This is a genomic window from Alicyclobacillus sp. ALC3, assembly GCF_028751195.1.
Taxonomy (GTDB): Bacteria; Bacillota; Bacilli; order Alicyclobacillales; family Alicyclobacillaceae; genus Alicyclobacillus_L.
Map to the genome: position 1 here is coordinate 3,052,336 of NZ_CP066784.1, position 461,373 is coordinate 3,513,708.

General features: G+C 55.8%; 418 protein-coding genes, 1 tRNA gene, 4 pseudogenes, 2 riboswitches and 1 other annotated feature (1 of these 426 only partly in view). Of the genes and pseudogenes, 271 read left to right on the forward strand and 152 right to left on the reverse strand.

Annotated features, from left to right (window positions below; all coding sequences use genetic code 11):
* The 9 genes and pseudogenes from JC200_RS14045 to JC200_RS14085 all read left to right on the forward strand — a co-directional run.
* Positions 1-1,274 carry the 3' portion of an RHS repeat-associated core domain-containing protein gene (locus JC200_RS14045; RefSeq protein WP_443111822.1) on the forward strand. 979 nt of this gene lie to the left of the window's left edge, so 1,274 of the gene's 2,253 nt are visible here — the last part of the coding sequence; its start codon lies off the left edge, out of view; its stop codon occupies positions 1,272-1,274.
* A gap of 22 nt (positions 1,275-1,296) precedes the next feature.
* Entirely contained in the window at positions 1,297-1,725 is a 429-nt protein-coding gene (locus JC200_RS14050; protein ID WP_274432311.1) for an immunity 26/phosphotriesterase HocA family protein, read from the forward strand.
* 143 nt (positions 1,726-1,868) lie between these two features.
* Positions 1,869-2,060 (forward strand): annotated as a pseudogene (locus JC200_RS14055) (recombinase family protein); the annotation flags it as partial.
* A gap of 223 nt (positions 2,061-2,283) precedes the next feature.
* Complete coding sequence (locus tag JC200_RS14060; protein ID WP_274432312.1) at positions 2,284-3,510, forward strand: HEAT repeat domain-containing protein; 1,227 nt, start codon at positions 2,284-2,286, stop codon at positions 3,508-3,510.
* 400 nt (positions 3,511-3,910) lie between these two features.
* Positions 3,911-4,306 carry a DsrE/DsrF/DrsH-like family protein gene (locus tag JC200_RS14065; RefSeq protein ID WP_274432313.1) on the forward strand — a complete coding sequence of 132 codons (396 nt, stop codon included), beginning with the start codon at positions 3,911-3,913 and terminating at the stop codon, positions 4,304-4,306.
* A 23-nt stretch (positions 4,307-4,329) separates the two neighbouring features.
* Entirely contained in the window at positions 4,330-4,938 is a 609-nt protein-coding gene (locus JC200_RS14070) for a sulfurtransferase TusA family protein (protein ID WP_274432314.1), read from the forward strand.
* Positions 4,939-5,103: 165 nt separating this feature from the next.
* Positions 5,104-5,892: a sulfite exporter TauE/SafE family protein gene (locus JC200_RS14075; protein WP_274432315.1), complete on the forward strand. Its 789-nt coding sequence runs from the start codon at positions 5,104-5,106 to the stop codon at positions 5,890-5,892.
* 119 nt (positions 5,893-6,011) lie between these two features.
* On the forward strand, positions 6,012-7,127 hold the full coding sequence (locus JC200_RS14080; protein WP_274432316.1) for a pyridoxal-phosphate-dependent aminotransferase family protein: 1,116 nt from the start codon (positions 6,012-6,014) through the stop codon (positions 7,125-7,127).
* Between the two features lie 57 nt (positions 7,128-7,184).
* A complete protein-coding gene (locus JC200_RS14085) occupies positions 7,185-8,432 on the forward strand; it encodes an MFS transporter (protein ID WP_274432317.1) in 1,248 nt (415 codons plus the stop codon).
* 57 nt (positions 8,433-8,489) lie between these two features.
* Here the strand turns inward: JC200_RS14085 and JC200_RS14090 are convergent, their stop codons facing one another.
* Together JC200_RS14090 and lgt are read right to left on the reverse strand one after the other, a co-directional pair.
* Entirely contained in the window at positions 8,490-9,773 is a 1,284-nt protein-coding gene (locus JC200_RS14090) for a glycosyl hydrolase family 18 protein (RefSeq protein ID WP_274432318.1), read from the reverse strand.
* Between the two features lie 154 nt (positions 9,774-9,927).
* On the reverse strand, positions 9,928-10,755 hold the full coding sequence (gene lgt / locus JC200_RS14095) for a prolipoprotein diacylglyceryl transferase (RefSeq protein ID WP_274436556.1): 828 nt from the start codon (positions 10,753-10,755) through the stop codon (positions 9,928-9,930).
* A gap of 498 nt (positions 10,756-11,253) precedes the next feature.
* Between lgt and JC200_RS14100 the strand changes: the two genes are divergently transcribed.
* The 7 genes from JC200_RS14100 to JC200_RS14130 all read left to right on the forward strand — a co-directional run bounded on the left by JC200_RS14100 (position 11,254) and on the right by JC200_RS14130 (position 18,917).
* Entirely contained in the window at positions 11,254-12,555 is a 1,302-nt protein-coding gene (locus JC200_RS14100) for an O-antigen ligase family protein (protein ID WP_274432319.1), read from the forward strand.
* Between the two features lie 82 nt (positions 12,556-12,637).
* On the forward strand, positions 12,638-13,891 hold the full coding sequence (locus tag JC200_RS14105; RefSeq protein ID WP_274432320.1) for a glycosyltransferase family 2 protein: 1,254 nt from the start codon (positions 12,638-12,640) through the stop codon (positions 13,889-13,891).
* A 348-nt stretch (positions 13,892-14,239) separates the two neighbouring features.
* Positions 14,240-14,863, forward strand: a complete 624-nt coding sequence (locus JC200_RS14110) for a hypothetical protein (protein WP_274432321.1) — start codon at positions 14,240-14,242, stop codon at positions 14,861-14,863.
* A gap of 183 nt (positions 14,864-15,046) precedes the next feature.
* Entirely contained in the window at positions 15,047-15,844 is a 798-nt protein-coding gene (locus JC200_RS14115; protein WP_274432322.1) for a sulfite exporter TauE/SafE family protein, read from the forward strand.
* A 34-nt stretch (positions 15,845-15,878) separates the two neighbouring features.
* Positions 15,879-17,078 (forward strand): NAD(P)/FAD-dependent oxidoreductase, encoded by a 1,200-nt coding sequence (locus tag JC200_RS14120; protein WP_274432323.1) that lies wholly within the window; start codon positions 15,879-15,881, stop codon positions 17,076-17,078.
* A gap of 55 nt (positions 17,079-17,133) precedes the next feature.
* The gene (locus JC200_RS14125; RefSeq protein ID WP_274432324.1) at positions 17,134-17,721 is read left to right on the forward strand and encodes a helical membrane plugin domain-containing protein; all 588 of its coding nucleotides are present in this window, start codon (positions 17,134-17,136) and stop codon (positions 17,719-17,721) included.
* Between the two features lie 65 nt (positions 17,722-17,786).
* Entirely contained in the window at positions 17,787-18,917 is a 1,131-nt protein-coding gene (locus JC200_RS14130) for an MBL fold metallo-hydrolase (RefSeq protein WP_274432325.1), read from the forward strand.
* Positions 18,918-19,002: 85 nt separating this feature from the next.
* Here the strand turns inward: JC200_RS14130 and JC200_RS14135 are convergent, their stop codons facing one another.
* Together JC200_RS14135 and JC200_RS14140 are read right to left on the reverse strand one after the other, a co-directional pair.
* Positions 19,003-19,653, reverse strand: coding sequence for a response regulator transcription factor (locus tag JC200_RS14135; protein WP_274432326.1), 651 nt, complete (start codon positions 19,651-19,653; stop codon positions 19,003-19,005).
* Between the two features lie 46 nt (positions 19,654-19,699).
* The gene (locus JC200_RS14140) at positions 19,700-20,980 is read right to left on the reverse strand and encodes a PAS domain-containing sensor histidine kinase (RefSeq protein WP_274432327.1); all 1,281 of its coding nucleotides are present in this window, start codon (positions 20,978-20,980) and stop codon (positions 19,700-19,702) included.
* 207 nt (positions 20,981-21,187) lie between these two features.
* Here JC200_RS14140 and JC200_RS14145 point away from each other — a divergent pair, with 207 nt between their 5' ends.
* From JC200_RS14145 to JC200_RS14205, 13 genes are all read left to right on the forward strand, one after another.
* Positions 21,188-22,549: a cytochrome ubiquinol oxidase subunit I gene (locus tag JC200_RS14145; protein WP_274432329.1), complete on the forward strand. Its 1,362-nt coding sequence runs from the start codon at positions 21,188-21,190 to the stop codon at positions 22,547-22,549.
* Positions 22,546-23,604, forward strand: coding sequence for a cytochrome d ubiquinol oxidase subunit II (locus JC200_RS14150; protein WP_274432330.1), 1,059 nt, complete (start codon positions 22,546-22,548; stop codon positions 23,602-23,604). Before JC200_RS14145 ends, JC200_RS14150 begins: the two co-directional genes overlap by 4 nt.
* 106 nt (positions 23,605-23,710) lie before the next feature.
* The gene (locus JC200_RS14155) at positions 23,711-23,956 is read left to right on the forward strand and encodes an AbrB/MazE/SpoVT family DNA-binding domain-containing protein (protein WP_274432331.1); all 246 of its coding nucleotides are present in this window, start codon (positions 23,711-23,713) and stop codon (positions 23,954-23,956) included.
* 145 nt (positions 23,957-24,101) lie between these two features.
* Entirely contained in the window at positions 24,102-24,362 is a 261-nt protein-coding gene (locus tag JC200_RS14160) for a hypothetical protein (protein WP_274432332.1), read from the forward strand.
* Positions 24,363-24,506: 144 nt separating this feature from the next.
* The gene (locus JC200_RS14165; protein WP_274432333.1) at positions 24,507-24,974 is read left to right on the forward strand and encodes a hypothetical protein; all 468 of its coding nucleotides are present in this window, start codon (positions 24,507-24,509) and stop codon (positions 24,972-24,974) included.
* A complete protein-coding gene (locus JC200_RS14170) occupies positions 24,946-25,344 on the forward strand; it encodes a hypothetical protein (RefSeq protein WP_274432334.1) in 399 nt (132 codons plus the stop codon). Before JC200_RS14165 ends, JC200_RS14170 begins: the two co-directional genes overlap by 29 nt.
* Positions 25,341-25,559: a hypothetical protein gene (locus tag JC200_RS14175; protein WP_274432335.1), complete on the forward strand. Its 219-nt coding sequence runs from the start codon at positions 25,341-25,343 to the stop codon at positions 25,557-25,559. The genes JC200_RS14170 and JC200_RS14175 overlap by 4 nt, the downstream gene beginning before the upstream one ends.
* Before the next feature lie 68 nt (positions 25,560-25,627).
* Positions 25,628-26,125: an Hsp20/alpha crystallin family protein gene (locus JC200_RS14180; protein ID WP_274432336.1), complete on the forward strand. Its 498-nt coding sequence runs from the start codon at positions 25,628-25,630 to the stop codon at positions 26,123-26,125.
* Between the two features lie 232 nt (positions 26,126-26,357).
* Positions 26,358-27,386 (forward strand): LacI family DNA-binding transcriptional regulator, encoded by a 1,029-nt coding sequence (locus JC200_RS14185; RefSeq protein WP_274432337.1) that lies wholly within the window; start codon positions 26,358-26,360, stop codon positions 27,384-27,386.
* Between the two features lie 25 nt (positions 27,387-27,411).
* Positions 27,412-28,755 carry an ABC transporter substrate-binding protein gene (locus JC200_RS14190; RefSeq protein ID WP_274432338.1) on the forward strand — a complete coding sequence of 448 codons (1,344 nt, stop codon included), beginning with the start codon at positions 27,412-27,414 and terminating at the stop codon, positions 28,753-28,755.
* A gap of 90 nt (positions 28,756-28,845) precedes the next feature.
* Positions 28,846-29,784 (forward strand): carbohydrate ABC transporter permease, encoded by a 939-nt coding sequence (locus JC200_RS14195; protein WP_274432339.1) that lies wholly within the window; start codon positions 28,846-28,848, stop codon positions 29,782-29,784.
* On the forward strand, positions 29,781-30,611 hold the full coding sequence (locus JC200_RS14200; protein WP_274432340.1) for a carbohydrate ABC transporter permease: 831 nt from the start codon (positions 29,781-29,783) through the stop codon (positions 30,609-30,611). The genes JC200_RS14195 and JC200_RS14200 overlap by 4 nt, the downstream gene beginning before the upstream one ends.
* 67 nt (positions 30,612-30,678) lie before the next feature.
* The gene (locus JC200_RS14205) at positions 30,679-32,367 is read left to right on the forward strand and encodes a glycoside hydrolase family 13 protein (RefSeq protein ID WP_274432341.1); all 1,689 of its coding nucleotides are present in this window, start codon (positions 30,679-30,681) and stop codon (positions 32,365-32,367) included.
* Between the two features lie 18 nt (positions 32,368-32,385).
* On the opposite strand, the gene JC200_RS14210 is transcribed toward JC200_RS14205, so the two are convergent.
* On the reverse strand, positions 32,386-32,511 hold the full coding sequence (locus JC200_RS14210; RefSeq protein ID WP_274432342.1) for a hypothetical protein: 126 nt from the start codon (positions 32,509-32,511) through the stop codon (positions 32,386-32,388).
* Between the two features lie 239 nt (positions 32,512-32,750).
* Here JC200_RS14210 and JC200_RS14215 point away from each other — a divergent pair, with 239 nt between their 5' ends.
* On the forward strand, positions 32,751-33,677 hold the full coding sequence (locus tag JC200_RS14215; RefSeq protein WP_274436557.1) for a C39 family peptidase: 927 nt from the start codon (positions 32,751-32,753) through the stop codon (positions 33,675-33,677).
* Between the two features lie 20 nt (positions 33,678-33,697).
* Here JC200_RS14215 and JC200_RS14220 read toward each other — a convergent pair whose 3' ends face one another.
* The 6 genes from JC200_RS14220 to JC200_RS14245 form a co-directional block, all read right to left on the reverse strand.
* Positions 33,698-34,636, reverse strand: coding sequence for a sulfotransferase family protein (locus JC200_RS14220; RefSeq protein WP_274432343.1), 939 nt, complete (start codon positions 34,634-34,636; stop codon positions 33,698-33,700).
* Between the two features lie 197 nt (positions 34,637-34,833).
* The gene (locus JC200_RS14225; RefSeq protein WP_274432344.1) at positions 34,834-35,091 is read right to left on the reverse strand and encodes a hypothetical protein; all 258 of its coding nucleotides are present in this window, start codon (positions 35,089-35,091) and stop codon (positions 34,834-34,836) included.
* Positions 35,088-36,053, reverse strand: a complete 966-nt coding sequence (locus JC200_RS14230) for a hypothetical protein (protein ID WP_274432345.1) — start codon at positions 36,051-36,053, stop codon at positions 35,088-35,090. Before JC200_RS14230 ends, JC200_RS14225 begins: the two co-directional genes overlap by 4 nt.
* The gene (locus JC200_RS14235; protein WP_274432346.1) at positions 36,031-36,663 is read right to left on the reverse strand and encodes a cytochrome b N-terminal domain-containing protein; all 633 of its coding nucleotides are present in this window, start codon (positions 36,661-36,663) and stop codon (positions 36,031-36,033) included. Before JC200_RS14235 ends, JC200_RS14230 begins: the two co-directional genes overlap by 23 nt.
* Positions 36,660-36,824: a hypothetical protein gene (locus tag JC200_RS14240; protein ID WP_274432347.1), complete on the reverse strand. Its 165-nt coding sequence runs from the start codon at positions 36,822-36,824 to the stop codon at positions 36,660-36,662. Before JC200_RS14240 ends, JC200_RS14235 begins: the two co-directional genes overlap by 4 nt.
* Before the next feature lie 182 nt (positions 36,825-37,006).
* Complete coding sequence (locus JC200_RS14245) at positions 37,007-37,981, reverse strand: aromatic ring-hydroxylating oxygenase subunit alpha (protein WP_274436558.1); 975 nt, start codon at positions 37,979-37,981, stop codon at positions 37,007-37,009.
* Positions 37,982-38,140: 159 nt separating this feature from the next.
* Between JC200_RS14245 and JC200_RS14250 the strand changes: the two genes are divergently transcribed.
* Both JC200_RS14250 and JC200_RS14255 read left to right on the forward strand, forming a co-directional pair.
* Positions 38,141-39,574 carry an MFS transporter gene (locus JC200_RS14250; protein WP_274432348.1) on the forward strand — a complete coding sequence of 478 codons (1,434 nt, stop codon included), beginning with the start codon at positions 38,141-38,143 and terminating at the stop codon, positions 39,572-39,574.
* Positions 39,575-39,701: 127 nt separating this feature from the next.
* Complete coding sequence (locus JC200_RS14255; RefSeq protein WP_274432349.1) at positions 39,702-40,202, forward strand: hypothetical protein; 501 nt, start codon at positions 39,702-39,704, stop codon at positions 40,200-40,202.
* A gap of 50 nt (positions 40,203-40,252) precedes the next feature.
* Here the strand turns inward: JC200_RS14255 and JC200_RS14260 are convergent, their stop codons facing one another.
* Positions 40,253-40,423 (reverse strand): hypothetical protein, encoded by a 171-nt coding sequence (locus JC200_RS14260; protein WP_274432350.1) that lies wholly within the window; start codon positions 40,421-40,423, stop codon positions 40,253-40,255.
* A 362-nt stretch (positions 40,424-40,785) separates the two neighbouring features.
* Here JC200_RS14260 and JC200_RS14265 point away from each other — a divergent pair, with 362 nt between their 5' ends.
* Positions 40,786-44,430, forward strand: coding sequence for an efflux RND transporter permease subunit (locus tag JC200_RS14265; RefSeq protein ID WP_274432351.1), 3,645 nt, complete (start codon positions 40,786-40,788; stop codon positions 44,428-44,430).
* A 75-nt stretch (positions 44,431-44,505) separates the two neighbouring features.
* Here the strand turns inward: JC200_RS14265 and JC200_RS14270 are convergent, their stop codons facing one another.
* Positions 44,506-45,666, reverse strand: coding sequence for an FAD:protein FMN transferase (locus JC200_RS14270; RefSeq protein WP_274432352.1), 1,161 nt, complete (start codon positions 45,664-45,666; stop codon positions 44,506-44,508).
* Positions 45,667-47,155: 1,489 nt separating this feature from the next.
* Between JC200_RS14270 and JC200_RS14275 the strand changes: the two genes are divergently transcribed.
* The 7 genes from JC200_RS14275 (at position 47,156) to JC200_RS14305 (ending at position 55,204) form a co-directional block, all read left to right on the forward strand.
* Positions 47,156-49,651, forward strand: coding sequence for a penicillin acylase family protein (locus JC200_RS14275; RefSeq protein WP_274432353.1), 2,496 nt, complete (start codon positions 47,156-47,158; stop codon positions 49,649-49,651).
* A gap of 103 nt (positions 49,652-49,754) precedes the next feature.
* Positions 49,755-50,129: a hypothetical protein gene (locus JC200_RS14280; RefSeq protein WP_274432354.1), complete on the forward strand. Its 375-nt coding sequence runs from the start codon at positions 49,755-49,757 to the stop codon at positions 50,127-50,129.
* Positions 50,130-50,270: 141 nt separating this feature from the next.
* Positions 50,271-50,807: a hypothetical protein gene (locus tag JC200_RS14285; protein ID WP_274432355.1), complete on the forward strand. Its 537-nt coding sequence runs from the start codon at positions 50,271-50,273 to the stop codon at positions 50,805-50,807.
* 316 nt (positions 50,808-51,123) lie between these two features.
* Entirely contained in the window at positions 51,124-52,227 is a 1,104-nt protein-coding gene (locus JC200_RS14290; protein WP_274432356.1) for a L,D-transpeptidase family protein, read from the forward strand.
* A gap of 183 nt (positions 52,228-52,410) precedes the next feature.
* Entirely contained in the window at positions 52,411-52,899 is a 489-nt protein-coding gene (locus JC200_RS14295) for a glutathione peroxidase (RefSeq protein WP_274432357.1), read from the forward strand.
* A 47-nt stretch (positions 52,900-52,946) separates the two neighbouring features.
* Positions 52,947-54,212 carry a tyrosine--tRNA ligase gene (gene tyrS / locus JC200_RS14300; RefSeq protein ID WP_274432358.1) on the forward strand — a complete coding sequence of 422 codons (1,266 nt, stop codon included), beginning with the start codon at positions 52,947-52,949 and terminating at the stop codon, positions 54,210-54,212.
* A gap of 56 nt (positions 54,213-54,268) precedes the next feature.
* On the forward strand, positions 54,269-55,204 hold the full coding sequence (locus JC200_RS14305; protein ID WP_274432359.1) for a manganese-dependent inorganic pyrophosphatase: 936 nt from the start codon (positions 54,269-54,271) through the stop codon (positions 55,202-55,204).
* Between the two features lie 92 nt (positions 55,205-55,296).
* On the opposite strand, the gene msrB is transcribed toward JC200_RS14305, so the two are convergent.
* Both msrB and JC200_RS14315 read right to left on the reverse strand, forming a co-directional pair.
* Positions 55,297-55,740, reverse strand: coding sequence for a peptide-methionine (R)-S-oxide reductase MsrB (msrB, locus tag JC200_RS14310; RefSeq protein ID WP_274432360.1), 444 nt, complete (start codon positions 55,738-55,740; stop codon positions 55,297-55,299).
* A 25-nt stretch (positions 55,741-55,765) separates the two neighbouring features.
* A complete protein-coding gene (locus tag JC200_RS14315; protein WP_274436559.1) occupies positions 55,766-56,815 on the reverse strand; it encodes an LLM class flavin-dependent oxidoreductase in 1,050 nt (349 codons plus the stop codon).
* A 113-nt stretch (positions 56,816-56,928) separates the two neighbouring features.
* Here JC200_RS14315 and JC200_RS14320 point away from each other — a divergent pair, with 113 nt between their 5' ends.
* Positions 56,929-57,510, forward strand: a complete 582-nt coding sequence (locus JC200_RS14320; protein WP_274432361.1) for a small multi-drug export protein — start codon at positions 56,929-56,931, stop codon at positions 57,508-57,510.
* Positions 57,511-57,537: 27 nt separating this feature from the next.
* Here the strand turns inward: JC200_RS14320 and JC200_RS14325 are convergent, their stop codons facing one another.
* Positions 57,538-58,047 (reverse strand): YaiI/YqxD family protein, encoded by a 510-nt coding sequence (locus JC200_RS14325; RefSeq protein WP_274432362.1) that lies wholly within the window; start codon positions 58,045-58,047, stop codon positions 57,538-57,540.
* A gap of 112 nt (positions 58,048-58,159) precedes the next feature.
* Here JC200_RS14325 and JC200_RS14330 point away from each other — a divergent pair, with 112 nt between their 5' ends.
* Together JC200_RS14330 and JC200_RS14335 are read left to right on the forward strand one after the other, a co-directional pair.
* Positions 58,160-59,404 (forward strand): aminopeptidase, encoded by a 1,245-nt coding sequence (locus JC200_RS14330; protein WP_274432363.1) that lies wholly within the window; start codon positions 58,160-58,162, stop codon positions 59,402-59,404.
* A 183-nt stretch (positions 59,405-59,587) separates the two neighbouring features.
* Positions 59,588-61,045: an MFS transporter gene (locus JC200_RS14335; RefSeq protein WP_274432364.1), complete on the forward strand. Its 1,458-nt coding sequence runs from the start codon at positions 59,588-59,590 to the stop codon at positions 61,043-61,045.
* A 306-nt stretch (positions 61,046-61,351) separates the two neighbouring features.
* Here JC200_RS14335 and JC200_RS14340 read toward each other — a convergent pair whose 3' ends face one another.
* The 5 genes and pseudogenes from JC200_RS14340 to JC200_RS14360 all read right to left on the reverse strand — a co-directional run.
* Complete coding sequence (locus tag JC200_RS14340) at positions 61,352-61,543, reverse strand: hypothetical protein (protein ID WP_274432365.1); 192 nt, start codon at positions 61,541-61,543, stop codon at positions 61,352-61,354.
* A 1,141-nt stretch (positions 61,544-62,684) separates the two neighbouring features.
* Entirely contained in the window at positions 62,685-63,062 is a 378-nt protein-coding gene (gene qoxD, locus JC200_RS14345; RefSeq protein ID WP_274432366.1) for a cytochrome aa3 quinol oxidase subunit IV, read from the reverse strand.
* Positions 63,063-63,686 carry a cytochrome aa3 quinol oxidase subunit III gene (gene qoxC / locus JC200_RS14350; protein ID WP_274432367.1) on the reverse strand — a complete coding sequence of 208 codons (624 nt, stop codon included), beginning with the start codon at positions 63,684-63,686 and terminating at the stop codon, positions 63,063-63,065. It abuts the gene before it with no gap.
* Between the two features lie 2 nt (positions 63,687-63,688).
* Complete coding sequence (locus JC200_RS14355; protein WP_274432368.1) at positions 63,689-65,653, reverse strand: cbb3-type cytochrome c oxidase subunit I; 1,965 nt, start codon at positions 65,651-65,653, stop codon at positions 63,689-63,691.
* Between the two features lie 80 nt (positions 65,654-65,733).
* Positions 65,734-66,609: pseudogene (locus tag JC200_RS14360) on the reverse strand (cytochrome c oxidase subunit II); the annotation flags it as partial.
* A gap of 304 nt (positions 66,610-66,913) precedes the next feature.
* Between JC200_RS14360 and JC200_RS14365 the strand changes: the two are divergent.
* The 3 genes from JC200_RS14365 to JC200_RS14375 all read left to right on the forward strand — a co-directional run bounded on the left by JC200_RS14365 (position 66,914) and on the right by JC200_RS14375 (position 70,280).
* Complete coding sequence (locus JC200_RS14365; protein WP_274432370.1) at positions 66,914-67,936, forward strand: COX15/CtaA family protein; 1,023 nt, start codon at positions 66,914-66,916, stop codon at positions 67,934-67,936.
* A 199-nt stretch (positions 67,937-68,135) separates the two neighbouring features.
* Positions 68,136-69,485: a homoserine dehydrogenase gene (locus JC200_RS14370; protein ID WP_274432371.1), complete on the forward strand. Its 1,350-nt coding sequence runs from the start codon at positions 68,136-68,138 to the stop codon at positions 69,483-69,485.
* Positions 69,486-69,530: 45 nt separating this feature from the next.
* Positions 69,531-70,280 carry a cytochrome c biogenesis CcdA family protein gene (locus tag JC200_RS14375; RefSeq protein WP_274432372.1) on the forward strand — a complete coding sequence of 250 codons (750 nt, stop codon included), beginning with the start codon at positions 69,531-69,533 and terminating at the stop codon, positions 70,278-70,280.
* Here the strand turns inward: JC200_RS14375 and JC200_RS14380 are convergent.
* Positions 70,261-70,863: a GNAT family N-acetyltransferase gene (locus JC200_RS14380; protein ID WP_274432373.1), complete on the reverse strand. Its 603-nt coding sequence runs from the start codon at positions 70,861-70,863 to the stop codon at positions 70,261-70,263. The genes JC200_RS14375 and JC200_RS14380 overlap by 20 nt on opposite strands.
* 182 nt (positions 70,864-71,045) lie before the next feature.
* On the opposite strand from JC200_RS14380, the gene JC200_RS14385 reads away from it, so the two are divergent.
* The 10 genes from JC200_RS14385 to JC200_RS14430 all read left to right on the forward strand — a co-directional run bounded on the left by JC200_RS14385 (position 71,046) and on the right by JC200_RS14430 (position 80,978).
* Positions 71,046-71,234, forward strand: a complete 189-nt coding sequence (locus tag JC200_RS14385; RefSeq protein WP_274432374.1) for a hypothetical protein — start codon at positions 71,046-71,048, stop codon at positions 71,232-71,234.
* Between the two features lie 230 nt (positions 71,235-71,464).
* On the forward strand, positions 71,465-72,763 hold the full coding sequence (locus JC200_RS14390; protein WP_274432375.1) for a phenylacetate--CoA ligase family protein: 1,299 nt from the start codon (positions 71,465-71,467) through the stop codon (positions 72,761-72,763).
* 18 nt (positions 72,764-72,781) lie between these two features.
* Positions 72,782-73,093, forward strand: coding sequence for an EthD family reductase (locus JC200_RS14395; protein WP_274432376.1), 312 nt, complete (start codon positions 72,782-72,784; stop codon positions 73,091-73,093).
* Between the two features lie 2 nt (positions 73,094-73,095).
* Positions 73,096-73,878: an enoyl-CoA hydratase-related protein gene (locus JC200_RS14400; protein ID WP_274432377.1), complete on the forward strand. Its 783-nt coding sequence runs from the start codon at positions 73,096-73,098 to the stop codon at positions 73,876-73,878.
* Positions 73,879-73,901: 23 nt separating this feature from the next.
* A complete protein-coding gene (locus JC200_RS14405; RefSeq protein WP_274432378.1) occupies positions 73,902-75,641 on the forward strand; it encodes a 3-hydroxyacyl-CoA dehydrogenase NAD-binding domain-containing protein in 1,740 nt (579 codons plus the stop codon).
* A gap of 1 nt (position 75,642) precedes the next feature.
* Positions 75,643-76,851, forward strand: coding sequence for a thiolase family protein (locus JC200_RS14410; RefSeq protein WP_274432379.1), 1,209 nt, complete (start codon positions 75,643-75,645; stop codon positions 76,849-76,851).
* A 198-nt stretch (positions 76,852-77,049) separates the two neighbouring features.
* The gene (pdhA, locus tag JC200_RS14415) at positions 77,050-78,162 is read left to right on the forward strand and encodes a pyruvate dehydrogenase (acetyl-transferring) E1 component subunit alpha (RefSeq protein WP_274432380.1); all 1,113 of its coding nucleotides are present in this window, start codon (positions 77,050-77,052) and stop codon (positions 78,160-78,162) included.
* Positions 78,159-79,139 (forward strand): alpha-ketoacid dehydrogenase subunit beta, encoded by a 981-nt coding sequence (locus JC200_RS14420; RefSeq protein ID WP_274432381.1) that lies wholly within the window; start codon positions 78,159-78,161, stop codon positions 79,137-79,139. Before pdhA ends, JC200_RS14420 begins: the two co-directional genes overlap by 4 nt.
* Before the next feature lie 24 nt (positions 79,140-79,163).
* Complete coding sequence (locus tag JC200_RS14425) at positions 79,164-80,588, forward strand: dihydrolipoamide acetyltransferase family protein (RefSeq protein WP_274432382.1); 1,425 nt, start codon at positions 79,164-79,166, stop codon at positions 80,586-80,588.
* A 96-nt stretch (positions 80,589-80,684) separates the two neighbouring features.
* On the forward strand, positions 80,685-80,978 hold the full coding sequence (locus JC200_RS14430) for a YerC/YecD family TrpR-related protein (protein ID WP_274432383.1): 294 nt from the start codon (positions 80,685-80,687) through the stop codon (positions 80,976-80,978).
* On the opposite strand, the gene JC200_RS14435 is transcribed toward JC200_RS14430, so the two are convergent.
* On the reverse strand, positions 80,942-82,147 hold the full coding sequence (locus tag JC200_RS14435; RefSeq protein WP_274432384.1) for a cation:proton antiporter: 1,206 nt from the start codon (positions 82,145-82,147) through the stop codon (positions 80,942-80,944). The genes JC200_RS14430 and JC200_RS14435 overlap by 37 nt on opposite strands.
* Before the next feature lie 83 nt (positions 82,148-82,230).
* Between JC200_RS14435 and JC200_RS14440 the strand changes: the two genes are divergently transcribed.
* Entirely contained in the window at positions 82,231-82,947 is a 717-nt protein-coding gene (locus JC200_RS14440) for a class I SAM-dependent methyltransferase (RefSeq protein WP_274432385.1), read from the forward strand.
* A 153-nt stretch (positions 82,948-83,100) separates the two neighbouring features.
* Complete coding sequence (gene codY / locus JC200_RS14445) at positions 83,101-83,883, forward strand: GTP-sensing pleiotropic transcriptional regulator CodY (RefSeq protein ID WP_274432386.1); 783 nt, start codon at positions 83,101-83,103, stop codon at positions 83,881-83,883.
* 110 nt (positions 83,884-83,993) lie between these two features.
* On the opposite strand, the gene JC200_RS14450 is transcribed toward codY, so the two are convergent.
* Complete coding sequence (locus JC200_RS14450) at positions 83,994-85,385, reverse strand: dipeptidase (RefSeq protein ID WP_274432387.1); 1,392 nt, start codon at positions 85,383-85,385, stop codon at positions 83,994-83,996.
* 297 nt (positions 85,386-85,682) lie between these two features.
* Between JC200_RS14450 and JC200_RS14455 the strand changes: the two genes are divergently transcribed.
* Both JC200_RS14455 and JC200_RS14460 read left to right on the forward strand, forming a co-directional pair.
* A complete protein-coding gene (locus JC200_RS14455) occupies positions 85,683-86,981 on the forward strand; it encodes an Nramp family divalent metal transporter (protein WP_274432388.1) in 1,299 nt (432 codons plus the stop codon).
* 106 nt (positions 86,982-87,087) lie between these two features.
* Positions 87,088-87,960: a serine O-acetyltransferase gene (locus JC200_RS14460; protein ID WP_274432389.1), complete on the forward strand. Its 873-nt coding sequence runs from the start codon at positions 87,088-87,090 to the stop codon at positions 87,958-87,960.
* A 163-nt stretch (positions 87,961-88,123) separates the two neighbouring features.
* Here JC200_RS14460 and JC200_RS14465 read toward each other — a convergent pair whose 3' ends face one another.
* A complete protein-coding gene (locus JC200_RS14465; RefSeq protein ID WP_274432390.1) occupies positions 88,124-89,908 on the reverse strand; it encodes a cation:proton antiporter in 1,785 nt (594 codons plus the stop codon).
* A 160-nt stretch (positions 89,909-90,068) separates the two neighbouring features.
* Positions 90,069-90,245, forward strand: a riboswitch (FMN riboswitch).
* A 99-nt stretch (positions 90,246-90,344) separates the two neighbouring features.
* Between JC200_RS14465 and ribD the strand changes: the two genes are divergently transcribed.
* Genes ribD through ribH form a run of 4 tightly spaced genes read left to right on the forward strand, consistent with a single transcriptional unit; the run spans position 90,345 to position 93,901 of the window.
* Complete coding sequence (ribD, locus tag JC200_RS14470; protein WP_274432391.1) at positions 90,345-91,514, forward strand: bifunctional diaminohydroxyphosphoribosylaminopyrimidine deaminase/5-amino-6-(5-phosphoribosylamino)uracil reductase RibD; 1,170 nt, start codon at positions 90,345-90,347, stop codon at positions 91,512-91,514.
* A complete protein-coding gene (locus tag JC200_RS14475; protein ID WP_274432392.1) occupies positions 91,495-92,175 on the forward strand; it encodes a riboflavin synthase in 681 nt (226 codons plus the stop codon). The genes ribD and JC200_RS14475 overlap by 20 nt, the downstream gene beginning before the upstream one ends.
* Positions 92,176-92,200: 25 nt before the next feature.
* On the forward strand, positions 92,201-93,415 hold the full coding sequence (locus tag JC200_RS14480) for a bifunctional 3,4-dihydroxy-2-butanone-4-phosphate synthase/GTP cyclohydrolase II (RefSeq protein WP_274432393.1): 1,215 nt from the start codon (positions 92,201-92,203) through the stop codon (positions 93,413-93,415).
* A 15-nt stretch (positions 93,416-93,430) separates the two neighbouring features.
* A complete protein-coding gene (ribH, locus tag JC200_RS14485; protein WP_274432394.1) occupies positions 93,431-93,901 on the forward strand; it encodes a 6,7-dimethyl-8-ribityllumazine synthase in 471 nt (156 codons plus the stop codon).
* A gap of 27 nt (positions 93,902-93,928) precedes the next feature.
* Here the strand turns inward: ribH and JC200_RS14490 are convergent, their stop codons facing one another.
* Both JC200_RS14490 and ileS read right to left on the reverse strand, forming a co-directional pair.
* The gene (locus JC200_RS14490) at positions 93,929-94,945 is read right to left on the reverse strand and encodes an aldo/keto reductase (RefSeq protein WP_274432395.1); all 1,017 of its coding nucleotides are present in this window, start codon (positions 94,943-94,945) and stop codon (positions 93,929-93,931) included.
* 171 nt (positions 94,946-95,116) lie between these two features.
* A complete protein-coding gene (gene ileS / locus JC200_RS14495) occupies positions 95,117-98,413 on the reverse strand; it encodes an isoleucine--tRNA ligase (RefSeq protein WP_274432396.1) in 3,297 nt (1,098 codons plus the stop codon).
* Positions 98,414-99,015: 602 nt separating this feature from the next.
* Here ileS and JC200_RS14500 point away from each other — a divergent pair.
* Positions 99,016-101,595 carry a transglycosylase domain-containing protein gene (locus JC200_RS14500; protein ID WP_274432397.1) on the forward strand — a complete coding sequence of 860 codons (2,580 nt, stop codon included), beginning with the start codon at positions 99,016-99,018 and terminating at the stop codon, positions 101,593-101,595.
* A 35-nt stretch (positions 101,596-101,630) separates the two neighbouring features.
* Positions 101,631-102,317 (forward strand): 7-cyano-7-deazaguanine synthase QueC, encoded by a 687-nt coding sequence (queC, locus tag JC200_RS14505; RefSeq protein WP_274432398.1) that lies wholly within the window; start codon positions 101,631-101,633, stop codon positions 102,315-102,317.
* An 87-nt stretch (positions 102,318-102,404) separates the two neighbouring features.
* Here the strand turns inward: queC and JC200_RS14510 are convergent, their stop codons facing one another.
* Entirely contained in the window at positions 102,405-102,800 is a 396-nt protein-coding gene (locus JC200_RS14510; RefSeq protein WP_443111823.1) for a globin domain-containing protein, read from the reverse strand.
* A gap of 154 nt (positions 102,801-102,954) precedes the next feature.
* On the opposite strand from JC200_RS14510, the gene JC200_RS14515 reads away from it, so the two are divergent.
* Positions 102,955-103,638, forward strand: a complete 684-nt coding sequence (locus JC200_RS14515) for a metal-dependent hydrolase (RefSeq protein WP_274432399.1) — start codon at positions 102,955-102,957, stop codon at positions 103,636-103,638.
* 1,702 nt (positions 103,639-105,340) lie between these two features.
* Here the strand turns inward: JC200_RS14515 and JC200_RS14520 are convergent.
* Complete coding sequence (locus JC200_RS14520) at positions 105,341-105,592, reverse strand: DUF3243 domain-containing protein (RefSeq protein ID WP_274432400.1); 252 nt, start codon at positions 105,590-105,592, stop codon at positions 105,341-105,343.
* Between the two features lie 136 nt (positions 105,593-105,728).
* Between JC200_RS14520 and JC200_RS14525 the strand changes: the two genes are divergently transcribed.
* Complete coding sequence (locus JC200_RS14525) at positions 105,729-106,019, forward strand: hypothetical protein (RefSeq protein ID WP_274432401.1); 291 nt, start codon at positions 105,729-105,731, stop codon at positions 106,017-106,019.
* A gap of 75 nt (positions 106,020-106,094) precedes the next feature.
* Here JC200_RS14525 and dinB read toward each other — a convergent pair whose 3' ends face one another.
* Positions 106,095-107,729, reverse strand: coding sequence for a DNA polymerase IV (gene dinB / locus JC200_RS14530; protein WP_274432402.1), 1,635 nt, complete (start codon positions 107,727-107,729; stop codon positions 106,095-106,097).
* A 146-nt stretch (positions 107,730-107,875) separates the two neighbouring features.
* Between dinB and argR the strand changes: the two genes are divergently transcribed.
* The gene (gene argR / locus JC200_RS14535) at positions 107,876-108,313 is read left to right on the forward strand and encodes an arginine repressor (RefSeq protein ID WP_274432403.1); all 438 of its coding nucleotides are present in this window, start codon (positions 107,876-107,878) and stop codon (positions 108,311-108,313) included.
* 14 nt (positions 108,314-108,327) lie between these two features.
* Here the strand turns inward: argR and JC200_RS14540 are convergent, their stop codons facing one another.
* Both JC200_RS14540 and JC200_RS14545 read right to left on the reverse strand, forming a co-directional pair.
* Positions 108,328-108,648: an AzlD domain-containing protein gene (locus JC200_RS14540; protein WP_274432404.1), complete on the reverse strand. Its 321-nt coding sequence runs from the start codon at positions 108,646-108,648 to the stop codon at positions 108,328-108,330.
* Positions 108,648-109,391, reverse strand: coding sequence for an AzlC family ABC transporter permease (locus JC200_RS14545; RefSeq protein ID WP_274432405.1), 744 nt, complete (start codon positions 109,389-109,391; stop codon positions 108,648-108,650). Before JC200_RS14545 ends, JC200_RS14540 begins: the two co-directional genes overlap by 1 nt.
* Before the next feature lie 106 nt (positions 109,392-109,497).
* Between JC200_RS14545 and JC200_RS14550 the strand changes: the two genes are divergently transcribed.
* Both JC200_RS14550 and JC200_RS14555 read left to right on the forward strand, forming a co-directional pair.
* A complete protein-coding gene (locus JC200_RS14550) occupies positions 109,498-110,073 on the forward strand; it encodes a helix-turn-helix domain-containing protein (RefSeq protein ID WP_274432406.1) in 576 nt (191 codons plus the stop codon).
* A 31-nt stretch (positions 110,074-110,104) separates the two neighbouring features.
* A complete protein-coding gene (locus tag JC200_RS14555) occupies positions 110,105-111,280 on the forward strand; it encodes a M20 metallopeptidase family protein (protein ID WP_274432407.1) in 1,176 nt (391 codons plus the stop codon).
* 10 nt (positions 111,281-111,290) lie between these two features.
* Here JC200_RS14555 and JC200_RS14560 read toward each other — a convergent pair whose 3' ends face one another.
* Complete coding sequence (locus JC200_RS14560) at positions 111,291-111,845, reverse strand: thiol-disulfide oxidoreductase DCC family protein (protein ID WP_274432408.1); 555 nt, start codon at positions 111,843-111,845, stop codon at positions 111,291-111,293.
* Between the two features lie 149 nt (positions 111,846-111,994).
* Between JC200_RS14560 and cysK the strand changes: the two genes are divergently transcribed.
* Complete coding sequence (cysK, locus tag JC200_RS14565) at positions 111,995-112,918, forward strand: cysteine synthase A (protein ID WP_274432409.1); 924 nt, start codon at positions 111,995-111,997, stop codon at positions 112,916-112,918.
* A 161-nt stretch (positions 112,919-113,079) separates the two neighbouring features.
* On the opposite strand, the gene JC200_RS14570 is transcribed toward cysK, so the two are convergent.
* The 3 genes from JC200_RS14570 to JC200_RS14580 all read right to left on the reverse strand — a co-directional run bounded on the left by JC200_RS14570 (position 113,080) and on the right by JC200_RS14580 (position 114,541).
* Positions 113,080-113,295 carry a hypothetical protein gene (locus JC200_RS14570; protein ID WP_274432410.1) on the reverse strand — a complete coding sequence of 72 codons (216 nt, stop codon included), beginning with the start codon at positions 113,293-113,295 and terminating at the stop codon, positions 113,080-113,082.
* Positions 113,292-113,513, reverse strand: a complete 222-nt coding sequence (locus tag JC200_RS14575; RefSeq protein WP_274432411.1) for a hypothetical protein — start codon at positions 113,511-113,513, stop codon at positions 113,292-113,294. Before JC200_RS14575 ends, JC200_RS14570 begins: the two co-directional genes overlap by 4 nt.
* Before the next feature lie 134 nt (positions 113,514-113,647).
* Positions 113,648-114,541: a YitT family protein gene (locus JC200_RS14580; RefSeq protein WP_274432412.1), complete on the reverse strand. Its 894-nt coding sequence runs from the start codon at positions 114,539-114,541 to the stop codon at positions 113,648-113,650.
* A gap of 1,273 nt (positions 114,542-115,814) precedes the next feature.
* Here JC200_RS14580 and JC200_RS14585 point away from each other — a divergent pair.
* From JC200_RS14585 to pyk, 9 genes are all read left to right on the forward strand, one after another.
* Complete coding sequence (locus JC200_RS14585; protein WP_274432413.1) at positions 115,815-117,122, forward strand: DRTGG domain-containing protein; 1,308 nt, start codon at positions 115,815-115,817, stop codon at positions 117,120-117,122.
* A gap of 5 nt (positions 117,123-117,127) precedes the next feature.
* Complete coding sequence (gene dnaE / locus JC200_RS14590; protein WP_274432414.1) at positions 117,128-120,130, forward strand: DNA polymerase III subunit alpha; 3,003 nt, start codon at positions 117,128-117,130, stop codon at positions 120,128-120,130.
* A 1-nt stretch (position 120,131) separates the two neighbouring features.
* Positions 120,132-120,641, forward strand: a complete 510-nt coding sequence (locus tag JC200_RS14595; RefSeq protein ID WP_274432415.1) for a phosphatidylglycerophosphatase A family protein — start codon at positions 120,132-120,134, stop codon at positions 120,639-120,641.
* Positions 120,642-120,845: 204 nt separating this feature from the next.
* On the forward strand, positions 120,846-122,075 hold the full coding sequence (locus JC200_RS14600) for an NADP-dependent malic enzyme (RefSeq protein WP_274432416.1): 1,230 nt from the start codon (positions 120,846-120,848) through the stop codon (positions 122,073-122,075).
* Positions 122,076-122,097: 22 nt separating this feature from the next.
* A complete protein-coding gene (locus JC200_RS14605) occupies positions 122,098-122,295 on the forward strand; it encodes a putative signal transducing protein (RefSeq protein ID WP_274432417.1) in 198 nt (65 codons plus the stop codon).
* 45 nt (positions 122,296-122,340) lie between these two features.
* A complete protein-coding gene (gene accD / locus JC200_RS14610) occupies positions 122,341-123,219 on the forward strand; it encodes an acetyl-CoA carboxylase, carboxyltransferase subunit beta (protein ID WP_274432418.1) in 879 nt (292 codons plus the stop codon).
* Positions 123,209-124,165 (forward strand): acetyl-CoA carboxylase carboxyltransferase subunit alpha, encoded by a 957-nt coding sequence (locus JC200_RS14615; RefSeq protein WP_274432419.1) that lies wholly within the window; start codon positions 123,209-123,211, stop codon positions 124,163-124,165. Before accD ends, JC200_RS14615 begins: the two co-directional genes overlap by 11 nt.
* Before the next feature lie 157 nt (positions 124,166-124,322).
* On the forward strand, positions 124,323-125,282 hold the full coding sequence (gene pfkA, locus JC200_RS14620) for a 6-phosphofructokinase (protein WP_274432420.1): 960 nt from the start codon (positions 124,323-124,325) through the stop codon (positions 125,280-125,282).
* Between the two features lie 91 nt (positions 125,283-125,373).
* A complete protein-coding gene (gene pyk, locus JC200_RS14625; RefSeq protein WP_274432421.1) occupies positions 125,374-127,128 on the forward strand; it encodes a pyruvate kinase in 1,755 nt (584 codons plus the stop codon).
* 881 nt (positions 127,129-128,009) lie between these two features.
* Here pyk and JC200_RS14630 read toward each other — a convergent pair.
* Together JC200_RS14630 and JC200_RS14635 are read right to left on the reverse strand one after the other, a co-directional pair.
* Positions 128,010-128,342 (reverse strand): hypothetical protein, encoded by a 333-nt coding sequence (locus tag JC200_RS14630; RefSeq protein ID WP_274432422.1) that lies wholly within the window; start codon positions 128,340-128,342, stop codon positions 128,010-128,012.
* Complete coding sequence (locus JC200_RS14635) at positions 128,339-128,890, reverse strand: YfmQ family protein (RefSeq protein WP_274432423.1); 552 nt, start codon at positions 128,888-128,890, stop codon at positions 128,339-128,341. The genes JC200_RS14630 and JC200_RS14635 overlap by 4 nt, the downstream gene beginning before the upstream one ends.
* Positions 128,891-129,153: 263 nt before the next feature.
* On the opposite strand from JC200_RS14635, the gene JC200_RS14640 reads away from it, so the two are divergent.
* The 18 genes and pseudogenes from JC200_RS14640 to JC200_RS14720 all read left to right on the forward strand — a co-directional run bounded on the left by JC200_RS14640 (position 129,154) and on the right by JC200_RS14720 (position 148,455).
* The gene (locus JC200_RS14640) at positions 129,154-130,044 is read left to right on the forward strand and encodes an AAA family ATPase (RefSeq protein ID WP_274432424.1); all 891 of its coding nucleotides are present in this window, start codon (positions 129,154-129,156) and stop codon (positions 130,042-130,044) included.
* Between the two features lie 20 nt (positions 130,045-130,064).
* Positions 130,065-131,870: a S9 family peptidase gene (locus JC200_RS14645; RefSeq protein WP_338000174.1), complete on the forward strand. Its 1,806-nt coding sequence runs from the start codon at positions 130,065-130,067 to the stop codon at positions 131,868-131,870.
* Between the two features lie 236 nt (positions 131,871-132,106).
* Positions 132,107-132,412, forward strand: a complete 306-nt coding sequence (locus JC200_RS14650; RefSeq protein ID WP_274432425.1) for a hypothetical protein — start codon at positions 132,107-132,109, stop codon at positions 132,410-132,412.
* Between the two features lie 294 nt (positions 132,413-132,706).
* On the forward strand, positions 132,707-133,687 hold the full coding sequence (trpS, locus tag JC200_RS14655) for a tryptophan--tRNA ligase (protein WP_274432426.1): 981 nt from the start codon (positions 132,707-132,709) through the stop codon (positions 133,685-133,687).
* Between the two features lie 227 nt (positions 133,688-133,914).
* A complete protein-coding gene (icd, locus tag JC200_RS14660; protein WP_274432427.1) occupies positions 133,915-135,210 on the forward strand; it encodes an NADP-dependent isocitrate dehydrogenase in 1,296 nt (431 codons plus the stop codon).
* A 141-nt stretch (positions 135,211-135,351) separates the two neighbouring features.
* Positions 135,352-136,293: a malate dehydrogenase gene (mdh, locus tag JC200_RS14665; RefSeq protein WP_274432428.1), complete on the forward strand. Its 942-nt coding sequence runs from the start codon at positions 135,352-135,354 to the stop codon at positions 136,291-136,293.
* Between the two features lie 25 nt (positions 136,294-136,318).
* Complete coding sequence (gene polA / locus JC200_RS14670) at positions 136,319-138,970, forward strand: DNA polymerase I (RefSeq protein WP_274432429.1); 2,652 nt, start codon at positions 136,319-136,321, stop codon at positions 138,968-138,970.
* Positions 138,971-138,982: 12 nt separating this feature from the next.
* Positions 138,983-139,918: a DNA-formamidopyrimidine glycosylase gene (gene mutM / locus JC200_RS14675; RefSeq protein ID WP_274432430.1), complete on the forward strand. Its 936-nt coding sequence runs from the start codon at positions 138,983-138,985 to the stop codon at positions 139,916-139,918.
* A complete protein-coding gene (gene coaE, locus JC200_RS14680; RefSeq protein WP_274432431.1) occupies positions 139,915-140,550 on the forward strand; it encodes a dephospho-CoA kinase in 636 nt (211 codons plus the stop codon). The genes mutM and coaE overlap by 4 nt, the downstream gene beginning before the upstream one ends.
* Positions 140,487-141,143, forward strand: a complete 657-nt coding sequence (locus tag JC200_RS14685; protein WP_274432432.1) for a lytic transglycosylase domain-containing protein — start codon at positions 140,487-140,489, stop codon at positions 141,141-141,143. The genes coaE and JC200_RS14685 overlap by 64 nt, the downstream gene beginning before the upstream one ends.
* Before the next feature lie 310 nt (positions 141,144-141,453).
* Positions 141,454-141,538 (forward strand) — tRNA-Leu (locus JC200_RS14690).
* 522 nt (positions 141,539-142,060) lie between these two features.
* Positions 142,061-142,330 (forward strand): tyrosine-type recombinase/integrase, encoded by a 270-nt coding sequence (locus tag JC200_RS24475; protein ID WP_443111913.1) that lies wholly within the window; start codon positions 142,061-142,063, stop codon positions 142,328-142,330.
* Positions 142,331-142,915: 585 nt separating this feature from the next.
* Entirely contained in the window at positions 142,916-143,185 is a 270-nt protein-coding gene (locus JC200_RS14695) for a hypothetical protein (protein ID WP_274432433.1), read from the forward strand.
* A gap of 1,117 nt (positions 143,186-144,302) precedes the next feature.
* Positions 144,303-144,821 carry a GNAT family N-acetyltransferase gene (locus JC200_RS14700; protein ID WP_274432434.1) on the forward strand — a complete coding sequence of 173 codons (519 nt, stop codon included), beginning with the start codon at positions 144,303-144,305 and terminating at the stop codon, positions 144,819-144,821.
* 206 nt (positions 144,822-145,027) lie between these two features.
* Positions 145,028-146,026: an alpha/beta hydrolase family protein gene (locus tag JC200_RS14705; RefSeq protein ID WP_274432435.1), complete on the forward strand. Its 999-nt coding sequence runs from the start codon at positions 145,028-145,030 to the stop codon at positions 146,024-146,026.
* A gap of 599 nt (positions 146,027-146,625) precedes the next feature.
* Positions 146,626-147,096, forward strand: a pseudogene (locus JC200_RS14710) (DinB family protein).
* A gap of 185 nt (positions 147,097-147,281) precedes the next feature.
* Entirely contained in the window at positions 147,282-147,665 is a 384-nt protein-coding gene (locus tag JC200_RS14715) for a VOC family protein (protein ID WP_274432436.1), read from the forward strand.
* Positions 147,666-148,230: 565 nt separating this feature from the next.
* Positions 148,231-148,455, forward strand: coding sequence for a hypothetical protein (locus JC200_RS14720; RefSeq protein ID WP_274432437.1), 225 nt, complete (start codon positions 148,231-148,233; stop codon positions 148,453-148,455).
* Between the two features lie 114 nt (positions 148,456-148,569).
* On the opposite strand, the gene JC200_RS14725 is transcribed toward JC200_RS14720, so the two are convergent.
* A complete protein-coding gene (locus JC200_RS14725; protein ID WP_274432438.1) occupies positions 148,570-148,824 on the reverse strand; it encodes a hypothetical protein in 255 nt (84 codons plus the stop codon).
* A 595-nt stretch (positions 148,825-149,419) separates the two neighbouring features.
* On the opposite strand from JC200_RS14725, the gene istA reads away from it, so the two are divergent.
* The 10 genes from istA (at position 149,420) to JC200_RS14770 (ending at position 157,354) form a co-directional block, all read left to right on the forward strand.
* Positions 149,420-150,880 (forward strand): IS21 family transposase, encoded by a 1,461-nt coding sequence (gene istA, locus JC200_RS14730; RefSeq protein ID WP_274436562.1) that lies wholly within the window; start codon positions 149,420-149,422, stop codon positions 150,878-150,880.
* Positions 150,880-151,656 (forward strand): IS21-like element helper ATPase IstB, encoded by a 777-nt coding sequence (istB, locus tag JC200_RS14735; protein ID WP_274432439.1) that lies wholly within the window; start codon positions 150,880-150,882, stop codon positions 151,654-151,656. Before istA ends, istB begins: the two co-directional genes overlap by 1 nt.
* The gene (locus tag JC200_RS14740; RefSeq protein ID WP_274432440.1) at positions 151,653-152,015 is read left to right on the forward strand and encodes a hypothetical protein; all 363 of its coding nucleotides are present in this window, start codon (positions 151,653-151,655) and stop codon (positions 152,013-152,015) included. The genes istB and JC200_RS14740 overlap by 4 nt, the downstream gene beginning before the upstream one ends.
* 357 nt (positions 152,016-152,372) lie before the next feature.
* The gene (locus JC200_RS14745; RefSeq protein ID WP_274432441.1) at positions 152,373-152,813 is read left to right on the forward strand and encodes a hypothetical protein; all 441 of its coding nucleotides are present in this window, start codon (positions 152,373-152,375) and stop codon (positions 152,811-152,813) included.
* Between the two features lie 31 nt (positions 152,814-152,844).
* Positions 152,845-153,111, forward strand: a complete 267-nt coding sequence (locus tag JC200_RS24480; protein WP_443111824.1) for a WD40/YVTN/BNR-like repeat-containing protein — start codon at positions 152,845-152,847, stop codon at positions 153,109-153,111.
* Between the two features lie 185 nt (positions 153,112-153,296).
* Positions 153,297-153,767 carry an NUDIX hydrolase gene (locus tag JC200_RS14750; RefSeq protein ID WP_274432442.1) on the forward strand — a complete coding sequence of 157 codons (471 nt, stop codon included), beginning with the start codon at positions 153,297-153,299 and terminating at the stop codon, positions 153,765-153,767.
* 227 nt (positions 153,768-153,994) lie between these two features.
* On the forward strand, positions 153,995-154,711 hold the full coding sequence (locus tag JC200_RS14755) for a response regulator transcription factor (RefSeq protein WP_274432443.1): 717 nt from the start codon (positions 153,995-153,997) through the stop codon (positions 154,709-154,711).
* A 4-nt stretch (positions 154,712-154,715) separates the two neighbouring features.
* Positions 154,716-155,657, forward strand: a complete 942-nt coding sequence (locus JC200_RS14760; RefSeq protein WP_274432444.1) for a sensor histidine kinase — start codon at positions 154,716-154,718, stop codon at positions 155,655-155,657.
* 82 nt (positions 155,658-155,739) lie between these two features.
* Positions 155,740-156,663: an ATP-binding cassette domain-containing protein gene (locus JC200_RS14765; protein WP_274436563.1), complete on the forward strand. Its 924-nt coding sequence runs from the start codon at positions 155,740-155,742 to the stop codon at positions 156,661-156,663.
* Entirely contained in the window at positions 156,656-157,354 is a 699-nt protein-coding gene (locus JC200_RS14770) for an ABC transporter permease (RefSeq protein ID WP_274432445.1), read from the forward strand. The genes JC200_RS14765 and JC200_RS14770 overlap by 8 nt, the downstream gene beginning before the upstream one ends.
* Before the next feature lie 543 nt (positions 157,355-157,897).
* Here JC200_RS14770 and JC200_RS14775 read toward each other — a convergent pair.
* Genes JC200_RS14775 through JC200_RS14785 form a run of 3 tightly spaced genes read right to left on the reverse strand, consistent with a single transcriptional unit; the run spans position 157,898 to position 158,542 of the window.
* Positions 157,898-158,056: a hypothetical protein gene (locus JC200_RS14775; protein WP_274432446.1), complete on the reverse strand. Its 159-nt coding sequence runs from the start codon at positions 158,054-158,056 to the stop codon at positions 157,898-157,900.
* On the reverse strand, positions 158,057-158,221 hold the full coding sequence (locus JC200_RS14780; protein WP_274436564.1) for a type II toxin-antitoxin system HicB family antitoxin: 165 nt from the start codon (positions 158,219-158,221) through the stop codon (positions 158,057-158,059).
* A gap of 48 nt (positions 158,222-158,269) precedes the next feature.
* Positions 158,270-158,542, reverse strand: coding sequence for a type II toxin-antitoxin system HicA family toxin (locus tag JC200_RS14785; RefSeq protein ID WP_338000217.1), 273 nt, complete (start codon positions 158,540-158,542; stop codon positions 158,270-158,272).
* Between the two features lie 378 nt (positions 158,543-158,920).
* Between JC200_RS14785 and JC200_RS14790 the strand changes: the two genes are divergently transcribed.
* Positions 158,921-159,448, forward strand: a complete 528-nt coding sequence (locus tag JC200_RS14790) for a hypothetical protein (RefSeq protein ID WP_274432447.1) — start codon at positions 158,921-158,923, stop codon at positions 159,446-159,448.
* Between the two features lie 36 nt (positions 159,449-159,484).
* Positions 159,485-159,757, forward strand: coding sequence for a hypothetical protein (locus JC200_RS14795; protein ID WP_274432448.1), 273 nt, complete (start codon positions 159,485-159,487; stop codon positions 159,755-159,757).
* A 127-nt stretch (positions 159,758-159,884) separates the two neighbouring features.
* Here the strand turns inward: JC200_RS14795 and JC200_RS14800 are convergent, their stop codons facing one another.
* From JC200_RS14800 to JC200_RS14810, 3 genes are all read right to left on the reverse strand, one after another.
* Positions 159,885-160,682: an SDR family NAD(P)-dependent oxidoreductase gene (locus JC200_RS14800; RefSeq protein WP_274432449.1), complete on the reverse strand. Its 798-nt coding sequence runs from the start codon at positions 160,680-160,682 to the stop codon at positions 159,885-159,887.
* A 7-nt stretch (positions 160,683-160,689) separates the two neighbouring features.
* Positions 160,690-161,256 carry a TetR/AcrR family transcriptional regulator gene (locus JC200_RS14805; RefSeq protein ID WP_274432450.1) on the reverse strand — a complete coding sequence of 189 codons (567 nt, stop codon included), beginning with the start codon at positions 161,254-161,256 and terminating at the stop codon, positions 160,690-160,692.
* Positions 161,257-161,433: 177 nt separating this feature from the next.
* On the reverse strand, positions 161,434-162,006 hold the full coding sequence (locus JC200_RS14810) for a hypothetical protein (protein WP_274432451.1): 573 nt from the start codon (positions 162,004-162,006) through the stop codon (positions 161,434-161,436).
* A 496-nt stretch (positions 162,007-162,502) separates the two neighbouring features.
* Between JC200_RS14810 and JC200_RS14815 the strand changes: the two genes are divergently transcribed.
* From JC200_RS14815 to cydC, 10 genes are all read left to right on the forward strand, one after another.
* The gene (locus tag JC200_RS14815) at positions 162,503-163,306 is read left to right on the forward strand and encodes a PP2C family serine/threonine-protein phosphatase (RefSeq protein ID WP_274432452.1); all 804 of its coding nucleotides are present in this window, start codon (positions 162,503-162,505) and stop codon (positions 163,304-163,306) included.
* A 458-nt stretch (positions 163,307-163,764) separates the two neighbouring features.
* On the forward strand, positions 163,765-165,150 hold the full coding sequence (locus JC200_RS14820; RefSeq protein ID WP_274432453.1) for an MFS transporter: 1,386 nt from the start codon (positions 163,765-163,767) through the stop codon (positions 165,148-165,150).
* A gap of 16 nt (positions 165,151-165,166) precedes the next feature.
* Positions 165,167-165,400, forward strand: coding sequence for a chorismate mutase (locus JC200_RS24485; protein ID WP_443111825.1), 234 nt, complete (start codon positions 165,167-165,169; stop codon positions 165,398-165,400).
* Positions 165,401-165,949: 549 nt separating this feature from the next.
* Positions 165,950-169,069: an ATP-binding protein gene (locus tag JC200_RS14825; RefSeq protein WP_274432454.1), complete on the forward strand. Its 3,120-nt coding sequence runs from the start codon at positions 165,950-165,952 to the stop codon at positions 169,067-169,069.
* Entirely contained in the window at positions 169,062-170,159 is a 1,098-nt protein-coding gene (locus JC200_RS14830; protein WP_274432455.1) for a response regulator, read from the forward strand. The genes JC200_RS14825 and JC200_RS14830 overlap by 8 nt, the downstream gene beginning before the upstream one ends.
* Before the next feature lie 413 nt (positions 170,160-170,572).
* Positions 170,573-180,427, forward strand: a complete 9,855-nt coding sequence (locus JC200_RS14835) for an InlB B-repeat-containing protein (RefSeq protein ID WP_274432456.1) — start codon at positions 170,573-170,575, stop codon at positions 180,425-180,427.
* 412 nt (positions 180,428-180,839) lie between these two features.
* The gene (locus tag JC200_RS14840) at positions 180,840-181,469 is read left to right on the forward strand and encodes a LysE family translocator (protein WP_274432457.1); all 630 of its coding nucleotides are present in this window, start codon (positions 180,840-180,842) and stop codon (positions 181,467-181,469) included.
* Positions 181,470-181,724: 255 nt separating this feature from the next.
* Positions 181,725-182,432, forward strand: coding sequence for a biosynthetic peptidoglycan transglycosylase (locus JC200_RS14845; protein WP_274432458.1), 708 nt, complete (start codon positions 181,725-181,727; stop codon positions 182,430-182,432).
* A gap of 165 nt (positions 182,433-182,597) precedes the next feature.
* The gene (cydD, locus tag JC200_RS14850) at positions 182,598-184,367 is read left to right on the forward strand and encodes a thiol reductant ABC exporter subunit CydD (RefSeq protein WP_274432459.1); all 1,770 of its coding nucleotides are present in this window, start codon (positions 182,598-182,600) and stop codon (positions 184,365-184,367) included.
* 4 nt (positions 184,368-184,371) lie between these two features.
* Positions 184,372-186,108, forward strand: coding sequence for a thiol reductant ABC exporter subunit CydC (gene cydC / locus JC200_RS14855; protein ID WP_274432460.1), 1,737 nt, complete (start codon positions 184,372-184,374; stop codon positions 186,106-186,108).
* A gap of 1 nt (position 186,109) precedes the next feature.
* On the opposite strand, the gene cydB is transcribed toward cydC, so the two are convergent.
* Together cydB and JC200_RS14865 are read right to left on the reverse strand one after the other, a co-directional pair.
* Positions 186,110-187,123, reverse strand: coding sequence for a cytochrome d ubiquinol oxidase subunit II (gene cydB / locus JC200_RS14860; protein WP_274432461.1), 1,014 nt, complete (start codon positions 187,121-187,123; stop codon positions 186,110-186,112).
* Between the two features lie 40 nt (positions 187,124-187,163).
* Complete coding sequence (locus JC200_RS14865; RefSeq protein ID WP_274432462.1) at positions 187,164-188,561, reverse strand: cytochrome ubiquinol oxidase subunit I; 1,398 nt, start codon at positions 188,559-188,561, stop codon at positions 187,164-187,166.
* Positions 188,562-188,765: 204 nt separating this feature from the next.
* On the opposite strand from JC200_RS14865, the gene JC200_RS14870 reads away from it, so the two are divergent.
* A complete protein-coding gene (locus tag JC200_RS14870) occupies positions 188,766-189,695 on the forward strand; it encodes a mechanosensitive ion channel family protein (protein WP_274432463.1) in 930 nt (309 codons plus the stop codon).
* 138 nt (positions 189,696-189,833) lie between these two features.
* Here the strand turns inward: JC200_RS14870 and JC200_RS14875 are convergent, their stop codons facing one another.
* Complete coding sequence (locus JC200_RS14875) at positions 189,834-190,757, reverse strand: alpha/beta hydrolase (protein WP_274432464.1); 924 nt, start codon at positions 190,755-190,757, stop codon at positions 189,834-189,836.
* Positions 190,758-190,978: 221 nt separating this feature from the next.
* On the opposite strand from JC200_RS14875, the gene lepB reads away from it, so the two are divergent.
* On the forward strand, positions 190,979-191,554 hold the full coding sequence (gene lepB, locus JC200_RS14880; protein WP_274432465.1) for a signal peptidase I: 576 nt from the start codon (positions 190,979-190,981) through the stop codon (positions 191,552-191,554).
* Between the two features lie 60 nt (positions 191,555-191,614).
* The gene (locus tag JC200_RS14885; RefSeq protein ID WP_274432466.1) at positions 191,615-192,598 is read left to right on the forward strand and encodes a Gfo/Idh/MocA family protein; all 984 of its coding nucleotides are present in this window, start codon (positions 191,615-191,617) and stop codon (positions 192,596-192,598) included.
* A gap of 41 nt (positions 192,599-192,639) precedes the next feature.
* Here JC200_RS14885 and JC200_RS14890 read toward each other — a convergent pair whose 3' ends face one another.
* On the reverse strand, positions 192,640-193,743 hold the full coding sequence (locus JC200_RS14890) for a 5-methyltetrahydropteroyltriglutamate--homocysteine S-methyltransferase (protein ID WP_274432467.1): 1,104 nt from the start codon (positions 193,741-193,743) through the stop codon (positions 192,640-192,642).
* Between the two features lie 263 nt (positions 193,744-194,006).
* Here JC200_RS14890 and JC200_RS14895 point away from each other — a divergent pair, with 263 nt between their 5' ends.
* The 16 genes from JC200_RS14895 (at position 194,007) to JC200_RS14970 (ending at position 211,639) form a co-directional block, all read left to right on the forward strand.
* The gene (locus tag JC200_RS14895) at positions 194,007-195,170 is read left to right on the forward strand and encodes a glycerate kinase (protein WP_274432468.1); all 1,164 of its coding nucleotides are present in this window, start codon (positions 194,007-194,009) and stop codon (positions 195,168-195,170) included.
* Positions 195,171-195,268: 98 nt separating this feature from the next.
* The gene (locus JC200_RS14900; RefSeq protein WP_274432469.1) at positions 195,269-195,550 is read left to right on the forward strand and encodes a YggT family protein; all 282 of its coding nucleotides are present in this window, start codon (positions 195,269-195,271) and stop codon (positions 195,548-195,550) included.
* Positions 195,551-195,651: 101 nt separating this feature from the next.
* Positions 195,652-196,590: an NADP-dependent oxidoreductase gene (locus JC200_RS14905; RefSeq protein WP_274432470.1), complete on the forward strand. Its 939-nt coding sequence runs from the start codon at positions 195,652-195,654 to the stop codon at positions 196,588-196,590.
* Positions 196,591-196,647: 57 nt separating this feature from the next.
* Positions 196,648-197,406: a (Fe-S)-binding protein gene (locus JC200_RS14910; protein ID WP_274432471.1), complete on the forward strand. Its 759-nt coding sequence runs from the start codon at positions 196,648-196,650 to the stop codon at positions 197,404-197,406.
* The gene (locus tag JC200_RS14915; RefSeq protein ID WP_274432472.1) at positions 197,403-198,848 is read left to right on the forward strand and encodes a LutB/LldF family L-lactate oxidation iron-sulfur protein; all 1,446 of its coding nucleotides are present in this window, start codon (positions 197,403-197,405) and stop codon (positions 198,846-198,848) included. The genes JC200_RS14910 and JC200_RS14915 overlap by 4 nt, the downstream gene beginning before the upstream one ends.
* Positions 198,845-199,519: a LutC/YkgG family protein gene (locus tag JC200_RS14920; protein ID WP_274432473.1), complete on the forward strand. Its 675-nt coding sequence runs from the start codon at positions 198,845-198,847 to the stop codon at positions 199,517-199,519. The genes JC200_RS14915 and JC200_RS14920 overlap by 4 nt, the downstream gene beginning before the upstream one ends.
* Positions 199,520-199,688: 169 nt before the next feature.
* Entirely contained in the window at positions 199,689-200,912 is a 1,224-nt protein-coding gene (locus JC200_RS14925; protein ID WP_274432474.1) for an ROK family transcriptional regulator, read from the forward strand.
* A gap of 95 nt (positions 200,913-201,007) precedes the next feature.
* Positions 201,008-201,976, forward strand: coding sequence for a galactose-1-phosphate uridylyltransferase (gene galT / locus JC200_RS14930; protein ID WP_274432475.1), 969 nt, complete (start codon positions 201,008-201,010; stop codon positions 201,974-201,976).
* 1 nt (position 201,977) lies between these two features.
* Positions 201,978-203,168, forward strand: a complete 1,191-nt coding sequence (locus JC200_RS14935; protein WP_274432476.1) for a galactokinase — start codon at positions 201,978-201,980, stop codon at positions 203,166-203,168.
* Positions 203,165-204,157, forward strand: a complete 993-nt coding sequence (locus JC200_RS14940; RefSeq protein ID WP_274432477.1) for an aldose 1-epimerase — start codon at positions 203,165-203,167, stop codon at positions 204,155-204,157. Before JC200_RS14935 ends, JC200_RS14940 begins: the two co-directional genes overlap by 4 nt.
* Before the next feature lie 143 nt (positions 204,158-204,300).
* Positions 204,301-205,602 (forward strand): ABC transporter substrate-binding protein, encoded by a 1,302-nt coding sequence (locus JC200_RS14945; RefSeq protein WP_274432478.1) that lies wholly within the window; start codon positions 204,301-204,303, stop codon positions 205,600-205,602.
* 106 nt (positions 205,603-205,708) lie between these two features.
* Entirely contained in the window at positions 205,709-206,692 is a 984-nt protein-coding gene (locus tag JC200_RS14950) for a carbohydrate ABC transporter permease (RefSeq protein WP_274432479.1), read from the forward strand.
* Positions 206,689-207,513 (forward strand): carbohydrate ABC transporter permease, encoded by an 825-nt coding sequence (locus tag JC200_RS14955; RefSeq protein ID WP_274432480.1) that lies wholly within the window; start codon positions 206,689-206,691, stop codon positions 207,511-207,513. The genes JC200_RS14950 and JC200_RS14955 overlap by 4 nt, the downstream gene beginning before the upstream one ends.
* A gap of 97 nt (positions 207,514-207,610) precedes the next feature.
* The gene (gene galE / locus JC200_RS14960) at positions 207,611-208,609 is read left to right on the forward strand and encodes a UDP-glucose 4-epimerase GalE (RefSeq protein WP_274432481.1); all 999 of its coding nucleotides are present in this window, start codon (positions 207,611-207,613) and stop codon (positions 208,607-208,609) included.
* A 289-nt stretch (positions 208,610-208,898) separates the two neighbouring features.
* Entirely contained in the window at positions 208,899-210,161 is a 1,263-nt protein-coding gene (locus tag JC200_RS14965; RefSeq protein WP_274432482.1) for an MFS transporter, read from the forward strand.
* A gap of 38 nt (positions 210,162-210,199) precedes the next feature.
* Positions 210,200-211,639 carry an amidase family protein gene (locus JC200_RS14970; RefSeq protein WP_274432483.1) on the forward strand — a complete coding sequence of 480 codons (1,440 nt, stop codon included), beginning with the start codon at positions 210,200-210,202 and terminating at the stop codon, positions 211,637-211,639.
* Between the two features lie 37 nt (positions 211,640-211,676).
* Here the strand turns inward: JC200_RS14970 and JC200_RS14975 are convergent, their stop codons facing one another.
* Positions 211,677-213,677 (reverse strand): helix-turn-helix domain-containing protein, encoded by a 2,001-nt coding sequence (locus tag JC200_RS14975; protein ID WP_274432484.1) that lies wholly within the window; start codon positions 213,675-213,677, stop codon positions 211,677-211,679.
* A 193-nt stretch (positions 213,678-213,870) separates the two neighbouring features.
* On the opposite strand from JC200_RS14975, the gene JC200_RS14980 reads away from it, so the two are divergent.
* From JC200_RS14980 to JC200_RS15035, 12 genes are all read left to right on the forward strand, one after another.
* The gene (locus JC200_RS14980; RefSeq protein WP_274432485.1) at positions 213,871-214,743 is read left to right on the forward strand and encodes a 3-hydroxyacyl-CoA dehydrogenase family protein; all 873 of its coding nucleotides are present in this window, start codon (positions 213,871-213,873) and stop codon (positions 214,741-214,743) included.
* An 8-nt stretch (positions 214,744-214,751) separates the two neighbouring features.
* Positions 214,752-215,531, forward strand: a complete 780-nt coding sequence (locus JC200_RS14985) for an enoyl-CoA hydratase/isomerase family protein (protein WP_274432486.1) — start codon at positions 214,752-214,754, stop codon at positions 215,529-215,531.
* A gap of 63 nt (positions 215,532-215,594) precedes the next feature.
* On the forward strand, positions 215,595-216,776 hold the full coding sequence (locus tag JC200_RS14990; RefSeq protein WP_274432487.1) for an acetyl-CoA C-acyltransferase: 1,182 nt from the start codon (positions 215,595-215,597) through the stop codon (positions 216,774-216,776).
* The gene (locus tag JC200_RS14995) at positions 216,751-218,385 is read left to right on the forward strand and encodes a class I adenylate-forming enzyme family protein (RefSeq protein WP_274432488.1); all 1,635 of its coding nucleotides are present in this window, start codon (positions 216,751-216,753) and stop codon (positions 218,383-218,385) included. Before JC200_RS14990 ends, JC200_RS14995 begins: the two co-directional genes overlap by 26 nt.
* Positions 218,386-218,436: 51 nt before the next feature.
* Complete coding sequence (locus JC200_RS15000; RefSeq protein ID WP_274432489.1) at positions 218,437-219,663, forward strand: FAD-dependent monooxygenase; 1,227 nt, start codon at positions 218,437-218,439, stop codon at positions 219,661-219,663.
* Between the two features lie 181 nt (positions 219,664-219,844).
* Complete coding sequence (locus JC200_RS15005; protein WP_274432490.1) at positions 219,845-221,122, forward strand: MFS transporter; 1,278 nt, start codon at positions 219,845-219,847, stop codon at positions 221,120-221,122.
* 127 nt (positions 221,123-221,249) lie between these two features.
* Positions 221,250-222,032: an IclR family transcriptional regulator gene (locus JC200_RS15010; protein ID WP_274432491.1), complete on the forward strand. Its 783-nt coding sequence runs from the start codon at positions 221,250-221,252 to the stop codon at positions 222,030-222,032.
* Between the two features lie 219 nt (positions 222,033-222,251).
* Complete coding sequence (locus tag JC200_RS15015; protein ID WP_274432492.1) at positions 222,252-223,079, forward strand: fumarylacetoacetate hydrolase family protein; 828 nt, start codon at positions 222,252-222,254, stop codon at positions 223,077-223,079.
* 67 nt (positions 223,080-223,146) lie between these two features.
* Positions 223,147-224,724 (forward strand): AMP-binding protein, encoded by a 1,578-nt coding sequence (locus JC200_RS15020; protein WP_274432493.1) that lies wholly within the window; start codon positions 223,147-223,149, stop codon positions 224,722-224,724.
* A gap of 59 nt (positions 224,725-224,783) precedes the next feature.
* Entirely contained in the window at positions 224,784-225,899 is a 1,116-nt protein-coding gene (locus tag JC200_RS15025; RefSeq protein ID WP_274432494.1) for a cupin domain-containing protein, read from the forward strand.
* 155 nt (positions 225,900-226,054) lie between these two features.
* On the forward strand, positions 226,055-226,720 hold the full coding sequence (locus JC200_RS15030) for a GntR family transcriptional regulator (protein WP_274432495.1): 666 nt from the start codon (positions 226,055-226,057) through the stop codon (positions 226,718-226,720).
* A 338-nt stretch (positions 226,721-227,058) separates the two neighbouring features.
* A complete protein-coding gene (locus JC200_RS15035) occupies positions 227,059-228,510 on the forward strand; it encodes a cation:proton antiporter (protein WP_274432497.1) in 1,452 nt (483 codons plus the stop codon).
* A 121-nt stretch (positions 228,511-228,631) separates the two neighbouring features.
* Here the strand turns inward: JC200_RS15035 and JC200_RS15040 are convergent, their stop codons facing one another.
* From JC200_RS15040 to JC200_RS15050, 3 genes are all read right to left on the reverse strand, one after another.
* On the reverse strand, positions 228,632-229,873 hold the full coding sequence (locus tag JC200_RS15040; RefSeq protein WP_274432498.1) for a SpoVR family protein: 1,242 nt from the start codon (positions 229,871-229,873) through the stop codon (positions 228,632-228,634).
* A complete protein-coding gene (locus JC200_RS15045; RefSeq protein ID WP_274432500.1) occupies positions 229,870-231,003 on the reverse strand; it encodes a YeaH/YhbH family protein in 1,134 nt (377 codons plus the stop codon). The genes JC200_RS15040 and JC200_RS15045 overlap by 4 nt, the downstream gene beginning before the upstream one ends.
* A 68-nt stretch (positions 231,004-231,071) precedes the next feature.
* Positions 231,072-232,958 (reverse strand): PrkA family serine protein kinase, encoded by a 1,887-nt coding sequence (locus JC200_RS15050; RefSeq protein ID WP_274432501.1) that lies wholly within the window; start codon positions 232,956-232,958, stop codon positions 231,072-231,074.
* A 255-nt stretch (positions 232,959-233,213) separates the two neighbouring features.
* Between JC200_RS15050 and JC200_RS15055 the strand changes: the two genes are divergently transcribed.
* Entirely contained in the window at positions 233,214-234,671 is a 1,458-nt protein-coding gene (locus tag JC200_RS15055; RefSeq protein WP_274432502.1) for an aldehyde dehydrogenase family protein, read from the forward strand.
* 24 nt (positions 234,672-234,695) lie between these two features.
* Here the strand turns inward: JC200_RS15055 and JC200_RS15060 are convergent, their stop codons facing one another.
* Positions 234,696-234,881, reverse strand: coding sequence for a hypothetical protein (locus JC200_RS15060; protein WP_274432503.1), 186 nt, complete (start codon positions 234,879-234,881; stop codon positions 234,696-234,698).
* Between the two features lie 93 nt (positions 234,882-234,974).
* Between JC200_RS15060 and JC200_RS15065 the strand changes: the two genes are divergently transcribed.
* Positions 234,975-235,439: a staygreen family protein gene (locus JC200_RS15065; RefSeq protein ID WP_274432504.1), complete on the forward strand. Its 465-nt coding sequence runs from the start codon at positions 234,975-234,977 to the stop codon at positions 235,437-235,439.
* Here JC200_RS15065 and JC200_RS15070 read toward each other — a convergent pair.
* Genes JC200_RS15070 through JC200_RS15080 form a run of 3 tightly spaced genes read right to left on the reverse strand, consistent with a single transcriptional unit; the run spans position 235,436 to position 239,448 of the window.
* The gene (locus JC200_RS15070) at positions 235,436-237,655 is read right to left on the reverse strand and encodes an MMPL family transporter (protein ID WP_274432505.1); all 2,220 of its coding nucleotides are present in this window, start codon (positions 237,653-237,655) and stop codon (positions 235,436-235,438) included. The genes JC200_RS15065 and JC200_RS15070 overlap by 4 nt on opposite strands.
* 18 nt (positions 237,656-237,673) lie before the next feature.
* Positions 237,674-238,471 (reverse strand): ABC transporter permease, encoded by a 798-nt coding sequence (locus tag JC200_RS15075; RefSeq protein ID WP_274432506.1) that lies wholly within the window; start codon positions 238,469-238,471, stop codon positions 237,674-237,676.
* Positions 238,468-239,448, reverse strand: a complete 981-nt coding sequence (locus JC200_RS15080) for an ATP-binding cassette domain-containing protein (RefSeq protein WP_274432507.1) — start codon at positions 239,446-239,448, stop codon at positions 238,468-238,470. Before JC200_RS15080 ends, JC200_RS15075 begins: the two co-directional genes overlap by 4 nt.
* A 158-nt stretch (positions 239,449-239,606) precedes the next feature.
* On the opposite strand from JC200_RS15080, the gene JC200_RS15085 reads away from it, so the two are divergent.
* Positions 239,607-240,236: a TetR/AcrR family transcriptional regulator gene (locus JC200_RS15085; protein ID WP_274432508.1), complete on the forward strand. Its 630-nt coding sequence runs from the start codon at positions 239,607-239,609 to the stop codon at positions 240,234-240,236.
* 71 nt (positions 240,237-240,307) lie between these two features.
* Here JC200_RS15085 and JC200_RS15090 read toward each other — a convergent pair whose 3' ends face one another.
* A complete protein-coding gene (locus JC200_RS15090; protein WP_274432509.1) occupies positions 240,308-241,009 on the reverse strand; it encodes a VIT1/CCC1 transporter family protein in 702 nt (233 codons plus the stop codon).
* Positions 241,010-241,261: 252 nt separating this feature from the next.
* On the opposite strand from JC200_RS15090, the gene JC200_RS15095 reads away from it, so the two are divergent.
* Positions 241,262-241,579, forward strand: coding sequence for a YnfA family protein (locus JC200_RS15095; protein WP_274436565.1), 318 nt, complete (start codon positions 241,262-241,264; stop codon positions 241,577-241,579).
* A gap of 5 nt (positions 241,580-241,584) precedes the next feature.
* Here JC200_RS15095 and JC200_RS15100 read toward each other — a convergent pair whose 3' ends face one another.
* A complete protein-coding gene (locus JC200_RS15100; RefSeq protein ID WP_274432510.1) occupies positions 241,585-242,187 on the reverse strand; it encodes a DedA family protein in 603 nt (200 codons plus the stop codon).
* A 246-nt stretch (positions 242,188-242,433) separates the two neighbouring features.
* Here JC200_RS15100 and JC200_RS15105 point away from each other — a divergent pair, with 246 nt between their 5' ends.
* From JC200_RS15105 to JC200_RS15120, 4 genes are all read left to right on the forward strand, one after another.
* Positions 242,434-243,066, forward strand: a complete 633-nt coding sequence (locus JC200_RS15105) for an undecaprenyl-diphosphatase (protein ID WP_274432511.1) — start codon at positions 242,434-242,436, stop codon at positions 243,064-243,066.
* 186 nt (positions 243,067-243,252) lie between these two features.
* Complete coding sequence (locus tag JC200_RS15110) at positions 243,253-243,573, forward strand: hypothetical protein (protein WP_274432512.1); 321 nt, start codon at positions 243,253-243,255, stop codon at positions 243,571-243,573.
* Positions 243,574-243,669: 96 nt separating this feature from the next.
* Positions 243,670-244,299: an alpha/beta family hydrolase gene (locus JC200_RS15115; RefSeq protein ID WP_274432513.1), complete on the forward strand. Its 630-nt coding sequence runs from the start codon at positions 243,670-243,672 to the stop codon at positions 244,297-244,299.
* A gap of 125 nt (positions 244,300-244,424) precedes the next feature.
* Positions 244,425-244,907 (forward strand): hypothetical protein, encoded by a 483-nt coding sequence (locus JC200_RS15120; RefSeq protein ID WP_274432514.1) that lies wholly within the window; start codon positions 244,425-244,427, stop codon positions 244,905-244,907.
* A 30-nt stretch (positions 244,908-244,937) separates the two neighbouring features.
* Here JC200_RS15120 and JC200_RS15125 read toward each other — a convergent pair whose 3' ends face one another.
* A complete protein-coding gene (locus JC200_RS15125) occupies positions 244,938-245,612 on the reverse strand; it encodes a polysaccharide deacetylase family protein (RefSeq protein ID WP_274432515.1) in 675 nt (224 codons plus the stop codon).
* A 65-nt stretch (positions 245,613-245,677) separates the two neighbouring features.
* Here JC200_RS15125 and JC200_RS15130 point away from each other — a divergent pair, with 65 nt between their 5' ends.
* On the forward strand, positions 245,678-245,836 hold the full coding sequence (locus JC200_RS15130; protein ID WP_274432516.1) for a hypothetical protein: 159 nt from the start codon (positions 245,678-245,680) through the stop codon (positions 245,834-245,836).
* A gap of 4 nt (positions 245,837-245,840) precedes the next feature.
* Here JC200_RS15130 and JC200_RS15135 read toward each other — a convergent pair whose 3' ends face one another.
* A complete protein-coding gene (locus JC200_RS15135; protein ID WP_274432517.1) occupies positions 245,841-247,037 on the reverse strand; it encodes an MFS transporter in 1,197 nt (398 codons plus the stop codon).
* A 348-nt stretch (positions 247,038-247,385) separates the two neighbouring features.
* Between JC200_RS15135 and JC200_RS15140 the strand changes: the two genes are divergently transcribed.
* Together JC200_RS15140 and JC200_RS15145 are read left to right on the forward strand one after the other, a co-directional pair.
* Positions 247,386-248,660 (forward strand): MFS transporter, encoded by a 1,275-nt coding sequence (locus tag JC200_RS15140; RefSeq protein ID WP_274432518.1) that lies wholly within the window; start codon positions 247,386-247,388, stop codon positions 248,658-248,660.
* Positions 248,661-248,664: 4 nt separating this feature from the next.
* Positions 248,665-249,918: an aminopeptidase gene (locus JC200_RS15145; RefSeq protein ID WP_274432519.1), complete on the forward strand. Its 1,254-nt coding sequence runs from the start codon at positions 248,665-248,667 to the stop codon at positions 249,916-249,918.
* A gap of 54 nt (positions 249,919-249,972) precedes the next feature.
* Here the strand turns inward: JC200_RS15145 and JC200_RS15150 are convergent, their stop codons facing one another.
* Positions 249,973-250,338: a YqzG/YhdC family protein gene (locus JC200_RS15150; RefSeq protein WP_274432520.1), complete on the reverse strand. Its 366-nt coding sequence runs from the start codon at positions 250,336-250,338 to the stop codon at positions 249,973-249,975.
* 213 nt (positions 250,339-250,551) lie between these two features.
* Between JC200_RS15150 and ade the strand changes: the two genes are divergently transcribed.
* A complete protein-coding gene (ade, locus tag JC200_RS15155) occupies positions 250,552-252,339 on the forward strand; it encodes an adenine deaminase (RefSeq protein WP_274432521.1) in 1,788 nt (595 codons plus the stop codon).
* A gap of 43 nt (positions 252,340-252,382) precedes the next feature.
* On the opposite strand, the gene JC200_RS15160 is transcribed toward ade, so the two are convergent.
* The 3 genes from JC200_RS15160 to JC200_RS15170 all read right to left on the reverse strand — a co-directional run bounded on the left by JC200_RS15160 (position 252,383) and on the right by JC200_RS15170 (position 253,947).
* Positions 252,383-253,066, reverse strand: coding sequence for a hypothetical protein (locus JC200_RS15160; RefSeq protein ID WP_274432522.1), 684 nt, complete (start codon positions 253,064-253,066; stop codon positions 252,383-252,385).
* Positions 253,067-253,337: 271 nt separating this feature from the next.
* Entirely contained in the window at positions 253,338-253,469 is a 132-nt protein-coding gene (locus tag JC200_RS15165) for a hypothetical protein (RefSeq protein WP_274432523.1), read from the reverse strand.
* A 97-nt stretch (positions 253,470-253,566) separates the two neighbouring features.
* A complete protein-coding gene (locus tag JC200_RS15170) occupies positions 253,567-253,947 on the reverse strand; it encodes a hypothetical protein (protein ID WP_274432524.1) in 381 nt (126 codons plus the stop codon).
* 118 nt (positions 253,948-254,065) lie between these two features.
* On the opposite strand from JC200_RS15170, the gene ilvA reads away from it, so the two are divergent.
* The 4 genes from ilvA to JC200_RS15190 all read left to right on the forward strand — a co-directional run bounded on the left by ilvA (position 254,066) and on the right by JC200_RS15190 (position 257,653).
* Positions 254,066-255,367: a threonine ammonia-lyase IlvA gene (ilvA, locus tag JC200_RS15175; RefSeq protein ID WP_274432525.1), complete on the forward strand. Its 1,302-nt coding sequence runs from the start codon at positions 254,066-254,068 to the stop codon at positions 255,365-255,367.
* A 30-nt stretch (positions 255,368-255,397) separates the two neighbouring features.
* Positions 255,398-255,892 (forward strand): Lrp/AsnC family transcriptional regulator, encoded by a 495-nt coding sequence (locus JC200_RS15180; RefSeq protein WP_443111826.1) that lies wholly within the window; start codon positions 255,398-255,400, stop codon positions 255,890-255,892.
* A complete protein-coding gene (locus tag JC200_RS15185; RefSeq protein WP_274432526.1) occupies positions 255,889-257,061 on the forward strand; it encodes an aminotransferase class I/II-fold pyridoxal phosphate-dependent enzyme in 1,173 nt (390 codons plus the stop codon). Before JC200_RS15180 ends, JC200_RS15185 begins: the two co-directional genes overlap by 4 nt.
* Positions 257,062-257,179: 118 nt before the next feature.
* The gene (locus JC200_RS15190) at positions 257,180-257,653 is read left to right on the forward strand and encodes a flavin reductase family protein (protein ID WP_274432527.1); all 474 of its coding nucleotides are present in this window, start codon (positions 257,180-257,182) and stop codon (positions 257,651-257,653) included.
* Between the two features lie 75 nt (positions 257,654-257,728).
* Here the strand turns inward: JC200_RS15190 and JC200_RS15195 are convergent, their stop codons facing one another.
* Both JC200_RS15195 and JC200_RS15200 read right to left on the reverse strand, forming a co-directional pair.
* On the reverse strand, positions 257,729-258,346 hold the full coding sequence (locus JC200_RS15195) for a TMEM175 family protein (protein WP_274432528.1): 618 nt from the start codon (positions 258,344-258,346) through the stop codon (positions 257,729-257,731).
* 195 nt (positions 258,347-258,541) lie between these two features.
* Complete coding sequence (locus JC200_RS15200) at positions 258,542-259,162, reverse strand: hypothetical protein (protein ID WP_274432529.1); 621 nt, start codon at positions 259,160-259,162, stop codon at positions 258,542-258,544.
* A gap of 372 nt (positions 259,163-259,534) precedes the next feature.
* Positions 259,535-259,780: a binding site (T-box leader), on the forward strand.
* A 133-nt stretch (positions 259,781-259,913) separates the two neighbouring features.
* Between JC200_RS15200 and aroF the strand changes: the two genes are divergently transcribed.
* The 3 genes from aroF to JC200_RS15215 all read left to right on the forward strand — a co-directional run bounded on the left by aroF (position 259,914) and on the right by JC200_RS15215 (position 262,479).
* Positions 259,914-260,771 (forward strand): 3-deoxy-7-phosphoheptulonate synthase, encoded by an 858-nt coding sequence (aroF, locus tag JC200_RS15205; RefSeq protein WP_274432530.1) that lies wholly within the window; start codon positions 259,914-259,916, stop codon positions 260,769-260,771.
* Positions 260,772-260,992: 221 nt separating this feature from the next.
* Positions 260,993-261,733, forward strand: a complete 741-nt coding sequence (locus JC200_RS15210) for an SDR family oxidoreductase (protein ID WP_274432531.1) — start codon at positions 260,993-260,995, stop codon at positions 261,731-261,733.
* Between the two features lie 26 nt (positions 261,734-261,759).
* Positions 261,760-262,479 carry a 3-ketoacyl-ACP reductase gene (locus tag JC200_RS15215; protein WP_274432532.1) on the forward strand — a complete coding sequence of 240 codons (720 nt, stop codon included), beginning with the start codon at positions 261,760-261,762 and terminating at the stop codon, positions 262,477-262,479.
* Between the two features lie 72 nt (positions 262,480-262,551).
* On the opposite strand, the gene JC200_RS15220 is transcribed toward JC200_RS15215, so the two are convergent.
* From JC200_RS15220 to JC200_RS15230, 3 genes are all read right to left on the reverse strand, one after another.
* Positions 262,552-263,244: an alpha/beta fold hydrolase gene (locus JC200_RS15220; protein WP_443111914.1), complete on the reverse strand. Its 693-nt coding sequence runs from the start codon at positions 263,242-263,244 to the stop codon at positions 262,552-262,554.
* Positions 263,245-263,249: 5 nt separating this feature from the next.
* Positions 263,250-263,687, reverse strand: coding sequence for an acyl-CoA thioesterase (locus JC200_RS15225; protein WP_274432534.1), 438 nt, complete (start codon positions 263,685-263,687; stop codon positions 263,250-263,252).
* A 146-nt stretch (positions 263,688-263,833) separates the two neighbouring features.
* Positions 263,834-267,262, reverse strand: coding sequence for a pyruvate carboxylase (locus JC200_RS15230; protein WP_274432535.1), 3,429 nt, complete (start codon positions 267,260-267,262; stop codon positions 263,834-263,836).
* A gap of 1,055 nt (positions 267,263-268,317) precedes the next feature.
* Here JC200_RS15230 and JC200_RS15235 point away from each other — a divergent pair.
* Positions 268,318-268,824: a GNAT family N-acetyltransferase gene (locus JC200_RS15235; protein WP_274432536.1), complete on the forward strand. Its 507-nt coding sequence runs from the start codon at positions 268,318-268,320 to the stop codon at positions 268,822-268,824.
* Here the strand turns inward: JC200_RS15235 and JC200_RS15240 are convergent.
* The 11 genes from JC200_RS15240 to JC200_RS15290 form a co-directional block, all read right to left on the reverse strand.
* Entirely contained in the window at positions 268,778-270,409 is a 1,632-nt protein-coding gene (locus JC200_RS15240; RefSeq protein ID WP_274432537.1) for a class I adenylate-forming enzyme family protein, read from the reverse strand. The two genes, JC200_RS15235 and JC200_RS15240, sit on opposite strands and share 47 nt — an antisense overlap.
* On the reverse strand, positions 270,409-271,650 hold the full coding sequence (locus tag JC200_RS15245) for a thiolase family protein (RefSeq protein ID WP_338000175.1): 1,242 nt from the start codon (positions 271,648-271,650) through the stop codon (positions 270,409-270,411). Before JC200_RS15245 ends, JC200_RS15240 begins: the two co-directional genes overlap by 1 nt.
* The gene (locus tag JC200_RS15250) at positions 271,647-272,609 is read right to left on the reverse strand and encodes an NAD(P)H-dependent flavin oxidoreductase (RefSeq protein ID WP_274432538.1); all 963 of its coding nucleotides are present in this window, start codon (positions 272,607-272,609) and stop codon (positions 271,647-271,649) included. Before JC200_RS15250 ends, JC200_RS15245 begins: the two co-directional genes overlap by 4 nt.
* Positions 272,610-272,649: 40 nt before the next feature.
* Entirely contained in the window at positions 272,650-273,255 is a 606-nt protein-coding gene (locus tag JC200_RS15255) for a biotin transporter BioY (protein ID WP_274432539.1), read from the reverse strand.
* Positions 273,256-273,440: 185 nt separating this feature from the next.
* The gene (locus JC200_RS15260; protein ID WP_274432540.1) at positions 273,441-274,064 is read right to left on the reverse strand and encodes a transglycosylase SLT domain-containing protein; all 624 of its coding nucleotides are present in this window, start codon (positions 274,062-274,064) and stop codon (positions 273,441-273,443) included.
* Between the two features lie 129 nt (positions 274,065-274,193).
* Positions 274,194-274,646 (reverse strand): cupredoxin domain-containing protein, encoded by a 453-nt coding sequence (locus JC200_RS15265; protein ID WP_274432541.1) that lies wholly within the window; start codon positions 274,644-274,646, stop codon positions 274,194-274,196.
* Positions 274,647-274,944: 298 nt separating this feature from the next.
* The gene (locus JC200_RS15270; RefSeq protein WP_274432542.1) at positions 274,945-275,328 is read right to left on the reverse strand and encodes a 5-carboxymethyl-2-hydroxymuconate Delta-isomerase; all 384 of its coding nucleotides are present in this window, start codon (positions 275,326-275,328) and stop codon (positions 274,945-274,947) included.
* Positions 275,329-275,354: 26 nt separating this feature from the next.
* Complete coding sequence (locus tag JC200_RS15275) at positions 275,355-276,104, reverse strand: fumarylacetoacetate hydrolase family protein (RefSeq protein WP_274432543.1); 750 nt, start codon at positions 276,102-276,104, stop codon at positions 275,355-275,357.
* Positions 276,101-276,904 (reverse strand): fumarylacetoacetate hydrolase family protein, encoded by an 804-nt coding sequence (locus JC200_RS15280; RefSeq protein ID WP_274432544.1) that lies wholly within the window; start codon positions 276,902-276,904, stop codon positions 276,101-276,103. The genes JC200_RS15275 and JC200_RS15280 overlap by 4 nt, the downstream gene beginning before the upstream one ends.
* 118 nt (positions 276,905-277,022) lie before the next feature.
* A complete protein-coding gene (locus JC200_RS15285) occupies positions 277,023-277,805 on the reverse strand; it encodes an IclR family transcriptional regulator (RefSeq protein ID WP_274432545.1) in 783 nt (260 codons plus the stop codon).
* Positions 277,748-278,491, reverse strand: a complete 744-nt coding sequence (locus JC200_RS15290; protein ID WP_274432546.1) for a hypothetical protein — start codon at positions 278,489-278,491, stop codon at positions 277,748-277,750. Before JC200_RS15290 ends, JC200_RS15285 begins: the two co-directional genes overlap by 58 nt.
* A gap of 348 nt (positions 278,492-278,839) precedes the next feature.
* Between JC200_RS15290 and JC200_RS15295 the strand changes: the two genes are divergently transcribed.
* The 9 genes from JC200_RS15295 (at position 278,840) to JC200_RS15335 (ending at position 289,572) form a co-directional block, all read left to right on the forward strand.
* Positions 278,840-279,337: a flavin reductase family protein gene (locus JC200_RS15295; RefSeq protein ID WP_274432547.1), complete on the forward strand. Its 498-nt coding sequence runs from the start codon at positions 278,840-278,842 to the stop codon at positions 279,335-279,337.
* Positions 279,338-279,688: 351 nt separating this feature from the next.
* Positions 279,689-281,185, forward strand: a complete 1,497-nt coding sequence (hpaE, locus tag JC200_RS15300; RefSeq protein WP_274432548.1) for a 5-carboxymethyl-2-hydroxymuconate semialdehyde dehydrogenase — start codon at positions 279,689-279,691, stop codon at positions 281,183-281,185.
* A gap of 105 nt (positions 281,186-281,290) precedes the next feature.
* Entirely contained in the window at positions 281,291-282,772 is a 1,482-nt protein-coding gene (gene hpaB / locus JC200_RS15305; protein ID WP_274432549.1) for a 4-hydroxyphenylacetate 3-monooxygenase, oxygenase component, read from the forward strand.
* A gap of 13 nt (positions 282,773-282,785) precedes the next feature.
* Positions 282,786-283,781 (forward strand): 3,4-dihydroxyphenylacetate 2,3-dioxygenase, encoded by a 996-nt coding sequence (gene hpaD, locus JC200_RS15310; RefSeq protein WP_274432550.1) that lies wholly within the window; start codon positions 282,786-282,788, stop codon positions 283,779-283,781.
* 92 nt (positions 283,782-283,873) lie between these two features.
* A complete protein-coding gene (gene hpaI, locus JC200_RS15315) occupies positions 283,874-284,773 on the forward strand; it encodes a 2,4-dihydroxyhept-2-ene-1,7-dioic acid aldolase (protein WP_274432551.1) in 900 nt (299 codons plus the stop codon).
* Between the two features lie 215 nt (positions 284,774-284,988).
* The gene (locus JC200_RS15320; RefSeq protein WP_274432552.1) at positions 284,989-285,555 is read left to right on the forward strand and encodes a CcdC protein domain-containing protein; all 567 of its coding nucleotides are present in this window, start codon (positions 284,989-284,991) and stop codon (positions 285,553-285,555) included.
* A gap of 258 nt (positions 285,556-285,813) precedes the next feature.
* A complete protein-coding gene (locus JC200_RS15325; protein WP_274432553.1) occupies positions 285,814-286,587 on the forward strand; it encodes an SDR family oxidoreductase in 774 nt (257 codons plus the stop codon).
* Positions 286,588-286,693: 106 nt separating this feature from the next.
* Positions 286,694-287,863: an acyl-CoA dehydrogenase family protein gene (locus JC200_RS15330; protein ID WP_274432554.1), complete on the forward strand. Its 1,170-nt coding sequence runs from the start codon at positions 286,694-286,696 to the stop codon at positions 287,861-287,863.
* A 38-nt stretch (positions 287,864-287,901) separates the two neighbouring features.
* A complete protein-coding gene (locus tag JC200_RS15335) occupies positions 287,902-289,572 on the forward strand; it encodes a long-chain fatty acid--CoA ligase (RefSeq protein ID WP_274432555.1) in 1,671 nt (556 codons plus the stop codon).
* Positions 289,573-289,679: 107 nt separating this feature from the next.
* On the opposite strand, the gene JC200_RS15340 is transcribed toward JC200_RS15335, so the two are convergent.
* Positions 289,680-290,453 (reverse strand): YheC/YheD family protein, encoded by a 774-nt coding sequence (locus JC200_RS15340; protein ID WP_274432556.1) that lies wholly within the window; start codon positions 290,451-290,453, stop codon positions 289,680-289,682.
* Between the two features lie 24 nt (positions 290,454-290,477).
* Positions 290,478-290,843 (reverse strand): retropepsin-like aspartic protease, encoded by a 366-nt coding sequence (locus tag JC200_RS15345; protein ID WP_274436568.1) that lies wholly within the window; start codon positions 290,841-290,843, stop codon positions 290,478-290,480.
* 155 nt (positions 290,844-290,998) lie between these two features.
* On the opposite strand from JC200_RS15345, the gene JC200_RS15350 reads away from it, so the two are divergent.
* Positions 290,999-293,035, forward strand: coding sequence for a molybdopterin oxidoreductase family protein (locus JC200_RS15350; RefSeq protein WP_443111827.1), 2,037 nt, complete (start codon positions 290,999-291,001; stop codon positions 293,033-293,035).
* A gap of 28 nt (positions 293,036-293,063) precedes the next feature.
* On the opposite strand, the gene JC200_RS15355 is transcribed toward JC200_RS15350, so the two are convergent.
* The 4 genes from JC200_RS15355 to JC200_RS24490 form a co-directional block, all read right to left on the reverse strand.
* Complete coding sequence (locus tag JC200_RS15355) at positions 293,064-293,609, reverse strand: C40 family peptidase (protein ID WP_274432557.1); 546 nt, start codon at positions 293,607-293,609, stop codon at positions 293,064-293,066.
* A gap of 134 nt (positions 293,610-293,743) precedes the next feature.
* On the reverse strand, positions 293,744-294,247 hold the full coding sequence (locus tag JC200_RS15360; protein WP_274432558.1) for a hypothetical protein: 504 nt from the start codon (positions 294,245-294,247) through the stop codon (positions 293,744-293,746).
* A gap of 1 nt (position 294,248) precedes the next feature.
* Complete coding sequence (locus tag JC200_RS15365; RefSeq protein ID WP_274432559.1) at positions 294,249-294,635, reverse strand: hypothetical protein; 387 nt, start codon at positions 294,633-294,635, stop codon at positions 294,249-294,251.
* Between the two features lie 458 nt (positions 294,636-295,093).
* Positions 295,094-295,171: a hypothetical protein gene (locus JC200_RS24490; RefSeq protein ID WP_443111915.1), complete on the reverse strand. Its 78-nt coding sequence runs from the start codon at positions 295,169-295,171 to the stop codon at positions 295,094-295,096.
* 44 nt (positions 295,172-295,215) lie between these two features.
* On the opposite strand from JC200_RS24490, the pseudogene JC200_RS15370 reads away from it, so the two are divergent.
* From JC200_RS15370 to JC200_RS15430, 13 genes and pseudogenes are all read left to right on the forward strand, one after another.
* A pseudogene (locus JC200_RS15370) lies at positions 295,216-295,422 on the forward strand (4-hydroxy-2-oxovalerate aldolase); the annotation flags it as partial.
* A complete protein-coding gene (locus JC200_RS15375) occupies positions 295,422-296,195 on the forward strand; it encodes a 2-keto-4-pentenoate hydratase (protein WP_274432560.1) in 774 nt (257 codons plus the stop codon). The pseudogene JC200_RS15370 and the gene JC200_RS15375, both read left to right, overlap by 1 nt.
* A 30-nt stretch (positions 296,196-296,225) precedes the next feature.
* The gene (locus JC200_RS24260) at positions 296,226-296,555 is read left to right on the forward strand and encodes a 2-hydroxymuconate tautomerase (protein ID WP_338000176.1); all 330 of its coding nucleotides are present in this window, start codon (positions 296,226-296,228) and stop codon (positions 296,553-296,555) included.
* An 83-nt stretch (positions 296,556-296,638) separates the two neighbouring features.
* Positions 296,639-297,595, forward strand: a complete 957-nt coding sequence (locus JC200_RS15385) for an amidohydrolase family protein (protein WP_274432561.1) — start codon at positions 296,639-296,641, stop codon at positions 297,593-297,595.
* Positions 297,589-298,371 (forward strand): IclR family transcriptional regulator, encoded by a 783-nt coding sequence (locus tag JC200_RS15390; protein ID WP_274432562.1) that lies wholly within the window; start codon positions 297,589-297,591, stop codon positions 298,369-298,371. Before JC200_RS15385 ends, JC200_RS15390 begins: the two co-directional genes overlap by 7 nt.
* 14 nt (positions 298,372-298,385) lie before the next feature.
* A complete protein-coding gene (locus JC200_RS15395; protein ID WP_274432563.1) occupies positions 298,386-299,210 on the forward strand; it encodes an IclR family transcriptional regulator in 825 nt (274 codons plus the stop codon).
* Between the two features lie 886 nt (positions 299,211-300,096).
* Positions 300,097-301,395, forward strand: coding sequence for a phenylacetate--CoA ligase family protein (locus JC200_RS15400; protein WP_274432565.1), 1,299 nt, complete (start codon positions 300,097-300,099; stop codon positions 301,393-301,395).
* 93 nt (positions 301,396-301,488) lie between these two features.
* Entirely contained in the window at positions 301,489-302,577 is a 1,089-nt protein-coding gene (locus JC200_RS15405) for a cupin domain-containing protein (protein WP_274432566.1), read from the forward strand.
* Positions 302,578-302,628: 51 nt separating this feature from the next.
* Positions 302,629-303,555, forward strand: coding sequence for a fumarylacetoacetate hydrolase family protein (locus JC200_RS15410; protein ID WP_274432567.1), 927 nt, complete (start codon positions 302,629-302,631; stop codon positions 303,553-303,555).
* A 13-nt stretch (positions 303,556-303,568) separates the two neighbouring features.
* Positions 303,569-304,057, forward strand: a complete 489-nt coding sequence (locus JC200_RS15415; protein ID WP_274432568.1) for a DinB family protein — start codon at positions 303,569-303,571, stop codon at positions 304,055-304,057.
* Positions 304,058-304,290: 233 nt separating this feature from the next.
* The gene (locus tag JC200_RS15420; RefSeq protein ID WP_274432569.1) at positions 304,291-305,025 is read left to right on the forward strand and encodes a GntR family transcriptional regulator; all 735 of its coding nucleotides are present in this window, start codon (positions 304,291-304,293) and stop codon (positions 305,023-305,025) included.
* 86 nt (positions 305,026-305,111) lie between these two features.
* Positions 305,112-306,551 (forward strand): MFS transporter, encoded by a 1,440-nt coding sequence (locus JC200_RS15425; protein ID WP_274432570.1) that lies wholly within the window; start codon positions 305,112-305,114, stop codon positions 306,549-306,551.
* A 2-nt stretch (positions 306,552-306,553) separates the two neighbouring features.
* Positions 306,554-306,793 carry a hypothetical protein gene (locus JC200_RS15430; protein WP_274432571.1) on the forward strand — a complete coding sequence of 80 codons (240 nt, stop codon included), beginning with the start codon at positions 306,554-306,556 and terminating at the stop codon, positions 306,791-306,793.
* Positions 306,794-307,709: 916 nt separating this feature from the next.
* Here JC200_RS15430 and purU read toward each other — a convergent pair.
* Complete coding sequence (purU, locus tag JC200_RS15435) at positions 307,710-308,654, reverse strand: formyltetrahydrofolate deformylase (RefSeq protein WP_274432572.1); 945 nt, start codon at positions 308,652-308,654, stop codon at positions 307,710-307,712.
* 146 nt (positions 308,655-308,800) lie between these two features.
* On the opposite strand from purU, the gene JC200_RS15440 reads away from it, so the two are divergent.
* From JC200_RS15440 to JC200_RS15450, 3 genes are read left to right on the forward strand one after another with little or no spacing between them, the layout of a single operon-like run.
* On the forward strand, positions 308,801-309,706 hold the full coding sequence (locus tag JC200_RS15440) for a fumarylacetoacetate hydrolase family protein (protein WP_274432573.1): 906 nt from the start codon (positions 308,801-308,803) through the stop codon (positions 309,704-309,706).
* On the forward strand, positions 309,703-310,611 hold the full coding sequence (locus JC200_RS15445) for a dihydrodipicolinate synthase family protein (RefSeq protein WP_274432574.1): 909 nt from the start codon (positions 309,703-309,705) through the stop codon (positions 310,609-310,611). The genes JC200_RS15440 and JC200_RS15445 overlap by 4 nt, the downstream gene beginning before the upstream one ends.
* A 22-nt stretch (positions 310,612-310,633) precedes the next feature.
* Positions 310,634-311,215 carry a thymidine kinase gene (locus tag JC200_RS15450; protein ID WP_274432575.1) on the forward strand — a complete coding sequence of 194 codons (582 nt, stop codon included), beginning with the start codon at positions 310,634-310,636 and terminating at the stop codon, positions 311,213-311,215.
* Between the two features lie 14 nt (positions 311,216-311,229).
* Here JC200_RS15450 and JC200_RS15455 read toward each other — a convergent pair whose 3' ends face one another.
* On the reverse strand, positions 311,230-312,099 hold the full coding sequence (locus tag JC200_RS15455) for a proline iminopeptidase-family hydrolase (RefSeq protein ID WP_274432576.1): 870 nt from the start codon (positions 312,097-312,099) through the stop codon (positions 311,230-311,232).
* A gap of 418 nt (positions 312,100-312,517) precedes the next feature.
* Between JC200_RS15455 and JC200_RS15460 the strand changes: the two genes are divergently transcribed.
* From JC200_RS15460 to JC200_RS15470, 3 genes are all read left to right on the forward strand, one after another.
* On the forward strand, positions 312,518-312,856 hold the full coding sequence (locus JC200_RS15460) for a DUF4870 domain-containing protein (protein WP_274432577.1): 339 nt from the start codon (positions 312,518-312,520) through the stop codon (positions 312,854-312,856).
* Positions 312,857-312,971: 115 nt separating this feature from the next.
* Positions 312,972-313,160, forward strand: a complete 189-nt coding sequence (locus tag JC200_RS15465; RefSeq protein WP_274432578.1) for a hypothetical protein — start codon at positions 312,972-312,974, stop codon at positions 313,158-313,160.
* 424 nt (positions 313,161-313,584) lie between these two features.
* Entirely contained in the window at positions 313,585-314,859 is a 1,275-nt protein-coding gene (locus JC200_RS15470) for a glycosyltransferase family 2 protein (protein ID WP_274432579.1), read from the forward strand.
* Positions 314,860-315,349: 490 nt separating this feature from the next.
* On the opposite strand, the gene JC200_RS15475 is transcribed toward JC200_RS15470, so the two are convergent.
* The 7 genes from JC200_RS15475 to JC200_RS15500 all read right to left on the reverse strand — a co-directional run bounded on the left by JC200_RS15475 (position 315,350) and on the right by JC200_RS15500 (position 321,190).
* Positions 315,350-315,946 (reverse strand): beta-class carbonic anhydrase, encoded by a 597-nt coding sequence (locus tag JC200_RS15475; protein ID WP_274432580.1) that lies wholly within the window; start codon positions 315,944-315,946, stop codon positions 315,350-315,352.
* Between the two features lie 159 nt (positions 315,947-316,105).
* Positions 316,106-316,708: a response regulator transcription factor gene (locus JC200_RS15480; RefSeq protein WP_274432581.1), complete on the reverse strand. Its 603-nt coding sequence runs from the start codon at positions 316,706-316,708 to the stop codon at positions 316,106-316,108.
* Positions 316,705-317,964 carry a sensor histidine kinase gene (locus JC200_RS15485; protein WP_274432582.1) on the reverse strand — a complete coding sequence of 420 codons (1,260 nt, stop codon included), beginning with the start codon at positions 317,962-317,964 and terminating at the stop codon, positions 316,705-316,707. Before JC200_RS15485 ends, JC200_RS15480 begins: the two co-directional genes overlap by 4 nt.
* 114 nt (positions 317,965-318,078) lie before the next feature.
* Complete coding sequence (locus tag JC200_RS15490; RefSeq protein WP_274432583.1) at positions 318,079-318,822, reverse strand: ABC transporter permease; 744 nt, start codon at positions 318,820-318,822, stop codon at positions 318,079-318,081.
* Positions 318,819-319,742 (reverse strand): ABC transporter ATP-binding protein, encoded by a 924-nt coding sequence (locus JC200_RS15495; RefSeq protein ID WP_274432584.1) that lies wholly within the window; start codon positions 319,740-319,742, stop codon positions 318,819-318,821. The genes JC200_RS15490 and JC200_RS15495 overlap by 4 nt, the downstream gene beginning before the upstream one ends.
* 229 nt (positions 319,743-319,971) lie before the next feature.
* A complete protein-coding gene (locus JC200_RS24495) occupies positions 319,972-320,160 on the reverse strand; it encodes a GNAT family N-acetyltransferase (RefSeq protein WP_443111828.1) in 189 nt (62 codons plus the stop codon).
* A gap of 46 nt (positions 320,161-320,206) precedes the next feature.
* Complete coding sequence (locus JC200_RS15500; protein WP_274436570.1) at positions 320,207-321,190, reverse strand: aldo/keto reductase; 984 nt, start codon at positions 321,188-321,190, stop codon at positions 320,207-320,209.
* A gap of 207 nt (positions 321,191-321,397) precedes the next feature.
* Between JC200_RS15500 and JC200_RS15505 the strand changes: the two genes are divergently transcribed.
* From JC200_RS15505 to JC200_RS15565, 13 genes are all read left to right on the forward strand, one after another.
* Complete coding sequence (locus JC200_RS15505; protein ID WP_274432585.1) at positions 321,398-322,519, forward strand: substrate-binding domain-containing protein; 1,122 nt, start codon at positions 321,398-321,400, stop codon at positions 322,517-322,519.
* 14 nt (positions 322,520-322,533) lie between these two features.
* The gene (locus JC200_RS15510; RefSeq protein ID WP_274432586.1) at positions 322,534-323,565 is read left to right on the forward strand and encodes an extracellular solute-binding protein; all 1,032 of its coding nucleotides are present in this window, start codon (positions 322,534-322,536) and stop codon (positions 323,563-323,565) included.
* Positions 323,562-324,350 (forward strand): ABC transporter permease, encoded by a 789-nt coding sequence (locus tag JC200_RS15515; RefSeq protein ID WP_274432587.1) that lies wholly within the window; start codon positions 323,562-323,564, stop codon positions 324,348-324,350. Before JC200_RS15510 ends, JC200_RS15515 begins: the two co-directional genes overlap by 4 nt.
* A complete protein-coding gene (locus JC200_RS15520) occupies positions 324,331-325,302 on the forward strand; it encodes an ATP-binding cassette domain-containing protein (RefSeq protein WP_274432588.1) in 972 nt (323 codons plus the stop codon). The genes JC200_RS15515 and JC200_RS15520 overlap by 20 nt, the downstream gene beginning before the upstream one ends.
* Before the next feature lie 154 nt (positions 325,303-325,456).
* Positions 325,457-325,750 (forward strand): hypothetical protein, encoded by a 294-nt coding sequence (locus JC200_RS15525; protein ID WP_274432589.1) that lies wholly within the window; start codon positions 325,457-325,459, stop codon positions 325,748-325,750.
* 335 nt (positions 325,751-326,085) lie between these two features.
* A complete protein-coding gene (locus JC200_RS15530) occupies positions 326,086-327,498 on the forward strand; it encodes an amino acid permease (RefSeq protein ID WP_274432590.1) in 1,413 nt (470 codons plus the stop codon).
* Positions 327,499-327,658: 160 nt separating this feature from the next.
* Positions 327,659-328,543, forward strand: a complete 885-nt coding sequence (locus tag JC200_RS15535; RefSeq protein ID WP_274432591.1) for an NAD(P)-dependent oxidoreductase — start codon at positions 327,659-327,661, stop codon at positions 328,541-328,543.
* Positions 328,530-329,972: a cobyrinic acid a,c-diamide synthase CobB gene (locus tag JC200_RS15540; protein WP_274432592.1), complete on the forward strand. Its 1,443-nt coding sequence runs from the start codon at positions 328,530-328,532 to the stop codon at positions 329,970-329,972. Before JC200_RS15535 ends, JC200_RS15540 begins: the two co-directional genes overlap by 14 nt.
* Before the next feature lie 128 nt (positions 329,973-330,100).
* Entirely contained in the window at positions 330,101-330,427 is a 327-nt protein-coding gene (locus JC200_RS15545; RefSeq protein ID WP_274432593.1) for a thioredoxin family protein, read from the forward strand.
* Positions 330,428-330,486: 59 nt separating this feature from the next.
* A complete protein-coding gene (locus JC200_RS15550; RefSeq protein WP_274432594.1) occupies positions 330,487-331,095 on the forward strand; it encodes a thioredoxin domain-containing protein in 609 nt (202 codons plus the stop codon).
* Positions 331,096-331,261: 166 nt separating this feature from the next.
* Positions 331,262-333,637: a GNAT family N-acetyltransferase gene (locus JC200_RS15555; RefSeq protein WP_274432595.1), complete on the forward strand. Its 2,376-nt coding sequence runs from the start codon at positions 331,262-331,264 to the stop codon at positions 333,635-333,637.
* Positions 333,638-333,670: 33 nt separating this feature from the next.
* On the forward strand, positions 333,671-334,417 hold the full coding sequence (locus JC200_RS15560; RefSeq protein WP_274432596.1) for an NAD-dependent protein deacylase: 747 nt from the start codon (positions 333,671-333,673) through the stop codon (positions 334,415-334,417).
* A gap of 60 nt (positions 334,418-334,477) precedes the next feature.
* Positions 334,478-335,455, forward strand: coding sequence for a diacylglycerol/lipid kinase family protein (locus JC200_RS15565; protein ID WP_274432597.1), 978 nt, complete (start codon positions 334,478-334,480; stop codon positions 335,453-335,455).
* Here JC200_RS15565 and JC200_RS15570 read toward each other — a convergent pair.
* Positions 335,452-336,465 (reverse strand): GGDEF domain-containing protein, encoded by a 1,014-nt coding sequence (locus JC200_RS15570; RefSeq protein WP_274432598.1) that lies wholly within the window; start codon positions 336,463-336,465, stop codon positions 335,452-335,454. The genes JC200_RS15565 and JC200_RS15570 overlap by 4 nt on opposite strands.
* A 158-nt stretch (positions 336,466-336,623) precedes the next feature.
* Between JC200_RS15570 and JC200_RS15575 the strand changes: the two genes are divergently transcribed.
* The 9 genes from JC200_RS15575 (at position 336,624) to JC200_RS15615 (ending at position 344,498) form a co-directional block, all read left to right on the forward strand.
* Entirely contained in the window at positions 336,624-337,046 is a 423-nt protein-coding gene (locus tag JC200_RS15575; RefSeq protein WP_274432599.1) for an SRPBCC family protein, read from the forward strand.
* Positions 337,047-337,217: 171 nt separating this feature from the next.
* Positions 337,218-338,225: an acrylyl-CoA reductase family protein gene (locus JC200_RS15580; protein WP_274432600.1), complete on the forward strand. Its 1,008-nt coding sequence runs from the start codon at positions 337,218-337,220 to the stop codon at positions 338,223-338,225.
* 52 nt (positions 338,226-338,277) lie between these two features.
* The gene (locus tag JC200_RS15585; protein ID WP_274432601.1) at positions 338,278-338,721 is read left to right on the forward strand and encodes an SRPBCC family protein; all 444 of its coding nucleotides are present in this window, start codon (positions 338,278-338,280) and stop codon (positions 338,719-338,721) included.
* A 34-nt stretch (positions 338,722-338,755) separates the two neighbouring features.
* On the forward strand, positions 338,756-339,637 hold the full coding sequence (locus tag JC200_RS15590; protein ID WP_274432602.1) for an AAA family ATPase: 882 nt from the start codon (positions 338,756-338,758) through the stop codon (positions 339,635-339,637).
* Between the two features lie 165 nt (positions 339,638-339,802).
* The gene (locus tag JC200_RS15595) at positions 339,803-340,525 is read left to right on the forward strand and encodes a VWA domain-containing protein (RefSeq protein ID WP_274432603.1); all 723 of its coding nucleotides are present in this window, start codon (positions 339,803-339,805) and stop codon (positions 340,523-340,525) included.
* Between the two features lie 173 nt (positions 340,526-340,698).
* Positions 340,699-341,514 (forward strand): FAD binding domain-containing protein, encoded by an 816-nt coding sequence (locus JC200_RS15600; RefSeq protein ID WP_274432604.1) that lies wholly within the window; start codon positions 340,699-340,701, stop codon positions 341,512-341,514.
* The gene (locus JC200_RS15605) at positions 341,514-342,002 is read left to right on the forward strand and encodes a (2Fe-2S)-binding protein (RefSeq protein ID WP_274432605.1); all 489 of its coding nucleotides are present in this window, start codon (positions 341,514-341,516) and stop codon (positions 342,000-342,002) included. Before JC200_RS15600 ends, JC200_RS15605 begins: the two co-directional genes overlap by 1 nt.
* The gene (locus tag JC200_RS15610; RefSeq protein ID WP_274432606.1) at positions 341,999-344,332 is read left to right on the forward strand and encodes a xanthine dehydrogenase family protein molybdopterin-binding subunit; all 2,334 of its coding nucleotides are present in this window, start codon (positions 341,999-342,001) and stop codon (positions 344,330-344,332) included. Before JC200_RS15605 ends, JC200_RS15610 begins: the two co-directional genes overlap by 4 nt.
* On the forward strand, positions 344,316-344,498 hold the full coding sequence (locus JC200_RS15615; RefSeq protein WP_274432608.1) for a hypothetical protein: 183 nt from the start codon (positions 344,316-344,318) through the stop codon (positions 344,496-344,498). Before JC200_RS15610 ends, JC200_RS15615 begins: the two co-directional genes overlap by 17 nt.
* Before the next feature lie 766 nt (positions 344,499-345,264).
* On the opposite strand, the gene JC200_RS15620 is transcribed toward JC200_RS15615, so the two are convergent.
* Positions 345,265-346,614: an ammonium transporter gene (locus JC200_RS15620; protein ID WP_274432609.1), complete on the reverse strand. Its 1,350-nt coding sequence runs from the start codon at positions 346,612-346,614 to the stop codon at positions 345,265-345,267.
* Positions 346,615-346,922: 308 nt separating this feature from the next.
* Between JC200_RS15620 and JC200_RS15625 the strand changes: the two genes are divergently transcribed.
* Both JC200_RS15625 and JC200_RS15630 read left to right on the forward strand, forming a co-directional pair.
* Positions 346,923-347,708 (forward strand): MBL fold metallo-hydrolase, encoded by a 786-nt coding sequence (locus tag JC200_RS15625; RefSeq protein ID WP_274432610.1) that lies wholly within the window; start codon positions 346,923-346,925, stop codon positions 347,706-347,708.
* A gap of 47 nt (positions 347,709-347,755) precedes the next feature.
* Positions 347,756-349,204 (forward strand): SulP family inorganic anion transporter, encoded by a 1,449-nt coding sequence (locus JC200_RS15630; RefSeq protein WP_274432611.1) that lies wholly within the window; start codon positions 347,756-347,758, stop codon positions 349,202-349,204.
* Positions 349,205-349,295: 91 nt separating this feature from the next.
* Here JC200_RS15630 and JC200_RS15635 read toward each other — a convergent pair whose 3' ends face one another.
* The 4 genes from JC200_RS15635 to JC200_RS15650 all read right to left on the reverse strand — a co-directional run bounded on the left by JC200_RS15635 (position 349,296) and on the right by JC200_RS15650 (position 356,028).
* Positions 349,296-351,440 carry an ATP-dependent Clp protease ATP-binding subunit gene (locus JC200_RS15635; RefSeq protein WP_274432612.1) on the reverse strand — a complete coding sequence of 715 codons (2,145 nt, stop codon included), beginning with the start codon at positions 351,438-351,440 and terminating at the stop codon, positions 349,296-349,298.
* A 238-nt stretch (positions 351,441-351,678) separates the two neighbouring features.
* Positions 351,679-353,100: an NAD-dependent malic enzyme gene (locus tag JC200_RS15640; protein WP_443111829.1), complete on the reverse strand. Its 1,422-nt coding sequence runs from the start codon at positions 353,098-353,100 to the stop codon at positions 351,679-351,681.
* An 11-nt stretch (positions 353,101-353,111) separates the two neighbouring features.
* Positions 353,112-354,317 (reverse strand): hypothetical protein, encoded by a 1,206-nt coding sequence (locus JC200_RS15645; RefSeq protein WP_274432613.1) that lies wholly within the window; start codon positions 354,315-354,317, stop codon positions 353,112-353,114.
* A 31-nt stretch (positions 354,318-354,348) separates the two neighbouring features.
* Positions 354,349-356,028: a gamma-glutamyltransferase family protein gene (locus tag JC200_RS15650; RefSeq protein WP_274432614.1), complete on the reverse strand. Its 1,680-nt coding sequence runs from the start codon at positions 356,026-356,028 to the stop codon at positions 354,349-354,351.
* A 179-nt stretch (positions 356,029-356,207) separates the two neighbouring features.
* Between JC200_RS15650 and JC200_RS15655 the strand changes: the two genes are divergently transcribed.
* The 4 genes from JC200_RS15655 (at position 356,208) to JC200_RS15670 (ending at position 361,118) form a co-directional block, all read left to right on the forward strand.
* Positions 356,208-357,380: a thiolase family protein gene (locus JC200_RS15655; protein ID WP_274432615.1), complete on the forward strand. Its 1,173-nt coding sequence runs from the start codon at positions 356,208-356,210 to the stop codon at positions 357,378-357,380.
* 213 nt (positions 357,381-357,593) lie between these two features.
* Positions 357,594-358,355 (forward strand): 3-hydroxyacyl-CoA dehydrogenase, encoded by a 762-nt coding sequence (locus tag JC200_RS15660; protein WP_274432616.1) that lies wholly within the window; start codon positions 357,594-357,596, stop codon positions 358,353-358,355.
* Positions 358,356-358,516: 161 nt separating this feature from the next.
* Positions 358,517-359,047: a CcdC family protein gene (locus tag JC200_RS15665; RefSeq protein ID WP_443111916.1), complete on the forward strand. Its 531-nt coding sequence runs from the start codon at positions 358,517-358,519 to the stop codon at positions 359,045-359,047.
* Between the two features lie 925 nt (positions 359,048-359,972).
* Entirely contained in the window at positions 359,973-361,118 is a 1,146-nt protein-coding gene (locus JC200_RS15670) for an acyl-CoA dehydrogenase family protein (protein WP_274432618.1), read from the forward strand.
* A 111-nt stretch (positions 361,119-361,229) separates the two neighbouring features.
* On the opposite strand, the gene JC200_RS15675 is transcribed toward JC200_RS15670, so the two are convergent.
* On the reverse strand, positions 361,230-362,585 hold the full coding sequence (locus JC200_RS15675; RefSeq protein ID WP_274432619.1) for a polysaccharide deacetylase family protein: 1,356 nt from the start codon (positions 362,583-362,585) through the stop codon (positions 361,230-361,232).
* Positions 362,586-362,848: 263 nt separating this feature from the next.
* On the opposite strand from JC200_RS15675, the gene JC200_RS15680 reads away from it, so the two are divergent.
* Entirely contained in the window at positions 362,849-363,340 is a 492-nt protein-coding gene (locus JC200_RS15680; protein WP_274432620.1) for a PaaI family thioesterase, read from the forward strand.
* A 25-nt stretch (positions 363,341-363,365) separates the two neighbouring features.
* On the opposite strand, the gene JC200_RS15685 is transcribed toward JC200_RS15680, so the two are convergent.
* The 4 genes from JC200_RS15685 to JC200_RS15700 form a co-directional block, all read right to left on the reverse strand.
* Entirely contained in the window at positions 363,366-364,286 is a 921-nt protein-coding gene (locus JC200_RS15685; protein WP_274432621.1) for an ABC transporter permease, read from the reverse strand.
* Positions 364,283-365,398 carry an ABC transporter permease gene (locus tag JC200_RS15690; RefSeq protein ID WP_274432622.1) on the reverse strand — a complete coding sequence of 372 codons (1,116 nt, stop codon included), beginning with the start codon at positions 365,396-365,398 and terminating at the stop codon, positions 364,283-364,285. The genes JC200_RS15685 and JC200_RS15690 overlap by 4 nt, the downstream gene beginning before the upstream one ends.
* Positions 365,395-366,975 (reverse strand): ABC transporter ATP-binding protein, encoded by a 1,581-nt coding sequence (locus JC200_RS15695; RefSeq protein WP_274432623.1) that lies wholly within the window; start codon positions 366,973-366,975, stop codon positions 365,395-365,397. Before JC200_RS15695 ends, JC200_RS15690 begins: the two co-directional genes overlap by 4 nt.
* 119 nt (positions 366,976-367,094) lie before the next feature.
* Positions 367,095-368,165 (reverse strand): BMP family lipoprotein, encoded by a 1,071-nt coding sequence (locus tag JC200_RS15700; RefSeq protein ID WP_274432624.1) that lies wholly within the window; start codon positions 368,163-368,165, stop codon positions 367,095-367,097.
* Between the two features lie 274 nt (positions 368,166-368,439).
* On the opposite strand from JC200_RS15700, the gene JC200_RS15705 reads away from it, so the two are divergent.
* From JC200_RS15705 to JC200_RS15715, 3 genes are all read left to right on the forward strand, one after another.
* A complete protein-coding gene (locus JC200_RS15705; protein WP_274432625.1) occupies positions 368,440-369,339 on the forward strand; it encodes a carbohydrate kinase family protein in 900 nt (299 codons plus the stop codon).
* Positions 369,339-370,265, forward strand: a complete 927-nt coding sequence (locus tag JC200_RS15710; RefSeq protein WP_274432626.1) for a pseudouridine-5'-phosphate glycosidase — start codon at positions 369,339-369,341, stop codon at positions 370,263-370,265. Before JC200_RS15705 ends, JC200_RS15710 begins: the two co-directional genes overlap by 1 nt.
* A 179-nt stretch (positions 370,266-370,444) precedes the next feature.
* Positions 370,445-371,341: a R2-like ligand-binding oxidase gene (locus JC200_RS15715; RefSeq protein WP_274432627.1), complete on the forward strand. Its 897-nt coding sequence runs from the start codon at positions 370,445-370,447 to the stop codon at positions 371,339-371,341.
* Positions 371,342-371,445: 104 nt separating this feature from the next.
* Here JC200_RS15715 and JC200_RS15720 read toward each other — a convergent pair whose 3' ends face one another.
* The 5 genes from JC200_RS15720 to JC200_RS15740 form a co-directional block, all read right to left on the reverse strand.
* Positions 371,446-373,017, reverse strand: a complete 1,572-nt coding sequence (locus JC200_RS15720) for an ATP-binding protein (protein WP_274432628.1) — start codon at positions 373,015-373,017, stop codon at positions 371,446-371,448.
* Complete coding sequence (locus tag JC200_RS15725; protein ID WP_274432629.1) at positions 372,956-373,381, reverse strand: ATP-binding protein; 426 nt, start codon at positions 373,379-373,381, stop codon at positions 372,956-372,958. The genes JC200_RS15720 and JC200_RS15725 overlap by 62 nt, the downstream gene beginning before the upstream one ends.
* A gap of 97 nt (positions 373,382-373,478) precedes the next feature.
* Complete coding sequence (locus tag JC200_RS15730) at positions 373,479-374,834, reverse strand: C1 family peptidase (protein ID WP_274432630.1); 1,356 nt, start codon at positions 374,832-374,834, stop codon at positions 373,479-373,481.
* Between the two features lie 53 nt (positions 374,835-374,887).
* On the reverse strand, positions 374,888-375,118 hold the full coding sequence (locus tag JC200_RS15735; RefSeq protein ID WP_274432631.1) for an IclR family transcriptional regulator domain-containing protein: 231 nt from the start codon (positions 375,116-375,118) through the stop codon (positions 374,888-374,890).
* Between the two features lie 56 nt (positions 375,119-375,174).
* Entirely contained in the window at positions 375,175-375,906 is a 732-nt protein-coding gene (locus JC200_RS15740) for a spore coat protein (protein ID WP_274432632.1), read from the reverse strand.
* Positions 375,907-376,062: 156 nt separating this feature from the next.
* Between JC200_RS15740 and JC200_RS15745 the strand changes: the two genes are divergently transcribed.
* The 5 genes from JC200_RS15745 (at position 376,063) to JC200_RS15765 (ending at position 380,751) form a co-directional block, all read left to right on the forward strand.
* Positions 376,063-376,446, forward strand: coding sequence for a retropepsin-like aspartic protease (locus JC200_RS15745; protein ID WP_274432633.1), 384 nt, complete (start codon positions 376,063-376,065; stop codon positions 376,444-376,446).
* A 105-nt stretch (positions 376,447-376,551) separates the two neighbouring features.
* A riboswitch (cobalamin riboswitch) is annotated at positions 376,552-376,734 on the forward strand.
* Positions 376,735-376,899: 165 nt separating this feature from the next.
* A complete protein-coding gene (locus tag JC200_RS15750; protein ID WP_274432634.1) occupies positions 376,900-377,877 on the forward strand; it encodes an ABC transporter substrate-binding protein in 978 nt (325 codons plus the stop codon).
* A gap of 159 nt (positions 377,878-378,036) precedes the next feature.
* Positions 378,037-378,900: a hypothetical protein gene (locus JC200_RS15755; RefSeq protein WP_274432635.1), complete on the forward strand. Its 864-nt coding sequence runs from the start codon at positions 378,037-378,039 to the stop codon at positions 378,898-378,900.
* Positions 378,897-379,538, forward strand: coding sequence for a SpoIID/LytB domain-containing protein (locus JC200_RS15760; protein ID WP_274432636.1), 642 nt, complete (start codon positions 378,897-378,899; stop codon positions 379,536-379,538). The genes JC200_RS15755 and JC200_RS15760 overlap by 4 nt, the downstream gene beginning before the upstream one ends.
* A 178-nt stretch (positions 379,539-379,716) precedes the next feature.
* Complete coding sequence (locus JC200_RS15765; protein ID WP_274432637.1) at positions 379,717-380,751, forward strand: GGDEF domain-containing protein; 1,035 nt, start codon at positions 379,717-379,719, stop codon at positions 380,749-380,751.
* A gap of 2 nt (positions 380,752-380,753) precedes the next feature.
* Here the strand turns inward: JC200_RS15765 and JC200_RS15770 are convergent, their stop codons facing one another.
* Positions 380,754-381,917 (reverse strand): ThiF family adenylyltransferase, encoded by a 1,164-nt coding sequence (locus JC200_RS15770; RefSeq protein WP_274432638.1) that lies wholly within the window; start codon positions 381,915-381,917, stop codon positions 380,754-380,756.
* Between the two features lie 189 nt (positions 381,918-382,106).
* On the opposite strand from JC200_RS15770, the gene JC200_RS15775 reads away from it, so the two are divergent.
* Together JC200_RS15775 and JC200_RS15780 are read left to right on the forward strand one after the other, a co-directional pair.
* Positions 382,107-382,661: a DJ-1/PfpI family protein gene (locus tag JC200_RS15775; protein ID WP_274432639.1), complete on the forward strand. Its 555-nt coding sequence runs from the start codon at positions 382,107-382,109 to the stop codon at positions 382,659-382,661.
* Positions 382,662-382,990: 329 nt separating this feature from the next.
* The gene (locus JC200_RS15780; RefSeq protein ID WP_274432640.1) at positions 382,991-383,662 is read left to right on the forward strand and encodes a PDDEXK family nuclease; all 672 of its coding nucleotides are present in this window, start codon (positions 382,991-382,993) and stop codon (positions 383,660-383,662) included.
* Between the two features lie 676 nt (positions 383,663-384,338).
* Here the strand turns inward: JC200_RS15780 and JC200_RS15785 are convergent.
* Positions 384,339-384,797 (reverse strand): hypothetical protein, encoded by a 459-nt coding sequence (locus JC200_RS15785; RefSeq protein WP_274432641.1) that lies wholly within the window; start codon positions 384,795-384,797, stop codon positions 384,339-384,341.
* A gap of 243 nt (positions 384,798-385,040) precedes the next feature.
* On the opposite strand from JC200_RS15785, the gene JC200_RS15790 reads away from it, so the two are divergent.
* The gene (locus tag JC200_RS15790) at positions 385,041-387,158 is read left to right on the forward strand and encodes a WD40/YVTN/BNR-like repeat-containing protein (RefSeq protein WP_274432642.1); all 2,118 of its coding nucleotides are present in this window, start codon (positions 385,041-385,043) and stop codon (positions 387,156-387,158) included.
* A 114-nt stretch (positions 387,159-387,272) separates the two neighbouring features.
* Here the strand turns inward: JC200_RS15790 and JC200_RS15795 are convergent, their stop codons facing one another.
* A complete protein-coding gene (locus JC200_RS15795; protein WP_274432643.1) occupies positions 387,273-388,313 on the reverse strand; it encodes an NERD domain-containing protein in 1,041 nt (346 codons plus the stop codon).
* Positions 388,314-388,414: 101 nt separating this feature from the next.
* Between JC200_RS15795 and JC200_RS15800 the strand changes: the two genes are divergently transcribed.
* Positions 388,415-389,203: an ABC transporter ATP-binding protein gene (locus JC200_RS15800; protein WP_274432644.1), complete on the forward strand. Its 789-nt coding sequence runs from the start codon at positions 388,415-388,417 to the stop codon at positions 389,201-389,203.
* A complete protein-coding gene (locus JC200_RS15805) occupies positions 389,203-390,453 on the forward strand; it encodes a hypothetical protein (RefSeq protein ID WP_274432645.1) in 1,251 nt (416 codons plus the stop codon). The genes JC200_RS15800 and JC200_RS15805 overlap by 1 nt, the downstream gene beginning before the upstream one ends.
* Here JC200_RS15805 and JC200_RS15810 read toward each other — a convergent pair.
* A complete protein-coding gene (locus tag JC200_RS15810; protein WP_274432646.1) occupies positions 390,444-390,725 on the reverse strand; it encodes an SHOCT domain-containing protein in 282 nt (93 codons plus the stop codon). The two genes, JC200_RS15805 and JC200_RS15810, sit on opposite strands and share 10 nt — an antisense overlap.
* A gap of 189 nt (positions 390,726-390,914) precedes the next feature.
* Here JC200_RS15810 and JC200_RS15815 point away from each other — a divergent pair, with 189 nt between their 5' ends.
* A complete protein-coding gene (locus JC200_RS15815; protein ID WP_274432647.1) occupies positions 390,915-391,475 on the forward strand; it encodes a hypothetical protein in 561 nt (186 codons plus the stop codon).
* 115 nt (positions 391,476-391,590) lie between these two features.
* Here JC200_RS15815 and JC200_RS15820 read toward each other — a convergent pair whose 3' ends face one another.
* Positions 391,591-392,142 carry a spore coat protein gene (locus JC200_RS15820; RefSeq protein WP_274432648.1) on the reverse strand — a complete coding sequence of 184 codons (552 nt, stop codon included), beginning with the start codon at positions 392,140-392,142 and terminating at the stop codon, positions 391,591-391,593.
* A gap of 263 nt (positions 392,143-392,405) precedes the next feature.
* Positions 392,406-393,299 carry an aldo/keto reductase gene (locus tag JC200_RS15825; protein WP_274432649.1) on the reverse strand — a complete coding sequence of 298 codons (894 nt, stop codon included), beginning with the start codon at positions 393,297-393,299 and terminating at the stop codon, positions 392,406-392,408.
* A 216-nt stretch (positions 393,300-393,515) separates the two neighbouring features.
* Between JC200_RS15825 and JC200_RS15830 the strand changes: the two genes are divergently transcribed.
* The 4 genes from JC200_RS15830 to JC200_RS15845 all read left to right on the forward strand — a co-directional run bounded on the left by JC200_RS15830 (position 393,516) and on the right by JC200_RS15845 (position 398,421).
* A complete protein-coding gene (locus JC200_RS15830) occupies positions 393,516-394,265 on the forward strand; it encodes an ABC transporter ATP-binding protein (protein ID WP_274432650.1) in 750 nt (249 codons plus the stop codon).
* Complete coding sequence (locus JC200_RS15835) at positions 394,262-395,458, forward strand: ABC transporter permease (RefSeq protein WP_274432651.1); 1,197 nt, start codon at positions 394,262-394,264, stop codon at positions 395,456-395,458. Before JC200_RS15830 ends, JC200_RS15835 begins: the two co-directional genes overlap by 4 nt.
* 4 nt (positions 395,459-395,462) lie before the next feature.
* Positions 395,463-396,131 (forward strand): TetR/AcrR family transcriptional regulator, encoded by a 669-nt coding sequence (locus tag JC200_RS15840; protein ID WP_274432652.1) that lies wholly within the window; start codon positions 395,463-395,465, stop codon positions 396,129-396,131.
* Positions 396,132-396,684: 553 nt separating this feature from the next.
* On the forward strand, positions 396,685-398,421 hold the full coding sequence (locus tag JC200_RS15845; protein WP_274432653.1) for a CocE/NonD family hydrolase: 1,737 nt from the start codon (positions 396,685-396,687) through the stop codon (positions 398,419-398,421).
* A gap of 392 nt (positions 398,422-398,813) precedes the next feature.
* Here JC200_RS15845 and JC200_RS15850 read toward each other — a convergent pair whose 3' ends face one another.
* The 13 genes from JC200_RS15850 to JC200_RS15910 form a co-directional block, all read right to left on the reverse strand.
* Positions 398,814-399,959: a sulfite exporter TauE/SafE family protein gene (locus tag JC200_RS15850; RefSeq protein ID WP_274432654.1), complete on the reverse strand. Its 1,146-nt coding sequence runs from the start codon at positions 399,957-399,959 to the stop codon at positions 398,814-398,816.
* Positions 399,934-400,347 (reverse strand): RNA polymerase sigma factor, encoded by a 414-nt coding sequence (locus JC200_RS15855; protein ID WP_274432655.1) that lies wholly within the window; start codon positions 400,345-400,347, stop codon positions 399,934-399,936. The genes JC200_RS15850 and JC200_RS15855 overlap by 26 nt, the downstream gene beginning before the upstream one ends.
* A gap of 284 nt (positions 400,348-400,631) precedes the next feature.
* Complete coding sequence (locus JC200_RS15860; protein WP_274432656.1) at positions 400,632-401,792, reverse strand: hypothetical protein; 1,161 nt, start codon at positions 401,790-401,792, stop codon at positions 400,632-400,634.
* Positions 401,776-402,279 (reverse strand): RNA polymerase sigma factor, encoded by a 504-nt coding sequence (locus JC200_RS15865; RefSeq protein WP_274436572.1) that lies wholly within the window; start codon positions 402,277-402,279, stop codon positions 401,776-401,778. Before JC200_RS15865 ends, JC200_RS15860 begins: the two co-directional genes overlap by 17 nt.
* A gap of 128 nt (positions 402,280-402,407) precedes the next feature.
* The gene (locus JC200_RS15870) at positions 402,408-402,986 is read right to left on the reverse strand and encodes a hypothetical protein (RefSeq protein ID WP_274432657.1); all 579 of its coding nucleotides are present in this window, start codon (positions 402,984-402,986) and stop codon (positions 402,408-402,410) included.
* A gap of 781 nt (positions 402,987-403,767) precedes the next feature.
* Positions 403,768-404,784, reverse strand: a complete 1,017-nt coding sequence (locus JC200_RS15875) for a hypothetical protein (protein ID WP_274432658.1) — start codon at positions 404,782-404,784, stop codon at positions 403,768-403,770.
* A complete protein-coding gene (locus JC200_RS15880) occupies positions 404,768-405,280 on the reverse strand; it encodes an RNA polymerase sigma factor (RefSeq protein WP_274432659.1) in 513 nt (170 codons plus the stop codon). The genes JC200_RS15875 and JC200_RS15880 overlap by 17 nt, the downstream gene beginning before the upstream one ends.
* Positions 405,281-405,376: 96 nt before the next feature.
* Positions 405,377-406,570 carry an MFS transporter gene (locus JC200_RS15885; RefSeq protein WP_274432660.1) on the reverse strand — a complete coding sequence of 398 codons (1,194 nt, stop codon included), beginning with the start codon at positions 406,568-406,570 and terminating at the stop codon, positions 405,377-405,379.
* A gap of 17 nt (positions 406,571-406,587) precedes the next feature.
* Positions 406,588-407,409, reverse strand: a complete 822-nt coding sequence (locus tag JC200_RS15890) for a class I SAM-dependent methyltransferase (RefSeq protein ID WP_274432661.1) — start codon at positions 407,407-407,409, stop codon at positions 406,588-406,590.
* Between the two features lie 468 nt (positions 407,410-407,877).
* Positions 407,878-408,507, reverse strand: a complete 630-nt coding sequence (locus JC200_RS15895; protein WP_274432662.1) for an MBL fold metallo-hydrolase — start codon at positions 408,505-408,507, stop codon at positions 407,878-407,880.
* An 87-nt stretch (positions 408,508-408,594) separates the two neighbouring features.
* Complete coding sequence (gene thiM / locus JC200_RS15900; protein WP_274432663.1) at positions 408,595-409,431, reverse strand: hydroxyethylthiazole kinase; 837 nt, start codon at positions 409,429-409,431, stop codon at positions 408,595-408,597.
* A gap of 40 nt (positions 409,432-409,471) precedes the next feature.
* Positions 409,472-410,197 (reverse strand): thiaminase II, encoded by a 726-nt coding sequence (gene tenA, locus JC200_RS15905; RefSeq protein WP_274432664.1) that lies wholly within the window; start codon positions 410,195-410,197, stop codon positions 409,472-409,474.
* 818 nt (positions 410,198-411,015) lie between these two features.
* The gene (locus tag JC200_RS15910; protein ID WP_274432665.1) at positions 411,016-412,479 is read right to left on the reverse strand and encodes a DHA2 family efflux MFS transporter permease subunit; all 1,464 of its coding nucleotides are present in this window, start codon (positions 412,477-412,479) and stop codon (positions 411,016-411,018) included.
* A gap of 524 nt (positions 412,480-413,003) precedes the next feature.
* Here JC200_RS15910 and JC200_RS15915 point away from each other — a divergent pair.
* From JC200_RS15915 to JC200_RS15925, 3 genes are all read left to right on the forward strand, one after another.
* Positions 413,004-413,588, forward strand: a complete 585-nt coding sequence (locus JC200_RS15915) for a TetR/AcrR family transcriptional regulator (RefSeq protein WP_274432666.1) — start codon at positions 413,004-413,006, stop codon at positions 413,586-413,588.
* A gap of 423 nt (positions 413,589-414,011) precedes the next feature.
* Positions 414,012-414,494, forward strand: coding sequence for a MarR family winged helix-turn-helix transcriptional regulator (locus JC200_RS15920; RefSeq protein ID WP_274432667.1), 483 nt, complete (start codon positions 414,012-414,014; stop codon positions 414,492-414,494).
* Position 414,495: 1 nt separating this feature from the next.
* Entirely contained in the window at positions 414,496-416,109 is a 1,614-nt protein-coding gene (locus JC200_RS15925; protein ID WP_274432668.1) for an MDR family MFS transporter, read from the forward strand.
* 71 nt (positions 416,110-416,180) lie between these two features.
* Here the strand turns inward: JC200_RS15925 and JC200_RS15930 are convergent, their stop codons facing one another.
* Together JC200_RS15930 and JC200_RS15935 are read right to left on the reverse strand one after the other, a co-directional pair.
* Entirely contained in the window at positions 416,181-417,062 is an 882-nt protein-coding gene (locus JC200_RS15930; RefSeq protein ID WP_274432669.1) for an MYG1 family protein, read from the reverse strand.
* Between the two features lie 72 nt (positions 417,063-417,134).
* Entirely contained in the window at positions 417,135-417,758 is a 624-nt protein-coding gene (locus JC200_RS15935) for an FMN-binding negative transcriptional regulator (RefSeq protein ID WP_274432670.1), read from the reverse strand.
* A gap of 534 nt (positions 417,759-418,292) precedes the next feature.
* On the opposite strand from JC200_RS15935, the gene JC200_RS15940 reads away from it, so the two are divergent.
* The gene (locus JC200_RS15940; protein ID WP_274432671.1) at positions 418,293-419,195 is read left to right on the forward strand and encodes a hypothetical protein; all 903 of its coding nucleotides are present in this window, start codon (positions 418,293-418,295) and stop codon (positions 419,193-419,195) included.
* A gap of 594 nt (positions 419,196-419,789) precedes the next feature.
* Here the strand turns inward: JC200_RS15940 and JC200_RS15945 are convergent.
* From JC200_RS15945 to JC200_RS15970, 6 genes are all read right to left on the reverse strand, one after another.
* A complete protein-coding gene (locus tag JC200_RS15945; protein WP_274432672.1) occupies positions 419,790-420,383 on the reverse strand; it encodes a YdeI/OmpD-associated family protein in 594 nt (197 codons plus the stop codon).
* 286 nt (positions 420,384-420,669) lie between these two features.
* Positions 420,670-421,419: a hypothetical protein gene (locus tag JC200_RS15950; RefSeq protein ID WP_274432673.1), complete on the reverse strand. Its 750-nt coding sequence runs from the start codon at positions 421,417-421,419 to the stop codon at positions 420,670-420,672.
* A gap of 115 nt (positions 421,420-421,534) precedes the next feature.
* A complete protein-coding gene (locus JC200_RS15955) occupies positions 421,535-422,407 on the reverse strand; it encodes a DMT family transporter (RefSeq protein WP_274432674.1) in 873 nt (290 codons plus the stop codon).
* Between the two features lie 280 nt (positions 422,408-422,687).
* Positions 422,688-422,954, reverse strand: a complete 267-nt coding sequence (locus tag JC200_RS15960) for a hypothetical protein (protein ID WP_274432675.1) — start codon at positions 422,952-422,954, stop codon at positions 422,688-422,690.
* Positions 422,955-423,200: 246 nt separating this feature from the next.
* Positions 423,201-426,482 (reverse strand): MMPL family transporter, encoded by a 3,282-nt coding sequence (locus JC200_RS15965; RefSeq protein ID WP_274432676.1) that lies wholly within the window; start codon positions 426,480-426,482, stop codon positions 423,201-423,203.
* A gap of 32 nt (positions 426,483-426,514) precedes the next feature.
* Complete coding sequence (locus JC200_RS15970) at positions 426,515-427,321, reverse strand: TetR/AcrR family transcriptional regulator (protein ID WP_274432677.1); 807 nt, start codon at positions 427,319-427,321, stop codon at positions 426,515-426,517.
* A gap of 150 nt (positions 427,322-427,471) precedes the next feature.
* Between JC200_RS15970 and rraA the strand changes: the two genes are divergently transcribed.
* The 8 genes from rraA (at position 427,472) to JC200_RS16010 (ending at position 434,385) form a co-directional block, all read left to right on the forward strand.
* Positions 427,472-427,951, forward strand: a complete 480-nt coding sequence (gene rraA / locus JC200_RS15975; RefSeq protein ID WP_274432678.1) for a ribonuclease E activity regulator RraA — start codon at positions 427,472-427,474, stop codon at positions 427,949-427,951.
* Positions 427,948-428,610, forward strand: coding sequence for an NUDIX hydrolase (locus tag JC200_RS15980; protein WP_274432679.1), 663 nt, complete (start codon positions 427,948-427,950; stop codon positions 428,608-428,610). Before rraA ends, JC200_RS15980 begins: the two co-directional genes overlap by 4 nt.
* Positions 428,611-428,668: 58 nt before the next feature.
* Positions 428,669-428,830, forward strand: a complete 162-nt coding sequence (locus JC200_RS15985) for a hypothetical protein (protein WP_274432680.1) — start codon at positions 428,669-428,671, stop codon at positions 428,828-428,830.
* Positions 428,827-429,135 carry a DUF3892 domain-containing protein gene (locus JC200_RS15990; protein ID WP_274432681.1) on the forward strand — a complete coding sequence of 103 codons (309 nt, stop codon included), beginning with the start codon at positions 428,827-428,829 and terminating at the stop codon, positions 429,133-429,135. Before JC200_RS15985 ends, JC200_RS15990 begins: the two co-directional genes overlap by 4 nt.
* A gap of 171 nt (positions 429,136-429,306) precedes the next feature.
* On the forward strand, positions 429,307-429,942 hold the full coding sequence (gene cysC, locus JC200_RS15995; RefSeq protein WP_274432682.1) for an adenylyl-sulfate kinase: 636 nt from the start codon (positions 429,307-429,309) through the stop codon (positions 429,940-429,942).
* 238 nt (positions 429,943-430,180) lie between these two features.
* Positions 430,181-431,620 (forward strand): SGNH/GDSL hydrolase family protein, encoded by a 1,440-nt coding sequence (locus JC200_RS16000; protein WP_274432683.1) that lies wholly within the window; start codon positions 430,181-430,183, stop codon positions 431,618-431,620.
* 42 nt (positions 431,621-431,662) lie between these two features.
* Positions 431,663-432,805: a class D sortase gene (locus tag JC200_RS16005; RefSeq protein WP_274432684.1), complete on the forward strand. Its 1,143-nt coding sequence runs from the start codon at positions 431,663-431,665 to the stop codon at positions 432,803-432,805.
* Between the two features lie 92 nt (positions 432,806-432,897).
* Complete coding sequence (locus JC200_RS16010; protein WP_274432685.1) at positions 432,898-434,385, forward strand: amidase family protein; 1,488 nt, start codon at positions 432,898-432,900, stop codon at positions 434,383-434,385.
* Between the two features lie 273 nt (positions 434,386-434,658).
* Here the strand turns inward: JC200_RS16010 and JC200_RS16015 are convergent, their stop codons facing one another.
* From JC200_RS16015 to JC200_RS16035, 5 genes are all read right to left on the reverse strand, one after another.
* Positions 434,659-435,909, reverse strand: a complete 1,251-nt coding sequence (locus JC200_RS16015) for an acyl-CoA dehydrogenase family protein (protein ID WP_274432686.1) — start codon at positions 435,907-435,909, stop codon at positions 434,659-434,661.
* Complete coding sequence (locus JC200_RS16020) at positions 435,906-437,045, reverse strand: acyl-CoA dehydrogenase family protein (RefSeq protein WP_274432687.1); 1,140 nt, start codon at positions 437,043-437,045, stop codon at positions 435,906-435,908. The genes JC200_RS16015 and JC200_RS16020 overlap by 4 nt, the downstream gene beginning before the upstream one ends.
* Positions 437,042-438,574, reverse strand: coding sequence for a class I adenylate-forming enzyme family protein (locus tag JC200_RS16025; protein ID WP_274432688.1), 1,533 nt, complete (start codon positions 438,572-438,574; stop codon positions 437,042-437,044). The genes JC200_RS16020 and JC200_RS16025 overlap by 4 nt, the downstream gene beginning before the upstream one ends.
* 107 nt (positions 438,575-438,681) lie before the next feature.
* Positions 438,682-439,017 (reverse strand): SCP2 sterol-binding domain-containing protein, encoded by a 336-nt coding sequence (locus JC200_RS16030; protein ID WP_274432689.1) that lies wholly within the window; start codon positions 439,015-439,017, stop codon positions 438,682-438,684.
* 242 nt (positions 439,018-439,259) lie between these two features.
* Complete coding sequence (locus tag JC200_RS16035) at positions 439,260-439,838, reverse strand: TetR/AcrR family transcriptional regulator (RefSeq protein WP_274432690.1); 579 nt, start codon at positions 439,836-439,838, stop codon at positions 439,260-439,262.
* Between the two features lie 192 nt (positions 439,839-440,030).
* Here JC200_RS16035 and JC200_RS16040 point away from each other — a divergent pair, with 192 nt between their 5' ends.
* The gene (locus JC200_RS16040) at positions 440,031-440,405 is read left to right on the forward strand and encodes a hypothetical protein (RefSeq protein WP_274432691.1); all 375 of its coding nucleotides are present in this window, start codon (positions 440,031-440,033) and stop codon (positions 440,403-440,405) included.
* Between the two features lie 55 nt (positions 440,406-440,460).
* On the opposite strand, the gene JC200_RS16045 is transcribed toward JC200_RS16040, so the two are convergent.
* Complete coding sequence (locus tag JC200_RS16045; RefSeq protein WP_274432692.1) at positions 440,461-441,828, reverse strand: FAD-binding oxidoreductase; 1,368 nt, start codon at positions 441,826-441,828, stop codon at positions 440,461-440,463.
* Between the two features lie 186 nt (positions 441,829-442,014).
* Between JC200_RS16045 and JC200_RS16050 the strand changes: the two genes are divergently transcribed.
* Positions 442,015-443,133 (forward strand): molybdopterin-dependent oxidoreductase, encoded by a 1,119-nt coding sequence (locus tag JC200_RS16050; protein WP_274432693.1) that lies wholly within the window; start codon positions 442,015-442,017, stop codon positions 443,131-443,133.
* A 9-nt stretch (positions 443,134-443,142) separates the two neighbouring features.
* Here JC200_RS16050 and JC200_RS16055 read toward each other — a convergent pair whose 3' ends face one another.
* Positions 443,143-443,619 carry a glutathione peroxidase gene (locus JC200_RS16055; protein ID WP_274432694.1) on the reverse strand — a complete coding sequence of 159 codons (477 nt, stop codon included), beginning with the start codon at positions 443,617-443,619 and terminating at the stop codon, positions 443,143-443,145.
* A gap of 156 nt (positions 443,620-443,775) precedes the next feature.
* Between JC200_RS16055 and JC200_RS16060 the strand changes: the two genes are divergently transcribed.
* On the forward strand, positions 443,776-444,306 hold the full coding sequence (locus tag JC200_RS16060) for a YceI family protein (protein ID WP_274436573.1): 531 nt from the start codon (positions 443,776-443,778) through the stop codon (positions 444,304-444,306).
* A gap of 120 nt (positions 444,307-444,426) precedes the next feature.
* On the opposite strand, the gene JC200_RS16065 is transcribed toward JC200_RS16060, so the two are convergent.
* Both JC200_RS16065 and JC200_RS16070 read right to left on the reverse strand, forming a co-directional pair.
* Positions 444,427-446,307 carry an APC family permease gene (locus tag JC200_RS16065; protein ID WP_274432695.1) on the reverse strand — a complete coding sequence of 627 codons (1,881 nt, stop codon included), beginning with the start codon at positions 446,305-446,307 and terminating at the stop codon, positions 444,427-444,429.
* 426 nt (positions 446,308-446,733) lie between these two features.
* On the reverse strand, positions 446,734-446,940 hold the full coding sequence (locus JC200_RS16070) for a hypothetical protein (protein WP_274432696.1): 207 nt from the start codon (positions 446,938-446,940) through the stop codon (positions 446,734-446,736).
* 261 nt (positions 446,941-447,201) lie between these two features.
* On the opposite strand from JC200_RS16070, the gene JC200_RS16075 reads away from it, so the two are divergent.
* A complete protein-coding gene (locus JC200_RS16075) occupies positions 447,202-448,410 on the forward strand; it encodes a class I SAM-dependent methyltransferase (protein ID WP_274432697.1) in 1,209 nt (402 codons plus the stop codon).
* Positions 448,411-448,432: 22 nt separating this feature from the next.
* On the forward strand, positions 448,433-449,413 hold the full coding sequence (locus tag JC200_RS16080) for an NADPH:quinone oxidoreductase family protein (RefSeq protein ID WP_274432698.1): 981 nt from the start codon (positions 448,433-448,435) through the stop codon (positions 449,411-449,413).
* 30 nt (positions 449,414-449,443) lie between these two features.
* Here the strand turns inward: JC200_RS16080 and splB are convergent, their stop codons facing one another.
* Positions 449,444-450,466 carry a spore photoproduct lyase gene (gene splB / locus JC200_RS16085; RefSeq protein ID WP_274432699.1) on the reverse strand — a complete coding sequence of 341 codons (1,023 nt, stop codon included), beginning with the start codon at positions 450,464-450,466 and terminating at the stop codon, positions 449,444-449,446.
* Between the two features lie 117 nt (positions 450,467-450,583).
* A complete protein-coding gene (locus JC200_RS16090) occupies positions 450,584-451,027 on the reverse strand; it encodes a Fur family transcriptional regulator (protein WP_274432700.1) in 444 nt (147 codons plus the stop codon).
* Positions 451,028-451,215: 188 nt separating this feature from the next.
* Between JC200_RS16090 and JC200_RS16095 the strand changes: the two genes are divergently transcribed.
* Genes JC200_RS16095 through JC200_RS16110 form a run of 4 tightly spaced genes read left to right on the forward strand, consistent with a single transcriptional unit; the run spans position 451,216 to position 454,798 of the window.
* A complete protein-coding gene (locus JC200_RS16095) occupies positions 451,216-452,226 on the forward strand; it encodes a metal ABC transporter solute-binding protein, Zn/Mn family (protein WP_274432701.1) in 1,011 nt (336 codons plus the stop codon).
* Positions 452,227-453,069 (forward strand): metal ABC transporter ATP-binding protein, encoded by an 843-nt coding sequence (locus JC200_RS16100; protein ID WP_274432702.1) that lies wholly within the window; start codon positions 452,227-452,229, stop codon positions 453,067-453,069. It abuts the gene before it with no gap.
* Positions 453,066-453,965, forward strand: a complete 900-nt coding sequence (locus JC200_RS16105) for a metal ABC transporter permease (protein ID WP_274432703.1) — start codon at positions 453,066-453,068, stop codon at positions 453,963-453,965. Before JC200_RS16100 ends, JC200_RS16105 begins: the two co-directional genes overlap by 4 nt.
* On the forward strand, positions 453,962-454,798 hold the full coding sequence (locus JC200_RS16110; RefSeq protein ID WP_274432704.1) for a metal ABC transporter permease: 837 nt from the start codon (positions 453,962-453,964) through the stop codon (positions 454,796-454,798). The genes JC200_RS16105 and JC200_RS16110 overlap by 4 nt, the downstream gene beginning before the upstream one ends.
* An 81-nt stretch (positions 454,799-454,879) precedes the next feature.
* Here the strand turns inward: JC200_RS16110 and JC200_RS16115 are convergent, their stop codons facing one another.
* On the reverse strand, positions 454,880-456,220 hold the full coding sequence (locus JC200_RS16115) for an MATE family efflux transporter (RefSeq protein WP_274432705.1): 1,341 nt from the start codon (positions 456,218-456,220) through the stop codon (positions 454,880-454,882).
* 1,547 nt (positions 456,221-457,767) lie between these two features.
* Positions 457,768-459,033 carry an adenylosuccinate synthase gene (locus JC200_RS16120; protein WP_274432706.1) on the reverse strand — a complete coding sequence of 422 codons (1,266 nt, stop codon included), beginning with the start codon at positions 459,031-459,033 and terminating at the stop codon, positions 457,768-457,770.
* 215 nt (positions 459,034-459,248) lie between these two features.
* Here JC200_RS16120 and JC200_RS16125 point away from each other — a divergent pair, with 215 nt between their 5' ends.
* Together JC200_RS16125 and JC200_RS16130 are read left to right on the forward strand one after the other, a co-directional pair.
* Positions 459,249-460,154: a LysR family transcriptional regulator gene (locus JC200_RS16125; RefSeq protein WP_274432707.1), complete on the forward strand. Its 906-nt coding sequence runs from the start codon at positions 459,249-459,251 to the stop codon at positions 460,152-460,154.
* Between the two features lie 31 nt (positions 460,155-460,185).
* Positions 460,186-461,232 carry a threonine ammonia-lyase gene (locus JC200_RS16130; RefSeq protein WP_274432708.1) on the forward strand — a complete coding sequence of 349 codons (1,047 nt, stop codon included), beginning with the start codon at positions 460,186-460,188 and terminating at the stop codon, positions 461,230-461,232.
* The last annotated feature ends 141 nt before the right edge of the window (positions 461,233-461,373 follow it).

Genomic DNA, 461,373 nt, shown 5'->3' on the forward strand with positions numbered 1-461,373 from the left:
ACCCGATGGGCAATATCTTGTCGAAGGCAGTACAGCCAAGTGGTTCGTCTACGTCGACCACAACGAACTACACGTACAACGCTGACAACCAACTAACCGCGGTGAACAGTCAAGCGTTCACGTATGATGCGAACGGGAACCTGACCAGCAGCGGGAGCGACACCTACAAGTGGAACGAGTTGGGCGAACTGACCGAGGTGGACAACAGTTCCGGAACGCCGATCGCCATATACACTTACGACGCGTTGGGTCGTAGGGTTAGCGAAACCGCTGGTGGGACAACAACGAAGTTCTTCTACCAGAGCGACAGCAACCAGGTGACTTACGAGACCGACGGTAGCGGAAACCTGCTCCAGTCTTACACTTATGGTGCAAACGGCAGTCCGCTGACACTGACTACATGGAGCGGTGGAGCTGGCACGACGTACTACTACCAGGAGAACGGTCATGGCGACGTGGTGGCACTAACTGATACCAGTGGCACCATTGTGGCACAATATACGTATGACGCTTGGGGCAACATCCTCAGTTCCACGGGTACCTTGGCAAGCACGAATCCGTACTTGTACGCAGGTTATCGGTGGGACAGCGCGGTTGGCATGTACTACCTGAACGCCAGGTACTACGCGCCGAGCCTGATGCGGTTCATTAGCCGGGATCCGTTGGGTGGACTTAGTCCGTATGTGTATGCGGATGACAACCCAGTCAAAGAAGTGGACCCTAATGGCACTTGGGCTCTGGATGCAATGTGGCTGGTTTTGGATGTCGCTTCTTTCGCAGCCAACCCGTCATGGGGCGGAGCTGCATGGATTGCCGGGGACCTTGCCTCCTTCGCGGACCCAACGGGGGTAGCATCCACCGCAATTCACGCTGCTAAGATAGCGCGGTCCGCGGACAGACTAGCAGAGACTTATCGAGCAGCGAGCAAGTTCTATGAAGCTACTAAGGGTACGGTAGATGCAGCTCAACAAGGAGAGCATACCGTTTATACTCTACGTGATCCGATAACCAACGATGTAAAATACGTGGGTAGAACGAAGAATCCGATTGCACGAGAAGCGACACACAAAGCCAATAATGAAAAAGCCGGTCTCGTGTTTACGCCAGAATACTCTGGACTGTCGTATCAGCAAGCACGGGGACTTGAACAGATCCTGTTTGAGAATAATGGGGGATTGAGTAATCTTATTAATAGGATTAATCCTATCAGTCCTAAGAATGACAATATCAGTACCTACTTAAATGCTGCAAGGGATTATTTAGGAACACACTAACTGAATTGGATGTGAGGCAACCGTGCCACGAAAACCGAAGTATACAATTGGGGATGTATTCGAATTGGATTTAACCAGTGAAATTAAGGGCTATGGTCGTATTTTGGATATCGAATCACCTTCGATATTTGTCGAATTGTATCGAGTTAAGCGGAATTTCAACTTGGATATCAACAAACTTCTGGATTGCACTGTGTTGTTAATGATCTGGTGCACAGACAATGGCTTCAAGAAGAATGATTGGAAAATAGTTGGTCATGTTCCCGTTGATGGATTCGATATGCCGGACTTTGTGACGAAAGATGCTTTAACCGGGCAATTGAAAATTGTCCGTGGGAACGAAAAAATTGATGCCACCGATGAACTATTGAAACATGCACAACCGTACGGGATTTTTGGACACGAGGCTGTAAGAATAAGATACCTGCACGAGTTGAATTTGCCTGTATAATGCCGCCATTCAATCGAACAGTAACACGAATTTCAATTGCTGTAACTGAAGAGAGCCAGCCTCGTTAAATCGGGGTTCGGCTCTCTTTCTTCGTCTTCACTCGGTCATTTAGTCGTCTTAGTATAGCCACGAGGTGAGACGAAATGACCAAAGCAGTCGGATACATACAGGTGTCAACGCAGGGGCAGGTCCGCGACGGATACAGTCTCTCGCATCAACAGGACGAAATCACCTGCTATTGCGCCGACAATGGCATGGAAATGGTGCAGATTTAGGGAGACAAAGAAATCAGCGGTGCAAAGGTTGACGAAGATGGCCTGACAGTCGAACGTGAAAGCTCGTCTGGGGCACATTAAACTTCAGACACTGGATGGCAGCGCGACCCCAGATCTTGGCCCGCCTACGGCCGAGGACGCACAACTTCACAGCCAGTTCACAAACCAGTATCTAGATTCTGGCCAACCTGCTGTTCCAGATGAAGTAGGCGCTGACCCCGCACCGGGAATTCCGGATATCGGAATACCAATATGGTGAGGGCCGACGGAGGTGACTATAGACATGCAGGACAACGAACGCGAACTGAGGGAAGACATCCGCAAGGCCGGCTTTGACATTGCGGACGATGATGAAATTCGAGATTATGTTTACTATAACCATGAAGTCTTGCCTATTGTCTTACGACATTTCGTTTCAACGCAGGACATGAGCCTGAAGCGTTGGCTTGCAGCGTGTTTAGCGATTAAGGGGTATTCAGACGCCATCGAACCGTTGCTGCAACAGTACCGGGAGTACAATGACGACACACTGAGGTTTTATGCCGGGTGGGCCATTGCGGTCATTGGAGACAAGTCCGTGCTTCCTAAACTGCGGAAGATTTCCCAGGATGAGCGGTATGGAGAGGATCGGGCTTCCGTGATTCGGGCACTAGGCAAGATGCGCGACAAACAGGCGATTCCAATCCTCCTCGACTTACTCGACGATGATAAACTCTGCACAATTGTTCTGTATGCCTTACGACCGATGGCAAAGCCTGAGTTTAAGGATAGGGTGACGCCTCTGCTGCAGCACGACGACAAGATGATTCGTGATTCGGCAAAGAGTTTTCTGGACAAGTTGCGCGCTTCTGAGACTCGTCCGCAGGCATCGAGCAAGGAGGCTGCTTCCAAACCGAGGGTTTCGGACACACAGACGCGTCCGAGAACTGATTGGCGAACCCGTACGGCGAAGTTTTTCCGTGATCTCGGCTTCTATTCGAACTGGGACATGAGCGGTTACGACCTCGGTCGCGAGATCAACAGACGTCATAAGGACGAGTGGGAAACAGCGCTCACCAAGCGGGACGAACATGCCGACCTCCTCTTTCTTGCCTGGGACACGGAGCGCGTGTGGTGGAAGGACACGGAGATGGATGTTGGAGAAGGGAACGACGTCTACATCGACTTGGTACAAGAACTGGCGCACATTTCAAGAGGTACTATCGCCCCGTTTCACATCGAGGAGGAGTGGGACGGCCCGGAGGGGCCTATCCAGGTGCGGTTCACGGTTGGCGACGAGGTGCAGGAATTTCAGCCTGCGTACGAGGGCGACTACGCGGACATGAATCTGCTCGGCACGTTGAATGAAGTGATGGCGCACACAGAGTACAGGTACTACGCGTACTATCCGTTCGACCAAACCCTGTTTGTGGTGGTCTTGACAGAACAAGAACGAGACCGCCTGGCGCAGGAAAGAGGATGGAGCCTCATTCAACCGGTGAAGACGAAGCGGCGCGACGAAGTGAATTGAATCAAACATTGCGGAAATGTTCGTCTTTAGCTGGTTGCATAGGAATAGAGAGCCGAGTCACGTGAACTAGAGATTACTCCCCCCTCCCCCGACAAGGTGCCTACCACTAACATGCCAGGGGTGGGTATCTTGTCTCGAGGTCGGCAGGTCGGCACTGTTTGTGTCGGAAATACCAGGAATAACTGTAACTCGCATTGACAGCCCCTTGGGTGTGTCCGAGTATCGACTAGGTTCCTTTGACTGATGAGGGCTGAAATCGATAAGTATTTCTTATCGAATCAATTCCGATAAAAAATTATACAAATGCTACAACGTGTAATACCGTATAGCAAGAGGCTCAAGAGCATGTTGAACTATTGACCATCACCACACAGAGAAGTACGAACGGAGGGGAGAAGACATGAGTAAACGAGTAGCGATTATCGCATCGCAGGGTGGACTTGAAACGGCGCTGAAAGCTATGAACATTGCTCTAGCCGGAACCGCAACTGACGCCGAGGTGCAAGTCTTTTTCACCTTTGACGGTCTGCGCATCATCCAGAGAGGCGCAGCGGCAGAACTGACTGTGGCTTCGGATAAGCAACACTACATCGAAGGGCTGCAGAGAGCGAATGTACCTCCGATTGGAGAAATGCTTGAGTTGGCACAGGAAAGTGGCGTGAAATTCATTGCCTGTCAGATGACAATGGATGTGCTCGGGCTGACTCAAGAGGACCTGATTGATGGAGTCGTGGTGGCGGGTGCCATGACGTACCTTGATTTTGCCTATGATGCAGATGTCACGTTGACATTTTGAACAATCACATTGGGGGGATAGACATGAGTGCAGAGGTGCAGTACGCGGTTGACAAGACAGTGGACTGTCAAGGTCTGTCTTGCCCGATGCCCATTGTGAAAACGAAGCGGGCGATTGACGAAGTCCTTCCAGGGGAGGTTCTCGAAGTCATTGCAACAGACCCTGGATCTGTCGTTGACATACAGAGTTTTGCAGACCGAACGGGACATGAGTATTTGGGCACGGTTCAGAATGGCAAGACGTATAAGCACTATATACGGCGTGCGGCAGCCAAACAAAGTCATGACGAAAGGCGGCACCCGCACACAGTTTCTCACGATGCACTCTTCGAAAAAGTCTCTGACCTACCGCTTATCGTCGATGTTCGTGAGCACGCGGAATATGCATCTGGACACATTCCAGGTGCGACATCTATCCCGTTAGGACAAATGAAAGACGCCATCCCACAACTTCGGAAACTATCCGAACGGGAGATTTTCGTAGTTTGTCACTCTGGGAACCGCAGTGACACAGCGTGCCAGATTCTGCAGGAACACGGGTTCAAGCGAGTGTTCAATGTGCTTGGAGGCATGCAGAAATGGCAAGGTCCAGTTGTCGCTCACGGCAGTGGCACTGGCAGTCGGGCTCAGTAGGTGGCTGTCTGTCTCTGAGTAAGAACTTCTTGGGGTGGGGGCTTTGATGCGTTTGGGAAACCAACCGATACACGGAGCGATCGGTGCTAGGTTTCCTAAACGACATTTTTTTGCCTCAAATATACCCCGAGTGGTATTTGACGGCTCAATGGAGGAGGTGTTGTCATGCCGCATTTGTCGGCGCTCCAAATTTTGTTGTCCATTGTCTCTGGAGGCATTGTCGGTTTTACATTGGGACTAATCGGTGGAGGCGGCTCAATCCTCGCCGTACCACTATTACTGTACTTGGTGGGTATCCATGACCCTCACGTAGTGATTGGTTCTACTGCGTTGGCGGTTTCGGTTAATGCGTTCATGAACCTCATTCCACACTGGCGAGCGGGTCACATCAGGTGGAAAGCGGCTGTGATGTTTGCAGTCCCTGGAGCTATCGGTGCGTACGTGGGCTCGATTTTTGGCAAGATGGTCAACGACAGCGAAATCCTCTTTCTGTTTGCCATTTTGATGATCATCATTGCGGTTTTGATGTTACGCCAACGACAAGGGGTAGATGAAGTCCCCGACCCGCACGTCAGGCCACTGCGTGTCGTGCCTGTGGGACTGTCTACAGGTGCGGTAGCAGGCTTCTTTGGCATCGGTGGTGGTTTTCTAATCGTTCCTGGTCTGCTCTTCTCGACGGGCATGGGTTTGATTGAGGCCATTGCCAACTCGTTGTTTTCTGTGGGGACGTTCGGTTTGACGACTGCCATATCATACGCCGCTTCTGGATTAGTCGATTGGTTTGTCGTCATCCTCTACATTGTCGGTGGCTTTGCGGGCGGGATTATCGGAGCACGCTTTGCGACAAGAATGTCGCAAAACAAACGCTATCTGCAGATTGTCTTCTCTGCGGTGATCATTTTGGTCGCGTGTTACATGCTGTACAAGAACCCCGCCGCAATACGGATTTTGTGAGGCATGTTTGTCGTAAGTCGAGGTTGTTGCAGACGCCATGAGCGTACGCGACGACCTTTTTCGTTTCATTCATGGGAGACCATTCATGGTACAATGGCACAAGTTGGTTTTCGGAGGAGATGAACGTGTTGCGCATTCAGACTCAGGACCGTGTACTGCTTGGACCTGGCCCGAGCAGTGTGTATCCAGAAGTGCTCAAAGCGATGGCAACACCGTTGGTCGGACACCTTGACCCGTACTTTCTCGAGGTCATGACAGACATGCAGAGCAAACTGCGGCGCGTGTTCCAGACAGAAAACGAGTTGACGCTTGCCATGTCCGGTACTGGCAGCGCCGGCATGGAGACGGTGTTCGTCAACTTGCTAGAACCAGGAGACAAGGTGCTCATCGGAATCTGCGGCGTTTTTGGCGAGCGGATGAAGGATGTGGCGGAGCGATGTGGCGCTGAGGTCATCACCGTCCGTGCGGACTGGGGGGAGTCGATTGCTCCCGAACAGGTGGAGGCGGTGCTGCGGTCCACCAACGGCATCACGGCAGTGGCGCTGGTTCATGCCGAAACTTCGACAGGCGTGCGCCAACCGCTCGAGGAGATCAGCAGACTGACTCACGAGTATGGTGCACTGTTCATCGTTGATGCAGTGACTTCACTCGGCGGGATTCCAGTCGAAATCGACAGACTCGACATTGACGCATGCTATAGCGGCACGCAGAAGTGTTTGGGTGCCCCTCCAGGACTTGCACCGGTAACGCTCAACAATGCGGCGCTCGAGCGCGTTCGGTCGAGAAAGACCAAAGTGCAGAGTTGGTACCTGGACCTTAACATGGTAGCGAACTACTGGGGGCAGGAGCGGTTTTATCACCACACAGCACCGATCTCTATGGTGTTTGCGCTGCATGAGGCGCTGTCGTTGTTGCTCGACGAGGGGTTGGAGAACTCCTTTGCCAGACATGCTCGGAACGGAGAACTGTTGCAACAAGGACTGGAGTCGATGGGACTCGAGTTGTTTGCCGCGCAGGGCTACCGACTTCCGGAACTCACGTCTGTGGTGTTTCCGGACAGGTACGATGAGGGGCAACTGCGCAAACGCCTGCTCGATGAATACAACATTGAAGTTGGGGCAGGGCTTGGCCCACTGAAAGGAAAAGCTTGGCGCATCGGGTTGATGGGACACTCGTCATCGTTGGCGAATGTAACTCTGCTGCTACAGGCGATGACGGAGTTGATGGGCGAGTAACAAGTTTCGGGAACTTCGCACCGTGAAGCTGTCTAGATCAGGGAGAGATTGGTTCAATTGCAAAAGCCATTCGAGCGTGAAGGTTTCCCTGCCCGCGTGGGTCCAGTTCCATTTTTGGGTTTGGCTTTGTTCTCACAAACCGGTATGTCATTTGTTCAGCAAGGCTTAGTCATTATGGGGTCGTTTTTTCTGACGGTGTACGGCCTGAACCTTGCTGAGTTAGGTTTGGTGACCACTGCGCTGTCCCTCGGTGTCGTCGTGAGCATGGTGTTTGCTGGCGCCCTAGTCGACCGTCTCGGTCCGCGGGTGGTTTTGTTTTGGGGGGCTGCCCTGATGGCTGGGCTTAGCCTCCTACTTTTAACGGCGAGGTCTTTTCCGGTTTTGCTGGTGACCTTGTTCCTGGTCGGAATTGCTCTTGCGATTGTCCCTTCAGCAGGTACGAAGGCTGTTTTTACTGCGTTTGCAAACCGCCCTCGTGGATTGGTCATGGGAATTCGACAGACAGGTGTGCCCATCGGAGCGGCGATTTCGGCTTCACTGTTACCCGGCCTCGCAGCCCATTGGGGCCTACATCCGATTTACGGGCTGTTTTCCGTCGAATTATTGATCGCGGGATGGGCGTTTTCAGCTGTGATGCAACCATGGCACGTGACCGAGCGGTCCGCAAACCGAACACGCCTGACTAGGGGGGTGTGGAAACGGTTGCTGCGGCCATTAATGGTTGCATTTCTGATGGTATCTGGTCAGTACATTTTATTGACCTACTCGATTGCCGACCTTCATCGCATTCACCATCTGTCCTTTAGCATGGCGGGGGTGATTTTGGCGGCAAGCCAAATCGGCGGGGGAATCGGTCGTGTTCTACTCGGGCAGATGAGCGATTGGGTCGGCGGTCGGCGCCCCCCGATTATCGCGTCGGCAGCACTCATGGGTGCAACTCTGGCGTTTGTAGCAGGGTTGCTGCCTGGCAACGCGCCGATTTCGGTGCTCTTGCTGGTCTGGACCCTGTTTGGGTTTAGTGCGGTCGGATGGAATGCGTTGGTCCTGACCTGGGCAGCCGAATCCGTGCCGCCCTCGCACAGCGGTTTTGCAATGGGTCTAACGGGCTCGACTGTATTTCTCGGGTCGTCCATCTTTCCACCCATCTTCGGCGTCGTTGTAGATACATCGCATCACATGGCCGCAGGTTGGTGGATGTTGTCTGGGATTTTGCTCGTTGCAGCTGCGTTAGCGTGGTATTCCTCTTTGTCCAAAAGACAGTTCCTTCAACTCGATGACGACTCAAATCGTGACGCTGACGTCTAACTCACAGGTAAGGCGAGGCGCGCTGCGGACACCCCACTGGCAAAAACGGCCTGAACATTAACCTTGCGGCAATTGTGTAATCTGGAAGTTGTCCGCGAGCAACTGATTGAACTGGGCAAAACCCTCGTGTAACTCCCACACAGCCACACCAGCTAGGCGGTGCTTTTGCACGAACTGAAGCTTCATTTGAAGACTACGGGCGTCCTCAAACCACACAACATGTGCTATGCCTTGACTGTCCCAATAGCGAAACGACGGTGTCAAGCTCTGCGGGTCAAACTCTATGGGTATCTGACTTTGCATAGCGAGTTTAACCACAGCGTCTATCGCCAACGTTGCTGTAGCCTCGCCAGCCTGATAAGGCAGTGTCCAGTCGTATCCGTACCGGACAAGTCCGAGTAAGACCTTCTTTCTTGACATCCTTGCCAAAGCATAGCGAATGTTGTCTTCGACGAGCGGTAAGGATGACACGGGGCCTGGCGGGCCGCCCGGCCAAGACCAGTTATAAGACATCAGCATGACATAGTCGGAATGCCGAGCAATAGCTGCGTAATCATAGGCGCGAATCGTGACGCTTTCATAGGGGAGACGGCCGGTGATGGGCATTACACAGACAATGAGTGGGATGCCAAGCGGCTGCAACTGTGTCTTCAATTCGCGAAGAAATTCTACAAACGTGTCTCTGTCCTCAGGGTGTATGCTTTCAAAGTCCATCACGACAGCTTTGTATTTTTTGGCCTGCACGATTCGAAGAACCTCTGACACATACTGCTGGCGGGTGCTTGTGCTTGACAGAAGCACGTGTAGAGCGCCTGGACTAAACTGGTTGTCAACCCAGTTTGAAAATGTAGCAGCGGGTAGGGCCTGCGTATTAGCCAGAGCTGTCAAGGCTGCCGTGTCCTGCGCTCCTACGATGGACCCAGTTGTTGTCATGCCAAACCCGAAGGGGGCAAGGTACGTATAGTAAGGGGCGTTGGCGTAGACATTGGCGGCATCTGTCTGCGGCTGTACCAACTCCAAAAACCCCAAGGCAACCGTGTTCGGGCGTTGAACAGTAGGTAGACTGAGGATTTGACCAGCGTTCACAGTTGCACCCCTAATCTGTGGGTTCCAGGCGAGGAGTTGCTGAACGCTTACCCTATAGCGGTTGGCAATCGTGCCAAGCGTGTCACGGGGCAGGACGACGTACGCCCTTGTTGGAATGGGGATGACCAAGGTTTGCCCGGGCACGATGTTCGTAGATGAAAGCAAGTTCGCCGCGATGACAGACTGATAGGTCAGGCCATACAGCTGTGCTATTCCCCACAACGATTGGCCTGTCTGAACGACATGAATGTACACGATGGCTCCCTCCCGAGAGCAGTATATGAAGGCCTACCGGTTTGGGCGCAGCAATATGAAATGAAAAAATCCCGGATCGATGAGATCCAGGACTTTGTCGCAGATACGACGTATGTTGGCCTTGCGCGGTTGAAACCCGTCAACCACACCCAGCCTATTCGGGGCTACCGACACTTTCAGTGGAGTGCGTGTAAAACATCCGGTCGTTGCGGTTTTTCTTAAATACCCACACCGCAAGAGCAATGCCTAGGGCGAACGTCACCACTGCCGTGTACTGCGCGGCGTCCCAACCGAGCGCAAACCGCGGTGAGTCACCGCGAAGAATCTCCAGGAAGAACCGCTCGACACTGTAGGTCAGAACATAGTAGACGGCGGCGAAGCCTTTCGGCCACCCCTTCTTTCTCTGAACCAAGACGAGCAGAACCGCGAAGAGGATGATATCCGCTTGACCTTCCCAAATCACGGACGGCCACAGTGGTTGGGCACCGTACTCCGTGTGGGCGAGCGTGCCAACTGGGAAGACCACGCCAAAGTTCTGGTGGGTCGGGCTCCCATACGCGCTTCCGTTCATGAAGTCTGCATCCCGACCAATGCTCATGCCGATGATGAGGCCCGGCACGGCTAAGTCTATGAAGTGCAGAAGGCTTTTGTTGTGTCGCCGTAGGTACAGCCAGCCGGCAATCAGTCCAAAGACAACGCCACCTTGAATCGACAGGCCACCGTGCCAAATCATGACAATTTGCCCGGGGTGTTTGGAATAGAAGGACCAATCGAAGAAAAACACTTGCCAGAAGCGCGCCCCGATAATACCGGCGACCAGGCAAATTGGCCCTAAATTCCACCAGTGCTCGACGTCACCCTTATGGCCGTAGACCTTCGTAAAATACAGCGTGATCCCAAGTCCCAAAAGGAACGCGAGAGCAAATATTGTGCTGTACGACCGGACCGGGAACGGGCCGATCCAAAACCAATACGAATGAATTGTGGTTCCCTCCTTGAGGTTGCTATAGTGTTCGTGGCATCTGACGGATTCAACCGGACGTCTCGACGTTCGGCTGAGGGCCGAATGTCCTACCTATACACGGACAGCAATTACAGCTGTTTGGTTCATGTTACCTTAAACCAAGGGCTTGTCGCCATATTGAAATGCGAGCTGCGACACACTACGGCTCGGTACAACCAGTGTAATCGGAAACAGGGCTGATGAGTCCCGACGGGACAGACCAGAGCAGAGCAGCCGAAAAGGGCACTGTTTGCCTGTTTTCCCCAGTTGCTCTGGCGGTCGTATCAGGAGGGTGCGGGAGCGCAGACTAGGCCTATAAAACAATCGGCGGACAACTTTCCTGCAAGTGCACTGGGCCACCCCCGCAGCTTCGAAATGTCTGTCGAATTTGTCTAGAGGACGTCGGTTGTTTTTGTCCCAAGTCTGGACTTCCTGTATGATGGGATGGAAACAAACTGTCTTGGGGAGTTGACCGACGTGCTTGTTCATGACCCAAGTACAGCGCGGCGGGTCAATGAAGTTCGCCCATTTGGCGACCGAGTTGTGAAAGTTTGTATGTTTTTGCTCATCGCATATCCAATTGTCAGTTACACGATTGAACGGGCATTCTCGGTGTCGCTTGGTTCACTTTGGGACCGCGTTGTACTGGCCGTGCTTGCTGTCATTGCGCTTGTTCGTTATCGAACAGGGCACCGACCGATGGGGTTCCGATGGTTTCGCTTTGCAAAGAGCTATGTTGTCTTCTGTCTTGCTCTGCTCTGCGTGGGACTCGTTTCGAACCCGTCAGTCGCTTTCGATGGTTTTAGTATTGACGTAGAGTATATTATTTATGGGTTGCTGATCCCGCTTGTTATTGACGCTGAAGATGTCCCCTTATACCTGTACGGCGTTGCTGCTGTATCGACTCTGCTCGGTTTTGATGGAGTTTTTCAGTACCTGACCAAGGTGCCGATACCGTCAAGTTGGCTGGATGTGGGGGAGACAGTCCGTACCCGGGTCTTTTCAGTCCTAGGCTCGCCGGGGGAACTTGCAGCCAACATGGAAGTGGGCCTGCCGCTTCTGGTCGCGCTGTTTTTCACGGACAAGCGGCGCGTGCGCCGATGGCTGTATGCCCTTGGCGCGCTCAGTTGCTTTGCCACCTTGCTGTTTACGTATAACCGTGGAGCGTGGCTTGGCATCGCAGTCGGGGTCTTGTTCGTCGCTGTCTTGTACGACCGCCGACTTTTGATCGCGGTTGTCGTTCTCGGGGCGGTGCTGTTCTTTTTGCCGCCAATCCATCACCGAGTACTTGACCTGTTCAGCCAGGTCTATCTGATTAAGTCAGCACAGGGTGGTCGTATCATGCGCTGGACCGAGGCGTTTGCGAACATGACAGGACAGCCGTTCTTCGGAGCGGGCCTTGGGCGCTACGGTGGGGCCATTGCAGCAGCCAGACATTTCTCGTTGTACTCGGACAGTTACTATGCGAAAATCCTTGGAGAGTCTGGACTGATTGGACTCGTCTTGTTTTTCGCGATTCAGGCTGCCATTGTTCGGGATGTCATACAACTGACCGTTCGTCGTGTTGTTGGTTCACAACGTTTTGTCGCACTCGCAGGACTTGTTGGGCTCGTAGCTGTGATTGTCCACAGCTTTGTCGAGAACTTGTACGAATACGCATCGACCGCGTCACTGTATTACTTGGTAGTGGGCCTGCTGTTGGTCTGGGGACGAGCGCAGTCTGACCGGGGAGAGAATCACCTCTCCGGAGAACTGCTAACCATGGATGCAAACACGTAGCCAACAGGTTTTTACAGACCGTCGAAACGCGCCTTAGACAATCTTCTGATTGCGGTTGTCTGGCGCAGAAAGAGGGCTGACCATGTCATTTTGGTACGGAGCCTTTAACATTGTCTATTTTGTAGTCCAGGTGCTGACGCTCGTCGTCGCACTGTATCAATTTGGAATGTCAATTTTCGGGTTTCGGCACCGCAAGCAGCCGATTGTGCATCAGCCACAGAAGCGGTTCGCGCTGATTATCCCGGCGCACAACGAAGAACGCGTGGTTGGTCCTTTGATTGACAGTCTGGTGGCACAAAACTACCCACGCGAGCTGTTCGATGTCTACCTCATTGCAGACAACTGTACCGACCATACGGCAGACGTCGGAGAGCGCCACGGCGCGACCGTTTATCAGCGGAGTGATGCACAGGAACGCGGGAAAGGGTTCGCGATTAAGTGGATGATTGAGCGGCTGAAAGAACTCCCGCGGGAGCCTGACGCCATCATCATGTTCGACGCAGACAACTTGGTTGACCCGGAATTTCTCCGCATCATGAATGAAAAACTCTGTCGCGGTCATCAAGTCATTCAAGGCTACCTCGGCGTCAAGAACCCGTTCGACACGTGGGTTAGTGTCTCGCTCGCGATTTCGTACTGGTATGACAACCGGATGTGGCAGAACGCGCGCGCGAATCTAGGCTTGCCCTGCGCACTCGGAGGCACGGGACTGTGCATTGACTTTTCACTTTTGAAAACGCTCGGTTGGAATGCGACGGGGCTGACCGAAGACCTAGAGTTTGGCGTACGCTGCGTCGAACACGGGATCACGCCACTGTGGGCGCATGAAGCCAAGGTGTACGACGAAAAGCCCATGACCATCATGGCCTCGTTTAAGCAGCGTCTGCGCTGGCAGCAGGGTCACTTCCAGTGTGCAAAAGAGCACCTGATGCCGCTCTTTAAACAGGGACTTATGGAACGCAAGTTGATGAAGTTCGACACGGCGGTGTACTTGTTCCAGCCCATGCGGTCGCTCGTCGTGTTCGTCATGTCGCTGATGATGCTCATCGTATCGTATCTGCCAGTGACAAATTCGCTCGGTGTGTCACCGTTCACACAGATTATCCCGACCAACGTGTGGGTCGCAATCTCGGCTGTCCTGTTCCTTGAGATGCCGTTTGCGCTTATGCTCGAGCGCATCAATTGGCGCGCGTACATTGGTCTCATCCTAGCGCCGATGTTTTTGTGGACGTGGGGGCCCGTCACGTGCTACGCGTATCTGACCCGAAAGAACCGAGTCTGGTACCACACCGAACACAAGCGCTCTATGCGCCTCGACCAAGTGCACGGTCGCTGACCTCGGCGGTTTGAGAACAGCCGCTAGAAATTTTGCGTACAACCAGCTGATGATGATGCTGGTTGTACGCTTTTTTTGTCGATGTGTGGACTGCTAGATGATGTCGGTCACGTCAAAGCCGAACACATTGTATCTGTGGGACCGTGTCGCGCACTACTAGTCCAGGACTAGTCGTATTTGAGGACTTCTTCCCGTACCTTCTGTGAGGCATTACACAGCTAAGTTAGCCAAAAACAATCATCCATCTTGGTCTGTGGCACGTTTCCAAGACCAGCGATAATAAGGTCGTAGCAAGGAGCACCAATTTGCAGGGCGCAAAGACATACGAAGTGCTGGGAGGTCTTCATAGTGAATGGTTACTTCAGTGCCGTCGCCGGGGAATTTCGCAAAAACGGGTGGAATGCATTTATTGTCGTAGTATTTACTATCGCTCGGCTGTTCTTTGGATGGGACTGGTTTAAAGCAGGATGGGACAAATTGACTGTGGAGCACTGGCTGTCGGATGGTAAATTTAACGCAGGCGGACTGCTGAAAGGCATGGTCGCATCGATTCAGCACTCACACGGCATGGACCCGTTGCATTTCGACAACTTGTTAGTTTGGGCCGTCAACCATATATTCGTGCCAATGGGTGGGTTTCTGGACTTCTTGGTTGTGTTTTTCGAAATCTTTATCGGTCTGTTCGTTTTCTTCGGGTTCGGGTTCATCTGGAGCATGCTTGCCGCTCTCTTCCTGAACCTGCAGTACGCAACTGCAGGTGCATCGAACAACTTTGGCTATCTCGTTACCGATATTGTCTGGGTTACTTTGCCGAAGTACGCGAGTCTGATTGGCTTCGACGGTTACATCCGGTATCGTCGCGGCAAACAGCTGCTCGACTTTGGCGGTCTCGGCTCAAGGAAGAACCTCGAAGACGGCGCTGTCGGCGCAAACTTCAAGAGCGGTGGCCGTGGTACTCCAGCGAAAATGTAACTGTGACGCAACACACGAATGCGATGATTGGATAAACTCGTTAAACCCCTCCTGACATGGGAGGGGTTTTTGTGTGCCATCTAAGCCGGTGTAGACGTTCACTTCAAACTAGGGTTTTCCCCGATACTAAGTTTCTCTGCCGGCATGCTAAATTTGTTCGCGCAGGAGGTGAGCAGGCAACTCATGACCGAATTACAAATCGCCTTATCGGTCGCTTCGGGTGCGGTCGTCGGCTTTGCTCTGGGGTTGCTCGGAGGTGGAGGTTCGATTCTGGCCGTTCCTCTCCTACTGTACGTCGTCGGCATTCATGACGCCCACGTTGTCATCGGCAGTACAGCCATGGCGGTAGCCGTCAACGCTTACTTCAATCTGTTGCCACATGCCAGAGCCGGACATGTTCGCTGGAAACCCGGAATTTGGTTTGCCGTGTTCGGCGTTGTTGGCGCAGCTATCGGCTCACGGATTGGTCAGTTGGTGCCTTCAAAAGATATTTTGTTCTTGTTCGCGTCTTTTATGCTGTTCATGGCTTATCGAATGGTCAAAGGACGCTCCTCGTCCGAGTCGAGTGAAACAAGCGGGACGAAGCAACGGTTGAGGCTTGGGCGGCTCGGCAGTAGTGGCGTTGCGGTTGGCCTTCTATCCGGGTTTTTCGGTATTGGCGGCGGATTCTTGATCGTCCCGGGGCTGGTTTTCTCCGCAGGGCTGTCGATGGTGGAAGCAGTGGGAACATCGCTGTTCTCTGTGGGAACCTTCGGACTCACCACGGCTGTCAGCTACAGCCTGTCAGGGTTGGTGGATTGGGGCATCGTCGTTCCCTTTATCTTAGGTGGAGCCGTAGGAGGACTGCTTGGAGTCAGGTCAGCCGTTCGGCTTGGGAAGCAAAAACAATCTCTGCGGTACGTCTTTTCCGGTGTCATCGTGGTCGTGGCGGTGTACATGTTGGTCATGAATCTTCATGCGCTTTACGGCCACATCGCGTGAGTTTGAAATCATTCATTCTGAGGAGTGATGGCGCATGGCCAAGCAGTTGCACTACAAGGTCGTCATCGTCGGTGGAGGCACGGGCGGAATCACCACGGCTGCCCGCCTGCTGCGGGAGCGTTCGGACCTGTACTCGGAGGTTGCGATTGTCGATCCCGCAGAAAAACACTACTACCAGCCACTGTGGACTCTGGTTGGCGGTGGAGAAGTTGCTAAAGAGAGAACTGAGCGCGCTGAGGCATCTGTAATCCCGGACGGAGCAAAGTGGATTCAGGAAGCCGTCGTGGAGTTGCACCCGGATGACAACGTTGTGATTACAGCGTCAGGGACCGAACTGACGTACGACTTCCTGGTGGTTGCCCCAGGCATCCAACTCGATTGGGAAGCTGTCAAAGGCCTGAAGGAAAACCTCGGAAAGAACGGGGTGTGCAGCAACTACGCGTACGAGTACGCCGAGAGTACATGGGACAACCTGCGCAACTTTAAGGGTGGCACAGCCATTTTCACTGCCCCCAATACACCGATTAAGTGTGGTGGGGCACCACAGAAAATCATGTACTTGGCAGAGGACTACTTCCGTAAGACAGGCGTTCGCAAGGCCTCCAAAATCGTCTTCGCTTCAGGCGGTACGAAAATTTTTGGGGTCGAGAAGTACGCCGAGACCCTGACCAAGATTGTACATGAACGCGACATCGCCACAGAGTTCTTTCACAACTTGGTTGAGATTGACGGACAAAATCGGAAAGCCGTGTTTCAACATTTGCAAACAGGTGAAAGGGTTTCCATGGACTATGAGATGATTCATGTCGTGCCGCCGATGAGCGCGCCGGAGTTTATCAAGTCCAGTCCGTTGGCGGATGAGAATGGGTGGGTAGATGTCGATAAACACACGCTCCAACACACCAAGTATGCCAATGTGTTTGGCGTTGGGGATGCGACTAACCTGCCAACTTCAAAAACAGGCGCAGCAATTCGCAAGCAAGCCCCCGTACTCGTCCAAAATCTGCTGGCGGCGATGAGGAACGCACCTGGAGAAGCTACCTACAATGGCTACACTTCATGTCCGGTCATCACCGGCTACGGGAAATTGATGCTGGCGGAGTTCGATTATGACAATAACCCAGCAGAAACCTTCCCGTTTGATCAAGGTAAAGAACGCTTCAGCATGTACCTGTTGAAAAAGGACATGCTGCCGGTGATTTATTGGAACGGTATGTTGAAGGGTGTGATGTAGAACGGGCATCGCGACACAAGACTAGGTGCCCGACAACGACGGAAGGGGGATGTCCATGAAACAGCCAGTGGTGACGGAAGCAGCGGATCTAACCCAGACAATTGCAGATACACTCAAGCAACCTGAGGTCCAGGAGTCGATGGTGACTGCACTCAACAAGTTGCCGAAACTTGTTGAGTTGATGACGCAGCTAGAAAATACATTGGACTTCGCAAGTTCGGTCGTGTCCGACGAAGCGTCGCTTGGCTACCTGTTCAAAGGGCTGAAGGACGATCTGCCGAACATCGAGGCCAACTACGAAACGCTGAATGCTGCCATGGTTCTGGTCAATAAATTGCCGAAGTTAGTGCGCTATCTCGAGGCTCTCGAGCCGTGGATTGACTTTGCGGCGGGGGTATTAGCTGATAGGGAGTCACTGCAATACCTGACGGATGGTGTCGGATCAGTCGTTCAGTCGACCGTCGGGAAAGGCAAAACCTATTTTGAAGAGGCGAAACAACGGGCGAGCCAAGACACAACTCCGGTTGGCGTCTTCACCCTGTTGAAGTTGCTGAAGGACCCAACGGTTCAAAGCACGGTAAAAGTAGTCAAGTCCTTCCTTGACGTGATGGAAGAACGCAAGCAAGTAGGGGCTACATCCTGAAGCGTTCCAGTGGCGCAAGCCCTTCCCATACAAATTTGAATTCGAAGCAGGAGGATGAAGTACACGTGAAATCGATCAACGTCGAACAACTACACAATCGCATGCAGTCCAATGAAGGTGTCTTTATTCTCGATGTCCGTGCGGGCAACGCTTATGATGACTGGCACATTCAGCACAAAAACGTCACCTCTGCCAACATTCAGAACTCCAAATTGTTGAACTCCGGTCCACAGGCATACGACGAAATTCCAAAGGACCGGGAAATCATCACCGTCTGTGCCAAGGGTTCAGCTGCAATGGAGACCGTGGGCATTCTCGAGAAAGATGGGTACAAGGCTGCTTACCTTGAAGGGGGTATGCAGGCCTGGAGCGAGTTCTACTATTCAACCCAGGTGGCTGTGACAGACGACTTTGAACTCCTGCAGGTGATTCGCCCGGCGAAGGGTTGCCTCTCTTATGTGCTCATTTCCAAAGGCGAGGCAGTTGTTGTTGACCCGGCCCGACACATCGGTGTTTATCAGAACATCGCAGAGGATAAGGGTGCGCGAATCATGCACATCCTTGATACGCACCTCCACGCTGACCATATCACTGGCGCTCACGAGTTGGCAGTTGCAACGGGGGGGAAGTATTGGATAGCAGAGAGCGAGATGCAGGGTTCACCGCTTAGCTATCATGCTCTGACCGATGGACTCCAGATTTCGTTTGGAGCGTCGACGCTCGAGGTGATGGCCGTTCCTACCCCTGGGCACACACCCGGCAGCACATCCTTCCTGGTCAACAACACTTACTTGCTGTCCGGTGATACGGTGTTTGTCAACGGACTCGGACGCCCTGACCTCGGGGGCAAGGCGAAGGAATGGGCGCACATGCTGTACGAAACCGTGATCGGAAGATTGAACGCACTTTCGGACGACATCATTGTTCTCCCGTCGCACTTCTCGGATTTCCGTGAGGTGACAGAGGCCGGTTACGTGGGAGCGCTGCTTGGTACGCTGCGCAGTGAAAATGAATGGGTTCGCGGCGGAGACGATGAAGACAGCTTTACGGAAGCCGTGGCCGGCAGGCTCGGTGCGACCCCGCCGAATTACGAAACCATTGTCGATATCAATCGCGGTGTGCGTCCGGTTTCCGCGCAGGAAGCTTCAGACCTCGAGATTGGACCGAACCGTTGCGCCGTCAAGCACCTCGGCTGATTGCGGGTGGACCAGGGTCACAAGCACAGTGCGGCAATGAACTACAGAGCAAGCCTCGGATCACGATGATTCGAGGCTTGCTCTGTCAAATGAGGTCCTGGCTCGCAGCGTACCGAATCAGATCGGCTCGCGTTTTCGCATTTACGCGGTTCATAATGTGCGCCCGGTGTGCTTCGACAGTTTTGACACTAATGTGCAGGCGGTCGGCAACCTCTTTATTCGTGTACCCATGCGCTATCAGGGTTAACACTTCTGTTTCACGGGGCGATAGGAGGGTACGAGGGCGGTTGTGTCCGGTTGAGCGCTGTAGAATTCGCGTGCGGGTGTCGAGTGGGATGCGCGCTGGCAGGTACACAGCCGTCGCTGAGGTCAAGACGGACCGAATGGCTTCTACAATTTCGTCACTCGAGTCGTGCTTGAATAGGACACCGTTTGCGCCAGCACTCAGCATCCGCTCGATATGCGGTTCGTCGTCGAACATGGTCAGCATCAGGATGCGGCTGTCGGGTACGGTCTCGCGAATGTGCCTTGTCGCAACAATGCCGTCAATGCCTTTTGGCATATGTACATCCATTAAGATCACGTCTGGTTGGAGATTCACGGCGAGTGGAATGGCCTCATCGCCTGTATCGGCTTCGCCGACAACTGTCAAGTCGCTGTTTTCCTCCAGTAAGCGGCGGATTCCTTGGCGAACAAGCGCGTGGTCATCTACGAGTAGAATGGTGGTGGGGTTCATCCGGCTTGGCCTCCTCTCTCCTTCAAAATCGCTTCGACGAAGACGTTCATTCAGGCTGCGTGGCATGGAATGCGAGCGGGATCGAAAGGTGAATCCATGTTCCTGTTTCTTTGCTACTGTCGATCGCAATAGCGCTTCCGATTGCACGTGCGCGTTCCTCCATGTTTCGCAGTCCGTAGCCGGTGGAGTGTAGGTCCGTGCGGTGAAATCCTGTCCCGTTATCGTGGACATCCAAAGTCACAGTGCCTTGCGTACGCTCGAGTTCGATCTGCACAAAGGTGGCCCGTCCATGCAGGACCGCGTTGTGTGTCGCTTCTTGAACGATGCGGTAGATGTGGACTGCGACTTCAGTGGGAAACTGAGTGTCAAATGGCATATTGGTGACGTACGCCACCGTCAACTCTGGTGTCGTCAAGGTCTCGGCAAATGTCTGCAATGCTGCCACCAGGCCAAGGCTGTATAGGACAGCAGGGTAGACTGTGCGGGACAGTGTTCGAATTTCATCTATGCTCGAGTTCATCTGCGCTTTAAGTTCATCAATCTTGTCGCGTAATTGCGGCTCTGACACCTGTTTAATGAGATAGTCGAGCCCCAAGTTCACTGCATACAGACTCTGCGATACCCCATCGTGCAGTTCCTGAGACAGGCGCTTTCGCTCCTCCTCTTGAACTTCCCAAGTGTGGTGTGTCAGCCGCCTGGTCAGCCGCAACTCCTCCTCTTGAAGTTCAAGTGTGACATCGCGAATCGTGATGACCATATCGCGCCCTTTCGACTCTCTGTGCGGCATCAGGAACGTTCGATTCATACCGACATTGACCCAGTCTCCAGACTTCGTCAGCAGCTGTGATTCGAAATAGTTTCGGTCTTGGCTCTGAGCAAGCAAACACCTTTGCTCTCCCAGTTTGAGTGGGCGTGTCTGGCAGTATTTGCAGTACGGGACGACGTCGCCGAGGTACCAACCAGTCATGCGAACTGCGGCTGGGTTGGTATACACAATAGAACGGTTTGGGTCCATCACAATGACGCCGTCACTGAGTAACGTGAACAGTTCCCGGAACCTTCCGTACTCTAGTTGTCGCACCACTCGCGATTCGTGAACAAGTACAGAAAAACCAGCCAGCACCCCGATGAACATCAAGCCAAGTGCAACGCCGATGCCGGGCTTTCTGTAGTGGAGGTCTATGACGAGCAGAACACCAGTCCCCACCAACAGAACCCAAGTGACGACGAGGTACTCGTTAATTCGCGACGATCGCTTCAGGTACTCACCCCCAGGATGACAGGCGACCAGTATTCGAATGTTCGGGGTGGGATTGACCACAGACACCCCTGTGTACAGCTTTTACATGATGACGGATTTTACCCCAATCGGGTTTTTCCCTAATCGGGATTTGCCCGATGGGAGGCGCAACTGCACAGGCGTACCATTGGACTTCGGATAGAGGGTTGCTCTCTTGTACTGAGATGTTCTAGCTAGTCGTGATAATGGTGTGTTTCGTGCAAAGCAATTTTGGCCTTATAGGAGGGGATATACATGTCACACGTGATGATGGCACGGGCATTATTTGGCATCACTCTTGGCTATCACATTGGCTACGCCACTATCTCCGTGGGTGCGCCGATGCTGATTGTCTTAGCGGAAATTCTCGCCGCGCGAACTGGACAAGCCGAATACAGACTGTTTGCAAAGCGAGTCACGATGGTGCTCGTTCTCCTGGTCGGGGTGGGGCTGGTGACCGGAACGACCGTTGCAGTTATGCTTTCTGTACTTTGGCCAGGGTTCATGAAGGTGGCTGGACAAGTCATTAACCTGCCCTTTCAAATTGAAGTCTTCGCCTTTATGTTAGAATCCCTGTTTCTGGCGATTTATGTATACGGAGGCGACCGACTATCCGTTCGCACGCGTATCCTGAGCGCGGGGTTTGTATCCCTCGGTAGCGGTTTATCAGCGCTACTCATCACGGACGTAAATGCATTCATGAACACGCCTGTGGGATTTCACTTCGTGAATGGGCAGGTCACGGACGTGCACCCCTGGCAGGCCATGCTCAACCCAGCGATGCCGACAGAGTTGGCGCACGTGTTGGTGTCCGCGTACATGACAGTAGGTTTGTTGTTCGCAAGTGTCGCCGCGAGAGGGTTGTTGAGGAGCGAGGCGACACCGTTTGAACGCGGATATCACAAGCGGGTACTGCGAATGACCATGGGTTTCGGTACAGTGATGGCCATTCTAACCGCAGTGGTCGGCGACGCGTCGGGCAAGTTTCTGGCTCACTTTCAACCTGAAAAGTTGGCGGCTGCCGAGGGCTTGTTTCGGTCGACCAACAATGCTCCGCTGGTCGTCGGTGGAATTGTGAATGGCACGACACAGCAGGTACAGGGTGGGATTCCACTGCCGGATTTGCTCAGTTTTCTCGCGACGGGAAGCTTCACCGGTCACGTCACTGGACTCGACGCATTTCCAAAGTGGACGTGGCCACCGCTGTTCGTCCACAGCCTGTTTGACATCATGGTCGGCATCGGTTCACTTGCCATCGTCGTCGGCCTGGCCTATGGATTGTTCCTGTGGCGAACCAAGTCGACGCCGCGCTGGTTGTTGTGGGCAATCGTTGCCATTGGAGCGCTGTCGATGCTTGGAATTGAAGACGGTTGGACGTTTGCAGAAATTGCGCGTCAACCGTGGATTATCAGCGGCTACTTGTTGGTGGCGAACGCGGTGACGTCTTCACCTGGGATTGGCTGGATGTTTGCTGGGTTTTTGACTCTGTACTCTGTGCTTTTAATCGGGACAATTTGGGCGCTCCGCGTATACTTTCGCACACACCCCTTGCCATCAGACGGCAGCACTTCTGATGGCTCGCGTCCGGCGGCGAAGCACGGCGGTGTATCCGCATGAGCATGACGAATGTCGGGGCCGCGCTAGTCTGGCTGTTCATTCTCGTGTACGGTGTCCTTGGCGCCATCGACTTTGGTTCAAGTTTCTGGCGGTGGCACTTCAATCGTAAAGGCAACTGGAGCGCAGAATTGGTCGCCCGCAACTACGTGAGTCCGACTTGGGAACTCATTAACGCCTTTCTGGTGTTGATCCCGGTCACTCTACTCGGTTTGTTTCCTGGCGCAGTGTTTGCGTACGGCACGATTTTGGCGGTGCCTGCCACGCTGCTCTTAACGTTGCTGGCACTGCGGGGTGCATACTGGCAGTTCGGATACGCTTCGTCGAAACGACGGAATCAGACGATTCTCGTCGTAGGGTTGACCGGGTTGATTTTACCTGGTGTGTTCTCAAGCTTGTTGCCGCTTTCGCAAGGGGGATTTGTTGATGTGGTTCGGGGAACCTTTCGTCCCGAACTTGTGCACTTCTTCTTGAGTCCCGTGGTCTACCTCTACATGGTCTTTGGGAGTGTCTTGGCACTATTCGTCTCCTCCGTGTTTCTCAGTCGCTACGCCTACTCTTCAAACGAGTTTCGGGCTTTTGCGACGTATCGTCGGCAGGCATTGTGGTCAGGTCCGGTGAGTCTGGCAGTGGGTGTTAGCGCAATTGTCGTCAGAACTCCCGGGAGCCTTGATCTGATAGGGCGGCTGATGGTCGTGTGGCCGTTGTTGGTTGCGTCGATGGTTGCATTTGCGGTTGCTTATGGCGCACTGGTTTTGGCTGGACGCACACAGCAGACGACAAAGCACATGGCTCTGCTGAACGTGGCACTTGTTTTCACACTGGCACAGCTCATCACGGCGCATTTCGCCTATGGATTGGCCCATCGCGGATATTGGCTGTACCCTTATATTGACTTCCGGAACAGCGCTTCCAATCCTGTGATGTTCCACCAGACACTTGTGGTTCTACTGGTTGGAACGGTGTTGCTTACACCAGGGTTTCTCTGGTTTCGAAGACTGTTTATCACCAATGTCGACTACGCTGCGCGCAAGTCGACAGGCGGTCACCGTCACTGAGCCGGGAAAAACTTGCTGATATCGCGATTCTTAAAGATTTTTCAATACTTTAACGGTAGACTGAGGACGAAGCAGTACCCATGCACTACCCAGGAGAGGATGTAGTATGGAGTCTACAGGGATTGTACGCAATCTCGACCAACTTGGCCGTATCGTACTACCCGCTGAGACGAGGCGTCTGTTAGACATCGAAATCAAGGACAGCATAGAGATCTTCATCGACGGGGAAAGCCTGATGTTTCGCAAGTATGCCCCCGGCTGCGTGTTTTGTGGGGAGAGTTCAGACGACTTAATGTACTTCCGCGGTAAAATGGTGTGCCAGAGTTGTCGACAAGACCTCAAGTCTGTGTAGTGTAGCAGATTGAGCACGTCACAGACATCCGCAATCCGGATTGTCGAAACAGGCCGTTCAACACGAACGGCCTGTTTCGATTTTGGCTTGTACGAGTCTTCTTGGGCCGCTTGCAGCATAGAGTGAACACCGGGGAGGGGAAGGCGTGCAGGCGAGTCACTTCATCGCGCTTTATATTCAAACTATCAGCGGCAGCGCTGGCGTTTATATTGGCGCCCAAAACATCGCGACCGGCGTGAGCGGTCACTCCAAGAAGAACAGTGCCGTTGGTTCCCTCGGCACTCATTCCCGCTTCTGCCGGAACCTGAGTCTAGTCTACGACCCAGACACCGTCGATGCACCGATCGACGACCGCGATACACTCATCTTCGTACCTTATCCGCCCTCCGTACACCGAATGCCCTGAACTCCTGTTCCAGTCACTGCCCAACCACCGTGCAAACCGCGGGAATCTGCCGCCAGTCCTAACGCATCTCGCCTTGTCATAGAAATAGATCTGAGAACGCCGAACACGTGGATGTCGGTGACGGAATGGGGTTGGAATGCAGCCATGTTGAGGACTACTCGTTTGTTGCGCAGTCAGCAGCAGTTGATTGAACAGCTTCAGCAGACGAACGAGTTGCTTTCGCAGCTGCCGGACCAGATTGCCCGGGGTGGGGGGAGCGTCGTGATCGAAAACCTCCACGTCGATAGTGCGCACCTCGACAAATTGCTGTTTCAGCTCGACAGAGTGGACGTACAGGAACTCAGCGGCACACTCAACCTCGGCAACAACTTTCGTTTGGACGAAGCGAAGACACAAGTCAGCAAAAATACGAAAAACATCTTGACGCATCTGCTTGACCAAAAGAGTCTCGTGAAGCCTGAGCCACCGCCGCAACCCACCACAAGTGATGGGAGTGACGGGGCACGCACAAGTCCGAACCGATTTGTTCAGACGAACAAAGGGTACGCGGTGGAGATTGGTATTGATGGGGAGGCGGCAGGAGTTGCAAAAGCGAGCAATGACGACAGATGAGGGACTGCTGTCACCTGTGTTCGTGATTGGCACAATTTCCGTTGGCCAGATGGAAGGGGCTTCGTGCCTGAACGTCGGCAATAACTTTCCGACCAACTTTCAAAGCTATAAAAAGCACAACCAAGGTTTTGGTTCTGTGAACGGTGACCATAACGTGGTTCCGAATTTGCGCGCGCTCCTCAATGACCCGGATGTACTCGACACCGTTTCTTTCAGCCCGCAGCCAGATGTACCTGAGTGGGTGCAGCGGTTAATCGACGATACTCGCCCGTCAGACGCTTTAGCACAGAGTTTCCTGGACGCTGACGCTGGGACCAATCACGAGTCGTGGCCACCTCAAAACGGCGAACAGAGGAAGTGGGATCGATGATTCGCGTGCGCTATGGCAAGATTCAAGTGGGAACGATGACCGATGAAGCAGGACTTCATGTTGGCAACAATTTCATCGGGGGCCGCACGCGCCACGACAAGTCTTCTGAAGCAGTTGGCAGTTTGAGTGGGAAGAACAACGAGGTGTCTGAAAGCCGACTGGTCGTCATGGATGACGATGTGGTCGACGGTGGGCGAATTCAGAGCACAAAGTAAGTCAATTCCGACGTTCTGACCGAACCAGACGATGCCTGCCAACGTGTGGCTCAAAGGGAGTGGAACAGATGCAAAACGGTGGTCCGGGGGGCCAGAACCCCTTTGATATGCTGCGCAACCTGGGAGACCTGAAAGACATTCGTAAGTTGCTCGGACCAGACTTTTTCAAGAACTTGCCGATGTACGGTGGGGAAGGTGGCTCAGAAACGTTTCGGGAGGCTGACACAAATTCGTTTCCTGTTGCTGACTTGTACGATGCAGGCAGCGAGTATGTGCTTTGGCTGAATTTGCCTGGATTAGGCCGAACCGATATCTCTTTGCAGGCAACTCCCTTCCATGTGGTGATTCGTGGACAGGTTCCCTCGCTCGTGCCTCAACGCGACGACCGGCTGCTACTTGACGAGCGGTTTTATGGGCCCTTTGAACGTGACGTGGAACTGCCGTCGCGGATTCAGCCGGATGCAGTGCGTGCCAGCTTTACCAACGGCGTTCTGCGCGTCGTGCTGCCGAAATACAGCCCAAATGAGACAGAGTTCAATCCGTCCGTACCGATCGACCTTGAATAAGGGGTGGAGGTTGTGGACAAGCCCAAGGTCTAAGAATTCAAATGCAATCTAATGTAAGCGCTTGACTCTAGCGATGCATTTGGAGTATGGTACATATAAAGTTTTTATGAAACCGTGTTATGAATATGTTTCATAGGAGGTGCTTGTCATGTGCGTGCCCGACCGTATTGGCTGACGCACGAACATGTCGTTGTCAGGTACCTAGACCCACAGAACAGGAAGAGTGACAGCAGTGAAGGTGACTATACGAGACGTAGCAAGGCGGGCCGGGGTGTCTCCAGCGACAGTCTCGCGGGTGTTGAACAAGCCGGAGTTAGTCGAACCAGAGACAAAGGAACGTGTGCGCGGCGCGATTGAGGAGCTTGACTTTCAGCCGAGCGCAATCGCACGCGGGTTAAGCGTACAGCGGACGGACACAATTGGTTTGGTGGTTCCGGGCATCACGGACCTGTTTTTTGGCGAACTCTACCGGGGTATCGACCGGGCCAGTCACGAATCCGGCATGAAGGTCCTGTTATTTGACGCTCAGCATGCGAGACATCGAGCTTTTGAAGGATTTACGTTTCTTCGGCAACACAGGGTTGGAGGCATTATCTTTACGAGCAAAGTCGTCAGTGAGGACTATGACCCGGTGCTTGAGCGTATCGGCATTCCAGTCGTACTTGCGCTGACCGAGGCAACAGGGCGGACTGCGCTGCCTGCATTCAAGGTCGACGACGTGAAAGCAGTGTTCGACGCCGTGGCGTATCTGGTTTCGCGCGGGCATACGCGAGTTGGCATGATTACGGGCGATATGAGCGACGACTTAACTGGGGATTTGCGGCTTCAGGGCTACCGCGCAGGCCTTGAGCACTACGGTATCCCATACCAGTCAAACTGGGTTGAAACCGGTGACTACCGTTTTACTACAGGGTACCAAGCCATGCGCCGGTTGTTGGAGCACCAAGACCAAAACCAGTTGACTGCCGTGTGCGCTGCGAGTGACGAAATGGCTATCGGCGCCATCCGTTGTTTGCACGACCACGGACTCAAAGTGCCGGATGACTTTTCTGTCATGGGGTTTGACGACTTGGGTGTGGCGCATATGACAGTTCCGGCTTTGACCACAATTGCACAGCCATTCGCGGAGATTGGCGAGCGAGCCGTGCAACAACTGGTGCAGATGATTGCGGATGACACGATTCATGCGAGTGGAACGTACTACCTTCCTCACCGTATTGTCGAGCGAGAGTCTGTACGCGCACTGTCTGACTTGAGGTAGTGAATTACACAAAGGGGGCTAAAAAATGAAATTGGCAACGACGAAAACAGTGGCTATTGCGGGGAGCGTCTTGATGGCAGGCGGGCTGCTTGCCGGATGTGGAACGACATCAAACACCACCACTGGTGGCAGCAATTCGACCGGTGCAACCGGCAGTAGCTCTCCCGTTAATTTCTCCAAGGCGAGCGGCACGATTATCTGGGCCGCGCCCCCGATTACACACACAGGTCTGCGAGCTGACATGATTGCCGAATTCGAAAAGAAGTATCCAAACATCAAGGTCACTCTACAGAACCAGGCCAGCAACACGGGTACTAACAAGGCGAGCCTGACAACCACCATTGGCGGTGGTTCAGCCACGCCTGACGTGTACATGGGCGATGTCATCTGGCCAGCGCAGTTCGCGAATTCGCAGCTCGCCATGTCTCTCAGCAGCAAGCTTCCAAGTTCATTCTGGAATCGTTTCTCAAAGGGCCTTGTTCAAGGTGCGACGTACAAAGGCAATGTCTACGCAGCTCCGTTCTTTGCGGATTCCGGCTTCCTGTGGTATCGCAAGGACTTGCTCCAAAAGGCTCATTTACCCGTTCCGACGAGTTGGGCTCAGGTCGCGTCCGAGGCCGCAACTCTGCAAAAGGATGGCTACGTAAAGTACGGCTATGTTTGGCAGGGCGCTTCATACGAAGGTCTGACCTGCGACTTTATGGAGTACCTGACTGACGCTGGCGGACAAGTGTTAAACAGCAAAGGACAGGCGAACATTAACACCCCCCAAGCTTTGAAGGCACTAACCTTCATGCGCGGGCTGATTACGAGCGGTGTGACGCCATCGGCGGTGACCACTTTCCAAGAACCTGACTCGGAAAACGTCTTCCTGCAAGGTCAGGCTGCGTTCCAACGCAACTGGTCGTATGTGTGGGTGGATTCGCAGAACTCGCAAAACTCCAAGGTCGTCGGCAAAGTGGGAGTGACGGTGTTGCCGACATTTGGCGGCGGTGCGGGGTATAGCACGATTGGCGGATGGAACCTGTACGTCAATCCACACACCAAAAACTTGCCGGCTGACCTCGCGTTTATCAACTGGATGACAGGGACGCAGGCACAGACCATCCTTGCAACCAAGTACTCAGAGATTCCAACGAACGCTTCGGTAGCAAACAATCCGAAGGTGAAAGCGGTCAGCCCAGTCTTCAACATTGTCAGTAAGACTCACTACGTGGCGAGGCCGTCTTACACGCCAAACTACGCTGCCGTGTCACAGGCTATTTACACGAATGTAAACGCCGCGCTTGCAGGTAGTGTTACACCTGCTCAGGCACTGAAACAGGCACAGGCTCAGATCAAGCAGGCGCTGTCTAACGGTGGTCTCTAAGTCGCTGCCGAGTTGCAGTGCGCACATTGGCAGACATTTGGGGCGGAGGCGCCAGTCGGCTCCTCCGCCCTCGTTTGGAGGTGATCACTTGTGAGCGCAGAGCCGCTGCCGTCCACACCTACCGTCCATCGCGTCTCTCTCAAAAACGCAGACAGACGTACCGGGTACATCATGATACTTCCAGCTGGTGTCGTGATTGCGGCCGTGACGCTGTTTCCGATTGTGTATTCGGTCATTATGAGCCTGAACAACATCAACCTCACAGAAAACGGCTACCAGATGTCGTTTGTTGGTCTGCACAACTACAGCGTCCTGATCCATGCCGGACTGTTTTGGCAGAGTGTCTGGTTCACCGTCTACTACGCGCTTGTCACAGTGGTGGTTGAGCTCATTCTGGGGATGTTGATCGCACTCGCAATCAACAACGTACAACGGCTCAAGAACGTCTCCATTGTCGTCATGCTCATACCTTGGTCGCTCATCACCGTCATCTCGGCGCAGATGTGGAGGTACATCTACAGCGGCGTCTACGGCGTGCTGAATTACGTGCTGCAGTCGCTGCACATCATTGGGCAACCTGTCACATGGCTTGGGACACCCGTCAGTTCCGTAATCGCCATGATGATTGCTGACATTTGGAAGACCACGCCATTCGTCGTGATTATCCTGCTCAGCGGCCTGCAGATGATTCCGCAGGAGTACTATGAAGCCTCCTACATCGACGGTGCCAACCGCTGGCAGTCGTTCTGGAGCATCACCTTTCCGTCTTTGCGCGGTAGTATTGCCTTGGCGGCGCTGTTTCGGATTCTGCAGGCGTTCGGCGTTTTTGACTTGCCGTTTGTGCTCACGGGCGGGGGACCGGACAACGCCACAGAGTCGCTTGCCATGCTAGGTGAACAATCGTTGTTCTCGAACCTGCACTTTGGCATTGGGTCGGCGATTGCCGTGAGTACAGTCATCCTAGTGCTCGGGGTTTCCCTAATCTTTTTGTCAGCATTTCGAAGCATGGTGGAGGGCGATGCACAGTGATCCAGACCCGGCGCCAAAAGGTCATCGGTTACGTTGTGTTGATTTTGTTCCTCGTCGCCATCCTGTTGCCGTTCTACTGGATGTTCATTACATCGTTCAAGCCTAACACCGACATCAGCGCATACCCACCGTCGCTGTTTCCGGGGACTTGGACATTGGTGCACTATCGGAACGCGTTCGGCCAGTTTCAGTTTGGCGTTTACATGCGCAACAGTGTGTTTGTGGCGCTGTCCTCGACCGTTTTTGTGCTTGCGTTCGCGAGCATGGCCGGCTTCGCGATTGCCCGTCTGCCCGTCAAGGCGAAGACACCGATGATGGTCGGACTGTTGATGATTTCCGTCTTTCCGCCAATCGCGATTATTACGCCACTGTACATGCTTTTGCGCACCGTGGGTTGGCTCAACTCGTACCAGGCGTTGATTATTCCCTACACTGCATTCAACTTGCCGTTTGCGACCTGGATTCTGCGCAACTACTTCCTGCAGATTCCAGGAGCGCTGTTTGAATCCGCGAAAATTGATGGAGCCTCTGTGTTTCAGACCTTCTACCGGATTTTTCTGCCGCTCACGTCCCCGGGACTGTTCACGGCTGCCGTGTTTACGTTTGTGGCTTCGTGGACTGAGTTTTTCATGGCACTTGTGTTCAACACCTCGAATTCGATGCGCACGATTCCGGTCGGGATCGCACTGTTTAGCGGGCAGTTCAGTGTTCCGTACGGAGATTTGTTTGCGGGCTCGGTTGCGTCAATCGTACCCATTCTGATTCTGGTTGTGATTTTCCGCAAATGGATTGTCTCTGGGTTGACAGCAGGTGCTGTGAAAGGTTGAATTTGTAAAGGGTCGCCATCTATCATCGAGAACAAAGATTGTGACAACTTGAGGAGGTTTCTGCACGTTGCAGCGCAAATGGTGGAAAGAAGCAGTCGTGTACCAAGTCTACCCACGAAGTTTTATGGACAGCAATGGCGATGGCATTGGAGATCTCAACGGGGTGACGTCGCGACTCGACTACCTGGCAGAACTCGGCGTAGACGTACTGTGGCTCAGCCCAATCTACCGCTCGCCAAATGACGACTTTGGCTACGACGTCAGTGACTACCAGGCCATCATGGATGAATTTGGTACGCTGCAAGACTTCGACTTGCTGCTTCAAGAAGTTCATGCACGTGGGATGAAGCTGGTCTTGGACCTGGTCGTAAACCACACGTCTGACGAACACCCATGGTTTGTCGAATCTCGCAAGAGCAAGGACAGTCCTTACCGCGATTACTATATCTGGCGGCCCGGTCGCGATGGGCGCGAGCCGAACAACTGGCGGTCAGTGTTTACGCGTTCTGCTTGGGAACTCGACGCTGACACTGGTGAGTACTTTTTGCACCTGTTCAGTAAGCGGCAGCCGGACCTCAACTGGCATAACCAAGAAGTTCGCGAACGCATCTACGAGATGATGACTTGGTGGCTCGACAAGGGAATCGACGGTTTCCGGATGGACGTCATCAATGCCATAGCGAAGGCGGACGGTTTGCCGGATGCCCCACAGGCTGACGCTGACGGATACGGCTGGGGCGGTGTGCACTTCCTGAACTTGCCGAAAACGCACGACTATCTGCAGGAGATGAATAAACGCGTGCTGTCGAAGTACGACATCATGACTGTAGGTGAGACAGGCGGTGTCACGACGGCAGATGCGCGCCTGTTCGCAGGGGCGGACCGTCACGAACTGAATATGGTGTTTCAGTTTGAACACGTCGACCTGCTCGACTCCGGGCCAGGTGGCAAATGGGACGTCAAACCTTGGTCGCTTGAAGACATGAAGACGATTATGAGCCGTTGGCAAAACGACCTCTACGATGTGGCGTGGAACAGTTTGTTTTTGAACAACCACGACCAACCGCGTGCATTGTCCCGTTTCGGCGACGACGGCCCGTACCGTGTCCCAGCAGCGAAGATGCTCGCTACGTTTTTACACTTGCTGCAGGGCACACCGTTTATCTACCAAGGGGAAGAGATTGGCATGACGAACGTTCGCTTTGCGCACATTGACGACTATCGGGATGTCGAGATTCTCAATTTGTGGCAGGAACGGGTCATTGAAGGTGGGGAAGACCAAGAGCTCTGGATGCAGCGTATCTATGCAAAGGGGCGAGACAACGCCCGGACACCGATGCAGTGGAGCAACAGTGATAACGCGGGTTTTACGACTGGGACGCCGTGGATTGCGGTCAACCCCAATTACAAGGAGATTAACGTCGAAGCGGAACGCAGTGAACTGGATTCTATCTACCACTACTACCGCAAGCTGATTCGCCTGCGCAAAGAACACCCAGTTGTGGTGTATGGAAAATACGACCTGGTGCTCTCCCTGCACAAGCAAATTTACGCCTACACGCGCACGCTAGACGATGTGTGCTGGCTAGTTGTAAACAACTTCTTTGCTCAGCCAGCAGAGTTCATGTTGCCAGAAGTCTTGCACGACCGCGTTGACGGTGCACAACTCATGCTGGCCAACTACTCCGTAGACGGCGCAGAGAGTGTGCGACAATTTACTCTACGCCCGTACGAGTGTCGAGTGTATAGCCTCTAGTCGCATTCACCCACCTGGTCAATGCGACTGGGTGGGTGACTCCATCGCAATTCTCCGTTCCAGGCGCTTCGTGAGAACCTTGAACCACACGTTCATTCCGGTGAGTGCTGCAACTGTCACAGCGATCACAAAATAGGTGTCCATCAAGAATCCCTCCAATGATGAGTTCCGGTCGGCAGCCCCGCCTTCGCTGCCGACATTGGTGACCGCGCATGTCACCCTCCATGAACAAGCATAGAAGTCCAAGGTTGAAATCTGCTCAAAAACATGTTGAGATTGTGTGAAGGAGTCATCGACAAATTTTGCGCATACCTGTTAACATAGGTCAGACAACTGTTGCTCTCTGGACAGCTTGAGATTTTGGGGGCGAGAACGTGGACGATATGGACCGCTTGCGGGCGATGAATCAAGCGCGCAAAAATGCCAGGCGACGGGCCGTGCGCCGCAGACAAGCTGCGGTTGTAGCGACAATCGCCGTGATTGGGGTCGGCGCGTGGGGGACGTCCGGGTGGTGGCTCCATTTAGGCGGTTCACCAAGCACTGCTTCTGCGACTACGCAGCAACCTACAGTAAGTAAAGCGAGTGCGCTCAAGGCAAAACGCATCACCGGAACTTCGAGTCGGTCGACTGCGAAACAGGTGGACAGCACAAGTGTCAGCCAGAACCAAACTGGAAGTGGCAGCGCGAATACGCCACTCCCCACTTCCGCTATGCTGAACGTTCCACCCCAAGACCAGTGGCCGCAACTGCCAAATGGCTGTGAAGTCACTAGTTTGTCGATGCTGTTCACCGCTATCGGTCACCCTGTGAGCAAAATGACGCTCGCGCAAGAGATGCCGTACGACCGCACTCCGCGCGTCAAGAACGCAGCAGGGCAGATTGTGTCGTGGGGGAATCCGAACGTCGGATTCGTCGGTTCTCCCTACGTATGGTCGGATGGATTCGGCATCTACCACGGTCCAATCATCAAGTTGATCGACAAAATTGTGCCGGGCGAAGGCGTCGATTTGACAAATCAGCCCTTCACCGATGTGCTCTCGTATGTCGCTCGAGGCATCCCGGTTGAAGCTTGGGTGACCGCAGAACTGAGACCGACCAAAAGGTTCTGGGAGACGTGGCAGACACCCGAAGGGCCGATTACGGTCACGCAGCAGGAGCATGCGGTGCTCATCGTCGGCTACGACGCTACGCACGTCTACATCAACAACCCGATTAACGGTAAGAAGGACGAAGCGGTGAATATGCAGGACTTCCTGGGCGCTTGGCGGCAACTTGGAGACCAAGCGGTTACGATTGTCGCGAACAAGTAGCCTTCGCGGCGGCTAGCGGCTCAGTTTGAGCCTGTCATGTCCGGTCGACCGTCCGACGTATTTGCCCGCGGGCGCCAAATACTGAGGTCACGCTGCAGGAGTTCAGCGAGAGCGGCGATGTCGCTCGCAAAATAGGCCTCGAGTTCAGCGCGTGTAGCCGACTCCATACTGACCTTCTTCAAAACCATCGATTTGGCGCGCAGTCCCAAGCGTTCCCGGATAGCAGCAGGAACCAGAGGCTTCACAAGCTCCTTGAGGCCGTTTGGCTTCGAGATAAAGTTGTACACCAGCCTGGAAGTGGGCTGCCCGGACTCGTTGTGCGTGAGTGAAGTATCAATCGGCACATCGGGATCGACGCCTAAAAAGGCCAACACCTCGCGTACATGAGCGCATGGCTCTCTCACAAATTCCTCAAACAGCAGAACCTTGACCTGATCGCGTCCGAACACGTCAAAGTAGCGCTTCACCTGCTCTGTGTAGAGTCCGAGTTCGCGGTACAGCCACATCGGTTCGTAGTCGTTCGCGTGTCGAGCCTGCTCCTGCGCGAGGCTGTCCTCAAACGACATCGACTCCCGTTCATCGCGGATCAAGTGTGTGTACGCAGAATACGCGCGATCGACCGGGTTGCGCAGCAGAATGATGACCTTCGCAGCTGGAATCGTTTTGTGGATGCGTGCCGCGGTCCCAGGGTAATAGAGGTAGAACACGGACGATTCACCGACTGCTGTCTGTTCTTGTACGTCGTCAAACAACTGTTCGTAGAGCGCACGGTCACGGACCGTATATTGGTTCATCCCCTCATCACCAGGTCCTTGGAACGTTGGCGGAAAATCAGGGATTGAGAAGTAGTGGGCTTCCTTCTTCGGTGGGATATAGATATCCGGGTGCTGACTGAGGTAGCGGTCGAGCGAACTCGTGCCACTCTTGGCGGCACCGACGATGAGAAAGTTAGGGAGCATCGTTGTTCCTCCGTATCTGGCGAATTCGCACCGCCCGTCGGGGGCGGGTGACACCCTCTAGCTTACCACGGTGAGACAAAATCGTCAGATTTGCAGTGGCGCCAATTGAACTGGCACGTATCGGTCCAGGTTCGCTGAAACAGCGAACGCGACCTGAGGCGCGTTGCCCCACGTCGCGTTTCGTCTCACGCACACGCCTAAGCGCCCTTGGGCAGCTTTCCTTTGCGTGCCCGATGGGTCCACATCGATGCAGCGAGCGGCATACCGACTACGTAGACCGCTGCAGCCAAAAGTACCGCCCCGACGATACCGCCTCGCCAAGCGCCGTTGACGAGCGCTTTGTACACGAGGTTTGTTGCGTAGATGCCGACGCAGGTGAACAGCAGGACCACCCACCGTTGCGGAAGCAACGCGCGGCGGGGGCCAGCTTTCTGTGTACGAGTGGAACGGTTCATGCGTGTCCACGCCCCTTCTTTGTCGTCGTGCGGTACCAGCGGCGCCAGATCAGTTTGTAAATCCCGAATACCTTCGGCAGTGACCGGAGTCCTGGAATGAATGGAGTCAAGACGAGTAAGATGGTGACGAGGCCAGTAGTGAGCACAACCTCCAAGTCAGCGGAGCTGGAGTTGACGAACGGCGGGATCTGATACAGCAGGGTGTAGAACCACAGCCACACTGCGCCCGGGTAGTTGCCGGTCTCTTTGATAATTCCCCACTGGTTGCCTGACATGTCGAGTTGATTCGCGTACTGGGCGTCAGGTACGTCCTGCAGCAAGAGCAGCGATTCCGTGCGGTTCGTCGAGGGCATTGGACCAGACCCGCCGTCGATTGCGGACTCCAGCAGACCACTTCTGGCCAACCCGAGGTATGCGTTGAGCATCGTCGGAAGCGGGCCATAACTGTCAGGACTGGCTGCTGGCACGACTAGGACTCCGTGCTGCAGAGTCGCGTGATTCAGCGCGGATTCAATGTGGTTCACCCACGCCGACCGCTGTTTCACGGTCGCCTTGCTCCAGGTTTGCAGTGGTGACTGCAGAGAAGTGTCGACTTTGGCGACCTTGTTTAACGGGTCGAGTACGTTGACCTTCGCTGAATTGATCGGAATCTGCACACCAGCCATCTGCGCTGGCGAAAAGCCGGCGATGGATTGCGCGGTACCCGAGTTGTTGTAGGGGGGGCCGTAGGTGCTGATGGCATCTTGCCCGGACAGGTCGTCAAGGGCGTTTTGCAGCAGCAGTTTTGGGTCTTGACGTGCGACTTGTTGAGCGGTTAGCGCTGGGACGTCCGCAGTCGAGAATACCGCGGCTAAGACCAACACCAAAGCGCCCATGATGCCCAGCGCAACCAACATCTCGCGGATTAGGTCATACGGTTTCTGTGGGAAGTCGGCGTTGTTATTCCGCCACTTTCTCGCCATCGTCGACTTCCTCCTTTCCATTCGGCAGGGGTTCTACAACCCCGTGCATGCGGACCAACATCAGGTGAATGGCTAACAACACAATAATGACCATCGGGAGCACAAAGATATGCAACCCGTACATTTGGCCGAAGTTCAGGATGTTGAAGAATCCGCCCACGCCTGTCGAGTTGATCGCGTCTTTTCCCTGCACGCCAATCCACTGCGAGTCAAAGTTGTTTTGCGACAAATAGCCGGTGAGTCCCGCCACAATCGAGACGAGGAACAGCAGCCAACCACCAATCCACGTCCAGTGCCGACCACCGCGCCAAGCTGCCATCATGAACTGTGCCCACAGGTGCAAGACCATGAAGAAGAAGAAGGCCTGAACGCTCCAAAAGTGCATGCTGTTGAAGAAGTGACCGATGGGAGAGATGTGCCACCACTGAGGCCCGAAGATTGCGAGCACCGTCCCGGTTATGATGAGCCAGACGAGTGCCGCTACAGTCAGAATGCCAAACAGGTAGACGTATGAATCCACGTAGGCCGGCATGCTGTCAGGCAACAGGTTTTCCATCGGAAGTGTGTTCTGAACCCACAGCCGCAGTGACCGCGTCATGTTCTTTTTCACTCGTCGTCACCTCCTTTGTGGTCCGGAAACGGAATTACGATCGCGAGCACGAAAACAACCACCATCAGACCGACGACAATGAGGTCGGCAGCAGATAGGTTCAACCAAGAAAACTGCCACGCCCATCCGGCGTGAATGGGGGGAGATAAATGTCCGTTCATGCAAATCCCTCACTTTCTGCGTACGTACTTGTCACTGTCCCAAGCGGGTGGGGCGATGGCCAACTCACGGCAATGGTAAATGTCCCCTCTATACGATCTAATCATCCCTACTAGGCCATAAGCGTAACAACGCCGAATCGGACCATTTTGAGGGGGTCTAAATGGACTATTGAACAGATGTCTCAGACAACTCCAAATGTCACGCCGAGTTCTCGCAGGTACTGCCGGTAGGCGATGCTGACGCGGTCGCACTGAAGTGACAGTTCGAGTTGCAGGTCGAGTAAGAGGTCTTCGGGCTTTTGACTTTCGATAATCGGCAGGTCCTGATCGAAAATTCGGTCCTGAAAGGCAATCAGTTCTGTGTCCTCAAGGCCTGTGTCATAGTCAAACGACATGAGCCCGTAGACGGTTGACTCGCTCGTGTTTTCTGGGCGAACCGTCAAGACGATGCTCATCTGGCGTCCAGTGCTGATATCTCGTTTAAGAAACTTGACAGTCAGCGGACGGATCATGTCGTAGGTGTAACTCACCATACCTGGGCGACCAGCCCCATCTGCGTTTGGCTGAAAGACGTGTATCTCGTCTGAACTGTAGCCAGTCGCGGTTCGATGGACCTGGTATTGTGGAATGTACGGTTGTTCTGACGAACCGAGGAACCCGTCATGAAGGATGGCGAGGTGCCCGACATCCAAAAAGTTCTCGATGATGCGCGGCGGTTTCGCCTTCGCCTTGCGTGGCCCCCAGATGACGTGGTGGCCGTTGGTGTCTGATGTCCCTTCGAGTGGGAACATCGGTGTCTGGGGTGCGTCGAGGTTCACCCAGACGAAGCCGTGAGCCTCGGTACAGCCGAAACTGGTCAACCGAGCCTTTTTGGTGATTGGCGTCCCCGGTTGGAGTTGGGGGATGTCGATGCAAGTTCCATCCGCAGCGTACACCCAGCCGTGATACGGACACACCAGTGCTCCGTCGCGTACGCAGCCGAGCGAGAGCGCTGCGCCGCGATGTACGCACAAGTCTCGACAAGCCAGTGCTGTACCTTCACTTCGCCACAAAACGACCGGTTCACCGAACAAGTTGATGTGTTTTGGAGTCTCGTTCACTTGCGCGGACGGCAAGGCAACGACCCACTCGCGCCGCAGTACAGCGTCGTCAATCACGTTCAATTTAACTGTCTCCCCACTTCACTGGATGGCGTGTGAATACTTGTGCTTTTTAGTCTAGGCTAAACGTTTGTATGTCGACAAGGGGTTCACTACAATGAGGCGGGGAGAACTGTGTAGATAGAGAGATTTCAGACAACGACCGAGGTGCTTTAGATGAGTGTGGCTCAGGCGACTGACCAAGAAACGCGCAAGTGGTGGGTGTTGGCAAACGTCGCAGTGGGGACATTCATGGCGACGCTCGACGGCAGTATTGCCAATGTGGGCCTGCCCACCATTTCCAATACACTACAAGTCCCACTACATCTTGTGCAGTGGGTCGTGACTGCTTATTTATTGACGATTTGCGCCATGCTGCCGCTCGTGGGAAACTTGGCTGACTTGTGGGGGCGTGGGCGGCTCTACAATGCGGGTTTTCTCGTATTTGCTGCGGGGTCAACCTTGTGTGCGCTGTCGCCAACCATCAGTCTGCTGATTGCGTCCCGCATTGCGCAGGCCCTCGGCGCCGCGCTGTTGATGGCGAACAGTCAGGCGATTACTGCCACCATATTCCCTCAGCACCAACGCGGTCGAGCGTTGGGTATTATCGGGGCCACCGTATCGCTCGGGGCACTCACTGGTCCGACAATTGGCGGACTCTTGATTGGCTACTTCAACTGGTCCGCCATCTTTTGGGTCAACGTGCCGATTGGCGTTTTGGGGTTTGTGCTCGGGTTGTTTCTGTTGCCGAAAAAACACACCCGGCAGTCAGCGAGCGGTTTCGACTACATGGGTACCGTTCTGTTCATTGTTGGGATTGTCGGTCTCCTTTACACGGTTTCGAACGGTGAAACGTGGACATGGACATCGTCACGAACGGTCGTTGGTCTAACCGGGTCAATCCTCGTGCTCGCTGCGTTTGGCGTGCGCGAACGCTATGCCAAGAAGCCCATGATCGATTTTTCCCTGTACCGCAACCGCGCCTTTTCGGCAGCGAGTTTCGCCGCAATGCTCTCTTTCGTGTCTTTGTTCTGCACGAACACGATGATGCCGTTTTACTTAGAGGACGTGTTGCACGCTTCACCGCAAGTCACGGGTCTCGCGATGATGACGTACCCGCTGGCCATGGCGGGTGTGGCTCCATTGTCGGGCTACATATCTGACCGAATTGGACCCAAGCTGTTGACGACTGGCGGGCTGTGTGTGAATGCGCTGGGGTTTGTTCTTCTCAACCTCCTGTCCACCGGCGTACAGCCTTGGGTAGTAGGTCTGCACCTGGTGTTGTTTGGAATTGGGCAGGGGATGTTCCAGTCGCCGAACAACGCAAACATCATGAACACCGCGCCACGCAGTAAAGTTGGATTGGTTGGCGGTTTGAATGCGTTGGTTCGAAACATTGGTATGGTCATCGGCATTTCCTTGTCAGTGTCTGTATTCACTGTTCGCTTACACCAGTTGACGGGGGCAGTGTTCCACGGAGTGCCAGCCCATCTCGCGCCAGGGCTGTTTATGGCAGCTCTCCACACGGTCTTTTGGGCGGCTGCCGCAGTCTGCGTCGCTGGCGCTGTTTCGTCGGTTCTGCGGGTCGCACCTCGCCGCCAAGTTGCTTGAAGGCGAGGGACTAGCAGGTTCGCGCAAAAAACCGCGGCCGTGTATTACCACGAGAGGAAATATTGCTATAATTGACGCCTGACACAGCGCCATCGGCAACGATCGGAAGATGGAGGTGAGAGGCCAAGTGCATCGACAATTTAAGCCTTTCTATCAGTTTATCGAACAGGCCATACGTGTGTTGGAAATCGTCCTCGCACTGCTCTTAATTGTCGGCGTAGTGGGAGCGGGCGCGATGATGGTCGCGAGCTTGTACGGCATGCTGTCTGTGACGAGCAGCCACAACTTTCAGCAGTTTCTCGATCAAGGTCTGCTGTATTTGATCGGCCTGGAAGTCGCGATGATGTTGATTAAGCGAGACCCTCACCTAGTGGTCGACATCCTCATCTTCGCGATTGCGAGAAAGATGATTATGACGATGACTCGCGGTACAGACTTCTTTTTCGGAGCTCTCGCCATTCTTATTCTGTATTTCGCAAAGTGGTACGGACTGGGCAACGGTCGACTGCCGAGCAGATTTCTGGCGGCCGCTTGGGGGTCTCGTCGCGCGGGGACGCGTAGCCGTGAACGGGCCGCTTCAGACACCACCGTTCCTGCGGACAGTACTATTCCGCCTGAGCACGGTTGAACAGAGGCCAATCGCCGGGGTTCGGCGATTGGCCTCTGTGTATATTCGAATCAACCGTTGACAATGTCATCGAGGCTGGCGTGGACGAGTTGGACAATACGCGTTTCGTAGCCGCGTTCTTGCAGAGTTAGTGCGTACGTCTCTGCCTGTATCTTCGTCTTGCTGGGACTCGGTGACCAACCAGCACCCTTCGAATACCAAACCACATATAATCGTTCCATTGTTCATCCACCTCTGTAAGTTCTGAATCATCGACACAAATGCAGTATATTGCTCCCTTGCAAAGCCTGATACAGCTATGTGAACCATCTTATCTAGTTCTAATTGACTAGACGCATGAAGCACTCTATCCCAAAGGCTGTGTTGTTGCAAGAGGACGACGAACAAAAGCGGCCTCATCGGCGTCTTACATGAGAGGCTAAGTTTTTGTTCCCACGATGCAACCTCGCAACGAAGCGAGCGGGGTTGACAGGCCCCGTTGACAAATCGATGTTGTATTTTAGCAAGTAAAACATTAAACTTGGAAACAAATCAGCAGAAATCAGAGTCAGGGTTGAAAGGGTGTTGGAGGCGCGTGCGTTTCTTGACCAGGTTTTCATTGCGCAATCCAGTGGCGGTCGTCATTTTAGCATTGCTCGTAGCCATTCTCGGAGTGGTCTCGGCGTTTGGGCTACAAGAAGACCTGATGCCAAACCTGTCGATCCCGGTTTTGTCGATCAGCACGTCGTACCCCGGTGCTTCGCCGAGCCAAGTGGCGACCGATATCACGGCACCGCTCGAAAAGGCGCTGAACGGTGCCACAGACGTGCAAAGCATCACTTCGACCTCGCTCGCGAACGTCTCCCAGATCCAGTTGCAGTTGAGTATGAGCGCCAACCTCAACACGGTGCAACAGAACGTGCAGCAGATTGTTAGCCAGGTCCAGTTGCCGTCCACTGCTGGAACGCCATCAATCCAGTCCTTCTCCTTTAGCAATACGCCGGTGCTCGCGTTAACTGTAGCGTCCGGCAAGCTCTCGCAGAGTGCGCTCAAGGGCGTGGTCAACAACCAGATCGTTCCGGCACTGCAGGGAGCGCCAGGCGTCGCTACGGTCAGCGCAAGTGGGGCAGAGGCGGACAACGTCGTGATCCACTTCGATCCGACCCAGTTGAGCCACTACAACCTCAGCCTCGCGCAGGTGCTACAGTCGCTGCAAGCAGATACGGGGTCGACGCCGCTTGGGTCCACGACGACGAATGGCAAGGTTCAACCTGTTCAGTTGAAAGCGACGCTGACTTCGCTCGCTGCCATCCGCAAGCTTCCAGTCGCACTGCCAAGTAATCCGTCTGCCGCTCTGCAACAGTCGCTTGGACAGAGTCTCAGCCAAATGGGTCAAGCGATTGGAAAGGTCGCGTCAGGTGTCGGCCAGGTCGGGCAGGGGCTTGGCGTCGTGCAGGTGGAAAATCAGGTGCTCGCACAGATGCAGCAGGTGCAAGGCCAACTCTTCGGGGCTCAACTCGCGCTAGCGAAGGAACTAGCCTTGCCGCAGACACAGCAGAACCCGAAGACGATTGCACAGCTTCAGGCGGAGATCCCGGCGCTTCAACAAGCGCAAACGAAACTTTCTCAGACGCTGACGTCGCTCGAACACAAATTGCAGCAGGTCACGGGCTCGGGCGGGGTGTCCGCGGGGACGACCGGGGCTGGCGCCGCGACTCGGACAGGCAGTTCTGCAGCGGGCGGGGGTTCGACCGCATCCACTGCGACTCTGTCCACCATTCCGCTGTCAGACCTCGCGTCGGTGGCCCTGCAACCGCCTAGTGGTCACAGCATCAACCGCACGAACGGAGTACCGAGTATCCTCGTGTCTGTGACAAAGTCTGAGAGCGCCAACACTGTGACGGTGGTCAAAGCCCTCGACAAACAGCTCGCAGCCCTCGAGCCACAGTTGCCTGCGAGTGTGCACGTCGTACCGCTGTTTGACGCCTCTCAGATGATCACCTCGTCTGTCAACGACGTCTTGCGCGAAGCGCTGCTTGGCGCCCTGTTCGCAGTCGTTGTGATTATGTTGTTCCTGCGCAATGCGCGCACGACACTGGTGGCGATTGTATCTATCCCGCTCTCCATTCTGACGACGATGATTCTGCTTTCTCGCCTCGGTATCACGCTCAATATTATGACGCTCGGCGGCCTAGCGGTTGCGACTGGGCGCGTCGTCGACGACAGCATCGTCGTGATCGAAAACATCTTCCGCACGTGGCGCCAGGGCTACGGCTTTGGCAAGCGGCTCATTGAGTTTGCCGTCGCGGAAGTCGGCAACGCGATTCTCTCGTCGACACTTGCGACGATTGCGGTGTTCTTGCCGCTGACCCTGGTCGGCGGGATTGTCGGCAAGATCTTCTACCCGTTTGCCCTCACAGTCGTCTGTTCGTTGGTCAGTTCACTGTTCGTCGCGCTCACGGTGGTACCGATTTTGGCCTGGCTGTTCGTCGTGCGTCGGCCAAGCAAAGGTGTCGCTACGGATGCAGCGATTGCCGCTGGTGCTGCTGTCGCGGCGGGGGACGTTGGCGAGCTGGCCGGCGCTAGCGCGTCGAGTGGGACAGGCAATGCAAGTGCTCCCGGAAGCAGTGACGGCTGGCTGCGGTCGGATGTGGAACAGGTAGCGCGCGAAGCCACGATGCACCCCGAGCAATTGCGCCGCTGGCAGAAGCAGTATCGTGGCGCGCTGAACTGGGCCCTAAGCCACAAGCTCATTGTGTCGCTCGGTACAGCAGTCGCGATGGTCGCTTCTATTCTCATCCTGCCGCTTGTCGGCAGCACCTTTATTCAAAACTCACTGCAGCAGACCGCCAGCATTTCTATTAAAATGCCAGTCGGGACGCCGATCTCAGTGACGAACAACAAGGCCAAGCAAGTGGAAGACGCACTGCGCCAGGACAAGACGGACATCCAGCGGGTCAACACGACTGTCGGCGGTGGCGGTCAGTACGGCGGTGGTTCCGGACTCTACAACACGAACACCGCTTCGCTCACGGTCGCCCTAACGCAATCAGCCGACGTCAACGCGTTTCTCGCCAAGGCACGCAATCAGGTGGCGCCACTCGCAACAAACGGCGCGACGATTCAGGTGAAAGGCCAGTCGACAGGTGGTGGCACGACGGCGTTTGACATCGTCGTCAAAGGCGGGAACCCAGCAGCGATCGCTAATGCCACGACCAAGATTACGAATCGCCTGCAGCACTTCCCCGGGCTTGCGAACGTCGCTAGCAACCTCGCGACCACTCAAGCTCAGATTAGCGTTACACCTAACCTTGCCGAGGCCGCCAAGTATGGTTTGACAGCGCAACAGGTTGCCGGAGACGTTCGGAACTACCTGTCGCAACAAAACATCGGGTCCGTCACAATTAGCGGGCAGCAGTATTCGCTCGAAGTGACGATGAAGCAACCAAGCTTGTCCACACTGAGCGATATCCGCAACCTGCCGGTGACGGCGCCAACCGGGCAAACGTTGACCCTCGGCGACATCGCCACTGTTTCACAGGTGCAGACGCCGACGTCGGTTCTGCACGAAAACGGGCAGACCTACTCCGAAATTACGGCAGATTACACGACGCAGAATACGAATCAGGTGTTGAAGAGCGCTTTGACAGCCATTCACAAGCTCAACCTCCCGAAAAACGTCACGGCCGCGCAGTCCTCCGGCGCACTGCAACAGAGTCAGAGCTTTACGCAGCTGATTGAGGCGATTCTGGTGGCAGTCGGGATTGTTTACATGGTGATGCTGATCTTGTTCGGTGACTGGTCAGCACCACTCGCCATTTTGTTCTCGATGCCGGTGGCGCTGATTGGGGCGTTCTTCGGCTCACTCATCGCCGGCGTGCCGCTTAGCGTGTCGTCGCTCATCGGGATCCTCATGTTGATGGGCATCGTGGTCACCAACGCAATCGTGCTCATCCAGCGCGTCGAACAGCAGCGCGGTCGCGGCATGACCGTGCGCGAGGCGCTGCTCGAGGCAGGGACGACGCGTCTGCGGCCAATTTTGATGACCGCTGTCGCAACCATCTGCGCGCTGTTGCCGCTTGCGCTTGGTGCAGGGCAGAGCGTGCTTATCTCGAAAGGACTGGCGATCGTCGTGATTGGCGGACTCTTCTCCTCGACGATTTTGACCCTGGTCATTGTGCCGCTCGCGTACGAGTTGTTGCACTTCCGGATTCACCGCAGAGAGCGAAGGATGACCGAAGCTTTGTGAGTGTCATGCGCACAGCGGTAAGGCGCGGCGCGCACGTTCACTGCCACGCGTGCAGCGGCAAGACGCCGCGGACGTTCACTGCCACGCGTGCAGCACATCTCCGCTTGTTGTCACGGCGACCCAGCCGCGGTGGGGCACACTCTTCAGCCAGTGCAGCCCCTCCTCGCGGCCGAGTAACAGCACGACTTTCGCGGCCACCTCTGCGGCGGTCAAGTGTTCGTGAATGACTGTTGCCGAGACGAGGTCCGACTCTGCAGGCTGACCTGTTCGTGGGTCGAGGATGTGGTGGCGTACTGTTTCGCCCTGGGTCCAGCGCCTGTGATAGGTGCCGCTTGTCGCTACAGCTGACGATTCGACGGACAGCGTGAGAAGTGTGGCCGGGGAGTCTGAAGTCGGTGATGAGTCGGCCAATCCGGTCGGGTTCGCGATGCCGACAGCCCACGGTCGCTCGCCTTCCCGCCCAGCGCACACCATGTCACCTCCGCCACTGCAGACGAAGTTATGATGCCCGCGCCGATGCAGCACGTCGGCGGCTCGCTCGACAATCCAACCTTTCGCGATGCCGCCAAGGTCTAGCTTGTAGCCGGGTTCAAGGCGAAACCGCCCGCCCGTGCCGACTGTGTACGGGACGTAACCGCGGCCGAGGCGAGTAGCGAGATCGGCCATGGGGTGGGCTGCGGCGCGCCCTTGTGTCGGCTCGGCCTGGGCCCGGGCCACGCCCACGACTGATGGCGATGGCGATGGCGATGGCGATGGCGATGGCGATGGCGATGGCGATGGCGATGGCGATGGCGACGCTTCGGCGGATGCTTCGGCGGATGCTTCGGCGGATGCTTCGGCGGATGCTTCGGCGGATGCTTCGGCGCGGGGGGCGAGGTTGGGTTTGTACGAGTGAGCGAGGCCGCAATCGTACGAGCGGTCGTAGCCGTAGTGCTCCATCCAGGCGCCAAGACTTGGGGAAAACAAGCCGTTCGTTTCGCGGCAGGCGTGCTCGGCGAGCAGCAGCACCTGAGCCGTTTCGTTGGCGACTGGGACAAACTCGCCCGGGTTGTCATTCAGCCGGGAGATGTCACTGGCCGGAATGAAGCGGGACATGAGCAGTTCAAGGCGGTCAATTTCCGCCTTCGCCGCGAGCATGTCGAGCCGCGTTTTGTCGGCTGGCAGGTTGCTGTCTGCAATGATGATCTCTACGTCTGTTCCCATTGCGCGGAATTTTGACCTTTCTAAGTGCGCCACGGTTCTACCACCTTGTCCGTGGAGCCGGTCTGGAGAGGCCCACGCTCCACTCGGAATGATGACTAGTATTCGGAATGTGGATTGAATTTTACTGGAATCGGCAGTCGGAAATATCGCATCTGGTGCGACAACTGCGGCGTGGGACCGTGCGGGAGGGGAGCGGGTGGAGAACGGGGGGCCGCATCGCAATTTGCACCAATATGGCGCGGTGTCCTCACACGTTAGTGTCAAAATGACACCTAGAGCGTGGCGCCCTCACAGGTAAGTGTCAATTTGACACCTACGGCGCGGCGTCCTCACACGTTAGTGTCAAAATGACACCTAGAGCGTGGCGTCCTCACAGGTAAGTGTCAAATTGACACCTAGAGCGTGACGTCCTCACAGGTAAGTGTCAAATTGACACCTAGAGCGCGGCGTCCTCGCAGGTAAGTGTCAAATTGACACCTAGAGCGCGGCGTCCTCACACGTTAGTGTCAAAATGACACCTAGAGCGTGGCGTCCTCACAGGTAAGTGTCAAAATGACACCTAGAGGGCGGCGTCCTCACGGGTAAGTGTCAAATTGACACCTAGAGCGCGGCGTCCTCACAGGTAAGCGTCAAAATGACACCTACAGCGCGGCGTCCTCACAGGTAAGTGTCAAATTGACACCTAGAGCGCAATGTCCTCACGGGTAAGTGTCAAATTGACACCTAGAGCGCGGCGTCCTCACAGGTAAGTGTCAAATTGACACCTAGAGCGTGGCGTCCTCGCAGGTAAGTGTCAAATTGACACCTAGAGCGCGGCGTCCTCGCAGGTAAGTGTCAAATTGACACCTAGAGCGTGACGTCCTCACAGGTAAGTGTCAAATTGACACCTAGAGCGCGGCGTCCTCGCAGGTAAGTGTCAAATTGACACCTAGAGCGCAATGTCCTCACGGGTAAGTGTCAAATTGACACCTAGAGCGCGGCGTCCTCGCAGGTAAGTGTCAAATTGACACCTAGAGCGCGGCGTCCTCACGGGTAAGTGTCAAAATGACACCTACAGCGCGGCGTCCTCACAGGTAAGTGTCAAATTGACACCTAGAGCGCGGCGTCCTCGCAGGTAAGTGTCAATTTGACACCTAGAGCGTGGCGTCCTCACGGGTAAGTGTCAAATTGACACCTAGAGCGCAATGTCCTCACGGGTAAGTGTCAAATTGACACCTAGAGCGCGGCGTCCTCGCAGGTAAGTGTCAAATTGACACCTAGAGCGGAATGTCCTCACAGGAAAGTGTCAAATTGACACCTAGAGCGCGGCGTCCTCACAGGTAAGCGTCACGCACGTACAGCACGACATACTCGCAGGTAAGTGTCAAATTGACATTACAGCATGCGTGACGCAGTTGACCTGACTTCATTAGCGTCCACGCAGCAGGCGAATAGCCGTGATGAAAGCGGTATACTCATGTTGAACTTTTACGTGACTCCATAGGATGAGGGCGCAAATTACAGGGGGAACGGAGGCAACCAGATGACAGAAAGAAAGCGCTTTACTCGAAAGTACGTGCAGATTGCTGCGGCGGCTGTTCTGACAGCAGGACTCCTGTACGGCGGTGCGCGCGGCGTTGGACCGCTGCCGCCGCTTGGACCCGGCTTCAACCCAGGCACAGGTGTCTGGCACATGGCCGTGGACTCGAAAACGCCAACGACGCAGACGCTTCACATTGCGGGCCTAATCAAGCCAGTCACCATCGTGTTTGAGGCAAACGGCATTGCGCACATCAAAGCTCAGGATAACCATGACATGTTCCTCGCCATGGGGTACTTGCAGGCGCGAAACCGCTTGGACCAGATGGATCTCGAACGCCGTCAGGGGGAAGGTCTACTGTCGCAGGTTGTCGGGCCGAAGGCGCTCCCGTCCGACCAGTTTGAATTGCAGCTAGGCCTTCTGCGCACTGCGCAGACGGAGTGGCGGCAGATGGGACCGAATGACCCAGCGCGAAAAGCGCTGACCGCGTTTTCGGCTGGGGTGAACGACGGCATCGCCTATGACGAAAAGACCGGCAGCTTGCCGGCGCTGTTTAAGTTGCTCGGCTACAAACCGGCGCCGTGGACGCCAGTCGATAGTCTGGTGATTCAGGGAGACATGACGCAGACGCTCGACTTCAGCACCGAACCACTCGACTACGCTCTGCTTGTCAAGTCGCTTGGCTACAAACAGACGATGAATTTCTTCCCGGTGCTGCCCAAGGACGTTCAGCACCCATACGACGTCGGGCCTTATCAAAACGCTGGCATTGCGCCGATTACCGGCGCACAGACGGTGTCGAATGCGGAACTCACGTCGCTCATGAACCTCCAGCAGCGCATCCGGAGTTTGCCAGCGTCGGCCATTCATACGGGATCAAACAGTAATAACTGGGCTGTCGACGGCACCAAGACTGCGAGCGGAAAACCGCTGATGGCGGGCGATCCGCACCTTAACCAGACCCTACCGTCCATTTGGTACGAGGTGTCGGCGCAAGACCCCAACTACCACTTTAGCGGCGTCTCCATTCCCGGTGTGCCGATTATCCTGATTGGCCACAACCAGCACATCAGTTGGAGTGAGACCAATGTGCAGAACCAAGCGACGCTTTTCTACCAGGAGAAGACGAGCAAGGCGCACCCTGGCGAGTACTTCTGGAAGGGCGCCTGGCGAAAGATGCAGGCGGTCCACTACACCATCCCGGTCAAAGGCGCCGCACCATCGTCGCTGACCGTGCAACTGACGGTGCATGGGCCCATCATGACTCAAACGGGGCAGACAATGTCGGTCGATTGGATGGGCGCCCTCCCGAGTCGAGACATGGACGCGCTCCTCGGTGTGCTCAAAGCGTCGAACTTCACGCAGTTCAAGGCGGCGTTAAAAATTTGGCACGCACCGTCGCAGAACTTTGTCTACGCCGACAACCAGGGGAACATCGGAATGATCTCGGCCGGCTACTACCCGATTGTGGCGAAAGGTGACCCGTGGCTGCCGCTGCCTGGCACCGGCCAGTCGGACGTCATCGGCACGATTCCGTACAAGGACATCCCGCAAGCTTATGACCCGAAGAGCCACATCGTGTTCTCGGCCAACCAGCGCGAAGTGGGGCCGAGCTACCCGTACTACATCGGCACGTCGATGGACTTCTTTGACAACGGTTACCGCGCGGACGAAATTTATCAGACGCTCAGCCGCGGCAAAAACCTCACGGTGAAGGACATGGAGGACTTGCAGAACAACACAACTGACTACCTAGCGACGCAAATTGTTCCGAAGTTGCTGCAGGCGCTGAACGGTGCACAGTTGACACCGCAGGAGCAAGCCGCGAAGAACGCGCTCGCGAGTTGGAACGACAACATGGGCGTGAACTCGACAGCGTCCTCAGTGTGGTGGATGTTTTGGAGCCAGTACCTGCACGACACATTCCAGCCGTGGTGGACGGCCGCCAAAGTCCCAGTACAGCAAGACCCGAATCTTGCAGTCGGACCAGGGCAGTCGTCGCTCGATGAAGATTTGCAAGCGTGGACTCTGCACGACCCGACCAATTCGGTCTTTACGCCGCCTGGGTCAGCGACACGAACGGCGTCTACGGTGATGCAGCAAGCCTTTGGTGAGGCTGTGACACAGTTGACAAAAAAGCTTGGCGGCAACGTCGCTGCCTGGCAGTGGGGTAAGCTGCACGCCCGGGAGTTCCAGGCGGTTTCGCAGATCTCATCGCTCGGCTACGGTCCGCGCCCAAGCGGCGGCGACGAGTGGACGGTGGATGCGGCGGACTCGAACAGGGGGTTCCTGTCGACTGCCGGGCCGAGTTGGCGCTTTGTCATGAACTGGGGCACCGGCAAAGGTGTCGGCGTCTACCCGGGTGGGCAGAGCGAAAACCCGCTGTCTCCGTGGTACGAAAACTTTGTCTCGACCTGGTGGAACGGACAGTACTTGCCAATGTTGACCACGAGTGAGGCAAAGCAGGCGCCGGGGCACACAGTCTGGACGCTGCAGTAGGGAGCACGCGGCAGGTGCCCCATACCAGTTGAATCAGGTTGTGACCGCGGGCGTGGGAGTCTTGCGTGTACGTTGTGCATTGCACACAGAGGAGGAGTTCGGCGTGCGGACATCAAGTAGAATGCTGGAATTTGCCGCGGTGACTGTCGTCGGCGTGGCGCTCATTTGGATCACGAACGCCATCGGCTGGTGGTGGGCGACAGCGGTGATTGGGCTGTTGATCGGCGCGGCGTTTGCACCGGGCGCGCGCAAACCGCTTGCCGCCTTGTTGGCTGGAGCCTTGGGCTGGTTGCTCCCACTTGTCTGGCAGGCGCAGTCGGCGCCCATCGGTCGCGCGTCGTCCACGATTGCGGGCATGATGGGGTTTGGGACGAGCGCTGGTTGGATTGTCTGGGTGCTCACGGGGGTGTTCGGTACACTCCTATGTGTGTGCCCAGCCTGGTTCGGGTCGGCGGTGCGCAGCAGCTTTGGTGATTGACTAGAGGGAACGGTCAAGGCAATTATCACGACTAGTTTGAATTGGTCTAAATGGACCACTAGGAACAGTCGATTGCGCTCTACAGACCTTCACTCTCACGTGTGAAAATGTGGGTGTGATTAGGGATAGGAGATGACCGACTTGCAAAGACGGTACTTTTTTCCGGTTGTATTATTCATATTAGCCTACGAATGGCTCGTATCTGGCCTCGATAAAGTGATCAGTGGGACTTTTGTCTCTGACTTTCACCATCAACTACAGGCCACTTTAACTGGTCCGGTGCACTACGAATTTTACCAGTCTCTGCTGCAACTCGTCGTGCTTCCGCACAGTGTGCCGTTCGCATGGTTGGTGGAGTGCGGGGAACTCGTCATCGGCGCGGCGTTTGTGGTGCTCGGGGTGATGGTTGTCAAACGCCAGAGCGACCGACGCATTCGTACACTTGGCATCTTTACAGGACTCCTGTCTGCCTTCATGACACTGAACTTCTTCTTCTATCAAGGCGGCTCGTTCTTCCTGTCAACGTCGAACCCATTCGACGAGGGAATCCCAGTCACGCTCATTATGGTCTTCATCCAACTGGCGGTAGCAGGGCGGTTTTGGACGCCACGTCGGCGTGCCCGTGAAGGTGTTGAAATGCGAGTGTACACAGGAGGGAGGGGCCGCCATATGGCGTAAACCCAGACAACTCGAATACTTTTTAACACGGCGTTTCGAGCGCATCCGCGTCCGAAGCGTCGTTTTTTGCGCTTTATGCAGTAAATTTGTCTAGCGGTGAAACAGGACAAGCCATTACACCGTCTATTCCATAGGTTTGAAAAATCTCCCTAAACGGTGGTACTCGTACACGCATCAACACAAGGCGCTGTCATATATTTCACGAGGATAAAGAGACGACGCCACGTCGAACGCTGTCGACCACTGATGCTTTGGAACGAGCTGTCACACAGAGAGTCAGTCGTCACACAGAGACTCATATGGGAGTGAGGAGAACATGAAACGAGTGGCGGGAAGATGGACGAAGTGGGGGGCAATTGGAGCAACCCTCTTGATGGGTACCGCGCTGACAGGGTGTGGTGCGGCCTTGGGTTTAGGTAGTGCGGGCGCGCCGGCGAAAGTAACGCCCGTAGCAAAAGTTACGAAGGCCACAACGACAGGAGCTAAAGTAGGTCCAAGCAAATCGGGCCAGAGCGCGACTAACAAAAGTACGAGTTCCTCAACTAGCAGCAACGCGTCTTCATCGAACACGGGTGGCCAGGCGACCGGCAACAACCAGGCGACCGGAGACGGTCAAGCGACCGGCAGCAGCCAGACAACCGGCAACAACTCGACAACCGGAAACGGTCAAGCAACCGGCAACAACTCGACAACCACGACGGTCTCATATCCGACACTGAGCGTGGGCTCCACAGGGTCGGCCGTACTGGCTTTGAACGAGCGCCTGGCAGAGCTGCACTACTTGCCTGTTGTGATCGCGAACGGAGCACAGCCTTCCATCACTGTCAGCGATATCAGCACACCGCCGACGGCTTCATTCACTTGGCAGTACCAAAACACGCCTAGTTCGCTCGCAGCTGAGTTCGCGCCAAACACATACACAGCGCTGACCGAAGGGGCTGTGATTGCTTTTGAACACCAAAATGGTTTGACAGTGGACGGTATTGCCGGTCCACAGGTCTGGTCCACTCTCCTTGGCAGTTCGGCCAAAACAGATGCGTACCCCGTCAGTTACATTCTTGTTCAGAAGTCTCACCCTGAAACACTGCAGTTGTGGGACGCGGGGCACTGGGTTCTGACATCCGATGCGAACACTGGCGTGCAAGGCGCGACCACCGTTGACGGTACTTTCCCCGTCTACTTGCGTTACCGCTCGCAGACCATGACGGGGACAAATCCAAACGGTACACACTACAGTGATCCAGGTGTCCCATATGTGAACTACTTCAACGGTGGCGACGCGGTGCACGGATTTGTCCGCGCCTCCTACGGCTTCCCTCAGAGTGACGGGTGTGTCGAGCTTCCCCCTGCCACGGCTGCAAAGGTGTGGACGATGGTGCACTACGGTACGTTGGTCACAGTGGAGGGGAAGTACAGCTAAGCCTTCCTCTGTAGGCGAACCTCTCTTGCAGGCGAACGCGTCAATCCGAAGTTCCGCGTCTTTTCCGCGTCTTATGGTATCCTAATGAAACCAAGCGCATTGGCGCATGGCGGGGGCATCGCGCCCTCCGCCGTTGTGTCGTGTCCTGCGCCATGGAAATCTCCGGAGGGTAGGTGCAATCGAATGCAACTGTACGACTATACGGTAGAGAGAATCGATGGGACACATCAGTCGATGTCGACCTATGCAGGCAAAGTGTTGCTGGTGGTGAACACGGCGAGCCGGTGTGGGTACACCCCGCAGTATCAAGGGCTGCAGGAGTTGTATGACGCCTATCAACCAGACGGACTCCTGGTGCTGGGCTTTCCGTGCAATCAGTTTGGGGCGCAGGAACCGGGATCAAACGAGGACATTCAATCGTTTTGTGAACTGAATTATCATGTCACGTTCCCGATGTTCGCCAAGGTCGACGTCAACGGGACAGAGGCCCATCCTGTGTATGAATACTTGAAGGCCCATGTTGACGGCGAGACAGGGAACGGTGCGGACATCCAGTGGAACTTCACAAAGTTCCTCATCAGCCGTGACGGTAGCGTGATTAAGCGCTATGAACCGGCTGTAACGCCAAGTGATTTGCGAGCGGACATCGAGCAAATGCTGGGAGCCTCTTAAGGCGAACGCCAAGCTCGTGTCTGGAACGATAGGAAGGAGCCACACCAGTGAACATCCTTGAGGACCTCGAATACCGCGGTCTACTCTACCAAGTGACCGATCGGGCTGCGCTCGACGAACTGACCGCGCGCGAGTCGATGCGGCTCTATGTCGGTTTTGACCCGACAGCAGACAGCTTGCACATCGGGAGTCTGCTGCCAATTCTGACGTTGCGGCGCTTCCAACTCGCCGGTCACAAGCCGATTGCGCTAGTCGGCGGGGCGACGGGGCTGATTGGCGACCCGAGCGGAAAAAAACAGGAGCGGACGTTGAACGATCTCGATACAGTGAGCAACTGGACGCTGAAAATTCGGGATCAACTGTCACGCTTTATTGATTTTAATGCGCCGGATAACGCCGGTATGGTCGCCAACAACTACGACTGGACAGGCCCGATGTCGGTGATCGAGTTTTTGCGCGACGTTGGCAAACACTTCGGGCTAAACACGATGCTCAACCGGGAGACGGTGTCGGCACGCCTCGAAAGCGGCATCTCGTTCACAGAGTTCAGTTACATGCTGCTCCAGTCCAATGACTTCCTCGAATTGTTCAAACGCCACGACTGCGTCCTGCAAATTGGCGGCTCCGACCAGTGGGGCAACATCGTCGGCGGCATTGACCTGATTCGCAGGATGACCGGGAAACAGGCGTACGGCCTGACGATGCCGCTTGTGACAAAGTCCGACGGCACGAAGTTCGGCAAGACAGAGTCCGGAACAGTGTGGCTCGATGAGACCAAAACGTCTGTGTATCAGTTCTACCAGTTCTGGTTGAACACGCAGGATAACGACGTCGTGCCTTTCCTTAAATACTTCACCTTTTTCTCGAAGGACGAGATTGAGGAACTTGCGGCAGAGCTGGAACGTGATCCCGGCGCTAGACTGGCACAACGCGCCCTCGCCGATCACGTGACGACACTCGTGCACGGAGCAGAGGCGACAGAACGCGCGAAGTACCTGTCAGGTGTCCTGTTCAGTGGAGATGTGAAAGACCTGTCGGTGGCCGAGATTGAAGAGGTGTTTGAAGGGGTTCCGTCAGCTGAAGTGGACGCTCATCACCCAGACGACATCGTCTCGCTCCTCATCGCGAGCGGTGCTTGCCCGTCTAAACGCCAGGCGCGCGAAGACGTGGCGAACGGAGCTGTCAGTGTGAACGGGGAGCGCGTTACAGATGTGGATCTGAGATTTGCGGTGGATATGCGCATCGGCGGGCAGTACCTGGTGATTCGCCGCGGCAAAAGGAAGTACTTCCTCGTCCGTTTCCGCGCGCATTAATGGCTGATTTGCTATACTCAGGAGCGGATGAACGTAAGACTGAAGGAGGTACTGGCGTGGCGAACACTTTGATTCTGGGGCACAAAAACCCGGACACGGACTCTATCTGTTCGGCGATTGCGTATGCTCATTTGAAACAAGCTCTTGGCGCTTCTGTAGAAGCAGTCCGGCTCGGAGACATCAACGCTGAGACCCAATATGCACTGGAGACGTTCGGCGTCACGCCGCCGCGGCTCGTTGAGACAATCAGCAACGAGGTCAAAGAGGCGATTTTGGTCGACCACAACGAACGCCAGCAGAGTGCGTCCGACATCGAACAAGTGCAGGTGGTAGAAGTCATCGACCACCACCGCATCGCAAACTTCGAGACGAGCAGCCCACTCTACTACCGCGCCGAACCGGTCGGTTGCACGGCGACCATCTTGAACAAGATGTTCAAGGAGAACGGCGTACCTATCCCGCAGGAGATCGCAGGTCTGATGGTGTCCGCGATTGTCTCTGACACGCTGTTGTTGAAGTCCCCAACCTGTACTGCGCAAGACGAGGCAGCGGTCAATGAACTGGCTGGCATCGCAGGCGTCGACCTACAGGACTACGGGCTGAAGATGCTGAAGGCGGGCGCGGACCTATCTGACACGCCGATGCCGAATTTGATTCGCCACGACGCGAAAGAGTTTGCAATGGGTGATTACAAGGTCGAGATCGCACAGGTCAACGCGGTTGACGTCAATGACGTGCTCTCCCGCAAGGCGGAGCTCGCGACCGTCTTGCAGCAGGCTGTAGAGCACAAGCAACTCGACTTGTTCCTGTTTGTCGTCACGGACATTCTTAACAGCGACTCTGTCGGCGTGGCGTACGGCCGTATGACGGAAGCCGTGGAGCAGGCGTTTGGTGTGAAACTCTCTGATCACGAGGCCGTGCTGAAAGGTGTGGTCTCGCGCAAAAAGCAGATCGTCCCAGTGCTGACGGACACCTTAGCCGCCTGGAAGTAGTTCGCTCTGGATGTGATGTGATCAAATACGGCCCCGGGTTCGGCTTCTACCTGAACTCCGGGGCCGTTTTGTGTGCCAGCGAGGGCCGTCTGTTATTTGTCCGCCGCAAACAGCCGCAGGTACTCGCCGTACCCCGCTTGCTCCAATTCTTCCTTCGGGATAAAGCGCAGCGACGCGGAGTTGATGCAGTAGCGCAAGCCGCCAAGTTCCTGAGGGCCGTCGTCAAAGACGTGGCCAAGGTGTGAGTCTGCAGTTTTGCTGCGCACTTCTGTGCGTATCATGCCGTGAGTCAAATCGCGCCGTTCGTCAATCAGTTCGTCCTGCAAAGGTTTGGCGAAACTTGGCCAACCGCAGGCGGAATCAAACTTGTCGCGCGACGAGAACAGTGGCTCCCCCGAGACAATGTCGACGTACAGGCCATCCCGGAAGTTGTCCCAGTATTCGTTTCGAAACGGGGGTTCCGTTGCGCTGTGCTGCGTCACTTCATACTGTAATGGAGTGAGTTTTGATTTTAGAGATTGCTTGTCTTCGCTCATTTTGCGGCCTCCTCTTCCCTAGTACTTACTCGACGGACTGTTCCTGCTGTAACGGATTGGGCGCCGGCACCGTCTGATTAAGGTTGAATGATTTTGCCACCAGTTCGTGTGAGTGCATGCGGTCTTCGAAGCGCGCCGTCGACGTGACGGTCATGACTTCTTCGACGTTGTAGGCGGCAGCGAGGGCCTCCAATTGTTGTCGCACAGATGTGGGGTCGCCGACGACCATGCGTTTGCGGTTTTCGCGGACAAGCAGTAGTTCGTAGCGGCCGTACGGGTAGGCTAGCGCCTCTTCGATGGTCGGTGTGCCGGCGCCGACCTGGCCGTTGGCGAGCATGACAAGCGCGAGGTCAAGGCTCTTTGCGATGAGGTCGGCCTCGTTGTCTGTGTCTGCACAGACAACGAACACCGCTACGCCGGCTTGTGGCTGCGCTCTCAAAACAGACGGTTCGAAACGCGCGTAGTAGTCGTTGACAGCTTCTACACCGCCTTCGCCGTTGATGAAGTGCGCGTACATAAAGGCAGTTCCCTGCACTGCAGCGAGGTGCGCGCTCCAGTCGCTCGAGCCAAGCAGCCACAAAGGTGGCGCTGTCTGCACAACGGGCGTCGCCGTCAATCCTGCGAACCGGTGCTGTGCTGGCAGTGTATCGGTTAGATACGCGGTCAAGTCGGCGACCTGCAAGGCGTAATCCGCAGGCTGGCGTCCCTCTTGCAGCGCCATGCGCGCACGCGGCATGCCACCTGGTGCGCGACCGAGTCCGAGGTCAATACGCTGTGGGTACAAGGCTTCGAGGACACGAAAATTTTCTGCGACCTTGTAGGCACTGTAATGCGGCAACATCACGCCACCGGAGCCGACGCGGATGCGTTTGGTGTTGGCGGCTAAGTGAGCGATTAAAACTTCTGGGCTCGACCCTGCCAGTCGCGGCGTATCGTGGTGCTCTGAGACCCAAAATCGGTGGTAACCGAGGTCATCTGCAAGTTTTGCGACTGCGGTGGTCCGAGCAAAGGCTGTGCTGGCGTCGCTGCCAGTCGCAATCGGTGACTGGTCCAGGATGCTCACGCGCAAATGAATCCCTCCTCTGGCCGTGTTAAAACGATGGCTCTTTTTGCATCTTAGCACTGTAGACAAATGGAAGGAATTTTGCTTGAGTAGAAGCAGTGACAAAGACGGGGGGCAGTGAGCCTATGGAAGACGCGGACAACATACATGCAGGTGCTCACCGTGAGCGGGGGTCAGGGCCCGGGAATTTTCGTCAAGTGCTCGGTCTCTCTGTTGTGCTCGGTCTCGTCTTCTTCGTCGCCGCGTGGTGGATTGGGATTGCAGACGGTGCACCGATGCGGGCGTTGTCGCTCATTGGTGTCTCGATTGTGCTTGAGGCACAACCCGCGGCTGTCGCGAGTCTTGCGCTGGGCTTCCACCCAATTCCGGGCGCCGTCATCAGCATCTTGGCGAATCTAATCTTGATTCCCTTGATGGTGTTCGGGTACGCCCAAATCATTGCGCGCTGGCATTGGCTGCAAAAACGGCTCGAGAAGGCGAACAAGTGGGCAGCGAAGTATGGGCGCTACGGAGTCTGGGTGCTCTTACCGCTGACACCGCTGATTGGCGCCTACATGTGTATTGCGTTCGCTCACATCCTGCGCTGGCCGACTGGCAGAAGTTTGGTCAGCACGACGCTCGGTGTCATCTGGTCAACGCTTTTGATCACGCTTGGCGGCCACTGGGTGCTCCACGCCTTTACGTGGTGGACTCACTGGAAACTCTAGGTTCCCTGAGTCAGCCCCCGTCCCGGGTCAAGTCCGGGTCAACTCTTGCAGAAGCACTGTGAACGCCCTCGCAAACCGTTCTTTATCTTCCTCACTGCGTTTTTTTGGCCCCTTGCTTCTCCCAGTCGCACGGCGCTCGCGGGCATGCAGGTCACGTTCCCACAGCAGACGGTCAATGTTTCCTTCATCGTAAACCAGTCCGGTCGGTGAGAGTGCGCGCGCACCCTTCCCGAGTACGAGTGCGGCGAGGCCGTAGTCTTGGGTCACGACAATCTGGGGTAGTCCAGAGCGAACTCGGCGGACGATTTCCATGTCGACGGCTTGCGGGTGCGGGTCCACCGTGATGTGGTTGGGGCGGTCGAACTGGTGATTGACAGAACTTATCGTGATCACGCTGGCGCCAAACGCACGGGCCTCGCGATCTACCGTCTGCAGAGCGTCACGGGGTGTTGCATCGGCATCCACATAGACCGTCACTGTGCGGTTAGGTTGTGGCCCTTGGCCGAGTGCGCCGCTTTGTTCTTCACCGTGAGACACGAAGCCACCTCCTGGTTGCTGGTTCGCACTTGCGAATTCACTTTGATATGATGACTACAGGATAACCTACGAATGTCGAAGTCTCATCCCAGCTAAAAGGAGCGTCTTGCATTTGGAACGAGAACAGCTGAGAAAATACGCGGAACTTGGAGTTAAAGTCGGGATCAACCTGCAGCCAGGGCAGCCGCTCGTGATTGGCTACGGTGATCGACAGGTATTTCCGGAACATGTAGCGTTTGCCCAAGTGTTGACGGAGGTGGCCTACGAAGCAGGCGCTTCTTTTGTACAAATAGACTGGGGCGATGAGCACTGGAAGCGGCAAACAGTCGCGCATGGTTCGCTCGACCTCTACGAGGAACGCCTTAAGTGGCAACTTGAATGGGTAGAGCGCATGGCGAAGGAAGGTGCAGGCTTCCTCGCGATTCCTGCCGCAGACCCGACGCTCTTCGAGGGAATCGACAACGAACGAGTGACACGAGCGACACGTGCCAAGGACGCGATTTTCCGCGATTTTACGGACCGACGCACGAACGACCTGTACAGCTGGACGTTGATGTCGATGCCGACGCAGGCCTGGGCGAACAAAGTCTTCCCTGAATTGCCGGAAGGAGAACGGGTGGAGGCCTTGTGGAAAGATATTTTGTTCTGTACGCGGGCAAACAACGACAACCCCGTTGCCGCTTGGCAGGCGCATTTGAAAGACTTGCAGAACCGCGCCGATTGGCTCAACCGGTTGCAGATCGACACTCTTCACTACACTGCACCTGGCACGGATTTGTACGTGAAGATGGCGCACAACCACTACTGGAAGAGCGGTGCATCGGAAACTGCCGCGGGCGTGCCATTTGTCGCCAACATGCCGACGGAAGAGGTGTTCTCTGCTCCGGATCGTCTGGGCGTGAGCGGTACGGTGTCGAGCACGATGCCACTCAATCACAACGGCACGCTGATTGAAGGCATTCAGCTTCGCTTTGAACAAGGTCGCATTGTCGAAGCGCACGCCGCTCGCGGCGAAGAGGGCTTGCGGAGGATTGTTGAAGCGGACGAAGGCAGCCACTACCTCGGTGAAGTGGCACTGGTCCCGGTCGATTCGCCGATCAGCAAAAACGGTCGGCTGTTCTTCAACACACTGTTTGACGAGAACGCATCCTGCCACTTGGCAATCGGCAAGGCATATTCGCTGATTGAAGGTGGCCGCGACCTGCCATTTGAGGAGTGGGAAGCGCACGGGCTGAACCGCAGCATGATGCATGTCGACTTTATGATCGGCTCTGCCGAACTCGACATCGATGCGACGACTCTGTCCGGCGCTACGGTGCCGATTATGCGCAAAGGCCGTTGGACTGCAGAGGTGTAATCGATCGGGAAGCGGAACCGCCAGCGGCTTGATGCGTTGGCGGTTTTTACTTGTCGAAATTCGCGGATTCACACACGACTTTTACAAAACCTTAATGAATCTTTTACATCTAGACAGTATCTTTACAAAGGAACCTCGGGGACAGCTTTGGGAGTTTCGCTAGGGCTGTAGGCGTGAGCCCGTGTGCCAACTCAATTTCCTGCCATGGGAGGTGGAGATTCACGGCGGACGAACGTGGTCGTCGTGAGTCGACCGATGTCAGACGACGTCAAAAGGTTGGATGAAGCACCGCTCAACCTGTTCCACTTGCGTACGGTTGTTTTGTCCGGTGTTGGCTTTTTTACTGATGCGTACGACCTATTCATTATTGGCGCGGCCCTCGTGCTGCTCAAGGATCAGTGGCATCTCCACAAAGAGATGGTTGGTCTGGTTGGCAGTACCACGTTACTCGCCAATTTTGTTGGCGCATTTTTGTTTGGGCGCCTCGCCGACCTGCTCGGTCGCAAGAAATTCTATGTCACGGTACCCGTGATTATGGCCGTTGCCTCCTTGCTCACCGCCTTCTCACCGAACATCTGGTGGCTCCTCGTCTTTCGCTTTCTGCTTGGCGTCGGCATCGGTGGCGACTATCCGCTCAGTGCCGTGATGACTAGCGAATATGCAAACGTACGCGATCGCGGAAAGTTGGTCGGGCTGGTATTCTCCATGCAGGCGGTCGGTCTGATTGCGGGCCCTATCGTCGCGATCACGCTGCTTGCCAGTGGCTTGCCACACGGCATGGTCTGGCGTCTGATGCTCGGACTCGGTGCGTTGCCGTCATGTGCCGTCATCTACCTGCGTAGCAAAATTCCGGAGTCTCCTCGTTACAAGGCCCAAGTACTCGGCTACAGTGAGTCGCAAGCGGCCCTTTCCGATTCTGACGCTACGTTGGCTAATCGCCCGGTCGTTGCGACTGGTAAGGTCTCGCTTTTCCAATTCCTGACGAACCGAAAGATGCTCCTTACACTCCTTGGGACTGCCGGGACATGGTTCATGTTCGACTACGCCTACTACGGGAACTCCATCTCGACACCACAAATTTTAAAGCTGGTTGCACCGGGGGCGAATTTGCTTCAGACGGAAGCCTGGACGCTCATCGTATTTGCCGTCTTTGCTGTGCCTGGATACTTCCTCGCCGTAGGGTTTGTCGACAAAATCGGCCACAGGCGGCTACAACTCATCGGCTTCGCTGTGATGGGACTTGCATTTCTTGCAATGGGTATCTTCCCGGGCGTGACAACCGCAATCGTCCCCTTCTTGCTACTCTACGGAATCAGCTACTTCTTTTCCGAGTTTGGTCCCAATACCACTACCTTTATCTTGGCAGCAGAACTGTACCCGACTAGCGTGCGCACGACTGGCCACGGCTTGTCTGCGGGCACAGCCAAGATTGGTGCGTTCATTGGTGTGTTTCTGTTCCCGTCGTTATCGACTGCGCTTGGACTGCGCGGCACTCTGATTATCACAGGTGTGTTTTCGGCGATTGGATTTGTTTTGACCTTTCTCCTACCTGAAGCGGCAAATCGCTCGCTTGATGAGGTGGCAGGACAGGAAAAAGTACATGGACACTCATACGTCAAACAAGTTCCGAATCGCGCGTAGTGCAGCACAGGCGAGCAACACAGGCGAGCAACGGTCGACGGACTGGCCTGGGTCGCCTGCAGATCGACCGGGAGGGCGTCAAGTCAGGGCAGCCACTCGCGTCCGGAGCCGATGCGGCGCCGTAAAACTCAGGCTAGTAAATCGCAGCAGTAGGTCAAGGTAACGGGGAATTGCTGCACTGCAAGCTACGAAAATAAAAATACGAGAAATACGAGTGGCGCGTCTGTCCAACACAGAATGGATGGACGCGCTTTTGTTCTGTCGACATAGTTGGCTATGCGCGTGCGGGTTGCTAGGGCACTTGGCTTAGATGAATGCGATGAACAATGCGACGAGTGTCAGAAACGAGAACGTAAAAATGACCTCTGGCGTCGCCCGTCGGGTTCGTTCGGGGATGGCGACTGCATGCAAAGCGGGTTCGTACAGTGCCGCGCCCTCTGGTTGTTCATCAACTGCGTCCAATAGGTCTTCTTCATATCCCAGACGGCGTACACTCATTCTCTTCCCTCCAATGTGGTTGTCACAATTCAGACATCAAGACTGAACATTCTGTTGCGAATTATTATGCACCAATCATTCTATAATGTCACGAATTAGACAAAAATATTTTACGGTGATTTGAGAGGGAGTACCATGGCGGACTTGAAGGGGCTGATGTGAGCGGGGCAGAGGCGAGTTGAGCGGAGGGAGACGAGGTGTCCGATTGACCTTTGACAGGGGGAGTCGGAATCGGCATGAGGCTGCCGGGCAGAATGGCGCAATTGCGGAGTTAGCGCCAAATTGGCGCAATCGATGGTGGGGAGGCGCCGGGATCGAGAGACAATAGCGGCCAGAATGGCGCAATTGGGGAGTTAGCGCCAAATTGGCGCGATTGGGGGGGGGATAACGCCAGAATGGCGCAATTCAGAGGCGTTTTCTTAGGTTAGCGCCAAATTGGCGCAATCGATGGTGGGATAACGCCAAAATGGCGCAATTCAAAGGCATTTTCATAGGTTAGCGCCAAAATGGCGCGATCGATGGTGGGATAACGCCAGAATGGCGCAATTCAGAGGCGTTTTCATAGGTTAGCGCCAAAATGGCGCAATCGATGGTGGGATAACGCCAGAATGGCGCAATTCAGAAGCATTTCATAGGTTAGCGCCAAAATGGCGCAATCGATGGTGGGGATAACGCCAAATTGGCGCAATGGTCAGCATAGCGCCATTTTGGCCGTGTCGCGGTCCCGTTCGACACGTCTGTAGCCACGCCCCCCCGGTCAGCCCCCCGGTCAGCCTCCCCGGTCAGCCTCCCCGGTCAGCCTCCCCGGTCAGCCTCCCCGGTCAGCCCCCCGGTCAGCCCCCCGGTCAGCCCCCCGGTCAGCCTCCCCGGTCAGCCTCCCCGGTCAGCCTCCCCGGTCAGCCTCCCCGGTCAGCCTCGCCGGTCAGCCCCCCCGGTCAGCCTCGCCGGTCAGCCCCCCGGTCAGCCCCCCGGTCAGCCCCCCGGTCAAATAGCCTAAAAGCAAGGGGCCGGCAGCGCACCCCCACACGTCAGGGTGAACCACCGGCCCATCAGAAGCCCAGCGTCGGCCCGTTACCCGGGCCTAGCCTTCATCGCCGCTCACATGTCCAACCGCTCGAACCGCTCCAGGCGCTCCAGACGATTACGACACGGAGGACTTAAACGTCATCACCCACATGGAGCCGATGACGACAACAAGCGCGAACATAATACCCGTGTAGATGAAGACCTTCTGAACGGCGTCCCCGTGAATCTTCTCGGTTAAGTGCATGAATAGGAACAACTGCACTGCCATTTGAATCACGGCGAGACCGAGAATCGTGCCGATGGTTTGAGCCGTCGAGAAGTGCAGGACCAGCGATACCCAGAACGCGATCGCTGTCAGAACTAACGACAGCAGGTAGCCGATAATGTGCTTCCACGGGAAGCCTTCGTGATGTCCGCCCTGCGGCTGCCCGCCCTCGTGATGCCCGCCTTGCTGTGCACTGTGCGCACTCGCTGGCATATTAGACTGAGCCACTTAAATCACCTTCCCTGACAGGTACACGATGGTGAAGATGAAAATCCAGACGACGTCGAGGAAGTGCCAGTACAGACCGACGATAAACACTTTGCGCGATGTCATGGAGTCGATGCCGCGCCGAGCGACCTGGATGATCACGGATGTCATCCAGAAGAGGCCCATCGTGACGTGGGCGCCGTGTGTGCCGACGAGGGTGAAGAACGCCGACAGAAAGCCGGAGGTGCCCATCGTCGCCCCTCTGTTTACGTCGACGATAAACTCCGAGATCTCGAAGCCAAGGAAGCCGAGGCCAAAGGCAACTGTCACGAGTAGCCAGCCAATGACCCCTTTCTTGCTGCCGCGCCGCATCTCATACGTGGCGATACCGCAAGTGAACGACGAAGTGAGCAAGAAGAACGTCTCGAACGCAAAACCCTTGATGTCGTACAACTGCTTGGACGTAGGGCCACCAGCTGTCTGCCCATGCATGACAATGTACGTCGCGAATAGACAGGAGAATAGAACAAACTCGGCGCCAAGAAAGATCCAGAAGCCGATGACGCGCAGGCCGCCGTCCTCGGTAGAAAACTCAAGCGGTTCGTCGTGCGCCACGGGGACGCCGTGCTCTACGACTGAAGCCATTGTCACAACCTCCCGAGCGCTTTCTCGGTCTCTAGGACTTCTGTGACCGGAATGTGGTGGTAGTAGTTAAACTCGAACGAACGCCACAGCATCAGACCGAGGACGCCGAGCAAGCCAATCACGACAAACACGTACCACTCAAAGACGAACCCGAATCCGGCGATGAACATGCAGACACCGATGAGGAACGGTCGGCCGGAGTTGTTCGGCATGTGAATCGGCCGAATCTCTGGTTCTACAAACTCTTCCTTCTGCTTGCCTTTCTTGATGTACCACCACTCGTCGCGAGCGTGAATCAGTGGAGTGCGCGCGAAGTTATACTCTGGCGCCGGGGAAGGCAGAGACCACTCGAGCGTGCGGCCGTCCCATGGGTCGGACATGTTTTCGCGCGGCGCAAAGCGGATGCTGTAGAGTACTTGGTAGACAAGGTACAAGAAGCCGACGCCCATCATGAAGCCGCCAATGGTGGAGATGAAGTTCGGGATCCACCAGCCGAGACCGGACGGGTATGTGTACATGCGGCGTGTCATGCCCATCAGACCGAGCAGGAACTGTGGCAGGAAGCAGACGTTAAAGCCAATGACCCACCACCAGAACACTTTTCGTCCAATCTTTTCGTCGAGTTGGAAACCGAACATCTTCGGCCACCAGTAGTAGAGTCCGGCGAACATGCCAAAGACCGTACCGCCGACCAGCGTGTAGTGGAAGTGGGCGACGAGGAAGTAGCTGTTGTGGAACTGATAGTCCGCTGGTGCAACAGCTAACATGACGCCCGTCACACCACCGCCAAGGACAAACGACGGGATGAACGCTGACGTCCACATCATCGGCAGGGTGAAGCGGATGCGACCTTTATACATCGTCGACAGCCAGTTGAAGACCTTGACGCCGGTCGGGATGGCGATGGCCATTGTCGAGATCCCGAAGAACGAGTTCACCGCGGCTCCAGCGCCCATTGTGAAGAAGTGGTGGACCCAGACGCCAAAGCTGAGGAATGTAATCGCGACCATCGAAGCGACCATGGCTGAATAGCCAAACAGACGCTTGCTGGTAAAGGTGCTGACGACTTCGGAGAAAATACCGAACGCGGGCAGAATAACGATGTACACCTCCGGATGTCCCCAAATCCAGAACTCGTTGATGTACATCATCGGCATACCGCCGCCGGTAGACGTGAAGAAGTGAGCACCTGCTATTCGGTCGATGAGCAACTGCCCGAGTACGACAGTAAGGGCAGGGAACGCAAAGACGATGAGAGCAGAGGTGATGAGGATGGACCACACGAACATCGGCATCTTCATCAGCGTCATGCCAGGCGCACGCATCTTGAGGATGGTGACGAGGAAGTTGACGCCCGTCGCAATGGTACCGATACCGGCAATCTGCAGACCCATGATGTAGTAGTTTTCGCCGGGGCCCGGGCTAAACAGGTTTTCTACGTAGGGTGGATAGGATGTCCAGCCGCCGTCCGGCGAGCCACCGAAGACGAACGACAGGTTGAACAGCATGGCCCCCATGAAGAACAGCCAGAACGAGATCGCGTTGACATACGGGAACGCGACGTCGCGTGCGCCAATCATCAGCGGAACCGCGACGTTCATGAGGCCGATGATGAACGGCATGGCCATGAACAGAATCATGATTGTACCGTGCGTTGTGAAAATTTCATCGTAGTGCTGGGCTGTCAGGAAGTGTTCGTTTGGGAACGCCAACTGACTGCGCATCAACAGAGCGTCGGTCCCGCCGCGGAACAGCATCAAGAGCGCAGCGATGATGTACATGATACCGATTTTTTTGTGGTCTACCGTAGTCAGCCACTCTGTCCACAGCCACTTCCACTTTTTAAAGTAGGTCAGCACGGCGAGAATGCCGATGGACGTGAACCCGATGAGGACATCGGAGATCCAGATGAGCGGCCCTTCTTTCCACATCAGGAAAGTATCTGCGAAGTGCATAAACTGGCTCATCACGACTGACTCCCCCCTTTACCTGAGCCGACACTGCTTGGTACGGGCATACCTTTGGACATACCCGGCATTGCGGTCATGTTCTTGGAACCGTTGTAGCTGTTCGGATTGATGAAGCCCGAGAAGTTCATGGTTCCGACTGAACTTGGTTTCAGCAGCTTTTTGTACTCACTAGTCGTCAGATGTGGCGACTGGTTCTTGATGTTTTGCACCCACTTTTGGAAGTCTGGTCCTGTTTTCGAGACGACTTTGAAAGTCATGTGCGCGAAGCCTGTGCCAGAGTATTGTGCGCTGCGTCCGAGGTAAGTCCCTGGTTGATTGGCTTGCAGCCAAAGGCCCAGGTCTTCGCCTGGCATGTCCATCTCCATGCCTCCGAGGGACGGGACCCAGAAGGAGTTCATGGGACCGATGGCTGTCAACTGAAAGTCGATCGGCTCACCGGCTGGAATTGCGAGGTAGTTGACTGTTTCGATGCCGTATTGCGGATAGGCGAACAGCCACTTCCACTGAGCAGACGCCACGTAGATCACGACCGGCTTTTTCGTCGTGTTTGTCGACGTGTTTGTCGACGTGTTTGTCGTCGCGGCAGACGCGCTCGGTGGTTTCAGCAGCCTGAACGTGACGATCACGGTTGGAATGGCGATGGCCACCACAATGATGATCGGAATGACCGTCCAGATCGTCTCGAGCAGTGTGTTGCCGTCGGTCTCCGGCGGAACGTAGTCTGCGTTCTCGGGCGTCGCCCGGTACTTCACCATGATCCACGCGAAGATTGCAAATACGACGATTGCAACACCTGCCATGAGGATGAATGGAAAGACAATAAGATTGAGTTCTTCGTGTCCGACCGGCCCCTTCGGTTGCAAGACTGGGACATTGACACCACACCCAGTGAGCAGCACAACGAGCGCGCCTGCGGCCGCGACCGTTTTCAACCATCGGCTGGCTGAACGCATAGATTCCCCCCCTGTTCTGTTGGAAGTTGCGGAACCCTCTTGACACTTGTCTGTCGGCTACCGCAAATGTGTACCTCAACCAACCAGAATGGTATCAGTGGGATGGCCTATATTTGTAGGTTTTTATACGCTGTTCATGAATCTCTCACACAGCTGCGATAAAGTTGACAAGAATCCGCAACACTCTGTTCACAATTGCCCCTTAGACTGTCGTAGACAACGCCGTGGAAGGATTTTCGTTGGATCTATCACGCGGAATGTCGTACTCTAGAGGCGACTGTTTGTACACAAAGGAGTGGCACCAATGCCGACTTTTCCCCAGCGACCGTGGCTCTACCGGTCGACCATCATATTGGCCGTATTGACGCTGATTACATTTCTGGCGGTCAACACGATTGGCTTTGTCGATACGGAAACCGGGTCTCAGTTCGGCTGTGGGCATCAGTGGCCGCTGTGTAACGGGGCTGTAATCCCTCAGCACTGGGGGGTTAAAACGATTATTGAATTCAGTCACCGCGGTTTGGTGGCCTTGGCGACGATTTTGCTGCTGGCACTCTGTGCAATGGTGTGGGTGCAGTATCGCAAGTGGATTGAAGTCAAAGTCTTGATCGGATTTGCCATCGGGTTTGTCTTTCTGGAAGCAGCACTGGGCGCGCTAGGCGTCATCTTTGGCGACCAACCGATTGAGTTGGCGTTCCATTTCGGTGTGTCGCTCGTTGCTTTCAACGCGATTCTGCTGTTGACGCTCATTATCCGCTACATTCGCAGAAGCATTGAGCGCAACCCAGATGCTCCGTCGCTGCGTGGTGAGACGCCGCGCAAGTTGCGGGTGTGGACATGGGTGGCAGTCGTCTACACCTATGTGGCGATGTACATCGGAGCGTACGTTGCAAGCACAGGCGATGGACACTTGTTCCGTGGGTGGCCGATACCGCTGGAGAGCCCGTCTGTGGGACCTGCATTTGCCGTGGACTGGTTACACAGGTCGGTGGCTCTTGGGCTGCTCGTACTGTCGATTTATCTGGCCATTCTTGCCGGACGTATTCGTACACGCCGCCCGGACCTGTTCTTTGGTAGTTTGACGCTCGTCGTATTGGTCTGCATTCAGGCCTTGAGTGGAGCACTTCTGTTGGCAACGAACTTTACGCTGTTTTCGTTCTTGATCCACGTCACCGTCGTGACCTTCCTGTTTGCTGCCGTCTGCTATCTGGCGATGCAGGCGCTGCCGGAACCGACACGCCGCTGGAACGCCGGAGGCGGTTCGCGTTCGAACGGGACAGGTTACTCAACCCCAGGGAAGGGTCAGACGGGACACGCGGGGAACTGAACACTTGGGTTCTCCGCCCTTGTTTTTTAGGGTAATTTGTCTAAATAATCACGATTGCATCACTATTGCCAAACAGCGGCTCGCGCGATACAATGTCCAACTATCGGATTCACGTGGACTCATACCAGACGGCGATGCGCGCGCCAATCCAAAGAGCAAAGTAGAGAGAAAGAGCCGAGAGACGGGAGTGGAGTAAGGAATGGATGTCGTAATGGGACTGCTGGGTTGTGGGACCGTGGGTGCTGGGGTTGTCGAACTGACAAGGCGTCGGGCGGAGCGGATTGAAGAAATGACGGGAACTCGACCCGTAATCAAGAAGATTCTCGTGCGCGACACCACCAAACCGCGCGGCGTGCGTCTGCACGGCGAGGTGTTGACTGACCGACCTGAGGATGTACTTGATGATCCTACAGTGGGCCTGGTGATCGAGACGATTGGCGGGATTGAACCTGCCAGAAGTTTTATCTTGCGCGCCATTGCCGCAGGCAAGCATGTTGTGACAGCGAACAAGGACCTGATGGCGCTGCACGGCGAGGAGATTCTTGACGCCGCGGAATCTGCGCACGTCGAAGTGTTTTATGAGGCTGCCGTCGGCGGCGCGATTCCACTAATCCGGCCGCTCAAGGGGTGCTTGACCTCTAATGAGATCACGGACCTCAAAGGCATCATCAATGGTACCACGAACTACATTGTGTCCAAGATGACCGAGACCGGTGCGGATTTTGAAGCCGTGCTCGCCGAGGCTCAGGCCCTTGGGTATGCAGAGAGCGACCCGACGAGCGATGTCGATGGCCTTGACGCGGCTCGCAAATTGACCATCTTAGCGTCGATCGCGTTTCACACCCGCGTCAACTTGGCAGACGTGTCCGTTCGCGGCATACGCTCCATCACGGCAGCCGATGTCGCGTACGCGAAGGAACTCAACTGCGTGATCAAACTGTTGGCGGTTGGACGTGAACGCGACGGAGTCCTCCAGTTGGAAGTGCGGCCGTCTCTCGTGCCTTTGGCGCATCCACTCGCAGCGGTGTCGGACGCATTTAACGCGTTGTTTGTGCGCGGGGATGCCGCGGGTGACCTCATGTTCTTTGGCCGTGGCGCTGGCTGCATGCCGACCGCGAGTGCTGTTGTGGGCGACGTCATCGAAGTCTTGCAGAACATGCGGATGGGGATCTCCGAAACAGTTGGCGCAACCCGGTTGCCGAGAAAGGTCGTTGCCACCAACCAAGGCCCGGAAGGCCGTTACTACATCCGACTGACCGCGAAGGACCGTCCCGGCGTGTTTGCACAAGTCGCGGGGGTGTTCGGAGACGCTGGAGTGAGCATGGAGAGTGTGTTGCAGCGGCGGTTAGCCGATCAAGACGCACAGATTGTCGTCGTCACGCACAGCGTCCGGCAAGCCGAACTGACAGCTGCTGCCGACCGACTGGCTTTGCTGGAAGCTGTTGCTGCAGTGGATAACGTTTTGCCGGTTGAAGAGATGGATGCCGACGGTCCCGTGATGGACGACATCATGGATGACCTTGCGGCCCCTACGGCGAGCTTGTCGTAATCGCTCGGTTGCGTGTACCATGGTGAAGACTGGGGGGGCGCGTCTATGCCATCGGTATCGGTTTGGCTAGCCTTTGCGGCCGGCCTGCTTTCTTTCGTTTCACCTTGCACACTGCCGATGTTTCCGTCCTATCTCGGGTACATCACGGGTGTGTCGTTCCAGCAACTATCCGGCACTGGGCAGGCTGCAGTCGTTGGAGCTCCCGTAGGCCCGCCGCCAGGAGCACGCTCAAAGGCGTTCCTGCACGCGCTGTTCTTCTCGATTGGACTGAGCGTATTGTTCGTGGCGCTCGGCCTTGTGTCGACCACAATTGGCCGCTTCTTCGTGGAGTACAAATCGACTGTGCGGCTGGTCGCAGGCGTCGTCATCGTCGTGATGGGGTTGTTCATGGCAGGGGCGATTCGCAGTTCGTGGTTGCTGCGTGAACGCCGATTCCGGCTGCCGCAGGCAAAACCGCTCGGTTACTTCGGGTCGGTGCTGGTCGGCATTGGCTTCGCCGCTGGCTGGACACCTTGTGTGGGGCCGATTCTGTCCACAGTACTGATGATGACCGCTGCGAATCCTAGCGTCGGTACTTGGTACATGGTGGTCTACGCACTCGGATTTTCTGTGCCGTTTCTGGTCTTCGCTGTTACCTTGACATCCTTGCGTCCGATTTTGCGTTACACGGAACGCATTGCCAAGGCTGGCGGTTGGCTGATGGTTGTGATGGGGATATTGCTTGTCTCAGACAAGCTAACTTGGATCACGGTGTGGATCGAACGGTCGACGGGCTTCACGGGCATCGGTCTGTAAGCGGCATATGAAGTGAGCTTCGGAGATAGGCTGCTCGATCAATCGCGATGGCGATTGCGGGTTGGCCTGTTTCCCATGCCCGGCGGCGGAGGATAGCGCGAAAGTACTTTGTCGTGAGCGCATCTCGACTGTCTTCTTCGACCCACGGCAGGGGCATCCGCAAGAGCGACGCTCTGGCTCTGGTGTTGTCCGGGTGGAGCAGAAACAGGCACCACTCTGGAATCGGAAGGACATGGCCGGAAAACGCGAAGTCGAGCAGGGCCACTTTCACCTCTTGGTTGAGACCACGTCCCCGGGCTGCGGTGAGAAGCCAAGTTCCACACTCGATTGTGGAAGGTTCAGCCTGAACAGCGGGATCGACTGCTTGCAGCGTACACAGTCCGACCAACTCGCCATTCACCGCCACTGCGCGCGCGCAACCCCAGGCAAGCACTTCCGCCGCTGCTAATTCACTCTGTCTCGTCTGCCACAGAGCGCCGGTCCGGTCAAACGGCCAATCCGTGCTTTGTTGACCTGCCTCCCACAACCGGAACGCTGTTGATGGATCAAGTTTCTTGAGTGTGACGGATGCACGTTCGTTCACAGTCATCACCTTCTCACGTGTCTTGCAAGTGTGTGTCTTCATGATGACGCACTGGCGCACTCTCTGCAATCTCACTTGATACGGTCTCTCCATCCGCTTTGCTATACTAGATGAAGTGACACCTTGTCAGACGAAACTGATATGTCGGGCGCTCAGGAGTTTGCGGAAGGCGAGGAGACGACATGGAAACCAGAGAGCAAGTAGCTTTTGACGATGCGCTGCGGCAGATGCAACGGGCACTGTCACACCGGTTAAAAAGCCTCGAGGCAGAACGAAGCGAGCTAGCCGATGAGACCGAGCGGAAAGAGTTGACGCTACGTATCGAGGAAGTCGAACACATGCTTGATGTACTGAAAACCCTCCACCGATAGACTGCCTAGGACCGTCGTCTGGTCCCTGACGCGTAGGAGGTGGTCCGCGCGCGTGTGGCAGAATGAAGATTCATAGGATTTCAGCCGTCGATCATATAAGATAGAGACATCGCGATTCGGTGCGAGTCTGCCGGTTGGACGGGCTGTAACGGCCTGTTCAGCCGAGTCAAGCGGGCGGGCTGACCGCTTCACTCCGGCAGACACGAGGATGGGGTGAGGAGGAACCTGCTTTGCTTTGGAACCCAACCGTTGAAACAATGCCCAGACAAGCCATTTTGGCTTTGCAGTTGGAACGGCTGCAGCAGACACTGCAGCATGCGTACAAAAATATCCCCCTGTACCAACAACGATTTGCCTCGTACGGTGTATCACCTGAGCACCTGACCACGCTCGATGACCTGAAAAAGTTCCCGTTCACCACCAAATCAGACCTTAGAGACACATATCCGTTTGGAATGTTCGCCGTACCGCTGCAGCAGGTGGCGCGCATTCACGCGTCGTCTGGCACCAAGGGGAAGGCGACAGTCGTGGGCTACACCGCTGCAGACCTTGACAACTGGGCGGAATGTGTTGCCCGCGCGATTGCTAGTGCAGGCGGCAAACCCGGGGACATTCTGCACAACGCATACGGTTACGGACTGTTTACGGGTGGACTTGGCTTGCATGCTGGCGCCGAGCGCCTTGGCTGTACGGTCGTTCCGGCTTCTGGCGGCTTTACGAAGCGGCAGACGACTCTGTTGCAGGACTTTGGCGCTACGGGATTGTCGTGTACGCCCTCGTACGCTGTAAATCTCGCCGAGGCTCTCTTGGCTGAGGGCATCGAGCCCGGGCAATTGGCGCTTCGCTTCGGTATTTTTGGCGCTGAGCCGTGGTCCGAGGAGATGCGCAAGCGCATTGAGACATTGTTAGGCATTGACGCCGTCGATATCTATGGGCTGAGTGAAGTCATGGGGCCAGGTGTTGCGGTCGAGTGCGCACAGGAGAAGAACGGACTGCACGTTTGGGAAGACCACTTCCTGTTTGAAGTCGTCGACCCACAGACCGGCGAAGCTGTGCCCAACGGCACCGTTGGCGAACTGGTTTTCACGTCGCTTACGAAAGAAGCCTTCCCGGTGGTCCGCTATCGGACAGGCGATCTTGCTTCCCGCAGCGACGAACCGTGTGTTTGTGGTCGCACACACGCAAAGATGTCGCGCATTAAGGGCCGCGTTGACGACATGCTGATTGTTCGCGGCGTCAATGTGTTTCCACAAGAGGTCGAAGCAGAACTGCTGACTGTGCCGGAGTTAGCGCCACACTACCAGATTGTGCTTGCGAAGAACGGTCCGCTTGATACGATGGAAGTTCACGCCGAGTGGCGCTCTGAGGAAGACAGTGCGAAGTACCCGCTCGACGCGTTCCACCATACCCTGCAACACGCGCTTCACACGCGACTGCAAATTGCTGCAAAACTCATCATCCACCCCCCGTTCACGATTGCGCGTAGTGAGGGGAAGGCAGTGCGTGTAGTAGACCGGCGCGACCTGTAAGGAAGGAGTGAGAAGGTCATGGTAAAAATGGTGGCGTTATACCGCCGACCGGAGAACCCGGAGGCCTTTATGCAGCACTATCGAGAGGTTCATTTGCCACTTGCGCGGTGCATGCCAGGGCTGCGAAAAGTCGAAATCAACCACTTTTTCCAAGCTGATGGCGGTGAGAGTGACCCGTTTCTGATGGCGGAGATGTACTTTGACTCTCGGGCGGACATGCTCGCGTCCATGCGGTCGCCCGAAGGGAAGGCAAGCGGCCGGGACCTGCAGACTTTTGCGGGCGCTCTGGTGAAAGTTTACTTCGCGGACGTAGAAACGGAGGAATCCTGACGATGTACGAGATGGTCACGTACGAGGTCCGGGAAGGCGTTGCGCTCATCACGCTGAATCGTCCGCAGGTCGCCAACGCGATCAACACATCGCTCGGCCAGGAACTGTACAGCGCGATGAAGCGCGTCGAGAACGAGCCGGGCACGAGAGCTGTCGTTCTGACTGGAGCGGGACGGGCATTTTGTGCAGGACAAGACCTGTCTGAGCAGGATGCCATCGCCGATGGAGCGCACTTGGCAAACGCCGTTCGCGAGCGCTACAACCTGCTCATCGCGAAGATGCAGGCGCTTCCTGTACCGATTATTGCCGCTGTCAATGGCGCTGCTGCGGGAGCTGGCTTTGGTCTTGCGTTGGCGTGCGACCTGCGCTTTGCTGCGACAAACGCCAAGTTTACGATGGCCTTCAGTAGGATTGGACTAGCGCCTGACTCCGGGACAAGTTACTTCCTGCCGCGCCTGATTGGTGTCGGCAAGGCGCTCGAGTGGGCCTGGACGGCAGATGTAATCTCGGCCGAGAGCGCGCATGCAGCTGGCGTCGTGAACCGACTGTTTGAGCCAGAGGCGCTGCTCGAGGAGACACTGCGTTTCGCTGCCCAACTTGCGGCTGGACCAACCAAGGCACTCGCTCTCACTAAGGAGACCATCTATCAGAACTTCTCTGCAAGCCTGCCCGAAGCCCTTGAGCGGGAAGCGGTGTGCCAGGAACAGGCTGGTCAGAGCGCAGACTTTATCGAAGGCGTGACGGCCTTTGTGCAGAAGCGCGCCCCGAAGTACGAGGGCCGCTAAGCCCATCTAAGGAGGCTCGGGACATGGCAACTGTGCATACAGTCGGCGTCGTCGGGTCCGGCACGATGGGGGCGGGTATTGCACTCGTCGCACTCTCAGCTGGCGCGCGCGTGCGGTTGTGCGATGTTCAGTCGCAAGTTCTCGACAAGGCAGCGGCGGACATCTGGGCGCGTCTACAACGCCGCGTGGAGAAGGGCGAACTGACACCTGACGCTGCCATCGGGCTGTACGAGCAGCTGTCGCTTGAGACAGCCCTCGACACCCTCGCAGACGCAGACGTGGTCATTGAAGCTGCTCCCGAACGGATGGAACTGAAACAATCGCTGTTTCAACAACTTGACGCTATCTGCCGCCCTGACGCCGTGCTTGCGACGAACACCTCATCGCTCTCAGTGACGGTGCTTGGGTCAGCAACCGCCCATCCGGAGCGAGTGGTTGGGTTGCACTTTTTTAACCCGGCGCCCGTGATGAAGCTGATTGAAGTCGTGGTCGGCGAGGAGACCAGCGCACAGACCGTACAAGCGGCGGTTGACGTGGCTCACTGGTTCGGGAAGCAGGCGGCGGTCTGTCGAGATACCCCGGGTTTCATCGTGAACCGGGTTGCGCGCAATTTTTACGGCGAATCGTTGCGCGTTGTCGGCGAAGGTACAGCCTCGGTGGAGGACGTCGACCGACTACTTCACGGCAATGCGAGTTTTCCACTCGGACCGTTCAAACTGATGGATTTGATTGGCGTCGACGTCAATCTGGATGTGACGACGTCCGTGTATGAAGCGTTCTACGGGGAACCGCGCTATCGTCCGCACCTGTTGCAGGCGCGCCGTGTTGCGACAGGTCGACTCGGTCGCAAGACGGGAAAGGGTTTTTACACATACGGCGGCACGACCCAGACTGGGTCGGACGAAACCGTGTGGGAGCAGATGGCGCAGGACAAACGGACTGACATCGTCCGGCGCACAGTAGTGTTTGGCGATACGCCACTCGCAAGAGCACTGCAGACCCGTGTGAGCGAGCTTTCTGGACGTCCCCAGAGTCAGGTCGGCCTCACCTATGACCGTCCTCTCCATGACTGGGAGGCAGACGCGGCGCACATTCGGGCTGAGACTTGTCGGGAGGTTGCTGAACAGACGTCACCGGAGTTTGTGTGGCTCGATTTTGCAAGCGATTTGGCGCCGGCGCGCGCGATTGTCCAGGGCATCGAGCAAGCTCTGCCGGAGAGCACGGTCATCATTGCGTCGTTGTCAGGTCCGTCCGCCACGGAACAAGCGAGTTGGTTGACCTTTCCGGAACGTTTACGCGGGTTTGCCACCGTGATGCCGCTGCCTGAGTTTGATTCTTCAGCTTCAGGTGAACAGGGTGCGCCCGTCGCCGCGTGGTGTCGGCCCTTGCAGGCCAAGGATGGAGACGTGGACGAACAGTCTGCTCAGGCCTTGCTTGCGCTCGGGTTTAGTCCCGTGGTGGTTCGCGATGGCGCTGGCGGTGTCGTCATGCGCGTCCTGTCGATGGTGCTGAACGAAGCAATAGAGGCGCTGCGGGAAGGAATCGCCAGCGCAGCTGACCTTGACCGCGCGATGTGCCTTGGCACCAGTTACCCGCGCGGGCCGGTGGCGTGGTTGCGGGAACTTGGGGCTGGTTCGGTGTGGCAGACGCTGCAAGCGTGTTGGCGTGAACTCGGCGACGACCGCTACCGGCCTTCACCGCTGTTGCGGCAGTGGTGGCTCGCTGGCGACATCGTCCTCGAGGAAACACAGAAGGGGGAGTAATATGCAGGACGTGGTGATTGTCGATGCGGTGCGGACTCCGTTTGGGAAACACCGTGGCGCGCTGTCCGCGGTGCGTCCGGATGATTTGGCGGCGCTCGTGCTGAAGACTTTGGTCGAACGTAACCGGATTGATCCGTCTGAGATTGAAGACGTCATCCTCGGCTGTGCCAATCAAGCTGGGGAAGACAACCGCAACGTGGCGCGGATGTCAGCGCTTCTTGCAGGATTGCCGGAGACTGTCGGCGGAGTGACCGTTAACCGCTTGTGCGCATCAGGACTGGAAGCTATTAACCAGGCTGCTAGGGCTATCCGCTGCGGGGAAGGGGAGGTCTTCCTCGCCGGCGGAGTGGAGAGCATGACTCGCGCTCCGCTGGTGTTGCCAAAACCTGAGGAGTCTTACGTGCGCGGCAACCAAACCATGTACGATACCACGCTTGGCTGGCGGATGGTGAATCCCAAGTTGGCCGCACTCCACCATCCATACAGTATGGGGGAGACTGCCGAAAACGTCGCTCTGCGCTACGGTATTTCGCGCGAGGCGCAAGATCAATTTGCTCTAGAGAGCCAACAGCGTGCGGCGCGCGCGCAGGACAACGGCTGGTTGGCGGCTGAGGTCGTGCCAGTCGACGTGGCTGGCGGTCGCCGCGGCGAGACCGTCAGAGTTGACACGGATGAACACCCAAGACGCAGCGTGACGCCTGAACAGTTGGCTAAGCTAAAGCCGGCGTTTCGCGATGGCGGAACGGTGACGGCAGGAAACAGTTCCGGAATCAACGATGGTGCAGCTGCCGTGCTCATCATGTCGGAAGCGAAAGCAAAGGCGCTTGGTTTCACACCTCGATTGCGCTACGTGGCGTCGGCGTCGGCAGGTGTAGACCCCGCCTACATGGGGATTGGGCCTGTCCCCTCGACTCGGAAGGCGCTTGCCCGCGCCGGGCTGACGGTCGCAGACCTCGACGCCATCGAACTCAACGAAGCGTTTGCGGCTCAGTCCTTGGCCTGCATCGCCGAACTCGGACTTGACGCAGCGAAGGTCAACCCGAACGGCGGCGCCATCGCGCTTGGGCATCCGCTCGGGGCAAGCGGAGCCCGCTTGGTGACGACGTTGATGTCCCATTTGGGACGGAGCGGTGGCCGATTTGGACTCACGACACTGTGTGTTGGGGTGGGCCAGGGTGTGGCGACTGTGTGGGAGAATGTCCAGAGCTAAAGCTAGCAGAAGGTTCTCTGTGCTATACACACTAGGAACTGTGGCGAGATTTCTTGAAACCCCTTACACTCTTGCTGTGACAGATTGAGTCTCACGAATAGCATCGACGTGTCAGTCGGATTTATGCCGGCAATGTGGTATCTTGTTACGGTAGAATGAAAATCAGTGCGCATTGGCGTGCGAGAGGAGGAAGAGGCGATGGCGAGGCCTGTCGAGCAGGTGAAACGCGCCTCCAATCAGCTGCATGCAGCAGACAACAAGCCAGGGGACATTTCTGATGCAGCGCTAGTGGAAATGTACCGACAAATGGTATTGGTTCGCCAGTTTGACCGGCGCTGTGTCGCGCTTCAACGCGCAGGGCGCATTGGCACATACCCGCCGTGCGAAGGTCAGGAAGCTTGTCAGGTCGGCGTAGCGAACGCACTGCGACGTCAAGACTTCCTGTTTCCGACGTACCGTGATTCTGGGGCCGTGATGCTGCACGGAGTTCCGATGGAACGGTTGATGCTGTATTGGAATGGACGGCCCGAAGGTGCAGTGGTGCCGGATGACGTGAACGTGTTTCCGATGGCGGTGCCGATTGCTACCCAGTTACCGCACGCGATGGGTGCGGCGTGGGCGGCGAAGTTGCGCGGCGTCGACCAAGTCGCACTCGGGTTTTTTGGCGACGGCGCGAGTTCCGAAGGTGATTTTCACGTCGCAATGAATTTCGCCGGTGTGTTTCATGTTCCGGCCGTATTTTTCTGCCAAAACAATCAGTACGCGATTAGCGTGCCGCTCAGTCGCCAGACGGCGTCGGAGACAATCGCGCAGAAGGCAGAAGCCTACGGCTTCGAAGGAGTGCGTGTGGATGGCTGCGACGTAATCGCAGTTTACCGGGCCGTGCAGGCGGCAGTCGAAAAAGCCGCACAAGGCGGTGGCCCGACGTTGATCGAAGCGCTGACGTACCGCTACGGGGCACATACGACATCGGACGACCCGACAAAGTACCGAACTGCACAAGAAACAGATGCGTGGCGCGAGCAAGATCCGATTCCACGTCTGCAGGGGCAGTTGCGGGCTTGGGGCCTGTGGGACGACGAGCAGGAGAACGCTTGTCTGACTGAGGCGGACGCGCTTGTCTCGAGCGCAATCACTGCGATGGAGGCAGCACCACCGACGCCGCCAGAGAAGTTGTTTGAACACATCTACAAAGAGCCCACGGCGAAGCTCATACGCCAGCGCGACGAACTGCTCGTAATGCTCGAACGCCGCAAACAATCGGAGGTCGAGCAGAGTGCTGCCGCCCGCGGAGAGGGGGGCAAGCAGTGAGTCGACTGACACTGGTCCAAGCTGTTCAGGACGCCCTGCGTGAAGCAATGCGAAAAGATGAACGTACCATCTTGCTCGGCGAAGACATCGGCAAAAACGGCGGTGTGTTTCGCGCGACCGATGGGCTGTTTGAGGAGTTTGGCGAACACCGCGTAATCGACACGCCGCTTGCGGAGTCAGGAATTATCGGAGCGTCTGTGGGTCTCGCAGTGAACGGCCTTCGACCGATTCCGGAGATTCAGTTCATGGGGTTCATCTACCCCGCGTTCGAGCAGATGATTTCGCACGTCGCGCGCATTCGCATGCGATCGCAAGGCCGTTACAGTGTGCCGATGGTGGTGCGTGTCCCGTTTGGCGGGCGCATCCGGGCACCGGAGTTGCACTCGGAGAGCACAGAGACATTCTTCGCCCATACGCCGGGACTAACTGTCGTGGCGCCGTCTTCTCCATTCGACGCCAAAGGTCTGTTGCTCGCCGCGACAGAGTCCGAGGACCCGGTGGTGTTTCTTGAACCGATGCGCATCTACCGAGCGTTCCGCGAGGAAGTCCCGGAAGGCTGGTATACGGTCCCGCTTGGCAAGGCGGCGGTAGTGAAAGAAGGCGCGGATGTCACCGTCATCTCGTGGGGAACTATGTTGCGAGAGACGCTTGACGTGGTCTCGCGCGTGGAAGCGACGCAAAACGTCAGCATTGAAGTCATCGACCTGCGTACTTTGTCTCCCTGGGATGAGGACACGGTGTTCGAGTCCGTCACGAAGACCGGTCGAGCCGTGGTCGTGCACGAAGCGGTCGGACAGCTTGGACTCGGAGCTGAAATCGCAGCCCGAATCAGTGAAGAGTGTATTTTGCAACTTGAGGCGCCTGTGGCGCGCGTGACCAGCTTCGACGTGCCGGCACCATTGTTTGGCGTAGAAGACTTGCATGCACCTACGCCAGAGCGAATCACGGCTGGAATTGAGAAGGTCCTGACATTTTAAGCGATCTGAGAGGGGGAGACAGACGTGCCTGCAGAGTTTCGGCTCCCAGACGTCGGGGAAGGAATCCGTGAAGCCGAGGTCGTACGCTGGCTCGTCACCGAGGGTGAGTTTGTGCGGGAATTCGACCCGATTGTGGAAGTGCAGACAGACAAAGCGGTGGTCGAACTGCCTGCACCCGTCTCGGGTCGCGTCGCGGAAATCCTCGCTGTGCCTGGCAGTGTCGCAAATGTCGGTGATGTGCTCGTGACCATTGATACTGAGACTGGTGTAGCGCGAGGTGCACAAGCATTAATCGACAGCCAGTCCCTGACCGCGCGCACAGGTGCAGTCACAGACCACGCTGCTGAGATTCAGAGCCCCATGGCAGTGCGTGCCTTACAGGCCGCCCAAAGCGTCAAAGTTACTGGTGCTGCAAAAGGCGGCACACCGGCGATGGCACACGCGACGCAGCCGCGTCGGCAAAGCGAGGGAAGCCGTGGACGTAGTGGCACCGAGCAAAAGCGCTCGTCCGGGCTCCCACGCCCTCTGGCTACGCCCGGTGTTCGACACTTGGCGCGAGAACTTGGCGTGCTGCTTGATGAGGTAGAAGGCAGCGGCGCAAACGGCCGCATTACGCGCAAAGACGTGCAGGAGTACGCGACGCAGCGCGCAACGAACCAAGTCGGGGGCGTGACTGCTTCGGCCGTCGCGAGGGTGCTGCCGCGAGAAGAAACTGAATTGCTCACAACGGCTGGCGCACACCAGCCAGCTTCGACGCGCATCCCGTTTCGCGGGGTGCGTCGAGCAACCGCTGAGCACGTGAGTCGGTCGGCGTTTACGGCACCGCATGTCACCACATTTGACGACTGTGAAGCCACGTCTCTGGTGGCTCTGCGCAACCGCTGGAATGTAGCCCTTGAAGCCCAGGGTAAGCGGCTCAGTTACCTCCCCTTCATTGTCAAGGCTGTGGTCTCTGCACTGCGCGCGTTTCCCTACTTCAATGCCCGCTTAGACGAAGAGGCACAGGAGATTGAGTTGTTGGCGGGGTACCACATTGGACTGGCTGTGGATACGCCGGACGGGTTGTTAGTCCCTGTGATTCGGCATGCGGACAGGCTTACAGTTGCGGAGATTGGCGACGAAATTCTGCGCCTGACGCGAGGCGCCAAGGAACGCAAACTCAGTCAGCAGGAACTGCGTGGCAGCACCTTTACAATTACCAACATGGGCCCGATTGGCGGGATGTTTGCGACGCCGATTATCAATTACCCAGAAGTCGGTATTCTCGCCGTTCACCAGATTCAAAGAAAGCCAGTCGTGCGAGGGGACGACATCGTAATCCGCGACATGTTGACCTTGTCGCTGTCGTTCGACCACCGGATTATTGACGGAGCAGGTTCAGTTCGGTTCATGAACCACATCCGCAGGTTGATTGAACATCCAGAACTCTTGATGCTGGAATTGAAGTGATTTGCGGCCGCGCCGAGAGGCGCGGCTGCGCGTCTTGCGTTGCGAACCCCCGTGCGTCCCTGATACGCGACGGAGGGTCAGAAAGGGTGCCGCCACATGCAGATCGACAAACTCCGCGATGCGACCATGGACCAACTGTTTCAGGCCGTCCTGTCGCTTGAGACAGTGGAAGAGTGCTACCGTTTCTTCGACGACCTGTGCACCATCGCGGAGCTCAAGTCACTGGCGCAGCGGCTGCAGGTGGCTCGCATGCTGCAGGACGGATGTACTTATCACCACATCGAAGCAGAGACAGGTGCGAGTACGGCTACAATCAGTCGCGTCAAGCGCTGTTTGCTATACGGCTCGGACGGTTACCCGATGGTACTCGATCGCCTGCGCCAACCGTAAGTCAGAGAGACGAAAACGACGGGGGCTACCAGACAAGTGACGACTGCGGCCAGAATCATCGACTGAGCGAGCCCGGGAGTCATCGCTCCAATGTTGACACCGATGATTGCGGCTGCAGCCACCAAACTGAGCCGAGATGACATTAAGACCCCGCCAGCAATGGCAGCTTTTCTACCGAACGGACGCAACACTGGCCAAGCGGGCAGCAGTTTCACCGCGAACATGACGACGAGCAACACCGGCAGCCACAGCCAGGAGGACGGTTCTCGAAAAGCGCTGAAGTGAAAGTGCAAGCCTACGGAGATGAAGAACATCGGAATCAAAAATCCGTAGCCAAGTCCATGGCAGTAGCTGCGCAGTTTTGCTTTGTAGGCGAACGGGATAGCGGAAACGACCATTCCTGCAAGAAAACTCCCGAGAATCGGTTCGGCACCTGTGAAATCTGCGAAGGCGCACGCTGCAGCAAGCAGAGCGAGGAGGCCGCGCATCCGCGCTTGTGGGTCGCCCGCGAACTGGCGTAGCCAGGGTACACCGCGCGCCCACTGCAAGAGCAAGTAGGCGGCAGCGGTCGCCGGGATTACGGCGAGTGCGAACAGGAAGCTCAGCGCTGTGCCGGACGTCCGGACGCTGACGTAAAGCGACACGAGCAACATCGTCAAAAAATCAGCAGCCAGTGCAGCGGTGAGTAGTACCTGACCATACGCTTGGTGCAACAGACCGGTCTCCTCTAGAACTGGCAGAATGATACCGAGCGACGTCGTCGAGAAGAGCAGCGTCAGCATCCACGGCTGAGCGTCGCCGCTCAGGCGACTGATGAGCAACGCGCCGAGGAAACTGAGCAGGAAAGTGGCGACGAAAAAAGTGAGCGCAGTAGTCAATGCAGATACCTTTGGTTGCTCTCCAGAGTCGCGCGGCGTGGGCCGCAATTGCGACACTTGCACCTCGAGGCCAGATAAAAACATCAGGAACAAGAGGCCGAGGTCGCCGAGTTGGTTAATCCACAACAGTTCATCCGGAGGAATGCGGTCGGCCCCGACATGAAGCAAAACGCCAAACAACAGGTAAGCCACAGAGGCGGGAATGCGCAGTAGTGGAATCCGGCTGACCACCCAGGAGAACACAAATGACGCGAGCACAATGAGCAGGAACAGATGCATGGTCTCGTTCACAGCGCGACCTCCTGAGAGCCGATTTGGATATTGCATTGTACGCGACTTTGGACAACCATATGATTGTGTGGGGAGGAGCGGACGTGTTGACAGGTGAAGACGGAATGGTCGAGTTCTTCGACACCCTGGAGCAGACAGACTGGAACCAGTCCATGCAACGCACGCTGATTCATTGGCTGGGGATTCAAGACACCTACCACGTACTTGATGCGGGGTGTGGAGCAGGTCGATTTGCCGCGCATCTTGCACAGCGCAGCGAGTGGGTGACGGCACTCGACGTGTCTGAGAAAATGGTAGCTCGGACTAGGCGGTCTGCCACTGACTTCGGGTTGCAGAATATGAGTTTTGCAGTCGGCAACTTGTGCCAACTGCCTTTTCCAGAGGCTTCGTTTGACCTTGTCACCTGTTTGGACGTGCTGTTCATGTGCGAACAACCGCAGAAGGGGTTGCAGGAACTTACCCGGGTGCTCAAACCAAGTGGACAGTTGGTGGTGCTCAACCCATCCGCGCTGATGAATCCGTGGTCCGCTCAGAAACTCGTCGACGAACGCAAGTGGAAAGACTTTCAGCGTGACAGCTTTCTCGCCTGGTCCACCGCTGCTGCGAAACGCCGTCTGTACGACGCGCACGACTGGGCTGAGATGGCGCACGCCTGCGGGGGAGAACTGACGGATAGTTTGACACTGTTAGAGGGACTGGTTGCTGTCTACAAGTTCGTACGACAAGACAGGCCAGCAGAAGCGCCGGGCGATGTGGTGGAAGAGAATTTGTCTAACACGGAGAGTTTTGTCGAAATATAGAACGAAATTGGCGAAAATGGCTCTGGTTTTCTATGAAAGTCCACAAGATTTGTGTTAACATGTATGATTGGTGGATGTAGAAATCAGAATGTTATGTGGGGCGGTCGTTCCCGCGCTAACGCGCAACACTCGGACCAGTTAGGAGAATGTATTGTGAAACTGTTGGAGAAAGTGCAGGAGCTCGGCAAATTGCTGCGAACCGCAAACGAGCAGGTGGAGTTCCACGAAGTTGCGGAGTTTCTCAGCCGTATTATGTCCTGCAATGTATACATTGTTGGTCGCAAAGGAAAGGTGCTCGGGTATGGGGTTGCCGAACACGCCTTGACGGAAGAATGGCTCGACATCATGACGAAAGACCAACGCTTCCCTGGGGATTTCAATAAGCACTTGTTGCGTGTTGAACAGACGGTGGCAAACATCCAGGACAAAGAACCTTTTTATGTGTTCTCTCCGGAGGAAAACGAGTCCTTCCGCTCCAAACACATCTCGATTGCCCCGGTGATTGCAGGACGGGAACGGCAAGGAACGCTCGTTTTTGCACGCTCGGCAGAGCCGTTTAACGACGATGACCTCGTTCTCGCAGAGTACAGCGCCTCTATTGTGGCGCTTGAAGTCATCCACGCCCGCCAGCAGCGCAAAGAGGAAGAGAGTCGGCAACGTGCGCTTGCGCACTTGGCGGTTGAGTCCCTCAGCTTCTCGGAACTGCAGGCGGCGAACTACCTGATGGAAGCTGTGCGGGAATCTGCAGACGGCATTGTCGTCAGCAGCCAGATTGCGGACGAGCATGGCGTGACCCGCTCAGTCATCGTCAACAGCATCCGCAAGCTTGAGAGCGCTGGAACGCTGGAGAGTCGCTCACTTGGCATGAAGGGAACGCACCTGCGCGTGCTCAACCCGTATGTCGAAGAAGAGATTACCCGCCAGTTCGAACGCTAAGTCATGAGAACGACACAGCCGGAGTTCGCGCACGCGCGGACTGCCGGCTGTTTTTGTGTCGCCTTCGGTGGGACATGATATGCTGGGACCCAACGTCTTTAGTACAAATGCTACGCTCGTTCTCCGGACAGAGCTTCCGGCAAGTGCAGCCAGTAGTAGCAGAGTGTTCGCAGACCCTTGTCGAAGTTGTCGAGGGCAAAGTGCTCGTTCGGGGCGTGAAAGTTCTCTGTGTTCAGGCCAAAGCCCATCAGTACGACGGGAACGTGGAGCATGCGCTCGAACGTTTCGACAACTGGAATTGACCCACCCATTCTCGTAAACACAGCCCGTTTACCATAGGCGTGGGTGTATGCGTCTGCAGCCAGTTGAATGGCCGGATGGTCAAACGGCGTCACATACGGCTCGCCTGTGTCAGCCAGTTGGACACTCACCTTGACACCTTTTGGCGCGTTTGTTTCCAGGTGCCGCGCGAGCAGTTGTTGGATGCTTCGCCCCGTCTGATGGGGCACCAGTCGACAAGTGATTTTGGCGTGCGCTTCAGCGGGGATCACGGTCTTCGTCCCCTCCCCCTGAAAACCACCGTAAATGCCGTTGATTTCGAGCGTTGGACGCGTCCACAACCGTTCAATGGCAGGGTGTTCCGGTTCCCCGACCAGTTCTGTCACGGAAATCTCAGCCATCAGCTCCGCCTCGTCAAAATGCAACTCGCGGTAAGCCTCTGCTTCCTCTGTGGTCAAAACATCCACGTCGTCGTAAAACCCAGGTACTGTAACCCTTCCTTCCGAGTCGTGCAAAGTCGCGAGCAACTCCACCAGTGCGTGTACCGCATTGGGCGCAGCACCACCGTACAGACCGGAGTGCAGGTCGCGGTTTGCCCCATGCACGTCAACCTGCAGAGCGGCTAGACCGCGCAAGCCGTAACAGATGGACGGTTGATCGGGACCGAGCATGGTCGTGTCAGAGATGACCAATAGGTCGCCACGCAGTTGGTCGAGGTGAGCTTCGAGGCACTCTGTCAAGTGTGCGCTGCCAATTTCCTCTTCGCCTTCGAGGAACAGCTTCACGTTGACCGGAAGGCCGCCCGTAGTCGAAAGCAGAGCTTCAAACGCCTTCAGGTGCATGAAAGTCGGGCCTTTGTCGTCTGACGCGCCGCGGGCGTACAATTGCCCATCCCGAACTTGTGGGTCAAACGGCGGTGTCTGCCACAGTTCAAGCGGGTCAGCTGGCTGCACGTCGTAGTGTCCGTAGACAACAACCGTCGGAGCGCCATCTGCGTGCAGCCAGTCCCCGTATACTACAGGGTGACCTTTTGTCGGCCAGAGTTCGACGTGCTCAAACCCGACCTTTCGTGCGAGCTCTGCGAGGTGCTCTGCACACGCCGTTACATCGCCGCGGTGAGCAGAGTCCGTACTGACGCTTGGAAAGCGCAGGAACGTCTTTAGTTCCTCAAGGTGCGTGCCCCTGTGGGCTCGCAAGTAAGCGTCATATGTACCTTCAGTCATCCCAATCCCTCCAAGGTGTCGACCGAACGCGGGTCGTTGTGGACTCTCTGAATGCCCCACATAATACGGCCAAGCGCGAAAATTCGCAAGGCAGTTCCACTTCACTTTTTATTGTTGATAACCTATAATAGAGACGGAAAGTTTCCCGAGGGAAAAACATTGTCGCAGAACCAATTTTGTTAGATCCGGAGAAAATTGTGAGCACTGCTCAACTTACAGCATACAGTGTTGCAGGGTTCTTCGCGCCCCTCGGGTCGAACGGGGAGGGTGCAAGGTCAGACATAAAGGAGGGAGACTATGAGTAACCTCGCCGCCTCGGAAGCTGTAGCAGGGGCTGAGAGCAAAGCTGTCAAAGCTGGCCGCCTCGTCTTGGACGGAAAGCGGAAAGGTCTGTTCGCGGTCCTGCCGTTTCTTGGTCCTGCGTTGATCGCGTCTGTCGCCTATGTTGATCCGGGCAACTACGCAACCAATATCCAGAGTGGTTCGGAGTACGGTTATCGGTTGCTCTGGGTCGTGGTGCTCGCCAACCTGATGGCGATGATGGTTCAGACACTATCCGCAAAACTAGGCATCGCAACTGGGCGCAATCTCCCGGAACTGTGTCGTGCGTTTTATCCAAAGTGGTTGACATACACGCTGTGGGGCGTTTCCGAGGTCGCTGCGATGGCGACAGATTTAGCAGAGTTTTTGGGAGCGAGCCTCGCCATCAACCTCTTGATGCACATCCCGCTGCTCATTGCGACGCTTGTCACGGGTGTCTTGACCTACGCGATGCTCCAGTTGGAGCGGTTTGGATTCCGTCCGCTGGAGATTTTCATTGGCGCCTTGGTCGGTGTGATTGCCATCAGCTACCTGTTGGAGACTTTTATCTCTCGTCCCAATTGGGGGCTCGTGGCGAGTCACGCGGTCACCCCTTGGGTGGGTGGTTCAAACAGCATGTTCTTAGTCGTCGGTATCATCGGGGCAACGATTATGCCGCACGCAGTCTACCTCCACTCGGGCTTGACGCAAAACAGAATTCAGCCGCGCAACACAGCAGAAGCGAAGAAAGTCTACGGCTTTGAGCGACTGGATGTTCTCATTGCAATGACGCTGGCCGGACTCGTCAACATGGCGATGATGTATATGGCAGCGTCAGCCTTCCACGGCACCGGTCACACAGGCATCGCGTCGATTTCGAGTGCGTACCGCACGCTGACACCACTGCTTGGACCCGCTGCGGCGGCAGTGTTTTTAGTCTCGCTGCTTGCTTCTGGTCTATCGAGTTCTGCCGTCGGAACGATGGCTGGCCAGATGATTATGCAAGGGTTCGTTGGCTTTCGGATTCCGCTCTGGGTTCGCCGTGTCGCCACGATGCTGCCGGCCGTCGCCGTCGTCGCAATCGGACTAAATGCGACACAGATGCTGGTCCTGAGCCAGGTCGTACTGAGTATCGCGCTCCCTGCGCCGGTTATCGCGCTGGTTTATTTCACAAGTCGCAAGTCGTTGATGGGCGAGCTTGTCAACCGCTGGTGGGTGACTGTAGTGGCCACGCTCATTGCCTGCGTGATTGTTCTTCTCAACGTGTATCTAATCTACACGTCGCTCGGGGGCTAAATTAGAACGAGCGCTGAGTCGGCTAATGTCCTTTGTCAGCTACCTCGCAAGTCTGTATACTGTCAATGACCCGCATCTATCATCGATTCGAAACGGGGGTAGGGCAGTGACAGACCGCGAACAACCTCGCAAACACATTGTCGAACAACTGAACCACAACAGTTGCACCTGGTTCGAAGGAAGAATGTGCCATCCAGAGATATCGGCCATCGCGCAGATGATCTCGCTTGCCAGGCAGGTGCTTCTGCCCAATTACTACTCTTCGTCGACGAAGACGGATCCACTGTGTGAACAGATGGAGTCTCTTCATCACGTCATGGCTGGCCAGATTCACCGCGCGGTGTACCGGAAGTGTTTCAAAGACGGAGTGTCGGAGTCGCGCGATGCGGCAGAGCAGCGGGCTGACCAGGTCTTGGCTCGACTGCCGGAAGTGCAAGAGATGTTGTACGAGGATGTCATCGAGACGTACAACAGTGACCCGTCGGCGACCGGTTACGATGAGATTCTGCTGACCTATCCAGGGCTGTTCGCGTTGACCGTGTACCGCGTGGCCCACATCATGGTTGAACTCGATATTCCGCTGTTGCCGCGGATGATGACGGAGCACGCGCACCGACTCACAGGCATCGAACTGCACCCGGGTGCGACGATTGGCCGGCACATCATGATTGACCACGGAACGGGTATCGTCGTGGGGGAAACTGCAGTCGTCGGTGACCACGTGAAGATGTACCAGGGCGTGACGCTTGGAGCTTTGTACTTTCCGCGCGATGAGGATGGCTCGATGGTGCGCAAAACCAAGCGGCACCCAACTGTAGAAGACTACGTGGTACTGTACGCGCACGCTACAGTGCTCGGTGGAGAAACCGTGATTGGCCATCACAGCGTGATTGGCAGTAACGCGTGGATCACGGAGAGCCTGCCGCCGTACTCGAAGGCACTGTATCAGACGGAGACCATCGTACACACACGCGGCTGAGCCGGGACAAAAGTCCTATAGAGCGAGTGTCTGAAGCCCCATGGCAGGTCGGCTAGCCCGTGGTACCTTATGAATAACCCTTTACCCCTTTGATGCGCGCCGCTTGCTGGCTGCGCTCTTTTTTTTGCACTGTACTCTCCGAGTATCGACCACAGTCCCATGCTTACGCAATTTGTGCAAAATCAGAGATGTCATCCGGGCTACCGACGACGATTAGAGTGTCGCCAACCAATAGTTCTGTGTTACCGTGTGCAACAACCTGAACACCGTCGCGCACCACGGATAGAATCAAAAGGTTTCCGGGGAGGTTTATGTTCATCAACGTGACCCGGTGGAACGCGCGGTTGGTGAGCTCGATTTCCCGGATCTGCAGGTTTGCTGGCGCCTGGAGCAACTGTGTCGAAATTGGGTAGTGCAGCAGTTGGTCGATTAGGGTCACAGTTGCAAGCTGCGGGTTAATCGGAACAAGGTTCTCGGTGTTCTGGTACTGGTGAAAGGTGCTTAGGTCGCGTATGAGACACAGAGCGGGCCGCACACCGGCCGCTGCCGCTGAAGAGGCGATTGCGATGTTCTTCGCGTCGTCCTCTCCGTACGCTGCCATGGCGCGTACGGAACTCCAATCGACGTTTTCCTCGGGGTAGTCCATCATCCATGCGCAGCCATCCCCGTGCGCGCGGATGTGCTCGACAAGCAAATTGGCGCCAGGCATGTTGCCGACCACTGCGCACGACCGCACGTCGCTGTCGACCGACGGGCGAAACAAACGGCCAAACAAGACGGGTGAGATCACGGATGTCAGCATCGCGACCAAGATAATCGCCGTGTCGACGCCTTGACGAATGGCGCCGATTTGCAGTCCAACTGAAGCGGCAGCCACCGTGACGGACATCTGCGTGGTGAGCAGAGACGCGCCGGACAATGTCTCCCGCCATGGGTAGCGCAGACGCAGCAGGAGGGCCGGCAAGGCCTTGAACAGGTAGGTGGCGATAAACAGAATCGGCAGCAGCAACAGCGCCTTCGGGTCGCCGAAGAGCGACCGAACATTGAAGTTGACGCCGACCATGATGAAAAAGATCGGGATCAAAAATCCAAAGCCAATCGCATCCAGCTTGTTGCGAATATCGGAGCGTTCCTTGTCGTTCACGAGGCCCACCAAGACGCCTGCGAGAAAGGTGCCGAGAATCACCTGCACACCGAGGGTTTGGGAGAGGACCATAAAGACGATCATGAGTGCGAGCGACGCGCGAATCCCGAGTTGCGCGGTACCGTCGGCAAGCCCGCTCAGCAGGTTAAAACGCGCAAACCGACGTGCGACGCGGTAGAACACCAGCAGGATGACGAGCAGTATGAAAACGAGGAAGACACGTGGCGAAAACCCACCCTTAAACAGAGAGACAGCGACGGAGATGAGTGACATCGTCACGAAGTCCGCAAACACCGCGGCCGCGAGAATCAGTTGGCCGAATTCGGACGACAGCAGGTTATACTCTTTCAGAACCGGTACAACCACGGTTAGCGATGTGGTCGTGATAATGAGGGCAAACAACAGCGGGCTCTTGACCATGTGCTGGTGGTAAAGCGCGGTAGAAAGCAGGTAGGCAAGTCCGAATGTCACGGCGCATGCGAATGTGGCGAACACTGGGGCGCTTTGCAACCAGGCCTTCAGGGAGGACTGACCGGCAGTTCTGCGCAGCCGTAGAGCGCCAAAGTCGATCTCAAGACCTGAGACGAACATCAGGTAGGAGAGTCCGAAGAACTGGAGAAAGCTGAGCCACTGGCTTTGGTGGATGATGTCAAAACCGCTCTTCCCGACGACAATTCCGATGAGGATTTCACCGACCACAATGGGCACCCGCAGGCCCCGCAAGCGACTGACCAAAAGCGGTACTAAAAGCGCTAGAAGTGACACAATGAGCAGCGACGTGACGGAGAAGTTTGCGCCGTCCATGTGGCATCCTCCTACGGTCAATGATTCTCAGGATATCGAACGCCTGACCCGGCGTCAACTGAGGCGAGATGAGCCGCCCGGGCGCCCATCTTGCTTTTATCGTGTAGTTGCAATACCATCTACTGTGTAACTAGTCAATGTGAACTAACCGAATATCGGAGTGTTCCTTCAGGGCAGGGTGAGGCGAGACGTTGTCGAGCCAATTCCCGATCGGTGGTGATGCAGGAGACTGCAGAGTCCACGAGCCTGCGAGAGTCGGAATATCGGCTTTTGCACATGGGCAGGAACTGGTGAAAATCCAGTACCGACGGTATAGTCCGGATGAAAGAAGGACCTTCTAAACCGTTGCCATGGTCTGCCTTGCGGACCGTGTACATCGTCATGGAAGGTACATCAGCCCCCTGAAGCAGGGGGTTTTTTGCGTAGGAGGAGAGTCGTGACCGAGGACGAGCGCTATATGGCCACTGCGCTCTCGCTTGCAGAACTCGGGCGAGGGCAGACAGCACCGAACCCACTAGTGGGCGCCGTGATTGTCCGCAACGGTGAGATTGTCGGTCAAGGAGCGCACCTCAAAGCCGGTGGACCGCACGCTGAAGTGCATGCGTTGCGCATGGCGGGTAGCCTGGCGGAGGGCGCTACGGCGTACGTGACGCTTGAGCCTTGTTCGCATTTTGGGAGAACACCGCCTTGCGCGGATGCGCTCGTCGCCGCCAAAGTGAGCCGGGTCGTGGTCGCTGCGCTCGATCCAAACCCAGCAGTGCAGGGGGAAGGCGTCCGCCGACTGCGAGCGGCAGGCATCGAAGTCGTCTCGGGTGTGCTTCAACAAGAGGCACGAGCTCAGAATGAGGCCTACTTGACGTGGCGGGCCCTAAACCGGCCGTTTGTTGTGTGGAAGTGCGCGGCGACGCTTGACGGCTATGTCGCCACTGCAAACGGCGACAGCCGCTATGTGACGAGTCCCGAGGCGCGCGAGTCCGTTCATGAGTTGCGCCGTCAGCATCCTGCGATTGCGGTCGGTGTTGGCACTGTGCTCGCAGATAACCCGCAACTCACCGTCCGTCTGCGTGGCCGCGCCATGGCTGCTGCGCAGCCTCTGCGCGTCGTGTTTGACTCGCAGTTGCGCACGCCATGTGGTGCTGCGCTGTTTGAACAGCCAGGTCAAGTTCGGCTGTACGCAACCGCCGCCACGGCTAGCTCGGACGCCTCTGAGTTTGCAGTTCGCAAGGCGCAACTTGAGGCGCAAGGGGCTGTGGTGCGCTTGGTCGAGGCTGGAGCGGATGGGCGCGTTTCACTTACCGCGGCGCTGCAAGACCTTGCACAGGACGGTTTCACGAGTGTGCTCGTGGAGGCCGGGCCACGCGTTGCAGGCGCGCTGCTTGGGGCTAAGCTTGTAGACAAGGTCGTCTACTACATTGCGCCTAAGTTGCTTGGCAGCGGACTGCCGGCGGTCGCAGGTCGTCCGGTGGACCGAATGGCCGAGGCTCTGCAACTCAAACGCATGACCGTGAGTCAGGTTGGTCCGGATTTGCGAGTCGAAGGGTATCTCGCGCAGGCTGACGACATCGCGGAACGTGGAGGTGGTTCGGGTGTTTACAGGCCTGATTGAAGAGGTGGCTACGCTACGCCGGATTGAGACTCGGCGTGAAGGCGCTCGGCTCGAAATCACTGCTGCTCGGGTGCTTGAAGACGTCGCGCTCGGTGACAGTATCTGTGTCAACGGCGTGTGTCTGACCGTCACCGCTTTCACAAAGGAGTCGTTTCACGTCGACGCTGTCCCCGAGACGATGCGGCGCACGAACCTCGGCAAACTGCGGACAGGCGACCGCGTCAATCTCGAACGCGCACTTGCCGCCGGGGCTAGGTTCGGTGGACACATTGTGTCTGGCCACGTGGACGGCACAGGCCGGCTGCAGCAGCGCGACTCAGAGGGCAATGCCGTCGTCCTGACAATTCAGGCGCCGCGAGCACTGATGCGCTACATCGCCGAGAAAGGTTCCATCTGCGTCGATGGCGTCAGCCTGACTGTCATGGATGTAACCCTGGAAGCGTTTCGGGTTTCGGTCATCCCGCACACAGGCATCGCCACGACACTCTTGCGGTCGCCTGTCGGGGCGACGCTGAACCTCGAGTGCGACGTGATCGCGAAGTACGTCGAACGCCTGCTCGGCATCTCGACTGCAGGTGTAACTCCACTCGAGGGAGACGTCGCCGTCCCAGACGGCGGGGGGCTCAGCTTGGATTTCCTGCGCAATCACGGGTTTGTATAGAAGACAGGTAGAGGAGAGATGAACGATGTTTGATTCGATTGAAGACGCTCTATCCGACCTGCGTCAGGGCAAGGTGGTTATTGTCGTCGACGACGAAGACCGCGAGAACGAGGGTGACTTTATTGCACTCGGCTCAAAGGCAGATGCATCCGTCGTAAACTTCATGATCACGCACGGCCGTGGCCTGCTCTGCGTCCCGATTGACGAAGCGCGCGCAAAGCGACTGGAGTTCCACGAGATGGTCGGCAAGAACACCGATTCGTTTGGCACCGCGTTTACGGTGTCGGTCGACGAGGCGAAAACAAAGACTGGGATAAGCGCTTATGAGCGCGCGGAGACAATCGCGGCCATCGTCGATGAGTCCACTGGGCCGGAGGATTTCCGCCGCCCCGGCCACATTTTCCCGCTCGTCGCAAAAGACGGCGGCGTGTTGCGGCGCGCTGGTCACACGGAGGCGGCAGTCGACCTCGCGCGGTTGTGTGGGGCACCGCAGGTCGGCGTGATCTGCGAGGTCCTCAATGAGGACGGCACGATGGCGCGTCTGCCGCAACTCGAGGAACTGGCGAAGCGGCACGGCATTAAATTGATCTCAATTGAGGACCTGATCGCGTACCGCAAGCAGACCGAGCAGCTGGTCGAGCGCGTCGAGCAAAGCGCTGTTGGCGGCCCGGCGGCCAGCGCGATGCTGCCGACTCGCTACGGACTGTTTCACGTCTATGTGTACGTGAACAAGCTCGACGGTAAGGAACACGTCGCGCTTGTGAAAGGTGAGATGGACGGCAGCCCGACGCTTGTGCGCGTGCACTCGGAGTGTCTCACGGGAGACGCGTTTGGCTCTTTGCGCTGTGACTGTGGGCCGCAGCTTGAGGCGGCACTGCGGCAGATTGGCGAGGCGGACAAAGGCGTGTTGCTGTACCTGCGGCAGGAAGGGCGCGGCATTGGCCTGTTGAACAAGATTAAGGCATACGCGCTGCAGGACGAGGGTGTCGACACAGTCGAGGCGAACCACAAACTTGGCTTTGCAGATGACCTGCGCGACTACGGCATCGGCGCGCAAATTTTGTACGACCTCGGCGTTCGCAAAATGCGACTGCTGACGAACAACCCGCGCAAAGTCAAAGGCATTCACGGGCACGGCCTCGAGGTTGTGGAGCGCGTTCCGCTCGAAGTCGACCGCAACCCGTACAACGAGCAGTACCTGCAGACGAAGAAGGACAAACTTGGGCACTTGTTGCACTAATAAGGAGGACATAGGATGACTGTTCGAACACTGGAAGGACACCTGATTGGGGATGGACTGCGTGTCGGTATCGTCGTTTCGCGTTTTAATGAGTTCATTACATCGAAACTGCTCGGTGGCGCGCTCGACGCTTTGAAACGTCACGGCGTGGCGGTCGACAACGTGACGGTGGCGTGGGTTCCGGGGGCCTTCGAGATCCCGTTTGTGACCAAGCAGTTGGTGCAAAGTGGGCGCTACGACGCGGTAATTGCGCTTGGCGCTGTAATCCGCGGTTCGACCCCACACTTTGACTATGTCGCTGGCGAAGTCTCAAAGGGCATCGCCAACATCGCGCTGTCCAACGACACGCCGACGATTTTCGGGGTGCTGACAACAGACACGATTGAACAGGCGATTGAGCGCGCGGGCACGAAGGCCGGCAACAAGGGCTGGGACGCTGCGACCACCGCGATCGAGATGGCTAACTTGGTCAAGGTCATGCGCTGATAGTCGAAAATACAAAGCGGCTGCCGATTATGGCAGCCGCGCGCCCCGCGATGTGACGTAGAGGTGGTACCACTCGTCTCGAGTCAACTCGATTTGCAGAGCCTCGGCGCAAGCTTTGATGCGCTCCGGGTTGGTCGTGCCGATGACGGGCTGAATGTCTGCCGGGTGTTTCATCAGCCAGGCGAGCGCGACCGCTTCGCGCGACACACCCTTCTCTTCGGCCATGCGTGCGACGAGAGTGGCGGTCGCCTGAGTGGTCGCAGGCTCGTCAGCCGCCGCCTGCTCGGTCACCAAGCGCCCGCTCAGATAACCGCGTGCGAGCGGGGACCAGGCTTGAACTTGGATGTCATGAAGTTGCATGTACTCCATGGTTCCGTCCGGGAAGTAGTTCGCTTGCGCTGCTGCCTGATTCACGTGTACGCCGGTATCTACAAACCCGGTGTGCAGGAGGCTGAGTTCGAGCTGGTTGACGATGAACGAATGCGTCGATCCGCTGGTAAGCAGTTCGATTTGCCCCGCGTTCATGTTCGACACTCCGAAGTAGCGCACCTTGCCGGAGCGGTGCAGGGTGTCAAGGGTATTGCCAACTTCATCCGGATCCATCAACGGATCGGGCCGATGCAACAACAGCACGTCCAGGTATTCGACCCCGAGACGCTGCAGGCTGCCATCCACGCTCTGCAGGATGTGCGACTTGGAGAAGTCGTAGCGACCGGGCACGGAGTCGCTTTCTGCAAAACGAATCCCGCACTTCGACTGGATGTAGATGCTCTCTCGCAGCCCAGGCCGCGCCTTCAGAACCTCAGCGAAGACCTGTTCCGCCTTGCCGCTTCTATAGATGTCAGCGTGGTCGAAGAAGTTGATCCCGACCTCCAACGCGGCCTCAACTGCCGCCTCTGCTTGTTTGACATGCTCGGGATAGATTGGCCCTGGCGCCCACTCGCCGCCGAACCCCATGCAGCCGAGGGAAATACGGCTCGCATTCAAGCCCCGCTTGTTCAGTGGCATCGGTCTCGTGTGACCCAACCGATTCGATTCGCCCATGTGGCAACAACTCCTTCTACATTCTCGTTTGGCACGGTGATAGCGCCAAACCTTACATACTGCTGCGGAGCAGTGATGCTGAGGAAGATAGCCGTAAACGGCTATCTTCCAATCGACGACGGTAGTTCCATGCCCATCTTAGCGCTCACTCTGCCACTCAGCCACTCGGTATTACCGTCGCGGGCCACGCACCGCGAGCGTCAGCGGTTTACCATTCACATCCCACTCCTTGACCAAGTCGGCACCAGTCAGGTGCTCGCCTACCGCCGTGACGTCAGTGTCAACGCCGGTCGCGACCATAAGTTCGTCAATCAGCACCGTCGCCGCAATCGCGTCGCGGTGGCGCTGCAAAATACCGCGTACCTCTGCGTCACCTGCCGCGGCAAACGTCACGCGGTCGGTCACGTTGTAGTCGACCTCTTTGCGCATCATCTGCATCTTTGAGACGATTTCGCGCACATAGCCCTCTTCGACCAATTCTTCCGTCAAGGCCGTCTCCAGACCGACAAAGCCGCGCGCCGTTACGTCAACTAAGCCTTCGAAGCTGGGGTGCCAGCGCGTCTCGGCGTGCCCCTCGGCAGCGGAGATGACCTGACCCTCGAGCTCGACAGATCCCGTGGACTGGAACCGCGCAATTTGATCCGCAGACGCACTTTTCGCTGCTTGGTTTAGCACTGGCACCAACTTGCCGTAAGAGCGACCGACTTCCTTCAGGTTGAGGTACAACTCTGGCCGCGTCACTTCTTCGAGTGCGACGAAGCGGACTTCCTTCACGTTCAACTCGTCTTTGAGAGTCTCCACGAACTTCGACAGCACCGTCGCGGAGTCGCGTGCGACGTACAGTGCGGACAGTGGCTGGCGTGTCTTAATCTTGCTCTCGTTGCGCAGATGACGGCCCGATTCGACGACGCGCAGCACCTGGTCCATCTCGGCGATGAGCGACGCGTCCACCAACTTGGAGTCGGCCGTTGGGAAATCGCACAGGTGTACGCTGACGGGCGCATCGGGCTTTGCAGCACGCACGACGTTCTGGTAGATGTCCTCCGCGATGAACGGGGTAAACGGCGCGATGAGCTTCGACAGTGTCTCGAGGCACTCGTACAAAGTCAGGTACGCAGCGACCTTGTCTTGTTCCATGCCAGCGGCCCAGAAGCGATCGCGATTGCGCCGGATGTACCACGTTGACAACTCGTTGGCAAAGCTCTGCAGTGTCCGTGCGGCGGTCGTCGCATCGTAGTCGTCGAGCAGTTTGTCGACGCGCAGCGTCGTCTCATTCAAGCGCGCGATGACCCAGCGGTCGAGCAGCGGCCGTTCACTGACAGCCAGCGAGTGTTGCGATGGGTCAAATTCGTCGATGCCCGCGTACAGGGCATAGAATGCGTGCACATTTTGCAGCAGGTCGACGAACTTGCTTCGGCTCTCTGCGACGGCCTTGTGGTAAAAACGCTGCGAGTTCCACGGCTGTGTGTTCGATAAGAAGTAGAAGCGCAGCGCGTCGGCACCGTGCATGTCGAGCGCTTCAAACGGGTCGATCACGTTGCCTTTCGATTTCGACATCTTCTTGCCGTTCTCATCGAGCACGTGGCCGAGCACAAGTACGTTCTTGTACGGGGCGCGACCTGTGACGAGCGTCGAGATCGCGAGCAGGCTATAGAACCAACCGCGTGTCTGGTCGATCGCTTCGCAGATGTAGTCGGCCGGGTAGAGGCGCTGCCACTGTTCTTGGTTCTCGAACGGGTAGTGGAGTTGCGCAAACGGCATGCTGCCGGAGTCGAACCAAGCGTCAATGACTTCTGGCGCGCGGCGCATCTCGCCACCACACGCGCACGTCCACGTGACCTCGTCGATGTACGGTTTGTGCAGTTCCTGCGGGAGTGTTCCTGCCAACTGCTCGAGTTCCGCCTTTGACCCGACGCAGTGCTTGTGGCCGCACTTGTCGCAGATCCACACCGGCAGCGGCGTACCCCAGTAGCGACTGCGTGACAGGTTCCAGTCGACCAGGTTCTCGAGGAAGTTCCCGAAGCGGCCTTCGCGGATGTGCTCGGGCATCCAGTTAATGCCGTTCGAGTTTTCGATCATCTGCCCTTTCACGGCCGTGGTCTGGATAAACCAACTGTCGATCGCGTAGTAGAGCAGCGGCGTGTCGCACCGCCAGCAGTGTGGATACGCGTGCTCCTGTTTGTGCTTCTCAAACACAAGGTTTCGCGCCGAGAGGTTCTTGACGATGTCGACGTTCAGGCCTTCGTCACGGACGAAGCGCCCTGCAAAGTCAGTGACGTCGTCCGTGAAATGCCCCGTCAGGTCGACGAAGTTGCAGTAGACAATGCCGTTTTCACGACAGACGCGGTAGTCGTCCTCGCCAAAGGCGGGCGCCATGTGGACGACGCCCGTTCCGGACTCCGCCGTGACGTGACCAGACGGCACGACGACGAATTTTTTGCCTTCGGCCTGGACGTAGTGAAAGACTGGTTCGTAGGTTGAGCCGACGAGGTCACGGCCAAACTTTGTCGCCACGACTGCGTCGCCTTCGTGCAGGAAGTTGTCCCGCAACTCGTTCGCGACCCAGAGATTCTCACCCGACTCGGCTGCGTGAATGAGCGCGTACTCAAGGTTCGGGTTAACCGCCAAGGCCACGTTCGATGGCAGCGTCCACGGTGTCGTCGTCCAAGCGAGGATAAACGTGGCGCCCGTTTCTGCGGCTGCCCCCGAGCCCTCTATTGGCGCGCCAGCAGCGCCCGGGACAGTCGCAGCAGCGCCCGCAGGGCGCGAATGTGACTCGTCATCACCCACCAGCGCTCGGCCCCCTGTGACGCGGAACTTCGCGGTGACTGTGAGGTCTTTGACGTCCTTGTAGCCCTGTGCCACTTCGTGGCTGGACAGTGTGGTTTCGCAGTGCGGGCAGTACGGACTCACGCGGTGGCCCTGATAGAGGTAGCCTTTGTCGTAGATTGTCCGCAGCAGGTTCCACACCGACTCAATGTAGTCGTCGGACAGCGTCATGTACGGATGCTCCATGTCCACCCAGTATCCGAGCCGCTCCGACATCTCCTGCCAGAGGTTCTCGTACACAAATACACTCTCGCGGCATTCGTTGATGAACCGTTCAATGCCAAATGCCTGAATCTGTTTCTTGCCGCTGATTCCGAACTTTTTTTCGATCTCAATTTCCACCGGCAGCCCGTGCGTGTCCCAGCCTGCCTTGCGTTCCGTGTGGAAGCCTTTCATGGCTTTGTAGCGGGGGTACACGTCTTTCATGACGCGCGTGATGACGTGACCAGAGTGCGGTCGCCCGTTCGCGGTCGGTGGACCGTCGTAGAACACAAATTCAGGGCCGCCTTTGCGCTGTTCTTCACTCTGCAGGAATACGTCGTGCACTTTCCAGAGGTCGAGAACGCGCTGTTCGCGGACCTCAGCCGGTTCTTTCGCATCTACTTTGTGCGGTACGTGCACCTTGTCGTCGTAAGCCATTTCTGCTCCTCCTTAGACTTGCACTGCTTGAGCCAATATCTGCAATCAAAAAGCCGTCCCTCATGAAGGGACGGCTCGTCTGCCGCTGTACCACCCAACTTGACGCCACCACTGCTCAAACTTACACAGAGGCGCACCCAATCTGCACCCGTAACGTGGGCAAGGCGATCCGGTCTTACGCCGTTCTGGACTTGCGCACTGGAGTTGTGCTCCGTCCTTACAGCGGTTCGGCGGATGACTCCGAGGTGATGTCTGTGTCCACGGGTGCGCGGGTTCTCAGCATGCCCGCTCTCTGTGCCACCTGGTATAGAATCACAGCGCGTCCTCTTCCTGGTCTCTACTCTTTACACTTGTCCGCTATACTGGTAGGGTCGGATACTGAACTCCCCTGCCGTTAGACCCGTCTAGTATAGCAGACAGACAGGCGAGGCTCAACGCGTCGGAGTGCCTCTGGCAGCCTATCGCTTAGAGACTGTTGCGGAGAGACCCCTACATTTTTACGTACAGATTGCGTATTATCTTTCGGGGACCTGGGGTAGGGTGACATTCACAGTGGCATGTGGTCCATCGAGACTAGGCCACTAATGCGAGGTGATTTGGACGTGGCGCGAAAGTACGCGATTGGCATCGCCGTCGGCGTCGTAGCCGCGGTGGCGGTGTTTGTTGCCGTCTTCATGGCGCTGGTGCAGTTCATCCCGTTTGACGCAGGTAAACTGCAGAGCTCAACGTCGCCGACCGTGATCTACGCAGGGACTGGTCAGAAGTTGTTGACAATCCCGGCACCTGGCGGTTCAGATTTAACCTACAATCAGATTCCGAAAGACCTGCAGAATGCACTAGTAGCCACTGAGGACCATACCTACTGGCAAGGTTCGAGTATCGATGTAAGAGGCATTCTGCGCGCTGCCTTTGTCGACTTGTGGACCCACAGCCTTGCGCAAGGTGGCAGTACGATTCAGGAGCAGCTTGCGAAGATTGTCTTCTTGAACGACCAAAAGACGTTCACGCGCAAGATTCGCCAGGTCGTGCTCGGCGTGCAGATCGACCGGCACTTCACGAAACAGGAAATTCTCGCGATGTACTTCAATAAAATCTACCTCGGCGAAAACACGACTGGGGTGGAGCAAGCGGCACAGCGCTATTTCGGGATCAACTTGGCGAAGAACCCGCACTTGACACTCGACCAGGCCGCACTGCTTGCCGGTCTCCCACAGGCGCCGAGTGCGTATGACCCGCTGCAGAACCCGAAAGCTGCGACGACGCGGCGCAATATCGTTCTACAGAACATGGTCAAATACGGCTACATCACACAGGCGGCCGCGACTAAAGCGGAAAAAGCGCCGCTTGGGGTAAGCTACCATCACATCACGAACGACCCGTGGAACAAGAACCCGTTGCTGCTCAACTTTGTCTACGACTATTTGCAGAATCACCTTAGTAACAACCAGAGCGTCACACCGGCACAGTTGGCACAGGGTGGATTGAAGATTTACACCACGATTGACCCGAACGTCCAAAACGCCATCAATAAAGTGTTTTGGAGCACGAACTACAACGGGAACTTCCCGGGTCCGACAAAGGGCACTGTCGTCGAAGGCGCTGCGGTGTTCGTCAATCCGAAGACCGGCGGTATCCTCGGTGCAGCAGGGTCGCGCAAGCAAGGGTTTGTCCCGTTTGGTTACGACCGCGTGTATGCGACATCGTCGCCAGGTTCGTCGATTAAGCCGATCATCGACTATGGACCGGCGATTCAGAGTGGGAAGTGGACGCCTTCGTCCATTCTTCACAACCAACCGCAGTCGTTTAATGGGTACGCTCCGACGAACTGGAACGCAAATGCGCCAGCTCGCGTGACGCTGCAGTACGGGATTACATGGTCGCAAAACATTGCATCGACGTGGTTGCTCGACCAACTCGGCATTTCCAACGGCATCAAGTTTGCGGAGAATGACGGCATCACCTTCACATCCCAGCAAAAGCAGGAGTTGTGTGTGGCCATCGGCTGCGAGTCCGTTTCGCCGATTCAGATGGCCCAGGCTTATGAGCCGTTTGACAACAACGGGCAGCAAATGCCGACGTACCTGGTGAACAAGATCGTGAACGGTCAAGGCGCCGTGATCTACCAGCATCCGGGTTCGCAGCCGCACACGGTGATGACGCCGCAGACTGCTGAAACGATGACTCAGTTGATGCAAAATGTGGTACAGAACGGCACTGGGCAGTACGCGAAAATTCCCGGCTGGGGTGTCGCTGGCAAGACGGGGACCGTTCAGTACGACTCGCACCAGACCTTGGCGCAACTCAACTGGGTACGAACAGGCTGGTTTGACGGCTACACGCCGAACATGGTCGGTTCGATTTACATCGCCTATGACCAGACCAACGCGCAGCACCACTTGTCCTGGGTTGTTGAAGACCCTTCGGGGAACTGTGCGCAGCTCTGGCACGACATTGTCAATCTCGCCGTGCAGGGGCAGAAGCCCCAGCAGTTCCAGTACCCGCAGTTGCCGCAGACACCGCAGCCACCGCAAAGCGTAAAGGGTGTTGTCGGGCTGCAGGCAAATTGGGACGCCACGAACAACGCGGTGCTCCTCAGTTGGAAGACGACTGCGAACAATTCGCCGACGTTCGTGATCGAACGGGCGACAGCAGGGTCAACGCAGTCCGGCGGGAGCCTGTCTGGCAACTCGACGGGCGGTTCGAATCAAGGTACCACCCAACTTCAACAGATTGGTTCGGTGTCAGGCGGGACATTTGAAGACACGAACGTGGTACCTGGAACCACCTACACGTATGTGGTACAGGCGATGGACCCGAACAGTGAAACACCGATTGGGCAACCTGCGGCCATCACGTTCACAGTTCCTGGAGGGCTTGGGGCAGGCGGAGGGCCAGGTGGACCGGGAAACTCAACGGGCCCGGGCCAGGGCTCGGGCAACATCACCGGCAACAGCACGGGTCCGGGCCAGGGCTCGGGCAACACCACAGGCAACAGCCCGGGAAATAGCACGGGTCCGGGAAATAGCACGGGTAACCAAACGGGCACGTCCCCTGGGAATGGCACAGGCAACGCGACGACTACGGGTGGTAGCACAAACTCAACGAATAGCACCAATGCGACTACGACCGGTGGCAGCACAAATGGCACCGGGAATCAGACACTAGGCGGACTGTTTGGGTAGCACCAAGCAGTCCTGGGAACAACGGGGGTTACGGGATGACGAAAAAGGCAGTCGTGGTGTTAAGTGGAGGCCTAGACAGCACCACGTGTATGGGAATTGCCCATGCACGTGATTACAGCTTGTACGCCTTGACGTTTGACTACGGGCAGCGCCACCGCATTGAAGTCGAGCACGCAAAGGCGGTCGCCCGCCACTACGGAGTGGTCGACCATCGCGTTGTGGAAATGGGATTTCTGCGCGAAATTGGCGGTAGTGCCCTGACGGACGATGCGCTCGATGTACCGACCTCAGGCGTCGGCGAAGACATTCCGGTCACGTATGTGCCAGGGCGTAATCTGTTGTTTCTGTCGATCGCGAGTTCGTACGCGGAAGTTGTCGGCGCGGACGCGATTTTCATCGGCGTTAATGCCCTCGACTACAGCGGTTACCCGGACTGCCGACCTGCCTTTATTGAGAAAGTAGAAGCGGCAATCGCCGCGGGCACGAAGGCGGGCGTGGAGGGGCATCCGACGACGATTGAAGCGCCGCTGATGCACTGGACGAAGGCTGAAATTATCCGCCAAGGCATGGAACTTGGTGTTCCGTACCAACTCACGACATCGTGCTACCAAGGGGAAGATGAGGCGTGCGGTGTGTGCGACAGCTGCCGCCTGCGGCTGAAGGGATTTGCGGAAGCGGGCTACGAAGACCCGATTCCGTACGCCACGCTCCGTCACTCTTGACACGGCGCGCGTCGAGACTCTTGACCCGGCGCGTGTCGACCTGCGGCCTGTTCGCTCAAGCGTACTGTTTCGCACAGCCCACAGCAGCTACTCCGCGTTGTCGGCGGGTGTGTTGACCATGTGGCCAGCGGTGAGCGTAAGACGTTCGAACATCACGCGTCGCAGTTCACCGCCTAGGCCTACAGCGTCCATCGCCTCTGACATGCAGCGCAACCAGGCTGTCTGGTGTGTCGGCGTGATGGCAAAACGTAAATGACGAAAGCGCATCATCGGCGCTCCGAACTCTTCAGCATACTTGGCGGGCCCCCCGAAAAACTGGGTGAGGAACGCCTTTTGTTTGCGTCGGATGAGGGTGAAGTCTTCTGGGAAGAGCGGGGAGAGAACGGGATCGACTGCGACTCGCACGTAAAACTCGTCCACCAAACGGTCAATCGTCGCAGCACCGCCCGCGGCTTCGTACAGACTTGCCGGCATGAGTTCCATACGGACACTTCACCTCCTGCAGTGTAGAAAATTCCACTGTGGAGCGAGTATAGCGGTGTAGTGGAGCACGGGTCAAGGTATAATGGATGGGGGAAAAGACTGGGTAGAACTGCGCAACACACCCAGCCAATGTGGTCACGAGGGGGATGTTCGAATGAAAATATCGTATCACGGTCACGCCTGTTTCACCGTTGAAGAGGGAGGACATGCTCTCATCATCGACCCGTTTTTGTCTGGCAACGGCAAAGCTGACCTCGCTCCCGGCGATGTGAAGGTCGAAGCGATTTTGTTGTCGCACGGCCATGGTGATCACGTCGGCGACACTGAGGAGATTGCTCGCGCCAACCACGCTACAATTATCGCACCGTTTGAACTGGCCATGTACTTCGGCCGCAAAGGGTTCAACGTGCACCCGATGCACCTTGGCGGAGGCCACGCGTTCGACTTTGGCCACGTCAAACTGACACTGGCTTTCCACGGCTCTGGTATTGAACTCGACGATCACATCGAGTACGCCGGCAACCCGTGTGGATTTCTGATCACGATGGGCGGCAAGACGTTCTACCACGCGGGTGATACGGGACTGTTTGGCGACATGAAGATTATCGGCGACCGCAACCACATTGACGTTGCAGCCCTCCCGATTGGCGACAACTTCACGATGGGTCCAGACGACGCTCTGCTGGCCGCGGAGTGGATTGGCGCGAAGAAAGTCATTCCCATGCACTACAACACCTTTGACCTGATCGCGCAGGACGGGCAGGCGTTTGCGACCGCCCTCTCCGACAAAGGTCTCGAAGGCGTCGTGTTGCAGCCGGGCGGGACGCTCGAAGTCTGAGGAAGTAAGTAGGCCGGTCGGTAGGAAGGCCGGTAGGCTGGTAGGCTGGTAGGCTGGTAGGCTGGAGCCGTAGCTGGATCGCGGCTGCGGTGCGCGGACGGGGCGCGGGCCGCGCTTGGCTTGGCGGGCGGCCGGTGTGGCCGGCGGTGCCGGGCGGTGGGTGCGCTGAGGCGGGCGGTACCGGGCGGCGAGTGCGTTGAGGCCGGCGGTCCGGGCGCCGAATCTATCATGCGGTGTTAGCTTGGGCTGTCCGCGAAGGTGTGCAAATGCTGCCTTGCGGGCAGCTTCGTGCATGGAGGACTTGCATCGCGCTGGCAACATGCCCGAGGTAGGGGATGGCGCTGGTGTTACGTCACGCCCAGATTGGCGCTATGGCACGGGAAACAGCGTTCATACGACCAATTTGGCGCTAACTCACGAGATCGCGTCGACAATACCGCCAATATGGCGCAATTGTACTGGTTAGCGCCAATATGGCGCTAACTGCCCGAGGTCGCGTGGACTATACCGCCAAATTGGCGCAATTGTACTGGTTAGCGCCAATTTGGCGCTAACTGCATGAGGTCGCGCCGGCCATATAGCGCCAAATTGGCGCTCCCTCCCGATTAAGCGATATCTCACGCATGCTCACTCATTCGCAGGTAAGTCGGCGCGGCGTCCTCACAGGTAAGTGTCAAATTGACACCTATCGACCCGGTTTGGCGGTCATTAGCGACATTTTCGAAACTCAGCGCGACCTGGTGCGCTTGAACTTGGTCGCTTAGCGACGCCTGCGTCGCTAACCTTTCATCTTTCGCCGCGCCGACGCCGCGACAACGGTAAAAATGTCGCATGACGTCACGCGCTGGTCATAGCGCCAATATGGCGCTAACTGCATGAGGTCGCGTCGGGAATACCGCCAATATGGCGCAATTGTACTGGTTAGCGCCAATATGGCGCTAACTGCACGAGGTGGCGTCGGGAATAGCGCCAAATTGTCGCAATTGTACTGGTTAGCGCCAATTTGGCGCTAACTGCACGAGGTCGCGTCGGGAATACCGCCAAATTGGCGCAATTGTACTGGTTAGCGCCAATATGGCGCTAACTCACGAGGTCGCGTCGGGAATACCGCCAAATTGGCGCAATTGTACTGGTTAGCGCCAATATGGCGCTAACTGCACGAGGTGGCGTCGGCAATACCGCCAAATTGGCGCAATTGTACTGGTTAGCGCCAATCTGGCGCTAACTGCACGAGATCGCGCGGGGAATACCGCCAATATGGCGCAATTGTACTGGTTAGCGCCAATATGGCGCTAACTCACGAGGTCGCGTCGGGAATACCGCCAATCTGGCGCAATTGTACTGGTTAGCGCCAATCTGGCGCTAACTGCACGAGGTCCCGCCGGCCATACCGCCAATCTGGCGCTAAGTCGGATTTTCATCACCGATAGCGACGCTTGGCGTCGCTACCTGCTATCCTTTGCTGTTCCCAATGCCTCACGCGTGGAAGAAATGTCGCTGGACGACGTCACCTGACTGCAGCGCCAGCAATTGGCGTTCACGCTCCCATCGTGCCAACATGGTGTCGGCGCTAGCCGCTGTCTGTAGAAATTGATTGGAGTATGCCCCGTTACGGGGCATACCAATTGGAATACAAAGAGAGCCGCCCAAAGTGCAAACTAGCTGCACCTGAGGCGGCCCTCATCGCTGATCGCTGAACGCCTTAGTTCGCCTGGTCTGCCATCTTCACCATGACGCGCGCCAACGTGTGCTGCTCGTCTTCCGAGCTGGCGGACCACATGTCCCGCAACAGGCGTTCTTGCGCGTTCTTTGGGTCAACTTTGTTGGCAAGGAAGTCGCCCATCTTTTGAGCGACCTGAGCAATCTGTTCGTCAGATGCGCCCATTGACTGCGCCCGATCAACCTGGGCACCGAGGAACTCTTTCCAACGGTCGAAATTCTCCATGACGTCCATGTACACGCCTCCTTCAAAGAGTAGAGTCGGGAAACATCTTCAGCGTGCCGCAATTGCCCGCTGTCTATGCATAGGTGGCATGTCCGAGGACCTCGTCGCATAGGCATAGGACAGCGGGGAGAAGGAGGGATGGATCATGCGGAGAAAAACAATGACCGTGTCGTCACCGCGTCGCCGAGCCGTTGTTTACACGTGCGCGCTGATTGCGCTTGGCGTTTACGGCGTACCGCGTTTGCCCGAGCTCCATCACGGTTTGGGAGGAACTTTCAGCGTCCTGTGGATCTTATTCGCAGGCCTTGCAGTGGCGGCCAACCTGTATTTCCTCTTTGGTGCAGACCGGGAACGGAGCCGCGATCTGGAGATGTATAGTGTGCAAAGCGAGGATAAAGCCGATTCAGGGCGGCTCGTTCGGGGACGTTCAGTCTGAGTTTAGCCGAAGGCTAATCGTGATCAACAAAAGGAACCTCTACCTGACAAAGTGACACCTCGTTCGCTCGGCACCTCACCGTGGGTCGTCGGGCGCTTGCAAGGTGTCTTTTTGCAGAGACGTCCCTCGCACCTTGCGATCCCGTATTTGTGCGCTTGGGTGAGACTTCAGCATGCGACCGCGTACGAGTGCGTTTTCACCGAACTTATCGCGTAGTTCGTCCGTCACCTTAGTCAAACGCGCTAGGCGATCGCGATCGGAATTTTGCGTCGGTGCCGCATACACGGACGGCCCGCGGCCCGCGGCCCGGCCCGCACCTAGGCCCGCATTCCGGCCTGCACCTGGACCCTTGGCGACGCGACTATCCTGGTCAGTTTTCGACGGTCTGAGCTCTGCCTCAAACAGCGGAAGCTCGAGTTGAAGGGATGGTGCCGTATCAGCCGTTGCTCCCGACTCGGCCCACTTGATGGCGCCGCCCGGCCGCCCGCCCGGCCCGATGGTGCCGCCCGACCCGATGGCTCCGCCCGGCTCCCGAGTGCCGCCCGACCCGCGAGTGCCGCCCGGCCCGAGGGTGTCGCTTGGCCCCTGGGCGCCGCCCGGCCGCCCGCCCGACCCGATGGTGCCGCCGGCACTCGCACTGGTGGCAACCGGCCCATTTTGCCCCGCTAGGGCGCCTGTTGGCGTCAGGTTTTGCAGCGCTACGCCGAGCAAGCGCACTTTCGCGCCACGGCGTTTGTGCAGGGTCAGCAACCCGCGTGCTTCGCGGTAGATTTCTTCGGTTAAGTCGGTGGCTAGTGGCAGGGTTCGCGATCGCGTGACCGTCTCTCGGTTGCCATAGCGGATGGTCAGTTGGACCGTGCGGCCGACCATCTTGTGCCGGCGGACTCGACGGCCGACCTGATCGGCTAGGTTGAGGAGGACCGTAGCCAGTTCTTCCTCGGCATCCGTGTCTGCAGCGAGAGTGACCGAGTGCCCGACGCTTTTAATCGGCTCCGGTACTGACACGACAGGTGTATCGTCAAGGCCGTTTGCAAGCCTGCGCAGTTCAGGGCCGCGGCGGCCCAGGTAGCGCTGCAACAATTCTTCGCGGGCGCCCGCCAAGTCGCCGATTGTTGAGACGCCAAGGCGCCGCAGGCGTTCAGCCGTCTTGCCGCCGACGCCGAACATCGATTCGACGCTCAGTGGCCATAGTAGGTGTGGGACGGATTCGAGGGCAATTTCAGTTAAACCCATCGGTTTTTTCAAGTCACTCGCCATTTTCGCGAGGAACTTGTTGGGTGCAACGCCGATGGAACAGGGCAGGCCAAGTTCGCTTTGGATCCGTGTTTGAATCTGACGGGCAATCTCGACAGCCGTGCCAAACTGCCTGCTGCCGGTGACGTCAGCCCAGCACTCGTCGATACTGAACACTTCGACTTGCGGGGTGTAGTTTCGCACCACCGCGAAGACGCGGCGGGAAAAGTCGCGGTACAGGTCAAAATCTGGAGCAATCAGCGTTAAATCCGCGCAGGCGCGCAGAGCCTCAGCGACGGTCATCGTGGCGCGGACCCCGCGCCGACGGGCTTCGTAGCTTGCTGTGACAACCACGCCATGGCGCGTTTCGGGACTGCCTGCCACGGCGGTGGGAAGCCCCTGGTAGCGGTCGGGATCGGCGGCGGCATGACATGCGCAGTAAAACGCGTTCATGTCAATGTGGAGAATGCTGCGCATCAGCCTGCCTCCTTTTCGACTGCCTTGTGCGGCCTCGCGGGCGGAATTCTCTCGCATATTGTACTACAATGGGAGGCGGAAGACGGGTAGCCACCGCAAGGTCACTACTGCGTGGCACCGCGGAAGACGATGTAGGAGGAACCGATGTGAAGGACAAGCGTCAAATGCGGATCAAAGAGATCGTGAGTCAGCGTGAGGTCGAGACCCAGGAAGACTTGGTCAGGGCACTGGAGGAGTCGGGGTATCCGGTGACACAGGCCACCATCTCGCGTGACATCAAGGAACTGCAGCTGATCAAGGTGGTTGGCAGCAACGGTCGGTACAAGTATGCGATCCCGGTGGCGGCGGCTCACATGTCGATGGACGCGCTGAGTCGGCGGCTTGCGGAAGTGTTTGTCTCCCTGCGCCGCGCGAACAACTTGATTGTGTTGCGTGTGTTGCCGGGGAACGCGCACTCGATTGCGTCGATGATCGACAACATGGAACTGCCGGACCTGATCGGCACGATTGCCGGTGACGACACACTGCTGTTGATTTATTCGGATGAAGACACGGCTCTGCGAATGGAGAACATGCTTCTGTAGGGACCTCCCCTGCGTCAGTGGACGAGGTGCCAGAGGGCGATTGTGAGGACTCCGGTCAACATAGCCCACAGCGGTTTCCGGGTGACAAAGGCTGCGGCGAGCGACACCGCTGCGGCTACATAGAACGGAGTATCGATGTGCCCAGCGACAGGGGCATGCCAGACGATGGCTGGTGCGACCATTGCGGCAAATACGCCGATCGGGATGTACGGAAACGTGCGCTCCACGCGAGCTGGCAAACGCAGTTTGCGGCCGAGCAACAGAGGTGGCCAGCGTGTCAGGTAGGTTACCACTGCGGCGCACAGCACGAGAACGCTAAATGCAGATGTACTCATTACGCAAACACCGCCCCATATGCAAAGCTGACAAACGCGCCGGCAAAGAGCGCCGCGCTCGTACCCCACCAGTGGTCAACCACGACGGCAGCAACTGCGGCGAGAACAGCCGCAACGAGGTGCCGCCGGTGCTTGATTTGCGCCGCAAGCAGCCCCAGAAATGCACCGATGTAGGCAAAGTCCAGTCCGTAGCGCGATGGGTCCCCAATCGCTTGGCCCGCAATGAACCCGAACAATGAACTTACTTGCCAGGGGAAGAAGATGGCGCTGCCCGCCCCAGCGAAGTAGGCAGCCGTGACTTGGGCTTTCTGGGTGCGGACGGCCATGACACTGTAACTCTCATCTGTCAGACCATGCGATAATAGAGCGAGTAGACGCGCCCGCAGGTGCGTCAGCGACGGACCGAGTGTCACTCCGTAGAGCACTTGCCGCCCGTTCAGGAGGAACGTTCCTGTCACAATCGCGAGGGTCCCGGCGCCTTGGTGGAGCAACGCCAAAATCGTGAACTGCGATGCACCTGCGAAAACGAACAGCGACAAAGCGAGCGTTCTCGCAAGGTCGAGGTGGTTTGTGCTGTGAGCAATCGCGCCGTACGCGAAGCCGTAGGCGACCACGCTGACCGTGAGCGGAAAGGCATCTGACCAAGCCTGCAAGTAGTCCTTTTTTGCCGAACTTGTGTGTGCTACGCTAGGTAGTAAGCCGTCCTGTGCGCTGACCGTCTGCACGGGGTGTTCATCCGACATAGCAGTTCCTCACTCGTGTGTATGTCATAAAGTACAATTGTATGTTATCACATACAAACGAAGGGAGCACCAACTTACGGGCTCAATGAATAAAGATGAACTGTCTTTGCGTTTGGGCTCACGCCTACGCCAACTCCGACATGAGCGTGGGCTATCGCTCGACAAACTGGCGGAACTGACCGGAGTCAGCAAACCAATGCTCGGCCAAGTCGAGCGAGGCACGTCGAGTCCGACTGTCGCGACCCTCTGGAAAATCGCGACCGGCCTCCAAGTGCCGTTTACGGCCTTGCTCCAGGACGCATCTAGCGCACAGCAGATTCGCGCTCGTGATCAGACAGTGTTGTTTGAAGACGGGAAGCGCTTCCAGGTGTATAGCACGTACTCGGCTCCCGGCAGCCCGGTGGAACTGTTTCGCGTAGTGCTGTTACCGGGTTGCAAGCGCCAGGCTGAGGGTCACGGCCAAGGCGTGATGGAATCAATCACGGTCTACCAAGGCAACTTGATTGTCACTTTAGGAGACGAGGGTTTTGACCTCGTGCCAGGCGACGCACTCAATTTTGTTGCCGATGTCCCACACACCTACGAAAACCGTGGCGCCACGCCATGCACTGTGCACATGGCGATATTCTATCCGGGCATGAGTCTCGGTGCGGGTGGCGCAGCGCCACTACAACGACCATAACGATAAGGGTTGGAAGGGAGAACGGGTGTCTATGTCACAAGTCTCTGCTGCTACGGAATCGCTGCAAGAGCAACTCGTCCGCTTTCGCCGCAAGTTGCACGAACACCCAGAACTCAGTCTCGAGGAGTTTGAGACGACGCAGCACATCAGGGATTTTTTAGGCCATCACGGCATCGAAATCCTCGACTACCCGCTGCCGACTGGGGTGTTGGCGATTGTGCGAGGACGCAGGCCTGGGCCGTGCGTGGCTGTTCGCGCAGACATTGACGCCTTGCCGATTGTCGAAACGACAGGGCTCTCTTACGCGTCTCAGGTGAGTGGCAAAATGCACGCTTGCGGCCACGATTTTCACACAGCTGCCGGTCTCGGTGCGGCTGTGTTGGCAAAGGAGGCCGCAGACAGCGAGGAGTCGTTTGCAGGTTCAATTCTGTTTGTCTACCAGCCTGCTGAGGAAGTGGGGCAAGGTGCGAAGATTATCGTCGACACGGGTGTGTTTGAGGATTTGCACGTGGGCGCCATCATCGGTGAGCACAACAACCCGCTCCAAGCCCTAGGCACAATTGGCGTCAAGAGCGGTCCGTTGATGGGGAGCGTCGACGAGTTCCGCATCGTTGTGCACGGCGTCGGCGGTCACGCAGCGATTCCAGAACTGACGGTGGATCCAATTGTCATCGCATCTCAGATTGTCTCAGGTCTGCAACACCTCGTCAGTCGCGTGATATCTCCACATGACCAAGTGGTTGTGACCGTCGGCAAGTTTCAGGCCGGCACTGCTCGCAACATCATCCCGATGGAGGCTGTGCTCGAAGGCACCATTCGCTCGCTGCAGCCGGCGGCTCGCGCGAAAGTTGAAGAGCACTTCCGCACTTTTGTGGAGCAGACCGTTGCGGCCTACGGAGGCAAAGTGTCGTTTGAGTTTGAACGCATCCTGCCGTCTGTCCAGAACGACGAGGCGACGTCCGAGGTGGTCCGCGCCGCCGCCCTGCAAGTGGTCGGTGCAGAGCGCGTAGTTGAGGCGTCACCGACGCTCGGCGGCGAAGACTTCGCGCTGTACCAGCAACACTTGCCAGGTTGCTTCTTTTGGGTTGGCACAGGCAAGCCGTATGGGTGGCATCACCCATCGTTCGACGTCGACGAGTCGATGTTGCAGACGACGAGTCAAGTGTTTGTCACAGCCGCCCTCGCGTGGCTGCAGCAGCACGCCTAACTCTGGCTGACTACTCTAAGAATCGCCGCTTCAGGCTCTGGTCTGGCACCATGCACGTTGTGCGTCGGCCAAACCACCTGTAGCGGCGTTTTGCGATGGCGTCGTAAATCGCGTCTCTGAACGGGCGTGGCACGACCCGCAACCAGCCGACAAGCGACCACGGTCTGCGCAGGTAGCGGGCGACCCGCAGCACTGCGTCAGACTTCGTGTACACGTGCCCTTGGTCGATGCAGACCACGCTATTCCACTCCCCGTCCGCTCCATCCCCGCGCGCCACACCTGCTTGCGCCACACCGGGTACGCCTGCGCGGCAGTCGAGCAACTCAGCCGCCGCGGCCGACTGGAGCGGGGCAAAGCGCACACGGCCGCTCGGGTCGCGGCGGACCACGAACTGAACAGCAGCGTTGCAGAGGTTGCAGACGCCGTCAAACAAGAGGATCGGACCCGCAAGCGGATCCGCAAGCGGATTTTCGGATGTGCCTGCGACGGCACCTTCCTCCATCGAGCCCGCAATTGGATGTTCGAGCGAACTGTTGTAAGGCGTGTGTAGTCCCGTCTGGCTCACCTCCGCTTGGCGCGAGTGTCACGTCGAAATTGCCACGCGTCACCCATATATTGTATCTCAACTTGAAGCACAAAGGACGAATGTGCCATGCTGTACGCAGCAAGATGCTGTCACAGCGATGGGAGCACTAGTGGAAGGAGCGAATGGACTTGGCCATATACGAATCTGTCCTCGACCTAATCGGCCGCACGCCGGTGGTCAGGTTGCACCGCATCCCCGACCCGGCCGGAGCGGCGGTGTACATGAAGCTGGAGTCTTACAATCCAGGCGGGAGTGTCAAAGACCGCGCTGCGCGGTCGATGATCGAGAAAGCCGAAGCCGCCGGACTGATTGAGCCTGGAAAGAGCGTGGTGATTGAACCGACCTCGGGCAACACCGGCATTGGCCTGGCGCTCGTCTGTGCAGCAAAAGGTTACCGCTGCATCATCACCATGCCAGACAATGCGACCGTGGAACGCATCAAAATTCTCCGGGCCTACGGCGCCGAGGTACACTTGACTCCGGCTGCGCAGCGGATGCAGGGAGCGATTGACGAAGCGGTGCGGATTGCCGATGGGACGCCAAACAGTTTTGTGCCGATGCAATTCGAAAACCCGGCGAACCCCGATGCGCATCGCAGGTCAACAGCTCTGGAAATTCTCGACGACTTTGCAGGCAAACTCGAAGCGCTTGTGTTGACAGCGGGCACGGGTGGCACAGTAACAGGAACCGGCGAGGTGCTTAAAGAGCACATTCCGGGGATTCAGGTCTACGTGATTGAGCCAGCGGGATCACCAGTGTTATCTGGAGGAAAACCGGGTCCGCACAAAATCCCGGGAACAGGCCCGGGCTTTGTTCCCAAAATCCTGAACCGCAGTGTGGTGGATGAAATCTGCCTGATTGAAGACGACGATGCACAGCGGATGGCGCGCCGATTGGCCGCCGAAGAAGGGTTGTTTGTCGGGGCGTCGGGGGCAGCTTCGGCGTTTCACGCGGTTCGCATCGCGAAGAATTTACCTCCGTCAGCGCGCGTGTTGTGCATCGCCCCGGATACGGGAGAGCGTTATTTGTCATCCGACCTGTTTGCTCGCTAAACAACGTCAGGGACGGGTCAGGGACAGGTCAGGGACAGGTCAGGGACAGGTCAGGGACAGGTCAGGGACAGGTCAGGGACAGGTCAGGGACAGGTCAGGGACAGGTCAGGGACGGGTCAGGGACAGTCCGGTGGGGGCCGAGGCTGTCCCTGCGGTTTCGACTACATCGTCATTCGCCGGTATCGGCGAGCGTACATACGCAGTGTTTCGAGTCCGTAGATCAGCAGAGCCCCGCCGATGAACAAGGCAACGTGCCACAGCGCGTGCAGTACCGGTATTGGAGTCAACCAGGTGTCAAGCCCTGGGTAAAGGCCGGCGGCGATGAGAACTGCACCCAAGTAAGCAGAAATTGTCGCTCTCATGGTGCGGTGCTTCATGAACTCACCCCCCTCTCTTCTTCCACATGAGCCATGGAAGCGGGCTGGTGCACCCACCATGACGTCTGCAGTCCAACAAGTCCGCCTGCGATGATGTAGAGGCTATGAATCAGATAGTGGTGGACAGCAGTCGCATCCGCCCATCCCTGCAGGGATGGCCATGCTGCGACCAGGATGCAGACAGCCGCCAAAACCAAAGTTGACGGAATCTGTCTCATCTCTTTCTTCAACCTCCTTCTAATTGAGAGAAACCCTCCCTTCTGTTGTTGCCAATTCACTAGTCTTCTAAACGGGGCGATACCCGGGTTTGTTGCGTGCAACAGAGACTGCACGGGACAGGAGGGCTCCCAGTCTAAGTTGTCGGGTGGCGGAAGCGGCCAATCACTTCCGTAGTGTTGAGGATTGTGATGAAGACGTTCGGGTCGATATCGGTGGCGAGCACCCGCAACTCGGTGATCTCCAGCTGTGTCAGGGCGCAGATGAGCATACCGAGTTCGTTTCCAGAGTATGCGCCAGCCGCGTTGACGAGCGTAGCGCCGCGACCTAGCTGCTGACCAATCTGGTCTGCGATGTCTTGGGCACTGACACTCACGATGAGCGCCGTCTTGCGTTGTTGGTAGTTCATTAGCGCGTTCATCGCGCGCGCTGCCACAAACATTGCGACGAGCGTATACATACCGGCTTCGATACCAAACACAGTAGACGACAACACCACCACGACAATGCTCATGGCAAACGACAGGCTTCCGATGCTTTTGCCGGTGCGTCGGTTGACTACCAAGCTAATGATGTCTGTGCCGCCTGTGGAGCCACCAACTCGGAAGATGATCCCGGACGAGATCCCGAGCAGCACGCCCCCGTATAGGCTGATCAGAAGCGGGCTGCCGTGCGGTGTGAATGGCACGTGTACGAAGTCCGTAAACGCGGAAAACCCGACGATTGCCACGCCAGTGAGGAAGATGAAGCGCTTGCCGAGGTAGCGGTAGCCCAGTACAAACAGCGGGATATTCAGGATGAAATACCACGTTCCGACTGCGATATGGGTGAAGTGTTGTACCACCTGGGCAATGCCTGTGATGCCGCCGGCTAGAATGTGCGCCGGGATGAGAAAGTTGTTGATCGCCACTGCGCCGACAAGGTCTCCAACCAACAGCGCCAGAATGCGGATCACGCTTGAAGTGTACGGGTGGCGCTTCCCGTCTAGCCAACGTGACAGGCTGAATACGCCGGTGGGAATGCTTGGCATACACGTCCTCCGTCCTTGGTGTAGCTTCTGTCGCAGTCTTTCGCTTTCGCCCCTGCTTAAGGCAACGGTCCGAACTCGCCGCGGATAGAGACATTGTACTCGGCATACCCGATGGTCGCCAAATGCAGGTAGGCTGAACTCTACCTTGGCGGCCTCAAGCGCCTCAAGGCAGCCTCAAGGCAGCCTCAAGGCGGGGGGCTCCACTCTCGCCTTGAACGTGGTCGGGACGACTCGCATGTTCGGCCGGGATGTCGGTTGGGCGATTCAGAGGGAGATCCCGATTAGCGATTCCAGGGTGGGGTTGGGCGTCCGACCGGGATCTCGTAGCCATCACAGGGTCTGCGCCGATCGTGCCTACGCGCGTTTTTCGCACACGGACGGTGGGGTTGACCCATGGTACAGGGACCAGTCAGTCAGCTCGAGGTGTTTGGATGAGCGTGGTGTTAATGGTTATGTCGACCGAATCGTCCGGACGATAGTCTGTCGCTGTGGGGGATAGCGCCATATTGGCGCGATCACCGAGCGTAGCGCCAATATTGGCGCAAGTCACGAACCATAGCGCCAGTATGGCGATAATCCATACCCTTTGCGCCATTATGGCGCTAATTTTTTTGGAGGGAGTGACAATAGCGCCAATTTGGCGCTAACGCCCTCCCTTTGCGCCATTATGGCGCTAATTTTTTTGGAGGGAGTGACAATAGCGCCAGTTTGGCGCTAACGCCCGCCTTTGCGCCATTATGGCGTTAAGTTTTTTGGAGGGAGTGACAATAGCGCCAATTTGGCGCTAACGCCCTCCCTTTGCGCCATTATGGCGCTAATTTTTTTGGAGCGAGAGACAATAGCGCCAAAATGGCGCTAACGCCCTCCCTTTGCGCCATTTTGGCGCAATCAGTAGGATATCGCCAATTTGGCCGCAACGGTACCGCCATAATGGCGCTATCACACCCATAGCGCCATTATGGCCGGACGAGGCCCGTGATCCCGCTACATATACCGCCAAATTGGCCACGGAACGGACCGCCCGCCAGCAACCCACGCAACCCACGCAACCCACGCAACCCACGCAACCCACGCAACCCACGCAACCCACGCAACCCACGCGTACCGCAGGCGTACCGCAGGCGTACCGCAGGCGTACCGCAGGCGTACCGCAGGCGTACCGCCCGCGTACAGCGCCGCTCTACAACCGAGGTGTATACTGAGTGTGACGCGAGCGCAGCGGTGCCACATGCCGCTGATAGGTTTGCAAGAACGGAGTGCGGGGGTCGGACGGGTGAGCACAAAACACGAACAAATCATGGATTTTATCGAGGCGCTGTCGGTTGGGACGCGCATCTCCGTGCGCGGTCTCGCGAAAGAATTGCAGGTCAGCGAAGGGACTGCGTACCGCGCCATCAAGGACGCGGAACTCCAAGGTCTCGTCAGCTCGATGGACCGAATCGGCACCGTTCGCATTGAACGCCCGCAGAAGAAAAACATCGACCGTCTGACGTTTGCTGAGGTCGTGAACATCGTCGAAGGCACCGTGCTTGGGGGCCGGGACGGCCTGCACAAGACCCTGCACAAGTTTGTCATCGGCGCCATGCAGCTCGAGGCAATCGTACGTTACATCGAGCCTGGCAGCCTGATGATTGTCGGCAACCGCGAGCAGGTGCAAAAGCTGTCGCTTGAACACGGCGCAGCTGTCCTCATCACCGGCGACTTTCAGGCGTCGGAAGAGGTGCAACGCCTCGCGAACGAACGTCAGTTGCCAATTATCTCGTGCAGCTTCGACACTTTCACGACCGCAGCACTCATCAACCGGGCTATCTACGACCGGTTGATCAAAAAAGAGATCCTCTTTGTCGAAGACATTGTCAGCAACCAGCAGCTGGCGGTTTTGCACCGCGGGCAAAAGGTGCGCGAGTACCTGCGCATGGTCGAGGAGACCGGGCATGCGCGGATGCCTGTAGTTGACGATCACGACCGTTTGGTCGGCGTCCTCACCGCTCGCGATATTTCCGAGGCCGACCCCGATGCCAACGTGGATACGTACATGGCACGGCAGCCGACGACCGTGTCACTGAAGACCACCGTCGCGTCAGCTGCGCACCGGATGGTGTGGGAAGGCATCGAGATCCTGCCAGTCGTCAACAACCGCAAATTGGTCGGGGTGCTCAGTCGGCAGGACGTAATTAAGGCGCTGCAGTTGATGAGTAGACAGCCACAAGTGGGCGAGACAATCGCCGACAATGTGTTGCGTGGCTTTGGCGAGTCTGTCATCGACGACGAGACGCTGTCCCTGACGGGCGAGGTGACACCGCAGATGACGGGAGCCGTCGGTACGCTGGCGACCGGATCGATGATCACGCTGATGGAACACAGCGCCATCCTCTGCCTGCGGCGCAACCGCAGTGTGGACATGGTTGTGGAGAACCTGACCCTGTACTTCTTGAAGCCTGTTTCCGTCGATTCGCACGTGGACGTGCGTGCGCGAATTCTCGACTTCGGCCGCCGCTTTGCCAAAGTCGACGTAGAACTGTTCGACGGTCACGAGCGCTGTGCAAAGGCCTTGCTGACAACGCAGGTCCTAGAGAGGTGAGCGGAGTGTCGTCCTTTGTCCACTTGCATGTCCACACCGCGTATTCGCTGCGGCAAGGGGCGCTTAGAATTGACGACTGTATCGATGCCGCCGTCCGCTTCGGCATGTCAGCTGTGGCGATTACCGATACGAACGCGCTGTACGGCGCTGTCGCGTTCTACCGCAAGGCCAAGGAAGCCGGAATCAAACCCATTCTCGGGGTGCAGTTGACTGTCGGAAAGCGCCAGGACGCAGCCGTGTTGGCGGAAGGGCGCCCGGGTGCCCCGCGAGTCGACACCGCAGTACTGTTGGCCGAGTCGCTCGCTGGCTACCGCAACCTTGTCCAGCTTGTGACGACTGCGCAGACGCGTGAGCGGCGGCCGTTTGTCACCTTCGAGGAATTGGCGGCCTACAAGGACGACGTGATCGCGCTCGTTGGCGGCGGCGAGTCTGCAGCGTTGCAGTTGTTTTCCGCCGGCATCAACGCGGAGGCTGCGAGTTGGCTGCAGGCTTGGCAGCAAATTTGGCCAAGCACGCACCTGTTCGTCGATGTCCAAGACCACCATGTGACTGCACAGCGTCAAGGACTCCCGGCCCTCGTCCGCTATGCCAGGGAACACCAGTTGCCGCTTGTCGCCAGCAACGACGTTCACTACCTCACGCGCGACGACGCGCAGGTTCAGCAGGTGCTTGCGCAGATTGAGTCCGGGCCGTCTGGCGCATTGCTTCAAGGCGACCGCTATGAATTCGCATCTGTCGAAGAGATGGAGCGGCGCTTTAGCAAGCTCCCAGAGGCGCTGAAAAACACGTTGGTCGTGGCTGACCGCTGCAATGTGGAGTTGCCCTTAGGCCAACTGTTGCTGCCGAAGTACCCGACGAAGGATGGGGAGGACGCCGCGGTGGTGCTGCGGCGCGCCGCGAGAGAAGGCGTGCGGCAGCGCTACGAGCAAGTGACCGGCGAGGTGACGGAGCGCCTCGAGTACGAACTCGGTGTGATTGAGCGACTTGGCTTTGCGGACTACTTCCTCGTCGTGGCGGACTTCATCCGCTTTGCGCATAAGAACGCCATCTCAACTGGGCCGGGGCGTGGTTCGGCAGCCGGGAGCCTAGTCGCGTACGCGCTGCGGATCACGGACGTGGACCCGATCAAAAACCGCCTTCTGTTCGAACGCTTCCTCAACCCGGAACGTGTGACGTGGCCGGACATCGACACGGACTTTGAGTACGAGCGCCGCGGTGAGGTGATTCGCTACGTGGTCGAGCGCTACGGGCGCAGTCACGTGGCGCAGATTGGCACCTTCGGAACGCTGGCAGCGCGCGCTGCGATTCGCGACGCCGGGCGGGTGCTGCAGACGGATCCGAAACTCGTCGACCGGCTCGCCAAGCTGATTCCGGGACACCCTGGCGTCACGCTACAGTCCGCGCTGGCGCAAGTGAGTGAGATTGGCGACCTGTTGCGCTCCAATCAGCATGCCAAGGCAGTGTGGGACGCCGCGGTCGCGCTCGAAGGACTGCCGCGACACACATCCATCCACGCTGCTGGCGTCGTTATTTCACCAGTGCCGCTTGCTGAACTCGTACCCGTCCAACCCGGTGCAGACGGAACGCCTGTCACACAGTTCGCGATGGCGGACGTCGAGGCGCTCGGTCTGATGAAGATGGACTTCCTCGGGTTGCGGACACTCACCTTGATGGACGCATGCGTCGACAGTCTTGCGCGGCGCACCGGTAAAAAACTCGATTGGCGCAAGGTGCCTGACAACGACGCGGCGACGTTCGCGATGCTGTCGCGCGGGGAGACAGACGGCTGTTTTCAGCTGGAGTCCGCCGGTGTGCGGCGGGTGTTGCGCGACCTGCGGCCAAACAGCCTCGAAGACATGCTCGCCGTGATCTCCTTGTACCGCCCAGGACCAATGGAGAACATCCCGGCTTTCATCGCAGCCAAGCACGGACGAACGCCAATCCGCTACCCGCACCCGGACCTTGAGCCAATTTTGCGCGACACCTACGGAGTCGTCGTCTACCAAGAGCAAATCATGCAAATCGCGGCCCGCATGGCCGGTTTTTCTCTAGGCCAGGCGGACTTGCTTCGGCGCGCTGTGAGTAAAAAGAAGCGCGAGGTGCTAGACGCACAGCGCGCCCGCTTTGTCACTGGCGCCGCGGCGAAAGGGTACACGGATGAGACGGCGAATGAAGTGTATGACTTGATTGTGCGCTTTGCCGATTATGGGTTTAACCGCTGTCATGCGGCTGCATATGCTGTGTTGGCGTACCGGACAGCATATCTTAGAGCAAACCACCTTCCCGACTTCCTGGCAGCGCTGCTCACGATGACGATGGCGGCGCCAGACAAAGCCGCAACCTACGTTCGCGACGCCAAGCGCCACGGTGTCTCCGTTCTGCCACCCTGCGTGGCAGAGAGTCAAGCCGGTTACACTGCCGAGAGTGAGTCTGCGATTCGGGCGGGGCTATTGTCCGTGCGCAACGTCGGCCGTGGAGCTGTGGAGGCGATTCTGGAGGCGCGGACACAATCGCCGTTTACTTCGCTCACCGATTTTTTGTCGCGCGTCAACGCCCGGGTCTGCAACCGGAAGGCGGTTGAGAGCCTGCTTGCGGCGGGGGCCTTAGCCCGATTTTTGCCCGACGGGGCGTCAGCGGATGTGGCGTTGCAGGCGCTCAACCAGGCGTACGTGGCCGTCGATCAGCAGTCGCAACCGGGCTTGGCGCTGACCTTTGGCGATGAGCCTGACGCGTCGCTGTTTATCCGCTGTGATACAGACAACCATGTGCTCCTTGAGGTCATCCAAAGTGTACTCGCGACCTCCCCCGGTTCTATTCGCGTGACTTTGTACGACGGGCAGCGTCGCCGGGGGCGGCTGCTTGAACCCAAGTGGTCCGTGGATGTGACGCCTGAACTGGTCGCTTCGCTCGAGGAAGTGGTGGGGCTTGGCAACGCGCGACTGGGGCGGATACCGACAGCGCGCGCCCGCGCGGCTAGCCGAAGGAAGGACGCAAAAGGAGTGAAGTAGAGTGTTTCAAGTGACCGTTGACCGTCTGCTAGAACGCGGTGTCCACTTAGACGATATCGCAACCATCGTGCACGACTTGCAACTGCCCTATTACCCGGAGTTGACCCTCGACGAGTGCCACGCGAACGTGCGGCGCGTGCTCGAAAAGCGTGAAGCCCAGCACGGCGTACTGACTGCGATTGCGCTCGATGTTCTCGCGGAACAGAAGTTGTTGCCGGAGCCTCTGCAGACTATTATGGAGACGGACGAACCTCTGTACGGCGTGGACGAGATTGTGGCGCTCTCAATCACGAATGTCTATGGCACTATCGGTCTGACGAACTTTGGCTACCTTGACAAAACCAAACCTGGAGTCATTGGGAAGTTGAACAACCACAACAAGGAGATTCACGTCTTTCTCGACGATGTCGTGGCCGGCATTGCAGCCGCAGCTGCGGCGCGCATCGCGCACAGCCGCGCATCGGGTGCTGAGTCCGCGCAAGTTGTCAGTGCCGATCGAGACGACCTTTGAGGGAAGTTCAGGTGAGTTGATGCGGACAAATTCTGACACTGCACCAGCTTTGACCCGAGATCAAACAACCACTATAATGATTTTGATTGATAGACACTTCTGACGAACTTGCCAAGCGAATATACGGGTCACGCAATAGACATGCCTCCGTTTGGAGACGTGTGGATTCTCTGGGTCATGCATCCGGACGGGAGATGGGGACAAATGTCGCTGCGCGATGAAGCACTTGAGATGCACCGATCGCATCGAGGGAAATTGGCTGTGCAGCCCAAGGTTCAAGTAGCCAATGCTCACGATTTGAGTCTGGCGTATTCGCCCGGTGTCGCAGAGCCCTGCAAGGAAATTCACTTGGATAAGTCCAAGGCCTATGAATATACATCTAAAGGGAACTCTGTTGCAGTCGTCACCAACGGCACTGCAGTCCTCGGTCTTGGCAATATCGGTGCGCGTGCTGCTCTTCCTGTTATGGAGGGGAAGGCGGTTTTGTTTAAGGCGTTCGCCGGGATTGATGCCTATCCAATCTGTTTGAATTCAGAAGACCCACAGGAGATCATCCGAACGGTCAAACTGCTTGAACCGCAGTTTGGCGGGATTAACCTCGAGGACATTGCAGCACCTGCCTGCTTCGAAATTGAGGATACCCTGAAACGCGAACTCGACATTCCTGTCTTTCATGACGACCAGCACGGGACGGCCGTTGTTACGCTGGCCGGCCTGATGAACGCGCTGAAAGTGGTCGGCAAACGCATGCAAGACATCCGCGTTGTGGCAAACGGCGCCGGTGCAGCTGGCATCGCGACGATTAAGTTGTTGTTGTCCGCGGGCGTACGGGACGTTATTATGTGTGACACGAAAGGCGCAATCTACGAAGGACGCACAGATGGCATGAACGCGGTCAAGCAGATGATTGCAAAGAATACGAACCTTGACCGGCTGCATGGCACGCTGGAAGACGTAATTGCGGGTGCGGACGTCTTCGTCGGTGTGTCCGTCGCTGGCGCGTTAACGCCTGCGATGGTGCGCTCCATGACGCAAGACCCAATCATCTTTGCCATGGCCAATCCGGATCCGGAGATTCACCCTGAGGAAGCCTACGCTGTCGGCGCACGCATCGTCGGTACCGGACGCTCTGACTATCCGAATCAAGTCAACAACGTGCTCGCGTTCCCCGGCATCTTCCGCGGCGCCATCGACGTCCATGCGACAAGCATTACGGAAGACATGAAGGTTGCAGCCGCCGAAGCTATTGCCGGTCTCGTCTCGGACGAAGAGTTACAACCTGACTACATCATTCCGCGCCCATTCGACCCTCGCGTCGCTCCGACAGTTGCTGCGGCGGTCGCCGAGGCTGCGATGAACGGCGGCGTGGCACGACGTCAGGTGAGCCCTGAGGACGTGGCGAGGCACACCCGGGAACTGGCCAGCATTCGCTAAAACTCCAGTAGGAGAGAGTCCAATGTGGACCGTGATTTACATTACACAATCAGCCAAACTCGCAGACCGCATTCGGACCCGCTTGGCGGACGAGGGCTTTCTTGTCCGCGTCCGTCAGACGCAAGTCACCAAGCAGCAGTTTGAGATTCTCGTACCAGAGACTGAACTCGATGAGGTTCAGGAAGTGCTTACGGACGTTCTGAACGGTTCATACGACTAACCAGGCGTGTCCCTAGAATCGGACAACTTCCGACGAGGTGAAAAGGTGCTCAAGGAATTGTTTCACAAAAAGCGTCATTATGCGACGCTGGGGCAGCCAGCTACACGGCCTGTTCCGGCGTCTGATATCCCCAAGGGATTAGTGGACAAGTGTAAGTCATGCGGCGCCATCGTCATCGCCAAAGAACTCAAAAAGCACCTCTTCACATGCCCTCACTGTGGCTATCACTTTGCCGTAGACGCACTGAGCCGAGTTGAAATGACATTGGACGAGGGCAGCTTTGAAGAGTATGACGCAGGTGTGACGTCGGTTGACCCATTGTCTTTCCCAGGGTATCCAGACAAGGTGACAAAGGCGCAGAAAGACACAGGATTGCTCGAGGCTGTTGTCACTGGGCGCGGGACCCTGGACACAAAGCCTGTCATCATTGGCGTGATGGACGCCCGCTTTATCATGGGCAGCATGGGAGCAGCCGCCGGGGAAAAACTGACGCGCGCCATGGAACGCGCGGCCCAGACCGCGACTCCGATGGTGCTCTTCACTGCGTCTGGCGGCGCGCGTATGCAGGAAGGTGTCTTGTCGCTGATGCAGATGGCGAAGACAAGCGTCGCGCTGGAGCGCATGCATGAAGCCGGCGTGCTGTTTGTCAGTGTCATCACCAACCCGACGACAGGTGGGGTGAGCGCGAGTTTTGCGAGCCTTGGCGACATCATTTTGGCCGAGCCTGGGGCGTTGTTTGGGTTTGCAGGGCGACGGGTGATTGAGCAAACCATCCGCCAGAAGTTGCCGGACGACTTCCAGACCTCTGAGTTCGTGCTAGAGCATGGTATGGTGGACCAGGTTGTAAACCGTAAAGCGATGCGTGAACAACTGTCTCTCATCCTGCGCGTGCACGCGAGTAAGGGGTGGACGAGTGCCAACTGAACTAGAGTTCGAGAAACCGATTCGAGACCTCCGCACGAAGATCACGGAGCTCCATGACCTTATGGCGAAGAGCGGTGTGGATTTGAATGGCGAGATCGCCAAACTTGAGCACCGTATGGATGACTTGTCGAGAGAACTCTATGAGGGACTCACGCCCTGGCAACGCGTGCAACTTGCCCGCCAGTCCGGTCGCCCGACGACGCTCGACTACATTCACGGGATTTGTTCTGAGTTCATGGAACTGCATGGCGACCGCAACTTTCGCGACGACCCGGCGGTGGTCGGCGGGATTGGACTCGTGGAAGGGAACCCCATCACGATAGTCGGTCATCAAAAAGGTCGAGACACAAAGGAAAACATTCACCGCAACTTCGGCATGGCACATCCGGACGGGTACCGCAAAGCTCTGCGTCTGATGCAGCAAGCAGAGAAGTTTGGGCGCCCTGTCGTCACCTTTATCGACACGGCTGGGGCATACCCGGGAATGTCTGCGGAGGAACGTGGACAGAGCGAGGCTATCGCGCGCAACTTGCGCGTGATGGCCGGGCTCAAGGTGCCGACGTTGTGCTTTGTCACGGGCGAGGGCGGAAGTGGCGGCGCGCTCGGTCTTGGCGTCACAGACCGGATTTTTGTGCTCGAGTACGCGTGGTACTCCGTGATTGCGCCGGAATCTGCAGCAGCCATCCTCTGGAAAGACAGCGCTCAGGGGCCACGCGCTGCGGAGACGATGAAGATTAGTGCGCGTGACCTGACGGAACTCGGCATCGCGGACGACGTCATCCCGGAGCCTCTAGGCGGGGCGCAAAAAGACCCGCAACAGATGATTGCGACGGTGCGCAAAAAAGTGATCGAAACCCTAGACGAATTAACCCGACTCCCTATTGCCGAACTGCTTGCGGCGAGGTACGATAAGTACAGGGATATGGGAACATTTGTTGAGCGGTAAAGGTTAAAAAGGGTGCCTGCCCGCGGTGGGCACACCCTTTTTTGGTCAACAGGGACACAAAATGTCCCTGCGGGACGGAGATGGTTCAACGGGAACGGCGGCGTGGTAACGAAGTCCTGCGGTGTCGGTTCCGTGTGCACGGCTAGGGGGGACGAATGTGAAGAAGATAGCAGTGCTGACAAGCGGTGGAGACGCCCCGGGAATGAATGCAGCCATTCGCGCAGTCGTTCGAGCGGCTATTTACAACGGCGTCGAGGTTGTTGGCATTCCGCGTGGATTTAGCGGAGTGATGCGAGGCGACACCATTGCGATGAACCTCGGCTCGGTTGCAGATATCATTCAGCGCGGAGGCACCATTCTATACACGGCGCGCAGTGAGGAGTTTAAGACCCGAGAAGGTCAGGAACAGGGAGCACAGGCGCTTCGTCAGGCAGGTGTCGACGGCCTTGTCGTGGTCGGCGGGGATGGTTCGTTCCACGGTGCGCAGGTCCTGGACCGGCTAGGCGTTGCGACGATTGGTGTGCCCGGCACGATTGACAACGACATCCCCTGTACCGACGAGACCATCGGGTTTGACACGGCGGTGCAGACGGCTGTAGAGGCAATTGACAAAATTCGTGACACCGCGACCTCGCACGAGCGCACGTTCGTCGTGGAAGTGATGGGCCGCCACGCTGGCGACCTCGCCTTAACCGTCGGACTCGCGGGTGGTGCGGAGTCCATTTTGATTCCGGAAATTCCGTTTCAACTGGAAGATGTCATCGCCAAACTCGAACGCGGCGTGGCGCGTGGAAAGCGTCACTCCATCATCGTTGTCGCGGAAGGTGCTGGAAGCGGCATCGAGATCGGCAAATATCTGCAACACCACACCGGTTTTGACGTGCGCGTCACGGTACTTGGTCACATCCAGCGCGGTGGCCCGCCGACAGCTCGCGACCGGATGCTGGCAAGCCAACTCGGCAGCCACGCGGTGGCCCTCTTGCTGGCCGGCGAACACGGCAAGATGGTGGGCGTCGAGCACGGGCAGTTACACGCCGTCGACTTCGACACGGTCTTCGCAACGCCGCGCACGCCTGACCAAGAGTTGTTTGACCTCGCGGACAAACTCTCGATTTGAATCGGCGACACCACCGTCAGTGACCCGGGCTGTGGCGGGCTTGTGACGTCGACACTCGGAAATTATGAAGTTGAGGAAAGGAGTTGCATGAATGAGACGGACGAAAATTGTCTGCACCTTAGGGCCAGCTAGTGAATCACCAGAAATGCTTCGACAACTCGTGCAGGCTGGGTTGGACGTTGCCCGCCTAAACTTCTCCCACGGAACGTATGAGGAGCACGCGCGGCGGATTGAAACCATTCGCGCTGTTGCAAAAGAGGTCGGGAAGACAGTCGGCATCATGCTGGACATCAAGGGTCCGAAGATTCGCACCGGAAAAATTGAGGGCGGCGAAGTGACTCTGGTCGACGGCGCACGCATCACGTTGACGACCGATCCGGTTGAGTACGGCACAGCCGAACGCGTCTCCATCTCTTATGAGGGGCTTGTCGAAGACGTCTATCCCGGCGCGCCAATCCGCATCGACGACGGGCTGATTGGCCTCGAGGTCGAAGCGGTCCAAGGGCACGACATCGTTTGCCGTGTGACTAACGGCGGAGCGTTGAAGGACCGCAAGGGCATCAACGTCCCCGGCGTCACTTTGCGCATTCCTGGCGTTACAGAGAAAGACCAGGCTGACATCCGTTTCGGCATCGAACAGGGCGTCGACTTCATCGCTGCGTCGTTTGTCCGCAAGGCCGCCGACGTGCTCGAAGTCCGGCGCATTCTCGAGGAAGGCAACTACCACGCGGACATCATCGCAAAGATTGAGACCCAGGAAGGTCTCAACCGACTCGAGGAGATCCTCGAGGTGGCGGACGGCATCATGGTCGCTCGCGGTGACCTCGGCGTCGAGATCGCTACGGAAGAAGTCCCGCTCGCGCAGAAGCGGATGATCACGCTGTGCAACCGCGCCGGCAAACCTGTCATCACGGCGACGCAGATGCTCGATTCGATGCAGCGCAACCCGCGCCCGACGCGCGCGGAGGCGAGCGACGTGGCGAACGCGATCTTCGACGGTACCGACGCCATCATGCTCAGCGGTGAGACGGCCGCAGGACGCTACCCGTACGAAGCGGTAAGCACAATGGCGCAGATTGCCGAACGCGCCGAACACGCCTTGCTCACACACGAAGTGCCTGGCCGCCACGCGACCACCGTTGAGAAGACGGTGACCGACGTAATTGGCCATGCGGTGCAGACGATGGCTGTGGATCTCGGCGTACAAGCGATTATCGCAGCCACGTCGTCCGGCCACACCGCTCGCGTAATTGCCAAGCATCGCCCGGCGGCACACATCGTCGCGGTGACGCCATACCCGGAAGTGGCGCGCAGGATGAGCGTGTCATGGGGTGTGTATCCGGTCGTCGTGGCGGAAGTGAAAACGACAGATGAGGTACTCGACACGGCCGTTGCCGGAGCGCTGGAAGCTGGCTTTGCCAAGCACGGCGACATGGTCTTCATCATCGCGGGCGTCCCGGTCGGGCAGCGAGGCACCACGAACATCATCAAGGTACATACCATCGGGGACGTACTCGCCAAAGGTATGGGCATTGGCCAGCAGGCAGTCAGCGGCCGGGCTGTGGTGGCGCGAACGGCAAGGGACCTCCTCGACCGCGTGCAACAAGGCGACATTCTCGTCGCCATCGGTACCGACCAAGAAGTGGTGCCCGCAATGGAACGCGCCGCTGCAATCGTCGTCGAGGAAGGCGGCCTCACCTCCCATGCGGCAGTGGTCAGTTTGACACTCGGGAAGCCAGTCATCGTCGGCGTCGAAGCTGCGGTCAAGCGCATCGAGGACGGCAGCACCATCACCGTCGATCCGCAGCACGGTCTCATCTACCGCGGCCGCGCGCAGGTGCTGTAGCCGGCAGGCGCTTTCGGCGGCAGGGGTTCGGCGGCATGCGCGAGGCTGGGGTTCGGCGTTATGGCGTACATAGCGCCACTTTGGCGGTATCGCGAACGTGATCAGACTCGGATAGCGCCGTATTGGCGCTATCACCTCTGGCGCCGTGCTAGGACCACGCCAGAATGGCGGTAAGCCACCGATAGCGCCAAATTGGCCGTACCATGAACGTGATCCCACCCGGATAACGCCATATTGGCGTTAAAGTCACGGATAGCGCCAAATTGGCGCTATCACAAACGTGACTACACCTGAATAGCGCCAAATTGGCGTTAAAGTCACCGATAGCGCCATATTGGCGGTATCACGCACGTCATCACACCCGGATAGCGCCAAATTGGCGTTAAAGTCATCGATAGCGCCATATTGGCGCTATCACGCACGTCATCACACCCGGATAGCGCCAAATTGGCGTTAAAGTCACCGATAGCGCCATATTGGCGGTATCACGTATGGCATCACACCCGGATAGCGCCAAATTGGCGTTAAAGTCACCGATAGCGCCATATTGGCGGTATCATGAACGTGATCACACCCGGATAACGCCAAATTGGCGTTAAAGTCACCGATAGCGCCAAATTGGCGCTATCACAAACGTGATTACACTCGGATAGCGCCAAATTGGCGTTAAAGTCATCGATAGCGCCAAATTGGCGTTAAAGTCACCGATAGCGCCAAATTGGCGCTATCACAAACGTGATTACACTCGGATAGCGCCAAATTGGCGTTAAAGTCACCGATAGCGCCAAATTGGCGCTATCACAAACGTGATTACACTCGGATAACGCCAAATTGGCGTTAAAGTCACCGATAGCGCCATATTGGCGCTATCACGAACGTGATCACACCCGGATAACGCCAAATTGGCGGTAAGCCACCGATAGCGCCACATTGGCCGTATTATCAACGTGATCCAGCCGGGATAACGCCAAATTGGCGTTGTGAACCCCGTGTCGTTCCCAAGCACCATTCTGACATCGCGTGTTGAACGCCACGCCTCCTGCACCCGCCATCGTTTCACTCACCACGCTCTCGCTCACCACGCCCTCGCTCACCACGCCCTCGCTCACCACGCCCTCGCTCACCACGCCCTCGCTCACCACGCCCTCGCTCACCACGGCCCCGCTCACCACGCCCTCGCTCACCACGGCCCCGCTCACCACGCCCTCGCTCACCGTGCTGCAGCCATCGTCCGATTGGAAAGGTGTTCCAGTAAGGCGCGCGAATCTAATCGGTATGCGACGGGCTTGCCGATGCCAGTGCGCCTGACTTCCACGTAATGGCCGTTCGCGTAGAGCGCGTACACAACTGTGTTTCTACGCGCCGCCCCTTCAGTCTCAATTGTGATGGGTGGCGGGCCGTCGTGCCTCGGCAAAATATCGAAGCGGTCTAGGAATATTGCTTCGTTAAAGTCTTGAACTATACGCTCGCGTAGCGGACCCGTAACTTGAATCGGACCCGTAACTTGAATCGGACCCGTAACTTGAATCGGACCTGTAACTTGAATCGGACCTGTAACTTGAATCGGACCCGTAACTCGCGTCGTACCTGTCACAGAGTTGGTGTCCATGGAAACCGTCACCTGATCACTCTGTAAAGTGGGGTGTAGGCTAAACTTAGTGACTACGCGGTTGACTAGCCATGACGGCGGCGCCATGAAGAACGAAAGCGCCGCCAGCAAGATGAAGACAATGGTGTAAATCCACCAATGTGATAGTGCCATGTGAATGTCCCACCTTCCGTTGTTACTCCGTGTACACGCCCCATATGATGTTCGTAGTGTTGGCTTATGATCCCGTCAATACGCCGCTGATTTGCAGGATGAAAAGTGAATCGCATCCGCCCCATCCAGTTCTGCCCACCGGGCCGTGGCGAATAAGGTGCCTGACTCAGACTTCACTACACGGCCAACTCATATCCTTCATCCGCACCAGTAATCAGGCGTACAATAGAGACACCGTTGCAAGCCAACAGTGAGGTGTCGCCATGTTCCTGCGCGAAGTCCGTTTTGTCGATTGGCCAGAAGAGCCAGCCAGCTATCCGTTTAATCTGCCTGCTTTTTGCGGTGTGGACGGACTTGACTTTGACAGGGCCGTGACATACTTCGTAGGCGAAAACGGTTCAGGGAAGTCAACGTTGCTCGAGGCGATTGCCATTGCGGCCGGCTTTAACCCCGAAGGGGGAGGACGCGGCAACACGTTTGCGACGGCTCACACAGAGTCGATTCTGTATCAACACCTCAAACTGTCGTGGTTGCCAAAGGCCACGCGCGGATTCTTTCTGCGTGCGGAGAGCTTCTTCAATTTTGCGACGTACATTGAGGAGATTGAAAAGGAGCCGTACGGTTCCACCGGGTTTGCCCTCTACGGTGGCAAGTCGCTGCACGAGCGTTCGCACGGAGAGTCATTTTTCGCGCTGATCACGAACCGCTTCCAGAGCGGCCAGTCGTCGTCAGCATCGAACCGGGCCACCCGGGAGTCGTCATCAGCATCGAACCGCGCCACTCCCCAGTCTGCCTCTTCCTCAAGTCGGGTCAAGAACCAAGCGGCGTCATCGTCGCGGCAACCGAAGAACCGCCGTGTTGAAAAGGCGCTGTATCTGCTTGACGAGCCCGAGGCCGCGCTGTCTCCAACACACCAGTTGGCGCTGCTTCGCATCTTGCGCGACCTCGAAGAGTCTGGCAACGCGCAGGTCATCATTGCCACCCATTCACCGATTTTGCTCGGTTACCCACATGCTCGCATCCTCAACTTCGACACAAGTCCACTGTCAGATATTGCATACGAGGAGACGGACCACTACGCTGTAACTAAGGAGTTTTTAAACCATCGGGACCGCTTGCTTGCAGAACTGTTTTCTGATGATCCCGACGGTTGACCAAGAGAGGGGTTGCCGACTTGGCCGATTTGGCAGACATGTTCAGATTTCCGCAGCCGGATATTCAGGAGTTTTTCCGCACCTACGCGGTAACCGGGTTTACCGTCAGCACGGACGAGCAGCGCATCGCCGTCTCGACAAATCTCAGCGGTCGTTACAACGTCTGGGGGCTTGATTTGCCCAACACGTACCCATATCCTCTGACGTACGTTGACCAGACTCCGCAAGCATTGAAGTTCGACCCGCAAGGGCGCTATATCCTGGTGGGGTTCGACCACGATGGAGACGAAAATACGCAACTGTACGTAATCGCGCCAAGCGGTGGCGCGCTGACGCCAATTCGCACATTCGAAGGGCGCCGTCACTACTTCACCGCGCTCTCCAAAGATGGAAACCGTGTGTACTATACGTCAGACAAAGAGAATCACAGCTTTATGAACGGGTACGTATACGACCTCGAGACGGGAGAAGAGCGGACGCTGTACGAAGGACAAGACACGACGACCGAACTTGTGGCTGTGGCGCCTGATGAATCGAGTTTTGTGACTGCCAAGTCGTACGCCAACACATTCATCGTGCCGTTTCTGCACGTTGGGGAAGATGTGCGTCCAATCACGCCGGATCCAACGATTGTACACAGCATTCACGACCTCGCTTACCTTGACAACGGTCGCGTGGTGCTCACGACTAACTTTAGCTCCGACAGCGCCTACCTGGCGAGTTACGACATTACCACGGAGAAGTTCGAACAACTTTGGGCTCAACCCGGTGTCGACCTCTCTGGAATGGCAGTGCACGAGTCAACTGGCACGGTCTACGTTATTGCATCACAAGGCGTACAAGACCGCTTGTTTGCGTACAGCTTGAAGACAGGAGTGACAGAGGAAGTCGATGTGCCAGTCGCGGTCATCGAGGGGCTGCATGTCGGCGCGAGCGGGACCGTGTATTTACTGGGTCGCAGTGACGTCGACCCTTTCAACCTGTACCGCAAGCCACTAGGTGGGAGTTGGGAGTCACTTACGAACAACCGCGTGATGGGCACCGAGCCGTTTGACTTGAGTCACGCGGAGGTGGAGCACTATCAGTCGTTCGACGGCCTCGAAATTGAAGCCCTGTGGTTCCCTGCCAACCCGCTGACGAGGAACGGTTACACCGTGGTGTGGCCACACGGCGGTCCCCAGTCGTCGGAGCGGAAGATGTTCCGCCCGTTTTTCCAATACCTCACAAGCCGTGGCTACAATGTCTGGGCTCCGAATTTCCGCGGCAGTTCCAACTACGGCGCGAAGTTCATGCAAATGGTGAACGGCGACTGGGGCCATGGGCCACGGCGGGACATGGTCGAGAGCATGGAGTGGTTGATTCGGGAGGGCAAGGCCGACCGCGACAAGCTGTTCCTTGTCGGTGGCAGTTACGGTGGCTATATGAGCTTGCTCTTGCACGGCCGACACGCTGAGTACTTCCAGGCCGTTGTCGACATCTTTGGGCCGTCCAACCTGTTCACCTTCATCGATTCAGTGCCGGATTCCTGGAAACCTGCAATGACAATCTGGGTTGGCCATCCCGAAAAAGACAAAGACAGGCTCACAGCGGATTCACCTATCACCTACCTGGATGGGATGACGAAGCCGATGTTTGTCGTGCAGGGAGCGAATGACCCACGTGTCGTGAAAGCAGAGTCCGATCAGATTGTCGAAGCACTGCGGTCACGCGGCGTCGAAGTCGAGTACCTGGTGTTTCCCGACGAGGGTCACGGGTTTTCGAAAAAGGAGAACGAGATTGAGGCGTATCGGAGGATTGTGGAGTTCCTCGACAAACACCGCAAGTAGCATCGGCCTCCGCTTTCCGCGCATCCTGTAGTTCCTGCTAGCGTTTAGCGTTGTCCGGCCTGTCCATCCCAGGTCGGACAACTGCCGTTGCGACGACACCTGCCTGGCCATAGAGTGTGTTAGGTTCACTGTGCATGATGGTGCTGGGCGAGCCTGCCACAGGGACATCTCCTTGCCGCCGCCAGCTGCCTTGCACAGCGCAGTGGCCGTAATCGGGGTAAGGAGGTGTCGTGTCCATGTTGGCTGTGATTGGTTACCATCATCTCGGAATGCTGATCGCGATGTGGATCGTTCTCATCGCCATTGGCTGCACCATCGTTGTGCGTGTTCTGCAGGGCCTACGTCTCTCCGCCAACATCGGGGAGCTCGCTGAAGCGGTGACTCGTCCGATGCTCCTTGACGTCTTACCGCTTATCATCCTGTCGCTGTTAACGCTGATTGATCCGACCGGAATACTCATCCGTATTTGGTACTACGTTGCCGCGGTGCTGATTGTCGCCCGGCAGTTGCTGCTGCTCAGCGGTCAGATTAAATCCAAATAAGCAACACCACACCGCTCTGCACACCGCGTAAGTCTCGCCAGCGCAAAACGCAAGGGCTACATCACGAGGAATCACGGGCGTCATCCCGACACCGTGACAAGGCTTGCAGTTCACCTGTAATCCGGGTAGGATAAAGGTGCCTAACTTGGCACGGACGTTCAAAACGGAACGTGGGCCCACGTGAACAACTTCTTCGCTCAGTTCATTTGGGCGGTTGCATCGCGCGAATGACGTCACTGCTCACATCCGTCCCGCGAGGGGCGGTTTTTTATTAGCAAAAGGAGTGGAATCCAGATGAAGCGTGTGTTTTCCGGCATCCAACCGAGCGGGACCCTGACCATCGGCAACTACCTTGGCGCCATGAAGAACTTTGTGCGGTTGCAGAACGAGGCGGAATGCTACTTCTGCATCGTCGACTTGCACGCCATCACAGTGCCCCAGGACCCTGCAGTGCTGCGCACGAACACGATGAGCTTGGCAGCGATGTACGTGGCATCCGGGATCGACCCAAAGAAATCGACGTTATTTGCTCAGTCGCATGTTCGGCAGCACACGGAACTCGGTTGGTTGCTCCAGTGCATCGCGTACTACGGGGAACTAGGCCGGATGACGCAGTTTAAAGACAAGTCCGCCCAGAGAGATGTTGTGACGGCGGGGCTCTTTACATACCCAGCGCTGATGGCTGCAGACATCCTCCTCTACCAGGCGGACCTCGTGCCAGTTGGGGAAGACCAAAAGCAACACCTCGAGTTGACGCGTGACATCGCAGAGCGATTTAACAACCGGTTTGGACAGACGTTCGTGGTACCGGAACCGTATATTTCGAAAGTGGGCGGCCGTATCATGAGTCTCGAAGAGCCGACAAAGAAGATGAGCAAGAGCGATGAGAGCGCTGGCGCCTACATTTCCATGCTTGATGAGCCTGATGTTGTGCGCAAGAAAATTTCGCGTGCTGTGACCGACTCTGAGCGCGAAGTGCGATACGATGATGCAAACAAGCCTGCAATCAGCAACCTGCTCACGATTTACGCCCTCTGTGCAGACCGCACGGTGGAAGATGTCGTCGCTCAGTACGCCGGACAGGGTTACGGGCCCTTTAAGAAGGACCTCGCTGAGGTGGTCGTCGCAGCGCTTGAACCCATTCAGGCGCGCTACCGTGAGTTGATGTCGTCTGGGGAACTCGCTGCGTTGCTTCGTGACGCAGCTGAGCGTGCTGCCGAAGTCGCGGAAGTGACCGTGCAAGACGTCAAGGAGAAGCTCGGGTTCGTCGTATAAACGTGACAAAAAATCAACAACCGATTTGCAGGCGCAGAGACCCCCTTGGGAACTGTGTCTGTTTGCGTCTAGAGATAATTCTGACTTTTGTTTGACAACTTTCTTTATGGTAAGATCCTTGGTGGCAAATTGTCAGGAGCGGTGGCGCACCCCGCTGCGTCGTACAACGGGATGGGTCAGGCGCTCAGCCACACCACCCATTTGGGTACATAGAGGGAGGCTCTTTCATGGCGCAATTTCAGCACTACCATCCTCCGACCAGTGGTCACCCCATTACGCTGCAGAATGGCCAGTTGAATGTTCCAGACGAACCTATCGTTCCTTTTATCGAAGGCGATGGCACAGGTCCGGACATTTGGGCGGCATCCGTCCGGGTCTTTGACGCAGCTGTCGAAAAGGCGTACGGCGGCAAGAAGAAGATTCATTGGTATGAAGTGTACGCAGGTGAAAAGGCGTTCAACAAGTTCGAGAATTGGCTGCCGGAAGACACGTTGAAGGCACTGACCGAGTACATCGTCAGCATTAAGGGACCCCTGACGACGCCGGTTGGCGGCGGCATTCGAAGCTTGAACGTAGCACTTCGCCAAGAACTCGACTTGTACGTTTGCCAGCGCCCGGTGCGCTACTTTACAGGTGTGCCATCTCCAGTGAAACGCCCTGAACTCGTTGATATGGTTATCTTCCGTGAAAACTCAGAGGATATTTATGCTGGCATTGAATGGGCTGAAGGCACCCCGGAGGTGCACAAGCTCATCAATTTCTTGCAGACCGAACTCGGAGTGAAAAAGATCCGCTTCCCAGAGACATCCGGCATCGGGATAAAACCGGTTTCGAAGGAAGGCACCGAACGCCTCGTTCGAGCGGCGATTGAATATGCGTTGACGCATCAGCGCAAGAGCGTAACGCTTGTGCATAAAGGCAACATCATGAAATTCACAGAAGGCGCCTTCAAAAACTGGGGCTATGAACTCGCCGAGCGCGAGTACAGTGACAAAGCCTTTACGTGGTCCGAGTACGACCGCATTAAGGCTGACAAAGGCCAAGAAGCAGCAGACGCCGCACAAAAGGCGGCTGTCGACGCTGGCAAGATTATCGTCAAAGACGTCATTGCCGATGCATTCCTGCAACAAATCTTGACGCGTCCGGCAGAGTACGACGTCATCGCGACGCTCAACCTCAACGGTGACTACATCTCCGATGCCCTCGCTGCTCAGGTTGGCGGAATCGGCATCGCGCCAGGAGCGAACATTAACTACGTCACGGGTCACGCAGTCTTTGAGGCGACGCACGGGACCGCTCCGAAGTACGCTGGACTCGACAAGGTCAACCCTGGTTCAGTCATTCTCTCTGGTGTGATGATGTTCGAGTATATGGGCTGGCAGGAAGTTGCAGAAAACATTACAGCCGCTCTGGAGAAGACAATTGCTCAAAAGACGGTGACATACGACTTTGCGCGACTGATGGAAGGCGCGACTGAGGTGAAGGCCTCGCAGTTCGCGGACGCGATTATCCAGAACCTCTGACACTGAGCGAAAGAGGGGGCGGGGCGATTCATTCACCCCTCTCCTTCAGCTCGGTAGGTTCGGTTCACACGCGCCTTCGCGGGCTTGGTGGTATACACAGCACCCCCGCACCTGTGTGCGGAATGGGAGGAGAGGACGCACATGTTGAAGCGAAGGAAGGTCTCCGTCATTGGGGCAGGCTTTACCGGTGCAACGACAGCGTTTATGCTGGCACAGCGTGAGCTTGGCGACATCATCCTGCTCGACATTCCACAGTTGGAGGACCCGACACGCGGCAAAGCGCTCGACATGCTCGAAGCGATGCCAGTCGTCGGATCCGACGTACACATCATGGGTACATCCAGCTACGAAGATACAGCGAACTCTGACTTGGTCATTATCACCGCCGGTGTCGCGCGCAAGCCGGGAATGAGCCGCGATGACCTCGTGAATACGAACGCAGGTATTGTGAAGTCAGTCACGGAGCAAGTTGTAAAATTCTCCCCGAACACTATTTTGCTCATCCTCAGCAACCCAGTGGACGCCATGACCTACGTAGCGTACAAGACATCCGGTTTCCCAAAAGAGCGGGTCATCGGTCAGGCTGGTGTGCTCGATACCGCCCGCTTCCGCACGTTCATCGCAGAAGAGTTGTCTGTGTCTGTGGAAGATGTGCACGGCTTTGTGCTCGGTGTCCACGGCGACGACATGGTTCCGCTCGTCCGGTACTCGAACGTCGGCGGTGTTCCCATTGAAAAACTCCTGTCGCGCACCCGCATCGAGGAGATTGTCGAACGTACGCGCAAGGGCGGCGGAGAAATCGTCAACCTCTTAGGCAACGGCAGCGCCTATTACGCGCCAGCGGCGTCTCTGACAGAGATGGCTGAGGCAATTTTGAAAGACAAACGCCGACTGCTTCCGGCTATCGCGTACCTGCAAGGCGAGTACGGCTATCAAGACCTGTTCCTCGGCGTCCCAACCGTGCTTGGCGGACGGGGCATCGAACGAATTGTTGAAATCGACTTGTTGCCAGAGGAAAGAGAAGCGCTCGACAAGTCGGCAGAATCCGTGCGAAATGTCATCCAGGTCGTAGCGGCCCGCTGACACAAAGCGCGAAGCGAGGTATGTCATGAGTCGCACGAAGCTGGTCTTGATTGACGGAAACAGCATCACTTATCGGGCGTTCTTCGCTCTGCCCGCGCTCTCCAATGCGCGCGGGCAGGTGACGAACGCCGTTTTCGGCTTTACGCAGATGCTCCTGAAGATTCTCCAGGACGAACAACCCACGCACATCGCGGTCGCCTTTGACGCCGGGAAGAAAACTTTCCGGCATGACCACTTTGAAGCGTACAAAGGCACCCGTCAGGAGACGCCAAACGAGTTGCGCGAGCAGTTCCCACTCGTGCGCGAACTGCTCGACGCCTTCGGAATTCGGTGGATTGAAGTTCAGAACTTCGAAGCAGACGACATCATTGGCACCCTGTCGCGGTTTTCGGATGCGGCTGACATGGAGACGCTGATTGTGTCAGGTGACAAGGATTTGCTCCAGCTCGTGTCGGAGCATGTGCATGCCGTGCTGACGAAGAAGGGGATCACGGAGGTAGACCACTACGACCCCGCCGCCGTCGAGGCGCGGTTTTCGCTCACGCCTGCGCAAATCGTCGACCTCAAGGGCCTGATGGGCGACTCCTCCGACAACATCCCTGGCGTACCAGGGGTGGGCGAGAAGACCGCGATCAAACTACTTAACATGTACCCGTCTGTCGAAGAGATTCTCGAACACATCGACGAGATGCCGGGGGCGAAACTTCAGGAGCGGCTGCGTGAGAACCGCGACTTGGCATTATTGTCGAAACAACTCGCTACGATTCATCGGGACGTGCCGATTGAATGTACGGTCACGGACCTCGAATACGCAGGATACGACCCGAAAACTGTACAGCAGATGTTTCAGAAACTGGAGTTCAAGTCCCTGGTCGACAAAATTACCCGGGAAATCGACAGTTCGTCGACTGACGGTGCGGCAAAAGACGGTGAGGTCGCCTCGTCTCTGTCGAATATCCCTGTCACAGTTGTCGATACAGCGAACGATTTGGAGGCCTTGTGGAACGACCTGCCGAGCCCAATTGGTCTCATCGCGGACATGGACAGCAAAGACTATCAGACGGCCAACATCCTCGGGCTTGCGGTCGGGAGCGAAGACCGGGCTATCTATATCGATTTAACGGGTGATCTCGAACTGATCGACGTGGCGCCGTTGTGGGCGCCGGAGTATGAGAAGACGGTCTTTGACCTGAAAACGCTGATTGTCCTTCTCGACGCGCATGGGCAGGCGGTTCACGCGGACGGAGATTGGTTCGACGTGTTGCTCGCGGCGTACCTGCTCAATCCTTCGGAAGGTGAAGTTCGCCTTTCCGACATTGTCGAACGTGAACTGCACATAACCATCGGGACTGTCGATGCAAAGACCGAAGCTCGAGTCGAAACGCTCGCCCGCCAGGCAACCTTGCTACCGCAACTGCGCAAGCCGCTCAGAGACGCCTTGTCCGCCCAGGAGCTTGACGACTTGTACCGCGACGTAGAGTTGCCGCTCGCGTTTGTTCTGGCACGCATGGAGGCGATTGGTTTCTATGTCGATGCCGAACGCCTGCGCAACATCGGAGAAGAATTGACACAGCAACTGACAGGTCTGACGAAAGACATCTACGCGCTTGCCGGAGTGGACTTCAACATCAATTCGCCGAAACAACTCGGCGAAATTCTGTTCGACAAACTCGGATTGCCAACGTCGAAGAAGACCAAGACCGGCTACTCCACAAGCGCTGACGTACTCGAGCGACTGGCCCCGTACCATGAGGTCGTGGCAAAGATTTTGGAGTTTCGACAAGTGGGTAAACTACAATCGACGTACGTGGAAGGCTTGCTCAAAGTCATTCGCCCCGAGACAGGGCGTGTGCACACGCGCTTCCATCAAGCGCTGACCGCAACCGGGCGACTCTCGAGCAGTGAGCCGAACCTGCAAAACATCCCCGTACGCATGGAAGAAGGGCGCAAGTTGCGCCTGGCATTTGAACCGAGTTACGAGGACTGGGTGATTGTTTCCGCCGACTACTCTCAGATTGAACTGCGCATCCTCGCGCACCTGTCCGGTGACGAAGCACTGATTGACGCCTTCCGACAAGGCATGGACATTCACACGCGCACCGCCGCAGATGTCTTCGAGGTCAGTCCCGAGGAAGTCACATCCCTCATGCGCAGGCAGGCGAAGGCAGTCAATTTCGGCATCGTCTACGGAATTAGCGACTATGGGCTCTCGCAGAATCTGAACATCCCACGCGCCCAGGCGGCAAAGTTCATTGCCGATTACTTCGACAAGTTCCCGGGCGTGCAGCGTTACATGACCGACATTGTCGAGGGTGCGCGCAAGCAGGGCTATGTGACAACGTTGCTGAACCGCAGGCGCTACTTGCCAGATATCCACAGCAAGAACTTCAACCTGCGCAGCTTCGCCGAGCGCACGGCCATGAACACGCCGATTCAAGGCACCGCCGCCGACATCATCAAGCTCGCCATGGTGCGCATCGATAAGGCGCTTGCGACATCCGATTTGAAGGCGAGAATGCTCCTACAGGTACACGACGAACTGATTTTTGAGTGCCCAGAGCAGGAAGCAGACACGCTGATTGAAGTGGCGCGTGATAACATGGAGAACGCGTTGACGTTAAACGTGCCGCTCTCCGTCGACATCCACCACGGTAAGAGCTGGTACGAAGCCAAATAAGGGGGTCGACGAGTGCCAGAGTTGCCAGAGGTGGAAAATGTGCGCCGCAGCCTAGAAGGGACTGTCGTTGGCCGGACCATTGACCACGTTGAGGTCAGGCTTGCGCGTATCGTGCGCACACCGGATGATGTTGTTCGGTTTTCCGCAGAACTCGCCGGCCGTACCTTTGCGGGCGTTCGTCGCCGCGGCAAGTACCTCTTGTTCGATGTGCCTCCCTACGTGTTGGTTTCCCACCTGCGGATGGAAGGGCAGTACCGCTTCATAGACGGCGCAGAACCTGAACTGCCCCACACCCACGTTGTGTTTTATTTCACTGATGGCACAGAGTTGCGCTACCGCGACGTCCGTCAGTTCGGTACGATGGATTTGATCCCGTCCGTTGCCCCGTGGCCTAACGCGTGGCCGGGCGGGTTGACGTCCCTCGGGCCGGAGCCGTTTGACGAGTCGTTTACGCCTGCGGCGCTGTACCGCAACATCCACAGGCGCAGTGCCCCCATCAAGGCCGTCTTGCTCGATCAAACGACTGTTGCAGGGCTTGGCAACATCTACGTCGACGAGGCGCTGTTCGGCTCCGGCATTCACCCAGAGCGGCCTGCGCATTCACTGACTCGAGTGCAGGTAGCGCTGCTCCACGAACAGGTCGTCGACGTGCTGACACGCGCGATTGAAGCAGGCGGGTCGTCTGTCAAGACATACGTCAACGGTTACGGTCGCCACGGCGGCTTCCAGCTGGAACTCGCGGTGTACGGGCGGGACGGGGAACCCTGTCGCGTGTGCAGTACCGAGATCGAAAAGTTGCGCGTCGCCGGCCGCGGCACCCATGTTTGCCCGGTGTGTCAGAAACGACCACGGCGCAGACGCGTAAGGCACGTCAGCGGCGAGCGCGCAAAACCAGCGCAAACCAGCCGCGCAAAGACCGAGCGCCACACCGAGGAGGTGAAGCCGTGATTGTCGGACTCACAGGCGGCATCGCAACCGGGAAAAGCACAGTCACAGGCATGTTTCGCGACCTCGGGGCATATGTTGTCGATGCGGACATCTGGGCGCGTAAAGTCGTCGAGCCAGGTCAACCAGCACTTGCGGAGATTGCACAAGCATTCGGCCCGGACGTTCTTCTCCCGGATGGCACACTCAACCGACCCGCGCTTGGGCGCGTCATTTTTCACAATGCCACGTTGCGCGAGCGCTTGAATCAAATCACCCACCCTCGCGTGCGCGCAGGAATGCGGTCCGAGACCGCGCAGTTTTTCGCTGAACACCCGGACGAGCCCATCCTCTGGGACGTGCCACTTTTGTTTGAAGGCGAAACCCGCAAATCCGTCGACGCAACCATCCTCGTGTACGTGGACGAGTGCCTCCAATTGGAGAGACTAATGCAGCGCGACAACTTGGACAGGCCCGACGCCCTTGCGAGAATTCAGGCCCAGATGCCGATCGCAGAGAAACGTCGCATCGCGGACTACGTGATTGACAACTCAGCATCTCGAGAGCAGACGAAGGAGCAGGTGCGCAGCCTATGGCAAACACTCCAAACCAGGGCCAAAGCTGGTGGGACACGTTCTTCAACAAACGGACGCTGACCAGTGCCATCCTGCTGATTCTCGTGATTGGCTTGATTACATCGAACCAATTTTGGCGCTGGATGTATCCCATCGGCTATCAAAGTGATATCCAGCAGGCAGCGAAGGAAGCGAAAGTTGATCCGCTGCTCGTAGCAAGCGTGATCCGCGTCGAGAGTAAATTCGACCCCACCGACGTGTCCGACGCAGGCGCCATCGGACTCATGCAACTAATGCCAGGCACAGCACAGTGGATTGCACAGCAGATGCAGCAGGAAGGACAAGCCTACAACCCGGCACTGCTCTCCGGCAACACAGCCGACCTATCGGTGCCAGGCATCAACATCCGCGTCGGCAGCTGGTACATTCACTACCTCATCCAGCAGTTTCACGGCAACGTCGTCGCAGCCGTCGCAGGCTACAACGCAGGGCCAAGGCGTGTGCAAGTGTGGCTGAACGATAAAGTGTGGAACGGCCAACTCGGCACAATTACGAACATCCCCGTCGGCGAGACACGCCACTTCGTTGACCGTGTGTTTTACAACCACAACTTGTACGAGCGCATCTATGGCCACGACGCCGACTGGCAGAAAGTAAAAGGCGCTACCGGGTAGAGGACGGGGCGTCTCGCCGTTGACTGTGTTGTTGGGTGCGCTCTCTGGACTGCCGCCCCCTAGACGGCACCGCGAGCGAGGGAACGCGGGCTGGGTGGATATGGAGCGAGTCGCATCGGCGCATGCGAGCGGGGTGGACCTAGGCCGCTGCGTGAGCGCATGCGAGGAGGCGTGACCGGGTTTGGCGAGGTGCGGCGGGGTTGCATCGGGAACCATAAAACGGCAGGACATCAGTCTCTCAAGTCGGTTGACATGCCGAGTGCAGGCCCGTATAATGTGCTTTGTCGGCTTTACAAGTCGACCCTATCATGTCGAGGTGGCGGAATCGGCAGACGCGCACGTTTGAGGGGCGTGTGGGTAACACCGTAGGGGTTCAAGTCCCCTCCTCGACACCAAAAAGCCTGATATGACAAGGGTTTCCGGGAAAATTGTCCTGGGAACCCTTGTTCGCGTTTTGGCCCCGATCGTCACGGAGACGTGTGTGCCCACACTACCAAAGACGTGTGCGGCTAAAATCGGAGGCGCACACATCTCAAAAAAGGAGACGTGCGCGGTATGCCAAAACGGCGGAAAAACAACCTGGATGCACAAGTGGAAGGGGAGCAAAGGACCGACGATACTCTCTCCCTGGCGGAGGCCAAGACGCTGTTTCTGCGGGACATTCGGCTGCTTTCCCCAGATACCCAGCGCTGGCACCGGGAGAACCTCACGGCCCTCGAGAGGGTGCTGGCGAGCAGGACATTGAGATCTCGGATGTGCGCACCTTGTCGCCCCAATGGTGAAGGAGCGCTTCGTGGTCTAATTCACGGGAAAGGTGCAAAGCAGCGGCTGGTTCCGTTTCAGGGGAAGTTTCGACGGCCTCTTCAGCGGTATCTGGAAGTACGGGGGCAGCGGAATCCGACGGATTGTTTGTTACGGTGGATGGCACCCCCATCAGCAAGCGGTACGTCCAGGAGTTAATTCAAGATTACGGGGAGACAGCGCACATCCGAGATGTTCGGGTTTCACCCCACACATTCCGGCACACCATGGCGAAGTATTACATCCTAGCGGGTGGGGATATTTTTTCCCTTCAAAAGATCCTTGGGCACAGCACCCTTGACATGGTACGACGGTATGTAGAGTTGTTTTCTACAGACGTTCAAAGGCAGCATAGAAAGTTCAGCTTCTTGGAAAATCATATGTAGCACTAGGTGGGGTATCGACCCTCTACTCGAGGACAATGCCCTAGCTCGGTGGTGATGGTTAGGATGGACCTCCAATCTTTTCTGTGCAAGACCGATTATGTAAGATGAGGTGGGCGTCGATGCACTTCTGGATGTACGCAACTCCGTTTGGCCCAATTTTTGAGATTCTGGCACCGCTTGTCCTGTCGATACTCGCTTTCTTCGCCTAGAACAATGCTTAGCGGTGGTTTATACGTGTAGGCCGTAATGGACAACACGAATGACTTCACCTAATCCGCAAAAGCCTCAGGAGTGGCTGGTACTGGTGAACCATGCGCCATAAAAACAATGGAGATGGTCAATGGGTACATGTATCTGTGGGGGCACGAGACTGCGGAACGCCACGAAACATTCTCTCCGCTGCCGGGACTGAAGCTTCTGTAAGACCTCGTAAGCACAACGACATACGGGCAGTTGCCACAAATGGCGATTGCCCGTCTGTCGTTGTCAATGACTCGCACTGGATCTCCACTCGTGCGCGTATACTGTGGTGTCCCGTCGCTGTATAATGGTTGCATGCATGGAATTCAGGAGGTGACACTGACCATGGATATCGTTCGCACCCCACATGAACTTATGGAGCGCATTGAAAAGCTGGACAAAGATCACTCCGTATGCCAGATTGTCATTCCAGGCAAGGGTCAAGTTACGATTGTACTTCAGGCAAACGACAAGGAAACGATCGCTTCTGAAGTGCTGGCTGATCCTGAACTTGGCGAGTTGATTCAAAACAGTCGGAATGCATATCAACGCGGGGAAGTCATGACAACATCAGAATTGCTGAAATCACTATCATCTAAGGATTTTGCTCAGTGACGCCTCGACGTATTATTTGGCCAATCCCTATTCGCGCAAAGCTGCTTACTTTCAGAAGCCCGCATTTTACACGGGACGAGACACCTAACTTTATTGCACAATTCATCATAGGAACAGAAGACCTTCTCTCAAATCCAGTTGTAAGTCGGCATTACACAGAGGAGTACGGCGAGTTTAAGGGGATGTCACGCATTGTTATTCGAACGTTCAAGGTTTATTACGAGGTTATAGGTCATGATGTCGTTATCCTCGGCGTAAAGTTCCCTGGCGAAGCGTTATGAGATAGAGATAACGGGAGCCAAGTAAACCAAATCTACTTCGCCTCGTTGTAGAGGCTCGAACAGCTCGGACTGAGCAGCTGAGCCTGTCGGGAAACGGTGAGTTTCACTGTGGAAACCAACCATGGCCACTCGTTTGTCCTAGTCTGGTGTGACTCCAGATATTTTTGAACCACTCAACATTAGTGTTAAGCGAGCGACCTTTGAATAGAGTCCCGAAGCTTCTTTTTGTGATCCTTCTTGAGGGCAAGAGCGTTTTTGTGGCCTTCATCCTCGAAAATGCTGGACAGATGCTTGTCCACAGCCGTGTTGTTCCAACGGTGAAGCATTGTGACGTGGCCCCCATACTACGATGACATCTGAGCGATGGCTTTCCCTCTTTTCACAAGCTCTGGGACGACTTGTACTTAGAATGATGCCGTGTAGTCTTTCCCGTATCGACAACTTAGCTTAACAGGTTCCTTTTCGGTTGTTTAGATTATTGGGACAACTATAACAACGGTTGGTCCCGTTCCAGGGAAAGTTCCGGCGTGTGCGTCGGAAGTATCTTCAAGCAGAATTGTGAGCGGAATCAGGTGCGTTATTTGTAACGGTAGACGGAACACGAACTAGCAAGCGATATGTCCAGGAGTTAATTTGGGCGTCCGGATTATCGTGTTGAACGCTACAATATACACAGCTACAGATGTATGCACGATCTGTTGCTTTTATGTACATTATTGAATATTTATCGGTCCGCCCCTTGTGTTAGTAATTCAACTAACAGGCAGAATAGCCCCATAGCGCCTCACTCAATTTCACAGGTATGATATTAACAATTCGATGTTGGAGGTAGTCACGTGGTCGACATTGTCATTAGACCAGCACAAGCAAGTGATGCCATGGCAATACATCGTATTCAACAGCAAAAAGACGTGATGCCATACATTCTCTCCCTTCCGAGTACACGAGTTGAACAAATCCAAGAGAGGTATCGAAATCTAGGAGCAAACCATCACGAATTTGTAGCCGAAGTCAATGGACAGGTTGTCGGAAATGCGGCTGTCGTACAGATGACTGGACGAAGATCGCATGTCGGCATCTTCTACATATCAGTGGACGCTGAACATCATGGCAACGGAATTGGAACTGCTCTAATCACCAAGGTACTTGACCTTGCTGATAATTGGCTAATGTTAGAGAGAGTTGAATTGGGTGTGTTGATTACGAACCCTAGAGCTCAGGCTTTGTACGAAAGACATGGATTTGTGGTCGAAGGAAAGAGGATTGGTTCAATTCGAAGTGTAGGGCAATATGTTGATGAAATTATTATGGCTCGTTTTAGACCAGGTGGGCTTCTGAATTCCGATGCGGAGTAAGTTCATACGGGCGACTTACGAGAGGAACACCATTCCGTTCCTTGGGGCATGAGTTGAGCAGCAATGTGACAACCTCCGTCGCATGATTGTACAGTTCAAGTCGGGTAACGCTTATGGCACATAGGGGCAGCATAGTGCAATATGGAATATATGTTATTATTAGCTGTGGTCACAAGGATTGTGATCGGACATGGGGGGGATTCGTCATGTCAAAGAAACGTTGGGTTGTTTCTGCAATCATGGGCGCTGTAGCACTCACAACCGTCGGTTGTTCTACTTCACAGTCCTCTGACAATCAGACACATCCGGACTCAAATAATGCAACGCAACCCCTAGTGAAGGTCTCGAAGAAACCAGTAGACGGTGCATTGGCGTCGATTCAGGAAATCAAAACATATCGCTCCTATACTGGTACCGGTGTCAGGTTATATAAATTGTTTTACTGGAGTAATGGGCTCAAGGTTGAAGCCTTCCTCACCGAACCCGCCAAACCAGGTAAATATCCTCTACTAGTTAATCTCCATGGTGGATACGCGTTGCGAGAAATCAAGCATGATTCTTTCGGCTATACAGCCAAACAAGCTGCTTACCTTTCAAATTCCCATACGGTGATGCTGTATCCGGAGTATCAAGGATACATGGGCAGTCAAGGTCCAGTAATGGGCATAAAGACTGACATGACTGATGTCACAAATGCCATAACGGTGGCAAAATCCTTGGGTGAGATCAAAACCAACAATACGTATGTAATAGGGTACTCACTTGGTGGCGGGCTTGCTCTTATGACTGCGGCTGAAGACCATCAGGTAAGGGCTGTTATAGCTGTAAGTCCATTTGCCGGATTTACTGATTTCGTAAAATGGGCGCAGTCGAATTCCAAACCAGGTTCAGTTTTCTTCGACGAGATGGCGTCCATACAGGAATACTATGGTGAAAACATTAATTCGTTATCGTATAAGCAGCGATCACCGAATGTACAAAGTATTCAAGCACCCGTATTGCTACTACAGGGCACAGCCGATCGTCAGGTAGCTTGGCAGTCGGTTCAACTATTCGCTCAACAGATGAAGAGCACTCACAAGACAGTCAAATTAGTCCTCTATCAAGGAGGACATCACGGTCTGCATACTGGGGCATATAAGTCGGAGTCTACACAGCAAATTAACAATTGGTTTGCGAAATACGGGTTAAACGTCCAACTGTGATTGCGGAAATTGATCCTCATGAAGTGCTCACACAGAGACGCGTTCTTCGGCAAACAGGAGCTTGAACTGTATAGGCAGCGGCTTCCGACGTTGCATGACTATGCAGCTGTAGTCTGTTGATGCTTATGGAGCACAGGGGCAGGAACGTGCTTTTACGAGGGGGGATGAAAAATGGGTCATCGTGACCCAGAGTCGTGTTCAAACTGTGGTAGCACTGAATTTGTTCACGGGATATTGCAGGGACACGTTAATGAAATGCCCAGACAAACTAGGCGTCCCTACTTCGCCAAGAATTCAGGAATGACCATCGTAGCCTGCATCAAATGTGGCATGGTAGTGAGCATGTGGCTTAGAGAACCAGAAACCCTGGAATAAATGGTGCTTTTCGTTTCAACCTAACGGGGGCTTAACCTAAGGAAGTGTTGTCGTCTGTGGTTTACATAAACATTCGTCGACGACAGGTGATGCTTACTCAGCTAGGTGCAGAAGAGCTGAATAAGGGGCGTTTTGTACAAATCCATCAGATAATTGACTGGTAAGACTGTCCGGGTTGGTAAAATTCTAATTACAATTGAGGGACTAAGATGAACATGCTGGAAATGTACAACTACCATGCTTGGGCAAACAAAACGCTGCTGGAGCGATTGAAGCAACTGCCTTCTGAGGTCTTTCACCGCGAAATCAAAAGTGTTTTCCCTTCGATATCCAGCGTGATCTCCCATGTGTATACCGTTGACTAGCTGTGGTTCTACATCATTTCTGGTATGGACATGCCCGAAGCTTTAGACGTTGAAAAGGCAAGTGGAAAGGGAAAGAACATTGATGAAATCGACGCAATGTTTCAAACCTTATCTGAAGCATATAAGGAAACTTTATCTCTAAAGGCAAACCCACATGAGTTAATGTGGCTAAATATCCCATGGGAGGGCAAGCGAGAAACAAGTTTGTCTGAAATGGTAATGCATGTCGTAACGCATGGAACGTATCATCGAGGAAATGTCACAGCCATGATACATCAAATAGGTTATACCTCCGTTACAACCGACATGACCGAATATTGGTTTGTATGACCCCAATTTCGCCGCAAATGGAGGCTTATTTTGAGGCTGCGCTGGTGCCACAGATTGCATAACTGTTCGTTGGTAACTGAGCATCCCTTCTCGCACATCTGGCCAGAAGAGCTTAACAAACTCGCATGCAGGGGTCTTAGGCGTTTCCGCCGAAATAGGTGTCAGTTTACTTAAGGAGGAATTCGATGACTGCTAGGTTGACTCACGAGTGCTTGTTCACTGACAATGTTCAAAAACTGGCGAACTTCTATGCGATGGCATTGGATGTTCCTGTTCCATCAGATAACACCGTATACGTTCAGTTCAATCTTGATGGTGGTGCTTATCTGTCCATCTATCACATTGATGAACAGAACAGCCTTGCTCCTAATTCAGCGGCACTGCGACATAATCGAAGTACAATCCTTGAATTTCACGTAGATGACGTTGATAAGGAATACGAGAGATTGACTGAAGTTGGTGTTGACTGGGTAAAGCACCCGACCACGCAAGAATGGGGCAACCGATCGATTTATTTCCGTGACCCCGATGGAAACTTAGTGAATTTCTACAGCCGAATTTCTGAGTAGTACATACTTATATCGGAACTAGTGAGAGGCAGATGCGAGATGCATCGGTCCTTCTTCAACTCAAGGGGCACATCCGCAATCCTTAACCGCCCTGACCAAATGTATGCTTATGCAGAAGTGATGCTGCCGCTCGTATGGGACAAGTGGGCAGAAGAATGCAGCAAGGGGGTATGATTTCAGTGGAGTTTTCTTTGAATGTAGGCGAGTTTGAGAAGCACGAGGTTGATTTTTACTTGGATCAGTGGAGGGGGAATTTGAACATCGATGTTGATGGACGAAGAGCGGTTGATGACTTTAGGATGTTCTCACTCAAAATGACTAAGGTGTAGGAATTCCCAGTCGGAACTAATGAGCGGCATTACGTGAGAATTGAAAAGCAGAGAAAATTGCTGCTGACTGGGTTCAGACCACAGACCTATCGTGCGTACATTGACGACACTTTGGTGAAGGAATTAGTGGGCAAATAGCACGAGCGTACTGAATGAATATGCATTGCGCAAGCTTTACCACTCTTCAGGTCATGGGCAGAAGTGTACAGTAAGGGCCGATGAAATGAGGAATATGAATGTCAAAGGTAGCAAAGGGCTTTCTAGCAGCGGCACTTGTTCTAACCGTGTACCTCGTTTACGTAATTGGCTACCTCGTCACGTCGTCCCAGACTGGACTGGGCTACGTCTTCCCGTTTTTTCATTTGCAAACGTCTGGTGCAGCACAGACACTTCTTAATATATCTGGTGGACTGTGTGTTGTCGCCTGGATACTTTGGGGCATAGGGTTTGTTAGTGAGTGAGGGGATGGACTAAACAGCAATGGGGCATCTCTGTCGCACTATTATAAAGGGCAAGTCGGTGGATGCTTGCGGGACTATCGGGCAGCTGTGCGACACAAGGGTCTGTAATAAAGATTATTGCTTGGTGACCCAAACTCTATAAAAGGGACCTCTTTGCCCTTCAATGTCGCAATGTATTTCAAAGTCAAATCCAATTAGGGTTTGTCGTCTTGTCAACTCAAAGACAAGTACGTAAACGAGCTTTGGGTCTTTAGCTTTGTATCCATCGTATTCGTTTCCAATTTTGTTGTATGCATCAGAGTACACCCATTCGTCAGCTTCTCGAAGTGTCTCGAATGACGCATCATCTACAAACCATTTAAGCGCCATAGAATCGCCTCCACGTTAACGCTGTCTGCTTTTGCATGATATCACTTGGTACTGACCAGCGCCGAAGTTTTGCGCAATTCAGATCAATACTGTAAATACATGGATATTCACTGGTGCCTGGGAACTCTTATGGGACTCTCGGAGTACGCAGCAACGACTTGCCTTGTGTGCGACGAAATCAGTTGAAACGGTTTCCTGAACGGTTCGTTTGATTTGTGTACGACAAGGAGGAATCCGGGATGAAGCGATTTCAGTCATTCACTTTCGCGAGTGTGGCACTCGTGTTCCCGAGTCCGCCAGCAGGGTGCGGAATACAACACCCACCGCAAACCAAAGTACAAATACTTCAAAGACAAGTGGTGCTGAATTAGCGAGTACAGTAAGCAGTTCTCGGAAGACCGAAGACATCCGTGATTCCACTTCTTCTAGGCAGACCGGTTCATCCTCTCAGCAATCTAATTCATTGTGTTTGCTAATCTAATAGTTGACCACGTGGAGGTTCTTTGACAACCAAAAAGTTGACCACCTCGTAATCCATTTCCTGTACGCTGTAGTTGCTGAGGCTACGCGAACAGGAGGAAAGGACTTGTACGAGATGGTCGATAAAGAGTATATCAGGAAATGCCGGTTTGTTTATGGTTGGTCTATAAGGGAAATCAGTCGACAATGCAGGATTTCTCGGCAGACAGTGCGTAAATTCCTCGAAGATAGTGAAATTCCAAGCTACAGGCTTACCAAGCCGCGTCCCCGCCCTGTAATGGAAAAATGGCTTCCAGTGATTGAAGCATGGTTGAAGCAAGACGAAGCCCCGGGAGTACCACAGAAGCAAAAACACACCTCAGCGAGAATTCATGAACGCCTCAAGGAAGAGTATCCAGATGAGTTTGACGCAGCAGAGTCTACCGTTCGACACTGGGTTGCTAAACTCCGGAACAGACCCAAGGAGGCATTTATTCCACTGACTGCTGATGCTGGTGAACTCGCAGAAGCAGACTTTGGCAAAGCCGTGATAAAGATTAACGGTGTCTCGACAGATGTAAGCTTGTTTGTCATGCGCCTGCGAAACAGCGGGGTTCCATTCGTGCGGGCATTCAGAACGGAAAAGCTAGAAGCCTTCCTAGAAGGGCATCGCCTTGCGTTTGAATGGTTCGGTGGTATCCCCGCAGATGTCCGCTATGATAACCCGAAAACAGCGGTCACCAAAATTCTTGCTGGTCCAATGAGAGAGGAACACGAACTTCTCTCTAGTCTGCGTGCACACTATCTGTTCGACAGCGATTTCTGTCGCCCAGGTGAGGGTCATGAAAAGGGCGGCGTGGAGCACGATGTCGGTTACGTCAGGCGGCACACTTGTGTCCCAGTCCCTGATGTTCCTGATCTAGAGACATTTAATACGATGCTGCTGGATTGGTGTACAAAACAACGGAACAAGAATTGGTCGCTCTGGGAGCAGGAGCGCGCAGCATTACGAGCTCTACCTGTTCACCCGCACCGTTGCGCAACAACACGTCCTGTAGTTGTCAACAAACTCTGCCTTGTTAACTTCGACAACAACCGTTACTCAGTACCGAGCGCCTACGTCGGTAAGACATTGCTTCTGCGTGCTTATGCAGAGAAGATTGAGGTGTTGGACCGCGAAAGGGTTGTTGCCACACACACTCGCTGTCATTCACGTAAAGAAACCATTCTTGAGCTAGAGCATTACTTACCCGTCTTGGCTTACAAACCTCATGCCGCAACCCATGCAGCGGTTGTTCGTCAGTTGCCGGAAGTGTACCAGCGAATTCGCCGGCGCATGACCAACAGTCGACCGGATGGCTATAAAGACTTTGTCGCGATTCTACTGCTACACCGAGTTTTTTCGTCGCAGGACATATTGACTGCCATTGAAGAGATTGGCGCGGATATTGTGACAGCAGAGCAAGTCCGTGCTCGTCTCTTGCAAACAGGTACCCCCTCGTCCGCGCTGACCGTGCCTGATGAATTACAGCACTTTAGACTCATGAAACAGAACCCAGCGCGATACGACTCCTTAGCGAAGGGAGTAGTTCATTGATGAGCGAGAATATCTACACGGGCATGATTGAGATCTACTGTAAAGAACTGCGGATGCCTGGTTTACGCAGGGTCTACAGTGCACTCGCCAGAGAAGCGTTAGATAACAACCATTCACCTTTACAGTTCCTCTCAGCTTGCCTATCTGAGGAGCTCACGTCTAGACAGCAAAGTCGACTACAGACCTACACGCAACAAGCCAAGTTCCCTGCACAAAAGACGTTTCAGGACTTTGACTTCACGTCTATTCCAAGTCTGCCAAAGCCAAAGTTACTGAGCTTGGCAGAGGGCAACTTTATCCGAGACAAAGAGAATGTTGTATGCATGGGTGGAAGTGGTACGGGGAAAACACATGTCTCAATCTCCATTGGCTTAGCAGCCATCTCGGCTGGCTACCGGGTCCGGTTCATACCCGTCATGCAACTTATCCAGGAACTTCTCCAGGCAGAAGCGGAGTACAGATTACCGAGGTATCTACGTGCTTGGGACAAGTTCGACCTTGTTATCCTCGATGAATTGGGGTATGTCTCTCTAGCTCAAGGTGGACCACTGCTTTTTCAGTTCTGCGCTGACCGATACGAGAAAGGGAGCATCCTCATTACCACAAATCTGGAGTTCGCTCGTTGGACCGATGTCTTCCACGACGCCACACTCACGACAGCATTGCTGGACCGGCTGACCCACCGCTCTCACATCCTTGTGTTTGACGGAGATTCTTACAGATTTAAAGAAAGCCAGAGAAGACAGCGAAGTACTGGGATGGGGGTTGTGCAGTGAAAACTGAACAGGGACTATTACGGTTTGACCGGATAAACGAATCCACTTGGTGTTTTGACATGGGGGACCAAGTCATCCCAGTAGCGACAGGTATGGCATTAAGCATTCAATTGACTGACGGCTTTGAACCCGTAGAGGTCTTGGAGATATCCGACAACGGATTGGCTGTGATGTTGAAAAAGCGCGGTGAGAATGGAGGCTGTAAGTATCTGTTAGATCCTACCGAACGATACTTGGCGACAATGCCTACCACAACTGTTGATGAGGTAATTCTGCGGTCCGAGACGTTCCCAGACGAGCCTTCCAGCCACTCACACGTCCAAGACGAGGAAAATGACGCATCCGACTTGCCGTTCTGAACCAAAATAGTAGGTACTACGCTGGCTACCTAACTGCACGGGAGCCAGCGTAAATTATGCCCGAGGTGGTCAACTTTTCGGTTAGCAGGGTGGTCAACATTTAGATTGACAAACACAAGCATGGTTAATTCAGCAATTGGCTGGGCAACAGATATCAATCATGTCTGGTACACCACGAACGGTGGAGCAACGTGGCGTAACGTCACACCAAGTGGCATGGATGCCTCGGTGCACTGGCAGGTCGCGCTGTACAGTCTAGACGCGATACACGCATGGGTCGCTGTAACGCAGCCTACTCACAACCGGAGGACTATTTACCGAACATCTGACGGTGGGAAGTCGTAGGAAAAATCTGTCATGCAAGGTGTAGGCGGCATCAGTACAATCCATTTCACCGATCTTTCCCATGGTTGGCTCTCGTTTGAACAAGGTGATTCCATGGGTAGGGATCAGGCTTCTATTTATCAGACCGGTGATGGCGGGAGGACTTGGCAGAAGATATCGGTGACGGAGAACATAAAAGGTGGGACAATTCTATCCATAGGGATAAAAACGGGTGTGACCTTCACCAACGACAACAACGGTTGGTTGACCGGATACACCTATGCTCATGGTATCCTGTATCTGTACCGTACAACGGACGATGGGCATCTCTGGTCAAAGCAACCAATATCTTTGCCGCCTAGACTGCATCAAGCGCAACTTGCATCGTATCCACCGGTTTTCTTTAACCAAATGGACGGAGTTCTACCTGTCGAGGTATTTTTGGGGGCCCCTCATAGTTTATCGTACCAGTGACGGCGGGGCACGATGAACACCAACGAGCCCTGTGACCGCCAAGGAACAAGGGACCGAAGCAGCGCAAGGCTGGAAATTCAATTTTGTCTTAACGAACATCGGTTTTGCCAGTAACGGATACGAGTTGTTTGCTACAAAGAATGGTGGACAAACATGGGGACGTGTTGCGTCGAATACGATGCCCTGGAATGTCCAGGATTTAGATTTTACGTCGAATAACGATGGATTTGTTCTAACTGCTAAAGGCAATGTATATCACACATCAGATGGTGGCTCTACGTGGGAGCAAGTGAATTGACCAACGTTCACCTGTTATTTATAAAAAGGGCGACTACCAAGTGAGCGTGGTCCTATGCGGTTTGCATGTATATGCGATCGCTAGTCCGACTGAGTTGCTTCGCAATCGGGCAGTCATACACAATAGGGTGATTATTCCATAATGTACTATAATTAGCATAAACTCGCCATCCGAGGAGAGATCATGTGGCAGACTACATCCGGGAAATTCGATCTTTGGTTGGAAACACAAAAATTATCATGGTTGCATGTGGAGCGTTAGTCTTTGATGCCGATAACCGCCTACTGCTTCATAAACGAGGAGATAACGGGCATTGGGGTATACCTGGAGGTTACCTAGAAATTGGCGAAACCGTTGCAGATGCTGCTCGACGAGAAGTGTTTGAGGAGACAGGTCTTCGACTCGGGAAGATGGTTCTGTTCGGGATTTACTCTGGAGTAAAAAACGAATGGATTCATCCGAATGGGGATGAAGTCGCCAATGTGTTGATCGATTTCGTATGTACGGATTATGAAGGTGAATTGCTACAAGTAACGGAAGAATCCCTAGACGTTCGATTTTTCCCTCTTGATGAGTTACCAGCGAAGTTGTTCCCAGGTCAGAGACAAATATTTGCGGATCTGATTTCCGGTAAACGTGCCCCAATCATTTCGTAGACACGGACTGCATGTGTCACTGAAGGCTTGCTTGAATAGTGGCGGTTCTCCTCAGTTGCATCGTCAGAAGGATCACCATCCTCAGTTTTTTTTCGTATCAGAGGGGGAGTAGCCAATACCGATGAGATAACCTGTGTGGGCATTAAACCATCTTTCATGTACGTCTCGGGATACTCGGTGGTGCATTTAGCTAGCCGTATACTATGTGTGCAGTGGAGGAAAGTGTCATGCAGAACGAACTCCTAATTATTGAGGACGACGTACAAATCATTGAGATGCTGCAGAATTATTTGATGAAAGAAGGATACGTTATTGCCACGGCTCTAGACGGTATGGATGGAATTCACCAATTTCAGCAGGATCGGTTCGACGTCGTAATCGTTGACGTGATGATGCCGAGGTTGGACGGCATCGAAGTGATTAAACGGATCCGAGAACAGAGTGCAGTACCTATCATCATCATGTCGGCTAAAGACAGTGACATAGATAAAGTGACTGGGTTTGGATTCGGTGCCGACGATTACATCGTTAAGCCCTTCTCTCTCGTTGAAATATCTGCTCGAATTAAAGCGGCCATTCGTCGTGCAACGACGTATTCACCCGCGGCGTCCAGCACTGATACAGATGCCAGTCTTTCGTCCGACCATCTCTTGATATTTGATAGATTGAGCATTGATTTGAACAACTTTACCGCATGGAAAGACAATGTCGACCTCAGGTTGACGGCTAAGGAGTTCGAAATTCTGAGTCTTTTTGCTACGAATCCCAAGCGAGTATTCACAAAGGCACAGTTGTACGAATTTATATGGAAAGAGAGCTATTATAATGACGAAAACGTGATTAATGTACATATTCGCCGGTTACGTGAAAAAATCGAAGACCAGCCATCCAATCCCCGTTATATTAAAACACTGTGGGGAATCGGATATCGCTGGGAAGGATAAGGGCATGTTAATTGTACTCGCTCTGGTTGTTATAGCGTTCTCTGTTGTGATTGGAATCCAATACCACGCTTATCGGACAAGAAGTGCCTTGCTCGACCATATTCACAAGCGGTTGACTGACATCATTTCGAGTGACACTCAAGAGAAACTCCTCGCCTTTACATCAGATGACCAACTGATTCCCATTTTGAAAGACGTTAATCAATTGCTCGAACATCATCAGCAAGAAGCTGCCAACTTCGTGAGGATGGAACAATCGATGCGGAAGATGCTATCCAATATATCTCACGATTTAAAAACTCCTCTTACAGTGGTGCTCGGCTATCTCGAGGCCATCACTTTAGATCCGGACATGAACGAGGAAGAACGTAAACTCTTGCTGTCTAAAGTGTATGGCAAAGCGCAGGATGTACTAAATCTGGTTCGTCGGTTTTTCGACCTGGCAAGAATCGAGTCAGGGGACCAGGCAGTCCCACTTTCGCCTATTCATATGAACGAAATTTGTGAAAGAAATATCCTTAGCTTCTACGATACGCTTACCGTCAGGGGTTTCGGCGTAACCATCGAGATTCCACACCAACCAATCTATGCGTGGGGCAACGAAGAGGCGTTGGATCGAGTCTTAACAAACTTGATCGCGAATGCAGTCCAGCATGGTGCGGAGGGAATGGTAGTCGGATTGACATTGCGAAGTGATGGCGAGTTTCTGTTCGTCGACGTCTGGGACCGCGGGAAGGGGATTGATGAGTTGTATCAAGATAGGGTGTTCGAGCGAATGTATACGCTAGAGGATTCTCGCAATAAAGCGTATCAGGGAAGCGGACTTGGGCTGACCATTACGAAACGACTTGTGGAAGCGCAGGGCGGGACAATACACATCGACAGCAAGCCGTACGATAAAACAGTGTTCACAATTCGACTAAAACGTATCTCCTTTACGACTTAAGGAATTTTTAGTGATTGGATAAGAAAAAAGAGAACTTCGCGTTCTAGAATACAATTTACAAAGAGCAAAGGAGGTAAAGAACATCGTGTATGCGGTAAGAACGAAGCAATTGACCCGGACTTACAGAGGCAAGGAAGTGGTTTCCGGTGTCAACTTAAACATTAAGAAGGGAGAAATCTACGGATTGTTGGGTCCGAATGGAGCGGGTAAGACAACAGTCATGAAGATGCTCACCCACTTGGTGAAACCAACGTCGGGTGAGATTGAAGTTTTCGGTGAACGACTGACCGACCTATCATACAGGCAGATGGGCAGAATGGGCACCATCATAGAATACCCAATCTTCTACGAAAGGCTTACCGCTTTTGAAAACCTGGATTTGCATCGCGAATACATGGGTTACTACAATAAACGATCGATTCCTGAATCGTTAGAGTTAGTGAAATTAGAGGGTAGCAAAAACAAACCTGTGAAGGAATTTTCGCTCGGGATGAAGCAACGTCTTGGAATTGCACGGGCAATCTTAACGAAGCCAGAGCTACTCATTCTCGATGAACCCATGAACGGTCTTGATCCGTTAGGCATCAAAGATTTCCGAGATCTATTTAAGATGCTATGCAAAGAGTACGGCACTACGATTCTTATCTCGAGCCATATTCTTGGTGAAATTGAACTGATAGCCGACACCATTGCTGTGATGAATAACGGAGCGTTGATTCAGGAGGTCTCCATGGAGTATGTCGCAGGGCAAACGGCGGACTATATAGAAATTCAGACCGACGAAGTCAATCAAGCAGCGTACGTACTCGATAATGATTTGAATTTGTCAAATATTCGAGTCGTGGATGATGGGCGGTTACGCATCTACGATCGCAGCGTACCTCAAAGCGAGGTTATGAAGTCGTTGGTCATGCACGGGGTGCCGATTGAGTCAGCGCATAAAAAACGAGGGTCGCTGGAAGATTACTTTCTGGACATCCTAAGTGGAGGTAGCGGCGATGCCTAAGCTCGTGAGACTTGAACTGCGCAAGTTTGACATTAGACCGTACACTCGGGCGGCGGTCATAGGGACTATCCTGATTTTTATCCTAGTAAGTGGTTTGAGTATCAATGTTCAGATGAGACAATCTGTGCCCTTATTGGGTTATGATTCGGTATTTTCGGTCATAGAGACGCTCGTTCGAGCGATGTATGTCGTACTCGCAGCGGTCATCATCTCACGGCTCGTCATTGACGAGTTTCGCAACAAAACGATTACGGTGATGTTTACGTATCCCATCAATCGCCAAATGGTGATGGTCGCGAAGTTGAGTGTCGTCATAGTGTTTACTTTAATCGGGAACATTGCGAGTTGCTTATTGGTTGCTGCAGCCTTCGCGACATTGAATCACGTGGAAGGTGTGATTCCAGGCTTGCTGACGTGGTCCGTTGCAGAGAGGTTTTTCATCGTGGTTCTCACGAACGCTTTAGCAACTAGCTTCTTAAGTTTGATCCCGCTGTATTTTGGCATGCGCAAACATTCCGTCGCGACGACCATCACATCATCGGTCCTCGTTGCGGCACTCGTCTGCCAAAACATCGGCGGAGTTACCCTATACTCCATCATCGCAGTACCCATAAGTTTAGCAATTCTTGGCGCCGTGATTGGTTACCTGTCCATTCGCAACATTGAACATGTGGATGTTCTGAAGTCGTAAGGGGAGGTGACGGTTTGGATGTTAACGCAAGTGGTTAGATGGACATTGTTGCTATGCGTAGCTTCGACTCTCTTAAACATACTGTTATATTTGGGGACTGGAAACCGAGGTGACCTGACGAACCTGTTGGGTGATGCAGGTTTGGCGATACTGGCTTTATTCGGGTTTTGGTTTACGAAAAGACGAAGGTAAGAATAGGGACGACTGACAGTCCCGCAGACATTCGCGTGGGACGTTTCCGCTCCTAAGTCCCTTTATCTAAGTGTTTTTGGATCATTATCTTTGGAACTGGTCAGATTTAGAGGAAATGAAAATGCTTTAGGCGTGTGTGGGGATATGATGCGCTGTACCGGAAGTAAAGCGCAAACTGTAGCAGAGTGCGGCATGAATTTGAAATCAACTACACTTGACGCCTCGCTTTGGCGTAATACATCATTGCATCTCTGCTATTTCGGAGTGCGAGGTCAGGAATGTTCTCCCGACCGCAAACACCTACGTGCTAAAGAATTACTACCGACCCTCGGTTAACTTCTGAGATGATTTTCATACTCGGTCCCTCACGCCGAGGTACTGTTTCAACGCATCCTGGAGCAGGTGTGAGAAGTTCACATGCTGGTCAACGGCCAAGTCGTCAAGCCACTTCGGAATGGTCAACGTCGTTTTGACAGCCCTCTGCTCTATTTCGTCGCGAAAAGGTGGCATTCACACCTCAACCAGAACGATGGCTTGATTCTCAGCAACTCGCAGTTTGTGGATTGGCGTTGGCTCCGAAATCGGATCGCCATCTTGCTCCATACCGTAGAGGTGAAGTGCCATGGCTTCACGAGCGTTCTTTACTGCCTCCTCAGTTGTGCTGGCACACGGCAGACAACCGGAAAGGTCGGAAACTCGATTGAGATGCCATCATCAGCATAATCAAAGATTGCCGGGTACACATATCGGTCCTTTGCCCTTTCCGCCGGGCAGGCGAGTATTAGAGGTGAATCCGTTATCGCGGGGCTGCAGTCCAGCGTGCTTGAATATACTTCGAACCGTCCCAATTGGTACATCTTTCACAGAGTGGGTTATAGTGACTTTGCCTGGTTTCGTTGGATGCTTGTATTGGTGCTGGTCACCTGCGGCTCTGACGAAGTACCATCCGTCCGCTGTGATGATTTGTATAAGGTCTCGGGACGAATGGCTTTTGATGAAAACTAGTTACCAGTGCCGCATGACGTCAAACTGGGCCAAATATAATCCGGGATCTTCTCAATGTGTTATGCTCTACTTAGCCAACGGGCACGTGAGTTGAAAAAACTACATGCAAGGCTTCAGTCTCAATCACCAACATACAGCCATCGCGTACCAGTAAGACACCATTTTGAATGGTCATTCCGGCAAAACAACCACCATCACGGATAAAGCCACAATTGAACATGTCGTTGGCAATCTTGACTCATCCCGGTTTAGAAAGCCGTCATTCAGCACTCGCTTAACTAGAGTGTCAAGTAGCACACCAGACTGCCGTTGCTGAGGCAGGTAGTTCTAGGTGCGGACTCCCGAGCACCGTAGAGGAGGGGATTGGTTGTGCGGGTGCACAGAATGAAGATGGGTACAGTGCTCGTGGCCATCGCGTTGGTGGTGGCGAGTGCGGGGCTTCCGACTGCACTGGCACAGGGCACAGTTGGGTCTGATGTCACTCCGAAGGTGACGGGACCCGTGGTCACGATGGCGGACTCTTTCTGGCACGATGAGGTGATCGAATTTGGGGGGAGGCTGAACCAGTGGCATGTGACACTAGGCCTCGCCGACGGGAAAACCTTCTCCTTCAAGACCATACAGACAGCGAAGAATGGGATGGCACTGGGGAGGTACTTCACCGATGTTTCCAATGTGAATCTGGGTGAAGATGAAGCCGGTATTGCTGTTGGTGCAGCCGCGGGGTGCATCGTACTGGCTGTGTTCGCTGCGCCTGCGGGGGCAGTCCTCGCCGCCGGCGCAGCGTTGGTGGCACTGATGTGGGCGGCTGACCGCGCAATGGTTGCTAGCACCAGCCAGACCATTGCTATCACTGACTATTTCAACATTCCTGGAGCGCTGAAGGCAGCTCGGTGACTGGCCGTCTGACAGAAATGCGGGAGGGGAAGTCCTGTGTTTATTGAAATGGCGGTTGCCATAATGGCGGTCGGGCTAGCGGTGGCTGTCGTAATGATGATGGTGAAGTCTCCTCGACCGATCGCGTGGAAGGCTCGCTGCTGTGTACTTGTCGTGTTCCTGCTGGGAGTAGTTGTGGCGTTTGTCGGATACACAGCAGAGCTACCTGCGTTGGTCTGGACAGGGCTGGCGATGTTGGGCGCGGACACTGTAGGATTCATCGTCGCGTTGTACCCCGAGTTGAAGGCAGTTCGGCCGCAACGCAAGTGAGGGTCACGGCAAACCGTGCCTTTGGATACGTTGTTGCACTACACCGAATACCCATACCATCGCCGTGAAATTCGCTAAGTAACTAAAGTTGCTAGTCGAAGCCTTAACACTGGCAGAGCTTCACGGTCTAGTCTCTCAGCTGAACCTCATAATCTGTAATGATCTTTCCATCGTACTGTATAATTTGCCCATTTTGATTCCTGTCGCAGAGGATAATGTCGGCACTCATCTGCCCTGCCGCTTCGGGAGATTTGACAAAGCCACCGAGTCCACCGGGTTCTAGGCCGTTCAATTCGGTTGCGACAGCGCCAGGCATAATGCCGAAAATCTGGCGGTGACTACCCATTTTTTTAAACTCGTGAGCGTAAGTCAGCGTCATCACGTTAAGTGCTGCCTTGCTCGTGATGTAAGCGAGTGGGTGCCAAAAGTCGGTCGGAGAAATCGGCACGGTGATGTTGACGATTTTCGCGTTGTCTGTCAGTACTGGCAGCAGACTTTTCATGAGTTCGTGTGTGCCGAGAAAATTTGTTTCCATTGTCGTACGCAAATCTTCAGTTGCATAGTCAAATGTGTGCTTTGTGAGGTCAAGCGCCGGGCGCCCCGACTTTACACTATCAGGAATTCCAGCATTATTGACCAACATATCGAGAGAATCAATCACTGTACCCGCTGTGTGCAAGCTATCCAGATCATTCAAATCAATCTTGATGAACGTTGCTGATATGCCTTCTGCGGCAAGTTTTTCGGCTGCTGCTTGCCCTCGGTTTGCATCCCGCGCCCCGACGAGAACGTCGTAGCCACGCTTTCCAAGACTTCGAGCGATTTCAAAACCGATTCCTTTATTTGCGCCTGTGATGAGTGCTTTCATAGCAATCTCCCTCTCGTTTTTTACTTGATGCAAAGACAACACAACTTCATCAACCATACAGGTATCACGTAAGCATTCGCCAAAACGCCTCAAATCCTCTGATACAATGTGTTTCTGCGTTCGCTGGGTCGTCGATCATGAAACCGATTGTGGCTTCAGCCAATCCACTCATGAGTGCGGCGATGAATTTCAGTGGAGTATCACGCATAGGGCCGTTTGCCCTACTCTGTTCAATCAGCTGGCTGATTCCTGCGAATGCAGCATCAACTGCCTGATGGTTTTCTGGAGTGATATCGTCTGATGCGGTCAACTGTACGAGGGCCCGTTGTTTCTCGGGGAAGGAAACGGCCCAATGGCCCCAACGTGACCATACATGGAGCATTTGTTCGCGGATGCCGCTCTCGACGGCGAGTCCCCCTAAAGCAACCTCAGCTATCTCCTCCTTAAGCTCCACATAGAGTCGATTATATAATTCGGCCTTGGTTTCGAAGTAGGTGAATAAGGATCCGTTCGAGACGCCCGCTTCCTTAGCAATCATAGCTGTCGATGCGCCCAAGCCATGGGATGAGATTACGCGGGTCGCTGCTATAATAATTGCACTGCGCTTGTCGTCGCTTCGTGGTCTCGCCATATTTCGTTCGCTCCAATCTGGATTACCCACATACTATAAAAGAGTGTTTAGTTAGTCAATACTAAGCTTTGGTTCATTTGAGGACAGTTAAACATTAGTGAGAATGGGCAACAACATACTAACCCGTTCACTCGTCCTGGGTGTCGGCAAAGTGGCTGACTTGGTTAGACCGAAAACTCATAAGCCAGCCAGCCATATTGACGTGTTTACCCAATTGAATAGGTTGTCCTGCACGTTTCCGGGTACCCAGTCGTACATCGGGGCGATTTCAGAGAGCAATCCCGTATCTCCCTCAAATCTATATCGCACGGACTTGCGAGGAATAACGGCCCGAGGTTGCCAAATTACGTCCAGAACGTTGTCTAACACGTACAATCGGATGTTTTGGCCTTGTATTTGCCACTTTACCCGAGAAAACGGATTCGGACCATTCACGATTTCGTGACTCCAACCGTCTGGAACGAACGCGTTGTTGCCTGCCATCATAGGCCGATTTTTCGTGAATCCATAAACAGCGGTAAAGTGCATCCACGGACGCATAAATGTATAGGTTCCGACGCCTACGGAAATGAAGTCAGTCTTATCGATGTACTCGCGAATGACTTGATCTCGATTACGTGGCGGAATTTTTTGCACTGGCAAAGTGACAAAGCTGAAATTCTTCAGCACAGGTTCAGAAAAACCTATTGTAAGACGCGTCTCCGGCAAGATGCCAAAGTCACTAGTGTCGTACAACACAAGCACATTCATGGCGCATTCCTCCACGGGCTACAGGTATGCGAAGAACCCAAATGATGTGACATCTGGGGTTCCGACATTACTCGGCCGATTGGCACATTTCCGACGCGACCTGTCGTGCAGCGTTCTGCATCGCCTCCCCTCGTGGTGAATGTTTACATCCTGGCTATGACGTGAGATTGCACCGTTTGTACGATATGAAACGTGAAGTGCGGATTTGCGATCATGTGAGTGGTATAATTTAGAAAATTACTTAAAGTGGGATTCAGGAAATGTCCAAGAACGAGAAGTTGGTCAAGCTGTTTCGCGTGCTATTCATCGTTGTGTTTGTTATTGTCTATTTTATTTCATTCAAAAAACTGTAAGTTCGGCGTGGCCGATTGCGCATCCGGACAATGAGCCATACGTCGCACGCGCGTTGAAATGCCGAGTAACAGGGGAGGGTCAGGCGTGGGGATGTCCGTCGGGATCATAGTTTGTCACGGTAACTTTAACAAGGATATAGCTAATGAGTGGGAATAGCGTAGCCGAAATCAAGTGGGCAGGCGCAATGGAGACCTTGATCGATCAACCAACGGTGAAATTTTCTGGTCCAGTTGTACTGGGGATATACGGTGGCAATTCCAGCACAGGCGCACACAAGAATGAGGACGGTGCCTTGATATGGTCCGATACTGATGCAGACTGGGAGTTCGCAGTGATATTGGACGGTCACAACACGTCTGAAAGTGTTCAACTCGTGCTAAATCACTTCGCACTTTGCAAGAGCGATATCATGGAAATTCTAAACTCGGCGACACCAGACGTCTTTCAACACCTTCATGAGTACATCCGGGAATCCTTGTGTACCCTCGACACTTCGTCAGTTCAAGGCGAGTGTTCCTGCCTGACATTTGCGCGTCGGGGAGGGTATCTGTGGTGGTTAAATGTCGGGGACTGTGCATTGTACCTTCTGAACGAAGATTATGCACGGTTAGGTCAGTACGCAGTAAATCAGAGAAGCTTTTTCGAATGGGTTGGACAAGTCAACACATTTAATCAGCCAATTCCGTGCTACAGTGCAGGCGTAAAATCGCTGCGTCAGGGAAGAAACATCATACTCGCTTTGACAGACGGAGTACTGGAGTTTAAGGACAGTCCATTTGCGAGTCCAAAGCACGTGTACGACATGATGTTTAGTTCAGAAGACATCGGAATTCAGGTTCGCGAGTTACTGGACGTCATCCACACTTCACAAGGAAGAGATAGCGCGACAGTCATTGCCTGGAATCGGAGATGCAACGACGTTGGACAGGTGCCATCGGACGTATGAACATGTAGGACTGGAGTCATGGCTAGCTTTAGCTATGGGGACATAAGGCGTTCGCCGTCAGGCGAATCCGTCCGAAGCGATGATTTATATAAGCACTCGGGACGAATAGCGTTTCATCGTCTCCATCACCTTCTCACACCACTGTAATACGTGCATATACCCGTCAATCGTTTTCAAGATTGACTATCGCACCCTATTGTTATGCCGCGACCTGCTAGCATATCTAACGCCCTAGTTCAATCGTAAAAATTGATGAATTTCCAAGTGAATGTTTCTCTGTTGCGTGTATTTTTCTGATTAATGTGAAATGTTATATTTTTCTTGCAAACAGTGAGTCCTGTAGTGGCTTATTTCAGTGCGTACGCTAAACTCGCGGCCTAATTCAACGGTAGCGTTTGCAAACGCCTTCAGTCGCGCACTTTGAGGAACTCAACCACCAATTGAGGAGGAAAGAGATAATGTCAAATGAAACGGCTGACCCGTTGGCTAGACTGGAACGTATCCCCGTTTGGCCGTATGGAAAAGTGCTGTTGCTGCTAATTGGTGCAGGCTATTTCTTTGCGTTTTTCGACATTGTGAACATGGGATTTGCACTGCCATCCATTTCAAGTCAGTTACATACGCCGATATCGCACGTGGCCATCGCAATCAATTGGAATCTTTGGGGATACATTGTCGGAGCACTCGTCATCAGTGTGTTCAGCGACTCATTCGGGCGCAAGCGGAGTGTGATTGCCGCGATGTTCCTATTTACAATTGGGTCACTCATTACCGCATTTACGTCGAGTGTTTCCTGGATTGTGTTTGGGCGGTTTGTTGTTGGTCTTGGAGATGGTGCCATGATTGCCCAGGTGACGACCTATCTCAGCGAACTATCTCCTGCCAAGTTGCGCGGCAGATACACCGCCGTCGCGACCTCCTGTGCCTACTTCGCCTCTGCAGTCGTTCCGTTTGCTGCTCTGTGGCTTGTGCCACATTACACATGGGGATGGAGGGGGCTCTTGTTTATCGGGGCGTTTGGTGGAATTGCAGGGCTCATCGGGACCCGGTACATCGTTGAATCCCCACGCTGGCTGGTTGGCAAGGGCCGACTTAACGAGGCGGAAAAAATCGTCGCCGCAGCCGAGCAAGTTGCCCGAAGGAAAATCGGGCAAGAACTCCCCAAAGTAGTGGCGCTCCCTGAGGAACCAAGGGCTGCGGGATTCCCACTCAAACACCTCCTACATCCGCGCTATCTGGGTTATCTCATTCTCATTCTCGTCGTTTGGTGCTGGATGTACGTTGGAACATATGGCTTCCTCGGTTTGTCGACGACGCTGCTTGTGCAAAGAGGTTATAGCTTGTCAAACAGTATCGGATTTGAGAGCATCACAAGTCTGGGCTATCTTGTCGGATTGGTGGTATCACTACTGCTGGCGGACCGTGTGGAGCGTAAATTTCTTGCCGTTGGCTTTGGTCTGATTTACGGTGTGTTTACCGCCCTAATCGGATTCACTACCTCTGGCACAGAGATCATGGTACTAGGCTTCATTCAAAGCATTGCTATCCCTAGCTTCTTTATTGCCGCTTATCCACTGACGGCAGAACACTTCCCTACGAGCGGACGCAGTTCTGCTGTCGCTGCCACTGACGGTATTGGACACTTCGGCGGAGCAATCGCAGCCCCGCTCGTATTAATGGTAGACGGTCATGCTGGATTCACTGGCGCATTCGTTTTCATGGGAGCGACAATTGTCATTGGCAGCCTGCTGACGATGTTTACGAGGCGGGCAACCGGCAAGTCGCTCAACGTGGTCACGGCTAGGGAGACATTGGCACCTGCGCCCTCTGATCCTGCAGTATAGTTGCTTCTCCTGGGAGGTGATTCCATTCGTTGATCCAATCCTTAGTCGGCTACGGTCTAGGATCGACGAGACCGACGTGGAGTTAATCCGCTGCATGGCCAAGCGGCTCGAGTTGTCGAAAGAAATTGCAACTCGAAAAAAGCAAATGTCGTCTCCGGTGCTCCAGCCTGATCGGGCGACTGTGGTTCAGAATAACTATCGTCAACTAGCAGACGATTTTGGATTGAGCGCTGCAGGACTGGGGGATTGAGTTAACTCCCCAGTCCGTTTCGTGTTCAAACAGGAAGGTATTACGTTGATGACAGTAGTCGCAGCAACACCGTTGGTCTAGAAGAGCGGTTCAAGAAGCTACTGAGTACCAAAATCCAATCGGTTACTGGCTTGGGAAGCATGGTTAGGCGAGGAACAATGCTTTTACAAAGAGGCTATGACTGGACAGATGATTGACTTTCATGTTAGCGAACACAGGCATACAATATCATGGAGATCACGGAGCGCGGCGGTGGAATCTGTGAGGGAGGGCATGAAATGACAGGCAATCTGTCTCGTGTGCTATTCATCGTGCTGCTGATCGCCGTGATTTTGAGTGTCGATATACTGTTCCTAAGACATCACTTCATGGCCCGACTCTTTGTTAACATCGGTATCGTCATGGCGTTTGCTATCGTATATTACCTTTTTTTCAGGAAAGTGTAGGCGGTTGAGGTCTATGGTTGTACTCCCTCGATGGCTTTCATCGGTGGCAGAATCATCGAGGCCCATGTAGATATCCGTATGGAGTAATTGGTATTGTCTATCTATGAGACAACTCGTTGGATTGGCCAAGGACAAATTCATACTTGTCTTTACCCTGTTGGTTATCGTAATCGGTCTGTTGTTCTATGTCGACTATAGTCCGAGCAATGCTATGCCCATCGCACATCAGGGTGTACTGGATGCAGGCAAATGGAATTTCTCCAAACAAGGGGTTTTATTGCTGAATGGCCAGTGGGTGTACTATCCGTCCCAATTCGTTGACGCCCGCAAAATAACTTCAGGCCAGTCGAAGTACTCCTTTTTAGAAGTCCCCCGTGTGGGCTTGAATTGGGGCAGACCGTCGGGATCAAGTCCGTGGGGATACGGGACTTACCGAGTAACAGTTGACCTGAACTCCAGTGATTTGTCGATGGGAATGATGCTGGGAAGCATTCAGACTTCCAGCAGGGTATTCATCAACGGAAAGCTCGTCTATCAGTCTGGTGTACCGGGAGTCTCAAGAAGTGCGTACAGGCCGGGAGATAAGCCACAGGAGATATTTTTTCATCCGTCCCATGGACGCATCACTTTGGTCATCCAGGTTGCGAATTACGACTTTTATCGGACAGGCATTGTCAGCCCCATTGTTCTCGGAACGAGCCAACAGATCGAACGAATGACCTTTTTCAATGACGGGATGGACTTTGCCGCAATGTCCATCATTGGGCTGTTTGGCGTTTATTACTTCGCTTTATTATGGTCGCTCAGGCGAAATCGCTATAGAAAATACTATGACCTGCTCGTGCTGGGTGTCTTCTTTCTGGCTTTCTCTGCTGAGATCCCTTTCGAGGGCGCCAATATTGTATATAAACTTGTCCCGTCTCTCCCATACGGGCTGTATTGGAAGCTAAAAATCATTCTTCCTGCGGCTATGTCTTTGCTCATCCTTCAGTACTTCGGATGGATTCTGAAACCGTCCCGTTTTCGTCGCCTACTGATTGTTCCGAGCGGCCTTTTTCTAGGCTATGTTGTGGCCACGGCCATCCTTCCTGTGCACGTCATGGCGAGGGGTGAAGTGATTCACTTTCTGATGGGACTTGGATTGATGACACTTGTTGGCATTTTGATCACGCTGTTGATCGCGTACGGGAGAAGGCGCTATGGCCCGTTTCAACTGGGGGAGATTCGCCTCTACATTTTAGCGGTGCTAAGTTTAATAGTCATAGACTTAAATAACGTGTCCTATCTGAACACACTTGTGGACAACAATGTCATTACGGACATCACTCGAGTTCTTTTCGCTGGCATCATGTGGTCTGTTTTGGCGCTTCGCTATTACCATTCATACTCTCGCATGGAGACTGCTACGGAGAAACTGAAAGTCATGGATCGTTTGAAAGATGACTTTTTCATCCAAACGGCACACGAGTTGAAAACTCCACTTCATGGAATCGTAAATATCCTGCAGGCTGTGATGGAGAAATTTTCCACGCAAGTCAATGAATCTGCACCCGACACTCAGATGCAAAAATTGAGACTGGTCCAGACAACGGCGAGACGGATGTCGAGGACGGTCAACGACATCATGGATCTGGCGCGAATCCGAGAAGGACGTCTGGATGTTCATTTAACTGTCGTCGATTTGCGGTCGTGTCTGTCGTTAATTGAAGACTTGTTTGTCGATCAAGTTCAGGCGAAGAACTTGCAAATGATGCATCAAATCGGCGACGGAGCTGAATTCGTGAAAGCCGATGAAGGTCGGTTGATTCAAGTTTTAACGAACCTAATCCACAACAGCATTAAACATACGGCAACGGGTTCGATTCTTGTTACTTCCGAACACAAGGACAGGGCTGTTTACATTTCGGTTGAAGATACGGGAATGGGAATTTCACCCCCAAAACAGCAAGTGCTATTTAGCCCTTACGAACGAAGTGATGTCGATGCACTGACTGATGATGCAGGAATCGGATTGGGACTTCACATATCCCGGCAATTGGTGCAAGCCATGGGAGGGGAACTGTTCTTGGCGTGGAGTGAAGTAGGGAAGGGGGCGCGGTTCACCTGTCGGCTACCGGCGGTAGATGTTGATATGGCCGTCCTTGCTGAGAACCTGCTACAGCAAGGAATGCATGTAACAAACCGGCAGGCGTCGGTGACATTGCAGACAAGCGATTACGCTCAAGGCGGTGGACCGGTCATACTGGCGGTCGATGATGAGGTTGTTAATTTGGAAGTCTTATCAGGCTTGTTTGAAGGTCACGATTACAAGGTTGTGACTGCTTCGTCTGGGCGATCGGCTTTGCGTCAAATATCGAAGCACAAACCTGAGCTTGTCCTTTTGGATGTGATGTTACCGGACATCTCAGGTTACGAGGTGTGCCGCGTGATTAGGCAAACGTTTTCCATGATTGAACTGCCGGTGTTGTTCTTGACAGTTCGAAATACGGCAGAAGACATGGAACGTGCGTTCGAAGTGGGAGGGAACGATTTTATCGTAAAACCTTTTGAATCGAGGGAGATACGAGCCCGGGTAGAAACACTGCTCACTATGAAAGGGTTGGCGCGCGCGGTCGTCGAAAATGAAATCGCCTTTCTACACGCGCAGATTAAACCTCACTTTTTATATAATGCTTTAAACACCATTTCTGCGTTGTGTGACACGGACCCAGACAGCGCGCGCGACGTCACAGATGAATTAGCTCTGTATCTGAGAAGTCGCTTTGACTTCCGTAACTTGGAGAAACTGGTTCCACTGGAGCAAGAGTTGGAGTACATTTACGCCTACGTAAACGTGGAGAAGGCAAGATTTGGCGATCGATTGACAGTAGAGTACAACATTGAAGACGGACTACACTTCTTGATTCCTCCATTGATTTTGCAGCCCCTCGTGGAGAATGCAGTAAAGCATGGCCTCAAGACTCGGGTGAATGGAGGTCGCGTGACGGTCTCTGTGAAGAGAGAGGACGAGACGCTTATGATCCGTGTGTCCGATAATGGTATGGGGATGAGTGATGTGCAGGTGAACGAAGTCCTTAGCGCAGCGGCAGGGAAAGGCGTGGGTCTGAGAAATGTAGACCAACGCCTCAAAAGACTGTACGGCAAAGGCTTGTCAATCACAAGTACGCTAGGGATTGGCACGACAGTGGTTGTCACAATTCCATGGGAGCCTCAGGATGATTAGGGCCGTCCTTGTTGATGATGAACCGCTGGCTCTGGAAAGACTGTCGCGCATGTTGCAGCAAAGTGGCGTGGTGGAAGTGCTCGGTACCTTTTCCCACCCAGCTGAAGCGCTGTTAGCCTTGTCAGAGACAAGACCTGACGTCTTTTTTCTAGACATCGAGATGCCTGGTATAGATGGATTAGCCCTAGCAGACCAACTCCTCAGCGTGGAGCCCACGACTCAAATTGTGTTTGTGACAGCGTATAACGAATATGCAATTGAAGCCTTTGAACTTAACGCTCTCGACTACCTGCTTAAGCCCGTACGACGAGAGCGACTTTTGAAAACTCTGAGCCGGATTACCAAGGAAAATAGTGAGGAAGAGAAGGCAAGGCTCAAGGTAATCTGTCTAGGGGGCTTTCGTGTATTTCTGGACATGGGTGACAACAGCATTTTTAGGTGGCGTACATCCAAGGCGGAAGAACTGTTCGCCTTTCTGGTCCATCATCGTGGGCAGGCAGTGAGGCGACAGATGATATTGGATGCTGTTTGGGAGCATCTGGACGGGGACAGAGCAACAGCGCACTTCCACACGACCCTGTATTATCTCCGGAGAAGTATGGATAGTGCGGGTTTCCCAGGGTTAATACACCATGAGAGCGGACTGTACTGGGTGGATACAAGTCGGATTGACTGTGATTACTACGAATTGAGCGCACTGGCACTTAGTAAAGGGGATAGAATGAAATCATCGGCATTTGCGACGAAACTCGTAAGTCTTTATCAGGGGGGGTACCTCGAAGGGGAAGGCTGGCTTTGGGCAGAAGCAGCAAGACAAGACCTTGAGGAAAGGTATCTGTCTGCCCTGCTACAAGTACACGACGAGTACCTTGCAGAACGGGACATCACCTCAGCCATCGCGATACTCAAAGAAGCGCTGAGAATTACGCCTGTAAACGAGACGATTCATGGCAAACTAATTCATGCCTATATGCTAATCAACGACCGGGTGGCTGCCATCGAACAATATGAAGTACTCAGAAGCAAATTAAAAGCAGAGTATGGGATAGAACCGTCAGACTTGATTAGGAATATGCTCCCTCGCGAATAAATTTTATCTTTTACACGAAACGCGGTATACAGTAGTCCTCGCTTCAATTGTTGAGAACGCTTGGTTTCAAGCACTCCTCGACGGTTGGAGCGTTTTTTGTGTTGAGAACTTGTTGAGATTCAGTCTGGTATATTGCGGACGCTCCCGGTCGTTTCAACAAACGGATTCAGTCGGTAGGGTAACGCTCGGCCGTATTGTCCACGTCCTTGCTCAATGGGTAGCAGGACAAGGGCTGCGCGGCGTTGTCAGGTAGGCATGAACAGAATCGTGATCAGACAAAGCGGTACGGGTGACTCAACCACAGGCTATTGCGCATCAGTTTTCACGGGAAAGGGGTAAGGAGATTCATGAATCGGCGACATCGAGACCGGTCCACAACACCTCCAGAGACACATAGAGGCAAGAGAAGACGATTGAAAAAGTCTCTCATGGCTATGATCGTTCTGACGCCTATGTCATGGCTGACGATGGGGCCAATGTACAACACGCACGCGCTCGCAGCCACTACAGGGGCATGGGTGAATATCACCAATGGCGGAGCCTTCACCAAACCTTCAGCTATCGCAGTGGATAGTGCAGGAGACGTGTTTGCGCTCAATAGCACCAGTACGATTTTAGAGCGAAAGACTGGAAGTACAACGTGGAAGGCGATTCCGACACAACCGCCTGCATCCTATGGCGTGGCCGTGGATAGCTCGGGTGACTTGTTCGTGACGACTCCACAGAACACAGTGCTCGAACTGACGAGCGGGAGTACAACGTGGACGAACATCACCAACGGTGCGGCATTCAACGATCCGACGGGTATCACAGTGGACAAGTCGGGTGATGTGTTTGTCGCCAGCAGCAGTAACAACCAGATTTTTGAGCTCCCTAGTGGGGGCACGGCGTGGACGAATATCACGGACGGTGCAATATTTAATGCCCCAACGGGCATTGCGGTGGACAAGTCAGGCGATGTGTTTGTGACCAGTCATAACTCCAACCAAGTTTTCGAGCTTTCTAGCGGCAGCACGACGTGGACCAATGTCACAAATGGCGCGACTTTCAACGGGCCAACTGATATTGCGGTAGACAGTGCGGGGAACTTGTTTGTTACCGATTACAGTAGTGGCACGATATACGAACTGCAAAGCGGGAGCACGACGTGGACCAACATCACGAATGGGGCGCCGATTGTCTACCCATACGGCATTGCAGTGGACAGTGCGGGAGACCTCTACGTATCCAACGATACAACCACTGCGACTGGAGGTACGATTGAAGAGTACGAGATGCCCCCCAGTGCCCCGACGGGGTTGAAAAACAGCAGTGTGACCGCTACAGGCTGGACGGAATCGTGGAGTGCCGTAGTTGGAGCGACAAGCTACAACGTGTACATCAATGGCACGAAGGTGAATACCAGTCCTGTAACAGGAACGAGCTACAACGTGACGGGCGATCAACCATCCACCGTCTACAAGGTGACAGTGACCGCGGTGAACGCGGCCGGAGAAAGTGCCCAATCTGCGGGAAACAGTGTCAATACCTTGCCCCCCACAGGCACACTTCCGCCTGGACAGTGGGTGAACATCACCGATGGTGGGTCGTTTTCTTCTCCCTTTGGCATTGCCGTGGATAGTGCAGGAGACGTGTTTGTCACGAACGCGGTCCCCAACAATACCACGGTTTACGACCTGAAGAGCGGGAGCACGACCTGGAATAACATCACGTATGGGGCATCCTTCGATGGTCCACGTGGCATCGCTGTGGATAGTGCGGGAGACCTGTTTGTCACGAACATGAACGGCGACACGATTAAGGAACTGCCGAGTGGCAGTACCAGTTGGAGTCCCTATTTGGTTACTGGAGGGTCGCCTTACAACTACACTGCTCCAGAGGGGATTGCCTTAGATGGTTCAGGCAATTTATACACGTGGGCCGCGGGCAATGGTGTTGTTATCAAGAACCATATTGGCAGCGCGACGATTACGCCCCTTAGCTCTTCCTTCGGACAAAATCTGGATGGCCGCGTTGCCGTGGACAGTAAGGGTGACGTGTTTTTGACCCTTTACAACGATAATGCAGTGTATGAACTTCCGAGTGGGAGCACGACCTGGGTCAATATCACAAACGGTGCTGGATTCATTGGTCCGCTCGGAATTCGGGTGGATGCTGCCGGTAACGTGTTCGTGGTCAATAATGGAAATAACACACTTTATGAACGTCCGAATGGGAGCACGACCTGGGTCAACGTCACGGGCGGAGCAGGGCTAAGCGAACCAGCGGGCATTGCGATAGACAGTGCTGGGGACCTATTTGTCACCAACCTTACGGGATCTATTGAAGAATATGTGCTGGCTCCGAGTGCCCCGACGGGCCTCAGCCACAGTAATGTAACCACTACAGGGTGGACGGAATCGTGGAGTGCCGTGAGTGGAGCGACTGGATACAACGTGTACGTCAACGGCACGAAGATGAACAGCAGTCCGGTGACCACGACGAGCTACAACGTGACTGGAGAGACGGGTGGCACGACTTACAATGTGACGGTGACGGCAGTGGGTGCCGGAGGCGAGGGTGCTGCGTCTGCGACAGACAGTGTTTCAACTAACGACACGGTGACCTTTGACAGCAACGGGGGCAGCAGCGTGACGTCGGAATCGGTGGCGTACGATAGCTATGCGACGCAGCCGACAAACCCGACGAAGGCTGGGTATGTGTTCGCAGGGTGGTATACGGATTCGACTTTACAAAACGCCTTCTCCTTTGGTACCCCGGTTACGTGGAACATCACCCTGTATGCGAAGTGGACAGCGCAGGAGTACGCGGTGAACTTCAACAGCAATGGTGGCAGCCAGGTTCAGTACCAATTGGTGCCGTACGGGAGTGATGCGACAGCGCCGGCGAGCCCGACGAAGACTGGGTATGTGTTCGCAGGGTGGTATACGGATTCGACTTTCCAAAACGCCTTCTCGTTCACGACTCCAATTACCAGCAGTCTGACGCTGTATGCAAAGTGGACGCCGCAACAGTACACAGTGACCTTCGACAGCAATGGTGGTAGCAGTGTGTCGTCGGAATCGGTGGCGTACGATGGCACTGCGACGCAGCCGACCAGCCCGACGAAAACCGGGGCAGTATTCCAGGGATGGTATACAGACTCAACCCTGCAAAATCAGTATTCGTTTGGGACGCTGATTACGGGGAACATCACGCTGTATGCGAAGTGGACGCCGCAGGAGTACACGGTGAACTTCAATAGCAATGGCGGCAGCCAGGTTCAGTACCAATTGGTGCCGTACGGGAGTGACGCGACAGCGCCGACGAATCCGACGAGAACAGGGTCAGTGTTCGCAGGGTGGTATACGGATTCGACTTTGCAGAACGCCTTCTCATTCACGACTCCAATTACCAGCAGTCTGACGCTGTATGCAAAGTGGACGCCCGCAGAATACACCGTTACCTTCAACAGCAACGGTGGTAGCAGTGTCTCGTCGGAATCCGTGGCATACGGTGGCTATGCGACGCAGCCGACCAACCCGACGAAAACCGGGGAAACATTCGCTGGGTGGTACACGGATTCGACGTTGCAAACTGCCTTCTCCTTTGGGACGCCGATTATGGGGAACATTACGCTGTATGCGAAGTGGACGCCGCAACAGTACACGGTAAACTTCGACAGCAATGGCGGCAGCCAGGTTCAGTACGAATTGGTGCCCTATGAGACAGACGCGACGCAACCGGCGCCGCCGACGAAGACTGGGTATGTATTCGCGGGGTGGTATACGGATTCGACTTTGCAAACTGCCTTCTCGTTCACGACTCCGATCACTGGCAGCCTGACGCTATATGCAAAGTGGACGCCGCAACAGTACACGGTCAGTTTCAACAGCAACGGTGGCAGCAGCGTGTCGTCGGAATCGGTGGCGTACAATGGCTACGCGACGCAGCCGACCAATCCCACGAAAACCGGGGCAGTATTCCAGGGGTGGTATACAGACCCTACCTTTCAGAATCAGTTTTCGTTTAGTACCGCGATTACTGGGAGCATTACGCTGTACGCTAAGTGGACGCCGCAACAGTACACGGTGAACTTTAACAGTAACGGAGGCAGCCAAGTTCAATACGAATTGGTGCCCTACGCGACAGACGCGACAGCACCGCCCAATCCGACGAAGACTGGGTATGTATTCGCCGGGTGGTATACGGATTCGACATTGCAAACCGCCTTCTCGTTCACGACTCCGATTACCGGAAATGTGACGCTGTACGCTAAGTGGACGCCGCAACAGTACACGGTCAGCTTCAACAGCAACGGAGGGACCAGTGTGTCGTCTGAATCGGTGGCGTACGACAGTACTGCGACAGCACCGGCCAACCCGACGAAGACTGGGTATGAATTCCAGGGATGGTATACAGACTCAACCCTGCAGAATCAGTTTTCCTTTACCACCGCGATAACTGGGAACATCACGCTGTATGCAAAGTGGACGCCGCAACAGTACGCGGTGAACTTTGACAGCAATGGCGGCAGCCAGGTTCAGTACGAATTGGTGCCCTACGGGACAGACGCGACAGCACCGACCAACCCGACGAAGACTGGGTATGTGTTCGCCGGGTGGTATACGGACGCGACATTACAAACCGCCTTCTCGTTCACGACTCCGATTACTGGCAGCCTGACGCTGTACGCAAAGTGGACGCCGCAACAGTACACGGTGAACTTTAACAGCAACGGAGGCAGCAGTGTCTCGTCGGAATCGGTGGCGTACGACAGCACCGCGACAGCGCCGACCCCCCCGACGAAGACCGGGGAAGTATTTCAGGGGTGGTATACAGACTCAACCCTACAGAATCAGTTTTCCTTTACCACCGCGATAACTGGGAACATCACGCTGTATGCGAAGTGGACGCCGCAACAGTATACGGTCAGCTTCAACAGCAACGGAGGTAGCCAAGTTCAATACGAATTGGTGCCTTATGAGACAGACGCGACAGCGCCGGCGAATCCGACGAAGACTGGGTATGTATTCGCAGGGTGGTATACGGATTCGACTTTGCAAACTTCCTTCTCGTTCACGACTCCAATCACAGGTAATGTGACTTTGTACGCTAAGTGGACGCCCCAACAGTACACGGTCAGCTTCAACAGCAACGGGGGGAGCAATGTCTCCTCTGAATCGGTGGCGTACGATAGCGCTGCGACAGCGCCGACCACCCCGACGAAGACCGGGGAGGTGTTTCAAGGATGGTATACAGACTCAACTCTGCAGAACCAGTTTTCCTTTAGTACTGTGATCACTGGGAACATCACACTGTATGCGAAGTGGACGCCGCAAGAGTACACGGTGAACTTCGATAGTAATGGGGGTAGCCAGGTTCAATACGAATTGGTGCCCTATGAGACAGACGCGACAGCGCCGGCGAGTCCGACGAAGACTGGGTATGTATTCGCCGGGTGGTATACGGATTCGACTTTGCAAAACGCCTTCTCGTTCACGACTCCGATTACTGGCAACGTGACGCTGTATGCAAAGTGGACGCCCCAACAGTACACGGTCAGCTTCAACAGCAACGGGGGTAGCAGTGTCTCGTCGGAATCGGTGGCGTACGACAGCACTGCGACAGCACCGACCGCCCCGACGAAGACCGGGGAAGTGTTTCAAGGATGGTATACAGACTCTACCCTGCAGAATCAGTTTTCGTTTGGGACGCTGATTACTGGGAACATCACGCTGTATGCGAAGTGGATACCGCAACAGTACACGGTGAACTTCAATAGCAATGGCGGTAGCCAGGTTCAGTACGAATTGGTGCCCTATGAGACAGACGCGACAGCGCCGGCAAATCCGACGAAGACTGGGTATGTATTCGCCGGGTGGTATACGGACGCGAGTTTGCAAACTGCCTTCTCGTTCACGACTCCGATTACTGGCAACGTGACGCTGTATGCAAAGTGGACGCCGCAACAGTACACGGTCAGCTTCAACAGCAACGGGGGTAGCAGTGTGTCGTCGGAATCGGTGGCGTACGACAGCACCGCGACAGCACCGACCGCCCCGACGAAGACCGGGTATGTATTCCAGGGATGGTATACAGACTCTACCCTGCAGAATCAGTTTTCCTTTGGCACCCCCATCACTGGGAACATTACGCTGTACGCGAAGTGGACGCCGCAGGAGTACACGGTCAGCTTCAACAGCAACGGGGGCAGCGGTGTCTCCTCTGAATCGGTGGCGTACGATAGTACTGCGACTGCTCCGGCCAGTCCAACGAAAACTGGGGAAGTATTCGCCGGGTGGTATACAGACTCAAGCCTGCAGAATCAATTTTCCTTTAGTACCGCGATTACTGGGAACATCACACTATACGCAAAGTGGACGCCGCAACAGTATACGGTCAGCTTCAACAGCAACGGAGGTAGTAGTGTCTCGTCGGAATCGGTGGCGTACGACAGCACTGCGACAGCACCGACCGCCCCGACGAAGACCGGGGAAGTGTTTCAAGGATGGTATACAGACTCAACCCTGCAGAACCAGTTTTCCTTCAGTACCGTGATAACTGGGAACATTACGCTGTACGCGAAGTGGACGCCGCAACAGTACTCGGTGAACTTTAATAGTAACGGAGGCAGCCAAGTCCAATACGAATTGGTGCCCTACGGGACAGACGCGACGGCACCGGCGAATCCGACGAAAACTGGGTATGTATTCGCCGGGTGGTACACGGATTCGACTTTGCAAACCGCCTTCTCGTTCACGACTCCGATCACTGGCAGCCTGACGCTGTACGCAAAGTGGACGCCGCAACAGTACACGGTCAGCTTCAACAGCAACGGGGGTAGCGGTGTCTCGTCGGAATCGGTGGCGTACGACAGCACTGCGACAGCACCGACCGCCCCGACGAAGACCGGGTATGTATTCCAGGGGTGGTATACAGACTCAACCCTGCAGAATCAGTTTTCCTTTAGTACCGCGATTACTGGGAGCATTACACTATACGCAAAGTGGACGCCGCAACAGTATACGGTCAGCTTCAACAGCAACGGAGGTAGCCAAGTTCAATACGAATTGGTGCCCTATGAGACAGACGCGACGGCACCGGCCAATCCGACGAAGACTGGGTATGTATTCGCCGGGTGGTACACGGATTCGACTTTGCAAAACGCCTTCTCGTTCACGACTCCGATTGCTGGCAGCTTGACGCTGTACGCAAAGTGGACGCCGCAACAGTACACGGTCAGCTTCAACAGCAACGGAGGTAGCAGTGTCTCGTCGGAATCGGTGGCGTACGACAGCACCGCGACAGCACCGACCGCCCCGACGAAGACCGGGTATGTATTCCAGGGATGGTATACAGACTCTACCCTGCAGAATCAGTTTTCGTTTGGGACGCTGATTACTGGGAACATCACGCTGTATGCGAAGTGGACGCCGCAACAGTACACGGTGAACTTTAACAGCAACGGAGGCAGCCAAGTTCAATACGAATTGGTGCCCTATGAGACAGACGCGACAGCGCCGGCCAATCCGATGAAGACTGGGTATGTATTCGCCGGGTGGTATACGGACGCGAGTTTGCAAACACCGTTTTCGTTCACGACTCCGATCACTGGCAGCCTGACGCTGTACGCAAAGTGGACGCCGCAACAGTACACGGTCAGCTTCAACAGCAACGGGGGTAGCAGTGTGTCGTCGGAATCGGTGGCGTACGACAGCACTGCGACAGCACCGACCGCCCCGACGAAGACCGGGTATGTATTCCAGGGGTGGTATACAGACTCAACCCTGCAGAATCAGTTTTCCTTTACGACCGCGATTACTGGGAGCATTACACTATACGCAAAGTGGACGCCGCAACAGTATACGGTCAGCTTCAACAGCAACGGCGGCAGCCAAGTCCAATACGAATTGGTGCCATATGAGACAGACGCGACAGCGCCGGCCAATCCGACGAAAACTGGGTATGTATTCGCCGGGTGGTATACGGACGCGAGTTTGCAAACTCCGTTTTCGTTCACGACTCCGATTACTGGCAGCCTGACGCTGTATGCAAAGTGGACGCCGCAACAGTACACGGTCAGCTTCAACAGCAACGGAGGTAGCAGTGTGTCGTCGGAATCGGTGGCGTACGACAGCACCGCGACAGCGCCGACCGCCCCGACGAAGACCGGGTATGTATTCCAGGGGTGGTATACAGACTCTACCTTGCAGAACCAGTTTTCCTTCAGTACCGTGATAACTGGGAGCATTACACTATACGCAAAGTGGACGCCGCAGGAGTACTCGGTGAACTTCAATAGCAATGGCGGCAGCCAGGTTCAGTACGAATTGGTGCCCTATGAGACAGACGCGACAGCGCCGGCGAGTCCGACGAAGACTGGGTATGTATTCGCCGGGTGGTACACGGATTCGACTTTGCAAAACGCCTTCTCGTTTACGACTCCGATTACTGGCAACGTGACGCTGTATGCAAAGTGGACGCCACAACAGTACACGGTCAGCTTCAACAGCAACGGGGGTAGCAGTGTGTCGTCGGAATCGGTGGCGTACGACAGCACTGCGACAGCGCCGACCACCCCGACGAAAACTGGGTATGTATTCGCCGGGTGGTATACGGATTCGACTTTGCAAAGCGCCTTCTCGTTCACGACTCCGATTACTGGCAGCTTGACGCTGTACGCAAAGTGGACGCCGCAACAGTACACGGTGAACTTTAACAGCAACGGAGGCAGCAGTGTCTCGTCGGAATCGGTGGCGTACGACAGCATTGCGACAGCGCCGACCCCCCCGACGAGGACTGGGGAAGTATTCCAAGGGTGGTACACGGATTCGACTTTGCAAAACGCCTTCTCGTTTACGACTCCGATTACTGGCAACGTGACGCTGTATGCGAAGTGGACGCCGCAACAGTATACGGTCAGCTTCAACAGCAACGGGGGTAGCAGTGTCTCGTCGGAATCGGTGGCGTACGACAGCACCGCGACAGCACCGACCAATCCGACAAAAGCTGGGTCGGTGTTTGCCGGGTGGTATACGGATGCGAGTTTGCAAACTGCCTTCTCGTTCACGACTCCGATCACTGGAAATCTGACGCTGTATGCAAAGTGGACGCTTCAACCACCAACGAACTTGATGCATCGATTCGTCGGAATGAGCGGTTGGACGGAGACATGGTCACCGGTGGTCGGGGCATCTAAATACGTCGTGTACTTAAATGGTCGAGAAGTTGCCACGACATCCTCTGCCATCTACCAATTTACCGGCGAGGCGCCGAACACGACATACTCAGTGACCGTGGCGGCTATGAACGTGGACGGTGAAATGGGAACGATGTCGGCAATCGACTATGTTCACACGCTGGCACAACCGTATGTTGCACCGCTCGCCGTGGCTACGGCTTGGGCCTGGGGTGGTCTGTATGGAGTGCCATACAACGCGCTTCAGCTTTACGCCTATAGCGGTTCGTCTCCGTACAGGTGGTCAGTTGTAAATGGCAAACTGCCACAAGGTCTGGTGCTATCCACAGGCGGTGTCATTTCGGGGACACCAACCGGTCCAAATGGAACGAGCACGTTCACGGTACAGGTCACCGATGCGAATGGACAAACGGCCAGGCAGACCCTGTCCATCGAGATAACTGGGACGCCAGCTCTATCCGTTGCAACCCAATCCCTGCCTTCTTTACACGTCGGAGAGAATTACTCAGCGCAACTTGACGGCGTTGGAGTAGGGCCGTATACGTGGACGGTGGTTTCCGGTGAACTTCCGACTGGACTTACTTTGGATGCAGCAGGGCGTTTAAACGGGATCCCGACCGAGGCCGGGACCTATACCTTCAATGTTGAGCTCTCCAATGGGTCCCAACAGGCGGCGAGGGAGTTCACATTAGTCGTCACTGGCTTGCCCAATGACGAACGACTCGTGTTGTGGAACGGACACAAGTGGATTGTACCGGCCGTGGTGCATAATCGTACAACGTATGTACCCATTTGGTACGTCATGCAGCTCTTGAAGCCAATGGGGATCGACAGCACGTGGAACGGGACACTATGGCACATGACGACAACGGCAGCGGTTGACCTCGCGAATATCAGCCCAGGGTCCGGCACATCGGCAATTTTCATGAATGGGACACTGGTGCAAAGGCTGACTCACCTTGTCGCTGTAGACCCGTGGTCACACAAGCCGACCACCTATATGCCGATATGGGACGTCATGGAGGTGTTGAAGCGTTTGGGTCTACAAAGCACGTGGAATGGGACTACCTGGACAGTGACGAATTAGAGAAGGGTTTCTAGGATACGATTGTTTCAATCCGCCAGTCTGGTCCCGCTTTGAGCGGAACCGGTCTGGCGGTTTAAGTTAGTAAAGACTTGATGTCCGAAGTCGGCCGTAGGTTCCGCAGATTACCAAAGACTTCTACGGTACAGGCTACGTCGGAGCGATTTTGTTGAGAAATTGTTGATAGGCACTGCGGTAAATTAATGTCTCAGTATATTGCAAAAAAACGGATGAAACAGCAAACAGCGGGATGCTTGTCTCCACAGCCATGTGCCAACCACCTACGAATTCTACACCCCATGCTGGATGTTCAAGTTTCTGTCCGTACGGGGGTTGAGAGAGACACTTATGTAACCGGCGGGTGATGTGTTGTCGTATCGGGTCCAACAAAAATCGTTGAAAGGAGTAACTTGCATTGGCTTCCCATGATTTTGAGTTGTTTCTCATTGCCTCGTTCGTGTTGCTGATCATGCCTGGGCCATCAGTTCTATACATTGCGGCTCGTAGCATTGACCAAGGACACATTGCAGGGCTTGTCTCTGTGTTTGCAACCGCAGTGGGAACGGTAATTCTAGTGATGGGTTCTGCAATAGGCTTGTCAGCCATCTTTACGTCCTCAATTTTGGCGTTTAGCATAGTGAAATATCTTGGTGCGGCTTATCTAATCTATCTGGGCATCAAAGAGTTGCGCACTGAGACAGTTACTACCAGCGTGGTTTTGCAACGTAAAGGACTTCTTCGGATTTTCACACAAGGAGTATGGGTAGCAGTATTGAACCCAAAAACAGTGATATTTTTCTTCGCATTTATCCCGCAGTTCATAAAACCATCGTACGGGCTAGTCCGTACGCAAACTATTTTGTTCGGGTTGAGTCTCGTGGCGCTCGGTATTTTTACGGATAGCCTATATGCCTTGTCCGCGGGCTCTGTGGGGAACTGGCTACGGAAACGTTCTGCTTTTCAGAAAAGCCAGCGCTATATATCAACCCTAATCTATTTGGCTCTCGGGATACTCGCAGCCTTCCCGGATTCAGGGTGGCACTAAATTCAGAATTTGTCCAAGCAGGATAGGGAATCTCGAGATTTGGTTAACGAGGTTCCTTTTTTGTTTTGGTTCAAATTGAATTTGGAGTGGAAGTTTTGAGATGTATGTTGCGGTTGTTTTGGACGGTATCAGTGTTCAGTCCTACGAAATTCGGAACAAGATTGGCGTAGGAGACGAACGCAGGTCCCACTTTTTTCGTCTGTGACAATGACTGCACCGTCACATCGGCAGGTGAATGAGAGAAGAGGGCCGGGCTTGAGGCTGATCAAAGTTCTGTTACGACTGTGTATTATTGCTGCAATTCTTGCAGTGGGTCTGAAGGTCTATTTCTCACAGTTCGATAAGATTGCTCTGCGGGTCCGGGCACAGGTTACGGCGCAAGTACAATCTCATCAAAGCCAATTTCTCACCTACAGCGAAATACCTGTCATGTACAGGAAGGCCGTTGTCGCCACAGAAGACCGCTCCTTTTTCACCAACTTCGGCATCAGTTTCCGGGGCATCGCGCGAGCTATCTATGTGGATGCTAAGAATGGGCGCCTCATTGAAGGGGGTTCCACCATCACGCAGCAGTTGGTCCACAATGCTTTGTTGGCAAGTGAGCCCAAGTCTCTAGCGTGGAAGCTCCGTGAAACCATCTACGCCATCGGTTTGTACGATACGATGGGTAAAAAGGAGACGTTTGCCCTCTATGCGAACGACATTTACTTTGGGCAAAACGCCTACGGGTTGTATGCGGCGGCAGAGACATACTTCGGTAGACCGCCATCGCAGTTGAATGTTGGGGAACTCACCATGCTGGCAGGACTGCCCAATGCTCCGAGTGTCTACGATCCATTTCACGATATGAAGCTTGCACGTCAACGACAGCAACTCGTCCTCACGAACATGATTGAGGATGGAGTGATTACGCAGAGTGAGGCTAAGAGCATATCGTCAGAGCCTATTCACCTGCATGCCTAGGTTTCCTTTCGGCGGGTTGGTCGCTTCCGCGTCAAGCCAATTGTGGCGCTATTTCTGTTGGGAACATTTCGATGTCTGTATACCCGTATAACAGGTCCCCAAATGGGGTATACACATGGAGAGTGAGATTTACCCTACTGATGACTGCTGACAAAGGCGGTATCCATGCGTCAACTGAACAAAGAGTGGAACGACATTGCTCGAACCCTGAAATTCGCTTCTCCGTGGTTTGCTGTGACTACATTTAGTTTTCTTATGACTGGGTTATTTGTCATTCCGCAGACATACCTTTTCGCAAAACTTATTGTTGGACTTCCACGTCATCTTGCAAATGAATCTGAGATGTTTCGCTTATGGCGGTTCCTTGCAATCGTCATAGTGCTGCGTGGTGTATTTAAGGCGATTTCCGAGTGGAGTGGGGGACAACTTGCCGTCCATGTTAAGACGACATTGCGGCGATTGCTGTTGAGTCGTTTGGTTGAGTCCAGCCCCATGGAAGTTCAACGAGAGCAGGTAGGCGAATGGATTCAAACCGCCTATGGTGATATTGAAAACGTTGAACCGTTCTTTCGTGTCGCTCTACCGCAATTGGTTTCGGCACTGGTTTTACCGGTCTGCATCCTGGTGGTTGTGTTTTGGTTTGATTGGATTTCCGGTCTCATCCTCTTGATTACTGCGCCGCTCATCCCGTTTTTTATGATTTTGCTTGGACGCATGTCCAAATCGAAGACGGTCCATCGGTGGCAGATGATGCGCCGACTCGGTGGGCATTTTTATGACATTGTGAGTGGACTAACTACACTCAAGTGGTTTAATCGCAGCAAGTCACAAGTGAGCGTTGTCGCCAGGGTCGGAGAAGCATATCGCGTTGCCGTCATGGAATCGCTCAGGATTGCATTCCTATCTTCGTTTGTCATGGAATTGCTCGCCACACTGGGCACGGCGATGGTTGCAGTTGGAGTCGGGTTGAGACTGCTAAACGGAAACATTTCATTTGTTTACGCGCTTACAACAATCATCCTGGCAGGTGAATTTTATCTGCCGCTGCGCAGTTTAGGCAGTCAGTTTCACGTAAGTATGGAGGGACGCGTTTCGCTGCAACACATTCACTCCATCCTTGACACAACAGCCGGCTCGCGAACGGGATCTCCAATGTCCACATCTGTGAACGTACCTGTGGGACCGAGACCGCAGCCTTCTGGTGGAAATAACCCAATCATCCGCACTGAAAACCTCATGTATACCTATCCTGGGACTGCCGTCGCATGCCTGGACCGGGTGAACATTTCGGTACACAAAGGGGACCGCATCGCGATTATCGGTCCATCTGGCGCTGGCAAGAGTACGTTGTTGTCTGTACTCCTGGGTTCAATTACTCCTCAGGTCGGGACCGTATATGTCCACGGCGAGCGCTTGTGTGAAAGAAACATCGCCGCATGGCGTCGCGAAGTTGCGTATATCGGGCAAATGCCACACATCTTCAGTGGCACGGTTTTAGAAAACCTCAAAATCACTCGTCCTACTGCCGATATGGTGGATGTTCTTCGCGTGGCCGAACAAGCGGGAGTGGCCGAGTTCGCGGAACGTCTGCCACGCGGATTTGAAACGACAGTCGGTAGTGGAGGAGTGTCCTTAAGTTCCGGGCAGATTCAGCGGATTGCACTGGCAAGGGCGTTGTTAAAGGCAAGCCCGGTGTGGTTACTCGATGAACCGACTGCACATCTTGATGTAGAAAGCGAACAGTGGTTCACAAACGTGTTAAAACACCTGCCTCCGATGCAAACGGTGCTCGTGATCGCACATCGGTTGACGACTGTAGAACACATGAATCAGGCGTTCCTGATGCAAGGCGGAAGTGTAAAGGCAGTCCGCTCTCTAGACCCAAAACATGCACAAGCAAAATGGTACGAGCAACTTTTGCGTGAAGGAGGGTAAGCGGATGCATTGGGGTGTGATGGAACCGCTAGGCCACAGGCGGGGGCGAATGCTTCTGGCCGTGATGCTTGGTTTTATGAGCACTGGCGCGAGCATTGCGCTCATGGCTACGGCCGGGTATCTGATTGCGAAGGCAGCGACTCGTCCCTCCACCATCTTGTTGCTATGGGTTCCCATCGTGTCTGTGCGCTTCTTCGGCATCTCCAGGGCTGTGTTTCGGTATGCTGAACGACTCGTGTCGCACGACGTGACGTTTCGAATCTTGACTGATTTGCGTACACGCCTCTACGCGGTTCTTGAGCCACGCTTGCCCGCCATGTTTTCGCAGTGGACGATGGGGAAACTGATGGATACGATGACAAACGACATCGACGCGCTGCAGAATTTGTTTCTACGCGTCATCGCTCCGCCGTTGGTGGCGGTTATGACAGCGGTTCTGTCATTTGTAATCATCGCACCGATTGGCGGCGTACTACTGGCCGGTGCTTTGTTGATGGGATTGACACTCGTCGGCGTGATTTTACCACTGCTGTCTCATCGAATCAGCCGCCGACTGCGTCAGGAAGGCGTTGATCAACGTTCCCTCTTGTCTCAGCGGATTGCCGATATGGTAATCGGCATGCCTGACCTCGTCGTGAGTGATGACGGCGGGCACACGTTCTTGTCTGAGTTGTTGAACCGCCAAGAGAAACTCAACACCGTTCAACTGCGGCTGACACGACGAGAGGCGCTGTTTGAGTCCCTGACCATGATCACGGTCGCTGGAACGGCGTGGTTCCTGGTGCGCCTTGCAGTGACCCCTGCCCGGCATGAACTGCTCACTGGTGTTGCGCTTTGCGTGATCGTTTTGACGGCCTTGTCTAGCTTCGAATCCGTGTTAACGTTACCGAATGCATTTGGTGCATTAACGGAAAGCGTCTCGTCGATTCGCCGCGTGCGAAATATCGAAACTTGGCCCGTACCGGCGCGCGACCCTGAACAATTCGCCGCTGCCCTTCCGGTGACATGGCGTATGCAAGTACAACACGTTTCGTTCTCCTATGTGTCCGCAGAGCGCAATGTACTGACGGACATTACGTTTGATGTCGACCCTGGAAAGCAGATCGCAATTGTCGGTCAAAATGGGGCAGGGAAAAGCACGTTATTCCACTTGTTAACGCGATTGTGGGATGTGCAAGACGGAGCAATCCTGATTGACGGAATGGATATTCGGCAACTGCCTGGTGACGCGGTAAGAAACGGGATCTGCGTAGTCAGTCCATTTGCTCATGTCTTCCATGCATCCATCGCCGACAACCTGCGAATTGCGAAGCCGACCGCAAGCCTCAGGGAATTGCAGTCGGCTGCTGAGAAGGCTCAACTCGGCGAGTGGATAGAACAACTACCGGGTCGCTATGAAACCATTGTTGGAGAAACTGGGCACGTGCCATCGGGTGGACAGCGTCAGCGTATCGCTATCGCTCGAGCCATTTTAGCGGACCCGCACGTGTATCTGTTGGATGAACCTCTTGAATCGCTGGACACGCACACGGCTTCGCAAATGCGGGCTGTTTTGGAGGAACTGACCCGTTCCAAAACAGCCATTTGGATTACCCATCAGCTACGAACACTGGGGTCCATGGACGAAATTTTGGTTCTGCACGATGGGCAAATAATCGAACGCGGAAGCCACGATGAACTGCTTCGTCAATTGGGGCGGTACAAGCAGATGTGGGACATCGAACAGAACATCGTTCTCTAGGTCAATAGTCCAAATGTCCACCGGGGTGTAACCGACGGCGGAATACCCAATACGTCCACGTCTGATACACCAACACAACTGGCAAGACGGTTAATGCGACGACGGTCATGACGGTCAGTGAGTAATGCCCACTTGCCGCGTTGTAAATCGTCAGGTCCCAGGCATGATTGAGCGAACTAATCATGACACGTGGAAATAAGTCGTAGAACACAGTTGCAGTGGAGCAGGCGATTGTCAAGGCGCTGAGTAAAAACGCCCAGCCATCATGCTCGGTATAGATAAGAAACGGAACAGACAGCAGCGCCATGCCGGCAAGTACCGGCAAACTTCCTGGGTCAAGCCCGATTTTCACAAAGAGGTCTGTGTCGAAGTAGCTATAAATGACGAACAGGAACATCGCGATGGAGGTCCACACACCAATCCGCTTGGCCGCATTTCTCGCCCTCCCACGTATGTCGCCACCGAGCCGCAGTGTTAAAAACAGCGCACCATGTAACATACACATCAATGCCATGGCGATGCCGCCGAGAACCGTAAAGGGGCTCACCAGGTTCCAAAAGGTGCCGACGTAATTCATATGTGCATCGATTGGCACGCCCTTCATCAGGTTGGCGAGCGCTACGCCCCACAATACAGGGGGAAGCAGACTTCCTATGCAGGCTGCCCAATCCCAGAAGGTGCGCCAAGCAGGATGGCTAAGCTTGCTGCGAAATTCAAACGCCACTCCCCGCGCCATCAAAGCGAGCAGCAAGACGAACAACGCGACATAGAAACCACTAAAGAGTGTTGCGTACCAGTTGGGAAACGCGGCAAACATGGCAGCACCGGCTGAGATGAACCACACTTCGTTGGCATCCCAGAAGGGGCCAATACTATTGACGAGGAGCCGTCGTTCTTCGTCCGTCTTACCCAAAAAAGGTGTAAGGATGCCGACACCAAAGTCGAATCCTTCCAGTACAAAAAAACCGGTAAACAACACTGCGATGATGATGAACCATATGGCGTTGAGACTCATACGACCACCTCCGTTTCAAGTGGGTTACAAAGTCGCCTGACTAAGGTTCAAACACAGGCTGACTGAACTTCGCATCCATTTCATCCGGTCCCACTTCCGGATCAGGACCTAGGCGGATGAATTTCAAGAATAGGTACACATCCACCACCGCGAAGGCAGCGTAGACCACGCCAAAACCCACGATGGACATCCACACCAGAGGTTCCCCAACAGTCGGAGAGATGCTGTCCGTCGTCTTCAGCAATCCCATGACCGCCCACGGTTGCCTACCCATTTCCGTCATGAGCCAACCAGTCGTATTGGCGATGAAGGGCAAGCCAATTGCCCACGGCATCACGCGTAAGTAACCTCGTCGCTTTGCCAACCAGTCGTCATCACGCAGTCCGCGAAAGGCGCCGTAAAGTGCCAGGAAAATCATCAATGACCCAGCACCAACCATGATGCGAAACGTCCAAAACGTCGCCCACACCGATGGCACGTAATTCCCCGGGCCATATTGGCGGACGTACTCCGACTGCAGTTCCTCGATACCGGGGACTGCCCCGTATGTATGGTTGTACGACAGAATGCTGAGGGCATACGGGATCTCGATGTCAATTGGATTGTGGTGATGCTTAGCGTCAATCCAAGCGACCAGCGACCAAGGCGCATGATAGGGGCTCGTATGCCATAGTGCCTCAGATGCAGCCATTTTCATCGGCTGAGCGTGAATCAAGTGTTGCCCTTGGGCGTGACCGACCACAGCCACTAGGACACTAGATACCAGTCCGGTGTAAACGGCGATGCGAAATGACTGAGCAAACAGCGTGACCTCACGCCGGCGCAGGAGGTAATAGGCACTAACGCCGGCCACGAAAAATGCCCCGGTCGAGATGGCGCCAAGCCATACATGCGGGAACTCAACACGCAACTGCGGATTGGTGATAATTGCCCCAAAGTTGTTCATTTCCGCTCGACCATGAGTCACCGCAAAACCAACTGGCTCTTGCATGAAGGAATTCGCCGTAAGAATCCAAAACGCGGACAGGCTAACACCGACAGTTACCATCCAAATCGAGAACAAGTGGACCTTGGGAGGCAACTTGTCCCACCCGAACAACCATGCCCCGATGAATGCAGATTCCAAGAAGAACGCTGCCAACGCTTCGATGGCGAGTGGCGGACCAAAAACGTCACCGACGAACCTGGAGTAGTTCGACCAATTCATCCCAAACTGGAATTCCTGCATAATGCCAGTCACTACCCCGAGCGCAAAATTGATCAGAAAGAGCTTGCCCCAAAATTGCGCCATGCGGCGATACATCCGGTCGTTCTTTGCAACGTACAGAGTCTCCATAACACTGATCAGAAAAGCCAATCCGATTGTCAGTGGCACGAACAAAAAGTGATAGACCGTCGTAAAACCGAATTGCCATCGGTCAAGCCAAACGAGCATCATGTGAGGTTCACCTCAAATACCAATCTCAGGTAAATTAGGTTTACTGTATCTCGTTTGAAGAGTTTTATACCTCATCGACTTGGTCAAACAACCGAATGAGAATTCTAATGACTGTCTTGTGCGATCGGAAAAGGGGAAGTATCGTAACAGAAAGGCAGAGGATCATTGTCATGCAAATTGCTTTGTTGCTTAAAGGAGGTCACTATGAATACTTCGAAACTGGACAATGACAAGAGAATTTGGCGGAGTACTTTGGTGTGGTCTCTTGTCTTGCTTGTCCTAGGAGTTGTGCTTCTGGTTTGGATAGACAGCCATCCTGGCTTTTTGAAAAATACCCCCAAAAATTGGACGGACCTAATCAAGGCATTCATTATCCTTGTCATTGGCGGGCTGATATCAACTTTAATCGAGCGGCGGATATTCCACTTAGCTGCTGCAAAGCTAGGACCACAAAGATCGACCACTTTGAGATACCTGACGAGACTCTTATTGTTTTTGACCATCGTTCTTTCCGTCATGACAGCGTTCGGAGCTGGGATACCGAGCGTCATCTTCGGAGGTACGTTTCTAACCGTGATTCTCGGACTGGCTGGACAGACAATTCTGTCCAATATTATCGGTGGGTTTTGGCTGGTTTTCTTTCGGCCGTTTCGCATCGGTGACTCGATTGGTATCATCGCTTGGCAATTCCCTGTGCTAATGCCAAGTTTCCCGCATGAGGCAATGCGCCCGATGTATTTTGGACGTGTCCTCGATATCAACCTGATGTACACTCAGATTCAAAATCAGGACGGATATCCCCAACTTATTCCGAATGGGATTATTGCTCAATCATTCATTGAAAACAGGTCTCAGGCAGACGTACATCGAGTGCGATTGCGGTTCGACGTACCGTATGACGTGGAGGTAACTCGGTTTTTACCAGGTCTTCGGGAGCAGCTAGAGGTTGAGTATCCCGGAAGTGGAAACACGACGCCAGAGGTTGGATTAGCGGACATCTATCCGACAGCATATTCCGTAACTGTGTCCGTCTACTCTTTGGAAAAAGAGGAATTAGTGCGTGACCACGTATTATCGACCTGTATTGAACTGATACAAAAAATTCGTGTCACCACTGGAAACCAAGAGGTGTAAACACATCTGAGCAGGCACATCCGATGGACGGAAAATCAAAGAGTTGGAACACTGGAAGTCAAAAGGCAACGCGGTAGAGGAGGGCGCGTTGCCCTCCTCTACCAAAGCGTGTCGCTCGCGCGGGTCCTTTCTCTCAGTTCACTTGGCGTTCGCTGGAAGCTTGCTCTGGACAAAGTTGCCGATTTCGTCAATGGCCTGTTGACTCTCCGGAACATAGGCAGCAAAACTCTGAAACACGTGCCACATGCCCTCCCAAACTTTTACCCCTGCGGCGACACCTGCGGCATTGAGACGGTCCGAGAGGCGAATCGCGTCATCGAGTAGAACTTCGTCATGTCCGACGTGGATGAGCATCGGCGGCAGCCCGCTCAGGTCCGCGTAAATGGGCGAGATGAGTGGGCTGCGTGGGTCTGCTTCGCCGACGTAGTGGTGCGTGATACCGCGCACGGACTCGGGGGTCAACATCGGGTCAAATGGCGCCCGTGTCACCATCGACCCTCCTGTACACTCGAGGTCCGTCCACGGAGACATCGCGACGGCATTCGTCGGAAGCGCATATCCTCTGTCGCGCAGTGCCACCAGCGTGGCGACGGTCAGCCCGCCACCCGCTGAGTCACCAGCAATCACGATGTTTTCTGGGCGTATCCCGGACTCTACGAGTTCTCGATAGGCGGTTACAGAGTCTTCTACTGCAGCGGGGTATGGGTGTTCTGGGGCCAGTCGGTACTCGATGACAAGCACGCGCATGGCGCACGCGCGAGCCAAACGAGATGCAATCTCTCGATGTGACACGACACTCCCCATGTAGTACGCTCCACCGTGTAGATAGAGCAGTGCAGAATCGAGGCGGGAGTTCGGAGCGGACACCCACTCCGCGTGCATGCCAGCAAACGTCGTCGGTTCGACTGTAACATCTGTCAGCACAGCGACCTGGCTCCATGCCGCTTCCATTCCTGCTCGTTCTTGTTCGAGCGTAGGTTGGTGTGTGGCAAACACTTTCGCCATTTGTGCGCGCTGTTCCATCAGCATCTGCCGAAACTTGAGACTCTCTTCACTTGGCATCGTGATGCTCCTCTCTGGTCAACGCGGATTTTCGCCAGCTATACTCTATCTAGTACTTTCACTTTGCTCCAAGAAGCGTCCTTTGTCGAGGTCTAAAGACGGCAGTTCACAGCTCTCGTTGCGGTAGCTCAAAGGGTCAGACAGTGACTCAACGAAGTTTCAATTTAGATCACATATCATTCTGCTGAATGCGTCTTCGTCAGTGCTCAGGGGGGATTTGTTTGAAACGCGGATATAGCATCCGCTGGTTAAGGGATTGGGCCTTACCAGTTATAATTGGTGTAGCAGTGGCATTAGGAGTACGAACATGGGTTGTCAGCGCCAACGTGGTACCGTCTTCTTCTATGTACCCTACCATTCCCGCAACCCCGACTCATCACGTATATATCGTGGATGACAAATTGGCAACCGAGTTTGGGCAACCGATTCATCGTGGGGAAGTGGTGGTCTTCCATTTTCCGGATGACCCGAAGCAGTTGTACGTAAAGAGAGTCATTGGCCTTCCAGGGAACACGGTCAAGGTCACCGCAAATGCCGTGTATATAAATGGGAAGAAAATCAACGAGTCCAACCCGGACATTGCCAAGTCCAATCTCCCTAAGTTGGGTACGTATCACGTACCTTTGGGACATTATTTCATGATGGGAGACAACCGTACGGTGTCTTACGACAGTCGCTATTGGGTTCATAAATATGTGGCTCGTTCAGCTATCGTGGGTGAAGCAGCTTTTATCATGTTTCCATTTGTGAACGTAGGTCCAATTTCTCAGAGCTTGTCGGCTCCAACTGGACCTTGAACACACGAGGGTGATCGTAATGAGAGATTCGAACAGAGCTTTCACACGGAGGCGGTTGATTTGGAAACCCTTCGCTGGGGTATAATCGGCACAGCCCGAATTGCTGCTGAACAAGTTGTTCCCGCTTTAAACCGGGCTCGTAACACAAAGTTGCAAGCCGTCGCAAGCAGAAGTCTGGACCGGGCCAAGACATTTGCGCGCAATCACGGAATTCCCTCTTACTATGGAAGCTACGATGAACTGTTACAAGACCCCGAGGTTGATGCGGTCTATATCTCTCTACCCAATCACCTGCACGCACAGTGGAGCATCCGGGCCGCGCAGAGTGGCAAGCACATCTTGTGTGAAAAGCCAGCCGTCTTGCACCCTAGCGAACTGACGGCTGTTCTCAACGCTTGCCGTGAAGCTAATGTGCGTTACATGGAAGCCTTTATGTACCAGTTGCACCCACAGTGGGACCGTGTATTGGAAATCCTGCGAAGCGGACAGATTGGCTCCGTCCGGTCGATCAGGGCTGCATTCACCTTTCCGCTGTTGGGCGAGTTCGACATTCGTCTGCAACCGGTCATGGGCGGAGGCGCGTTGTACGACGTAGGGTGCTATTGCGTCCATGCCATCCGGCGCATTGTAGGAGATGAGGAGCCTTCGGTGGTCCGCGCCGAAGCCAACTTTAGCGTAGACGGTATCGTCGACCGAACGTTGTCCGCAGACCTTGGGTTTAATCACGGCGTCTCAGCAAGTTTCGTATGCTCGTTTGAACAGGAAGACCGGCAAGATGTGGTGATTGAAGGGTCGAGCGGGACACTGAAAGTGTCCCATGCGTTTCGCCCCGACCTAGGAAAGCCTACGTTGTCTATCCAAACAGCGGCAACACTGGTGGATGAGCCGGTACCCAACGCGGATGTGTACGTGTTGGAGGTCGAACATTTTTCGGACGGCGTGTTCACTGGGAATCCATTTCGCAACACAGACGAGGATGTGGCTGCAAACAGCCGCTGGATTGACCGGATTTATCGGGCGGCGGGACGACGCCAAGGGGCTTGAGGGGGAGAAGGTAGCAAACGCCCCTCCTCCCCTCGAAAGATTTATCCCCAAACAGCGGCGGCGATGTCCACGACGTGACGAAGTTTCGCCCATTGTTCTTCTTCTGTCAGAAGATTCCCGTCTTCTGTGGAGGCAAACCCGCATTGTGGGCTGAGACATAATTGATCTAACGGTACAAACCGTGTGGCTTCGTCGATTCGATGCTTAATATCATCCGCATTTTCAAGTGCGCCATGCTTAGATGTAATGAGACCGAGCACAATCTTCAAATCCGCTCGCTGGATGAAGCGTAGTGGTTCGAATCCCCCAGCTCGGTCGCTGTCGTATTCCAAAAAGAAACCATCGATGTTCAACCCTTGGAACAGCGTTTCCGCAACAGGTTCGTAACCCCCTGACGCAATCCATGTGGACCGGAAATTGCCACGGCAAATGTGCATGGTGATGCACATATCCGAAGGCTTCTCTGATACTGCCATGTTGATGGTGCGGGCATACCGAGCCTTCAGGTCTTCCACATTGAAACCGCGCTCATTCAGCTTGCTGACCTCTTCTTCCGAGCAAAAATAGGCCCAGGAAGTGTCATCCAGTTGCAAGTACCTGCACCCAACTGCGTAAAAGGACTGAATCGCCTTTGCATAGGCGCGCCCAAGGTCATCGAAGAACTCATCTTGGTCTTGATAGGCGTCACTCGATATGGTTCCTCGAAAATGAAGCATGCTCGGGCTGGGGATGGTCATTTTCGCGACGTGACTGCCGGCTGCCGCTTTCAGAAACTTAAAGTGCTCAAGCATCGGATGATCCCGAAAGTCCAGCTTATCGACAACTCGTATGCCGCGGGCATGTGTCTGTTGATGTTGAAACTGGATTCCGCCTTCCGTAGTCGCTTCCACACCCGTGAGTCCTTCCAGAAAGTCGAAGTGCCACCAGCTACGGCGAAATTCTCCGTCCGTTACTGCCAACAGCCCAAGCTCTTGTTGCTTCTTGACGATGCGCAGGATTTCTTCGTCTTCTATGGCGCGTAGCCCTTCCTTGGATAGCCGGCCGGCGGCATACTCTGCGCGTGCTTCCTTGAGCCTTGCGCTCCGCAGCAAACTGCCTACTTGGTCAGCCCTGAATGGGGGCGTGGTCTGCGGATCTAGTTTCATCGTCTCGACTCCCTTTACAAATTTCGATTGCTGGGGGCGCGTGCCCGGTACATCGGATAAGATTTGACTCAATTTTGACACTTTATCATAGCACACGCACCAGGTCATGATTCGCGAGCATTGTGCGTTTAGGAAAAATTTATGTCCTTTAGGCAGTTGCATTGCGAATCGTTACCGTATCATGGTGTGTATCGCTGAGTGGCCGATGTAACCTATCAACGATGCACTTCAATCGGCTTGAATGAGAAGCTGGAGGCGTGTCAATGAAAATCGTGATCGCGTCGGATTCGTATAAGGGGAGTCTCTCGGCCTGGCAAGTTGGAACCATTGCACAGCGGGCTATTCGCAAGGTGTTCCCGGAGGCAGAGGTTGAAATCGTCCCAATGGCTGATGGCGGGGAAGGTACCATGGAGACTATCGTTCAAGCCGCTTCTGGGAGCCTGATTGACCTTACTGCCACGGGACCACTTGGCGAGGTCACAGCCGCTCGATATGGAGTGCTTCGGACCCACACAAACACCCCAACTGCTCGTGATGAGCAAGGCGTCTCACACACGGCAATCATCGAGGTCGCGAACATTGCTGGGTTGACCATGGTCCCCGAAGTCGTGCGAAACCCAGAGCAGACCACTACGTACGGTGTCGGGGAGGTTATGCTCCATGCGCTGAACCAAGGCTGCAGGAAGTTTATCGTGGGTCTCGGTGGAAGTGCTACCAACGATGGGGGCATGGGGCTGCTACAGGCACTTGGCGCTGTGTTTCGGGATGCCAGTGGGAACCCTGTACCTCCTGTAGGCGGTGCCTTGTCAGCGGTCACGAGTGTTGAACTCGATTTCATCGATGCACGTGTGTGGGACTGCGACATTCGGGTTGCGAGCGATGTCGATAACCCGCTTTGTGGTGATTCGGGATCGTCTGTAGTATTTGGACCGCAAAAAGGAGCGACACCTGACCAGGTGAAACGACTCGAGGCAGGCCTTGTGAACTATGCGGCGCGGATTGAGGCAGTCACGGAAAAACCCCTTCAAAATACACCTGGGGCAGGTGCTGCGGGCGGCCTTGGATTTGCATTTCTGCTCCTCAACGCCGAGTTGGCGCCAGGCGCGAAATTGGTGGGAGATGCTGTCGGGCTCGAGGAAAAGGTGCGAGGGGCAGATTTTGTGCTCACAGGAGAGGGGCAAAGTGACTTCCAAACCCTGTTTGGCAAAGTGCCGTATTATGTCGCACAAGTGGCTGCAAAGCACGGCGCCAAGGCCATTTTGGTGTCGGGAGGGCTGGGCAGGGGAGTCGAGTCTCTGTATGACCACTTTGTTAGCCTTCATTCGATTGTCACGCGGCCCATGACACTGCAGGAAGCGATGGAGGACGCGGAGACGCAGTTATCTTTTACCGTAGAAAACATTGCTCGTCTGCTCAACGCCAGGTAGCGGATAGGCGATTTGCTGGAATCACCGATTGGGGCTAGACTCGGAAGTGTTCTGACAATGTTTGCTGGGTATGGGAGAGGACATGGGAGGGAATATCAATGGGCGTTAAGCTGATCTACATAATTCTGAATGACTGTTTTCAAATTTATTCCTATATGATGATCGTGTGGATTATCATGGCTTGGATTCCGAATGCAAGGTATTCAAAATTCGGTCGAGTCCTCGGTGCTCTGGTTGAACCCTACTTGTCAATTTTCAGACGGTTGATTCCAACCGCGAGCGGTATTGACTTTTCACCCATTGTGGCGTTTATTGTCTTTCGGATCATCGAGTACGTTGTCTTTTCGCAGTTGTTGCCCCTCATCTTGTTCCAGGCATAGCGGTACCCCGTCATTGTTCATCGGCGCCTAATGTCAGTCTTCTGAGCATCAGGCCCAACGTATGCGAGACAATCGACCTTGTGAATGCGGGAGGCTGACAGTTGAAAGCAGTCTATATCGAAAGTTACGGCGACACCAACCAACTGAAGTACGGAGATTTGCCGATCCCGGATATTGGCCCAAAGGACGTCCTTGTTGAGGCATACGCTGCCTCCGTCAATCCGGTTGACTGGAAAATTCGTGAAGGCTATCTGAAGGAGCGTCTGCCGTACCCATTCCCGCTGATTTTGGGATGGGATGTGGCCGGAGTCGTCGCGAAAGTCGGTGAAAAAGTCGAGCACTTTCAAGTCGGGGACGAGGTCTTTTCTCGACCGGCCACTGAGCGCAACGGAACCTACGCGGAGTACGTGCCGGTCGACGAACGGCTGTTAGCTAAAAAACCTACGAACATCACCTTCGAGGAAGCCGCTGCCGTTCCACTAGCGGGACTCACTGCCTGGGAGGCCCTTCACGAGATCGCGAACGTCTCCCCCGGACAGAAAGTCCTCATCCATGGTGGCGCGGGTGGTGTCGGCATCTACGCCATCCAACTCGCCAAGGTTTTTGGCGCATATGTCGCTACGACTGCCAGCAGTGCAAACGCGGCGTTCGTCAAATCGTACGGCGCAGATGAGGTGATTGACTATCACACAGAAGCCTTCGAGGCCCGGCTGATTGACTACGATGTTGTCTTTGACACAATCGGCGGAGACGTGCAGGCGAAAAGCTTCCAAATCTTAAAGCCGAGTGGCATGTTGGTGTCCATTGTTTCACTGCCGGACGCGAAACAAGCGGACAAATACGGAGTCCGAACTGGGTACTTCTTCCTTCAACCGGACGGTGAGAAGCTTGCCAGATTAGGTTCGTTAATCGAGCAAGGCAAACTCCGCCCGGTCGTAGGCGCTGTGTTTCCGCTGGAGCAGACGGCTGAAGCGCACCTGCTCAGCGAAACCCACCATGCGCGAGGGAAAATTGTGCTCTCCATCCGGGAGGGTAGGTAGCGACACGAACTTGGAACTTCCATCGGCTGCCACAACACAAATAAAGGAGGGTGACAGATGAAGGTATCTCTGTTCATCACCTGTATGGTGGATAACCTGTACCCCCAGGTTGGTGTGGCAATGGTGAGGATTCTGGACAAACTCGGTGTGCAGGTGGTCTTCCCAGAAGGCCAGACCTGCTGTGGTCAGCCAGCGTTCAACAGCGGCTATGCGGCGGAGGCAAGGATGTCTGCAAGGACACTGCTCGAGGCGTTCGCGGATGCGGACTACGTGGTGTCTCCATCCGGATCATGTACTGGGATGGTTCACCACTACTACGAGGACTTGTTTGCTGACGACGCGCGGTTGGCACGTGAGGCGAAAACGCTGGCTAACAAAACCTACGAGTTCTCGCAGTTTCTCGTCAACGTACTCGGTGTCACTGACGTTGGGGCGAGATTTCCACAGCGGGTGACGTATCACCCGTCCTGTCACGGCGCAAGGCTGCTCGGTGTGAAAGATGAACCGTTGACATTGCTCCGGGCCGTCAAGGACATCGACCTGGTCGATTTGCCGTACGCGACCGACTGCTGTGGCTTCGGGGGAACCTTCGCTGTGAAGATGGGCGACATCTCAACTGCAATGGTCGCGGAGAAAGTGAGTCACGTGGCAGAGACTGAGGCGTCCGTGTTGGTCGGAACCGATATGGGGTGCCTCATGAACATCGGTGGCCGCCTTTCGCGCGAGCAGAGCCCGGTTCGTGTGTTGCACGTCGCGCAGCTGCTCTATGAGGGGATGCAACTTGGCACAGGCGCAGAGGGGGTTATCACGCTATGACCGAAGGCAGTCACGTGCTTGACCGAGCACGTGTGGCGCTCGATGATGACTTTCTGCGCGCAGCTGTGCGTTTCACCGCAGACCGGCTGCGCACCAAGAAGTACGCTGCCACCGAGTCACTCGGGCGTTGGGAAGACTGGCGCAGTCGCGGACAGCAGATCCGCTCCCACACGGTAGCGCACCTCGACTACTACTTGGGGCAGTTCGCAGACAATGTGACCCAAGCGGGCGGTAACGTACAATTCGCAGCGGATGCCGGTGAAGCGAGCCAAATGGTGCTCGACATCATCCAGGCAAAGCAGGCCAAGTCCGTCGTGAAGTCCAAGTCGATGGTGTCGGAGGAAATCGGGATCAACCATGTGCTCGAAGCCGCGGCCGTCGAGGTAGTCGAGACCGACCTGGGCGAGTACATCGTGCAACTTGCCAAAGAGACCCCGTCTCACATCATCATTCCGGCCATTCACAAGAACAGGCAGCAGATTAAGGACCTCTTCACGGCGGCGGGTGGAGAGAATTTGACCACGGACACCAAGACGCTCGCAGGGTTCGCGAGACGAACAATGCGCAAGAAGTTCCTCGAGGCGGATGTGGGCATCACCGGGTGTAACTTTGCAATCGCGGAGTCGGGGTCGATTGTGCTGTTCACCAACGAAGGCAACGCCGACATGGTCACGAACCTTCCACAGACGCACATCGTGCTGATGGGCATGGAGCGGCTGCTGCCGACATTCGCTGACCTCGAAGTGATGGCAAACCTATTGCCGCGTAGTGCAACGGGGCAGAACATCACGACGTACATGTCTGTGCTAACCGGGCCCGGCCGGGCAAACGATCACGACGGTGCCCGCGAGCTGCACATCATCGTGCTCGACAATGGCCGGTCGAACCAACTCGCCGACGCGAAGATGAAAGAGGTGCTCAACTGCATCCGCTGCGGCGCATGCCTCAACGTCTGCCCGGTCTACCGACAGATTGGCGGACATGCGTACGGTTCGGTCTACCCTGGCCCCATCGGAGCTGTGCTGTCGCCGGTGCTCAACCAAGGCGAGCAGTACGCAGATTTGCCGTATGCCTCGAGCCTTTGCGGTGCCTGTTCCGAAGCTTGTCCTGTGAAGATTCCGATTCACGACATGCTGGTTTACCTTCGCCAGCGCAACGTGGAGCGCGGTTGGGTCAAGCCGGCTGAACGGACGGCGTTCAAGGGCTTCGCGTTTGTCTTCGCGAAAGCCGGCCGGTACAAACTGGCGATGAAGACGGCCCGCATGGGTCAAGGCCCACTCGTTCGGGATGGTCACATTGAGGCGAAGATTGGCCCGCTCAAGGGGTGGACAGCAGGAAGAAACGCGCCAACTCTGGCGAAGCAGTCTTTTCGCGAGATGTGGGATTCGCTGCAGCGGGAACTCAAGGCGACAGCCCGCGAGCCAGGAGGGACTGGCAAATGAACAAAGAGGCTTTTCTCAATCGCATTGCGACGCAGATTGGCCGTCCACGTCCCCTCACGCAAGCTCCACCGCGGGACGTGGTCGGAGCCCCTGACTTCTGGCACGATTTCAATCTGTCGCCCGACGAGCGCCTCGCTCGCTTTGAGGAACGGTTCACCGGGCTTGGCGGTGAGGTTCGAGTGGTTGACGATATTGCACAACTGCAAGCTGAACTCGCCCACGTCATGGCAGACAAGAAGCCAAAGCGCATTGGTATGTGGAACGACGCGGAGCTTGAGAAGTGGGTAGGAAACTCGCTGCATTCCCAGGCCGTGATGACATGGGGCGTTGACCCGCGTCAACAGTTTTCGTCGATAGATATCGGGATTACGGGGTGCAGCGGTGCTATAGCCGATACGGGGACGCTGGTGTTGACGTGCGGCGGGGGAAGGGGGCGCTCTGTGCATTTGCTGCCGTCCATTCACATCGCTGTGGTTGGCGCGAGCCAGATTGTGACGCGACTGGGCGAAGCGTTGGAACGGGTCGCCAAGCCGACTGAGATGGATTCGTACGTCCACTTCGTCACCGGGCCGAGTCGCTCATCGGACATTGAGAATGACCAGACCATCGGTATCCATGGGCCGGCAGCCGTGATGGCGATGGTGGTGCGGGAAGCTTTGTTCCTCGCTTGACTTTGTGAATCGTGTTCGGAATACTTCCACCTACCTGTGTATTGCAGGCGTATGGAATATAAGTTAAAATGATTAACAAACAGAACCGGGTGCTACGGGCCTGATGCAGCGCTTCTACCAGCCAGACTACTTACCGTGGCGCAATGGTCGTTAGGGAAGGGGAACACCGTTGAAACTGGTCACTGCGTCTGCGCCAACGATGAAACAGATGAACAGGTCGGCAATTCTGAGTCTCATTCGTGAATCTGGGGATATCTCCAGGTCCGAGATTGCCGAGCGCACTGGGTTGACCAAGCCTACAGTGACCAACTTGGTTGGAGAACTACTTGAGGAAGGACTTGTTGTCGAGTGGGGCCGTGGAGAGTCGACGGGTGGACGGAAACCGGTCTATCTGCGTTTGAATCCGGAGTCCAGATGCATTCTCGGGGTGGACGTGGGAATTCATGAACTCCGAATTGTGGCCATTGACCTCGAAGCGCGGGTTCTGGTGCGGAAATCTTATGAGTTTTCCGTTCAAAATAACAACGAACGATTCCTTGCTATGCTCGGTGACAGCATCGAGGATGTGTTGCTTCAACTTCAAGAGTCGTGCCACATCCACATGTCTCAAGTTCTCGGCATCGGTGTTGGTATGCACGGGATTGTGGACAGCGGGGTAGGAAGGGCCGTCTTTGCACCCATTTTAAAGTTGAATGGGGTTAACATCCGTGACAACTTAAGCGCGCGATTTGGTGTGGATGTATTGGTCGACAATGATGTGCGGGCCATGGCGGCGGGGGAACGTTGGTTTGGCAACGCCAAGTCGCTGGATAATTTTATATTTGTGAATGTCGGTGTCGGTGTTGGAGCGGCCATCGTCCTGCAAGGAGAGATATTGGCAGGCATATCTGGTAGTGCTGGTGAAATCGGACACGTTGTCGTTGAACCGGGCGGTGCTGTGTGCTCCTGTGGAAAGCGTGGCTGTCTTGAGACGGTGTGTTCCGGGCCAGCCTTGGCACAGCGGGCGGTCACGGCAATCGAATCTGGTACTGAGACCCTGATTTCTGATCTGGTGGATGGGGACCTTTCCTTGGTGACAGGGCTCACTGTCCACGAGGCGGCGGAGCGAGGTGACGCTCTTGCGAAAGAACTGTTCGCCACCGCTGGCAGACACTTGGGTGAAGTTCTGGCTTTCTTAATCAATGCGGTCAATCCGGAAGCTGTGATTATCGGTGGTGGGTTGAGCCGTGCTGGACGTCACTTGTTTGACCCGATATTGGACAGTATCGGTGAAAATGCACTGGATATCGCTTATGCCAAATTGAAAGTTATGCGCAGCAGCTTCTTGTCGAACCCGACATCCGTGGGTGCTGCCAGTATGGTTTTGCGAAATGTTTTTACACCTGAGCTATAGGCACGAAGTGCACCCAGATATGACCTCTGCCCATAGCGATGCCGTGATGACAGTCGCGTGGGTGGCCGAGTGGGTCAAAACCGGAGATGATGGCAATGGCGGAATTGCGCTACAACCCTCTGCTGCGCGACTGGACCATGGTGTCTGCCGATCGGCAGCGACGACCTCAGACTAAGAGTGGAGAATGTCCGTTTTGTCCGGGATCAGGAAAGGTCCCACAAGCGTACGAAGTATACGCTTATGACAATGACTTTCCTATGCTGTCGGGGAACCCGCCGGAGCCTGATGATGTGGCTTTCGGACCGTACAGTACACAACATGCCTATGGGAAATGCGAAGTGGTCCTGTACTCGTCAGATCACGATACGTCGCTCTCTAGTCTACCGACGAGTCGCATTCGGATGCTAGTCGACCTCTGGGTCGAGCGTTTTCGAGCGTTGAGTCAGGACGAACGGCACAAGTACATTCTGATTTTCGAGAACCGCGGCGCAGAAGTAGGGGCAACCATCTCTCATCCACATGGCCAAATTTACGCGTATCCGTATATTCCGTTAAAGCTCCAACAGGAACTGCACTCATGTGAGCAGTACTACACAGTCAACCAACGTTGTTTACTGTGTGACATGGGTGAAGAGGAACGGCGCTTTGGCAAGCGCATTTTGGTGGAAACGGAGTACTTTGAAAGCTACATTCCATTCTTCACTGACTACCCGTACGGCGCCTTTATCGCCTCCAAGGCACACCGCACCAATCTGCTGGACTTTGATGAAGCGGAGCGGAATGACCTTGCGCACATGCTCAAGCTTGTGACGGGAGGGATGGACCGATTGTTTGAACGCCCATTCCCGTACATGATGGTCCTACACCAGGCACCGGTGAATGGGGCTGCTGTGGATGCATTTTACCACTTTCACATTGAATTCTATCCACCGCAGTACTCCAAAGAGAAGATGAAGTACGCTGCATCGTCAGAGACGGGTGCATGGGCGCCCGGGAACCCGGTAGCAGTTGAAACCTCGGCACCGATGCTGCGGACTGCAATTGAATCACTTCGAGGTGAATAAAATGAGTATCGATACTGCTACTGGACACGTGAATTTTCAAACCTTCTCCCCTGGGGACATGAGGAACGTGCGCCGTTTTTTTGCGCCTGGGAGGGTAAACCTGATTGGTGAACACACGGACTACAACGGCGGCTCCGTGTTACCTGTTGCTTTGGAACTGGGTACGTGGTTGACCGTTCGGCCACGGACGGACGGCGTGCTGAGGTTTTTCTCGACAGGATTTGAGCAACAGGTAGAAGTCCTGGTTGACGACTTGAGCTTCAATCCGAATCACGGATTTGCCAACTATCCGAAAGGGATTCTCACAACCCTCGCAAACATGGGAGTAGGGTTGTCTGGAGGCGACTTCTTTTACCACAGCAACTTGCCGAGTGGGGCAGGGCTGTCAAGTTCTGCGGCAATTGAGGTTGTGACGGGTTACGCTGCGGTCGCACTGGCTGGTTACCCCTTGGCTTTCGATGAGTTGGCCCGGGCTGCGCAGCGGGCCGAAAACGAGTACATCGGCGTTCAATGCGGTATCATGGACCAGTTTTCTGTAACGCTTGGCAAACAAAACACTGCACTTTTGTTGGACTGTGATAGCTTGCATACGGAGTACATTCCGTTGGACCTTGGCGACTTTATGCTCGTCATCATCAATTCCAATAAGCAGCGGTCGTTGACGGAGTCTGCTTACAATGAACGTCGACAGGAGTGTGAACGGGCACTCGCGGTATTGCAGAAGCAGTGGACTGGGCTGAACTTTTTGGCTCACTTGAGCGAGGTACAGTGGGAAGCGTCCCAAGCGACACTGACGGAACCTGTGCTCAGAAGACGGGTGCGCCATATCGTGACAGAACAACGCCGCGTAGTCGACGCCGTGGCAACTTTAAAGGTGGGCAATTTGGTTGAGTTCGGTCGACTTCTCAATGCTTCTCACTCATCGCTTCGAGACGACTTTGAGGTGAGTGGCTGGGAACTTGACACACTTGTCGCTGCAGCTCAAGGCGCACCGGGATGTATCGGAGCAAGAATGACGGGGGCTGGGTTTGGCGGCTGCGCGATTGCGCTGGTTTCGCGAGAGCGTGTCAGAGACTTTCGCTTGCACGTAACCGACCAGTACGCAGCGGTCACCGGTCTGGTTCCAAGCTTTTACGAAAGTGGAGCCGGCGCTGGGGTTCGGGAAGTCACTGAAAGGATGCAGAATTTGTGATTCAGCCTTCTACGCAGGATATTACCTATCTCGGTGAGCCGGCTGTCTTATTGCGGGCTGGACCATATGAAGCGATTGTCCTCCCGGCGTTCGGGGCCAACTTAATCTCCTTTCGCGACCGCCAGAGGGACCTTCGGTTTATTCGTGAGCCAGATTCTATGCGTGTGCTTCGCGAGAAACCGGTTGCATACGGGATCCCGTTTTTGTTCCCTCCGAATCGATATGAATCAGGAGAGTTTGACGTGAACGGTGTACAGTATCGGTTTCCCATCAATGAACCGGAACACCACAATCATCTGCACGGGATGCTGTATGCCATGCCGTGGACTGTGGAGTCTACGGATAGTGGGGAGACGACTGCCCGCGTAGTTCTTCAACATGCGGTGGATGACCGACATCCAATGTTTGCACATTTCCCGCACGTGTTTGTCATTACGATCGATTACGAGTTGTCTGCAAAAGGCTTAACACAGCGTGTTCGTGTCGTGAATAAGGGTACCCAGGCGATGCCTTGCATGGTCGGATTTCATACGGCCATACAAGTACCGTTTTCGGACCAAAGTTCTGTTCAGGACTATCGGACTATGGTAACGGTTGGGGAGCGCTGGGAGTTGGACGAGCGTCACCTTCCAACTGGAAGTCTACTACCTCTGTCCGAATATGAAGCAGACCTTGCGCGTCAAGGTGCAGCGCCATTCGCTATCGAGATGGACAACCATTACACGGCCAATCCGCAATGTGGCAGGAACTTTGCCTCGATTGAGGACGCTCATCTTGGCCTCAGGCTCGTTTACGACGCAGGAACCAAATACCGCCACTGGATGCTCTGGAATGACGAGGCTGGCGGCCAGGTTTTCTGTCCGGAGCCCCAGACGAATGTCGTAAATGCGCCAAATCTAGGAATGGACGCGACCCGCACGGGGCTGCTGGTGCTGGGCGCGGGGGAGTCATGGCAGGAAGAAAGCCAATTCTATTTGGTTAATTTATGAAATGAGTTTGTAAATTAGATATAAAAAGTATTGAAAACGCTTTAGCCTTCATTTATCATCCAGTTAGAGATGGCGCATGCCATTTCCACATCCGGGCATTTGGATGGTAGTAAGATTTATGTATTCACTAAGGAGGTTCAAATGTGAAAAAGAGAGCAAAGAGTGCGACGCTAGGTGCATTGAGTGTGTTGGCTGTTGGTGCCCTGGTGTCGGGTTGCGGTTCCACGGGTTCCACGGGAAATTCTACTTCGGGTGCCTCCAGCAGCAAGGTTGACATTTTCAGTTGGTGGACAGGGGTTGCGAGCAGCAAGGCCCTGAACACGTTCTTTACGCTGTACCAGAAGCAATACCCAGGTGTGAAGGTTGTCAATGACGCTGTGTCCGGTGGGGCGGGTTCGAATGCTAAGGCTGTGTTGGCTACCCGCATGCAGGCGGGTAATCCACCGTCTACCTTCCAAGTGCACGCAGGCAATGGTTCGCTTCGGCAGTGGGTGAAAGCTGGGGATATGGCGCCGCTGAATTCGCTGTACAAGTCACAAGGTTGGTATAGCGTGTTTCCGAAATCGCTGCTCAACTTGGTCACCTTTAATGGTAATATTTACGCTGTTCCGGTTGACATGCAGCGTGCGAACGTGCTTTGGTATAACACGGGTGTCTTCAAAAAGTATAACCTGACACCGCCGACGACGTGGGCACAGTTCCTGACTGAGGCGCAGACGCTGAAGTCGCACGGTATCACACCGCTGGCGTTGGGAAACCATGGGAACTGGGAGACCACGTTACTGTGGAGTGATGTTCTGCTTGGTACGGTTGGCCAGACAGAGTACAATAACTTGATGAACGGCAAGGCATCTTGGAACAGTGCGGGCGTCAAACAGGCTTCGCAGACATATTTGAACGTCATGAAGTACACAAATTCGGACGCGTCCTCTTTGCACTGGGCAGATGCTGACCAAATGGTCGCGCAGGGTAAAGCTGCGATGAACGTCATGGGTGACTGGGCCAATGGTTACTTCGCGACGACTGCCGGACTTACGCCGGGCAAGCAGTATGGCTGGGCGCCAACGCCAGGGTCGCAAGGGGTTTTTGCTGCCGTGTCTGACGTGTTTGGCCTGCCGTCGAAGTTGAGTGGTAAGGCGAAGACGAATGCCACGAACTTCTTGAAGGTGCTCGGGTCGGCTGAAGGTCAGAAGCAGTTTAACCCGTTGAAGGGAACATTCTCGCCACGCCTGGATGCAAATCCGAAGGATTACAACTTGTACTCGCAAGACGCGATGAAGTCGTATCAAAAAGACCCGTTGGTTCTCGTACCTGGTCAAGGTGGATTGAACCCTGGCTTTACAACGGCGCTTGAAAATGCCATGAGCCAGTTCACCGCAAGTGGCAATGTGAGCCAGTTCGTCTCAGCCCTCCAAAGCGCTGCGCAAGCGAACCCGCTGCCGTAGGGAATTGAGTTTGTTGGAGTCTGAGTGAGACTTAAGGCAGAACCGATGCATGGGTTTGGAGTGTGGGAAGTCCCCACCTCTGAACCCATGTTCGTGGGAGGTCAGCATGAGTACATTAGAGCCGACGACGGCACTACCCGGCGAACATCCAGTTAAGCCTCGGCGCCGTCGCATGTCGAGAGACCGTTTGTATGCTGTGCTGACACTGATTCCGTCAATCATTTTAGTTGGCGTGTTTGTGTACGCGTTCATATTTTGGACGGGATGGGTTTCGTTTTCTAAGTGGAACAGCTTTATTCAGAATATGTCCTGGAACGGATTCCGTAACTACACGGCGATTTTTGAAACGTTCCGGTTTCAGTCCGACTTGAGGAATATGTTGTTTTTCACAGTCGGCTTCATGCTCGGTTGCCTCATTCTCGGGATGTTCTTGGCCATCTTGGTTGATCAGAAGATTAGATTTGAGGGTGTGTTCCGCAGCATCTATCTGTATCCAATGGCTATTTCCGCGGCGGCGACCGGTATTGTCTGGGACTGGCTATTGAACTCGACAACGGGCATCAACTTGATTTTGAAACACTTGGGCTTTAAGCATTTGCCGCAATGGTATCTGTCGCCGAAAATCCTACCGCAATCGTTCCACGTGGCACAGATTCAAGGTGGGTTTCCGCTCGCCCTAATCGCGGTCCTCATCGCATCCATCTGGCAGTGGACAGGGTTTACGATGGCGCTGTATTTGGCTGGCTTGCGGTCAGTGCCAGAGGAACTCAAAGAAGCCGCGCGCATTGATGGCGCTGGTTCCGTCCGGACGTTTTTTTCCGTTGTGCTTCCGCATCTTCGGCCCATCACGGTCACAGCTATCATCATGTTGATGGCATCATCCTTGAAAGTGTTTGACTTGTTGTACGCAATGACAGGACCAGGACCAAACTTCATCACAGATTTACCCGCTCTGAACATGTTTAACACGACTTTCCAAGGTGATGAGTACGCGCAGGGTGCAGCCATCGCGATGGTGTTGCTCGTTTTGGTGATGGTCTTCATTGTCCCGTACCTAGTTTCAACGCTGAAGCAGGAGGCGAAAAAATGACCACTCGCAACATCCCGCTTCGAGTACTCCTGTATTTGGTGCTCATCCTGTTTCTCGTGATATTTTTGATTCCAGTCTATCTGCTCATCTTGACCAGCCTGAAACACAATGCGAACGTGAGTCTCGCGCATATGTGGGCCTTGCCTAACCCCATCGGGTTCTCAGGACTTCGCCAGGCGTGGACTGCGATTTCTCCCGACCTTCTCAACAGTGTCTACTTGGCGGTCCCAGCGACGGCCATTGTCGCGTTTCTCGGTGCTCTCAACGGATATGCGCTTTCGAAATGGAAGTTTCGAGGTGCAAACATTGTCTACTTTATTCTGCTTCTCGGGATGTTCATTCCTTACCAAAGCACCCTCATTCCGTTAATCAAAGTACTCGACACCATTCACTTGTTTGACACCATTCCAGGACTGATTTTGACCCACGTCGTCTATGGAATTCCAATTATGACACTAATCTTTCGGAACTTCTTCGCGGATATCCCGAACGATATTCTGGAGTCTGCACAAATTGACGGTAACGGTTATTGGGGGATTTTTCAGCGAATCATGCTTCCCTTATCCATCCCGGGATTTGTGGTCGCGTGTATTTGGGAATTTACTCAAGTCTGGAATGACTTCTTGTTTGGAGTCACTGTTACGCAGCCCCCCCTGCAGCCCGTAACGGTTGCCATCGTCAACCTCTCCGGCAGTCAGCACATCCAGTGGAACGTGCTGATGGGAGCCACACTGCTTGCCTCTCTGCCCACGCTGATTGTCTACTTCGTGCTTGGCAGGTACTTCGTTCGTGGTTTGCTGGCAGGTTCAGTCAAGGGGTAATCGCACCCGGTTGATGGTGCTATTCGTTACAGTGGATGGCGAGCCGAGTGGGCGACGGCTAGGTGTAGCTAGTGTCAGATAAGTAGAGGTGATTACGGTGAGTATCCTCGTGACTGGTGGAGCGGGCTACGTCGGGAGTCACACGGTAGCTGAACTTGTCCAAAAGGGAGAGGACGTCGTCGTCATTGACAACCTGTCCACCGGACACCGCAACGCTGTTCTCAATGAGTGGGCCATCCCATTTTACCAATGTGACATCCATGACACAGCTCGTGTCATGAAGGTCATGACAGACCATCATGTGGATTCCGTCGTGCACTTTGCAGCCAGTTCTCTAGTGGCTGAAAGTGTACACGATCCGCTGAAGTATTATGCGAACAACCTGGGCGGAACGCGGGCTTTGCTTGACGCCATGGTGTCGTGCGACGTCGCGTCCATTGTGTTGTCCTCTACGGCTGCCGTTTACGGCTCACCTCGGCGAGTGCCAATCAGTGAAGATGCCAACAAGGAACCGTTGAACCCGTACGGTGAGACAAAACTGGCGATTGAGAGAATGCTCAGCTATGCGCAACAGGCGTATGGAATTTCTTCTGTCTCCTTGCGTTACTTCAACGCTGCTGGAGCGCACCCAACGTTGCCAATTGGCGAAGACCATCGACCTGAGAGTCACTTGATTCCTATCATCCTTCAGGTTGTGTTGGGTCAGAGGGACGAGATTCTCATCTATGGAGACGACTATGAGACCCGGGACGGTACTTGTATCCGCGATTACATTCATGTCTGTGATCTCGCAAGTGCCCACTACCTCGCCGTTTCGCACTTGCGGGAGGGCAATACCGGCTCCTACGCGTTCAATTTGGGTAATGGCAGTGGGTTCTCGGTACGAGAAGTTATTGACTGTGTGAGAGCAATCAGCGAACATCCGGTACCTGCGCTCGTCGCCCCGAGACGCGCGGGCGACCCTGCACAGCTCGTTGGAGATGCATCCTTGGCACAGAGCGTGTTGGGTTGGAAACCAACTCGCAAGGACCTCACACAGATTGTGGCTGATGCGTGGCGTTGGCACCGAACGCATCCGGATGGTTATCAAGGGTAACCTCAGGCGCAGGTGCGACAACCACTCACAGGTGTCGCGTTGGAGACACCACATCAGAAACCTCGCCGGATTGTCGGTGAGGTTTTATTTGATATGGTCCCAGGATTATTGACCGTCGTTCATCACTTTTGAGGAATAAGGGCGCTGTTATTCCTCTATTGAAAGAATTTTCATATAAGTCGGTCGCATCTATACTGTCCGTATCAATACAAGAAGCATTTTTTGCAGTTGTTTGCTCATCCGACAGTGATGAAACCGCTATCTTAATTGGGGGAGAGGTGTGCATTACGTGAGTGTGAGGAGAAGGTCGAGGTTTGCCACTTACGAGAACTTCATCGTTACCATGATGTTCCTGACGTATGGTTTTGTGTTCATGGACCGCCTGAGTATTACGTTTTTGTTCCCATTCATCGTGCCAGCGTTGAAACTGACAAATGCGCAGGTCGGTCTCTCCGTGTCTATCCTGTCTATTTGCTGGGCAGTTTCGAGTTACCTTTTCTCCAGTTTGTCAGACATTCTCAATGCGAAGAAAAGATTTCTGATCGTCATCATTTTGGTGTTTTCCTTGGCTTCTGTCTCCACAGGTTTGGCGACGACTTTTGGGGTGTTGATGTTGGCACGTGCCGTGATGGGGGTGGCCGAAGGTCCGGTCGTTACTCTGACGCAGACGGCCGTCGTAGCAGACTCTACGCCATCGCGGCGGGGTTTAAACGTCGGCGTCGTGCAGAGTTCCGTGTCACTGTTAGGGTCAACCTTGGGGCCACTTCTACTCATACCGATTGCTGCGGCGCTGGGCTGGCACAAGGCGTTCTATCTTTTGGCAATCCCAAGTTTCATTGTGGCACTAGTCCTCATGAAATACATGAGGGAACCGAATTTGTCGGCTGCGGCTGGCGCACCGAAGGTCGAGCATCAGCGTCCACCCCTCAAGGACTATTTACAAGTGTTTAAGCACAGGAATATTTGGCTCGGTGTACTGATGTCCATTGGTTTTATGTCCTGGATGTTTTCGACGACGACTTTTGGTCCCCTGTTTTATACCAAGGTCGACCACATGTCAGAGGGGCACTTATCGCTATTCCTCACGTTAATGGGGTTATCTCAGTTCGTCGGACAGCTGATTGCGCCTTGGGTGTCGGACAGAATTGGCCGTAAGCCGACGATGGTTCTCTCGGGGCTGATGCTTGTCTTCAGCGTGCTGGTGCTTATCTATGTCCATTCCTTCACGCCTCTGTTGCTGTGGACCATCCTCTTTGGACTTGGTTCCGGCTATCCATCGATATTCATGGCAGTGATTCCGGCCGAATCCGTCCCGAAGGCGTTCATCGCCACGGCGATGTCTTTGATTGTATTAGTTGGAGAACTCGGCGGTGGTACGGTCATTCCGACCGTCGCTGGTTACCTCTCAGACAAGTATTCCTTGTTTGCCCCTTTGTGGCTTGCCCTAGGTGGGACTGTCTTCGTCGTCCTGCTCTCCTTTGGTCTGAAGGAAACCGCACCGCGGGTTTTGAGACGACGTGATGCGAACATCGAAGAAAACGTTGCCGTCTAGCGTCAATTGGAATTAATCCAAGCAGAGGAGGCGTGTTTGTGACCGTGGATAAACTGCCAGAAACCCCGGAGCTATGGAGGTGGTCGGCGACACAACTCGCGTTGGGAATTCGCACGAGAGCCATTTCCTCCCGTGAAGCTGTGACGAGTTGCGTTGAGCGAATTGAACAAGTCAATCCTAAAATTAACGCAATCGTGGAACTGTTGGCAGAAGAAGCTTTGAGCGCAGCCGATGCAGCCGATTTCGCTATCGCGAAGGGAGAGGCAGTTGGACTTCTTCATGGAGTTCCCGTTGCGACCAAAATTAACACTGATCAACAAGGACATGCGACAACTGGCGGAGTCGTCGCTTTTCGAGACCAGATTGCTGCAATCGATAGTCCCCCGATTGCTAATTTGCGCAGTGCCGGGGCGGTGGTGGTCGGTCGGACGAATGTGCCGGCCTTTAGTCTGAGATGGTTTTCGAACAATGAATTACATGGTCGAACGCTGAATCCGTGGGACCAGGCCCGGACTCCTGGCGGGTCAAGCGGCGGCACAAGCGCAGCAGTTGCCAGTGGAATGGTGCCAATCGCGCATGGGAACGACATTGCGGGTTCAATCCGATACCCGGCGTATGCGTGTGGTGTTATGGGGATTCGGCCTACGATGGGGAGGGTGCCCAGCTGGGACGCGCCTGTAGGCGCCGACCAATCCTTGGCTGTGCAGTCGATGGTGGCACAAGGGCCGTTGGCGCGCACCGTAGATGACCTGCGCTTGGCGGTCGCTGCCATGTCGAGGTTTGACCCGCGAGATGCGATTCATGCGCAGGTGCCCTTACATGGCGATGCTCTTGGGCGGCCCATTCGAGTTGGTGTACTGCGCGATGTCGGCATTGCGAGTTTGAGTCCCTCCGGTCATGAGGCGCTAGACAAGGCTACTGAGTCGCTCCGCAATGCTGGATATATTGTCGAAGAAGTGGAACTTGCACTGTTTGCTGAAGCCTATCAGCTATGGCTGCTGCTGGTGTTGGAAGACCTACGCGAAGTGCTGCCCTTGATTGAACAGTTTGGAGACGAAGCGGTGAACATGAATTTACGTTATAACTACGAAGTTTCCAAAGAGATGTGGGGGGACTGCACGCTAGCCAAATTTAAACAGGGATATGCGCGGCGTGGCACACTCATTGCCGAACTCCAGAAGTTCTTACAAGTGTACCCATTGTTGCTGCTGCCAGTATCCACTGAGCCGCCCTTCAGACAAGATGAGGATATTGAAAGTTTGGACAGCAATCGAAGACTCGTGGCGGCTCAGTGGCCGATGATGTCCGTGCCGCTTTTAGGCTTTCCAGCGATGTCCGTGCCTATCTCGGTTGTAGAGGGCTTACCAACAGGTGTTCAGATTTTGGGGAGACGATACAGAGAAGATACCCTGTTTGATGCTGCTGAAGTCATCGCAGCGCAAGTGAGTACGTTGACACCGATTGACCCGAAATTCTAATGGAAATGAACTAGAGTCTGCGTGTCTGCGGTGACTTTTATGTTTCCGAAAACACTCGCTGCAAGTCCCGAAAGACAAATGCGAGTTGCAACTCGAGTCGTGTGTGTGCATCTTCAAGCTGGCGCGATATCAGACCTTCAATTCGACCTACTCGATACTGAAGCGAGGTACGATGAATGAAGAGGGCATTTGCGGCATCAGATAAACTGCCGTTGTGATGGAGGTAAACACGTAACGTCTTCATGAGCTCTGTCTGATGATGTCTATCGTAGTTCTCCAATGGACAAAGCAGCTGGTTGGTGAAGGACTGCGCACCGGTCATGGATGAGATGGGGCGGAGAAGGTGGTGTACTCGTACATCGTCCGCGTGCAGAAACGATTCATGGGACGCAACAACAGGATAAAGAGAGGCCGCAGTGAAGGCTTCCATGTGCCCGTCGACAATGTGCATGGGCGACTGCACTACTTGGCTCAGGCCAAACGAGAGGGACAAATCTTGAGAGTCGGACTCACTCCCGCCTCTATCTGCTGTGCTCGACGAAATAACTCCGGGAGTAGAGTGAATGCCGTGGATAAATTCAATGAAGTGCCGGATTGACTCGTCCGCGGCGAGTGCGTCCGGGAGAGTGAAAACGAAATGATTCTGGTAACGAGCGACAAGCACATTTGGGTAATCCGAGGCCAGACGGATCCGCAGTTGGCCGAGGTAGTGCTGCAGTGTCTCGTGCGAGACGGAATGGACTCCGCTGTGCAAAATGGGCATTCCGACCAAAATCAGCTGAGGAGCTGCCACATCCCATCCGAGATCCAATGCCTCTGCACTGTTCGCCGACGTCCAGTTTTGAGGGGTGTCAAGGAGTTTGCTCAGTAGTTCACTGAACCCATGCCCAAGCCGTTCGACGTGTAATCCGTGTTTGTAGAAGTGGACAGCCAGGATTGTCGTGGACTGCTGTAGAGCCATCACGTCAAGGTCATCGAGTCGAGCGCCGCGTTCCCATACAACGACGTATCCGAGCACAGCTGACCCCATCTGCACGGGTGTAATCACGAAACTCTCTCCTGCAATGGAGTCGGTTCGCACAGATAATGGAAGGTGCACACGAGATTCGCTTTGTCTCTGTGTCATCCAGTGTTGTACGGACGGCAACAGTTCATTCCAAGGAACGTCGGTTGGGTACGTCGTCAGTGGATGGAGAAAGGAGTCTAAGAGCGCTACGGGTTGGTGGACAATGAACGATAGAGACTGCAGGATGGACGGTAATTTGTCATCCGCCCACAATGTATTGGTCAGTTCATGATGGTTGGCAAGCAGCCTGCGCATGCGGTCCTGCTGATAGAGTGTGGGGAGGTCGACTTGCTCCTGTGATTCGACGTGCGCAAGGTTGATGTTCCCAGGCAGGTGTGGGAGCAAGGCCCGGGTGACATCTTGGGCGAATTCCCACAAGACCTGGCTTGCATCGTCAAACAGGTACTGGTAGTGAAAATAGCCAACGGCAATAAACCCAACCGTTTGCTTGCCGACGCGTAACGGAATGGAAAACCAGGTCGAGAATCCAGCATTCTGTAGCGTATCGAATAACGCACAGTTCTGTGCCGGCCTGTTTTCGGCCGCAGGCCACCGGAATGGTGATAGTTGGAGCCGTTGGCAACAGTCCTTTAGCTGAAGCGGTGGAAACAGAGTACTGTTGTCATCGCTCAGGCTGGCAAGGGAACCTGCAGCTAAGCCTGTTCGTTGATTTGAGTGTGCGTGCACATGAGGTGTCAGCACGTGTTTACTTTCATCGACAACGTAAACAATTGACGAATCGCAGTGAAAGACGCTCTGAATGGTAGATATGAGTTGATCGATGACACTCGCCAGCGAGTTCGAGTTGCCAATGTGTTGCACGGCCTGTCTGAGGTTTAGATGCAGTTGATCGCGCCCGCGTGGCGATGCAGGATGGAGGGATGACGTCGCTGTGTCGATGGATTCGTCATTGTTCTGCATGTCTTCTGCTCGACTCACATCGGATGTGTACGTGACAATTCCTCCTCCCAATTGCTTCTAACACTCAACGTTCATCAAATTTACGAGGATCATACCACATAAATCGCTTTCATTTACACAGCACCCATATATACTTCCTCAGTTTTGAGGAACTTGGAGAAAAAACTTAAGTAGATCTGTGCATTTATTCTGAATTCATGCAGCGATATAGTGATGTCGAACAACGTTGGCTAGGGGGGCAAAAATGGACACAGGCATGGTCATCGGCGTAATCGGGGCAGGCAGCATGGGAGCAGGCATCGCGCACTTGGCAGCTCAGCGAGGGCATCAGGTCATCCTAGTCGATGTCGTTCCAGCGGCTTTGGAGCGCGCTGTGGGTTATATGACCGGACTCATGGACAAGTCAATTGCCAAGGGAAAACTGACAGAACAGGATAAGCACGGTATTCTCTCACGCATTCGAACGTCCTCCGATGTATCAGAAATGCGCGATGCACAGTTTGTCATCGAAGCGATTGTCGAGAACCTTACCGCGAAGCAGGACATATTCCGCCAACTGGACGAGATTTGTGCACCTGAGGTTGTTCTCGCAACCAATACGTCATCCATCTCAATCACGAGCATCGCGTCCGCAACAAACCGCCCCGACCGTGTGGTAGGGATGCACTTCTTCAACCCGCCGCAGGTGATGAGACTTGTCGAAGTGGTTCGGGGCGTAGAGACGAGCGACCAGACCGTTGCAACAGGTCGCGCGCTCGGCGAACAGTTGGGAAAGGCGACGGTTGAGGTGAAGCGGGACACGCCCGGTTTCATTGTGAACCGCGTCATGATTCCTCAGTTTATTGAAGCCATCCGTTTAGTAGAAGAAGGTGTCGCAAGTAAGGAAGACGTTGATACTGCGGTGAAGCTGGGGCTTAACTACCCCATGGGTCCATTTGAACTGCAAGACTTTGCCGGAGTTGACATTGGCCTGCACGTGATGGATGTGTTTTTTGACGAGCTGAAAGATGTTCGCTACGCGGCGCCGCAGTCGCTGCGCGCACTCGTCCGCGCCGGTCGGTTGGGGAAAAAGGTCAGGCGGGGTTGGTACGACTACACCGGAGGTGAGAAGGAGTGACTGGGACCATGCAGCAGAGTGCAATCACCTACACGGTATCTGACTCATACGCTCGCATTCATATTGACAATCCTCCGGTGAATGCCCTCAGCCTGTCCGCGTTTCGAGACATTGACCACTGTTTGCAACAGGCAGAAGACGATGAGAGTGTGCGTGTTGTCTGGATCTCTGGTGGGGGCCAAAAAGCGTTTGTTGCTGGTATCGACATCAAGGAAATCCGAGCGTTTTCGGTCGATGAAATGGGGGCCTTTAATCAGGTGTCGGGCGCGGCTCTGAGCCGAATTGGAAGCATGCGCAAACCGGTCATTTGCTCCATCAACGGTCTAGCACTGGGGGCTGGGTTTGAACTCGCACTAGCTTGTGATTTTCGAATCGCGTCCGAAAACGCCTCGTTCGGCCTGCCCGAACTCAGCCTGGGTATCATTCCGGGCGGCGGAGGCACGCAGCGTCTAACGCGACTCATCGGGGAAGCCCGGACCAAGGAGGTCATTCTGCTTGGGCGCACACTGGGCGCGCAAGAAGCACAATCACTTGGCTTGGTGAGTGCCGTTGTGCCCATCGACGAACTGGAAGCGCAGGTGACAGCGACGGTAGAGACACTCGTTAAACGGCCCGCTGTGGCGATGGCTTCGGCTAAACACGCGATTCAAAGCGCGTTCGAACAGCCTCTGCCAGTCGGACTTCAAGTCGAGAACGAGGCCTTCATGCGCGCTTTCACGAGTGCCGATGGGCAGGAAGGCATACGAGCATTCGCGGAAAGAAGAAACCCGGTGTTTGTTGGCCGATAAAAAATACGCTGTATCAGCGAGGGGAAGGCATCTGTCAAAGTAAACCGCCGGGGGGCGACGGAATTGGCGACGGAATTTTACTTGGTTCACGGCGCGAGAACTGCGTTCGGTAAATTTACAGGTGCATTTCGAGACGTCAGCGCGGTCGACCTAGCGGTAGTGGCGGCTCGCGCGGCCGTTGAGCGGTCAGGTGTTCAGGTAGCAGACGTAGACAACGTCGTGATTGGGAACGTTCACCAAAGCAGCGACCCGGAAGGTATCCTGACAGCGAGACACATCGGACTTAAATCTGGCACACGGGTTGAAGCGCCGGCAATTACCATCAATCGGGTCTGTGGGTCTGGCATGCAGTCTGTCGTGACTGCGGCGCTATCGATGGCTCATGGAGAGTCGGAGGTCGCCTTGGTTGGCGGTACCGAGAATATGACACAGGTGCCGTTCGTGATTCGCGGTGCGCGTACGGGACTTGGGCTTGGCTCCGGAAAGATGGATGACGTTCTCTGGGAAGCACTGCTGGATTCCTTCTGCGGGTTCACGATGGCGGGGACGGCAGAGAATGTTGGCAAGAAATACGGACTGACCCGAGACGAGGTCGATGAGTTCGGGGCTTTGAGCCACACGCGTGCACTCGCTGCGCAGGCGTCCGGAGTCTTCCAGGAAGAAATCGTGCCCGTTGAAGTGAAGACAAAGCAAGGTCTGAGCGTTGTGGACACGGACGAAATTCCGAGGCCAACGACCAAGGAGACACTGGCTAAACTGCCTGCGCGGTTCATCGAGGACGGCCTGGTGACGGCAGGGAATGCAAGCGGCCTTTGTGACGGTGCTGCGGTTGGCGTGCTGGTGACTGGTGAGTATGCACAGCGGCACAACTTGAAGCCGCTCGGCCGGTTGGTTTCGTGGGGGATAGCAGGCGTGGAACCGAGCTTGATGGGTCTCGGGCCTGTCGCTGCCATCCGCATGGCACTAGAGCGCGCTGGCATGACGCTGGGGCAGATGGACTTAATCGAGATTAACGAGGCGTTCGCTGCACAGTTCCTTGGCTGTCAACGGGAGCTCGATTTCCCAATCGAGGCTGCGAATGTCAATGGCGGCGCAATAGCGCTCGGACATCCGCTCGGGGCAAGTGGCATGCGGCTTACTTTGACGATGCTGTTGGAACTGCATCGCAGAGGCCAGAAGTACGGTGTGGCATCTCTCTGTATCGGAGGGGGGCAGGGCATTGCTACCGTCTGGGAAGCAGTATGAAGTAGGAGGAGCACTAGCAGGCACGGACTATCTGCGTACGGTATTTCAGGTGCTACAGGCAGCCACAGAAAGCGTTCCCGACAAAACCGCACTGGTGCAGGTAGAGCGAGGTATCCGCCTGACATACCGGGAGTTGTATGTGCGGGTTGCACATTTTGCAGCTGGGTTGAACGTGCTTGGCCTCGAGCAAGGGGATAAGCTGGTTGTCTGTCTGCCCAATTGGCCCGAGTTCGTCATTGCTCTCTATGCAGCTGCGCGAGTCGGCATCGTCGTGATTCCGGTGAATCCAAGATTGCGCCAGGGTGAGATCGAGTTCATCGTCCAAAACTCCGGAGCACGGGCTGCTGTTGTAGCGGATAAAAAGTCGGAATCCACTGGCATGTACGATATCTTTTGCTCCGTTCAGACATCTACTCCGGGGCTGGAGTACCTAATCCCGGTCGATCCCAGTGGTACATCCGATCATCCACATGCCTTTGAACGTGTGCTGGCACTTGGCGCAGCAGCGGGTGAAGTACCGCCAGCCACGGTTCAGCCGAATGACCTTGCAGCGATCGTCTATACCTCCGGTACGACGGGCGTACCGAAGGGTGCCAGGCTCAGGCACCAGAACCTCCTGTTTTCCGGAGATGCGATGAACCAGGCCTTGGAAAACAGTGAAAGAGACGTCATCCTGATTGTTGTGCCGGTTTGTCACGTGTTCGGGCTAGCTGTCTGCATCATGGCGGGCGCAACCAAATCGACAGCTGTGCTGATGGAGAGGTTTTCGCCAGAAACCGTCTTCCAGACCATTGAACGAGAAAGAGTGACGGTTCACCACGGGGTTTCCACGATGTTCGTACTAGAGTTGAACCACCCGGACCGTCGCAAATACGATTTGTCTTCGCTGCGAACAGGAATCGTTGCAGCCACTCCATGTCCGTACGAAATTGTTGAGAGAATTCGGACGGAGTTAGGTTTGAGCCCAATTTTGTCGTACGGGATGACGGAGACTTCGCCTGCACTGACAGCTTCCCATTTTGAAAACGAGGCTTGGGTGTACCAAACCGTCGGTCGTGTACTCCCTGGGGTGACACTGCGTGTCGTGAATGAGGTTGGAGACCCGGTACCGTATGGCGATGTTGGCGAACTTGTCTGTCAAACGCCCGGACTGATGGAGAACTATCACGAGAACGAGACAGCTACCCGGCGGGCAATTGATGAGCGAGGGTGGTTCCACACGGGAGACCTTGCGACGTTGAATGAAGCCGGGTATGTGACTATTGTCGGTCGGATCAAAGAAATGATTAATCGCGGCGGTCTCAAAATCTACCCACGTGAAGTGGAGGAGCGATTGTACGAGCATCCGGCAATCCAAGAGGTCGCGGTAGTCGGCGTCCCTGATCCGGTGCTTGGCGAACGTTCCTGCGCATGTATTACGTTGAAGCCGGGGGAATCAATCACTCCAGAAGAGGCACGTACCTATTGCCGTGAACATCTCGCAGATTACAAGGTTCCAGACTTTGTCGAAGTCATGGAAGCTCTCCCGCTGAACAGCAGCGGAAAGATCTACAAGCTCCAACTTGGGGAAATGATGCGGGAACGGCATCCTCCTGTCTACCACGTGTAATCAGGTCACTGAGGTTCAAGATGATTTGCGCAAAGAAAGGGAGGTTGGCATGTGGGTGAGCAACAGACGACACACCGCGAGGCACTTGTGATTGGCGCTGGGCCTGTAGGGATGACTGCAGCTTTGGCACTCCGCCACGCGGGAATTGAAGTGACGATTCTCGAGGCGGAATCGCAGGACCGCATACGCCCTGGAAGTCGCGCGATTTTCTTTCACAACGCCACACTGAGACTGCTCGAGGAAATTAGCCCAGGGCTCGGTTTTGCCTTTGCTGAAAAGGGCATTATTTGGGGTACAAAGCGCACTCTGTATCGAGGGAAAGAGGTTTACGTCCGCCACTATCCTGAGCCGGCTGCAGGAGGATTGCCGCACTTTACGAGTTTGCATCAGTCTGTCATTGAAGGCATTCTCTATCAAGCCTGCGTGGCGGCAGGCGTGGAGTTTGGGTGGAGTCAGTCAGTTGACTCACTCGCGACGTCGGCCACCGATGTAAGGGTTGTCACAGAAGGCGGGGACCAGTGGTCTGCGGAGTACGTCATTGGCGCTGATGGGGGACGGTCGGTCGTTCGCCGGGAGATTGGCGCGGAACTTGTGGGACCGCGGTCGCACGACACGTTTGTCGTGGTGGATTTAGAGGAAGACATGGAGAAGCCACTGCCGATTGAGCGCGTCTTCCACTACCAGCACCCCGCGATGGATGGACGAAATGTCCTGTACGTGCCGTTTCAGGGTGGCTGGCGGGTCGACTTGCAACTGCTTGCTGACGATGATGAAGAAACCTATGGCACTGTGAACGGAGTCAAACAGTGGTTGCCAAGAGTGATCGACAAGAAGTATGCCGACCGTATCTCATGGGTGTCAGCCTATCGGTTTCACCAAGCAGTTTCCAACACATTCACCGATGAACACCGGCGTGTATTACTCGCGGGTGAGGCCGCCCATCTGTTCGCGCCGTTTGGCGCTCGTGGATTTAACTCAGGCGTACCGGACGCTGTACTGGCTGCTCGCGCCATCGCGAGCGCGCGTAGCGCGGCGAGCCATGAAGAAGCCGTGCTGGCAGTGCTCGCGGCAGCGGAAGAACGTCAATTTGCTGCAGAGTACAACCGTGACTGTGCCGCGATCGCGTTAGAACACATACAAGGGAACTCCCCGGAGATGAGCGCCAAACGTGAGTTAGCGGCGTCACTTGCTTCGATTGTCCCTGGCCTTGGCAAGTGGTTGGATGAGGGACCGTATGGGCCAAAGGTAAATCATGCGCGCATGAGTACAAAGTACTGAATCGCGGGGCCTACCGGATGTGACAACGAAGGTGTGTTCCTCATTTCTGAGGAGAGTCAGCGCTAAACTTGCACGGAATAGTGCATTTAAGTTGACTAATTCTGAATATATAGTTGTTTTATCTGGATGCCACAGAAGAAAGCGGTTTCTGCGCCATTCTCAACCTTGGAGGGGGAAGGAAATGGGTACGAGGGTTGCAAAACGAACGTTTTGGCGGTACGAGAACTTCATTGTCACAAGCATGTTCTTTACGTACGGTTTTGTCATGATGGACCGACTCAGTATTGTTTACCTGTTTCCGTTCATCGCGCCAGCTCTGAAGATGAACGAAGCCGAAATTGGCCTCTCCGTATCGATTCTTTCCATCTGTTGGGCGATTTCTAGTTGGTTGTTCTCGAGCCTGTCAGACCTCTTAAATTCGAAGAAAAAGTTTTTTATTGCCATCGTTCTCGTCTTCTCGATCGCATCGTTTTCCACAGGGCTAGCCACGACGTTTGCGGCACTCCTTGTTGCCCGAGGTCTGATGGGCGCAGCAGAGGGACCTGTTGTCACACTGGCTCAAGCCGCAGTCATAGCCGATTCATCCCCACAGCGACGCGGATTTAACATGGGGTTCGTGCAGAGTTCCACCGCACTGCTCGGTTCAGTGGTCGCCCCTCTGTTGGTTGTGGCCATCGCACAGTCCGCAGGCTGGCATTACGCATTCTACGTACTGGCGATTCCTGGTATCGTGGTGGCTCTCATCTTGATGAAATTCATGAAGGAGCCGGTGTTGATTGGGGACGCCGCGAGTCATGTGCACGTTCGTCCGAAACCGGGCGACTATAAGGTTGTCTTCAAACATCGGAACATCTGGCTGGGCATGATAATTTCCATTGGCTTCATGAGTTGGTTGTTCGCATTCACGACCTTTGCGCCTACGTACTTTACGACTGTGGACAAGTTCACAAATACGCAGGTCTCGTACATCATGAGTGCAATGGGGATTGGCAGCTTTATTTGGGGTCTTGTCTTACCCTATCTGTCCGACCGGGTTGGGCGCAAGCCGATTATGATTATCTTTGGATTGATCGCGGCAGTCTCCCCAGTCCTAGTCGCTGTGTTGCATGTCAGCGTCGGGACATTCATGCTGCTAGCTTTCTTCCTTGCAGTCGCACAAGGTTATGCGCCCGTGTTCATGGCCATCATTCCGGCTGAGTCCATTCCGCGCGCCTTTGTGGCTACGGCGATGTCGCTCATTGTCATGGTCGGAGAACTGTTCGGCGGGACACTGGTTCCCACGCTCGCTGGTGTACTCGCGGATTCATATCACAGCCCATCCGCTCCATTCTGGATGGCTGCCGGGGGGTCGTTTCTGGTGTTCCTCGTTTCGTTCGGATTGAAGGAGACCGCGCCGATGAAACTCAGGAAACGGGGAATTACGCCCGAGCTGGAAGAAGTTCACGTGGTGAATGCCTGACCTTTACCTCGCGTTTTTGTGTGGCCGCTCGCTTCGGTGGGCGGCTTCGGTGTTGTAGGCTCGTGGTCACTACACAATGTATAATCAGGAAAATCGGGCAAGCACGAGCCGAACAACGAGGTGCGACATGCGCAATCTGAATGTGGAAGTCAATCGATCCGTTGAGCGGGCGGTTCTGGTGCTAAACGCCTTTGGATTTGACCAGTCGAGATTGACGATTGATGACGTCGTGAGCAAAACAGGTCTGCCCAAGACGACGGTGTACCGCATTTTGTGGACGTTAGAGCGAAACGGGCTAGTCCACTTCGACGAACGCTACGCGCATTACCGATTAGGCTTTAAACTGTTGGAGTACGGGGGCATCGTTCTGCAAAACCTGGACGTGCTTCGCGAAGCTGAACCATTCTTACTCGAACTTCACGACGAACTTGACTGCACTGTAATTTTGGCAGAGCGTCAGGCGGATACGTTGCAGTACCTCATACGTCTCGAAAGCGACGACGACTTCCAACCTCATTCTTATGTGGGCAAACGTCGCTTTTTACACTACGGAATCATTGGCAGAACCATTTTGGCACATCTCCCGGCGTCCGATGCGACGCAGGTGGTTGGGCGGTTTCCACTTGAGCAGAGCACCCCAGACACGATTGTCGAGGAGGACGCCTTTTACGCACAACTGCATGAAATTAGGATTCAAGGCTATGGCATTGACGTCGGAGGCACCTTCCACGGCTTCACAGGAATCGCCGTACCGCTGTTCGGTCCGACCCAAAAGGTGATTGGTGCAATCGGCTTGGCGGCGCCAAGTTACCGGTTCAACGAAACCGAGGTGCTAGACCGGACAGTCAGTCTAGCCCGTCAGGCTGCAAATCAAATTTCTCGTAGAATGGGCTACGTGAACAAAGATTAAACATGGCTCCTCTAGGCGACTCAAGGTTCATCGAGTGTAGGCAGCGTAACGCGGTCGGCAGGTGTGTTGTGTCAAGGCTTGTTTTTGCTTGATTCAGAAATCATTGACACTTACGATTAGGAATACAATAATATCGATAGCGAAAAGTGGATTGACAATCCATAGAGTGGATTAGGACGTGGGCAGAGTGCGGGACTCGGTGAATGAAAGGGTGTTGAAATGAGGCTGGCCCTGTACAACGACAATCAGTTAGGCGTCGTCGTAGGTGAGATGGTTGTGGAAGTAGGCAATGCAGTGAGGTGGGACAAGCACGACACTCCACGCTCATTTCGCCACTTGTTAGAAGGTTTTGTGGAATATCGAGCGGCGATTGAAACAGCTGCCTTGCAGGGACCCAAAGTGCGGTTGTCTGATGTTCAACTGTTACCTCCCGTTCCGTCACCCGGCAAAATTGTTGCGGCGCCTGTCAACTACATGTCGCACAAGTTGGAGATGAACCAGGACTTTACGGTGGAACGACTGGGTTTTTTTCTGAAAGCGCCATCCTCAATCATCGGGCCTGAAGGCACGGTGCGTTTGCCCTTTCAAGACCGTCGAACCGATCACGAGGGAGAACTTGCGTTTGTCATTGGGAAGCAAGCGAAAGACATTCCAGCCAGTCAGGCAAGTGAGTACATCTTCGGCTACTTCGGTCTGATGGACATCACTGTGCGTGGGCAGGAAGACCGCCCCATGCGCAAGTCGTACGACTCATTTACGCCAATCGGTCCGTGGATCGTCACGTCGGATGAAGTTGGCGACCCGCATACCCTGGACCTCCAGTTGTGGGTCAACGACGAGTTGCGCCAGTCTGCCAACACCTCAGAGCTGGTGGCGAACTGTTACCGCTTTTTCGAGATTGCATCGCATGTCATGACGCTCTACCCTGGCGACATTGTCACCACAGGCACACCAGAAGGGGTCGGACCCATCGTGCCTGGCGACCGAGTGCGGCTTCGCATAGATCGCATTGGCGAGTTTTCTGTAAACGTTGATTTGAAACGGTGACCACCGCAACTGCGGGCAGGGTCTGGCGACGACAGTCACAGGGAGCGTGGCGGGAGGGGGCAGGGCGATGGACAATCAGCACATGTTCGAGTTGACAATACCTCAAGTCGTAGACTTGGCAGCCGAGCGCTTTGGCGGCAGTGTGGCTGTGGTGGACGGTGATGTACGGCTGTCGTTTGAAGACGTGCGAGGTCTGTCTGTTCGATTGGCCAAGCACTTGTTGAAACTCGGGATTCGAAAGGGCGACCGGGTTGCCGTACAGCTCCCGAACAGTTGGCACTACCCGATATTGCATTTTGCACTCACTCGAATTGGTGCAATCCTGACCCCACTCAATTTAGCGTACAGGCAACAGGAACTGCGCTACATGCTGAAGCACAACGAAGTCAAGATGGTGGCTGTCGTGGCATCGTGGCACGGTGTCAACCACCTAGCTCTCGTGCAAGAGGTGCTAGCGGAAGTTGAAACCGTTAGGCATGTGGTGGTTTTGGGTGAGGTGCCAGTCAGTGAACAAGCCATCCGTTTAGAAAGCCTGTTGCGAGAAGAAGCGGATGGCGTGTCAGACGCACAACTCGCGGTTCAGGCGCCAGCCTTAGATGATCCGTTCGCGATCCTTTTTACCTCAGGGACTCAGTCCGACCCGAAAGCCACCGTGCACACATACCGCACGTTTGTGCCGGTGCATTTATATCAGGCGCGCGAGTATCGATTCTCGGCAGACGACGTGCTTCTGACGCTCGGCTCCTTTAACCACATGTTTTCTATTCCAATGATGTTCAGTGCTTTGCATACTGGGATTCGGCACATTATGCTGACTGCCTTTTCACCTGCAGCCTTTTTGGAAGTCGCTGCAGCAGAGGGAGTTACCGTGGGTCTCGGTGTGCCGGCGCAGTGGTTGGATATCCTTCGCGTGGCAAAAGACCAAGGCGTACAACAAGCACTTCGCCTCGTGGTGACGGGGGGTTCGAAGATTCCCCCGCATATGGTCCACAACCTCAGAGCTCAGTTCGGCTGCATGGTAGCGGCGCAATGGGGAATGACGGAAGTCTGCGCGGGTGCATATACGCGGCCCGACGATCCACCGGAGAAGTCGTGGGAAACCATTGGCCGAGCTTGTCCGGAAGGAGAAATGAAAGTCTTGAATGTCTTGTCCGAAGAAGCGGAGAGAGGGGAAGTTGGCGAACTCGCGTTTCGCGGTCCTTCGCTGTTTTGTGAGTACTACAAAAATGAAGCGGCAACAGCTTCAGCGTTTACGAAAGACGGCTTCTTTCTGACGGGAGACTTGGGCTGGATGGATGAACCGGGCTTTGTGCACTTCGTCGGCAGAGCCAAGGACACGATCAACCGCGGGGGACTGAAGATCTACGCGCTGGAGATCGAAGACATGCTGCTCGAACACCCCGCAATCCGGCAAGTCGCCATCGTCCGTATGCTGGACGAGCGACTCGGCGAGCGCGCCTGCGCTTTTGTCGAATTGACCGAGGGGAGCTCACTCACACTGGAACAGATGACAGAATTTCTAACAAGCAAGGGCATCGCCAAGTACAAGCTTCCGGAGCGTCTTGAAATTCGCAACGGGCTCCCGATGACGGCTTCCGGTAAAGTCCAAAAGGCCAAACTGATGGCGGAATTGGACGCTTCATAGCCAATCCCGAGCTTACAGTGTTCACACCTTGGCACCATCACTTTAAGGAGAGATGATGAATGGCAGGAATTAATCACGAAGCTGCATTGAGTGACTTTCATGCGTCGCTGCGCAAGGACTCGCTAGGACCGCTGTGGACAGACTTGCCGCACATGATTACTAGGGAGCCTGATCACGATGTAGAGCCGTACCTTTGGAAGTGGGAGACGATTCGAAACCACGTCCTGCGGGCGGGGGAACTGTTGAAACCTGGGAAAGACAGTGAGCGCCGCGTCGTCTACCTGCAGAACCCGAGTCTGTTGAAAAAAGGTCTCATCGGTTATGGGACGTATACACTCTACGCGGGGATTCAACTGCTGCAACCGGGCGAACAGGCGCCGCCGCACATTCATTCCCAAGGAGCGATTCGCCTCATCATTGAGGGCAAGGGCGCCTACACGTCGGTCAACGGTGAGAAAATCAACATGGACCCAGGAGACTTAGTGCTGACCCCGCCGTACACCTGGCACGAGCACGGCCATGAGGGGGCGGAGCCTGTGTTGTGGATGGACGGACTCGATGTCGGTTTGGTCAAGTCGTTTGCTGGGTCGTTCTTTCAACCGTACGATGGTGACTCGTACCCATTGACCAAACCAGCCAACTATTCGTCCTATCAGTTTTCTGCACCGGGTTTGATGCCTGTCGATGAAAACGCGCAACCAGGGTACCCATCGCCTCTGCTCAACTACCGGTGGGTCGATACAGAGCGGGCGCTCGGGACGATGGCGCAAGGGTCGCCGGATGTTGTGAAACTGAACCCACACGACGGCTACGCGGTGAAGTACGTCAACCCGACAACAGGCGGGCCGGCGGATGCCCGAATCGGCTCGATGATGCAAAAGATTCCGGCGGGCATCCATTTGCAGGCTCATCGGCATGTGCACAGCGCGATTTACCATGTGGTCAGGGGCACAGGGTACACGGTGATTGACGGGAAGAAGTTTGAGTGGAGTCAAGGTGACTTTTTCATTCTGCCGCCATGGACTTGGCATGAGCACGTCAACACCGGGGATACAGAAGCCTTTCTCTTCTCGATCGACGACACGCACGTGTTGCAGGTGCTAGGATTGGAGAGACAGGAAGCGTACACCGACAACGGTGGATACCAGGAAGTTACATCGATTTTCCATCCGTAACAAAAAGTACTGTTAGTATGCCTGTCTGAGCACTGTCGCGGACTGCTGTAGCTTACGTAAAATTGGCTGTCTATTACCCTCGCCGCCCGAGTCCGAATCTTGTAAAATAGAGTATAGAGAATGAAAGTGTGAGTCGGGTATAGGGGATGTTCCTTGTGGAAAGTCCAATCGTGAAGGCTGACTCCTTAGCTGAACAAGTGTATCGCTACCTGCGTCACGAGATTCTCACGGCGGGCTTCGCTCCTGGCTCGAAACTTGTGGAGAGTCAGTTAGCGAAGGATTTTCAGATCAGCCGCAGTCCGCTCAGGGAGGCGATTCGGCGGCTTGAACAAGAGGGACTGTTGGTGACGGCCCACGGTGTGACGCACTTGTTTGAACCCACACAACAGGACTTCGAAGACCTCTATGAACTGCGCATGGCTCTGGAGCCGTTGGCGGCAGGTTTGGCAGTGCGGCACATGGCTGACGAAGACTTTGTGCAGATGCGGACGTTGTTGGAGCGGACTGAACTGTACTTGGAAGCAGACCAAGTGGACGCGTTTGTCGAAAGCAATGCTGCGTTTCACGATATGATTGTGCAGGCTTCGAACAACCAACGGTTGATTCGAGCGATGGCTGAGGTGTCCTCGCTGGCTCGCTATTATCGCTATATCTGCTTCAAACTTTACCGCCGCCAAGTGGATTCGGCTGAGCAGCACTGGCGTGTTTACCGTGCACTTGTAGCACGAGATGAGGAATTAGCGCGAGACGAAATGTACAATCACCTCGCAGCTGATTTGGCTTACATTCACTCGACTGCATACCTGATGACTGTCAGGTGAACCTACGGACACGTGCGGGCTAGTCCGTCGGTGCGTCAAGCTTCCGTTCTCAATATGCTGCAACACTCTGAGGCAGCCAGAGGCATTCTGTAACTGCGGCTCTCAGATTGATTTGATGTTCTCGATTTCTTCCTCAGTTAACTTTTCATCCCTCAAAGGAACCGCATCTCGCACGCCAATCTTGCGCATCTCCTGAAACGAGGCAGAGCGCAGCTACATACATGTCGATGTTCGGTGAGGCAGCAGACTTCACGCTTCCACAAACATCCGGCTTCGGGTACCCTACAAAAAGGTGTTCCCGCTGAGAAAGTTGAGAGATAAGCCGAAGGAGGGAATAAATGGAGGCCACGTACAACTCGCTGTTTTTGGTGACCATTGTCGCGTTGCTCAGCCCGTGGCTCTCCACGCGCATGCTCCGGGGGCTCGTGCCGGCCATCGTGATCGAAATTTTACTCGGCATATTGATTGGGCCGAACGGATTTCACGTGGCGCAGTCCACCAAGTACGTGGGATTCATGGCGAACTTCGGGTTCTCCTACCTGATGTTTTTGTCTGGATTGGAATTGGACTTCGATCTCATCTTCGAGCGTACTCCTGGAAGCGGGAGACCAGCTTGGCTTCGTGGTCTCGCCTTCTTTGTCACCACAACAGTTGTCTCGTATGCCATCGCGTTTATTTTGGTTGCTGTCGGGTGGGATCAGCATCCCTTTGTCATTGGGCTCGTCCTCAGTACAACATCGACAGGCATTCTATTGCCGGCGCTCAAGGAAAGGGGCTGGGTGAGCGACCCGTTTGGGCAACAACTGATGGTGTTTGGCCTGATTGCCGACATGATTACACTCCTAGCTATCACAGCGTATGTCGCGCTTCATACCCATGGCAACGGCTTCAGTGTGCTACTCGTGATGGTCTTGTTGATGATCTTTGTCGTGCTCTACCGGTTACTGCGCTTCGTCGCGAACACTCGTGGCTTTCGCACCATTGAGAACGCCACCAGCGAAATGGGGTTGCGCGGAGCATTCGCTCTGATTCTGTTGTTTTTGGCGCTGTCGGAGACGCTCGGCACGGAAGTAATCGTCGGCGCGTTCCTGGCGGGGGCCATCATCTCCCTGTTGTCAGAGCGGCACTCCCAACTCACTGCCAAGCTGAACTCCATCGGCTATGGGTTCCTGTTGCCGATCTTCTTTGTCAACGTCGGCATGCAGTTTAATGTGAAGTCCCTCGATGTCAAGCCTGTGTTTTGGATCACGATGGCCGTTATGCTCATCACCATGTTTCTCAACAAAGTGCTTCCAGCACTGTATTTCTTACGCGGTTACCCTGTTCGCCAGCGGTTCGCAGGCGGTATGCTGCTCAGTTCACGACTCAGCCTGATCATCGCAGCGAGCCAAATCGCTGCACAAATTGGTGCATTGAGTCGACCGACGGCAAACGGGTTGGTGCTACTGGCAATTGTCTCGAGTCTTGTTTCCCCCGCAGCGTTCAACCGACTCATCCGGGGTTTCAAACCGGTGCAACCGACGTCGGCTCCGGCTACGGAGATTACTCTGGACACGAGCACGCTGCCGGAAGGTTGGGTGATTGGCAGTGTCGAGGTGCGTTCACGCAACTTCGACAACATTCCAATGCGAGCGCTGCGCCTCCCACAAGACGTGCTGTTTGTCTCGATTATCCGCGGCGACGAGCGGATTATCCCCCGTGGCCACACGACGTTGGAGCAGTTCGACGTGGTTCAAGTGATGGGCGACCCCGAGTCAATCTACCATATTCGCACACAGCTTGAAGGGTAGCCTTCGCGATTGACGAGTTCGACGGTCTGCTCCAGCGGACGAGGTCGCTGGCGCGGCTGTCGAATGAAGGCGATTTTGAACCACAAGAACCTAAAGACACGGCACCCGGCCATTGCTCACTTCACACAGCTTTGCGTTGGGTCGCCGTCCCGTCGTATGCAAATTCGACCGCGTGGCCGTTCAAGACGGTTCGCAGGGCGACAGGCCGGCCCCACAGTCGATGGACCATGGGCAAGGTTCGCTCGATGTACTTCACGTCAAGTTCCTGACCTTCATAGGCGTGTGAGATGAGCAAGCGCCCTGACGGCTCAGCTTCCGCGCTCGCATGCAGCACTGGGAAGCCTGCGTTGGTTCTCTGCTGAACCAACAGCTCTCGAATGACCATGGCGTCTCGCTCGATCACGACCCACTCGGACCCTTTTCTTCCGTACACGTACAGGTCGCATTCGTCGACAATGTCTTGATTCAAGTAGTTGCGCAAGAAGCTTACGTCCGAATCACACTCGCGCACTTCAAACAGTTTGTCTCTGCCGTACCTTCGCTCGATGTCCTGCCAGATGGCAAGCCCGACGTTGTATGGGTTGAGGCTGAAACGGTTCGGCTGTGCGACGCTCGCAGTCAACTGCGCGAAGTCGACGGCATCTTGCCCAGACAGGTCGCGCACCTGCATGAGTCTTGTGTGCCAGTACGTCGCCCAGCCTTCGTTCATGACCTTGGTTTCGAGTTGGGGCCAAAAGTACAGCATCTCCTCGCGCACGGTTGCGACGATGTCGCGTTCCCAGTCCTCTAGCTGTGGGCTATGGTGAATGATGAAGCCGAGCAGGTCCTTGAAAACTGCACCGTCTTCATTCGGCCTGCGACCAAGGATGGACGCGTCCACATGTTCTTGGACAGCTAGCGCTGCGTCAAGGACCTCTTCGACACGGTCGATCCCGAACGACTCCTCGTACTTGCGGATGCGTTCTGCGGCTGCTGCCATCGAGTCGACCATGTTGCGATTTGTGTATTGAAACCTGCAGTTGTGTCGAAAAAAGTCACTGTGGCCGAGAACATGCGCGACAATCATCTCGTTTTGCAACACCGTGTTGCCCTCGAGCAGAAAGGCGTAGCACGGGTCGCTGTTGACCACCAGTTCATAGATGCGGGACACGCCGAGGTCAAAGTCTAGTTTTTGTCGGTAGTATTGCTTGCCAAAGCTCCAGTGGCTGTAACGCGTCGGCATACCGAAGCCGGCAATTGTATAGACGACGTCAGCTGGGCAAATTTCGTAGCGCATATCAAAGAAGTCCAGGCCCATCGCCCGCGCTTCTCGCTCCATCCACTCGATTGTCTGCTCAAGACGCTCATAATCGCGTGGCTTCATGCACGGTGCACCTCCTCCTCATTCGGGTGGAAGAACAAGCGCAGAGCTTTCAGGACGTCTCTGTGGTCCGCTGCAGTGGTCCATCGAACCTGCGGAACATTTAGGCTCGCAATTGTGCGGGACAGCGTCGTAATCCGGTTGTACGGATTGACTTCCAAGTAGGCGATGAGCGAAGACACGGGGCTGAGTTCCTGCACTAAGGCACCTGTGGTCTCGTTGTCAGACCACATGTTATCGCCATCACCGACGTAGACGAGATAGATATTCCACAGGTCAGGTGGGTAGGACGTTTGAATGACAGCTTTGGCCGTGTCAAAGGCTGCAGAACACCTTGTGCCGCCACTTTCCCTGGTTCGGTAAAACGCGTCTTTGCTAGTCTCGTACGCCTCGGTGTGGTGCACAATATAGCGCATGTCGACGTGGGCGTACTGCTTCTCTAGAAACTTCTCCATCCAGAAGAAGAACGTCCGGGCTGTGTACTTTTCCGCCATTCCCATGCTCCCAGAGACGTCCATCATCGCCATCACGACGGCTCCGACGTCCGGGATGACGGTGTCTTGCCACGTTTTGAAGCGCAGGTCGTCCTCTGTGATGTGAAAGGCTTTGTGCGTGCTCTGCGAACGGCGCAAAGCCTCCATAAAAGTGCGCTTGCGGTCAATGTTTGCGCGTATGCCCTTACTTCGGATGTCCGTGAAGTCGATCGAATCGGCTACCACTGGATTGGGCTGTGGCTTATCTTTCAAGTTTGGCAGCCGGAGGTCGGCAAACAACGCCTCCTCGACTTCGTCGAGAGTGACTTCCGCTTCCAACGCCTGTCCGCCTGGCTCATCCCCAGCGGCATTCCCTGTCACACCAGTACCTGGAGCCGCTCGCCCAATCGTCTGGCCATTACTGCCCGCCCCTTGACCGACGTGCTGCTGCTTTCCGTAGTCGTAGCGAAAGTGCGGTTCATCCAACTGCTGTACGGGAACGCGGATGGTACGTCGCCCATTGGACAGGATGAGGTCCTCTTGTGAGATAATGTCCGCGAGGTTATCGCGGAGTGACTGCTTGACCTTCTCGCGGTGTCTGGCCTGTGCGCGTTGTCCACGTCGGTCGAGCGACCAGTCGTCCTGGATGAGAAATCCCACGTGGCTCCCCCCTTGCGTCAGTGTTTTGAGCCCGAAGGTGTTCGAACCCTTGTTCCCACATGCCTGCTTCAGCGGTTTAAGAGGCTGCCGACGTACTTGAGTACTTCGTTCGCGCACACGGAACAGTACCCGTGCTTGTCCACAAGCGTTTCATGAACTTGATTGATGCGCTTCAGCTGGTCTGGGTCAGGCGTTTTGGCGTTTGTCGTGATTTTCACGATGTCTTTCAAGTCATTGAACAGCTTGCGTTCGATTGCCTCTTTCAGCCGGTCGTGAGAGTTGTAGGTGAAGGTCTTGCCACGGCGCGCATAGGAAGAGATGCGGATTAAAATCTCCTCGCGAAACTGAGTCTTGGCGTTGTCGCTGACGCCAATTTGCTCCTCGATTGAGCGCATCAACGCCTCGTCCGGGTCTAGTTCTTCGTCTGTGATGGGGTCTTTCAACTTTTGCTTGTTGCAATAGGCTTCTACGTTGTCGAGGTAGTTGTTGAACACCGCTTGCGCCGACTCTTCGTACGAGTAGACAAACGCCTTTTGGACTTCCTTTTTTACTACCTCGTCGTACTCTTGACGGGCAACCGCAATGAAATTGAGGAGGTTCTCCTTGTCCTCGTGCGATATGCTGGCGTGCTGGTTCAGACCGTCCTTGAGTGACCGCAGGATGTCGAGCGCGTTGATACAAGGTGCGTCACTGCGAACAAGAGCGGACGATATTCGGTTGATCACGTAGCGCGGGTCAATTCCGTCCATTCCCTCGACAGGGTGTTCGCTATGCAGTTCCTTGACGTCGATCTCGCTGCCTTCCACAGTCTGTCCGTCGTACAGTTTGAGCTTCTTCATCAAGTCCGCTTTGGTGGACTCCTTTAACCGTGAGAGAACTGAGAAGGTGGCGGCCGTGCGCAGGCCGTGTGGCGCTAGGTGGACGTTTCGCAAGTCGCTTTGTCGAATTAACTTCCCGTAGATTTTGACCTCGTCAGACACATGCAGTGTGTACGGGATTGGCATGACAACCATGCGCGAGTGGAGCGCCTCGTTCTTCTTGTTCGAGATGAACGCCTGGTACTCTGTCTCGTTTGTGTGGGCGATGACCAGTTCGTCGGCGCTGATGAGGGCGAACCGACCGGCCTTGAAGTTGCCTTCTTGCGTCAAGCTCAGGAGGTGGTAGAGGAACTTGCTGTCGACTTTCAGCATCTCCTGCATTTCCAAAATCCCGCGGTTCGCCTTGTTCAGTTCGCCGTCGAAGCGAAAGGCGCGTGGATCGGACTCAGCACCGTACTCTGCGATCGTCGAGAAGTCGATGCTGCCAGTCAGGTCCGCGATGTCCTGAGACTTTGGGTCAGACGGACTGAACGTTCCAATGCCTATACGTTTACCTTCACTGATCAACACCCGCTCCACTGGCATCCGCAGAATGTCGCCGCCAAAGTCCTCTTCCAAGCGCAACTGACACACCGGACAAAGGTCCCCTTCGATGTGCACCCCTAGTTCGGTTTCCATCTGACTGCGCAGCCGGTTGGGGATGAGGTGGAGGGGCTCTTCGTGCATCGGGCACCCCAGAATCCCGTAAAGTGCGCCTCGCTCGGTTCGACTATAGGCCTCGAGGCCGCGCTTCAGGAGCGTCACGAGCGAGGACTTTCCGCCACTCACGGGGCCCATCAAGAGCAGAATTCGCTTGCGGACATCGAGTCTCCGTGCTGCGGAGTGAAAGTACTCCTCTACCAGTCGCTCCAGTGGTTCGCTGACGCCAAACACTTCGTCTTCGAAGAAACAGTACACCTTGTGTCCGTCTACTTCACGCACTCCGGCAGCGGCAATCATGTCATAGACGCGGGCGTGTGCTGTGTGTGCGACGGACGGGTTTCTTTCCACCATGCCCAAGTACTGTTCGAACGTACCTTCCCAACGCAGTGAATCCTCGTGCTCTTGAAACTCTCTCAACCGCAGCGCTAAACTCACCGTCAGTCTCCCCCTCGACAGGCGCTCATCCAGCGGGCGCGAAGTAAAATGCTTGCTTACTATTCATTGTCACACTTTTCCGTGATATTAAACGTAGGGTGAGAAGGTTTGTTGTACGGTGGGAGAAGAAGATACAGGTCTTGAGAGACGAAGATCATCACAAAGAACAGTCAGTATATTAAAAATTGTGATATATATTATATGAAGGGATCGACTAGAAATCGGTTACATCAGAATGAGGAAGGGTGGAGTGGGATGTTTGACCCAGTGTCTTTGAGCTACCAGTACATTCAAGGCGAATGGCGAGATGGGCGCAGCGAAACGGCGTACGAGGACTTAAATCCCTACAACGATGAAGTCATCACCACAATTCGACTGGCTTCCAGAGAGGACATCGACGAAGCCTACCAAGTGGCCGCGGCGGCTCAGGAGGCCTGGGCGGCAGTCAACCCATACGAGCGAGGCGCAATTATCGAGAAGGCCGCACAGATTCTCCAGGACAATCGGCAGGCAATCTGCGACATCATTGTCGCAGAGACCGGCGGTTCCTTCCTAAAAGCGAACATTGAAGTCGACATTGCGATTGGGATGGTGCGTGAAGCTGCAAAGGTGCCGCTGCAAATGTACGGCAGCATTCGCCCTTCAATGATTCCGGGCAAAGAAAACCGCATCTACCGCATCCCGATTGGCGTCGTCGGAGTCATCAGTCCGTTTAACTTCCCGCTCAATCTCTCGATTCGCTCGGTGGCACCGGCTCTTGCCGCCGGCAACGGTGTGGTGCTCAAGCCCGACATGCAGACGTTTATGTCTGGTGGCACCATCATCGCCAAGGTGTTTGAACTGGCTGGCGTCCCAAAAGGTGTGCTCAACGTCGTCGTCCCCGACATCGCCGAGGTGGGCGATGCCTTTGTGGAACACCCGATTGCCGGGCTCATCTCGTTTACCGGGTCATCGGCGGTTGGCCGTCACATCGGCGAAATCTGCGGTCGGCACTTGAAACGCACAGCGCTTGAACTCGGCGGTAACAACGTCATGATTGTGCTGGAGGACGCGGACATCGATGCCGCAGTAAGCGCAGCTGCGTTCGGGAAGTTCATGCACCAGGGGCAAATCTGCATGTGTCTGAACCGGATCCTTGTCCATGAGTCAATCCACGACCAGTTCGTCGAACGGTTCGTCGAACACGCAAAGGGAATTCGCGCGGGGAATCCAGCGGACCCAAGTGTGAACATTGGCCCGCTGATCAACCAGAAGCAGGTTGACAAGGTACGTCGGTTCATCGAGTCGGCTGTAGCGGAAGGTGCGCACCTTGCGCTCGAAGGATCGATCGAGGGCAAGGTGGTATCACCGTACGTGTTTACCGACGTGAAAAACGACATGACTATCTGCCAAAACGAGGTGTTTGGCCCCGTCGCGTCGATTATCTCTTTCTCCGATGTGGAGGAAGCCATCGCGTTCGCCAATCAGTCCGAAGGCGGTCTCAGCGGCTCAATCTTCACGGGCGCGACGGAGCGAGGAGTTCAAGTGGCGCAGCGCATCCACACTGGGATGATTCACATCAACGACCAGAGCATCAACGACGAACCGATTATCGCCTTTGGCGGCGAGAAGGCGTCAGGCATCGGCCGCTTTGGCGGCGAGTGGACACTCCAAGAGTTCACAACAGTGAAGTGGATCTCAGTGCAAAGCGAGTACCGCGCCTTCCCCTTTTAACGAATAACGCGTTTCAGTAACGTGCTAGGCGCTCGGCGAGCGGTGCTGGACGACGGGCAGTTCGGTTAGGTTGCTGGCCGTCGCCAGCATCAGATCGCGAAGCAGGCGCCCGGCTAGGTTCGTCGTCAAAATGCCGTTGCCTACGTAACCGTAGGCGCCAGCCTTTTGATTCGACTCGGCGAGCGCCCGCCAAGGCCCAGCGCTGTCCATCGACTCAACCCCAGCTAGTCCGCTCGACGCCATTGTACTTCGGCGCTTGATGCCCGGATACAATAGAGCGAACTCAAGTTTGGGGGGACGTTCGTGAAGCGACTGAAACCCGAAAAACTACACGTCCGGTTCACTTCGCCCGCTACACCAGAAGGACCACTGTTTCCACGCAAATACACCCTGACTCACTCCGACAGAACAGGTGACTTGTACCTTACGGTTGGCACAGACTTCGACCGAAAACAAATCAGTGGCTGGTACGCACGGTTGCTGCGAGATGAAGCGCTTGGCGAGTGGCTGACGGACCGGAAAGGACACACGCTGCACATCTACGTTCATGTCAGCGGAGGCATCGCCATCGGAACAGCTAGATGGCGAAGCGGCATCCTGCACAGAGAGATGCCGCTAGTTCTTGAAGCCATCCGCTACGCGGAACAGCACTTGGTTGAGTTGTTTCCAAGACTTGATTCGGCGCCTGTCACAGTGCACTTCCAGTCAAACTTCAAGAAGTACAACACCGTCGAAGCGTGGGGCTCCTTTGGCGACTACCGTCCTTAGCGATGACTCGCAGTCGCACCTGGCCAAAACGAGACACGGCCGAGAATCGCCGTGATGGCCGGAACGACGAACGGGCGCACGATGAAGGTGTCGAGCAGGACGCCGATGGCGGTGATGATGCCGAACTGAACGAGAATTTGAATCGGCAGACTCGACAGAACCGCAAATGTACCGGCAAGAATTAAGCCAGCCGAGGTAATCACGCCGCTCGTCCGGCTAACGCCTTCACTGATGGCTTGGCGTAGCGGCATTCGCCAGCGCTCCTGCCAAATCCGCGAGACCATGAAGATGTTGTAGTCCTCGCCGAGTGCGACTAGGAACACAAACGCGTAGAGCGGGATGGACCCCTGAATCGCAGTGGCGCCCATCAGGTAATGCAGCACAACCCAGCCAGTGCCAAGCGCAGAGAAGTACGACAGCAGCACCGTCGCCATGAGGTAGACCATCGCGACGACGGAGCGCAAGTAAAGTAGCAGTAAGACCGCAATCATCGCGATCACAATCGGGATCACGACGTGGGTGTCGCGGCTGGTCAACAGCTTTGTGTCCAACTGCGTCGCCGTTTCACCGGCGACCCAGACGTGACTGGCGGGGGATGCGACACCGCTTTGTGACAACGTCTGCTCAACCGCAGTTCGGATTTTCGGAATGTCGGCCATCGCTGCATTCGAATACGGGTCGGTGTTCAAGGTCACTTGAAGTTCCGAGACACCAGCCGAGACCTTGCTCTCTGTGGGCGCCGATACGGATGCCACAATCGGCAGTGTCTTGAGCTTGGACTTCACCGCGGATGCGCTGCCTTTGTCCATGATGACCTGTACTGGCGCCAAAGTGCCCTGTGAGAAGTGGTCAGCGAGTAGCGTGTAGCCTTGCCGAGACGGCATGTTTTTCGGGAATGAGGACAGAAGATTGTACGTCGTTTTAATCTGCGTCGAGAACACAGCTAAAACAGCCAGAACAACGACGCTGACAGTGAGCACCGTCCACGGCCGGACAGATACCACTCGGCCGACAAAGCGACTAAAACGCCCTGGTTCACCCGTTTTACGCGGTTGCGTCCGCTTCGCACCGCGCTTTGCCCGACGCTCCTCCCACATTGCTTCAGTCCGCGGGATGAATGGGAAGAACGACGCGCGCCCGAGTATGGCGAGAAGCGCTGGCAACAGTGTGACGCCGGCAAGCGCCATCACGAAAATGGCGACGCTGAACGGAACTGCAAAGCGGTGTTCGGAGCCGACGCGGGCAAACAAGAGCGTAAACAGGGAGAGTACCACCGTAAGGCCGCTCATGGCGATGGCGCCCGCCGCGCCGCCGACGGCCTCGCGAATCGCGACGAACTTATCCTTTACTTCGTACAGCCGCTCGCGGTAGCGTGCGACGAGAAACAGACAGTAGTCGGTGCCGGCGCCAAACAAGAGTACGGTCATGATCGAGACGCCTTGAGCATCGACTGTGATGACTCCGGACTTCGCTAGCAGACCGAGTAGCGGGCTGATGACTCCGTAGGCGAACCCGACTGCGACGAGCGGTACAAACGCGAGAATTGGAGATCGGTAGAGGAGGATGAGCAGGACGAGAACGAGCATTGTCGTCGCTGCAAGCAGCGCAAAGTCTGCGTTCTTGAACAGCCCTTGCGCATCCACTGCAATCCCGACCGGTCCCGTAATGCGCGCGTGGAGACCGGATGACGTGACGGATGGGTCGTGAAACGGGTTGGCCCCGACAGCAGACGAAATGCGCTGCTCCATGGCCGTCACGGACGACTGGAGTTCTGTCGTCGAAGCGCTGCCCTTGAAACTGACAGGTAAGACGAAAGTGGTCCCGTCTTTGGACTCAAAGCCCTTCAGAGCGACTGGGGGTAGGTTGTACACCGGCGGGATTGACATCTGGCCGGGGACTGGGTGTTGGTCGAGCGACTTGGCTGCCAACTGGATGTCGTGTAAGTCTGTCGCACTGAGGCCCGCCTTGTTGTACCAGACGACGAGCGCGGGCGTGCCGCTGTTCGTGGGGAACGCGTGCTTCAGCTTGCTTGCTGCGACAACCGACGGACTATTGTTTGGCAGGTTCGCTGCTGCGTTGTTTTCTTCTTTACTCACAGCGGGTGCGAGGACGGATAGGACCGCGACGACGATTACCCACAGGACAAGCGTGATAAACCGCGTCTTTGGGCCTGCGACAATGCGACCCCACTTTGCAAACAACGACGAATTTTCCACGGACGAATTCCTTCCTCTCTAGGCGCGGCGCAAAGTGCGCGTAGCGGTGTAGACGGCAAACCCCAAAGTGATGCAGGCGAGGATTGCAATGGCGAGAGCCCCTTCAAGGAGCGGTCGCGTACTCCAACCTGTCTCAAGCACAGCACGCATCGCGTTAAACACGTACGTTGTTGGGTTAATGTGTGCAGCGATGCGCATCCAGTGCGCGTGGATCAGCGAGATCGGCACGAACGTATCGCTCAAGAACAAAAGCGGGAAGAAGATGAACGTTGCCGCTTGAGCAGCTTGACCGTTTTTCGACCGCAGCGCTGAAGCCACAGAGTAGCCGGCAAACGCCAGTCCCCAACCCGCAGCGTAAATGACCACGACAACTAGGCCGGCAAATCCGGTTGGGACGTGGAGACCCATTAGCCAGCCGACGAACAGAATCAGGATGGTTTGAACAACGAGCTGCAGCATTCCCGCAATCATGGGGGCGAGCACGAGCGCTGTGCGGGAAACAGGCGTCAGCCGGAGTTTTGTGAAGTAGCGGGTCTCGAGGTCTCTGACCAGTGCTTGACCGGAACTGCCAGCCCCACCTACCGCGCCTGACACGACGGCAACGGGCAGGATGAAGTTCAGGTAACTTGCGCCGTGAAAACTCGGCATTGCCGCAATGCCACTGAGACCGCCCTGGTAGACAAACAGGAAGAACAAACTGATGACCAAGTTCGGGATGACCGCAAAGGGCACGCGCACTGTGACGCGCAGCGCCCGTCCAGTCAAGACAAAGACGTCGCGCAAGAAGTTTGCTGAGTATGGCTGTGTTGACGTCACGGTGAAGTCACCGCCTTCTCTTTGCCTTCCTGCGATGGGTGTTGGCCGTGTCCTGTCAATTCTAGAAAGACGTCGTCGAGCGTCGGGGGTGTAACCTTCAAAGACGCCAACGCGATGTTTTTCTCCTGCAGGCGATTCATCAGTGAGCCAATCTCGTTCGCACCGTGCGGCACGATGAGTCGTACAACACCACGGTCGACAGTTAGGTCCTTGTAATGTGGTTGTAGCAGCGACACGACTTCAGCTATAGCGCTGGGGGACTCGGGCTCGACCTCAATCACGTCACGCTTCATTATTCGCTTGAGGCCCGCGGGTGTATCTTCGGCAATGATTTCGCCGTGGTTGATGATCGCGATTTGGTCGCACAGCGCGTCGGCCTCTTCGAGGTACTGCGTCGTCAAAAAAATGGTCGTTTGGGACTCTCGGCCAATTTCTCGCAATAGGGACCAGAGGCTCATTCGGTTCATTGGATCAAGTCCCGTCGTCGGTTCGTCCAAAAACAAGATGGACGGTCTGTGCACGAGTGCAAGTGCCAAATCCAGACGTCGACGCATGCCCCCCGAATAGGTCCTCACGCGCTTGTTCGCGACTTCACTGAGTCCAAACTGAGCAAGTAGTTCTGTGGCGCGGACCCTTGCCGCTTGGCGGTTCATTCCGAACAAGCGAGCCTGTAAGGTCAACAGTTCCCAGCCAGTCAGGAGCGGATCAACCCCTGTGTCTTGCAGTGCCACCCCAATTTGAAAGCGAATCTTGGTGTGGTCGCGGTTTACATCGTACCCCGCAACCGTGGCGCTTCCGGACGTTGGCAGCATGAGCGTGGTGAGAATTTGGATGAGCGTACTTTTCCCGGCGCCGTTTGGTCCGAGGAAGCCAAAAAGCTGGCCCCATCCCACATGCATCGAAATTCCCCGCAGCGCGTACGCACCTCCGTATGATTTTTTTAGGTCGGTTACTTCCACGGCCCACGGAGACTGCATTGGTGAAACCTCCCCTCTGTAATTGAACGTCATCTTAATTATATATACCATATAGTTAATTAAGTCTAGAGAGAACTTGGGTTGATCCAGATGTGTTACACTTAAGAGGAGTCCTTCCGCCAAAGCGCATCGGTGGACGCTTTTATGAGGTGAATTAAATGCCAGAAGTCCGTGAACACAGAAAACCAGGACGGCCACCCTTGTCGAGCGTGTCAGTGCCGACACCAGACCGAATCCTCGACGCTGCCGCTAAACTTTTCTCGGAATCCGGCTATGACGGGGTCAGCATGGAACAGGTCGCGGACGACTGCGACGTGACGAAGGCTGTGGTCTACTACCACTTTCAATCAAAAGCCAACTTATTTACTATGACGATGATTCGCTTGATGGAGACAATCCGCCAGCGCACGCTCGAAATTTTGACGCGCGAGGATTCTCTTTACGAACGGTTGTTGCTCATCGCCAAGATTCGCCTGCGCATTGACACGCCGCTCGACTTTATCAATATCATGCGCGGTGGACTGACCGGTATCACGGAAGAGCAGATTCAGTCGATGCGCGAGGCGGAGGAGAGGCTGTTTCAGACGCTTGCGCAGTCGTTTGAGACGTCTACGGCGACAGGGGAAATTCGCAAAGTTGACCCCGCGTTGGCCGCTCGCGTGTATATGGCGCTGTTAATGGTTGGGATGAACGAACACACCTCAGCGTCAGGGGAGCGACCGGACTCTGACCAGCGCGCTGAACAGTTGCTAGAGATGATGTGGGTTGGTGTGGGATTACAGAAGTAACTGCAGAGCAGGTGAGAACCCTGGACTGCCGCTGTTGTTGTCTGATCACTCGGTTCACGTGTGTCTCGAGCTTACCCGTGTGATGAACCAGCAAACACCTTTGCTAGTCCGAACGCCGCTGCAGCTGCGACACCTCCGACGACTGCTGTCTGAACGGCACTCTTCCAAGGATTCACGCCAGTGAAACGCCCCTTGACGAAGCCGAAAATGAACAGCGCGACGACCGTGATCACTACGGATGCGCTCAATGCTTCGTTTGCGCGGTGCAGAAAGATGTATGGAGACAATGGAATGACGCCGCCTACAACGTACGATAGCCCGATGGTGATAGAACTGTTGCGGGCCCGCGTTGGGTTTGGCTCCTCCAAACCGAGCTCGAACTTCATCATGAAGTCAACCCACTTTTTCCGATCACGGCTAATCGCGTCCACAGTGGACGCAACGCTTTCGTCAGGCACTCCCCAAGAACGCAGAACTTCCGAAACTTCTTCCTTTTCCCTCTCTGGGACTTCTTCAACTTCCCGTTCTTCTCTCGCTAGTTCCGAGAAGTAGTGCTCGCGGTCGGTGTGTGCGGCTAAATACCCACCTAGTCCCATAGCGATACAGCCCGCAGCGATTTCCGCCATGCCCGCAATGACGACCAGGCTGGTTTGGGACAGTGTGCCAGAGAGGCCGGCGGCGAGTGCGAATGGGACGGTGAGTCCGTCAGACATGCCTATGACAACATCGCGAATGAACTCGGACCCGGTGAAGTGGTGCTCTCTGTGCTCCATCTGTCTCGGCCTCCAAGTAAGGGTATTCGATGTGATCGTGCCCCCCAAAATGAAAGCTTACTCAACATAAATTGGTAATGGCGAAGTGGAGGCCATGAGACAGACTAAAATTGACTAAGAGAGGGGTGTTTGTGTGCGATACGGCAGACCTTTCGCACCCCTCACACTTTGACCGCGGACGTAATCAGCCGCAAAAGCGAGTAGAATGGGACTGAGGTGAGCAAAACGAACTAAAGGTTGGTGAGGGATATTATATTGCGAGCCATCTTCCTATTCATTTTGGCTGGGGTGAGCGAAATCGGCGGCGGGTACCTCATTTGGCAGTGGTTGAAGAATGAGAAACCGCTGTGGGTGGGGATTGTTGGCGCCGCCATTATGATTCTCTATGGTGTCATTGCTACACGTCAAGAATTTTCCTTTGGCAAGACCTACGCCGCATACGGCGGTATATTCATCGTCATGGCGGTCCTTTGGGGATGGTTGATTGACAAACGGCTCCCCGACTGGAGCGAATGGCTAGGTGCAGGCATTTGTCTTGTCGGTGTCTTTGTCATGTTGCTGAAACGGTGACCCTCCTACATTGCTTTTCCTCCTCTTTTACGCATTTTGATTCCAAGGTAAACGCCGATGAGAACGACCACTGCAATCATCGCGGGGACCAAGTACTGATGCAGCACTTGATGGTATCGAGACCATTCAATTCCGATATACTCACCAACGATGATGAAGGCGCTAGCCCAGACGACAGCGCTGACAGCATTATAAGTGGCAAATACCGCAAAGGGCATCTTGTTTATACCGGCCAAGTAGGGAATTAAGACGCGAATTCCGGCAATGAACTTTCCGAACAATACGACCGGGTTACGGTATTTTCCAAATGTCGCATTGGCTCGGTCCAAGCGTTCGTTGGTGATACCGATGTACTTGCCAAAGCGCACTATTACAGGTCGACCAAGAAAACGTCCGATTCCGTATGCGATAGTTGAGCCTAAAATGTTACCGAGACTTGCCGATAGCAGCAAGGGGGTCAGTCTAAAGACGCCCCGTGTCCACTCAATGCCGGAAATCGTCAGCGTTGTCTCCGCAGGAAACGGAATCCCGAGGTTCTCCATGAAGAGCATGAAGAACACACCAATGTAACCGTACTGCTGAATCACGTTCTGTATATGAAACTGCACAGCGTGCCTCCTTCGGTTAACAACCCTGCTTTACCAAGGATGTCCAAGAAGGTGAACTTCCACAACAACAATTCCTCCCTGAATCGATGGAACGGTAGATACTGTGACTCCTTCGCCGGAAGTCACAATGCATGTGCATAACCACATCGACATCATCGGAGACAAATGTTCACGGGTAAAGTGAACTCGAGAGAGCTTTACAAAGTCTTTAGATTGTCTTAATGAACAGGGTAGAGGAGTGGTGATGTGATCCATAGCGCCTTATTAAATCCTTTCGACACTACGGTATACCACTTTATAAACGGGTTCGCTGGCCGCAACCACATACTTGATGCTGTCATGGTCTTCTTCGCAAAGGACGCGTTGGAAATTTATGCGGCGCTGTTTATCATCGCGTGGTTTGTTCTACCTAAGAAGGACATCGACAATCGACATGCACTCGTGATGGCAGGTCTCTCTGGCGTATTGGCGCTAATCATCAATCTTGTGATTGCACACATCTGGTTTCGACCACGTCCGTTTACCGTTTTTAAGAAGGGGACGTTTACGCAGTTGGTACCGCATGTCCCGGATGCATCGTTCCCAAGTGACCACGCATCTGGAAGTTGGGGCTTTGCAGCGGGGTCATGGGGTAAGCAACAGAAGTGGATTAGCTACACATTCACAATTATCGCAGTCATTGTCATGATCGCGCGTGTATTTGTGGGTGTTCACTATCCGACGGATGTTATCGGCGGAATGGTCATCGGCATTATTGCCAGCAGAGTTATGTGGAAACTCTCGCGCTTTGTTCTGCCAATCACAACCTTTGTCGCGAAAATGTTTAAGTTCGGACCGCAAGCGAAAGTCGCCGAGCACGAACGCTCGGTAGCCCCGTAATCTGGAAACACCCCGCAGGCAACTGGCTTTGCGGGGTGTGTTTTGTCGTTTCGAATGACACGCTCCAAGTCCCCTGGCACAGACTTTCTCTTTCTTTGTGTGGATATAATTCTGTATAATTGCTATATCTGCGCTGCTCAGACGGGTAGGAAGTCTCGCATTCCCATCGGTACGAGGGGGATTGCCATGCCGGCAATACGAATTCTGTCGAGAGTCCTTGTGGTTTTGATATTCGTATTCATTGGATTTTTATCTTGGTGGATTTTGAGCGCCAAAGAAAAGAAATTGGTCCGTTTGACAAGGCACCTTACAGAAAATCCAACTGACAACGCAATTAGAGAATACATCGCGATGGTCGGAAAAATGAAGATTCCTTCCAAAGAAGCTATGTTTTGGGGTCACCTTCGAGAAGCGTACGAAGCCGTTCTGAAGAGCACAGCGGATGAATCAACTAAGCAACAGTTTCGCTCGTTCCTTCGAGACAAGGGTGCACGTTGGGCCAGGTAAGCACCCAACAAGTCCTTGCCCGCTAATTGAGAGTGGCGTCCGTCAATGGGATCAAATTGTGTTGTGAATTACAGCGGAACGGGAGTGGTGAATGCATTGGCAACATTGGAAGTCGTTACGCGTTGGGGGACAATCCCCGCTAGGTATCAGTACTTACAACAAACGACTCCGTCGTCGAAACTAGCTGTTGTGTTCCCCGGTGCAGCCTACAACTTAGATGCTCCGCTGATGTGGTACGCCGCACGAGCAGCTTTCCAAGCCGGGTGTGATGTCATCGGTGTGGAGTATGGATATCAAGCGAATCGAACTGATTTTGATGCTGATGACCTTGGTCATTTAGTTGATGAGGTGACTGGCGCACTAGAAAATGAGGCCAGAGAACGGTATTCGGCCATCGTCTTTATAGGCAAAAGCCTTGGGACGGTCGTGCAAACGGAAGTTTCGCGCAAAGTTTCGTTGCCAGTTCGTAATCACGTGTTCCTAACCCCAGTAAGGCGAGTGGTTTCTTTCATACGCCAATCAGAGAACGCTCTTGTTGTCGTTGGTGACGCTGATCCTCTGTTCGGAGCTTCAGAGATTGCGCAAATCAGCAATTCAGCCACCGTCCAGTTACACGTCATAGCAGGAGGAGACCACGCGCTGGAGACCGAAGATTACAGTGATTCCATTGATGTACTGAAAAAGGTAGCCATCCTCTGCAATGAATTTTGTAGTAACTCCATTTAGGTATGAGTTCTTTGGACCCCAGGGAAGCCTACAGTAGAACTCGACAATGATCATGTGGTGGAGGTTCCATTGTCAAGAAGGAACCTCCCTGCTTTCACGAGGACGGTCAACTGGAGGCGTTCGCAGTGAGTTTGGAGCAATGGACATTTCGTGTCGCGGTAGCCACTGCAGCGGTGGGACTGGCGCTGTTTGCAGGTTTTGGCTTCCGAATAAAGGCCGGTTTGCGCTTCTTATTCGTCACGTTACACGTGGTGGGTGCGACTTCTACAGTCATCATGTTCTGTGTCCTGTTTGTCCGCTGGATGAGACACCCTGCTGCATCGCATTCATACGCTGGTGTCATTCTGTGGGTGTCACTCATCGTGATCCTCGCGACGTTTCTCTCCGGTATGTACTTTTACTTCTTCTATAATGTGCGTCGGCGCCGATTGCACTATCCCTTATTGGTTTCACACCTCATCATGGCGGCACTTTCCTTTTTCTGCGTGATGGCAAGTGTTGCAGAGTTGTCGCCATACGGGCTTGTGAAGTCGCATCTCTTCCTTGGGCATGATTATAACTTCCAGAAGCACGAGCAGGGACAGCACGCGCAAGCAATGCACAGGTGACCATAGAAACCCATCCGTCTTGCTCCCGTGCTAGGTGGAGATGAGATCGGAGACGGTAACGAATTCATATCCCCTCCGCCTTAGTACGGGAATGATCTGCTTCAATGCAGTGACTGTTTGCCTCCGGCTTCCGCCTTGATCATGAAACAAAATAATGTCACCGCTTTTTACTTGGGATAGAACTGTCTTGACGATCTGATGAACCCCTGGATTTGCCCAATCTCCAGAATCGATGCTCCACATCACGACCTTATAATGATGGTCTTCTGCGACCTGTAGGATTCTCTTATTGATGCGCCCCCGTGGAGGTCGAAACATCAACGGTTGTTCGCTTCCAGTGGCTTCTTGGATTGCCTGCTGTGTACTGGACAATTCGCTGTAAATGCGTTGTTCCGAAAGACTGGTCATGATTTGATGTTTGAACGAGTGGTTCGCTATCTCGTCGTGTTCGCGCAACTCTTCCGTAAGGACTTCAGGTAACCTTTCGACTCGCGATCCAATCACAAAAAACGTTGCTCTTGCATGGTTTTCTCGAAGGGTTTCCAGAATGATTGGGGTAAATTTGGCGCTCGGGCCATCATCGAAGGTTAAGGCGACAACTTTCTTATCTGTAGGGACGCGCTTGACGGCTGTCGCAGTTGCAATATTGCCGGGAATGCACCAGACAAAAATGGCGCAGGCAATAACTCCGGTTTTCCAGTTCAAGTTCCAAAACTCCATCCATATTCGAGAATCAATCATCGTTATATTCCCCAAACGGACGGTGTGTAATGAGTAGGCGAAGACCTTGGGAACATTTGCAGGCGGCAGGGTTCTCCAAGGTCGAGGAAGAATCTATGGCGGGTATGGTGCTGCAGGACTTTGACCACAGACTCCCTGTCAACCCAGACATCTGCGTTGAACAGGTTTCGCCGAGAAGTTTTGCTTAGGGACTTACCCGTGGTTTTTGTGCGGGATACTCCATGCGACCAATCCAACGATAATCATAAGAATGCCGACCGCACAGACACCCGGCCATTGCCATTGACTCCATGCGTAACTGCCAAGCGATGAACCGATTGATCCGCCGATGAAATAGCTGACCATATAGACTGTATTCAAACGATTGCGGGCTTCTGGAACCAAACTGTAGATTCTTGCTTGGTTCGAAATTTGTGCCCCTTGAACACCCAAGTCCAACAAGATTACACCGAGTACAAGTCCCCACAGGTGATAGCCAAAAAGCCAAAAGGTGATAAATGAAAGTAGTGTAATCGCAATTGTGATGCCGACTACCATCTTGGCACTGAAGCGGTCAGCAAAGCGTCCTGCGATAGGGGCTGTTGCAGCGCCGACCACTCCTATTAAACCAAATAGCCCAGCGATTTGGCTTCCGTAGTGATATGGCGGGACTTCAATGAAAAATGCGAGTACGGTCCAAAATACACTGAACGCCCCAAACGACATTGCTCCAATGATGGAAGCTTCCCGCAACGTTCTCTGCTCCACAATCAAGTGTCCAATGGAGCTGAGTAGTTGCTGGTAAGTAAGTTTTGCTTCAGGACGACTTTCTGGTAGTAACATGCGCAGGAGGACTGCGAGGGCGAGCATGAGAAACGCTGCAACCCAGTACATCGAACGCCAACCAAAAGAGCCGCCGATGAACCCGGCCACCGTGCGTGCTAGGAGCACGCCAATTAGCAGCCCGCTCATGACCTTGCCAATGACTTTTCCGCGTTCCTCTGGAGCCGCCATGTGGGCAGCCAGTGGAATCAGCATCTGTGGGACGACGGTCGTGACGCCGACTGCAAGACTCGCCAGGTCCATCCATAGTATGTTCTGTGCGGTTGCCACAGCAATCAGGGAAAGTGTGACGGCAACCAGTAATATCAGGATGATGCGGCGTCGCTCGTGCATATCGCCAAGTGGAACAAATAAAAACATACCCAGCGCATACCCCATCTGCGTACACATAGAGATGATTCCGGTTTGTTGCGCGGTAGCATGGAAGGTGCGCCCAATGTCGGCCAGCAAGGGCTGGTTGTAATAAAGGTTTGCGACTGCGACTCCACAGGCAACCGCCATCAAGAGAATGAGCCCATTAGACAATGATTTTTGCTTTGCCTCTGTCGTTATGATGTTTTCTATCATCGTCGCTCCCCTTCACGATTTCCTGTTGTTTTGAAAGTCCGGTGTTTGCTTAGAAGTGGTCATCAAAGAGGTGTCTGGGAACAAACGGGTTTGTGATGACAATGGACTAAACAGCTAAAGAATAATAACGAACTTAATTATTTACTGCAACTTTGCAGAGAGAAGGGACACCTGCCGCAGGGTTGGAACAGGTTCCATCTTAACCTTTACAAAGTGAAAGTCTCACAATGTGGGTGATTGAAAATTAGTGTAAAATCTTCAGAGGAATCGACATTAAGCAGGGGTGTCTAAGAAGCTTGGTGTTGAACCGATTACATGCAGGTGGTCGTAAGGAGGAGTGTCAGCGGAATGGTCGACAGGCGTGAAGAGCTAGCCCTCTCTCGGATTCGGCTGCAACACGGTTTGACTCCACAAGTGACTATGCTGCTGGGGATCGCATTGTTGTCGGCAGCAACTTTTTATATGGTGCAACCATTTTTTGTGATTTACTTTCGAGAGGCGCTTGGCTTTTCAGTATCTCAGTCGGGATTGCTCGTCGCGTTACCTTTCTTACCTGCGATTCTATTCGGTTTACTTGGGGGATATATTTCGGATAGGATCGGAGTTCTACGGTCGTACACACTCGGATTGCTCATATATGGCTTAAGCGTCGGGGCTATTTCCTTTTTGAACCAATTTATTTACATTTTGATTCTCATGATTGTGTCCGGATTCGCAGTGTCCGTTATGTCCGGTGGCATTCAGAGCGTCATTACCTTAGTTTCCGTGTCTGAGCATCGTGCTCGCCTGCAAAACTACCTTTATTGGATAAACAATGTTGGAGCTCTCTTAGGTTTGTTAGTTGCGTCAGAGTTGTTAAGAGCAGGGCACTCTAATGTTCCCATCATTCTACTTGGAGTGACGCGTGTTGCCATGTTCCTGCTCTTTGCATCACTCTTTTGGAAAAGGATTTCTTCAGAAAAAATGAGACACGAGGCGAGACCTTCTGCGAGGTCTCTCATGGTGCCAGTTTTTAAGGCTGCTCTGTCAGATAAAGCGTTGTTGCTCACGACATTGTCGGTTTTCCTGCTCACAGTCATGGAATCTCAACTGGATTCTACGATACCTTTGTATTTCACGGAACACTTTAGTAATGGTGTTGTACTCTTTGGACCTATTGTTGCAATTACTACGGTTATGGTAGTGATTGGTCAACCCATTGCGCTTAGACTGTTTTCTTACAAAGATGCCACCATCGTATTTAGTATTGGCGCATTGTGTACGGGGGGTGGCTTGGCCTTAGGAGGAATGGTGGGTAGCGTCTGGTCTTGGGTTGTTGGAATGGTGCTCTACTCGATTGGAGAGGCTCTATGGGCTATTAAACTCAACGACCAATTGAGTTCCTTGCCGACTGAGGGCAACACAGCGCTTTATTTCGCGACGTTTGCGACTGCTCAAAATTTGTCGTTTTTCATCGGGATCAGCCTTGGCAGTCTGGTGTATCACTCGGTGCAGGCTTCGGTTCTCTTTGGCAGCATGATTGTAATAGCGGTCATCGTGTCTGTTTCTTTCGCGCTTGCCTTCAAAATTCACCAAGAATCGACCGTGTCGATGAATGCAGTAAAAAATGACTACGGGAGTTGACCTGATGGACTCTTTCCATATGGACTCTTTCCATGAGCAGTTGAACAAATACGCAGCGTTAATCGTGAATATTGGTGTCGATGTTCGGCCAGATCAGGTGGTCCTGATCCGGGCTCCTATTTTCGCAAGTGACCTGGTCCACCGGATAACCACCGAAGCTTATGCACGTGGAGCACGCAGGGTCCATGTGGATTGGCAAGATGAGCAATTCGAGCGACTCGTTTTGTTGCATTCTCCATTGTCAGAACTCGAAACAGTTCCTCAGCATAAAGTCGGTTTCTTTGAGCTGTTGGCGGCGGAAGGAGCAGCAATCATCACAATCTATTCTCCGGATCCGGTCATGTTGAGAGATATTGCTGTAGAAAAGCTGGGGACAGTGCAACGTGTCTTAGGTGCAGCGTACAAAAAATTTGCAAGTTACATGCTCGAATACAAAGTTCCCTGGTGCTTGGTTTCCGTGCCAAATCCCAATTGGGCCCAAAGTGTGTTTCAGACTTTAACGGCGCATGAGGCAGTCGAGCGACTCTGGGAATTGATTTTCACCGCAACACGAGTGAACCAGGCAGATGCAGTCCAGTCCTGGATACAGCATGTAAGTTCCCTTAGGCAGCGCCAGGATACGTTAAACGGTCTCCACCTTACGTCACTGCACTATACGGCGCCAGGAACCAATTTGGAGGTTCAACTTCCGAAAGGACACATCTGGAAAGGCGGGCAGCGGCAGACTCAGGCAGGACAGTCATTCGTTCCAAACATCCCTGCGGAGGAAGTCTTTACGGTACCCAAGAAGTATGGTGTGAATGGGACTGTTCGGTCCACCAAACCATTAAATCTTGGCGGACGCCTAGTCAACGAATTCACTGTTGCCTTTAGAAATGGTTACGCGGAGGAAATTAAAGCGTCAACGGACGAGGAGACCAGCATCCTTGAAGCAATACTTCAGTCGAGCGACACTGCTCGGTACCTTGGAGAGGTCGCGATTGTGCCGGACAACTCACCCATTTCGGAACTCGGGATCATCTTTCAAAACACCCTATTTGACGAGAATGCGGCATGTCATTTAGCCTTTGGGAATGCCTATCCGGTTTGCCTACAGGGTGGGGCTGAGATGACAGAAGGAGAACTGGAAGCCAATGAAATCAATGTAAGCACGGTCCACACAGATTTCATGATTGGTTCTGGCGAACTGAGTATCGTTGGAAAATGCGAAAATGGAGCCGTGATTGAGATTCTAAAACACGGAAAGTGGATTCTGTAGTATTCGCATTATCACCCAACTCTCGGCCCTGAAAAGCGTAAGAAACGTGCCGTCTCAGCGGTTTGTCTCTTGGAAGCTGGTCTTTGAAATCTGTTCTGTTTTTGTGTTGAAGGTAATCCGTACGTAAACCCCAAACTCGTGTTTATCGTCTTTGAGCCATAACTTGAACACTTCTCGTGTCGTTGATGGTGATACAGCTTGTCGCCCGACGTGTAAATAGTCAACCACGGATGCCCGCGGGTAGCGCTTTTGAGTCTCGGAAACCGCAAACTTACCCCACTTTGCATAGTCAGGTTCGGGTTTGATGTACGGGCTCTGTATGCTTTTCACCGGTGCAGCAAAGACGGTCGTGGAGTTGACCATTACCGGGACGACCATGAACAGGCTGCTTAAAGCTACTCTCAATGGCTTGCTGACCAAGCTAACGTCCCCCTAAGGACAATTGTGATTACAAAATAAGAGTGCCCACAATGTCAAAAATCAGTACGAAATTCATTGTCATCGCATTGCTGAAGTCAGACGACAATCATTCTGTTAGGGTAGAATTACTCAGCTTAGTCGGGTTACGCTAAATGGACTTTGGGTTTTATGGAACTGAGATCGACAGACAGTGATGAGTGAGGAGACACGCATATGAGACACCCGTTGCACGAGGTCAGTTGTCATTTGACACAGGTCGCCAGGGGGGAACAACCTGCCGACCTAGTGATTCGCGGTGGAACTTTAGTGAACGTGTTGACGGGCGAATTTCTCGAAAACACCGACATTGCAGTAGCAAAGGGACGAATTGCCTTTGTAGGAGAATGCCGATTTGCGATTGGTACCGATACGGAGGTCATAGAAGCTAGGGGAAGATTTGTCGTTCCAGGTCTTATCGATGGTCATATGCATGTGGAGAGTACTATGTTGACCGTTACAGAATTTTCAAAGGCCGCCCTACCCAAGGGCACGACGACAATTTTCATGGACCCGCATGAAATTTCCAATGTATTCGGGAATCGTGGAGTAGAACTCATGCAAGCAGAAGCGAGGGAATTGCCGCTTAAGGTTTACACGACTTTCCCATCCTGCGTACCTGCCGCCCCGGGATTAGAAGACTCGGGTGCGACGATTACCGTTGAAGATGTGGGGAAAGCCATGCAACGGGATGATGTTGTCGGCCTTGGAGAAGTCATGAACTTTCCAGGAGTGGTTTTTGGGGATGAAACCATGAGTGGGGAAATTCGGGAAACCATCAAGGCCAGAAAAACCGTAACCGGTCATTTCCCGAGTGAGAACGAGGGAATGCTGCAGGGGTATATCGCCACAGGTGTTTCGTCTTGCCATGAGACTGTGACTCGGGAGCAGGGGTTACAGAAGTTGCGGCTTGGCATGCACCTGATGATTCGCGAGGGTTCCGCGTGGCATGACGTGAAGGAAGTTGTTAAGGTTGTGACTGAAGACCATGTGGACACAAGGAATATATCTCTTGTTACAGACGATGTGTATCCCCAGACGCTCATCGAGCAGGGACATCTGAATCACGTCGTTCGCCGCGCTATCCAGGAAGGGGTTGCTCCGATGGTGGCGATTCAGATGGCTACCGTTAATCCCGCTCGCTATTTTCATGTTGAAGACAACCATGGAAGTCTCACGCCAGGTAAATACGCTGACATTTTGATAATTGACAACCTCTATCGCTTTGAGCCCGATGTCGTAATTGCAGATGGGCAGATTGTGTTTGACCACGGCAGATTAATGCAAGGGCTTTTCCCGACGTTCGATTATCCTCATGAGGTTAAGCACTCCATTCACCTTCACCATCCTCTCACAGTCGGGGACTTCCAAGTCGTGACTTCTGGTGAACGCGACAAGACAGTAGTCAACGTGATTCAAGTGATTGAGAACAGCGCGAGGACTCAAAGGGTAAAGGCAACGCTGCACGTTGAACAGGGAAGAATCATGCCCGATGTCGCGAACGATATTCTTACGCTCGCCTGTGTTAGCCGCCATGACGGCCAAGGCGGGATTGCGCTCGGTTTTGCGCGTGGATTCGGACTTCAAAGAGGGGCTGTTGCTTCAACCGTGGCCCACGACAGTCATAACCTGTTGGTCATGGGTACGAATCCAGAGGACATGGCTGTCGCCGCCAACGAACTTGCAAAGCTCGGCGGAGGGATGATTGTGGTAGACGGTGGCACGGTTAAAGGTGCCGTACCGATGCCGATAGCTGGACTCCTTTCCGATAAATCTCTCGGCGAAGTCGTTCAAGAAGTTGGGCAGTTGGAAGGGGCTTGGCGACAACTAGGGTGCGAAATGAACGCCCCTTTCATGACATTTTCGCTGATTGCGCTGCCCGTAATTCCCGAAATCAGAATCTCGAACCGGGGCCTTGTCGACGTTGAAAACTTTCGCCTGATTACTCTGGAGGACAATGATTAAATCAAGGGTCATCCATCGACTTACAGTTGACGCAGACTACTAATCAGGAACTGGCCGGACCGTTCTCGCCGATGTTTTTATATCCGTAAAGTCCTCTGCCGACACGTTCAATTTGTCCGTTGGACTTATGCATGAGATTCGTCATCTTCATGGATGGATTCTTGCCCCATTCCACTTCCTTTACGAGCGCAGGAAGTTCAGATGCCTTAATCGGTTGCCCGATAGCTTTTAGCGTGTCAATCAGTGCGTTTAGTTCTGTAGTCGACCGATTCACCTGATTAGACTGGCTGTTACCTGCCGACGTTTCTTCGGAAAGAGGTGCATCGTGCATTTGGAGGTCGACTTGTTCGGTTTTGAACGATTCCTTTAGAAAGGCACCAATCGTAGCTTGTGTCTGTTCCGTGATTTTGGCTACGAGTTCTGCCGCTAAGCGGTCTACTTCACTGTGAACGACATGAAGAACGTCCTGAAGTTTACGCTCGACAGCGTGTTCCACAACCTCTGGAAGGGACTTTGCAATGGCGGCTTCAACGGCAGTGGAAAAGATGGAGGCGAACGTGCTAAGCCCTTCTTGAGTAAAGGTGGCAGCTACGTTACCTGGAGTGCTTGTGGTGACCTGATTTTGTCTTCGATTGCTGTAATTGGGTCGTCTGTTTCGCTCATCATTCTCAAAATCAACATACGGCGACTGGTTTCCTCTGTTGGATTGACCTTGTGTCCATGACATGATAATTGGCTCCCTTTGATTGTAAATGGGGTTTGACCAGCGGGTGGGTTGCTTCGTTAGTATATAGATTTACCTACAGGAACGCTAATGTATGTCTGATTGACCTAACGTGTGTTGGATCATGTGATTTTTCGGGAACGAGGTGCAAGGAACTGAAATGTCTTATGAACTTCCAGAACCTTGGTAAACGCTACGTTCTGGGCACACAACACCCCGCCTTCTGGCATGGTCGAGATTTTAGCAGACGGGAGATATTGGCTCACGGCATTGACTAGTGTGTCACGGTGTTTTTGATACGCACTCCGTAATTCATAGTGTCAGGCGATACCGGCGGGATCCACAGGCTAGGTGCAGCGTATTTGAGCGACTGCAAAATGGCCGGCGGAAAAACAAGCTCTGGCACGAAACTCCTCCTTGACTTGTGTGTCGGCAACATTTCGGGCGCGGTTCGGGCGGGAACAGGGCTGCTGCCGACACGCGCGAGTGAACGCCAATGGACACTACTGATTCGTCTCGTCTTCGTCGTACGTCTCGACTACTAGGTCGTCAGTCTCTTGCGTCCGGACTTTGTGGATCACGACCGTTGGTTCGGGTAGGATGGTCTGCAGGTGCTGGTCTTCATAGCGGACCAACTTGCCGGCGTGTTCAATAATGCGGTCGGCAAGCTCAGCACGAACATCTGTGTCTGTAGTTTGTCGGAGGTCTTCGAGTCCGGCTATGACCGCTTGGCCGTGCAATGAGATATCGTTTCGCAGTGTACTAGCGCAAGTGCGACAGAGCGGGATGTGGTGGTGCATCACTTCACCGGGACGCCGTTCGCACCAAACGCACTTGAACATGGGTGGCAGCTTTCGTTTTGGCCATCGCAGGAAGTTCAGCATACCTAGGACACCCCCCATTACTCCACTCCCTTCATACTATACCTTCGAAGTGGCGTCTGGTCGCCCCTATGCCTGTGTGTTATATTATTTGCTATATACAGAGAGCTAGGAGAGGAGCATGTCCGGTATGCACAATGTGGACGCCTCGGACCCGGTATCTGGCGTACGAGGACTGGACATAGAAGACATCCGCCGCGCATTTCACACCGTGCAGGAAGTCACTGTCGATACCCCGCTCACGCGCAACGCCGTGCTCTCCGACCGCTACAACTGCAACGTGTATCTCAAACGGGAAGACCTTCAGCGCGTCCGGTCCTTCAAGATTCGAGGCGCTTACAACTTTCTGCGCAACTTGTCTGCCGATGAGTTGATGCGCGGAGTCGTCTGTGCGAGCGCAGGCAATCATGCGCAGGGAGTGGCCTACTCTTGCCGACAGCTTGAGGTGCACGGGTCCATTTTCATGCCGACCACCACACCGCGTCAGAAAGTCTCTCAGGTGAAACTGTTCGGTGCGTCTTTCGTTGACGTCCACCTCATCGGCGACACCTTCGACGATGCATACGTGGCTGCCATTGCCTACTGCGACGAGAAGCAGCGTATTTTTGTGCACCCGTTCAATGACCCGCTCATCGCGGCTGGTCAAGGGACGGTAGGCATCGAAATCATCAACCAGATGGACGCGATGAAGACACCGGTAGACTTTGTGTTCATGAGCATTGGCGGGGGTGGACTGATTTCAGGTGTCGGCAGTTATGTCAAGGCGGTGAGTCCTTACACGAAAGTCATAGGTGCGGAGCCTGCAGGGGCTCCGTCGATGAAACGGTCGTTCGAAGCAGGCAAGGTAGTCGCTCTCGAAGAGATCGACAAGTTTGTAGACGGTGCGGCTGTCAAGCAAGTTGGACAGCTCACGTACGAGGTCTGCAGGGAAGTCGTGGATGATATCGTGATCGTGCCGGAAGGGAAGACCTGCACCACAATTCTCGAACTGTACAATGAGAACGCCATTGTGGCAGAACCCGCAGGCGCCATGCCAATTGCGGCGCTCGATTTTTACCGCGACGAGATCGTGGGAAAAAACGTAGTCTGCGTCGTCAGCGGGGGGAACAACGACATTGACCGGATGCAGGAGATTAAAGAGCGGTCTCTGATTTACGAAGGGCTGATGCACTACTTTCTCATCCAATTTCCGCAGCGCGCAGGCGCCCTGCGTGAGTTCATTGATCTTGTGGTTGGCTCTGATGACGATATCACGCGCTTTGAATACATTAAAAAAAACAACAAAGAAAATGGCCCCGCGCTCGTAGGCATTGAGTTGAAGCAGCGGGAGGACTACGCGTCGCTGATGGACCGCATGCGGACGCACGGTATCTCGTATATGGAAATCAATCGCGATCCGGCGCTCTTCCAACTTCTCATTTAGGGTCATGAAAAAGAGGCAGGTGTAATCCCCGTGACAGATGTGAAAGTACTCGAGTTGTTGCGGCTCCTCGCAATGGATTCGCGACTGTCCACGCAGACGCTAGCGACGCTGCTTGGCGCCTCGCAAGAAGAGGTGGAACAGGCAGTCCAGGAGCTCGAACGGAAGCACGTCATTCTGCGCTATTCGGCGGTGATTGACTGGGACAAAGTGGCTACTCCCCGGGTGACGGCCGTGATCGAAGTGAAAGTCATCCCGCAGCGGGAGGTCGGCTTTGACGCCATCGCGGAGCGGATTTATCGCTTCCCGGAGGTGCGGTCGGTGTTCCTGATGTCTGGCGGCAACGACTTGCAGGTGACCGTGGAAGGAAGCGACCTACAATCCATCTCCCGTTTCGTGTCCGAAAAGCTCGCGACGATTGAAAACGTCCATTCGACGACGACCCACTTCATGCTGAAGAACTACAAGGAAGCTGGTGTTATCTTCGACGATCACGAAGATGACCGCCGCCTCGTGGTGGCGCCATGACGATTGGAGCGCGGAGTAGTCGACTGTCTCCCGTCGTGGACGCCCTGCCACCCTCTGGCATCAGACGCTTCTTTGACTTAGCGAGTCAAATGGAGAATGTCATCTCGCTCGGTGTTGGCGAACCGGACTTCGTGACTCCGTGGCATATTCGAGAAGCTTCTCTGTACGCGCTTGAACGAGGGGTTACTACCTACACATCAAACCGCGGTTTGCCTGAACTGTGTGAGGCCATCACCGCGTACCTTGAGAACTTCGAACTGCACTACGACCCGGCGCAGGAGGTGCTTGTGACCGTCGGTGGCAGTGAAGCTATCGACTTGGCGTTACGGGCACTCATACACCCTGGGGACGAGGTTCTCATCCCAGGACCTACTTATGTCTCCTATCGCCCTTGTGCGCTCCTCGCAGGAGCGACGGTGGTCGACGTGCCGACCTATCCGGAAGATAACTTTCGATTGACTGCCGCAACACTTGAAGGCTGCGTCACGTCCGCCAGTAAAGTGCTCGTCTTGTGCTATCCAAACAACCCGACAGGCGCGATTATGACGTCGGATGACCTGGCCGCGATTGCAGAAGTCGCAATTGCTCACGACCTATTCGTGATCTCGGATGAAATCTACGCCGAGTTGACGTATGGTTCCCAGCACGCCAGCATCGCTGCACTGCCAGGGATGAAAGAGCGAACGATTGTCGTGAGCGGCTTGTCCAAGGCGTTCGCTATGACAGGTTGGCGCATTGGCTATGCAGTGGGGCCGGAAGACGTGATTGGTGCGATGCTGAAAGTGCATCAGTACACATCACTGTGTGCACCGAGTATGGGGCAGATGGCGGCTCTTGAAGCACTGACACACGGTAAAGAGGAAAAGGACCGAATGGTCGCCAGCTACGACCAGCGCAGGAGACTGATTGTCGACGGGTTCAATCAGATGGGCTTGACTTGCCACTCACCGCAAGGCGCCTTTTACGCGTTTCCCGACATCCGTAACACCGGTATGAGTTCACAAGAGTTCTGCGAAGCGCTGCTGCGCGAAACCCAGGTTGCTGTGGTGCCTGGGGACGTATTTGGGGCAACCGGTGAAGGCTTTATCCGCTGTTCGTATGCTACATCAATTCAGCAAATTGAAATTGCCCTTCTACGGATTGCAAGGTTTGTTGACCGCCTGTGGTAAGGTAAAGAGACGGTGTCTCTAACTGTGAGGCGGCAGTTGCGAGCACCGCGTCAAACCCGGCGATAGGGCTGTCACAACGGCACCCTGCCATGTGAATTCAGTAGACGGGAGGGGTACCGTGGACCCTAGGGAATTCCGCAACATCGCTGGAGCGTTTGCAACCGGCATAACCATTGTCACGATGATGTCAACGAATGGAAAACCGACCGGTATGACGGTCAACTCCTTTACTTCGGTTTCCCTTGATCCTCCACTTCTGTTGGTCACGGTCGGAGACCACGCGAGTATGTACGAAGAGTTCAAACGTGTGAGCGCCTTTGCTGTAAACATCCTGAGTGATCGGCAAGAGGAACTGTCTCGTACATTCGCATCCAAGGGAACGGACCGTTTTGCAGGTGTTCCCTATACCCAAGGAGTTTCAGGCAGTCCGATTCTGCCCGATGTGCTGGGGTATTTTGACTGTGAGGTGTACGACCGACATCAGGCAGGAGACCATCTGATTATCGTTGGCCGAGTCATAGATGGACGCGTTTCTGATGGGAACCCGCTGTTGTTTGTCCGTGGGCAGTATAAGACACTCACTGAGGAATGAAACCAGCAAAAGGTTGAGTCGAACACAGGCTGTCCGGAGGTGTTTGCGCACCGCGGAACAGCCTGTTTTCTTCTCTCAGGTTGGCTTTTCGTTCATTTTTTCTAGTGCGCGTTCTCTTCTGCGTTCTCTTTCCACTGCGCGTGCAATTCTTCGGTCCGGTATTAACCACAGGATGGCGACCAATCCATAGACTGTTTGGGCAGCCTCAGAGGACCATGGAGAAACGACGATACCCGCAACGTAGAATAGGGGAGATAGTTTGCCCTTCCAGTCACGTCCGAGCGCTCTCTTCAGGAATTCAGCGTCGGCGGAGATAATGGTGCGCTGTAACATCATGTAAGCAATAGAGGCCATGAGCAACACTACCCCGTACAGCGCAGTAGGTGCTGACGCGAAGTGGTTCTCCCCCATCCATCCAGTGCAAAAAGGAAACAAAGAGATCCAGAATAGCAAGTGCATATTCGTCCAAATCATTTTTCCCGATACTCTTTTAACAGCATGAATCATGTTGTGATGGTTTCCCCAGTAAATTGCCACGTAGATGAAGCTCAACACATAGCTGCCGAATACGGGATACAAGGGTGCCAGAGCACGAAAACTTCCCTGATTGGGAATTCTAAGATTCAGTACCATGATGGTAATGATGATGGCAAGTACGCCATCGCTGAACGCTTCCAGTCTGCTTCTACTCACCGAAAATCCTCTTTTCAGACATCGAGTCTGTCCGTTGTTTTCGGTAGATTAGCACAAGAGAATTTCCCCAACAACTGTGGCCTAGGGGATGTCTCCTTGTCCAACTCTAGGTCAACACAAAGGGGTCGCCCTCCAGTGCGAACTTGCACGGCAGGACGACCCTTTGTAACTGTGTTGAACGCTCATTCTAAGCCGTTACATCTTGGAAGGTGTTCCAGAACCACCAGTCGTCTTGAAGTTGCTGTCCGATCCGCTGTTCTTTGACTTGCGGCTGACTCCGCGCACGCTCAACAAGTTTCCACCGCGGCGGAACCGCAGGTATCCGTCGATGCCGATTAGGTTGCCGTAGGTAGGCAGGTACAGGTACACGATGTCGGTCACCATGTAACCAAAGTTGTTTGCAGCACCAGCGGTCGCGTACAGGAAGTTCAGGAATAGCGCGGCGACCATGCTGGCGATAAACCCGAATCCAAAGAACACGAACAGCCCGATGACGATTTCAAACAGAATGACGAGGAAGTCCAAGAAACCGCCAAGGTTTAAGAAAATGTGGTTTGTAAACCAGATTAACAAATTGTCGAGGTGCAATGGGTCCATGCCGTGGGAGTGCTGCACGGACGAAACCATGCCCTTTAACAGGCCCCCGCTGTTAAACTTGCCGTCGGACAGCCAGTGTTCGACCGTCAACTTATCCCACCCAGCTTTAAACCAATCCCATCCAACCAGCAGTCGGGCGAGTGTAAATACGATGACTACAAACGCGTTCCATGGGCTGCGCTTGAACTCCGTCGAAATTGCGTCGAGGTAAGAGCTCATAGCATTGACCTCCTTAAGTAGTAATTTGTAAAACCTGATACGAGTGCGACTGAGAATCACGCTACTGAATTGTATGGACAGGTCCGTCGAGCTAACGCACTCTTGGCGAGTCGCGAGTTTTCGTCTCACGCTCCTTTTGGCGGTTTGGCAGGAAACCCATCCTGGTTACGGTTTCATTATCCTGTGTTGACGGAAACGACTACAGAGCAAATAGGATAATTGTGGTTGCGAACTGAGCTAGTCTGATCATGCTGAACCAGGTGTTACACATATCGGCCATGGCGAGTAGTCCATCGTCGGAAATTACAAATTGGGCTAACAACCGTTGACATCCGACCTTTCATCCGCGTACGATGTTAACAATTCAATATTGCAACGGCTTTGATGAAGAGAGTACGCATTCGGATCAGTCCAGAGAGTCGGTGGGTGGTGCAAACCGAACTGAGATGTATTGCGGAAGTTCACTTCTGAGCCGCAGGGTGAAGCTCCTCTGGCACTTGTCCAAGAGCGAGTTGTAGCCCGAGCCGGAAATGTCCCAACGTTTCCGTTATCACAATGAAGTAAAAGGCTGCGTGCCTTTTCATTAGGGTGGTACCGCGAGATTGCCTCGTCCCTTTTCGGACGGGGCTTTTCATGTTGGTGAGCCCTTGTCGAGTACGGCGCGCGCCTTTTGCCTAGGGTGGTACCACGAGATTCCCTCGTCCCTAACCGGACGGGGGTTTTCTATTTCAATCAGGGGAGGAATCGTTTGATGTCAAAGCAAGCTGCGAACAAACCGTACAAATTGGTTAGCCGGTCTTCTCATCTGGAGTCTACTGTCGTTCGGGTCGGAAAGCATTTTGTCGGTGACGGTTCCCCCACGGTCATTGCAGGTCCTTGCTCAGTGGAGAGCCGAGAGCAAATCCTGGATATCGCAGAGGAACTCAAGCTGTGCGGTGCACACATGCTGAGAGGCGGCGCGTTTAAACCGCGCACCTCGCCGTACTCGTTCCAAGGGCTTGGCATAGAAGGCTTGGAATACCTAGCAGAGGCTCGTCAGGCGACAGGTCTTCCGGTCGTCTCTGAAGTTATGGACACAGACAGTCTGCCGGCTGCGCTCGACTACATCGATGTCATTCAAGTTGGGGCCAGGAACATGCAGAACTACCCGCTGCTGCGGGCGGTTGGAAAGACTACAAAGCCGGTGCTATTAAAACGGGGACTGTCGGCCACGATTGAGGAGTGGTTGATGGCGGCGGAGTACATTTTGAATGAGGGCAACTCGAACGTGATTCTCTGTGAACGGGGGATTCGCACCTTCGAGACGGCCACACGAAATACACTGGACCTCAATGCCGTACCAGTGGTGAAAGACCTGACGCACTTGCCTATCCTCATCGACCCAAGTCACGGTGTGGGGATTGCACGTTATGTTCCAGCGATGAGCATGGCATCGCTTGCGGCAGGCGCCGACGGTTTACTCCTTGAAGTTCACCCGACACCCGAGACAGCGTTGTCCGATGGCGAACAGAGCCTTACGCCCCTTCAGTTTCATCAGTTGATGAAAAGAGTTGAACACTACGTGGCCTTTCAGGCTAGCTTCGACATGGAGACGTCCCTGTACGGCTGAACTGCTGACGGCGGTAGTGTGAGGCGCGGCGGTGTGACCACGCTGCGCCTGACAACTGCCACCCTCAGCTCTGCTTGATTGACAGGTTCACTCCATATATGGTTAACGAATGCGTGTCTCTTTGAATGATATCACTGCCAATTTAATTGTATGGTAGAACGCAGGTGGGGAACCATTTCAAAGTGCACGACAACACATCTGATGTACGAAGGGGACTACATATGGTTTCAAACAAGGTCGTGGTCGTAACCGGCGCCAGCAGTGGCATTGGACAAGCAGCGGCGGTTCGGCTGGCGCAGGGTGGGGCAAAGGTAGTGTTGTCTGCGCGCAGGGAAGAGCGGTTGAAAGAAACGGTAGAGCAAATTACACGGGCAGGCGGGACTGCGAGTTTTTTCCCAGCGGACATCGCTGACAAGGACCAGGTCCAGGCTCTGGCAGATTATGCAGTTGAGACGTACGGGAGAATCGACGTCTGGGTCAATAACGCGGGCCTGATGCCGCTCTCCTTTTTGAACAAGCGCAAGTTGGATGAGTGGGACCGCATGGTTGATGTGAACATCAAGGGTGTACTGTACGGGATTGCGGCGGCAATACCTGTCATGGAACGGCAACAGAGCGGCCATGTCATCAACGTGTCATCTGTCGCGGGTCATCGCGTGGGTATGGCTGGCGCTGTATACAGCGGAACGAAGTTTGCCGTGCGCGCCATCACCGAAGGATTACGCATGGAACTGTCTCCGTCAGCGAACATTCGGACCACCATCATCTCACCGGGTATGGTGCAGACAGAGTTAACCTCGACTATCACCGATGAGGACGCGCTGTCGGCACTGAAGTCCCGCTCTACAGAACAAGCATTGACCGGAGACGACATCGCTAATGCCATTTTTTACGCGATTGAACAACCTGACCGGGTAGCCGTCAACGAAATACTGATTCGACCGACGTCGCAGCCGTCTTGAAAACTAATCAAATGTAGGTGATGAGGATGAGTTTGCAAGGGAAAGTTGCACTAGTCACTGGAGCCGGGAAGGGAATTGGCAAGGCGACTGCACTGCGTCTAGCGTCAGAAGGCGTGCATGTGGGGCTGTTGGCGCGCAGTGAGTCCGACCTGAAAACAGTCGCCGACACGATTTCACAAAGGGCGGGAGTCAGGGTCGCCTATGCGGCAGCAGACATTTCTGACCGCGCAAGTGTGGAGACAGCCATCGCTGAGCTGACTGGAACTTTAGGGCCGATTGACCTGCTCATCAACAACGCTGGGACGGCGCAGTTTGGCACAGTCAGTGAGATGGACCCAGAGGAATGGGAACGGATCGTCAAAGTGAATTTGTTTGGCACGTACTACGTCACCCGGGCTGTGCTACCAGTTATGATGCAGCGGAACACCGGTGCGATTTTAAACGTCAGTTCGACCTCTGGCCAGAGAGGTGCCGCGACAACTTCTGCGTACTCCGCCTCGAAGTTTGGCATCATGGGGTTCACCGAGTCGCTGATGCAGGAGGCTAGGCGTCACAATATTCGCGTCACGGCACTCACACCGAGCACTGTGAACACAGAAATGGCGTCCAGCATTGGCCTGAAAATCGGACCCGAAGACCGTATGTTACAGCCTGAGGACGTAGCAGAATTGATTACCTCCATTTTGAAACTGCCGGAACGCGTCTTTGTCAACTTGGCCGGAATTTGGACGACGAATCCACAGTAAGACAACAGTCCTAGACTCGCCACAGCCCAGGGATACGGGGCTGTAGCGAGTGTTCGGCAGCGACGACTGGCCTTAGACGTCTAAAAACCTCGTCACGGCGTCCAGGAAAGCCGGGAGGTTGACGCTGTGCACATTGTGACCGGCACCTTCGACGGTGACGAGCTCACAGTTTGGTATCAGCTTCGACACTTCCTCTAGCTTGTCTTGCGGGATGTGGCTGGTCGACCCACCACCGACAATGAGGGTGGGTGCGGATATCTCGGGTAATTGCTGCCACCATGCGGGGTCGGGGTCATTGAGTTGGCGAAAGATGGGCGGCACAACAAAGTAGTCAAAGGGCAGCGGCTGTGCTGGCTCGGGCGGGATCTCCAACTGCTTATCTGGGAACGGGGGCGGAGTATCCTCCACAATGAGTTGCACAATTCGGTCCGGATAGGCCTCAGCGAACAGATAAGACACGGTGCCACCCATGGAGTGACCGAGCAGTGTGAAGCTCTCTAGCCCCAGGGTATTCGCAAATTGGCGCAGGTCATCGCGCATCAGTTCGAACGAGTACGTCCCTGGTCGCGCGCTCCCGCCGTGCCCGCGCAGGTCGAGCGCCAGCACACGGTACTTCCTAGCGAGCGTGGCTGCGACCGCGTCGAAAGACGCACCGCTCTGTCCCAGTGCGTGAAGAGCTATGAGCGGTGGCGCAGATTCCTCTCCCGTTTCCCGAAACTGAAACTTCAGCCCGTCTAGTTCAATCACTCTTGTTTGGGTTTCGATGGCACTCACTCCAATCCCTCGAGCGCGGCGCGCAGGTCGGTTGGGAGGGGGACGCCCTGTCCAGTTGCGGGATCCATCGTCACAGACACAATCTGCCCCTTCGCGCAGAGAACCCCTTCCGTTCCGCCGGCGCTCTCGCCTTTGCCGTTTTTGTGTTTCACGACGTCAAACTCAAAGGTCATCGACTTCTCGCCGACCTTGGTCACGCTACAGGTGACTGTGCCGCTGTCTCCGAGTTGCAGCGGCCGCAAGTAGTTGCACTCGACGTGTACGCGCGGGAATGCAATGCCCTTTGGCGCTGGCTCGTTGTGGGGATAACCGAGGCGGGCAAGCAACTGGTGCTCGGCTTCTTCGAAGTAACGGAAGATGTTCGGGTAGTAAATCAGGCCCGCTGCGTCGACGTGGCGCCAGGCGACGGTAAACGGGACGGTGTGTGAGACCATCGGTGTGAGTCCTTTCCGCATGGAATGAGGGCAGAAATTAACCCCTGGATTAACCACAGACCCTTGACCACAGACCCGGTCAGGCCGAGCGACAGACATTCCCCAATCTCGTCGCGCCAGCCTGCCGGGTCTACCTTGACCGATTACTATTCGAGTACGAACAGCAAGTCGCCCGGTTCAACGCGTTCGCCCGCTTTACACAGGACTTCCTTGACGACGCCGTCGATGGGAGACTGAATCTGCATTTCCATCTTCATCGCTTCCGTCACAGCGAGCAAGCTGTTTTTTTCGATCGCGTCACCTGGTTGAACGAGGACTGAGATCACGTTGCCTGGCATGCTCGCCCCGACTTCCTTTGGGTCGCCGCTGGTCTTACGCCGTGCGTCGGCGGAGCGGGGGGCGGCGCGATCGAGAATCTCAAGCTCGCGCGGCTGTCCGTTGAGCTCGAAGAACACGGTGCGCTTGCCGTCCGGTTGCAGGTCGCCAATCGACAGCAGCTTGACGATGAGCGTCTTGCCCTCTTCAATTGGCACGGCAATTTCCTCGCCAGAGCGCATGCCATAGAAAAAGGTCAAGGTGTCGAGTGGCGTCAGGTTGCCGTACTCCGTGCGGTGCTGAATCAGGTCGAGCGTCACCGCCGGGTACATTAGGTACGACATCACCTGCTCGTTGCTCGGCGCGTGTCCCAGCAACTCTTGCAGGTGCTCTGCCTCAACGTCGATTTCTACTGGCGGCAGCAGTTCACCTGGGCGAACTGTGAGCGGTGTGCGGTCGCGCAGTACCGCCCTCTGCAGGGCCTCGGGGAAGCCACCTGGGGGTTGGCCCATGTGGCCCATGAAGTAGTCAATCACGGACCCTGGGAAGTCGAGGTCGGCTGCGCGCTCGATCAACGTCTGCGGGTTCAGTCCGTTTTGCACCATGAACAGCGCGAAGTCGCCGACCATCTTCGAAGACGGTGTCACTTTTACGATGTCGCCGAGCAGTTGGTTCACTTGCGCGTACGCCCGTTTGACGTCGTCAAACTTGTCGCCGATGCCAAGTGCGATGGCCTGTTCGCGCAGGTTAGTGTACTGACCGCCTGGCATTTCATGCTGGTAGACTTCTGTAGACGGCACGGTCAGCCCGCTTTCAAAGCGGCTGTAGTAGCGCCGAACGGTCGTCCAATAGTCCGCGAGCACTTGCAGGTCTGTGAGCTTGTCGGGTACTGCACGGTCAGTAAACTGCAGCGATGCGACAAGTGAGTTCCAACTCGGCTGCGACGTTGTGCCGGCGACCGAGCTAATCGCGACGTCAGCGATGTCGACGCCAGCCTCCGTCGCCATCATCAGCGTGGAGAGGCCATTGCCGCTGGTGTCGTGGGTGTGGAGGTGAATTGGGACGGACACATGGTCGCGCAGTGCTTTCACCAACTCGGCAGCTGCGTACGGCTTGAGCAGGCCCGCCATGTCTTTGATCGCGAGCACCTGCGCGCCTGCTTGCTCGAGCGTTTGTGCCATCTCCACGTAGTAGTGCAGGTCGTAGCGCGTGCGCGTCGGGTCGAGGATGTCGCCTGTGTAGCAGATGGCAGCTTCTGCAATCTTGCCGGCGCTTCTCACTTCGTCAATTGCGGTCAGCATGTTCGGGACGTAGTTCAGGCTGTCGAAGATCCGAAACACGTCGACGCCACTCTCCGCTGCCTGCCGCGTGAAGGCGCGCACGGTGTTGTCCGGGTAGTTCTTGTAGCCGACGGCGTTTGCGCCGCGCAGCAACATCTGGAACAAGACGTTCGGGATGGCTTCGCGCAGTGCAGCGAGGCGTTCCCACGGGTCTTCCTTCAAAAACCGCATGCTCGCGTCAAACGTCGCGCCACCCCACACTTCCATCGAGAACAGGTTTGCTCCGATGCGCGACGTTGCGTCCGCGATCGCCAGTAAATCGCGCGTACGCACCCGCGTTGCAAGCAGCGACTGGTGTGCATCGCGGAACGTCGTGTCCGTCAGCCACAAGCGCTTCTCGTCGCGAATGAACTGTAGGAATCGCTCGGCGCCGAGACTGTTCAACAAATCCCTGGTGCCTTGCGGCCGCGTCTCTTCAAACGGGTAGTTTGGCACGTGCGGCGAAGTGATAGCCGGTTTCTCTTCCGGACCCGTCCCGTCCGGCCCGTTCACCGTGACGTCGCCGATGTAACGCAGCAGTTTACTCGCGCGGTCCCGGCGTGGCGGGAACACAAACAGTTCGGGGTGGTCATCGATGAAGTGGACGTCGCAGTTACCAGCCAGGAACCTCGGGTGGTGGATCACGTTTGACAGAAACGGGATGTTCGTCTTGACGCCGCGGATGCGGAACTCTGCCAGCGCACGGGCCATCTTGCTCGCCGTCTTCTCAAACGTGAGACCAAACGAGCTGACTTTGACGAGCAGTGAGTCGTAAAACGGCAGAACGCGCGCGCCCGTGTAGCCGTTGCCGGTATCCAGGCGGATCCCGAATCCAGCCGCCGATCGATATGTTGCGATGCGGCCTGTGTCAGGCATGAACCCGTTCAGCGGGTCTTCTGTCGTCACGCGGCACTGAATCGCGTAGCCGTGTGTGGACACTGCTTCTTGTGAAGCGATCCCGATGTCCAGGCTGTCGAGCCTGTAGCCCTGGGCGACGCGGATCTGTGACTGCACAATGTCAATTCCGGTGATGAGCTCGGTAATGGTGTGCTCCACTTGGACGCGCGGGTTGACCTCAATAAAGTAGAATTCGCCGCTGTCCGTGAGCAGGAATTCGACTGTCCCGGCGTTCACGTAGTTGGCGTGCTTCATCAGTTTGACGGCGGTGTCACAGATGCGGTTGCGCACCTCGTCCGCAATGAGTGCGGGCGCAATTTCAATGACCTTCTGGTGGCGCCGCTGAATTGAGCAGTCGCGCTCAAACAGGTGCACGAGGTTGCCGTGCTCATCGCCGAGAATCTGCACTTCGATGTGCTTTGGCGCGGGGATGTACTTTTCCACGTAGACGCCACCGGATCCGAAGGCGGCCTGTGCCTCAGACGACGCTCTGTTGTACAGGTCGCCCAGCTCCGCTTCGGAGTGGACGACGCGCATACCGCGTCCGCCGCCGCCGCTGACAGCCTTCAGCATCACTGGGTAGCCGATCTCGGCAGCGTACCGGCGCGCTTCGTCCAGGTCGACTGGCCCGTCTGACCCGGGCACGACCGGGATGCCGGCTTCCATTGCGACGCGCCGGGCTGACACTTTGTCCCCAAACATGTCGAGGTGCTCGGGCCGCGGTCCGATGAACGTGATGCCTGCGACCTCACAAGCGCGGGCGAGCGCCTCGCTCTCAGACAGGAAGCCGTAGCCTGGATGAATGGCGTCGCACTCTGCGCGCAGCGCCACGTCAACGATACTTTCGACGTCAAGGTAGGCCTCGACTGGGCCTTTATCTTCGCCGATCAAATACGCTTCATCCGCTTTGTAGCGGTGCAAGGACAGTTTGTCTTCTTCGGTGTACACCGCGACCGTGCGGATTCCGAGTTCCGTACAGGCGCGGCAGATGCGGATCGCGATTTCGCCTCTGTTGGCTACCAGAATTTTCGAAAAGTGTTTCATTGGGCTCTCCTCTCCCTGCGGCTAAGTCACTGTCTCAGGCTCGCCGTAATCTCTGTAGGCACTGCGTAATTTCTGTAGGTACACGGCTGAATCGTGCGGCGGGGCCTGCGAAACCATCCCGACGAGAACTGCTAAATTTCCTCGGTGAGGCCTGCGAAACTCCCCCGGGCGCCGCGAACTCCTGCGGTGCGCAAACTCCTGCGGCCAAGCCGCGTCACTATTAGTATACATGGTGTTTCGTCCGAATCGAAGCTCCATGTCAAGTTTCTTGCACATGCTCCGATGGCAAGGGTTCTCGTGCTGACTCACACTCTTAGCGGAGGTGTGGCGGGATAGCGCGGCAGTCCCGCCGTCTCGTGGGAATAGCGCCAGAATGGCGCTATAGCCCCAGCTCGGGATCCGTTACGCGGCCAAATTGGCGCTATCGCATGGGTTAGCGCCAGAATGGCGCTATAGCCCCAGCTCGGACTCCGTTACGCGGCCAAATTGGCGCTATCGCATGGGTTAGCGCCAGAATGGCGCTATAGCCTCAGCTCGGACTCCGTTGCGTGGCCAAATTGGCGCTATCGCATGGGTTAGCGCCAGAATGGCGCTATAGCCTCAGCTCGGACTTCGTTACGCGGCCAAATTGGCGCTATCGCATGGGTTAGCGCCAGAATGGCGCTATAGCCTCAGCTCGGACTCCGTTACGCGGCCAAATTGGCGCTATCGCATGGATTAGCGCCAGAATGGCGCTATAGCCGCAGTCCGGACTCCGTTACGCGGCCAAATTGGCGCTATCGCATGGATTAGCGCCATAATGGCGCTATAGCCGCAGTCCGGACTCCGTTACGCGGCCAAATTGGCGGTAAGGTGCCGCTGTCCCACCGCCATAGCATCATAGCGCCAGAATGACGTGGGTGGGAGCAACTAGTTTGACGTACTCGTCAATGTAGATGTCAGAATGACATCTACACCAATGGAGCCTTAATCGGATGTCAATCACGACCGGCGGAGCTGCTCAGTCGTGAGTCGTGAGTCGCTCATAGGTAGCACCCCCTCGAGAGGAGGCTAACATGGCCATTCAATCCGAACGGCTGCTTTTTCGTCGGTACGAAGACGCCGATTTAGACTTTCTTGCCGCATTAGTGGCGGACCCGCAGGTGATGCGGTTTATCGGCAATGGACAGACCCGGGATAGGGCTGGAGCAGAGGCGTTTCTGCAGCGTATTTATCAGATGTACGATAAGGGAGAAGACATGGGGTTGCAAGTGCTGGTGCGGAGAGCGGACAAAATCAGCATAGGACATGCTGGCCTTGTCCCGCAAACGGTGGGCGGAGTCGAGGAAACCGAGATTGGCTACTGGCTTGCGCGCGACTTTTGGGGTCAAGGTTATGCTTTCGAAGCGGCGCTTGCCCTGCGTACACACGGAGAAGGAAAGCTTCACAAGACTAGGTTGATCTCGCTGATACAGCCCGGGAACACAGCCTCTCGCCGCATAGCCTCGAAGGTTGGTATGACATTGGATCAGGAGATCAAACGCGGTGGACAGGATGTCTGTGTCTACTCGACGTCGCGTTAAAGTAGACATCGCGAAGCTCCGCTCGGCTCACTTTACCGGCGGCATTCCGAGGTAAGTTCGGTAGACTCAGGATGGCGTCTGGTTGCTTGTAGCCAGTCAGATTGTGGCGAAGGTGCTCAGACAGGGCTCGAACGGCCTCGTCCACGCTGCCCTCGTCGCCCTGATCTCGCCACACCACGGCACAAACGGGCACCTCCCCTAGCCGATCATGTGGCACACCGAACGCCACTGTGTCGATCACGCCGGGAAACTCTCGGACGACCGACTCAATTTCGGCCGGATACAGGTTGACGCCGCCGCGCACGATGAGGTCAGATGACCGCCCGGTGACATGGAGCCATCCGTCGTGGATGCGGCCGTGATCGCCAGGGGCGAACCAGCCCTGAGGACGCCTGACGCGGTCATGTTGATGTTCGGCTGCTCCGAAGTAAGCTGCGAAACCGAGGCCGCTTTTGACCTGGATTTCTCCGCCTAACACTCTGACCTGCACGGGAAAAAACGGCTGACCGACACTCCCTTCGAGCGTAGCGTCGAAGTTGTGCACGGACACAAAGCCTACCTCGGACGATCCGTAGTACTCAAACACGCGAGACCCGGGGAAGTCGCGAGTGAACCGTTCGTAGAGGTCTTGTGGCATTTTGTCGCCGCACGTGACACAGGTTAGGCTTTTGGGCTTCTGCTGGTCGTGTGGCCATTCGTTTGCTAAACCGTCGTCCGCCAGCGTGTCGGTCACGGCGCGATACATCGCCGGAACCATGAACACGGCGTTGACGGGAGAGGCGGGATGGGATAAAAGTGTGGCGGTGAGGTGGGGGGCGAATGTGCGTTCGATGAACACCGTTCCCCCGATAAACAGCGCGTGCAAGGCTGCGATGAGGGAGGCCGAGTAACAAAGCGGCCCTGGGACGAGCAGGACGGTGTCCGTCGCAAGGCCGAATTCCAGCGTCATGCCGAAGAAGCTCTCGGTCCACGACTTGTGCGTGCGCAGCAGGCCCTTCGGTTGGCCGGTTGTGCCAGAGGAATAGCCAAGGTAGAAGATATCGGCGTCGGACAGACCCGCATCGAGGTCTGCAGCCTGCACGGCGTTATCGGACAGACCCGCATCGAGGTCTGCAGCCTGCACGGCGTTGTCGGACAGACCCGCATGGAGGTTGAGCCTGGCATCGGCAGAATCGACATCGACCCGCCGCCCCACCCACAGCTCGCCGTCCTTCTCTTTGACGACGCGCCACGGCTGCATGTCATTGACGATTGCGTCTGTCTCCATGCGGGTCAGACGCGTGTTGAGCGGCGCAGCGATAAAGCCAGCATGGGCCAGCCCGAGGAAGACGACCAGGAAGCTGGGGCTGTTGTCGAGATGCAGCGCGACGATGTCACCAGGTCGTCCGCCGAGTCCGCGAAAGAATCGACCTACAGTTACAATCTGACGAGCGAGGTCTCGAAACGTCACATCGCCCGGCATGGTTGAGGCAGACGCGGGTGGGAGCGCACAAGAGGCGGAGATACTGCCGGGATGGGCAACTCGGATAGCCAGCTTTCCCCCGTTGCGTTCCGCCATCCAAAACACGCCGTCTGCAATCCGCACTAGAGCTTCACCCGCTCCCATAAGACTGTGATGCCAAGTCCACCGCCGACCCCAAGCGTCGTCAGCCCATACCGCCCTTCGCGCCGTAGCAGTTCGTGAAACAGGTGCGTCACGAGCACCGCGCCGGAGGCTCCATACGGGTGGCCGTAGGCGATGGCTCCACCGTTGACATTGAGTCTGTCAGGGCGAATTCCGAGCGCGTCCACACAGGCGAGTACCTGCGAGGCAAAGGCCTCGTTGAACTCGACGAGGTCGATGTCCGCGATGCGCAGTTGCTGCCGAGCCAGCACTTGCTCTGTGGCTGGAATGGGGCCGATGCCGAGCACGTTCGGGTCGACGCCGCCAACCGCGGCATCGATGTAGCGGATCCCGGTGCGAAACCCGAGTTCATGCGCCCGCTGGGCCGACAACATCAGCACCGCGCTGGCTGCGTCGTTGACTGGGCAGGAGTTGCCAGCGGTGACACTCCCGCCCTCGCGAAACACAGGCCGTAGGCGGGCGAGTTGCTCCAGACTCGTGTCAGGGCGGGGGCATTCATCCTCTGCCACCTCGGCCGCGCCAGGGCGTGGCGCCACGGGCACGATGGCTGATTTGACGCGACCCCTTGCCGCAACCGCTTTGCGATGGCTGGCGAGGGCGAACTCGTCCTGCCGAGCTCGGCCGATGCCGTATCGTTCCGCCACGTTTTCGGCCGCTTCGCCCATCTCCGGATCGCCGATGGCGTCTGGCGAAAATCTGGCGCGCGTGTAAATGTGCGGCGCCTCACGATGAAGATTGTGCGGGCGCTCCAACTTCCACGGAGCGCGACTGGTACTCTCGACACCGCCTGCCATGACGACGTTTGCCTGGCCTGTCCGAATGCTCATGGCAGCGAGGTGGACAGCTTGCAGTCCGGACCCGCACTGCATGTCCACACTGTAGCCGGGGACATGGAGCGGGAGGCCAGCGGTAAGGGCCGACAGGCGCGCGACGTTGCCGCCGGGGCCGACGACGTTGCCGAGCGCGACGCTGTCGATGTCGGCTGGGTTGAGCAGCGGTGCTTCCATCAGTAATCCGCGCAGCACCGCCGCAGCCAGGTCCTCGACCTCGATGTCGCACAAAACCCCGCCAATGCGGCCGATCGGTGTTCGCTTCGCGGCGACGACCACCGCGTCAGTGGGGGCAAGCGGGCGGGATCGGCTTATAGAAGGCTGGGGAAGACCGGCAGAAGACCGGACTCCTTCGCGGGCGCCACTGCTCACAGCTGTATCTTCTCCACGCGCGCCAACGCCGCTCGCGCATCCGCCATCATCTCTTCAAACAGTTCCGCCACAGAGGGGGCGCTGTGAATGAGACCCATGGACTGGCCGGCCCACGCGAAGCCTTCTTCCATCTTGCCTTCGAGTATGGCGTGGCGGTTGCGTTCGCCGCTGATGAACGGCCAGAGTTCTTGCATCGTCGTGCCTTTGGCTTCTGCCGCGAGGATTTGCTCCACCCACGGCGACGGTAACACGCGCCCTGGCGCGCCGAGCGTCCGCTTGATCACGACCGTCTCCGTCTCCTGTCCCTGTACGACGGCGTCTTTGTACGCGCTGTGCGCGATACACTCTTTGGTCGCGATGAAGCGCGTGCCCATCTCAACACCCTCAGCGCCAAGCGCGAGAGCTGCGAGAATGCCGCGGCCGTCGGCGATGCCGCCGCTCGCGATGACCGGGATGGACACGGATTCTGCGACTCGTGGAATGAGCACGATGGTACCGGTGTCTGCGCGGCCGATGTGACCGCCGCCTTCCTGCCCGACGGCCATCACGGCGTCTGCACCGAGCGACTCGGCTTTCTGCGCCTGCCGGACGGTGCTGACGAGGATTAGTTTCTTGACGCTCGTGCCTTCGAGTTGCCGAAGCACGGGTTCCGGGTTGCCGCCGGTCAGCGACACCACGCGCACGCCTTCGTCGATGAGTACGTCCACAAAATCGGCGACGGACTTATGCTGTCCGATCGCGATGTTGACGCCAAAAGGCTTGTCGGTCGCCGCTTTGGTCTTCTGAATCTCCTCGCGAAGTGCTGTTGGAGTCGGTAGCGAGGTCGCCGTGATCTGGCCAAGCCCACCAGCGTTTGATACGGCTGAGGCTAGTTCAGAGTAGGCGAGGTTTGCGAGGCCGCCTTGGACGATTGGGTACTTGGTGCCAAGCAGTTCCGTCACACGAGTTTGCATGCACATCCACTTCCTCTGCTGGCTGAATTCGTGCGGGTTGTCCGACCTAATCTTGTTCATCCGTCAGCACGGCGACGGATGAACGGCTGCCGCCGGTCAAGCGGCTCGGTGGATACAAGCGCCGGATTGGCATCACGACTGCCGCTGTCACAATTGCTTTCAGTGTATCACCGATCAGGTAGGGGTAAAAACCGAGCACTAGCGCTTTGTGGAAGGGTACATGTAGTGCTGCCATCAGCCATGGAATGCCGCCGACGTAGTCGAATAGTGCGCCGAACAGCTCAACTGCGAGGAAGACCTTGATGAAGGCCGAGATGCCACTTCCCTTCACACGGGAGACGAACAGACCAGCGAGCAGAGCGCAAAACGGCCATGCGACGATGTAACCGCCGGCGTAGCCTGCGAAGAGGCCAAGACCGCCAGCGCCGTCCAGCAAGGGAAGCCCGGCGAGCGTGAGGATATCGAGCACAAAGACCGCGAAAAATCCGTAGCCACCACCGAGAATGGCGCCAGCTAACATCACACCCATGTTGCCAAGTGTGATTGGCACGGGAGTAAAACCGAGGTTGACCTGAAAGAAGTCGAGTACAACGGTGAGTGCGGCAAAGAGAGCGCTGAAGACAATGCCTTGCACAGTGATGCGACGGAACATCGGTGTCTTGCCTCCCATTGTTAACCTTGTTTATTTATATAGTTAACATATACGGCACCACGAGGCAAGGCGGGGACTTGACTGGTCTTTTGCTCAGATTAGCAGGTCAGGGACTGCGCCCCTGACCTGCCCATGTTTGTTGCCGATGTCTGTTTGTCTGCGAGAGTAAGGAGTCTTTGACGAACTTACATTGCAGCTCGCATCTGGTTGCCATCGGTGAAGTTAAATTCGCCATTGACCCTTGTCACTTTGATGCCGGGAATTGACCCCCAGGCAACGTAGCTGTTTCCGTCATAGACAATGCCTTGCACTGTCTGTCCCTCAATGGAGAATTTACCATTACCGAAATACTTGTATGGAATACCCCACTTTTTAAGAATGAACCAATTTAGATAGGTTACGGCCTTGTCTGCGATTGCGGGGTATGGAGAGTTATCTACGCGGACGTTTAGATGGGGATATGAGGGTATTGACGCTTGGCCAATTGCGCGTGCGGCTGTTTCCGCGATACTCCAATAGTGTTTGTACGCTCCGTTCATGTACGTTGTCCAAGGGTCCCAGTTCCTTCCTCCTTCGCTGATCTGATAGGCCATCTTCGCGTTGAAGCTTGGATTCATGAGAGCCAATGGAGGTTTGTCATGGATTGTGCTGACTTGCCACAGTCCATAGCACGTGTCATTTGGATTCACAGCCGCGGTGTTAAACGTCGACTCAGCCTTGGCGATTGCAACAGCCGTTACTAGAGCTCTTCCCCGAAATCCGGCCTCATACGCATAATGTGCGACTTGCGCAGGCGCTAGAAAAGCCATCAACTCTCCCCTTTTGATTCGAGTTTAACTATATTCGACACCTACACCAAAGTGCAGACACGATAGTAGTTCGAACCGAGGGTTCCGGGTATGAGGGTGCATTGTCATACATTTTCCGCGAAGGCGGTCCTAGGGTACGACGACTAAGTAGCCTTCCATCGGGCCTTCGTGCGCAGCGTCCGCGTGTATGGTGCAAATCAATCGGTAGATGCCGACTTTGTCAGCACGGAACGACAGCGTGGTCGTCTGGTTGCGGTGGACGACACCTCGGACGTTGTACCCTTCAAGTACGACTGGGTGGTCGTGTCCCTTGACGCCGCGAATCCTCAAGTTGACCGTGTCGCCTTGCCGTACCACGAAGACACCGGGGTCGAATCGGTACACTTCAACGTTTGAACCGTCTGCCTGGCGGGCTTTGATCTCATTTGTGACAATCTGATACGTCACGGTTTGCCCGTCGACCGTTGTAGAAGACGCTGTGCGACGAGCGAGGGTGTTGATTGCATGCGCAGGGGATTGCGCGGTTACCGAAAAGCCAAACGGGGTAAGTGCCAGAAATGCGGCGAGCAAAATCGGGATCACAGTCGATTCCACCTCACGAGTGATGTAAGAGCGATGTACGCACCGCAACGCACCACAGCACAAGCTACTCTCTGGCTTGATGGCATTGGGAGCGCGCAAATTTATCTATACAGCCTCAGCCTGTACATGTTGGAAAAATTTATTCATCACGGATCGGAACAGTTATTTGTGGCGTGGAGGAAATTGCGGGATGTGAAACGCAACAAAAACGGCAGGGACAGTGCCGCACGATGCAGTCGCTGCGGTCATCTGTCCCTGTTGATGCTTGCGCCCACTACATAGAGAGCTACTTCGAGAGCTACTTCTTGAACCGCTGATGGATGTTGCTGTGTTTCCACGTGGGTCGCTGAAACTCGTACAGTTCCATTGAAAGTGCCAGGTAACGACGCTCAAAGAGGGGCGCGAAGTGTTCCTTCATCACAGCGAACAGTTCATCGCACGCTGCCTGTTTTTCTTCTTCACTGCGTCCCGAGGCAATCTTCAACGTTGCGTGCACGAATGCGTCGTCCTCTGCGCCGTCGGCAACGCGGTAGTCTTGCAGTTCAATCGCACGCGAGCGGATACCGCCAATCGGGAACACATCTGCGCGCCGGATCAACACGGCATGGACCTTCTTCAGCAACTCGCTGATGTTCACTTCGCCACGAATGTTGTCCGTATACTCAAGAATGAAGTGTGGCACTACACATCTCTCCTTCAAACAACATCCTATCCCTCGACAATCCAGTTCACCAGTCGCCCGACGCCTTCAATCTCGGTGACGACTTCATCGCCGACGTTCACGTTGACAGCGCCAACTGGCGTGCCTGTCAGAATCATGTCACCTGGGTTCAGCGTCATGAACGAGCTCAGGTACGCGATCAGCCACGGCACGCTGAAAATCATGTCTTTGGTGTTGCCTTCCTGCGTCACCTTTCCATTAACCAGTGTGCGTAGAGTGAGGTTCATCGCATCTGGCACATCACTGGCGTCCACCAACCAAGGCCCAATGGGCGTGCAGGTGTCTCGGTTTTTTACGCGCAGGTTCGGGCGGTAGTAGTTCTCGAGGTAGTCGCGGACGGCGTAGTCATTGGCCACCGTGTACCCGGCGATGTGGTGGTTGGCGTCCTCTTCGCGTACGCGTCGAGCTGTCTTGCCGATCACGGCCGTCAACTCACATTCGTAGTGCATGAACGTCGCGTCCGCCGGCCGCTTGGTCTGACCGCGGTGGCCGATGAACGTGTTCGGACCTTTGAGGAACACGAGTGGCTGCGTCGGCGGTTTGAAGTTGAGTTCTCTGGCGTGATCGGCGTAATTGAGCCCGAGTGCAAACGACGTCCGCGGCTTGACTGGGGGGAGCCATACGACTTCGTCCTCCGCGAGCACACGCCCGTCCGCGAGCTGCAACTGGGTGTCGTCCGTACCTCCGGCGATGGCTTCGTGGATTTCACCGGCGTAGGCAATCCGAGCGCGTTTCATCGGCTGTCGCCTCCCATGGTGAAGTGTAGGCACTCGTCCTCTTGTACGACGGTGTTCTCGAGGTGTCCTACGCCGTCGATCTCGATTTTCACCCGGTCGCCTGCACCGACGAGCGGTGCGCCGTGGGGAACGCCGACGAGTAGCACGTCGCCCGCATCGAGGGTCATAAACTCGGTCACATCGGCGAGCAGATGGCTCACTGGCCGCACGAGAGTCGCCGTCGATGCCTCTTGTCGAAGTTCACCGTTGACGTACACGCGGATGGCGAGTTGGTCCGCGTCGCGCACCTCATCGGCTTGAATCACCCACGGGCCGATGGGGCAAAAGCCATCTCGGCACTTTTCCGAAATGGCCGGGCGGTACACGCTCTCATGCGGGACACTCACGTCGTTGACGACCGTGTAGCCAGCGATGTACTGCGGCGCGTCTGACGCCTGCACCTTGGTGGCGCGTTTTCCAATCACGACTCCGAGTGTCGCCCCGACCTGAAGCTGCGGGACGCCGTTCGGGATCGGAATCGGCATGCCGTACGCCGCGACCGTGTTCTGCGGCTTGATGTAGAGTATCGGCGCCTGCGGCGGCGCGTTGTAGGGAGGTTCGTGGACTGCGCCTCCGAGCGCCTCAAATGCCGCGCGGTCATTGAGCAGTGCGCCGTAGACGCTGCCGTGGGTGGGCACATCCCATGCAACGCTGCCGGCAGGTACACGTTCCTCGTCGATGACGACAGTGGAATCGTGAGGGTCAACTTCAATTTCGCGGGCCAGCCGAGATCCCTTTAGATACCCGATTGCGGTGCTCATCCAACCCCTCCTCCATTTTTGCTGGGTTTTATGTGGGTTTTATATAGGCGTAGTTGACAGAGGTGCCATTTGTACAGGACCGATTAGTCCATGTGCGATTTGTGTTGGCCAGCGCCGCCTAACGGCGCTGCGAGCGGCTGTGGCCCAGTTGCGTAGAGATTTCTTCTGCCGCAGCGAGGACAAGGGATTTTGCCCGAGCGAGTTGTTCGCCAGATAATTGGACGGTTGGTCCGTCGAGCCCCGCGGCACCGACAAACCGACCGTTGGCGTCAAAGACAGGCGCGGCGATGCCGGTCACGCCGAGGATGGCTTCGTCCGTCTCCACCCAGATGGCGTCCTTCCGAACCTGGGCAAGCCGGTCGCGGATTCGGTCCGGATTGGTCACCGTAGCCGGGGTGAACTGCGGGATCGGCTGGGCTAAAACTTCTTCCAGCCTGGCACCGTCGAGGTAGGCCATGATGACTGTCCCAAACGCTCCGAACACAAGTGGCCGCGTGCGGCCTTCCAGCGAGGCCACCTTCAGACCTTCGGGATTCTCCTTGCGGAAGATGTAGACGAGGGTGTCACCTTGTTCAACCGCGAGCAGTACGCCCTGTCGGGTCTCATCGTACAGGCGCAAGAGCGCGTCTTCGGCCTCCTGGCGGAGGTTGAGAGACGAAGCGACGAGATCGCCGTAGGACAGAAACTGCAATCCCAACCGATATGTGAGTTTCTCTGTGTCAAAGCGGATCAGGCCGCGGCGTTCGAGCGTATACAGGATGCGGTACGCCGTTGCACGCGGCAACTTCGTGTTCGTAGCGACTTCGTCGATGGTCATCTCCGGTCGGTGGCGATTGAAGGCGTTCAGGACATCAATGGCGCGATCGACGGCTCGGATGGACTCCATTTGTACATTGCGCATGTCGCGTTGTGTCTCCTTCGCGTCTGACGGATGCTGGGCGAATGCGAGCGATGGGCTGGGTGGTCGGCGGGCGAGGCTGACCTGGCGCTCGTCTTGGGGCTGGGCGCAATTCGTGGGCTACCCCGGGACTGACGCAGGTTGCCGGCGGAGCCGAGCCCGCGGAGCCGAGCCCGCTCAAAATCGGGATCCCACCGAGAACTCACATTGTCTGACAAAATTGTATCATCAGAAGTGAGTGCGTCAATTCGGTGCGTGAGGCGCGGGTGCACGGGTGCACGGGTGCCGCCGCAAAGGCCGGTTTCGATCACATAGCGTGGCGCTGGTGAGCCGCCAAGGTCGATTTCGATCACATAGCGTGGCGCGATGGCGTCGCGAAGGTCGGTTTCGATCACATAGCGTGGCGCGATGGCGCCGCCAATGTCGATTTCGATCACATAGCGTGGCGCGGGTGCGCCGCCAATGTCGATTTCGATCACATAGCGTGCGGCGGGCGAGCCGCCAAGGTCGATTTCGATCACATAGCGTGCCGCAGGCGAGCCGCCAAGGTCGATTTCGATCACATAGCGTGCCACGGGCGCGCCGCGAAGGTCGATTTCGATCACATAGCGGGCGGCGATCGCGCCGCGAATGTCGATTTCGATCACATAGCGGGCGGCGAGCGCGCCGCGAATGTCGATTTCGATCACATAGCCCATTATTACAGCGATGCGTAGTGGAAGCTCTTCCCCTCCCTCCTGTTCCTTCCCCCTACTTGTTCGTGAAATTTCGCATCATTTCACCAAATGGCCTTGACTAACGCTTACACCACTAATACACTTTGAACCATAAAAATGAATTATTCAACTCACTAGGTGAGTTTAGCTCCGGAGGTAACTTACAAACAGACATGCAATGTGGTCTCAAACTGCCTACGCATCTAGCTTGTATTCGCGAATGCGCATGAACTTTGGGTGAACCTGAGCCGCAACGTGGGTGAACCTCATCGACACCGGACAGGTTTGAGTCTCAATTCACTGTGGAATGGAGGGATAGGGTTGGGAGAAACATTCGACGGCAAGGTTTTTCGGCGTGCGATGGGGATGTTCGCGACCGGCGTTACGGTTGTCGCCACCGAGCACGACGGGGAAGTCCACGGCATGACAGCGAACGCTTTCAGCTCTGTATCCCTCGACCCGCCGCTGGTCCTTGTTTGTCTGAACCGCGGCGCGAAGATGGAGCGCCTCTTGCAGCAGGGGCAGAAGTTCACAGTCAACTTCCTCAGCGAAGATCAGGAAGCGTTGTCCCGCCACTTCGCAGGTGGGTATGGGCTGACAGAGGAACCGGACTTCTCGTTTCGTTCGTTCTGTGAGGCGCCGAGTCTCGACGGCGCCATCTGCACCGTGGCGTGTGAGGCGCACCAACTGTACGACGGGGGTGATCACGTGATTCTCGTCGGGAAGGTGAACGGGATCACGGAGGCTGACGACCAGCTTGACCCGCTCTTGTTCTGGAAAGGACGCTATCACGCGCTCGAGAAAGTCCGCGCCGACTAGCAGTTGCAAGTGACTCGGCGCCACGACCACGGCGCCACGACCACGGCGCCACGACCACGGCGCCACGACCACGGCGCCACGACCACGGCGCCACGACCACGGCGCCACGACGACGGCGCCATGACGACGGCGCTATGACCACGGCGCCACGACCACGGCGCCACGACCACGGCGCTACGGCCACGGCGCTACGGCCACGGCGCTACGGCCACGGCGCCACGACCACGGCGCCACGACCACGGCGCTCCGTCGCGCCCGGTCGAAACTGACACGGATCGAGCCGACGAACCAGCCGCACGCCGCATCGGCGCCAACCAACCTAACCCGCACGCAAGGGAGGAAGGGTTTACCGTGACAAGTCCATACAAGTACGACATCCAGCCAGCCCAACACTTCATCGACGGCGAGTTCTGCGACGGCGTCGCCGGGAAGACGTTTGACACCATCAACCCGACCACCAACGAGACCATCACCACCGTCGCCGAAGGCTTTGCCGAAGACATCGACCGCGCCGTCCAAGCGGCACACCGCGCATTTCACGAGGGTCCGTGGCACGACATGTCGGCGAAGGACCGCGCAAATTTGATGATCGCGATTGCTGACGGCATCGAGAAGCACGGCGATGAGCTCGCCTATATCGAGACACTCGACACCGGCCTTCCCATCACGCAGGCGCGCGGCCAGGCATCCCGTGCCGCTGCGAACTTCCGCTTCTTCGCCGAGATGGCGACGCGGATGACCGGTGAGACCTACCCGGTCGACAACGCATTCCTCAACTACTCCGTGCGCAAGCCAGTCGGCGTCGCCGGTCTCATTACACCATGGAACACGCCGCTCATGCTGGCGACGTGGAAGATCGCACCCGCACTCTCCACTGGCAACACCGTTGTGCTAAAGCCGGCGGAGTGGTCGCCGCTGACGGCGACGCGGCTCGCTGCCATCCTCCGCGATGCAGGCGTGCCAAAAGGCGCGTTCAACATCGTGCACGGCTTCGGCGAGACCGCAGGCGCGTCACTCGTCAGCCACCCAGATGTGCAGCTCATCTCGTTCACAGGTGAGACCACGACCGGCCAGGAGATCATGCGCAACGGCGCCGCCACCTTAAAGCGCTTCTCGATGGAACTCGGCGGCAAGTCGCCGGTCATCGTGTTTGCAGACGCTGACCTCGACCGGGCGCTCGACGCCGTCGTGTTCGGCCTGTTCTCGCTGAACGGCGAGCGTTGTACCGCCGGATCGCGATTGTTCATCGAACGCTCCATCCAAACAGAGTTCGAGGCGCGGCTGCGCGAGCGCATCGCGAAAATTCGCGTGGGCGACCCGTTTGACCCAAAGACCGAGGTCGGCGCGCTCATCCACCGCGAGCACTGTAGCCGAGTGAAGTCGTACATCGAGATCGGCCAGCAGGAAGGCGCCGAAGTCGCCGTCGGCGGCCAGACACCAGACAGCCTGGCTCGCGGCAACTTCGTCGCGCCGACACTGTTTGTGAACGCGAACAACGACATGCGCATCGCGCAGGAAGAAATTTTCGGACCTGTGCTGGTGTGCATCCCGTTTGACACCGAAGAAGAGGCGCTCAAACAGGCGAACAACGTCAAGTACGGCCTTGCAGCTTACGTCTGGACGAACGACCTGGCGCGCGCGCACCGGGTGTCGAACGCGATTGAGTCTGGCATGGTTTGGGTCAACTCGCAGAACGTCCGCGACCTGCGCACACCGTTTGGCGGCTTGAAGTGGAGCGGCATCGGGCGCGAAGGCGGCCACTACAGCTTCGAGTTTTACACTGAGTTGAAGACCATTCATGTCTCTATGGGAACAACGCCAATTCCAAAGTTCGGCATGGGGGAGTAAAGGCAGCCGTTCGGCCTGCGGCAGGACTTCGGTCAACCGCAGTTGTTCGGCCTGCCGCAGGCCGACATGCAAACGCTATCTTTTACGGAGAGGGTTGAGAAGCGGATGGGAGCGAGAACCGGCAAGGACTACATCGACCGGCTGGATAGCGCAGAACACGACATCTGGATCGACGGTAAAAAAGTTGAAGGCAAGATTTCGGAGCACCCGGCGTTCAAGAACGTCGTGCAGAGCATGGCAGCCTTGTACGACATGCAGCATGACCCAGCGCTGCAGGACGAAATGACCTACGAAGAGAACGGTGAGCGCTACGGCATGACCTTTCTCGTGCCAAAGACGCAGGATGACCTGGTGCGCCGCCGCAAGGCGATGAAGCGCTGGGCCGACTATACCGGCGGCATGATGGGCCGCTCGCCGGACTACCTGAACAGCGCGCTGATGGCGATGAGCCAGGCGTCCGAGTACTTTGCCCAGAACGACCCGTTGTTTGGCGGCAACATCGTCGAGTACTACAAGTACGTCCGCGACAACGACCTGTCGATGACACACACGCTCATCAACCCGCAGGTCAACCGCGGTGTCAGCACCCACGAGCAAGCCGACCCGCATGTGGCCGCGCACGTCGTGGAGAAGAATGACGAAGGTGTCGTGATTAGCGGTGCGCGACTGCTCGCGACACAAGGACCCATTACGGACGAAATCATGGTCTTCCCCTCCACCCTGCTCAAAGGCACCGAAGAGGACAACCCGTATTCATTTGCTTTCGCGATCCCGAATTCGACCCCGGGACTGCGCTACCTCTGCCGCGAGACGTTCGACTACGGCAAGTCGCACTATGACCATCCATTAGGATCCCGCTTTGAAGAGATGGACGCTGTCGTCGTGTTCGACGACGTGCTGGTGCCGTGGAACCGGGTCTTCCTGATGGAGAACGCGAAGCTCTGCAACACCTTGCACATGACGACGCACGCGACCGTCCACATGACCTACCAGGTGCTGCAAAAGAACATCGCGAAGGCCGAGTTCGTCCTCGGCATTGCGGAGAGTATTGTGGACGCCATCGGGATCGGCCAGTTCCAACACGTCCAGGAGAAGGTGTCGGAAATCATCCTGGCGGTCGAGACGATGAAGGCGTTTGTGCGCGCATCGGAAGCGGACGCACAGATTGACGAGTGGGGTGTGATGACCCCAGCGTGGGCGCCGCTCAACGCGGCCCGTAACATCTTCCCGAAGACGTATCCGCGGCTTATCGAGATCATCCAGTTGCTCGGCGCCAGCGGCCTGATGGCGATTCCGAGCGAGAGCGACCTCGAGAGTCCGGTGAAAACCGACATCGAGAAGTACCTTGTCGCGCGCAACACTGGTGCCGAGGAGCGTCTGCGCCTGTTCCGGCTGGCATGGGACGCGTCGCTTTCGGCCTTTGGATCGCGCCAGGTGCTCTACGAGCGCTACTTCTTCGGTGACCCGATTCGCATGTCCATGACGTATTACACGAGCTACGACAAAACTCCGATGGTAGGCCGCGTGAAAGACTTTCTGCACCGGGACGAAGTCGTAACAGCCGACGCCCCTGTGCTGGTAGAGTAAGGGGGCGAAGCGCATGGCATTCGATCCGTATCACATCCTGCGCGCGGCGCACGTCGAACTGCAAGTCAAGGACCTTGAGAGGTCGCGCGCGTTCTACGACCTGCTCGGCTTCATCGTGACAGAGGAGACACCGACACAACTGTACCTGCGCGGCGTCGAGGAGCGGTTGCACCACAGCCTGGTGCTGACGAAGTCCGAGGAGCCAGCGGTCCATCACTTGGCGTTTCGGGTGGAGAGTGACGAAGACCTCGAAAAGCTCTACGATTTCTACGTACAGAAGGGTTGCACGCCACGTTGGCGCGAAGCGGGCGAGGAGGCTGGCCAAGGTCGGGCGCTGCTCGTGCAAGACCCGTTCGGGTTCCCGGTAGAGTACTTCGCCGAGATGGAGAACGTCGAGTCGTACAACCAGCTCTACCACTTGCACAAAGGTGGCGCGGTGCGCCGGATTGACCACTTCAACTGCTTTGCGCCGCAGTTTGACGACGCGCTCGACTTCTGGATGGGTGAACTCGGGTTCCGCTTGTCCGAATTCGTGGAGTCGGACGACGAGCCGCGGCAGAAATCTGCCGCTTGGATGCACAAGAAGCCGAGTGTGCATGACCTCGCCATCATGAAGGGCATCGGTCCGCGCGTCCACCACATCGGCTTTTGGATGGAGGACATGACGAGTATCATCCACGTCTGCGATATTCTCGGTGGCGCGGGGCTGCACGAGCACATAGAGCGCGGCCCAGGCCGGCATGGCATCTCAAATGCGTTTTTCTTGTACCTTCGTGACCCGGATGGTCACCGCATCGAGCTCTACACCAGCGACTACCTGACGCTTGACCCGGACATGGAGCCAATTCGCTGGAGCAACACGGACCCGCGCCGCCAGACGCTGTGGGGCCACAAGACCCCGGACAGTTGGTGGCAGGAGGCGTCGTCGGTGGTCGACTTGTCGACCGGTCACACGCGCGAGCAGCTGACGGTTGAGACGGCTGCGAACCTGCACGAGTTTATTAAGTAAGGGGTCAGTTGCGGCGGCGGCTCAGCGAAGACCGTTGGCGCCCCGCCGCGTTGAGTGTCCAGCTTCAGCATGGTGATGGGGGGAGCACACGAATGGCAGAGAAGTTTCACGGATCCATCGTCCCAATGGTCACGCCGTTTCAGGAAGACGGGTCGTTTGACGAGAACACATACCGGACGCTGATCGACTGGCAGATTGAGAGCGGAAGCCACGGCATCTCCTGTGCAGGCACGACGGGGGAGCCGAGCTCGCTCACGATCGAAGAGCGCGAGTATCTGCTCGAAGTGACGGTGAATCAGGTGAAAGGCCGCGTGCCGACGGTACTCGGCAGCGGGTCGACGAACCACGCGGAGACGATGCGCCTGACCAAGTTCGCCGAGAAGATTGGCGCGGACGCAGCGCTCGTCATCGTCCCGTACTACAACAAACCGTCACAGGAGGGGCTGTATCGCCACTTCCGTGAGGTGGCAGATTCCGTCGACATCCCCATCGTGATCTACAACATCCCCGGCCGCACAGGCGTGAACATGGAGCCGTCGACGATGGCGCGGCTGCGGCGCGACTGCTCGAACATCATCGGCGTCAAGGAGTCGAACAAGAACTTCGAGCAGGTCAGCCACGTCCTGCACCAGGTCGGGCGGGACTTCCTGGTCTACTCCGGAATTGAGCTGTTGTGCTACCCGATGCTCGCCCTCGGCGGCGCGGGCCACGTGAGCGCGACGGCGAACCTGTTGCCGCGCGAAGTCGCTGATATCTACAACTTCGTCGAGCAAGGCAAGTGGAAAGAAGCGATTGACCTGCACTACTACCTGCTCGAACTGAACGAGGCGTTGTTCTGGGAGACCAACCCGGGGCCACTGAAGGCCTGCATGGGTATGACTGGGCAGATTAAGCCCATCGTCCGCAGCCCAATGGCACTGCCGTCCGAGAAGATGCAGGAAGACTTGCGTGCGGTGCTCGCCAAGTACAATTTGGTGTCAGTGCAGGGCTGAACAAACAGAGCGGAGAGGTTGCAACGTTGAGGATCACGGTCGTGATCCTCAACTGGCTTCTACGCGCCGATGAACCGGGTGTTCGCCTCAATGCGTTCGGCTTGCCCTGTGATATAATCTGGGCGACTGCACCCTCCACGGGGCGGGTGCCTGCCATGATGAAGCGGCGGCTTGAGTCGCGGAGTATCTTCTGAGGTCCCGAACGAGATTACGAATTGGAGCTGATTTGCGCCATGCACAGCGCTACGCCCATTATCTTCGTGTTGTTGGTCGCGTTTGCCCTGTACCGCAGGGTGCGTCGCACCGTGGGATTTCAGAAGTTTGTCAGAAGCCGCCTTGTCACGAGAATGGTCCTCTTTGGCGTGGTCGGTGTTCTCATCCTAGCGGCGGCGGTCGTCTATCCTACCGTCTATGTATATGATGCAATCGGTGCGCTCATCGGCGCTGGTATCGCTTACTATGCCATCCGCACGACTGCATTCGAACGCCGGTCAGGCGAATGGTATTATCGGCCCCACCCGTGGATTGGCGTGATCCTCATTGTGCTGTTTGTCGGCAGGCTGGCTTTTCAAGTCTACCAGGACTCCGCACTGATTAGCAGCGCGGCATCTGGGCAGGCGGCCAATCAGGCGCAACTCTCTGCTTACGCTCACGAACCCATCACTGCGGGTATCTTCTTTATCCTCATCGCCTATTACATCGTGTATTTTGCCTTTCTCATTCGCAAGGAAAAACACCTCGAAGTGCAACCTGCCACCGAAGCGGACGAACGTCCGTACTAACACGTAATGTGAATGCAGCGGCTGCAACATCTACCGAGAATCTCTCTCAGCGGGGACATACTGCGTAAAATTGGTAGTAGAATTGATGTGAAGATTCCGACTGTGTGCACAAAACAGGTGTCACATGCCCTTCACAACCGACTAGTCGGTTGGTAATCTGAGAGGGAGTCAAAGTTCGCAACGGGCTCAGGCGGACATTCGCAGTTCAGTTTCATGCCACATCAGCCGGGGAACCGGCATGGACAGGAGTGTGACGTTGTGAACGTACTGGACTTATTCCGACTAGACAACAAGGTGGCCATCATCACGGGTGGTGGCCGTGGGCTAGGCCAGCAGATCGCGCAGGCCTACGTCGAGGCAGGCGCCAAAGTGGTGCTCTGCTCGCGGCGCGTAGAGAACTGCGAGACGGTCGCGGAGGAGTTGAAGGCGCAGGGCGGCGAGGCACTGGCGCTGGCGCTCGACGTCACACAGCCAGAATCCGTGCAGGAAGTTGTGGCACAGTCGATCGAGCACTTCGGCCACGTGGACATCCTCGTCAACAACAGTGGTGCAACCTGGGGCGCACCAGCGCTCGAAATGCCGTACGACGCCTGGATGAAAGTCGTGCAGACCAACCTGACTGGCACCTTCCTGATGTCGCAGGCGGTCGGCAACCACATGAAGGACAACGGCGGCGGCAAGGTCGTGAACATCGCCTCTGTCGCGGGCCTTCGCGGCAACTTCCCGGAGGTGCTTGATACGGTCGGGTACAGCGCGAGCAAAGGCGGAATAATCTCGATGACGATGGACCTCGCGGTGAAGTGGGGGCGCTACAACATCCACGTCAACGCCATTGCCCCAGGCTTCTTCCCTACGAAGATGACAAAGGACGTGCTCGACAAGGCGGGGTCGGCGATATCCCAGTTCACCCCGCTGCGGCGCGTCGGCGGCGAGCGTGACTTGCAGGGGGCAGCCCTCTACTTCGCTTCAGCGGCGTCCGACTACGTGACGGGGCAGACACTGGCGGTCGACGGTGGTTCGGTGGCGCGCTAACACAGACGAACACAGGCGCTGACATGTTGCGTCAGTTGCGGACTCGCGAGTCAGCGCTTACAAGCGATGTACACGACACTTGGAATACCAGAAACGGAGGCGTCAGATGGACTTTACACTCAGCAACGAACAGAAAATGGTCCAACGCACGATTCGTGACTTCGTGAGAAAAGAGCTCATGCCGCTCGAGCCAGACGTGCTGCGCAACGAGCGCGAAGGTCGCCCAGGCGTCAGCCCGGAGTTGGCGAAAGAACTGCAGGAGAAGGCGAAGCGACTGGGCTTTTGGGGCATCAACACGCCGGAGGAGTACGGTGGCGCGAACCTCGGTTCGATGATGACGGCGCTCCTCCTGATGGAACTCGGCCGCACGTTTGTGCCGTTCAGCTTCGGCGGCACTGCCGACAACATTCTCTACTTCGGCAATGAAGAGCAAAAAGAGCGCTACCTGATTCCGACGATTGAAGGCGAGCGCCGGTCCTGCTTCGCTTTGACGGAGCCAGGAGCGGGCTCAGACGCCGGCAACATCCGCATGGCCGCCGTGAAAGACGGCGACGAGTACATCCTGAACGGTGAGAAGATATTCATCACGAACGGCAACGAGGCGGACTTCGCGATGGTGTTCGCGTGGACGGACAAAACAAAGGGGCCGCACGAAGGCATCACTTGTTTCCTCGTTGACCGAGCGATGGGCTGGCGCTCGGAGCCGATTCAGACAATGGGCGAGTGGGGACCGGCATCGCTCGTGTTTGAAGACGTGCGCGTGCCGGCAGAGAACATCCTCGGGCCGATTGGCGGCGGACTGCGCCTCGCGTTCCAGTGGATTGGCAACGCTCGCTGGGTCATCCCTGCGCGGGGCATCGGCATTGCGGAACGAGTCCTCCAGATGGCGATTGACCACGCGAACTCGCGCGTGACCTTTGGCAAGCCGATTGCGGACCGCCAGGCCATCCAGTGGATGATTGCAGACTCGGCCGTGGAAATTGAGGCGACCAAGTGGATCACGCTGCGCGCCGCGTGGATGCTCGACCAAGGGCTCGACAACCGGCACCAGGCGTCGCTCTCCAAGCTGTACGGCGCGAATATGGCCAACCAAGTCGTCGACCGCGCCTTGCAAATCCACGGCGGCATGGGTTACACGAAGGAACTGCCGCTCGAGCGCTGGTACCGCGAAGTGCGGTTGTTCCGCATCTTCGACGGTACCGACGAGATTCAGCGCTACATCATCGCGCGCAACCTCTTGAAAGGCCACGTCAAGGTCGGCGAGTTGATGGACTGAGGTGTTGTGGAATAAAGTGTCAGAAAGGTGAGGGTGCCATGTTCACGCGTCACTTTGCCGTTTGGCCGGAGGCAACGCCGAAGTCGCTGACCGTTCCCAAAACCACGCTGTACGACAACCTGCTAATCAGCGCCAAGCGCTACCCTGACAAGACCGTTGTCAACTACTACGGGAACCGCTTGACGTTCGGGCAACTGCTGCTGCAGGTAAACGCCATCGCGGGTTACCTGCAACGCGAAAGTGGCGTCAAAAAGGGCGACCGCGTCCTCCTCTACATGCAGAATTCGCCTCAGTTCTTTATCGCCTACTACGGTATCCTCGCCGTTGGTGGGGTAGTCGTGCCGATGAACCCAATGAACATGACTGACGAGCTGCGGTTTTACATCGAGGACTGCGGCACGAGGGTTGCCGTCGTCGGTCAGGAACTGCTAGACCGCATCGAGCCACTGCTTGCAGAACCTGTTCTCGACCAGATTCTCGTTACTGCGTACGGGGAGTACGTGTTCGCCGACGGTCCTTACAACCTGCCTGACGTTGTGAAGGCCGAGCGCCGGGACTCAGACCGACCTGGTCTGCGCGCCTGGGCAGACGCGCTTGCTTTAGGTCGCTCCTTTGAAGATGTCGGCGCTACCTGTGACGACGTCGCCGTGCTGCCGTACACGTCGGGGACCACAGGGAAGCCGAAAGGCTGCATTCACACGCACCGCACGGTCATGGCGAACGTCGTCGGTAGCGCCATGGGCCGCGGCGCAAACTCGGAGTCCGTCGCTTTGTGCGTCCTGCCCTTGTTTCACGTGACTGGAATGATTCACAGCATGCACCTGCCTCTCTACATCGGCAGCACCGCGGTGCTCATGACCCGATGGGACCGTGAGACGGCGGCACAGCTGATTGAGGACAATCGCTGCACTGTGTGGACGAACATTGCCACGATGCTCATCGACTTTCTCGCAAACCCGAATCTACCAAACTACGACATCTCGTCACTGCAGTCGGTGGGCGGCGGTGGTGCGACGCTCCCGGAGGCCGTGGGGCAGCGCCTGTTCCAATTCACTGGTGTGCGCTACACCGAAGGGTATGGGCTGTCTGAGACCATCGCGCAGACCCACTTCAACCCGCCTGATCATCCGAAGCTACAGTGTATGGGGATCCCGTCGTTTGACGTCGATGCCCGCGTTGTCAACCCGGACAATCTGGATGAAGTCGGCGTCGGCGAGGACGGGGAACTTCTCGTACGTGGCCCGCAAGTTTTCCACGGCTACTGGAATCGTCCAGAGGAAGACGAGAAGGCGTTTGTGGAACTCGATGGCCAGCGCTTTTTCCGCACAGGCGACTTGGTCCGATACGACGACGAAGGATATTTCTTTCATATTGATAGACTCAAACGGATGATCAACGCGTCGGGCTTCAAAGTGTGGCCAACGGAAGTCGAGTCCATGCTGTACGACCACGAAGCCGTGCAGATGGCGTGCGTGATTGGCGTTCCGGACGAGCGGCGCGGCGAGACGGTAAAGGCGTTTATTGTGCTGCGCGCCGACTGGAAAGGGCGGGTGACTGAAGACGAGATAATGGAGTGGACGCACGATCGGATGGCTGCGTACAAGCGGCCGCGCATTGTGGAGTTCGTAGACTCATTGCCGATGACCGCCACAGGCAAGGTGCAGTGGCGCGAGTTACAGGAGCGGGCTTGGGCGGCAACGAAGGCCTAGCTTCTCAGGCCATCGTGCTGCCGAATCTCAGCCTGTAGTCGCCCCACCGGCACTTCGCTTCCTCTGGCGTTTCTATCCACTGACTGTGCGTCAGGCGATGCGGACTGTCAGATTAGCCGACTGTTGTGCTGTCGGTAATCACGGTACAGTTTACGGACGCGTTTGTAGTACGTCTGGTCCTTCAACTGTTTGAACAGGCCGTGCGATGGATTGTGAAGGTTGACTTCGATAATCCACGGCTTTCCGGCTTTGTCTACTGCTAGGTCAATGCCGCACTGATATGAAAAGAACGGATATTTCTCGGAGTACTTGATAATCTGTTTGCTTAACGTAATGAGTTCGTTTCTGATGCGTCGCACCTCGACGGGGGCAAATCCGGACTTTGCCAGGGCGGTTGCGACTGGAAGTACAAACCCGCCACCGCGCCGGACATTCGACACCACGCTGCCCGATCCGTTTACTTTGGCGACCATACCAGCAAACTGCCAATTTCGCGCACCGTCTCGCATCATCATCACTCGGATGTCGTACGGATGTCCATTCATCTCTGCGACGTCAATCGCCTCTTGCACGAGGAACAGGTCTTTCGCATCAATTTCCCTCACTTTGTTGATGAGGTGAGAGGCTGAGTCGGCGTGTTGCACTTTTCCGCGCACACGTACAAAATGGTACCCATTGTGGGTTGGCCACACCTTTACAATGGCGCGCCCTGTATGAATCGTGTTGGCTTTCACGTACACCGTACGGTACAGCCTGATATAGTTTTCCAGAGAATCCTTGGTGAGTTTCGCTGTGGATGGCAAGTACTGCGAGATTTTCGGGTGTTTGCTGTAGAAACGGTGCATTTTCCACTTAGCAAGCCTATCTACGATGCGTTGCACAGACGTTCACCCTTTCTGCCCGAATCACCGGAGGAAACTTAAGGTCGCTGTTTTCGGGTCAAGCAGCAGTTGATAACCGTGATCGACAAAGAAGCGGAGGCCAAACAACGCTTCGAACGGCAAGTCTTGCATGATGATACAGGGGACGTTTACAAACTTCTCCTTGCCAACCGTGAGGTTGCAGTGAGAAGTCCACGCCCGTGCCGATCCGGAGACGCCGCGCACGACTACCGCCTTTTCGCGAACTAAGCGCAGTTGCCCGGCAATCGAGTCAGACAGCACGAAGTCAAATGCACCAGTGTCGAGTACGACATTTTTAACTCGCTGTTGATTGACAAGGCAAGGAAAGAAAAATTTGTCTCGACGAATTTGCCCGCGCACGAAAGTCACCCGTTTCAATTGAACCACCTCTTCAAGGCGTTGTCTCAAACATATGCAGGGCAGTTGTTGAAAGCCTGTGCTTAGCGCCGGGGCATGCAGTCCTGTAGGGGGCATTGAAGCAGCGAGTATAATTCCGTTATTCGGTGATTCGGGGAAGTGAGGAAATGCACGTGCAACGTATGAGGTCTGTCTGTCCCCTTGACTGTCCAGATACCTGCAGTCTTATGGTTGACGTTGAGGATGGGAAAATCACGCGGGTCGCGGGCAACCCTGACCATCCCGTAACAAAGGGCGCCATCTGTCATAAAGTTCGCAGGTTCCCAGAACGAGTGCATCACCCGGACCGGTTGCTCCATCCGATGAGACGAACAGGGCCAAAAGGAGCCATGCAATTTGAGCGGATTTCTTGGGACGAGGCGTACGACGAAATAAAACGTCAGTTTGAATCTGCGATTGAAAAGCACGGCGCGGAATCGATTCTTCCCTATAGTTTCTACGGGAACATGGGTGTTTTGAACGCGGAAGGCATGGACCGACGATTCTTCCATCGCCTCGGTGCAAGCCGACTTGAGCGAACGATTTGCAATTCGGCTGGATCAGCAGGATTTGCATACACAATGGGTGCAACTGCGGGCACGGACCCGGAAGACAGTATCTACGCCAAACTCATTCTGTTTTGGGGCTGCAACGTGGTCAGCACGAACATGCACCAAATGTTGCTCGCAGAGCAAGCGCGCAAGCGCGGTGCAAAAATCGTGGTCATTGACGTCCACAACAACCGCTCAGCCAAATGGGCGGATTGGTTCATTCAAATCAGGCCTGGCACCGACGCAGCATTGGCACTCGGTATGATGCACATTCTCATTCGCGATCACTTGATTGATGAAGAGTTCGTCGACGAATACACGCTAGGTTCAGGTCAACTTAAGGAACATGTTTCGCAGTACACGCCGCAGAAGGTCTCAGTCACGACAGGGGTGTCTGTAGAAGACCTCTGTTCCCTGGCACAGTTGTACGGAACCACGACGCCTTCATTCATTCGAATTGGCAACGGTCTGCAGCATCATGACAATGGCGGTATGATTGTGCGGTCGATTGCCTGCCTGCCGGCTCTCACAGGTCAGTGGGGGATTCGCGGGGGAGGAGCACTGAAAGGGAACAGCTATTACGCCGCTTTGAATACACGAGCGTTGCAACGGCCAGATTTGCTTCCTCGTCCACTGCCGCGTTCCATCAACATGAACCAACTAGGCGATGCTTTGCTCGAGACAGAACGACCAGTCAAGGTTCTCTTTGTCTATAACTCTAACCCTGCGCAGGTTGCGCCTGACCAAACCAAAGTGCGGCAGGGATTGTTACGGGACGATCTTTTTACTGTTGTTCACGACCTCTTTCTCACGGACACCTGTAACTATGCAGACCTTGTGTTACCTGCAACGAGTCACTTTGAGAATCTCGACTTGTACAAATCCTACTGGCACTTATACCTTCAATTGAATGAACCAGTCATTTCACCAGTTGGAGAATCCAAGTCGAATTTTACGTTGTTTAAAGACTTAGCAAAGGTCATGGGGTTTACGGAGGCGTGCTTTGATGATACGGAACAAGAAATGATTGAGACAGCTTTGCAAAATGAGAACAACCCGTATTTACGAGGGGTCACGTTTCAGACACTAAGCGATCAGGGATGGGTGAAATTGCCTGCTGACTTCGAGACTGGGCATAGGACCGGGGCTCCGACTCCGACCGGGAAAAAGGTCGCTTTGTATTCGAAGCAGATGGAGCGCGCAGGACTTGCTCCGCTCCCTACACATCAGGGGTTACGCGAAGACGATCACTACCCTCTGTATTTTACAACACCACCGAATCATCACTTTCTAAACTCCACAGGGGGGAACGTCCCTGTGCTGATGGCGGCAGAACGACGACCTACACTGCAACTGCACCCAGCCGATGCCAAGCACCGAAACGTCGAGCAGGGACAGCTTGTGAAAGTTTTCAATGACAGAGGCTCAATCGTTTTGCTAGCGGACATTACCACGGATGTGCAACCAGGGCTCGTCATTTCACAGGGACTGTGGTGGGATGACGATGACCTGGGTTACCAATCCGTAAATATGCTGACTTCACAGAGGATCGCGGATATGGGCGGCGGCGCGACATTCTTTTCTACTCGAGTGGAAGTTAGGCCGCTCACATAGCGACCTTCATTGCTTCAGCTTGAGAACATCAGTTAGATACTGTCACGCCAAATTGAAACAATGGCCTCCAGTATGTGTTGGAAATCGCAAAGGCCCGGAGCCCGTGCGTCGTCAAACCGGCGACTTGACCATTGCCAATGTAGATGCCATCAAACGTAACTTGGCTAACTCCGGGCGTACTGCTGAAGAAGACCAAATCGCCCTCTTGCAATTGTGCTGGGTTGGTAATTGGACTACCGGTTGTGGACTGTTCCTGCACAGTCCGTGGGAGAGTAATGCCAGCTTGCTCATAGACATATTGGACAAATCCGGAAGCGTCGAGCGGCTGGTCGGGCGGATTTGCAAGAAGCTGCTTGACAGTATTATAAATTTTCTCTCGTCGATACGATGCCAGTGGCGTCGGTGCAGAAGCGGTTATCACCACTTTCGGCACGCGAGGAGCAGTATGGGTGTCTTTGCTTGTGCTGTTGCTGTTGCTGTGCAAATTCCATTCAAGAACGACCAGTGTCCCCGCAACGCCGACGAAAAATACGCCGACCATGTAGGCGAAAATACGTCTGTTCAGTCGGGCCACATCCGTCCCTCCCATGGTGTAGTCCACCATAGTGTACTCTGACGCGGAGGTCAATAGTGGTAACTGGCGCAGATGTAAAAAGGTGTTCGAAAATAGTTTCTACATCTGGGGACGTCGTCTTGCTGTGAAGGCAATCACAAACTTCGCCGGCGCGCCACTAGTCCTTGATAGTAGTAATACAACACACTCCACAGACTCAAGGTTATGAGATAAATTGGAAAGGAGTACGCGATGGTATATCCGTGCTGGTAATGGAACACGCCGAGAGACCAACCTAACCACTCCAAGCTCAGATGGATGCACGCCCATGCAAAGATATAGATGGGGAGCGTCCGAAACTGCCACCGCAACCAGTCCCAGATGTAAAAAAATAGGTAAGAGACGGGACCGTATGTCCAAAAGGAGATAAAGTCAAACAACTCGAAAGTCGACCGGTCGTTCACATCGTAGAAACTAACCGGTTCAATGCCAATGGAGTGGTCAAAGAAGAATCCGCTGTACACTCCGCACATGAAGAATGTCCAGGTGACCTTGCGTGGGAACCGCTTCGGCAACCGGAATATGATGGCAAACCCAATTACGAGACCGACAAGAATGTACCATTCGTTCGCATTGAACTGATGATCATATATTGTCATTTTAGGCGGCGTCGTGTGAGGACGTGCTCCTTATCAGTCCGGCCATGATTCGTGAGGCCAGGACAGCCACGCATACAATGACTCCGGACCATGCGACATTCCAGTGATGCATGCTGAGCACCCCCATCCAGACTAGTATTTGTTGCACCATTACGGTAAATAGGACGATCGAAATCACTCCACCCCATTTGAGTATGGGCGCTGGATTCAACAGTAAGTTGGATGTTGTGACTAACAGGAGCGGCAGCTCAATCAGTCGGAAAGTCAAATTCGAGATGCTGTTCGCGACCCCGGGGTTGACTTGAATGTACTGTAGGTTGACGTGCAGAACCGAAAACGAGCCGAGTTCGAAAACTGTATCCGCGAAGAACAGAAAGATCATTTCCATTGGAGTGAGCCATTTCGGACATAGAAAAGCAACAGTGACTGCAATCCACGCAACACAGGTAGCAAGAGCAATGACCACAGCGACCACCTAAGAAGAAAGACGTGCCACCAACTGAACAAGGGTACTGATGTAGCCGGTAGAACTCTCTAGTCACTATCGCCTGAGTATCGGCTTTCGTTGTTTCGTTTATGCAATGGGCATGTCATACGCCGATGTACTGATGTTCACGCTCGCAATAACGGCATACAGCCGTTTATCCGGCTGAATTCCGGTCGGATCCCGTTGAACAAGCGGTTGAGAGCGGCCTATCGGTGTTCTGGGGGCCGATTTCGGGCCTAGATCGCGGCCATAAGCGGTTGGGGGCCGTCTAAGTTGCGGGATCGGCATGCCTCGGCGTCGTATAAGCGGTCGTCCGCTGTTATTTGCAGGGGCCGCAGGGCATGTGCGGCCGGTGCACACTACACGCGCATTCGAATCAGCCCCAGCCTGGTGCAGTGAATGGGGTTCTTGCGCCCAAGGTGCGTGAGGATGCGCACGGGGTGCGTGGACTCAATCTTGCTGATGTAGGCGGATGCACCAGCCGATTTTGCCCGATCGCGCCAGCCTCACCCTCGGCTACGCTGGTGTGTACTCGAGCTTTCTGTTGCACGCCAACCGCGCGGCCGAGCAGTTTGACGTCGAAGCGCGCGACGTGCTGGTCGAGCTAGGGAAACGCAAGGTGGTCGGCGGGCAAGAGGACATGATTGTCGACGTCGCGTTGGAAATTGCATCGAGGGGGAGAGCCTGATGAACCTGCAAGAAGTCGCGTACGAACTCTACCGCCATCAGCAAGAGGGCCGCGAGTTAGAGAAGATTACGCTCCGTCACGACGGTCTGACCGTTGACCAGGCGTACGACATTCAGCGCTTCAACATTGACAATGCGCTTGCCGCAGGTGACAGGCTGGTTGGCTGGAAGATGGGCTTGACGAGCAAAGCGAAGCAGGTCTCCGTGGGGGTCGACGAGGCCATCTACGGACGTCTGCTGCACTCGATGGAGCTGTTCGACTCGCAGCTCTCGCTGCAGGGACTAATTCACCCGCGCGTAGAGCCGGAGATCGCGTTTGTCATGAAGCACCGACTGGCAGGCGAGGATGTCACGGCGCGCGACGTGTGGCTTGCGACGGAGTGCGTCATGCCTGCGGTGGAGGTCATCGACAGCCGCTACAGGAACTTTTCCTTCACCTTGGTGGACGTTGTCGCCGACAACGCCTCGAGCGCGAAGTTCCTCGTCGCAGACCAGGCGTATTCGCCGTATCAGTTCGCATGGGACCAGGTCGGCGTCGTGATGAAGAAGAACGGCGAGGTCATGCAGACGGGAGCCGGCGCGGCTGTGCTCGGACACCCGGTGCGCTCGGTAGTGGAACTCGCGCACATGCTCGCCCGCGAGGGCGAGGCGATTGAGCCGGGGATGGTGGTTTTGACCGGCGGGATCACGGAAGCGATTCACCTGCACGCTGGTGACGAAGTGGTCGTTGAGTTTGACGGGATGGGTGAAATTTTCGTCGAAGTTGAAGGATAATCTGTAGGACACCAGGAAGGAGGCCGTATGATGCCGATTATCCAGATCAACATCTTGGAGGGGCGTTCGGATGAACTGAAACAAAGGCTGATCGTGGAAGTCACCGACGCGGTCAGCCGCACGCTCGGGAACTCGCCCGACTCAATCAGGGTGCTGCTGTACGAGGTCCCGAAGTCTCACTGGGCGGTTGGCGGCAAGTCCATGGCTGAACACGGAGAGGCAGAGCAAGCCGGAGAGGCAGAGCGCGCCGGCGAGGCAGAAAGCACCGGGAAGGTGCCGCGCGCCGGCCAGACAGAGCAAGCCGCGTCGATGGACATGGAGCGCGCCGTCAGTGTAGACGGCCCTGGACCGGACATGTAGCTTGCAGCACGCAAGCTGTGAATTGTGGGTGCCTGAGCCGCACATCTAAGACAGATGGCTGTCGAGGCAGAGGAGGGTTCCGCTTGTACGACGTACATACGCACTTTGTGCCACCTTCCGTTCTCGACTGGCTGCGTGACAACCCCACACGGGTACCGGCCACGTGGGAGCAACGGATCCCGGGAAAAGCGCCGTTTCTAACGGTGAACCAAAAGTGGTCGTTTGAGTTCAAAGCGGCTTTTCGCGACGAGCGTGTTTACTTGGCAGACCAGGCAGCGGCAGGTGTGATTCACTCCCTGGTCTCGCCGATTCCGCAGTTGTTCCTGTATGACTTCCCGAACGAGGTCACAGAGGAAGCTGCGCGCGTCTACAACGACGCTATGGCGGCATGGGTGTCTCAGCACAGTGACCGCTTGTCTGGACTCGCGACCGTTCCGCTGAATGGTGGCGAACGTGCCGCAGACGTGCTCGAGTCAGCGCTGAGTGCGGGGCTGCTCGGCGCGATCGTCGGACCGGGGGCGGGTGGTGTGCTGCTATCGGCTCCGGACTTGCGGGCGTTCTGGGAAGTTGCGGACGCCAACCAGGCGATTGTCTTTGTGCATCCGCTATTGAATGAAGACCCGCGCATTCAGAAGAACCGCATGCCGAATTTAATTGGCGTGCCGTGGGAAACGACGCTCTGTGCCCTCGACCTGATGCTCTCCGGCACGCTCGACCGCTATCCGAACGCGCGCGTGTTGCTCGCCCACGGCGGGGGATTTTTGCCCTACCAGATTGGGCGCTATGAGCGAGGCTACGAAGTGTGGCCCGGACTCAAACAAAGTCTGTCGGCGCCTCCGACCGAATATCTGCGGCGGATGTACTACGACAGTGTGCTGTGGCACCCGCTGGCTCTGGACTTTTTGACTGAGTTGGTCGGAGCCGAGCGGGTGATGCCGGGATCGGATTATCCGTTTGACCTGTCTGTGTGGCCCCCAACTGCTGTCGGTGACCTGCGCCACGTGAAAGCCTTCCTGCAAAAGAGCGAAGCACCGTGTTAAGTTCTGTCCACAACGTCGTGGCAGTGCTGCGTGCATTTCGGTTGGATCGTCCGGTGTTGTCGCTCGCCGACATCACGCGTGCCGTCAACCTCCCCAAAGCCACAGTCAACAAGTCCGTGCAAACTTTGCTTGCAGCCGGCTACCTTGAACGTGTCGACGGTCAGCCGCTGTACCGGCCGAGCCTGCGGATGTTTGAACTTGGGCACTTCATTCTGCGCCACCTCGACATGGTGCGTGAGGCCACCCCGTTTGTCCGCAACCTTGCAGAGGTGACAGGGCACACCGCACATTTGACAGCGTACGAAAACGGTGAAGTGATCTGGCTGCTGCGCATGGACAGCCGCGACGAACACCCGCTCTACTCGAGGGTCGGACGTCGCGGCCCGGCAGGCGCTACGGCAGCAGGTAAGGCAATCCTCGCCTTTCTCGATCCAGAGGAGTTGCAACACGTGCTCGCACAGGGTTGGCGAAAGCTGACCTTAAAGACAAACGCCGACCGGACTGTGCTGTTGCGAGCCCTTGATGACGTCCGCCGAACCGGCTATTCATTCCAAACCGAAGAGGTCGACATTGGCATCGCATCGGTTGGCGCCCCCATCTTCGATTATCAGCAACGTCCGGTCGCGAGCGTGAGCGTCGCAGGCCCGACCGAGGCTATGACTCCGGACGCGGTTCGTCGCATCGGCCGCCTCGCAACGCAGACGGCGCTCGCCATTTCGGAGCGTATTGGCTACACCGCGGTGCGGCGCAGCCGCTCACCGGGATCGCAGAAGTGAAGAGGGGTGACGGCATGCCTGACGGCGGGAGGTCGAACCACCACGAGCCGCTTGTGACTGCGACGCATGCGCTGCAGCTGCTGACTTTGTTCAGCGACGAACACCCGGAACTCGGCGTGACTGAGATGAGCGAGCGGCTGGGTCTCGCGAAGAGTATCGTGTCACGCATCGTCAGCACATACGTAGCTGAAGGTGTGCTGGTGCAAGACGACATTACGCGACGTTACCGGCTTGGCCCGCTGCTGCTTGAACTCGGTCTCATCGCGGGCGAACTCCACCCGGTTCGGCAGGCGGCGGATGCTCTGCTAAAAGCGCTGCGAGACGAAACCGGGCAAAACACGGCGTTGTGGTTGCGAGATGGGGATGAAGCACTTTGCCTCGCGTCTTACAGAGGCCCAAAGGCGGTTGATCCGCCGATCCCGGCCGGCACCCGCACCAAACTGGCGGACACGGTCGCAGGTCGGGCTCTGCTGGGCACGGCAGGCTCGGAGGGGACAGGGGGTAGGCCGGGGGCTGAGGCAGCGTCAAGCCTCCCCGCGCGCGCTTCTGCCGCGCAGTGCCACGGTCGTGCGGGCGCGGGGGCTTGGCAGGGGACTGGGGTGGAACGGGCGGGATCTAGGACTTCGCCCAAAGTTGGCGCTGGAGGAGTTTGGATATCGCCGGAGCCGGCTAACCACTCTGTCTACACGGCTGCCTGTTGCATCACGGACAGCTTGGGTGAGGCTGTCGCAGTTATCGCCGTGAGTGCGCCGGAAGCTTGGTTTGAGAGGCAATCACCGGATCACGTAGAAGCGGCTATCACTCGGTTGGCGCGTGAGGTGTCCGCTAGGCTGAGTTGAGGCTGAGTTGAGGCTGAGTTGAGGCTGAGTTGAGGCTGAGTTGAGGCTGAGTTGAGGCGTTCCCACGCAATCACGCGTGGCGGGCGGCTAAGTGATCGAAAGGATCACATAGGAGCGCGTGGTGGCAGGCTAAGTGATCGAAAGGATCACATAGGCGCGCGTGGTGGCAGGCTAAGTGATCGAAAGGATCACATAGGAGTGCGTGGTGGGCGGCTAAGTGATCGAAAGGATCGCATAGGAGCGCACGGCGGACGGCTAAGTGATCGAAAGGATCGCATAGGGGCGCGCGGCGGGCGGCTAAGTGATCGAAAGGATCACATAGGAGCGCGCGGTGGCAGCTAAGTGATCGAAAGGATCGCATAGGGGCGCACGGCGGACGGCTAAGTGATCGAAAGGATCACATAGGAGCGCGCGGTGGGCGGCTAAGTGATCGAAAGGATCGCATAGGGGCGCGTGGTGGGCGGCTAAGCGATCGAAAGGATCGCATAGGAGCGCGTGGTGGGCGGCTAAGTGATCGAAAGGATCACATAGGAGCGCGTGGTGGACGGCTAAGTGATCGAAAGGATCACATAGGAGCGCGCGGTGGCGGGCTAAGTGATCGAAAGGATCGCATAGGAGCGCGCGGTGGCGGGCTAAGTGATCGAAAGGATCACATAGGAGCGCGCGCCAGTCAGCTAAGTGATCAAAATGGAACCAAGCGCCGTCGCAGCCTCGCTCATCAGCGCCAAACCCGCATGCTCATCAGCGCCACTGCGCGACGGTCTCCTGCAACCTCGTGTTTCCTATGGAGGAACATGGTCTATTCTGACTGTTCTATTTCGTCTACTTTCTTAGTCAGAATGACTGATTGACAAAACCGGAAACGGGCTGCGGAGGGGTGAGCAAGATGGCGCACGCCGTCACGTATGTGGACAGTTGGGATCACAGAGACCTACACATTGAAGTCCACCAACTCCGGCGCCTCAATGAACTATTGTTGTTCGCAGCGCAGTACAACGAGTTTTACCGGGAGAAGCTCCACGACGTAGTGCTGCCGATTCGCGACATGGGAGCGCTTCGGAAATTGCCTTTCACTCGAAAGCAGGAACTCGTCGAAGACCAGGTGCAGCACCCGCCATACGGAAGGAACCACTCCTACCCGGCGTCCAAGTACGTTCGCTACCACCAGACGTCCGGCACAACAGGGAAACCGCTGAAGGTGCTCGACACCCAGCAGAGTTGGGAGTGGTGGACGGACTGCTGGCTAGACGTCCTGCACTCCGCAGGTGTCACGGCACACGACCGCGTCTTTTTGGCCTTTTCCTTCGGTCCCTTCATCGGGTTTTGGGCTGCCTATGAGGGGGCAGAGAAACTCGGAGCGCTGGTGATTGCCGGAGGCGGTCAGGGTTCGGTGGAACGTCTGACCAGCATTGTCACGAACGAGGCGACTGTCATCCTGTGCACACCGAGCTATGCGCTGCACTTGGCCGAGGTAGCGAAGGAGAACGGGATCGACATCCGGAACTCGCACGTGAAGAAGCTCATCCACGCTGGGGAGCCGGGGGCGTCGATTCCGGCTGTGCGCGACGCGATCGAGACAGCGTGGGGCGCCAAGTGCTACGACCACTCCGGTATGACAGAAATGGGGGCGTACGGGTACTCATGCCATGAGCAGTGTGGCCTCCACGTCAACGAGCGCGAGTTTCTCGCTGAAATTGTCGATCCAAAGACGCTCGAACCGGTGGCCTCCGGAGAGACTGGTGAATTGGTGTTGACCAACCTCGGCCGGTACGGATTTCCGCTGATCCGCTACCGAACGGGGGACATCGTCCTTCGCTCCGATGAACCGTGCGCGTGTGGCAACCCGTACCGATTGCTGCCCGGCGGCATCCTTGGTCGCGCCGACGACATGGTTGTGGTGCGTGGCGTCAACGTCTACCCCCAGTCGCTCGAAGCGATCATCCGGGAGTTCGAAGAAGTGACGGAGTTTCGCATCATCTACGAGACGGTGGAGGAAATGGTGCAGGTCAAACTGCAGGTCGAGGCACCGGACTCTGTGGTGCAACCGCTCGCCTCTAAGTTGCGCCAGCGCGTTGGCCTGCGCATCGAGGTAGAGACAGTACCCGCCAACACACTGCCACGCTTTGAAATGAAGGCGCGCCGCATTCTCGACTTGCGGCCTAAACCAGGCACGCTAGCCCGCTGACGAAAGGCACGCCAGTCGCCAACGAGGCGTGGCAGCCCGCTGGGCCTAAACCAGGCACACCGGCCCGCTGACGAACTAGGAAGGGAGATCCCGATGTCTACCATTGAAGAACGTCTGACCGAGTACTACGCCCGCTTGCGTGCGCGCAACCTGGGTCCGCTCTGGAACTCAATTGGGAGCATCATGACGAAGGAACCGAAGCCCCACGCTGTTCCGTACTTGTGGAAGTGGGACGAGGTGGCCGCGTTTGCGATGGAGTCCGGTGAACTTGTGACGCCCGAGCGCGGCGGCGAGCGACGTGTCGTGTTTTTCAGCAACCCAGGTTGCGCGCACCTCGAACCGTCGGGCTGGGGATCACTCACGGACACCTTGTACGCAGGCATTCAACTTTTGAAGCCCGGAGAAAAGGCGCCGTCGCATCGGCATAACCAGAGCGCCATTCGCTTCATCGTGCAAGGTCAGGGCGCGTACACGATTGTCGAAGGCGAGCGGGTGTACATGGAGGAAGGCGACTTTTTGATCACGCCCGCCGGCCTCTGGCACGACCACGTTCACGACGGCTCGGAACCAATGCTGTGGTTCGATTGCCTGGACATCCCGATGCTCTACAAGCTCGGCGCGATGTTCTTCGAACACTACCCCGAATTCAACCAGCCAGTCACCCGGCCGGACAACTACTCGACCTTGCGCTACTCGGCGGCAGGGCTGCGGCCCATTCAAGACCGGCACGACCACTACGCGCCGCAGGCCGTGTTCAAGTGGCGCGCGACCAAAGCTGCACTCGACAACCTGTCTACACTCGATGCGGACCCATTTGACGCCTACGCCGTGGAGTACGTCAACCCGGCGACCGGTCAGGCGGCAGGGAACACGATTGGTGCGATGATGCAAAAGCTGCCGAGCGGCCATCACACGAACGCGCACCGGCATGTGCACAGCGCCATTTACCATGTGTTCCGCGGGGAAGGCTACTCTGTCATCGACGGAGTGAAGTTCGAGTGGAAGCAAGGCGACACTTTCTGCATCCCGAACTGGGCGTGGCATGAGCACGTCAGCACGGGTGCGGAGGACGCCTTCTTGTTCTCGACGAACGACCTGCCTGTCATGGAGGCGCTCCACCTCGAACGAGCAGAGGCGCATCCCGTGGGGCAGCAGGAGGTGACGGGTACGTTTACAGCGTGATCGCTTCGGGATTATGCTGATCCCGATGACTATCGAGAGGAGTTTGTGTTCATGAAACTGGTGTCGTTCTACGTGCACGATGAAGTCCGGCTTGGCATTGAGACGGATATGGGCATCCTCGATGCGCACTGTGCGTACCGCGCGATGCTCGAGCAGCAAGGAGAGCCGATTGCGGGACGCCTTGCGGAGGCGCTGGTGCCAAAAGACGCGGTCGCCTTCCTCGAAGGTGGCGAGCGGTCGCTGAACGAAGCACGCAAACTCGTCGCGTACGCAGCACAGAGCAAGGCCGTGCAGCGCCACGTCTATGACCCTGTCGCAGTGCGTCTCGCGCCGCCGGTGCCGCGCCCCGGTAAGATTGTCTGCGTCGGGCGCAACTACCACGACCATGTGTCCGAGATGAAGCGGGAAGTCCCAACCATCCCGGTGATTTTCGCAAAGTTGCCGAATACGGTGTGCGGCCCTGAAGACTCGGTTCCGTTTCCGCGCGTATCGGACCAACTCGACTATGAAGCGGAACTCGCCGTCGTGATTGGCAAGCGCGGTCGCTACATCGACGAAGCGGACGCGATGGGGTATATCGCAGGCTACACGGCGCTCAACGACATCACCGTGCGCGACTGGCAGCACCGGACGCCGCAGTGGCTCCAAGGTAAGTCGTTTGACAAGAGCGCGCCAATCGGACCGCGGTTGGTGTTGACCGACGAGATTTCGGACCCGCACACGCTCGGCATCAAGCTCTGGCTGAACGATGAGCTGCGGCAGAACGACAACACGGGCCGCCTCATCTTCAACGTACCGAAGCTTGTATCGTTCATATCTCAGGTCATGACGTTGGAGCCGGGCGACGTCATCGCGACGGGAACACCGGGTGGTGTGGGCGTCGCGATGGATCCGAAAGGATTTATGAAGGTCGGCGACACAGTCCGGGTGGAGCTTGAGCAGATTGGCACATTGACGAATTACATTGTCGAAGACTGAGGGGGGCATTGTCATGGCGAGTGTCGCGGATATCCAGTCAACGGTCCGACGGCTGCACGCGGAGTTGACCGAGGCGGCCAAGCGGGTTGAGGCGGATGCGCTGCACTTTCACCCGGGCGAGAACGCGTGGTCCGTGGCGCAGATCCTGGCGCACGTTGCGGAGTTCGAAAACTTTTTCACGACCGACGTGTTGCGACTGCGCGCCAACGCGGGCAGCCGGTTTGGCCGCACGATGGAACACGAGGAGAGGCTGCAGGCTGTCCGGTTGACAGGCCAGGAAACCAGTGAAGAACTGCTCGGCCGCGTCGCGGAGAGTGAACAGGTGACCCTGTCTCGCCTTGGCGAACTGACGGACGCAGACTTGTCGGTTACGGGGACGCACCCGAAGTTTGGCGAACAGACAATTGAGTGGGAGCTTGGACACTTTATCACGGAACACCTCGAGAAGCACATCGGGCAGTTGCAGCGAACACACGCCGCCTATCACGCCGCCCACTCGTAAGAGTGGGGCTGGCGGTTGGCGATGCCGATGGCGATCGGGGCGGGCGACCGGGGCGTGCGGCGGCCTTTACCAATCTGCGCGTCGCGATCACACATATAGAACTGAATTTTCTGTTTACATCATATCTGAAATCATATACGATTTTAGATATGATGTCACGTTGTTGCGGTCGTACGGATGCCAGGGAATTCACCGCGGACAACAGCACAGGACGATTCGGGGGGCCTTGACGTTTGCTGGAACGTAGCCGATCGGAGACGATAGCTGAAGGCGCTGACAACACGGACACTCGCAGCAAGCAAGAAATCGCTTACCAACAGATCAAGCAGCGGATCATCAACGGCACGTACAGCGCTGGGTTTCGCTTGGTGATCGACAGAATCGCGACAGAACTTGGATGCAGTGCGATCCCGGTTCGCGAAGCAGCCCGCCGCCTCGAAGCGGAAGGACTGGTGGTGTATGAACGCAATGCAGGTGTGCGAGTGTCGAACATCGACTCAACGTCGTACGTTGAGACACTGAGTGTCTTGGCTGTCCTGGAAGGATACGCGACAGCACTCGCTGCGGACAAGTTGGCCGCAACCGACTTCACGCAACTGCGCGAGTTCAACATCCGGATGCAACAGGCTCGAGAGGAGTTCGACCTCGAATCTTACAGTAAGTTCAACCAAGCCTTTCACAGGTTGATCTGCCAGGCATCTGGTCAAGCGTACCTGCTCGACGAGATGGACAACGCACAGCGTCGTATTGACTCAGTCCGTCGTGTCGTGTTCATGCTCATTCCACATCGCACAACAGACTCACTGGCTGAACATCGGCACTTGTTGGCGCTATTGGAAGGCAAGGCACCGTTTGCAGAGATTGAAGCTGCGGCTCGCTCGCACAAACTGGCAACGGTTCAAGCGTTTGAAGAGTGGAACCGTATTCGGACGACGAATTCACTTAACCCAGGGCTGGCAGTCGACTAAAGAGTTCGGTACCGTTTCCCGCTTCAGCGGGAAACCTCCGATATGAGTATTTAGATATTACAAATCATTCAGAAGGAGGATAACTTGTGTCAACACAACTTTCGGAGGGGCTGACGGCATCCTCAATCTACGCCAGGCTTGATCGGTTGAGGGTGTGGGCACTACCCAGTCTGTTCGTGTTCGTGATCGGCGTTGGATTCATGTTTACGTTTTACGATATCTTCGACATCAACGTGTCCTTTATTCAAACCTGTAGCGCGCTCGTCCCAGGGTGTACGCCGGCGAACTCCAACAACTACCTGGGTCTGCCGGTCGTCTTAAATCTCGCTGGCTACGTGGTTGGTACGCTGATTTTGAGCCCGTTGTCAGACCGCGTCGGCCGCAAACACATGCTGCTTGTGACGATGGTGATTACCGGCATCGGCTCGCTCATCACGGGTATGGTAGACAACTACGGGTGGTTCGTCTTTGGCCGCGTGTTGACTGGTGTCGGCATCGGCGCTGACCTCGCCATTGTCAACACGTACATCGGCGAAGTCGCACCGCGGCACGGCCGCGCGAAGTATACCTCTCTCATCTTTATCATGTCTGCTGTTGGCGCATTCATTGGTATCTGGCTCGGGCTGCTGCTCACCACACCGTCTACGCCATTCCCGATGGGGCTCCCGTTCGCAATGGCAGGACCGCACTTCACAAACGGCTGGCGGATCATGTATTTTGTCGGCGCCCTGCTCGCCCTTGTTGGTATCCTCTTACGGTTCCAGTTACCTGAGTCACCGCGCTGGCTACTCGCGCAAAACCGCGTACAAGAGGCGGATGAAGTTGTCCGTGGTATGGAAGCCATTGCGCACAAAAAATCTGGACCGCTCGACCATCCGGTTGACGATGGAATAGTCGAAGAAGTCCAGAAGTCCACGCCGTACGGGGCCATCTTCGGCAACGGCCGTTACCTGCGCCGGACGGTTGTTCTGTTACTCATGTGGGGTTTCAGCTATGTGACGGTGTACTCGTACGCTGCAGGTTTCTCGTCGTTCCTGACCTCGCTCAAGTACGCTCCACCGGAAGCGGGACTCATCACAGCACTTGGCGTTTTAGGTTTCATCATCTGTGCGCTGTTCGCGACCTGGCTGGGCGACCATATCGAGCGTAAGGTTTGGTTGCCGATGGGCACAGTCATCACCATCATCGGCGGTGTCATCATCGCTATCGGTGGCGGGCACAGTTTCATCCTTGAAGTAATCGGCGCGATTGTCACATTCTTTGGCTTCAATGTGTGGGTGCCTGTCACGTACGCGTGGTCCGCCGAACACTACCCGGCACGCGCTCGAACGACCGGGTTCGCTCTGGTCGACGGGATCGGCCACCTCGGCGGTGGCATTGGCGTTCTGGTGATCGCGCCGCTCATCCCGACGATGGGCATCGGCACCGCGCTGCTCCTGGTCAACGCGTTCATGGTGATTGGCTCAATCATCGCGCTGACTGGCATTCGCACCAAGGGCAAGAAGCTGGAGGAGATTTCTCCTTAAGCGTGGGACTTCGCGTGGGACTTCGCGTGGGACTTCGCGTTGGACTTCGCGTCGGCTTTGGTCACGAAGTCTTGCTCATGAAGTCGACTGCAAAGTCGACCGTCCTTGCGTCCTCGGTCCGGGTCATTTTTGCCAACAACCGGGGGCGCTTTGTCTCATTGGGAGCGCGGGTCCGCCTTGTATCGTGGGGCGCCCCTTCGGGTGTCAAAATGACACTTAGGTTGCCGCCGTGGGGGCTGTAGGTGTCAAAATGACACTTAGGTTGCGACCGCAGGAACTGTAGGTGTCAAAATGACACTTAGGTTGCCGCCGTGGGAGCTGTAGGTGTCAAAATGACACTTAGCGTGGAGCCGTGGGAGCTGTAGGTGTCAAAATGACACTTAGCGTGCCGCAGTGGGAGCTGTAGGTGTCAAAATGACACTTAGGGTGACGACGCGGGTGCTGTAGGTGTCAAAATGACACCTACATCGCCGCCACAGGAGCTGTAGGTGTCAAAATGACACCTAGGGTGCCGCCGCAGTAGCTGTAGGTGTCAAAATGACACTTAGGGTGACGACGCGGGAGCTGTAGGTGTCAAAATGACACTTAGGGTGCAGCCCCAGGCGCTGTAGGTGTCAAAATGACACCTACGTCGCCGCCGCAGTAGGTGTAGGTGTCAAAATGACACTTAGGGTGCAGCCCCAGGCGCTGTAGGTGTCAAAATGACACTTAGGGTGCAGCCCCAGGCGCTGTAGGTGTCAAAATGACACTTAGGGTGACGCCGCAGTAGCTGTAGGTGTCAAAATGACACCTACGTCGCCGCCCCAGTAGCTGTAGGTGTCAAAATGACACTTACGTTGCCGCCGCGGGAGCTGTAGGTGTCAAAATGACACTTAGCGTGCCGCCCCCCAGGAGCTGCAAGGTGTCAATTGGTATCTGATTCGGGACTCCGTTCGCCGTAGGTGTCAGAATGACACCTACACCGCTGTGTCCCTGCTGGATTGGCACAATTCGATCGACAGCGCCAACATCCCTCGCGCTCCTGCGGAGCACAAATTGTGATGAAAATAGACGTAAACGTCTATTGTTCCATTAATCGCCTAGTGCCCATAGCGCCGAGTCCAGAGCGTCGTGCCCAGAGCGCCGTGCCCAGAGCGCCGTGGCTAGCGGGACACCTATCTATTGCGCGAACACGACCGTCTTGTTGCCGTGTGTGAGGACACGGTCCTCGAGGTGCCACTTGACAGCCCTCGCCAACACGGTGCGTTCGACGAGGCGTCCGATGCGCTTCAGGTCGTCCACTTCATGGCGGTGGGTGATGCGGTGGACGTCCTGCTCGATGATCGGGCCAGCATCGAGATCGGCCGTTACATAGTGGGCGGTCGCGCCGATCAACTTGACGCCGCGTTCAAACGCGCGCTCATACGGTTGCTTGCCGATGAAGCTTGGCAAGAACGAGTGGTGAATGTTGATGATGCGACGCGGGAAGCGCTCGGCAAACTCTGGTGAGAGGATCTGCATGTAGCGCGCGAGCACGATGAGGTCAGTATCTGCGCCAAGCAGTTCACGCTGTCGCGCCTCTACCTGGAGCTTCGTCTCGCGGGAGATGGGCAAGTGGTAGAAGGGGATCCCGAACGTTCTCACCGTCTCCTCTGCCGCGTTGTGGTTGCTCACGACCATGCTAATGTCGGCGAACAGGTCGCCAGCCTGCCACTGCCAGAGGAGCTCTGTGAGGCAGTGCAATTCCTTCGAGACGAACACGGCCACGCGTTTGCGGCGGTTGACCAACTCCATCTGCCAGTTCATTTCAAATTGGACGGCAACGCTCGCGAAGTCGCCGCGCAGGGTCTGCAGGTGAGATGAGACAGCGTCATGTTCGAACTCGATGCGCATGAAAAACATCGCCGTCGACGGGGACGTGTGCTGGTCGGCTTCGAGAATATTGCAGCCAGCGCTGGCTAAAAACTGGGTCACGGCCGCGATAATCCCGGGCCGGTCGGGGCAGGAGACCAACAGCCGCGCACGGTTGTTTCCGGATCGACCAGAATGGTCATTGAATGCAACAGATGTCTCTAAGTTCCGGCATTTTTGCGCGTCCGATGCCGAATCCGTCACCTCATTCATAGTTGGCCATCACCTATCATTTCCGAATGTTGAAACTTTGTTTTCAGTATAGCAGGGTTGACGGTTCCATCCTATCCTCTTGAGTCTGTGCGAGCCGATTGTTACAGTTTCAAGTAGACCTTCTGCGTCTACCAAGGGGGATCGCCATGAGACTCGCGACCATAAAGACATCACACAACGAGACATCACACAACGAGGAGGCTGCTGTTCGTTTCGGAGACACCTTCCTCCCCATACAGCGGCTCAATGAAACTTGGCACATGAGTCTTCCAACCACATTGTTAGCGCTGCTCAACGACGAACAGTCGCTCGCCGCCCTGCGTATGCGGCTGCGTCAGGCGGATAGCGCGGAGACAGCTGACCTCGCGACTCGCGGCAGACCGATTTCGCAGTGCGATTTTGGTCCGCTCTACAGGCACCCGCGAAAGATTTGGGGCATCGGTCTCAACTACCGCGAGCACGCGAGCGACCTACATGAAAAGTCGCCGACAGAAGAGCCCGCGAGTTTCATGAAGGCAGACACCACTATCATCGGACCTGCGGACACCATCCTCTTGCCGCAGCAATCGAAGCGAGTGACCGCAGAAGCGGAGATCGCGGTCGTGATCGGCCGGACGTGCCACAACGTCAGTGTTGAGGAAGCGCCAGAGTACGTAGCCGGGTTCACCACCGTGATCGACATGACAGCAGAAGACATCCTCGAGAAAAACCCGCGGTTCTTGACGCGCGCGAAGAACTTTGACACGTTTTTCAGTTTCGGGCCCGAACTCGTCACGCCGGATGAAATTCCTGACCTGCACGGGACAAAAGTCGGAACGTACCGCAATGGGGCGCTGCACCGTGAGAACACCATCGCCAACATGACGTTCCTGCCGTGGTTCCTCGTCGCCTTCCACTCACAGGTGATGACGCTGCTACCGGGAGACATCATCTCGACAGGTACCCCTGGTGCGGTCGTGATTCGGGACGGTGATGTGGCGGAGTGCCGGGTCGACGGCTTTCTGCCGCTGCAAAACCCCGTGCGAAACAGCGACGGAGGTGAACAGGCATGACCTCTGCAACACCCGATAAAAAGCGGCTGCATGGCATGTGCGTCATTTCACTGACCCCGTTTACCGCCGAGGGAGAGGTGGACACAGTGTCGCTCCGGACACTGCTCGACTTCTACCTGCACGCGGGCGTGCACGGTGTCACGTTGCTAGGCATCATGGGCGAAGCGAACAAACTGACAGAGCGCGAGCGGGACATTGTCATCGAGACTGCCGTGGCACAGATTGCAGGCAAGGTTCCGGTTGTGGTCGGTTGCACCGCAGCAGGAACGCACCAGGCTCGCATGTTTGTCAGGCACGCAGCCGCTCTCGGTGCAGACGCCGTGATGGTCGCACCACCGCCGAAGCTGCAGAACCCTGCCCTCCTCGTTGAGCACTACACAGCTGTGGGTGACGCATCGGACCTGCCGCTCGTCATTCAAGATGAGCCTGTTACGTCCGGTGTCGTGATGGCGCCGACCGTGTTTGCGCAGATTGCGGACGCTGTCCCCACGGCGCGCTATGTGAAAATCGAAGACACGCCGACAATCATGAAAGTAACTGCCATTCGCACAGCGACGAATGACCGACTCGGTCTCTTTGGCGGACTAGGGGGAATGTACTTCTATGAAGAGTTGGACCGCGGTGCAATCGGCATCATGACTGGGTTCGCCTACCCGGAGCTTCTCGTGCAGGTCTACGAGCGGTTTTCAGCAGGGGATCACGCCCGCGCCCGCGAACTCTTTTACCACGGTCTGCCGCTTGTACGCTATGAGGCACAACTCGGTGTGACGGGCGTCGCGATCCGCAAACAGGTCTACCAAATGCGAGGCGCGATTGCGTCAGCGTTTGTCCGCCCACCGGCGCCCGGCGTCGATGCGAAGACGCTGGCGGAACTGCGTGACCTCGTCGATTTTTTGCAACTGTAAATTTGAGAAACCAGGTGATTGAGTGGCCAAGCTGTACTACCGATTTGGGCAGATGAACGCGAGTAAGTCGATTCAACTGCTCACCGTCGCACACAACTACGAAGAACAAGGCAAAAAGGTGACGCTGTTTACACCATCCATCGACGCCCGGTATGGCTATGGCAGAATCGCGTCACGCGTCGGCATCGCGAAAGACGCCACGGTCGTTGACGACAAAACGGATATGTTCGCGATTGTCGAACGGGAGCGCCCGGACTGCGTCCTTGTCGACGAAGTGCAGTTCCTGCGCGCCCGCCATCTGGAGCAACTTGCTCGTGTGGTGGACGATTTGAACATCGCAGTCATCTGCTACGGGCTCTTGAAAGACTACCGCAATCAGTTTTTTGAAGGCAGCCAGGCGGCGATTCTGTGGGCGGACCAGATTGAGGAGATTAAGACCATCTGCGCCCACCCGAACTGCAACCGCAAGGCAACGATGATTTTAAAGCTGAAAGACGGAAAACCAGTGTACACCGGGGATCAGATTGAGGTGGGCGGGAACGACCTGTACCGCTCCGTCTGCCGTAAACACTACTTTCATCCGAACCTCGAGACCCTGAGCTAAGGGCTAAGCGCCTGTCACTCGTGCTTGCAAAGAAAAGCATCAACCGTGCGGAAGTACGCTTCTGGTTCCTCTACCATGGGCGAGTGGGAGCTGTTTGGATAGACGTGAAACTCCGACCCGGCTATGAGGCTGTGATAATAACCGGTTGAAGCGGGTGAGGCTTCATCGTAAAAGCCACATGTAAACAGACATGGAACAGCTATTTCTGGTAGTCTTCCGGTCTGATCATAGTTTCGTAACGTGCCAGTTGCGTGGAATTCAGAAGGACCCCACATGTACTCGTAGACACTCTCCCCAAAGGCAGCCTTGCGGCGTGCCTTTTCGTCTTCTGAGCGCTCGACGCGACAGAGATACTTCTGCATGTAGACTTTTTCGGCATTTCGATACGCTTCCGAATCCGTCGTTCCGTTTGCTTCGCACTCGCGTAGAACAACTTGCACGTCTTCTGGGAGTTCCTTGCGATTTCGGTCCGCATCTTCAATCCATCGGGGTACACTCAGGCAAGGGCTGGAGAAGACCGCACTAGCGACGCCTGCTGGTTGCGTCAACAGGTAGTCAGCGAGCAGCATCGTTCCCCAGGAGTGTCCGAGAATATGGACTTGTTTAAGTCCCAATGCGTCGCGGAGCGTGGCGAGTTCGCGAACGAACCGCTCAACTGTCCAAAGCGAGTTGTCCTCGGGACGGTCCGATTGTCCGCAACCCAATTGATCATAGAGGACCACAGGGCGTTTCGAACCCAGAGCCTTTGCTAGTGGTTCCATACCCAGATGTGCGCTCCCAGGGCCACCGTGGAGAGTGAGCAATGGAGTCGCCTGGTGGTTGTCGCCGACAATCTGATACCAGATGCGGCCACCTTCGACATTGACAAAACCTTCGCGGTCCAAATACTTTCACTTCCTCTCATGTCTGTCCTTAGTTTAGCATGACTTCGTCGGCATACATTCTGTAGTGTGGCCTTAGCTAAAGTGAACCTTTGGAAGGCAGTGGGGGGGGGCGTAGAGCTAAATCCAAAGCGCAGGAAGACTTGCTGGGCTCTTTAACTGCGATGCAGACAAAGTATGGTATCTGCTATACTGATGGCGGAAATTCGGCGGAAGACGCAAAATTCGCGTTCCGTTTTGTAGTGTCCTTGTTCTATATTGGCTGTGGAATCAAATTCATGCTCACAGACTTCACTATGGGTACGGGTCCGCCGCCGGTATGCTTACAAACATGTGGACATACGTGGTAGCGCAACGAGAGAACGTAAGCTGTCTGGAGAGGATAAGCAATGTGTGCCTGGCAGCAGTGAGGAGGCTATGGGTGAACTCAGAAGAGAAGAACTGGGCTATGCTTTGTCACTTAGCGGCTTTCGCGGGATGGGTCGTTCCATTTGGCTGGATTATTGGACCCTTGATTGTCTGGTTGGTAAAAAGAAACCAATTTAGGTTTGTAGATGAACAGGGAAAGGAATCCTTGAATTTCCAAATATCACTGATGATTTACGGTATTGTGGCACTAATCCTATGCCTCATCTTGATCGGCTTTTTGTTACTCATCGCATTAGCTGTTTTCCAGATCGTGTTCGTCATCATTGCTGCGGTTAAGACTTCCAATGGCGAGCACTACCGGTACCCTCTGACGATTCGTTTCATTCGTTGAATACACGGACTGCCTGCCAAGTAACTTACAATGGACATTCTGGGGATGAGGGTCTTTCTCATCCCTTTGTCGTGTCGGCCGCTGACTTATTTTCTGCTTTAAGTGGCTTCCACCAATGGAAGACGGTTTGGAAAACAGTACTTATCAAGTGCTGCGTGAGATATTTTACTGGGCAGATGCCCTGACTACGTTTAAGATGGGAACAGCGATTGTGAGCCTCGTATTTACGACTCTGATTGCCCTTTTCGTTGCCTATGCATCGATCAGTCGCTGTGATGCCAAGACAGAGTCAGTGTTGCGATAGTGAACTTCCGCCGCAACGGTAGCATCTGCTGTAAAATGAAACAAGCGCGGTCATTAACAGATATGGTGTACAATCGCTATCGGGGATGTAAATGCTAGAGTAGCCGCGGCGCCACCCCGCTGGATATTCATTTCTGGCGCACAGGCACCGGACGTCTCGGTTGCGAAGCACAGGTTCTGGGTCTAGTCACTAGTCATACCTCGGTCGAGCGTGGACAAACTTACCTTGAAAACCGTTGGCATTTATTGAACGTGAAGGCTCACGTCTGACGCGCGTAATGCTACAATGGGAGTGCGTAGTTGAGGGAATCCAAGAATCGACTGATTTCCCATTGTCGGTATGTCATCTAATTTGAGCCCAAACTAAGATCTTTAGAAGCCATCGACAGGTAGTAACCATCTAAAGATAGGATCGTGAGGGCGTCTTGATCAATCATATGTCAACGTTTATGAATGACTTTGATTTTTTTCTGTTTCTGATATTTGTCTTGGTGTATTCATATCGAGTTGTCTACATATTTGTAGCTTTTAAGGCGAAACGCTCCAAATATTGCAGTGTGAATGATGCTCGTCTTGGCAAGTATGCCGTCATCATTCCAGCTCGAAATGAAGCACGCGTTGTTGGACAACTAATAGGTAGTATCAAAGACCAGAATTATCCACAAGATCTGGTCGATATTTACGTTGTGGCAGATAACTGTACGGACAACACAGCCCAAGTCGCGAGGGCTGCGGGGGCCATAGTCAGGGAACGTTTTAATCGGGTTCAAGTGGGGAAGGGATACGCCCTCGACTATATGTTAAAAGTCATTGAGAGGGACTACTCAGCGAATCATTACGACGGATATTTTGTGTTTGATGCCGACAATCTTCTTGAAGAGAACTATATATTTGAGATGAATAAAACTTTTGACCAAGGGTATCGGGTCGTTACCAGTTACCGGAACTCAAAGAATTATGACCAGAATTGGATTACCGCCGGTTATGCACTTTGGTTTATGCATGAAGCTGAGTATATCAACCTTCCGAGAATGGTTCTTAATACCAGTTGCGCGATTTCCGGAACAGGTTTTTTGGTTCAAGCTCAGTTGCTTAAAGACCATGGAGGATGGATTTATCATCTTCTTACCGAGGACATCGAGTTTTCTGTGTCACAGGTGATTCAAGGTGAAAAGATTGGGTACTGCAGGAACGCCATGTTCTATGATGAGCAACCAATCACATTTGGCCAGTCATGGAGCCAGCGGTTGCGCTGGGCAAAGGGATTTTACCAAGTTCTCTATAAGTATGGGAAGGATTTGCTTCATGGCGTCGTCCATGGAAAGAGCAGATTCTCTTGCTACGATATGGTCATGACGATTATGCCAGCAATGCTAATCTCTTGGGTCGGCTTTGTGTGGAATGGCTTTCTCGGCTTAGCCTTGTTATTTGGTGAAAAACAGATGTTTCATATCTCCACCTCAAGGGGAGTCGGTTCGCTGTTGTGGTCTTACGGGTTCTTGTTTTTAATCGGACTCATCACAACCATAACAGAGTGGAAGAAAATTCACTGTGCAAATTGGAAAAAAATAATGTACGTGTTCACCTTCCCGATTTTTATGTTCACCTACTTGCCTATATCTATTGTGGCTTTGTTTAAGAAAATTGAATGGAAGCCCATTGCCCATACCGTTGTGAAATCTATGGATGACTTGCGATGATTTGGTCGAATTCTTCAACGTCGAATTCTTCAACGTCGAATTCTTCAACTGTGCTGCGTCAGGTGTTGGAGCCCGACCCGAGTGGAGGGGATGAGCATGCAGGAGGTACTGTGTGGCGAATGTGGGAAAGTGATTAACTCCCGAGACGATCTCTGCACGTTTTTGTCCATGAACGGAATTCAAGCCTTATGCTCCGATTGTTATATGCGTAACCAGAAAACGATTCGTGGAGTACGTACCCCGATTAATAGTCAGTCAACTGTGCTCGTCATGATTGCAGCAATCGTCGCGTGCTTGTTGCTGTTTGTATGGCACCCCTCGTGGATTTGGGTTGTCGTTGCCGCAATCGCCCCATTCATTCGTTCACTCTCCTGGCTTTTATTTGAACGGAAGCTCAAAGCCTAGACCCAAGCATCGGGAAAGCCCAGCCGGCGGCGCAATGCCGTGATCAGACGGCTGTTAGGCTGCAAGCCGACCTTCATATTTGCGGTCATGACTGGATATCGCCGTTGACTGACTGAGCAGGTCGGTTGCCGTCAACCACGAGGTCAAGGCGGCCTGTATCTGGGTCAATCACGAGACCGTGCACTTTCAGCCACTTTGGCATGAGCGGGTGGCTTTTAATCATCTCGACACTGGCGCGGACGCTGTCGGGGATGGACTCGATGCGTTGCAGCCAGTGGTGCAGGTCGATGCCAGCTTGTTCGAGTGTAGCAATGACGGTGTCTGACACACCGCCCTCCGTCGTTGCCTTGCGTAGTGTCTCGTCCGGGTTGATGCTGGCCATGCCACAGCCGTAGTGCCCGACGACGCAGACCTCTTCAGCTCCAAGGTCGTACACGGCCACGAGGATGCTGCGCATGACGCTGCCAAACGGATGAGATACGACAGCGCCGGCATTTTTGATAAACTTTGCATCGCCGTTGTTCAGGTTCATTGCGCGCGGCAACAGGTCGCTCAGGCGGGTGTCCATGCAGGACAGCACAACGAGTTTTTTGTCCGGGAATTTTGACGTCTGATACGGTTCGTAACCGCGCTGCTCAACAAAAGCGGTGTTGAAATGCAGAATTTCATCCAAACGGTTCATGATCGCACACCCCTCGGAAGAGACATATGGACGGACGTTTGTTAAAGGCGCTCTTCCTCCACGAGACCTGACACTGACAGTTCTACAGGTATCTTGCCATCGATTCCAAAGGGAAACAAGTTGACGAAGCAGATGATGGGACGCGAGTTGTGGAAGAACTTAAACCCAGCCTTTGTCAATCGCGAGTTGAATTGCCTCTTGGCGGGAAGACACATGTAATTTGGACAAGATGTCGGACCAATAGTTTCGCACCGTTCCCTCCGACAGGAAGAGGAGACGTGCGAGGTCTTTTGTCGAGGTGCCTTCGCGAGCGCGCCTGAGCAGTTCCATTTCCCGCTGTGACAGGGGGTTTTGCGCCTGCCACGCTTCGCGCATGAGGGTCGGGTCCATCACTGTCCCGCCCGCGTGCACAATGCGAATGGCTTTTACGAGGTCGTCAATTTCGGCGTCCTTCAGGACGTATCCCTTCGCGCCAAACGTCATCGCGCGCTGCAGATAGCCTGGACGGGCGAACGTCGTGACAATCAACACTGCGCAGGACGGCAGCCTTTCACTGAGCACTTGGGTGACATCTAGACCGCTCAGGACAGGCATTTCGATGTCGACCAAAGCGACGTCTGGTTTATGCTCCAGACACAAATCAATGGCTTCCTGCCCGTCAGTAGCCTGTGCGACGACCTCGATGTCCTCTTGCAAATCAAGCAATGCGGCCAGTGCGCCGCGGACGAGAGCTTGGTCTTCTGCGATGCAGATGCGGATCACGACGAAACCCCCTCACATTTTGTTGCCGGCCATGGCACGCGCATGGTGACCACCGTACCGCGATCGGTCGAAGGGGCTTGCGCACCGGGCGCAGACGGAGAGAGCCAAGCGCCGTTGGACCAGATGAAGACCTGACCGCCGACCGCAGACAGGCGAGCGCGAATCCCGTTGATTCCGTTTCCTTGCCGCTCGGGCGCCCCCGTGTCTTCACGCGACAGCTCCGCATGCCTCTGCCCGTTCGCAGGCAGCATCCCCTGTCCGTCGTCTTCGACCCTGACTTCGAGACTTCCACTCTGTTCTTGCCAGTACAGGGCAACACGGTGTGCGTGGCTGTGGCGAACCGCGTTGGTCACTGCCTCGCGCAGACTCATGGCCAGTGCGCGGCTTTGTTCGCAGCGGGTGTCCGGCAGGTTTTCGTCCGGATCGGACGCACACTCCATACCAGCAGTCCGAATCAGTCGCTGTGCGTCTCGCCACTCATCGAGCAGGCTCGGTTCGCGCACAGCGGCGATGTACTCACGTACCCGCGTCAACGCCTGCCTTGCTGCCACCTGGATGTCATGTGCTTCCTGTCGGGCGCGGTCCGCATCGTGATCAATCAGGCGCTCCAACAGCTGCGACTTTAGCGTGATAATCGAGAGGTCGTGGCCCATGACGTCGTGCAGGTCCTGCGTGATGCGCTCGCGCTCCGCGATTTGCGCGAGGCGCTCAATTTCGTCGTTCGCTCGCCGTAGTGCCGCCTGCGAGCGCGCCCGTTCCGCCTGCATGTAGTTGCCGTAGGTCGTCGCCATTGCAACTAGGACTCCAGAACCCATCATCGCCCAGTACGGCGTGATGACGTGTTCGTGGTGAATTTGTATGGGAATGAGCAACACAGCGAGGCCCGCGAAAATCAGGATGGCGAGGCCGCGTTGCATATGTGGGCGTTTAAGAGTGCCAAGCAAGGCTGCGGGATAGAAGAACATGCTGATGTAACCTGGGCTCAAGACGAGTGTCATGGCGACCATCATCGCGATCTCTAATGCAATACACAGGATGGTCATGCGGTATCCCGCCCAGAAGCTGAGCACATAGATGACAGCGAACGCGAGAATGGCGACGGCACCGATGATGACGAGCCGGATGTTCGGTTCCAAGGTGAGGAACGCTGCAGGGATGACGAGGTTGAGCAGGTACGCGTATCCGAACATGGCACTGCCGCGCGGGAATAATCGAACGGGGTGTAGGTACGCTGTCCTGCGATTCACGGTGCTCATGAGCCTTCCTCCTCACATCTGGAAGTTATTATCAAACCGGCCACGGAGGGCGTGACCGGTCAGCGGCGTCATCGTTTGTCCCTGCGAAAGACTGATACCTTGCTCTGTTCGAAGTTACGCGATGGTCTCGCGGCGGTTGCGATACGCCCACTGTGCAAGCGCTCCAAACACGACTAGGTAGCCGGCGAGGACGGCGATGTCTGACAGTCGTGGGGCGCTATGCGCACCGATGCGCCAAGCGATGTTGGCGATGCGATAGGTCGGCGTCCAGGTCGCGATGTGTTGTAACAGTTTCGGCATAATGGCTGTCGGGAACCACAAACCGCCGAGAATCGAGAAAATGAGGTAGATGCCTGTCGCGGCCATTCCGGACGCTTCCATCCCTGCAATCAGGCCGATGCTAATACCAAGGGCGATGAACGGCATCGTGCCAATGGTCAGCCAGAGCCAACTGGTCACCCACTGTGCGGTCGTTAAACGCACTCCTTCACCCAAAGCGCCAGCGGCGAACAGGACAATCACCATCACGGCGCTCACGAGTAGTTGTGCCCCGACTTTGCCAACGACATAGTAAACTGGGCGCAGTGGGGTGGTCCGAATCAGGGTCATCCAACCCTGCGTCCGCTCAAACGCAATGCGGCTCGCGAGGCCGTTGAGGGCTGCGCCGATTGAGCTGAAAGTAGCCATCGACATCATGAAGTATACCTTCCAAGCTGACCCTGCCACCTTCATATTGCCACCGTCTATCTTGACAAACAAGAAGTAGTAGAAGAGCGGGATGAGGATTGTAAAGATAAAAAACCGGCGGTTGCGAAATTGCCTGATAATCTCCCATTTGACCTGATTCAGTGGGCTCACTTTGAAGCAACCTCCTTCAATTGTGACTCTGTGTCAGTTTCGGTGAGAGAGATAAATGCGTCTTCCAGTCCGCCGCCCGTCACCTCAATGTCGGTCACGTCGGTGTAGCGGGTGAGCAGAGTTCGAAGGACTTGGTCTGAATCCTGCGTCTGGACGCGCGCTCTCCTGCCACTCCAATCGACGCTGCGTACGTCAGCCAGTGCGGCTACGTCATCGGCGTTCACGGAGGGACCGGCTGTAAAGGAGATGTACTTAAATCCTGCGAGAGCCTTGAGTTGTGCTGGACTTCCGTCCGCAATCTTGCGTCCATGTTGCATCAGAACGACTCGGTCGGCGCTGCTGTCTGCCTCTTCCAGGTGGTGGGTCGTCAGGACGATGGTGCGGTTTCCTTCACGGCTGAGGCCTCGGAGTCGGTCCCAGAACAGTCGGCGCGAGGTGACGTCCATCCCGGTCGTCGGCTCGTCGAGAAACAGCACTTTTGGATTCCCGGTCATCGCGAGGGCAAACTGGAGCCGACGCTGCTGACCTCCGCTCAGTCGACTCGCCGGAGACTTTCGCTCCTCTTCAAGTCCAGCAAGTTCAATCAACTGGTCGATGTCGAGGGGGTGCTCGTAATAACTCCGGAAGAGTTTCAGAACTTCCGTGACGGAGAGCTTCTCTGGGAGATTCACCTGTTGTAGCATCGCGCCAATGTGGTTTCTTGTCGACGGCACAACGGGGTCTTTGCCGAGCAGTCGGACTACTCCACTCGTGGGACGGCGAAGCCCAAGCATCATGGAAATTGCCGTCGTCTTTCCTGCGCCGTTTGGACCCAGGAGTGCGACCACTGACCCGGATTCTATCGTCAGACTGAGGCGGTCTACTGCCGTTTTACCGCCGTACGTTTTGACTAGCTGTTCGAGCTCAATCGCTGCGGCCATCACAACGCCTCCATCTTCTTGATGGCTCTATCCTACGCGAAACGATTGGGGTCTCCCATGCGCACTCGTCACCAGAATCAGGTGACAATTGTCACCTCAGCTCGTACATATCGGATTACGGTTCAGTGGAGTCGGGAAGTGTTCCTGCATTGTCTCACAGAGGTTTTTGCACAATGATGTGCTTCGGCTGATAATCGATTCGCGCGTAGAACTCGTCGGCTGGAGTGTTCTACGCCCAGTAGTCGAGTTCGATTTGGACACACAAGGTTGTTCTGGCGAAGTTGGCGACGTGCTCCATCAGCGCGGAACCGAAGCCACGCCGATGCTCCGGTTCCACAACACTCAGCTGATGGACATGTGCCGTCTGATCTCCACGCTGAGAGACGTTTGGCGCCACGCTTCGCAGTTGGACCCACACAAGCCTGCAGGCTGGGACTCTTCGTGCTTGGCGAAAACGCGGTCAATCACTGTGGTTGCGCTGGCAGGCTGGCCCAGGAGAACGGGGGGCCGTACTTGAAGATGGAGCTCACCTCGTCGAGTCGCCCGAGCACTTCTGCATCGAGTGCAAGTTCGGCGGCTGTGACGTTTTGCGCCACTTGTTCCGGCTTGGTCGCACCGACGATGACAGTCGCGACGGTCGGCTGGTGCACGAGCCAGGCGAGGGACAGGGCGACGCTGGTGCACTCGAGTTTCTGCGCCACCTCACCCACTTCTTCCGCGAGAGTCAAGTATTTTTGTTCAAGGCGACTCGCGAACCGAGGTTCTTTCTCCGCCCGTGACCCCGCTGGCGCCGCGCCTTTCGCGTACTTCCCTGTGAGAATTCCGCCAGCAAGCGGGAAGTAGGGAATGAGGCCGATGCCCTGGTCTCCGCAGAGCGATGTTAATTCGAGCTCAGGTGTGCGGTCTGCAAGCGAGTAACTCGGTTGAATTGAGACGTAGCGTGCATAGCCGCGCGCATCGCTAATCGCGAGCGCCTTCATCAACACCCAAGCCAGGTAGTTGGAGGCGCCGATATAGCGGACTTTACCGGATCGCACCAGGTCGTCGAGTGCTCGCAACGTCTCGTCCAAAGGTGTGTAGGGGTCGAAGGTGTGAATCTGGTACAGGTCTATGTAGTCCGTCCGCAACCGCTTCAAACTGTTCTCAACTTCTCGCATTAGGTGGGCCCGTGACGACCCACGCGAGTTGGGGGTTTCACCCGCCACAAGTCCCGCTTTGGTCGCGAGGACGACCTCGTCACGGCGGTCGGCAATTGCCTCTCCGATGATGCTTTCGGAGAGCGTCCCGGTATAAATGTTGGCGGTATCGATGAAGTTGACGCCAGCGTCCAGTGCTGCATGAATGACGCGGATGGATGACTCCCTGTCTGCGCGCCGACCGAATGCGTTCGTGCCAAGGCCAATCACGGAGACGTCAAGTCCACTGCCGCCTAGTTTACGGTATTTCATCATGCTCCACCTCCAGTTTCTTCTACCTTACCACGGCTCACGACTCGACGAAACATCGCGTGGCGACGCCCATATCCGTCGATTTCACAGGGAGGGTTCATCGTGCGAACGCGCTGTAGGTTGGACAACCTTGGCGAAAATCGGTTGGTAAAGTATAATTGACAACATGTAAACTAAAATGTCCGGTGGTGGGACGGGGGCGTAGGGTTGCTGTCCAACAGAGTTCGGGACTTGCGCGTCGAGGCGGGCTTGGCGCAGGCGGACTTGGCTCGGCGCATCGGTGTGACGCGGCAGGCGCTGCACTTAATCGAAACCATGCAGGTCGTGCCTAGCACGGCTCTTGCGCTCAAGCTTGCACGGGTCTTTGACACGACTGTGGAACAATTGTTTGTGGATGACGAGGAAGCTTCCGCTTGGGTTGAGGTCGCAGGGGCTCGTTCCCCCACAGCACAGGACTCACCGCTTTGGCCTGAACTTGGCACCGGTGACCGGGTGTTGCTTGTTGGAACAGATGAGCGACCGCTGGCTCGCCCTGCGCCGTCCGGGATGTCGGCACTCGGCTTATCAGCCCCGATGGTGGGAGTGGTTACGGACCGCAATGAGACTGGGCAGGTCTGTGTGGAACACGCACCTCACAGCCCATGGCAACGGTCACTGGTTGTGGCGGGGTGCGACATTGGGCTTAGTCTCTTGATCACGCATGCACAGCGCAACCACAGTCGCGGGCATTCCGTGGTGTGGGACTCGGCAGATAACCGCCATGCGCTGCGACTGCTCGAGAGCCGCGCAGCACAGGTGGCCGCGTTGCACTACCCAGTTGGTGCAGCACCAGTGCTACCAGACCAACTCGGCCGCGTGGAACGCGTGCACTTCGCTTCCTGGCAACTTGGTTGGATCGTGCGTCGCGGCAATCCGGCTGGCTTTTCGACTGCGGAAGCGCTCGGAAGCGGGCGCCTGCGGTTGGCGAACCGACCCGTGGGAGCGGGGACCAGAACACTGCTTGACCGTTTGCTCGGTGAGTGCCAGGTCAATCCGGACGATGTACCGGGTTACGATTCGACCCTCTCGGGCCACCTGGAAGTGGCAATGGCGGTGACAGCGGGACTAGCCGATGTCGGTATCGGTATCGCGAGCGCAGCGGCACAAGTGGGCGCGGACTTCCTGCCGATTCAGTCAGAGGTATGTGAACTGTTGATTCCGAAGACAGTGTCCGCCGACGATGGGGTCGCCACTCTACTGGATGTACTGTCGCAAGACCGGTTTCGTTGGGATTTAGGGCGGTACGGCCCGTACGATGTGAGTCGGACAGGCAGTTCAATGGTGGATTGAATGGAGGCGCGAAGATGAAGAGAGTACATAGATGGGCGACAGCAGTCAGTCTAACGGTCGCGGCTGCACTGGTTGTGGCTGGTTGTGGCACCACAGGCGGTGCGAACAACAGTGCGGCAACGAGCGGCACATCGAACGCGGCTGCTGCCGGCACCGCGTTTGTCGCGTACGCCGGTTCGCTGCAACTCGCAAACGACCAGTATGTCGGGCCAGCCTTTACGAGGGCGACCGGAATTAGATACCAGGGACAAGGTAATGGAGCGTTTGCACAGGCGCAGTTGATTGCCTCGAAGGAAGTGACGCCAAACGTGTTCATGAGCATCGGGACCGCGCCAATCCAGGTGATCGACCCGAAATTCACGACTTGGAGCGTGGGTTTTGCGAGTTCACCCATCGTCATCGCCTATTCACCCCAGAGCCCGTACGCGAGTCAACTAAGCGCCATCGCGAAGGGAAAGGAACCGCTCACGAAGCTGTTCAGTCTGATGGAACAGCCGAACTTCCACCTCGGTCGCACCGACCCGAACATTGACCCGCAGGGACAAGCGTTCATTTTCATGCTGCGCCTTGCCGAGCAAGAACTGCACTTGCAAAAGGGGACAGCGCAGAAGATTCTCGGTAGCGTCAACAATCCGAAGCAAATTTTCTCGGAGACGTCCATCCTGTCGCGCCTGCAGGCTGGTCAGTTAGACGCGAGCAGCGCGTACCTCCCGGAAGCAGTCGAGCGCAAACTTCCATACATTACGCTGCCCAACACGATTAACCTTGGTGACCCGGCTGACGCTTCCCTCTACGCCACACAGAGCCTGAGTCTCGCTGGTGGCAAGGTCGCGAAGGGTGCACCGATTGAAGTTTATATTTCGGCGCTGAAGGGAACGCCTGATAGCGCGGCTGGTGAGGCGTTTGTGAAGTTTGTGCTCTCTCCCGCTGCACAGACGCTCTACAAACAGCAGGGCTACACGCTGACAAAACCGCTTCTGTTTGGCACGCAATCGGACATTCCGGCACCGATTGCGCAGGAAATTGCGAAGTTGAAGACACGGTGAAGCGTACCTCTCGCCATGTCTGGTGGCTGATTCCGCTGGCTCTGCTGACTGCCATCTTCCTGCTCGTGCCGCTCGTAGCACTTGCCGGCCACGTGTCGTGGCGTGCGTTTGGACAGGCTTGGGTTAACGGCGGCGCTGCAGCGCTCAGAACATCACTTGTGTCGAGTGTGGTGGCATTGGTCGTCATCCTTGTCTTCGGGACGCCCCTCGGTTGGTTGTTAGCGCGCAGAGACAGCGCGTTCTGGCGGGTCGTCGAGTACTTGATGTTGATCCCGCTATTGATGCCGCCGCTTGTCATCGGCCTCTTACTGGTGTTTTTTTACGGCCCCTACGGTGCGATTGGCGCGGTGCTGACAAAGTTCGGCTGGACCGCGACGAACAGCTTGTTAGCGGTGGTTCTCGCAGAGATCTACGAGGCGATGCCGTATTACTTATTCTCGGCGCAAGCCGCGTTCAGCCAAGTCGATACGGGCCTAGAGCGGGCGTCGCTTGCGCTTGGTGCATCACCCGCTGAGACGATGCGCCGGATTACGCTGCCGCTCGCCTTGCCTGGCCTCTCCGTCGGATTTGCGATGGCCTTTGCGCGGGCAATCGGGGCGTTTGGCGCCGTCATTGTCATGGCGTATTATCCGAATACACTGCCTGTTCGCGTGTGGATCGCCCTGCAGGAGCAAGGCCTGCCGGCCGCGTTGCCGCTCGCGGTGTTTCTGCTGTTGGCCGCGTTGCCACTCCCGCTGGTCGCAGTCCTGTGGAGGAGGGGTCGGCATGCTGCACGTCTCTTGTAGTATCCCGCGACGGTTCTTCACTGTAGAAGCGGAGTTCGAGGTGAAGGCTGGAGAAGTGTTCGCGCTGTTTGGCCCGTCGGCTGCAGGTAAGACGAGTGTGCTCTCGGCAGTGGCTGGATTCGAGACGGCAGCGACTGGCCGCATTGTGGTGGACGGAGTAACGTGGCTTGATACCATGGCGCGTCCTTCCGTCTACGTGCCAGTCTGGAAGCGGAAACTCGGCTATGTGGAGCAGGCTGCACGGCTGTTTCCACACTTGACGGTGCGGCAGAACATCTTCTACGGCTTGCGCGGGGCTTCAGGGACCTTTGCAGGCAATCTGATCGAACAGTTTGGCCTCGCGTCTGTTCTTAATGTGCGTCCCGACGGACTATCCGGAGGTCAACAGCAACGCGTCGCGCTTGCGCGTGCGCTGGCGCCTCGGCCACGTTTGCTGCTTCTCGACGAACCGCTCGCTGCCCTGGATTGGGCCACGAGGCGAGCGCTCCAGGACTTGTTGCGCGAGGTCAACCGGACACTGGGGGTCACCATCGTGATCGTCACACATCAACTGTCAGAAGCGGAGCGCCTCGCGAATCGCATGGCGGTTATGGAGGATGGGCGAATACTGCAACAAGGTCCAATCGCAGACATGGTCCTGCGTCCGACGAGCTGGGATGTCGCCCGGCGTGTCGGATACACAGCACGGTTGCGATTGGAATCCGGGCGGGTGGTTGGTATCCACCCTGAGCGGGTAGTCATCGGCGCCTATCGAGACCGCGGGCCAGTCCTTTCTGGGGTGGTTACTGCGGACGGGTTTTCAGAAGGCAGGCGAGTCATTACGGTGGACGTTACGGACGATGGAAGCGCAGGAGCGCGTACACCATTGGTCATCTCAGCGCATCCGCTTGACGCAGTGACTGTCGGCGCCAGGGTGGACTTGACACTGTTGGAACCGCCCGAGTTTCACTGAAAGTTTGCGAGTATAAATCTACCAAACAACTATTCCATTCAAGGTAAGTTGTGGTAGGATAAGGTATGTAAATGAACGAACGTGATGGGGGCGTGTTAACTCGGTGTTGCGACGCAACAGACAACAGCAGAAAGTCGACCGGAGGTCACCTGACGTGGCTGCTCGCGATGTACTGAACGTGGAGCAACTATCTGCCATTGAGCGCAATGACTTACTGATTCGCTGGCACTACACGTTGGAGAAGTTTGAGGGACTTGTCGAGTACTTGGCGGTTAAACGATTCGAACGTCAGACACTGGAAAAAGTAGAACGGCTGATTGGCAAGGAAGCGCAAGACCGCCTGCACGCGATGGGACTCCGGACGATTGAGAAATCTCTCTATCTTGCGTTGAAGGATGCCGAGTACGAGGAGCGCGAGCGCAAGGCAAAACGTGAACAACAACAGTAGGTTGGAAGCATCGGTCGATTGAAGTTGTGTGCATGTCGAAGTGCGCAACAGTCTCAGCGTGGCGACATGCCGGCACAAAGAAACGCTGCTGTGGTTGTGCCGGAGCCGCCCTGTTCCTCCAGAACAGAGCGGCTCTTCGTATGGAATCGACAGTCCAAGTCTGCTAGTTGGCCTAACCTTCCTCAGTGCGCGCAAAACTCCTTGTCCACGAGGAGGGATGCAAGTGGATCAGCTTGTATACAGTTCACCCCTCTCTCTTTGTGTCATATGTATGACTGTCTGTCTCGAACTCCGGCAGACATCATGTGCGAGTTCGGCAGCAGAGGAGGGATTGGGTGTCATTGAATCTTAAGGGGCAACCAAGGTCACGAGGACAGACGGGCGACGGGCTCAAGCGGAGCATGACCAGTCGACAGATGCAGATGCTCGCGATTGGCGGTGTCATTGGCGTCGGGTTGTTCTACGGTGCAAGCGTGGCTGTGAAGTTGGCAGGACCTGCCGTGATCATTGACTTCGCGGTCTGTGGCCTGATTGTCGCCATCGTCATGCGCAGCCTCGCCGAGATGACCGTGGAACGCCCCGTCTCCGGGTCATTCAGTCAGTACGCGCACGACTTGCTCGGTGCTCGCACGGGCTTCATCACCGCTGGTATGTGGTGGTTCTTCTGGGTTGCAACGGTCATGTCTGAACTGGCCGCGATTGGCAAGCTGGTCGAATTTTGGGCGCCTGCAGTACCCGCCTGGCTGCCTGGGCTGATTGCGCTCATCCTCTTCACCGTCTCGAATCTGCTGACGGTGAAAGTGTTCGGCGAACTAGAGTACTGGTTCGCGATTCTGAAGGTACTCGCGGTGCTTGTATTTATGGTCTTCGGCGCACTGATCATCGCAACTGGTGCGTTCAATCACGGTCATGCGCTGTGGCTCACCAACCTGTATGTGCATCGCGGATTTTTCCCGAACGGAATCCTCGGTCTGGCTATGGGGATCTCGCTCGTCGTACAGGCCTATGCTGGAGTCGAGACACTCGCCGTCGAATCAGGGGAGACAGCGAACCCGGAGCGAAACGTCCGCCGAGCGTTCAACACGGTGACGCTTCGCATCGCCATATTGTACGTAGGTTCGGTTTTTATCATGCTCTGTGCCTTCCCCTGGACGTACCTGATTGGACACTCCGGAAGTCCATACGTACTTCTCTTTGCGAAAATCGGCATTCCCGTCGCAGCCGGATTGGTCAACCTCATCATTATCCTGTCAGGGCTGTCGTCGTGTAATACCGGTCTCTACGGCGGCAGCCGCATGCTCTTCAGCAATGTCGCGGGCAGTCGCTTTGAGCAAGCAGTCGGGCGCCTGAACAAGCGCCATGTGCCACACGTGGCGGTGTGGTTGACTGCAGCTGCCATCGCAGTCGGGATAATCATCACTTACCTCGCGCCGAACAATGTCTACGTGTGGATCACGAGCGCCTCTGCGTTCGCGGACTTGTGGGTGTGGGGGATTATCTTGGTCAGTGAGATGGTGTTTCGGCACCGTGCGCGTGCGGCCGGGCGGACGCTGAAGTTTCCCGTTCCACTGTGGCCGCTCACGCCGATTCTCGGGCTCATCCTGCTCGTCACCTCGTTTGTGGCGATCGTTGTATCGCCGCTCACGCGAGTCTCCGTGTTTGCAGGCGTGGCGTTTCTCGTGTTGCTCTGGCTCTATCACGTTGTGATGACTGGCCGCAACAGAGGGAACGCTGACAGGGCGACGTAATACTGCAAGCGGTCTTGAGAATGCAACCGCTGTCAGCGTTGCTCCACTTCTGACTGCGTCCAAACAGCAACAGGTCATTCGGTCGGCCCTCTTTCTTGGGCCGACCGAATGTTATGATGTGGGACAGTGAGACCTGATCTGTGTGGAAGGGATGAGCAGAGTGACAGTGACACCGGAGAGTGTGCGCATCGGGTTTGTCGGGACCGGTGTGATGGGCAAGTCTATGGCGCGGAATTTGATGAATGCAGGTTATTCCTTGGTTGTGTACAATCGGTCGGCTGATAAGGCACAAGAGTTGATCGATGCGGGTGCTGCGTGGGCAGCGACACCTGGTGACGTCGCTGCAGCAACCGACGTGGTGATTACCATGGTCGGTTTTCCGACCGATGTGGAAGAGGTCTACCTTGGCGCAGATGGAATCGTCGAGCGTGCTCGCGAAGGAGCCATCCTCATTGACATGACGACCTCTGCGCCCGCATTGGCACGAAAGATCGCCGAACACGCAGCAGAGCGAGGACTGTCCGCGCTCGACGCACCCGTGTCAGGTGGTGACATCGGAGCGAAAAATGGCTCACTGGTGATCATGGTCGGTGGAGACGAGCAAGCCTACGCACAAGTGCTGCCGGTTTTCCAGGTGCTCGGGCAAAACATCATTCTCCACGGGCCTGCCGGAATGGGGCAGCACTGCAAGATGTGCAATCAGATCGCCATCGCGACCAATATGATTGGTGTCTCGGAGTCGATGGCTTACGCGATGAAGTCCGGACTTGACCCGCAAAAAGTACTGGCGAGCATCACCGGTGGCGCCGCAGGCAGTTGGTCACTGTCCAACCTCGCTCCGCGGATGTTGCGAGGAGACTTCGCGCCAGGGTTCTACATCCAACACTTGGTCAAGGACTTGCGGATCGCGCTAGAAATGGCTGAGCAGCTACAGATGGAACTGCCGGGTGTGAAGATGTCTGAGGAAATGTACGATGCACTGGTCAAGCGCGGCGAAGCGTACAGCGGGACGCAGGCGTTGTTCAAGTACTATGTCGAAGACTGAACAGGCTGGCAACGGTCAAGCGCGGACGGAACCGAGGCCGCGCATCGTCGTTGCCGGTACACACAGCGGCGTCGGTAAGACGACGGTTGCGATTGGCCTGATGGCCGCTTTTGCCCAGAGCGCAGAGACCGTGCAAGGGTTCAAGGCAGGTCCGGACTACCTTGACGCCAGCTACCACCAGGTTGCAACGAATCGCCCCGCGCGCAACCTTGATACGTGGATGCAAGGCAAAGACGGGGTTCGGGAACTGTTTTGGCGCGCAAGTGCAGAGGTTGACCTAAGCATTGTGGAAGGCGTCATGGGGATGTTTGACGGCAAGAGTGCGACGGATGAGGTGGGCAGCACAGCGGAGCTCGCGAAACTGCTGGACGCCCCTGTGCTGCTCGTCGTGGACGGGTGGGCTCTGGCCCGCAGTGCCGCGGCAGTCGTTCTCGGCTTCCAGCAATTCGACAAAGGGGTGCGGCTAGCGGGCGTGATCCTCAACCGGATTGCTGGATCTGGCCACTACGCAATTTTGCGGGATGCCATTGAATCGGCCTGTGGCGTGCCTGTTGTTGGCTGGTTGCCAAAGGACGCTGAGATTTCGCTGTCAGAGCGGCACTTGGGGCTGGTACCTGCGCAAGAGCAAAGTGACCTGGCACCGGTCCTAACGCGTCTGGCCGAGACGGTTTGTCAGAACGTCGACCTGGAAAGGGTACTGCAAGTGGCAAAAGCGGCACCAGTCATAGCTGAACCGCAAGCGCACATCTTCACAACGAGGCCGGAACTGTCAGACACAGCTAGGGTCGGCATCGCGGTCGCACGCGACGCGGCATTCAACTTTTACTATGCGGAAAACCTCGAACTACTTGAGTGGTTCGGGGCTGAGTTGGTAGAGTTTAGCCCTCTAGAAGGGGATGTTATCCCAGCAGGTGTCGGCGGTGTGTACATCGGAGGTGGGTTCCCAGAGCAATTCGCGCAAACCCTCTCGTGGCAGACTGCTGTTTGGCAGAGCTTTCGTTTGAACATTAGCGCGGGAATGCCAGTGCTCGCAGAGTGTGGCGGGTACATGGCTTTGGCGGAGTCGATCACGGACCACGCTGGCGACACGTGGTCAATGGCGGCAGTCGTACCCGGCCGCGTGCAGATGCTGCGACAGCTGGCAGCGATCGGTTATCGAGAGGTGACGACGGCCGGTCCTTTGCATCCCCTCGGCAGTGGAGAACGTCTGCGCGGACACGAGTTCCACGCATCTACGATCACCTTGGAGCGGGTGGTTTCCCCCGCCTATACGGTGAGTGACGGGGGAGCGCATGTGGCTGATGAAGGTGTCCGTGACGCCGCTTTGGTCGGCGGGTACACCCATCTGAGTTTCGCATCTAATCCTCGCGTGGCGAAGCGCTTTGTCGAGAACTGTAAAGCCTTTGCAAACGGGACATCTGTGTGTTGAGTCATTGTATCGACTGGATGTTCTCGTGAAAATGGCAGCGTTCCTGTATGAGCACGCAAGACGACGTTCTTCATTCATCTTGGCTTCTGCCAGCGACAATCGATATAATAGTCTTCGGGGGTGCAGCGATGCTAGAGCTGAAGAGCAACGAAGAATTTCAACAGTTCATCGCACAGGGACGTGCGGTTGTCGAATTTTACACAGGCTGGTGCCCAGACTGCAAACGCATTGAACCGTATCTGGACGAATGGGCACAACAATACGAGGATGCGTTTCGTATGGCACGCGCGAATGCGGAGTTAATGCCGGAAGTGTCGGACCAGTTAGAAATCAGAGGAATTCCATCGTTTCTCGTGTTTGAAAACGGCGTGTTGCTGAATCGACTGTTCAGCCGAGACGCTAAAACCAAGCAGCAAGTGAGCGAATTTCTCGAGCAAGCGTACGTGATTGCTTAGACGCTTGCCGTGCGCTTTGGTCGTGACGGCGCAGTGGTATTGAGGAGGGTGAGGACAGGGTGCGACGGTGGTGGCTTGCAGCGGTCGTCCCAGCGCTGATTTTGGCGTTGGCCGGTTGTGGCACAGGAACGGCTCCGAAAACGACGACTGGGGCACAGGGTACAGCAGCGAGTTCAACAGGCTCTTCCCTTGATCCCCCATTTCGTGTTGTGACAAGTCTGGAAGTCGTAACGCCCGATGCGAAGTTTGACCCATCGGCAGCCAGTCTGTCTCTGTATCAGAACATCCCAGTCTACACGGCGAGCGGCAAAGTGGTGCACCTCGACGCAAGGAAACAGCCGATTTTGATGGAAGCCTACTGGTGCCCGCACTGCCAACGGACACTGCTCCTGTTTAACAAGCACAGCCAAGCGATGAAGCAACGCCCGATTTTAATCAGCACAGGCTTCGCACAGGGGACGACGCTGCAACAGGCTGTCCAGCTCGGCAAGGCTGAAGAAGCGGCGCTTCACCTACAACACTATCAAGTGTACTACTACATCGCGCCGAACTTCTCAACGCGTCTGGTCCCAGTTGGTTTTCCAACTTTGATATTTCCCTGGAAAGGAAAGCTTGGAGCCTTGTATGGGGAACATACTTGGGCGGCTTGGCAACCAGCGCTCGGTTAGAAGCTCGTAGGAGCGAAGGAGGTGGTGGGGGTGGCGAGTCAGGTGAAGGACGGACGCATGCCGGGTGGTTTCACCCGTCTGGTGATGATTGTGGCTGGATTACTTGGTGTGGTCGAGTTAGTGCTTGGCATTATGTCAGTGGCCTGATGATGCGGAGGGGATGGAGATGTCGCGCATCATCTTGAGAGATGGACGTGTGGCAGAACTGCTCAAGGCCGAGGACACTGAAGTTCACCGGGCGCTTATCCGCAATCTGTTTCAGAGCGCTTCGCCGGAGAGCCTATACCTCCGGTTCTTTCACGCGGTGCGAGAAGTTAGTGAAAAAATCATCAGCAGTATGATCTCCGACGGCGGCCCGAATGGGCTGTCGTTGTTGTGTTTGGCGGGGACTCAGGCGATCGCCATTGGGACCTACTCGCGCGTCGATGCCCAGAGCGCCGAGGCGGCCTTCTTCGTCGGCGACGCCTATCACGGTAATGGTCTGGGTTCGCTACTGCTTGCACACTTGGCCCAAGCTGCCTGGCGCAATGGCTTTCGCCGCTTTGAAGCCTATGTGCTGCACGAGAATGAGCAGATGTTAAAGGTGTTTCAGGCCAGTGGCTACGAACTCGTTCGCCGCACCGAGTCGACAATGATGCATTTGATTCTGCCTTTGCGCGAGACGGAGCGCAGCCGAGCTCTTCAGGAGACGCGCGAAAAATTTGCCGCGGCAGCCTCTCTCCATCCTTTCTTTCGCCCCAACACGGTCGCGGTTGTCGGCGCTTCGCGTGACCCGAACCGCGCTGGGCACTTGCTGCTTCATCACGTGGTCGACGGCGGCTACACGGGCATCGCAACACCTGTGAACCGCTCTACGGCGGCTGTGTCGGCGATGCGAACCTACCCCTCGCTCGCCAGCCTGCCGGAACCGCCAGACCTCGCAATCGTCGCGGTGCCAGCCGACCAAGTGCCTGTAGTCATCGAAGACTGCATTGAAGCGCAAGTGCGAGCGGTGATGGTCGTCTCTGCCGGTTTCGGCGAAGTGGACGCGGCCGGGCGGGAAAAGGAACGAGAGTTGGCTCGCAAACTGCGGGCTGCAGGCATCCGTCTGATTGGGCCAAACTGCCTCGGACTTGTTAACACTGCGCCTGATGTTCAGCTGAACGCGAGTCTCGCGCCGAGGCTCCCGAGTGTAGGTAAACTTGCGATTGCGAGTCACTCTGGGGCGCTCGGAGTGGCCATTCTGGAGTACGCGAGTGTGATTGGCGTCGGCGTCTCCAGTTTTGTGAGCCTTGGCAACAAGGTCGACGTATCAGCGAACGACTTGTTGCAGTTTTGGGAAGACGACGCAAACGTCGACATGATCGTTCTGTACCTAGAATCGTTCGGAAACCCGCGCAAGTTTGCCCGAATTGCCCGGCGCGTCGCCGGCCACAAGCCAATCCTGGTGGTGAAATCGGCTCGCACACCAGGAGGCTCAGCCATCTCGCGCTTACCTGGCGCGCAAGAAGCTGCGGTGGATTCAGTCGTGGGCGGGCTATTCCGCCAGGCCGGTATCATTCGGCTCGATACGCTGCAGGAACTGTTTGACGTCGCAGCACTCTTGGCAGTCGAGCCGAAACCGCAGGGACGCCGGGTGGCAGTTGTCACTAACACTGCTGGCGGCGCTGTGATGACAGCGGATACGCTGCAACGCGAGGGCTTGTCGTTTGTCGGTCCGGTCATCAACCTTGGCTTTGAAGCGCTTGCGGACAGTTATCGCGAGGTTCTGCCGCAAGTGCTTCGTGATCACGATGTCGATGCCGTGGTTGTACTGTTCACGCCTGTCGCGATATCGGATGAGGAAGAAGTAATTGCGGCGATTGGCGAAGCCATTGAGATGGTCGACGCGGACCCTGAGGATGGGATGCACTTGCGGCCGTCGCAAAAGCCAGTGGTCGCAAACTTTCTGTCACACGGCGACTACCACGTGCGCACAATTGTCGCCGGACAGCGACGAATTCCCGTCTACCCGTTCCCGGAGCAGGCGGTCCACGCCTTAGCCAGAGTGACAGAGTATGTCGAGGACGGCGCTCGTTTGCGTGGCCGCATTCCCGATTTGCCGGGCTGTGATGTTGATGGGGCACGGGATTTGGTGCGGGGGGCGCTTGGCGATGGCAAGAAAGAACTTAGCGGTGCACAGGCGCACGATGTACTTGGACGTGTCGGGATTGACTGTAAAATGCGACCAGTTCCCGCGTTGCGGGCAGGGGATGAGACACTTCGAATCGAAGTGAGGCCGCATGCGTTGTTTGGTCCCGTTGTGCACGTGACAGGCAGCGGCGGGTCAGTCTTTCGCATGACCCCGCTCACCGACATCGATGCAGCCGATATGGTGACAAGCGTGAAAGCTCCAGAGGCTGTAGCGGACGTACTGCTGCGGGTCTCACGGTTGGCTGAGGAAGTTCCAGAGGTGTACAATGTCACACTCGGACATCTGCAAGTCCTGTCAGATGCCCCAAGCGCCTGTATGGTCGGCGACGCTTCACTGTCGGTTCGTGAGCCAGACATCGGGCCACTTTAATGCTTGCTTGCAGACGGGAAGGGGAGGTCGGTTTTGGACGAAGCAGCACGCTTGCAGCTGCAGAGGTACTTGCGGGAGAGTCAGAAGATTACTATCCTGACCGGCGCAGGCATGAGCACCGAGTCTGGCATTCCGGATTTTCGCTCCCCGGGCGGCATCTGGGAAGATGAAGAGACAATGATTGCAATGTCGCTCTCGTATTGGCAGGAGTATCCGGAGTTGTTTTGGCCGAAGTTCAAACGGATCTTCATGAATGAAGAGCATCTGCAGGCGCAGCCGAACGCTGGGCACTTCGCGCTCGCGCGCTTGGAGGAGATGGGGAAGGAAGTCACGGTGCTGACACAAAATGTCGACGGCTTGCACCAATTAGCCGGCAGCACGCACGTCCTCGAAATGCACGGTGGCATCAGGCAAGCTGTGTGCCCTGTCTGTCAGTCCCGGTACAACCTCGATTACGTGCTTGCGGAGGAAGTGCCGAGGTGTTCGTACGTGTCGATGAAAGGTGCCGTTTGTGACACTGTCTTACAAGCAGACGTCGTGCTGTTTGAGCAGGAGGTCCGACATCTGCCCGAAGCGCTGCGCGCCGTGCGGACGTGCGATTTGATGTTAGTACTTGGCACTTCGCTGACGGTCTACCCGGTCGCAGACCTGCCGCGGTATGTGATTAAAGAGCGCACGAAGCTTGTAATCGTCAATCTCGATGAGACAGAAGAAGACCACCGCGCGGATTTGGTGATTCACGACAAAGTCGGAAAGGTACTCGCGGAAACCGTTCAGTAACTTTCAAAAGCCGTGCAGTAGCTCGCCGTACCCGCACGAGACAAGACAGGAGGACGCGGGTTGTCCAGAATTTTCATGAAAGTGGTTGTGAACCCTGCCTCTGCTGGGGGCAAGACCAGAGAACAGTGGCCGATGATTGCCGGGGTTGCAGAGGGTCTTGGGATCACGCTCGATCCCGTCTTTACAGAGGGGCCTGGTCACGCGACGGAATTGACGCGTGAAGCACTGCGAGCGGGGCACCAGACGATTGTCGTAGTCGGCGGCGACGGTTCAGTACACGAAGTGGTGAACGGTTTTTTCGAAAGCGATCGGCCACTCAACCCATCTGCGGCGCTCGGGATGATTGCCCGCGGCACCGGCTGCGACTTCATCCGGACACTCAACATGCCAAAGTCGGTTGGACAAGCCTTGCAGGCTTTGCGCGACGGGCCAGAGCACGTGATTGACCTGTGTCGATGCGACTACATCCGACACGACGGTTCGTCGGGCCGCCGCTATTTCGCGAACGTCGGCGGCGTTGGCATCGGTGGTGCTACCGTCGAGCGGGTCAATCAGACGTCGAAGCGTTTTGGCGGTTGGTTTTCGTTTATGGCCGGCGCTTTGCTCACCCTGCTTACCTATGAAGGCAAGGAAGTCGAGATTGTTCTCGACGGCAACCGCACCCTGTCTGGGCGATACCACGGCGTCATTGTCGCAAACGGGCGTTACTTTGGCGGTGGCATGAAAATTGCGCCAGACGCCGCCCTTGACGACGGCTTGTTGAACGTCATCTTGCTCGGGGACCTGACACGCTCTGAGGTGTTCAGCAACTTTCTGCGCATTTACCGCGGAACCCACGGGTCCCACCCCAAAGTGCAGTTGCTTACGGCGAGGGAAGTGACGGTGAAAACGGACGATGCAACGTGCCTCCTCGATTTGGACGGTGAGCAGCCAGGCAGAGCGGACGCCTGTTTCACCGTGGTGCCAAACGCAATCAAGGTGATCTCGCCGCTTCCTGCACGAAGCAGGGCCGATTCACACGGCGCGACCGAAACTTAGGCCGTGTACAGCTTGGCGCGGACGGTGTCGGAGCGCTTGGCGGCGTATAAGCTGACGTCCGCGCAGTGTAGCAGTTCGTCGGGGGTCGAACCATGAGCTGGACAGTCGACGATGCCTGCCGAAGCGAGCACTCGAATCACCTGGCCTTGCCACGTCATGGGTCTATTGACGGCTTCGAGAATCTCATTGATAAACTCGAGCGCGCAAGGAGCCGTCGTGTTTGTCAGGACGAAGGCGAACTCGTCGCCGCCGATGCGAGCAACTGTATCGGCATCGCGCATCCTCGACAGAGCAGTGCGCGCGACCATTTGCAGGACGCGGTCGCCTGCCGCGTGGCCATACGTGTCGTTGATGAGCTTGAAGTTATCGACATCGATCAGCACGAGCGAGAGCGGTTGGCGAGACTCGAGCGACTGATTGATACCGTTTATCAGGCGCTCTTCAAACAATCGCCGATTCGGAATGTCAGTCAAATAGTCGAAATGAGCAAGCCGGAAGTTTTCTCGGTCGAGCTGCTCCTTTTCAATGGCCAAGCCGGCGACCAAGACGTACTGGCGCGTAAATTGCAACTCAAGTCGTGTCAAGGCGCGCTGTTCATGGGGGTGAATGCCAACAACGCCAACTGACCGGTTCTTCGTGTCGTAGATCACGATCCATTCCACATGGACACTGGCGGGATCGCCAAAATGGGCGCGGAGTTGCGCCAGGACGGAGTCAGACAAGCCATCCTCCACAGGTACTACTGTGCTCTGTTCAGCCCTCTCTCGCACGGCTCCTCCCATGGCCATGCGCACTTCCGCGCGAAACACCAATCTCAGCTCAGTTGCGACTCGCTCCTCAACCCAAACGGCAACGTCACAGTCGGACATGCGGGCAGACATACCGCGCAACACCAGTTTTAGTACATCATCAAGCGGCATCCCGGTGACGAGCCCCGCCATGATTTGCATTTGGATTTGAATCGCGTCTGCGGACACTGGGATTGCTTCGTCGCTCTGTTCAGAAACCACGTTATGTCACTCTCCGCCCTTGGAACAGCCCATCTTCCGATCAAATCTAGTATACGGGATTTTTTTCGGACCCGGCACCATGAACTACCTTTGACGTTTGGACACTGTTTGTTACATTAGTAGCAAACACATCTAGCCAGCTACTGGGGGCAATACCGTTGAGTCACTCACTGCCCGATATCCGCCACTCTGTCTGTCTCTACGTTCCGGTTGCACAAGTGTGGGATGCTGTCGCCACGTCCGAGGGTATTGCCGGATGGTTCATGCCAAATTCGTTTGAACCTACAATCGGCGCAAACTTCCTTCTCCACTCGGGCCAGTTTGGAGATTCCCCGTGTACCGTGACTAAGCTTGTGCCGAAAAAGGTGGTCGAATTCCGTTGGGACGACGATTGGACGCTTCGTTTTGAACTACTCGGCGTTGGGGAACACAACACAGAATTCACGCTCGTGCACTCCGGCTGGGATGCAGAGAAGCGGACGCGATTTGGCCAACCTCACACAGTGATCCGAGGGATCATGGACGGTGGCTGGGAGAAGAAAGTGAAGCAAGACTTGCCGAACTATGTTGAATCGCGCTAGTGATCATATTGTTTGAAGTTTCTTCGTGTGGCTTACACTACAAAACACCACAGTGGACTGGTAAAATAGGGTTATGCTGCCCCGATGAAAACCGCGAAAACCAGCCTACTTTGTCGACCCCAACTGTACCCGTACCACTCTGCACGTGAATGTCGGATGGGAGGGAATAGTATGAATCAGATCCCGGAGCGTTTTCGTGCTCTACTGGCCGTTTCCGAGAATGACGAGGTGCGATTGGAACTGCGTGAACTCGCCGCTGCGGATTTGCCACAACACGAGGTTGTCATCCAAGTCGCGTACTCTAGTGTCAATTACAAGGACGGGTTAGCATCCATTAAGCAGGGCCGCGTCGTTCGCACGTACCCGATTGTGCCCGGAATCGACCTTGCTGGCACTGTCGTGTGGTCTGAGGACAGCGCCATCAAAGTCGGCACGCAGGTGCTTGTGACCGGCTACGAACTGGGTGTCTCACAGTTTGGGGGCTACGCTGAGTACGCAAGTGTACCCGCGAGTTGGGTCATTCCGCTACCGCGCGGGCTCAGTGCTTTCGACGCTATGGTGCTTGGCACTGCCGGGTTCACTGCGGCCCTGTCGGTTGAGCGTCTGCTGCTAAACGGTCTTCAAAAGGGACAGGGACCGGTCCTCGTCACTGGGGCAAGTGGAGGCGTCGGTAGCGTGGCAGTTGCGATTTTGGCAAAGTCTGGATATTCCGTCGTGGCGAGCACGGGGAAACAGACGGCTCACGAACTTCTGCGCACACTCGGCGCATCAGACGTGATTGGCCGTGACGAGGTGCTCGTGCCTGTAGGCAAATCGCTCGACCAACAGCGCTGGGCTGGCGCAGTCGATCCCGTTGGCGGACAGACACTCTCCAGTGTCTTGCGTAGTTTGCGCTATGGTGCTTCCGTCTCAGCCTGCGGTCTGACGGGTGGGCCGAATTTGGAAGCGACCGTGTTTCCGTTTATCCTGCGTGGAGTGAACTTGCTTGGCATCGACTCTGTCTACGCAGCGCGTGAACTTCGCATGGGGCTGTGGCGCAAGTTGGCAACAGACTGGAATGTGACGAAGCAACTGGCAGGGATGACTCGAGTGGTTGGACTTGAAGAAGTGCCGACGGTACTGAAGGAGATTCTCAACAACCAGGTACAAGGCCGAGTCGTGGTTCAATTACAGAAGTAAAGCCGCGGACAATTTGTTAGAATGGTGCTATACGCAGGAGAGGGGGATGGTCATGCATCTATCCGGTGAAAAGGTGTTTCCAACCACGCCGATGGAGACCTACCAGCTGTTAACTGATCCGTCCGTGATCACTAAAGCCATGCCTGGCCTGAAATCTCTCGAACCGGAGTCTGAGACCCGCTTCAAGGCACAAATGGAAGTTGGAGTAGCAGGCATTAAAGGCAGCTACGATGGCGAACTCGAGATGGCTGACATTGCGCCGGGAGAACACTATCGACTGCTCATCAAGGGCGAGGGTTCGATGGGGTTTCTGGAATCCGACGTGACCGTCACGATGACAGCCGACGGCGAGGGAACGAAGGTGACGTACGACGGAGAGGCCAAAGTGGGCGGTAAAGTTGCCGGCGTTGGCCAGCGCATGTTGTCCGGTGTCGCCAAACTGCTCGTCAATCAGTTTTTCAACGGCGTGTTAAAAGCAGCCAAGCAATCCGACTGACATTCACGGTCAGCCGCCGAGGTGGGGTGAGTCGTTGCATTTAGACGCAGACAGCATCAGACAAGTCGCCCGCTCGGCCGAAGCTGTGGCTTCGTATCGAGAGCAACTCGAGCGGACAGGGTACCTCGCAGACGACTCGCTTGCGTCGATGGCGTCCCTTGCAGTAACGCTTGGTCGGCCGCTCTTGCTCGAGGGTCCAGCAGGTGTTGGGAAGACGGCGCTGGCCAAAGCGCTGGCGGAGGCTCTCAATCGTGACTTGTTCCGACTGCAGTGCTTTGAGGGCATGGACGCAGCGCAGGCTTTATACGACTGGAATTACCATCGGCAACTTGCCGACCTCACCGCAAACCGCGCGGACGACGTGTTCACGGAGAAGTACATACTGCCGCGGCCGCTTTTGCGCGCCTTGCAGAGCGACCACGGAGCCGTGTTGTTGATCGATGAAGTCGACCGCGCCGATGAAGCGTTTGAAGCTCTGCTCTTGGAGTATCTGGCCGAGTATCAGATTTCAATCCCGGAATGGCGCACGGTTCACGCTGAGGTGGTGCCAGTCACGATTCTGACATCCAACCGCACGCGACCGCTCAGCGACGCACTGCGCAGGCGCTGCCTCTATCACCATGTTGATTGGCCGAGTGCAGAGCGCGAGCAGGCCGTTGTGGCGTTGCGTGTACCCGACCTACCGCCGGACGTTGCACAAAACCTGGTGGCAGCGGTACGGAAGTTGCGCAGCTTTGACCTGATGAAGCCACCTGGGCTGAGCGAGACACTTGACTGGGCCGAAGCGTTCGCCAAAACGGCTCACGCGGCATGGAACGCCGCCTGGGTTGGACAGACGCTCGGGTGTGTCGTAAAAGATGCGATGGATATGGAAACAGTGCGAAGTCGCATCGCGGAGCTTATCGGCGATACTTGACTGCCAGACGGCGAGGCGGACACGCAAGAGAGCGAACCGCCTGCGCCCGGTGATGCGCCACAGACAGATTCTGCATCCGGCGAACGTGATGGCGACGTTGACGCGCCAGATTCTCCTGATACAGAAATCGGGGCGGGAGAAGCGACGCTGCAAGTGGGGCGCAGGTTGAGTGAAGTCGACTTTGAGCCTCCTCCGCGTTGGATTGACCGCCTGCCGCGGCGGACTAGCGTGGCGCCGACAGTGCCGAGTCGCTTGCCACGGCTTTTGATGGGACGCCACGGTGTCGACTGGCGGAAAACGGCGCGTCAGTGGGCGCGAGCCGGCAAGCCGGACTTTGAGTTTGAGCGGCGCCGCGCGAAACGTCGGCCGGGGCGCATTGCCATCCTGTGGGACGTGTCTGGGTCGATGTCGGACGTCCGTGATGTGTGCCTAGCGTTCGCATACGGATTTGTGCAGCGCTACGACCAAGTGGGAGTCTTCCCGTTTGGTACCAACATCGAAGACGTAACTTCAGCGCTGAAACGCCCATTTGGCGCGGCGCGGCGTGAACTGGCGCGCATCGAGCAGGTCTGGGCAGGTGGCACCAATATCGGCGGCGTGCTGACTGAATTCAATGAGCGGTTTGGCGGCCGGTGGTTGCGGCCGGGGACGACGATTGTTGTCATCTCGGATGGCTGGGATGTCGGACAACCTGAAGCCCTCGCGACTGCCCTGCGGCGCATGCGCCAGGCCGGCTGCAACTTGTTTTGGTTAAATCCGCTTCAAGGAACACCTGGGTTTCAGCCTCGGACTCGCGCTCTGCGAACGGCAAAACCGCTCGTTGCGGGGATGTACCCGGGTGCGACAGCTGATGATTTCCTGCGCTTTGCGCAGTACGTTCAAATTTGAGTGTGGTCGTCCTGCGAGACGGGTCCTGCGAGACGGGTCCTGCGAGACCGGCCCTGCGAGACCGGCCCTGCGAGACCGGCCCTGCGAGACCGGCCCTGCGAGACCGGCCCTGCGAGACCGGCCTGCATCGCTGGACGAGACACGCTACATGACTGTAGAAGGAAGGGACTCTGATGAAACCGGTCGCATTTGCGTATGAACGACCGACTGTCCTGACAGACGCGCTGCGCCTGTTGGCAGAGGATGGTGATGCAAAGGTCATCGCTGGCGGACAAAGCCTGATTCCAATGATGAACTTTCGTTTGAGCCGACCTGCGAAGTTGGTTGACATCAATCAAGTCAAAGAACTCTCCTACATTCGAACCACAGACAGTGGTGTTGCACTCGGTGCTTTGGTGCGGCACCAGGAACTTCACGAGAGCCCCCTAGTGCGGGAACTGTTACCGGTCCTCGCGGACGCGGCGGGAGAAGTGGGTCACTGGGCGATTCGCACACGAGGCACGCTCGGTGGTTCGCTGACGCACGCCGACCCCGCATCCGAACTCCCCGCCGCGATGGTGGCCTTGCGCGCAACACTTGAGCTACAGTCCGTCGACGGCACTCGAATGGTGCCTGCAGAGGAGTTTTACCTCGGCCTTCTAACTACGGACATCCAACCGAGTGAGCTTCTGACCGCTGTCCACATTCCTGTTCCGTCTGGGACGTCGTACGGCTTTGCGGAGTTCGCGCGTCGGCCAGGCGACTTCGCGCTCGCTGGCGCGTTCGTGGCGGTCGCAGACAACGGTGCGTCAGCCGTGACCTGGTTTGGCGTCAGCGGTGGACCGGAACGCCGTGAACTCGAACTTCCGGCGGACGAGACGGCTCGCCGACAGCTGTTGGTGGAACTTGCGCAGGAACTTGACCCGCTTAGCGAACCGGAGTACCGCCGTCAATTGGCGGTCGAAGTGGCGGAGGCGGCTTACCAAAATGCACGCGGGAGGCGAGCGTAATGTCGACGGTCAGTCAACTGCAGTCGGTCACACTGCATGTAAATGGACAATCCTATACGGTTGAAGTTGAGCCACGCTGGCTTCTGTCGGATGTACTGCGTCACCAGCTCGGTTTGACCGGCACGCACGTCGGTTGCGAGCAAGGCGTCTGTGGCGCCTGCACGGTCCTCATCGACGGGCAACCGCAGCGCAGTTGTCTGCTGTTTGCCGTCCAGGCAGATGGAGCGGCGATTAAGACCATTGAAGGTTTCAGTCCCGATGAGTCACTGATGGACGTGCAACAGGCTTTCCAGGACCGCCACGCGTTGCAGTGCGGGTATTGTACGCCAGCGATGGTCGTCACGACAGAGGCTTTGCTCGAGCGCAATCCTGACCCGACGGAAGACGAGATCCGCGAAGCCCTGTCGGGCAACCTGTGTCGCTGCACAGGCTACCAGTTTATCGTTGAAGCTGTGAAGGACGCTGCAGAGAGGAGGCGGCGCGGATGAGTGGAGAAGAGTTCGTGAAACCGCAATTCACGGGTGGACGCGTCACGCGCATTGAAGATGCTCGCCTGTTGTCTGGCAGTGGGCGCTACCTCGACGACATTGAATTTCCAGGCATGCTCGAAGTGGCATTTGTGCGCTCTGACCGACCCGCCGCAAAAATCGTCTCGATTGACGTCGAGGCTGCTAAGCAAGTACCAGGCGTCATGGCGGTGTTCACACACACGGAATGCCCAGTCATGCTCCCGGACGAGTCCAACCACGTGGACCAGCCGGTGCTCGCTGTGGATGAGGTGCGGTACGTCGGGGAACCGGTGGTCGCCGTCATCGCCGAGAACCGCTACATTGCGGAGGACGCCTGCGACTTGGTGAAAATCCGCTATGAGTCCATCGAGCCTGTCCTTGGCATTCGCGACGCGCTGAAGCCTGAGACGCGGACAGTCTGGGATGACCGCTCGAACGTCATGTTCCACCGGGAGCGCAAGACGGAAGGGTTTGACGCAGCCTTCGACAACGCTCCGCACCACCTGAAGGACACGTTCAAACTGAATCGCCAAACCGGCGCCGCAATGGAGAACCGTGGCTGCGCCGCCATGGTTGATCCCTTCTCTGGCCGCCTGACCGTCTACGTGGGCCACCAGTCGCCGCATGGATTGCGTGAGGGACTAGCCGAGTACCTGAACATCCCGGAGAACCGCATCCGTGTCGTCGTACCGGAAGTGGGCGGCGCGTTTGGCATCAAGGCCGGCCATTACCCGGAGTACGTGGTTGTCATCGTCGCATCGCAGAAGCTGCGCCGACCCGTGAAGTGGGTCAGCGACCGCACGGAGTCCATGCTCGCAGACTACCACGCGCGTGACAACATCCACGACTTCGAGGTCGCCTACGATGATGACGGCCGCGTTCTTGCTGTGCGCGACCACCTGATGGCAGACGTCGGCGCGTATCCGGCTGTGCCGTTCTCGGGTGCGGTCGGTGAGACATCGCTGGCGTCGATGATTTTGACCGGACCCTACAGCATCCCGCACCTGCACACCGTGATTGACTGCACGTTCTCGAACAAGGCGCCGCTTGGCGCCTACCGCGGCGTGTGGGGACCACCGGCGTCGCTGGTGCAGGAAGGTATTATCGACCGTGTCGCGCGCGCACTCGGTAAAGACCCGGTGGAAGTCAGGCGGATGAACATGATTCAGCCAGCCGAATTCCCCTACAAGAACCCGGGTGGGCTCGTCTACGACAAGGGCACATACGGGGAATCGATGGAGGCGGCACTCGACCTGATTGGGTACGAAGAGTTCCGTAAGCGCCAGGCAGACCTGCGCAAACAAGGCCGCTACATCGGCCTTGGCATCTCCGTGTTCGTGGAGCCGACAGCAATGGCGGCGTCCGAAGCGGGATCGATCCCGTACGAAGCCTGCACGATTCGCATTGAACCAAACGGCACTGTCACGGCAGCGCTCGGCCTTGGGCCATCCGGGCAGGGGCACGAGACGACGATGGCGCAGATTATCGCCGACCAGCTCGGCGTCGACATGAATGACATCGTGATCTTGCACGGCGACACCGACAGCGCGCCGTTTGGCGGCGGCACGGGCGGCAGCCGGTCGGGCACGATCGGCGGCGGTGCCGCAATCAGCGCGAGCAAGGAGATGCGCGACAAGCTTGCGAAGATTGCTGGACACCTGCTGGAGGCGTCGGAAGCGGACATCGAGATCGAAAGCGGCAAGGCGTTTGTGGCTGGCGTGCCGTCCCGCTCGCTGACGATTCGGGAATTGGCGCAGACGGCGTACACGGACGTGAAGCGGCTGCCGGAAGGCGTGACGCCGGGGCTCGAAGTCATCGCGCGGTACCGGCCGCAGCGGCCGATGACGTTCTCCAACGGGACGCATATTGCCGTCGTCGAGGTCGACCCGCGGACGGGTTTCGTGCAAACCGTCGACTACGCCGTAGCCAACGACTGCGGCAAATTGATCAACCCGATGATTGTCGAAGGGCAGATTCACGGCGGTGTCGCACAAGGCATCGGCGAGGCGCTGCTCGAGGAACTGAAGTACGACGAAAACGGACAACTGACGACGACGTCGCTTGTCGACTACCTGCTTCCCGCGATGACGGACGTTCCGAACATGAAGGTTGTGCATCTCGAAACGCCGTCCGAGAGTGCTGGCGGATTCAAAGGCATGGGCGAGGGCTCGCTCATCGCTGCCCCAGCCGCTGTGGCAAACGCGGTCTCCGACGCGCTCGAGCCGTTTGGCGTCATGGTCGCCGAACTGCCGGTGACACCGGAGAAGGTGCGCGAGTGGGTGTCGCAAGGTAGTGTCAGCGCAGGCTGACGCAGGCGTTGGGCAGGCGTTGGGCAGGCGTTGGGCAGGCGTTGGGCAGGCGTTGGGCAGGCGTTGGGCAGGCGTTGGGCAGGCGTTGGGCAGGCGTTGGGCAGGCGTTGGGCAGGCGTTGGGCAGGCGTTGGGCAGGCGTTGGGCAGGCGTGTGATGCGGCTTAAGACAGCCAGCCAAAAATGTGAGTGAGGAGACCAGGGGTGCCCCCGACCGACAGCAAATCGGTCGAATGGGCACCCCTCTTCTTCGCGGGCAGGAGAGCAGAGCAGGCACCCCGGCCCCCACGCCTCCCACGTTGTTAGCGGCACAGGGCAGCTTATATCGTCAATTCGGCGCCCATCACACCGAATTAACCTGCCCGCGACAGCCTATACGTCACTTAACTCGCCGATTCTGGGTATCAGAGGATGCATAAGGGTCTCCGGGCAGCTTATTACGCCTCCGCGCGGCTCAAATGGGGGACTTAAGCCCCTGAGAGCCGCTATTTTAGGGGCAACGCTCCTGCTGATGAGTGAATTGGACGGCGAAGGGATTGACCGTGCAGTCCTCGCTTGCTGAACGCGATCAGACATCGTTGTCGCAGCACTAGCGAATAGCACGGCCACGTCACGCATTCAATCGCCATCAACCGACACACTGCCATCCTAGCTCGCTGATTTGGCGAACTGTGGCTAGTCTGGAGCAACGCTCCTGCTGATGAGTGAATTGGACGGCGAAGGGATTGACCGTGCAGTCCTCGCTTGCTGAACGCGATCAGACATCGTTGTCGCAGCACTAGCGAATAGCACGGCCACGTCACGCATTCAATCGCCATCAACCGACACACTGCCATCCTAGCTCGCGGATTTGGCGAACTGTGGCAAGTCTCGGGCAAACGCCGTGCAGCTTAAGTGGGAACGGCTGGCCACGGCGCGTGGCGGATGTCACAGTCTACTCGTGGAGGTCGGAGGTGATGTGTGTTTTCGTCGTCGGTGGGATTTGTGCGGCCATGCCCTCAATCAAGTGCAGGAGGCGCCGGCGCTCGCGCACTGGCATTTGCGAGAGCAGGAAGCCAGGTTCGAGGTGCGGGATGTCTGTGCCATGGGTGCTGATGTCGAGACCGGTTTCCTCGTCGTCGGCGCTGACGCGAAGCGGGACGAAGCGACTGATGAGCTTCAGCGCGCCCCAGGTCGCGGCGAAGCCCCACGCACACACCGCAACGACACCGAGCCCCTGTACGGCGAGCAGGTGCCAACTGCCGGTCGTGACCAGGCCACCGCGAATGGCCAACACACCGACCATCAAGGTGCCGAATACGCCGTTTACGCCGTGGACGGCGATGGCACCGACGGGATCGTCAATCCGAGATTTTTCTACCCAGCCAGTCGCCCAAATCATCAGCATACCGGCCACCCCGCCGATGAGGATTGCAGCCCACGGCGCCACAAAGGCGCAACCAGCCGTGATTGCAACGAGACCGGCCAAGACGCCGTTAATAGTGGCGCCGACGTCCGCTTTGTCCGTGCGGAACATGCTGTAGAGAAGAGCCGATGCGCCACCTGCGACAGAGGCTAACAGTGTATTCATCGCGATCGTGCCGATGGCGCTGTCCTGCGCATTCAAGGTGCTCCCCGCGTTGAAGCCGAACCAACCAAACCACAGCACAAAGGTGCCAATCGCAGCGAGTGGCAGGTTCGAGGGAGCAAACGAGACCGCGTTGCCTTGTTCATCGTATTTGCCACGCCGCGGTCCCACGAGCGATGCCGCCGCGATGCAAGCGAATCCAGCCATGGCGTGAATCACAGCCGACCCGGCAAAGTCCTCCATGCCAAGCCTCGCCAACCAGCCGTTGGCGCCCCACACCCAGTGACCGGAGATGGGGTAAATCACGGCGACCATCACGATGATGTAGAGAATATAGGCCTTGAAATTCATTCGTTCGGCAACTGCACCACTCACGATGCTGACGGCCGCGACTGCAAACGCAGTGTGGAACAGCCAGAACGCTGGATGTGGTATCGTTGTCGGCAGCGAGGTCAGGGCACCTGTCAGGGCAAAGCCGTTGGTGCCAATGATTCCATGCCAATCCTTGCCGAACATAACCCCAAAACCGAGCAGGTAGTAGACGAGCGCACCAAAGATGAGGTCTGCAAACACCTTCATGATAATCGAGACTTGGTTTTTTTGGCGGACAAAGCCCGCTTCGAGGAGTGCAAAGCCACCCTCCATGAAAAAGATCATGGAGGCCGTCAGAACGACCCATACGGTATTCAGTCCGACGCTGAGTGACGGATGTGTCATCGCTCTCCCCTGCCTTCCGTGTCATCTATATGCACATTATAGATTGCCAGGGTGAGGTGACAACGGAATATGTCAGGTTTTATAACCTAAATATTCGGTGTAAGGGATTACATTTTTCATGTACGCGCTTTTGTGTTGCGCGCAAAGCTTGCTATGAAGAGACGACGAGCAGTTCGGTCCGAACGTCGGTCGTCGAGTCAGCAGCAGAGTATGTCAGGAAAGTGAACGTGAACTGGATGAAATGTCGGTGCCTTGTAAGGCGTGCAGCGTATGTGTAGTTCTACACCTGAGGTAAGGAGTGGGGATAGATGGAAGCTGGGCAAAAGACGCTGACGGTGACAGTGATGGGCTATTGGGGCACCTACCCCGGGCCTGGCGAGGCGACAACAGGTTTTCTCGTTGAGCACGGCGATACCAAAATCCTGCTTGACTGCGGCTCCGGGGTGCTAGCGCAACTGATGCACTCGTGTGAAGTCAAGGACTTGTCGGCGGTTGTAGTAACGCACCATCACCACGACCACGTCGCTGACCTCGGGGTTTTGACCTACGCGGTCTTGTTATCGCGATTGATGAAAACACGCACGCAGAAGTTGCCCGTTTACATGCCACACCCCGGTCCGGATATGAAGCAATCGCTTGGCGCTGAGCCGCTGATTGACCTCCACGTGGTGGATGAACATGCGACGGTCGCTATTGGTGACGTGTTGGTTCGGTTCGCGCGCACACAACACCCGGTGTACTGTCTAGCTGTGCGGATGGAAGCTGACGGCAAGGTATTTGTCTTCTCTGCCGATTCGGCGTTGGACCCGGAGAGCACTGGAGCGGGCCGACCCGACTTGCCTGACTTGGCACGCGGCGCAGACCTGTTTGTGTGTGAAGCGAGTATGTACGCAGGGCAGGAGGTGGACGCCAGAGGCGCAGGTCACATGACGGCGCCACAGGCAGGCTTGCTCGGGCGCGCGGCCGGGGTGCGTCGCCTCGCGCTCACACACTACCCACACTACGGGGACCATCGGGATCTGAAGGCGCAGGCCGAGATGACGTACGGTGGTCCTGTGGAGTTGCTCTCGACGCGGCAGGTGTTGACCGTGTAGACTTTCATGAGACTTGACAGTCATAAACACTTTCCGGGAGGTACTTTGTGGTTTTTGAAAACGTAAGAGAAGAGTGGCTCAGTAATGTCAGACAGGACATCCTCGCTGGCGCAGCCGTTGCCTTTGCACTCATCCCCGAAGCCATTGCCTTTTCCATGATTGCCGGTGTCAATCCCATGATTGGGCTGTATGGGGCGTTCATCGTCGCCGTTGTTGTTTCAATCTTTGGCGGTCGGGTTGGCATGATCTCCGGTGCGACCGGATCGACTGCACTGTTGATGGTTCTGCTCGTGAAAAATCATGGCGACCAGTACTTGTTCGCCGCGGGTGTTTTGGCCGGGTTAATCCAACTTGCGATCAGCGTATTGAAGCTCAGCCGCTTCATCACTTTTGTTTCGCGCAGTGTCGTCATCGGTTTTGTCAATGCGCTGGCAATTCTCATTTTCATGGCGCAGTTGCCACATGTCATGGGGCAAGGTGTGTTGGCCTACATCGTCTGCGCTGTTACCGTCGCTCTGGTATGGGGGTTGCCTTTTGTTACAAAGGTCATTCCGTCCTCCTTGATCGCGATTGTTGTGATGACAGCTGCCAATATGCTACTCAAGCTACCCCTGCAGACGGTAGGGGAGATTGGCCACCTTCAAGCGCACTTGCCTTACTTCCATATTCCGAGTGTGCCTTTCGACTTTCATACGTTGGCAATCATCTTTCCGTATGCACTGCCAATCGCTCTGGTCGGCAGCCTCGAAACACTGATGACTGCGACGGTCATTGATGACACAACGAACTCCAAAAGCGACAAGAACAAGGAAATTCGTGGTCAAGGGATCGCGAACATTGTCACGGGGTTCTTTGGCGCCATGGCAGGGTGCGCGATGATCGGACAATCGACACTCAATGTAGAATACGGAGGTCGGAAGCGCCTCTCCACGTTTGTATCCGGGGCGCTGCTCATCGTGCTCATTGTTGTGCTCCGTCCGGTTGTCAGTCGAATTCCTGTCGCCGCATTGGTTGGCGTGATGTTCATGGTCTCTTATTACACATTCGAGTGGAAGTCACTCCGCGACCTGTGGCGAGTGCCGATTTTGGAGTCCCTAGTCATGGTTGCAACGGTGGTCACTGTGATTGTGACGAATGACCTTGCAATGGGTGTCTTTGTTGGTGTGGTTTTGAACGCTGTCTTCATTGGCTGGAAAATGGCTCGTATTCACGCCACGACCACGACGAGTTTGAGCGGAGTGAGAACGTACACGGTCAAAGGACAAATGTTTTTCGCAACCGTGACACACTTTGTGGACATGTTCGACGTCGAGCACGACCCGTATGAAGTCGTCATTGACTTTAGTCACACACACGTTTGGGACCACGCGTCAGTCACGGGTATTCAAAGAGTCATGGATAGATATGATGCATTCGGTAAGTCAGTCAGCCTGGTTGGGCTAAATGAAGAGAGTATGGAATTGACACGCAGGTCGGTAAAGGTGCAGTCTGCGTAGGTGCACTCCACCCAATGTGGGCGAAGATGGGATGACACGAAGGGCTACTCCGCTTAGGCATTTACCATGCCTTGGGAGTAGCCCTGTGAGTTCAGTCAACTCGCACGACAACTTGTGCGTCCTCGACGTCGACTGTGAGTTGTTGCAGCTCTGGGTTGTCGAGCAACAGGTCGGAAATTCGGTCCTCCACCTGGTCTTGCAAGACTCTGCGCAGTGGCCGTGCGCCAAACGTTGCGCTGTATCCCATCTCAGCCAGTTTCTGTTTGGCAGCGTCAGTCAAAGTGAGTGTCACGTCTCGCTCGCTGAGGCCGTCCCGCAGTTCTTTCACCATCGTATCGACAATGCGGACCATGTCCGCCTCTGCAAGCGCGTTGAACTCAATGACGGCGTCAAACCGGTTGAGAAACTCTGGCTTGAAGAACGCGCCGAGCGATGCCAGGTGGTTCTGCGCTTGGCTTGCGACTGCATCGACACCGAATCCAACCGTGACCTTGCGCTCCGTGACACCCGCGTTGCTCGTCATGATGAGAACTGTGTCTTTGAAGCTCACCGTGCGTCCTTGACTGTCGGTGAGTCTGCCGTCTTCCATGATCTGCAGGAACATGTGCTGTACGTCCGGGTGAGCCTTTTCGATTTCATCCAACAAAATCAGGCTGTACGGGTTGCGCCGCACTTGTTCAGTCAGTTGCCCCGCTTCGTCATAGCCGACGTATCCCGGAGGCGAGCCGATGAGTTTAGACACCGAGTGTTTCTCCATGTACTCACTCATATCGAGGCGTACCATGGCGTCTTTCGTCCCAAACAGCTCTTCGGCGAGGCACTTGGCAAGTTCTGTCTTGCCAACGCCAGTCGGTCCTACGAACAAGAATGAACCGATTGGGCGGCGGGAAGATTTGAGACCTGCGCGACTCCGCCGGATTGCTTTGGCGACTTTTTGCACAGCCTCTTGTTGGCCAATCACTTTGTTGGCCAGGCGGTTTTCCAAGTCTTTTAGCTTGGCCTGTTCAGCTTCTTGAAGTTTCTGCACCGGAATCCCGGTCTTCTCCTCAATGATTTGCTGAATGTCAGCCGGTGTCACTTCGACTTTTCCACTCACCCTGTCGGTAGTTTGGATTTCGGCTTGCAGGCGCGTCTCCTCGTCGCGCAACTTGGCAGCGAGTTCGTAGTTCTCGGTCTTGGTCGCTTGCTCTTTTTGACGTATGACTTGTCTGAGACGCGCTTGTAAGTCAGCGGTGTCGTGACTGCCTTCGCGTAGATTCACTTTCGATCCCGCTTCATCCATCAAGTCAATCGCCTTATCTGGCAGGTAGCGGTCTTGGATATACCGGCTTGACAGCGTGACACATGCGCGAATTGCCTCGTCTGTGTAAGCGACCTTGTGAAACGATTCGTACTGTGACTGAATGCCATGTAAAATGGTGACCGCTTCATCGACGGACGGCTCGTTGACCATGACAGGTTGAAAACGACGTTCGAGCGCTGCATCTTTCTCAATGACCCGGTATTCCTTTAACGTTGTCGCCCCGATGACTTGCAAATCGCCCCGAGCCAGTGCAGGTTTAAGAATGTTCCCTGCATCCATCGAACCTTGAGCCGACCCTGCACCGACCAGCAAGTGAATTTCGTCGATAAAGAGGATGACCTCCGTACGCTTGTTCAACTCAGCGATAAGAGTCTTCATGCGCTCTTCAAACTGGCCGCGAATCCCCGTGTCTGCGACGAGCGATGCGACGTCGAGACTGTAGATTTGCTTGTGTTGCAACTTAGACGGAACTTGGCCCGCGGCAATTTTCAAAGCAAGGCCTTCAGCAATCGCAGTTTTGCCGACGCCAGGCTCGCCTATCAGCACCGGATTGTTTTTGTTACGGCGGTTCAAAATTTCAATGACGCGAGCGACTTCTTTGGCCCGCCCAACCACAGGGTCAATCTTGCCTTCTGCGGCCAGACCAGAAATGTTCCGGCCGAACTCATCCAGGAAACCACCGCCGCCAACGCCAGGCTTTGTCTCCGGCGTGGTCGCTTGACCGGTCCCAGACATCCCATAGCCTTTCATGAGGTCTTCGAATGGAAATCCATTTGCATAGCCACCAAAAGGAGAAGCTCCCGTCGGACTCTTGAGTTGACTACCGATTTTGCTGTAGCAATCGGAACACAGGTGAAGTTCTTGGACATGGCCGTTCACTTGCAGGCGCAGCCCGTAATTCGCTTGATTCAATTTGCAGTTGTCACAAAGCATAGAGTGTTCCTCCTTACTATTCTATTGGCTGTGCGTAACATCTTGTTGAGAACTCATCGCTTCAGTTTGTTGACTTTGATTAACTTTGACCTTTGGTTCAGAAAAGAAGAGAGTCTGACTTTGACTTTCGTTGACTATTATAGTCGCTCCGCTGTGTCTTGGCAAGCACCTCAAAGTGAGGGGCCGCGAAGCGGTCAAACGACTGCTCCCCGGCTTCCTCATCGCCCAGGCAAGGTGGTTATTCTGCGTCGAACTTCGGTACGCGGCGGGCCACGCCAGACGCTACAGCTGCTTCCGAGACCGCACGACTGACGGCTTTGACGACCTGACGGTTAAACACGCTCGGAATAATGTATTGGGGATTGAGTTGGTCTTCCGGAACGCAACTTGCAATCGCGTGAGCGGCGGCCAATTTCATCTCTTCGTTGATGTCACGCGCCCGAGCGTCTAGTGCGCCGCGGAACATGCCTGGAAAGCAGAGCACATTGTTAATCTGGTTCGGATAGTCGGAACGGCCGGTGGCGAGGATACTCACATAGGGCTCGGCTTCCGCCGGGTCAATCTCCGGGGTCGGATTGGCCATAGCGAACACAATCGGATCGCGCGCCATCGACTGGACATGCTCTACCTTTAGCACACCGGGGCCAGAGACACCGATAAACACGTCAGCACCTTTAATCGCGACGTCCAGCCCGCCTGTCAGGTGCTCGGGATTGGAGTTCTTGGCGTACCAGTCCCAGACGGGGTTGTCGTAGTGTTTGCCTGCTTCGATAATACCGCTTCGGTCGACGCCGATAATCTGCTCGACGCCTGCAGACTGGAGAATCCGTGTGCAGGCGGCGCCCGCCGCGCCGATGCCTGCGACCACGACGCGCAAGTCGCGCATCTCTTTGTTCACGATGCGCAGCGCGTTGATGAGGCCAGATAACAGGACAACTGCCGTGCCGTGTTGGTCGTCGTGAAAAACTGGGATGTCGAGTTCGTGCTTGAGCCGCTCTTCAATCTCAAAGCACCGTGGTGAGGAGATATCTTCCAGGTTGATCCCGCCGAACCCCGGCGCGAGTGCCTTCACTGTGCGAATAATTTCTTCCGGGTCTTTGGTGTCGAGGCAGATTGGGAACGCATCCACGTCTGCAAACTGCTTGAACAGCATCGCCTTGCCTTCCATCACCGGCATGGCGGCTGCCGGCCCGATGTCGCCAAGCCCGAGGACAGCCGTGCCATCTGAGACCACAGCGACTGTGTTGCGCTTAATGGTCAACTGAAAGGCTTTCGCAGGGTCGTCGGCAATGGCTTCGCAGACGCGCGCTACGCCCGGGGTGTAGACACGGGAGAGGTCGTCGCGGTTTTTCACAGGCGTCCTCGCCTGAATCGCAATTTTTCCGCCAAGGTGTACGAGAAATGTGCGGTCGGAGACGTTGACGACCGTAATCCCTTGGCGCTTCGACAGCGACTCCACGACGCGTTCTCTGTGCGCCTCGTTGTGGACGTTCACCGTGACGTCACGGACAACGTGGTCTTTGCGCACGTGAATCACGTCAACGGCGATGATATCACCGCCGGCTTCGCCGATGGCCATTGTTATGTCACTGTAAGAAGCGGTGTTGTCGATTTTCAAACGGAGGATCAAACTCAGGCCGTTCGTTTGTTGGATAGACACAAGTCACTCTCCTATTCGTAGTGTGCGTCAATCACCTGTTGTTCTGGTTTCATGTCCCTGCGCTTTGCGATCTGAAGTGCGTTTAACACGGTATCCATGTCTCGTTGCAGCTCGTTGAACTGTTGTTCGACGTAACTGCGCTGCCTGCGCAGGTCCTCGAGTTCTCGTTCCTTTTCCGCCATCCGCCGTACTGCTTGACTGTACTCGTGACGAAGTTGGGCCTCGCCCTGTGAAGCGACGATGTCAACCGACTGCAGGTATGCGAGGAGGTCAGCCTGTGTAATGCTCGGTCGCATGGTCAAGTTCGAGTTGCCTTCCGGCATCAGAGTTCGGCCCGCGTTTCCAGAGTCCATCCCGGTTGCCCCTTCCCGCGCATCCTCGTGCGCGTAGTGCTCGACCTCGACCGCTGCGTGTTGCAGAGCGTCTTGGTGCTCTTCATCAGGATGACGCGAATTGCGCGTCTCGCCGCGGCGCAGCAGGTGCGACAAGCCGCCGCCGGACGGTCCATCTCCATCGTCCGCACGGGCGGTCGCGACCGCTTTTAAACGCTCTTGCAACTTGCGCCCTGTCGAGAGCGCAGTCTTTGCCAACTTCTGCACGCTCTCGCGCGTCTGACCGGCGGCGCGGAACCACGAGGCCTCGGAGGTCGTGACATAATCGTGATCGTCCACATCGGCCAAGTCATTATCGGTAAACTCGTGAGACTGCAAAAATGATACCAAGTTGGTCAGACAGTCTTCGTGAAACGGCCCCCCGAGGTCCAGACGCGCGCACTCCGGGCATGCTACTTCTCGGAGCGCAGTTTGCAGCGTGTCCGAAAAACCCACGTCGCGCGGCAGTCGGTACACAGCCTGTGAGCCCTCGGTGCGCACGTACAACAGCCTTCCCTGTTCGACCAGTCTCAGCGTGGCCTGCACAGCAGCTGCCGGGTGAATGGGCCCATCGCGCAGTGCAGCAGGGAAGAGTACTGGCAGAGTCGTCTCTGCCTGGTGTTTTTCCGCCAGGTGCTTGCGGAACGCGCGGATTATGGTTGCCTCTGCTTCTTCCTCAGACTCCGGCCAAAAGCGCAACGTAAAGGCGCGAATGGGGCGGCTGGCTGTTTCGATCAACTGAAGGACCTCGTCGACGCTCAGCTCCTGCCGCAAATCGGAGTCGTAGAGAGTGGCCTCGAGAGGCTCTGCGATTTCAATGGCTTCATATCCGAACAAAGTTTTCACTGCCAACCGCCTTTCTTTACTTTGATCGTACTCACCACGCAGCGACTGACCCGTCCGTTCTGGGCTCGGTAGCGCCTGCCAGAACGCCGGTCGAAGGGTCTCGCCAGATGACCTCGCCGCGCCCAAATGCGCCGCTGTCGCGAGCGATTTGCACATCGTGTCCGCGACGCGCAAGGGCTGCTGCAATGTGTTGCGGGACAGTCGCTTCGAGTTCTACACTACGCCCGCTTAGCCACTGCCAGCGCGGCGCATCGAGTGCTGCCTGTGGATTGAGGTGGAAGTCGACCGTGTTCATGACCACTTGGATGTGGCCCTGCGGCTGCATGAACCCTCCCATCACACCAAACGGGCCGACGGGCATATTGCCGCGTGTCAGGAACCCTGGAATGATGGTGTGGTAGGGGCGCTTACCCGGTTCAAGCGCGTTCGGGTGGTTCGGGTCGAGTGAAAAACCGCAACCGCGGTTCTGCAGCGCGATGCCGGTGCCCGGCACGACAAGTCCGGAACCAAAGCCCATGTAGTTGCTCTGGATAAAGGAAACGAGGTTGCCGTCCGCGTCGGCGGCAGTCAGGTAAACTGTGCCGCCAGAGGGAAGTTGCCCGGGGGCTGGCTGTAGCGCATCTGTGCCGATGAGGCTCCGACGCGTCTCGGCGTACGTCTCAGACAACAGTTGGTCGAGTGGCACGTCCGCGCGCTTGGGGTCCGCAATGTAGGCGTGCCCGTCTGCAAATGCGAGTTTCAGCGCTTCAATCGTTTTGTGGTATGTCTCCGTCGTCTCGCGTTCGGTGAAGTCAAAACCACGCAAAATCTGCAAAGCGAGCAAGGCAACAAGGCCTTGACCGTTTGGCGGGATCTCCCAGACGTCGAAGCCGCGGTAGTGGACGTGAATTGGATCGACGAACTCGGCGTGAAAACTTGCGAGGTCCGACTTGCGAAGCAGTCCGCCTGTCCGGCGAGAGAAGCGGTCAATCGCGTCCGCCAAGTCTCCTTCGTAAAAGTCGCGAGCATTCGAGTCGGCGATGGCCCGCAGGGTGTGTGCGTGTCCTGGCGAGCGCCAGACTTCGCCGGCGGTTGGCGCGCGACCGTCGGGAGCAAAGGTGTCAAACCAAGGTTCAAACTCGCTCCCGCTCGCCGTGCAGCGGTAGGCTTGACAGGCAAATGCCCAATACTTGCCGAGTATTGGCGAGATTGGGAAGCCAGACTCCGCGTAGTCAATCGCAGGCGCGAGCACTTCTTTCAGTGGGAGTCGGCCGAAACGCGCCGAGAGAGCGGCCCAACCGGCGGGAATGCCCGGGACTGTCACCGGGATCCAGCCGCGTGTCGGTATCTCTGTGAAGTCGCGACCTTCGAGCACAGCGCGCGACAACAGGGCGGGCGCGGGCCCGCTCGAATTCATGCCGTACAGACGCCCTTTGGACGCACCGCCTAGTTTCGCGCCGCCGTGCGGGTCTTTCGCCGACGCTGGGTCGGCGACGTACACAATCGCAAAGTTGTCACCGCCGATTCCGTTAGACGTCGGCTCCACCACTGTTAGCGCTGCGGCAGTCGCAATTGCAGCGTCCACAGCGTTGCCACCGCGTTTCAAAATGTCGAGCCCCGCCTGAGCGGCGAGGGGTTGGCTTGTCGCAACCATGCCGCGATTGGCGAAAACGGTCGACCGTCGGGAGGGATACGGCTCATACAATGTGTCGAACGACAGTCCGGAAAACATGAAAAAACTCCTTTTTTGCGCACAACGTAGTCATTGTCAATCTACCGCTTGACGCCGTACCTTGCAAGACGCAGTGGGGAGTGGGGACAGAGAATCAACGCTCTGTCGGAAGCCTTGTGGTATGATTCAGAACATAGTAACGATACGTTAGATTTCACAAGCGACGGGAGGAAATCACCATGTATGAAGCGGTCATCATTGACGCGGTGCGAACCCCTGTTGGCAGACGCAAAGGCGCACTGAAGAACACTCACCCAGTCGACTTACTGGGCCACCTGTTGCGAACTGTCGTCGAGCGAAACGGCATCGACCCGGTGCTGGTGGACGACGTGATTGTCGGTTGTGTCGACCAAATAGGCGACCAGGCGGCGAACATTGGTCGCAACGCATGGCTGTCTGCAGGGCTGCCTGAGTCGGTTCCGGCAACGACTCTAGATCGGCAGTGTGGGTCAAGTCTACAAGCAGTCCATTTTGCGGCGCAAGGTGTCATGGCTGGCGCGTATGACCTGGTCATCGCCGGTGGCGTGGAGTCGATGACGCGAGTGCCGATGCTGAGCACAATTGCCGCCTACGGAACACCGCTCACGGAAGGCATCAAGGAGCGCTACAAGCTTACTGCACCGTGGTTTGACCAAGCGGTTGGAGCAGAGATGATCGCGAAGGAGTGGGGATTCTCCCGCGCCCAGCTCGACACTTTCAGCTACGAGAGCCACCAGCGTGCAGCCACAGCTCGGGCAAACGGCGCATTTGATCGCGAGATTGTCCCTGTCGATGTTCGGACAGACACTGGCGAAACTGTCCGATTCAGCGCAGATGAAGGCATCCGGCCCGACACGTCAGTCGCGAAGATGGGTACCCTAGCGCCGGCTTTCCCACAACTTGAGCTCATCACAGCGGGCAACGCCAGCCAGATTTCGGACGGAGCGAGTGCCTGTCTCATCGCTTCGCGGGAAACGGCAAATCGGCTTGGGCTGAAGCCTCGCGCCCGTTTTGTCTCGTTCTCCGTGGTCGGCGTCGATCCCGTCACGATGCTCAAAGGTCCCATTCCCGCCACGCAGAAGGTTCTGCAACGCGCTGGTCTAGGGGTGTCTGACATCGATTTGTTCGAAGTCAACGAAGCCTTCGCGTCGGTTGTACTGGCCTGGCAGCACGAGACACAGGCGCCATGGGACCGTGTCAACGTCCACGGCGGCGCAGTCGCTCTCGGCCACCCCCTTGGCGCAACAGGCACACGCATCATGGCGACACTTCTCAACGCGCTCGAACTACACGGCAAACGCTACGGACTGGTGGCGATTTGTGAAGGTGGCGGGATGGCCAACGCGACCATCATCGAACGACTGGACGGTTGAGTGGATGAGAGGCAGAGAGGTTTCCCGGCAAGAGAGACCTCTCAAGATTGGAATCGGCGCCGCCGCCCGTGACCGGACGGATGAGTGACAGAGAGGTCTCCTCGCAAGAGAGACCTCTCACTGAAATACTACTCACGATTACTACTCACGATGACTAGTCAAGATGACTACTCACGATTACTACTCACGGAATGACTCTGAGGAGGCTGACGCATGCAGATTGCAGGCAAAACGTTTCTGGTCACAGGTGGGGCATCTGGGCTCGGCGGCGCAACGGCGACTGTCTTACGCGAGGCCGGGGCAAACGTCGTGATCCTCGATTTGAACGCGAGCATCGGCAAAAAGCACGCTGAGGACATTGGGGCTCTGTTTGCGCAGACAGATGTAACTAGTGAGGACAGTGTCAAGCAGGCCGTGCAGGTGGCCGTCGACACGTATGGAGAGGTCAACGGCGTGGTGAACTGCGCCGGCATGGGCTTCGCGAGCCGCGTGGTCGGTCGCCACGGGCTCCACCCGCTCGAGTTTTTCAGCAAGGTGATTCAGGTCAACACAGTGGGGACGTTTAACGTGATCCGGCTAGCGGCGGATGTAATCAAGAACGCTGAGCCGAACTCGGATGGCGAGCGTGGCGTCATCATCAACACCGCTTCGGTTGCGGCGTTCGAAGGGCAGATTGGCCAGGCGGCGTACTCAGCGTCGAAAGGTGCGGTCGTCAGTATGACACTGCCGATCGCGCGCGAGTTTGCCGCGTTTGGCATCCGCGTGTGCAGCATTGCGCCAGGCACCTTTGACACGCCGATGCTTGGTATGCTGCCGCAGGAGGCGCGCGACTCACTCGGCAAGCAGGTGCCGTTCCCATCGCGCCTCGGCGATCCGAAGGAGTACGGCATGCTCGCGAAGCACATCATCGAAAACCCAATGCTCAACGGTGAAGTCATCCGGTTGGACGGCGCGATCCGCATGCAGCCGAAGTAAGTCGAGGACGCCAGCGCAATCGCACTAGATACAGACGCCTGGGGACAGTGAAGGCTGGGACAGTGAGATATTCCAAATGTTCCCGGTGTTTTTCCGAAAATCGACACGAACCTGACGGGACGCCGTGGCCTAGCCGTGGTAAAATGGCGCTTAGGCAGGTGATGGAAGTGTCTAATCACGTAGCGCAGATCGCCAGCACGGTCATCACTGTCGTATTTGCCCTGACGGTGATTTTCGTGCGGACACGCGGTACAAACAAGCCGGTGAACGCGAAGAAAATTATCATGCCACCGCTTGGCATGAGCACCGGATTCCTGATGTTTGTCGCTCCTCAGACGCACGACAAGTGGCTGTACGCCTTGGGCGCTTTCGTTGTCGGTGTGATTCTGTCGTATCCGTTGGTTTTGACTTCAAACATGCACATCCGCGACGGCCAAGTCTTCTTGAAGCGCTCGAAAGGCTTTGTGGTGATTTTACTCGTCCTCTTGGTACTTCGCGTCGCTCTTCACCAGTACGTCGAGCAGTACGTGACGATAGTCCAAACGGGTTCGCTGTTCTTTATTCTCGCGTTCGGCATGATCCTGCCGTGGCGCCTCGCAATGCTTAAGCAATTTCGCAAGCTGTCTCAGGAGCTCGACGACGCAGCAGTCGCAGAAGATGGCCAGACGGCGGGCGCACTGTCCTCGGTATGATGCAGGCGCCCTGAGGCGGCTGTGCCGGCAACGCAACCGCGGCACCGGCAGGTCGTGTCAACGGCTGGCCGAATAGCCGTGTATAACCGCTTATACGGCTGAATTCCGGGATCACGAGGCTGTATAGACGGCCCGGGACAGCTTATGTGCTGCTGGAGCGCCGTGATCCGGCTGCAAAAGCACCTACAGGCTGTTCTGGACCGCCTATTCGTGGTCGCACGCCTGGATTTTGGGCGGATAAGCCGCTGTGCGCCGTTATTCCAAGCGGGATCCCGCTGTGCGGCCTTGTCCTATGTGGGATCCCGCCATGCGCTGTTATCCCACCCGCAGTCCCGCCATGTGCCGCTACACCACACTCACTCAATCCCACCGTCGGCCGTTAGTGTCAGTCGTGTCAGCGGCGTCAGGCGTGTCAACGGCTGGCCGAATAGCCGCGTATAACCGCTTATACGGCTGATTTCCGGGATCACGAGGCTGTATAGACGGCCCGGGACAGCTTATGTGCTGCTGGAGCGCCGTGATCGGGCTGCAAAAGCACCTACAGGCTGTTCTGGACCGTCTATTCGTGGTCGCACCCCTGGATTTTGGGCGGATAAGCCGCTGTGCGCCGTTATTCCAATCGGGATCCCGCTGTGCGGCCTTGTCCCAAGTGGGATCCCCGCTGTGCGGCGTCGTGCCAACCGAGCTTGTATCAAATTCCAAGCTGGGCGTACGCGATCCGCTGGTCCCGGAGGATTTTCGAGAGTGACCATATCGCTTATAATAGATGTGAATGTACGGTTGGCGTAGCCATCAACTTCCGACTGGTCGGTCGGAGCTATCGTCCCGCCCGGCCGCCGGCAGCCAGCCGCCGTGATCCCGCGAAGGGCAGCCGGTGCGCTAAGACTAAGCACATCACATTGGCTTCATATGAGGAGGTTCCTTGATGCAGCACCCGTACTTGACCGACGAACACCGAATGTTTCGCAATGCGCTGCGGAAGTTTCTTGAGAGAGAAGCAGTGCCAAACTTTGGCCAGTGGGAAGCCAATCACGCTGTTCCACGGGCCTTTTGGAGCAAGATGGGGGAACAGGGTTATCTTGGTCCCGCAGTGCCGGAAGAGTATGGCGGGGCGGGGGCGGATTTTGGCTACTCGGTCGTCATCGGCGAGGAGTTGGAGCGAGTCGGCAGTGGTCTGACAGGCATCGGTCTGCACAACGACATTGTACTGCCCTACCTTCTCTCCTACGGAACTGAGGAACAAAAGCAGAAGTGGCTGCCGAAGTGTGTGACAGGGGAGACCATCACCGCTATCGCCATGACTGAGCCTGGAGCCGGGTCGGACCTCGCTGGCATTCGTACGACTGCTGTGCGGGATGGCGACAGCTACGTGCTAAACGGGCAGAAGACGTTTATTACGAACGGAATTCAGTCGGACCTCGTGCTCGTTGCCTGTAAGACTGACCCGCAGGCGAATCCACCGCACAAAGGCATGAGCTTGATTTGGGTGGAACGCGGCACACCAGGTTTTGAACGAGGTAGGCGGCTGGAGAAGGTCGGACAGCACAGCCAGGACACGGCCGAACTGTTCTTTGACAACTGTCGTGTGCCAGCGGCCAACTTGCTTGGTGAAGAAGGACGAGGGTTCCAGTACCTCGCCGAGAAGCTGCAGCAAGAGCGGTTGGTCGTGGCGATTGCGGCGCAGGTTGCCGCAGAAGAGTCGTTGCAGGAGACCATTGCCTACGTCAAGGAACGCAAGGCGTTTGGACAGCCCATCAGCAAGTTTCAAAATACCCGCTTCACCATTGCCGAACTGGCCACGAAAGTGGAGCTGGGGCGCGTATTCCTCGACCAGCTTATCGTGCGCCACATGGCAGGAGAAGACGTTGTCACGCAGGTGTCGATGGCGAAGTTCTGGCATACGGACATGGCCAAGGAAGTCATCGGCGAGTGTCTGCAGCTGCACGGCGGCTACGGATACATGGAGGAGTACACAATTGCGAGGCGTTACCGCGACATCCCGGTCATGGCGATTTACGCGGGGACGAACGAGATCATGAAGACTATCATCGCGAAGAACCTCGGGCTTTGACCGACGCGGGGACGGACCGGCTGAGGCACTTGATGGAAGGGTAAAAAAGGCGCCAGCCGAGCATCTTCGGCGAGCGCCTAGCCACACTTGTCTTGTTGCTGTCAGCTTAGCTTAGCTTAGCCCGGGTAGCCCAGCAGTCAGCGGCGCTGGGACGAGACCGCGCTGTTGGCAAATGGCGAGCACTTGTTGCAGTTGGTTGTACAGCCCAGGTTGCCAATGCAACAGGATGATCTCGCCCGCTGTGAGGGGTTGGCCGTTCCAAGTCGAGATTCCCTGCGCCGGGTTTGATGGGTTGAACTCGGCGCTCCACATCACGATGGCCTTCAGACCTGCCGCATGAGCGGCTTCCAGCACCGTTTTGTTGACGTCACCGTAAGGTGGACGGCCGACGCTGGGAGTCACTCCAAACCACTTTTGGTCATCGATGACGGGCTGATGCCACTGGTAGACGTCAGACTGCGCAGAGATGTGCGACAGGAAGGGGTGCGTGTCGGTATGGTCGCCAATTGTGCCACCTGCTGCGACAAACGCCTTCCAGAAGGACAGGTGTTCCTGTGCCGCGGCGTCGATGAGAAACGCGGTTAACGGCACATGGGTCTGCTGCATCAGTGTGAGGACTTTGGCGTTCGGATACCAGCCGTCGTCGATGGTGATGTACACACGGTTCCCAGATGGGTTGCCAAAAAAGTACTCGGGCACGGGGGACACGGGCGGCACTAGCGTCGGGTTCATCGCTGTCAAATGTACTGGCGGTGGTGGGAGCGCCGGAACCTGAACGGAGAGTGCGGCAACCTCGCCACTGAGAGCTGCGATTCGCAGCCGCGCCGTGTACGCTTTGCTCTCGCGAGTGAGGGTCATCGACTGTAAGGTCGCCAGTTTGACAACGTGCTTTCCAGACAGCAGCTTGACAGTTGCAAGCGGCGTGTTGAATATTACCGTCTCCGCCTTCGCGGTCTGTTGTGTTGCGGTGATCACCGGGGCAACAGGAACCCGTATCGTCTGCGTTTCAGACAGTCTGTTCAGCAGAGGCCCCGACACGGTCGAGGTCACCCGCACCGTCTCACCGGGCTTTACCGATTCGGCCCAAGTGTGAATGTCAACTTGCACGGCTACTGAACCTGACGACACCTCACTGCTGTTTCTGTTTCCCGCATTGGCGCCGCTTGCTTGCCCAGTGAGAGAAGGCTGCGTTTGCAGTCTACTGTGGGCAAGTACCCAGTCGGCGAGCCAGCCATGACCGGGCATAAGGCGCACCTGGAGGAGGTTCGTTTGTGGGTTTAAGGAGACACGGGGATGAGGGGTGGCCGCAATGTCGGCATACGCCAACTCGCCGCAGGCGGCGGCACAAATGAGTCCAGTGAGGCTCCAAACTGCTGTTCTCCCACTCCGGCGTTTAGCGTGTTTCTGCGCGTGGCGCTTGGCCTTGCGTGATGGAGACGATGAATGTAACTCTGTTTGAGTGGCCACAGCGGGTGCCTCCTTGGGAATTTCATCGCCACGCGACACAGGTCAGGCGAAGCTTGTCTACACGCCAGAATCCTGTCACATAGTAGACGTAGGCTGCCGACACTGTGTTTCGCAGTTCGTCAAATTTTGCGCCCGGACAGCCGTTTCGATGCCAATGAACGGTATGGTAAGATGAGGAATTGAGCCGCTTGGCTTCGGCGAAAACTGGGCAAGTAGGCGCCGTACGCAATCACATGAAAGAGATCGGAGTGGAGGTACGTCAGATGTCTCAGACGACGAATACAGAAACAAAGGTTGCTTTGCTGGAGGAACTCACTGCGTTCGATGAATCAGACTTGGCCATGGCACTGCATGCCGCTAAAGCTTCCAAACGTGCACGTGAGCGCACGGATGGGTCATACTTCCTCCATGAATTTCTGGGTGAACACAGAAAAGTGGAAGATGGACAGGCGACACTTACATTGGATGTAAAGGACTGGATGATGAACCCGGGAGGTATATTGCACGGTGGCGTCATGGCGTTCTTGTGCGACAACACGCTTGGTATGGCGAGTTTTCTCAATCAACAGCGGCCTGGGGTGACCGTTGACCTCAACGTGCGTTACCATCTGCCTGTGACGAGCGGCGTCATTACCGGTCGTGGAACTGTCGTATCGAGTGGATCACGGATCAACTCCGCGCGCAGCGACGTGTTTGACGAGGCCGGGAGGTTGGTGGCATCTGCGACAGGGACGTTCTACCACGTGAAGCGGTAGGCGGTCAGACGACCGCCTACTCGGTTCAGCGTTCTAGTGTATAGGGGATGCCGTCCGCAGCAGGTGCTGTGCTCCGGCCCACAAGTCCCGCGAGGGCGAGCACCGTGAGGGCGTAGGGTAGCATCGACAACAGGTCAGTCGGGATGACGTTGCCCTGCAGCACGTCGGCAAGCGATGTTGCGAAGGCGAACAGCATGGCGGCGCCAAACGCGCCGTATGGAGTCCATTTACCGAAGATCATGGCGGCCAAGGCAATGTAGCCACGGCCGTTTGTCATGTTCACGTCAAAACTGTTGAGAATGCCGATCGACAGGTAGGCACCGCCAATGGCAGACAGAACGCCGCCGATAATGACACCAGTGTAGCGTAGCCGCCACACGTTGAGGCCAAGGGTGTCCGCGGCGAGCGGGTTTTCTCCGACAGCGCGCATGCGCAGACCGAGCCTTGTGTGAAACAAGAAATAGTGTGCGGCGATGACGAGTGCGAGCATGATGTAGACAAGCACGCTCTGCTGGTGAAAGAACCAGCCGAGTACCGGCACGTTCGCGATCGCTGGAATCGTGATGTTGGGCAAAGACGGCGTCGATGTCGGAGTCCCGTTGTAGCCAAAGACCGTGTTGAGCAAAAATGCCGTGATGCCGGCGCCAAAAATGTTGATGGCCATGCCGAGCACGACTTGGTCGGCTGCCAGTCGAATCGCTGCCCAAGCAAACACAAAGGCGATGAGAGCACCGGCGACCATCGCCGCCAGCAGACCCAACCAAGCGCTCCCTGTCCAGTGTGAACAGGCGACTGCAAAGAACGCGCCGATGAGCATAATGCCTTCCATGGCAATATTCACGACGCCTGTACGTTCTGAAAAAGTGCCGCCGATTGCCGGCAAGGCAAGCGGTACCGCGAGAGACAGTGTACCGGCCCAAAGCTGTGGACTTGCGAGAAAACTCACGCCAGTGTTCCTCCTTCCTGCGCGTCCTGCGCACGCCCCTGACTTTTGCGTCGACGGACCCAACCGATGACGACGGGGATAAGCCGCTCTGCAGCGACAAAGAAGATGATTAGTCCGGTCAGTACGTCGGTCAGGCTCGATGGGACGCCAGACACTTGCTGCATGTTCTGTCCGCCTGTGTTCAGGGCGGAGAAGAAGATCGCGGCCAGAATCACGCCGAATGGGTTGTTGCGCGCCAGCAGCGCAACGACGATGGCTGTGTAGCCGTACTGCGACGTGAAGCTGTCGTTCAACTGGTACTCAACGCCGAGCATCTGCAGTCCGCCGGCGAGCCCCGCAAATACGCCCGAAATTCCAAGCGCCAAAATCGTATACAGCGGCACGCGCATGCCTGCGTAACGCGACGCGCGCTGATTAAACCCGATGGATCGAATCTGAAACCCAAAAGTCGTCTTCTTCAGCAGCAGCCAAGCGACGACGGCAGCTGCAAGCGCGATGTAGATGCTCACCGACAACTGCGCCTGCACAACAGCCGTGATGGGCAGTGCAGGCAAGAGGTGCGTGTTCTGCGCGATGGCCGGGGACTCTGGAATGTAGCCAGGAAGGCGCATCGGGGCGTGCGGCTCCTCAATCATGTACTCCACCAAGAAAATCCCGATGTAGCTCATCATCATCGTCGTAATCACTTCGTGGGCGCCGACGTACGCCTTCGTGAGACCTGGGATGACACCGCCCCAGAGACCGCCTGCCAACATACCTGCGACGAGCGCCAGGATGATGTGCACAATGCTTGGCAGGTGATTGAAGTGGTAACCGACCCAGACGCTGGCCATGGCGCCAACCCAGTATTGCCCTTCCGCACCGATGTTGAACAGGCCTGCACGAAACGCAATCGCGATACCGAGCCCAATCACGAGCAACGGTACGGCACCAGTCAGTGTGCTGCTCAAGTTGAACACGGTGCCAAAGGCGCCGGTAATCAGTGAGCTGTACACAGTGAGTGGGTTGTAGCCGATGAGACTGACAATAATTCCGCCGATGACGATGGCGATGGCGGACGCTACGATTGGCGTACCAATCCCGCGTAAGGCACTCCTCCACACGTTGTTCATGACGGCCCCCCCGTTTCCTGCGGACTCGACGGCGACGAACTGTGGGTCTCAGTCCCAACTGCCACTCCGTCTTTCGGGTGAATTCCCGTCATTAACAGTCCGAGTTGTTCGCGTGTTGCGCTTGGACCATCGACAATCTCGAGCAACTTGCCATCGTGGATCACGCCGATTCGGTCAGACAGGCTCATGATTTCGTCGAGCTCAAGCGACACGAGGATAATTGCCTTTCCGGAATCGCGCAGTTTCAAGAGTTCGCGGTGGATGCCTTCAATCGCGCCGACATCGAGCCCACGCGTTGGCTGTGCGACGATGAGGAGGCTCGGATTGCGGCCGACTTCACGCGCGAGAATCACTTTCTGCTGGTTACCGCCAGACAGCTCGCCAGCTTTTCTGGACGCGTTCGGAGGCCGGACGTCAAACCGTTTGATCAAGCCCTCGGCGTAGACACGTGCAGCAGAGGCCCGAAGCCAACCACCACTCGAAAACGGCTTGCGGCGGAAGTCACGCAGAATGGTGTTTTCGACGAGGTCGAAGTCCAGCACTAACCCATCCGCTTGCCGGTCTTGAGGGACATAGGCAATCCCGGATTGAGTTCGCTTAGCTGGTGACAGGCGCGTGATGTTCTGGCCATTGAAGCGGACAGTTCCGTCCACGACTTTGGCGAGGCCCGCAATGGCGTCGACGAGCTCAAACTGGCCGTTGCCGTCAATACCAGCGATGCCGAAGATTTCACCCGCCCGTACCGAAAATGACACGCCCTTCACGCGTTCGTGTTTGTCGTGTCCTTGTACGGATACGTTCTCGACATCAAGTACGGATGCTCCGGCGTTCAGCGGTTGCTTGTCGATCCGCAGCACTACGTCGCGGCCCACCATCAGGTTGGCAAGTTCTTGCGATGTCGTACCTTTGACTTGCACCGATCCGACGGTCTTGCCAGCGCGCATGACTGTGACGCGGTCTGCGATTTCGCGCACTTCGTCAAGCTTGTGACTGATAAAGAGGACCGGGATGCCTTGGTCACGCAGATGCCGCACGACGACGAACAGCTCTTCCGTCTCTTGCGGTGTCAACAAAGCCGTCGGTTCGTCGAGAATGAGCAGTTTCGCTTCCCGGTAGAACGCTTTCAGAATTTCGACGCGTTGTTGCAAACCGACTGTCAGAGAGCCGATTTTGGCCGTTGGGTCGACCGTGAGCCGATACTGCTCCGACAACGCCCGAACCCTTCGGATGGCCTCTTTGCGGTCGTAACGGAAACCGCCCGGCTCATCGCCAAGGACAATGTTGTCCGCTACGGTTAGGGCCGGGATCAGCATGAAGTGCTGGTGAACCATGCCGATGCCGGCGCGTATAGCGTCGCGTGGGCTGTTGAAATGAACAGGTGCGCCGTCTAACCGGATTTCGCCGCTGTCTGGTTGATAGAGCCCGTAAATCAGCTTCATCAGGGTCGACTTGCCTGCGCCGTTTTCGCCTAAAATAGCGTGAACCTCGCCCTGACGTAGGGTGAGGTCGACGTGGTCGTTTGCGATGACCCCTGGAAAAGCCTTGGTCAAGCCTGCGACTTCAAGGAATGCGTCCATGCTTCGCCCCGCCTACAGTTTTTTCGCTCGGGGAAACGAGAATTCGCGGTTGTATGTACCGCGGTGCAAAAAGGGGAAGACGACCCCATCCGTCTTCCCCCGTGTTGGACTACAAGGTCTTACTTGCCGGTTGGGATGTTCGGCGAAACCGTGATCGCACCGCTCTTAATCTGGCTCGACAACTGGTTGACCTGCTGTACGATCGACTGCGGTACAGTGCTGGTCGGTGGCGCGATGCCGACACCGTTGTTCGAGAGGTCAAAGGTCTGTACACCACTCTTGAACTGGCCCTGCTGGGCTTCTTTGATGACGTCGTAGGTCGCTGTGTCGACAGCCTTAAGAGCGCTTGTGATGACAGTCTGAGGTGCCAGGTAGTTCTGGTTGGCGTCGACACCGATAGCGTATACGCCAGCTGCTTTGGCAGCGTTGATCGAGCCAGTACCGGTGCCGCCAGCAACTGGGAAGATGATGTCCGCACCTTTCGCGATCTCGTCTTTAGCCAACTGTTGACCTGTCGCCTGGTCGGTAAAGCTGTTGGCGTAGTTGAGGATGATTTTTACGCCCGGGTCAACTTTCTGCGCGCCCTGGTAGAAGCCGGCGATGTAGGAAGTGACAGGCGGGATATTCTGACCACCAATGACACCAAGTACGTTCTGTCCGTTGATGCCCTTGATGCCGTGTTGCTTCTGCATCAGTCCTGCCATTGCACCGACGAGGTAACCGCACTGTTGCGTGTCGAAGATGGCAGATACGACGTTCGGACGGCCAGTGATTGGGTCATCGATGATGAGAAACTTCGTGTTTGGATATTCTTTGGAGACCTGTTGGACCGCCTGTTGCATCAAAAAGCCAACCGCGATGACCAAGTTGTCGCCGTTTTGGGCGAACCGGGTCAACTCAGGTACGTAGTCAGAAGCAGCTTGCGACTGTACGACTTCACCCTTCACACCGAGCTGGGATTCAGCCTTTTGCAGGCCCAAGTAAGCGAGGTGGTTGAAGCTGTGGTCGTTCAAACCACCCGTGTCCGTGACAAGTCCGACTTTAAATGTGGTACCGCTTGGGTTGCCACCCGTTCCGTTCGCTGTCTTGGTGCCGCCAGCGCTATTATTGGTTGCGGCGCCACATCCAACTACGAGTGTCGACAGTGCAACCATGGCGCCCAGTCCAACTGCCCATTTTCTTGTGTTCACAGGATTTCCCCCTTTTGTCTTGTCAACAGCTCGTCCCAGACTCCCAACTGCTGACCCGTGCAAACGATGTTGATTCATGGAATCAACCAGGCTAAAAATAGCACAAATGCAGTCTGTACGCGAACTTTCTATAGGGGTGCGCGCGTAATAAAATTCGACAAATTCAAGTGTTCGCGAACGACGCCGGAAACATGCGGGTACGTTTGGACTTGGTTCCGGTGGCGAGGTAAAATCCCCATGTACGACTCTGGGTGAGGCGGGGGGATTGTGCTTTATGCATCGACATGTCGTTGTAGTTGGGGGCGCGAACATCGACGTCAAAGCGCGTATCTTGCACGAGACGGCTTTCTCGACAAGCAACCCAGGAACTGTTTGGCGGACGTCCGGCGGAGTGGGTCGCAACATTGCCGAAAATCTCGCAGTACTCGGTACCACGGTGCGCCTGGTCTCTCCGCTTGGCGCGGACGAATCGGGGCAGTTCATTCGACGCAGGCTTGAGGAAGTGGGCGTGGACACGACATATCTGGTCGAACTCGCAGGCCAAAGTACTGGCATGTACGTCGCCGTGATCAACCGGCACGGTGAACTCGAAGTTGCAGTGTCCGATATGACAGTGCTTGACCACTTCACTCCAGATCAGCTTCGAAAAGTCAGCGACGCCTTTGTCGGGGCTGGCGTTGTCAGCCTTGACGCAAACTTGTCGACAGAAACCCTGCGCGCGGCGATTGACATGGCTGAGGAGGTGGGAGCAGTCACGGTCGCCGACCCTGTTTCGGTGTCAAAGTCCCGCCACCTGCTCCCGGTCTTGCAACGGTTGACGCTGGTCACACCGAGCAGGGATGAACTTGCGGCGATGACAGGGATGACTGTCGAGTCGCAAATGGACGTGGCTGCAGCAGTTCAGGATTTGCATAGTCGCGGTGTGCGGCACGTTGTCGCAACGCTCGGCGACGAGGGCGTGTGCTACCTCACGGGTGACGAAAAGCCCGTGTTTGTGCGCCCACAGGCTGCTCACGTCGAAGACGTTACAGGTGCGGGGGATGCATTTACCGCAGGTTGTATAGACGCGATGCTTCGAGGACAGTCGATTGCACAGGCGGCAGTTCGCGGCCAAGCGTTAGCGGCGCAGATTGTGGCCTCCAAGTCGTCTGTTTTAATGAGAGAAGGGCAGTGATGAATTTGCAGAGGAACTACTTGACTTTTACTGATGAGGTGCGGGAGGCGCTTGCCGACAAGCGACCGATTGTGGCGCTCGAGACAACGATTGTGACTCACGGGATGCCGTATCCGCAGAACGTGGAGACAGCGCGGTTGGTCGAGGAAACGATACGCACGGCTGGAGCGACGCCGGCGACAATCGGCGTGTACAAGGGCGCCATCCACGTCGGTATGTCTGTGGACGAGCTGGAGTGGCTCGCCGAACAGACAGGCGTAATTAAGGCCAGTCGCCGCGATTTGCCAGCCGCCTTGTCGCTGGGTCAGACGGCATCTACGACGGTGGCGGCGACGATGATGGCTGCTCGGTTAGCAGGTGTACGGACTTTTGTCACAGGGGGCATCGGCGGCGTCCACCGCGGCGCTGAGCGGACGATGGACATTTCTGCCGACTTGACGGAGCTGGCTCACACCGATGTCATTGTCGTCTGTGCTGGAGCGAAGGCGATTCTCGATATTGGACTTACGCTCGAAGTCCTCGAAACCCTTGGTGTCCCTGTCCTCGGCTATCAAACCGCGCGTTTTCCCGCATTTTACACGCGCGACAGTGGCTATCTAGCACCGACCCCGGTTGACTCGGCAGAGCAGGTTGCAGACATTGCGCGCGTTAAATGGGACCTCGGCTGGCAGGGTGGCGTTTTGGTTGGCAATCCAATCCCTGCCGAGCACGAGCTCGACGAATCTTCCATTCGCGAAGCCATTCGTCAGGCACTCGCGGCGGCCGATGAGCAGGGAGTCAGCGGTAAGGACGTAACCCCCTTTCTGCTGTCAGCGCTAGAACGAGAAACGGCTGGACAGTCTTTGGCGGCTAACATTCGGTTGATCGAGCACAACGCAAAGGTAGGCGCCGAGATCGCCAAAGCCTACCAATTAAAAGAAGCGTGAACGGGTGGCGGCGACGGCGATGTCGCAGGTGCTGAAGTGTCGCCGGGCGGGTTCTATGTCTGTGCATTTCGTGATACAGTAGGCATGTGTAGCAAATATTCAAACAAAATCGGGGGATGGGTGATGTCGACCGACTGGTCGGTATACCATGCGCCAAGCGGCGCGGGAGGGGCACGGGCATGCGGGAATCGGTGATCACGACAAGTACGCGTGGCTTGCGGATGGACGTTTTGCCTTACCGGTTGTACAAAAAGGCGAAGAAGCTTGGAATCTGGAACCCCGAAGACATCGACTTCTCACAAGACCAACAGGACTGGGCAGACACTACGCCAGAAGGAAAAACGAGACTGTTGCGGCTGGTGTCGATGTTCCAGGCTGGAGAGGAAGCGGTCACTCTCGATCTGCTACCATTAATTATGGCGGTGGCCAAAGAGGGCCGCATTGAAGAGGAAATGTTCCTCACCACGTTTTTGTTTGAGGAGTCAAAGCACACCGAGTTTTTCCGACTGTTTCTGAATGCTGTTGGTGCCAAGGAAGACCTTTCGCATTTTCACAGTGAACCGTATAAAAAGGTGTTCTACGAGCTGTTGCCGGAGGCAATGGGACGCCTCATCACCGATACGTCTCCGCGAGCGATCGCAGACGCGTCCGTGATCTACAACATGTTTGTGGAAGGTGTCTTAGCCGAGACCGGGTACTGGTCGTTTTATCAGAGCCTCGCCAAGTTTGGGAAGATGCCGGGTTTGATACAAGGGATTGAGTATCTGAAGAAAGACGAGTCGCGTCACATTGCGTACGGGACATTTTTGCTGCAGCGATTGATCGCCGAAGACCCTTCACTGTACGACTATGTCCAGGAGCGCATGGCGGAACTAGCCCCGTACGCGATGGCGATTAACGAAGTTGGGGTGGCGGACAGCGACCCGAGTGACCCGATGTACGTCCAGCCACAAGAGGTGATGGCTTTTACGGCGAAGCAACTATCACTGCGAATGGAGAAGTTGGCCCGAGCCAAGCACAAGTCGATTGAAGAATTGTACCAGACATCAGAGGAAGCAATGGGCGTTCTCAGTTGAGTCCGTTTGGAGGCAGAGAACGCCACGTCCGGAATACACTGGGGTAAGACATAAAGATGCGGCGCCACGACATACGGTGGCGCCATTTTTTGTAGACACAGGACTCAGACGTTGAGCGTCTCAAGTGCCTGCTGAAGTGTCGCTTTTGTCGTGACTTTGCCATGGAGGCTAATGCCCATCGTAATCATCGTATTGGCGATCTCCGGTCGAATGCCTGTGATTGTCGCCGCACAGCCGAGCAACGAGATCCCGTCGATGATTCGGAACAAGTGACTGACAACCGCGGTATCGAGGAAGGCGACGCCGGACACATCAATCACGATGTGTTCAAGACGCAAATCTGCGATTTGCCGCAACGCCTTCTCCTGAATCTGCTTCGCACGGTGCGTGTCCACTGTTCCGACAAGGGGCAGAATGGCGACGTTTTTCGCGAGCGGAATGACGGGGACAGACAGCTCGTCCAGTGCTTCGCGGTGCGACTGTAATACATCGTTGCGATACTCGAAGTAGCTTGCAAAGTAGTGCGTTATGTAACGATCGAGGGGGTTGTTGATGCTGCGCTCGAGTTGGAACGCTTGCTCCGTCGTAATCGCTACGTGGCGGTGGTATTCGTAGAGGAACTCCCAGAGGGTCTGCCGGGAGCACTCGATGAGCTCAAACAATAGCGCGGCGGGATAATCCTCTTTACCGGCCATGCGGCCTGAACTTTTGGCGAGGACAATCAGTTGATTGACGTTGCCCTCCATAAGGAGCTTAATCAGTCCGTCAATGGTGTTGAACAATTCGTCGAGCGCTGCGTCTTGGCCGTTCAGATAGGAGATGACTGTCGTCGCGTTGGTGCTCACTGATTTTTGAAATGCCTGGCGATTGGCCTCATAGAACTGCCAGAAGGTTTGATTGGATTGGTATTCCAACTCCATGGTTGTACCTCCTACGTTTTCTACACCCGACATTGGGAACTCAAGTACGAACGACGTGCCGCGTCCGGGTGTGCTTTGGACTTGAATCGTTCCACCGTGTTGGTGCATGGCTGAGTAGACTTGCGCCAAGCCCATACCGGTTCCGTCATCTTTGGTGGAGAAAAAGGGCGTACCGAGCATGTTCAACGTCTCCTTGGACATGCCGACGCCGGAGTCTTCGATGACTACTTGTATGGAATGTCCCACCCGCTGATGACGCAAGGAAATGTGCCCGTCTGCCGGAACGGCTTCAAAGGCGTTTTTCAGCAAGTTGAAGAACGTCTTTTTTAGTTGATTGCGTTTGCCGAAAATTTTGCAGTCAGTATCCGCGAACTGCTTGTCCACGGGCACGCGGTAGGCCTGGTTTTGGAACAAGTAGAGGGCAAACTCCAGTTCCTCAAATAGGCTGACCGGTTCGAACGGTTCACTCACGGTATCCGGTTTCGCCACTTGCAGTAGCTCTTGCACAATGTTGATCGCGCGGCCCAACTCCGCTTGTGCCACATCGACGTACGGATGTGGAGCATCCTCTTGCAACAGTTGCAAAAAGCCCTTCACGGCGGTCAAGGGATTGCGAATTTCGTGTGCAATGCCCGCTGCCACTTGCCCGATGTGCGCGAGGTGTACCACGCCAGAGGAGGCGGGATTGGTCAGCTTATGCATTTCTTGTTCCAGCGGTTTGGTTTTGCCCCAGTGACTCCCGTTTGCTTGCGACAATTTTGCTCCCCTTTTCTGACGTCTGAATCGAAAAGGTGTCCATCAATCGCTGTACCCCTGCGAGACCGAGTCCGAGTCCACGAGTAGATGAAACCCCGTCCCCTCTCAGAACATCTTGCAGCAGCTCAGGAAAACCTGGGCCTTCATCTGTGACGGTGACCTGAATTTCGCCTGGCAGTATCTCGCAGGTAAAAGCACCTGATGCGTTTGCGTGCACAACGACGTTTCGCGTGAGCTCGGCGACGCTAACGAGGACCATTTGCTGTTGCATCTCATCGAGTGCCATGCCAAGCATCATACGGCGGGCGACTGCGACGGCCATGTAGACGTCCTCTTCTCGCTCAATCGGCAGATGCTCTTTCACCGTAGACCTCTCCATTTATGAAGGGCGGATTCGGACAACATCGGCGTCGGCAATTGCCGACGCCGATGAGAATGGTTTGGGCCTAGAGACCAGCCAATTACGCGAGTGACCCCATTGGGTCCCAAGGGTTGAGTTTCTTTGGTTCTTGTTCCAGGGCAGTCAGTAGATTCTCAGGCAGGTGTTTGCGGTGAACGACGATCTGATACATGAACTCGTCAAACCAGCGGTCGCTCATCACGAAAAACCCGTCTTTGCCGAGTTTCGAACCCCAACTGTTCTCCACTTTCCAACGGTTCGGCGCACCGTCGGCCAGGTTGACGCCGGTCAGAACCATGGCGTGTGTCATCAGACTTTCACCGTAGTCGAGCCGCTGCGCCTTTGTCATCTGCAGCGACGCATCGATCGCGTTCTCGTAGTCGTAAAGGTCGGTGTCGAGGATTCCGTCGTCGCGTGAACGCATCTGACCGACGTCGCAGCCAAACCACACGGGTTCGCCTTCGAGGAGTTGTGCAAGGGCCAGTTGCTTGAAGGCAATGATATCCACGTTCAGGTACAGAACCGGGCGACCGCCTTCTACGTTACCTAGGTACTGTACTGTGTAAGTACGCCCAAACGGTTTGTCGGCTGTCGGGGCATTGATGACGCTGACGTAGTCCGTCAAGTTGACTTTTGCATAGTTCTGCACGAAGGCGTGCGGTGTGAGCTCGGTGTCACGGTGGAAGATGCCGTCGATGTCGCGGTACTCAAAGTCAAACGACTTCGGCGGTTCGCCGAGGAAGTAGCACAACATGCGGTAAAAGTCGGCGAGGACACTTTGCTTGTAGCTCTGCAGGTCGTCCTGCGCTGCACCTGTATTGTGCTTGTCGCGCAGATGCGCGGCTGCTTGGCGCAACTTCAGGGTGAGCAGTTCGTTCATCTGCCGAGACCGGCCGCTGTGATAAGTTTCTGGCATCACCCACTGTGGCACGACGCCGTACTTCTCGACCAAGTTGACAAACATATCCCACTGCCCGCCGTCCTGCAGGGGGGCCTGCAGCAACCACTGGACAATTCGGCTGTCGGTTGCCTCGTCTTTCGTATCTATGACGCGTTCGAGGAAGTAGTTCGCCTTCTCAAATTTGTCCCAGAACATCAGGTAGGTCTGGGAGAGTTCGAACGGCTTAACGTGGTTGGTGCGAGCGATCTCCGTCCGCAGCGTGTTGAGGCCTGCAAACAACCAGCAACGGCCGCTCTGCTTTTGGTCCGTGATGGGACCCGTTTCGATCTCGTTGGAAAACGTGAACTGCATCTGAACGAGAGCGTCGCGGTTCGTCGCAACTCCTTCAATGCCACTTTTCGTAATCGCATTCATTCGTGCGCGGTTGATGGAGGACTCGCGAAATGCGCTCGAAACTTCCTCCAAAAATGCCGCGGAAATCGTACCGGTGTTGATGGAACTCGAGGATATTGCCACTCAGACCGCTCCCTTCGATGAATTTTGAGAATTGCACTTCGATTATAACGCACCTATGGAAGTGCCGACGAGAGGGCAGCGCATGTATCCTTCAGAAGCGTGACCACGGTCGACGACGGTGATGTGTCAAGGTGGCCAAGGATGCCAACCACTGTGACGGTGGCCGCGATGTCACCCCCCTGATGAAACACTGGGCACCCCACCGTAGCAATGCCCGGAAGCAGACTCTCCTCTGTTGTTGCATAGCCACGCTGGCGGACTAGCGCACACGCACCCTGATACACACGAAACGGGCTGCCCCCAGAAGGCGTGGAGATGCCAAAGGGGCAGCCCTCGTTGTCTATTGCGGGCCCAGATGATTGATTTGGTTGCTATCGTTCGGGTTGATGTTATTGGTGGCAGATATGCGGCTCATTGAGTTGTAGCCCATTTGCCCGCCTATCCCTGATTGCATCATCACGCCAGGGCTTGCTTGATAGCTGTGGATCATCGTGTCTGTCGTCTTCTGCATGAGCGTCGGCACCTGATAGTAGCCACGCTGATTCATGTACATAAACGTGTCATAAGCTGCCTGATCGCACATCAGCGCGCCGTTGACGAGGAAACTGCGGAGTTCGGTATCCGCACACTCGAGTGCGAACGTCATCCAGGCGACTGCACCGTGTTTGTGCAGGTTTAATACAACACCGGAAATTGACCGGTCAGTGAGGGACTGTCCGTTTGGATTCGGCGCAGGCATCGAAGGCTGGCGCAACCCGAGTTTAGGCTCTCCGTTTATCTGCCCCGTGTATGATTGCCGATTGAATGTCGTGTGTCCGCGACCCTGAAGGATTTGTACACCTTGCAAGTAGTGATTGCTTGCGTTGCGAGCCTGCTCTTCTAGAATGCGCCGCAACTGTGAATCCTGAACTTCCTGAGCAAAGTGAGAGAGTACATCTGCGTTTGCCGACTTCGTCATGAGAGCCTCGTTCATGACAATCAGTTCGTGTGCGCTAAACTCTGGAGTAGACGACCCCGACATGTTCCCGCCTTGCATTGGTGATCCACTTGAATTCATCCCGTTCATACCCATGTAAATCGAACGCCTCCCAAATTGGTTACTTCTTACGGATGTACACTGTCCGACGGACGGGGGCGTTATGCAGACCACACAACCGCCGGGTCAGACCGCACTGGCATTCCGTATGTTGGACATGTATGGATCTCAGCCAAAAGGAGTTGAAGCCTCTTGTACACTCGCATTGCTCAAATCAAGGGCTCGGTCCAGTACGATTCGTTCCAATTTCCGCTCATTGTCAACGGGGTGAGCGTGCCAGACATGGTGTTGGATACTGGTGCCTTTGAGTTGACTTTCAACGCGAAGGTTGCAAAGCAATTGAACCTCCCGGTTCTACAACCGGTCCAGATTGGCGGCGTAGGTGGTCAAGCTACAGCCTACACCTCCAGCTGCCGACTCAACCTTGGCGGGCATATCTATCGCAATGTCCCGTGTGTGGTCGACCCTAGCTTGAGCGAGAACGGTCTATTTGGCCTGCGCTTCTTTATCGACCAGAGTCTCGCGTTGACGCTCAATCCAGGGCGGAGTTTGCTTACCGTGTTTCGCAATCCCTGACAACGACAGCAACCCTAGTGATGGAAGTTGACAACTCTCGCAGACTACCCTAGACTGCGGGTATTCAACAGAATCTTATCCGTTCGGGTGCCTGGGTGCTCTGAGGGACTGACCGCAAGGTCACGTCCCTCAGAGCGAACCGGGAGAATAGGGAAACCGGTGCGAATCCGGTGCGGTCCCGCCACTGTAATCAGCGTTAGGGTGCCATTTCCACTGCGACTTGGTCGTGGGAAGGAACGGCCAACACCTGCTGAGAGCCAGGAGACCTGCCTGAATGGATCTGAGCTCACCTTCGAGGAAAGGGTATGGAGCCGTTTAGTATGTTTGTACATACGGCGAGCCATGGACCCTGTCACCCGACAGGGCCCTTCTTCGTGAGCGAGGAGTGCAGAAGGAACGACTAAGAAGGGCGGCGGTCCCTTTGGGACAGACGCCCACCAGGGAGGCAGAGGCATGAAGAGAGTATGGGTCGCGGCTGTAGTCCTTGCAGGCACTATGGCAGTCGTCGGTTGTGGTACTGGGGCAACTGGGCAAAGCACAGGTAATACTGCGAGCACGGCCACAAGTACCAATTCCACTAGCGCCAGCCAGAGCAGTGTTTCCTACCCACTCACAGTGAAAGACCAGGTTGGCCACAGCGTGACCATTCCAAAGCAGCCAGTACACATCGCATCAACGACCGAAGGCACAGACGAAATTCTGACGGGCTTAGTCCCGAAGAAGGACATTGCGCTTGTGACCGCACAGGCTTCACAGCCCAATTTTTCGAATGTCGCATCACTTGTCAAGGGCATCCCGTCGATGGGAGCTGTGTCTGCTGAACAGGTCATCGCTGTTCACCCAGATTTAGTGTTGATGGCCAGCTACAACCAGTCGGGCGTCGTGCAGCAGATTGAGCAGGCGGGTTCACCCGTCTACGAGTTTGCTAACTTTAATTCAATGTCCGAAATTGAGCAAAACATCAACATTCTTGGCAAGCTTGTAGGCGAGCCGACCAAGGCGGCACAAATGGTACAGATGATGCAACGCAAGATTGGCGCTGTGCAAAAGGCCGTTCGCGGGTTACCGAAGCCGACTGTGCTGGACTACGGTTCCTATGGCTACGCTGCCGGTAATGGCACGACGATTCAAAACATCATCACGGACGCGGGCGGTGTAAACGCGGCGGCAAAGCTAAATGGCTGGTCTGCGATCACCACAGAAGAAGTCGTCAAACTGAACCCGGATGTGATTATTGACACCACAGATGATGCCGCATTTAAGCAAAAGTTGCTGAGTGACCCGGCCCTACAGTCAGTCAACGCGATCAAGAACCACCGGGTGTACATCTTGTCTGGAGCCGACCTTGGCAGCGTATCTCAGTACATCTACCGGGCTGTTGAGGACGTCGCGAGAGTCCTGCACCCGCACGCGAACGTGCCGACGAACTGAACGCGCGTACCTGAACCTTGACGGAGCACACGCTGAACTGAGCGCCCTGTGAACGCTCCGTACAAATCGCAGAACTTTCCTCCACGGCGGCATGAGTTTGCGCCAAGCGGGTCACGCTATGGGGCAGAGAAAACCATGATCTGCTTGGGGGGGTAGCATTTGCAGGGACTATTCGATCGCGTGCTGACCCGTTGCAAAGGGCGCGGAGTGGGTCACAGGCGCATCACTTATGCTGCTGTCTTGTTCACTTGTGCTGCTGTGTGCGGCAACCCCGCGACGTCGGCTGTGGCCGCGACGATTCGATCCGTGTCAGCAGCACAGACTTTGTCGACGCCAGTCTCATCAGTGCCACAGCCCGGAACATATGGAAACAGCACGCAGCCTGGAGCGCCATCAGGCACTACAGCGCAGGGTAACGCTACGCAGCCAAAAGCCGGCGCAGGACAGTTTGAAACTGTACTCTTTCGGGTGGGCTCGCCGAGTGGAAAGCGAGTGTCTGGTGCCCGGGTGATTGTACTCGATCCCGACGGTGACATCGTCACGACCGGCCTAACGGACGCGACCGGTGAATGGGGGGCGCCGGTACCCATTCAGGTGGACGGCCGTTTCGCTTCCGTTCGTCGGATGGGTACGGTGGCTGCCATTGTCGTCGCCACCGGATACAATGAGCAGGTCATCTTTACGATCCCGGTGCTTCCGCACGCCGTGCAGCCTGTCATTTTGAATCCGATCACACCTGGGGCCCGCAATGAACCCCTGGCGACACTGGGGAACCTGCACAGACAGGACGTTCGGGTGCTGATTGACACGTATGCGAACAAACTGGGCTTAAAGCGCCAACCGCCGGTTCATGGGGAGTACGGATACGCTCCGTGGGGACCTGGTCTAGAGCCGCGAATGACGCGCGGAGAGCAAGGGCCCGGTCCGACGGGCGAGACACACGTCCACACTGGTCAATCGAGCTCAGGCCAAGCAGGGCACGCAGGGCAGGCAGGCCAGGGTGAAGGCGGTTCTCCGCAATGAGCCGTCAAAAACCTGCATCGCTCAGCGTTCGCCTTGCCACTGTCCTGGGCGCGGCTGCGACGGCGCTAGTTGTCACAGTGTACCCTGCGCGCTCGGCTGCAGCTCAGACGCAGACAGTGTACAACACGTCCCTGCCGTCCTTGATTCATGTAGCCATCCGTGAAGGCAACAATCCTCGCGGGCCGATTCTGTGGGTGCAGACGGTAGGCTTCGAGGAGTACTGCGACGATGTGTTGCCTAACGAGTGGATGCCGTCCTGGTCACCGGAAGCCTTGCGTGCAGGGGCTGTGGCGATCAAGATGTTTGCCTGGTATCACACTCTGCACCCAGTTACGATTGCCGGATTTACCTTTGATGTTGACAACACGACGAACTTCCAAGAGTACAAGTACTTAAGTGGTACGACCGTCACAAATGCTGCCACGAGGTCCACATGGAGAGAAGTCTTCGTGCCACCGTCTGGTGTCATCCAGCAACTCGACTATCGGGCAGGTATACCGAACAGTCCAAACTGGGCGTTTGTCGGATCACAGAGAATGGCGCAGTGGGGATCGCAGTATTGGGGGGCAGTTGCGCTGATGTCACACCTGAACATCTTAAATTTGTACTACCCTGGCCTCACCATGCGGTACATCTGATGCGGACATGGGGAAAGGAAAACGGGTGCGCCGAAACGTGGCGCACCCGTTTTTAGGCATTCTTTCAGGATGCTATTCGAAACGTTCTTGAGAGGGCTTTCTGCCGGGTGGAAGAAAACGTGTATTTACACTTGCATATTTGTCTGGATCATGCAATTCTATCTGCAAGGTGGTTTCTATGAATCGGGTCGAGCAATTGATTCTGAGTTCGATGGCATGGATCGACGCTGTAAATGCGGTCGATTTGTTACACAAGGCGGCGCCTGTGCTGGAAACTTTGTTTCGTGCAGACGGCGGCTTCTTTTTGTATGTGGAAAATGACGGTGACGACTTGTTTGTGCGAGTCTACGATGCCTATGGCGTCACCCGAGGTCAAGACGAGGAATTGGAGCAGAGGGTCCGCACCGGACAGTGGTTTCAGCGTCTGCCCCACGTGCTTCGCCTTGGGGTGTGGAGCCCGGCAACAGACTTTCCGGAGAGTTGGCAACCGTATATGGCGCAGATTGGTGTGACCTGCGCGGGTGTGTGGCCAATCCAGGCTCACGAGCGGGTCGCAGGTGCTGTCATTCTGGCACGCAAGGAACTGCCTGCGAACATCGCGCGGGAGAATAGGATTATCCGGCTCGGCGTACAGCAACTGTCGATTGTGTTGAGTCTGATTGTGGATCGCGAACAGGCTGAACTGTCGAGTCTGTCCGACCCGCTTACCGGGTTGCCGAACCGCCGCGGGTTCATGGCGCGATGGGACGAATGGCGCGAAGCGTGCATGTACAGCGGACAAGCTATTTGCCTTGGGATTCTCGACGTGGACCAGTTCAAGCACATCAACGATACACAGGGGCACTGGATTGGTGATCAGATGCTACAGGACATTGCCGCAAAGCTTAGCACAATCGTTGCTGGGCAGGGAATGTGCGCGCGGTGGGGTGGAGACGAGTTTATCTTCGTCGTTTCAAGCGGCGGTGCGCCAGAGGCTCTGGAAGCGAACCTGACTGCACAACTGCGAGAAACGCTGCCATTTGTGTCGTTTGGCACAATCATGTTGGAAAGTCACAGTGCGGGTTTCGACGAATCCCGCGCCATCGCCGACGAGCGTATGTATCGGTCGAAGGCCCAGCGAAAACGCGCTGGTCACAAAGTGCGCAGCGGCTCGCGCAGAGCGTCGCAGCTCCGAAAAAACACCGTCGTGGCCGGGCAAAAACCGGTGCTGTAAGCCTACATCCCGATGTAGCGAGCGTAGATCGCGCGCGCTTCGTGAGGGTCCTCGATGCCGTGCAGTAAGGCGCGACCGTCGGCGAACAGCGTGATCTGAAACTGCCCGAAGTCACACCGCAAGAGAGAGGCGTTTTGCCGGACACTGCCGTGTTTCGCAAGGTTTGCAGCCACTTGGCTCAAGTTGACCGAGTTGCTCACAGCGGGCCGAACTTGAATTGTCTGCCGTCCGCACAAGGAGACAGTCAGGCCGTCCGTCCGGGACTCTAGAGCGTGGAATGTGTGTTCGCCGCAGCAGGGGCAACTCGCATTTGGCGACCCGAAGGCCATCTGTGAAAAGTCGTTGCGCCAGAGGTCAACGAGTATCATCACGTTACTAAGCGCGTCAAGGTTGCCTGTCAGGTACTTTAGTGTTTCAGCCACTTGAATGGACGCGACGACTGAGACTACGGGCGCGATTACTCCGACTGTGTCACAAGTGTCATGGCCACCGTTAGCGCCTTCACCAAACAGGCAGACCAGACACGGCGTATGTCCTGGGCGGATGAACGCCGCTGATCCGTAAGAGCTGACTGCACCACCGTACGCCCATGCAATACCGTGCTTGACGGCTACATCGTTAATCAGGTAGCGTACCTCAAAGTTGTCGGTGCCATCAAGAATGACATCTGCGTCGGAGAGCAACTCCTCCGCGTTTCTCCACGTGAGGTCCGTCACCTGCGCTTCGATGGTCACTTCCCCGTTCGCCTGCCGCAATGTCGCTGCCGCCGCCTCGGCTTTCGCCACGCCGCTCTGCGCATCTATTTCGTCAAACAGAGACTGGCGCTGTAGATTCGTCACCTCGACGATATCCCGATCGATGAGCCGCACAAAGCCGACGCCTGCGCGTACCAGTTGCGTGGCAAGGACTGTGCCTAGCGCGCCAATGCCTACAATAGCAACGCGCGACTGTCCGAGGCGCAGTTGTCCGTCACGCCCGATTGGGCGAAACAGAGTCTGCCGCGCATAGCGGGCGTGCGGGGCCTGGATGGCGCCGGAAGGCTGGATGGCGCCGGGGGTCTGGCGGGAGTTCGGCGTCTGCTGTTGGGGATGGCATTTAGGTCCGTGATCATTAGAGTAATCGTGAGTTGTCGACTCGTGATGCTGGGAGTTTGCGTCGTCGTTCATAGTGAGCCTCCTATGCGTCAAAGCAAGCAACCGTGCTGTCCCTATCATACCCCATGCGTTCGGTTGGATCGGGACGGAGACGCATTTTTTCGCGCGCCGAATTGGATATCTATCGTGTTACCGAAGATTTTGACATAGAATGAAGGGGAGCGTGAGGTACGTAATCTCAGGATGGTTGGAGGGAGCAAGATGGGTAAAAAGGTTCTGATTGTCACTGGTGACGCAGTCGAAGCGCTTGAAGTCTACTACCCTTACTTCCGGTTGCTAGAGGCCGATGTCGAAGCCGTGATTGCCGCACCCACAACCAAGACCCTGCACACTGTCGTACACGACTTCGTTGAAGGCTGGGAAACGTACACGGAGAAGCCAGGCTATTTGATTCAGGCACAGACCTCCTTCGAAGAGGTCAATCCGGCCGACTACGACGGACTGATTATTCCCGGCGGTCGCGCTCCGGAGTACATTCGCTTGAACAAGGCGCTCCCGGGCATTCTTCGCCACTTCTTTGAAACGGGCAAGCCCGTTGGCGCGATTTGCCACGCCGCCCAAGTGCTCGAGACGGTCCGCGATGTTCTGCAAGGCCGTGAAATGACGGCGTACATCGCGTGCAGCCCGAGCGTCGAGGCGATGGGCGCACGCTACATCAGCGAGACGCTGCATGTGGATGGGAACCTGGTGTCCGGGCACGCGTGGCCTGACTTGCCTGGGTTCATGCGGGAGTTCTTGAAGCTGCTGAATGAGTAAAAGCGGTGGTGTAGGTGTAGAACTGCGGCGAGCATAGGTGCAGCAGATCGGTGAGGCGAGCATAGGTGTCGCGAGCATAGGTGCCTGGAGCGGGGCATACGTAAGGCGAGGGTCGCTGCCGCGATCGTAACAATTTGATAGAGTGATAGACTCTGCCCCCGGCTGGTTGGTCGGGGGCTTTTCGTGATCCGCCGAGTTTAGGTCATCGTAAGCACATGCGAAATCTCCTGTCCCTCATCGACAACGTATCGTAGCCACACTACGGTGTGACTGTAGGGACGCGATCCTAAGTCAAGTCATTAAAGCAAGAGTTGGAGGGGCGGAGCGAGATGGACTTCGAACAGGCGTACCGGGAGTTGCTGGAGCACCAGACTGCGCTAGGGCACAAGCGAGCGGAGGAGATGGCAGACAAGGACCGTCAGCACGCGGAGAGGATGTTTCTGCAGTGGGTGTGGTGGCCGGGTTTTCAGAGCTTCGCGAATCTCTACCCGGAGTATGCGGTTCGCGACTACAAAGATGGCAAGAGGTACATCGACTTTGCGTATATCCACGAGCCGTGGCGGATCGCGATCGAGATCGACGGAATCAGTTCTCACTTGCGCGACATTTCTCAGGAGCAGTTTGCTGACCACCTCAGGCGCCAGAATCACTTAATCATCGACCGTTGGAACTTGCTCCGATTTGCATATCAAGACGTGAAAGAGCATCCGCGCGCTTGCCTACAGATGATTCAGCAACTGATCGGGCGCCTCACTGCGGAACCCACGCTGGACCTGCAGGACGAAAGAGCAGTCGAGCGGGAGATTCTGCGCTTTGCATATGGCGTAGGGCGGCCGATTACGGTACGGGATGTTATGACGCTGTGTCATCTGGGTGCACATGCGGCATCTGCCCACTTGAAACGTCTGGTGGATGAAGGGTGGCTTGAAGTTGCGAGTGGAACAACGCGGCGGATTAGTTCGTACCGGATGCATCCCTCCCGCGCCAACGTGAGGTTGTGAAGTGGTTAGCTCGGGCGGCTCGGGCGGCGCGGGCGGCGCGGGTGGCGAGAGTCGGCTAAGTGATCGAAATCGACACATGGCGGGTGGCGAGGCGGCGCTAAGTGATCGAAATCGACACATGGCGGGTGGCGAGGGTCGGCTAAGTGATCGAAATCGACATATGGCGGGTGGCGAGGGTCGGCTAAGTGATCGAAATCGACACATGGCGGGTGGCGAGAGTCGGCTAAGTGATCGAAATCGACACATGGCGGGTGCGAGAGTCGGCTAAGTGATCGAAATCGACATATGGCGGGTGGGGAGAGTCGGCTAAGTGATCGAAATCGACACATGGCGGGTGGGGAGAGTCGGCTAAGTGATCGAAATCGACACATGGCGGGTGCGAGAGTCGGCTAAGTGATCGAAATCGACACATGGCGGGTGGCGAGAGTCGGCTAAGTGATCGAAATCGACACATGGCGGGTGGCGAGGCGGCGCTAAGTGATCGAAATCGACACATGGCGGGTGGCGAGGCGGCGCTAAGTGATCGAAATCGACACATGGCGGGTGGCGAGGGTCGGCTAAGTGATCGAAATCGACACATGTGAGGGTGCGAGAGTCGGCTAAGTGATCGAAATCGACACATGGCGGGCAGAGAGGCGGAGCTAAGTGATCGAAATCGACATATCTGGAGGATTCATTACCTGACTGCCGTTCCCTGCGCGTGTTTCTTTACCCACATTGCTTCCTTCGCGGATCCGGTTGATCCCGCCGCCGCGCCGCCCGCCGCCCCGCCGCTGCCCTTGTAGTTCGAATGCTCGACCAAGGGGCGGGGGACCGTGATCGCTTCATGGCCAGGCTGCTGGAATTGGCGTTGTTCAGGTACCTTGATGGAAACATCTTGGTACCGGGTCACGCTCCCGTGATAAGGATAGAGCGGATATGACGATCTGACGAGCCGCTCCGCAAACCGGTCCTGCAGGGTATGGACCGGAGCAACCGGAGTGTGCTCCGAGTCGAGTGGAGTGTGCTCCGAACCGAGCGGGCCGTGTTTGGAATCAACCGGAGTGTGCTCCGAACCGAGCGGGCCGTGTTTGGAATCAACCGGAGTGTGCTCCGAACCATGCAGGCTGTGCTGACTGTCCTTGCTTTCACCCACCGAGACGACCTCCTACCCAAGTGCTTTGCGGCAACCTATGACACTTGGGCGATCCCGGTGCTTGCCCCAAGGCCCGCTAACCTGCAACCTTGCTACTCTCCGACTTCGACTTCGCGCACCTGCGTTATGAATCCCACTACCCGCTCATCTGAAGCAAATAAACGGCGGGTCTCGGGCTGCCCGTGACACGTTGTCGACAACCACTCCGTCTACTCCACAGACGTACAGTTGTAGAGAAGGCTGGTGAGTGCGTTGAGACCAAGACGACGACTTCAGAAATTCGGCTCAACAGCGATGATGTTTGGCGCGGTGGCGCTGTTACTGACAGGGTGCAGCGCGGCCACGGCGACTCAGGCTGGCACCCAAAACAACACGGGGAATCAGGCGTCTGCAGGGAACACGGCGAACGCGGGAACTGCAAATAACTCGTCGGGACAAACGACTAGCATCGTCATTGGCAATGCGACTAACGCGGTCAGTGTTGGGAATACGACCGGGCAAGGTTCAGGTATATTCGGCAGTTCCACGTCGGGGACCAGTGCAGATGTGCAGTCCGTGATCACGGGAATTCAAGCCAGTTCAGCACGCATGACCTCGACTGTCGGAGCGACTACCAGTGGGCAGCCGTACGGCGCTGGTCTGCAGACCGTACAGTTTACGTCGGGAAGTGTTGGATTCCTCGCCGGGCGCGGGATCATTTTGAAGACCACGAACGGCGGTCAGTACTTTCAGACAGCCTACCGAGCGAATATCGACTTTACCGGGCTGGCGGCAAGTCCGGGTTCGAAGCAGACCATTGTCGCTTGGGCCGATCACGCCATTGTCCGCAGCACGAATGGCGGTGCCAAGTGGACTCGTGAATCTCTGCCACCGGCAGGCGCAGCCATCCAGCAGGTCGATTTTCCGACGTCGTCCGAAGGCTTTGCGATCACCGGTAACGTGGATGGGGGTACGCTCTGGATGACGTCAGATGGTGGTGCGAACTGGAACAAGGTGTCGGCGCCTGCCGGCGGAGTTCAGTCCGTATCATTCGGGAGTGCGTCAACCGGGTGGATTGGCTTGACGAACGGTGATATCGACCGCAGCGTCGACGGCGGTGCCCACTGGAGTACCGTGTTTCATCCAGGTGGGCAGTACCCAGGCAGACCGCTCGTGCAAGCCGTAGGCAACCACGCTGCCTGGGCGCTCGTGATCGGCGGATCCGGAATGAGTCAGACTTCGTACTCAGTCTTCCGCACCACAGACGGAGCAACGTGGAAACCCGTACAAGGAGTCAGTACGGCGGGGGCAGGGCCAGCTCCAGATGGGGCGACGGAGGCGCCGAAGGGACCGGGATCATCAGCTGGCCCAATGGTCGCGCTAAACGCGAACCAAGCTGTGGTGACGGGAGTCTGTGAGGCTTGCGGTATGGGATCAGGTCAAGTCAGCTCGACCGGCAACGGCGGTGCCTCATGGAACACATACCCGACGGTGCAAAACGGGATGAGCATGCCGACCAGTGTTTCGTTCGTGTCGTTGAACGACGGCTGGATGCTCGATAACACCGTGTCTGGAGGGTCATTCCTGTTGCGCACCACAGACGGCGGTCAGACGTGGCGTGAGGTGTACCCGATGGTTCACCCGCACCCTGTCGAAGGTGTCTCGTTTCTGAACGCGAACGTCGGTTACGGCCTTGGCGTGCCAGGCAACGCGAGTGCGGTGCTGAAGTCGGCGGATGGCGGACGGACATGGTGGCAAGTCGGATCCCTGCCACAGAACTCGCCAAGCACACCGGTTACACTCGGTAATTCGCCGATTAGTTTCATCTCCGAAACGCGCGGTTACGCTATCGGTGCAGACGGCACCGTCTATCAGACGGCAAACGGTGGGCAAAGCTGGACCGTACTGCTCCCGGCGGCACAGCAAAACCCGTACGACTCCATTGTGTTTCTGCCCGGTGGGAAATATGGAGTGGTCAACAGTTACGGCCAAAACACGGAAGTGACGGTGGATGGCGGTCAGACTTGGCACGCGCTGAACGCACCTTCCAATTTGAACACCCCTGCACAGATGCAGTTGTACTTGACCGCTCTCGCGCGACTGCCGATAGCACCGACGGTCAAGACGCTCATTCAAGCAGAGTCTGCCGGGTGGTTCGATGTGGCGAACGCTCAGGTAGCCGTTGTTCCCGGTCAGAACGGACGCAGCTTCTTTATCACAACAAACGGCGGCAGCCGCTGGCACAACATTGACTTTGGCCACTACCTGAACGCTTCGACGATCGATTTTGTCAATGGCCAAGACGGTTGGATGATCACGGTCTTGGGATCGCTGCTCCGCACCACTAACGGCGGTCAGACGTGGACATACGCCGTGCACTGAGTCGATGTTTTGTTTACTTCTGGATGTTCCGGCTGCATCGGGCAGAGTCACCCTGGTTTTCCGGTCACTCTGCCCAGGTTGGTAGTCCGGCCCTTTGGCCGAACTACAGTCGGTCTAACGCGCCGCTTCTTTGTATTTGCAGACTGAGGTGTTGGCACACTCTACATAGCGACCACTTCTTCCACGTTTCTCCACCATCTTCCCGCCACAATTCGGGCAACGCCGTGCGCGCGAAGTCCAGAAGTGCTCCTTGTTGTATCGAGCTACGAAGTCGTTTCCGACCTGCGCAACGATGGACGCCGGCACCATGTTTTTGCACTGCGGATACCTCCCACATCCCCACGCAATACCGTGGCGCGTCTTCTGTACCGCCATCTGCGTACTGCAAAAAGCACATATGTAGGCCTCAGTGGCGGGGTCGACCAGGACACGCTCGTTCATCGGTTTCGTTTCGGTTGGGTCAATATGATAACGTTCGTAGACATCGATCGTAATGGGGCGGTGAAACGACAGGAGAACGTCTAGTAAATGGGAAGCATCTACAGCGGAATCGGCGTCCGACCTTGACCGCGAGCGTTCGATTAACGCCTGTAAGGTATCAATGCGGGCAAGTGTGGCACCTGCCGGCTTCACACCTGTAATGACTACCTTCGGATTCGGGAACACGATAACACTCGCCAACTTTGGCTTTGGTGCAAAATTTTGTGCACTCAGTATGTCTTCTAGCACGGCCATGTGTCTGCGGTTTTGCTCAACAGGGCTAAACATCCCCTCACGTTGAAGCTCTTCGCCATGCTTGTGACGCTTGACTCGGTACCAATTGCCGTCTTCATCGATATGTACCTGGTCAGGTAGTGACTTACTCTCGAGTACCAATAGACCCGCTGGAACAGCGACGATGTGATCGATTTGCGCAGAGCGATCATTAAACTCGAGACGTACGTTGTTCGCTACAGCGACGTCGGGTGCGTTTCGGAACCAGAAGTCGAGCTGATACGCGACACTTTTTTCTCCAGATTCTCCGCTCAGCATCTTAAATAGGTCCGACTCTATGAGTGCGCGCTTCTTGTGCGAAGACGGCAGCACGTCGAGGAGTTTCTGCATCTCTTGTACTGAACGTTGGTCAGCTTGTGGCACATCTCGAATCAATGACAAGGCTTCCTCTCTCAAATCGTTTTACCCTATTTTACCGTTGAGGGACGTAAACAGCACCCTCCAGTTGCCACTTCGTGGTACAGTAAGACAGGGTGAGAGATTTGGCAGATCATTGGATGTTTAGCGACGCACAGTCGCTGGTAGAAGTATCCGAGCTGCATGTGCGCCGGGGTGGTCAGGAAGTCGTCCGCAATGTGTCGTTTTCCATCTCTGCGGGTGAAACTGTCGGCCTCATCGGCCCTAATGGCTCAGGCAAGAGCAGCACGATTGGCGGCATTTTGGGACTGCTACCGGTCGATCGCGGCGCCATCCGCATGGGGAACACATCCTTCACGGCTAGCGAGGAGCGGCCCGTTGAGTTCAAACGGCGCATCGCCTACATCCCTGAGCAACCGCTCTACTACTCTGACCTCACACTCGCGGAACACATCGACTGGAAGATGCGGCTGTGGCAGCAGGCAGGTGGCGAAGAGCAGGAGCGTCGACTCGAACAGCTCATCGACCACTTTCAACTCGGCCCGCACCTGAACAAGTTTGCTCACCAGTGCTCCAAAGGCACATTGCAGAAGCTGATGGTCGTGTCCGCTTTCCTCTTTCCATTTGATTTCCTGATTATCGACGAACCGTTCATCGGACTCGACGTTGTCGCAATCCGGATGCTGAAACAGTACATTCAACAAGCTCGGGGTGCCGGAGCAACCATTTTGCTGTCCACACATGTCCTCGACTCTGCCGAGAAAATGTGCGATCGGTTTGTGTTTCTTGCCGATGGAGAAGTCTTTGCAGCGGGAACGGCAAATGATTTGGCGGCCGATCACGGTCTCGCCTTCACCAACCTTGAAGACCTTTTCGTAGACCTGTTGCTTGCGCGCAGTGGTGGGGTGCTGTGATGACAGCGTCCGTGCTGTTCGTCTGGTCGCTACGGCGTGTTCGCATCCAGTTGAAGACATGGTGGAGCATCATTCGCCTGACTCTCGATTTCGTCACGGTGCTGTATTTTTATCTTCCTGGCCTCGCACTGCTCATCTACGAGACGAAAGTGTACTACGTCGGGCAGTGGATTCCAGGGTTGCAATCGAACTCGACTGCGATAGCCTTGTTGCACGCTGGCGTGATAGTCGGGATGGTAATCACGGCGTTCCTTTTGCATCTAGTCTCCTACGGTAAGGTGACGTTTTCGTTGAACTATGGGGATAGACTGTTTGTGATGCTGTCTCCCCTGCGCCAACGGACGCTCTTGGCGGTTGTCTGGTTGGAAGGCGCAGCCTTTCATCTCGGCGGCGCTGTGATTGTATTCGCGGCGACTGAACCGCTCGCGCGTGCACTCCACCTCGCTCCGCTCGCCTGGTTGGCGTATGTTGTCTGTGCCGCGCTGATGCTCAGCACCATGCGCGTGCCTACCGCGTTGTGGCTGCAGCGTCGCGACCAGTGGTGGGGAGGATTGTGGCGGGCGGCGGTCAACGTGACAGTCTCGCTACCACTCCTGATTGGAACAGCCTGGATGTGGAGTGGAAGACCTCAAGCAGCCATCGGGCTGATGGTGCTGGCGTTCGTCGTTTGGATGGTCGTGTTGTCAGTGGTCGGTCCTAGGCAGGCGTGGGACCCGCTGTTTAGCTTCCGAATTCACCGAGTGTTTAACCGCATGGCGCAAGACGACGTGGCACAGGTGCTCTGGCGTCGACGTGCGCCGACGCAGTGGCTGGTACGGATGATCGAACGGTACTGGACACGTCGACCGATGCGTCCGGTGACGTGGCTCGTCATGATTCGCAGCCTTCGCCAACGTGGAGTCGTCCGCCAGTGGGTGACCTTCACGCTGGGAATCGTGACCGCCCTTCGTCTGCCGGACTCTGTCCCCATCAAAATAATTAGTGTAGGGTTCATCGGCTTTTTGTTCCTGCAGTGGTCCCGCAGTGTCTTTCGACCGCTGTACACTCCGCTCGTGGAAGAACAGTCCTTTGTCGACCCATGGGCACTCAAGGTGAATGCCCAGAATCTGCTTCTCAGGACGGTTGTGCTGAACGCCATCATCTGGATCTGCCTCAATGTAGTCATTCACATGATCGCGAGCGGATTTCACCTGCACTTTCCGAACCCGTACGCCATTCGATCGCAGATACCTGGCAACGCTCAGGGCTGAGCCTTCATCAGTTCATCCAGGATGCGTTGATACTCCTGTGCGTCAATTTCACCGCGTGCGTACCTCTGTCGCAAAATGCGATACTCCTCACCCTCGCGATGATGCGTGAGACGTGCGGAAAACGACCGCCTCGACAGTGCGCGAATGAGCAGGTATATCCCGAATATGACGATCGCGATCCACAGAAGGTTAATGACTAGCGCAACAATCCCGACTGCGCCGAACCCATGCATCATCCAGCCACCAGGGAAACCGCCCCAACCGTACATCATAGAGACTCCTCCTTGCGACGGAAGTCGTCTGTTCCTAAGGAAAGTATCGACCCAAATACGCCACAGCGAAAGACACCAATTGACTAGTCTTCATGGTTCACGTGCTGGCTGAGGGAGGAAATCAATAGGAGTGTTTGGAATACGATGAAGACATGAAGAGAGGCGCAACCTGTGCCAGGGAGGGCTACAATGTCGAATCGCTCGGCATTCACGTGGATGTTCTGGGCCTTTATCTTTTTGCTCGTCAACTTCTATCTGCAGGGCATCAACCTTTTGCCAGACGTCGTCGGATATATCCTCCTCGCGGTTGGCGCAAACCAACTTCGCCAATCCCATCCCCGCTTTCAGACTGTCTATGTCTTGTGTTTCCCAATGATGGTTCTGTCGATCCCCAATCTGCACAAAGCCGTGCAACCAAGCGGAGTTCACTTCACGTTCGCTGCAGGCAGTCCGCTGTTGTGGGCTGCCGGGACGATTTCTTGGATCGTCATGTTTTTTGTCGTCTACAACATTTGCCGAGGAATCGCTGACATTGCTCTCGCTTCGCTTCACGATGTGCTCGCAGAGCAAGCCATGGTGCGGTGGAAGCTGTACGTGATTCTGCAGGTCGGCTCAGGCGTGGTAACGGTGCTAGGGTTGCTGCAATTTTCCGGAATCATCGTGATGCTCGGTATCCTGGTTTTAATTTACGCGCTGGTCGTGGCAATCTTGTTTGCTACGTGGCTGTGGCAGTGCCGAGAGAAGTTGTAGGTGGATTGAGCGGCCATGGAGGATTTGCGAACGGCTCAACTTCCGGCGGGAGGAGCAAAGGCCGCCGGGAGGCGTGAGTTGTTTCCCGCTCCGGTGGCTAGGACAGCTAACGCGGTTACTGGACGTGGGCGGGGACAGGAGCGGGATCGTACGTATGGGCGAGGGATTCAAGGTAAGCACTGCTCGCCTGTTCGCCCGGGTAGTACCCGTTTTTGCGCATCCACCCTGCGATCTCGTACGCATGACGGTTGCACATGGTGAACGCGTCGATGAGAAACTCACGCAACTGAATGTCGTCCGCTTCAAAAGAGGCGGAAGCGTACTCTTTTCCATTTGCCTTCAGGCCAAGCAGGTATGCTGTCGCAATGCCGCGGTCGTCATGCGTGGTCCCATTCGGGTTGGGAGAGACGGCAGTCGGTGGCTTCGGTGTTCCGGCTGATTTTGTCGGCACGGCCGGGACGTTCAGTTTCTCGGTAGACGACCCCTGCTTGGCCCACTGTACCTTCACATTGTAGTCCTGGATGTGGGCGTCAAGTTGTTTCTCCAGCAACGCCTTCAACTCAGGGTCCTTCACTTGATGCAGAAAGACGCCCATGTTGTTGAGCGTGTTGACACACCCCATTAGCAGGTGATTCAGTTCGTACGCTTCATGCGCGCGCAGTGGCATGTAGTCTCCTCCAAACATTGTGAGTAGTGTGTTCGCGCAGTAAGGTACCCGGTATTTACGTGAAGTATTTACACTCGCAACGTGAAAACGGGAGGTTTCCTGGTTAGGTTACCTCCCGTTCATCACCCTTAGTGCGGCGTGCCCGGTGCCATGCGCCCCGCTGCAGCGACGCTGGTGTCGCTAACCGTCGCTAACCGTCGCTAACCACCGCCACCGGCGCGATCCCGTTGCGTCGCTGACGACATCGCGTCTAACCGCGGACGTTACGTCAGTCCCACCCAGTCAGGCTTCGCGACTTCGTGCCAGCGTGTGCGAATTGCGTCGTATGCATCCGCCGAGAGCGGGCCTAGCGTGGCAATCGCGGCGTTTGATGTGTAGCGGTCCGGCTTCGTGGTGCCGACAATCGCAGTGTGAACGCCCGGGACCATGAGTGTGAACCGGAGGGCAGTCGCCGCTGAATCGGGCTGGGACAGGAAGTCGTAGCGCAACTCCTGCAGCCGGTGCCAATACGGCTGCGCGTACGTGCTCTGTGGCAGTTGGCCCGTCACCCAGGCAGCGTTCGCGATGGGGCGTTTGACGACAACGCCCATCCCCTGCTCCTTCGCCTTTGGCATGGTGAGGTCAATCGCCTGTTGGTCCGCGATGCTGAGCGAGGTCTCGAGGCTGTCGAAGAGGCCAGATTCGACAGCCCACAGCGCTGCTTGACCGTCGCCGCTGTACCCGATGTAGCGGGTTTTGCCGGCCTGCTTCGCCTTCTGCAAGACTTCAATCACTTCGCCTTGCTGCAAGATTTCGAGCGAGCAGCTATGTAGATGAATCACGTCGACGTAGTCGGTGCGCAGTCGCGTCAGGCTGCGGTCGATTTGGGCGCTCAGCATGGCCGGATTCCAGTCCGGGCCAGACAGCCCCGACGCATGGCCGCACTTTGTGAAGAGGTAGTAGTCGTGGCGGCGGTCAGCAACCGTTTCGCCGATCAGTTCCTCGCTGTTCATGTAGCACTCCGCCGTGTCGATCACGTTCAGCCCTTCACCGAGGGCGCGGTCAAGCAGTTGCTTCACATCGCCTGCAGTGACGCGGGAATCATAACCAATTTCCGAGCCCCCAAAACCGAGAACGCTCACGTCCATATCGGTGTTTCCGTAGCGCCGTGTTTCCATCTCTTCTCTCGCCTCCTAAGCCATCTTGTTCAGATACCAGTGTCACGCACGCAACATCAGATTTCAACTGTCATGCAAGCCTAGATGTGGGATTGACACAGCGAGCACTTCGATCTACCTTAGATTCATGCCGAGTGAGTGAGTACTCACGCACACGTAAACTCACTCACAGCGCAGTTCTGTGTCGGACATTACAGTGTCGAGGTGAGTGCCTTGGTGACAGGAGAGTCTAGCGAAACGACAACGGAGCGTGGCATCGAAGTCCGGGCTGTCGAACGACGCTTTGGGAAGAAGCTGGTGTTGCAGGACATTGACCTCGATATCCGCCCTGCAGAGGTGTTCGGGCTGCTTGGACCGAGTGGGTCGGGCAAGACGACGCTGGTGAAACTAATCGCCGGGATCGACGAGGCGACACACGGAATGGTGACTGTCGAAGGCGTTCGGATGCCCAGACGCGACATGCTCGGGCGCATTGGCTATATGGCGCAGTCGGATGCGTTGTACGAGGAACTGACAGCGAAGGAGAATCTCACCTTCTTCGCATCGTTGTTCGGTCTCAAAGGCAAGCACAGGGCGAGGCGCATCGAAGAAGTGATGGAACTCGTCAACCTCACAGACTCATTGAGAAAGCTGGTGTCAGCCTACTCCGGAGGGATGAAGCGACGGCTGTCACTGGCCGTCGCGCTGCTCCACCGGCCTGGGGTGCTGATCCTCGATGAGCCGACGGTCGGAATTGACCCGGTGTTGCGGATGGCGATTTGGAAGGAACTGCGCGCGATGAAAGACGAGGGGACGACCATCGTTGTCACGACGCACGTCATGGATGAGGCGGAGAAGTGCGACCGACTGGGGATGATCCGTGACGGCAGGCTCATTGCGGTCGGTACACCAGACGAACTGAAGGCGCACACGCAGGCGACGAACCTGGAAGCGGCGTTTCTCGCCTACGGAGGTGTGCGGGCATGAGAATTCGGGCCTTGGTCGTGCGGATTTGGCGGCAGCTGCTTCACGACAAACGCACCATTGCGCTGATGCTCATTGCTCCAATTTTCATCCTGACTTTGGTGTGGCTCGTGTTTAACGGCAGCACCTATCACCCGAAGATCGGCGTCGTGAACGTCCCCTCGACGGTCTCGACCGTGCTCAAAAGTGAGGACGCGACAGTCACAAAGTACACGTCCGCAGCAGATGCGTTGGCTGCGCTAAAGGCACAAAAACTCGATGCCTACATCAACTACCAAAGCGGGCAACCGCAGGTCGTGCTGGAAGGCAGTGACCCGTCGAAAAGCAAAGCCGTGTTGCTCGACCTGCAAAAGTTGGAGTTGAAGTTATCCGGCGAAGAAGTCCAGCAGGCGGGGAAGGCGGTGCAGCAGCTTCAGACACAGGTACAGGCCATGGCCAAAGCGCAGGCCCAGCATGCAGGTACCGGTCAGCCGACGGGGCCGTCGACCCAGCCGGGCGCACAACTCGGCACCGCGACACATGCGGCGTTGCCGCAACTGACGCTGCCGCAACTGAAGCAGCCGACGATCAAGTACCTCTACGGTTCTGCTAACATGTCGTCGTTTGACAACTTCGGTCCAGTGCTCATCGGCTTCTTTGCGTTTTTCTTCGTGTTCATGGTGTCCGGCATCTCGTTCCTCAAGGAGCGCACGACCGGCACGCTGGAGCGCTTAGTCGCGACGCCCATCCGGCGCTGGGAGATTGTCGCAGGGTACGTGCTAGGCTTTGGTGCGTTTACCACAGTGCAGGCGGCGCTCATCGCCTGGTACTGCGTGGACGTGCTCGGTATGATGATGGCAGGGCAGTTCATCAGCCTGCTTGTCGTCACACTCCTTCTGTCGCTGACAGCGCTGACGCTTGGCGTGTTTTTGTCGACGTTCGCCAACTCGGAGTTTCAAATGATGCAGTTCATTCCGCTCATTATTGTGCCGCAGGTGTTCTTTTCAGGGCTATTCAACCTCGACACGATGGCTGTGTGGTTGCGCTGGCTGAGCCACATCATGCCGCTCTACTACGGCGGGGACGCGCTGCGGAACATCATGATTCGCGGCGAGAGCCTCAGCTCGGTCTGGGGCGACCTCGTGGTGTTGCTCGGATTGTCAATGGTCTTCATGGGATTAAACGTCGTGACACTTCGCAAGTACAGGAAGGTGTAGAGAGATGGAACCTTGGTTGGAGTCGCTCTTGCGGTCGATGGGTGAGGGCGAAGATGGGATGACGGAGAAGCAGATAAGCATTATCGGAGCCGCGGTAGAAACCTTCGCCGACAAAGGGTTCGCGGCAGCGTCGACGAGCGAGATCGCTCAAAAAGCCGGCGTTGCTGAGGGCACCATCTTCCGCCACTACAAGACGAAAAAAGACTTGCTCCTCGCGATTGTCGGGCCGATTATGTCGCGGATTGCCGCCCCGTTTTTGCTGCGGGACTTTCAGAAGGTGCTCGACGTCGATTACGAGCGATTTGAGGACTTTCTGCGCGCGGTCTTTCACAATCGCCTGGAGTTCGCCCTCCGCAACGCGCCAGTGCTGAAGATTATGCTTCACGAGATCCCGTTCCACCCCGAACTCCAAGCCCAGTTCCGGCGTGAGGTGGTCCCATTGGTGAGCGGTCGTGTCCAGCAAATCGTCGCGCACTTTCAGGCGCAGGGCCAGCTGGTGGACATGCCTCCGCTCACCGTTATTCGGATGTGCGTGACGAATTTGGCTGGGTATGTCCTGCTACGGACAATCGTCATGCCGGACGCAGGCTGGGACGACGAGGTGGAGATGGAGCGCATCATCTCCTTCATCATGCACGGAATTGGCAAGAAGCAAGGGGGTCCCAGAACCTGATCCGACCTGCGGAGTGACCGCGTGGCGAGGGGCGAGGCGTCGCCACCTTTTGAGTTAACATAATCCGGGTCATAACGCTGTGAAAACGCGTTAACCCTACCTTGGTTGACATAATCCCGGACGCTAACGTCTTGAGAACGCGTTACTTGGTTGAGGAACCCTGCTTTTGCCCGCTTCAAGCAGTTGTAACGAGTCCCAGGCGCGTTATCGTGCTCATATTTCTCGTCTCGACGGACTTAACGCGGTTTGGGGACGTTAACATTTTCGGACAACGGCCTCTCAACTCGTTGTCGGCCATCGCAGGCTCAACTCAGCGGGCATCGCAGGCTCAACGGTCCCGGTAGGCACGTGGTTCGATAGATTCTTCCTGACTGAATTTGAGGTGGGTTTTAGTCGTGAGGCGCAAGATGTCCAGATACAGATCCGGAGAACATCCCGTGAATCTGTCAGGCTCATCACTGTATTGTGAATATACCGAACGAAATGGGAGTAGTAAAATGGAAGCAGCGCCAAGATCGCCAACAATCGCAGCCAAACGGAGGGGATTGTGCAGATGAAGGTTGTCTTTGAACGCAACGTACCTTGCACCATGCGGGACGGCGCCGTGCTCATGGCGAACGTGTTTCGCCCGGACGAAGGCGGGGAGTACCCGGTTGTGCTGACTCGGCTTCCGTATGGGAAGGACACAGGATTTCTGTACATGATGCTTGATCCGGTTGCCCTCGCCGAAACTGGCTACATAGTGGTGGTTCAAGATGTCCGCGGCCGCTTTGCGTCAGGCGGTGAGTACCAGGGCTTCGATCAGGAGTTTGATGACGGCTACGACACGGTGGAGTGGGCGTCGAAGCTGCCGGGATCAAACGGACTCGTCGGCATGTACGGCGCATCCTACTTTGGGTTCACGCAATTGGCGGCAGCGGCGACGGGGCATCCGGCGCTGAAGACGCTGACGCCGACGATTGTCTTTGACGACCCGCTCGACGGCGTCACCTTCCGCAGTGGCGCGCTGGAGTGGGGCCTGATGGCGGGGTGGCACATGAGCGCCATGGTGCCACCGGAGCTGTTCAAGGTAGCGATGCGCGACTCGACGCGACTGCCGGACTTGCTGCGGATGGTCTACGACGTCGACCACATGCCTGCGGAAGGCTACAACGACTTGCCCATCACGGACTTTCCCGCACTGCGGCGCACCGGGCTGTTTTCGAGCCTGTTTTACGACATTACACACCCCATCGAGATGAAGGAGCGGCTGTCGATTCAACCGCGTTACGAACAAATGACGGTCAGCGCGGCGTTCACGGGCGGGTGGTTCGACATTTTCACGAAAAGCACAATTGACAGCTACCAGCGCATTCGCGCCAACGGGCAGCCTGCGCGGCTGACGATTGGTCCCTGGACGCACATGAACCAGACGCACGCCGTCGGCGAGTTGACGTTCGGCATGGCTGCGAACAACGCGTTGCTCGACCTGCGCGAGGACCCGACGACGCGCCATCGGCGCTGGTTTGATTCGCAGCTCAAGGGAGTTGACAACGGGATTTTGCGGGAGCCGCCAATCAAGCTGTTCGTCATGGGCGAGAACCGCTGGAAGTCGGTCAGCGAATGGCCGCTGCCGCGGACGAAATTCACGCCGTTCTATCTCCACAGCGGCGGTCGCGCGCAGACGAGTGCGGGAGACGGGACGCTGAGCATGAGTGCGCCGAGCATGACTGCGCCGCAATCGGAAACTTCCGACCAATATGTGTACGATCCCGCTGACCCGGTCATCACCCACGGCGGCAGCCTGCTCATGCCCGCTGAATATCCGTCTGGCCCGGTCGACCAGTCGCGCGTCGAGCAGCGGGAGGACGTGCTCGTGTACACCTCCGATGTGCTCACCGAACCGCTTGAAGTCACAGGGCCGATTGAGGCGAAGCTGTGGGTGACAAGCAGCGCTGTCGACACCGACTTCGTCGTGCGTCTGACCGACGTGCACCCGGATGGGCGGTCGTACAACGTAGTCGACGGAATTGTCCGGATGCGCTACCGAAACGGCATGGAGCAGGAGGAGTTGACAGAACCCGGCACCGTCTACCCCATCACGGTTGACTGCTGGGCGACGAGCAACGTGTTCCTGCCGGGGCATCGCATCCGCGTGCAAGTGACGAGCAGCAACTTCCCGCGCTGGAACCGCAACCTGAACACTGGCGCGTCGAACGAGGCGACGTCCGAGTTCGTGGCCGCGACGCAGACGATTCTACACGACGCCGAGCACCCCTCGCACATTGTGCTGCCGGTGATTCCGCGGTAGGGTGGCTCGAACACGGGTTTAGGGAAGCGGGTAGGCTGCGGGTGCGGGTATTTAGTGTGGTGGCGGCCTCGCCCGCGGGTGACCATGGCGGTGAACTCATCGGCGCGCAGCCGAGTCACAGTTCGCGGCTCAGTGCCCACTGCTCACTGCCGCTGTGATCAAATTGTCCTCTATTCAGCTGAAACTCCCGTTTTGGGTCGTGATAGTGAACAAATAGTTCGTTCGAAATTGGAAAACGGCCCAATGGGCCGTTTTTTACCGAACTAACGTACTTTTTGTACATAAAACAGTATAGTTATGTCACCTTAACCGGTTTAACGTACAAATTTGTCGCAAGACATAGAGCGACTCCGCATTTGTAGCAATTGCTCTCATTCATTGTTCTCGCATCGCTAATTCGAGACTGCAGCATAATCCTGAGCCCAACTTTGTGGTATAGCCGCGTAGATTTGGCTAATCAGTTCTGCCATGTTCTGTGCCGTCAAGTTGTCGTGGTTTGCGAACGAGACTTTGAGGTAGAGCGAACTAGTCCGATTAACAAATTTTTCCGCCGTGCGCATTTGTTGCGGATTGTTAGACTGGACGAGTATGGTTCCAGCTGTGTGGAAGGCGACCCCTACTTCTTGAAACGGTGTGTTTGTGCCTAGGAGAGCCCAATGGCTACTTAAACTTCCTATGTCAGCACCTGCCATGACGAGGTAGCTGCCAAGTAATCGAACTTGTTGTTGTGATGGGTTTCTGGACAGATGGCCCGCGACAAGCATGTCCCACTGAAGGCCGTTGTTAGCGACTACCCACAGACTATCCCGCGTGCTCGCCTGCGTTCGATAGAAGCCAATCAGGCCGATGACCAACGCAAGTGCGGGCATGCCGAACGCCCACCAAGAGAGATGCCACGATACCGTCTTTCGAGTCCCAAATTGAATCATCGCGCCGATGAGACACCCGAGTGTTCCAAATCCGGTTGTTGAGGCGACGTAGTAGCTACTTGGCATGTCCCAAACCCAATAACCCCTATTCGGCACAAGTACCGGAATCCCGCGAATGCCCACGACAATTCCGAACGCCGCCCCCCAGAGGATAGGCGAGCGCAGGACGGACATCGTCTCGCGGACCCATTCCCAGCGAGGGTTCCATTTGCGGGTCAGGAAAACAAGCACCGCGCAGACGAGCACAATCCCCATCGTGAAGTAGAACCACTCGTTTGATGACCACGCCATCGTTGGGCTCCCTCCCGCGCCTGCTCCAGCCGTCTGCTGAAGTGGGAGACGAACTCGTGCCGGCGCCAAGGCACCTGTCTTTTTTTGTGTAAGAATGCCGGCGATCACGGTGCCTGCCACGACCATCGCCGCCGCTGCTACAGCGCCAGGTGCGAGCGTTCGCAGTCTCGACTGGATAATAAGACGGCGCTTCCCATGCCGCCTGTCCGCCGCCATTTGCTTCTGCAATTCGTCGCGAATGGCCAGCTTCCGTTCGCTTTTCATCTGAATCTCTGTGAGTTTTTCCAACTGCTCAAACACCTTGTCGTCCTGCGTCACGGGCTTCGTCACCTCCCAGTATGTCACGGAGTTTCGCAAGCGCGCGGTTCGTGGTTGTGCGCACCTTTGCGTCCGACCAACCGAGAATCTGCGCGGTCTCTGGTACGGACCGTCCTTCGACGTGCCGCAGAGCGATAACCTGACGGTACTCCACCTTCAATTGTGAGAGTGCCTCCTCGACTTGTAGTCGGGTGTCGACCGATGAAGACGCATCGTGACTGACATGGGGAGGATGCGTGGACAACAAAAAGTTCCGTTCGGTGCGGCGCTTGCGGAGGACGTCGTAGATGTGATTGCGGGCGATGCGAAGGATGAACGTCTTGGCGTTCGCTTCGCGCCGATACGTCGACCACGCCCGAAACGCGCGCAGAAATACCTCTTGCACCACGTCGTAAGCCAGTTGTCATCGCCGAGGGTGAGGCGTGCAAAGCGGTAGACGTCTTCGGCGTACAGGTCGTAGAGTCGTTCGATGTCGCGCTGCGTCGAAGCGTTGTCAGCCATGCACCCACCCTTCCCCTTCCCCTTGCACTAATTAGACGGATGAGATGAAGAAAGATCGCAGTCCTTTTTCAGAATTTAATTAGCACAGGCCCTGCGCGGGTGGCGCTCTCTGCTGGCTGGGTCGTTGGCGCTGTTCTATCTGTAGCCGGCGGGATCAAACTCGAACGCATATCATAGCCCGGGCGCTCCAAGCTTGAAATACTGCTTTGGTGCGACCGCGACAATTGCGCTTATCGTTCGCTCGATGTTCTGAGGTGACGCAGTTTTGCCGATGTTACGTCTGTAGATGGGCTCAATTTTTGCCAGGAAGTTCTCCGCTTGCCGAACGGCCTGCCGCGATTGATGCGGTGCATCCACCAGTACGATTCCAACGTTATAGAACATATTGGCTGCGTCGTAGAAATCAGCCTTCGTGCCGAGGACCTGCTGTTGTTGGACGACTGTCACTAAAAAACTGGAGGCGTCGAGGAGGTCGGCTCCCAAAATGTTCACATTCCTCTGTGGGGGAGATGCGTTCATATTTTCTGAGGCGACGAATGGTTGTATCAAGCCGATTCGTGCGTCGCCCCATAAGGTGTCCCGTGTACCCGCCTGCGAACGGAAAAATGCCATAATGCCGATGAGGAGAATAAGGCTGGTGGAACCTAGCATCCACCACGACACGTGCCATGGAAGAACCTTCCGGCGCCCAAACTGAATCATTCCGCCAATCAGACACCCAATCACACACATGCCAGCTACGGAGGCGACATAGTGCCCACTCGGCATCTCCCAAACCCAGTAATCCGCGTATGTTGGAACCGGCACGGGCAACCCGCGTATCCCAACCGCGATGCCGATTGTGGCGCCCCAAGCGATGGGCGACCGCACCACGACCAGCGTCTGCCGCAGCCATTCCCAGCGAGGCTGCCGGTGTCTGGTCAGGTACGTCACGGCCATCCCCGCTACGAGAATCGCCATCACGAGGATGAACCAGATGTTTTGTGATCCCGCCGCAACCACGCCCATCGCACTCCCTCTCGACCCATTGGTTGGCCCAATCGAAGGTGGCAGAGACGGCACGCCGGGTGAGCGCTTGTTGGCCATAATACCGACAATCCCGCCCGTGGCAATCACCACTGCCGCCCCGGCCACAAAACCGGGCATCAGCGCCTTGACCGTGGGTCGGGCCTTCCTTCGCCGCCGCACGGTTCCAGCATGAAGGTCCGCGCCGGCACTCTGCTCAATCATCGCCCGAATCCCGTCTTTTACGTCGTCGGGTGGCGCAATGTCGTTCAGGCTGGCATATCGCGCACGGAGGTCCTCGAACTGCCCATCATCGTGCTCGTTCATCGAGACTCGCTCCTTCCCCAAATCGCTTCCTTATCTCCTTCACTGCGCGATGGAGCGTGACCTTGACCTTCGCTTCACTCCAGCCAAGCACTGCGGCCGTTTCCGCAGTGCTCACATCCTGTACGACGCGCATGACGAAGACCTGGCGCTGTGGCAGGGTCAGGTGCCGCAAACTGTGTTCGAGCGCGATGGGGATGTCCCAGTCGATGACCGTGCGGTCCGCGAGGTCCTCCGTGATCTCGACGGTCGGCGTACGCCGGTTGCTCTTGCGCAGGAAGTCGTGCACGCAGTGGTTCGCGATGGAAAATAGCCACGTCCGTTCAGTTGAGCGGTGCTCAAAGCGTTCCCAGGATTGAAGGACCTGTACGAACACGTCCTGGAGGAGGTCGTCTGCGTCGTGGGCGGAGCCAAGTGAAAAGCGAAGGTAGCGGTAGACGTCGTCGCCGTACCGTTCGAATAACTCGCGCGCCACTGTTGCCGGACTCATCTGCTCCAAACCTGAGCTGCCTCCTCTCGTTGAATTAGTGGTTGGTCAACGAGGTTTGGTTACACGGGGAGAGAGGGGAAATTCGCGAGCGATTTGTTCGATGAGTGGCAAACGTAGGACGCATGGTATCACGAAACTGTCGTCTGGTTTTGCACGACCGTGCCACTCGGTGTGACACCGAAGACGTTCTTCGGATCGCTTCTTGATGCGCCTAACGGTGAACCAATATACCAGAAGTGTCCATTGGACACCGGGACCGTCGTCGCGTTACCGTTCGCAAAGGTCAGTACGGCTGTTTTCACATTTGGGTGTCCGAAGACCACGCCAAACACCGCGACATTGCCACGGCTGACCTGACTACCCCACATGATTGGTTGGCTCTTTACGTATCGTGGAACGTAGATAGACATCGTGTAACCGCCGCTGTCGCCCATGAGCGTGGCGTAATTCGTCTGGCCGCCTTTTTGAAACGTGGCGAATGCAACTACTTGGGTTGGTCCATTGACAATGCCGAGGACTTGGACCTGCGTTGCGGCCTTGTCGTTGGCGGAGGACAAAATGGTTTGCTGAACTTTCTGTGCTGTCCACTTCACGGAAGACGTAGCACCTGAAAGGGGCAGGGGCTTCGGCGCTGGGAGCAGTGTGCCAACGATGATCGCAGCGATAACAACAAGACCCGAGAGGAAGACCGGCCCACGAGCAGCCATCTAGATGACCCCCTTGTGGTGGTAGGCATCGGGATCACGGAAAAAGCCTTTTTGTAAGGCTACCATATACATGTCAAAATGACACCTACGCGTGCGGGGCCGCGGGCCAGGGCGGGTGGTAAGTGTCAAAATGACACCTACGCGAGCGTGGCCGCGGTTGTAAGTGTCAAAATGACACCTACGCGTGCGGGGCCGCGGTGGTAAGTGTCAAAATGACACCTACGCGAGCGTGGCCGCGTTGGTAAGTGTCAAAATGACACCTACGCGAGCGGGATCGCGGTTGTAAGTGTCAAAATGGCACCTACGCGAGCGGGGCCGCGGTGGTAAGTGTCAAAATGACACCTACACGTGCGGGGCCGCGTTGGTAAGTGTCAAAATGACACCTACGCGAGCGGGGCCGCGGTGGTAAGTGTCAAAATGACACCTACGCGTGCGGGGCCGCGGTCGTAAGTGTCAAAATGACACCTACGCGAGCGTGGCCGCGGTGATAAGTGTCAAAATGACACCTACGCGAGCGGGGCCGCGGTGGTAAGTGTCAAAATGACACCTACGCGTGCGGGGCCGCGGTTGTAAGTGTCAAAATGACACCTACGCGAGCGGGGCCGCGGTTGTAAGTGTCAAAATGACACTTACGCGAGCGTGATCGCGGATATGTGGTGCAGTGTAAATCGGTGTTGGTTTCATCACGAACGCACAATCATTGTGAACGTCCGCTCTCGCATAAGTTTCTTTCAACCGGCGAGGCCGATTACCGTGAAAGTGCATCAAGTTTCATACTGGATTAGCGAGCACCTGTGGGCGAACCGGGTTTTCCCTTCAGGGCTGTGATGTAAAAGGTGTCACGGGTAGTCCACGAATAAAGGAACGGTCCCCAGCGATAGATGACTCTGAGCCCGTCGACTCGAAACGAGCCAGGATTGTCTGCCATTGCAAGGAGCCCCAGTTGAAAGTGGTTGTTGGATAGACTATTTGCCCCAACTGGCACATACAGTGGAACCTTCCGAAAAGGAGTCACCCTACCGCTCCAGTGAATTACCCCGAGACTCGGATACTTTGATGTGACGACACCAGCACGTAGCGTACGATTGCCCACTCCAGTGCCGCGAATTGGGCTGACTGACAGGACCTCGATCGGGAACCAGGTTGGGTTTGAGAGGTTCTCGCTTCCAAACAGAATGTGAGTCCCAGCAGGGTAAACTGACCCTTCAGTGGTCCCAAACGGGAGTTGCCGCCCCAACGGCCCCCCTTGCCACTGGTCAACGCCCTCCAAGGCGCAGGCCACAGCAATGCACCCGGCGACCACGCCAAGCACCCACGCGCGCTTCTTCCAGAGCGCAAACACAGCGGTCCAAGCAGAGACGACAAAAACCACACCGAGTGCTGCCCAGATACCAAACATAACCGGCATATACGATGGGTCTGCAGGCCACCGGTTCGGGGATGAAATTACCGGATGCCCTCCCGCCGTCGGTGTGACCGTGGCTACAGGGGCCACCGTGTGGTGCGTGACGACACTGATGACGACCGAGCAAGCTGCCGCCAGCGCGACAAGCCCGGCGGCCACACTTGTGACGTAGCGCCTCGTCATGGGGATGCGCGAAAACCAGCGCTGAAATCGGCGAAGCTGCACCGACCCTGCCACCGGGTCAGCAGCGTCAACGGGTGATCCGTGAAGCAGCGCCCCACCCTCGTCCTGATGCGCTGCAATCATCTCCTCCACTCGGCCTTTGACGGCAAGCGGCAGGGAGGGCTCAGCGAGCAACCGGTACTGCTCGCGCAACTCATCGAGCTCGCTCATCGTCATCACTCCTTTCCGCAAATGACTGCCGGACGAGCTTCATGGCGCGGTGCAGCGTCGTTCGCACCTTGGCTTCGCTCCAGCCGAGCACCGCCGCAGTGTCGGCAGTGCTTCGCTCGTGAATCACGCGCTGCACAAATACCTGCCGCTGCGAGAGAGACAATGTACGCAGCGTGTGCTCAAGGTGGAGGAAAAGGTCCGGAGCGGAGGTGGAACCGGGTTCTAATTCTTCGCGGATTTCGATTGGATCCGGCGTACGCCGCTGCTTGCGTTGATGCTCGCGCAGACAGTTGTTGACGATGCCCCACAGCCATGTGCGGGTGGTTGAGCGGTGCTCAAACCGCTGCCAGGACTGCAAGACGTGTAAAAACACCTCTTGCACCAGGTCCTCTGCTTCCGATCGCCGCCCAAGCGTATACCAAAGATAGCGATAGACTTCTTCGCCGTACGCCTCGAACAACGACTGTGCTGCATCACCTGGGCTCTGTCGTGGCACGGTGCCATCCCCCTCATCTCATATAGTGGTTGGCGAGGGGGATTTGTTACACACCGTTCGCACAAAATCTTTGGCATGAATCTGTGCCACGCAACGTCAGCCATGCGCTGACCCTGTCCCTTCGAGCAGCACCTTTGGGAACATGAACGGCAGCACCGCGGTCAGCAAAGAGGCGATGGCCATAACCCAGAACACGATACCGACATCGCTGTTCGTAACCCAGAAGCCAACGACAAGGACGAGCACCGCGCCGATGCCGTTGGAGAAGCCGAGCGCCACGCCTGACCCCATCGAGCGGTTCTCTGGAAACGTATCCTGTCCGATGAGCACCGCGGTCGAGGTGCTAAGGAAGATGGCGATGCCGAGCAGCGCGGCCGAGATCCACGTCCAGATGCCAAAGGTGTGGGAGACGACTGGGATCGCGATGGCGGTAGCGACTGCCGACAAAACGAGCACGGGCTTGCGGCCAATCCGGTCCGTCAACTGGCCGCCGCCCAAGTTGCCGATGACGCCGACCACTAGCATGGTGGTGATGATGGAGGCTCCGCCGACGAGCGTCCCGCCGTGGAGGTGCCAGAGGATGGGGATGAACGTCGCCAAGCCAAACGTAGCGAAGGCGCGAATGCCAGAGTAGGTGACGAGCAGAGCGAGTGGTCGTGTGTGCGTGCTCCACTCAATCGCGGCGCCGCGGCTCTTCTTGGCAGGGAGCTTCGGCGCAAAGCGGAACAGGAACGGAACGGTGATGGCCCCGGGGATTGCAATCATCCACAGGCTGACGAGCCCGAGGTGCACGACGATGAAGCTCGCGATTGACGGCCAGATGCCACGTCCGAGTTCTCCGCCGACCAGGAACAGCGCTGTGTTCAGACCGTGCCGCGACTGCACCATGCTGCGCACACTCGCAAGCGCCTGGGGGTGAAAGAGCGCGCTGCCGACGCCAATGAGGAGCAGTAGGCCGATGACGACCCACAGTTGGTTGGCGACGCCGACTAGCGCACCACCTGTGGTACTCGCGCACAGGCCGAGGATGACAAGGCTTCGCCCCCCGATGCGGTCGGCAATGAAGCCCATGAGGGGCTGGAGCGCCTGGCCGATGATGAGCGACGCCGTGAGCACGCCAGCCATGTGCAACGGTTCATGCAGGGAGATGAGGACGGCTGGTAAAATTCCAGGCAGGTAGTTGGCTGCTCCATCGTTGAGCAGGTGTGCCCAAGTGAGGCCAAACAAGCGTTTGTCGACAGGATTCTCGAATCTTGTCTGGGACTGGATCTCGACAGTCGGCGACGTCACGTCGCATCCACTCCTCTCTATCTAATCCCGACGCGCATCCGGTAGCTAAACAAGATGTCGCGCGTGCGCCCAGCAAACGCTTGGTCGACAATTGCTCGGAACGACGCGATGTCGGTGTCGAGGTCGGTCCAGCCCGATTTGATCACGGTCTGCAGCCCCCCTTGACTCACCGCCAGTCCGACGTAGCGCTCTGCGTCACAGGGTTCGGTGTTGTGAAACACGATTTCTTTTGCGAAGCAAAAGTGTCCACTCGCCGCAATGTTCTGCAGGTGTTCGTGCTTAGGCCACTTGGTAACTTGCTGTTCTTTTGGCTGGCGCGCTGCGACGAGCGCCTCTACTTTATCCATCAGCTTTTCGTAAGCTGCTTCCACGCGCCAGTCGACTGTCGGTGGCCAGTCACAGTCGTATGCCGCGAACACGCCGCCGGGCCGCAGTACGCGAGCGACCTCACGAAGTGTACTCTCCGGCTCCATCCAGTGGAACGACTGGGAGCAGGTCACGATGTCGGCGGACTCATCCTCCATCTGCAACTGGTAGGAGTAGGCCTTGAGAAAGGAAATGTGGTGTGCTTTAGGATGGGCTGACCGCGCTGCCTCCGCGACGCCACGCATGTCATCACTCGGCTCAAACCCAACGACTTCGTCCGTATGAGTGGCCCAGATGAATGACGAGAGTCCGGTGCCACAGCCGACGTCAACCACTCGCTTTGGGCGCTGACCGAGGTATCCGGCGAGAATGTCCACGACGAGTTGGGGGGCCTTGGGGCGGTAGCGGTTGTACGTGTCTTGAAATCCGGAGAATCGATCGACGTTGTTGGTCAAGTGTCTGTCCGCTTCCACGTTGTCGCCCCCTTCGGGTTTCACCGATTGCATATCGATTAATCTGGCAAGTGCAGGCGTGACCGGGCTACGGAGACGGGGCAGCAAGTGCGGGGTCGCTGCGCCAGGAGGGTGCGGGGTCGCTACGCTAGGAGGGTGCGGGGTCGCTACGCTAGGAGGGTGCGGGTCGCTGCGCCAGGAGGGTGCGGGGTCGCTGCGCCAGGAGGGTGCGGGGTCGCTGCGGCACACCGTGAGCGGCACGTAACAGCCTATTCGGCAAAATGGGGGACTCAATGTGCCAGATAGGCTGCTGGCGGCCGTCTAACGGTCGAGATCCGGCGGGATCACGGTGCAGATTCGCTGTTTAAGCCATCCAGGAGAGCTTAATCTCACGGCGGGACGGTGGAAACGGTCCCATAAGCTGTTCTCTGCGGCTACCCAGCCGCTGCCACTATCATCACCGGGGCGTTGCACGCCATCACGCCATGCCTACAAAAATGCGTCCCACAGGTTGCCGCGTTCCACAGGTCGGCCGTGCGCCGGGCAGACGTAGTCGAACGTGAGGTGTCCGACCTCACGCAGCGACTTCTGCAAGGCTGCTTTGTCCCATGTGAGAAAGCCAGGTGCCGGCTTGATGCGGCCGGCCCGCGTCATAATGAGATCGCCTGTGAACAGGATATCGTTGTAGCGGATTGAGATGTGACCAGGAGTGTGCCCAGGGGTTGGGATGACTTCGAGATCGCCAATCTTCTGACCCGCGGCATACGTGTGGCTGACGTTCGGGCGGTCGACCTTCATCGTCGCGCCGATGATGCGGCGAAATCCCGGAAGCTTCTTCTCCCCGTGGATATACGGCACATCTTCCTGTGGCGCCCACAGTGTCGCACCTGACGCCGCCTGCAGGGCCTTCGCGTTGCCAATGTGGTCGACGTCCGAATGGGTCAACAGAATGTGCGCGATGTTGCTCGGTTTTAGGCCGAGTTGAGCCAACTCCGCGACAATCTGCTTGTCGTGGTTCGGGTTTCCCGTGTCGATTAACACAGGTTCTTCGCCGAGGACGAGGTACGCGTAGCTACCTTTGGTCGATTCGAGCAGGTGGACTTTGTCGTTTATCTTCACACACAAACACCTCTTGTTAGAGGACCGTGCGGTATTGCCCGGGTGATGTCCCTGGGAATCTGCGCACGCCCGGTTAACGACGACTGTTTATCCGAGTTCAGACACTTTCGCAGCGGCATTCACGTCGCTTGCAGTCAGATGGTAGAGAGAGTCGAACAGTGCGGCTTGGAAAGTACCTGGACCGGATGCGACTTCGGCGGCGTGTTCACCGGCGACGTTAAAGCAGGTGATTGCGGCGACCACTGCCTCGGCGTAAAGGCCGAGGGTGCTGCCACCGCGCGGCACGGTTCCAATGAATGCGCCGATCACGCCGGTCAGTGAGCAACCTGAGCCAGTGATGGTCGCGAGCAGAGGATGTCCGTTGGCGAGTTGCCAGATTGTGTCCCCGTCTGTGACGTAGTCGAGCTCGCCCGTGGCGACGACAACGGTCTTGTGTTCGCGTGCGTATTTCCGCATCGCAGCCGGTAAGTCCGCACTTACTCCAACGGAGTCTACGCCACGTACTTCGCCGCCAGCGCCGACAAGCACACCAATCTCGCCGGCGTTGCCGCGCAGTACCGTCAGCTTCAGTGACGAGGTGATATCCGCGCAGACGTGATTGCGGTATGGGGTGGCGCCGACGCCGACAGGATCAAAGACAATCGGCACTCCGGCCGCGTTTGCAGAAATGCCCGCAAGGTGCATCGCGGTAATCACTTCCGGCGTCAGAGTACCTATGTCGAGTGCGAGGGCACTCGCCGTTTTTGTCATGTCGCCGACTTCTTCGTGCGCATACGCCATAACTGGCGAAGCACCGAGCGCCAGCAGTGTATTAGCAGTGACATTTGTGACCACAAGGTTCGTGATGTTGTGCACCAACGGGCGCGTCTCCCGTACTCTCTCCAGCCATTGTCCTGCGTTCACCTTTTCATCTCCTCCGGTCATTTACATCTCGTCAATTATCGAATTGCAGAAACTCTGGCCCCTATGCATAGGCGTTTCCGCCGATTACGCTGGCTCCGCCCGTAATGCCGATCGGCGTCCAGCGTTCGAGGCGGTAGGCCATGTCAAAAAATTGGTACTCCAAACGGAAGCTGTCGAGGAAAGCGGACGTCATCATGTAGTAATCCAGTTCGCCGGCAGACTCAGCTAATTCATCGAGCATCTCCGTCAACTCTGCAAGTCCGTGTTGCATCTCCGTCCTGGAGTAAAACGTGATCCAGTCGTAAAACGGATGGTCCGGCGTTGGTTTGTGCTTGTCCAACATACGCTTTGCGAGGTCTAAATAGACCCAGTGACACGGCAACAGCACCGCGACAATTTCTCCGAGCGTACCTTGTTGTGCCACTGAGAGTACGTGGCGAGCGTAGTGGTGGGCTGTTGGAGCAAGGTCGGTACGACGAGCGATCACGTCTGTATAAGGGACGCCGGCGACGCGGCAAAAGTTTTCGTGTGGGATTTGTTCACCACCGAGCACCAAAGCGATGCGCTTGTGAAAAACAAGCATTTGTCGGTGGGTAAGGGATTTGGCAATCGCCATTCCGCAGACTTTGCAGTAGGTGCTGAGGTATTCGGTGTCCTGGCGGACATAGTGGATCAGGGCTGAACTTGGCAGACTGCCGTTCGCGATACCCTGCACGAACGGGTGCGCGTAAATTGACTCGAAAATGCCATCTGCTTGCCGTCTCAGCGACCCGGAGAAAGAGACCATACCACAATCCTCCTTCACAAGGAATATAGCATGTTTCAAGCTGTCCGGACACAGCGATCATTTTGCGCACTGTGACTTGACTGTCGCGCTGGGCGTGACGGTTGTGATCAAAATGGACGCTATATTCGTAAAAAGGCCTGATTCTGCCGATTCTAGACGTCACAGCGCACTATATGAGCGTTAATTCCGCCAAAACTCAGCTTCCGCCGTCCGCAGCGATCATTTTGCGCACTGTGACTTGGCAGTCGCGCTCGGCGTGACGGTCGTGATCAAAATGGACGCTATGCAGAGTTGCAACGGTCAAATTGTACGCTAAGACGCCGAAGGTGACATAACTCGGGGGTTTCGTGATCAAAAAGTGCGCTGTATTCGCAAAAGGGCCTGATTCTGCCCATTCTAGACGTCACAGCGCACTATATGAGCGTTAATTCCGCCAAAACTCAGCTTCTGCCGTCCTCAGCGATCATTTTGCGCACTGTTACTTGCCCACGGCCCATTGCCCACGGCCCATCGCCCACGGCCGGGATCACGCAACTCCGCAACGATTGGCGACGCCTGTGTGGTTGAGCCCCCCGACCCGACCCGTCATATCGAGATCCCGGCGCACGACCCCGGCGCACGGTTCGCTCCGGCACGGTCCTGCCCCAGCGTGGGCGGCCAGACTAAGCCCGCTGCAGCGTGGTCCACTGACCCATCCTGCCAGGCCGCCTGTCCAATTTATGAATAGAGAAAACGTGCACCTCCAATGCAAAGCGGCGATGGGCCTTCCGAAGACGGAAGGTCCATCGCCGTATACCACATTAATTTTGCATTTCTTCTTAATGCGTCGGTAGGACATCTATAGCTGATATCGCACCTTGCTCTAATCTTTTTGGACGAGTGACAACGAAAGAAACGACAAAACCAATCATCGCGATAGCCGCCGCCAACAAGTATGTGTCACTGAAACCGGAGATTGTGGCTGCTTTGAGACTGTCGTGAGCGGCCATGTTGGATGTGATACGGGAAGTCAAAAATCCCGTGAGTCCGGCGACGGAGAAGGATACCATAACTTGCTGACCTGCATTGGTGAGTGGTGTTACTCGGCTGACTAGTTCGCGTGGAGCAGCTTGAAGTACGTGCGTATTCAGCGGCATCATCGACATCCCCATCCCGGCGCCCATCAACGCAAGCGGGATCATGGTTTCAATAAGGGGTGTACTTGTGTTGATTTGCGACAGCCACACCAGTGCGGCCGTCACGGCGCCGAGACCTGTCGCGGCGAGTGGTCGCGCACCGATTTTGTCGAACAAGCGACCACCAATTGGCATGAAAACGGCGGCGGCGATTGCCTGCGGCAGCATGATGAGTCCGGTATGGAAGGCGCTGTATTCACGGACATTCTGAAGGTATAGCGGAACGATGATGATCGCCCCAAATAACGCAATTTGACTCACCCATAGAACGATCACGCCACGCGTGAAATTGCCGGACCGAAACGTCTTTAACTCCAGCAGCGGTTGCCGCTGACGAAGCTCAAAAATGACGAAGGCAATCAACACGATGACGCCTATGAGCAAGCTAACGATGGTGCGCGTGGCCCCCCAGCCATCGTTGCCCCCCTCATTAACGGCATATGAAAGGGCAACAAACGCAATGGGACCGAGAAACATTCCAGCTACATCAAGCGCCGCTGCTGCCTTCCGAGCAATCTTCGGTAACCATAGGAGACCAAATACAATCCCGACAATTCCAATGGGAAGGTTGATAAGAAAGATCCAATGCCACGTCGAGTACTCCACAAACCACCCTGATAGAATCGGGCCGACAGCAGGGGCTAACAGCATCGGTATCCCAAGCATGCCCATGAGCGCTCCGACTTTATCTGGGGGTGCAAGCCGATATACAAATGCCATACCGACCGGCATGACCATACCACCGCCAAGACCCTGGATGATACGGTACGTGATGAGCAATCCAGCTGAATCAGCCGTTGAACACAACACAGAGCCCAAGGTGAAGAGTGCGATGGACAGCAGAAAGAGGGTTTTGGCTCCCAATTTGTCACTCAACCAACCAGACAACGGTATAACGGCCGACAGCGATAGGGTATAGCCTGTTACGGTCCACTGAACGACGGACAGCGAACTGTGAAAGTCCTTGACTAAAGTCGGGATTGCCACGTTCACGACGGTATTGTCGAGTATGACCATAATCATTCCCACAATAATAGCAAAGAGTGGTGGGAGTAGAGCCCGAAGTGAAATGTCTTCCTTTTCTGTGCTCGCGAGCTGAGCTGACATGTGCGTTTCCGCTCCTTTTGTGTATTCCGAATAGTCATCAGTCAAGAACTTGTAAGAGAGTTGACCGCTACCGGATATGTCACGATGATTTTGCCCTGCATGAGTGGCCACCCGCGCTTCCAAGGGGTGCCGTAATGCTGGGGTGGTAATCGTTGGCCAGGCAACGTCGGTACGACACCTAGAGACGCGCGTGCAGGTGCCGATAATGTCGAACGGTAGGCTTCTTCTGTTGCCATCCGACAAAGCTGTTCATCATTCAACTGTTCTGTTGAATCAGGAACCGTCTCCGACATTGGAGATCATGGATCAGTACGAGGTCCGCTGGCTGAGCATCCCAAACGTTCTTTGGTGAGTGCGCTGAACGTTACGGTGTCAGCGGAAGAAGGGCGATTGTGGTAAACTGAGGATGCCTCCGCATAGTAACGGAGGGTGCCTCACTTTGTCAAGGCATTTCCGTTCAGGAAAATTGTAAACGTGGTCCAGCACAAGACCTGGGTGTGTCAGGTGAGGGGGAGTTACGAGAGATGAACAATTTCGTACAGAACTGTCGACACATGCGAGCCGACGCACAGCGCAACCACGCAAGCCTGTTGACAGCGGCCCGTAGCGCGGTCGCGAAACACGGTGAAGACATTGTGCTCGAAGACATAGCCAGGTCTGCCGGGGTTGCGATTGGAACCTTGTACCGCCATTTCCCCACTAGGCAACACCTCCTGGAGGCACTCTTTCTGGACGCCACCAATACGTTGACAAAACGGGCAGAAGAACTCGCTATAGATCCCCGGCCGTTAGATGCCCTGGTGAACTGGCTTCATTTTCAGATGGATTTCGCAGCTCAGGGGCGGAGCATGGGTGCAGCCGTTATGGCAGCCAAACATGATCAGGAGTCGGAAATCCATATCGCCTACGAAGGAATGCTGATGGCTGCGGAAGTGTTGTTCCACAGGGCTCAGAAGGCGGGAGAAGTACGAACAGATGTAGAACTGGTCGATGTGCTGCGACTTGTTTACGGAATTGTCTTGGCAACGGAGCATGCGTCCGCCTCTGATAGGGCCAACCGCATGTTCGACCTAGTCATCGCCGGAATCAAACCTAGAGACTCAGACTGAATCACTAGTCCTAAGATGCCCCCACATACGTGTTATTACCTGAGTCGCACCTAGCGACTTTTCTCAATCCAACCACTTTTTCACCCCCACGTCATCGACGTTGTCCCCATCCGAGCGAAGGGAGGGATGAACAAGCATGCTCCCAGTCCTGTCTGTCGCTCTTACAATTCGGCACTCACATTTTTTCATGGCTGCCTTGGACAAAATGGAACTACTAAAGTCGCGCTGTGGCACATTCAATTTCTAACCACCTGCGAATTTTCCATGTCAACGACATGACATCCCTTATTTCGTAAGAACGGTATCGGTCCTGAATAATTCCTCTTGACGAATCATTGATTTACACATACAGTATAAACGTTCCGCGAATAAATAATTATAGTGTTTAATATTGAAGGTGGGGAATCAAAACGAGGGGGATCCATGAGCCACAAGAACATTGACGTGTTATCGGACCGCTTTGAGAAATCTCTGTTTGTCCTGTCGAAAAACCTTGGTCCTGAACTGATTGCTCGGATGCAACTGGACTTAACGCCGGGTCAGGTTTTTATGCTGTATTTCTTAGAACAAGAGAATCCATGCACGGTATCAAAACTTGCGGAAAAGCTGGAGGTCTCTCCAAGCTCGATTACGGTCATGCTCGACCGATTAGAATCCCATGGCTTTGTAACTCGTGTCAGAAGTACAAACGACCGCCGAGTTGTCATCACTGAATTAACCGAGAAAGGCAAAGCAAAACTAAACCACGTTCTGGGCGTGCGCAAGCAAATCACACAGTATTGCCTAGAACAGGTGGGTGTAAAGGAACTGGAATCATTTATCGGCACGCTAGAGGCGTTAGCGTCGATTGCTCAGGCGATGAATGCCGAAGAAATTCTGCGACTGTCAAATGTGGAGGGTAAATGAAGTGGCTCAAGCAGCAGCGGTACAAACAACAAACCAGATTATTGGGCAAAGAAAATGGTGGGCATTCGGTACGGTCCTATTGACAATGTTTTTCTCGTCCATGGACCAGACTGTCGTCTCTACAGCGATGCCGACGATTATTGGAGACTTACACGGATTTAGCTTATACGCGTGGGTGTTCACAGCGTATATGATGGCTTCTTCGATCACGGTGCCAATTTACGGAAAACTGTCTGACGTCTTCGGACGGAAACCGTTTTATCTGTTCGGCTTAATCATGTTCGGAATTGGTTCTGCCGTTTCCGGTCAGGCACATTCAATGATGGAGTTAGTCTGGGCTCGTGCCTTCCAGGGCATTGGCGCCGGCGCAATGATGAGTATGCCGCGTGCAACAGTCGGTGACATTTTCTCACCGAAGGAGCGCGCGAAGTGGATGGGCGTTATGATGGCGGTTTTTGGCATTTCAAGCATTGTGGGTCCTGCACTCGGTGGCTGGATCACAGACTCGTTTTCATGGCGGTGGGTGTTCTACATTAACTTGCCGTTCGCCCTGCTTGCAATCGTTGGCGTGATCTTTACGTTGCCAACGGTACGGGCAGAACACCGAGTCAAAGTCGATTGGCTCGGGTCAGTCATCCTCATTGTTGGCTTGGTCCCAATTCTCCTTGGTTTTACATGGGCAGGTACAAAGTATGCCTGGGGTTCGCCCGTTGAATTAACACTTTTCATCGGCGGTTTGGTTGTGCTCATGGCCTTTATTTTGTGGGAGCGTAAAGCCCCTGATCCGGTGTTGACGCCAAGTTTATTCAAAAACCGCATCTTCAGTACTTCACTCGTTTTAGGTGTTTTGGTTGGTATGACGATGTTCGGCAGCCTCATGTTTCTGCCCGTCTTCGTGCAAGGAGTCATCGGGCTGAATGCGCAAGAGAGCGGTTGGGTGATGACGCCAATGATGATTGGCTTCATCGTCGGCAGCATAGTGTCTGGCCAAGTGATGTCAAGAACGGGTCGTTATAAGTACCTCGCTTGGATCAGTGGCGCTGTCATTGTAGTCGGGTCTCTGTTGCTGAATCAAATGAACGTTCATACGACGTGGGGCACGGTTATGCTTGACATGGTCGTCCTGGGTCTCGGTATCGGCTCGTTGATGCCGCTCATGAACATGGTTGTTCAAAACGCGTTTCCTTACAAAATTATGGGTACTGTCAATTCAACGCAGCAATTTGTCTCGTCGTTAGGGGGAGTCATCGCTTCACCGATCTTTGGTTCCATTCTGGCCAAAAACTTCAGTTCCAAACTTGGTAAAACCCTGCCTCCATCTCTGAAACAATTCGAATCAAAACTGAAAGGGATTAATCCTCAATCGCTGTTGACGAAGCAAGCACAGCAGAAGATTTCAGGCGAGTTTAGCAAATACGGCGCGACCGGTCATCAAATGTACACCCAACTCATGGACGCCGTAAAAGTATCCCTCACATTTGGTGTTCAACACTTATTTCAACTGGGGTTGGTATTCGCTATATTGTGCTTCGTTGGAACGTTCTTCCTGCCGGAAATCAAACTGAAAGGCAAAGAGTACTACCAAGAGAACAAAACCGCTGAAGACCCCGCGTAAGCACATTTGCGATCACGATACCGAGCGCGCCCGCCTATCATGGGCGCGCTCCGGTTCTCCGGTTCTTCGTTTCATTCCTCTAAGGCCAGTTTGGCCATTTTCATGACACTCTCAAAGCTCAATGCGCCACCAATGAAGCGGGCGGGATGGACAAAAATGGCGTCGTCTATACCAATCACTTGACCAAGTTCATCAGCGTCAAGCCCTGCCCACGAAGCAGGCAGGTTCTTTCTGGCATCGAAGCTAGCGGGGTCTTTTTTCACTGTCTGAATCCTATAGCCGTGATGCTTATCCGGAAAGACCACAAACAACACTTCTTCCTTATTGTCCAGAGCGAGAAGCGCTTCAAGCCAAGGACCACCCTTATCAAGGACAAGCACCCTGGGGTCTTGGCGATTCTCAAATGCTTCTTGGACCAGGTCACGAACGCGGTACTGTTCAAGGCGCCTGTTCAGGTAATTGAGAAAGACAACCTTAACGATGTCCGCCGCCCGATAAAACGCAGCATCTTCGTTTTCACCACTGTCAAAGGGAGGATTGAACCCATTCACGATAAGCGGTAGGGAAATCAAGGGAAGCGACGTGTCCACATTGACCCCGTTATCAACCGCGTCGATTCCCTGGAAGAAGAGTACATCCATATCCAAATGCACTTTCAGACGCTCGTCGTCCGTCAGCGATGGAGCCACTGTGTGTAGCAACTTTAACCCATAGGCTCGCCATACCAGTCCAGCTGCTGCATAGGGTATGCCATTCTCTCGATAGGGCTTATCCGTGAAGTGATGGTCGAGCGACCCTCCGCCAACATCAAAGACGATGTCTTGTTCCCCAAGCAGCTCCTTATCCCGCGTTCTGGTGAGGGTGTGGTCGTCAAACAAGAGTGCCAAAATCACAAATGCAACGACGTCATCGCAGTGAAAACTACCATTGTGTGTGCCGAGCTTAATCGTCAAGCTTCATTCCCCATTCGTAAGCAACCGCACGGTAGAGAAACCCAAGAACGCAGGGTGTCGTGATGAACCCAATCATTCAAACAGTCCCTTGCGTTGCTCGCGCATCCACTGCGCGACTTGAACATTCGTTTGTTCATCAGAATTCTCTAGTTCTGTAACGATTCGTTTGTAATCCAAGTCCGAACGATTTTGGCTCATTTTTGCTGCCGCTTCAATCGAGGTGATCTCGATGCTAAAACCGACGATACCTTTCATTTCGCTCTCAAGCAACTCGGCATCGAATGTCTGCCAGAGCCGCCCGTTTTCTCGGTGAGACTCGTAGCGGTTGAGCAGTATGTTCAATTCCGATTTCAACTCCTCCTGGCTCATGATGCTCGCGGTGCCGTAGGCATGGACGGATAAGTAGTCCCATGTAGGCACCTCTTCAACCGTATACCAACTGGCCGAAATGTAAGCGTGCGGCCCTTGAAAAATCAGCAACACGTTATCGTTGTTGTCCAAAGTCTTCTTTTGCATGTTTCCGTATGCAATGTGCCCTGTCACATAAAGCTTCCCGTCACCCTCACGAATCTGTACGGGCAGGTGAGTGGCAATGGGACGATGTTCGGCGACCGTGACTAGTAGGGCGAATGGCTGAGACTTCATAAATTGAATGGCCTCGCCGTGGTCCATCCGATACGTTCTCGGAACAAACACAGATAACACCCCGCTTATGATTTTTCCTCACCTGGTCTTTTTTGACTGTGCAGATTGTCAAGCAAGACCCTTAGTCCACCTGAAATGCGGATAGCACACAGCAGCGTCCGTCAGTCGACGAACTTCCTTGAGTGCTTGATGCGACTATTCGCTCTCACATCTCACGGGCCAAGTTCCCTCTGCAACCTACACGCCGTACCCACGTCCATCTTCCTCCAGCAGTTCACCTGTGTAAACTAGCCAGCGCCGAGAGGTAGTCACACCACAACGGTAAAACGTGATCATCCGAAGCTACACAGAGTCACGAGCCTCGTGTCCGTCATATTGCTCTTCGAGGATTTCTTCCGCCCGCTTCACCTGCGATAATCCAGAACGAATCGCTGTCTCCCTACGGTCCCACAATTGCAATTGAAGAAAAATATAGAACAGGAAAGGAATGTTGAAAATGTGTAACCAAATCCGAAGTTACAGCGTCTCTCCTATATGTGTACAGGGTGAAGGGCACGACCGACTGCATTAGGGAGGAACAAACCGATGATGAAGAAAATTGTCCTTGGCGCCATAGCAGGTTTAGCAAGCGTCGGATTGGTAGCGGGGTGCGGTACAGGGCATACCCCGAACTCTCCAAAATCCGTAGTTGGCGCCACTGCATCCAATGGAGCAAACTCTACCAATACAGCAACTCCAAATGAGATCAACACAAGTAACTCAACCTTAACCAACGCAACATCGCCGAACACTGTTGTAAACAGTGCTCAGAGCCAAGTCTACGTGTTTAGTCAGCCAATGCTCAAAGCGATGTATGCAGTGGAAATAGCGAAATCGGCTGGGCCGATCGAACCATCACAGGCAATTGCGCAAGATACGCGATTGTGGTCTTCTAAGGTATCGCCAGCCATGCTTGCTTATGTGCCCGCGCAAGAACGTTCTCTGGATGAACAATTGATTAACAGCATCCATAGAAAGCTCACCATGCTCCAAGCCATTCCGGGGTATACGTTAAAAAATTATCAGACTCCGGCAGGCGGTGGGTCTTATTGGTGGCCGACTGATAACCAGTGGCCTCAATGGGTGGACCCAGTTGTTCATAACGGAAGTAAGGCGCCCAACACATCTCAGCAGGGGTATATCACCTTAGAGTCCGTACAAGTAGCAAATAACGGTCTAATTCTCGCACTGACTCATGGGAACATGCAAACGGCATATCAGAATCCTACGCTCTCAAACGGTCTTTTCACGGTCGCTTTGCCAAACGTGGACTTGGCAAGTAGTCTGCGCTTGGATAAAACCTATACACAGAGCGGCATGTACTATGTTTTTACCGACAAGGATTCCGTTCTTCAACTGAATGTCGCCCTTACACATCCGGCAAACTCGTTCACACCCGAGATCGGCGGCGGAGATACAATTAGCTTTACCTTCCAAAACAAAAACTAAATCAGAGCCACAAAGGGGCTGTTGAACAGCCCCTTTGTGGTGAAAACGATATCTGAACACCAACTGCTCCTCCCACATGTATGTGATGGAGCCATTGGTGTCGGAGGACACGGAAACTCCGCCGGATATACTCCATTCATCGCGTAGTAGGCATACGCCGTGGCGATGTAGTGGTCAAGGAAACTGCACAAGTGTGCCAAATGCAGTCACCGATGGCTCATCTAGTCTTAGCGAAATCAAATTTAAAACCGAAGTTCAGTCCCAGGTATGGTGGAATTGTATTCGTATGTGGCTGCAGTGATTGTAGGAGTGCTTATCGTCGGAGTAGCAGGGGGTACTCTGCGGGCACGAGCCTCTTGTGACCCAAAGAAAAACGACCTGAACGGCGACTTGGAGGTGTCTCCACCCGGGTGTTGCTAGGACGGATATTGCAAGCATAGTCTCAACGTACATCAATCGAGCCAATTCAAACGCACGCACCATTGGCGTAAGGTTGTAGGCTTGCGTTCCTTGATGTCGACGGACAAATCCGACTTTGGTCTATCGTGTGCAACATGGCATCAAACTCGGTCCGGGGCGCCCTGAGAAAGCACTCTAGTCGTTTAACCCTTTGCCTTCTAGAATTCGTGGCACACACTTTTCAACCCTTGACACCCGAGTTTGAGACTGTTTAGGCTGAGAAAAATAAAGTATGTACGCTCGTTGCCTCCCTGGTGTCAATGTCTCAAAAGCGGCTTTCAGCGCCGGCATCTCAGCAAACTTATCGTTTAGTTCCTGTGGAACTGTGAACTCTGCCGTCTTCTTGAGGTTTACTGTTAGCCCCGATTTTTCCACTGCAACTGCCTCGGCGATATACGCGGTCAAGATGTCCTCCATGTCCGTGATCTCCTGGATGTTGGTGAAGCGAATTTGGCGCGCAGCCTGTACATTCTCGGTTTGCTGAATCAGAATGCCTGCGGGGTCCTGCATCAAGGCGCCTTTATGGAACAGCAGAGCACAATAGTCTTTAAAGCCGTGGATTAAAACAACGTTTTTGTTTTCAAATGTGTAACAAGGATGCATCCACTTAAATTCTTCGGTCAATCCAGAGTCTAGGGCAATCTTTCTCAATGTCTCATATTCGGTCCTCCAGGTTTTGGACTTTCGCAAAAACTCGTCAACCTTAGGATTGGTTATGCTGTCTGTCATCCGAATTTGACCCCTTCATGAGTGTTTAGTGTAATACGAACAGCGAGTTTCCCGCCGCGAAATAGACGCCTTTCCGTTAAGGACATTGTATATTACCAGGGACGAGAGGTGTGTACGCGGACATCCGAGGTTGCCACTGTGCCAAAGTATCGCGACACGAAGGAGATCCCGCTGGTACCCACGACCAAAGCGGCCCAGACCAAGTGGGGCCCAGACCAAGTGGGGCCCACGCTGCCGCTGCCGCTGCGGCGAGAATGGCGCAAACTAGGCGGGGATCACGCTGCCGCTACGGCCAAAATGGCGCAATGCTGCGGATCTCGGCCGAAATAGCGCCAAAATGGCGCAATGCGGGGAGGCCACGGTGCAGATAGCGCCAAAGTGGCGCAATGCTGCGGATCCCGGCTGAAATAGCGCCAAAGTGGCGCAATGCGGGGATGCCACGGTGCAGATAGCGCCAAACTGGCGCAATGCTGCGGATCCCGGCCGAAATAGCGCCAAAATGGCGCAATGCGGGGATGCCACGGTGCAGATAGCGCCAAAGTGGCGCAATGCTGCGGATCTCGGCCGAAATAGCGCCAAAATGGCGCAATGCGGGGAGGCCACGGTGCAGATAGCGCCAAAATGGCGCAATGCGGGGAGGCCACGGTGCAGATAGCGCCAAAGTGGCGCTATGCTGCGGATCCCGGCTGAAGTAGCGCCAAAATGGCGCAATGCGGGGAGGCCACGGTGCAGATAGCGCCAAAGTGGCGCTATGCTGCGGATCCCGGCTGAAATAGCGCCAAAGTGGCGCAATGTGGGAGGCCACGGTGCAGATAGCGCCAAAGTGGCGCAATGCTGCGGATCCCGGCCGAAATAGCGCCAAAATGGCGCAATGCGGGGATGCCACGGTGCAGATAGCGCCAAAGTGGCGCAATGCTGCGGATGCCGGCTGAAATAGCGCCAAAGTGGCGCAATGCGGGGAGGCCACGGTGCAGATAGCGCCAAAGTGGCGCAAACCAAGCGGGATCACAGGACAGATACCGCCATAACCCCTCATGCTCCTTGCGGAGCACAAATTATGATGAAAATAGCCGCAAACGGCCATTTTCCCATTAATGCTGCCCGCGCCACGCCCCGTCCCGCGCTGTCGCTCCTAAGACGTCAGCACAGTTCTACGAGTCCCGAAGTACCAGTAAAACGCTGCCTACAATCAAAGCTGCTCCGGCCCAAAACGACCAGCCAATGGCTTCGCCGAGAATCAACCACCCGAGCAGTGTGCCTGTAAGCGGTTGAAAGAAGAAGAACAATCCTCCGGATGACGCGTCGACGAGTTGCAATCCCTGATTCCACAGAAAAAACGCACCGGCCGTGGAGACTACGCCGATGTAGAGAAGCCCAGCCCACATGCTCGGACGTAACCATATTCCTAGTGACGCGTGCATCAGTTGCGGTACAGCGACTGGTGTCATACACAGAGTTGCAACTGCTATGGCGTACAGGGTCACCGTTAGTTGCGAATAGTCTCGTGGAATTCGCTTCACCAACACAGACATCAAGGCCCAAGTGAGTGCGGCAACGACCAGAATCACTCCGCCGAGTTTGTACGAGGGACTTAACCCGCCGATGCCGACAATCATGAGCACGCCTGCAGTGGCGAGTACAACAGAAGCCGCACGTCGAACGGTGATTTTTTCAGCCAACAACAGGCGGGCGAACAACACCATAAAGGCAGGAGTTGCTGAGGTGATTATGGCGCCCATTTGCGCGGTTGAAAGCTTTGTGCCGAGAAACTGCGTCCAAATTGACACCGCATAGCCTATTACGCCGACAGCAGCCACAAGGGGCAGGTGCCTCCACCGAACTCTCCAAGATTGGCGAGTTGTGACTACGGAAATTGCTAGTGCCACGAGGGCCACTACGTATCGGAGCCAGACAAGTTCCAGCGGCTGAACAACTGTCAGCATGATTTTGCTGACGACATACATGCCGCCCCAAATGCACGCGGCAAGTGCCATGTACAGGCCGCCGACATAGCGTGAATTCATCCATACCCCTCCGTCGCATTCGGACTTCGTGAGTCCACTGGCGAAGGGAGAACGACCAGTCTCCTTCGCTCAGTGACGAAGGAAGGGTGGAACGTCATTCTCAAACAGTGAGTGAAACATCATCTCGTCCGCCTCCGAGTCTACAAGGAATGTTCAGACAAAGCTATTATGATGCAAGTTCATGAGTTTAGAAAGGTTGAGGATACAGCTAAGAGGTCGGCCGCCAGTTGCAAACAGCAGGGAGCCAAAGGTTACCCTTCGACTCCCTGTTCGCTCGCAATTAGCCGTCAGTCTCAGGCAGATTGGCTTCTGCGTCTTGGAGTTGCTCTTGCAGTTCAGTAAATGCCTTCCGATTTGGGTCGTTGGTGGCACTTTGCACAGCTCTTCTAGCGTGGGATAGCGAATGTTCGGCTTGCGTGATCATCACGTGACTCGGGTGAGACTGGGCCTCATTGACGGCGCGCTCGGATGCACTGACTGAGTCCTGAGCATCAGCTAAGGGACTCTGGTTTTGCATTGAGTTGTGCTGGTTTGAGCCTTTGGACACGGTAACGCCTCCTTCAGGGAGCATGGACCACAGTGCCGCACTGCTCTTCTAGTGTGGACCTCGCTGAAAACTATATGCCCCCTGTGTGCTACCGTTTTCCCGATGTCATCACGCAACGCCAAGCGTCGACTCTCGCCCCTCTTGCTGCTTGTGCCTCCGGCGCGGCAGCGTTTGGGCCATCCATGCAGCCCGAATGTGTGACGTAGACAAGTGGCGCCTAGACGGGGCGCCATTTGTCGCGCTGTACTACTCCAGCACAACCTCTTCGCGGCGGGCGCGGCGCTTTGCACGGACCATATGCCGCTCGGATACGAACGGCCAGTAGTGACCCCAGTTGAACACCGATGCGCTAGCGGGCACGAAGAACCCGAGAATGACAGCAAAGTAGAGCAGGAGTCCAACGACAATTCCAAGACCAATCTCAATCAAGGACGACACACCGGCAGACATCATCGATCCGAATGTGCCAGCCATGATGAGCGCGGCGGAGAAGACCACGTTCCCCATGTGCCCCATCGCTTTGACCATGGCGCGCCGTGGACTCATTCCGCTCGCCATCTCCTCTTCGAAGCGCGACAGCAGGAAGATACAGTAGTCGACCCCGAGTGCGACGAGGAGCAGGAACACGAAGAATGGAACTGGCCAACTGATTCCGGGCTTGTGCAGAACATGAAGTGTGATGGTCTGCAACAGTCCCATGGTGATGAAGTACGTCCCAGCGAGAGACAAAATCACGTACAGCGGCGTCAGAATGGAGCGCAGCATGACCACCAGCAAAATGAAAATCGTGGTCAGAATCAGTACGACAGCAAGGTGGAAGTCCTGTGTTGAGAGACTGTTTAGCTCCGCCTGTGTCGGTGTGGTTCCAGTTGCGTACAACTGACCATGCGATATCGGACTTGTCGCGAAGGCGTGTTGCGCAGCTTGCATGATGCTAGGAATGTCACCGATTGCAATCCTAGAATACGGGTTGGCGTTCAAGACAATCGTGAACTTCGCAGTGTGACCGTTCGGTGAAATGTAGGCGTTCATGGCCTGCAACAAGCTGTGGTTGGACGAGACAGTGGATGCTGGAATGTAAAACCCAGGATTCCCATGTTTGGACGCCTGCCCGGAAGCTTGCAGGAACTGTTTGACTTGGCCGACGCCGTGGTTGACCTGTCCGATCCCGTTGACAGCCTGATTGAGACCTGGCGACATGAGCCCGAGTGAAGAGGTCAGCGTTTCGACGCCGCCTGTGACCTGGCTGCTGCCACTGCTAACTGCTGCGGCCCCCTTTGACAACTTCGCAGCGTTGGTGGCGATTGACGACGCGCCAGACGCCACTTGCTTGGAGCCGTTGGCAAGTTGACGCGCGCCCGTTGCGAGCTTCGATGCGCCATAAGCGGCCTGGTTTACGCCCTGATTCAGTTGACTGGAGCCGGTCTGGAGTTTTGTGAGGCCGCTCGACAACTGGGTTGCCCCTTGACTCGCGTGCTCGGCTGCAGACGAAAGCTGTGCTGTGCCTTGACTGCTGGCTTGTGCGAGATGGGTGATAGTTGTCCATTGCGGGTTGTTCGTGGTGTCTGGGTGGCTTTGAGCCCAGGCAGCAATGGCATTCGCGAGTGAAGATGCAGCTTGGGAAGCCTGTTGACTGCCTTTTGACAGTTGGCCGACTCCCGCGGCTAACTGGCTTGCTGCTTGAGCAGACTGGCTTACCCCGGACGCGACCTGAGTTGAACCTTGATTCACTTGCTGCAGAGCAGTTGCCAAAGCTTGCAAGTTGTTTGCGAGCAGAGACGTGCCGTTTGCGGTCTGTGCCGCACCTGAGGAGAGATTCCCGGCGCCGGACGACAACTGCCCCATCCCGCTCGCGACTTGGCTTGCGCCACTTGTGACTTGTTTCGACCCGTTTGTCAGTTGGCTCGCACCGCCGCCACCAGAGGAGAGTTTCCCGCCAGCTTGTGTGAGGCCGGACTGTAGTTTGGAAAGTCCTGCTTGGGCTTTCGCAAGCCCGCTTGCAGCCTGCTGGTTTTGGTTCGCTAGTTGGAAACTCGTGATGACCGTTCCCACCGGTCGCGTGGCGCTCTCCACTTCCTGAATTGAGCTTTGTTTCGCGAGTGCCTGTGAGATGTTTTCAATCGTCGTCAAGCCTTCAGGTGTTCGCAGATTGGCCGTCGTATGCAAGACAATTTGGCTAGGCAGCACATTGCCTGGCCCGAACGCTTTGGAAACCACATTGAAACCAGTGACCGATGGCGCGTTGGGGATGTCAGCCATCGGGTTAAATGTGCGTTGATTCGTGAACAAGAGCGCTATGGGCATCAGGACGATGACCAACGCGAGCAGTGTCAACCACGGCCGCCGAGCTGAAGTGCGAGCAGTGAACTGCCAGAATTTCGACTGCGTGTGTGCCATGCCAGGACGCGGTTTGCGCGGCCAGAACAACGCGGGTCCAAGCAGGCTCATCAGAGCAGGGATGAGGGTCAGACAAGTGATGAGCGCGACGCCGATGCCAACAGCGACGCCGACGGCGCTCCGATAGAGGCCAAACTTCGCAAAGATGAGGATGGCGAACGAGATGAGCACAGTTAACCCGCTGAAGACTACGGTCTTCGAGACAGAGCGAACCGTATCGGCGAGTGCGAGTTCGCGGTCTCCGTGTTCACGCATCAACTCTTCACGGAATCGGTTCATCAGGATAATCGAGTAATCTGTACCCGCGCCGAACAGTGTGGCGATGAGAAAGGTTTGCGTGAAGTTTGAGACTGGCAGGCCATGCTCGGCCAGCAAAGCCACGATAGACGACGAGACGAGAAACGCAAAGCCAATCGACAGGAGCGGCACCAACGGCGCGATGAGCGACCGAAAGACGAGCAGCAGAATGACCAGCACCAGGACCACCGTGACGACCGCCGTGCGCGACGTGCCGCTTTGCGAAATGTGAATGTCGTCTAGCTGAATCGGCGCGTCACCCGTGAAGTACACCTTCGCATTGGATGGGACAGCGCCCGCAAACGACGACTGCAACTGGGTGAGCGAGTTTGACGTCTGGTTAGCCACTTGGCCGTACGGAAAGCCGATGATCGCGATCTCGGTTGTCCCGTCCTTGCTCACGAACGACGATGCAACTTGTTTATTGACATCGCCCATGTACTGGACGCTCTCTACGCCGTACTTGCCGAGGTGACTGTTGATATCCGCTAACTTGCTGGCGAATTCCGCTTTGTCCGTTTGTGTGAGTCCCTTAGGATTGTGGATGGCAACCACGGCTGTACTCTTTGAACTGTGACTGGCGTCGACTCTGTTCAGTAAGTTCTGTCCAACTATAACGCTCGATGAGTTTGGCACATAGTTAGCCGGGGTATGAGCCACGACATTTGATAAACTCGGCATGAAAAGATGTGTAGCTGCGACTGCAACCAGCCAAAAGGCGAGAATTGCCCAGCGAAAACGACCGATGAAACGGGCGTAGTGCCGGGAAAACCCGATTCTCTCTCTACCCCCTGCCGACTGACGTTGTGCAGACTGATGATTTTGTCTCGACAACACTCTTCCCCTCCACTCGGTTAAGCCGCTGTCTATTTGTTGTCTATCAGTGTTCCGCCAATGCCGTGCATTAACAATTGGGCCAAACCCTTCGCGACAAGTTTGGGTTGTACTTCCTCGGGATCGACCATCCATGCAACGGTAAGACCGTCGAACAAGGCGTGTACCATCAGGCCGAGCGTCAGTGCCGGGACGTCTCGTCTCAGCAAACCGTTCATTTGCAGTTGCTCAATCATCGGCAGTGCGATGGCAAACGCCCGTCGCCGAAAGTCACGCATTTTCTCCTCGATGGCCTCGTCACGGCTGGATGAGACGAACTCGAAGAACAGTTGGCTCTGTCGTTTGTCTGCCGTCAACCGCTCTAATTCTTGTGTCAGCCAGTTCTCAACGGCACTCTCGGCCCCCTGTGATGCGCTTGCGATGGCTTTGATTTTTTCAGGCAGCATGCGCACGTGGTCAAACACGTTTTTTTCAAGCAGTGACAAGAACAAATCACTCTTGCTAGCGAAGTGCCAGTACACGGCTCCCTTGGTCAGGCTCGCCGCCGTGGCGACATCGTCTAGTGACGTGTTCGCGTACCCTTGTTCCGCAAAGACCCGTTCTGCAGCGTCGAGAATTCGCGTCTTCGTGTCGGCGTATTCCACACCGTGTTCTTGCTGCTGTTCTCTGAGCACGGTGCGCATGGCTTCTCGGGACCCCAGGTGACGGCGCACCGTCGTCCAGTGGACGTTTGCTCGACGCGCGACATCGGCAAAGCCAATTTGGTCGACGGGCAGTTCTTGTGCCAGTTCTGAAAGTGCATGAAGAATCGTCTGCCGGACATCCTTTTCGGTAGGCACCAACGCTCACTCCATCTTGAGGACATACGTACGGGTGTGTTAAACACATACGCCTAAGTACGTGAATGTTATATCACGCATGACTTCGGTCACGCAAGAGCGGTTGCACACAGAGCCCTTCCGGTGCAAGATGAAAAGTGAGGTGATGATGTGGACTTCCGGACAGCAGATCTGTGTGACGAACATGAAGAAGCGGTACAGGTATGTGAACTGACGTTTCACAGTTACGGCAAAGTACCACGTTTTTTCGGTCCGATATCGACCGTGCGTGTCTATGAAGACAATGTGCTTGTCAAAGAGGCGATTCAGACGGTGGCGCCCGGTTCAGTGCTTGTCGTGGACGGCGGGGGGGGGCTTCGGCGTGCCTTGGTGGGAGGCAACCTCGCCCAAATTGCAGCAGAGCGAGGACTGTCGGGAATAGTCGTGTTCGGTGCCGTGCGCGACGTACTCGAACTAGCCGAGCAACAGGTCGGTGTATTTGCCCTCGGCAGCAATCCGCGCAGGCCTCGGAGAGTTGGTGTTGGCAGCGTGGGCGAACCCGTTCGCTTTGGCGGCATCAATTATGTTCCTGGGCAGTATTTGTACGCCGATGAAGACGGTATTGTGGTGAGTGAGGCTCTGCTGCTGTGAAGAGTACGGCAACGGTACGCGCGGTAACCGAGCGCCTGCGAGGGCACAAGTGCGGTATCCTCGGCCACGAACAGTACGTAAAGACAGCCGTACTGGTGCCACTCGTGCAAATGCAGGACGGCGAATTTGGCGTCCTGTTTGAAAAACGAGCGGCGACACTGAGACGCCAGGCAGGGGAGATTTGTTTTCCAGGCGGTCACGTGAACTTGGATGATGCGGACACGCGTACGGCCGCTGTGCGAGAGACCTGTGAAGAACTTGGCGTCGACGAGGGCTCCATTGAGGTGGTCGGCGACCTGGATGTCTTGGTCGGCTTTGGACAGTTGATTGTATATCCATTTGCTGGCGTAATTGCCGAGGGCACAAAGCTCTGTCCCAACCAGGCGGAAGTGGCAGAGGTCTTTACGGTCTCGCTGGAGCGGCTCTTGCAGGCCAAGCCGGATGTGTACGACATGACGTTTACTCATACACCTGGAGATGACTTCCCGTACCATCTAGTACCAAACGGGAGACAGTACCGGTGGCGTCAAGGCCATGTCCCGCAACTGTTTTACGAGTTTGACGGGTACGTCATTTGGGGGCTAACCGCCCGCATTTTGGCGCATTTCCTCGATTTGATCCGAGAGCTGCCGGAGTTTACCGCTCACCCTCGCGCATAGCGCTAGTGGGACCGTTACACGCTAACGGAGAACCACAGACGCGAGGGGGGAACCCGGGGTGAGCAGTAAAACCTTTAACTATCCAAAGTCAAACAGCGCACAGACCAGTTCCCAGGCTGGTCACAGTTCTCGAGTCACCGCCCGCAAGCCGGCTCCACATCAGGTACAGAACCTTGAGCAGGAACAGACAGATGACGGCCAAGTGGGGAAGAGCCCATGACAGGCCACAGTCAGGTCTATACCGCGGGCGAACAAGTGGCGAACGGGCGCGAGGGCGGCACTGCAGCGGAGCGCATCGCGCACCGCAACCGGGTCGTTGGTGTGCGAAAGAATGCTGACGGTGACATTGTGCAGTTTCGATTCGCAGATGGCAGGGTCGTCGACTACCGCGGGGCGATAAAGATGGCTCGGAATGGTCAAGGCGATGAGGCCACCGTATCTACGGGCGACGATGGCGCGTACCCTCTACGCTCGGATGCCGATGCTAACTCGACCAACATCTTTGACAACCCGCCGCCCTTTTAACCTGAATTGGAATTTTGTGCCGCCAGGAAGGTTCCTTGGCGGCAACTTACATAAAAGCTTACGGCGCAATGACCACCTTAGTCTGGCTCTACAGAATTTGTCCCCTTTTCCGCTTCGGTCAAGCGTGGTATGCTATGCGAGGAAATTTAAGTGCCGGAAGGGGAGTCCAGGTTGTCGACGACCGAACGAAACCTGACTTGGAACGATTCACCGATTCAAAAGGCCGACCGCCGTGATCAGAATGGTCACCACAGCTTTGTTCTGTGGCTAACAGGGTTGTCCGGTGCGGGGAAATCAACCGTGGCGAATGCCCTACAAGCTGTTCTTCACGAGCAGGGTCTTCAAGCGTACCTGCTGGACGGCGATAACCTTCGGATGGGACTGAACTCAGACCTCGGTTTCTCAGCCGACGACCGCACAGAAAACGTTCGGCGTGTGGCGGAAGTCTCGAAGCTGTTCGTGGATGCAGGGATTATTGTCATCACCGCCCTTATTTCTCCTTATCAGGAAGACCGCGACGCCGCCCGCACGCGCTACGAAGACGGCGAATTCGTGGAGGTTTTTGTAGACTGTGCGCTCGAGGTCTGTGAGGAGCGCGATCCGAAGGGCTTGTACAAGCGCGCAAAGGATGGCCAGATCGCGAACTTTACTGGCATCTCTTCTCCCTATGAACGACCGACCAGTCCGGAGATTGTCCTGCACACCGACAATGACTCGGTGGTTTCTTGTGTAGCGCAGGTGCTTGATTGGTTGCGTGCCAAACAGTACATTCCAGATGGCCAAGTACCCGTAGAATCCAATCAATAACCTTCTGATGCTCGAGGGGGCTGCTTAGACACGTCAGTGTCGGGCAGCCTCATTTTGTTGTGCAGCAATTCTATCGCTCACTCGTGTGTCACTCGCTAGCGAAATTTTCCGAGATCCGGTGCAAGCTTTGTTTGTTTCCGGTAGAATTCGTAGTGACATCAGGAGGCGGGGAAAGTCACTGCTTGTCGCACCTTGGCCTGTGTATGCGTGCAGAAGGTGAATGTGGAGGAGGACGCAGATGAAGAAGAATGCAAGAGAGCAACGGAGGAGCAGAGTGTGGTTAGCAGGTGTCGGGGCAGCCGCAGTGCTTACCATGTTGGCGCCAACGGCATGGGCCGCTGGTAACGCTAACTCTACGAACTCTACTCAATCCAGCGTGAGCTACTCAGGAGGATTGGTCGCACTTGGCGACTCAATCACGTTCGGGTACAACCTGAACCCTGCGAATTTGAACCCGGATGCGCAGGCTTACCCCTATTTGGTCGGCCAGGTGGACAACCTGCCAGTGACTGACCTCGGGGTGCCGAGTTGGACGTCAGGCGACTTGCTGACCGCGGTGTCGTCACCGAATTTTCAGCGAGCCGTCCAAAGTGCACGAGTGGTTACAATTGATGTTGGCAGCAACGACTTGCTCGGTCTAGCCAGCCGTTTGGGACTGCTGCAAGAGGCGTTGAGCGGCAGCACGGTGACGATTACTCCCGCAGAGCAACAGCAGTTTCAGCAGGCAATTATGCAGTTGGGCAGCAACTTGACGAAAACGGTTGCAGCGATTAAGGCAGAGACGAATGCCCCGGTCATCCTCTACAACTTGTATGATCCGTTCCCGGCCGGAACACCGCTGTCCGCTGTGGGAGAACAGTTCATCACAGCCGCTAACCTGGCGATTGCTCAAGTCGGGACAGCAACGGGCGTGCCTGTTCTTAATGCGTACAGCGCATTTAACGGCAAACAAACAACGCTCGTCCGTGTGGCCGAGGGCGACGTACACCCGACTGTTGCAGGGCAGGAGGTGCTCGCGACTCTGCTGGAGCAAGAACTCGCAAAGTTGTCTCTGCCAGTGGGAGCGGCAGCAGGCTCGGCAAATGCAGTGACAACGAGTCTTGCCACGAATCCTGCCTCGCCGAGCGGAAACTCCTGGTCCACAACGCTTGGGGGCGGCCAGGTGACCGTCACGGCGCCGGCTGGGGCAGTTGCGTACAGCGACAACGTCGCGGTTACTCAGGAGTCGCTCGCTGCTCTGCAGTCGCTAGCGCCGACTGGCGACAAAGTGGTGTCGGAGCTTGGCGTGGATTTCCCACAACTGGACATGCCGACAAAGGCAGTGACTGTTCAGTATGTGGACCAGTCTATTCCGGCAGGTGCGCAGGTTTATGAGTTGAGTGCGACAAAAGGCCTGGTCGCCGTGCCTGGTGCGACCGTGAAGGCCGGGCAAGTCAGTCTCTCCGTAATCGGGAATGCGGACTTTATCGTCGTTGCTAACAAGACCCCGGTGACGCCGCCGAGCAAGCAACCAACAGGTAAGCAACCGACAGGTAAGCAGCCAATCCCTGGCGGCACCGCGGTCTCAACTGGCTTCGCGTGGCTCACGAATCTGATCGTCGGTGTGTTGACCGTCGCATTCGGTTTCCTCATCATGCAGAATGCGCGTCGCCGGCGTCGGCAAGAAGCTGAGAAATAAGGACTCGCTTGCAAGCATGTTAGCGTGAGAGGAGGGCTCGCTGTGGCACGCCGCCGACGCAATCGACAATTTAACTGGTTGATGGTTTCTGGCGGTCTCGTGGCTGCAGCGGGCCTAGTCGTTTTGGCGCGCATTCCCTATTTCTACATACACTCTCGCATACGTGGCAACCAACTACTGCATCAGGCGCAGCACCTCATCACGTCTTCCAATCTCACGACGACGGTCACTTCGACAACGTCCTCAGGAACAACTGTGCCGATGTCAACAGTCTCCATCACGACACACGTTCCCGCAAAGAGTGTGCTCGGAGAACTCCAGGTGGCCAAGATTGGCCTGACAGCGCCTGTTCTTCAGGGTACAAGCGACAGCGAACTGAACGTTGGGGTCGGTCATCTAAGCGCCAGTGTGATGCCGGGGCAAATCGGCACCTCGATTTTAGCGGCTCACAATGCGACGTGGTTTCGCCACATCAATCAACTGCAACCGGGGGATGACATTATTGTCAAGCTACCCGGGCAGACGCAGACATTCCAAGTGACTGGACACAGAATTGTGCACACTGGGACACCCGTGTACAACTCCTCCCAGCCATCGCTCCTACTGGAGGCTTGTTATCCGCTCGACGCGTTGTACCTAACGCCGTATCGCTACCTCGTTTCAGCAAGACTCGTACAGTCACAGACCACCACTGCAACATCTGCGTCCACGTCGACCGCTTCAGGGTACTATGCGAAAGTGCCATCGAAATTGGCCCAAGAGGGATTGACGCTGTCGACGAATTCACTGCCGATGGGAACCTTGCACTACTCGGGTGCTCCGAGCCTTCACTTCACGGAGAGCAATCAACCGCTGACGGCGTCAAGTGCATTAGTCACCCTGTACCTCGCGTGGTTGCACGCGTCAGCTGACGGCAGTGCAGTTTATCTGCACAACCTGCTGCCGACCGTAGCTGGGACTCAACTGGCAAACAACCCCGCTTACGGAACTGCCCTGTCGCGACTGCGCAGTGCATCTTCATTTGACGTGACACTCCATGTCAATGGAGACACACTGGTCAGTGCGAAGGCAGTTACGGAAGAGACTGTCGGGACACGGGGAACATATCAGGTGGTTGTGAGCACCGTCGCTCACGGGCAAGAGTTGGTCTTACAGAGCATAGTCTGGAAGCGACTTCACGGGTAAGTGGGAACCCGGAGCGGCCGACAGACAGCAGTTCGGGATGCGGGGAAGGCATGTTCCTGGGTGTTGCATGTGTTGGGAGGGGGCAGAGCTTTGTGAGTTCCCTGTATCGAGATTATGACGCCACAGCGCTGTCAAAACTGGTCAAGGCTCGCGAAGTCGAGCCGAAGGAACTGGTGGAGCAGGCGATCACCGAGATCGAACGGATCAATCCCAAGTTGAACGCCGTTACACACAAAATGTACGAGCAGGCGCGTAAGCAGGCCGAGACTGTGGTTGACGCGCCATTTGCTGGAGTGCCCATCTTGCTGAAAGACATGTACCAGGAAGTCGAGGGTGAGCCGATGACATTCGGCTCTCGCGCGTACCAAGGCAATCGCGCGACCGAAGACTCACTCTACACAAGGCAGATGCGTCAGGCGGGGTTTGTCTTTCTCGGTTACACAAACGTGCCAGAATTTGCGCTGATGGCTGTGACGGAACCCGAGCACAACGGACCGACGCGCAACCCGTGGAGTCCAGATGTCACACCAGGTGGCTCGAGTGGGGGCTCCGCTGCTGCAGTGGCAGCGGGGATGGTGCCGCTGGCGGGGGCTAGTGACGGCGGTGGATCGATCCGCATTCCTGCCGCGTACTGTGGACTTTTCGGACTTAAACCGACGCGCGGACGCACCCCGGTCGGCCCGCAGTTGAGTCGACACTGGCAGGGCGCGTCAGTCAGTCATGTGCTGACGAAAAGCGTGCGTGACAGCGCCGCGGTGCTCGACGCTTTAATCACGGAAGAGAAGGGCCGGGCGTTTTTGCCTCCTCGTTTTGACGGTAGTTACTTGCGAGTCATCGATATGCCGCACCCTCGCGCGCTCAACGTTGCGTTTTCGGTCACTTCTCCGCTAGGAACTGCGGTAGATCCTGCTTGTCGCCAAGCAGTACTCGACACAGCACGCCTGTTCGAATTGCTCGGTCACCACGTGACAGAAGCAACTGCGCCCGTCGACGGGCTGCAGCTCGCCAAGAGCTACATCACGATGTATTTCGCTGAAGTGGGCGCGGAGTTGATGGCACTTGAGTCGATTCTTGGCCGCAAAGTCAAGCTCGGGGACGTGGAACCGACGACGTGGATGCTCGCTGTGCTGGGAAAAACAACGTCAGCGGCCGAATTTGTGATGACCCTGCGTGAGTGGGACAAGGCTGCGGTGCAGATGGAAGCATTCCACGAGACGTACGACCTCTACTTGACGCCAACCACAGCGATGATGCCTGCGAAGATTGGTGAGCTAGCGCCAACGGGGATGGAACGGGCGCTGATATCGGTCGTGGACAAGTTCGGGATCGCGAAAGTGCTGCAGAAGGTTGGCCTCGTCGACACACTGGTGCAGACAAGCCTCAAGCGGACGCCTTTCACCCAACTCGCTAACCTGACGGGTCAACCGGCGATGTCGGTGCCGATGTACCGCAGTGAGACCGGGATGCCAGTTGGCGTGCAGGTGATAGCCGCCCGCGGTCGCGAAGACTTGTTACTGCTGGTCGCTGCGGCACTTGAGCAGACACCGCAGTGGCTGGACGTGCGCCAACTGGAAGTTTGAGGTGAAAACCCTGCGCGGTAACGACGCAGGCGTCGCTAATCGCCCGACGATGGGCCTGTCGCGGCCGCTGAAGTGTCGAAAATGTCGCTACAGGCGTGATTCTTGCGCTGTAGCGACATTTTTTCCGTTCGCGATGGCCGCAACCCCACCAACCCCGTGCGGTAGCGACGCAGGCGTCGTTAATCGACCGACCATGGGCCTGCCGCGGCCGCTGAAGTGTCGAAAATGTCGCTACAGGCGTGATTCTTGCGCAAGCTCTGGCTGCGACTCCGATTAGATCCGCAACTCGAAGGCGTCGTACAGGCGGCGTGCGACAATCAGGTGCTGCACCTGATTGGTGCCTTCGAAGATGTCGTACACCTTGACATCGCGGTACAGTTTCTCGACAATGTGCCCGTCCATCCCGCTCGGCCCGAGCAGCTCGAGGCATGTCTCGCACACTTCGAGTGCGTTCTTACCGGCGTACGCTTTGCACATGGCGGCCTCTTTCGAGTTTGGCTGACCAATGTCCGCCTTCCACGCCGCTTCCCAGGTCAGTAGCCGGCCCGCTTGGATGGTCTGTTCCATATCGGCGAGCTTCTCGCACGCCATCTGATACAGTCGCCCAGATTTCGGGTACTCCTTGCGCACAAACTCCAGTGTGTAGTCGTATGCTGCCTGCGCAATGCCGGTGGCCATTGCAGCTACCACAGGGCGCGTGTTGTCAAATGTGGCCATGGCGACCTGGAACCCGCTCTTGCCCTCGGCGCGCTTCGCGTAGTACTCTTCGCCGCCAAGTAGGTTCGCGTCCGGTACGAAGCAGTCCTCGAATACCAATTCAGCAGTCTCGGACGCGCGCATGCCCATTTTGTGCGCGAGGCGACTGCAGCGAAAGCCAGGCGTTCCCTGTTCCACCACAAACGCGCGGTGTCCGGCGCGGCCTGCGCTGCGGTCGACCGTCGCGAAGACAACGACCCACGAGGCGCGGCCGCCGTTCGTGATGAAGATTTTCTGGCCGTTCAGCACATAGCCGCCGTCTACTTTCTTCGCGGTCGTACGGATGTTGGACACGTCAGAGCCGGCTTCCGGTTCAGTCAGCGCGTAAGCACCCCAGCGCGGTTTGTCCTTCGTGAAAATGGACAGAAAGCGCTGCTTCTGCTCCGGGGTACCGCTGCCTTGAACCGGGGGTCCGCCGAGGCCCGGACCGGGCAATGTGAGCGCAATCGCCGGGTCGCCCCAGCCGACTTCTTCCGCCGCAATCACGGTCGTGCGGTTGGTCTGGCGCTTCACTTCCGGGTCGACCTCCGCGTCGTCCTGCTTCGTGCCAGATGAGCCCGATTGCGATGTTGCCCCCGACCCAGAGCCGCCCATGCCGCCGCCGGAAGCAAGCGTGATCCCCATCTTGTTGACCTTGTCGAGCCACTCATCGGGCACCTTGCCAAGCTTGTCGGAGAGCATCGAGATTGGTCGCATCTCATTCGCAGCGAACCAGTGCGTGAGGTCTTTCATCTGCTTCTGGGCAGGTGTGAGTTTGAATTCAATCACGCAGATGCACCGCCTTTCCCAAGCAGTACCTCGCCGTACTCAATCAGTCGTTCTGTCTCGCGGCCGTACAGGACAGCTTGGGCTTGTCCGTCACGCATCCATTTCTCGACCGGGTAGTCCTGGACAAAGCCGTGACCGCCGAGCAGTTGAACACCGTTGCTGGTGACGAAGCGCAGGGACCGGCTCGCTCTGGCCGCCGCAAGGCGGGCAGACTGTGCGCCACCATCTTCTCCGGCGTCGATTTGCGCCGCTGCGTAGAGAACGAGGTTACGCGCGGCTGCCGTCTCGATGGCCATGTCCGCGACTGTGAAGGAGACACCTTGGAACTTCGCGATGGCTTGGCCGAACGCTTTGCGCCCGGCGGTGTACATCGTGACGTAGTCGACTGCGGCTTGCATGGCGCCCACAGACCTGGCCGCCTGCAACACCTGGATGCGCGCTCGCGCCGCTGTCAACCACTGGGCGGCCGAATCCCCAATCGCAACGACGGCTTCATCGGGGATTTCCACGTCTTCAAAGGCCACGCGCGCTACGCCAGCCGTGAGGAGGCCGAGTCGAATGTCGCCTTCTACGACGCGCCACGCTGTGCTGCCGTCGCCGGGCTGATTGAGCACGACAACAGCCTGTTGACCAGCGTCGTCTGCGACTGCGACAAACAGGCGCTGTGCGAACTGCACCCCGCGAGCGGGGCGGGAGGTGCCGAACAAGCGGTAACCTCCGTTTGCGGTTTCGAGGCGCAGCGTCTCCTTCGGCAGTGACTGGCCCTGCAGGGCATCAACGAATGCGCTAGGAGCGGTGCCAAATCCTGTCCCTAGCTTGTCGAGACCAGCGGCTGCAGCCGTGCGCAGAAGCGAGTCTGCGTCTGCTGGTCCAGGGAAGCCTTGGACGACGCCGAGATCGCCAAAACAGAGGGACTCTAATATCTGCGCTTGGGACACGAGCGGCAGTTCCAGGCCATCTGCGGATTCAGGCAGTTCCATCACAGTAAATCCGAGTTCTTCCGCTTTTTTAACCAGCGTGTCACTGGGCCGACCTGCCTCTTCACAGTCTCGTGCGGCTGCGCGGATCTCCATCGCAAAGTCGCTCGCGACGTCCATGAACTGCTTCTCTTCTTCAGTCGGTCGAAACGAGATCACGATAGTTTCACATCCTTTTGCGCCTGCTCGCGGAGCAGCTTTTTGTCAATTTTGCCGACCAGGTTTTTTGGTACATTGGAGACAATTTTGATGTAGCGGGGGGTCTTGTACTTGGCCAACTTTTCCTGACAGTACGCGACGAGTTCCTCTTCTGTTACTTCGGTTTTTGGTCGCTTGACCACGTAGGCCACCACTTCTTCGCCCATCGCTTCTGATGGAACACCAAACACCGCGACTTCAGAGACGGCTTCGTGGCTGAGCAAGAGGTCTTCGAGGTCGCGCGGATAGATGTTGAAACCGCCGCGAATGATCACGTCCTTTTTCCGCTCGACAATGAACACGTAACCATCGTCATCGATACGCGCCATGTCACCGGTGTACAGCCAGCCGTCCTTCAACACCTTCGCTGACTCGTCAGGCAGGTTGTGATACCCCTTTGTGATGTTTGGGCCGCGCACGACGAGTTCACCCACTTCTCCTGTTGGAAGCGGCTTGTCGCTGGCGTCAACGACGCGCACGTCGACGCCAGGCAGCGGCCGTCCGACTGAACCGGGTCTCAACACGTCATCTGCGCGGGGTGCTGTCACGACGGGGGCAGCTTCAGAGAGTCCATAGCCTTCGTAGATGGGGCAGTTAAACTTGGCTGCGAACTCTTCAATCGTGCGTGCTGCCATCGGAGCAGAGCCCGAAATGCAGAGGGAGAGCGAGGACAAGTCGTACTTGTCGGCGTCTGGATGGTGCAGCATGGCGTGAAACATCGCCGGCACTCCGCTGAAGTGAGTTACTTTGTACTTTTCAATTGCGGTGAACACGAGTTTTGGGTCAAAGAACGGGAGCAACACACTTTTGTCACCGCTGAAGTAACTGCTCTGCAGCATGGTAAAACCAAAGGCGTGCGACAGAGGCAGGACGACTAGCCCGACGCGGGCAAGGTCAGTTTGCTCCGCAAATCCGCGCGCCACATCCGCTGCAGCCTTCGCGTTCGAGTAGAGGTTTCTGTGCGACAGGACAACGCCTTTTGGACGACCAGTAGTACCGGATGTGTAGAGGATTACGCAGGTGTCGTCGTCGTGGATTCTTGCAGTGGGCGGCGTGGCCGGGTACTGTGCGAGGTGAACGTCCAGGGCGTCGTCCCCGACTGCGTCCACGCAGAGAATGAGCGGGACTGGCTGCAGGTCGCGGACAGCTTCCTGCACCTTGGAGAACAGCAAATTGGCCGTAATAATCGCTTTCGGAGTGCAGTCTTCTGCGATAAACCGCAGCTCAGAGGCTTGCAAGAGCGGCATGACAGGGACGGTGACTGCGCCTGCCTTGGCGATGGCGCTGTACGACCAGAGGGCTTCGGGGCGGTTTGGCATTGTGACGATGACACGGTCGCCGTGGGACACGCCGATACCCTGCAGGTAGTGTGCGAGCTTTGAAGCTTGTTCTTCACATTCGGTGTTCGTGTACGCTCGGTCTTCGTAGATGAGGTTTGTGTAGGTACCGAACATTTGTATATTTTCAATCGGCAGTTCGGTGAGATTCACTAGCGAAGCCTCCCCTCATCTCCAACCACACGCCGCACCGTCGGGGGGACAGACCGACCGTCCGGTCGATGGCTGACACCCCCCTGCGATGCAGCCCGTCGCTGGGATTAGCCGCTGTACGCGCTGAGGACCGACTCCAAGCGCATTGCGAGACCAATATCGCCAGTGACGCGCAGTTTGCCGCTCATGAAGGCCTGTGTCCCGTTGAGGTTGCCAGCGATCATTTCCTTGTAGTCGGCGGAGTCCATTCCAATCGTGCACTGCGGAGTCTCTTGCTCTCCTTCTACAGCGCTCACCTGTCCCGACTTCAAGATGACCTGATACGTGCCTGGGTCGTCACCGGTCAGCGTGAACTGGTACACGCAGTCGAATCCTTCGACACGGGAAGGATCAGCTTTCAGAGCTTCATCGATGTGCGCAAAGATCTCTTTGGTGGACGGCATGGTACATGACCTCCTCGGTTTTGGCGCTGTCTGCGCCTGTGCTGATAGGGGCGCGAATGCGCGCCGGTGGTGCTGCAATTCCGCCGGTGGTTTGGTTCGTCACGGTGTGGCCGGCAGATGGACAGGTACACTTGAAGTGGGCTGCGGATCCGGCTCCGTTAACTTTACGCCGACCGTTTGCCCGGCAGTCCCCCCTTCAAGGAAGTTTTGCGTCGCATGTGGCTCGTTCGTCTGCGCAATCGCTACGGAGAGATACCCAGCCCTTTGACAAAATAGAACTGAAACAAGTGCGAAATCGTTTCGTTGTCGAGCGGTTCGTGCCGCTCGCTCCACTCGGACACCAGCGCGATGTAGAACTTCATGAACAAAAACGCAGTGATTTCGGGGTCACACGGTTTGAGTTGGTCTTGTTGCACAGCATGACGGATCAAGCGTTCGATAAACGAGAGAACCCTGTCATCGATGTGCCGGATTGCATCGTTGGCTGCCGCGGTACCAAGCTCGTGCATCTCATGGTAGAGCTTTGCGAGCAGTTCGTGCTCCTGGCGAAACTGCAGTACCTCAGACATCACGTGGTGCAGACTGGTGAACACGGGCTGCCCATTTTGCACAGACGCGTGTAACACAGACTCGAGTTCTTTGACCATGTCCTCGACAATCACGGCGAACAGGTCTTCCTTGCTGGCGAAAAAGTTGTAGATCGACCCTTTGGATACATTCGCCATCTTGGCGACTTGGTCCATCGTCGTGCCCTTGTAGCCGAACAGAGCCAGTGATTTCTTTGCTGCATCGACGATAGCTTGTTGGCGTTTTCCATCCAAGGCTGACTACTCCTTCTTTCAGAGCGCCACTGACCAGATGACCAAAATCGTAATTCGGTCATTTCGATACGCCCATGATAGCGAAGGCGACGAATTCTGTCAATTCTTAAGCGCCTGGCCGCGAGGTCTATTGTGTCGCAGACTTTGACCGTGTTCTGCTAAGCTATGGTGAGACGGGAGGGGGTAGCGAGGATGCCGGAATCAGTGGCAGTGGCATTTGTAAAGTTCATGCAAGTTGGCAGTTATGATACGCGGATGTGGGAGCGTGGCTATACCCAGGACGAAGCAAACGGCGTATGCGCAGCAATGTCTACGTGGGGGCACCAGACGTTAGGACTTGAAGGCGATTTCGTGATGCTGTGGAGTCATCGCGACGACACGCGGTTTTTCGGCGACAGCGAGTTGACGTACGTGACGGCGGACGGCGGGTATCTGCTGCCGAACCCATTCATTGAAGGTGTGGCGGAAGAATTCCTCGCTGCGCTACAGTACATCGTTCGCGGCGAGTTTAGCCAACTATACAAGACTTCCGTACAAGGTCGCGTCCTGTTTAACGCGACGGCGTAATTGCAGCGAGGGGGCGGCACCGTGCAACGCCACGTCGCCGCCTCGGTTGCTACTCCTACAGACCATCCACTAGTTTGCCTGGGTTCATGATGTCAGCGGGATCGAACGCTTGCTTAATCGCCTGCATGAAATCGAGAGCGGGCCCGTGCTCGTTGCGCTGGTACTTACGCTTGCCAAGGCCAACGCCGTGTTCGCCTGTGCAGGTGCCACCTTGTTCTAGGGCGTGCAGGACAATGCGCTCATTGACGCGGTAAGCCTTTGCGAGGTCGGTTTCATCACTTGGGTCAACAATGAGGCTCGCGTGAAAATTACCGTCCCCGACGTGCCCGACGATACCGCCAACCGCATCTTCTTCCTCGAGAACGCGTCGCGCGTGCGCGACAGCATCCGGCAACAAAGAAATGGGCACGCAGACGTCTGTCGACATGTGCTCTTTGCCTGGGTGGCGCGCTTTAATCGCCCACGCTGCACTGTGGCGCGCGTCCCACAGGGTGTGGCGGGCCTTTTCGTCTGACTCGATCACGATGTCTGTTCCGCCCTCTTCACGCGCGATTTCCATCGCGAGTTCTGCGTCTTCCTGCGCACCCTGGTCACTGCCATGGAACTCGAGGAACAAGGTTGGGCGCTCCGGGTAGTTCGTGTGCTTAAAATGGTTGATCGCTTCCATCATCACCGGGTCGACAAACTCCAGCCTCGCGACGCGTATGCCTGCACCAATCATCGCTGTAGACGCCCGGACCGTGCTTGCTGCGTCGGGAAACGTAATGCGTGCGGCAATCGTCTTCTCTGGAATCCCGAACACTCGTAGCCACAACTCCGTCATCACGCCGAGGGTTCCTTCTGACCCGACAAACAGTGCAGTCAGGTTGTATCCCGACGAGGACTTGGCTGCGAGCGATCCGGTGTGAATAACTCGCCCGTCAGCGGTCACGACTTCAAGTGCGCGGACGTTCTCCTTCATGGCGCCGTAACGCACAGTGGTGGTGCCGCTGGCGTTTGTCGCTGCCATGCCGCCAAGGGACGCATCGGCGCCGGGATCGACCGGGAAAAACAATCCGTGCCGACGCAGTGCAGCGTTGACCTGTTCCTTTGTGACGCCTGGTTGCACGCGCACGAGGAAGTCGTCTTGACGCACCTCAAGCACGCGGTTCATGCGCATCATATCCATGCTGATGCCGGCTTTCACCGGCACCGCATGTCCTTCTAAACTGCTGCCGACGGCGTACGGGACGACCGCAACGCCGCGCGCATGCGCGTAGCGCAACACTCCTTGCACATCTTGGGTACTCTCCGGAAACACCACACAGTCGGGCTTGACTGGGCGGTGGTAGGACTCATCGCGACTGTGTTGTTCGAGTACAGATGCGCCTGTCGACACTTGGTCTGTTCGCAAGATTGCGGCTAAGTCCTCTGCGATACTCAACAAACCGTCTCCTTTCAGAACCTGTCCCGCGAAATAAGAGACTTGATTGTGTCTGATCATACCGGATTGCCGCCACGTTGTGGCACGATTTCCGTGCGCCGTCACTGAATCGTGAAAAAACAGGGAAGTCGCGTGTGAGGTCGCACGCGCAGGCACGTATAATGAAAGTGGGTGGGGGGGAACTGCATGCGTTGGTTTAAGCACGGCAAGTGGCCGAAAGCCCTAGTCTGGCTGCATCACTATACGATTGTGTCGTTTGTGCTACTCCTCGTTACGGGCATTCTGTTGTATGTACCTGGGTTGCACACGCCGCTCATTCCCTACTTACCGTTCATCTATGACGTGCACATTCTGCTTGGGATTGTGTTTGGTGTGACGCTCATTGTACCGCTGTTGCAGGTCGTCCCGGCGACGAAACGACTGTGGCGCCTGGACTGGTGGTTTCCGCTGGTGTTTGGCGGTGGAATTGTCCTGACGGGACTGCTCCTGTGGCGCGTTGCCTGGTTTCCTGCGCGTTGGCGCAGCGCTAGTTTCAGTTGGCACGGCGACCTGTCCTACGTGCTCGCCGGCTATATCATTATCCACGCGTTCTACAAAACGTTCAGTCTGCGCCCACGGGCCAACAGCGTTGCTGGTCAGGTCGACGTCGACAGGCGCCGCTTTGCACGGTATCTCGGTCTTGGGGTGCTGGGCACTGCATTTTTTACGATTGTCGATCCCGGCACTGCCCTCATTCGGCTCTTCCAAGCGGGACCAATCGCAGGTTCCGCTGGCGGGAACGGAGCCACCACAACGGGCGATTTCGCCGCTTATTACACCGTGACAGGCGGCTACCCGACTGTCCAGTTGCCCGACTATCGACTGCGCGTGGACGGTGCGGTTGCGCACCCGACGACACTGACTTGGTCCGACGTCAATGCGATTCCATCATATCAGGAGACTGTGAACTTCCAGTGCGTAACCGGCTGGAGTGTGGCAAATGTGGAGTGGGACGGGGTGCACTTGGCGGAACTCGTGAAGCGCGTACAGCCCCATCCGAACGTGAAATACGTGCGCTTCTACTCGTTCGATGGAGCGTACACGGAGTGTCTGAAACTGAGCGAGGCGCTCGACCCGACAGTGCTCTTGGCGTACAAGTTGAACGGCGTGCCCTTGCCAGTACAGCAAGGGCACCCACTGCGCCTCGTTGTTCCAAAGATGTACGGCTACAAGTCGATTAAGTGGGTAAGCCGCGTCGAATTCAGCCTCACGCCAATCACTGGCTATTGGGAGCAACGCGGGTATCCGACCGAGGCGCAGTTTTAGCTCAGCGGTCTATAGCAGGGCTTCGATGTCTGCCGCGATGGCGTCAGGTGTCGTCTTTGGGGCGTAGCGTTTGACGACCTGGCCGCTTCGGTCGACCAGGAACTTCGTGAAGTTCCATTTGACTCGATTGGACCCAAGCACACCGGGCGCTGCCTTTGTGAGAAATTGATAGAGCGGATGTGCGGACGCCCCGTTCACGTCGACCTTGGCGAATACGGGAAACGTGACGCCGTAGTTCACGTCACAAAACGTCTGGATGTCGTCGTTACTGCCGGGTTCCTGCTTGGCAAACTGATTACACGGGAAGCCAAGTACCGTGAACTGTCGCTCGGAAAACCGCTCGTAGAGCTCCTGCAATCCTTTGTACTGAGGTGTAAACCCGCACTTGCTGGCTGTGTTGACGATGAGCAGGGTCTGACCTTCATAGAGACGCAGCGGCTGCTCGTCGCCGTTCGCCGTTTCCACGGTGAAGTCGTAAACGTTCACAATCTATCCCCCCCAACAGAGACTTGCAACTCCATTGTGCGCTTCGCTCGCAGGGTGTCAATCAAACCTTTTGTCCGGCGCATAAAAAATGGATGTCTAGCCATACTTTCTCCGAGGATTGGCCGACAAGGAGGAACGAGCATGGCTGAAGCGTCAATGACGAAGACAAAGTGGGCTGTGGACACGGCGCACAGCAGTATTGACTTCGCAATTCGCCACATGATGGTGTCTAAAGTGAAGGGAACGTTCCACGACTTTGAGGCTACGATTGATGCGAACCCAGAGGACCTGACAGACGCGACAATTGAGTTTACCGTGGCTGTCAACAGTGTCGATACGCGCAACAACGACCGCGACAACCACTTGCGTTCTGCGGACTTTTTTGACGTCGAGCACCATCCGAAAATGACCTTTAAGGCGACGAAGATTGAGAAGAAGAGTCCGGGCGAGTACGTGATCACGGGAGATATGACAATCCGCGGCACGACCCAACCTGAGACGTTCACGGTGACGTACGAAGGCAGTGGGAAAGACCCATGGGGCAACGAGAAGGTTGGTTTTGAGGTACATGGCGCAATCAGCCGCAGCGAATACGGCCTGAGATGGAACCAAGCACTGGAGACCGGTGGCGTACTCGTCGCTGACCAGGTACAGATTACGCTCGACATCCAAGCGGCTAAAGCCTGAGGATAGCGTGCTGTTGCGCCCGTTCGGCGAAACGCAGGGGCTGTACCGAACAGGCGGGTGACGCATCGCCAGGTACAGCCCCTGTTGTCCGTGGTTTGTCAGTCTCTGTGCCGAACGCGGCTAGCGCTTCAGGCGGTAGGGGACGGTCAACACGGTCACAGACTTGTTCAGTACCAGTGTTGCCATCAAGAGACTGCCGGTCTTGTTGTGCAACAGCTTGTGCCACCACTTCCTGGTGATGAACTGCGGCACAACGACAGTGATGTCTTCCGGTTCATAACGGTCAAGTTCGAGGTCGACGAACCGCTGTAAGCGTCTCGCCACGGACCGGTACTGAGAGTGAATCACGACCAACCTGGCGCCTGAGTTCAAACGCCCCCATTCTTCACGCAACTTGTGTTCCTTTCGCTCCGCTTCTTCTGGACTGTTGTTGGCAATGACGGAGACAGCGACCACGTTCTTGAAATTGGCCAGCGCATATTCTAGCGCATGGACCGACGACTTGTTGACGGAAGCGATGGGGACAAGTGTAATCGTGTCGCGTTCGAGTTCGAGTGGTCGCGCGAAGTCGTATCTCAAGTCTTCCTTCAGTTCCGCATAGTGATGCTGGATTTTGCTGAACATCAAGACCATCAACGGAACGCAGACAACGACCAGCCAAGCGCCGCTTGTAAAGCGCGTGATGCCGAAAATCGCGCAGGCTGCGGCTGTCAGGGTGAAACCGCTGGCGCTGCCGATTGCCTTCGACAGCCATCCACTCTTGTGTGCACGGACCGCGCGAACGACCATCCCGAGCTGAGACACGCTAAACGTATAGAACACGGAGACTCCATACAGCGGCATCAGGGCGCTGACTTTGCCGTCAAAGACGAGGGTGAGCATCAGCGAGATAAAGGTCAGGAACAAGATGCCGTTGCTGTAGACGAGGCGGTCTCCCTTGTGCAAAAGCCAGCGCGGCATGAATCCGTCTCGCGCCATCGAAGACCACAGCGCCGGGCAACCGGTAAAGGCGGTATTCGCTGCCACACCCAAAATGGCCATCGTCGAGAGAGAGATGATGACGGTCACAATGTAGCCTAACCCGTGCGTTCCAAACAGCAGCATGGATTCCTGATTGATCAGCGGCACATCTGGGTTGTACGTCAAACCGTGCAACATTGCGGTTCCTGAAACGATGATGAAGAGCATCGACAGAGTAACCACTAGCGTCAGCAGCAGACGCTGGGCACGCTGTGGCGAAGGTTCTTTAAAGACGGGCACGGAGTTAGATACTGCCTCGATCCCGGTGAGTGCGCTACACCCGTTGGCAAACATGCGCAGGAACAGGAACAGTCCCATGCCTTGAACCGCATGCACGCCTGCCAACGTCGGCACGTGCACCGTTTCTGGATGCCGCAAGGCTTCCACGACAGCTGTTCCGCCGAGGAGGAAAATGCAGCCGATAAAGATGTACGTGAACGGTACAAACACGTTGGCGGATTCGCTCGTTCCGCGCAGGTTGATGAGCATGATGATGAGCGTGAGGACAACGTTGGCAATGAGTTTGTGATGGCCGATGAACGGGATCACAGGTCCGATGGCATCAACGCCTGCAGCGACAGACACAGCGACGGTAAGTGTATACCCCAAGATGAGAGTGGACGCCGCTGACAGCCCCCAGTACTTGCCGAGGTCGTGCAAACCAATCGCATAGGCGCCGCCACCATGTGGGTACTGTGCAATGATGCCGCGGTAAGCCAGGTAGAGCAGGAAGGCTAGAGCGACGATGATGAGGGTCCCAAGCATCGAGAAGCCAAGGACGTCTGAGATGTAAGACTTCGCGCTAGCCGCACCGATGACAGCCAAGAGGATCATTTCCATCTGGTCTGTCGCATAGGCCACACTAGACAGAGCGTCTGGCGTCATGACCGCCATGCCCTTCAACACGCCGATTTGAGCGTGACCCGTTTCTCGGGTTTTGAGCGGACGGCCAATGATAAGCCGCTTTAGAGTTGTGACCAATCGGTTGTGCGCCCCCAGTTTATTATGCCGAATCCTGCAAGAAACGAGCACATTCTAGCACGCCCGACATCGCTTGTGTAGTCGATCTTTAGCTGATGTCCACGGTCAATGTGGGCGACGTTTCAAAAACGTCAAATGAAAGCGTTTGCGCGCGCGGTTGGAACACTACACGCCGTTTGTCGGGCAGTTCGCGCAACCGACTGATGGATGTTGGCAGCTTCGCGACCACGGCGAGAGGAAAAAATGTCGCTGCAGCGCAAAATCCCGGCCTGTAGCGACATTTTCGACACTTCAAACCCGGGTCCACCGGACCAGCGACAAAAACTAGTGCGATAGCGACACTAGCGTCGCTGATATGAATTCAGTCCCCCGACGCGGGGCCGAACCAGATTGGAATGTTGCCCTTCCCCTTCCCAACGTTCCTGACTACTTGTCCGAATTCTGCTTAGTGACGAGTAACCTGTATATGTCGTTTAGGCGTTGCGCAGTTTCGCGTGTTGCATTTCGAGTCTGGAAGATTGCAACGATGAGAGTGATCGACAGGATAAGGGCGACTAGCGGTAGAATAATGCCGACAATGATGCCTATGATTCCAATCGCCGCCAAACCGGGGGTTGGCATGTTTACGTTCACTCATATTCCTCCCTTTGTGTAAGACAGCTTCATAGCAGTCACCACTACCAGTCACCACTGCCTTACCATAATCATCCACATGAGAGTGCCAACCGACCGATTGGTCAACAATTTTCCACTCAGTCCTGTTCGAATGGAGGGTTTTCGTCGTATATTGGGAGGTAAAGTTGGAACTATCGGACGAATTCGGGAACCTGATTCCGGACTTTATAGTGGGCCGCATGTGAGCGAGACTATCTGGTCAGAGAAGGAGTGGAGCCGATGAGTATGACGTTTAAACCGTCGGAGACGACCGGCAAGCTCGAACTGCAGGAGGGTACAGGGGAGCGGGCAGACTCCGCAGTCCAACAACAGACCCGTGCAGAGCTCGCACCTCCAGCTGATTCCGCGATTGATGTCGCACCGGTACAACTCGGGAATGTGGCGCATGTGGCAGATGCGAGTGCTGCACATCCCTTCGATGAGTCCAACCTTGGGGAGACCAAGCTCTACGCTAACTACCGGATGGACCTGCGCAATCCCAATCCGGAAACGCTCGATGCCTTCATCGACGACAACATCGTCAAGGACTGGTCGACCCTCTCGTGGAGACAGGTTGGGAAACCGTTTCGTGTCGTCAATTACGCTGGGGGAAAACGACGGTGGGAAGAACAACACGGCGATACGCTGCCGGTACACACCTCGTGGGAGATGTTCAACCGTTCGTTCCACGCGCTGTTTATGAAGAATGTGCCGCAGGAGCGGCAGGAAGCGTTTGGGAAGTTGGTTAAGAATGTCGGCACGCTGCACTGGGGCGCAGCCCGGCACATGCTCGGTGAACTCGAAGAGCTGACAATCTGGAACATGGCGCACCGCGCGGAAGACGCAATTTGGGACCCACGCGGAAAGCGTGCGCTGTTTCGCGGCCTCGACCTGCACAAGCCGCGAGTCCTGTTCCTCGGCGCCGCTGACGGTTACGAGGCTATGCAGATGTATTCCATGTACCCGGGCGGCGAGGCCGTGCTGGTGGACTACGACGACTTTTGTCGCACCGACCGCTTTGGCAAGTTCCCCGAGCACTACCCGTTTGTCGGGACAAATCCAGCAACTGGCGCTGCGAAGGTGTGGTATCGGGATCAGATGAATATCTCATTTGTCGTAGATGATATTCGCAACCTCGACTTTGGCCAGGAGTTTGATGTGGTCGTCAGCGTCGGGCTGATTGAACACTTCCCAGATGAGTACAAGAAAGAGGCGATCGATTGGCACCGCAAGTTCCTGAAACCGGGCGGTTACGCCATTTTGACAACGCCGCGTCTACAGTGGCGATCACGCATGTTTTACCACGTCCTCGCCGAGTGGATGAACTACACCTACCGCGAGTTGATGACGGTGCAACAGATGGGCCTGTACCTGCATGAGAACGGCTTCAATATCCTACGGCATGGGACCATTAAGGCTCATAACGGGATTGTCGCGAAAGTCCGCTGAGTTTCACGACGGAGGTGGATAGATGAAAGCGTGGCTCGTACAAGAACTGGGAGAACCGAGCGAAGCGCTGCGCCTCGCTGAGGTGCCCGTGCCGAGTGCTCAACGAGGGCAGGCGGTGGTCGAAGTTAAGGCAGCTGCGGCGAACTTCTTTGATATCCTCCTTTGCCAGGGTAAATACCAGGAGCGCCCCCCGTTGCCGTTTACGCCTGGTGCCGAGGTGGCTGGCATGGTTACCGCTGTCGGCGAGGGCGTAAAGCTCTCCGTCGGTCAACGCGTGATGGCCATGCCGCAGTTGCCACACGGCGGTTTTTGTGAATTTGTCGTGGTGCCAGAGCAGGTTGTGTTTCCGATCCCGGAGGAACTTCCGTTCACCTCGGCCGCTGGGATGTTCATTACCTACCAAACGGCCTACTACGCTTTGCACTACTGCGCAAAGCTGCAGCGAGGCGAGGTTCTCCTCGTCCATGCCGGAGCAGGGGGAGTTGGGTCTGCGGCGATTCAGCTTGGCAAAGCGGCGGGCGCGCGCGTAATTGCGACCGCTGGTGGGGAGGAGAAAGTCCACGTTTGCAGGGACTTGGGGGCAGACGTCGCGATTGACTACACAGTCGAGAATTTCATTGACATCGTGAAAGCACAGACCGGCAACCGCGGTGCGGACGTGATTTTCGACCCGGTCGGTGGCGACGTGTTTGACAACAGCCGCAAGTGTATCTCGTTCGGGGGGCGGCTGCTCGTTATCGGCTTTGCAGGCGGTCGCATTGCAGACGCACCGACGAATCACATCCTCCTCAAAAACTACTCAGTGGTCGGTGTGCACTGGGGGTTGTTCAGTAAACTGATGCCAAACGGCGTCCACGCGATTCACGATGAACTAATGAAACTCTATCAGACCGGGAACATCGACCCGCTCATTTACACACAGGCGCCACTGGGCCAACTGCCGCAAACGCTCAGCCAGATTGCGACACGCAAGACGTGGGGTAAAGTGGTCTTGTGTCCATGAGCTCGTCAGCCGGTTTGAACTCGTTGCCCTTCAGGTGAAGTACTCGATTCTCGCCTGCGGCAAGTACTGCGCAACGAGTTCCTCGAACAGGCTCACGATGCGGGCCTGTTCTTCATCTTGATAGACGTATTTGCCGATCCCGTATCGCCCCCACTTGTACTTTCGCTTCGACTCATCGAGATCCAGCTTTGTTTTTGGGTAGCGCTTCTCGATAACCCGCTTTGCAGGCTTTGTGAATCGGTGCTGGATTAATTCTACAGTCAGGTCAGTGAGACTGTCCGGCATCGCCTCGCTAAGCCTCTGCAGCAGCTTCGTGTAAGCCTCTTCCCAGCCTTCATGCATGTAAATTGGCGCGATAATGAAGCCCAGCGGGTAGCCAGAGACCGCCACTTTGCGCGCGGCTGCGATGCGGTCGGCGAGTGGCGCCGTGGATGGCTCAAAGTTGCGCACCATGTACTCCGTGTTCATGGAGAACCGGAAGCGGGTGCGGCCATTATGTGGAAGGTCGAGCAGAGAGTCGACGAGGTCGTACTTGGTCACGAAGCGAAGCTGGCCGTGTGGCTGATCGCCCATGAAGGTGATGAGCCGAGCCAAGTTGCCCGTGAGGTGCTCGATACTGAGCGGATCGGAGGTGCAGGCCGCTTCAAACCGCGTGATTTCCGGCTGGCGCTCTGCGATGTACGCTTGCGCCTGGCGAAGGATATCGTCCATGTTCACGTAGACCCGGATGTACGGTTTGGCGCCAAGGGTGGTCTGAAGGTAACAGTAGTGACAGTGGCCAATGCACCCGGTGGAGATGGGAATGGCGTATTCGGCAGACGGCTTGGAGGTGTCGAACTTCAGCGTTTTTCGAACGCCGACGACGAGAGTTCGCTTGGCGTTTCGATACTGTTGAAGTTCATTGTCACCGGGGATGTCACGCACCTGGTTGTGAGATGTGGTGTGAAGGATCTCGACGTCTAGCGCTTTAAGCCGCTGGAGGATTTCTTGTCCAATTGGGTACTCAAGGGCTGTTGGTTCAAAGTACGCACGGTCCGGAACGAACTCTCGCACCGCTTCACCACTCCCCCTGCCTTGACGAATGTGACCTCGGCAATAGGTTTTGTCGTTCCCGCCATTGTGATGCGTGCGACGGGAGCATAAAGGGGGAACTTGTTTGGCGGGTTCCTGTTAGTGCGTGTCCACGTTATGCTTCACCTGACAGTCCTCGCAGTACCCGTACACTTCAAATCGGTGGTTCAGTACTTCAAACTTGCCAACGTGGTCGAGAATTTCGTCTACTGGACAATCTTCAAGCGCCTGAGTTAAACCGCAGCCCACACAGACCAAGTGGTGGTGATGCTCGTCCCCGCATTTCAGCCGGTACTTGACGGCCTCATCGTTGAACTCCATCGGTTCAATCACGCCTTGTTCGAGCAGAGTGCTTAACGTGCGGTAAATCGTATCGAAACTCACTCGTTCGTACCTGGACCTCACGTGCTCGTGTACGTCTTTGGCCGACAGGTACTTGTCGCGATTGTTCACAAACAACTCCACAGCCATCTGCCGCTTACCCGTGAACTTGTAACCGGCGTCCTTCAGCTTGGCCAAGATCTCTGTCGCATTGTTGTTCATGACGTCACTCCTTTCCCCTTCGTTACTTTATTATCCCGCATCGGTTAAGGTCAGGCAATCACGGGAAAACTATGGATTACATCACAAATCGAAATGATTCCTATTTACAACCGTTAGCGCCATTGGTATACTCCATTTCGCAAGCCGTTCATCACGATTTACTGTGTAGCGGTGAGAGGAGGCGAACCATGGGAGACATCTCTCGCCAGACCGGCGGAACAGATGCTTGGCCGCGAAAAGTGGTCAGTCGGCACAACCGAAGATGGGCAATGTCGACCCTGGCTACAGCCAGTCTGCTGTCGTTGACCGCCATCACCGGGTGCGGGCAAGGTTCAAACGTCGCGAACACCCAGGCCTCAGCAAACACAAACGGAGTTGTCCGCGCGGTGGCGGCAGAAGATCAGTACGCCAGCGTGATTAGCCAGATTGGTGGCCATTTCGTCTCTGTCAAAGCGTTGATGAGCAACCCGAACACGGACCCACACACGTATGAGGCAAGTACGGCAGACGCGGCGCTCATCGGCGGCGCACAGCTGGTCATACAGAACGGGCTTGGCTACGACGGGTTCATGAACAAACTGGAAGCTGCCTCGCCGAACCCGAAGCGCAAGGTGATTGATGTGGCGCAGTCGCTTGGCTACAGTCCCCAAACGCCGAATCCGCACCTGTGGTATAACCCGGCAACGATGGCCCGTACAGCCGTGCTCGTGGAACAGGACTTGGCTCACGAGGACCCCACGCACGCAGCTTATTTCAAACAGAATTTACAGAGGTTTGAAGCGTCCATCAAGTCACTTGACCAGGCCATTGCGGCTGTCAAGCGAACGGAGGCGAACACACCTGTCGCCGTGACCGAGCCAGTGGCCGACTACCTATTGCAAGCAGCGGGGATGGATATCAAGACACCGTGGACGTTCCAAGTGGCGGTGATGAACGGGATCGACCCAGCGCCACAAGACGTGCAGACTGAAGATGATTTGATTACACAGCACAAAGTAAAAGTGCTGGTTTACAACTTGCAGGCTGTCAATACAGCCACAAACGCACTGTTAAGTGAGGCGCGCGCAAGTCACGTGCCTGTAGTTGGCGTGTTCGAGACGATGCCTCCTGCTGACACGTACCAGTCGTGGATGCAATCCGAAGTGCGAGACCTATCTAACGCAATTCAACACGGCACATCAGCAGGGATGGTGAACTAAATGGACGTGATTGGACAGCCAGTGCTTCAACTCCATCAAATCAGTGTCCGGTACGGCGACAGACGGATTCTCGAGGACATTGACGTCGACGTATTTCCCGGGGAGTTTATTGGCCTCATCGGCCCCAACGGTGCAGGCAAGACGACGCTGTTGCGCGTCATTTTGGGTATGCTCGCACCATCTACAGGACAGGTCACCTTGGCTGGCAAGCCGACGCGTCACGGCAGCCAACAGATTGGCTATGTGCCACAGAAAATCCACCTCGAACCGGACACGCCGTTGCGTGGGCGAGACTTGGTTGGCCTCGGTATTGATGGGCATCGCTGGGGTATGCCTCTGCCAAATCGAAGCAGACGGCAGAAAATCGACGAGGCCCTGTGTGCGGTACATGCCACGCGCTTCGCAGACGCACCAGTTGGGCGGCTCTCTGGCGGCGAGCAACAGCGGTTGCTCATCGCGCAAGCCCTGCTCACTGACCCAAAGGTGATGTTGCTCGACGAGCCGCTCTCGAACCTTGACATCAAGAGCGCTTACGAAGTCGTTCACCTAGTTTCAGAAGTAGCAAAGTCCCGCGGTATAGCCGTCATCATGGTTGCTCACGACATGAACCCCCTGCTCCCGGTGATGGACAAAGTCGTCTACATTGCCAACGGGAAGGCTGTCACAGGCCGCGTCGAGGACGTGATCAGAAGTGAAGTCCTGTCAACGCTCTACGGTTACGAGGTGGAGGTGTTGCGCGTCCGCAACCGGATTATCGTAGTCGGTGGCGAAGGCGGAGAGTACGGTCTGCTCGAGCCAAGTGACCGATCTCGCTGCGCGGGCGAGGAAGTGGCGGCACCATGAACGGCACGTGGCAGTTTGTCTTGGCTCCTGGGTTCTTTACGAATCACGAGGTCGTCAACGCGTTGTGGGTCAGCACCGCCATTGCGATTGTATCCGGCCTAGTTGGCGTATTTGTGATTGTGCGCGGACAGTCTTTCGCGGGTCACGCGCTCACTGACCTCGGTGCGACCGGCGCTTCTGGCGCAGTCATGCTGGGAGCAAACGTGTGGTACGGATTTTTGTCGTTCGGCCTGCTCTCCGGTGCAGCCATGGAGGGGCTCGGGTCACGTATTCGCAACCGCGATGTAGCCACTGGTCTCGTGCTGTCGTTCGCGATGGGACTCGGTGCGCTGTTCCTCTACATTGATACTCAACAGGCGAATGCCACCGTATCGATGCTGGTGCTCTTTGGCTCTGTTTTTGTCATTAACCCCGCGTTGACCCCGCTCGTGATGGCAGTTGGGTTGGCGGCGCTGGTGCTGTTGGCTATCTTGTACCGGCCGCTTCTGCTCAGTTCCGTGAGTCCCACCTTGGCAGAGGCTCGTGGTGTGCCGGTGCGGTGGGTGAGTATGCTCTTTATGTTTGTCTTGGCGGCCGCGGTCGAAGACGGGGCGCTCGTGCTCGGGGCACTGCTCAGCACGGCACTTCTCATCGGTCCGGCAGCGACGGCTGTACGCCTGACGTCGCGACCGGGCAGGGCGCTTGTGTGGTCTGCTGCGGTAGCGGTCATCGCAACCTGGGCCGGGATTGTCTGCTCGTATGACAGCTATTACTGGCCTCCGTACGGGCGTGGATGGCCCGTGAGCTTTTTCATCGCAGCCTTCGTGCTATTGTTTTACCTTGCCGCGCGATTCGTGCCAGAGCGGTCGCGGGCTGCTGAGCGTCCGAGCCTGCAGCAGGAGGTGAAAGCGCCATGACGACGCTGTTCGCGCCGGGGTTATTCACGCAACCTTTTATGCTGAACGCATTCTTGAGTGGCACACTGGTCGCTGCAGTTTCCGGACTCGTAGGTTTTTTTGTTGTGATTCGCGGCTCCGCCTTTGTCGCCCACGCGTTGCCGCGCATCGGTTTCGCGGGAGCGGCTGGAGCGGTGCTCGTCAATATTAACCCGATGTTTGGGCTCGTCGCGTTCGCTCTCGCCGGGGCAGTCACTATGGGTGGGCTGGGAAAAAAAGGACAACATGACGTCGTGATTGCGCTCACCCTCGTCGCCGGGCTCGGCACGGGTGCGCTCTTTTTGAAGCTCAGCAATACCTATGCGGCGGGTGCGTACGCACTGCTTTTTGGGCAGTTGGTCGGTGTCAGCCGCGCCCAGTTGTACACCACAATTGCGATTGCCGCCGCGTGCTTGGTCGCCATCGTGCTTTTGTATCGGCCGTTGCTCTTCGCTTCAGTCACACGGCAGTCAGCGCATGCGCGCGGCGTGCGGGTCGCCGCCGTGGATCTGTTGTTCCTTGTGGTCATTGGCATTGCAACGGCAATCACCGTCCCGGTCGTTGGAGCGTTGCTCTCATTCAGTCTGATGATTGGACCGCCAGCGACTGCTGCGCATCTGACCCATCGGCCGGTCCGGGCGATGGCTTTGGCGGCTGTCATTTCCGTAATCACCGTGTGGATCGCGCTCATTCTCGGTTACGACACAGCCTGGCCAATTGGCTTCTTCGTCGCGGCGCTGTCAGCCGCGTTCTACGGCGGTGCTCATGTGGTTTCGGCGGTGCGCCGCAGTGGCGAGGTAGCGAGTAGCTTGTAGCAGCACAGTGCCGGGTGAACGATGTGTAGCCGCAGACGAACTCTGTATCGCCACATCGGGACGAATGTCGTGGGGCAAATCCTACGCCAGCTTCTGAACCCAGTTGCGGCTTTTGCGGTACCACAGAAACAAGCCCGCGCGCAAGGCGTTGTCTGCCGCGATGCTCACCCACACGGCAGGCAGGCCGAAGCCGAGCCGCCACGCAAACACGTAGACACCGAGGGTGCGAATACACCAAATGCCAATCATTGTCGTGATCATCGGGAATCGGCTGTTCCCACCTGCCTGAATGGCGGACGTGTCCACCAGCACGGCGGCGAGGAATGGCTGTGAGAACACGTCGATCGCCAGGATGACAAACAAAAGATGCACCACGTGTGGATTGTGCGTGAACAGTAGTCCTAGCCACGGACTGAACAAGCACAGCAGAATTGTCACCCCCGTCATCGCGACTGCACCTTCGATATAGCACCAGCGCCGGTATACCCGGACATCGTCTTCGTTGCCACTGCCGATCGATTGACCGATGGTCGCCGTTGCTGCGGTCGCAAATCCACCGCCGATTGTGGACGCGAAGGCGGTCAAGGTGCCTGCGATGTTGTGCGTCGCGTAGACATCGACACCCATGCGCACGATGAGGCCGAAGTAGATGACTTGGCCAAGGCGCATCGATAGGCGCTCGAGTGCCGCGGGCACAGCGAACTTCGTCATACTCCAGGCGAGTGTGCGCGACAGTTTGAGGTCACGCCGATGCAGCGCCAACGCCTCCATGCGCCGGGACTTCGCCCACAGCCGCAGCAGCGCGTACAGCCGCGCAATCACCATCGCGAAAGCGGCGCCGCGGATGCCAAAGGCGGGGATTGGACCGAGACCGAAGATGAGGATGTAGTCGAAGATGACGTGGACAACATTCATCTCGAGAGCGACACGCAGCGGGGTACGAGTATCGCCAATCGCTCGAAACGCTGCAGACTGAGCCGTGAACAACGCGATGATGGGCGAAATGCCGAGGACCACGACAAAGTAGGGGAACGCCTCGCGCCGCAAGGCTCCGTGGGCGCCCATGATGTGCAGCAGCGGGACGCTGAGGAAGACCGATAGCACCGACAGGATGAGACCGAGAATGAACGCGATGAGCAAGCCGTGCGTGATGGCTGCGCGGCCTCTGGCATAGTCCTTGGCTCCGACGGCGCGCGAGAGAAACACGGACAGCGCTGCTGACACGGCGATGAACACGCCGGTATAGGTCATGCTATAGACGTTCGTCACACCTACGGCGTCGATGGCGACGAGACCTATCCTTGCGATAAACACTGCGTCGACGACGCCGAGCAGGTTCTGCAGGTAAGCCTCGCCAATCGCGGGCCAGGCAATTTGGAACACGCGCTTTGCGGCAGCGGGAATGGCTGTTGACCGAGTCACATCGCTGCTCCTCTCTGCATGTGGGGTACCGCTGATGTTGCGGTTGATGATATACAAAACTCGTAAGTATACCAAACTCGGGGGTGGACGGTCGACGCCGCGGTGGAGGCGGTCGAGGGACGCGTTCTAACCGAGGGGCTCCGGATCGCTCAAATCGAAATCTTACTGAGGGGCCTCGATGCGAATGGGCGTGAGGAGGCGCCGGATACCTGAACAACATGCAAAAGGCCATGAGGAGGTGCCGGATACACCTCAACACCATGCGCGCACATGACCTGCGGGCAGGCAACCGGGCAGAGAAATCGAAAATCCTGAATGGACAGCAGGAAACGTCAGGATATGCCCGCGAGCGTTAGAGCACAGTCATGAACCCTTCCCGGGCAAAGCCCTAACCCTCCCAGGCAAAACAGGGCGTCGCCACCCCAGGCTCCGGTGACACGCACAGTGCGCAGGGAGAGCCAGCAATGATACGCTGACCCCGCCTATGGATTTGTGGACAACCAAAGAGCAGGTTGCCCACAAGCTCCACAGGCTCTGCCAAGGGGAAGCCGCTTCGCTCCTCCCCTCTGGCCTGCCGGCCATTCACCCCTCCCAATCCTCCTTCAAAGGACTAGGGATTGGGTTAGAATCTTATGTGAGTGTGCCAGCCTGTTCGGTAAGATTTACACGTGAGTTGACAAACGGGATGAGGCTACATTACAGGGAACGGAAAGTCATCCGGGTAACGCCGCGGTAATGTCAATTTGACACTTAGGAGGGGTGAGCCGCCGCTGTAGATGTCAATTTGACACTTAGGTGCGAGACTGTGCTGCCGTAGATGTCAATTTGACACTTAGGAGTGGGGAGCCACTGCTGTAGATGTCAATTTGACACTTAGGCGGGGTGAGCCACTGCTGTAGATGTCAATTTGACACTTAGGCGTGGGGAGCCGCCGCTGTAGATGTCAATTTGACACTTAGGCGTGGGGAGCCGCTGCTGTAGATGTCAATTTGACACTTAGGAGGGGGAAGCCGCCGCTGTAGATGTCAATTTGACACTTAGGTGTGGGAAGCCACTGCTGTAGATGTCAATTTGACACTTAGGCGTGGGGAGCCGCTGCTGTAGATGTCAATTTGACACTTAGGAGGGGTGAGCCACTGCCGTAGATGTCAATTTGACACTTAGGAGGGGGAAACCACTGCCGTAGATGTCAATTTGACACTTAGGAGTGGGGAGCCACTGCTGTAGATGTCAATTTGACACTTAGGCGGATGAATGCGTCGAAACAGGCGAAAATGCGCGGCCGATAGCGACAAAATCGACAGTATGAGTAGCCTCGGAGGCCGGTTTCGGCAGAGCCAGCGATATCAGGTGTTGCTAAGGAGCGGGATCACGCATGGGCGGAGGACGGGAACTGCCGAAAGTGTCGCTACCGGCGAAATCTGCGGTCGATAGCGACAAAATCGACAGTTTCGGCAACCTCGGCGGCCGATGTGACAGATCCAGCGACACTGGCGTCGCTGACGAGCGGGATCACGCCACGCCAGCCCACGCCAGCGCGCTGGGGACTAGGCCTCCATCACCATTGTCTGCTGGCGGTCCGGGCCGACCGAGATGTACCGAATCGGTACGCCGGCCAACGCCTCGACGCGCCGTACGAACGCTTGGGCAGCGGCCGGAAGGTCGTCAAAATGGCGGCATCCGGACAAATCCTCCTGCCAGCCGGGCAGCGTCTCGTAGGTAGGTTCGACGCGCTCCATCTCGTGCGCCAGCCGCGGCAAGTCGTAGGTCTGGCCGTCGAGTTCATACGCCGTGGCTAGTTTGACTTCGGACAGCCCCGACAAGACATCGAGCTTCATCAGCGCAAGTTCCGTGTAGCCGTTGATCCACGCACCGTACCGCAGTGTCGGGATGTCCAGCCAACCGCACAGCCGGGTGCGCCCTGTTGTTGCGCCGAACTCTTGCCCCTTCTCCTGCAAATACGCGCCGACCTCGTCGTCGAGGCCAGTGGGGAACGGGCCTTCGCCGACAGCTGTTGTGTAGGCTTTCGTGATGCCAGTGATTCGTGTCAGCGCCGTCGGCGGGATGCCAGCACCGGCGCTGATACCGCCTGCGATTGGGTTGGAGGAGGTTACGTATGGGTACACGCCCCAGTCGACGTCGCGCATAATTCCAAGCTGCCCCTCGAGCAGCACGTCCCTGCCGGTCCGTACGGCCTCTTGTACAAGTGGCACTGTATCCGTAATGTGCGGCGCCAGCACCTCGCGTGCCGTCATCAGTTCTTCCCACATCTCGTCAAAGGAGCCCGCGAATTGGGCGAGGCCCGGAATCCGTTGGAGTTTCGTGTGATATGCGTTCTGCAGTCGTTCGCGGAACCGCTCAACGTCGAGTAGTTCGCCCATCTGCATGCCAAAGCGTCCCGCTTTATCCTGGTAGGTCGGGCCGACGCCCTGCAGCGTTGTGCCGACTTTGCGCGAGCGCATGTGTTCTTCGTATTGATCCTGCCAAATGTGCAGCGGCAACACAATGTGCGCACGTTCGGAGATGACGAGCCCGTCCGTGGAGATGTTCGCAGCGCGCAGTGTCTCTAGTTCCTTCACCAACCGACCCGGATTCACGACGACGCCCGCGCCAAGCACGCACAGAGTGGACGGATTGAAGATCCCGGACGGCACCAGGTGCAGCGCAAACTTGCCGTGTTCATTGACAATCGTGTGCCCGGCGTTGCTGCCACCTTGGTAGCGGATGACCATATCCGCCTTCACCGCGAAGTAGTCGACCATCTTCCCCTTGCCTTCATCGCCAAACTGCGCTCCTACAACTGCGTGTACCATCTGTATCGACCTCCAAGGCGTGCGTGATCATACTTGTCCTCGTCGCCCCATGCGATCACGACGTTATCCTGCCCGATTTCTTTGAATCCGAACTTCAGTGTACGCTGAACCTACATATGTGTAAAATCAATTTGTTGTATAATTCCCATGCGAGAAATGCATATAACGAACGGTGGAAACGACCTCGAATCCACCGGACACCGGGGGTGAACTCCTTGAACACGTTGTACCGGACATTTGTCCAGGTGGTAGAACATGGTACCTTGAGTGAGGCTGCCGACCGGCTACACCTCACACAACCGAGCGTCACTCGGCAGTTGCAGCAGTTGGAGCGGACGTACGGCACTGCGCTGTTCGACCGGGCAGGGCGGAAAATGCTGCTGAACCGCGCCGGCCAGCGCGTCTACCAAACGGCGCGGCAGGTGTTGGCGCTTGAACAGCGTTTGGCAGACGAGTTGCGTGAATTTGCAAATCCCGAAATTGGCACGGTCTACATCGCAGCTGGACTCACACCGTCTATCTACCTTTTACCGCCTGTGCTCGCGGCCTACCGTGACAAGCATCCGAAAGTGCAGTTTCAGGTGCAATCGGGATCATCTAAGGAAGTGCTCGAAATGCTTCACACGGGTGCTGTGGACATGGGCGTCGTGACCACCGCAGAGTCGAACGCCGACCTGACGCTCACAGCACTTGTCCTCGACCGCCTGCTGCTCGTCGCTGCACCGAATCACCCGCTCCCGTCCGGGGGCGCTGTGCGGTTCAGCGAACTCTCCGAATGGCCGATGGTGCTGATGCGGCCAGAGTCTGGACTGCGGTCGATTGTCGAGTCGATTGCCGTGTCGACCGGGACAAAACTACAGATTGCGATGGAGACGGACAGCCTCGAGAGCATTAACCGCCTCGTGCAGACCGGCGTTGGTCTGTCTGTGCTCCCACAGTCGGCGGTTGCCGACGACTTGGCTGCTGGTCGACTCGTGGAAATCAGTTTGGGCGATGTTGAATTAGGATCGCGGACAATCACCCTCGCGACCCGCACAGGCGCAACTTTGCCGGCGAATGCTGAGCGGTTTGCCGCGGCCTTGCCAGGACTCTGTCGCCAGTCCGCTGCGTGCTACAATTGAGTGGATGTGGATTACCGGGAGGGTGACAAGCGTGACAAGTGACGCACCAGGAACTGCAGGGGCACTGACGATTGATGATGTGAGAACGGCAGCTCTGCGCATTGCGGCCGAGGTGAGACGAACCCCATTACTCCTGTCCGATGCGTGGTCAGAGCGAATCGGCGTCGAGGTGTTCTTTAAGTGCGAAAACCTCCAACGGACGGGTTCGTTTAAGCTGCGCGGCGCGATGAACAAGGTGCGCACACTGCTCGACGGACAGTCGGAAACCGCGGACGGTGCGAGTTCAGCGGTCAGTCCGACTGGTGTCATAACAGCATCGTCCGGGAATCATGGCCAAGCTGTCGCATATGCTGCGCGGCGAGCGGGGTTGCCGTGTGTGGTGGTCGTACCCGAGACCGTGCTTGCAGTGAAGGAAGGCGCCATCCGACAGTACGGCGCAGAAGTGATTCGCTGCGGTAGGACGTCGCGTGAGCGGATTGAACTCGCCGAGCAGTTGTCCGCCGAACGGGGGCTGGTGTTTGTTCCACCGTATGATGATCCCGCCATTATTGCGGGACAAGGCACAGCAGCGCTTGAGGTGCTCAGTGATCGCCCGGACATTGGCACCTTTATCGTGCCGATCGGCGGCGGTGGACTGACTTCGGGTACGGCTCTGACCGTGAAGTCTCTGCAGCCCAAGGCTGTGGTATGGGCCGCTGAACCGGAACTTGCAGACGATACTTGGCAGTCTGTCCAAGCGGGTAAAATCGTCGAGATTGGCGAGTCCAAGACGATTGCGGATGGTTTGCGCAGCAGCCACCCTGGCGTCGTCACGTTTCCGCTGGTGCAGAAGTATGTCGACGAGGTAGTCCTGGTCGGGGATAGCGCTATTGAGGAAGCCTTGCTGCACTTGTTCATGCGACAAAAACTTGTCATAGAGCCCTCCGGCTCGGTTAGTCTGGCAGCGCTCATGACTGTAGCCGATCACGGCGGTGACCGCCTTTCCTCTCTTCAGTCCCGGGGACCAGTGGTGTGCATCTTAAGCGGGGGCAACGTCGACCCACAGTACCTAGCGGCTGCGTTGAACCGCAGTCGTTAGATTCTCGAGATCCAGTTAATGTTAAATCACCCAACCATTTCGCCTCATACCCATGGAAATTTACTGGGCAAACTCCCAAGAGTGAACTGCGAGATAAATTCGCACTTCACTACGAGTTTGCAGACATGGAAAGGGCGATTT

Excerpts from the sequence above, each read along its gene's own strand:
- JC200_RS14520 (WP_274432400.1), bottom strand. The coding sequence starts at position 105,592 with ATGGACGTCATGGAGAATTTCGACCGTTGGAAAGAGTTCCTCGGTGCC.
- JC200_RS15635 (WP_274432612.1), bottom strand. The coding sequence starts at position 351,440 with ATGCTTTGTGACAACTGCAAATTGAATCAAGCGAATTACGGGCTGCGC.
- JC200_RS15055 (WP_274432502.1), top strand. The coding sequence starts at position 233,214 with ATGTTTGACCCAGTGTCTTTGAGCTACCAGTACATTCAAGGCGAATGG.
- JC200_RS16095 (WP_274432701.1), top strand. The coding sequence starts at position 451,216 with ATGGGAGACATCTCTCGCCAGACCGGCGGAACAGATGCTTGGCCGCGA.
- JC200_RS14375 (WP_274432372.1), top strand. The coding sequence starts at position 69,531 with ATGCCATCGGTATCGGTTTGGCTAGCCTTTGCGGCCGGCCTGCTTTCT.
- JC200_RS14510 (WP_443111823.1), bottom strand. The coding sequence starts at position 102,800 with ATGGAACTCATGCCGGCAAGTCTGTACGAAGCCGCGGGCGGTGCTGCG.
- ribH (WP_274432394.1), top strand. The coding sequence starts at position 93,431 with ATGACTGTTCGAACACTGGAAGGACACCTGATTGGGGATGGACTGCGT.
- JC200_RS15545 (WP_274432593.1), top strand. The coding sequence starts at position 330,101 with ATGCTAGAGCTGAAGAGCAACGAAGAATTTCAACAGTTCATCGCACAG.
- JC200_RS14480 (WP_274432393.1), top strand. The coding sequence starts at position 92,201 with ATGTTTGATTCGATTGAAGACGCTCTATCCGACCTGCGTCAGGGCAAG.
- JC200_RS15410 (WP_274432567.1), top strand. The coding sequence starts at position 302,629 with ATGAAACTGGTGTCGTTCTACGTGCACGATGAAGTCCGGCTTGGCATT.
- istB (WP_274432439.1), top strand. The coding sequence starts at position 150,880 with ATGAGCGAGAATATCTACACGGGCATGATTGAGATCTACTGTAAAGAA.
- JC200_RS14490 (WP_274432395.1), bottom strand. The coding sequence starts at position 94,945 with ATGGGCGAATCGAATCGGTTGGGTCACACGAGACCGATGCCACTGAAC.
- hpaB (WP_274432549.1), top strand. The coding sequence starts at position 281,291 with ATGGGAGCGAGAACCGGCAAGGACTACATCGACCGGCTGGATAGCGCA.
- JC200_RS16000 (WP_274432683.1), top strand. The coding sequence starts at position 430,181 with ATGAAGAAGAATGCAAGAGAGCAACGGAGGAGCAGAGTGTGGTTAGCA.
- JC200_RS14105 (WP_274432320.1), top strand. The coding sequence starts at position 12,638 with ATGTCATTTTGGTACGGAGCCTTTAACATTGTCTATTTTGTAGTCCAG.
- JC200_RS14705 (WP_274432435.1), top strand. The coding sequence starts at position 145,028 with ATGTCAAAGAAACGTTGGGTTGTTTCTGCAATCATGGGCGCTGTAGCA.
- JC200_RS14815 (WP_274432452.1), top strand. The coding sequence starts at position 162,503 with ATGAGTGGGAATAGCGTAGCCGAAATCAAGTGGGCAGGCGCAATGGAG.
- JC200_RS14575 (WP_274432411.1), bottom strand. The coding sequence starts at position 113,513 with ATGAGACAGATTCCGTCAACTTTGGTTTTGGCGGCTGTCTGCATCCTG.
- JC200_RS14120 (WP_274432323.1), top strand. The coding sequence starts at position 15,879 with ATGGCCAAGCAGTTGCACTACAAGGTCGTCATCGTCGGTGGAGGCACG.
- JC200_RS15415 (WP_274432568.1), top strand. The coding sequence starts at position 303,569 with ATGGCGAGTGTCGCGGATATCCAGTCAACGGTCCGACGGCTGCACGCG.
- JC200_RS15660 (WP_274432616.1), top strand. The coding sequence starts at position 357,594 with ATGCAGATTGCAGGCAAAACGTTTCTGGTCACAGGTGGGGCATCTGGG.
- JC200_RS14465 (WP_274432390.1), bottom strand. The coding sequence starts at position 89,908 with ATGGACGGCGCAAACTTCTCCGTCACGTCGCTGCTCATTGTGTCACTT.
- JC200_RS16050 (WP_274432693.1), top strand. The coding sequence starts at position 442,015 with ATGCGTTGGTTTAAGCACGGCAAGTGGCCGAAAGCCCTAGTCTGGCTG.
- JC200_RS15255 (WP_274432539.1), bottom strand. The coding sequence starts at position 273,255 with ATGTTCCGTCGCATCACTGTGCAAGGCATTGTCTTCAGCGCTCTCTTT.
- icd (WP_274432427.1), top strand. The coding sequence starts at position 133,915 with ATGGCGCAATTTCAGCACTACCATCCTCCGACCAGTGGTCACCCCATT.
- JC200_RS14135 (WP_274432326.1), bottom strand. The coding sequence starts at position 19,653 with ATGAACCCCACCACCATTCTACTCGTAGATGACCACGCGCTTGTTCGC.
- JC200_RS15920 (WP_274432667.1), top strand. The coding sequence starts at position 414,012 with ATGAGCCACAAGAACATTGACGTGTTATCGGACCGCTTTGAGAAATCT.
- JC200_RS14250 (WP_274432348.1), top strand. The coding sequence starts at position 38,141 with ATGAGTGTGGCTCAGGCGACTGACCAAGAAACGCGCAAGTGGTGGGTG.
- JC200_RS14540 (WP_274432404.1), bottom strand. The coding sequence starts at position 108,648 with ATGAGTACATCTGCATTTAGCGTTCTCGTGCTGTGCGCCGCAGTGGTA.
- JC200_RS14060 (WP_274432312.1), top strand. The coding sequence starts at position 2,284 with ATGCAGGACAACGAACGCGAACTGAGGGAAGACATCCGCAAGGCCGGC.
- aroF (WP_274432530.1), top strand. The coding sequence starts at position 259,914 with ATGTCAAAGCAAGCTGCGAACAAACCGTACAAATTGGTTAGCCGGTCT.
- JC200_RS14365 (WP_274432370.1), top strand. The coding sequence starts at position 66,914 with ATGCCGACTTTTCCCCAGCGACCGTGGCTCTACCGGTCGACCATCATA.
- msrB (WP_274432360.1), bottom strand. The coding sequence starts at position 55,740 with ATGAGCGAAGACAAGCAATCTCTAAAATCAAAACTCACTCCATTACAG.
- JC200_RS15015 (WP_274432492.1), top strand. The coding sequence starts at position 222,252 with ATGAGGCTGGCCCTGTACAACGACAATCAGTTAGGCGTCGTCGTAGGT.
- polA (WP_274432429.1), top strand. The coding sequence starts at position 136,319 with ATGAGTCGCACGAAGCTGGTCTTGATTGACGGAAACAGCATCACTTAT.
- pdhA (WP_274432380.1), top strand. The coding sequence starts at position 77,050 with ATGGCGAGGCCTGTCGAGCAGGTGAAACGCGCCTCCAATCAGCTGCAT.
- JC200_RS15780 (WP_274432640.1), top strand. The coding sequence starts at position 382,991 with ATGGACTTCGAACAGGCGTACCGGGAGTTGCTGGAGCACCAGACTGCG.
- JC200_RS14635 (WP_274432423.1), bottom strand. The coding sequence starts at position 128,890 with ATGGCACTATCACATTGGTGGATTTACACCATTGTCTTCATCTTGCTG.
- JC200_RS15620 (WP_274432609.1), bottom strand. The coding sequence starts at position 346,614 with ATGACACATCCGTCACTCAGCGTCGGACTGAATACCGTATGGGTCGTT.
- JC200_RS15005 (WP_274432490.1), top strand. The coding sequence starts at position 219,845 with ATGGGTACGAGGGTTGCAAAACGAACGTTTTGGCGGTACGAGAACTTC.
- JC200_RS14805 (WP_274432450.1), bottom strand. The coding sequence starts at position 161,256 with ATGGCGAGACCACGAAGCGACGACAAGCGCAGTGCAATTATTATAGCA.
- JC200_RS14370 (WP_274432371.1), top strand. The coding sequence starts at position 68,136 with ATGGATGTCGTAATGGGACTGCTGGGTTGTGGGACCGTGGGTGCTGGG.
- JC200_RS15440 (WP_274432573.1), top strand. The coding sequence starts at position 308,801 with ATGAGACTCGCGACCATAAAGACATCACACAACGAGACATCACACAAC.
- JC200_RS15680 (WP_274432620.1), top strand. The coding sequence starts at position 362,849 with ATGTCTCAGACGACGAATACAGAAACAAAGGTTGCTTTGCTGGAGGAA.
- JC200_RS14220 (WP_274432343.1), bottom strand. The coding sequence starts at position 34,636 with ATGCTCCCTAACTTTCTCATCGTCGGTGCCGCCAAGAGTGGCACGAGT.
- JC200_RS15405 (WP_274432566.1), top strand. The coding sequence starts at position 301,489 with ATGTCTACCATTGAAGAACGTCTGACCGAGTACTACGCCCGCTTGCGT.
- JC200_RS15335 (WP_274432555.1), top strand. The coding sequence starts at position 287,902 with ATGTTCACGCGTCACTTTGCCGTTTGGCCGGAGGCAACGCCGAAGTCG.
- JC200_RS14985 (WP_274432486.1), top strand. The coding sequence starts at position 214,752 with ATGCAGCAGAGTGCAATCACCTACACGGTATCTGACTCATACGCTCGC.
- JC200_RS15815 (WP_274432647.1), top strand. The coding sequence starts at position 390,915 with ATGTCGAATCGCTCGGCATTCACGTGGATGTTCTGGGCCTTTATCTTT.
- JC200_RS14455 (WP_274432388.1), top strand. The coding sequence starts at position 85,683 with ATGAGTAACCTCGCCGCCTCGGAAGCTGTAGCAGGGGCTGAGAGCAAA.
- JC200_RS15865 (WP_274436572.1), bottom strand. The coding sequence starts at position 402,279 with ATGAGTCCGGCAACAGTGGCGCGCGAGTTATTCGAACGGTACGGCGAC.
- JC200_RS14810 (WP_274432451.1), bottom strand. The coding sequence starts at position 162,006 with ATGAATGTGCTTGTGTTGTACGACACTAGTGACTTTGGCATCTTGCCG.
- JC200_RS14125 (WP_274432324.1), top strand. The coding sequence starts at position 17,134 with ATGAAACAGCCAGTGGTGACGGAAGCAGCGGATCTAACCCAGACAATT.
- JC200_RS15230 (WP_274432535.1), bottom strand. The coding sequence starts at position 267,262 with ATGAAACACTTTTCGAAAATTCTGGTAGCCAACAGAGGCGAAATCGCG.
- JC200_RS15540 (WP_274432592.1), top strand. The coding sequence starts at position 328,530 with ATGTCGAAGACTGAACAGGCTGGCAACGGTCAAGCGCGGACGGAACCG.
- galT (WP_274432475.1), top strand. The coding sequence starts at position 201,008 with ATGGCGGAATTGCGCTACAACCCTCTGCTGCGCGACTGGACCATGGTG.
- JC200_RS15650 (WP_274432614.1), bottom strand. The coding sequence starts at position 356,028 with ATGTTTTCCGGACTGTCGTTCGACACATTGTATGAGCCGTATCCCTCC.
- purU (WP_274432572.1), bottom strand. The coding sequence starts at position 308,654 with ATGAATGAGGTGACGGATTCGGCATCGGACGCGCAAAAATGCCGGAAC.
- JC200_RS14800 (WP_274432449.1), bottom strand. The coding sequence starts at position 160,682 with ATGGTTGATGAAGTTGTGTTGTCTTTGCATCAAGTAAAAAACGAGAGG.
- hpaD (WP_274432550.1), top strand. The coding sequence starts at position 282,786 with ATGGCATTCGATCCGTATCACATCCTGCGCGCGGCGCACGTCGAACTG.
- JC200_RS14190 (WP_274432338.1), top strand. The coding sequence starts at position 27,412 with ATGAAATTGGCAACGACGAAAACAGTGGCTATTGCGGGGAGCGTCTTG.
- JC200_RS14720 (WP_274432437.1), top strand. The coding sequence starts at position 148,231 with ATGTCAAAGGTAGCAAAGGGCTTTCTAGCAGCGGCACTTGTTCTAACC.
- dinB (WP_274432402.1), bottom strand. The coding sequence starts at position 107,729 with ATGCGCAGCATTCTCCACATTGACATGAACGCGTTTTACTGCGCATGT.
- JC200_RS15500 (WP_274436570.1), bottom strand. The coding sequence starts at position 321,190 with ATGAAATACCGTAAACTAGGCGGCAGTGGACTTGACGTCTCCGTGATT.
- JC200_RS15520 (WP_274432588.1), top strand. The coding sequence starts at position 324,331 with ATGCTGCACGTCTCTTGTAGTATCCCGCGACGGTTCTTCACTGTAGAA.
- JC200_RS15655 (WP_274432615.1), top strand. The coding sequence starts at position 356,208 with ATGTATGAAGCGGTCATCATTGACGCGGTGCGAACCCCTGTTGGCAGA.
- JC200_RS14900 (WP_274432469.1), top strand. The coding sequence starts at position 195,269 with ATGGGCGTTAAGCTGATCTACATAATTCTGAATGACTGTTTTCAAATT.
- JC200_RS15870 (WP_274432657.1), bottom strand. The coding sequence starts at position 402,986 with ATGGCTGCTCGTGGGCCGGTCTTCCTCTCGGGTCTTGTTGTTATCGCT.
- JC200_RS15140 (WP_274432518.1), top strand. The coding sequence starts at position 247,386 with ATGGTCGACAGGCGTGAAGAGCTAGCCCTCTCTCGGATTCGGCTGCAA.
- JC200_RS15260 (WP_274432540.1), bottom strand. The coding sequence starts at position 274,064 with ATGGCTTTTCTAGCGCCTGCGCAAGTCGCACATTATGCGTATGAGGCC.
- JC200_RS14320 (WP_274432361.1), top strand. The coding sequence starts at position 56,929 with ATGGAAGACGCGGACAACATACATGCAGGTGCTCACCGTGAGCGGGGG.
- JC200_RS15940 (WP_274432671.1), top strand. The coding sequence starts at position 418,293 with ATGATGAAGAAAATTGTCCTTGGCGCCATAGCAGGTTTAGCAAGCGTC.
- cydC (WP_274432460.1), top strand. The coding sequence starts at position 184,372 with ATGCATTGGGGTGTGATGGAACCGCTAGGCCACAGGCGGGGGCGAATG.
- JC200_RS15695 (WP_274432623.1), bottom strand. The coding sequence starts at position 366,975 with ATGGACGCATTCCTTGAAGTCGCAGGCTTGACCAAGGCTTTTCCAGGG.
- JC200_RS16030 (WP_274432689.1), bottom strand. The coding sequence starts at position 439,017 with ATGCCGTCCACCAAAGAGATCTTTGCGCACATCGATGAAGCTCTGAAA.
- JC200_RS14515 (WP_274432399.1), top strand. The coding sequence starts at position 102,955 with ATGAAAATATCGTATCACGGTCACGCCTGTTTCACCGTTGAAGAGGGA.
- JC200_RS15145 (WP_274432519.1), top strand. The coding sequence starts at position 248,665 with ATGGACTCTTTCCATATGGACTCTTTCCATGAGCAGTTGAACAAATAC.
- JC200_RS15210 (WP_274432531.1), top strand. The coding sequence starts at position 260,993 with ATGGTTTCAAACAAGGTCGTGGTCGTAACCGGCGCCAGCAGTGGCATT.
- JC200_RS15170 (WP_274432524.1), bottom strand. The coding sequence starts at position 253,947 with ATGCTGAACTTCCTGCGATGGCCAAAACGAAAGCTGCCACCCATGTTC.
- JC200_RS15185 (WP_274432526.1), top strand. The coding sequence starts at position 255,889 with ATGACGATTGGAGCGCGGAGTAGTCGACTGTCTCCCGTCGTGGACGCC.
- JC200_RS15990 (WP_274432681.1), top strand. The coding sequence starts at position 428,827 with ATGACAGGCCACAGTCAGGTCTATACCGCGGGCGAACAAGTGGCGAAC.
- JC200_RS14890 (WP_274432467.1), bottom strand. The coding sequence starts at position 193,743 with ATGAAACTAGATCCGCAGACCACGCCCCCATTCAGGGCTGACCAAGTA.
- JC200_RS15825 (WP_274432649.1), bottom strand. The coding sequence starts at position 393,299 with ATGGAAACACGGCGCTACGGAAACACCGATATGGACGTGAGCGTTCTC.
- hpaI (WP_274432551.1), top strand. The coding sequence starts at position 283,874 with ATGGCAGAGAAGTTTCACGGATCCATCGTCCCAATGGTCACGCCGTTT.
- JC200_RS14770 (WP_274432445.1), top strand. The coding sequence starts at position 156,656 with ATGCCTAAGCTCGTGAGACTTGAACTGCGCAAGTTTGACATTAGACCG.
- JC200_RS14290 (WP_274432356.1), top strand. The coding sequence starts at position 51,124 with ATGAAACGAGTGGCGGGAAGATGGACGAAGTGGGGGGCAATTGGAGCA.
- cydB (WP_274432461.1), bottom strand. The coding sequence starts at position 187,123 with ATGAGTCTCAACGCCATATGGTTCATCATCATCGCAGTGTTGTTTACC.
- JC200_RS15110 (WP_274432512.1), top strand. The coding sequence starts at position 243,253 with ATGCCGGCAATACGAATTCTGTCGAGAGTCCTTGTGGTTTTGATATTC.
- JC200_RS16075 (WP_274432697.1), top strand. The coding sequence starts at position 447,202 with ATGAGTATGACGTTTAAACCGTCGGAGACGACCGGCAAGCTCGAACTG.
- JC200_RS14875 (WP_274432464.1), bottom strand. The coding sequence starts at position 190,757 with ATGCCAAGTGAAGAGAGTCTCAAGTTTCGGCAGATGCTGATGGAACAG.
- JC200_RS15060 (WP_274432503.1), bottom strand. The coding sequence starts at position 234,881 with ATGGACAGCGCTGGGCCTTGGCGGGCGCTCGCCGAGTCGAATCAAAAG.
- istA (WP_274436562.1), top strand. The coding sequence starts at position 149,420 with ATGGTCGATAAAGAGTATATCAGGAAATGCCGGTTTGTTTATGGTTGG.
- JC200_RS14395 (WP_274432376.1), top strand. The coding sequence starts at position 72,782 with ATGGTAAAAATGGTGGCGTTATACCGCCGACCGGAGAACCCGGAGGCC.
- JC200_RS16105 (WP_274432703.1), top strand. The coding sequence starts at position 453,066 with ATGAACGGCACGTGGCAGTTTGTCTTGGCTCCTGGGTTCTTTACGAAT.
- JC200_RS14070 (WP_274432314.1), top strand. The coding sequence starts at position 4,330 with ATGAGTGCAGAGGTGCAGTACGCGGTTGACAAGACAGTGGACTGTCAA.
- JC200_RS14820 (WP_274432453.1), top strand. The coding sequence starts at position 163,765 with ATGTCAAATGAAACGGCTGACCCGTTGGCTAGACTGGAACGTATCCCC.
- JC200_RS14685 (WP_274432432.1), top strand. The coding sequence starts at position 140,487 with ATGGCAAACACTCCAAACCAGGGCCAAAGCTGGTGGGACACGTTCTTC.
- JC200_RS14760 (WP_274432444.1), top strand. The coding sequence starts at position 154,716 with ATGTTAATTGTACTCGCTCTGGTTGTTATAGCGTTCTCTGTTGTGATT.
- ilvA (WP_274432525.1), top strand. The coding sequence starts at position 254,066 with ATGTCCGGTATGCACAATGTGGACGCCTCGGACCCGGTATCTGGCGTA.
- JC200_RS16080 (WP_274432698.1), top strand. The coding sequence starts at position 448,433 with ATGAAAGCGTGGCTCGTACAAGAACTGGGAGAACCGAGCGAAGCGCTG.
- JC200_RS14175 (WP_274432335.1), top strand. The coding sequence starts at position 25,341 with ATGATTCGCGTGCGCTATGGCAAGATTCAAGTGGGAACGATGACCGAT.
- JC200_RS15775 (WP_274432639.1), top strand. The coding sequence starts at position 382,107 with ATGGGTAAAAAGGTTCTGATTGTCACTGGTGACGCAGTCGAAGCGCTT.
- JC200_RS15130 (WP_274432516.1), top strand. The coding sequence starts at position 245,678 with ATGAGTAGGCGAAGACCTTGGGAACATTTGCAGGCGGCAGGGTTCTCC.
- JC200_RS14865 (WP_274432462.1), bottom strand. The coding sequence starts at position 188,561 with ATGATGCTCGTTTGGCTTGACCGATGGCAATTCGGTTTTACGACGGTC.
- JC200_RS14695 (WP_274432433.1), top strand. The coding sequence starts at position 142,916 with ATGGATATCGTTCGCACCCCACATGAACTTATGGAGCGCATTGAAAAG.
- JC200_RS15160 (WP_274432522.1), bottom strand. The coding sequence starts at position 253,066 with ATGTCATGGACACAAGGTCAATCCAACAGAGGAAACCAGTCGCCGTAT.
- JC200_RS15665 (WP_443111916.1), top strand. The coding sequence starts at position 358,517 with ATGGAAGTGTCTAATCACGTAGCGCAGATCGCCAGCACGGTCATCACT.
- JC200_RS15375 (WP_274432560.1), top strand. The coding sequence starts at position 295,422 with ATGAACCTGCAAGAAGTCGCGTACGAACTCTACCGCCATCAGCAAGAG.
- JC200_RS14400 (WP_274432377.1), top strand. The coding sequence starts at position 73,096 with ATGTACGAGATGGTCACGTACGAGGTCCGGGAAGGCGTTGCGCTCATC.
- ileS (WP_274432396.1), bottom strand. The coding sequence starts at position 98,413 with ATGGCTTACGACGACAAGGTGCACGTACCGCACAAAGTAGATGCGAAA.
- JC200_RS15200 (WP_274432529.1), bottom strand. The coding sequence starts at position 259,162 with ATGAGCTCTTACCTCGACGCAATTTCGACGGAGTTCAAGCGCAGCCCA.
- JC200_RS14215 (WP_274436557.1), top strand. The coding sequence starts at position 32,751 with ATGGACCGCTTGCGGGCGATGAATCAAGCGCGCAAAAATGCCAGGCGA.
- JC200_RS15360 (WP_274432558.1), bottom strand. The coding sequence starts at position 294,247 with ATGACAATATATGATCATCAGTTCAATGCGAACGAATGGTACATTCTT.
- JC200_RS16040 (WP_274432691.1), top strand. The coding sequence starts at position 440,031 with ATGCCGGAATCAGTGGCAGTGGCATTTGTAAAGTTCATGCAAGTTGGC.
- JC200_RS14580 (WP_274432412.1), bottom strand. The coding sequence starts at position 114,541 with ATGCCAAGCATTCCCACCGGCGTATTCAGCCTGTCACGTTGGCTAGAC.
- JC200_RS15715 (WP_274432627.1), top strand. The coding sequence starts at position 370,445 with ATGCGGGAATCGGTGATCACGACAAGTACGCGTGGCTTGCGGATGGAC.
- JC200_RS16110 (WP_274432704.1), top strand. The coding sequence starts at position 453,962 with ATGACGACGCTGTTCGCGCCGGGGTTATTCACGCAACCTTTTATGCTG.
- JC200_RS15915 (WP_274432666.1), top strand. The coding sequence starts at position 413,004 with ATGAACAATTTCGTACAGAACTGTCGACACATGCGAGCCGACGCACAG.
- JC200_RS14725 (WP_274432438.1), bottom strand. The coding sequence starts at position 148,824 with ATGGCGCTTAAATGGTTTGTAGATGATGCGTCATTCGAGACACTTCGA.
- JC200_RS15875 (WP_274432658.1), bottom strand. The coding sequence starts at position 404,784 with ATGAGCGAGCTCGATGAGTTGCGCGAGCAGTACCGGTTGCTCGCTGAG.
- JC200_RS14225 (WP_274432344.1), bottom strand. The coding sequence starts at position 35,091 with ATGAACCGTTCCACTCGTACACAGAAAGCTGGCCCCCGCCGCGCGTTG.
- JC200_RS14355 (WP_274432368.1), bottom strand. The coding sequence starts at position 65,653 with ATGAGCCAGTTTATGCACTTCGCAGATACTTTCCTGATGTGGAAAGAA.
- JC200_RS14570 (WP_274432410.1), bottom strand. The coding sequence starts at position 113,295 with ATGAAGCACCGCACCATGAGAGCGACAATTTCTGCTTACTTGGGTGCA.
- JC200_RS14075 (WP_274432315.1), top strand. The coding sequence starts at position 5,104 with ATGCCGCATTTGTCGGCGCTCCAAATTTTGTTGTCCATTGTCTCTGGA.
- JC200_RS15955 (WP_274432674.1), bottom strand. The coding sequence starts at position 422,407 with ATGAATTCACGCTATGTCGGCGGCCTGTACATGGCACTTGCCGCGTGC.
- JC200_RS15285 (WP_274432545.1), bottom strand. The coding sequence starts at position 277,805 with ATGCGCAATGTACAAATGGAGTCCATCCGAGCCGTCGATCGCGCCATT.
- JC200_RS15485 (WP_274432582.1), bottom strand. The coding sequence starts at position 317,964 with ATGAGCACCGTGAATCGCAGGACAGCGTACCTACACCCCGTTCGATTA.
- JC200_RS14080 (WP_274432316.1), top strand. The coding sequence starts at position 6,012 with ATGAACGTGTTGCGCATTCAGACTCAGGACCGTGTACTGCTTGGACCT.
- JC200_RS15750 (WP_274432634.1), top strand. The coding sequence starts at position 376,900 with ATGAAGAGAGTATGGGTCGCGGCTGTAGTCCTTGCAGGCACTATGGCA.
- JC200_RS16120 (WP_274432706.1), bottom strand. The coding sequence starts at position 459,033 with ATGGTACACGCAGTTGTAGGAGCGCAGTTTGGCGATGAAGGCAAGGGG.
- JC200_RS14155 (WP_274432331.1), top strand. The coding sequence starts at position 23,711 with ATGGAGTCTACAGGGATTGTACGCAATCTCGACCAACTTGGCCGTATC.
- JC200_RS15250 (WP_274432538.1), bottom strand. The coding sequence starts at position 272,609 with ATGTGCATGCAAACTCGTGTGACGGAACTGCTTGGCACCAAGTACCCA.
- JC200_RS15035 (WP_274432497.1), top strand. The coding sequence starts at position 227,059 with ATGGAGGCCACGTACAACTCGCTGTTTTTGGTGACCATTGTCGCGTTG.
- queC (WP_274432398.1), top strand. The coding sequence starts at position 101,631 with ATGACGAAAAAGGCAGTCGTGGTGTTAAGTGGAGGCCTAGACAGCACC.
- JC200_RS14145 (WP_274432329.1), top strand. The coding sequence starts at position 21,188 with ATGTCACACGTGATGATGGCACGGGCATTATTTGGCATCACTCTTGGC.
- JC200_RS15585 (WP_274432601.1), top strand. The coding sequence starts at position 338,278 with ATGCATCTATCCGGTGAAAAGGTGTTTCCAACCACGCCGATGGAGACC.
- JC200_RS14115 (WP_274432322.1), top strand. The coding sequence starts at position 15,047 with ATGACCGAATTACAAATCGCCTTATCGGTCGCTTCGGGTGCGGTCGTC.
- JC200_RS14150 (WP_274432330.1), top strand. The coding sequence starts at position 22,546 with ATGAGCATGACGAATGTCGGGGCCGCGCTAGTCTGGCTGTTCATTCTC.
- JC200_RS14745 (WP_274432441.1), top strand. The coding sequence starts at position 152,373 with ATGCAAGGTGTAGGCGGCATCAGTACAATCCATTTCACCGATCTTTCC.
- JC200_RS15350 (WP_443111827.1), top strand. The coding sequence starts at position 290,999 with ATGCACGTGCAACGTATGAGGTCTGTCTGTCCCCTTGACTGTCCAGAT.
- JC200_RS15135 (WP_274432517.1), bottom strand. The coding sequence starts at position 247,037 with ATGATAGAAAACATCATAACGACAGAGGCAAAGCAAAAATCATTGTCT.
- JC200_RS14650 (WP_274432425.1), top strand. The coding sequence starts at position 132,107 with ATGTTGGCTGTGATTGGTTACCATCATCTCGGAATGCTGATCGCGATG.
- JC200_RS15400 (WP_274432565.1), top strand. The coding sequence starts at position 300,097 with ATGGCGCACGCCGTCACGTATGTGGACAGTTGGGATCACAGAGACCTA.
- JC200_RS15580 (WP_274432600.1), top strand. The coding sequence starts at position 337,218 with ATGAATCAGATCCCGGAGCGTTTTCGTGCTCTACTGGCCGTTTCCGAG.
- JC200_RS15495 (WP_274432584.1), bottom strand. The coding sequence starts at position 319,742 with ATGGCCGCAGCGATTGAGCTCGAACAGCTAGTCAAAACGTACGGCGGT.
- JC200_RS14180 (WP_274432336.1), top strand. The coding sequence starts at position 25,628 with ATGCAAAACGGTGGTCCGGGGGGCCAGAACCCCTTTGATATGCTGCGC.
- trpS (WP_274432426.1), top strand. The coding sequence starts at position 132,707 with ATGAAGCGTGTGTTTTCCGGCATCCAACCGAGCGGGACCCTGACCATC.
- JC200_RS15625 (WP_274432610.1), top strand. The coding sequence starts at position 346,923 with ATGGAAGCTGGGCAAAAGACGCTGACGGTGACAGTGATGGGCTATTGG.
- JC200_RS14410 (WP_274432379.1), top strand. The coding sequence starts at position 75,643 with ATGCAGGACGTGGTGATTGTCGATGCGGTGCGGACTCCGTTTGGGAAA.
- JC200_RS15365 (WP_274432559.1), bottom strand. The coding sequence starts at position 294,635 with ATGGAAATGATCTTTCTGTTCTTCGCGGATACAGTTTTCGAACTCGGC.
- JC200_RS15085 (WP_274432508.1), top strand. The coding sequence starts at position 239,607 with ATGCCAGAAGTCCGTGAACACAGAAAACCAGGACGGCCACCCTTGTCG.
- JC200_RS14920 (WP_274432473.1), top strand. The coding sequence starts at position 198,845 with ATGAACAAAGAGGCTTTTCTCAATCGCATTGCGACGCAGATTGGCCGT.
- JC200_RS14405 (WP_274432378.1), top strand. The coding sequence starts at position 73,902 with ATGGCAACTGTGCATACAGTCGGCGTCGTCGGGTCCGGCACGATGGGG.
- JC200_RS15910 (WP_274432665.1), bottom strand. The coding sequence starts at position 412,479 with ATGTCAGCTCAGCTCGCGAGCACAGAAAAGGAAGACATTTCACTTCGG.
- thiM (WP_274432663.1), bottom strand. The coding sequence starts at position 409,431 with ATGACCGGAGGAGATGAAAAGGTGAACGCAGGACAATGGCTGGAGAGA.
- JC200_RS15860 (WP_274432656.1), bottom strand. The coding sequence starts at position 401,792 with ATGAACGAGCACGATGATGGGCAGTTCGAGGACCTCCGTGCGCGATAT.
- JC200_RS15810 (WP_274432646.1), bottom strand. The coding sequence starts at position 390,725 with ATGATGTACGGTTGGGGCGGTTTCCCTGGTGGCTGGATGATGCATGGG.
- JC200_RS15740 (WP_274432632.1), bottom strand. The coding sequence starts at position 375,906 with ATGGGTATGAACGGGATGAATTCAAGTGGATCACCAATGCAAGGCGGG.
- JC200_RS15020 (WP_274432493.1), top strand. The coding sequence starts at position 223,147 with ATGGACAATCAGCACATGTTCGAGTTGACAATACCTCAAGTCGTAGAC.
- JC200_RS15840 (WP_274432652.1), top strand. The coding sequence starts at position 395,463 with ATGGAACCTTGGTTGGAGTCGCTCTTGCGGTCGATGGGTGAGGGCGAA.
- JC200_RS15770 (WP_274432638.1), bottom strand. The coding sequence starts at position 381,917 with ATGAACGACGACGCAAACTCCCAGCATCACGAGTCGACAACTCACGAT.
- JC200_RS16090 (WP_274432700.1), bottom strand. The coding sequence starts at position 451,027 with ATGAACAACAATGCGACAGAGATCTTGGCCAAGCTGAAGGACGCCGGT.
- JC200_RS14165 (WP_274432333.1), top strand. The coding sequence starts at position 24,507 with ATGTTGAGGACTACTCGTTTGTTGCGCAGTCAGCAGCAGTTGATTGAA.
- JC200_RS15225 (WP_274432534.1), bottom strand. The coding sequence starts at position 263,687 with ATGGTCTCACACACCGTCCCGTTTACCGTCGCCTGGCGCCACGTCGAC.
- JC200_RS16060 (WP_274436573.1), top strand. The coding sequence starts at position 443,776 with ATGACGAAGACAAAGTGGGCTGTGGACACGGCGCACAGCAGTATTGAC.
- JC200_RS14065 (WP_274432313.1), top strand. The coding sequence starts at position 3,911 with ATGAGTAAACGAGTAGCGATTATCGCATCGCAGGGTGGACTTGAAACG.
- JC200_RS14955 (WP_274432480.1), top strand. The coding sequence starts at position 206,689 with ATGACCACTCGCAACATCCCGCTTCGAGTACTCCTGTATTTGGTGCTC.
- JC200_RS15215 (WP_274432532.1), top strand. The coding sequence starts at position 261,760 with ATGAGTTTGCAAGGGAAAGTTGCACTAGTCACTGGAGCCGGGAAGGGA.
- JC200_RS14895 (WP_274432468.1), top strand. The coding sequence starts at position 194,007 with ATGAAAATCGTGATCGCGTCGGATTCGTATAAGGGGAGTCTCTCGGCC.
- JC200_RS14600 (WP_274432416.1), top strand. The coding sequence starts at position 120,846 with ATGTCGCTGCGCGATGAAGCACTTGAGATGCACCGATCGCATCGAGGG.
- JC200_RS14935 (WP_274432476.1), top strand. The coding sequence starts at position 201,978 with ATGAGTATCGATACTGCTACTGGACACGTGAATTTTCAAACCTTCTCC.
- JC200_RS15765 (WP_274432637.1), top strand. The coding sequence starts at position 379,717 with ATGAATCGGGTCGAGCAATTGATTCTGAGTTCGATGGCATGGATCGAC.
- JC200_RS14980 (WP_274432485.1), top strand. The coding sequence starts at position 213,871 with ATGGACACAGGCATGGTCATCGGCGTAATCGGGGCAGGCAGCATGGGA.
- JC200_RS15670 (WP_274432618.1), top strand. The coding sequence starts at position 359,973 with ATGCAGCACCCGTACTTGACCGACGAACACCGAATGTTTCGCAATGCG.
- JC200_RS15395 (WP_274432563.1), top strand. The coding sequence starts at position 298,386 with ATGCCTGACGGCGGGAGGTCGAACCACCACGAGCCGCTTGTGACTGCG.
- JC200_RS15280 (WP_274432544.1), bottom strand. The coding sequence starts at position 276,904 with ATGAGCACCGCAATCGGGTATCTAAAGGGATCTCGGCTGGCCCGCGAA.
- JC200_RS15820 (WP_274432648.1), bottom strand. The coding sequence starts at position 392,142 with ATGCCACTGCGCGCGCATGAAGCGTACGAACTGAATCACCTGCTAATG.
- JC200_RS15555 (WP_274432595.1), top strand. The coding sequence starts at position 331,262 with ATGTCGCGCATCATCTTGAGAGATGGACGTGTGGCAGAACTGCTCAAG.
- JC200_RS15600 (WP_274432604.1), top strand. The coding sequence starts at position 340,699 with ATGAAACCGGTCGCATTTGCGTATGAACGACCGACTGTCCTGACAGAC.
- JC200_RS14775 (WP_274432446.1), bottom strand. The coding sequence starts at position 158,056 with ATGCCACCTTTTCGCGACGAAATAGAGCAGAGGGCTGTCAAAACGACG.
- JC200_RS15690 (WP_274432622.1), bottom strand. The coding sequence starts at position 365,398 with ATGAACAACGTGTGGAGGAGTGCCTTACGCGGGATTGGTACGCCAATC.
- JC200_RS14230 (WP_274432345.1), bottom strand. The coding sequence starts at position 36,053 with ATGGCGAGAAAGTGGCGGAATAACAACGCCGACTTCCCACAGAAACCG.
- JC200_RS14755 (WP_274432443.1), top strand. The coding sequence starts at position 153,995 with ATGCAGAACGAACTCCTAATTATTGAGGACGACGTACAAATCATTGAG.
- JC200_RS15010 (WP_274432491.1), top strand. The coding sequence starts at position 221,250 with ATGCGCAATCTGAATGTGGAAGTCAATCGATCCGTTGAGCGGGCGGTT.
- JC200_RS14825 (WP_274432454.1), top strand. The coding sequence starts at position 165,950 with ATGAGACAACTCGTTGGATTGGCCAAGGACAAATTCATACTTGTCTTT.
- pyk (WP_274432421.1), top strand. The coding sequence starts at position 125,374 with ATGAGACGGACGAAAATTGTCTGCACCTTAGGGCCAGCTAGTGAATCA.
- JC200_RS15025 (WP_274432494.1), top strand. The coding sequence starts at position 224,784 with ATGGCAGGAATTAATCACGAAGCTGCATTGAGTGACTTTCATGCGTCG.
- JC200_RS15805 (WP_274432645.1), top strand. The coding sequence starts at position 389,203 with ATGACAGCGTCCGTGCTGTTCGTCTGGTCGCTACGGCGTGTTCGCATC.
- JC200_RS24260 (WP_338000176.1), top strand. The coding sequence starts at position 296,226 with ATGCCGATTATCCAGATCAACATCTTGGAGGGGCGTTCGGATGAACTG.
- JC200_RS15845 (WP_274432653.1), top strand. The coding sequence starts at position 396,685 with ATGAAGGTTGTCTTTGAACGCAACGTACCTTGCACCATGCGGGACGGC.
- JC200_RS15710 (WP_274432626.1), top strand. The coding sequence starts at position 369,339 with ATGAATTTGCAGAGGAACTACTTGACTTTTACTGATGAGGTGCGGGAG.
- JC200_RS14450 (WP_274432387.1), bottom strand. The coding sequence starts at position 85,385 with ATGACTGAAGGTACATATGACGCTTACTTGCGAGCCCACAGGGGCACG.
- JC200_RS14260 (WP_274432350.1), bottom strand. The coding sequence starts at position 40,423 with ATGGAACGATTATATGTGGTTTGGTATTCGAAGGGTGCTGGTTGGTCA.
- JC200_RS15445 (WP_274432574.1), top strand. The coding sequence starts at position 309,703 with ATGACCTCTGCAACACCCGATAAAAAGCGGCTGCATGGCATGTGCGTC.
- JC200_RS15465 (WP_274432578.1), top strand. The coding sequence starts at position 312,972 with ATGGAAGACGGTTTGGAAAACAGTACTTATCAAGTGCTGCGTGAGATA.
- JC200_RS14545 (WP_274432405.1), bottom strand. The coding sequence starts at position 109,391 with ATGTCGGATGAACACCCCGTGCAGACGGTCAGCGCACAGGACGGCTTA.
- JC200_RS15835 (WP_274432651.1), top strand. The coding sequence starts at position 394,262 with ATGAGAATTCGGGCCTTGGTCGTGCGGATTTGGCGGCAGCTGCTTCAC.
- JC200_RS14430 (WP_274432383.1), top strand. The coding sequence starts at position 80,685 with ATGCAGATCGACAAACTCCGCGATGCGACCATGGACCAACTGTTTCAG.
- JC200_RS16100 (WP_274432702.1), top strand. The coding sequence starts at position 452,227 with ATGGACGTGATTGGACAGCCAGTGCTTCAACTCCATCAAATCAGTGTC.
- JC200_RS15330 (WP_274432554.1), top strand. The coding sequence starts at position 286,694 with ATGGACTTTACACTCAGCAACGAACAGAAAATGGTCCAACGCACGATT.
- ade (WP_274432521.1), top strand. The coding sequence starts at position 250,552 with ATGAGACACCCGTTGCACGAGGTCAGTTGTCATTTGACACAGGTCGCC.
- JC200_RS14870 (WP_274432463.1), top strand. The coding sequence starts at position 188,766 with ATGAATACTTCGAAACTGGACAATGACAAGAGAATTTGGCGGAGTACT.
- JC200_RS14910 (WP_274432471.1), top strand. The coding sequence starts at position 196,648 with ATGAAGGTATCTCTGTTCATCACCTGTATGGTGGATAACCTGTACCCC.
- JC200_RS14275 (WP_274432353.1), top strand. The coding sequence starts at position 47,156 with ATGACAGAAAGAAAGCGCTTTACTCGAAAGTACGTGCAGATTGCTGCG.
- JC200_RS15950 (WP_274432673.1), bottom strand. The coding sequence starts at position 421,419 with ATGAGGGGTTATGGCGGTATCTGTCCTGTGATCCCGCTTGGTTTGCGC.
- JC200_RS15090 (WP_274432509.1), bottom strand. The coding sequence starts at position 241,009 with ATGGAGCACAGAGAGCACCACTTCACCGGGTCCGAGTTCATTCGCGAT.
- qoxC (WP_274432367.1), bottom strand. The coding sequence starts at position 63,686 with ATGGCTTCAGTCGTAGAGCACGGCGTCCCCGTGGCGCACGACGAACCG.
- JC200_RS14295 (WP_274432357.1), top strand. The coding sequence starts at position 52,411 with ATGCAACTGTACGACTATACGGTAGAGAGAATCGATGGGACACATCAG.
- JC200_RS14715 (WP_274432436.1), top strand. The coding sequence starts at position 147,282 with ATGACTGCTAGGTTGACTCACGAGTGCTTGTTCACTGACAATGTTCAA.
- JC200_RS14950 (WP_274432479.1), top strand. The coding sequence starts at position 205,709 with ATGAGTACATTAGAGCCGACGACGGCACTACCCGGCGAACATCCAGTT.
- JC200_RS15235 (WP_274432536.1), top strand. The coding sequence starts at position 268,318 with ATGGCCATTCAATCCGAACGGCTGCTTTTTCGTCGGTACGAAGACGCC.
- mdh (WP_274432428.1), top strand. The coding sequence starts at position 135,352 with ATGTTGAAGCGAAGGAAGGTCTCCGTCATTGGGGCAGGCTTTACCGGT.
- tenA (WP_274432664.1), bottom strand. The coding sequence starts at position 410,197 with ATGGTCTCTTTCTCCGGGTCGCTGAGACGGCAAGCAGATGGCATTTTC.
- JC200_RS15475 (WP_274432580.1), bottom strand. The coding sequence starts at position 315,946 with ATGAACCGTTTGGATGAAATTCTGCATTTCAACACCGCTTTTGTTGAG.
- JC200_RS15760 (WP_274432636.1), top strand. The coding sequence starts at position 378,897 with ATGAGCCGTCAAAAACCTGCATCGCTCAGCGTTCGCCTTGCCACTGTC.
- JC200_RS14340 (WP_274432365.1), bottom strand. The coding sequence starts at position 61,543 with ATGAGTGTACGCCGTCTGGGATATGAAGAAGACCTATTGGACGCAGTT.
- JC200_RS15605 (WP_274432605.1), top strand. The coding sequence starts at position 341,514 with ATGTCGACGGTCAGTCAACTGCAGTCGGTCACACTGCATGTAAATGGA.
- JC200_RS14210 (WP_274432342.1), bottom strand. The coding sequence starts at position 32,511 with ATGGACACCTATTTTGTGATCGCTGTGACAGTTGCAGCACTCACCGGA.
- JC200_RS14915 (WP_274432472.1), top strand. The coding sequence starts at position 197,403 with ATGACCGAAGGCAGTCACGTGCTTGACCGAGCACGTGTGGCGCTCGAT.
- JC200_RS14640 (WP_274432424.1), top strand. The coding sequence starts at position 129,154 with ATGTTCCTGCGCGAAGTCCGTTTTGTCGATTGGCCAGAAGAGCCAGCC.
- JC200_RS15510 (WP_274432586.1), top strand. The coding sequence starts at position 322,534 with ATGAAGAGAGTACATAGATGGGCGACAGCAGTCAGTCTAACGGTCGCG.
- JC200_RS14240 (WP_274432347.1), bottom strand. The coding sequence starts at position 36,824 with ATGAACGGACATTTATCTCCCCCCATTCACGCCGGATGGGCGTGGCAG.
- JC200_RS14830 (WP_274432455.1), top strand. The coding sequence starts at position 169,062 with ATGATTAGGGCCGTCCTTGTTGATGATGAACCGCTGGCTCTGGAAAGA.
- cydD (WP_274432459.1), top strand. The coding sequence starts at position 182,598 with ATGCGTCAACTGAACAAAGAGTGGAACGACATTGCTCGAACCCTGAAA.
- JC200_RS15040 (WP_274432498.1), bottom strand. The coding sequence starts at position 229,873 with ATGAAGCCACGCGATTATGAGCGTCTTGAGCAGACAATCGAGTGGATG.
- JC200_RS14555 (WP_274432407.1), top strand. The coding sequence starts at position 110,105 with ATGTCACAAGTCTCTGCTGCTACGGAATCGCTGCAAGAGCAACTCGTC.
- JC200_RS15275 (WP_274432543.1), bottom strand. The coding sequence starts at position 276,104 with ATGAAACGCGCTCGGATTGCCTACGCCGGTGAAATCCACGAAGCCATC.
- JC200_RS14525 (WP_274432401.1), top strand. The coding sequence starts at position 105,729 with ATGCGGAGAAAAACAATGACCGTGTCGTCACCGCGTCGCCGAGCCGTT.
- JC200_RS15080 (WP_274432507.1), bottom strand. The coding sequence starts at position 239,448 with ATGCAGTCTCCGTGGGCCGTGGAAGTAACCGACCTAAAAAAATCATAC.
- JC200_RS14605 (WP_274432417.1), top strand. The coding sequence starts at position 122,098 with ATGTGGACCGTGATTTACATTACACAATCAGCCAAACTCGCAGACCGC.
- JC200_RS15945 (WP_274432672.1), bottom strand. The coding sequence starts at position 420,383 with ATGACAGACAGCATAACCAATCCTAAGGTTGACGAGTTTTTGCGAAAG.
- JC200_RS15610 (WP_274432606.1), top strand. The coding sequence starts at position 341,999 with ATGAGTGGAGAAGAGTTCGTGAAACCGCAATTCACGGGTGGACGCGTC.
- JC200_RS15705 (WP_274432625.1), top strand. The coding sequence starts at position 368,440 with ATGCATCGACATGTCGTTGTAGTTGGGGGCGCGAACATCGACGTCAAA.
- JC200_RS14385 (WP_274432374.1), top strand. The coding sequence starts at position 71,046 with ATGGAAACCAGAGAGCAAGTAGCTTTTGACGATGCGCTGCGGCAGATG.